Raw genomic sequence first — 420,746 nt, forward strand, 5'->3', positions numbered from 1 at the left:
TTTATCCACATGGCTGCGATAGAGATCCTGATATCGATCCCGATTTGGCAAAGCCTGTTTTTATTGAGCATTTCATTAAATACGCTTGTGCAAACGATGTAGCGGTCGGTGAAATTGCGCCGTTGACAAAAAAGGAGGAGGAGTTGTTATGGCACTTTTTATATAAAAAGTCGATGAGTCAGATCGCCAGTAGCTATGGCATTAGTCGTAAGACTTTGTACATTCATAGATTGCGTATCTGTCGTAAATATGGCTTCAAGCGCTTTTTCCATTTGCTATTTATTTACCAAAGAAGTCGCCATATCTTCGCATCTAAAATTTGCCGTGTAGACAAAAACGCCGATCAGGCTTGAAGTAAACAAGATGAAAAAGTTAACGATGAGAGAGTGTGAAAGCATCAATCCTACTTTGCTGCTTGCCATTAAGATACTTATCTCGGCGCTTGACGAAAAAACAAAAATAAGGCTCAGAGAGCATATTGAAAAAACTGAACAAGAAATAACCTCAAGCATACATGATAGCATCATGACAGAGACTTTTCTTCAGCAAATGAAAGACATTCGTTACATCTTAAATATAGTTCCTTGACGGCGTTCAGAAGCAAGAACGCGTTATTATTTAATGATTAATAGACCAGGTATTAGTATGAAAAAGATCTTAGTATGTTTCGTCGGCTTGGCTTTAACCGCATGTAGTGCTAATTCGCTGAATTATGGCGCTGAACAGGTACGGGTGATGACCAGCGAGCCAGGTAAGGAATGCAGCTACTTAGGGGATATCACGGGCAGCCAGGGGAATTTCTTTACCGGTGGCTGGACTTCCAACAGTAACCTGGAAACGGGTGCCCGTAACGATCTGAAAAACAAAGCTTATAAAATGGGCGGAAATACGGTAGTCCTGTTAACCCAGCGTGCAGGCCAGACAGGAAGTTCATGGCACGGTTCGGGCTCAAGCAAACAAACGAATGTCACGTTAAGCGGGAACGTTTATCGTTGCCCTCGTTAACCTTATTTTGCAGGCAATATATGCCTGTTTAGCGCGCGCGCCGCACTGGCGACGCGGGCGCTATTTGGGCTAACCTTGCTTTTTCTCGCTGTATTCCCGCCAACCGCCGCCTAATGCTTTATACAGGTTAATGATATTTAACTGTTGCATGAGACGTGTGCGCACCAGGCGCTGCTGTGCGCCATAAAGCATACGATGGGTATCAAGCAGCGTAAGGTAGTCATCGACGCCTTCCTGAAAACGGAGTCCGGCCAGTTCATAGGCGATTTGGCTGGCTTCAACTGCGCGTTGTTCTGATTGCACCTGGTCATTCAGCGTACGCTGTCCCGCCAGACCATCCGCCACGTCGCGAAAGGCTTGCTGAATAACGTTTTCATACCTGGCGATTTCAATCTGTTTTTGGACATGCGCCCTATCCAGGTCAGCGCGTAATGCGCCGCCGTGAAAGAGAGGCAAGGTGATTTGCGGTAGAAAACGCCAGCTTCCCGATCCCGGTTCAAAGAGTCCGCTAAGAGACGCGCTGGCCGTTCCCGCCGTGCCTGTCAGGCTGATGGTCGGGAAGAAGGCGGCGCGCGCTGCGCCTATTCGGGCGTTTGTGCCGCGCAGCCTGTACTCGGCGGCGCGAATATCCGGGCGGCGTACCAGCAGATCTGACGGTAATCCGCCTGGCAGAGTGGTCGGGATCGCGCCTTCCGTAAGCGTGACCGCTTCGTTTAGTCGACGCGACAGTTCAGGCGTGAGCGGCTGGCCCAACAGCAATTCCAGCGCGTTACGATCCCGCGCCAACTGTCGCGTATACGCCGCGCGATTGATTTCCGCAGAACGCAGCGCGATCTCCGCCATACGCAGATCGAGCTGTGTGGCGTTGCCTGTCCGGGCAAGCTGGGTTGTCAATGTGTATGAACTTTTTTGCGCGGCCAGCGTATCTTCGGTTAAGCGCAGCAGCTCCCGGTCAGCCCGTAGCGTCAGCCAGGCGCTGGCGACTTCGGAAACCAGGCTCATTCGCGCCGCAATGTACGTCTCATCAAGCGCCATATAGGCGGCTAATGCCTGGTCGCTAAGGTTTCGCACTCGCCCCCAGAGATCCAGTTCCCAGGCCGTCGTCGCCCCAGCCATCTCGTAGCGTCGGTTAATCTCAGGCTCGTCCGTGACGCTGAGATCGGCGGGAGTGCGACCGGCGTCCATGGCGGTGGCGATGCCGAGCGTCGGCAGCATCTCCGCGCGCTGAATACGGTATAACGCCCGGGCGGCTTCAACATTGAGCCCTGCCTTGCGTAAATCCCGATTATTGCGTAACGCGATCGCGATCAGTTCCTGTAGAAGCGGATCGTGGAAGAAATCACGCCAGCCAATGTCAGCGGCATCCGGCGCGCCAGAAACGGTTGACGTTGCGTAGGGATAGACCATCGCAGTCGGCGATGCGGGGCGTTCGTGCTTCGGCGCCATCGTACAGCCAGCAAGCGTGGTGACGAAAGCAAGCGTCGCCAGCGTGGCGGTCTGCCGATAGCCTGTAAAAGTGATCTTCATTATGCCATTCCCATCATTATGCTTGCTGATCATGCGAATCAATGCGGTTCTCACGCTTTAATGCCATCCTGCGAACCACCACGTAAAATACAGGCGTCAATAACAGGCCGAAGAGCGTGACGCCCAACATGCCGGCAAACACGGCGATACCCATCGCATGTCGCATTTCCGCGCCGGCACCCGTCGCGAGTACCAGCGGTACTACGCCTGCGATAAAGGCGAATGAGGTCATCAGGATAGGACGCAGACGCAGGCGGGACGCTTCCAGCACGGCGGTCAGCGGGTCTGCGCCGTCGTGTTCTTTGGCGCGGGCAAACTCGACAATCAAAATGGCGTTCTTGGCCGCCAGGCCGACCAGTACCACGAAACCAATCTGCGTAAAGATATTGTTATCTCCGCCAGATACCCACACGCCGACAATGGCTGAGAGTAATGACATAGGCGCAATAAGCAGGACGGCAAAGGGCAGCGACCAACTGTTGTACTGTGCCGCCAGGATCAGGAAGGCCAACAGCACTGCCAGCGCAAAGATAGCAAGCGCGGAGTTGCCGGCCTGTTTTTCCTGATAAACCAGATCGGTCCATTCGAAGACCATCCCTTCCGGCAACGTTTCACGCACGATCTTTTCAATCGCGTCCGTCGCCTGTCCGGAGGAGAAGCCCGGAGCCGGTCCACCGCTAATATCTACCGAGGGGAAGCCGTTGTAATGGATGATTCTGTCCGGCCCCGACTGGCGCATAATCGTGACGAAAGCGCTAAGCGGGATCATCTCGCCCTTCGCATTGCGGACTTTAAGCAGGCCGATATCCTCTTGCTGCATACGGAATGGCGCATCGGCCTGCGCCATCACCCGCCAGGTACGGCCAAATCGGTTGAAATCGTTGACGTAAAGCGAGCCGAGGTTAATTTGCAACGTTTCAAAGATGTCGGTGAGCGATACCCCCATTGATTTCGCCTTCACCCGGTCGATATCCACCTGTAATTGCGGGGCGTTCGTCTGGAAACTGGCCAGCATATTGGCCAGTTCGGGCGTCTGCATCGCCTTAGACATAATCTCGCTTTGCACCTTTGTCATCGCTTCAAATCCCAGTTCCGCACGATCTTCAATCTGCAATTTAAAGCCGCCCGTCGCGCCAAGCCCTGGAACCGGCGGCGGCGGGAAGATGCCAATAAATCCGTCGGGAATGTGGCTAAATTTGTGCATTAGCTTTCCGGCGATAGCGTTAGCGGAAAGCGAAGGATCTTCACGCTCGTCAAAGGGTTTTAGCATGGCGAACATCAGCGCCGAATTTGGCACATTTACCGGGCCGTTAACCGACAGACCGGGGAAGACGACGACGCTTTCAACGCCGGGTTCCGCCAGCGCGATAGCGGACATCTGTTTCACGACCGCCTCTGTGCGATCCAACGATGCGCCGCTTGGGAGCTGGGCGATGCCGACGAGATAGTATTTATCCTGCGCAGGCACAAACCCGTTCGGCACCTGATGGAAGCCAAGCCAGGTCAGCCCCACAAAGCCAGCATAGAGCACCATCACAATGACGCTGCCGCGCACGGCCCGACGGACGGCGCTAACATAGCGGTTCGACGCGCTGTCGAAGAAACGGTTAAAGCGATGGAAAAAACCGCCAGTGACCGTGCCCATCAACCGCGTTAGCCAGTCAGCCTTCGCAGTATCGTGGTGCGGTCTTAGCAAAATGGCGGCCAGCGCAGGGGAGAGCGTCAGCGAGTTAATGGCCGAAAGGATGGTCGAAATAGCGATGGTCAACGCGAACTGACGATAAAACTCACCCTGCAGGCCCGCCAGGAATGCGGAAGGGATAAAGACCGCCGTCAGCACCGAGGTAATAGAAAGAATGGGACCAGTGACTTCATCCATCGCCTTCTTTGCCGCCTCTCCGGGGCTTTTGCCCTGCGAGATATGCCGTTCCACGTTTTCGACCACAACGATGGCGTCATCGACAACGATACCTATCGACAGGACCAAACCAAACAGCGAAAGCGTATTCAGCGAAAAGCCAAACAGGTGCATCAAGGCAAAGGTGCCGACCAGCGAAACGGGAACCGCCACCAGAGGAATAATGGATGCCCGCCAGGTTTGCAGGAACAGCACCACGACAAGGACGACCAGCACGAGGGCTTCCAGCAACGTAATCGCCACCGATTGTAGCGATGCGCGCACGAAGACCGTAGGATCATAGGCAATCCGGTATTCGATATCCTGCGGGAAGTTTCGCTGCAACTCATCCATTTTGCCGCGAATCGCGTTAGAAACGTCAATCGCATTGGCGCCCGGACTTTGAATAATCTGTAGCGCTGGCGCCGCTTCGCCATTCAGTAAACTGCGCAGCGTATAGGCATCTGCGCCCAGCGTGACGCGGGCGACATCACGCAGACGCGTCACCTCGCCGTCAGCGCCGATTTTTACCACAATCTCGCCGAACTGTTCTTCGCTGGTCAGGCGGCCCAGCGTGTTCACCGTCATCTGAAAAGCGGCGGAGGCCTCCGGCTGTTGCCCGACGGAACCGGCGGCGACCTGTACGTTTTGTTCCCGCAACGCCGTAACGATATCACTGGCGGTAAGACCGCGGTTGGCGATTTTCGCCGGGTCCAGCCAGACGCGCATGGCGTACTCGCCCGCGCCCCAGACGAGAACATCGCCGACGCCGGGTAAACGGGCCAGCTCGTCGCGAACCTGCCGGATGGCGAAGTTAGACAGGTAAAGCGAGTCATAGCGTTTTTGCGGCGAGACAAGATGGACCACCATCAACATATCGGGGGACGTTTTCTCCGTTACAACGCCAATTCGCTGGACTTCTTCGGGCAGGCGAGGCAGCGCGCGGGATACCCGGTTTTGCACCTGAATTTGCGCCATATCAGGATCGGTTCCCTGTTCGAAGGCGATAGAGATAACCATGCGACCATCAATGGCCATCTGGGTATTCATATACAACATGCCGTCAACGCCGTTGATCACCTGTTCCAGCGGCGCGGCTACCGTATCGGCAATCACTTGCGGGTTAGCGCCGGGGTAGCTGGCGCTAACCTGTACCGTGGGCGGCGTAACGGCCGGATATTCACTCAGCGGCAGTTTTAAAAAGGCGATAGCGCCAGCCAGCAGCATTAACAGCGACAGGACGATGGCGAAGATGGGTCGTGCGATGAAAAAGTGGGTGAATTTCATTGGCGCACCGCCTTCGACGCGCTGTCGCCGTCCGCTTTAGTCAATGTCGCGGTCTGTTTGTCGGTCACATTCTGCCGCATCGGCACCAGACGCGGCGCAACGGTCATGCCAGGACGCACCAGCCCCTTGAGGATGATTTTTTCTCCCGGCAGTACTCCCTGTGTAACGACGCGGAGTCCATCGACCATTTGTCCCAGCTCAACCGGACGATACTCCACCTGATTCTCCTTGCCGACGATCAGCACATAGTTTTTGCCCTGATCGGCGCTCACCGCCAGATCGTCAATCAGCACGGTTTCCCGCGGCTCGCCGATGGGCAAACTGATTCGGGCAAACAGGCCGGGAGAAAGCATTCCGTCGGGGTCAGGAATCACGGCGCGCGCCCGGATAGTGCCGGTGCTGCGGTTCATCTGATTGCCCATAAAGTCGAGTACGCCCTGATAAGGCAGCCCGTTATCGGTGGTTAACCCCATGTTGACTACCGGTGGATTTTTGTCGGAGCGGGTATGCCGTAACGCCTTCAGCCAGGTGGCTTCGTCAATATCGAAATACACATACATGGGATTGTGAGACACGATAGTCGTCAGAAGCGTGGCGTTACCCGCTACGCCGCCGCTGACCAGATTGCCCCGGGTCACCAGTATGCGGTCAACGCGTCCGGCAATGGGCGCGGTAATACGGGTCCAGGAGAGTTCAAGGCGCGCTGCGGCGACGGCGGCTTTGGCCGATTGCATCTGCGCCTGTCGCGCATTACGCGTGGCGGTGACATCGTCAGCGTTTTTACGTGATACGGCGCCGCTGGCGACCAGTCGTTGAATGCGATCGAAATCCGCCTGCGCCTGGCGGGCCAGTACTTCAGCCTGACGTAATTGCGCGACGGCGGTGTCGAGGGCGACCTCGAACGGGCGCGGATCGATCTGGAACAGCAGTTGTCCGCGGCTTACCAGACGTCCTTCCGGAACGCTGACGGCGTCAAGGGTTCCTCCCACGCGCGAACGCAGCTCCACGGTCTCCGGCGCGGCCAGAAAACCGGTGAATTCCGCCGTAGGCGCGAGTGTGCGGCTAAGGGCTTTAGCAACCGGTACCGACGGTGGAGGCGGCGCGCTGGCCGGGGGGCCGACGGCGTTGTCTTTATCCCATAGTGCTTCGCCGGCCATGTAAATCACGCCCCCGATGGCGGCGATGACGCCGGCTATCAACATAATTTTGAATGTTCTACGCATGTCGTTTCCCTCTTTACCGCAGCGTGTTGGCCATTCCGCAACGCTGCCGCAGAATTTTTGGCAAAGGCTAGGCGTTACAACGAAGGAAAGGTCAAGCGTTCCTGACGGGTTTTTTCGGGGCGTGGGTCGGCATCGTGGCGTAAATGTCTCGCATCATCCTCTTTTATGAGCCATCTCACATTCTCGCCGAACCGTGCAGCCTGAATACGCTTGACCTTCCCACAATGGCAAGCTTTAGGCTTTCTGATACCGAATAGTCAGGATGGGGAACTCGTCATGAGTCAGTCAGAAAATCGTCACGACACGATAAGCTTGCTTATTGAAGGTATGACCTGCGCGTCGTGCGTCGCTCGCGTTGAAAAAGGTATTAAGGCTGTGCCTGGCGTAACGGACGCTACGGTGAATCTGGCGACGGAGCGCGCCACCGTCCGCGGGACGGCGTCGGCGGAGGCGGTGATCGCGGCGATTGAAAAAACGGGGTATGAGGCGCGACCGGTAGAGACGGCGGGGCAGGGCGAAGACGACTCTGAAGAGAAAAAAGAGGCCGAGCGCGTCAGGCTGAAGCGCGATCTGATTCTCGCCAGCGTGCTGGCGCTCCCCGTTTTTGTGCTTGAAATGGGCTCGCACCTTATTCCTGGTATGCACGAGTGGGTGATAAAAACGATTGGCCTGCAACAAAGCTGGTACTGGCAATTTGCACTGACCCTGTTGGTGCTGACGCTCCCCGGTCGCCGTTTTTACCTTAAAGGGTTCCCGGCGCTGGCGCGTCTGGCGCCGGACATGAACTCGCTGGTCGCCGTGGGAACCTCAGCGGCATTCGGCTACTCGCTGGTGGCGACCTTTACGCCCGACCTGTTGCCTGAAGGGACGGTAAACGTCTATTACGAGGCCGCCGCAGTAATTGTCGCGCTTATTCTGCTGGGGCGCTTTCTGGAGGCAAGGGCGAAGGGGCGGACTTCCGAAGCGATTAAACGTCTGGTGGGGCTACAGGCGCGGGTCGCGCATGTGTTACGCGAGGGCCGCATCGTGGATATCCCTGTCGACGAGGTTGTGCTGGGCGACTGTGTGGAGGTTCGGCCAGGCGAGCGGATACCGGTTGACGGCGAAGTAACCGAAGGCCGCAGCTTCGTTGACGAGTCGATGATTACCGGCGAACCGATACCGGTTGAGAAATCCGCAGGAAGCGCGGTGGTGGGCGGTACCGTAAACCAAAAAGGCGCGCTCACGCTGCGGGCGACCGCCGTCGGCGGACAGACCATGCTGGCGCAAATCATTCGTCTGGTGGAACAGGCGCAGGGTTCAAAACTGCCGATTCAGGCCGTCGTGGATAAAGTGACGCTGTGGTTTGTCCCGATGGTAATGCTTATTGCTGCGCTGACCTTTGTGGTATGGCTGGCGTTTGGGCCGTCGCCAGCGCTGACTTTCGCTCTGATCAATGGCGTTGCGGTGCTGATTATCGCCTGTCCTTGCGCGATGGGCCTGGCGACGCCGACCTCCATTATGGTGGGAACCGGTCGTGGGGCGGAAATGGGCGTGCTGTTCCGTAAGGGGGAGGCGTTACAGCTACTCAAAGACGCTAAGGTGGTGGCCATAGACAAAACCGGGACGCTTACCGAAGGCCGCCCGGTACTGACCGATCTCGACGTGGCCAGCGGCTTTGAGCGCCGTGAGGTGCTGGCGAAAGTCGCGGCGGTAGAATCGCGTTCAGAGCATCCGATTGCCCGTGCGATTGTCGTGTCGGCAGAAGAGGAAGGGATCGCGCTACCAGGCATGAGCGGCTTCGAATCGGTGACCGGGATGGGCGTATACGCTACCGTTGACGGTACGCGTGTTGACGTGGGGGCCGATCGCTATATGCGCGAAATTGGCGTGGATATTAGCGGCTTCGCCACCACCGCCGAACGGTTAGGGCAGGAAGGGAAATCGCCGCTCTATGCGACTATTGACGGTCAACTGGCGGCGATTATCGCCGTGGCCGATCCGATCAAACCCAGTACGCCCGCCGCAATTAACGCTTTACATCAGCTCGGGATTAAGGTCGCCATGATCACTGGCGATAATGCCCGCACGGCACAGGCTATCGCCAGACAGTTAGGAATTGATGACGTGGTTGCCGAGGTATTGCCAGAAGGGAAAGTCGAGGCGATACGGCGCCTGAAAGCGGCGTATGGGCAGGTGGCGTTTGTCGGCGATGGCATCAACGATGCGCCAGCGCTGGCGGAGTCCGACGTGGGGCTGGCGATTGGCACCGGCACCGATGTGGCGGTGGAATCCGCCGACGTCGTACTAATGTCCGGCAACCTGCAAGGCGTGCCGAATGCTATCGCGCTGTCTAAAGCGACCATCCGCAATATCCACCAGAATCTGTTCTGGGCCTTTGCTTACAATACGGCGCTGATTCCTGTCGCGGCAGGCGCGCTATTTCCGGTCTGGGGCATATTATTGTCCCCGGTATTCGCCGCAGGGGCGATGGCGATGTCGAGCGTGTTCGTGCTGGGCAACGCTTTGCGGCTGCGCCGTTTCCGGGCGCCGATGGCAACCCCATCCGACACATCCACGACCTGAGGAGGAGCGTCATGAACATCGGTAAAGCAGCTAAAGCATCGAAAGTCTCGGCCAAAATGATTCGCTACTATGAACAGATTGGTCTGATTCCCGCGGCAAGTCGGACGGATTCCGGCTATCGGGCCTATACCCAGGCTGATGTTAATCAATTGCATTTTATACGCCGCGCGCGCGACCTCGGTTTTTCAGTTGCTGAAATCAGCGACTTACTGAATCTTTGGAATAACCAGTCGCGGCAAAGCGCTGACGTTAAACGCCTGGCGCAGACGCACATTGATGAACTGGACAGACGTATCCAGAACATGCAGCACATGGCGCAAACCCTCAAAGCGCTGATTCACTGCTGCGCCGGCGACGCGCTGCCAGATTGCCCCATTCTGCATACGCTTGGACAACCTGACGATAGCGAGCCGGAGGCGCGTACCGGAGCGGTGTTGCGCCGTCCTCGTCGTCATGGACTGACAAAGCGTCTGTAAGTCCTGAGATTACGCTTGACCTTCCAACACTGGCAAGGCCCAGACTGGCAACAGTTCCCACACAAAAGGAGTTCACCATGCAGTTCCATATTGATGACATGACCTGCGGCGGCTGCGCCAGTACGGTAAAAAAGACGATTCTGACTCTCGATGCTAATGCGACGGTGAGAACTGACCCGGCGACGCGTCTGGTTGACGTTGAAACGTCGCTATCCGCGGAGCAGATTGCCGCCGCCCTGCAAAAGGCCGGTTTCCCGCCGCGCGAAAGGTAATCGTCAATGGCGATCGGTCTGGCGACAGGCCGGTCGCGATACGCTAGCCACGCTTCGCTTTTCTTTGCGTGAGATAATCCCCATAAAAAATGTGACAAATCATGTGCCAGTAAGCTTTGTTAATAATATGTAATGATTTGTCTATTTTTGCTAACATTTTACCTGCTATATACAAAAAGATAACAAATAAGTAGCGCAACGCTACCTTGTTACGTCGCTTTGACGACGGGAGCGCTCCAGCGTTTCGCCGCTTCAAAGCTTGATGTTATTTTTTGATGCAGGACACTACCTATGTACACCCCCCTGAACTGGACGACGACACAACGACATGTGGCGTTTGCCAGCTTTACCAGTTGGATGCTGGATGCGTTTGATTTCTTTATCCTTGTCTTTGTACTTAGCGATCTCGCCGAATGGTTTCACGCTTCCGTATCGGACGTTTCCATTGCGATTATGCTGACCCTGGCGGTACGTCCCATTGGCGCGCTGCTATTTGGCCGAATGGCGGAAAAGTACGGACGTCGACCGATACTGATGCTCAATATTCTGTTCTTCACGGTGTTTGAACTGCTTTCCGCCTGGTCGCCCACCTTCATGGCATTTCTGATTTTTCGGGTCATGTACGGCGTGGCGATGGGCGGGATATGGGGCGTTGCATCATCACTGGCGATGGAAACCATTCCCGATCGTTCGCGTGGCCTGATGTCGGGCATTTTTCAGGCGGGCTATCCCTGCGGCTATCTGTTCGCCTCGGTTATTTTTGGCCTCTTCTACAGTATGGTAGGCTGGCGCGGTATGTTCCTGATTGGCGCCCTGCCTGTTGTCTTACTGCCTTATATCTGGTTTAAAGTGCCGGAATCCCCCGTCTGGCTGGCGGCCAGAGCGCGTAAAGAGAATACCGCGCTGCTTCCTGTTCTGCGCAAACAGTGGAAGTTGTGTCTGTATCTGGTGCTGGTCATGGCGTTCTTTAACTTTTTCAGTCACGGCACGCAGGATCTCTATCCTACCTTCCTGAAGATGCAGCATGGTTTTGATCCGCATCTGATCAGTATCATTGCGATTTTTTATAACATTGCCGCCATGCTCGGCGGTATTTTCTACGGTACGCTATCGGAACGTATTGGGCGTAAAAAAGCGATCATGATCGCCGCCTTTCTTGCGCTTCCGGTACTCCCGCTATGGGCATTTTCCAGCGGATCATTCACGATTGGTCTGGGCGCGTTCCTGATGCAGTTTATGGTGCAGGGCGCCTGGGGTGTCGTGCCGACCTGGCTGAACGAGCTGGTTCCGGCGAATGCGCGCGCCGTGCTGCCAGGGTTTGTTTACCAACTCGGTAATTTACTGGCGTCGGTTAATGCGACGTTACAGGCCCGCATCGCGGAAACGCATGGCGGAAATTACGGGTTGGCAATGGCGATCGTGGCTGGCGCGGTGGCTATTTTAATCTGTGTATTTGTGGCATTTGGTCGCGAGACCCGGGGAGTCGTCATCTCCGGTACAGATAGCGACGCCCTCCCGGAGTCGGCCATCAGTCATCGCACGTAAACACTACGCTCCTGGCGCATACTGTCGCCGGGAGCACGCCTTCCTCCCGTGGTTTTCACGCCCTTTCAACGAACAACAAAGGTTAATGATGGCATCTGCCTTTCGTGACCATTACAATCATCGCTTACTTTTTTCTTTATAAGAAATTGATTGTTGGACCTTAAAATTGTCAACGGAGCGAAGATATCATGTTGAAAGATAACCAAAAACACAACGAGTCTGTTGCCCCGAATAGCGCCTTTCTGTCTGAGTTACAACGTGCATTACCGGAATTTTTTACCGCCGATCGCTATAACGAGCAGGGCGAACTGATCGCGAAAGGCGGATTTGACCTCGCCAAATTTGAGCGCGCGCTGAAAGCACGTAATATTGATGAGCTGACTAGCGGTTATCAGATTGATTTTATTGGCAAAGATTACGCAAAAAAACAGGCGGGTGAAAAATCCGTTACTGTTATCGTTCCTGACGTGGAACACAATACTCTGGCAGAAAATAAAAATAGCCATAATCTTTTTCTGACCGGAGATAATCTGGATGTGTTACGCCATCTGCAAAATAATTACGCCGATACCGTCGATATGATCTATATCGATCCCCCTTATAACACCGGGTCGGACGGGTTTGTCTATCCCGATCATTTTGAATATAGCGATCGGGCGTTGCAGGATATGTTTGGTCTTAATGATACTGAACTGGCACGTTTAAAATCCATTCAGGGTAAATCGACGCACTCCGCGTGGTTATCTTTCATGTATCCGCGTCTTTTCCTGGCCAGGAAGCTCCTGAAAGATACCGGATTTATTTTTATCTCTATCGACGATAATGAGTACGCCAATCTTAAATTAATGATGGATGAGATTTTTGGCGAAGGCGGATTTGTCACCAATGTGATGTGGAAGCGCAAAAAAGAGATTTCTAACGACTCTGATAACGTTTCCATCCAGGGGGAATACATTCTTGTTTATGCCAAAACCGGTCAGGGCGCTTTACGTTTAGAACCGCTTTCTAAAGAGTATATTCAGAAATCCTATAAAGAACCGACCGAACAGTTTCCAGAAGGGAAATGGCGCCCGGTGCCGTTAACGGTGTCAAAAGGGCTGAGCGGCGGCGGCTATACCTATAAAATTACCACGCCGAACGGTACGGTACACGAAAGACTATGGGCTTATCCTGAAGCCAGTTACCAAAAACTGGTGGCCGATAATCTGGTCTATTTTGGCAAAGATAACGGCGGTATTCCCCAGCGAGTCATGTACGCGCACCACAGTAAAGGGCAGCCAACGACCAATTACTGGGATAACGTAGCGTCGAATAAAGAGGGGAAAAAGGAGATTCTGGATCTCTTCGGCGACAACGTTTTTGATACGCCGAAACCGACCGCATTATTGAAGAAAATCATCAAGCTCGCTATCGATAAAGACGGCGTCGTCCTAGACTTTTTTGCCGGTTCCGGCACTACGGCCCATGCAGTGATGGCGCTGAATGAAGAAGATGGGGGGCAGCGCACGTTTATTCTGTGTACTATCGATCAGGCATTAAGCAATAACACTATCGCGAAAAAAGCAGGTTATAACACTATTGATGAAATCAGCCGCGAGCGAATTACACGCGTTGCGGCGAAGATCCGCGCCAACAATCCCGCGACCAATAGCGACCTCGGTTTTAAACATTATCGTTTTGCCACTCCGACACAGCAGACGCTGGACGATCTGGATAGCTTCGATATTGCTACCGGCCATTTTATCAATACCAGCGGTCAACTGGCCGCTTTCACCGAGTCAGGATTTACCGACATGATCAATCCTTTTTCCGCCAGAGGATTGGGCGTGCCGGGCGGCGCAAGCGGCGAAGAGACCTTATTAACGACATGGCTGGCCGCCGATGGTTATAAAATGGATATTGACGTACAGACCGTTGATTTTTCCGGCTATTGCGCCAGGTATGTTGATAATACGCGCCTGTATCTGATTGATGAACGATGGGGAACCGAGCAGACCCGCGATCTTCTCAACCACATTGGTACGCACCAGCTTCCGGTTCAGACCATTGTCATTTACGGCTACTCTTTCGACCTTGAATCCATTCGTGAACTGGAAATCGGCTTAAAACAGCTTGATCAAAAAGTGAACCTGGTGAAGCGTTATTAAGAGGGGATGATGATGAATATTTTACTGGAAGAACTTCCCCATCAGGAACAGGCGTTAGCGGCGATTCTGGCGAGTTTCACCGGTATCGATCACGCGCAGGCCGATCATAATCACTATGCTAATCCGCTGATTAAGGAACGTTACGACGATAAGGCCAATATTGACGTTAAAATGGAGACCGGGACAGGCAAAACCTATGTCTATACCCGATTGATGTATGAACTGCATCAGAACTACGGCCTCTTCAAATTTGTGCTGGTGGTGCCGACGCCAGCCATTAAAGAAGGCGCGCGGAACTTTATCACCAGCGATTACGCCAGACAGCATTTTTCACAGTTCTACGAAAATACGCGGATGGAACTTTGCACCATTAACGCCGGTGATTTTAAAGTAAAGTCGGGGCGTAAAAATTTTCCGGCCCAGCTATTAAGTTTTACTGATGCCAGCCGTCGTGATAGCCATACGATTCAGGTTTTGCTGATCAATGCGCAAATGCTCAATTCCGCCAGTATGACGCGAGACGATTACGATCAAACGCTACTGGGCGGGCTGACGTCGCCTGTTAAAGGGCTGCAAATGACGCGACCGGTGGTCATTATTGATGAACCGCATCGTTTTGCGCGAGATAACAAATTTTATCGAGCGATTCAGGCTATTCAGCCGCAAATGATCGTCCGCTTTGGCGCTACCTTCCCGGATATTGTCGAAGGTAAGGGTAAAAATAAATGTGTACGTAAAGATTACTATCGCTGGCAACCGCAGTTTGATCTCAACGCGGTGGACAGTTTTAACGATGGTTTGGTGAAAGGTATTGATATTTATTACCCAAATCTCCCCGAAGAACAGGCCAACAATCGTTATATCGTTGACAGCGTCACGGCAAAGAAATTAATCCTCCGACGGGGGAGCAAAATTGCCGAGGTTGGCGTGGGCGAAAATCTCGCCGATGTCGATGCAGGATTTGAGGGCAGTATTGAATATGCCGGCAGTAAAATGTTGTCGAACGATCTGGAGCTGGAGGCAGGGATGGCGCTGGTGCCAGGAACCTTTGGCGCGAGCTACCAGGAACTGATTATTCAGGACGCTATCGATAAGCATTTTGACACTGAGCAGGCAAATTTCTTACGCAGCAATGAGCCAGAAAATAATGCCCCGCGTATTAAGACCTTAAGCCTTTTCTTTATTGACAGTATTAAAAGCTATCGTGATGACGAAGGCTGGTTGAAAGTCACTTTTGAGCGTTTGCTGAAAAAGAAACTGACGCAACTGATTGACGATTATCAGCGCAAGACCCTGCCGCGAGAAGTGGAGTATCTGTCGTTTCTGCAGGCCACGCTCGCCAGCCTGCACTCGGATAACCAAAACGTCCACGCTGGTTACTTTGGCGAAGACCGCGGAAGCGGCGATGAGGCGATCCAGGCTGAGGTAGATGATATTCTGAAAAATAAAGAGAAGTTGCTCAGTTTTTCAGACCATCACGGCAACTGGGAAACGCGCCGCTTTCTGTTTTCAAAATGGACGCTTCGCGAAGGCTGGGATAACCCGAATGTTTTTGTCATTGCTAAATTACGTTCTTCCGGTAGCGAGTCGAGCAAAATTCAGGAAGTGGGGCGCGGCCTGCGACTACCGGTAGATGAAAATGGTCATCGCGTTCATCAGGAAGAGTGGCCGTCCCGACTGTCGTTTCTGATTGGTTATGATGAAAAAGCGTTTGCCAGCATGCTGGTTGATGAGATTAATCGCGACAGCAAAGTTCAGCTTAACGAGCAGAAACTGGATGAGGCGATGATCACACTCATCGTCACCGAGCGGCAAAAAGTCGATCCTGCGTTTACGGAGCTTCGTTTGCTGGAAGATCTGGATGATAAAAAACTGATCAACCGGAGTAATGAGTTTAAACCCAGCGTCACGCTTAACGGGGAAACCAAAAGTGGTTTTGCGTGGCTACTGGAGTTCTACCCTGAGCTGACGCAGGCGCGGGTGCGAGCGGATCGCATTCGTGACAATAAGCCCGCCTCCCGACTGCGAGTCAGGTTACGCAAAGAGAATTGGGAACAACTTAGCAGTATCTGGGAGCAGTTTTCCCGCCGTTATATGCTGCAATTCGAGCGTAGCGGCGCGTCTCTGGAACAGATTGCCGCCGAGGTGCTGCGCGATCCGGCGCTGTATATACGCCAGAAGCCAAGCCAGGTTCAACAACGGCTGGTATCGAATGAAGATAATGGCCGTTTTGAAGTGGCGCAGCGGGAAGGCGAATTAGCCGCCAGCGAATTTATGGCGGGCATGAAATATGGCCATTTTCTTAAGCAACTGGCGTTACGCACCAGTCTGCCGGTTAACGTCCTGCACCCGGTGTTAATGGCGATGCTGCGTGATGTTTTGCACGGAGATTCACGTTATTTAAGCGAGATCTCGTTGGACAATATGACCCGCGCATTACAGGCGCGGATTAATGCGCATTTTGCGCAGCGCCACGATTATCTGCCTCTCGATTTTCAGGCTTCAACGTCGGTATTTGATTCCACGGCACGGCAGTTCAGAGAGGAGATTAGCGCTGAAATTGTGGGGAAAAATGTGGATGAGAATGCGATAGACGATCCCCGTTCTCTCTATCAAATACCGCCGTTGCGTTATGACAGCGTCGATCCAGAATTGCCGCTATTAAAATACGATTATCCGCAACAGGTTTCTGTGTTTGGCAAACTGCCTAAGCGGGCCATTCAGATCCCCAAATATACGGGGGGCTCTACTACGCCGGATTTTGTGTACCGTATTGAGCGTCAGGACGCCGACAGCGTTTATTTACTGGTTGAAACTAAAGCAGAAAATATGCGCGTAGGCGATCAGGTTATTCTTGATGCGCAACGTAAATTCTTCGATATGCTGCGTCGGCAAAATATTAATGTCGAGTTTGCGGAAGCGACCAGCGCGCCGGCGGTATTTTCTACGATCAATGGCTTGATTGAGGGGAAGGCAAACTAACGGGTTTGAATGGACCTTAACGGTTATCTTTTTGATAGACCATATAAAATGGCCGCCGCGCAGCGAGCGTTGCGGTCATTCTCCCTGTGCTAATCCCCCGTCCCGTAAACCGCGTTGACTTGAAGGTTATCGTTTTACGTCTATTCTTAACTTTCAGCTAAGCGTATTTTGCTGAAATTGCAAATAGTCTTGAAGACGCTGTTTTTTTGTTTTGCCGTTATTTTTATAACGGCCAGGTAGATATTGCCAAGTGAATGTAACTAAGGGAGACATGTTATGCTAAATAGATACTACCGTTTCGCTGTCGAAAAAGACGACCCCTCCGAAGCGCCAGAGTCGGGCGATAAGCCTGACAGCCAGCCGCAAAAAAAATCGTAATTTATCTGGATATTCCCCGACGTTTTTACGTTTGGGGAAAATAACCGTTTCGTTTCAACCTGGTTGCGAACAGTGAATATTTTACACGAAGTGACTATATATAAACGGGAGGGAACATGGAGTTTGATGCCTTCTTTTTAGCGAGACTCCAGTTTGCCTTTACCGTCTCTTTTCATATTATTTTCCCCGCGATTACGATTGGCTTAGCCAGTTACCTGGTGGTACTGGAAGGTTTATGGCTAAAAACGCGTAATCCTGTCTGGCGCTCGCTCTATCAGTTCTGGCTCAAAATTTTTGCCGTCAACTTCGGGATGGGCGTGGTCTCCGGTCTGGTCATGGCTTACCAGTTCGGAACGAACTGGAGCGGTTTCTCCCAGTTCGCCGGCAGTATCACCGGGCCTTTATTAACCTATGAAGTGCTCACCGCATTCTTCCTGGAAGCGGGATTCTTAGGCGTGATGCTTTTTGGCTGGAACAAAGTCGGGCCGGGCCTGCATTTCTTGTCTACCTGTATGGTGGCGTTGGGTACGTTAATGTCGACGTTCTGGATTCTGGCGTCTAATAGCTGGATGCATACCCCGCAGGGATTTGAAATTCACAACGGTCAGGTGGTCCCGGTGGACTGGTTCGCGGTGATTTTCAACCCGTCGTTCCCGTATCGCCTGTTGCATATGTCCGTTGCGGCGTTTTTAAGTAGCGCGATGTTTGTCGGCGCGTCCGCAGCCTGGCATTTACTGAAAGGTAACGATACGCCGGCTATCCGCCGTATGTTCTCGATGGCGTTATGGATGGCGGTCGTGGTGGCGCCCGTTCAGGCATTGATTGGCGATATGCATGGCCTTAATACTCTGAAGCATCAGCCGGTCAAAATTGCCGCGATTGAGGGGCACTGGGAAAATACGCCCGGCGAGCCAACGCCGCTTACGCTGGTAGGCTGGCCGGATATGGAGGCGGAACGGACCCGCTATGCGCTTGAGATCCCGGCGTTGGGCAGTCTGATCCTGACACATAGCCTGGACAAACAGGTGCCTGCGCTAAAAGATTATCCCAAAGAGGATCGCCCCAACTCTACCGTGGTGTTCTGGTCTTTCCGTCTGATGGTGGGCATGGGCGTACTGATGATCTTCCTGGGGCTGGCCAGCCTGTGGCTGCGCTACCGACGCCGCCTGTATCATTCGCGGCCCTTTATGCACTTTGCGCTGTGGATGGGGCCGTCCGGGCTTATCGCCATCCTTGCCGGATGGGTGACGACTGAAGTAGGACGTCAGCCGTGGGTGGTCTATGGCCTGCTGCGAACGCGTGATGCGGTTTCCGCGCACAGCACCTTGCAGATGAGCATCAGTTTGCTGGCCTTCTTTGTGGTCTATTCCCTGGTCTTTGGGGTTGGCTATATTTATATGATTCGCCTTATCCAGAAAGGGCCGCAGCCGGCGGAGACACCGACCGCTAAAACCGATGGCAGACCCGCGCGTCCTATCTCTGCCGTGGGAGAATCGCTTGAGCAGGAGAAACGCGAATGACCATCGATCTTCCGGTTATCTGGTTTGCTATTATCGTGTTCGCCACGCTGATGTATATCGTAATGGATGGGTTCGATCTGGGCGTCGGTATCCTGTTTCCGTTTATTCGCGATAAACACGATCGCGATGTTATGGTGAACTCGGTCGCGCCGGTATGGGACGGGAACGAAACCTGGCTGGTGCTGGGCGGGGCCGGGCTTTTTGGCGCTTTCCCGTTGGCTTATGCTGTCATCACCGACGCGCTGACTATCCCGCTGGTGGTTATGCTGCTTGGTCTTATCTTTCGCGGCGTCGCTTTTGAATTCCGTTTTAAAGCCACCGAGTCGCATCGCGCGTTCTGGGATAAATCCTTTATCGTCGGGTCAATCCTGGCGACCTTTGCCCAGGGGGTTGTGGTGGGCGCGGTGGTGAGCGGTTTTCAGGTGGAAGGGCGAACCTTTAGCGGTTCGCAGCTTGACTGGCTGACGCCGTTTAACCTGTTCTGCGGCGTCGGTCTGGTTGTCACCTACGCGCTGCTGGGCGCTACCTGGCTGATTATGAAAAGCGAAGATCCGCTGCATAGCCGGATGTGCGCGCTGTCGCGCCCGTTGTTGATCGTCTTGTTGCTGGTGATGGGAGGCGTCAGCGTGTGGACGCCGCTCACCCACGACGACATCGCCGAGCGCTGGTTCACGCTGCCCAATTTATACTACTTCCTGCCGGTGCCTGTGCTGGTGCTGGCTTTTAGCGTCTGGCTATGGCGCAGCGTGAAAAAACCAGAATCCCATGCGCGTCCATTTATTCTCACGCTAGGGCTGATTTTTCTGGGGTTCAGCGGGTTAGGCATCAGTATTTGGCCGAATATTATTCCACCGGATATTTCGCTGTATGCCGCCGCCGCGCCGCCGCAAAGTCAAAGCTTTATGCTGGTTGGGGCGCTGATAATCATCCCGATTATTCTGGCTTATACCTTCTGGAGCTACTACGTCTTCCGTGGAAAAGTGCGACATGGAGAGGGATATCACTGATGGTTAAAGTGAAAAAATGGTCGCGGCGAGTCGTATGGATGGTCGCGATATGGTGCGCCAGCGTGCTTCTGCTGGCGGGCGTCGGAATGTTATTCAGACTGCTCATGACCTCCGCAGGATTCCGCTCCTGACTGATACCCCCCGGACGCGCTTTCATCTCTCGCGAAAGCGCGTTTTTATCGACAGATCGGCGTTTATCGATCACCTTTGCTCGCCTTATCTCCCCCCTCAATAGCGGTTGATAATTATTCTCATCTTTATTGTCGTTCCCGGGCCGCAGTGATATGGTTACACAGTGGCTAACGCTCTGGTATAACGCAGATAAACGGTATTGATAATGTCTCCGATCTCCTGTCACTCTTCCGCCGCCCCGGCGATGAAAAAGATCTTTTCCGTCAGCGACTTCATCGCGTTTGGCGAGCGTTATGGCATTGATTACCGCTTCCCTGCGTTACCGCAGTATACGCAGAGTAGTCCCGTACTTCATGGCGATATCGAAGAGATAGCGCTTCCCGGCGGGATTTGCATTACACGCTCGGATGTTCACGTGTTACAACCTTATGAAACCACCTCTCGCCATAGCAGTCCGCTGTATATGCTGGTGGTGCTGGAAGGTAACGTCGCGCTGGCTGTCAATGAGCAGACCTTTTTGTTGAGCGCGGGGATGGCGTTTTGCTCGCAGCTGAGTGAGCAGCAGACGATACGCGCCCATCACGGCGCAGACAGTAAATTGCGCACCTTGTCGCTGGGAATGTACCCGGACGGCGGATGGCGGGAGCGTTTGCCTGTCTCGCTGGCAGACGAGTGGGAAAATAGCGCTGCCTCGGCGAGGGTCTGGCAGGTGCCGGAGTTTCTGCTTTCGGGGCTACGTTATGCGCAGCAGCCCGGACCTCATGCGGCGTCACGCCAGTTAATGCTGGAAGGCATCATGCTGCAATTACTGGGCTATGCGCTAAATCTATGTCAGCCCGCAACGCAAAAACGCGGGCTTCCCGTCACCGGTGAATATCAGCGGCTGGAGCTCATTCGGCGTTTACTGGAGCAGACGCCGGAAAAAGCTTACACGCTGAACGAACTGGCGCGTCGGGCGGCAATGAGTCCAAGTAGCCTGCGGTGCAAGTTTCGCCATGCCTATGGGTGTACCGTGTTTGATTATCTGCGCGATTGCCGCCTGGCGCGTGCGCGTCGTTATCTGATGGAGGGATACAGCGTGCAGCAGGCCGCCTGGATGTCAGGCTATCAACATGCCACAAACTTTGCGACGGCATTTCGTCGGCGTTATGGTTGCTCGCCCGGCGAGCTGCGTGACGCGTCTCTGACGGCGTCCCGCCACTGTGCGTAACGCGCCCCGCCAGAGCGGTAATATCCGCTGCTAACCCGGTTTTCTGCCGCTTTGGGTGATTTTTTATCATTGCGCATAGGCAATCTGGCGTTACGCATAGTGGTCCGTTATCTCTAAAAGGTAATAATTCTTATTTACAATAAAGATGCCTTTGGAGATGTTCATGTTTGCGACAACGCGTATGGCGCTATTGATAGGCGGAGCTATCGGCGGCGCGACTTTTCCTCTTTCTGCCCAGGAAACCACAAAAAATGATACCGTCATTGTCACCTCGCCCGTTCAGAGTGGCGCGACTAAGCTGGCGACGCCAGATATTGAAACGCCGCAGTCGGTATCCATTATTACCCGCCAGCAGTTTGAAGAGCAGGGCGCAACCAGCGTGCGTCAGGCGGTCAGCTACACCCCAGGCGTATACAGTAATCAGATAGGCGCCTCTAACCGCTTTGATTACATCGTATTGCGTGGTTTTTCGGACGGTAGTCTGGATAACGTCTATCTCGACGGGTTAAAAATGATGGGCGACACCAATTCGCACAGTTCGTTGGTGGTTGACCCCTGGTTTCTGGAAGATATCGAGGTGGTACGCGGCCCGGCGTCCGTTCTGTATGGACGTTCATCGCCAGGCGGCATTGTCGCGCTGACGTCGCGAAAACCGGCGTTTGATGCCGGGGGAGAGGTGAAGCTGTTTGCCGGCAATCACAACCAGCGCGGGGCGGCTTTTGATGTGACCGGCCCACTGGATGACAATGAACGTGTGGCGGCGCGTCTTAGCGGCATGACACGTTACGCCGATTCGCAGTTTACCCCCTTGAAAGAGGAACGTTATGCGCTGATGCCGAGCCTGACCTGGCGAATTACCGATCGGACGCGTCTTGATCTTATGGCCTATCTGCACCTTGATCCGGAAGGCGGTAGCCACTCCGGACTGCCTTATCAAGGCACGGTTGTACCTTATAACGGCGGAAAAATTTCTAACACTTTCTTTGAAGGTGAAGATGACTACGACAAATACGATCGCCGTGAAAATATGGTGGGTTATAACATTGAGCATCTGTTCGATAACGGCTGGTCGGTACGGCAAAAATTGCGCTATTTGCATACCAAAGTGACGTTGAATCAGGTCTATGCCGCAGGTTGGTTGAATGAAACGGCGCTGAATCGCGGCTATTCCGGCTCCGGGGAGAAAATGTCGGCTATTGCGCTGGATAATCAGCTCGACGGCAGCGTGGATACCGGGGCGATTAATCATCGTCTGCTGGTGGGGATCGATTATCAGGATCGCAGTAACCATACTACTGGCTATTATGGCGCGTTTCCGCCGATTGACGCTTTCAACCCTGTTTATGGCGCTCAGCCGGATTACATTACGTTGTATAGCCGTGAAAAACATAAGCTGCGGCAGACCGGATACTATTTACAGGATCAGATGTCATGGGATCGCTGGCGCTTTACGTTGGGCGGTCGTTACGATCGGGTCAGCGTGTCTAACATCGACAAACTTCATGATTCACGCAGCGATCTCGATAAAAACAACGTCAGTACCCGTGCTGCGTTGCTTTATCTGTTCGACAATGGCGTCGCCCCCTATCTCAGTTATTCTACCGCGTTTACGCCGACCAGCTTCGCCGACGAAAACGGCAATGTGCTGGAACCGATGAAAGGCAAGCAGTGGGAGGCGGGGGTAAAATACGAACCGCTGGGGGGGAATAGCCAGTTTAGCGCCGCCGTGTATCGTATTAATCAGACCAATATCGCGACCAAAGAAGAACCTACCGATCCGTACCGCTCGATTGGTGAAATTGAGTCTAAAGGGGTGGAACTGGAGGCCATTAGCCATTTGTCGGATAGCGTCCGTTTGCAGGCGGCGTATACCTATACTGATATACGTTATAAGAAAAGTAGCCCGCAAGAGCAGGGGAAGCGCGCGGTTTATGCTCCACGGAACCAGGCCAGCGCCTGGCTAAGCTACGATGTGAAAAGCGGTCTGTTAGAGGGGCTGACTTTGGGCTCCGGCATCCGGTACGTCAACGGCGTGACCAGCGATCGCCTGAATACCCACACCTTGCCGTCCTATACACTGGTCGACATGGTGGTTGGGTATGATTTATCCAGCATTGGGTTAAATGGCTTGAGCGCCCAGCTCAACGTAAATAATCTGACGGACAAACGCTATGTCGCTGCCTGTAATTCGCTCTCTTATTGTTATTTTGGCGCCGAGCGTAGCATTGTAGGCAGCGTGTCATGGGCGTTTTGATAACGCTTATCGTCCGGTAGCAAAGGCTACCGGGCAAACTAGCGGTGCGTCACGCCTTCATAGAGAAGTCTGAGCGCAAACATCCCGATAATGGCGCCGATAACACGGCTGGCAATGCGCTGTATTCGTCCATAAGCGCGGCGGACTGCGGGGAGCGAAAAGGCCTGGCTGAGAAAAATACGCCAGATAACGGATGACAGCACAATTCCGGCCCAGGCCATTAACCTTGCCCATGTGGGCGTTTCTGCGCTAAGTGTTACGGAAAAAATACTGATAAAAAACAGTACGGTTTGCGGATTGGATAAATCGGTCATTAATCCCCGGCGAAAGAAAATTGTCCACGGAGCGGCAATCGGCGTCTGGAGCGTGCTCATTTGCGGCGTCGCCTGGTGGCGAATACTGTTCCAGGCGAACCATAATAAATAGGCGCCGCCGACAATTTTGATAAGAGAAAATACCGCTTCGCATTGCGTAATGAGCGTCGCCAGACCGAAAAGCCCCAGCCCGGAATAAAAGGCGTCTCCCGTGGCGACGCCCAGGCCGGTGATGACTCCCGCCCGGCGTCCTGATGCGAGGCTGGTTTGCACCACCACAAACAAATTCGCGCCGGGATTAAAAAAGGTTAACACAAACAGACTGACGGTAAGCACAACGGCGTGAAACGGCTCCATAGACAACTCTTCCCATAGCCTCAAGAAATAACGTTCATCTTATTAATAGTCAAACCAGATGATTGCGAGTGAGATCACAAAGCAGGGGCGTTTTAATCCGCGTTGTTACGCCGACAGAGCGGGGGCTGACTGGATTTTTCCAGCAATCTACACTACTTATTTAATCAGTCCGAACGGCTTTTTTGTTCTGATAAAGCGATGATGGCGTAATAATAAAACGAGGGTTTTGCTATGAAAACTGGCTACAAGGTTATGCTTGGCGCATTAGCGTTTGTCGTGACAAACGTTTATGCCGCAGAAATCATGAAAAAAACGGACTTTGATAAAGTCGCCTCCGAATACACGAAAATTGGCACTATTTCCACCACCGGGGAAATGTCGCCGCTGGATGCCAGAGAAGATTTAATCAAAAAGGCGGATGAAAAAGGGGCGGATGTGGTGGTGCTGACGTCCGGGCAGACAGAAAATAAAATTCATGGTACGGCTGATATTTATAAAAAGAAATAAAAGCGTTGCATCATAAAAATACCCGCCTGGGTTTCCGGCGGGTATTTTTATTCCAGGCAACCGTCATCCGTTTTTGCCGGATGACGGCCTGCAGTAAACGTAGCGCCATCAGGCATTCAGGACGCTGTCATTTGTCTTAATTACCCGACTGGTCTTTGGCACCAGCTTTTAAACGACGCCACAGAGTGGTGCGGCTAATCCCCAGATAACGCGCCGCCGCGGTCTTATCGCCATTAAAGCGCGCCAGTACATCCTGTAACGTGTGCGCATCCACGGTTGAAGGCGTCAGTTCTGCTGTGTTCACCATAAGCTCAGGTAATAACTGCCGCATAAATTGCCTGTCCAGCGTTGGCGCGGGATCGACGCTTAAAAAAAGCGCCAGGCGCTCCATCATATTACGCAGTTCGCGAATATTACCGGGCCAGCGCCAGGCCAGCAAAAGCGGCTGACACTGTGTCAATCCATGACGTATCGATTCGGTAAACGGAATTTCCATCGCCGCCAGCGACTGTTTTAAAAAGCTTTCCGCCAGCGGCAAAATATCAGCCTGCCGCTCGCGCAAAGGAGGAAGCGTCAGACGCAGAATACTCAGGCGGTAAAAGAGATCGGGGCGAAAACGTCCTTGCATTATCTCCCGATCCAGATCGCAATGCGTAGCGCTGATCACCCGGACATCCACCGGGATCGGTTGGTGTCCGCCGACGCGAGTGACGGCTTTTTCCTCCAGTACGCGCAAAAGTCGGGTTTGTAAGGGCAAGGGCATTTCGCCGATTTCATCCAGAAACAGCGTGCCGCCGTGTGCGATTTCAAACAGCCCCGCCCGGCCTCCTCGTCGTGAACCGGTAAACGCGCCCTCTTCATAACCAAATAGTTCCGCCTCCAGCAATGACTCGGTAATCGCGCCACAATTGACGGCGACAAAGGGAGGGGATGGCTTATTCTGACGGTGAGGCTGGCGGTGAAAAAACGTCTGGTGAATCGCCTGCGCCGCCAGCTCTTTTCCGGTCCCTGTTTCCCCCTGAATCAGCACTGCCGCACGGGAGCGGGCATAGAGCGTAATCGTCTGGCGGAGCTGCTCCATTTGCGGCGACTGGCCACGTATATCGCCCAGTTCATACCGGGTTTGTAATCCCTTGCCGGATGGGTAATCCACGCGCTGTCGCCGTGTCAGACGGGTCATATCCAGCGCATCATAGAAAGCCTGACGAACGGTCGCCGCGGAATAAATAAAGATGGCGGTCATTCCTGCTTCTTCCGCCAGATCGGTAATCAATCCCGCGCCGACGACGGCCTCAATACCGTTGGCCTTAAGTTCGTTAATTTGCCCGCGCGCGTCCTCTTCGGTGACATAGCTTCGCTGTTCAAGACGGAGGTGAAACGTTTTCTGAAAGGCAAGTAAAGCCGGAATGGTCTCCTGATAGGTCACGATACCGATAGACGAGGTGAGCTTTCCCGCTTTCGCCAGCGCCTGTAATACATCGAATCCGCTGGGCTTGATGAGGATCACCGGTATTGACAGGCGGCTTTTTAAATAGGCCCCATTCGAACCCGCCGCGATAATCGCGTCGCAGCGCTCGGTCGCCAGTTTTTTGCGAATGTAGGTCACCGCCTTTTCAAAGCCGAGTTGAATAGGCGTGATGGTCGCCAGATGATCGAATTCCAGGCTGATATCCCGAAACAGTTCGAACAGACGCGTTACGGAGACCGTCCAGATCACCGGTTTATCGCTATTATCGCGCGGAGCGCTGTGAGCAGTCGTCATCGCAGTAGGCTCATCTTTAAGGGGCGATTTTTTGTTTTAAACGTGTTTCATAAATGTTGCAATGAAACAGGGTGATTCGTTTCATGAAACGTTAGCTGACACGTTTTTCTTTTCCCTTAATCGCGCTTATTCATAACAGGAATGACTGTAATCACCTGTTTTTAAATCTCATTGTATTTAATTTTCTCGCAGCCTCTTTGCCTGGCATAGCCTTTGCTTTGGTGAATACATTCTGAGTAACAATTTACTAACATGAGGACGAGATATGTCTTTACATTCGCCGGGGCAGGCATTTCGCGCCGCGCTCGCTAAAGAGAATCCATTACAAATTGTCGGCGCTATTAATGCCAACCATGCTCTGTTGGCCCAACGGGCCGGGTATCAGGCTATCTATCTTTCTGGCGGCGGCGTAGCGGCGGGCTCGCTCGGACTGCCGGATCTGGGGATTTCGACGCTGGATGATGTGTTAACCGATATCCGGCGCATCACGGATGTTTGCCCGCTGCCGCTGTTGGTGGATGCGGATATTGGCTTTGGCTCCTCCGCCTTTAATGTCGCGCGGACGGTAAAGTCCATAGCCAAAGCGGGCGCCGCCGCGCTGCATATTGAAGACCAGGTTGGCGCTAAGCGCTGTGGACACCGTCCCAACAAAGCGATCGTCTCGAAAGAGGAGATGGTAGACCGAATTCGGGCGGCAGTGGATGCGCGCACCGATCCGAACTTTGTGATCATGGCGCGTACCGATGCGCTGGCGGTGGAAGGGCTGGAGGCGGCTCTCGATCGTGCGCAGGCTTACGTGGACGCGGGGGCTGACATGCTGTTCCCGGAGGCGATCACCGAACTGTCGATGTACCGTCAGTTCGCCGACGTGGCGCAGGTGCCGATCCTCGCCAACATCACTGAGTTTGGCGCGACGCCGCTGTTTACGACCGACGAGTTGCGCAGCGCACACGTGGCGATGGCGCTCTATCCGCTGTCGGCGTTTCGCGCCATGAACCGCGCCGCAGAAAAAGTCTATACCGTGCTGCGCCAGGAAGGGACGCAAAAGAACGTGATCGACATCATGCAGACTCGTAACGAGCTGTACGAAAGCATCAATTACTACCAGTTCGAAGAGAAGCTGGACGCGCTGTACAGGAATAAAAAATCGTAGCCTGTAGGCCTGATAAGGCGAAGCCGCCATCAGGCAATGCCGGATGGCACTACGTTTAACCCGCCTACGGTACGGCCTACACGCCTCAATACCCTACACATTACAATAATGACGAGGACAATATGACAGACACGACGATCCTGCAAAACAACACGCATGTCATTAAGCCTAAAAAATCAGTCGCGCTTTCCGGCGTACCTGCCGGAAATACCGCTCTGTGTACCGTGGGAAAAAGCGGTAACGATCTGCACTATCGCGGTTACGACATTCTCGATCTGGCGGAGCACTGCGAATTTGAAGAAGTCGCGCATTTACTGATCCACGGAAAATTACCGACCCGCGACGAGCTGAACGCGTATAAAAGCAAATTAAAAGCGCTGCGCGGATTACCCGCCAATGTCCGTACCGTTCTGGAAGCGTTACCGGCGGCCTCGCACCCGATGGACGTGATGCGTACCGGCGTTTCCGCGCTGGGCTGCACCCTGCCGGAAAAAGAGGCACATACCGTCTCTGGCGCGCGCGATATTGCCGATAAGCTGTTGGCCTCGCTCAGCTCTATCCTTCTTTACTGGTATCACTACAGCCACAACGGCGAACGTATTCAGCCGGAAACCGACGATGATTCCATCGGCGGCCATTTCCTGCATCTGCTGCATGGTGAAAAGCCAACCCAAAGCTGGGAAAAGGCGATGCATATTTCGCTGGTGCTGTATGCCGAGCATGAGTTCAACGCCTCGACGTTTACCAGCCGGGTGATTGCCGGAACCGGCTCGGATGTCTACTCCGCGATTATCGGCGCGATTGGCGCGCTGCGCGGCCCGAAACACGGCGGGGCGAATGAGGTGTCGCTGGAAATTCAACAGCGTTATGAAACGCCGGACGAGGCAGAGGCGGATATCCGTAAACGCGTGGAAAACAAAGAGGTGGTGATTGGCTTTGGACATCCGGTTTACACCATCGCCGACCCGCGCCATCAGGTGATCAAACGGGTGGCGAAACAGCTTTCAGAAGAAGGCGGCTCGCTGAAGATGTACCACATCGCCGACCGTCTGGAAACGGTGATGTGGGAGACCAAAAAGATGTTCCCGAATCTCGACTGGTTTTCGGCGGTCTCCTACAACATGATGGGCGTCCCTACCGAAATGTTCACCCCGCTGTTTGTCATCGCCCGCGTTACCGGCTGGGCGGCGCACATTATTGAACAGCGTCAGGACAACAAAATTATTCGTCCCTCTGCCAACTATACCGGGCCGGAAGATCGTCCGTTTGTCTCGATAGACGATCGTTGCTAACTCACTCTTATTAAAAATAAAACGCAGGAAACGTACCCTATGTCTACCCAAGAACTGAACATCCGCCCAGACTTTGACCGTGAAATCGTTGATATCGTTGATTACGTTATGAATTACGAGATCACCTCAAAGGTGGCGTACGACACCGCGCATTATTGCCTGCTCGACACGCTCGGTTGTGGTCTGGAAGCGCTGGAATACCCGGCCTGTAAAAAATTGCTTGGGCCAATCGTGCCAGGCACGGTGGTGCCCAACGGCGCACGCGTGCCAGGCACTCAGTTCCAGCTCGATCCGGTACAGGCAGCCTTTAACATTGGCGCGATGATCCGCTGGCTCGATTTTAACGATACCTGGCTTGCCGCCGAGTGGGGCCATCCTTCTGATAACCTCGGCGGTATTCTGGCGATTGCTGACTGGCTGTCACGCAACGCCGTCGCCGCCGGCAAAGCGCCGCTGACCATGAAACAGGTATTGAGCGGGATGATCAAAGCCCATGAAATTCAGGGCTGCATCGCGCTGGAAAACGCCTTCAACCGTGTCGGGCTTGACCATGTGCTGCTGGTGAAAGTGGCCTCGACCGCGGTGGTCGCTGAAATGCTGGGGCTGACGCGCGATGAGATCCTCAACGCGGTATCGCTGGCGTGGGTGGATGGCCAGTCGCTGCGTACCTATCGTCATGCGCCGAATACCGGTACGCGCAAATCCTGGGCGGCGGGCGATGCGACTTCGCGCGCGGTACGTCTGGCGCTGATGGCGAAAACCGGCGAGATGGGCTATCCCTCGGCGCTCACCGCCAAAACCTGGGGCTTCTACGACGTTTCATTCAAAGGTGAAACGTTCCGTTTCCAGCGCCCTTACGGCTCCTACGTGATGGAAAACGTGCTGTTCAAAATTTCTTTCCCGGCAGAATTCCACTCGCAAACCGCCGTCGAAGCGGCGATGACGCTGTACGAGCAGATGCAGGCCGCGGGCAAAACGGCAGCGGATATCGAGAAAGTGACTATCCGCACCCACGAAGCCTGTCTCCGCATTATCGATAAAAAAGGCCCACTCAATAACCCGGCGGACCGCGATCACTGTATCCAGTATATGGTCGCCGTGCCGCTGCTGTTCGGACGGTTAACCGCGGCGGATTATGAAGACGAGGTGGCGCAGGACAAGCGTATTGACGCCCTGCGCGAGAAAATCGTGTGTTATGAGGACCCGGCTTTTACCGCCGACTATCACGACCCGGAAAAACGTGCTATCGGCAATGCGATCACCGTGGAGTTTACTGATGGCTCATGCTTTGGCGAGGTTGCCGTGGAGTATCCGATTGGTCATGCGCGTCGCCGCGCCGACGGTATTCCGAAGCTTATCGAAAAATTTAAAATTAACCTGGCGCGTCAGTTCCCGACTCGCCAGCAGCAACGCATTCTGGATGTCTCCCTGGACAGAGCCCGCCTGGAGCAGATGCCGGTTAACGAATACCTCGATTTATATGTCATCTGAGCCAGCCAGCAGTAAGGCGTAAGTTCAACAGGAGAGCGTGATGTCTTTTAGCGAATTTTATCAGCGTTCCATTAACGAACCGGAGGCGTTCTGGGCCGAGCAGGCCCGACGTATCGACTGGCGACAGCCGTTTACGCAGACGCTGGATCATAGCCGTCCACCGTTTGCCCGCTGGTTTTGCGGCGGCACCACTAACTTATGTCATAACGCCGTCGACCGCTGGCTGGATAAGCAGCCGGAGGCGCTGGCGCTGATTGCCGTCTCATCAGAGACCGATGAAGAGCGCACATTTACCTTCAGCCAGTTGCATGATGAAGTCAACGCTGTGGCCGCCATGCTGCTGTCGCTGGGCGTGCAGCGTGGCGATCGCGTATTGGTCTATATGCCGATGATTGCCGAAGCGCAGATAACCCTGCTGGCCTGTGCGCGCATTGGCGCGATCCATTCGGTGGTCTTTGGCGGTTTTGCCTCGCACAGCGTGGCGGCGCGCATTGACGATGCCAGACCGGCGCTGATTGTGTCGGCGGATGCCGGAGCGCGGGGCGGTAAAATCCTGCCGTATAAAAAGCTGCTTGATGACGCTATTGCGCAGGCGCAGCATCAGCCGAAACACGTTCTGCTGGTGGACAGAGGGCTGGCGAAAATGGCGTGGGTGGATGGGCGCGATCTGGATTTTTCCACGTTGCGCCAGCAGCATCTCGGCGCGAGCGTGCCGGTGGCGTGGCTGGAATCCAATGAAACCTCGTGCATTCTTTACACCTCCGGCACTACCGGCAAACCGAAAGGCGTCCAGCGCGACGTCGGCGGTTATGCGGTGGCGCTGGCAACCTCGATGGACACCATTTTTGGCGGCAAGGTGGGCGGCGTATTCTTTTGCGCATCGGATATCGGCTGGGTCGTCGGCCACTCCTATATCGTTTACGCGCCGCTGCTGGCAGGCATGGCGACGATTGTTTACGAAGGACTGCCGACGTACCCGGACTGCGGGGTCTGGTGGAAAATTGTCGAGAAATACCAGGTTAACCGGATGTTTTCCGCCCCGACCGCGATTCGCGTGCTGAAAAAATTCCCGACGGCGCAAATCCGCAATCACGATCTCTCCTCGCTGGAAGCGCTTTATCTGGCCGGTGAGCCGCTGGACGAGCCGACGGCCAGTTGGGTGACGGAAACGCTGGGCGTACCGGTCATCGACAATTATTGGCAGACGGAGTCAGGCTGGCCGATCATGGCGTTGGCCCGCGCGCTGGACGACAGGCCGTCGCGTCTGGGAAGTCCCGGCGTGCCGATGTACGGTTATAACGTCCAGCTACTCAATGAAGTCACCGGCGAACCTTGCGGCATAAATGAAAAGGGAATGCTGGTGATCGAAGGGCCGCTGCCGCCGGGCTGTATTCAGACTATTTGGGGCGACGATGCGCGTTTTGTGAAGACTTACTGGTCGCTGTTTGCCCGTCAGGTTTATGCCACCTTCGACTGGGGAATCCGCGACGCCGAGGGGTATTACTTTATTCTGGGCCGTACCGATGATGTGATTAATATTGCGGGCCATCGGCTGGGAACGCGAGAAATAGAAGAAAGTATCTCCAGCTACCCGAACGTAGCGGAAGTGGCGGTAGTGGGGATAAAAGACGCTCTGAAAGGGCAGGTTGCGGTGGCGTTTGTCATTCCGAAGCAGAGCGATACGCTGGCGGATCGCGAGGCGGCGCGCGACGAGGAAAACGCGATTATGGCGCTGGTGGACAACCAGATCGGTCACTTTGGTCGTCCGGCGCATGTCTGGTTTGTCTCGCAGCTCCCCAAAACGCGTTCCGGAAAGATGCTTCGCCGCACGATCCAGGCGATCTGCGAAGGCCGCGATCCGGGCGATCTGACAACCATTGACGATCCTGCGTCGTTGCAGCAAATTCGCCAGGCGATCGAGGAATAGCCGTAAGCCGGATAAGCCGCGTCCGGCAACGGGTTAGACTCAGCGACTGAATAGTGGGGTGTAAAGTCGGGAAAGGGCGGCGGCAGCGCGCCGCCCTGTAACAGAATTAACGCAGAATATTTTTCTCAGCCAGATCCAGCGCGAAGTAACTGAAAATCAAATCGGCGCCGGCGCGTTTAATCGAGCCCAGACTTTCCAGCACGACCTTTTCTTCATCGATGGCGCCAGCCATAGCAGCAAATTTAATCATGGCGTATTCACCGCTCACCTGGTAAGCGCCAAGCGGCAACTCTGTGCGTTCGCGGATTTCACGCAGCACGTCCAGATACGCGCCGGCCGGTTTCACCATTAAGCAATCCGCGCCCTGGGCTTCGTCGAGCAGTGATTCACGAATCGCTTCACGACGGTTCATCGGATTCATTTGATACGTCTTGCGGTCGCCTTTTAACGCGGTGCCCGCTGCTTCACGGAAGGGGCCGTAGAAAGAAGAGGCGAACTTGGTGGAGTAGGACATTATTGCCGTATCGGTAAAACCGGCGGCATCCAACGCCTGGCGGATAGCCTGGACTTGTCCATCCATTGCCGCGGAGGGCGCAATAAAATCTGCTCCAGCCGCCGCCGCGATAACGGCCTGCTTGCCGAGGTTGGCCAGCGTCGCATCGTTATCCACGCCGTGTTCGCACAACACGCCGCAGTGGCCGTGCGAGGTGTATTCGCAGAAGCAGGTGTCGGACATAACGATCATCTCCGGCACGGTTTGCTTACAGATGCGGGACATTCTTGCCACCAGGCCGTCTTCTTTCCAGGTATCGCTGCCGGTGTCATCAGTATGGTGAGAAATGCCGAAGGTCATAACGGAACGAATGCCAGCATTTGCGATACGTTCAATCTCTCGCGCCAGCTGCTTTTCCGGGATACGCATTACGCCGGGCATGGCATCAATAGCTTTGTAATCGTCGAGTTCTTCTTCAACAAAGATCGGCAACACCAGGTCGTTCAGGCTAAGTGTTGTCTCTTCAAACATAGCGCGCAGCGCAGCGGATTTGCGCAGGCGGCGAGGGCGATGGATAAGGTCTGTCATGGTCTGCCTGATGTTTGTGGAATCGAAGGCCCAGTATACCTGAATCTGCAGGCAGATGTTTTACGAAAACGGTCCTTAACGTAGCAGGCGCAGCCCCGGCGGCGGCAGAACATGGCGCTTCTTTTATATACCGAAGATTAATACCTCAGGCACTATATCATTTTAAATAAGAATTAGTTTTACGTTGTTTTTAGTTTTATTTCATCGTCATTTAAGTAAATGTGGGTTTCAACATTATTCATGTTTATTTTGTTTTTCTTTAATCCATATTTATCTTATATGTATTTTGTTTTTTTATTTTCTTGTAAGGTCATGAAAAAGAATGCTTTTCAATTATAAAATTTCCTTTTATTACGCCTTTTTAATTCATGTCCGAATCCGGACTGAGGATAAAGAATAATTGAACCTTTTAGCAATGACGCCGCATAATCCTTCTTGCTAAACATCTGTATGTTTTTATGCATTGATAATTGATGGATCAACTATATTACGTCCCTGAGGAGGGATGACAAATGCACTCCTGGAAAAAGAAACTTGTAGTCTCACAATTAGCATTGGCTTGCACTCTGGCAATCACTTCTCAGGCGAATGCTACTACTTATAACACTTTTGGGTATCATGACGACGCAACTACCCAGTACGCTGGGATCAATACTGACACCGATTATGTAACTTACGGTGGTTATGTTTATTACAATCCTGCAACTACCGATTTCGATCAATCCTTTAACAACGATACTGTAAATGGTGTTATTTCTACGTATTATCTGAACAATGACTACACCGCAGATTCTACGAATACACTGAATATCACCAATTCTACCATCCATGGCATGATTACTTCCCAACATATGTGGGATGACACAGCATATGTTGATCATGACTGGGATGATGGCGATACATTTACCCTCAATATCGCTAACTCCACTATCGATGATGATTATGAATATTTCTACTTCACCGATGATTATAATAATGCTGATGGAAAAGTTACTACGGAAGATTGGCGTACTTCCGAATTAGCTTCTTTAGGCACTGCTGTAACGTTGGATGTCGAAAGTAATATTAATATCACCAATAACTCTCGTGTTGCAGGTATTACTCTGAGCCAGGGCGATACTTACGACGCAACATATGCTACTGGTGGTGATAGCGCTTATGTTCATACTTGGGACAACACTATTGTCGTTGACAATTCCACTGTTACATCAGGGGCTGTGACTCCGCTTGAGGGTAGCGGTTGGTTTGGTAACTCTTCAGAGCCAAGCGATTATTCTGGCAACGCTGTTTATGATACAACGACAGGAACCTGGTACCATAATCCGAATGACACTGCTTTATCGTTCTCAGATGATCCTGACTCATACTATTCGATGAAGAACAACGTTACATTCACCAACGGTTCAACGTTGATGGGTGATGTTGTGTTTACGAGTAACTTCAACAATGCTGGCGACGCGAATGCTGATTCCAATGGCGATGGTGTTATCAACGCCAGCGATGGTTTCAGCAAAATCGGTTATGACACCAACAATGATGGTGTAGAGGATACGAATGGCGGTTGGAGTCACGATAACGATAACGTTGATGAACTGAACCTCAAACTGGATAACGGTAGTAAGTGGGTAGGTGACGCATACTTTACCTATGATCGTATCGATCCGACTGAGATGTACAATCTTGAAGATGGTACTAACAGCTTAGAACCTGATTCTGTTTTCGATAAATGGGGCAACGTTGTTGATGACAAGACCTTCCAGAGCGGTATCTTCACTGTAGCGCTGGATAACGGTTCTGAATGGGATACGGTAAACGCTTCAAACGTCGATACCCTAACTGTTAATAATGGTTCTCAGGTTAACGTAGCTGATAGTTCTTCTTTAATCGCAGACACCATCACATTGACCAATGGTTCAACAATGAACCTCAGTTCCTATGGCGAAGTTGATACCGATCACCTGACGGTTGATAGTTACAGTAAAGTTGATCTGACAAACGAAACTGCTTATCTGTATGCTAACACTATTACCGTATCAAACGGCGGTGAATTCAGCATCGGTGCTGGTGAATTTGATGCCGATTCTTTCGGTACGGATACTCTGGAACTGACCAACGCTGGTGTATTTAACATCAACAACAGCGACTATGTGCTGGATGCAGATTTGGTTAACGGCCACACCAACACAGCCGATACATCAAATGCTACCTATGGTTACGGTGTCATCGCTATGACTTCTGACGGTCATTTGACCGTGAATGGTAATGGTGATTATTACAACGGTGATAACACTGCCGATACTACTTACAGTGCTAACGGTGAAGCGGATAATAGCTACACTGACAACGTTGTAGCCGCAACTGGTAACTATAAAGTGCGCATCGACAACGCTACTGGTGCCGGTTCTGTTGCGGATTACAAAGGCAACGAGCTGATTCGTGTCAATGACGTAAACACCGACGCAACCTTCTCTGCAGCAAACAAAGCTGACCTGGGTGCTTACACCTATCAGGCTAAGCAGGAAGGCAACACTGTCGTGCTGGAACAGATGGAACTGACCGACTACGCTAACATGGCGCTGAGCATTCCTTCTGCGAACACCAATATCTGGAACCTGGAACAAGACACCGTTGGTACTCGTCTGACCAACGCTCGTCATGGCCTGGCGGATAACGGCGGCGCATGGGTAAGCTACTTCGGCGGTAACTTCAACGGCGACAACGGCACCATTAACTACGATCAGGATGTTAATGGCATCATGGTCGGTGTTGATACCAAAGTTGATGGTAACAACGCTAAGTGGATCGTTGGTGCGGCAGCAGGCTTCGCGAAAGGCGATCTGAGCGATCGTACCGGTCAGGTGGATCAGGACAGCCAGTCTGCCTACATCTACTCTTCCGCTCGTTTCGCAAACAACATCTTTGTTGACGGTAACTTGAGCTACTCTCACTTCAACAACGATTTGTCTGCTAACATGAGCGACGGTACTTACGTTGACGGCAACACCTCTTCTGACGCCTGGGGCTTCGGCTTGAAACTGGGTTATGATCTGAAGCTGGGTGATGCAGGCTACGTAACGCCTTACGGCAGCGTATCCGGTCTGTTCCAGTCTGGCGACGACTACCAGCTGAGCAACGACATGAAAGTTGACGGTCAGTCTTACGACAGCATGCGTTATGAACTCGGTGTAGATGCAGGTTATACCTTCACTTACAGCGAAGATCAGGCGTTGACCCCGTACTTCAAACTGGCTTACGTTTACGACGACTCCAACAACGATGCTGACGTAAACGGCGACTCTATCGACAACGGCGTAGAAGGTTCTGCGGTACGTGTTGGTCTGGGTACTCAGTTCAGCTTCACGAAGAACTTCAGCGCCTACACCGATGCTAACTACCTCGGCGGCGGTGATGTTGATCAAGACTGGTCTGCAAACGTTGGTGTTAAATATACCTGGTAATCATTTTCTCTCAGGAGAAATAAAGGTAATTTAAACTGAAAAATGCCCGTCAAGGACTTGACGGGCATTATTGCAAGGAATGCATATGTTATCTTTAAGCAAGCCACTACAGGAATTCTACAGACTCGATAAATGCCTTTCTAAGCATGGTACGCGTTTCGAGTTTGTTAATGATAAAGAGATTATCTGTTCACCTGATGAAAGTAATACCCATACCTTTGTTATTTTAGAGGGGGTTGTTTCGTTAGTTCGCGGTGATAAAGTTCTTATTGGTATTGTGCAGGCCCCCTTTATTTTCGGCTTAGCCGATGGTGTGGCGAAAAAAGAGGCACAATATAAATTAATTGCGGAGAGCGGTTGCATCGGTTATCGCCTCTCATCATCACAAACTCTCGCCATCATTGAGCAGAACCAACTGTGGCGTGAAGCCTTCTGTTGGATAGTATGGAAAAGTCAGGTACTGGAACTTCGTGACAAGCAGCTCATTGGTAATAATTCTTACGACCAGATTCGTGCGACGTTAATGACAATGATTGAGTGGGATGAAGAACTTCGCTCACGTATTGGTGTTATGAATTATATTCATCAACGAACGCGCGTATCGCGATCGGTGGTGGCGGAAGTTCTCGCGGCCCTGCGTAAGGGTAATTACATTGAAATGAATAAAGGCAAACTGATCAGTATTAACCGTTTGCCCTCCGAATATTAACAAAAGGTTGCGCCTCGTCTGATATAGCGCGAGGCGCGACGACTCAGGATGCAGGAATAGCAATCGGTTTATTGCCGCTTAGCTCAGTAACCAAATCGTTAATCCCGTCGCTCATATTGGTAAAACGAGTGAGGGGGGAACGGGTTACGACCACAAAAGCGCCAATATTATATTGCGGGATCATCGCCATATAGGTAATAAAACCGCCGCCGCCTCCTGTTTTCTGGATAATGCCAGGACGTCCGTCTTTTGGCGCCATATAGACCCAGCCCAGACCGAGCGCGTCGGCTTTACCCGGTACGTCCATCCCAATGATTTTCTTTAACTGTGTGCGCTGATAAATCAACGTTTGCATACGATCGGCCTGTTGGCTACGGTGATAGAAATCTGACGACAGATACTGTTGCATCCAGCGCATCATATCTCCTGGCGTAGAATAGACCCCACCGCTGCCAATGGCAGCCAGCGTATTATTACAGGGGCTTGCGCCTTTTTCTGCCACCATCAGACGCTTACACTGATCGGGAGAAGGGGTAAACGTGGTGTCTTTCATTCCCAGCGGGCGAGTAATCTTTTCTTCAAACAGTTGCGTATAAGGTTTGCCGGAGGCGGTCGCCAGCGCGTCGGCTAACAGGTCGAACGCCAGATTGGAATAGGCCGCCTGCGAGCCTGGCGCGACTTTTAACGTTGCTGTGGAGAGCCAGTTCCAGCGTTGTTCGCGGGTTGGCCAGACAAATACCGGACGATGCGCCGCGCCGCCGGGCTGTTCTCGCGGAAGCGCGCTGGTGTGGGTCGCTAAGTTGACCAACGTAATCGGCGTGCCTTGATACGTCGGGACATGCGCGCCGGGAGGCGCATATTTGCTGAGAGGATCGTTTAATTTTACCGTTCCCTGATCGAGCAATTTTACCAACATTTCACTGGTCATTAGCTTGGTGAGCGAAGCGATACGAATGACCGAATCAAGCTGTGGACGAACATTATTGCCCGGTCTGGTGTCACCGAAACTACGAAATACGCGTTGATTGCCGTCGATCACCACCAGCGCCATGCCCGTGGCGCCGCTACCATAAAAGATATGCTCGGCATAACGATCAACGATATCAGAGGCAAAAACCGGATCGGCAATCGGCTGAGCCGCCTGGACAGAAGTAAGGGATGCCGCAAACAGCATGGCAGTAAAAAGCAGACTACGTTTCAACGGTGATGTCCATAAGTGAAATAACGGTGGTTATGCGTATTTATACTACCCGGCGGCACATTGCAAAACGTTAAAGAGAAAAAAGTGGGTGAAAAAACGTAACGGCGGGTTTTCGTGATGGAGAATGTTTACTTTTGTGATAGAGCGCTTGTGATAACCTGATAGCGTCAGCCTGCCTGCTTAGGATGAAACTCGTCGAAACAATTCTGTTGAGCAGAAGTGCGAACTAAGCGTCACAACGTAGGTCACAATGCCTGGTTTAGCCCTTTCATTTGCGTGGGCATGGCGTGATATTGCCGTCATCACAGCAGCCGTAATAAAGAGAAGAAGTTAGCAGGAGAGCATGATGTTTAAATCTTTTTTCCCAAAGCCAGGGCCGTTTTTCATGTCGGCGTTTGTTTGGGCGCTGATCGCCGTCATTTTCTGGCAGGCGGGAGGAGGAGATTGGGTGGCGCGACTTGTGGGGGCATCCGATGAAGTGCCTATCAGCGCAGCGCGCTTCTGGTCGCTGGACTATCTGATTTTTTATGCTTATTACCTGATTTGCGTGGGTTTATTTGCAACGTTCTGGTTCATCTATAGCCCGCACCGCTGGCAGTACTGGTCGATACTTGGCACCTCGCTCATTATTTTTGTCACCTGGTTTTTGGTGGAGGTTGGCGTCGCGGTTAACGCCTGGTACGCGCCGTTCTATGATTTGATTCAAACGGCGCTCAGCTCGCCGCACAAGGTCACTCTTGGTCAATTTTATCATGAAGTGGGGGTGTTTCTCGGTATTGCGCTTATCGCCGTGGTGATCGGCGTGCTGAACAACTTCTTTGTCAGCCACTATGTATTTCGCTGGCGTACCGCAATGAATGAGCACTATATGGCGCACTGGCAGTACCTGCGCCATATCGAAGGGGCCGCCCAGCGTGTGCAGGAAGATACCATGCGTTTTGCCTCTACACTGGAGAATATGGGCGTGAGTTTTATCAATGCCATCATGACGCTCATCGCCTTTCTGCCGGTGTTAGTCACCCTGTCAGCGCATGTGCCGAATTTACCCATCGTAGGGCATATCCCTTACGGCCTGGTCATTGCCGCCATAGTCTGGTCATTAATGGGGACGGGCCTGCTGGCGGTCGTCGGGATCAAATTGCCGGGGCTGGAATTTAAAAATCAGCGAGTGGAAGCCGCTTATCGTAAGGAGCTGGTCTACGGTGAAGATGACGCCAGCCGCGCCACGCCGCCCACCGTCCGTGAACTGTTTAGCGCGGTGCGCCATAACTACTTTCGTCTCTACTTTCACTATATGTATTTCAACATCGCGCGCATTCTCTATTTGCAGGTCGATAACGTTTTCGGTTTGTTCCTGCTGTTTCCTTCCATTGTTGCCGGTACGATTACGCTGGGGCTGATGACGCAAATCACCAACGTGTTTGGCCAGGTGCGCGGTTCGTTCCAGTATTTGATTAACTCCTGGACGACTCTGGTGGAGCTGATGTCTATTTATAAACGTTTACGTAGCTTTGAACGCCAGTTGGATGGTCAGCCAGTTCAGGAAGTGACCCACTCTTTTAGCTAATAGAAGGAAACGTTATGTCGGCGGCGTCCCGTCTTTATCCTCTGCCTTTTCTGGCGGTCGCCATATTGGCTGGCTGTAGTAGTCAATCCGGGCAGCCGGTGAGCAAGGGCGAGAAGCCTGTCGACGTGGCAAGCGTAGTACGTCAGAAAATGCCGGCCAGTGTCAAAGACAGAGAGGCCTGGGCGAAAGATATCGCGACAACGTTTAAGAGCCAGGGGCTGGCGCCGACGGTAGAAAATATCTGTTCGGTGCTGGCTGTCGCCCAGCAGGAGTCCGGTTATCAGGCGGATCCTGTCGTGCCGGGGCTAAGTAAAATCGCCTGGCAGGAGATTGATCGCCGCGCTGAACGACTACACATTCCGCTGTTTCTGGTGCACACCGCGCTGAAAATTAACTCCCCCAACGGCAAGAGCTATAGCGAACGCCTGGACACGGTAAAAACCGAAAAACAGCTTAGCGCTATTTTTGACGATTTTATCAATATGGTTCCTATGGGGCAGACGCTATTTGGCTCATATAACCCGGTGCATACGGGCGGCCCGATGCAGGTCAGCATTGCCTTTGCCGAACAGCACGCGAAAGGCTATCCGTGGAAGATGGCGGGTACGGTACGTCAGGAGGTCTTTACGCGCCGTGGCGGATTGTGGTTTGGAACCTACCATTTGCTGAATTACCCGGCGAACTACAGCGCGCCTGTTTTCCGCTTCGCCGACTTCAACGCGGGATGGTACGCCAGCCGTAACGCTGCGTTCCAGAATGCCGTCAGTAAAGCCAGTGGGGTAAAACTGGCGCTGGATGGCGATCTGATTCGTTATAACAGCAAGGAGCCGGGCAAAACAGAGTTAGCGGTGCGCAAACTGGCAGGGCAGTTGGGAATGAGTGAGCGTGAAATTCGCAGCCAACTGGAGAAAGGCGATAGCCTGGCGTTTGAAAAAACGGCGCTCTACAAGAAAGTCTATAAACTGGCCGAGGCCAAAACGGGCAAGACGCTTGCGCGGGAAATGTTGCCCGGTATTCAACTGGAAAGCCCGAAGATCACGCGCAAGCTGACGACCGCCTGGTTTGCTAAACGAGTTGATGAGCGGCGGGCGCGGTGTATGGGGCGATAAATTTCGCGCTGGGATACTTTCTCCAGCGCGCTAAGGTTTATTGGTGACGGTGACGCCAGCGTAAAAACGCGGCGATAACGGCGAAAATGAGGCAGCCCGTGAGGAAGGGCACCAGGCCAAAAATCGTCCCGACGCCCAGCCCAATCTCTACCCGCGGTCGACCTGTATCCTGTACCTGCATCAGATGCTCATAGATGCCCGGCGCATGAACCAGCAGGTTTAAGAGTTGCGCTCCGGCCCAGAAGCAAAACAGTACAAATATGGCGTAAGCAATATTTCCGGGCGTAGAGGAGGTTTCTCGATGCTTCCCGCTGAACAGCGATTTTGAGAGAGTGAAATCAGCCATAAAGACCTCCAGGATGATCGGCTACGATCTGGCGTTATGCCATCGGCTTACTGTGAAGTCTGACAGGTCATTGTGTTTGTCAATATCAGAATCATGGTAATTTCACATACGGAATGTATCCATCGCGTAAATTTTTGTTAGTTGTCACAAAACGATCACTTTTATCAAAATCAATTAACATTTAAGAAATTCCGTATCCCCCACAGACTCGTCCGCCAGAAGTATGCAAAAATACGTTTTTGTTGCTGTTAATACGTCGGAGTCGTTATGCGTTTGCCTGTAAAAATTCGTCGTGACTGGCACTACTATGCCTTCTCTATTGGCCTTATCTTTATTTTGAATGGCGTCGTAGGATTGCTGGGTTTTGAGGCGAAAGGATGGCAAACCTATGGCGTTGGGCTGGTAACGTGGATTATTAGCTTCTGGCTGGCGGGGTTCATCATTCGCCGGCGCGAAGATGATGAGGTAAAAGACGCCCGATAAACGTTGCGCTATCGGGCGTGCGCTATTACATCGTGGTTTTTAAGGCGTTATTCGCCGTATGGCGTTCCAGCGCCAGCTCAATCAGACGGCTGATCAAATCGGTATAGCCCAGTCCGCTCGCCTGCCAGAGTTTTGGATACATACTGATATTGGTAAAACCTGGCAGCGTATTGATCTCGTTAATCACGACCTCATTGTCTGCCGTTAAGAAGACATCGACACGCGCCATACCCGCGCATCCCAGCGTCTGATAAGCCTGGATCGCGATCGCGCGGATCTTGTCATTTACCCCGGAAGGAAGCTGTGCAGGCACGACAACTTGTGCGCCGTTATCATCAATATACTTAGTATCGTAGGCGTAAAATTCGCTATTCAGTACGATTTCGCCGCAGGTACTGGCCTGTGGGTTATCGTTACCTAATACGGCGCATTCGATCTCGCGCCCTTTGATCCCTTGCTCCACCACCACTTTATGATCGAATTCGAAAGCCAGCGCGACCGCCTGCTGATATTGCGCTTCGTTAGCGACTTTACTGACGCCGACCGAAGAGCCCTGATTGGCGGGCTTAACGAACAGCGGCAGTCCCAGACGGGATTCAACCTCGGCAAAACTAAACGCGTGACGATTCGTTCGGGTGAGTGTAATAAACGGGGCGATATTCAGTCCTGCATCGCGTAGCAGTCGTTTGGCGACGTCTTTATCCATGCAGGCTGCGGAGCTCAGCACGTCTGAACCGACAAACGGTAAGTTTGCGACGCGCAGCATCCCCTGCAATGAGCCGTCTTCGCCCAGCGTACCGTGGACGATAGGAAAAATAACATCTACCGTCGGTAGCGGCTGCCCGTTCTGAGCGTTAATCAATTGGTGTTGGTGTTTGCCAGGCACCTGGGCCAGACTGATTGCCGAAGGACGTAGCGCGATATGTGCCGGATCGTCTGCATTCTGCAAATAATTTTCCGCATCGTTAACATGCCATTGTCCTGCCTTATCTATCCCTAACAGCACCACGTCGAAGCGGGTTTTATCGATCGCATCAACGATATTTTTCGCTGATTGCAAAGACACTTCATGTTCCGCCGACTTACCGCCAAATACTATTCCTACCCGCAATTTCGCCATCTTAAAAACCCATTCCATCGAATGCAAAGCGTATACATTACCACGACAAAACGCGGGTTTCGCGGGGTTCTGCCATAATGTTTATGGGATGTGAGAACGGAGGCCGCGTGAGAGGTAAGGGTTTTCTGATTATTGTGCTGTTGGGCGGCATTGGCGGGCTGGGATATCGTTATCTTCCCTCTTATTATAATCCTTTTGCTCCGCTACAACTTGCCGATCCGCCAGGCTGGATCACGACCTTCAAACTACAGCGCCTGACGCCGTCGCAGTGCCGGGAGCTGTTGACGGCGGCCAATCAACAGGGATTAATTTCATCACAACCTGTTGCGGATAGCGCTGGTGAATGTCCCTTGTCCCATGTTGTGCGCGTCAGAGATTTTGGTCAGGTCAAACTGAGCAGCAGTTTTTTAGCCTCCTGCCCGCTGGCGCTGCGCTCCGCGCTGTTTGTCGAACAGCAGGCAAAACCTTTAACAGAAACGTGGATGAAGCGCCGCCTGACCCGCATCGAACATCTGGGCAGCTATGCCTGCCGTAATATTTATCACCGCCCGGATGCGCGTCGCAGTGAACATGCCAGCGCAGAAGCGCTGGATGTCAGCGGGTTTCAGCTATCAGATGGCCGAAAAATCACTGTTCTGCGCGGCTGGGGGCGTCAGGAGACGGGGCCCTGGTTACGCGCTATGTTAAACGCCAGTTGCCATTATTATGGCAATGGGCTCGGGCCTGACTATAACGCTGCTCATGCTAACCATTTTCATCTTGGAATGCGGGGCTACGGCGTGTGTCGTTAAAGCATAAACGTCTGCCTTGCGCGGCTATATAATGTGACATGTTTCACAAAAATGATGAACGGGGAGACAAAATAGCAAAGTGTGACGTATCGCACCTCTGGAACCACCAGGAAAAAGAGAACTTGCTAAGCTAACGCGTATTTTCAGCTACTTACCGTTACGAGTCTTATGGAATCCTGGAAAGTTAATCTAATTTCCGTTTGGTTTGGATGTTTTTTTACCGGGCTGGCAATCAGCCAAATCCTGCCATTCTTACCCCTTTATATTTCCCAGCTTGGCGTCTCTTCCCATGAAGCGTTATCAATGTGGTCCGGGTTAACGTTTAGCATCACGTTTCTTATTTCCGCCATTGTGTCGCCGATGTGGGGTAGTCTCGCCGATCGTAAAGGGCGTAAACTGATGCTATTGCGTGCGTCGCTCGGGATGGCGATAGCTATTCTACTGCAGGCATTTGCGACCCATGTCTGGCAACTTTTCCTGCTGCGCGGAATCATGGGGTTAACGTCAGGCTATATCCCCAATGCCATGGCGCTGGTAGCCTCTCAGGTACCACGCGAACGTAGCGGCTGGGCGCTCAGTACGCTTTCTACCGCGCAGATCAGCGGCGTTATCGGCGGGCCGTTAATGGGCGGCTTTGTCGCGGATCATATCGGGCTGCGGGCGGTATTTCTGATTACCGCCATGCTGTTGGTGGTGAGCTTTCTGGTCACGCTATTTTTAATTAAAGAAGGCGTGCGTCCGGTCATCAGGAAAAGCGAACGCCTGAGCGGTAAAGCCGTTTTTGCGTCGTTACCTTATCCTGCGCTGGTGATCAGTTTGTTTTTTACCACGATGGTCATTCAACTCTGTAATGGTTCCATCAGTCCAATCCTGGCGCTGTTTATCAAATCAATGATGCCGGACAGTAATAACATCGCCTTTCTTAGCGGGTTAATTGCCTCGGTGCCCGGTATCTCCGCGCTTATCTCCGCGCCTCGCCTGGGAAAACTTGGCGACAGAATCGGCACGGAAAGAATTCTGATGGCCACGCTTATCTGCGCAGTGCTGCTTTTCTTCGCGATGTCCTGGGTCACCACGCCGTTCCAGTTGGGGCTGTTGCGTTTCTTGTTGGGCTTTGCCGATGGCGCGATGTTACCCGCCGTACAAACGTTATTGGTGAAATACTCCAGCGACCAAATTACCGGACGTATTTTTGGCTACAACCAGTCATTTATGTATCTGGGCAACGTGGTTGGGCCGTTGATGGGCGCGACGGTATCGGCGATGGCCGGTTTCCGCTGGGTTTTTATCGCTACGGCGGCGATCGTGTTGATCAATATCGGGCAACTGACCCTGGCGTTACGTCGTCGGCGTAACGCGCAAAAAGCGAAAGGCCAATAGCGGTGCATCGTAACGGCGCTTCTGCCGTTACGATATGGTTTAAATTAAAAGATATATTCTTTATCCGTGAAGTTTTTCTATAGATGGCATAACCTTAAATTATGATATAGCGTGATTATTGTTTTTTGATGGTTTATTATCGTCTCGTTTACGGCCTGAGAAACGTTTCGCTGCGGCGACAGTGATAATTATTTGTGTAAAGTTCTTCCTGTATCATAAAAATAGTACTTTCAGCCTCTAGGCAGTGGTTCTTCATAGTGATAACGTCACCCTGGAACTAATAAGGAAATATGGTCATGAAAAATCTCATAGCAGAGTTGTTGCTTAAGCTAGCCCAAAAAGAAGAAGAGTCGAAAGAACTGGTTGCTCAGGTAGAAGCGTTAGAGATTATCGTCACAGCAATGTTACGTAACATGGCGCAAAACGAGCAGGAGATGTTGATACGTCAGGTAGAGGGGGCACTTGAAGGCGTAAAGCCGGATGCCAGCGTTCCTGATCACGATACGGAATTGCTGCGCCAATATGTAAAAAAGTTGCTGAGACACCCCCGGCACTAATCGTATTTTAAAACAATACAGTTGTTATAACGTTACTTTTATGAAATACCATAGCCGCTTCGTTTTTATTTTCTTCTGGGTAATACAGAGCAAAATAAAAACGAAGCGGCTATGGTAATAACAGTGTAACGTTATGCGCTGTTCTTCTGCATCCTGCCAGTGTGACTGTGGATAATCGAATTGCACATTAGCCTACGGTTTGTCAATCAATAAAACATCTATTGCTAACGGTAAGTAATACTTTTACAGCCGGGTGGTATTTTTGCCAGTAACAGCCAGACTTATATAAAGTCCCTGGGATATTTCCCAAAGGGACAACGTGTAATGCGTACACTGACAAAAGGATGGTGCTATGAAAATAACATTACTGGTGACTTTACTTTTTGGCCTGGTCTTTTTAACGACCGTTGGTGCAACCGAAAAACCGTTAACGCCGCAACAGCAGCGCATGACGACCTGTAATCAGCAGGCGACAGCGCAAGCGTTGAAAGGCGATGCGCGTAAAACCTACCTTAGCGACTGCCTGAAAAACAGTCAGTCAGCCCCTGGCGAGAAAAGCCTGACGCCACAACAGCAGAAAATGCGTGAATGCAATGTTCAGGCGACGGAACAATCACTGAAAGGCGATGACCGTAGCAAGTTTATGAGCGCCTGCCTGAAAAAAGCGGCGTAGTGCTATCGGGTGAGTCCTGAAAAACACTCACCCGAAATTTCATACTCCCTCCATGCGCTCTGTTTCTATAATTTGGGAAAATTGTTTCTAAATGTTCCCAAAAATAATGAATGATGAAAATTTTTACCGAAAAGCGGTTGAACAGGCGGTAGCGCCGCCTGACCCTCCTGATGATCGTCAGCGCTCCGGGTTGCGCTTCGCCCGGCGCATCAGGCTACCGCGCGCGGTGGGGTTAGGGGGGATGTTTTTACCGGTGGCCGCCGTGTTAGTGTCGCAACCTGTCTTTGGCGGCTGGTGGCTATTGCTGGTCGGCTGGTCTTTTGTCTGGCCGCATCTGGCGTGGCAGTGGGCGGCGAAAGCCCTTGATCCGCTACGCCAGGAAATTTACAACCTGAAAGTGGATGCGATCCTCTCCGGCATGTGGATCGCGTTGATGGGCGTCAATATGTTGCCTGCCGCCGCGCTGTTTATGATGATGAGCATGAATCTGATGGGCGCTGGCGGGCGGCGGCTATTCACTGTCGGAATGGGCCTTTTGCTGGCGTCATGTCTGGTGACGTTGCAGCTTACCGGGCTACCCGTCGCGATGCGAAGCTCGTCGCTGGAAGTCACGCTCTCTTTGCCCGTCATTATGTTGTATCCGCTTCTGTTCGCCTGGGTAAGTTATCAAACGGCCATTAAATTAGCGGAACATAAGCGACGCTTGCAGGCGATGAGCTCGCGGGATGGCATGACCGGCGTCTATAACCGACGCCACTGGGAAATTTTATTACGTAATGAATTCGATCACAGCCGACGCCACCATCGGGAGGCGACATTGTTGATTATCGACATCGATCATTTTAAGAGCATTAACGACACCTGGGGGCATGATGTTGGGGATGAGGCTATTATTGCCCTGACGCGTCAATTACAGTTAACGCTACGCGGGAGTGATATTATCGGGCGCTTTGGCGGCGACGAATTTGCGGTGATTATGTGCGGAACGCCGGCAGACAGCGCGATTACCGCCATGTCGCGAGTGCATGAACGGCTAAATACCTTACGCTTGCCGGGCGCGCCGCAGGTCATGTTACGTATCAGCGTGGGCGTGGCGCCGTTAACGCCACAAATCGGTCATTATCGGGAATGGTTAAAGTCTGCGGATATGGCGCTTTACAAAGCAAAGAATGCCGGACGTAACCGCACCGAAGTGGCGGCATGACGTCCAGCCGGGCTTCAGGATTTACTGAGCGCCTCTGATTTTTCCATACACTTCGTCATCGCTTCTATTACCGCAGCGCGGAAGCCACGTTCTTCCAGAACGCGTACGGCTTCAATCGTCGTTCCGCCAGGCGAGCACACCATATCTTTCAGTTCGCCGGGATGCTTTCCGGTTTCGAGTACCATTTTCGCCGATCCCATAACGGCCTGCGCGGCGAATTTATAAGACTGAGCGCGAGGCATACCGCCAAGAACGGCTGCGTCCGCCATCGCCTCGATAAACATAAAGACATAGGCCGGCGAAGATCCGCTCACGCCAACCACCGGATGGATCATCGGCTCAGCAATCACCTCCGCCTCGCCAAAGCAGCGGAAAATATTCAGGACATCAGCCGTATCTTCCGGTGTGACCAGCGCGTTGGGCGTGACGGAGGTCATTCCTGCGTTGACCAGCGACGGCGTATTCGGCATAGCGCGAATGATTTTACGGTCGTGTCCCAGCGCGCGCGCAAGCTGATCAAGCGTTACGCCTGCGGCGATAGAGACTACCAGCGAGTCTTTGTTCAGGCTGGAGGAGATTTCACTGAGCACTTTCACCATAATGCCCGGTTTTACCGCGCCGAAAACGATATCCGCGACCTGAGCGACCTCCTGTGCGCTTTGCGCCGCATTAATGCCGTACTGATCATGCAGGGCGGCGACTTTATCGGGGGAGGGGGTGTAGACCCAGATCTGGCCGGGAAGTACCTGACCGCTGGCAATCAGTCCGCCAAGAATAGCCTTGCCCATATTACCGCAGCCAATAAAACCGATTTTCTTCTCCATCTCGTCACTCCCTATGTTTGTGTGTTATGGGGAATGGTTAGCTTAACGCGGATTGAAAACGGGCAGAAGGAGAAACAGCACTTTGATGAAAGACAAAAGCGCGAGACAATAAAAGATTGTATATCGTACGGGAGACATTATGACCATCTGGGTGGATGCGGATGCGTGTCCGAATGTCATTAAAGAAATTTTGTACCGCGCCGCCGAGCGGATGCAGTTGCCGCTTATTCTGGTTGCCAATCAGGCCTTGCGCGTGCCGCCTTCGCGTTTTATCCGCACGCTCCGCGTGGCCGCCGGGTTTGACGTGGCGGATAACGAAATTGTGCGTCAATGCGAAGCGGGCGATCTGGTGATTACCGCGGATATTCCGTTGGCGGCTGAAGTGCTGGAAAAAGGCGCTGCGGCTCTTAATCCCCGGGGAGAACGCTATAGCGACGCCACGATTCGCGAACGTCTGACGATGCGTGACTTTATGGACACGCTACGCGCCAGCGGCGTACAAACGGGGGGACCAAACACTCTCTCGCCGCGCGATCGTCAGCATTTTGCCGCCGAGCTGGATAAGTGGTGGCTGGAAAGCCAGCGTAAAAAATAAATCCTGTAATGAAAAATTTACAGTTTATTCATTTCTGATTCTTGCTATAGTACTAATATTGTGACTTTAGTATCTTTGTGTAAATTATTATTTACATTTATGCGTTGTACTAGTTAGATGATATGATTATAACATTGCTGATATCAAATCCTGCGTATGCGCAGCTCCTGGGGGAACGCCTGCTATGATGCAACCTCTTTATCTTGTTGGCCCGCGGGGCTGTGGGAAAACCACCATCGGTATGGCGCTGGCGCAGGCAACCGGTTTTCGGTTTGCAGATACCGACCGCTGGCTGCAATCGCACGTGCAGATGAGCGTCGCTGATATCGTTGAAAAAGAAGGCTGGGGAGGGTTCCGCGCCCGGGAAACCGCGGCCCTGGAGGCGGTAAGCGCGCCTTCGACTGTCGTGGCGACGGGGGGCGGTATTATTCTCACGGAGTATAACCGACGTTATATGCACCGTGTTGGCGTAGTGATTTATCTGTGCGCGCCGGTATCCACGCTGGTTAACCGGCTTGAGGCTGAACCTGAAGCGGATCTGCGCCCGACCCTCACCGGCAAGCCGTTGAGCGAAGAGGTTCGGGAAGTGCTTGAGCAGCGTGACGCGTTGTATCGCGAAACGGCGCATTACATTATTGACGCGACGAAAGCGCCGGCCCAGGTCGTTTCTGAAATTATTGCGGCGCTGCCGCCGTCGACGCAACGGTTACAGGGAGATGTCTATACTTAACGCTCACCCAGAATAAAGGAAACGCTATGCCAACCAGACCACCTTATCCGCGGGAAGCTTATATCGTCACCATTGAAAAAGGCACGCCGGGCCAGACGGTGACGTGGTATCAGCTACGGGCTGACCATCCGAAACCTGATTCGCTCATCAGCGAGCATCCGACCGCAGAAGAAGCGATGGATGCGAAAAAACGTTACGAAGATCCGGATAAATCATAGACGCATGAACCACTCGGAAGGGATTCTGAGTACCCCTAAATTGTATCTCCATCACATTCTTGAAACATTTATACTGGCAACTAAAACCGTAAATTAAGCGATAACAATACAATATTGGAGTTATTTGGAATCTTTACACAATACGTTGCTCATCTGCTGCTACGCTTTCTGAGATTTGTAGGGCAGGTAGCGCGGTGAGCGTGTGAATATTTGCCCGGGAATTACGACGAAGTAATAAGGTGGAATAAAAATGAGTGCGTCGTTGGCAATCCTCACAATCGGCGTTGTGCCAATGAGCGAAGTGTTACCGCTTCTGACGGAATACATCGACGAACAACACATCACCCATCATAGCCTGCTGGGAAAAATGAGCCGGGAAGACGTTATGGCGGATTACGCTGTAGAGCCTGGCGACGATCCGCTTTTGACGTTGCTGAATGATAACCAGATAGCCCATGTTTCCCGCCAGAAAGTGGAGCGAGATTTACAAAGCGTTGTCGAGGTGCTGGATAACCAGGGTTATGACGTCATTATACTGATGAGCACCGCGGCGATTAAAAGTATGGCAGCCCGTAATTCTATTTTGCTTGAACCGCTGCGTATTATTCCACCGCTTGTCGCCTCTATTGTGGATGGGCATCAGGTGGGCGTGATTGTGCCTGTTGCAGAACTTCTGGCGGCCCAGGAGAAAAAATGGCAGGTATTGCAAATGCCGCCGGTGTATTCGCTGGCGAATCCGGTTCACGGTTCTGAGCAACAGTTAATTGATGCCGGGCAGGCGCTACTGGATCAAGGCGCGGACGTCATTATGCTGGATTGTCTGGGTTTTCATCAGCGTCATCGGGATATTTTACAGCAGGCGCTGGATGTGCCGGTTTTACTCTCTAATGTTTTGATTGCGCGGTTAGCTTCAGAACTGCTTGTCTAATTTTACGTGACAGGCCGAACGTCAGGACTCTATATTGGGTGTTAATTTAATAATGAGACGGGGCCTGATTATGCTACAAAGCAATGAATACTTTTCCGGGAAAGTGAAGTCTATTGGATTTACCAGCAGTAGCACCGGCCGGGCCAGCGTTGGTGTGATGGCGGAAGGGGAGTATACCTTTGGCACCGCCGAACCCGAAGAGATGACGGTTGTGAGCGGCGCGTTGAAGGTACTGTTGCCGGGAACTGTCGAATGGAAAGTGTATACAGCCGGTGAGGTGTTTAACGTGCCTGGCCACAGTGAGTTTCATCTACAGGTTGCTGAGCCCACCTCGTATCTGTGCCGCTATTTGTAACGGTGAGTCCCCTCTCCGGCGGAGAGGGACCCTCTGGTTAGCGCTGCGCTTCGCCGCCTAATCCTTCCACCAGGCTTTGAATCAGCGCCGCCAGCTCTCCGGTCATCAGGATAAAGTCCGCGTCAAAACGTTGGGCAAAATCTTCCCGGTCGATATCTTCGTTCTGATCGCGCAGCTCATCGCAGAATTTCAGACGCTTAATGGAGCCGTCGTCGCACATGACGAATTGAATACGCTGCTGCCAGTCGAGCGCCAGCTTCGTGACCACTTTACCCGCTTCAATATGAACGGCGATCTCGTCGCTGACCAGATCCTGCTTTTTCGCGCGGATCACGCCGCCATCTTCCAGCATCGCTTTCAATTCGGCTTCGTCCAGCAACTGGAAACCCTGAGCGACCGTACCGGAGCGCACCCACTCGGTGAGCGTCAGCTCAATCGGATTTTCCAGCGCCAGCGGGACGACCGGCAGCGAGCCAAGACTTTTACGCAGTAGCGCCAAAGTATCTTCCGCTTTTTTCGCGCTGGCGCAGTCAACCATAATCAGGCCGTTAACGGTATCAATCCACATCATTGTCTGACTGAAGCGGCTAAACGCGCGCGGCAGCAACGAATGCAACACTTCATCCTTCAGGGAATCTTTTTCCGTCTTCTTCAGCTTGCGTCCCTGATCGGCTTCCAGTTTCTGGATTTTCGCCTCCAGTGCCTGTTTGATCACTGGCGATGGCAGGATTTTCTCTTCTTTGCGCGCGCAAATAATAATTTGGCCATTGGCGGTGTGCGTTAACGCATCGCTGTGAGAGCCCATCGGCGGAACCCAGCCCATTTTGGCCATATCCTGGCTACCGCATGGGGTAAACGTCATTGAGGCGAGCTGTTTCTCCATCTCTTCGGCGCGTAATGTGATATCGCGGCTAAGACGGTAAACCATTAAATTTTTGAACCACAGCATGATAATTTCCACGGCCTTGTCGTTAAATCCAGGCGGTATAGTAACGAATTGTCGGCAGGCTTGCATTGTCAATCAGAACGGTGAATTCTACCCTGTTGATATTCCCAAAAAATGAGGAGCGGTATGTGCGTATTGGTATCGATTTAGGCGGCACAAAAACGGAAGTCATTGCGCTTGATGATGCAGGAGAGCAGCGGTTTCGCCATCGTCTGCCTACGCCGCGGGAGGATTATCAGCAAACGATAGAAACCATCGCTACGCTGGTCGACATGGCGGAACAGGCGACCGGCCAGACCGGTAGCGTTGGCATTGGCATTCCCGGTTCTCTCTCGCCTTACACCGGCGTGGTAAAAAACGCTAACTCTACGTGGCTTAACGGCCAGCCGTTCGATAGCGATGTGAGCCGTCGTCTGAAGCGTGAAGTGCGGTTAGCCAACGATGCCAATTGCCTGGCGGTATCAGAGGCGGTAGATGGCGCGGCGGCGGGGGCGCAAACGGTATTTGCAGTGATTATCGGTACCGGGTGCGGCGCGGGCGTAGCGCTAAATGGCCGGGTGCACATCGGCGGCAACGGTACGGCAGGTGAATGGGGCCACAATCCGTTGCCGTGGATGGATGACGATGAGTTGCGTTACTGCGAAGAAATTCCCTGTTATTGCGGTAAACAAGGCTGTATCGAAACCTTTATTTCCGGTACGGGATTTGCCACGGATTACCAGCGTTTGAGCGGTAAAGCGCTAAAAGGCGATGAGATTATTCGTCTGGTCGACGCGCAGGACGCCGTGGCGGAACTGGCGTTAAGCCGTTATGAGCTGCGGCTGGCGAAAGCATTATCCCATGTCGTGAATATTCTGGATCCGGATGTCATTGTGCTGGGCGGCGGTATGAGCAATGTTGAGCGCCTGTACAAGACGGTTCCGTCGCTGATGAAATCGTTTGTTTTTGGCGGCGAGTGCGAGACGCCGGTACGTAAGGCGCGGCATGGCGATTCGAGCGGCGTGCGCGGCGCGGCCTGGCTGTGGCCGCTGGCGTAACGTTTTTAGCCGGATGGCGCGTCATCCGGCAACCGGCGTGACCGATAGCTGCTTGTGTTTTAGACGTCCGTATACCAGCAACGACGACATGGCGGAAAACGAGAGCAGGGCGGCGGGAAGCGCCACATAGTGGTAGGTAAAACCTAGTGTCAGCATTAGCCCGCCGCACCAGGCGCCAATCGCGCTACCGAGATTAAACGCGATTTGCCCTCCCGCCGCGCCCAGCAGTTCGCCGCCTTTGGCGTTTTGCAGCAGCAGGATTTGCAGCGGCGCAGAGAGCGCAAACAGACCAGCGCAGCAGATAAACGCGAAAGTCAGCGATGCCGTTTTGTATCCGCTGAAGAAAAAGAGCGCCATGAGAGAGAGCACGATAACGAGGTCAGTCACTACCGCGATGCGCAGCGGCGTATATCTGCCGGAGAGTTTGCCGCTTAACAGATTGCCTAACACCATCCCCAGCCCGACCAGCATCATAATAAACGTCATGCTCGTCTCCGAAAAACCGGAGATGTACATCATAAATGGCTTGATATAGCTGAACCAGGCAAAAACGCCCGCATTGCCGAACATCGTGGCGGCGAAAATGAGCCACGGCGCAGGACTACGCAAGAAGTGGAACTGCTCGCGCAGGCTGCCTTGGGCTTTGTCACGGATATCCGGCACCCAGAAGAAAATCGCGGTGAGCACGGCGATGTTGAAAACCGCGATCAATAAAAAGGTGTAGCGCCAGCTAAATTCCTGGCTCAGGTAAGTGCCGACCGGAATGCCCACCAGATTCGCCACCGTCATCCCTGAAACCATACCCGCGACGGCGGCGGTGACTTTCCCGGGGCGGATAATCTTTGACAGGACAATGGCGCCGACGCCAAAAAAGGCGCCGTGCGGAAAGCCGGAAACCAGTCTGCCGACGGCGAGCATCAGATATGACGAGGAAAAGGTAAATATGGCATTGCCCATCACGCACAGCATGACCAGAAACAGCAATATATGTTTAAGCGAAAAGCGGCTGGAAAAGAGCGCCATAATGGGAGCGCCCAGCACGACGCCGAAGGCGTAAAACGAGATCATATGCCCGGCGGCGGGAATCGTTATTCCGACATCGCGTGCCAGCTCCGTCAGCACGCCCATAATGCCAAACTCGGCCATCCCCAGGCCGAACGTACCCAGCGCCAAAGAAAAAATAACTTTTTTCATACCACCTGCCGAAAATAAAGGCGCATGTTGCGCGCTGTGCTGTGAATTGTCACAGCCAATCAACATATAGCTTGCAGATAAGCGCGAGGTAATACCATTCCTTATCCGTTTTTGTGTATTCATTATTGTGCTATGTCATGACGGTATGTTGTGCCCAGGATGACACTCGCGTTACTCCACGGCAAACGCTTTGTCCAGTTTGCTATAACCAAGCCCATTGATTTTTTTCACTTTTATCTGCACGGGGATACGTTCTTTCATGGCTTCCACGTGGCTAATCACACCGATGGTCTTCCCGCTGGCATTCAGCGCGTCGAGCGCATCCAGCGCGGCGTCCAGCGTTTCGCTATCAAGCGTGCCGAAGCCTTCGTCGAGGAACAAAGAATCAATGCGCGTTTTATGGCTGACCAAATCTGATAACGCCAGCGCCAGCGCCAGGCTGACCAGGAAACTTTCGCCGCCTGATAACGTTCGCGTATCGCGCACGGCGTCGGCCTGCCAGGTATCGACAACCTCCAGTTCCAGCGCGTCGCTGGCTTTGCGCTGCAATAAATAGCGGCCATGCAGGCGGGTGAGCTGATGATTCGCCAGCCAGACCAGATTATCCAGCGTCAGTCCCTGGGCGAATTTGCGGAACTTATCACCTTCTTTAGATCCGATCAGCGCATTGAGATAGCCCCAGTCTTCCACTTGCTGAGAGGCTTGCTTCATTTCCGCCATCAGCGCGCGTTGGCGCTGCCGATTATCTGCATCCTGTTTAATTTGCTGGCGGATTTCCCCCTGGCGTGTCGTGTTCTCGCGCAGTTGTTGCGCCAACTGCGTCAGCCGCTGCGCGAGCTGCTCCGCCGTACACGTTGGGTCCAGACCGGCGGGCGGCTGTTGCTGATGGTCAGCCAGCGCCTGCGCGGACTGCGCGCTTAACGCCTTCGCTTGTTGTAGCTGACTTTCCAGCGTTTGTTGTTGTTTTTCCAGACGGGTCACGGTCTCTTCATCCAACAACGCCGCCAGGAACGTTGCCTGGCTGTCAAACGGGCTATTTTTTAACGCCGCATCAAAGTGCTCTATCGCCTCGGCGGCGCGCTGCTGTTCCTGCGTCGTCTGTTCCTGCAGGGTTTGCAACTGGCTTTGTAATGACACGCACTCATCATGCGCCTGCCGCCAGTTATCCAGCGGCACGTCGTCGTCGGAATCCGCGGTATCCGTTTGCGGTAGCGTCTCCAGCAACGGGGCAAGCCTGTCGATCTGCGTTTGCAAATCCGCGAACTCTGTCTGACGCTGTTGCCATATTTTCGCTTCGTCGGCGCGCTCATTCAGCCATGCGGCCTCGTCTTCTGGCGCAGGAAGGGAAAGCTTATACTGCGCCAAATCAGCCGTCAGCGACGCCTGACGCTGCGCAATCTGCGCGGTAAAGCGCGCTACCTGTTCAGTATGCGCCGCGATTTGCGTTTGTAGAGCATGACGCTGGCTGAGCTGATCCAACTGTTGCTCATGCTCTTCCGCGGCGGTCAGCCAGCCAGCGAGGTTTTCTTGCGGCTGGAGCTGAACGTTCAGCGTAGCGCACAGCGTTTGCCATTCCTCAGTAAGCGCTTGCTCCTCCTGCAACAACGACTGCGCCTCGCTTTCATCCCGCTGTAATTGTTGCGTTAAGGCATCTAACTGTCCTCGCAGCGCCGCGCCTTCTTCCGCCAGCGTTTTGACCTCTTTTTCCAGCGCGTCGCGGCGGGTTTGATTCGCGCTCAGCTCCAGCGCCTGATAGGCGGCGATGGCGGGGTGTGTCGTCGAGCCGCAAAGCGGGCACGGCTGGCCGGACTGTAAGTGCGCCCGCTGGCTTTCCAGATCTTTGATGCGCGCCTCCTGCTCGCAAATAGTGCGAACGTCCGCAAGCTCCTGCGCTTTAGTCTTATAACTCAGGCGTTTATCCGCCAGACGTTGGGTGTATTGCGTCTGCTCCTGATGATGACGCGCGATAGCTGCCTGTAGCTGCGCCTGACGCTTTTGTTTCGGGATAATTTGCCCCTGAAGCGCGGCGAGACGATGGCGTAGCGGACGCTGTCGGGTATGCAATGCTCTGGCTTCCGCCAGCGCCTGTGGCGTGAGGTCGAGCGTGAGCGGCGGTAGCGCATCACGCTGACGCGTATCGCTCAGCAACTGCTGTTGCCATTGGCTCAGTTGCGCCCGATCGTGGGATTGTTGTGTTAATAATGCTCGCCACCCCGCCAGTTCGCTGCGCCAGACGCGGATGCCGTCGTGTTCCGCCAGCCATGTCTTCAATCGCTGCCCTGTGGCGTTCAGTTGCGTGAATTGTCGATGCGCGCAGGCGCGGATACGCTGGCGCAGGCGATACGCGCTTTGTAAGCGAGCATTCACTTCATCACTGTGCTGGCGAACACGCTCAACGGCACGGGTTTGTTCCTGAATGCGCTCCCAATGCGGGCGCAACTGGCGAGCGGGTTGCGCCAGAGTCAACGCCGCGAGCTGCGGCTGCGCTTTTTCTCGCGCCTCTTGCGCCGCGTACAGCGCCTGCTGTCGGGCGTGTAATTCAGTGTGGAGCTCGTTTTTTCGGGTCAGCCAGTGAAGGTGCTGCTGCTGTCCCTGCTGGTCGGCCAGCAGGCGTTTCTCTTCGTCAGTAAGCGCCTGCAAACTGGCTTCCAGTTGCTGTAACTGTTCGTCCGCCAATAGGGCGACGCCGCTGGCCTGCGCTTGTAACTTTTCCAGTTCGAGACGGGCTGATTTATGTTTTTCAAATACCTGTGCGGAGATCTGCCCGTAAATCTCAGTGCCGGTGAGCTCCTCCAGAAGCTCTGCGCGCTCTTTCGCTTTGGCATTAAGAAAGGCGGCGAACTGCCCCTGCGATAACAACATCGAACGGGTGAAGCGCCCGTAGTCCAGCCCGGTCAACGTGGCGATCATCTCCAGTTTATCCTTTACCTTATCGGCAAAGATCTTTCCGTCTGAACACCGCGCCAGCTCTACGCGTGGGGCCTGGAGATTGCCGTCAGGCTGATTTCGGGCTCGGTTCTGGCTCCAGAACGCGCGCCAGGCTTCGCCTTTTACCTCAAACTCCACTTCGGCCAGACATTCCGCCGTATCGCGTGTCATCAAATCGTTTTGCGACTGCGATACCGTATTCAGGCGCGGCGTTTCGTGGTACAGCGCCAGGCAGATGGCGTCAAGCAAGGTGGTTTTTCCCGCGCCGGTCGGGCCGGTAATGGCGAATAACCCGTTACTGGCAAACGGTTCGGCGGTAAAGTCGACCTTCCATTCTCCTTTCAGCGAGTTCAGGTTTTTCAGACGCAAACTGAGAATTTTCATGCCTCGTGCTCCTCATTCAACGCGTAGAGCGTGCTGAAAAAGAGCTGATTCAGGCGCTCGCGCTGCGGGGTATCTAACGCTTCCAGCGCCAGACGCCGCGCAAAAACCTCTTCCACGCTAAGCTCGCTTAATGTTTCCCGCCGTTCGTTCGCCAGCGAGCGCTCACGCTGTTCGCGGCTACGGCGCACCAGTAATACCTCTACGGGTAGCGACTCCGTTAGCGTCTGTATTCTGCGCTGGATATCGTGCAGATAATCATCGGTGGTGATTTCAATATCCAGCCAGACGGGGGGCGATTGCTCAACGCCGCGCCACTGCTCAAGCTGTTCGGTAATTGACGCCAGGTCGCCTTTTAAAACCGCCAACGGTTGAGTCACGGGGACAGCCAGACTTTCGGTACTTTGCCATTTTCCCTGCTCGAAGGTCACCAGATGCACGCATTTGCTTTTGCCGCACTCATCAAAGCTGAGGGCGATGGGCGAGCCGCAATAGCGGATATGCTCTGTGCCGCCGACACATTGCGCGCGGTGAATGTGTCCTAATGCGATATAATCCGCTGGGGGGAAATGCTGCGCCGGAAAGGCATCCAGCGTACCGATATAAATGTCGCGAACCGCATCGCTTTTGCTGGCGCCGACGGTGGTTAAATGTCCCGTCGCGATAACCGGCAGCTTTCGTTCGCCGCGTAGCAGGCACGCTTCCTGATACTGCTGTTGATAATAATCGGCAATCGCATGAAGAAGTTGCTGCTGTTTCTCGCTGCCGGATAACCCCGCCTGACTGGTAATAATGTCGCGCGGGCGCAAAAAGGGAATGGGGCACAGTACGGCGCCCGGAGAACCGTCGCGACGATGAAGTAGCCGCGGCGCATAGCCCGCGCTGGCGATCACGGTTGTATTGAGAAACGCCAGAATGTCGCGCGACTCGTTTAGCGTGGCGACGGAATCATGATTACCGGCCAGCACCACCAGATGACAGCCCGTTTGCTGTAAATTAACGACGAAACGGTTATAAAGTTCTCGGGCATAGCTTGGCGGCGAACCGGTATCAAAAATATCGCCAGCGACAATAATGGCATCCACCTGATGGGCCTGCGCGGTCTCCAGCAGCCAGTCCAGAAAAGCCTGATGCTCCGCGGCGCGGCTTTTACTGTAGAAATTTTGTCCCAGATGCCAGTCAGAGGTGTGGAGGATGCGCATAATTGTTCCATGCAAAAAAAGCGTGAACGGGATTATACACGTCATCCCCTCCATTTTTGGGCGCAATTTACCGCCGGTACACGGTAATGCACGGTTTCACCGGTGTCATAAATCATCAACATGCTGTCAATGCCGCCTTTTTTTTTCATAAATCTGTCATAAATCTGACGCATAATGGCGCGGCATTGATAACTAACGACTAACAGGGCAAATTATGGCGAGACGTATTCTGGTCGTAGAAGATGAGGCGCCGATCCGTGAAATGGTGTGCTTCGTGCTCGAACAAAATGGCTTTCAGCCCGTAGAAGCCGAAGATTACGACAGTGCGGTGAATAAACTTAATGAACCCTGGCCGGATCTCATCCTTCTTGACTGGATGTTGCCCGGCGGGTCAGGGTTACAGTTTATTAAACATCTCAAACGTGAGGCCATGACCCGGGATATTCCTGTGGTTATGCTGACCTCAAGAGGTGAGGAAGAAGATCGTGTGCGCGGGCTGGAAACCGGCGCTGACGATTACATTACCAAGCCGTTTTCCCCCAAAGAGTTGGTGGCGCGCATTAAAGCCGTTATGCGGCGCATCTCGCCGATGGCGGTCGAAGAGGTGATCGAGATGCAGGGACTGAGCCTTGATCCAGGCTCTCACCGCGTGATGACCGGCGACAGCCCGCTGGATATGGGGCCGACCGAATTTAAATTACTCCATTTCTTTATGACGCACCCGGAACGGGTTTACAGTCGCGAGCAGCTACTCAATCATGTCTGGGGCACCAATGTGTACGTTGAAGACCGGACGGTCGACGTGCATATTCGCCGTTTGCGTAAGGCGCTGGAGCACAGCGGCCACGACCGGATGGTGCAAACGGTACGCGGGACAGGGTATCGTTTTTCGACCCGCTTTTAATGCCTTTTCCGCCAGTAGAACACAGGTTTCTGGCGGAGAAGGCTTTCCATTCTTGAGGGAGTATGACGCGTGCTGGAACGGCTGTCATGGAAAAGGCTGGTGCTGGAGCTGGTGCTCTGTTGCATCCCCGCACTTATCCTTAGCGCTTTTTTTGGTTATCTGCCGTGGTTTTTACTGGCGGCGGTGACGGGACTGCTTATCTGGCATTTCTGGAATTTATTACGCCTCTCCTGGTGGCTTTGGGTCGACAGAAGTATGACGCCGCCGCCGGGACGGGGAAGTTGGGAACCGCTGTTATACGGTTTACACCAGATGCAGTTGCGAAATAAGAAGCGTCGCCGCGAGCTGGGGAACCTGATTAAACGTTTTCGCAGCGGCGCGGAGTCGCTGCCTGATGCCGTGGTACTGACCACAGAAGAGGGCGGCATTTTTTGGTGTAACGGTTTGGCGCAACAGATACTGGGGCTACGCTGGCCGGATGACAACGGGCAGAATATTCTCAATCTACTGCGTTATCCGGAGTTTACCCAGTATTTAAAAACGCGTGATTTCACCCGTCCGCTTCATTTGGTGCTCAATACCGGGCGGCATCTGGAGATCCGCGTCATGCCTTATACCGATAAACAACTCCTGATGGTGGCGCGCGATGTGACGCAAATGCATCAGCTTGAAGGCGCCAGACGTAACTTTTTCGCCAACGTTAGCCATGAGTTGCGTACGCCCTTGACGGTATTGCAAGGCTATCTGGAAATGATGCAGGAACAGGCGCTGGAAGGGGCGACGCGAGAGAAAGCGCTGCATACGATGCGCGAGCAAACGTATCGTATGGAAGGGCTGGTAAAACAACTGCTTACGCTGTCTAAAATTGAGGCGGCCCCGGCGCTGTTATTAAATGAAAAAGTGGATGTACCGATGATGCTGCGGGTCGTGGAGCGTGAAGCGCAGACGCTCAGCCAGCAGAAACATACCTTTACGTTTGAGGTCGACGATAGTCTTAGCGTTCTGGGCAATGAAGAGCAGCTACGTAGCGCGATCTCAAACCTGGTGTATAACGCGGTAAACCATACGCCGGCGGGAACGCATATTACGGTGAGCTGGCGACATGCCGCGCATGGCGCTGAATTTTGCATTCAAGATAACGGTCCGGGGATTGCTGCCGAGCATATTCCTCGTCTGACCGAACGCTTCTACCGCGTCGATAAAGCGCGTTCGCGGCAAACGGGCGGCAGCGGCCTGGGATTGGCGATTGTGAAACATGCGTTGAATCACCATGAAAGCCGCCTTGAAATCGACAGTTCGCCTGGCAAAGGAACGCGATTTAGCTTTGTGCTGCCGGAACGTTTAATTGCCAAAAATAGTGATTAATTGCCTTTCGTAAGTATAACTTTCCATAAGCCAGCGGATGCTGGCTTATTTTCTTTGCAGTTAAGGCGGGCTCGTTGAAACATTCAACGTTTGGTGATTTTTTGTTCGCATGATTAGCCATAACTTTTTCATGAGAATGGTGTTTTATTCTGGCTGTAAATTTCATATCGCTATATTCATCTGGTTTTTAGATCCCACCTTGCTTTAAAACGTTATAAGCGTTTAAATTGCGCTTCAGGTGCTGTCATTACGACTGCATTTGCGCGGTAAATCGAAAAACAATTCTTCGCCGCATCGGTCCGGGAGCTTTTCCCGCTGAAATTGATAAAAAACGCCGCTTTATAATCCTCCGGGAAAGGCAAAAATTTTAATGTTTACAACATCACCATCCACAGGCAGTAAGACTTTATGACCCATCAGTTAAAATCGCGCGATATCATCGCCCTGGGCTTTATGACATTTGCGCTGTTCGTTGGCGCAGGCAATATTATCTTTCCTCCTATGGTCGGTTTGCAGGCGGGTGAACACGTCTGGACAGCCGCTATTGGCTTTCTGATTACCGCCGTAGGGCTACCGGTTCTTACTGTTGTGGCGCTGGCGAAAGTCGGCGGCGGCGTAGACAGCCTCAGTACGCCGATTGGTAAAGTGGCGGGACTCCTGCTGGCGACCGTTTGCTATCTGGCCGTCGGACCGTTATTTGCGACGCCGCGTACCGCGACGGTGTCGTTTGAGGTCGGTATCGCTCCGTTGACCGGCGATTCTGCAATGCCGTTGCTGATTTACAGCGTGGTCTATTTCGCTATCGTTATTCTGGTTTCCCTCTATCCGGGTAAGCTGCTGGATACGGTGGGGAATTTCCTGGCGCCGTTGAAAATTATTGCGCTGGTCATCCTTTCCGTAGCGGCTATCGTTTGGCCTGCCGGTCCAATCAGCAACGCCCTGGACGCTTATCAGAATGCGGCCTTTTCTAACGGATTTGTGAACGGCTATCTGACGATGGATACGCTGGGCGCGATGGTGTTTGGTATCGTTATTGTGAACGCGGCGCGTTCTCGCGGCGTGACCGAAGCGCGCCTGTTGACGCGTTATACGGTCTGGGCCGGCCTGATGGCGGGTGTGGGGCTGACGCTGCTTTACCTTGCCTTGTTCCGCTTAGGTTCTGATAGCGCGACGCTGGTCGATCAGTCAGCGAACGGTGCGGCGATTCTTCATGCCTACGTTCAGCATACCTTTGGCGGCGCGGGAAGCTTCCTGCTGGCGGCGCTGATCTTTATCGCGTGTCTGGTGACGGCGGTGGGGCTGACCTGCGCCTGCGCTGAGTTTTTCGCGCAGTATATTCCGCTGTCTTACCGCACGCTGGTCTTTATTCTCGGCGGCTTCTCTATGGTGGTGTCAAACCTCGGACTGAGCCATCTGATTCAAATCTCCATTCCGGTGCTGACGGCCATCTATCCGCCGTGTATCGCACTGGTTGTATTAAGTTTTACCCGCTCATGGTGGCATAATTCCACCCGCATCATCGCGCCGGCCATGTTTATCAGTCTGCTTTTTGGTATCCTTGACGGCATCAAAGCATCTGCCTTTGGCGATATGCTGCCAGCCTGGAGTCAGCGTTTACCGCTGGCGGAACAGGGACTGGCGTGGTTGATGCCAACGGTGGTGATGGTGATCCTGGCGATTATCTGGGATCGCGCGGCGGGTCGGCAGGTGACCTCCAGCGCTCACTAAAATCGCTGACATATGTGTACACCACGGGGCTTAACGCCCCGTGGTTTTTTATTGTGTTGATAGGTCAGAAATTGATGGAAAGCAATAATAAGCTAAAGCGTGGGCTGAGCACCCGGCACATTCGCTTTATGGCATTAGGTTCGGCAATCGGCACCGGCCTGTTTTACGGCTCGGCGGACGCCATCAAAATGGCGGGGCCGAGCGTGCTGTTGGCCTATATTATTGGCGGGGTCGCGGCATATATCATTATGCGCGCATTGGGGGAAATGTCCGTTCACAACCCTGCCGCCAGCTCATTTTCGCGCTATGCGCAGGAAAACCTCGGCCCGCTTGCGGGCTACATTACCGGCTGGACCTACTGTTTTGAGATCCTGATCGTCGCCATTGCCGACGTGACCGCGTTCGGCATTTACATGGGAGTCTGGTTCCCCGCCGTGCCGCACTGGATTTGGGTACTTAGCGTGGTGCTGATCATTTGCGCCATCAACCTGATGAGCGTCAAGGTGTTCGGCGAGCTGGAGTTTTGGTTCTCCTTCTTCAAAGTCGCCACCATTATTATCATGATTGTCGCGGGTATCGGCATCATTGTGTGGGGAATTGGCAACGGCGGGCAGCCGACCGGCATTCATAACCTGTGGAGCAACGGCGGCTTCTTCAGCAATGGCTGGCTGGGAATGATCATGTCGCTGCAAATGGTGATGTTCGCTTACGGCGGGATTGAGATTATCGGTATCACCGCCGGGGAAGCGAAAGACCCGGAGAAATCCATTCCGCGCGCTATTAACTCAGTACCGATGCGTATCCTGGTATTTTATGTCGGCACGCTGTTCGTCATTATGTCTATCTATCCGTGGAATCAGGTCGGCACAAACGGCAGTCCATTTGTGCTGACGTTCCAGCATATGGGGATTACCTTTGCCGCCAGCATTCTGAACTTTGTGGTATTGACCGCCTCGCTTTCCGCTATCAATTCTGATGTGTTTGGCGTAGGCCGTATGCTGCATGGTATGGCGGAGCAGGGGAGCGCGCCGAAAGTCTTTGCCAAAACGTCACGCCGTGGTATTCCGTGGGTTACTGTGCTGGTGATGACGATTGCGCTGCTGTTTGCGGTTTACCTGAACTACATCATGCCGGAAAACGTCTTCCTGGTGATTGCTTCGCTGGCGACGTTTGCCACGGTATGGGTATGGATTATGATCCTGCTGTCGCAAATCGCCTTCCGTCGTCGTTTACCGCCGGAAGAGGTAAAAGCGCTGAAATTTAAGGTGCCGGGCGGTGTCGTCACGACGATAGCGGGTCTGATTTTCCTGGTCTTCATTATTGCGCTTATCGGCTACCATCCGGATACCCGCATCTCACTGTATGTGGGCTTCGCCTGGATAGTTCTGCTGTTGATTGGCTGGATATTTAAACGCCGTCGCGACCGTCAATTGGCGCAGGCGTAGTCGTTTTTCTCTGCCTTATCCGGTCTGCAGGCAACGGTAGACCGGATAAGCGGAGCCGCTTCTCCTCCTGGAGCCTCCTCCCCTAATAAACCCCTGGATGATGAGTTATCCTTTAAATCTCTGTGGCAAGGTGGCCCCATTTTCAGTAGAGGGGATACGAGATGTTGAATGCCTGGCACTTACCGGTTGCCCCATTTGTGAAGCAACATAACGATAAATTAACCATTACGCTGTGGCTGAGCGGAGAAAATCCGCCGTCTCGCGTGACGTTGCGCTCAGAATTCGATAATGAAGAAATCTCACTGGCGATGCGCAAACAGCGCCGCCAGCCGCAGCCGGGCGTGACGGCGTGGCGAGCGACGCTCAATATCGCGTTAGGGCAACCCCGTCGCCGTTACAGCTTTAAATTGCTTTGGCACGACCGCCAGCTTTGGTTTACGCCGCAGGGATTTAACCGCTTCCCACCGGCGCGTCTGGAACAATTTGCCGTTGATGTTCCGGACAGCGGCCCGCAGTGGGTCGCCGATCAAATTTTTTATCAGATCTTCCCGGATCGTTTTGCCCGCAGCGCGACGCGTGAAGCCGATCAGGACCGGGTGTACTACCATCATGCCGCAGGTCAGGAGATTGTGCTGCGCGACTGGGACGATCCTTTAACCCCCCAGGCGGGCGGTTCCACCTTTTACGGCGGCTGTCTGAATGGCATTTGTGAGAAGCTGCCGTATCTGAAAACACTGGGCGTCACAGCGCTATATCTGAATCCGGTATTTACCGCGCCGAGCGTCCATAAGTACGATACGGAAGATTATCGTCATGTCGATCCGCAATTTGGCGGCGATCGGGCGCTGCTACGCCTGCGGCGTGAAACCCAGGCGCAGGGCATGAGGCTGGTGCTGGATGGCGTGTTTAACCATAGCGGCGACTCGCATACGTGGTTTGACAGGCATAACCGCAGCACTGGCGGCGCGTGTCATCACCCGGACTCGCCGTGGCGCGACTGGTACTCCTTTTCACCACAAGGCGTGGCGCTGGACTGGCTGGGTTATCCGAGCCTGCCGAAACTCGATTATCAATCAGAAACGCTGGTCGATGAGATCTATCGCGGTGAGGACAGTATCGTTCGTCACTGGCTAAAGGCTCCGTGGAATATGGACGGCTGGCGGCTGGATGTCGTACATATGCTGGGCGAGGCGGGCGGGGCGCGCCATAATTTGCAGCACGTCGCCGGCATTACCCGGGCGGCAAAAGAAGCGCAGCCCGAAGCCTATATTGTGGGGGAACATTTCGGCGATGCGCGGCAGTGGCTACAGGCCGATGCGGAAGATGCCGCCATGAATTATCGCGGCTTCACCTTCCCGCTGTGGGGATTTCTCGCCAATACTGATATCGCTTACGAACCACAGCATATCGATGCCCGGACCTGTATCGCGTGGATGGATAACTACCGCGCCGGGCTGTCACATCAGCAACAACTGCGCATGTTTAATCAACTCGACAGCCATGATACTGCACGCTTTAAAACCCTGCTGGGTAAAGACGCGGCGCGCCTGCCGCTGGCGGTGGTCTGGCTGTTTACCTGGCCCGGCGTGCCATGTATTTATTACGGCGATGAAGTCGGCGTGGACGGTGCAAATGACCCCATGTGCCGCAAACCGTTCCCGTGGGATGAACGCAAGCAGGACGGCAACTTGCTGGCGCTGTACCAGCGTATGGCGAAACTGCGTCAGCGCAGTCTGGCGCTGCGTCGTGGCGGATGCCAGGCGCTGTATGCCGAAGGTGACGTAGTGGTATTCGTGCGAGTTTATCAGCAGCAGCGGGCGCTGGTGGCGATTAACCGGGGCGAGGCCTGTGAAGTGGCGCTGGAAGCGTTGCCGTTGCTGAACGTGGCCGGATGGCAATGTAAAACGGGAAGCGGTGACATCCGCGAGGGAAGACTTAGTTTACCCGCGATTTCCGCGACCGTATGGATGAATCGTTGAGGCGAGGTGGTTCGTAACACCGCACGCATAAAAAAGGCTCGCATTCGCGAGCCTTTTATCAATGCACTGACTTACAGGCTGGAAATGTTCTCAGCCAGGTATTTAGCCACGCCGTCCGGAGAGGCGTTCATGCCTTCTTTGCCTTTTTCCCACTGCGCCGGGCAGACATCGCCGTGCTCTTCGTGGAACTGCAGCGCGTCGACCATACGCAGCATTTCGTCGATGTTACGACCCAGCGGCAGATCGTTTACGACCTGGTGGCGAACAATACCGTTAGCGTCAATCAGGAAAGAGCCGCGCAGCGCAACGCCTTCGTCCGGATGTTCGATACCGTAAGCTTTCTGAATTTCACGCTTCACGTCGGCGACCATTGCGTATTTCACCGGGCCAATGCCGCCTTTATCGACAGGGGTGTTACGCCATGCGTTGTGGACGAACTCAGAGTCGAAAGAAACGCCGACCACTTCAACGCCGCGCTTCTGGAATTCTTCATAACGTTTATCGAAGGCGATCAGCTCAGACGGGCAAACAAAAGTGAAGTCCATCGGCCAGAAGAACAGAACGGTCGTTTTACCATTGGTGTGCTGTTTGAAGTTGAATTTATCAACAATCTCACCGCTACCCAGTACCGCCGCAGCGGTGAAATCCGGGGCCTGACGAGTAACCAGTACCATAATAATTCTCCTGCAATATTAAGGGTTTTAGAACGCAACGCGGGCAGTATAGGGAGGGCGAAGCGACAAAACAATGCGGTCTTGACAATCAATGAGACAGCTTTTGCCTATCGATCGGGTCATTATAAATCGTAATGATGACCCCTTTATGACAGCGAACGATCTTTCTGCCAACGGCGGATCTGACGCACGCCCTCGCTATCAGGCCGTCACAGCGCTTTGCGGGCGGCCTGTGCCATCATACGCGGATAAAAATGCCAGAAGCGCTCTTCTAACGCGTCGTAGTGCGCGTCCAGATCGTACCAGGAATCACGCAAGGCATCCAGCCGGGGACGGCGATTCGCCATGCCATTCAGCACGTTTTGAATGAAATCCATATCGCGATACCGCTCTAACCATTTTTCTGACCAAAGATAATCATTCAGGTTGACAAAGCGCGGCGGGGAGTCGGGCAGAATCGTCGCGACCTGCGCATGGGCGTAGCCGACAAACGCCTGAAGTGGAAAATCAGGAGAGATTTGCGTCCAGTGACGCGATAAAAAATGATCCCACATGACGTCCAGCGTAATGGGCGCCACGCGCCGCGTTTCATGGCGGAACCACTCTCGCGCCTCACGAACTTCCGGCAGGTTGTCGGTCATGACGTCAATACGCCGATGCATATAAATACCCTCTACCACGTCAGGAGGATAATGCGTTGCCGGGTTACCGCGGACAAAATCGGCCAGAAGATTACCGGAAAGCGAGCTGTCGGCAAGGTGCGCCAGATGCAGGTGAGCAAGAAAATTCATTATTGATTCTCTGTCCAAAAAGCGGGTAACGGTTGCAGCGGGAACGCCCCGGCACTAGACTACCCGCCTCTTATTTTAGTCTGAGTCAGAGTCATGCGCGTTACCGATTTTTCCTTTGAACTACCCGAATCCCTGATTGCCCACTACCCACAGCCGGAACGCAGTCGCTGCCGTTTGCTGTCATTAGAGGGGCCGACGGGCGCGCTGACGCACGGTACTTTCACCGATCTGCTCGATAAGCTCAACCCTGGCGATTTGCTGGTCTTCAATAATACCCGCGTGATCCCGGCGCGGCTCTTTGGCCGTAAAGCCAGCGGCGGCAAGATAGAAGTGCTGGTCGAACGTATGCTCGATGATAAACGCATCCTGGCGCATATTCGCGCTTCTAAAGCGCCAAAACCGGGCACGGAACTGCTACTGGGCGACGACGAAAGTATTCACGCGACCATGACTGCGCGTCATGGCGCTCTGTTTGAAGTTGAGTTTAATGACCCGCGTCCGGTGCTGGATATTCTCAACGCCATCGGCCATATGCCGTTGCCGCCGTACATCGACCGTCCGGACGAAGACGCCGACCGCGAACTGTACCAGACGGTCTACAGTGAAAAACCGGGCGCCGTCGCCGCGCCGACCGCAGGGCTGCACTTTGATGAGCCGCTGCTGGCGGCGCTTCGTGAGAAAGGTATCGAAATGGCGTTTGTTACGCTACACGTCGGCGCGGGCACTTTCCAGCCGGTGCGTGTCGATACCATTGAAGATCACATCATGCACTCCGAATATGCTGAGGTGCCGCAAGAGGTGGTCGACGCGGTGCTGGCGGCGAAAGCGCGCGGCAACCGGGTTATTGCCGTCGGCACCACCTCGGTACGCTCACTGGAAAGCGCGGCGCAGGCGGCAAAAAGCGATTTGATAGAGCCGTTCTTCGGCGATACGCAAATCTTTATTTATCCAGGTTATCAATACAAAGTGATTGATGCGCTGATCACCAACTTCCATCTGCCGGAATCGACGTTGATTATGCTGGTTTCCGCATTTGCCGGTTATCAACACACCATGAATGCCTATAAGACTGCGGTAGAACAAAAATATCGCTTTTTTAGCTACGGGGACGCGATGTTTATCACGTACAATCCGCAGGCTATTTCTGAGCGTCCGTAAGAAGGCTATCTCACTTGCCATTTTGACGCCGGGCAGTGCTCGCCATCCTCACGTACTGCGTGTACGCTCCGGTGGTTGTGCGCTGGTCGACCCCAAACTGGCTGCGCCGATGACGCCTTCGGGAATTTATTAGCTATGGAATCATTCCGTAGCGAGTCGTTAAACGTCGGACTGTTTTTCTGACGCAGGAGTGATAATGAAATTTGAGTTAGATACCACCGATGGTCGCGCGCGTCGCGGTCGTCTGGTGTTTGATCGTGGCGTAGTGGAAACGCCAGCCTTTATGCCTGTGGGTACTTACGGTACGGTAAAAGGCATGACGCCGGAAGAAGTGGAAGCGACCGGCGCGCAGATTATTCTCGGCAACACTTTCCACCTGTGGCTGCGCCCGGGTCAGGAGATCATGAAGCTGCATGGCGACCTGCACGATTTTATGCAGTGGAAAGGGCCTATTCTCACCGATTCCGGCGGCTTCCAGGTCTTCAGCCTCGGCGATATTCGTAAGATTACCGAGCAAGGCGTGCACTTCCGTAACCCGATCAACGGCGATCCGATTTTCCTCGATCCGGAAAAGTCGATGGAGATCCAGTACGATCTCGGTTCCGATATCGTGATGATCTTTGATGAATGTACCCCGTACCCGGCAGACTGGGACTATGCTAAACGCTCGATGGAGATGTCGTTGCGTTGGGCGAAGCGTAGCCGCGACCGTTTTGATAGCCTTGGCAATAAGAATGCGCTTTTTGGCATCATTCAGGGCAGCGTTTACGAAGATTTACGCGATATCTCGGTGAAAGGTCTGGTAGAGATTGGCTTTGATGGCTACGCTGTCGGCGGTTTGGCTGTCGGTGAGCCGAAAGCAGATATGCACCGCATTCTGGAGCACGTTTGCCCGCAGATCCCGGCTGACAAACCGCGTTACCTGATGGGCGTGGGTAAACCGGAAGATCTGGTGGAAGGGGTGCGTCGCGGTATTGATATGTTTGACTGTGTCATGCCAACGCGAAATGCCCGCAATGGTCATCTGTTTGTGACCGACGGCGTGGTGAAGATTCGTAATGCAAAGCATAAAAGCGACACCAGCCCGCTTGACGCTGAGTGCGATTGCTACACCTGTCGCAATTATTCACGCGCTTACTTGCATCATCTCGACCGTTGCAACGAAATATTAGGTGCGCGTCTCAATACCATTCATAACTTGCGTTACTACCAGCGTTTGATGGCGGGTTTACGCAAGGCTATTGAAGAGGGTAAATTAGAGAGCTTCGTAACCGAGTTTTACCAACGTCAGGGGCGACCCGTTCCACCTTTGAACGTTGATTAATTTTAATAATGAGGGAATTTGAATGAGCTTTTTTATTTCTGATGCGGTAGCGGCAACAGGTGCTCCAGCGCAGGGCAGCCCGATGTCTCTGATTTTAATGCTGGTGGTGTTTGGTCTGATTTTCTATTTCATGATCCTGCGCCCGCAGCAGAAGCGCACCAAAGAGCACAAAAAGCTGATGGACTCCATTGCGAAAGGTGATGAAGTTCTGACGAATGGCGGTCTGGTCGGTCGAGTGACCAAAGTAGCGGAAGCCGGCTACATTGCCATCGCGCTGAATGACACCACGGAAGTGGTTATCAAACGTGACTTCGTAGCTGCCGTTCTGCCGAAAGGCACCATGAAGGCGCTGTAATATTTCGTTTTCCCAAAGGGAACTGCCGTGTTAAACCGTTATCCTTTGTGGAAGTACATCATGCTGGTCGTCGTGATTATCGTCGGCCTGCTTTACGCACTTCCCAACCTGTATGGTGAGGATCCGGCTGTTCAAATCACTGGCGTGCGCGGCGTCGCCGCCAGTGAGCAAACGCTGATCCAGGTCCAGAAAACGTTACAAGAAGAAAAAATTCCCGCTAAGTCTGTGGCACTGGAAGAGGGCGCTATTCTTGCGCGCTTCGACACCACCGATACCCAGCTACGCGCCCGTGAAGCGCTGATGAGCGTGCTGGGGGATAAATATGTCGTGGCGCTTAACCTTGCGCCGGCTACGCCGCGCTGGTTGGCGGCTATTCACGCCGATCCGATGAAGCTCGGTCTTGATCTGCGCGGCGGCGTTCACTTCCTGATGGAAGTGGATATGGATACCGCGTTAGGTAAACTCCAGGAACAAAATATCGATAGCCTGCGCAGCGATCTGCGTGAAAAAGGCATTCCTTATACCACCGTTCGTAAAGAAAATAATTATGGGTTGAGCATCACGTTCCGTGACAGCAAAGCGCGTGATGAGGCGATCGCCTATCTGACGCCGCGTCATCGTGACCTGGTGATTTCCAGCCAGAGCGGCAATCAACTTCGCGCGGTAATGACCGATGCGCGCCTGAGCGAAGCGCGTGAATACGCCGTTCAGCAGAACATTAATATTCTGCGTAACCGTGTTAACCAACTGGGCGTCGCGGAGCCTGTCGTACAACGCCAGGGCGCAGACCGTATTGTGGTTGAGCTGCCGGGTATCCAGGATACCGCTCGCGCGAAAGAAATTCTCGGCGCGACCGCGACGCTGGAATTCCGTCTGGTGAATACCAACGTTGACCAGGCCGCCGCTGCTGCCGGGCGCGTACCGGGCGATTCCGAAGTGAAACAAACCCGCGAAGGTCAGCCGGTGGTATTGTACAAACGCGTGATCCTCACCGGCGACCATATCACCGACTCGACGTCCAGCCAGGATGAATATAACCAACCGCAGGTTAACATCTCGCTGGATAGCGCAGGCGGCAATATCATGTCTAACTTCACTAAGGACAATATCGGCAAACCGATGGCGACCCTGTTTGTGGAGTATAAAGACAGCGGTAAGAAAGACGCTAACGGTCGCGCCGTACTGGTGAAACAGGAAGAGGTGATTAACATTGCCAACATCCAGTCTCGGCTGGGTAACAGCTTCCGTATTACTGGTATCAGCAACCCGAACGAAGCGCGTCAGCTCTCGTTGCTGCTGCGTGCGGGCGCCCTGATTGCGCCGATTCAGATCGTTGAAGAGCGCACCATTGGCCCGACTTTGGGTATGCAGAACATCAAGCAGGGCCTGGAAGCCTGTCTGGCCGGCCTGGTGGTCTCCATCCTGTTCATGATCTTCTTCTATAAGAAGTTTGGTCTGATTGCGACCAGCGCGTTAGTGGCTAACCTGGTGTTGATTGTCGGTATCATGTCGCTGTTGCCGGGGGCAACGCTCAGTATGCCGGGGATTGCGGGTATCGTGTTAACCCTTGCGGTGGCGGTCGACGCCAACGTTCTGATTAACGAACGTATCAAAGAAGAGTTGAGTAATGGCCGCACGGTACAGCAGGCGATAAACGAAGGCTATGCCGGCGCGTTCAGTTCCATCTTCGATGCGAACATCACGACGCTGATTAAAGTCATCATTCTGTATGCTGTCGGTACCGGGGCAATTAAAGGGTTCGCGATTACGACCGGTATCGGTGTGGCGACGTCGATGTTTACCGCGATTATCGGTACGCGTGCTATCGTAAACCTGCTATATGGCGGCAAGCGCGTCACTAAGCTGTCAATCTGAGGAGTGCGATGTGGCACAGGAATACACTGTTGAACAACTAAACCACGGCCGTAAAGTCTATGACTTTATGCGCTGGGACTTCTGGGCATTCGGCATCTCCGGGCTGTTGCTGATCGCGGCCATTGTCATTATGGGCGTACGCGGGTTTAACTGGGGGCTGGATTTCACCGGTGGTACGGTAATTGAAATCACGCTGGAAAAACCGGCTGAAATGGACGTGATGCGCGAAGCGCTGCAAAAAGCGGGCTATGAAGAGCCGCAGTTGCAGAACTTTGGCAGCAGTCACGACATTATGGTGCGTATGCCGCCAACCGAAGGTGAAACCGGCGGTCAGGTACTGGGTAGCAAAGTGGTGACGATCATTAATGAAGCCACCAACCAGAACGCGGCCGTGAAGCGTATTGAATTCGTGGGGCCAAGCGTGGGCGCCGATCTGGCGCAAACCGGCGCTATGGCGCTGCTGGTGGCGTTGATCTCTATCCTCGTTTATGTCGGTTTCCGCTTTGAGTGGCGACTGGCGGCAGGGGTGGTCATCGCGCTGGCGCACGACGTGATCATTACGCTGGGGATACTGTCGCTTTTCCATATCGAGATTGACCTGACCATTGTTGCATCATTGATGTCGGTGATCGGTTACTCGCTGAACGACAGTATCGTGGTCTCTGACCGTATTCGTGAAAACTTCCGCAAAATCCGTCGCGGGACGCCTTACGAAATCTTTAACGTGTCGCTGACCCAGACGCTACACCGTACGTTGATTACCTCCGGTACGACGTTAGTGGTAATTCTGATGCTGTACCTCTTCGGCGGTCCGGTACTGGAAGGCTTCTCGCTGACGATGCTGATCGGTGTCTCTATTGGTACGGCATCTTCTATCTATGTCGCATCGGCGCTGGCGCTGAAACTCGGTATGAAGCGCGAGCATATGCTGCAGCAGAAAGTCGAAAAAGAAGGGGCGGATCAGCCGTCCATCCTGCCGTAAACACGTATTTAAGTGTTATCTGAATCCCGGTCATGCGATCGGGATTTTTTTTATTTATGTACCATGACGATAAACATTACTGACAGTATGCTGTCAGGAGCCCTGTCATACACTCCTCATGAATTTACCCACACTCGCAGGAGGATGTATGAAAAATTTGATTAACTGGTTTGAAATTCCAGTTACTGATATGGCGCGTGCAATCGCCTTTTATGAGCAAGTGATGCAGATATCGTTACGTCGGGAAACCATGGATGGGGCGGACCTGGCCGTATTCCCGTATGTTGAACCCGGACCCGGCGGAGCGCTGATAAAGCAGGATGATGTCGCTCCAGTTGCGCAGGGAGTCGTTATTTATCTGCATACCGCCGATTTGTTAGCCTCGATTGAACGTGTCGTCCTTGCCGGTGGCAAGTGTGTTCTGGAACCCATGGTTCCCGGAGATGACATTGGAACCATCGCGTTGTTTATTGACAGCGAAGGTAACCGAATAGGTTTACATCAACCTGCGTGATATTTGCTAAATGTAGAGAGTCAATATGACCAGACGCGCTGACCGTTTGTTTCAGATCGTGCAAATTTTGCGGGGTAGACGACTGACGACGGCAGCGCTGTTGGCACAGCGGCTTGCGGTTTCTGAACGGACGATTTATCGCGATATTCGCGATCTGTCGTTATCCGGTGTGCCTGTCGAAGGTGAAGCGGGGAGCGGATACCGTTTAATGGCGGGTTTTGATTTGCCGCCCTTGATGCTTACCCATCGTGAATCGGAAGCACTGATGGTGGCTATACGGTTATTGAAAACCTGGGGCGGCGATTCGCTATCGCGCGAGCTTGAATCCGCCCAGGAAAAAGTGTTGGCTATTTTACCGGAAGAGAGCCGTCGTAAAGCGGAGCAGACACGGATTTACGCTCCGGATTTGGGTACATCTCCACATTCGCGCAGCGCGTTTGATCTTATCCATCAGGCCGTTTCGGCGCAGCAGGTGTTGGCGCTACATTATCGTGATGAAGCGGGGCATCTCTCTTCGCGGGATATACAACCGCTGGGATTGTTTTTCTGGGGAGAGCACTGGCTACTGGTTGCCTGGTGTGAGAGACGGGAAGACTATCGGTGTTTTCGCCTCGATCGCTGTTTACAAATTACTCCGCTTAACCGACGATTTCGTGAAACAATCGACCGTTCTTTGCGTGATTTTTTGCGTAAAGTCGAGCACGAAAAAATGCCGTAAGATGTGATAGCGATAACTCCAACGCTTGTAAAACGGGTTGATTGGTCATCAGTTTGCCTGAAATAGCCTTCCTTACCTGGATATATAAGTTGCACAGAATCATTGCTAAAAGCCCGGCTTCGCGGGAAACTGCGCATAACCCTTTGTATTATTCAGGTACCTGTTGATTATGGCTATCATCCCCAAAAACTATGCGCGCCTGGAAAGCGGCTATCGTGAAAAAGCGCTGAAGCTGTTTCCGTGGGTATGCGGACGTTGTTCCCGTGAGTTTGTGTATTCAAATCTGCGTGAGCTGACGGTGCATCATATCGATCATGACCACACCAATAATCCGGAAGACGGCAGCAACTGGGAGCTATTGTGCCTCTACTGCCACGATCACGAGCATTCCAAATATACCGAAGCCGATCAGTACGGTTCGACGGTCATTGCCGGGGAAGATGCGCAAAAAGATGTCGGCGAGGCGACTTATAACCCGTTTGCCGATCTGAAAGCGATGATGAACAAAAAGAAATAAGCAGGCTGCTGACAAAGTTGTTGGTGCTGTTGAATGTTAGGTTACGCTTCGCTCCACCCAACGGAATCCGCAATATAAATGAACTATTGGTTTTCGTAGATCGGATGCAATCCAACATTTTTTCAGCCCCGGAGTTTGTCGCCAGCCCCAAACGTCCTGTAACGCATACATTGTCACTGGAATCCCGATCGCAAGGTTGGGATTTTTTTGTTTTTAAGTCCTGCCGATACTGGCGAGCAGAGTAGAATCAGCGGTAAGCCGGGGCAACCCGGTGAGGCGCAATGTTGCGGGGGCTTGATCCCCGGTGGCCTTGTCGCTGGAAAGAGAAAACCCCCGCACATTGTTCGGTATTCACCGGCAACATTACGGGGGCTAACTTGACCCTAGACAAGTTGAGGATAGCCGCGAACCGTTGCCATTGCAACAAAGGCGGCAATATGACGCTCACAGAGTTGAGCATTACTATCTGGCATGATCTGGCGGCACCAACGCTGGTCGGGATTGCGACAGGTCTGTTTTTAGGCTGGTGGCATCGCCGGAAGTAATGTGAAGTGGGCGCGACTCGCCGCCGCATGGCAGCATGCGCCCGAAACGGGCCAGAGGGCGACCTCTGGCCTTTTTTGCAGGTTTAGAAGTTGTAACCCACGACCAGGTAGCCGCCCCAGCCGGTAGATTTCGCGCTGAAATCGCCGTCGCCCCAGTTCAGTTTTGCGCCATTCTGCCACTGTCCGCCGTTATGGAAGTAACGCGCAACGACCGAGTAGTGCCAGTGATCGTAGTTCAGCGCCAGGATATGGCTGGAAGCGATGGAATTGCTGGTACGGTTCGGATCGTCGCCTAAATCAGATCCCCAGTCAAAGTTGGTAAAGCCGATATAGCTCAGTTTACCGCCCCACAGATCGGTGATGGGGACGAAGTATTTCACTTTGAAACGGTAGCCGTCCCATTCGTTTTCATTGGAAGCACCGTAGTTTTGCCACTGATATTTCGCATACACGTTCAGCGACAGGCCCATCGGCAGGCCGGTGTCGATATCGGTCCCCAGACCCATATACCACGTGCTCTGGCGGCTGGCTTTGTTATCGCCCATATCGTAGATGTAGTTGTTGGCGAAATACCACTCTTTAAACGGGCCGAAGCTCAGGTCTGCGCCGGTCAGCTTATCAATCGAGAAACGCGGTTCGATTTCCATGAACAGCGGAGAACCGTCGGACCAGATACCTTTATCGTTGCCGTTACCCCAATCAAAGGTTTTGGGAATATCGATATAGCCGTAGAAATCAAACCAGTCTTTTTTGGCAAATGCTTCATATTCCAGATAGACGTCGTTGTTCAGCTTCGGCGAGAAGCGGGTATGGTAGCTGCCTACTACGTTTACACTCTGGTGCCACCAGTCGGACAAATACTGCGGCTGATCATTTTCTGCTGCGTTAGCAGTAAAAGATGAGGTGAGCGCCAGCGCTGCGCTGACTGCGAGTAAAGTTTTTTTCATATGTATGCCACTGTTTGAAATCCCTTGCGGGAGTGAAAAGAACGCAATTTGCGTTTCTAAATATTTCGTGTTTCTGCGGAGCCTATTATAAAAATCATTGCTCACAAAAATATGTCTTGTTTCACATATCTATCATTTACGTAATCGATTGCGTTCACGTTTGCGCACTTTAGGCGAGGCGACAGTACTATCTTTCATGAATATTACCAATCCATGTCATAAATGACGGAAATGTCAGTAGGGCAACAAAAGTCGTGCGGGGGATGTTGCGGAACGCACAAAACGCTCCGCCAGAACGTTTATTGATTAACAGGCTGAATATCATGGATGCGAATGAAGCCTAACTGCGCCGGTGTGATCCCCTTCAACGGTAACGAAATATTGACATCACTGGGCGCCAGCAAACTGGCAGGGGCATTTACCAGAAGGCTCTGTGCATTCACCTCCTGATAGTTCTCCGTAGTGCCCTGAATTTGCCCGTACTCTACGGTAGCGCTGAATGCCGGCAGCGGATCGCGGGACTCGCCCTGAATGCGTAACGTTGCGTGAGCGCCGTCTGCGACAGGCGTAATTTCCAGCAATGTCATACGTAGCGTACCGATCTGACTCTCCAGCCGGGCAGGCGTATTGGCGCCAGGCAACAAATAGACGCCGCGGGTTGAATCCGCATTCAGCTTATTTTGTTGGGTAATTTTTACCGTTTCCTGATTCAGTTGGGTCATCTCTTTATTCAGGGTGCTAATGCTTTGATGCATCTGGCGAACTTCGCTCTGCGGCGCGCAGGCGGTCAGGCTCAAGAGACTTCCCACCAGGAGAATTCTTAGGTAACGTCTTGTCATGTCGATCATTTCCTTCGTGGTCCGATAGCGTAATGGTAGTGCGCTATACGCACAAAGGCACCGATCCTTTATCTCAAAAGCGCTCCGCCTTTGTTGTCGCGCCAGTTCAGGGTAAAATAGTGTTTTCTAAATCATCTGGTCAGGACGCCGTATGCATTGCCCATTTTGTTTCGCCGTAGATACCAAAGTCATTGACTCTCGTCTTGTAGGCGAGGGCTCGTCCGTGCGCCGCCGTCGGCAGTGTCTGGTGTGTAATGAACGCTTTACGACCTTTGAAGTGGCTGAACTGGTCATGCCGCGCGTGATAAAAAGCAACGATGTGCGCGAACCCTTTAATGAGGATAAGCTGCGTAGCGGCATGTTGAGAGCGCTGGAAAAAAGACCCGTCAGCGCAGATGATGTTGAAATGGCATTGAACCATATTAAGTCACAATTACGAGCCACTGGGGAGCGTGAAGTTCCCAGCAAGATGATTGGCAACCTGGTCATGGAGCAGCTGAAAAAACTCGATAAAGTCGCGTATATTCGCTTTGCCTCCGTCTATCGCAGTTTCGAAGATATCAAAGACTTTGGCGAAGAAATCGCTCGCCTACAGGACTAAGCCATGCAGGATGAGTTTTACATGGCGCGAGCGCTAAAACTGGCGCAGCGTGGACGTTTCACCACTCACCCGAACCCTAATGTCGGCTGTGTCATTGTTAACAATGGCGATATCGTCGGCGAAGGTTATCACCATCGCGCCGGAGAGCCGCACGCCGAGGTCCATGCGCTGCGGATGGCGGGCGCAAAAGCCAAAGGCGCAACCGCCTATGTCACGCTTGAACCCTGTAGCCATCATGGGCGAACGCCGCCATGTTGTGATGCGCTGATTGCGGCCGGCGTCGCGCGCGTGGTCGCCGCGATGCAGGACCCGAACCCACAGGTCGCCGGGCGTGGGCTGTATCGCCTGCAACAGGCGGGTATTGCGGTCAGCCACGGGTTAATGATGAGTGAAGCGGAGGCGCTCAATAAAGGCTTCCTCAAACGGATGCGTACCGGATTCCCTTATCTTCAGCTTAAACTGGGCGCCTCCGTCGACGGACGGACGGCGATGGCCAGCGGCGAAAGCCAGTGGATCACCTCGCCGCAGGCCCGGCGCGACGTTCAGCGCTTGCGTGCGCAAAGTCACGCTATCTTAACCAGTAGCGCGACGGTATTGGCTGACGATCCGGCCTTGACGGTGCGTTGGGCGGAGTTAGACGCCTCTACGCAGGCGTCTTACCCGCAGGAAAATCTGCGCCAGCCGGTGCGAATTGTTATCGACAGCCAAAACCGGGTAACGCCTGCGCATCGTATTGTGCAGCAGCCTGGCGAAACGTGGATTGCGCGTACCCAGGAAGATAGCCGCGCGTGGCCCGATTCGGTTCGTACTATCAGCGTGCCGGCGCACAACGGACATTTGGATCTGGTTGTGCTGATGATGCAGTTAGGCAGGCAGCAGATTAATAGCATATGGGTTGAAGCCGGACCGGGACTGGCGGGCGCGTTGCTGCAAGCCGGGCTGGTGGATGAACTGATTGTCTATGTCGCGCCTAAATTGTTGGGAACCCAGGCGCGGGGATTATGCGAATTGCCGGGGCTTGAGAAGCTCGCCGACGCGCCGCAATTTACCTTCAGCGAAATACGTCATGTCGGCCCGGATGTTTGCCTGCATATGGTGAGCGCATGAGTTCTCCCGTCGAAAGGGGAGCAGCGCTCAAATTATTATGATAAAATCCGCCCCCCTGCGGGGCCAAATGAACCCTGGAAGAGAGAATATGAACATTATTAAAGCTAACGTTGCAGCCCCTGACGCTCGTGTCGCCATCACTATTGCGCGTTTCAATCAGTTTATCAACGACAGCCTGCTGGATGGCGCGGTTGATGCCCTGACGCGTATTGGTCAGGTAAAAGATGATAATATTACCGTAGTGTGGGTGCCTGGCGCCTATGAACTGCCGCTGGCGACCGAAGCGCTGGCGAAAAGCGGTAAATATGACGCCGTGGTTGCGCTGGGAACCGTGATTCGCGGGGGGACTGCGCACTTTGAATATGTGGCAGGCGGCGCCAGCAATGGCCTGGCAAGCGTTGCCCAGGACAGCGGCGTGCCGGTAGCCTTTGGTGTTCTGACCACCGAGAGTATTGAACAAGCCATCGAACGTGCTGGTACAAAAGCCGGTAATAAAGGCGCAGAAGCTGCGCTGACCGCGCTTGAAATGATTAATGTATTGAAAGCCATTAAGGCCTGATTTTTTGTAAGGGGAATTCCGTGAAACCTGCTGCTCGTCGCCGCGCCCGTGAGTGTGCCGTCCAGGCGCTTTACTCCTGGCAGTTGTCCCAGAACGACATCGCTGATGTTGAATACCAGTTCCTGGCGGAACAGGACGTAAAAGACGTCGACGTTCTCTATTTCCGTGAACTGCTATCCGGGGTGGCGACTAACAGCGCGTACCTGGATGGTTTAATGAAACCGTATCTGTCCCGCCTGCTTGAAGAGCTGGGACAGGTTGAAAAAGCCGTGCTGCGTATTGCGTTGTTTGAGCTGTCAAAACGCAGCGATGTGCCTTATAAAGTGGCCATCAACGAAGCGATTGAACTGGCGAAAACCTTTGGCGCTGAAGACAGCCACAAATTCGTCAACGGCGTACTGGATAAAGCAGCTCCGGTGATTCGTCCCAACAAAAAGTGATTCACAGGCCGGAAAGATAGCGGGCGATGGATGATACCCGCCGTCTCCGGCCTTTTCTTTTTTTCTGCTGAGGCATAACGTATGGCATGTGGCGAGTTTTCCCTGATTGCCCGTTATTTTGACCGTGTAAGAAGCTCTCGTCTTGATGTTGAAACCGGTATTGGCGACGATTGCGCGCTCCTGAATATTCCTGAAAAACAGACCCTGGCGATCAGTACCGATACGCTGGTGGCGGGCATCCATTTCTTACCCGATATCGATCCTGCCGATCTGGCGTATAAAGCGCTGGCGGTGAATTTAAGCGATCTGGCGGCGATGGGCGCCGATCCGGCATGGTTAACGCTGGCGCTCACGCTTCCTGACGTCGATGAGGCGTGGCTTGCCGCGTTCAGCGACAGCCTGTTTGAACAACTGGATTACTACGACATGCAGCTCATTGGCGGCGATACCACGCGCGGCCCGCTGTCGATGACGCTCGGTATTCATGGCCTTGTGCCAGCCGGCCGGGCGCTGAAACGTTCTGGCGCAAAACCGGGCGACTGGATTTATGTTACTGGCACGTTGGGCGATAGCGCTGCCGGGCTGGCGATTCTACGGGGTGATTTTCGCGTGGGAAGCTGGGGGGATGCCGACTATCTGGTCAAACGCCATCTGCGCCCGACGCCGCGTATTTTACAAGGACAGGCGCTACGCGATCTCGCCAGTTCGGCGATCGATCTTTCCGACGGTTTGATCTCCGATCTTGGTCACATTCTTCAAGCCAGCAACTGCGGCGCGCGAATCGATTTGGAGGCGCTGCCTGACTCCGAAGAACTGTGGGGACATGCCAATGATCCCGAACAAAAGCTTCGCTGGATGTTATCCGGCGGCGAAGATTATGAACTGTGCTTTACCGTCCCGGAGCTGAACCGTGGCGCGCTGGATGTCGCGCTTGGTCATCTGGGCGTGCCGTTTACCTGTATCGGGCAAATGACGGCGGATATCGAAGGGATCGCCTTTGTGCGTGACGGAGAACCTGTCACTTTTGACTGGAAAGGATATGACCATTTTGCCACGCCATAAAGATGTTGCGAAAAGCCGCCTGAATTTGCGCAATCCGTGGCACCTGCTCGCTACCGGCTTTGGCAGCGGGTTGAGCCCCGTGGTGCCGGGCACGATGGGCTCGCTGGCGGCGATCCCCTTCTGGTATTTGATGACGTTTCTGCCGTGGCAGCTTTATTCGCTGGTCGTGATGTTTGGGATCTGCATTGGCGTTTATCTTTGCCATCAGACGGCGAAAGATATGGGCGTACACGACCACGGCAGTATTGTCTGGGATGAATTTATCGGTATGTGGATAACGCTAATGGCGTTGCCGACGACGGACTGGCAGTGGGTGGCTGCCGGGTTCGTTATTTTCCGCATTCTGGATATGTGGAAACCCTGGCCGATCCGTTGGTTTGATCGCAACGTGCACGGCGGCATGGGGATTATGATCGATGATATCGTCGCCGGCGTGATATCCGCCGGCATACTGTATTTTATCGGTCATCACTGGCCGCTCGGTATTATTTAAAGGGGTTGCCGGATGGCGGCGTAAACGCCTTATCCGGCCTACCCCCGAACAATATGTCGATTTCACAGGCCCGATAAGCGCCGCGCCATCGGGCAATGGCAGATTATTTAAATCCCACCACCGGATGCTGTTTGTACGGCGTTTCGAGTTCAGCAATCTGCTCCGGTTTGAGCGTTAAATCAACGGCATTCAGCAACTCATCTAACTGCTCTTCACGCGAAGCGCCGATAATCGGCGCGGCGACGCCTCGTTTACTGAGTAGCCAGGCCAGCGCGACCTGCGCTCGCGTTGCGCCAAGCGCCTCGCTGACGCCAGCCAGCCGTTCCGCTATTTGCGCATCATTTTTATCGCTTTCAGCGTATAAATTTTTGCCCACGTCATCCGAGACCAGCCGGGCCGTGGTTTCTCCCCAAGGGCGAGTTAAGCGTCCGCGCGCCAGCGGACTCCACGGAATCACGGCAACGCCTTCCTGCCAGCACAGCGGTAGCATCTCTCGCTCTTCCTCGCGGTAGATCAGGTTATAGTGATCCTGCATGGTGACAAACGGCGCCCAGCCGTGTTGTTTTTGTAGCGCCAGCGCCTGGGCAAATTGTGAGGCGTGCATTGAGGAAGCGCCGATATAGCGGGCTTTACCCGCCTTCACCACGTCGTTTAGCGCTTCCAGAGTTTCTTCTATCGGCGTGGTGTAATCCCAGCGGTGGATTTGCAGGATATCGACATACTCCATTCCCAGACGGGTGAGGCTATCGTCAATAGAGCGCAGGATTTGCGCGCGGGACAATCCTTCCCGCAGATCGCCGACGCGATGGAAGACTTTCGTCGCTACCACCACCTCGTCGCGCCGGGCGAAATCACGCAGCGCGCGGCCGACAATCTCTTCGCTGCTGCCGTCGGAATAGCTGTTGGCTGTATCAAAAAAGTTAATGCCGCCCTCAAGGGCGCGCTTGATGATGGGACGGCTGCTCTCTTCGGGAAGCGTCCAGGCGTGATTGCCGCGACTCGGCTCGCCGAATGTCATACAGCCCAGACAAAGGCGGGACACCCGAAGATCTGTATTTCCTAACGTGTTGTATTGCATGACTCCGCTCCTGTTATACCCGTCACTCTTCAAGCATAGCAGGAGCAAAGAGGGGATTATGCCTGCCAGGCCTTGATTTTGGCTTCAATGCCTGCGGCGTCGAGCCCCAGTTCCGCGCGGGCTTCTTCCTGCGTTCCTTGCGGGATAAAGAAATCCGGAAGACCGATATTCAGCACAGGTACAGGTTTACGATGGGCCATTAGCACTTCGTTTACGCCGCTGCCAGCGCCGCCTATAATGGCGTTTTCTTCCAGCGTCACCAGCGCGTCATGCTGCGCGGCCATCTCCAGAATTAACGTGTCGTCCAGCGGCTTAACAAAGCGCATGTCGACCAGCGTGGCGTTCAGCGCTTCGGCGACTTTCGCCGCCTCAGGCATTAAGGTGCCAAAGTTCAGAATCGCCAGTTTTTCGCCATGACGCTTCACAACGCCTTTACCAATAGGCAGTTTTTCCAGCGGGGTTAGCGCCACGCCCTGTGCATTACCGCGTGGATAACGTACTGCCGTCGGGCCGTCGTTATAGTGATACCCGGTAAATAACATCTGGCGACATTCGTTTTCGTCGCTTGGCGTCATGATCACCATATCCGGGATGCAGCGCAGATAGGAGAGATCGAACGCGCCCTGGTGCGTTTGTCCATCCGCGCCAACGATACCGGCGCGATCGATGGCGAACATGACCGGCAGTTTCTGGATAGCGACGTCATGGATAACCTGATCGTAGGCGCGTTGCAGGAAAGTAGAGTAGATCGCCACGACGGGCTTATAGCCGCCAATCGCCAGGCCTGCGGCGAAGGTGACGGCATGCTGCTCGGCGATGGCGACGTCAAAATAGCGATCCGGGAATTTACGTGAAAATTCCACCATGCCGGAACCTTCGCGCATTGCTGGGGTGATCGCCATCAGCTTGCTGTCTTTGGCGGCGGTTTCACACAGCCAGTCACCGAAGATTTTTGAATAACCTGGCAGACCGCCGCTGCTTTTCGGCAAACATCCGCTGGAAGGATCAAATTTAGGCACCGCATGGAAAGTGATCGGATCTTTTTCCGCGGGCTCATAGCCGCGGCCTTTCTTGGTCATGATATGCAGGAACTGCGGGCCTTTCAGGTCGCGCATGTTCTTCAATGTGCTGATAAGCCCCATGACATCGTGACCATCGACCGGCCCGATGTAGTTAAAGCCCAGCTCTTCGAACAGTGTTCCCGGCACAACCATGCCTTTAATATGTTCTTCGGTACGCTTGAGCAGTTCTTTAATTGGCGGTACGCCGGAGAAGACCTTTTTTCCGCCTTCGCGCAGAGAAGAGTAAAGCTTACCGGAAAGTAGCTGCGCCAGATGGTTGTTGAGCGCGCCGACGTTTTCCGAAATTGACATTTCATTGTCGTTCAGAATGACCAGCATGTCGGGCCGGATATCGCCTGCGTGATTCATTGCTTCAAACGCCATACCGGCGGTGATGGCGCCGTCGCCAATCACACAGACGGTGCGGCGATCTTTGCCTTCTTTCTCCGCCGCCACGGCAATGCCGATACCGGCGCTGATGGAGGTGGAGGAATGCCCAACGCTCAGCACATCGTATTCGCTTTCTCCGCGCCACGGGAACGGGTGCAGACCGCCTTTCTGGCGAATGGTGCCGATTTTGTCGCGACGACCGGTAAGGATTTTATGTGGATAAGCCTGGTGTCCAACATCCCAGATTAGCTGGTCAAACGGGGTGTTGTAGACATAATGCAGCGCCACGGTAAGTTCTACCGTGCCCAGCCCGGAAGCGAAGTGCCCGCTGGAACGGCTTACGCTGTCGAGTAAGTAGCGGCGTAGCTCGTCGCAGAGTTTCGGCAGACTCTCTTTCGGTAACAGTCGTAACTCCTGGGTGGAGTCGACCAATGCCAGGGTAGGGTATTTGGCTATATCAAAACTCATCGCAAGCTCATTGGATATGGGGTTTATTTATCACGCTGGATTATGTAGTTCGCTAGCGCTTCCAGTGCCGAGGTGTCCAGTGATTGCGCGGCCAGCTGATGTAACGACTGACGGGCGTCCTCTATCAGGTCCCGGGCTTTATTCCGGGCTTGCTCAAGACCCAGAAGTGCAGGATAGGTACTTTTGCCAAGCTGCTGGTCTGCGCCCTGACGTTTACCTAACGTTGCAGTATCGCCCACCACATCCAGAATGTCATCCTGAACCTGGAAGGCAAGGCCGATACTCTCTGCATAGCGGTCAAGTATCGGCAGAGTATTCCGTCCTTTATCGCCCGCGCTCAACGCGCCAAGTCTAACGGCGGCGCGAATGAGCGCGCCGGTCTTATGGCGATGAATGCGTTCCAGCGCGTCCAGAGTGATCCGCTGGCCTTCTGCCGCCAGATCCAATGCCTGACCGCCGCACATACCGGCGATACCGCTGGCATTTGCCAGTTCGGCGATCATCGCGATACGATCGCGATCGGCGACTTCCGGCATCGGCGCGTCGCTGATAATGGCAAACGCCAGCGTTTGCAACGCGTCTCCCGCCAGGATTGCGTTGGCTTCGCCAAATTTAATATGGCAAGTCGGCAGGCCGCGACGCAAATCGTCATCGTCCATTGCTGGTAGGTCGTCATGGATCAGCGAATAGGCATGAATGCATTCGACCGCCGCAGCTGGCGCATCCAGCGTTGCCGTACTGACGCCAAACATTTGACCGGTGGCGTAAACCAGAAATGGCCGCAGGCGTTTACCGCCTAATAATGCGCCATACTGCATGGCTTCGACCACGGGAGTGTTCTGAAAGGGCAGTGGCGCGATAAAACGGCTCAGCGCCTGATTCGCTTGCGTTACGCAAGCCTGTAGCTGCTGCGTAAAGTCCATTTACTCATTATCCGCGATAAAAGGCTCAGGTGAAGCCTCTTCATTATCAGACAGCAAAATTTGCACGCGCTGTTCCGCCTGCTGCAGTTTTGCCTGCCCCTGACGCGCCAGTTGTACGCCGCGCTCGAATTCATTCAGCGCGTCTTCCAGCGGCAAATCGCCGCTTTCCAGGCGGGTAACAATATGTTCCAGCTCGCTCAGCGCAGTTTCAAAGCTGGCGGGCGCCTCATTTTTCTTCGGCATGATGACTGTTTGACTCTCTGTAATGGCAGTACAAGTCTATGGTAACGGACTCACACTGATAAGCAAATAACGCGCAATGGTAAGGGGAAATGCGCAAGATGTCCGTGATAGTGATATACTTCCGCGCCTGGATGCAGCCGTAGGTATGGGCTGCTGTACTATTTCTCCACGACAAGCCTTAGATAGCTTGCTAAAGAACCATTGCCGCCATGAAGTTTATCATTAAATTGTTCCCGGAAATCACTATCAAAAGCCAATCTGTGCGTTTGCGCTTTATAAAAATTTTAACCGGGAACATCCGTAACGTTTTAAAGCACTACGATGAGACCCTCGCGGTTGTCCGTCACTGGGATAACATTGAAGTTCGCGCCAAAGATGAAAATCAGCGTCTGGCGATTCGCGACGCGCTGACCCGCATTCCGGGGATCCACCATATTCTTGAAGTCGAAGATGTGCCGTTCACCGATATGCACGACATTTTCGAGAAAGCGTTGGCGCAGTATCGCGAGCAGCTTGAAGGCAAAACCTTCTGCGTGCGCGTAAAACGTCGCGGTAAGCATGAGTTTAGCTCCATTGAGGTGGAGCGCTATGTCGGCGGCGGATTAAATCAGCATATTGAATCGGCGCGCGTGAAGCTCACTAACCCGGATGTGACGGTGCATCTGGAAGTGGAAGATGATCGCCTGCTGTTGATCAAAGGGCGTTATGAAGGTATTGGCGGTTTCCCGATTGGCACCCAGGAAGATGTGCTGTCGCTGATCTCCGGCGGTTTTGACTCCGGCGTCTCCAGCTATATGCTGATGCGTCGCGGCTGTCGCGTACACTACTGCTTCTTTAACCTTGGCGGCGCGGCGCATGAAATCGGCGTTCGCCAGGTGGCGCATTACCTGTGGAACCGCTTTGGCAGCTCCCATCGCGTGCGTTTTGTGGCGATTAACTTCGAACCGGTGGTCGGCGAGATTCTGGAGAAAGTTGACGACGGCCAGATGGGCGTGGTGCTCAAACGTATGATGGTACGCGCGGCGTCGAAAGTGGCGGAACGTTACGGCGTACAGGCGCTGGTGACCGGCGAAGCGCTGGGCCAGGTGTCCAGCCAGACGCTAACCAATTTGCGCTTGATCGATAACGTGTCTGACACGCTGATCTTGCGCCCGCTGATCTCTTACGATAAAGAGCACATTATCAACCTGGCGCGCCAGATTGGTACGGAAGATTTTGCCCGTACGATGCCGGAATACTGTGGCGTGATTTCAAAAAGTCCGACGGTGAAAGCCATTAAAGCGAAAATTGAAGCCGAAGAAGAAAATTTCGACTTCAGTATTCTCGATAAGGTGGTAGAAGAAGCGAGCAACGTCGATATTCGTGAAATCGCCCAGCAGACCCAGCAGGAGGTGGTGGAAGTAGAAACCGTTAGCGGTTTTGGCGCCAACGATGTGATTCTGGATATCCGTTCTGTCGATGAGCAGGATGACAAGCCGCTGAAAGTGGAAGGTGTGGACGTGGTTTCGCTGCCTTTCTACAAGCTGAGTACTAAATTTGGCGACCTCGATCAGAGCAAAACCTGGCTGCTATGGTGCGAACGCGGCGTAATGAGTCGCCTGCAGGCGCTCTATCTGCGCGAGCAGGGGTTTGCCAATGTGAAGGTGTATCGCCCGTAATTCCTTTGCCGGGTGGCGGCTATGTCCTACCCGGCCTACCGTTTTATTTCTGCCCCAACCGTTTTGCAATGCGCTCCAGCTTCATCATCAGCAGCAGCGTAATGGCCACCAGCACAATGGTCAGCGCCGCGCCGTCGGCGATATTTCCACGGTCGGTCAGGCTAAAGATAGCCACCGGCAGCGTCGTCCAGCCCGGCGGATAAATCATCATCGTCGCGCCCAACTCCCCCATGGAGAGCGATAAACTCAGCGCCAGCGCTGACATCATCCACGGCATCAATAACGGTAACGTCACGTGACGCATACGATACCAGGGCGATGCCCCCAGACTCGACGCGACGTTTTCAATATCGGCGGAAATTCGCGCCAGTCCGGTCGACACGTTACTGAAGGTAAAGGCGGAAATCAGCACAAAGTGCGCTGTCAGCACAATCCATAGGGTGCCGTTCATTTGCAATGGCCCCTGGCTGAAAGCAACCAGAATGCCCAGGCCCACGGATACAGACGGAATCGCACTCGGCAGATAGAACACCATACTTAACCATTTCTGCGTTTTCACCCCATATTGACGCAGCGCCAGCGCCGCCCAAACGCCGCAAAGCAGCGCAAACAGGCTGGCGCAAAAGCCAATCGTGAGGCTGGCAAGTAGGGCATCCCATGCCGCACCGTGCAGAGCGTTAACAAAGTGGTTCAGCGTGAAGCCACTCGGCAGAATACCGTTCCACTGCTGGCTAAGGCTGGACATCAGAATCACCGCCAGCGGCAGGAAAAAGAACACGATAAACAGTACGCTAGCCACAACGCCCGCCGCTGCGCGTCCTTTAGGTGACCAAATTAGCATGGCTGGCTCCTTACGCCGGTACGCGATGCCGCCAGGCGATAGAGGGAGAACAGCCCCAGCGACAAGACAATGTTAATCAACGCAATCATGCAGGCGACCGTATAGTCGGACTCCAGAATCGCTTTGCTGTAAACCATCATCGGCAGGGTGTTAACCCCTTTCGCGCCAATAAACAGTACGATGCCAAACTCGTTAGTGGTCAACAGCAGGCACAGGCTGCCACCAGCCATCAGCGCCGGTAGCGCCGCCGGGAAAATCACCTGCCCAATCACCCGTAACGGGTGCGCCCCCAGAATGCTGGCTGCCTCTAGCTGGCTTTTATCAATTTGCCGCAGCGCGGCCATCAGTGGCCGCATCACCAGCGGAGTGAACACCGTGATCTCCGCCAGAATGACCCCCTGCATCGAGTAGAGAAAATCCACCGGCGGTAGCTCAAAGGCAAACAGGCTCATCAGCGTACCGTTGAGCAGACCCGCTGACCCATAAATAAAGGTGAACGCCAGCGTAATCAGGAAGGTCGGCAGCGCAATAAAAGTATCGACGACCCGACCAATCAACTCGCTGCCGGGGAAAGGAATAAACACCAGAATCAGCGACATCACGCTGCCCAGCAGCAGGCAACCGGCGGTGGCGAAAAAGGCGATTTGCAACGTGTTCAGCAACGCGCCGACAAAGCGTTTCGAGTCGACCACCTGGCGGAAGGTCTCGAGCCCGATCTCGCCATTGGCACCGCGTAGCGCCTGTTCAACGATGAGCGACAGAGGCCAGAAAAACAGCGTCGCCAGCACCAGCAACGGGAGCAGCAGCCACAGCAGCGGGTGTAGGTTAAGCGCCGGTTTTTCCAGTGGTAAAATGAGTGACATGGTTATACCTCAATCAGGACCGCATCATCCGGTTCGAACCACAGCGCCAGCTTGTCGCCCACGCGCGGCAGCGGATTGACATGCGTCAACACCATCCGCACCGTTTCGCCAGCAACGTCACACAACAGATGGGTTAAATCGCCCTGCCAGTGCACCGATTGCAGTGTGGCGTTGAAGCGGTTGCTGTAGGCCGAACGCGGCGTCAGGCTGAGGTGCTGAGGACGAATGCACAGCAGTTTGTTGTAACCGTGGTGGCTGCCCCGGCTGAACGCGCGAATCACCGCACCGCCGCAGCTGACGTCCACCAGCCCCGGAACCTCCGTTATCCCCAGCGCGATGGCGGAGAGAATATTGGCGCGACCTAAGAATTCGGCGGCAAAACGATTGGGCGGATGCTGATATAGCGCGCGGGTTTCGCCGTGAGCAATCAGCGAGCCATCCTTCATAATGCCGATTTTATCGGCCAGGGTGAGCGCTTCCGTTTGATCGTGGGTGACGTAGAGAATAGTGAGTTCCGGCAGCTCACGGTGAAGACGGGCGATTTCTTCCACCATATTATGACGAATCTGTGCGTCCAGCGCTGACAGTGGTTCATCCAGCAACAGCACGCGCGGGCGCACGGCAATCGCGCGGGCGATGGCCACGCGTTGCTGCTGGCCGCCGGAAAGTTGATGCGGATAACGGGCGGCGTAATCACTCATGCCAACCGTTTTCAGCGCCTGCGTCACACGCTCATTAATTAGCGCCTTTGGCTGCTTCTGCGCACGCAGGCCAAAAGCGACGTTGTCTTCCACTTTCAGATGCGGGAACAAGGCGTAGTTCTGCACCACCATCGCCAACCCGCGTTTATAGGGTGGCAGATGGGTGACGTCCGTATCGCCAATCAGAATACGACCGCCTGCAGGTTGCACAAAGCCCGCAACCGCACGCAGCACCGTCGTTTTTCCAGATCCTGATGGGCCAATCAGCGCCAGCACTTCGCCAGGTTCAATCGTCAAAGAGAGCGGTTTAAGCACCACGTTGCCGTGATACGCAACGCGCAGCGAGTCGAGGACTATCCCCGATGTCCCCTGCGATGCAGGGGCGTGAACGGCGGTCGTTTTCATCAGCATCAGGCTTACTCGCTTTCGGTCACTTTGTGCCAACGGCTAATATCTCCCGACAGCGAAACGGCTACGTCATCCCAATTTGGCTGCCAGCTCTGCACGCCTTCCAACGCGGCAGTGGCGGCCTTGTAATGTTCGTCGCTCGGCGTCACGTCACTGCGTACCGGCATTCCCCAGGAGAGTTCGCTGACGCGAGTCTGCGCTTCTTTACTCAGCAGGAAGTTAATCAGCTTTTTACCATTTTCACTCTGCGGCGCCCCCTGGACCAGGCCAATGACATAAGGGATGGCCAGCGCGCTGCGCTCGCCTTTGTCGTTGGCCGGCCAGAAGATTTTCACGTTCGGGTTACGTTCCATCTGCGCGAGGTTCATTTGCAGGTCGCCGTTAGCGACGTAGATTTCACCTTTATTAACCAGCGCGGTTAGCTTGCCGGTAGAGGCAGATGGCCCGACGTTATTGGCCTGCAGCTTGCCGAGATACGCAAAACCGGCATCTTTACTGCCGAAGCTGTGGAAAGCCTGCAGCATCACCGCCGTGCCGTCAGCGGCCTGACCTGGCGTGGAATACTGGAGTTTATTTTTGAATTTACCGTCAAGCAGATCCTGCCAGCTCGCCGGGGCAGTTTTCAGCAGCTTGCTGTTGTAGATAAAGCTCAGATAATTCTTTACCAGCGGCGAATAAAGGTTGTTGGCATCGGGGATAGCCGAGGCGGCGTCGGTGTTAAAGTTCGCCAGCAGCTTTTCGGCGGCGGCGCGCTGAATGAATGGCGGCGCGGTTACCAGCACGTCGGCCTGCGGATTCGTACGCTCTTTTGCCAGACGTTCCACTACCACGCCACCACCGCCTTCAACATAGCGTACGGTAATGCCGGTCGCTTTAGTGAATGCGTCAAACTGCACCTGGTACCAGCTGTTATCGCCATCGTGCAGCCCGTCGATGGAGTACACCGTGACCACCGATTCCGCCCATGACGGGGCGCTGGCGAGAGCGAAGACAGACAGCAGAGCAAGTCGGGAAAGTTTCATCGTAATAGCCTCATAGCGTACGTTGCATTTTCTGGCCTATACCAGGTTTGCTTTTTACGCTAAACGGCTTATGTGACAAAACGATGAAAGAGAAATAAATCAGTCCACGCTGGAGGATGCTGCGCTTATCCGGATAGCCGTGAGACGATACGATTGGTAGGCCGGATAAGGCCCGCAGCCAACATCCGGCGCATCCGCTAGTGGGTATCTACCTCAATACGCAGGCTGTCGTGACGCCAGTATTCGATATCCAGATCCAGCACTCGCCCGAGTTGATCGTAGTTCAGACGGCGCAGCAACAGCGCCGGGCGTCCTTCCATAACTCCCAGCGCCTGTGCGGCCTGCGCAGGCATGGCGGTGGGGTAGAACGACAGATGCATGCTGGTATAGACGAGGTTGTAGTGCGACTCGTATACCTCGGTCAGGCTGCCGTTGAGATCGTACTGCAGCAGCTCAGGCACGCGGGCGGGCAAACAATGGTTTTCGCAGTAGCACACGGCGCGGCCATCGGCGTAACGCAGACGGGTCAGCAGATAGATTTGATCAAACGGCTGGAGCTGGAGGGGCTCCATGACCTCGACAGGCACGGTGGTTAACACGCCGCTCAGTAGCGCGGTTTTTGGCTCCCGCCCCTGCTCGCGGCAAAGCTTATGGAAGTTGGTGTTCTGGGTCGGATCCAGCCACAGGCGTTCCGGCGTAACGAACCAACCGCGACGATCGGCGCGCCAGATAAGCCCACTGGACTCCAGCTGCGCCAGACTTTCGCGAATAGTAATGCGCGTGGTGTTGAAGATCGCGCACAGTTCGCGTTCAGACGGCAGTTTATCACCGCTTTTCAACGCACCGCTCTGAATACGCGCCTGAAGCTGCGCCTTGATCAACAGGTACTGCGGGATATCGCCCGGGATAGATTTCATGCTTACTCGCTTCCGTTTTGCCTGCCGCCATTATACAAGCAGAGATGAATTTTTTGTTGCAGCGCGATTTTCTCTTTGACCCGTCGCGGCAAAGATCGTCATGATAAATGCAATCTGGTATAGACCAAAGGTAAATAACATGACTTCGCGTAACTATCTGCTGCTGACTCCTGGCCCGCTCACCACCTCTCGTACCGTGAAAGAAGCGATGTTGTTCGATAGCTGTACCTGGGATGATGATTACAATATCGGCGTGGTAGAACAGATCCGCCAGCAGTTGACCGCACTGGCAACGGCCTCCGAAGGCTACACCTCCGTACTGCTGCAAGGCAGCGGCAGCTATGCTGTGGAAGCCGTACTGGGTAGCGCATTGGGGCCGCAGGATAAGGTGCTGATCGTCAGCAACGGTGCATACGGCGCACGAATGGTCGAGATGGCCGGCCTTATGGGTATCGCCCATCACGCTTACGACTGCGGCGAAGTTGCGCGCCCGGACGTGCAGGCGATCGACGCGATCCTCAACGCCGACCCGACGATCAGCCATATCGCCATGGTGCATAGCGAAACGACCACCGGGATGCTCAACCCCATTGATGAGGTGGGCGCTCTGGCGCATCGCTATGGCAAAACCTACATTGTTGACGCCATGAGCAGCTTCGGCGGCATCCCCATGGATATTGCAGCATTACACATCGACTATCTGATCAGCTCCGCCAATAAATGCATTCAGGGCGTGCCGGGTTTTGCCTTCGTGATTGCCCGCGAGCAAAAACTGGCCGCGTGCAAAGGGCATTCCCGCTCGCTGTCGTTAGATCTCTACGCCCAGTGGCGTTGCATGGAGGATAACCACGGCAAATGGCGTTTTACTTCGCCCACTCATACCGTCCTCGCGTTTGCCCAGGCGCTGAAAGAGCTGGCGAAAGAAGGTGGCGTGGCGGCACGTCATCAACGCTATCAGCAAAATCAGCGCAGCCTGGTGGCCGGAATGCGGGCGCTGGGCTTTAACACGCTGCTGGATGACGAACTTCATTCGCCCATTATCACCGCCTTTTATTCACCGGAAGACCCGCAGTATCGCTTTAGCGAATTTTATCGCCGCCTCAAAGAGCAGGGCTTTGTTATCTATCCTGGCAAAGTGTCGCAAAGCGACTGCTTTCGCATCGGCAACATTGGCGAAGTATATGCCGCCGATATCACTGCCCTGCTGACCGCCATTCGTACCGCCATGTACTGGACGAAATAAGGAACCATGATGAACCGTATTCACGCTGTTATTCTCGACTGGGCGGGCACCACCGTCGATTTTGGCTCCTTCGCGCCGACGCAAATTTTCGTCGAGGCGTTCCGTCAGGCATTTGATGTGGAGATCACCCTCGCCGAAGCACGCGTGCCAATGGGGCTGGGTAAATGGCAACACATTGAAGCGCTGGGAAAATTACCTGCTGTTGACGCGCGCTGGCAGGCAAAGTTTGGCCGCTCCATGAGCGCAGCAGATATTGATGCCATCTATGCCGCCTTCATGCCGTTACAGATTGCTAAAGTTGTCGATTTTTCTTCTCCTATTGCCGGAGTTATCGACACGATCGCGGCGCTACGAGCCGAGGGCATTAAGATAGGCTCCTGCTCCGGTTACCCACGAGCGGTGATGGAGCGCCTGGTTCCCGCCGCCGCTGAGCATGGTTATCGTCCGGATCATTGGGTGGCAACGGACGACCTGGTCGCGGGTGGCCGCCCGGGGCCGTGGATGGCGCTGCAAAACGTGATTGCGCTGGGCATTGATGCGGTCGCGCACTGCGTGAAGGTAGATGATGCCGCGCCGGGCATTAACGAGGGGCTTAACGCGGGGATGTGGACGGTGGGGCTGGCGGTATCGGGTAACGAATTCGGCGCAACATGGGACGCCTATCAGACAATGTCGAAAGAGGACGTTGCGGTCCGCCGCGAGCACGCGGCCAGCAAGCTGTACGCCGCCGGGGCGCATTACGTGGTGGATTCACTGGCGGATTTACCTGGGGTGATTGCGCATATTAATGCGCGTCTGGCGCAGGGCGAACGTCCGTAAAATAACTGCCGGATGGTGCTGCCGCTTATTCGGCCTACAGACTGTACCGTTTTGTAGGCCGGATAAGGTGTTTACGCCTCCATCCGGCAATCATTCTTATTCGTAGTAGTTATAAATCCCCGCCGCCATCACCAGTTGCGAAGCCACTTCATGCGCTTTTTCACGACCAACCAACAGGTCGATGATTTTCAAACCAAAATCGATAGCGGTACCCGGACCCTGGCTGGTTAATAATTTTACCCGCGCATCCCACACCACACGCTTATCCTGCCACTGTTCGGCGGGGATCTTATCTTTCAGCGCCGGAAAACCGGTCATATTGCCGATAGGGAAGATATCGTGCGGCACGAGCACTGTAGCGGCTGCGGCGCAAATGGCTGCGACAATGCGCCCGGAGCGGTGAAACTGTTTTACGGTTTCGACCAGCAACGGGCTGTCGCGAAAGCACTCGGCGCCTTTAATTCCGCCGGGCAACACGATGATGTCATAATCGCCGTCGGCAACTTCAACCAGCGGCGCATCCGCCAGTAGCTTTACACCGCGCGAGCAGACAATAGTCAGGTTGCCATCACTGGCGACGCTGGCGGTAGTGACGTGGATTCCGCCGCGAACCAGCAGATCGATAGTGGTGACCGCTTCGGTCTCTTCACTACCAGGGGCGAGGCATACCAGTGCCTGAGCGCTCATACTCACTCTCCTTTCGCTTTACCATTTCAAACAGGCGGCTATTTTCCGGAACGGCGAGACCGTGCACGCGGGCGCGCTTGAGTAAATAACCGGTGATGTAGTCAATTTCGGTATGGCGCATGGCACGCACGTCCTGCAACATGGATGAGATGTTTTCTGCCGTACTGTCAATCACTTGCTCAACATAATAGCGTAAATCGTCTGCCGATGTGTGGTAGCCTTCACGTTCAATCACGGCGGCGACCTCTTCGCAAATTGCGTTAATTTCATCAGTATGATGGCGCAGCTCGCCGTTCGGGCAGTTCCAAAGCGCGGTGAGCGGGTTGATAACACAGTTGACCGCCAGTTTGCGCCACATCTCTGCGCGGATATTGTTATGCCAGGCGACATCGGGCAGTACCCCCTGCAGGATATCGGCGAGATAACTGTAATCGCCGTCTTGCTCGCGCGCCGGGCCAATATGCGTAGTACCGTTAGCGACATGAATAATGATATTACCGTCGCGGCGCGCAGCATGGGTGATAGTCCCCATCAACATCGGCTGTTGGATATTTTGCAGTTCTTCTATGGTTCCCATTCCATTATGAATGAGCAGGATAGGCGACGTCACCGGTAGGGTTGACGCCAGGGTTCGTACTGCGTCGGAAACCTGCCACGCTTTCAGCGTGACTAACAACAGTTCGCTCTTCGCCAAAAAATCCGGATCGTTTGCCGTCAGTGATTCGTTGAAAAAGGAACCATCGGTATCGATCAGATTTACGCTGCAATAAGGTTGTGGCACCCGTAGCCAGCCCTGTACGTCATGTCCGTGTTTGCACAGTGCCGAAAGCCAAAGTTGTCCTAAGGCTCCGCATCCCAGTACAGTAATTTTCATTGTTCCTCCTCACCTGCAACAGCGCCAGGTGTTATGGCGCTAATTATAGCGTCATCAGCTAAGCTTCTCGTTAAGCCTCGTTGCAGGTATTATGCAACGCAACGAAAATGAAGGGAGAAGAAAAGATGCCATCTTTCGATATTGTTTCTGAAGTTGATCTGCAGGAAGCGCGTAACGGCGTGGATAACGCGGTTCGCGAGGTTGAGTCTCGTTTTGACTTCCGTGGCGTAGAGGCGACTATTGAACTGAACGATGCCAATAAAACCATCAAGGTGCTGAGCGAGTCCGATTTCCAGGTCAATCAGTTGCTCGATATTCTGCGCGCCAAGCTGCTTAAACGCGGTATTGAAGGCGCTTCGCTGGATGTACCGGACGAGTTCGTGCATAGCGGTAAAACCTGGTATGTGGAAGCGAAGCTGAAGCAGGGCATTGAAAGCGCCGTGCAGAAGAAAATCGTCAAGCTGATTAAAGACAGCAAACTGAAGGTGCAGGCGCAAATTCAGGGGGAAGAGATTCGCGTGACGGGCAAATCACGTGACGATCTGCAATCGGTAATGGCGCTGGTTCGCGGCGGCGATTTGGGCCAGCCGTTCCAGTTCAAAAACTTCCGCGATTAAGTTGTTATGCCGGATAGAGCCTCGCCGCCATCCGGCAATGCAGCATTCATCCTTTGCTGATAAGCTGTTCAACTTCAAAGCGATTGGTCACTTTGCTGTCGATTTTGACGTAAGCGGAATGCTCTTCCGCCACGATCAGCGCTTCGCTTACGCCTTTCATTGCCAACAGTCGCTGTTTTAGCCTGTCGTCAGCAACGATATCCGCTGGAATTTCCACGCGCAGGCTGCTGACATAGGGCGGCTCTTTCATGGTACTTGCCACCGCCAGCCATACCATCGCCAGTACGGCCCCGGCAAGGAAAACGGTTTGCCCATCAAACGTGCCGTCTATCCAGCCGCCCAGCGAACCGCCAAGCGCCACGCCAAGAAACTGACTGGTAGAATAGACGCCCATCGCCGTTCCTTTATACCCCGCGGGCGACTCTTTGCTAATAAGCGAAGGCAGTAGCGCCTCCATCAGATTAAAGGCGAGGAAAAAGAGTTGTACGCCAATCACCAGCTCCCAGAAATGCTGGCCCGCTCCCCACAACACGATTTCCGCGACGATAATGAGCCCCACGCAGAACAGGAATACCTGCTTCATCCGCCGTTTGACTTCAGCATAGATGATAAAAGGCACGACGGCGGCAAAGGCGATCACCATGGTTGCCAGATACACCTTCCAGTGTTCGGCGGCAGGGAAACCGGCATCGGCAAGCTGGCCGGGCAGGGCGACAAAGGTGGACATCAATAAAATATGCAGACACATAATGCCGAAATTGAGCTTGAGCAGCCTCGGCTCCGCCAGCACTTTACTGAAGCTGCCTTTGACCATCCCGGATTCGCGATTCAGCACATGGTTGGTACTGTTGGGAACCACCCAGATTGTCAGAAGAATGCCCAGAGTGGCGAGGGCGGCGATCATCCAGAACAACGCGTTCAATCCCAGACTATGGGTAACAATCGGCCCTAATACCATCGCAATCGCGAAAGTGATACCAAAGCTGACGCCGATAAACGCCATCGCTTTGGTGCGGTTTTGTTCTCGGGTGAGATCAGACAGGAGCGCCATGACGGCGGCGGCAATAGCGCCGGACCCTTGTAGCGCTCGCCCCAGAATAATGCCCCAGATTGAGTGAGAGAGCGCGGCAATGATGCTACCCGCGACAAATACCGCCAGTCCGCCGACAATCAGCGGTTTGCGGCCAATGCGGTCGGACAGCAGCCCAAAGGGAATTTGAAAGATAGCCTGCGCCAGCCCGTAAATGCCGATCGCAATGCCGATTAATGCTTCGCTGGCGCCCTGTAGCGCCATACCGTATGTGGTCAGTACTGGTAGAACCATAAACATACCCAGCATACGCAACGAAAAGACGGTCCCTAAACCCCATGTGGCGCGCAGCTCCCCTGGCGTCATTTTATAATCGTTCATTGCCACCTCTGTATAAAAGCTGGGAGTAGTGTAGTGCGGGGAGTGTGCCGGGTAAATAGAGGGTTAATTAGCAAATATTATGTTTTTGAAACAGTTGAGCTAAAAAAGAGATAAATTGTTAACACGATAGGGGCGATCGGGAGAGTCAGCATAGCCTTGTGCTCATTCATATTCCGATCTCCTTGAGCTGTAGTGGCTATCTGAGCCATATCAGTATAGTGTAGCGGTTAGCCACGGCCTTCAGGCGGTGTGCGCTGTTGCTCCATGTTGCAATAGCAGAACTCGTCAAGCCAGACTGTCAGCGAACCGCGCTGCCTGAGTGTGGCTGGCCGGTGGGTGATTTTAAACTTTTGCTTTGCCATAGGAACCCGATTCTGAAACGACTGCGATGATCAGATCCGCCCATCTTCTGAAAATTTGATTTATTCAACAACGCCGAGACTGATAGCAAACTTTCTGCGTGATGGCGCGCGTTTATCAGGCAGAAGGTTCGTCAGCAGTCGCATTTATTATATTATTCAAGGAGTGAATTCGTTATGGAAATTAAATATTTATCATTATGTATTTTGGTGGGTATTTTATTTGTTAGCCAGGTAAATGCATCAGAGAACAACGGTAAAGATGATGTAAAATATGCTGCGCTTACCCAGAAGGATCTTGATGCTTTGCCCGTAGAGAAAAGAGCCTCGGTTCTGGATAAACTGGGGTTTATCCATGAATACGGTATTGGTGTGCCGATGAATCGCGAACGGGCGTTGCAGTATTACAAGCAGGCCTGTGAACTTGGCGGTAACTACGGCTGTTATAATGTGAAGTATGCTTATCAGTATGGCGACGGAGTGGCGAAAGATAGCGCTCAGGCCAATATGTATGCTAAGAAAATGAATCTGGATAATTTATTGATTGAGCAAGAGTATATCGATAAGTTTTCGCAAGAAATTTACACGGCAAAAGCATTGGCCGATACGGATAAATCGCAGCGGCCAGAATTTATTAATGCACTATTTAATCTCCTAAATAATAGGCCAGAGAGCGATGCGCTTTTTTTTAGTCGTATCGGATTTAATCAGGAAAAAACGTTCCGCCTTGCTACGCTATGGGTACAGGACGGCGATCCACAAATGGATTATCAACTGGGGTTACTCACCCTTAATGATTTCTCTGGTCATTATGTGGATGAGCCTTATAAGGCCAGGCCAGCCTCGTTGAAATGGTTTCGCGCCGCTGCGGAAAAAGGCGTCGTTGAGGCCCAATCTCTCTTGGGGGGTATTTATTCGGGGGGAGAGGGCGATGAGTGGGGGATTAAGCCAGACATTCAGGAAGCACAAAAATGGTATGGGCAGGCGGCTGAACAGGGTGACAGCGATGCACAGATTGCGTTAGGTAAAATCTATTATTCTGGCGCAACAGGGCGCACTGATTACGCTAAAGCGCTGGTATTATTTACGCAGGTTGAAAATGATGGTACTAATTCGCGCTCAACGATGCCGTTGAGTTGGATGTATTATAACGGTTTAGGTACTGCACCTGATTGTGATAAAGCCTGGTCGTATTACAAGAAAGCATCTCGATATGTAGGTAAGAAAGTTGAGGAAAAAATATTTTTGAGTAAATGCGCAGCGGATATTCAGAGTCGAAAAAACAACGCGGATGCTTTACCCAAAGTAACCCTAAAAAAAGAGAGTATTTTCTCTCGCGGGATAACGGCTAAACCGAAAGAATGCGCACTAATTTTTCAGATTGGCACAGATAAAATCCGTAACATGGCGAATTTGCATATTACGCTTGAGCTGAAAAATGATGATGGAGTGGCAACTGAGGAAACGTTAATGATTCCGCCATTCGGTTTGAATACTCTGGGGATAGATATGCAAAATCATGATGTTGATCCTCTCGTTACCCCATACGATCTCCCGCTGTATACGCAAGATTTTTGTCACGGGATCGGCGATATCCATTTTACGCTGAAATCCGCTACGGCAACGATTAACGGTAAGAATGTCGATTTACTGAAAGCTGACAGTGTGCGCTTTTTAGATAAAGAATAAGGGAATGAAAAATGATAAAACGGAAATGGAATCTTTTGCTTCTGCTTGGGCTTTCTTTCGCATCGGTATGCCAGGCAGGTGATGATATTGACGCGTTGTATAGCCGTATTGCGCAGAAAGATATTCAGGCGCTAAATGAGCTAAAAGCGTTAGCCAAAGATAATAATGCTCAAGCGCTGGCGGAGTTGGGATTTATTTATGAGTACGGTGTTGCCGTGCCGAAAGATACGATACAGGCTATCAAGTATTATGAGCAGGCTTGTCATGTTGAAGAACCCTATGGCTGCTACAACGCTCGTTATTTTTATCTGCATGGCCTGGGGGTGATGCAGGATGACGTTTTGGCAAAAGAGCTTGCGGGTAAAACCAGTAAAGCAGACATCGATACTGATGCGCAGACGGTGACGCGCCTGATAGCCGACGAAATAGATACGGCAAAGCAAGCCGCGGAAAGCGATATTACTCAGCGTTCCCGGTTTATTGAAACATTACGCCAGTATGCCGGCGGCAGGAGCGCGATGGCCGCGCTCATCACGCGCCTGGGTTATTCAAAGGCGGATATCCTGCACCTTGCGGAGCTGTGGGCGCAGGAGAGAGACCCTGAACTTAACTTTATCGTTGGTAGCCTCTATGACTCTGGTTTTGTTGAGGTCGACGATAAAGAGGCGCGTTCGTTGCAATGGTTCCGCAAGGCTGCTGAATTGGGCCAGGCTGATGCGCAGAATATACTCGGTTACTTCTACTTGAATGGAAAACGAGGGATTAAGCGCGATCTGCAGAAGGGGGTGCAGTGGTATGAGTTGGCGGCTGCGCAGGGTAATGCCGATGCGCTCATAAATCTTGGTGAGATCTATTACTCCGGGACGCAGGTTCCGCTTGATTACGCTCGGGCGTTTGAATTCTTTGATCGGGCGGCGAAGATGGGCAAGTCTCGCGCTTTAAACTATCTTGCCTGGATGTATACCAACGGTCAGTTTGTCGACACGGATTGCCGGAAGGCAGCGGAGTTGTTTGCTCAGGGGCGAACAAGTTTTGCAGACGATCCCCATTTTCAGGTGACCTGCGAAAAAGACCGACAGGCCCGCGCTGAGGCTGTGGCAATGCGTGAAAAGAATTTGCCGAAGTTAACCTTCAATCGTGATCGTGTTTTCGGTGCGAGCCAGGGCAGCGGCTATGCATGCGAGCTGGAGTTTGTCGTCAAAACGGACAGAATCAGCAGTATAGAGAATTTACGCGTCTCACTGGCGCTGAAAAATAAGGCCGGGGCGATGTCACAGCAGGTTATCGCATTTGAGCCTTTTGGGCTAAATACGCAGAACCGCAATTTACAAGGGTATAAGTCTGATACGCTCCGTGAATCGACATTACAACCTGTCTATCAGCCGGAATTTTGCGATGTTGATAGCTATAGCGTGACTGCTGTGACGGGAATGGTTAACGGTAAAGAGATGGATATGCTTAAGGCAGGCGTTTTTCTGTAACTGCGAGCGAAAATAATGGCGTATCAAGCGATACGCCATCAAAAGTCTTACCAGACGTAAGTCAGCAGATTCTGCGAATTCGGCACCATAAAATCAACGGACATCATGATACTCAGCGCGGTAATCGCAATGATAGAGAAGCCGAACAGCTTGCGCGCCCAGACCTTATCATCTTCCACTTTGTAACCGCGTAGCGCCATGCCGAGCCACCAAACGCTGACCGCCGCGGCGACCACCAGGTATTTGTAACCGGCATAACCGCCCAACGTGAGCATTAGCGTTGCAACGGCAAACGCAATGATGTACAGCGTGATGTGGTTTTTAGCGACTGAGATTCCTTTTACCACCGGCAGAACCGGGATATTGGCCGCCTGATAGTCCTTAAAGCGGAAAATGGCGATGGCGTAAGAGTGCGGCATCTGCCAGAGGCTGAAAATAGCCAACAGAATCGCCGCGCCGCTGTCAAAGTCGCCCGTTACGGCGCAGTAGCCAATCACCGGCGGCGCTGCGCCGGAGAGAGAACCAATCAGCGTGCCGTAAACGGAGTGACGCTTCATGTACAAGCTGTACACGCCAACGTAGACCACGAAGCCCATCACCCCCAGCCAGCAGGCCAGAGGATTGGCGCCAAACCACAACAGCATAAAGCCAGCAATACCCAGCAGGGTGGCGTATACCAGCGAGACGCCAGGAGAAATCAGGCCTTTGACCAGCACCCGATTCTTGGTCCTTTCCATCTTCCTGTCGATATCCCTGTCGATGTAGTTGTTAAATACACAACCCGACGCCACAACCAGTGACACCCCGACCAGCGTATAAATGAACAGGGGATAGTCAATGCTGCCCTTTGAGGCCAGCAGAAATCCCCCGATCACCGAGATCAGGTTGCCAAAGATGATGCCTGGTTTCGTTACTTGCAGGTATTGCTTAAACATCATACTCGCCGCTCTTAGTGCATCATCATGTTGTAGTTGAGGTTCCACATAATCCAGATGGAGCCCACAACCAGGATGGCGATGATCAGCACGGTAAAGATGAAGGCCGTCATGTTCCAGCCTTCATCAGATTTGGTGTTCATGTGCAGGAAACACACCAGATGCACCAAAATCTGCACCACTGCCATTGCCAGGATAGATCCCAGAATAACGGCCGGAGAGGCAGCGCCGGTCATCACCATCCAGAATGGAATAACCGTCAGGATGACCGACAGGATAAAGCCGGTCATGTACGTTTTTACGCTGCCGTGGGATGCGCCGCCGCTCTCGGTAGAATGACTCATTACATCGCCCCCATCAGATAAACAACAGTGAATACGCAAATCCAAATCACATCCAGGAAGTGCCAGAACAGGCTCAGGCACATGATGCGGGTACGGTTAGTGCTGGTCAGACCGCGACGGGCAACTTGCACCATCAGCACCGCCATCCAGATCAAACCGGAAGTGACGTGCAGACCGTGCGTGCCGACCAGCGCGAAGAACGCAGACAGGAAGCCGCTGCGATCCGGGCCCATACCGTTAACAATCAGGTGATGGAATTCATAGAGTTCCATCCCGATAAATCCGGCACCGAACAAGAAGGTCAACGCCAGCCAGGAGATAACCTGGCTCTTGTTGTTCTTGTGCATGGCGATCGCCGCCATGCCGTAGGTAATGGAGCTAAATAACAGCAGGAAGGTTTCAACCAGAACGAACGGCAGTTCGAAAATGTCCTTACCTGTCGGGCCGCCAGCGGTGCCGTTCACCAGAACGGCATAGGTAGCAAACAGAATAGAGAACAGAATGCAGTCGCTCATCAGGTAGACCCAAAATCCGAAGATTTTGTTCTGGCCTGCGTCATGGTGCCCGTGTTCGTGCGCGTGGGCAGTCGCGTGCGTTAAAGTATCAGTTGCCATTTTTCAGCCCTGCCTTAGTAATCTCATCGAAATGCTGGTTTTCCAGTTTTTCGACTTCCGGGACCGGCACGTAGTAATCCACATCTTCATCAAAGCTTTTTACAATCCAGCTGATGATCATGCCTGCGAAACCCACTATCGCCAGCCACCAGATATGCCAGATCATGGCGAAGCCAAATACCGTCGCGAAGGCGGCGATAACAATACCGGCACCGCTATTTTTCGGCATATGAATCTCTTCATACTGTCCAGGCTGTTGGTACGCTTCGCCTTTTTCTTTCATTTCCCAGAAGGCGTCACGTTCGTGAACGTGCGGCACAACGGCAAAGTTATAGAACGGCGGCGGAGACGAGGTTGACCACTCCAGCGTACGGCCACCCCATGGGTCGCCGGTCAGATCGCGGTTCTGATCGCGGTCGCGAATAGAAACGAAGATCTGAATCAGTTGGCACAGGATACCCAGCGCAATCAGCGCGGCACCGGCGGCGGCAACCATCAGCATCGTATGGAACTGCGGATCAATTTGCTGGCTGAGGCGACGGGTCATGCCCATGAAGCCCAGTACGTACAGCGGCATAAAGGCTACAAAGAAACCGATAATCCAGAACCAGAAGGCGCGTTTACCCCAGGTTTCGTTCAGCTTGAAGCCAAACGCCTTCGGCCACCAGTAGGTCATACCCGCGAAGCAGCCAAACACCACGCCGCCGATGATCACGTTATGGAAGTGCGCAATCAGGAACAGACTGTTGTGCAGGACGAAGTCCGCGCCCGGTACCGCCAGCAGCACGCCGGTCATACCGCCGACCGAGAAGGTCACGATAAAGCCGATGGTCCACATCATTGCGGAATGGAAGACGATACGGCCCTGATACATGGTGAACAACCAGTTGAAGATCTTCACCCCGGTCGGGATGGCGATAATCATGGTGGTGATACCGAAGAAGGCGTTAACGTTCGCGCCCGCGCCCATCGTGAAGAAGTGGTGCAGCCAAACGATAAACGACAGTACGGTAATACAGACGGTCGCCCAAACCAGCGAGGTATAGCCGAACAGACGTTTACGCGAGAAGGTCGCTGCGATTTCGGAGAATACCCCGAAGACCGGCAGAATCAGAATGTACACTTCCGGATGGCCCCAGGCCCAAATCAGGTTGATGTACATCATCATGTTGCCGCCCATATCGTTGGTAAAGAAATGGGTGCCCAGATAGCGATCCAGGGTCAGCAACGCGACGGTAACCGTCAGAATCGGGAAAGAGGCGATGATCAGTACGTTGGCGCACAAAGAGGCCCAGGTAAAGACCGGCATCTTGAACATTGTCATACCCGGCGCACGCATCTTCAGGATCGTCACGAAGAAGTTGATACCGGTTAACGTCGTACCAATACCCGAGAGTTGCAACGCCCATATCCAGTAATCGACCCCGACGCTGGGACTGTACTCTATTCCCGATAGCGGCGGATAAGCCAGCCACCCTGTCTGCGCGAATTCACCCACGCCCAGCGAGAGGTTAACCAGGATAACGCCGACAACGGTGAACCAGAAGCTCAGGTTGTTCAGGAAAGGGAACGCAACGTCGCGCGCGCCGATCTGCAGCGGAACCACCAGGTTCATCAGACCGATAACGAAGGGCATCGCCACGAAGAAGATCATGATTACGCCGTGAGCGGTAAAGATCTGATCGTAGTGGTGCGGCGGTAGAAAACCCGCTTCGCCGGCGGAGGCAAGCGCCTGCTGGCTACGCATCATGATGGCATCGGCGAAACCACGTAACAGCATCACAATCGCGACGATGATATACATGATGCCGAGGCGTTTATGGTCAACCGACGTTAACCACTCTTTCCATAGGTAGGTCCACTTACCGAAGTAAGTAATCGCTGCCAGTATCGCCAGTCCCCCGACGATAATTGCAGCGATCGTTACCATGACGATAGGTTCATGGAACGGTACTGCATCCAGTGATAATTTTCCGAACATCTTATCTTCCTCAACCCTTGGAGTTGGCGGATTCCGCGTGGCTCATGTCCATACCTTCCATTCCTTCATGCGAGCTGTGCTCACCTTCAGGTTGGGTCATGTCCATGCTCTTACCGTGGTCCATGAATTTGTTAATAACGTCCTTGAACAAATCTGGTTTCACGCTGGAGAAATATTCCACCTTGTTGTACTCGCTTGGCATAGCCACTTTCTCGAACGCCGCCATATCATTCATGGTGTTCGGAGACTGCTTCGCTTTTGCGACCCATTGGTCGAATTCTGCGCGGTCTTTGGTGGCGATAGCTTTAAACTTCATACCAGAGAAGCCCGGGCCGCTATAGCTGGCGGAGATGCCATCGTAGGTTCCGGGTTCGTTGGCGATCAGATGCAAACGTGTTTGCATACCGGCCATGGCATAAATCTGGCTACCCAGACGCGGGATAAAGAAGGAGTTCATCACGGAGTTGGAGGTCACTTTGAAATAAACCGGCGTGTTCGCCGGGAAGGCGATCTCGTTGACGGTGGCGATACCCTGCTCCGGATAGATGAAGAACCATTTCCAGTCCATGGAAACCACTTCGATGGTGATCGGTTTTTCGTCATGCGCCAGCGGCTTGCTTGGTTCAAGCGCGTGCGTGGTTTTCCAGGTCAGTACGGCAAGGAAAATGATGATTAAGATAGGCACCGTCCAGACCACGGCTTCCACTTTATTGGAGTGTGACCAGTTCGGGCTATACTTCGCATCCTTATTACTCGCACGATACTTCCAGGCGAAACCAACAGCCATCAAGATGGCGGGAATAACGACGATCAACATCAGGCCAAATGCCGTCAGTATCAGCGAACGTTGCTCCAGTCCAATCTGTCCTTTGGGATCCAGCAGCGCAGAATTACAGCCACTGAGTAATGCAGTGCCTGCAATTAATGACAACCATCCCAAACTTTTATTGTATTTCCTGAGTCTCATTTAACGACCTCAATTCCACGGGACCTGGTGGCGTTTAAAGTGTAGGGGCATTTTACGGTAAGGTTACATTACTGTAAACATGATTGGTTCTGTGTTACCAAGTTCTGCCGCGCATGTCACATATGTTGCCAAGTATGTCGAAATAACTTTAAGACACTGTTGAAACTTTGCGTTATAACGGATGAGGTCTGTAAGTGGGATGTTGAGGGGTAATTGGTATAACCAATGTAAAAATAAAACAATTACTTAACAATTTATTATCAATAAAAGGACAATCAACGGCAGAAATTTAAATTTAATCGGCTGAATCGTGTAAAGAAAATAGGTGGCGTAGAAATTACCAATAATTTCCAAAATTCTGTTGCGCACAAAAAGACAAATATATTTTTTATCAATTGATGGTTATTTAGCCGTTATAATTCCGGGTCGTTATTACAACGGCAAATAATGTTTTACAGCAGGCGTGTTTTTCGTAGCGCCAGGTAGTCCAGCAACCCGCCAAAGACAATGCCGCACACGGCAACCGCTACCGCAGTCTCAAGCAATCCGGACAGGAATGAGAAGTTAGTGTAATCCAACGCGTTCATGGTCAGCAGGAGTACCCATACCGCCAGCAAAGCGACGCCCGCGAGCAGGATTGAAAGCGCGAAATTGTAGGCGCCACGGTATTGCGTGCGGGGAATGAAACGCTCGCTCTGCCAGCTATATTCCAGCGTTTGCCGACAGACCAGCAACAGTAACAGCCCGGGAACGGCGGCAACAACCGAGAAGAGGTAGAATGTCGGCCAGCCGTGCGCTTCAACGAACCAGCCCGCTACAGGACCAACATAAACGCGGCCTACTGCGGAGAGGGCCGACAGTAGGGCAAACTGTGTTGCGGAAAACGACTTATTACATAGCGTCATTAATAAGGCGACAAAGGCGGCAGTACCCATCCCGCCGCACAGATTTTCGAAAAAGACCGCCGCGCCCATGCTGAACATGTTTTTATCGGTAATGGAGAGCAACCAGTAACCGGCGTTGGACGCGCCTTGCAAAATGCCGAAAATCAGCAGCGCACGAAACAGCGAAAGACGCTGCATTAATATGCCGCCGTATAACGCGCCGACGATCGTCGCCAACAGGCCCAGCGTTTTATTGACCACGCCGACTTCGCCGGCGTCAAAGCCGACGCCGCGAATCAAAAAGGTGGTGGTCAGGCTCATGGCGAAGGCGTCACCCAGTTTATAAAGCACAATGAGCAGTAAAATCAGCCAGGCGTTGTTACGGCCAAAGAAATCGCGTAGCGGCGCGACGACGGCCTGTTCCAGCGATTTCGGGGACGGGATAGTATCGGTCGGTTCCGGCGCCAGTAAGGTGGCGATAATGCAGGGGATCAGCAATGCCGCCATCAGCCAGTACATGCCCTGCCAGCCGAGCCAGCGATCGGCCAGCCATAGCGCCAGTCCGCCGGAAACCAGCATCCCCAACCGGTAGCCAAGCACGCTGATTGCCGCGCCAGCGCCGCGTTCTTCTGCGGGTAAAACATCGGTTTTCCAGGCGTCGAACACGATATCCTGCGAGGCGGAGCAAAAAGCAATCACCACCGCCAGCGCCGCCATCCAGCGTAGCTGCGTGCCGGGTTCAAGAAAGCCCATCGCCGCAATCGCCGCCAGTAACAACAGTTGGGTGGCGAGTAACCAACCGCGACGACGACCTAAAAAAGGCGGCGTGTAGCGGTCCATCAGCGGGGACCAGAGAAACTTAAACACATAGGCCTGACCAACCAGCGAGAAGAAGCCAATCGTTTTAAGATCGATATTCTCGACGGTCATCCACGCCTGTAGCGTACCGGAGGTGAGCGCCAGCGGGAGGCCGGAGGCAAAACCCAATATCAGCAGAATGGCTGAACGCGGTTGCTGGAAAATACGTAAATATTGACTTGACATAGGCATCTACAGACCCGGCTTCTGCCGGGTCTTGTTGTTGCTATTAACGGGCGTTTTGCTTGATAAAATCGTGAATACTGGTGTCCTGAGACATATCAGCAATGGTATCGGTCAGAACGCTGTTTACCGCGTCGGCAATATTCTGGTTAGAGGCCTGGAACGCCCCTTCAATAGAGTAGTTGGCGCGATAGTTTTTGGTCATCTTGCTGCCATTTGCCGCGGTCGCAATAATCGCGATATCCGCTTTGGTCGCGATGTTGTAGCGCACGCTGCCCTGGGAAACATCAGCATACAGTTGGTTAACAATAATCTGCAGATTAACCGCGCCGTTAGGCCCGATCATATAGCCCCGTGCCGTCATCTGTTTTTCCAGGACTTCTTGTAACAGGAAGCGTAAATCGCGGGAGGCTGTTAACGTTACCAGCTGGTTGTTACGCGTGACTTTCGCTAACGCCTGATCCTGGCGCTGGTCCGCGCCGGTAATGCTAACGGTGACGCCCATCAGGCTCGGGTCCTGCTGTGGCAAGGTGATCTTCGGCGCGACGTCAATGGTCGTCGGCGGTGTGGCGCATCCTGCCAGCATAAACAGAGCGACTAACGGAAAGAGAAGTTTTTTTAACATATTCAGGCTCTCAATGACGCTTAAAACGTGATAGGTAAAAATTCCCGCCATCATAACACCGCTAACGGCGAGGGGAAGTGGTCAACGCAGGTAAATTCGTCGTAATGTCCGATTTGGTATTGATAACGGCGCGAGCGGGGATTTTGAGCGCTAAAAGAATGATTAAGGCAGTAAACTTCATACGTTTGGCTGAAATAATCAGACGAAAGCTAAATTTTTGTTGTCATGCTGTAATGGAAACGGTAAAAGCGGCTAGTATTTAAAGGGATGGGTGACATCACAGCGTTGTCGGAGGAGATTTTCATGATGATACGTGAGCAAATAGAAGAAAAATTAAGGACAGCGTTCGACCCCGTGTTTCTCGAAGTTGTGGATGAAAGCTATCGTCACAATGTTCCTGCAGGATCGGAAAGCCATTTTAAGGTCGTGCTGGTGAGCGATCGCTTTACAGGCGAACGTTTTCTTAATCGTCATCGGATGATTTACGGTACGTTAACGGCGGAACTCTCCACAACCGTACATGCGCTGGCACTGCATACTTATACCCTCAAAGAGTGGGAAGGGTTGCAGGATACTATCTTCGCGTCGCCTCCTTGTCGCGGCGCGGGAAGCATCGCGTAGCAAAACGGATTTGCAACTACCTCCGCTTTTCCAGTATGTTGCTACAGAATTATGTGAAAACGGCCTGCGGGCCGTTTTGTTTTGTCTGAATTTTGAGCGTGTCGTACAGTATTCAGACAAAAATTAGCCGAGAATTGTGAAAACCGCCGCAGCATCGCACAATCACCGTTCTCGACTCACAAAAGTGATGCCGCTATAATGCGCCGTCTTATATATGAACGTCTTCGGGATGATTCTGACGACAGGGAATGTGATTGATTATGAGAACATCCCGGTTCCGCGAAGCAAATAGCACGTGCTTGCGGAGTAGAGTTGACCGAGCACTGTGATTTTTTGAGGTAACAAGATGCAAGTTTCAGTTGAAACCACTCAGGGCCTTGGCCGCCGTGTAACGATTACAATCGCTGCTGACAGCATCGAGACCGCTGTAAAAAGCGAGCTGGTCAACGTAGCGAAAAAAGTACGTATTGACGGCTTCCGTAAAGGCAAAGTACCGATGAATATCGTCGCTCAGCGTTATGGCGCTTCTGTTCGCCAGGACGTGCTGGGCGATCTGATGAGCCGCAACTTCGTTGACGCGATCATCAAAGAAAAAATTAACCCGGCAGGCGCGCCGAACTATGTTCCGGGCGAATACAAAGTGGGTGAAGATTTCACTTACTCCGTCGAGTTTGAAGTCTATCCGGAAGTTGAGCTGACTGGCCTCGAGTCTATCGAAGTTGAAAAGCCGGTTGTTGAAGTCACCGACGCTGACGTTGATGTGATGCTGGACACCCTGCGTAAGCAGCAGGCGACCTGGAAAGAAAAAGACGGCGCTGCTGATGCGGAAGACCGCGTGACCATCGACTTCACCGGCTCTGTAGACGGCGAAGAGTTCGAAGGCGGCAAAGCGACCGATTTCGTTCTGGCGATGGGCCAGGGTCGTATGATTCCGGGCTTTGAAGACGGCGTTAAAGGCCACAAAGCTGGCGAAGAGTTCACTATCGATGTGACTTTCCCGGAAGAGTACCACGCTGAAAACCTGAAAGGTAAAGCGGCTAAGTTCGTTATCAACCTGAAGAAAGTTGAAGAACGCGAACTGCCGGAACTGACCGAAGAATTCATCAAACGTTTCGGCGTTGAAGATGGTTCCGTAGCCGGTCTGCGCGCTGAAGTACGTAAAAACATGGAACGCGAGCTGAAAGGCGCGGTGCGTAACCGCGTTAAGTCTCAGGCGATCGAAGGTCTGGTAAAAGCTAACGACATCGACGTACCGTCTGCGCTGATCGACAGCGAAATCGACGTTCTGCGTCGTCAGGCTGCGCAGCGTTTTGGTGGTAACGAGAAACAGGCTCTGGAGCTGCCGCGCGAACTGTTCGAAGAACAGGCTAAGCGTCGTGTAGTTGTCGGTCTGCTGCTCGGCGAAGTCATTCGTACCAACGAGCTGAAAGCGGACGAAGAACGCGTTAAAGGCCTGATCGAAGAGATGGCGTCTGCTTACGAAGATCCGAAAGAAGTGATTGAGTTCTACAGCAAAAATAAAGAGCTGATGGACAATATGCGTAACGTCGCTCTGGAAGAACAGGCTGTTGAAGCGGTTCTGGCAAAAGCGAAAGTGTCTGAAAAAGCCACTTCCTTCAATGAGCTGATGAACCAGCAGGCGTAATTTTTCGCGTTAAAAGCACGAAATTTGCACAAAAACCCGTCACCTTTCAGTGACGGGTTTTTTTTGTCACGCATTTTGCATGGTAAGGGTGCGAAAACCGCGTTTCAGTGTTAGCGTTAGAGCAAAAGATTGTTATGCTTGAATTATGGCGATGCCGTACCCATTACAGAGGGACTGGCTGATAATCCGTCCATCAGGTTACAATCAGTACAGCAGATTTTTTCAATTTTTATCCAGGAGACGGAAATGTCATACAGCGGAGAACGAGATAATTTGGCCCCTCATATGGCGCTGGTGCCGATGGTCATTGAACAGACCTCACGCGGTGAGCGCTCTTTTGATATCTATTCTCGTCTACTTAAGGAACGCGTCATATTTCTGACCGGCCAGGTCGAAGACCATATGGCTAACCTGATCGTGGCGCAGATGCTGTTCCTGGAAGCGGAAAACCCGGAAAAAGATATCTATCTGTACATTAATTCTCCTGGCGGCGTAATTACTGCGGGGATGTCCATCTATGACACCATGCAGTTTATTAAGCCAGACGTCAGCACCATTTGTATGGGACAGGCGGCCTCTATGGGGGCGTTTCTGCTGACTGCCGGGGCGAAAGGCAAACGTTTCTGCTTGCCGAACTCTCGCGTCATGATCCACCAGCCGCTGGGCGGCTACCAGGGCCAGGCGACGGATATTGAAATTCACGCCCGCGAAATTTTGAAAGTAAAAGGGCGCATGAATGAACTTATGGCGCATCATACGGGTCAATCTCTTGAGCAGATTGAACGTGATACTGAGCGCGATCGCTTCCTCTCCGCGCCTGAAGCGGTAGAGTACGGTTTGGTTGACTCAATTTTGACCCATCGTAATTGATGCCCTGGACGCAAGTGTGCCGCTATACACTTCATCCTTCACGCTACCTCGGTGTTGGTTGCCAGCGCGCCTCCCAGTGACTTACTTATGTAAGCGCCTGCGGAGTCGCCGAGTTGCCGCCTTGATGTAGCTCGAATGATTTTGTGTATATACTAATGAAGGGCGGCACAACGCTGATTAGCGGCTTGCGCCTGAGAATGGCATTTGCGTCGTCGTGTGCGGCACAAAGAACAAAGAAGAGGTTTTGACTCATGACAGATAAACGCAAAGATGGCTCGGGCAAATTGTTGTACTGCTCTTTTTGCGGCAAAAGCCAGCATGAAGTGCGCAAGCTGATTGCCGGTCCATCCGTGTATATCTGCGACGAATGCGTCGATTTATGTAACGACATTATTCGCGAAGAAATTAAAGAAGTTGCTCCGCACCGTGAACGTAGTGCGCTGCCGACGCCGCATGAAATTCGTACTCACCTGGACGATTACGTTATCGGCCAGGAGCAGGCGAAAAAAGTGCTGGCGGTGGCGGTCTATAACCACTACAAGCGTCTGCGTAACGGCGATACCAGCAATGGCGTCGAGTTAGGCAAAAGCAACATTCTGCTGATTGGACCGACCGGTTCCGGTAAAACGCTGCTGGCGGAAACGCTGGCGCGCTTGCTGGATGTGCCGTTCACTATGGCGGATGCGACCACGCTGACCGAAGCGGGTTACGTGGGGGAAGACGTCGAGAATATCATTCAGAAACTGTTGCAGAAATGCGACTACGACGTGCAAAAAGCGCAGCGTGGGATTGTCTACATTGATGAAATCGATAAGATTTCGCGTAAATCAGACAATCCGTCCATTACCCGCGATGTTTCCGGCGAAGGCGTACAGCAGGCGTTGCTGAAACTGATCGAAGGCACCGTCGCCGCGGTTCCACCGCAGGGCGGTCGCAAACATCCGCAGCAGGAGTTCTTACAGGTAGATACCTCTAAGATTCTGTTTATCTGCGGCGGCGCGTTTGCCGGTCTGGATAAAGTGATCGCTAACCGTGTTGAAACCGGCTCCGGCATTGGTTTTGGCGCGACGGTGAAAGCGAAGTCCGACAAAGCCAGCGAAGGCGAGCTGTTGTCGCAGGTTGAACCGGAAGATTTGATCAAATTTGGTCTGATTCCTGAGTTTATCGGTCGTCTGCCAGTGGTGGCGACGTTGAACGAACTCAGCGAAGAAGCGCTGATTCAAATCCTGAAAGAGCCGAAAAATGCGCTGACCAAGCAGTATCAGGCGCTGTTTAACCTGGAAGGCGTCGATCTGGAATTCCGTGACGAAGCGCTGGACGCTATCGCCAGGAAAGCAATGGCGCGTAAAACCGGTGCCCGTGGCCTGCGTTCTATCGTCGAAGCGGCGCTGCTGGATACCATGTACGATTTGCCATCCATGGAAGACGTCGAAAAAGTGGTGATCGACGAGTCCGTTATTGCCGGTCAGAGTAAGCCGTTGCTGATTTACGGCAAACCGGAAGCGCAGGCTTCTGGCGAATAATTAAACATTCATACAATCAGTTAGCCAAAAAAGGGGGGATTTTATCTCCCCTTTCGTTTTTCCTGTAAACACGCCGTTGAATGTGTGGGAAACATCCCCATATACTGACGTACATGTTATAGGTGGTATGGAGCACAGCTATACTATCTGATTACCTGGCGGACACTAAACTAAGAGAGAGCTCTATGAATCCTGAGCGTTCTGAACGCATTGAAATCCCCGTATTGCCCTTGCGCGATGTGGTGGTTTATCCGCACATGGTCATACCCTTATTTGTAGGGCGGGAAAAATCTATCCGTTGTCTGGAAGCGGCTATGGACCATGATAAAAAAATCATGCTGGTCGCCCAGAAGGAAGCATCAACGGATGAGCCGGGTGTAAACGATCTTTTCACCGTCGGGACCGTGGCCTCTATTTTGCAGATGCTGAAACTGCCTGACGGCACCGTAAAAGTGCTGGTCGAGGGGTTACAGCGCGCGCGTATTTCCGCGCTGTCTGACAACGGCGAACATTTCTCCGCGAAGGCGGAGTACCTTGATTCGCCAGCCATTGATGAGCGTGAACAAGAAGTGCTGGTGCGTACCGCTATCAGCCAGTTCGAAGGCTACATCAAGCTGAACAAAAAAATTCCGCCGGAAGTGCTGACGTCACTCAATAGCATTGACGACCCTGCACGTCTGGCTGACACCATCGCCGCGCATATGCCGCTGAAACTGGCGGATAAACAGTCCGTACTGGAGATGTCCGACGTTAACGAACGTCTGGAATATCTGATGGCGATGATGGAATCTGAAATCGATCTGCTGCAGGTTGAGAAACGCATTCGCAACCGCGTGAAAAAGCAGATGGAGAAATCCCAGCGCGAGTACTATCTGAACGAGCAAATGAAAGCGATTCAGAAAGAGCTTGGCGAGATGGACGACGCGCCGGACGAAAACGAAGCGCTGAAGCGTAAGATCGACGCGGCGAAAATGCCGAAAGAGGCGAAAGAGAAAGCGGAAGCGGAACTGCAGAAGCTGAAAATGATGTCTCCGATGTCGGCGGAAGCGACCGTGGTGCGCGGCTACATCGACTGGATGGTGCAGGTGCCGTGGAATGCGCGTAGCAAGGTCAAAAAAGACCTGCGTCAGGCGCAGGAAATCCTCGATACTGACCATTATGGTCTGGAGCGCGTGAAAGACCGCATCCTTGAGTATCTCGCAGTACAAAGCCGTGTAAATAAAATCAAGGGGCCGATCCTGTGTCTGGTGGGGCCGCCGGGGGTAGGTAAAACCTCGTTGGGCCAGTCCATCGCTAAAGCAACAGGGCGTAAATACATCCGTATGGCGCTGGGCGGCGTGCGTGATGAAGCGGAAATCCGCGGTCATCGCCGGACTTACATTGGCTCTATGCCGGGTAAACTGATCCAAAAAATGGCCAAAGTGGGGGTTAAAAACCCACTGTTCCTGCTCGATGAGATCGACAAAATGTCTTCTGACATGCGCGGCGATCCGGCTTCCGCACTGCTGGAAGTGCTGGATCCAGAGCAGAACGTGGCGTTCAGCGATCATTACCTGGAAGTGGATTACGATCTCAGCGATGTGATGTTTGTCGCCACTTCCAACTCCATGAACATTCCGGCGCCGCTGCTGGATCGTATGGAAGTGATCCGTCTGTCCGGTTATACCGAAGACGAGAAGCTGAATATTGCTAAACGTCACCTGCTGCCGAAGCAGATCGAGCGTAACGCGCTGAAGAAAGGCGAACTGACGGTCGACGATAGCGCGATTATCGGTATTATCCGTTATTACACGCGTGAAGCGGGCGTTCGTAGTCTGGAGCGTGAAATCTCCAAACTGTGCCGCAAAGCGGTTAAACAACTGTTGCTCGATAAGTCGTTAAAACATATCGAAATTAACGGCGATAATCTGCACGACTACCTCGGTGTGCAGCGCTTTGATTATGGCCGCGCGGATAGCGAAAACCGCGTAGGTCAGGTGACGGGCCTGGCGTGGACGGAAGTGGGCGGCGATCTGTTGACCATCGAAACCGCCTGCGTACCGGGCAAAGGCAAGTTGACCTACACCGGCTCGCTCGGTGAAGTGATGCAGGAATCTATTCAGGCGGCGCTGACCGTGGTGCGCGCGCGCGCGGAAAAACTGGGTATTAATCCGGACTTTTACGAAAAACGCGATATCCACGTTCACGTGCCGGAAGGCGCAACGCCGAAAGACGGTCCAAGTGCCGGTATCGCGATGTGTACCGCGCTGGTTTCCTGCCTGACCGGTAATCCGGTGCGCGCAGATGTGGCAATGACCGGTGAGATAACGCTGCGTGGTCAGGTGTTGCCGATCGGCGGCCTGAAAGAAAAACTGTTGGCGGCGCATCGCGGCGGGATTAAAACGGTCTTAATTCCATTCGAAAATAAACGTGACCTGGAGGAAATTCCGGACAACGTCATTGCCGATCTGGATATTCATCCGGTTAAGCGTATTGAGGAAGTTCTGACGCTTGCTCTGCAAAACGAACCGTCTGGAATGCAGGTTGTAACCGCAAAATAGTGACCTCGCGCAAATAGCGCTAATAAAAACAGGGCTGGCAGGCTATTTCGGACTTGCCAGCCTTTTTTTGTATAGCTAATTTAGATGGTTGATTGGGTCTGCCACCATTAACGGGTGTTGTAAGGGCGTGGCAGGCCTGATATAACTGCTGCGCGGTCGTACTTCGAAGGATTCAGGTGCGATATAAATTATAAAGAGGAAGAGAAGAGTGAATAAATCTCAACTGATCGAAAAAATTGCTGCAGGGGCTGATATCTCTAAGGCTGCGGCTGGACGTGCGTTAGATGCGATTATTGCTTCTGTTACCGAATCTCTGAAAGAAGGGGATGACGTTGCACTGGTAGGCTTTGGTACTTTTGCTGTTAAAGAGCGTGCTGCCCGTACTGGTCGCAACCCGCAAACAGGTAAAGAGATCACCATCGCCGCTGCCAAAGTGCCGAGTTTCCGTGCAGGTAAAGCGCTGAAAGACGCGGTAAACTAAGCGTGATCCCCTCGGGGGATGTGACAAAGTACAAGGGCGCATCAACTGATGTGCCTTTTTTATTGGCGATTCGGGACTTTCTGTGCGTTGCGGGCTGACAATTGCCCTCGTTTCTTGTCACAATAGGCTTTTGTGCGCCGCGTTCAGAAAATGCGATGCGCGTGAAGTCTCTATACGCAAATCATTCAGGTTGCGTCGACGCGGCGACTGAGCGAATCACTCGGTAGCCAGCGGAGAAGCCGCCTGAAAGATAAAGTGTAAAGTCACCTACAGCGGAGTGTGGTTACACCATGATGGACAGCTTACGCACGGCTGCAAACAGTCTCGTGCTCAAGATTATTTTCGTTATCATTATCGTGTCGTTCATTTTGACCGGCGTTAGTGGTTACCTGATTGGCGGAAGCAATAACTACGCCGCAAAAGTGAATGGCCAGGAAATCAGCCGGGCACAGTTTGAGAATGCGTTTAATAACGAACGTAACCGTATGCAGCAGCAGTTGGGCGACAGGTATTCTGAACTGGCGGCCAACGAAGGTTATATGAAAAGCCTGCGCCAGCAGGTGCTGAATCGTCTGATAGATGAAGCGCTGTTGGATCAATATTCCCGCGAACTGAAACTGGGCATCAGCGATGAGCAGGTAAAGCAGGCGATTTTCGCCACTCCCGCTTTTCAGGTGGACGGTAAGTTTGACAACAACCGCTATAACGCGATTGTGAATCAGATGGGAATGACCGCCGATCAGTACGCTCAGGCGCTGCGTAACCAGCTTACCACTCAGCAACTGATCAACGGCGTGGCCGGTACTGATTTTATGCTGAAAGGGGAAACCGACGAACTGGCGGCATTAGTCTCTCAACAGCGCGTGGTGCGTGAAGCCGTTATTGATGTCAACGCGCTGGCGGCGAAGCAGCAGGTAACCGATCAGGAAGTGTCCAGCTACTACGATCAGAATAAAGTCCGCTTTATGACGCCGGAACAGTTCCGCGTAAGCTATATCAAGCTGGATGCCGCGACGATACAGGCGCCGGTCAGCGATGCGGATATTCAGGCCTATTATGACCAGCATGTAGATCAGTTTACTCAGCCGGAGCGTATTCGTTACAGCATTATTCAGACCAAAACGGAAGATGATGCGAAAGCGGTACTGGATGCGCTGAACAAGGGCGAAGATTTCGCCACGCTGGCGAAAGAGAAATCTACCGATATCATCTCTGCGCGTAATGGCGGCGATATGGGCTGGCTGGAAGAGTCTGCCACGGTGCCGGAACTGAAAAACGCCGGATTAAAAGAAAAAGGCCAGATATCTGGCGTGATTAAGTCGTCTGTCGGTTTTCTGGTGGCGCGTCTGGATGATATTCAGCCTGCCAAAGTGAAACCGTTAAGCGAGGTTCGCGACGACATTGCCGCGAAAGTGAAACAAGAAAAAGCGCTGGATGCTTACTATGCGTTGCAGCAGAAGGTGAGCGATGCGGCAAGCAACGACAATGAGTCGTTAGCAGGCGCTGAACAGGTCGCTGGCGTAAAAGCGGTTGAAACCGGCTGGTTTAGCCGTGACACCTTACCGGAAGAGCTGAACTTCAAACCGGTAGCCGATGCTATCTTTAATGGCGGTCTGGTGGGCGAAAACGGTACGCCGGGGCCGAATTCAGACATTATCACCGTGGATGGCGACCGGGCTTTTGTCGTGCGCGTGAGCGAACATAAACCTGAAGCCGTGAAGCCGTTGGCAGAAGTGAAAGAACAGGTCACTGCCCTGGTGAAGCATAACAAAGCGGAACAACAGGCGAAGCTGGATGCGGAAAAACTGCTGGTCGAGCTGAAAGCGGGCAAAGGCGCGGAAGCGATGAAAGCGGCGGGTCTGAGTTTTGGCGAGCCTAAAACGTTAAGTCGTACCAGTCAGGATCCGGTGAGTCAGGCGGCCTTTGCGTTAAGCCTTCCGACGAAAGATAAGCCAGTTTATGGCGTGGCGAACGATATGCAGGGTAACGTCGTTCTGCTGGCGTTTGACGAGGTGAAAGCGGGCGCCATGCCGGAAGCGCAGAAAAAAGCGATGGTGCAGGGCATCACGCAGAACAATGCGCAAATTGTCTTTGAAGCGCTGATGAGTAATCTGCGTAAAGAGGCGAAAATCAAAATCGGCGACGCTCTGGAACAGCAGTAATCGTCGAGGCGCTTCGCAAAAAATTGCAAAACGTTGTATCCCACAAAGGCCGCTTTCGCGGCCTTTTCCATTTCTGAGAATTGCCGTTTGTTCGTTTTTCTCCGCCCCGCTATCGTGGCTGCACTGTTAACAAACAAGGAGAAAACAGTATGAAACACGGAATTAAAGCACTGCTTATTACGCTTTCTTTAACCTGCGCGGGCATGGCCCATAGCGCGCTGGCGGCGACGCCTGTCGCAAAAAATGCAGCGGTGGAAACAAAAGCGGATACGCCTTCTTCATCCTCCGCCAAAGCGGCATTACCTGCTAAAGCCAGCGATGATGAAGGTACCAGGGTGAGCATTAATACCGCGTCTGCGGAGGATCTGGCGCGGGTGATGAACGGCGTTGGGCTGAAAAAAGCGCAGGCTATTGTGAGCTATCGGGAGGAGTATGGTCCTTTTAAAACGGTGGATGATTTAAAGCAGGTGCCGGGAATGGGAAGCGCGCTGGTGGAGCGTAATCTGGCAGTTTTAACATTGTAATCACTTGCACAGTGGCAAAAATTTGCCAGACTGTAGAGGTCATACCAGTTATGACCTCTGTACTTGTCGTTTACTTATAACAACAACGTAAGGTTATTGCGCTATGCAAACACAAATCAAAGTTCGTGGATATCATCTTGATGTTTATCAACATGTTAATAATGCCCGCTATCTGGAATTTCTGGAAGAGGCCCGTTGGGATGGGCTGGAAAACAGCGACAGCTTTCAGTGGATGACGGCCCGCAATATTGCCTTTGTGGTGGTAAACATCAATATAAATTACCGTCGCCCGGCGGTATTGAGCGATCTACTGACCGTGACCAGCCAGGTACAACAGCTTAACGGTAAAAGCGGCGTATTAAGCCAGACGATTACGCTGGAGCCAGAAGGGCAGGTGGTGGCCGATGCGCTCATCACGTTTGTTTGTATTGATTTAAAAACGCAAAAAGCGCTGCCGCTGGAAGGCGAATTGCGTGAAAAGCTGGAACAGATGGTGCAATAACGCCTCGCTGTCTGATGGCGTTGAACTTGTCCGGCCTGGCGATATTGACCATGGTGCATATCGCCAGGCACGGATAAGGTGCGTGCGCCGCCATCCGGCAAAACAATCACCTTAACCCGGTTTTTTGCTTCATTGCCGCCATCACCGCCGCTTTATTCGACAGATAATGATTCAGGCCGTTAGCGCGCAGATTACAGGCCGCGCAATGACCACAGCCATCGCCTTTAATGCCGTTATAGCAGGTCAGCGTCTCTTCGCGAACCAAATCCAGTTGGCCCCAATAATCGGCCAGCGCCCAGGTTTCAGCTTTATCAATCCACATTAAGGGCGTTTCGAAACGGATATCTTTCGCCATGCCCAGATTCACCGCGTGATTCAGCGCTTTGACGAACTCATCGCGACAGTCTGGATAGCCGGAAAAATCGGTCTCGCAAACGCCAGTGATCACCGCTTCGGCTTTAACCTGATAAGCGTAAATCGCCGCCAGCGTCAGAAAGAGAATATTGCGTCCCGGTACGAAAGTATTGGGGATACCGTCAGCGTTCGGTTCATAGTCCGGCACCGGAATGCTATCCCGCGTCAGGCTGCTGACCGCCAGTTCGTTCAGTAAAGTGACATCCAGCACTTTATGCGCGCGTGCGCCAAGTTTTAACGCCAGTGCGCGCGCGACATCAATCTCTGCGCGGTGACGCTGACCATAATCAAACGTGACACAATGCACTTCATCATACTGATGCCGCGCTTGCGCCAGGCAAGTGGTGGAGTCCTGACCTCCACTAAATACAACAACGGCGCGTTTCATAGTTATCCTGATCAATGACGAAAGCCAATATGGTAACGCGTACGGATAATCCCGACCAGCTTCTTCACGGCGAAGGCGGCGGAAGCCAGGCTTCGCTAAATTCAAACCAGCCGCGAGGGGTGAGTCGAACGCCGTTAACGCCCGGTGGGGCGCTGATGCGATAGTGATAATTAAACAGCGGCGTAAGTGTGGCGTCATCCATCAGGTTGGCAAAAACTTGTTGTAGCGCGGCGCGGCGATCTTTTTCATTGGGCTGAATTTGCAGAGCGTCAAGCGTAGCCTGCAGATGGGAAAACGCAGGCGCGTCCAGGACATGTGACCAGATCTGATCGCAACGTAGCCACTGCTCCAGCGTATATTCCGGCGCTTCGCCGATCAGCCTGTCGCCCATCATCAGATCCGCTTGCGCCAACGCAGGGCAGTTATCCCAGTTTTTGGCATTATGAAAAATCAACGTTAACTCACAGCCGAGCGTCGCCAGGTAATGTCGAAGCTGTTCCGCCATCGTATGCAGCTCTACGGGAAGGTGATACGCCAGGGTAAGTTTTTTCGGCAATGGCGTTTCATCAACGTCCTGCCATTGCGGGATTGTCCAGCCGGGTAGCAGCCCCTGACTTGGCATAATCAAGTTCTCATCTACCGGTAAGGTTTTCAGCAGCGAAGTATGATGGATAATATGTATCAGACGCCGCGCCTGCTGTACGTTGAGCCGTGAGCCCTTTTTGAGGGTTAAATAACAAAAGCCAAGACTGATACCACTACTTACCTGACTCAGCGTCGCCAGCTCTTCCGGTTTGCCGATGGCAATCTGCACCGGATGGCGGCAACTGGTGCCCAGATCCTGGGCAAACAGTTGCGGGGTGATCCAGAATTCAATCGCTTTCAGCAGCGGATGGCTGAGGTGATAATGGTCATGACTTTCCAGACGCACCAGTTCCGGCGTGAACAACGCCAGGCGAAAAGGACCGGTGCCGATAAGCGGCAGGTCAGGATGCGCCAGACCGCTACAATAGCTCGCCAGACGATGCGCCAGCCAGTAATCAGGTCGGTGAAGGAGAAAGGTCAGGCACTGAGGATGCGTTACTTCGATCCGTGCGACGCTAATAAACAATTTGCTTAGCGCCGGTAGGGTAAGCAGCCTTTCCAGGCGTTCGTGTAGCTGCGCGGTGTCCACCGTATCGCCATTATGCCAGTGCAGCGTGGAGCGAATATAAAAATCCCAGCGTAAACCGTCGGCGGAAACCTCCCAGTGATGCGCCAAATCCCCGCAAGGATATTGACTGTCGCGGTCGAAGCGCGTTAACCCGGAAAAAACTTGCCCTGCGAGATGCTGTTCCGCGCGTCCTGGCAGAAAACCCGGCTGCAGCGGATCAAGCGGACGATAGTAGGGAATACGCAATGTCGGCGTATCGTTTTGCCATTGGCCGCCCATAAAAGGCTGGAGCATCGCCCGTAACTCGCCCGGCGCCAGTTGCGCCAGTTCCAGTACGTTGAGCTGCTGCCCTTTTTCCAGCGCCTGTTCCATCATGGCGGTGCGGAGCGATTCCGGCGTGACCAGAAACTGGAGCCGTCCACGTTTCCCGCGTCCGGACTGCGCCTCCCATCTTAGCCAACCCGCCTGCTGGGCCTGACGCAGCAGCGTTCGCAGATGGCGCTCGCTACAAAAACAGCGTTCGGCCAGTTCGCTAACGGTGACATGTTGCGTTTCCCCGGCGGAAGGCTGCCAGAGGCGTTGATATTGATTAAGCCGATTCAGTAGCCTCATAGAAACCCGGAACACTTCCTTTTATCTGTTCACTATTACTTCCGTATATCTCAGGTAATACTGAACAACAAGTTAACCGCGTCACAGTGTGGAGAAAGAGATGGCCCGTCTGGCAGCATTTGATATGGATGGCACGTTATTAATGCCCGATCACCATTTGGGTAGAGAAACGATCGCCACGCTGGCGCGTCTGCGCGAACGCGATATCACCCTGACATTCGCTACGGGTCGTCACGTGCTGGAGATGCGGCATATTCTGGGGACGCTTTCACTGGATGCTTATCTTATTACCGGTAACGGGACGCGAATTCACTCACTGGAAGGCGACGTGCTGCATCGTCAGGATCTCGATCCTCAGGTTGCCGATACGGTGATGCACCATGCCTGGGATACCCGAGCCAGTATGCATGTGTTTAATGACAACGGCTGGTTTACAGGCCAGGAGATCCCCGCGCTACTCCAGGCGCACGTCTACAGCGGCTTTCGTTATCAGGTTATCGATATAAAAAGCATTCCGGCCCATCAGGTGACGAAGATCTGTTTTTGCGGCGATCATGACGATCTGATCCGTTTGCGCATTCAGCTCAATGAGGCGCTGGAAGAACGCGCGCACCTCTGTTTCTCTGCCGTCGACTGCCTGGAAGTGCTACCGCTGGGGTGCAATAAAGGATCGGCGCTGGCGGTATTGAGCAACCATTTAGGGCTTTCACTGGCAGATTGCATGGCGTTTGGCGACGCGATGAACGATCGGGAAATGCTGGGCAGCGTCGGGCGGGGGCTCATTATGGGCAATGCCATGCCGCAGCTTATCGCCGCGCTGCCACACCTTTCGGTTATCGGACATTGTGGTAATCAAGCGGTATCACACTTTTTGACGCATTGGCTGGACAATCCGCATCTACCTTATTCCCCCGAATGAGAGATCTCTTCCAGCAAGCCAGACATTCAGTCTGGCTTTTTTTTGTTTCTAGTCGCCGGTAAGTAATTTTTCGATGGCCGCTGACCACGGCGTCAAATCGCCGATATGGTCGCTAACCCAGGCCGGATGGTAATAGGTATCCAGATAGCGATCGCCGCTATCGCACAATAACGTCACGATAGCGCCGGTTTCTCCAGCCTCGCGCATCCGGGCCGCAAGCTGCAGCGCTCCCCACATATTCGTGCCGGTAGAGGCGCCGACTTTACGGCCTAGCTGCGTTTCCAGCCAGTGTGCGGTGGCAACGCTGGCGGCGTCCGGCACGCGCAGCATCTCATCCACGACATCCGGAATAAAAGAAGGCTCTACTCGCGGACGACCAATTCCTTCAATTTTACTGCCTACCGGGCTGCGTAATGAAGCGTCGCGATCCTGCCAGTAAGGTAAAAAGACGGAATTTTCCGGATCCACCACCATGAGCTGAGTATCATAGCCCTGGCAGCGAATATAGCGCCCAATCGTCGCAGAGGTTCCGCCCGTTCCGGCGCTCATGACGATAAATCGCGGTACTGGATGGGGTTCGTTGCGCATCTGGCGGAAAATACTGTCGGCAATATTATTGTTGCCCCGCCAGTCGGTAGCTCGTTCTGCGTAGGTAAACTGGTCCATATAGTGACCGTTCAGTTCATGCGCCAGCCGCTCGGAGGCGGCATAAATTTCGCAGGCGCTCTCCACAAAATGACAGTGGCCGCCGTAAAATTGAATCTGTTCGATTTTACGTTTTGCGGTACAGGCGGGCATGACGGCGATGAACGGCAGTCCCAGTAAACGCGCGAACCAGGCTTCGGAAATCGCCGTTGAGCCTGATGACGCTTCAATAATCGGAGTGCCTTCTTTAATCCAGCCATTGCACAGCCCATAAAGGAACAGCGAGCGCGCCAGGCGATGCTTGAGGCTACCGGTGGGATGCGTGCTTTCATCTTTCAGGTAAAGCTGGATACCTGGAAATGCCGACAGGGGCAAACGAATAAGATGCGTATCCGCCGAGCGCTGGTGGTCAGCGTTAATTTCATTAATGGCATTTTTAACCCAATTGCTACTCATCATTAATATCCATTTATCATTTTGTGCCAAGAGTAGCGAAAAGTACGGAAAAAATTGTTGCTATTTGACCTTTAAATTACAATGTAAGGAGAAAAATATTCTCTATGGAGTGGGTATGTTAGATAAAATTGACCGTAAGCTGCTTTGCTTATTGCAGCAGGATTGTACCCTCTCTTTGCAGGCGCTGGCGGATGCCGTTAATCTGACGACAACGCCTTGCTGGAAGCGGCTTAAACGCCTGGAAGATGACGGTATCCTGCTTGGCAGGGTCGCGCTGCTGGACCCGGAAAAACTGGGTCTGGGATTAACCGCTTTTGTGTTGATAAAAACGCAGCACCACAGCAGTGAATGGTACTGTCGGTTCGTGACCGTCGTCTCTGAGATGCCGGAAGTGCTTGGCTTCTGGCGGATGGCGGGGGAATACGACTATCTGATGCGAGTTCAGGTGGCCGACATGAAGCGGTATGACGACTTCTATAAACGTCTGGTCAATAGCGTCCCAGGACTGTCAGACGTCACCTCCAGTTTTGCGATGGAACAGATTAAGTACACCACCTCTCTGCCCATTGAATAATTCTCCCGGTATTGCCGGAAATCATATCAGGAAATAACGCGTGCGATTATTTGCTCAATTAAGCTGGTACTTTCGCCGGGAATGGCGTCGCTATCTTGGCGCGGTGGCCCTGCTTATGCTTATTGCGATGCTTCAGCTGATCCCGCCCAAAGTGGTGGGGATTGTCGTGGATGGCGTAACCGCACAGCAGTTTACTCCAGGCCGAATAGCGATGTGGATTGGCACCATTGCCCTGATCGCCGTAGTGGTCTATTTGTTGCGCTATGTCTGGCGCGTGCTGCTATTTGGCGCTTCTTATCAATTAGCCGTCGAACTGCGTGAAGATTATTATCGCCAGCTGAGTCGTCAGCATCCTGAATTTTATCAGCGCCATCGGACGGGCGATCTTATCGCGCGTGCGACGAATGATGTGGATCGCGTCGTATTTGCGGCGGGCGAGGGCGTTCTGACGCTGGTTGACTCGCTGGTAATGGGCTGTGCGGTACTGATTGTCATGTCGACGCAAATTAGCTGGCAGCTAACGCTATTAGCGCTGTTGCCGATGCCGATTATGGCGCTGATGATCAAACGTTACGGCGATCGGCTGCATGACTATTTCAAACTGGCGCAGGCCGCCTTCTCCAGCCTGAACGACCGCACGCAGGAGAGTCTGACCAGCATCCGCATGATCAAAGCGTTTGGTCTGGAGGACCGCCAGTCTTCGCTGTTTGCGGCGGATGCCGAAGATACCGGCAAGAAAAATATGCGCGTGGCGCGTATTGACGCGCGTTTTGATCCAACCATTTACATCGCCATTGGCATGGCGAACCTGCTCGCGATTAGCGGCGGAAGCTGGATGGTGGTTAACGGCAGCCTGACGCTGGGCGAACTCACCAGCTTTATGATGTATCTGGGGTTGATGATTTGGCCGATGCTGGCGCTGGCCTGGATGTTTAATATCGTGGAGCGGGGTAGCGCCGCATACAGCCGCATCCGCGCCATGCTGGCGGAAGCGCCGGTAGTTAAGGATGGCGAAGAGCCGGTCCCGGCGGGGCGCGGCGAACTGACGGCGGCCATTCGTGAGTTTTGCTATCCGCAAACGACGCATCCGGCGCTGGAGAATGTGAACTTTCGTCTTAAACCGGGTCAGATGCTGGGGATATGCGGTCCGACCGGCGCGGGGAAAAGCACAATCTTGTCGCTTATCCAGCGCCATTTTGATGTGACGCAGGGAGAGATCCGATTCCATGACATGCCGTTGACGCATCTGCAACTGGATAGCTGGCGTAGCCGACTGGCGGTCGTCAGCCAGACGCCGTTTTTGTTCTCGGACTCTATTGCCAATAATATTGCGCTCGGACGCCCGGAGGCGACTCAGGAGGAGATTGAACAGGTGGCGCGTTTAGCCAGCGTACATGAGGATATTCTCCGCTTGCCTCAGGGCTACGACACGCAGGTAGGTGAACGTGGCGTCATGTTATCGGGAGGGCAAAAACAGCGTATCTCGATTGCCAGAGCGCTGCTGTTGAATGCGGAAATTCTGCTTCTTGATGATGCGCTCTCAGCAGTAGATGGTCGCACGGAGCATCAGATTTTGCATAATTTGCGCCAGTGGGGCGAAGGGCGTACGGTCATCATCAGCGCGCATCGTTTATCCGCGCTGACCGACGCCAATGAAATTATCGTTATGCAACATGGTCATGTTGTTCAGCGCGGCGATCACGATCAACTGGCGCAGCAGATTGGCTGGTATCGCGATATGTATCGCTATCAGCAACTGGAGGCCGCTCTGGATGACGCGCCAGAACGCGGCGAGGAGGCGGCGAATGCGTAGTTTTGGACAGCTATGGCCGACGCTGAAACGGTTGCTGGCGTATGGCTCGCCATGGCGAAAACCGCTCTCTGTCGCGGTGATGATGCTGTGGATTGCGGCAGCGGCGGAGGTTAGCGGTCCGCTGCTGATCAGCTATTTCATTGATAACATGGTGGCCCGCCACCATTTACCGTTGGGCAAGGTCGCGGGGCTGGCGGCCGCCTATGTGGGGCTACAGTTTCTGGCGGCGGGTCTCCATTACGCCCAGTCTTTATTATTTAACCGGGCGGCCGTTGGCGTGGTTCAGTCCTTGCGCACGGACGTCATGGATGCCGCCTTGCGTCAGCCGCTAAGCGCCTTCGACACGCAGCCTGTCGGACAATTAATTTCACGTGTGACCAACGATACGGAAGTCATCCGCGATCTGTACGTCACGGTCGTCGCAACGGTATTACGTAGCGCGGCGTTGATCGGCGCCATGCTGGTCGCTATGTTCAGCCTTGACTGGCGGATGGCGCTGGTGGCGATTTTGATTTTTCCGGCGGTATTGACCGTGATGATCATTTATCAGCGCTACAGCACGCCGATTGTACGCCGCGTGCGGGCATACCTGGCGGATATTAACGACGGCTTTAACGAAATCATCAACGGGATGAGCGTAATCCAGCAGTTTCGCCAGCAGGCGCGCTTCGGCGAACGCATGGGCGAGGCCAGCCGCTCGCACTACATGGCGCGGATGCAGACGCTGCGCTTGGACGGCTTTTTATTGCGTCCGCTGCTTAGCCTCTTTTCCGCGCTCATTTTATGCGGTTTGTTGATGCTTTTCAGCTTTACGTCTGCCGGCACGATTGAGGTCGGAGTGCTGTATGCGTTCATTAGCTATTTGTCACGTCTGAACGAGCCGCTCATTGAACTGACCACCCAGCAATCCATGCTACAGCAGGCGGTTGTGGCGGGAGAACGTGTTTTTGAACTGATGGATCGCCCGCGCCAGCGCTATGGCAGCGACGACAGGCCGTTACAAAGCGGGGCGATTGATATTGATCATCTGTCGTTTGCTTACCGCGACGATAATCTTGTTTTACAGGACATTACGCTCTCAGTACCGTCCCGTAGCTTTGTGGCGCTGGTGGGGCACACCGGCAGCGGGAAGAGCACGCTCGCCAGCTTATTAATGGGGTATTACCCCCTGACACAAGGCGAAATTCGGCTGGATGGGCGAGAGATCTCCTCTCTTAATCATCGCGTTTTACGCCAGGGCGTGGCGATGGTTCAACAGGACCCGGTAGTGATTGCGGATACCTTTCTGGCTAATGTGACGCTGGGGCGCGATGTCTCCGAGGCGCAGGTGTGGCAGGCGCTGGAAACGGTACAACTGGCAGATCTGGCGCGCGGCCTGAGCGACGGGCTGCATACGCATCTCGGCGAGCAGGGAAATACGCTGTCCGTCGGGCAAAAACAGCTATTGGCGCTGGCGCGCGTGCTGGTTGACGCCCCGCAAATATTAATTCTTGATGAGGCGACGGCCAGCATCGATTCCGGCACTGAACAGGCGATACAGCAGGCGCTGGCGGCGATTCGCGAGCGCACCACGTTGGTGGTTATTGCCCATCGGCTATCGACAATCGTGGAGGCAGATACCATTCTGGTTCTCCATCGCGGCCAGGCGGTGGAGCGCGGGACGCATCAACAATTGCTGGCGTCGCAAGGGCGCTACTGGCAAATGTATCAATTACAGTTAGTTGGCGAGGAGTTAGCCGCCAGCGTACACGAAGAACCCGGCCCTGCGGCATAAGGTTTTGCGCCACAGGGCAAAGCCTCGCCCATTATGCACCGTTGTGGTGCGTTTTTCTTTCCCTGCTTCGATTTTGGGGCGCGTCAATATAAAGACGCGCCGCTAACCGCGCTTTTCCTCGCTCGCCAGCTTCTGGCACATCCTTTGCAATATCCATCCTGAAGAGTCCATGCGCGGCGGCAGCCGTTACCTAATTCTGACTGGAGGGTTCTATGAAGCTGGTTACCGTGATTATCAAACCGTTCAAGCTGGAGGACGTGCGGGAGGCGCTTTCTTCCATTGGCATTCAGGGACTGACCGTCACCGAAGTGAAAGGGTTTGGCCGTCAGAAAGGACACGCCGAACTGTATCGCGGCGCGGAGTACAGCGTGAATTTCCTGCCGAAGGTCAAAATTGATGTGGCTATCGCCGACGACCAACTGGAAGAGGTGATCGATATCATCAGTAAAGCGGCTTACACCGGAAAAATTGGCGACGGCAAAATTTTCGTCGCGGAGCTCATGCGCGTTATTCGGATTCGTACCGGCGAAGCTGACGAAGCAGCGCTGTAAGACCCGCCACACAGCAACAGGAAATGAAAAAATGAAGATAGCGATGATAAAAACCACACTGGCTTCACTGGCGCTGCTGCCTGGGCTAACGATAGCCGCGCCGGCGGTTGCCGATAAAGCGGATAGTGCTTTTATGATGATTTGCACCGCGCTGGTGCTGTTCATGACGATACCGGGTATCGCGCTGTTTTACGGCGGATTAATTCGCGCCAAGAACGTGCTGTCAATGTTAACGCAAGTGACCGTCACCTTTGCGCTGGTCTGTATTTTATGGGTGGTGTACGGCTATTCGCTGGCTTTTGGCGAAGGGAATCATTTCTTCGGTAATGCCGATGGGGCGATGTTGAAGAATATCGCGTTGACGGCGGTAACGGGTACGATTTATCAGTATATTCATGTCGCGTTTCAGGGATCTTTCGCCTGTATTACCGTCGGGCTGATTGTCGGCGCGCTGGCGGAGCGTATTCGTTTTTCGGCGGTACTGATTTTTGTCGTGGTGTGGTTCACGCTCTCTTATATTCCGATTGCGCACATGGTGTGGGGCGGCGGCCTGCTGGCTGCTCACGGCGCGCTGGATTTTGCCGGTGGTACGGTGGTGCATATTAACGCCGCTATCGCCGGGCTGGTAGGGGCTTATTTAATTGGCAAACGCGTCGGCTTTGGGAAAGAAGCATTTAAACCCCATAACCTGCCGATGGTCTTTACCGGTACTGCGATTCTGTATATCGGCTGGTTTGGATTTAACGCGGGTTCTGCTGGTAGCGCAAACGAGATAGCAGCGCTGGCCTTTGTGAACACCGTGGTGGCGACCGCCGCCGCGATTCTGGGGTGGATTATCGGCGAGTGGACGCTACGCGGTAAGCCTTCCCTGCTGGGAGCCTGTTCCGGCGCGATTGCCGGTCTGGTCGGCGTGACGCCAGCCTGTGGCTATGTTGGCGTTGGCGGCGCGCTGGTTATCGGCGTTATTGCGGGTCTGGCGGGATTGTGGGGAGTCACCATGCTTAAACGTCTGCTACGGGTAGATGATCCGTGCGACGTATTTGGCGTTCACGGCGTTTGCGGAATAGTCGGCTGTATCCTGACCGGCGTTTTTGCCGCCAGTTCGCTGGGCGGCGTTGGCTTTGTCGACGGCGTTACGATGGGACATCAGGTGATGGTACAGCTGGAAAGTATTGCTATTACGGTCGTCTGGTCCGGCGTTGTCGCGTTTGTTGGTTACAAACTGGCGGATATCCTTGTTGGACTGCGTGTACCGGAAGAGCAGGAGCGCGAGGGGCTGGATGTGAACAGTCACGGCGAGAATGCGTATAACGCGTGATTGCGCAACATGCCTGATGGCGCTGCGCTTATCCAGTTTACCGTAGGCCGGATAAGCGCAGCGTCATCAGGCCATTAACGCCGCATAGCGGCATGTTTTTTAATTGTGATTACGCATTACCCCTTCCTGCACGGTTGAAGCGACCAGCGCGCCATCCTGAGTATAAAACTCGCCGCGAACAAAGCCCCGGGCGCTGGAGGCGGAAGTGCTCTCCACGCTATAAAGTAGCCATTCATTAAAATTGAACGGGCGATGGAACCACATAGAGTGATCGATAGTGGCGATCTGAATGCCCTTTTCCAGAAAACCGATGCCGTGAGGCTGAAGCGCGACGGGAAGGAAATTCAGATCCGAGGCGTATCCCAGTAAATATTGATGGACGCGAATGTCATCCGGAACGGTGCCGTTGGCGCGAATCCATACCTGACGCACAGGCGCGGCGACGTGACCTTTCAACGGATTGTGAAATTCGACGGGACGAATTTCCAGCGGGCGATCGCAGAGAAACTTTTCTTTCAGAATCGGCGGCAGTAAATGCGCCAGCGATTGCGCGATTTCCGTTTCTGACGGTAGTCCTTCCGGCCCGACTGCTGTCGGCATGGTTTTTTGATGTTCAAAACCCGGTTCCGGCGCCTGGAATGAGGCGGTCATGTAAAAGATGGGTTTCCCGTTCTGAATAGCGGCAACGCGGCGGGCGCTGAAGCTATTCCCATCGCGCAGCACTTCTACGTCATAGATAATGGGTTTTTGGCTATCGCCTGGCCGCAGAAAATAACTGTGGAATGAATGTACCAGTCGCGCTTCCGGCACCGTTTCTTTGGCGGCATAGAGCGCCTGGCCCACCACCTGACCGCCAAATACCTGGCGCAGCCCTAAGTCTTCACTTTGGCCCCGAAAGAGTCCTTCTTCAATTTTTTCCAGATTCAATAATGTCAGCAAATTATTCAGTGTCTGACTCATACATACTCTCCAGGTGACAACGATGCCGAAGCGAGGTAGGGCAGAGTATAACGCAATTTTGCAAGTGGTCCGATGGGTACAAAAGTCTGAATAACAGACCAATTCCAGGCAAAAATGAGTGACATGTGCCACACTTAATCACGTTATGTTTCTGTTAACCACTCTTCCGGCGGGGGGAAAGGCCTGCTGGTGCATTGATGATAAGGAGAATTGAATGAAACTCGTGCACATCGTAAGTGGTTTAGCGGTTGCGATATCTCTGGCGGCCTGCGCTGATAAAAGCGCTGATATCCAGACGCCTGCGCCAAACCCTAACATGTCGATTACAGCTAACCAGTCTACTATTCAGCAACCCAATGTTTCCGGTACCGTCTGGATCCGCCAGAAGGTCGCTCTGCCGCCAGATGCGGTGCTGACCGTGACGCTTTCAGATGCTTCGCTGGCTGATGCGCCGTCTAAGGTGCTGTCGCAAAAAGCGGTACGTACCGAAGGTAAACAGGCGCCTTTCAGTTTTGTGTTGCCGTTTAACCCATCAGATATTCAACCTAACGCGCGTATTCTCCTGAGCGCGGCCATCACCGTTGACAATAAGCTGGTATTTATTACCGATAGCGTGAAACCGGTGATTAACAATGGCGGCACTAAAGCGGATCTGACGCTGGTACCGGTACAGCAAACGGCGGTGCCTGTGCAGGCCAGCGGCGGTGCGACGACGACGGTTCCATCGACCTCACCGACCCAGGTCAATCCGTCTTCTGCCGTTCCTGCGCCTACCCAGTATTAATCCTGCGCCAACCCTCTCCGTTACGGAGAGGGTTAATACACCCAGCGATAGCGTTGTAAATCGATTTGTCCGCTTCCCGACACCACCACGCCTTCCGCCAGTAATGCCTGACGTTGCCGCTGTAGATCCGGCCCGGTAAGTGATATTGCGCCGTGGCGGTTCACCACCCGATGCCATGGTAAAGTGCTGCCTTCCGGCAGACGTTTTAAAACTCCGCCGACCTGACGCGCCGCCCGAGGCGAACCGGCAAGCCGGGCGACATCACCGTAGGTCGTGACAAATCCTTCCGGGATCGAGGCGACGATTTGCCAGACGCGTTGAGGAAATGTGTCCTGAATATCCATAATAGAATCCTGCGTTAATGCTTCAGGATAATCTGGAATAAGGGGGGAGGAAAGCCCGGATGCGCAAGAAACCAGCATCCGATGCCTGATGGGTTGCAATTGCACGATATAGCAGTGATAATGCGCCTGCGCGTTGGTTCACAACGCTCTCAATGGGGGCTCTGTTGGTTCTCCCGCAACGCTACTCTGTTTACCAGGTCAGGTCCGGAAGGAAGCAGCCAAGGCAGATGACGCGTGTGCCGGGATGTAGCTGGCAGGGCCCCCACCCATTTGTGCCTCTCCATACTGTTCTTTTCTGCTGTGCGACGTTATAGCCGCTGTTCCGCCCAAAGAATAAATGCCGTAGCGGGTAGGGGTTTACTGTATAACCAGCCCTGACCATAATGTACGCCATGCTGGCGTAGCCACTGTTCTTGCCTGATCGTTTCGATGCCTTCTGCGACCATCTTAAGTTTGAGCGTTTTCGCCATTTCAATAATATGCGGCGTGACGTTTTTATATTCCAGCGCATCGACAAAAGATTTATCAATTTTAAGGACATCTACATCCAGATTTTGTAAGTAGCTGAGGCTGGAATAGCCGGTGCCAAAGTCATCAATATAAATTGAATGTCCCACGTTACGGTATCTGGCGACAATTGGCGCGCTGGTTTTCGGATCGGCGAACTCGCGTTCTGTTAATTCAAGCGCGATTTGCGACGGAGAAATTTGGCTACGGTTCAGCAGCGTGCTTAACAGCGTCGGCAACGTTTCCGACGCCAGATCGGATGCCTCAAGATTGATTGAAATATGTTGTTCGGGATGGGACTTTAACCAACTCCCCATGTCTTCAAAAACGGTTTCGATGATTAGCCGGGTTAGCGGCTCCGTGAGCCCGGTTTGTTCAGCCAGTGCGATAAAAATTTCCGGCGAAAGGAAGGTGCCGTCCGCCTGTTGCCAGCGAGCTAAAGCTTCGGCACCGACAATTTTTCCGCTGCTCAGGGAGACAATAGGCTGATAGTGTACGTTAATTTCGCGATTGTCTATCGCATCCTGGAGACGGTGGCGGGGCGACTGTAGCCGACGCAAAATACGCAGAATAAAGGCCGCGGCCAGCAGACCCGTTACGATGCCCGCCGGTAGCCAGATAAACGCCTGTCGATACCAGCTCCTTTCCAGCGGAGCGGTCGGTGCCCAGCTTACGATAGTTATGCCCATTTCCGGAAAGGGGTGGATAGCATACTGAATGCCTCGGTTTTCCAGCCGCAGGGGCGTCTCATGGTGAATGAGCGGAAGAATAGCGGGGTCAAGGTTACCGCTGCTGGCAACCACAGTATTGCGTTCCCGGCCAATAATAGCGACGTCAATCGGCCATGCGCCAAACGGAATCACATCGATAAAGGACGCCGGGTCGATCATCACGATATAGCTGTCGCTCCCGAGTGCCGCCATATAGCGTTTTATACCCAGATCGTTTTGCGCCGTAAACCAGGCGCGATAACCGTCGCGAGTGATTTTCATGGGTGGAGGGAAAGCGGGAATATGGCTCTCTTTTTCAAGTGAGGAGCAAACGGGAATCGAATTTTTAAGATACAGAACTTCCTGGACATACCGAAAGCTATAAGACACGCGGCGCATGGCGAGTAAATGGGCGCTGCTGCAGGGCTCGCCTTTAAAGGAGGCAATATGCGTTAACGCGGCTTTTGCCTGGTCACTGACCCTTTCTGTACGTAGCGCCACCCGGGACGAGAAGATATCCAGCTCTTCGTTAAACCTTTTTTCAACTTGACGGTGCGCCAGCCACAGGCTCAATCCTATCGGGAAAAGGACAGACAGGATAAGCACTCCCGTTACCAGGCTGACCAGATGTCGTGTTGTCACAGTGATGTCCTTATAAACACAGCGTAGAGAAAGTATATCCGATCGTAAATCGCGCCCTTGAATGATAAAGCTATTTTATCGATTTTACAGATACAGGGGCCAGACTAACGCGTTACGCCACGTTGCTTTTGCCGCCAGGAAGAGATCGTGAATGTTTACCGGTTGAAAAAGGAGCGTTGATAGCGTATTTTATTGTTATGTTATAACATAATTGGGAGGGCGCAATGAAACCTGATATTCATCCTGTATACCGCACCGTCGTATTTCACGACACCAGCGCAAATGAATATGTGAAAGTGGGATCAACTATCAAAACTGAACGTGAAATCGAACTGGACGGCGTGACATATCCGTATGTCACTATTGATGTGTCATCAAAATCGCATCCTTTTTATACCGGTAGACAGAAAACGTTTGATAGCGAAAGTAGCGCCGCACGCTTCCAGAAACGTTTTGGTCATTTTATCGGCGCTAAAAGGGGTAAATGAAATGCAGGTGTTAAACTCACTTCGCAATGCAAAACAACGGCATCCGGATTGCCAGATAGTCAAACGCAAAGGACGCTTATACGTGATTTGTAAAACAAATCCGCGTTTTAAGGCGGTTCAGGGGCGTAAAAAAAGACGTTAAAAAACCAACGGTTCAGGGAAAGCAGTGCGTACCAGGGAGGGTGCGCACTTTTTTATTACCGGCTGGCTTCTGCGCGGGCCAGCGTAAAAATATCGTAGAAGGAAAGTTCGCCCTTACGGGCAACCATTTTTTGCAGCTGGACTTTATGTTCATTATCCACCTGTGGAGACTGAAGAATCGTCTCAATGAGCGTGGGGGGAACAAAGCGGGTGTTGTACCATTCGCCGTTGTAACAGACCCGGAGGTCCAGCACATCAATGTCGTTATAGTGATAACGCGGGGCGATGTCGAAAAAGAAGAAGCCATTAAATGCGATAAATAACACCACTAACAGCCACACTGACCCCACCAGCGTTTCTGATTGCAGCATGACCGCCAGCGTCGCAAACCAGGCTGCATACATCGCGATAAATAACCCAGGATGCTTGCGGATAAAACTGATACTAAAACGCGGCCTGTTATCGCGTTTTTCACGGACGTTTAAGTCATCAATAGTTTCGCTAAGCAGGCGCTGTATCTCTGTCATCTTTTGCCTTCATGATTTCTGCGACATAGGGGGTAATACCGGCCCATTTTAAAGGGAGGTGTAACGTGAAAAAAGTAACAGATTAACCACGAATTAGCATAACAGTTATCATTTTAACTACAATTTTTTAATGATTCGCGCCGGGTTTCCACCTACCACGACGTCTGGCGGTACGTTTTTTGTCACCACAGCGCCTGAAGCGACGACGACGTTATCGCCGATGGTTACGCCAGGATTAACGACGGCTCGTCCGCCTATCCAGACGTTATTTCCGATAGTGACGGGTTTACCTAATTCTCTGCCGCTGTTGCGTTCGACGGCGTCCAGCGGGTGCGTGGCGGTATAGATATGTACCCCTGGCGCGAGCATACAATTATCGCCAATATGAATTGGGCAAACATCAAGCATGACGCAGTCGAAGTTAGCGTAAAAGGAGTGACCAAGAAAAATATTATAGCCGTAGTCGCAACGAAAGGAAGGTTCAATATAGGCGTCTTCGCATCGACCCAACAGGTCGCGTAAAATCGCCTGACGCTTATTTATTTCATCAGGCGTAGTATAATTGTATTGATGGATGAGTTGACGCGCCCGCAGTCGATCCTGGCATAAAGTTTCATCGGTCGGGCAATACAGTGCCCCAGCGATCATTTTTTGTTTTTCGTCACTCATCGCGCGCTCCCCTTGGTGGATATTATCGCAATAGAAGCAATAATAAAGTATTAGAGGGAACGTTCCCTGCTATTGGTATGTGATCTATATCACTGTTCTATAATAGCCCGTTGTGTTATTAGCCTGAACGAGGAGGCAGATAACACCTGCGTGTTCTCTAAAAAGTAATGTAGCGTGATTAACGAATGAATTTCCATACTGAAGAGGGGATCTTGTCGTAGAGTTTGTTCATCGTCAATTCTGCAAGACGGTGATCCGCAGCTGAGTAAAATACAGCCAGCTCATTGTCGGACAATTCATATTTATTTTTCTCAATGACGCGCTCCAGAGTGTCAATTGTCTGACAGCGCCGTAAACGCATCAAATAATCAGTTTTAGTTAATGGTTTATCAGACATAAATTCTACCTATGATTGTAATAATTTTTAACAAGACAAACTAACAGGATTAGCCCTGGTGGCGTTGACGAAACAACGGAACAGGCGGTTGCCCGATTTACGCCATTTTTGCAAATCCTGCGTATTAATACCATAGCTGCTGAACAACATAAAGGTGTCGTCCAGGTATTCATCTATCTGCGCAATCAATTTATTGTCTTCATTGTACTTAATTTTATAATTAAGCGCGAAAGTTGCAATATGCTCTATCAGCTCATTGAGCTGCAGGTTGACTGCTGAGGTCGGGTCATTAACCCAGCCATGGTTGCTTTCTTCAAGGTTTGCAAGACAGTCATGATACAGGGTTTCGCAAAGAAATTTAAGCTGTGCTATATCATGTCTTTTGGGTGAGTATTCGTCCATAATGCATCCCCTTTTTAGTGGCTTAAACTAACCGAACACCTTCGGGATGGATACAACTAACTAACCTGGTACTTCCCACGTCACCTTATGATTTAACTATAATCTACTCTAAAAAACTTTTCATCGTCATATTACGAAAAATTACAATTGCGTGAAAGCCGCGTGTTGCCATACTTTTTCGAATTTTAACAGTGATCGTCGGTCGCCTAAAAAGGAACCAGTTTTATTGTTTGTGTAATCATTGGGTTAACGTTTTTTAGCTTTTCAGGCTAAAACAATAGACTCTGACAGGAGAAAATAGCCAGGAATATTCTTAATATTTCTTAATTAATGGCTGAATTAAGAAATGGCCAACTTTCCTAAGAAAAGCCTTTAACGCAGTAAGGATTATACCTTTTATTAATATGGCAAAAAATAATCAATCTAACAATAAGCGTATTTTATGATTTTTGCGTAAAAAAGGCCGCTTGCGCGGCCTTATCAACAGTGAGCAAATCAGCGATGTTCTGTCGAATGACTATGCTCAATATCTTCGCTTTTACGGCTAAAGCGGCGGCGTACCACCACGAAGAAGACCGGTACGAAGAAAATAGCCAGTACGGTTGCCGTTACCATCCCGCCCAGTACGCCAGTACCTACCGCATTCTGCGCGCCGGAACCCGCGCCGGAACTGATAACCAGCGGCATAACCCCCAGCATGAACGCTAACGAGGTCATCAGAATCGGGCGCAAACGCATCCGGACGGCCTCCAGCGTCGCTTCTACCAGACCTTTCCCTTCTTTATCCATTAAGTCTTTGGCGAATTCGACGATAAGTATCGCGTTCTTCGCCGACAACCCAATGGTTGTGAGCAGGCCCACCTGGAAGTAAACGTCGTTAGTCAGTCCGCGGAAGGTCGCAGCCAGCAGCGCGCCGATAACCCCAAGCGGAACAACCAGCATTACGGAGAACGGGATAGACCAGCTCTCATACAATGCCGCCAGACACAGGAAGACGACGATCAGCGAGATAGCATACAGGGCAGGGGCCTGGTTGCCGGACAACCGTTCCTGGTAGGACATCCCGGTCCAGTCATACCCAATGCCTGACGGCAGCTTGCTGGCCAGTTCCTCCATCATCGCCATCGCTTCACCAGTACTCTTGCCTGGCGCCGCCTGACCCAGAATTTCCATCGAAGGCAGACCGTTATAGCGTTCCAGACGTGGCGAACCATATTCCCAGCGGGAAGAGGAGAATGCGGAGAACGGCACCATCTGACCATCGCTACCACGAACGTACCAGTCGTTAATATCATCCGGCAACATGCGGTATTTCGCTTCGGACATCACGTAAACTTTCTTCACACGACCGCGATCGATAAAGTCGTTTACATAGCTGCCGCCCCATGCTGCGCCCAGCGTGGTATTAATGTCGCTAATAGACACGCCCAGCGCCTGAGCTTTTTCCTGGTCGATATCGATTTTAAACTGTGGCGTATCTTCCAGACCGTTAGGTCGAACGCCGACCAGCAGATCAGGATATTTCGCCACCTCGCCGAACAACTGATTACGTGCCTGGGTGAGTTTTTCATGACCAAGTCCCGCCTGGTCAATCAACTCGAAGTCAAACCCGGTTGCGGTGCCCAGTTCAACAATCGCCGGCAGGTTAAAGGCGAAGACCATCGCATCTTTAATTTGTGAAAACGCTGCGGTTGCCCGCTGGGTAATCGCTTCAACCTTGTTTTTTTCGCCTGGACGATCGGCCCAGTCTTTCAACGACACGAATGCAATACCGGTATTCTGACCGCGCCCTGCAAAACCGAAGCCGTTGACGGCGAATACCGATTCAACGTTGGCTTTCTCTTTGTTCAGATAGTAATCCGTGACCTCATCCAGCACTTTTTGCGTGCGCTCTTGCGTCGCGCCGGCGGGGAGCTGGACCATTGTCAGGAATACGCCCTGGTCTTCATCCGGCAAGAAAGAGCTTGGCAGACGAACGAACAGATAAGCCATACCGACGACGATAATGAGATAGAGCAGCAGATAACGCCCGGTGCTGCGCAGAATATTCCCTACGCTATCGGTGTAGTGATGCGTGCTCTTATCAAACAGGCGGTTAAACCAGCCGAAAAAGCCTTTTTTCCCTTCGCCATGATCGCCTTTGGCGACGGGTTTGAGCATCGTCGCGCACAGCGCGGGCGTCAGGATCAGCGCGACCAGCACCGACAGCGCCATCGCCGATACGATGGTGATAGAGAACTGACGATAAATTGCCCCGGTTGAGCCGCCAAAGAAGGCCATCGGAATAAATACCGCCGACAGTACCATCGCGATACCCACCAATGCGCCCTGAATCTGGCCCATGGATTTGCGCGTCGCTTCCTTCGGCGGAAGGCCTTCTTCCGTCATAACACGTTCGACGTTCTCGACCACCACGATGGCGTCATCCACCAGCAAGCCGATGGCGAGCACCATCCCGAACATCGTCAGCGTGTTTATCGAGAAACCGAATGCCGCAAGCACGGCAAAGGTTCCCAACAACACCACCGGAACCGCAATAGTCGGAATCAACGTCGCGCGGAAGTTCTGCAGGAACAGGTACATCACCAGGAACACGAGGATAATCGCTTCGACCAGCGTTTTTACCACTTCATGAATAGAGATCTTCACGAACGGCGTGGTGTCATACGGGTAGACGATTTTCATCCCTGGCGGGAAGAACGGTTCCATTTTTTTCAGTTCGGCGCGAATAGCGGTAGCGGTATCCAGCGCGTTGGCGCCGGTAGCCAGTTTGATGCCAAGACCTGACGCTGGCTGACCGTTAAATTTCGCGATGACGTCGTAGTTTTCGCCGCCAAGCTCAATTTTCGCTACATCCCGCAGACGAACCTGAGAGCCATCCTGATTCACCTTCAGCAGGATTTTGCCAAACTCATCCGTTGAGGTCAGACGCGTTTGGGCAATAATCGATGCGTTAAGCTGCTGGCCTTTTACCGGCGGCGTACCACCGAGCTGACCTGCCGCGACCTGGGCGTTCTGCGCTTTGATCGCGTTAATCACGTCGACCGGCGTCAGTTGGTATTTGGTTAGCTCTGTCGGATTCATCCAGATACGCATCGCATACTGCGAACCAAACAGCTGAACGTCGCCCACCCCAGAAGTACGGCTGATCGGATCTTTCATATTGGCGGCAACGTAATCCGAAATATCCTCCTGGGTCATGGTGCCGTCGGTGTTAATGACGCCCACTACCATCAGGAAGCTACTTGAGGACTTCTCAACGCTCACGCCCTGTTGCTGTACTTCCTGGGGAAGTAACGGCATTGCCAGTTGCAACTTGTTCTGAACCTGAACCTGCGCGATGTCCGCATCGGTGCCGGATTCAAAGGTCAGCGTGATCTGCACGGTCCCCGTGGAGTCACTGTTGGAGGACATATACATCAGGTTATCGATACCGTTCATATTCTGTTCGATAACCTGCGTGACGGTATCCTGTACCGTTTTCGCATCAGCGCCAGGGTAGGTTGCGGAGATCGTCACTGCTGGTGGCGCAATCGTCGGATATTGCGCTACCGGCAATTTGAGGATCGCGAGCCCCCCTGCCAACATGATGATGATGGCGATCACCCACGCAAATATAGGGCGATCGATAAAGAAATTAGGCATGTCTTAACGGCTCCTGTTTAAGTTAAGACCTGGGCTGAGCAGGTTGATCACCGCTTGCGGCTTGCTGTTTGTTATCCGCGGTAATTTCCTGCACTTTAACCTGTGCGCCAGGACGTACTTTTTGCAGCCCGCTGACGACTACGCGGTCGCCCGCTTTCAACCCGTCAGTCACCAGCCACTTATCGCCGATCGCCTGGCTTGCGACGATTTGGCGGGTTTCCACTTTGTTATCAGCGCCAACCACCAGCACCGTGGCATCGCCGCGTGGAGTTCGGGTAACGCCCTGTTGTGGAACCAGTAATGCCGTCGGTTTTGTCCCTTCCTGCAGACGTGCGCGAACGAACATTCCTGGCAATAAGGTGTGATCCGGGTTAGGGAAGATGGCGCGCAAAGTAATAGATCCGGTGGTTTGGTCAACGGTAACGTCGGAGAATTCAAGCGTACCGGATTGCGGGAATTTGATACCGTCGCTGGTCACCAGGTCGACCTTCGCTTTGCCGTTTTCCTGTTTCAGCGAACCATTTGCCAGCTCCTGCTTCAGGCGCAGGAAATCATTGCTGGACTGGGTCACATCGACATAAATAGGGTCCAGCTGCTGCACTGTCGCCAGCGCCGACGCCTGACCGTTCTGTACCAGCGCGCCTTCCGTTACGGACGACTTACCAATACGACCGCTAATCGGCGAGGTGACTTTGGTATACGCCAGGTTGATACGTGCGGTTTCAACGGCGGCTTTTGCTGCGACAACGGCGGCAGTCGCTTGTTGCGCGTCAGCCAGCGCCTGATCGTATTCCTGCTTACTGATGTACTGCGTACCCAGCAGCTTTTGATAACGCTTCACCGTCAGTTCAGCGATATTCGCGGCGGCCTGCGCTTTTGCCAGATCGCCCTTAGCGCTGTCGTAAGTCGCCTGGTAGGTCGCAGGATCAATCTGATAGAGAGAGACTCCCGCTTCGATATCACTTCCCTCAACGAAATTACGCTTCAGGATAATGCCGCTTACCTGCGGGCGAACTTCGGCGATACGGTAAGCAACGGTACGACCCGGAAGTTCAGTTGTGATTTGCAGTGGTTCCGTTTTTAGTGTGACAACCCCAACTTCTGGCATCTGCTGGCCGCCTTGCTGGTCCTGTTTGTCGTCACATCCTGTTAGCGCTAAGCTGCCTGAGAGCATCAGAACGACCGCCAGAGGCGTTAACCCTCTGTTTTTGTTCATATGTAAACCTCGAGTGTCCGATTTCAAATTGGTCAATGGTCAAAGGTCCTTAAACCCATTGCTGCGTTTATATTATCGTCGTGCTATGGTACATACATCCATAAATGTATGTAAATCTAACGCCTGTAAATTCACCGACATATGGCACGAAAAACCAAACAACAAGCGCTGGAGACACGACAACACATCCTGGATGTGGCCCTGCGTTTGTTCTCGCAGCAAGGCGTATCGGCAACCTCGCTGGCGGAGATTGCGAACGCTGCTGGCGTGACGCGCGGCGCAATCTATTGGCATTTCAAAAATAAGTCGGATTTATTCAGTGAGATCTGGGAGCTATCAGAATCCAATATTGGTGAGCTTGAGATTGAGTATCAGGCAAAATTCCCCGACGATCCACTATCTGTATTAAGAGAAATTTTAGTTCATATTCTTGAAGCTACTGTAACAGAAGAACGACGCCGCTTATTGATGGAGATTATATTCCATAAATGTGAGTTTGTCGGAGAAATGGTTGTGGTTCAACAGGCGCAACGTAGCCTTTGTCTGGAAAGTTACGATCGGATTGAACAAACGTTAAAACATTGTATTAATGCTAAAATGCTGCCTGAAAATCTGCTGACCCGTCGTGCGGCGATACTGATGCGCAGCTTTATTTCAGGGCTCATGGAAAACTGGTTATTTGCTCCGCAATCGTTTGATTTAAAAAAAGAAGCTCGCGCCTACGTCACGATCCTGCTGGAGATGTATCAATTGTGTCCGACGCTGCGCGCGTCGACGGTCAACGGCTCCCCCTGATAATATTCCAGGAAAACTCCTGGACATTTTCTGTGTCGCTATTCTGTTTGTTACAGGCGTGATATTCTTGCGACTCAATTATTTCCGGTCTGCTTGCCGGTTCAGACACTTCATTCTCATGACTATGTTGCAGCTTTATAAACGTTCACAGCATTTTGTTTTTATTACAATTAGCGTCCTTATTATCCTGCTGTCCTGTCAGTCTCTGGCATTTGCCCGGGGGCAAACGAATGGCGACCTGCCGTCAAAAGCGGATGTGCAAAACCAGCTGGATACGCTGAATAAGCAAAAAGATCTCTCCGCCCAGGATAAGCTCGTCCAGCAAGACCTTATTGATACGTTAGCTACGCTGGAGAAAATCGAGCGGGTGAAAGAGGAGACCGTACAGCTACGGCAGAAGGTGGCGCAGGCGCCTGAAAAAATGCGTCAGGCGACGGCTGCGTTGAATGCGCTGAGCGACGTCGATAATGATGATGAAATGCGAAAAACGCTGAGTGCGCTTTCGCTACGTCAGCTTGAGCTGCGCGTGGCGCAGGTACTGGATGATTTGCAAAATTCGCAAAACGATCTTGCCGCTTATAACAGCCAGCTTGTTTCGCTACAGACCCAGCCGGAGCGCGTGCAAAACGCCATGTATACCGCCTCACAGCAAATACAGCAAATCCGTAACCGTCTGGACGGCAATAACGTCGGCGAAGCCGCGCTTCGCCCCAGCCAACAGGTGTTATTACAGGCACAACAGGCGCTGCTTAATGCGCAGATCGACCAGCAACGTAAGAGTCTTGAAGGGAATACCGTTTTGCAGGACACCCTGCAAAAACAGCGGGATTACGTGACGGCCAACAGTAATCGCCTTGAACATCAGCTTCAACTTTTACAGGAGGCGGTCAACAGTAAACGACTTACGCTAACGGAAAAAACGGCCCAGGAGGCCATTTCGCCGGACGAAACGGCGCGTATCCAGGCGAACCCGCTGGTAAAACAGGAACTGGATATTAACCATCAACTCAGCCAGCGTCTGATTGTCGCGACCGAAAACGGCAATATGTTGATGCAGCAAAACATTAAAGTAAAAAACTGGCTCGATCGCGCGCTGCAGTCGGAAAGAAATATCAAAGAACAGATTGCCGTCTTAAAAGGCAGCCTGTTGCTGTCGCGTATTCTTTATCAACAGCAGCAAACTCTGCCCTCCGCCGACGAACTCGAAGATATGACCAACCGCATTGCGGATTTGCGTCTGGAGCAGTTTGAAATCAACCAGCAGCGTGATGCCTTATTCCAAAGCGATGCCTTTGTCGACAAGCTGGAGGAGGGGCATACCAGCGAGGTGAATGATGAAGTTCATGATGCGTTGCTTCAGGTGGTGGAGATGCGCCGTGAGCTATTGGATCAGCTAAATAAACAGTTGGGTAACCAGCTGATGATGGCGATTAACCTGCAAGTTAACCAGCAGCAGTTGATGAGCGTATCGAAAAATCTGAAAGCCATTCTGACGCAGCAGATTTTTTGGGTGAACAGTAACCGCCCTATGGACTGGGACTGGCTTAAAGCGTTCCCCCAAACGTTAAAAGAGCAATTCAGCGCCATGAAAATCACGGTGAACTGGCAAAAAGCCTGGCCCGCGGTATTTATTGCTTTTTTGGCCGGGTTGCCGCTCTTGCTCATCGCCGGTTTAATCCGCTGGCGTCTGAAATGGTTAAAAGCGTATCAACAGAAGCTGGCCGCCGCCGTGGGATCGTTGCGTAACGATAGTCAACTCAATACGCCAAAAGCTATTCTGATCGATCTGATCCGCGCGCTGCCGGTGTGCCTGATTATCCTCGCGCTTGGACTGATCCTGCTGACCATGCAGCTAAATATCAGCGATCTGCTCTGGGCCTTTAGTAAAAAGCTCGCGATGTTCTGGCTGGTCTTTGGGCTGTGCTGGAAGGTGCTGGAAAAAGAGGGCGTGGCGATACGCCATTTTGGTATGCCAGCGCAGTTGACCAGCCACTGGCGTCGCCAGATTGTACGCATTAGCCTCGCATTGCTGCCGCTGCACTTTTGGTCTGTGGTGGCGGAGTTGTCGCCGCTGAATCTGATGGATGACGTGCTGGGGCAGGCGGTTATTTTCCTCAATCTGCTGGTCATAACATTGCTGGTGTGGCCACTGTGCCGGGAAAGCTGGCGCGATAAAGAATCTCACGGCATTCGACTGGTGACCGTGACGATTCTTTCCATCATTCCGGTGGCGTTAATGGTATTAACGGCGACCGGCTATTTCTATACCACCCTGCGCCTGGCGGGACGCTGGATTGAAACCGTCTATCTGGTCATTATCTGGAACCTGCTTTATCAAACGGTGCTGCGCGGGTTAAGCGTAGCGGCGCGCCGGATTGCCTGGCGACGCGCGCTGGCTCGTCGTCAGAACCTGGTAAAAGAGGGAGCGGAAGGCGCGGAGCCACAGGAAGAACCCACCATCGCGCTGGAGCAGATTAACCAGCAAACATTACGTATCACGATGCTGCTAATGCTTGCCCTGTTCGGCGTTATGTTCTGGGCGATTTGGTCCGATTTGATCACCGTATTCAGCTATCTTGATAGCATCACTCTGTGGCACTACAACGGCTCCGAAGCTGGCGCTGCGGTGGTGAAAAGCGTGACGATGGGCAGCTTGCTATTCGCCATTATTGCCGCGATGGTGGCCTGGGCGCTTATCCGCAACTTACCCGGCCTGTTGGAAGTGCTGGTGCTTTCACGTCTGAATATGCGCCAGGGGGCTTCGTATGCGATCACCACGATCCTTAACTACGTCATTATCGCTGTTGGCGCGATGACAGTATTCGGATCGCTCGGCGTCTCGTGGGATAAACTCCAGTGGCTGGCGGCGGCGTTGTCGGTGGGTCTCGGTTTTGGGCTACAGGAGATCTTCGGTAACTTTGTCTCGGGTTTAATCATCCTCTTCGAACGTCCGGTACGCATTGGCGATACGGTAACGATCGGCACCTACTCCGGCACGGTCAGTAAGATTCGTATTCGCGCCACCACTATTACCGATTTTGATCGTAAAGAAGTGATCATTCCGAACAAAGCATTCGTAACGGAGCGGCTGATTAACTGGTCCCTCTCCGATACCACGACCCGTCTGGTTATCCGGCTTGGTGTGGCTTATGGCTCGGATCTGGAGAAAGTGAAAAGAGTCCTGCTACAGGCGGCGATGGAGCATCCGAAGGTGATGCACGATCCGGAACCTGCCGTATTCTTCACCACCTTTGGCGCCAGCACTCTGGATCATGAACTGCGTCTGTATGTGCGTGAATTGCGCGATCGTAGCCATACGGTGGATGAACTGAACCGCGCGATCGATCGACTGTGCCGTGAAAATGATATCAATATCGCCTTTAACCAGCTTGAGGTGCATCTGCATAACGCGAAGGGCGACGAAGTCACTGAAGTGAAGCGCGATCTCAACGGCGGCGATCTGGCGCCTACGGCAAGCTAAAAGGCGGTGGGCCGCGCGCTTTATGAGTGCGCGCGGCGCCGCTAATGCGACAGCGTAGAAAGCTCTTCCGGCGTAATGCCGGTGACGCTGGCAATGAGCCCGGGTTCCAGCCCGTTGGCAAGCATTTTGCGGGCAATAGCGCGCGCTTCGGCCTCACGGCCTTGTGCTAACCCTTGCTCAAGGCCTTTTTGCAACCCTTCCGTTCGGCCTTTTTCTTCCAGCCATTCCGCTATTGTCATCAGTTGTTCCTTATACTGCGGCGCGCCCTGCGCCAGTTGACGAATCAGCGCCCCGGGTTCTGCGGCGTTTCCTGCTTTCAACATATAGTTGATCAGCACACTGAGCTGTGTGTCCGTCAAATGATCCTGCGTTAAAAGCGTGATAAGGGGGTCGAGCAGTTCGCTTAAATCGCGTTGACGAATGTGTTTTTGCAGGAGCTCTAACATCGCTATCCGCCGATGCTGCAAAAGCTGATTATCCGGCATTATCGTCAGGTCGACCAGCGCAAATTCGCAGCTGTATAAGGCCTTCGCCATATCCGGTTTCACAAACATATTATGCCAGTTAAGGCTATAGGGCCACGGGCTTTCCGGACCGTGATAAAAGAGGATTGGCACCACCAGCGGCAAGGTATCATGGCCGGCATCCAGATGACGCTGCATGGCGGCAATGGCGTACCGCATCAGGCGAAAAGCCATCAGCCGGTCTGATTTGCTCTGATGTTCAATGAGCGCGTAAACATACCCGGGGCCGTGTTGGGTATGCAGAGAGTAGAGAATATCTGAATAGCGGCTGCGTAAATTGTCTTCAACAAAACTCCCTGACTCCAGCTTCAGTGAATCCAGATCGCAGATTGCAAGAAAGGCTTCTGGCAAGTGGATAGCCAGAAAGTCGCGGGCGACCTCTTTTTGCATCAGCATTTGTCGAAATACCGCATCGTGCGGCGTGGTGGGTAGACGTTCCATGACCTGTCCCTTGTTGCCTGACGGTAGCGACCACTTTGTCAGCGACAACGAGGACAAACCAGGGGGCAATTACTCTGTTTGCGAGTCGTCTTCCGTACTTTTTAACTTGTTTTCATAATCACGCATAACTATTTCCAGCGCGCGTAGCACCGTTCGTGCCGGTAAGCGATTCTCTTCAAGCAGCACAATTAAATCCACGGCCAGTTTGACTTCATCAGGGGCATTTTCAAGCGACATACTTTCTCCAGGATTAACGGGTTAAACGCGCCAGTACGTTTTCTATTTTCTCCAGCGCATGTCGGCAGCGCGCCAGCCGTCCTTCATAGATCTCGACTTCCTTTTGCAGCGTTTGTTGTTCGACAAGGCCAGTCGCCTGCGCCAGACGAATTTTGCGCTCCTGTGTCATCGCCAGTAGTCGACGTTCAAACTCCTGATGCTGTATTCGTCTGCGCTGCCAACGGCCAAGCCCTGGCGCGGCGGTGTCCCACTGGCGCAGCGACCAGGCGGCGGTTTCACGCGATATCGCCTCCAGTTGCGAAGCCAGATGTTCCGCCAGCCAGGCGACTTGCGGCAGCTGCTCATGTTTTACCGCCTGACGCAACGCGGCGAGATTGGCGTCAGCCTCTTCCAGATATCCCTGCAACAGAGTACTGCGGGTACGGAAAAGGTGTCGGTCAAAGCGCGCGCTTAACGTCGCATGTTGCGCCAGCGGCGCGCAGCGTTGGCGTAGCGTCGCCAGCCTCTCTTCCAGCGTCTGTAACAGCATAGCGGTTTTCAATTCAACACCCCGATGAAAATAAGACAGGCTGTGCTACAGTAGCCTTCTGTTTGATAACGATTCGCATTATGCAACGTACTATTTTAATCATCATTGGCTGGCTGGCGGTAGTATTAGGGACACTGGGCGTGGTTTTGCCCCTGTTGCCGACTACGCCGTTCATTTTACTGGCGGCCTGGTGTTTCGCCCGCTCGTCGCCGCGTTTCCATGCCTGGTTGTTATACCGCTCATGGTTTGGCGGTTATCTGCGCCACTGGCAGCGCTATCGGGCCATGCCGCCGGGAGCGAAACCGCGAGCGATCGCGTTGATATTGCTGACCTTTGGTATATCGCTGTGGCTGGTGAATATGATGTGGGTGCGGGTGCTGCTGTTGGTTATTTTGGCCTGTCTGCTGATTTTTATGTGGCGGATACCGGTGATTGATGAAAAGCAACAAAAGCGCTGAAGCACACGAATCGCTGTTGCAATTGTCGTTCACAGCCAGTAAATTCGACCGTTTTCGAGCACAGGCGCAGGCGGTCAAAGAGTAACCGAGCGTTACCCCTGACCGAAAAATATTGCGCCGTGAGTAACACCGTACTTAGCAGGCATATATCCATGACCGCGACTGCACAGCAGCTTGAGTTTCTCAAAAACAGCATCAAAAGCATTCAGGATTACCCGAAACCGGGCATTCTTTTCCGTGATGTCACCAGCTTACTGGAAGACCCGAAAGCCTACGCGCTCAGTATTGAACTGTTGGTTGAGCGTTATAAAAATGCGGGTATCACCAAAGTGGTCGGCACCGAAGCGCGTGGCTTCCTGTTTGGCGCGCCGGTTGCGCTTGGGCTGGGCGTTGGTTTTGTTCCGGTACGTAAACCGCGCAAATTACCGCGTGAAACTATTGCCGAGACCTATGAATTAGAGTACGGCACCGATCAGCTGGAAATTCATGTCGACGCGATTAAACCTGGCGACAACGTGCTGGTCGTGGACGATCTGCTGGCGACTGGCGGCACCATTGAGGCGACCGTGAAGCTGATCCGTCGTCTGGGCGGGAAAGTCACCGATGCGGCGTTCATCATCAATTTGTTCGATCTGGGCGGCGAGCAGCGTCTGGAAAAGCAGGGAATTACCTGTTATAGCCTGGTGCCGTTTCCAGGGCATTGATTCAGGCTATCCGCACTGCTATTTTAGCCAGAGAGACAACCTCGCTGTATCGGCGAGGTTGTGTTAGCATTACCCTTCTATGAATCCACCTTCCAGCGTTTCAGAGCCTGCCAATGAGTTATCAGGTCTTAGCCAGAAAATGGCGCCCACAAACCTTTGCTGACGTCGTCGGCCAGGAACATGTGCTGACCGCACTGGCGAACGGCTTGTCGTTAGGGCGCATTCATCACGCATATCTTTTTTCCGGCACGCGCGGCGTCGGCAAAACCTCTATCGCCCGACTGCTGGCGAAGGGGCTGAACTGCGAAACCGGTATTACCGCGACGCCGTGCGGCGTTTGCGATAACTGTCGGGAAATTGAGCAGGGGCGTTTTGTCGATCTCATTGAGATTGACGCCGCATCGCGTACCAAAGTCGAAGACACCCGCGACCTGCTGGATAACGTCCAGTACGCGCCTGCGCGCGGTCGCTTTAAAGTCTATCTGATCGATGAAGTCCACATGCTGTCGCGCCACAGCTTTAATGCGCTACTTAAAACGCTTGAAGAGCCGCCAGCGCATGTGAAATTTTTACTGGCGACCACCGATCCGCAGAAGCTGCCGGTGACCATTTTGTCGCGCTGCCTACAGTTTCATCTCAAAGCGCTGGATGTTGAACAGATTCGCCATCAGCTTGAGCATATTCTCAATGAGGAACATATCGCTCACGAACCCCGCGCGTTGCAGTTGTTATCACGCGCGGCTGACGGTAGCCTGCGCGATGCATTAAGTCTGACTGACCAGGCGATCGCCAGCGGCGACGGGCAGGTTTCGACGCAGGCGGTAAGCGCCATGCTCGGTACACTGGACGACGACCAGGCTTTGTCATTAGTCGAGGCAGTGGTTGACGCTAACGGCGAACGCGTCATGTCGCTTATCAACGAGGCGGCGGCGCGCGGTATTGAATGGGAAGCGCTGCTGGTCGAAATGCTTAGCCTGCTGCACCGTATTGCGATGGTGCAACTTTCGCCTGCCGCGTTAGGCAGCGATATGGCGGCTATCGAGCAACGGATGCGCGAACTTGCCCGGACGGTGCCTCCCGGCGATCTTCAGCTCTATTATCAGACGTTGTTGATTGGTCGCAAAGAATTGCCCTGGGCGCCGGACCGGCGGATGGGCGTTGAAATGACGTTACTGCGTGCGCTGGCGTTTCACCCGCGTATGCCCTTGCCGGAGCCTGAAACGCCGCGGCAGTCTTTTGCGCCCGTGGCCCCAACGGCGGTAATGACGCCGCCGCAGGTGCAGCAGCCGTCGGCGCCCGCGCCGCAGACATCGCCAGCGCCGCTGCCGGCGTCTACCAGTCAGGTGCTGGCGGCGCGCAATCAGTTACAGCGCGCGCAGGGAGTAACCAAAACAAAAAAGAGTGAACCGGCAGCCGCATCCCGCGCGCGGCCGGTGAATAACTCTGCGCTGGAGCGGCTGGCCTCGGTTTCGGAGCGCGTACAGGCGCGCCCGGCGCCGTCTGCGCTGGAAACGGCGCCAGTAAAGAAAGAGGCTTATCGCTGGAAGGCCACCACGCCGGTAGTGCAAACCAAAGAAGTGGTGGCTACGCCAAAAGCGCTTAAGAAAGCTCTGGAGCATGAAAAAACGCCGGAGCTGGCGGCTAAACTGGCGGCGGAAGCGATTGAGCGCGATCCGTGGGCGGCGCAGGTAAGCCAGCTTTCTTTGCCTAAGCTGGTGGAGCAGGTGGCGCTCAATGCCTGGAAGGAGCAGAACGGCAACGCGGTTTGTCTGCATCTGCGCTCGACGCAGCGGCACCTCAATTCCAGCGGCGCGCAGCAAAAGCTGGCGCAAGCGCTCAGCGATCTGACGGGAACGACGGTTGAACTGACCATCGTTGAAGATGATAATCCCGCGGTGCGTACGCCGCTGGAATGGCGTCAGGCCATTTATGAAGAGAAACTCGCGCAAGCGCGTGAGTCAATTATTGCGGATAATAACATTCAGACGCTGCGTCGATTCTTCGACGCCGAGCTGGATGAAGAGAGTATCCGCCCCATTTGATCGTAAGCCTGGCTTGCGATTGTGAACCATCAAGAGAGAGAGCTTATGTTTGGAAAAGGCGGTCTGGGCAATCTGATGAAACAGGCCCAGCAGATGCAGGAAAAAATGCAGAAAATGCAGGAAGAGATTGCGCAGCTGGAAGTGACCGGCGAATCCGGCGCGGGTCTGGTGAAGGTTACCATCAACGGCGCGCATAACTGCCGCCGCGTGGAAATTGACCCAAGCCTGCTGGAAGATGACAAAGAGATGCTGGAAGATCTGGTCGCTGCGGCCTTCAACGATGCGGCGCGCCGCATTGAAGAGACGCAAAAAGAGAAGATGGCTTCCGTCTCTTCCGGTATGCAACTGCCGCCAGGCTTTAAGATGCCATTCTGATGCAAACCAGTCCGCTGTTAACTCAGCTTATGGAAGCGTTGCGCTGCCTTCCGGGCGTCGGCCCTAAGTCGGCGCAGCGGATGGCGTTTACCCTGTTGCAGCGCGATCGCAGCGGCGGAATGCGCCTGGCGCAGGCGCTGACCCGGGCGATGTCGGAAATCGGCCACTGCGCCGACTGCCGCACCTTTACCGAGCAGGATGTTTGTAATATCTGTTCGAACCCGCGGCGTCAGGAAAACGGCCAGATTTGCGTGGTGGAGAGTCCTGCGGATATCTACGCCATTGAGCAGACCGGGCAATTTTCCGGGCGGTATTTCGTGCTGATGGGCCACCTGTCGCCGCTGGACGGCATCGGGCCGGATGATATCGGTCTCGATCGTCTGGAACAGCGGCTGGCGTCAGAAAAAATCAGTGAGCTGATCCTCGCGACCAACCCGACGGTTGAAGGGGAGGCTACCGCGAACTATATTGCCGAGCTGTGCGCGGAGGCCGGCGTCGAAGCCAGTCGTATCGCCCACGGCGTGCCGGTTGGCGGCGAACTGGAGATGGTCGACGGTACGACGCTGTCCCACTCGCTGGCGGGACGCCATAAGATTATTTTCTGAACAAACGGAGGCGGCATTCGCGGCCTCCGCTTGAAATCACACCCGCTTGTCCCCATCTCACCCTCAACGTATTTTTACCATTAAAAATGGCATTGTTGAGGTCTATCCACATGAAAGGACAAGAAACGCGTGGTTTTCAGTCAGAAGTTAAACAGCTTCTGCACCTGATGATCCATTCTCTTTATTCCAATAAAGAAATCTTCCTGCGTGAACTCATCTCTAACGCCTCAGATGCGGCGGACAAGCTGCGTTTCCGCGCTCTGTCAAACCCGGATCTGTATGAAGGAGATGGCGAGCTGCGTGTGCGCGTCTCTTTCGATAAAGATAAGCGTACGTTGACCATTGCCGATAACGGCGTGGGGATGAATCGTGATGAGGTGATTGACCACTTAGGCACCATTGCCAAGTCCGGCACCAAATCTTTCCTCGAATCAATGGGGTCCGATCAGGCGAAAGATAGCCAGCTCATTGGTCAGTTTGGCGTAGGCTTCTACTCCGCGTTTATTGTGGCCGATAAAGTGACCGTACGTACACGTGCGGCAGGCGACAAGCCGGAAAATGGCGTGTTCTGGGAATCGGCAGGCGAAGGCGAATACACCGTTGCCGATATCACCAAAAATGACCGTGGTACGGAAATCACCTTACACCTGCGTGAAGGCGAAGATGAATTCCTCGATGACTGGCGCGTACGCTCGATTATCAGTAAATATTCCGATCACATCGCATTGCCGGTAGAGATTGAAAAACGGGAAGAAAAAGACGGCGAAACCGTGATTTCCTGGGAGAAAATCAACAAGGCCCAGGCGTTGTGGACCCGTAACAAGTCGGAAATTAAAGACGACGAGTACAACGAGTTTTACAAGCACATCGCGCATGATTTCACCGATCCGCTGACCTGGAGCCACAACCGCGTGGAAGGTAAGCAGGAGTACACCAGCCTGCTGTATATCCCGTCGCAGGCGCCGTGGGATCTGTGGAACCGCGATCACAAACATGGTCTGAAGCTGTACGTACAGCGCGTGTTCATTATGGACGATGCCGAGCAGTTCATGCCTAACTATCTGCGTTTCGTGCGCGGCCTGATTGATTCTAATGACCTGCCGTTGAACGTCTCCCGTGAAATCCTGCAGGACAGCACGGTAACGCGTAATCTGCGTAGCGCTCTGACCAAACGCGTTCTGCAAATGTTGGAAAAACTGGCGAAAGACGACGCGGAAAAATACCAAACCTTCTGGAAACAGTTCGGTCTGGTGTTGAAAGAAGGCCCGGCGGAAGATCACGCCAACCAGGAAGCGATCGCTAAATTGTTGCGCTTTGCCTCCACCCATACAGACTCTTCCGCCCAGACCGTGTCGCTGGAAGATTACGTCTCCCGGATGAAAGAAGGGCAGGAAAAAATCTACTACATCACCGCAGACAGCTATGCGGCGGCGAAAAACAGCCCGCACCTGGAGCTGCTGCGTAAGAAAGGCATCGAAGTGCTGCTGCTCTCCGATCGCATCGACGAGTGGATGATGAACTACCTGACCGAGTTTGACGGTAAAGCATTCCAGTCGGTCGCTAAAGCCGATGAGTCCATCGAAAAACTGGCGGATGAAGTCGACGAAAACGCGAAAGAAGCGGAAAAGGCGCTTGAGCCGTTCGTGGAGCGTGTCAAAACCCTGCTGGGCGATCGCGTGAAAGAGGTGCGTCTGACGCACCGTTTAACCGACACGCCGGCGATTGTCACCACCGATGCGGATGAAATGAGCACCCAGATGGCGAAACTGTTCGCCGCGGCCGGTCAGTCCGTGCCGGAAGTGAAATACATCTTTGAGCTCAACCCGGATCATGTGCTGGTCAAACGCACTGCCGATACCGAGGATGAAGCGCAGTTTAAAGAGTGGGTCGAGCTGCTGCTGGATCAGGCGCTGTTCGCTGAACGCGGTACGCTGGAAGATCCGAACCAGTTTATCCGCCGTATGAACCAGTTGCTGGTGTCCTGATAACGCTCATCTGATTGCCGGATGGCGACGCGAAGCATCTTATCCGGCCTACGGGCGAGTACTGTTTGTAGGCCGGATAAGCGCCAGCGCCATCCGGCATTTTTTATAATACCTTCTCTTTTCTGGATTTCTCTTCGTTAACCGTTTCAGCATCAGGCGGCTTCCTTGAGCGAAATGCGTGATGGTGGTATCGTTTAGCGCTTTTTAAAAAATATCGACAACCTTTGAGGGGATTTTCGTAATGCGTATTATTCTGCTTGGCGCTCCGGGCGCGGGTAAAGGAACTCAGGCTCAGTTCATCATGGAGAAATATGGTATTCCGCAAATCTCCACTGGCGATATGCTGCGCGCCGCAGTGAAATCAGGCTCCGAGTTGGGCAAACAGGCGAAAGATATCATGGACGCCGGTAAACTGGTGACCGATGAACTGGTGATTGCGCTGGTTAAAGAGCGTATCGCCCAGGAAGACTGCCGTAACGGTTTTCTGCTGGACGGTTTCCCGCGCACGATCCCGCAGGCTGACGCAATGAAAGAAGCGGGTATTGTGGTGGATTACGTGCTGGAATTCGACGTACCGGACGAACTGATCGTTGACCGTATTGTGGGTCGTCGCGTACACGCCGCCTCTGGCCGCGTTTACCACGTTAAGTTTAATCCGCCGAAAGTGGAAGGCAAAGATGACGTCACCGGCGAAGATCTGACGACCCGTAAAGACGATCAGGAAGAGACCGTTCGCAAACGTCTGGTGGAATATCATCAGATGACCGCGCCGCTGATTGGCTACTACCAGAAAGAAGCGGAAGCGGGCAACACCAAATACGCTAAAGTTGACGGTACGCAGGCCGTTGCCGACGTGCGCGCAGCGCTGGAAAAAATCCTCGGTTAATTTTTTTCGCGTAGTGAACCGCTTATCAGGCCTGCCATTATCCCGCAAGCCTGATAAGCGTAGCGCCATCAGGCAATCGGTGCCGGATGGCGGCCTGAACGCCTTATCCGGCCTGCTGGTATCGTTAGCGCCATTCGGCAAATTCTCGTCTTACCTCTCGCAGCAATTAGTTCTTCTTTATCGCTTTTCCGCTACAATTATCAACAATTTGAATAGATAAGAGGCGGCAATGCGTCAGACGAAAACCGGTATCCTGCTGGCTAACCTTGGCACGCCAGATGCCCCAACTCCTGAAGCGGTAAAGCGTTACCTGAAACAATTTTTAAGCGACAGACGCGTGGTGGATACTCCTCGTCTGCTGTGGTGGCCGCTGCTGCGTGGCGTTATTTTACCGCTGCGTTCGCCGCGCGTCGCGAAACTCTATCAATCTATCTGGATGGATGGCGGTTCGCCGCTCATGGTATATAGCCGCGAACAGCAACAGGCGCTGGCCGCGCGGTTGCCAGACACGCCCGTCGCGCTGGGGATGAGCTACGGCTCGCCCTCGCTGGAAAGCGCTGTCGATGAACTGTTAGCAAGCGACGTCGACCATATCGTCGTGCTGCCGTTGTACCCGCAATACTCTTGCTCAACGGTGGGCGCAGTCTGGGATGAACTGGGGCGGATACTGGCGCGTAAACGTCGTATTCCCGGTATCTCATTTATTCGCGATTACGCGGATGACGGCGCTTATATCGATGCGCTGGCGAAAAGCGCGCGTGAGTCGTTCGCCAGGCACGGCGAGCCCGATGTGCTTCTGCTCTCCTATCACGGCATTCCACAACGTTATGCGGATGAAGGCGATGACTATCCGCAGCGCTGCCGCGATACCACGCGCGAACTGGTTTCCGCATTGGGACTGCCGCCGGAAAAGGTAATGATGACGTTCCAGTCGCGCTTTGGCCGTGAACCGTGGCTGACGCCGTACACCGATGAAACGCTAAAAATGTTGGGTGAAAAGGGGACTGGCCATATTCAGGTTATGTGTCCGGGATTTGCCGCGGATTGTCTGGAGACGCTGGAAGAGATAGCGGAACAGAACCGCGAGATTTTCCTTGAAGCGGGCGGTAAAAAATATGCGTACATTCCGGCGCTGAACGCGACGCCGGAACATATTGATATGATGCTGAAACTCACGGCGCCGTACCGTTAACGCGGCGTCTTCATCCTCGCCATAAAGAATCGCGCGCCGTCCTGCAAGGCATCGTCGGCGATTGTCATCATTCGCGAATAGTGCAGAAAGGCGTGCAGCGTGCCGGGATACATTTTGTATTCGCAGGGCTGCTGGTGCGCCTGTAATGTCTGGTGCAGCAAGCGGCTGTCATCAATGAGCGGATCAAACTCCGCGCTGGCAATAAAGCAGGGCGGCACATCGCGCGTGAGATCGTTATTAAACAGACAATACCAGGGCGATTCCCGATCTTCATCGTTACGCAGATAGGCCTTTTCGTACATGTCCAGATCTTCACGCGTCAGGCCGTCCCACGCGCCGCCGAACAGACGGCGGCTTACCGAGTCCTGCAACCCATACAGCCCATACCACAACAGAATCGCGATAACGTTACCGCAGCGAATGTGCTTATCACGTAGCCAGAGCGCGCTGGCAAGCGCCAGCATGGCGCCTGCGGAATCCCCGGCGAAACCGATTTTCTCCACGTTGAGCGAGTATTCATCGGCATGTTGAGAGAAGTAGCTGCATACCGCGACGGTTTCTTCAATGGCCTGCGGATAACGCGCTTGCGGCGACAGCGAATAATCAATACCGATCACGGTGCAGCCGGTATAACGCGCCAGCAGACGCATTATCCGGTCATGCGTATCCAGATTACCGAGGATAAATCCGCCGCCGTGCAGATAGTATAAGGTGGCCTGACTGGTCGGCTGCGGCGAGTAGAGCCGGGTTGTTACATCGCCATAAGGCGTAGGGACGGCGCAGGTGCGGGTGGTCATGGACGGCGCGTCGGCATTCCAGAAACGGCGCTCAAGAAGATAATACTGACGCTGGGTCTCAATATCGCCATCGGCAGGCCAGGGGGGAAGGCCTGGTTGCTGGAAGTTTACGACGGCTGTCATTTCGTCAGATAGTCGGGTGAGTACGGGAATTTTATTTTCCGGCTTCATAAAACGCTCCTTGTGAAAGTGAACCATTGTAAAAAACGCGGCTGGAGAAACTGCGATCTCGTCGTCCGATATTGAAACGCCATCGTCCGTCGCGCGCAGCAGGGGGAATGTGCTACCATGCAGCGCTCCGTTATTCATCCGTAAGCACAATCATGAAATTTCCCGGTAAACGTAAATCCAAACACTATTTTCCCGTCAATGCGCGTGACCCGTTGTTGCAACAAATTCAGCCAGAACAGGAAACCAACGCCTCCTGGGTCGTCGGTATCGACCAGACGTTGGTGGATATTGAGGCGAAAGTGGATGACGATTTTATTACACGCTATGGATTAAGCGCCGGGCATTCTCTGGTGATAGAAGACGAGGTGGCGGAGAAGCTGTATCAGGAACTGACGCGGGAAAATCTGATCACCCATCAGTTTGCTGGCGGCACCATAGGCAATACGATGCACAATTACTCGGTACTGGCGGATGACCGTTCGGTGTTACTGGGCGTGATGTGCAGCAACATTGAGATTGGCAGCTACGCTTATCGCTACCTGTGTAATACTTCCAGCCGTACCGACCTGAATTATCTGCAAGCGGTAGATGGCCCGATTGGCCGCTGTTTCACGCTGATTGGCGAATCCGGCGAGCGTACCTTCGCTATCAGCCCCGGCCATATGAATCAGCTACGGGCGGAAAGTATTCCGGAAGCGGTGATCGCTGGCGCTTCCGCGCTGGTGTTGACCTCATATCTGGTGCGCTGTAAGCCTGGCGAACCGATGCCTGACGCGACGATGAAAGCGATCGAATACGCGAAAAAGCATAACGTGCCGGTTGTCATGACGCTGGGCACCAAATTTGTGATCGCCGATAATCCGCAGTGGTGGCAGGCGTTTCTCAAAGAGAATGTCTCGATTCTGGCAATGAATGAAGAAGAAGCGGAAGCGCTGACCGGCGAAAACGACCCGCTGCTGGCGGCGGATAAGGCGCTGGACTGGGTCGACCTGGTGTTATGCACCGCCGGGCCGATAGGGTTATATATGGCGGGCTTCACCGAAGAGGAAGCAAAACGTAAAACCCAGCATCCGCTGCTGCCAGGGGCTATTGCTGAATTTAACCAGTATGAATTTAGCCGGGCAATGCGCCATAAAGATTGTATTAATCCGCTGCGCGTTTATTCGCATATTGCGCCGTATATGGGCGGGCCGGAAAAAATCATGAACACCAACGGCGCGGGCGATGGCGCGCTGGCGGCGCTGCTGCACGATATTACGGCGAACAGTTACCATCGTAGCAACGTACCGAACTCCAGTAAGCACAAATTCACCTGGCTGACCTATTCGTCGCTGGCGCAGGTGTGTAAATATGCTAACCGTGTCAGTTATCAGGTACTGAACCAGCATTCTCCGCGTCTGACACGCGGGCTGCCGGAGCGTGAGGACAGCCTGGAAGAGTCGTACTGGGATCGCTAATCTGTCTTGCCCGATGGCGCTGCGCGCATCGGGCCGTCCGGCAAACCCTTAACTGGCGACGACCTCACCCGCGGGCGGCGTTTCAAGCAGTTCCAACATCGCCCGGGCAATTTCTCGCTCGCCCATCACTACCTGATTGGCTCCCCGCTCGGTAATATATTTCACTTCATCATCATAGTGCGCGCGGGCGATTATCTCGATATCAGGACTTTTTTCCCGCGCTGAGGCGACAATCTCGCCGGCTTCGTAACCGTTGGGGATGGTCAACAACAGCCAGCGGGCGCAGTCCAGATGCGCCAGATTCATGATTTCTTCGTTAGCGGCGTTGCCCAGCACGGCGCGAATCCCGCGTTCGCGCAGCTCATCCACGCGGGTACGGGACGTTTCGATAACCACCAGCGGAATCCCCGCCGCCAGTAATTTTTCTCCCAGCAGACTGCCTACGCGGCCAAAACCCACCAGCAGGGCATGATTACAGATATCCACCGGAATTTGCTTCTCTTCTTCGATAGCCTCTTCCAGAGTTTGCTCTTCCAGCGTTTCGGTTTTCGCCAGATACTTCTCCAGCAGGGTAAACAGTACGGGATTAAGCATAATCGACAAAATAGCGCCTGCCAGCACCAGGTTCTGTCCCGCTTGCGGCAGCAGATTGAGCGCCATGCCGAGTCCGGCGAGAATAAAGGCGAACTCGCCGATTTGCGCCAGGCTGGCGGCAATGGTCAGCGCGGTTCGCGGCGAGTGGCCGAACATACGCACCAGGAAAAACGCAGCGATCGATTTACCAAAGACGATAATGGCAAGCGTCGCCAACACCGCCAGCGGCTGTTGGATCAAGACTAACGGATCGAACAACATGCCGACGGAAACAAAAAACAGGACGGCAAAGGCGTCGCGCAGCGGCAACGTATCGTGCGCCGCCCGGTGACTCAGTTCCGACTCATTAAGCACCATTCCAGCGAAGAACGCGCCCAGCGCAAAAGAGACGTCAAACAGTTCTACCGCGCCAAACGCAATGCCTAACGCCAGCGCCAGTACGGAAAGGGTAAATAATTCGCGCGAGCCGGTGGCGGCGCTGCGGGCCATAATCCACGGCACCAGGCGGCGTCCGACCAGCATCATGATGGCGATAAACGCCACCACTTTACCAATGGTTATCCCCATATCGACCGTCAGCGAGGCTATGCCGACATCGCCTTTTTCCACCATGCCGGCAACGGCGGGCAGCAAGACCAGCGTCAGCACCATCACCAGATCTTCGACAATCAGCCAGCCGATGGCGATTTGTCCGCGCTGGCTATCAAGGAGTTGTCGCTCCTCAAGCGCGCGCAGCAGGACGACGGTACTGGCGGTAGACAGACAAAGCCCAAAAACGATGCCGGTCATTAATGACCATCCCAGCACGGCGGAAAGCGCCATACCCAGCAGCGTCGCCACCGCTATCTGAGCGACAGCGCCGGGAATGGCGATAGACTTTACCGCCATCAAATCCTTCAGCGAAAAATGCAGCCCGACGCCGAACATCAATAGAATCACGCCGAGCTCCGCCAGCTCCGGCGCCAGTTTGGTATCCGCAACAAAACCCGGGGTAAAAGGTCCCGCCAGAACGCCCGCTAACAGATATCCCACCAGTGGAGAAATACGCAATTTGTTGGCAATCATGCCGAGAATAAAAGCGAGCACAAGGCCGCCGACAATGGTGGTGATAAGCGGGGTAGCGTGATGCATTCCGTCTCCTTTGGTTGCTGGACTCCAAAACTCCGGGTAATAGTTTATGACAATTTCAATCAGGATGTTTATAAAAAATGGTTGTGTTTTATAAAAAGATACAATCTGACGGTAAAAAGAGCACGGAACGGAAAAGTGATAAGTATGGCATGGGCAAAGCATGATGGCATCGGGATGTACAGGCGGTTAAAGCGTACCTTTAACCGCCATAAAATCACGCTTTATGTCGATTATCAGGTAAGAATATGGTCAGTATCCCCAGAAGCGGCAGGAAAGCACAGATTTTATAAACTAAATAGATACTGGTATGGTCGGCAATCAGCCCCAGCACCGCTGCGCCCAGGCCTCCCATCCCGAAGGCAAACCCGAAAAACAGGCCGGAAACCATACCGATGCGTCCTGGCAGCAGCTCCTGGGCATACACCAGAATGGCGGAAAACGCCGACGCGAGAATAAAGCCGATAATCACCGTTAAAATCCCCGTCCAGTACAGCGTGGCGTAGGGTAAAACAAGGGTAAACGGCGCGACGCCGAGAATAGAGCCCCAAATCACATATTTTCTGCCGATTTTATCGCCCACCGGCCCGCCGATTACCGTCCCGGCAGCCACCGCAAACAGGAAGGCAAACAGATGGAGCTGCGCGTTTTGTATTGATAATCCGAATTTTTGCATCAGATAAAAGGTGTAGTAGCTACTGATGCTCGCCATATAGAAATATTTCGAGAAAATGAGTAGCAATAACACGCTGACCGCCAGCACGACTTTATTGCGCGGCAGCGGGTTAGCGATTATCGCTTTTGGCTTGCCTTTCGCTATCCGGTGCTGGGCGGCATACCAGCGGCTGATCTGCGCCAGCACCACGATCGCCAGCAGCGCGGCCAGCACAAACCAGGCGACATTCCCTTTGCCATAGGGCGCGATAATCACGGCAGCCAGCAGCGGACCCAATGAACTGCCGAAGTTACCGCCGACCTGGAAGATAGACTGCGCCAGACCATGACGTCCGCCGGAGGCCATGCGCGCCACGCGGGATGATTCCGGGTGAAAAACGGACGAGCCGGTACCCACCAGCGCCGCAGCGAGCAATACGCCGCCAAAACTTCCCGCCATTGCCAGCAGTACCAGCCCGCTCAGGGTAAAACACATGCCGACAGGCAGCGACCACGGCATGGGATATTTATCCGTCCAGTAGCCGACGACCGGTTGCAGTAGCGATGAGGCGAGCTGGAACGTCAGGGTGATCAAACCTATCTGGACGAAGGTCAGCGAGAACTCCGCCTGCAACAGGGGATAAATGGCTAAGATTAGCGATTGGATCATATCGTTCAGCAGATGGGAAAGACTGATCGCGCCCAAAATACCAAACGAAGTACGTGCTTTAGCGGCCGCTGCGGGCGCGCCGGCTAACGGCTGGGTTGGTTCACTCATGGCCATAGAAAGTCACTTAAATTTTATGCGATGTTGGAGATAGTAGGATGTGTAATTATTACTTGCCTAACATACCTGTGAAATGTGTTTGAAGGAAGTCTCAATTCTGAAAACATATTTGTCTATTATTGCAAGGAAAGGTAATTTCTGCGGTTGATATTGAGTCAGGGAGAGAAAGATGAAATTTTTGAAACGGGGTGTGGCGCTGGCGTTACTGGCGGTGTTCGCGCTGACGACTCAGCCTGCACAGGCTTACGAAAAAGATAAAACCTATAAAATTACTATCCTGCATACCAACGATCACCACGGTCACTTCTGGCGCAGCGAATATGGCGAATATGGTCTGGCAGCGCAAAAAACGCTGGTGGACAGTATCCGTAAAGAGGTGGCGCAAGAGGGGGGAAGCGTCCTGTTGTTATCCGGCGGCGACATTAATACCGGAGTGCCGGAATCCGATCTCCAGGATGCGGAGCCCGATTTCCGCGGGATGAATCTGATTGGCTACGACGCTATGGCCGTCGGTAATCATGAATTTGATAACCCGCTCACCGTATTGCGCCAGCAGGAAAAGTGGGCGAAGTTTCCCTTTCTTTCCGCCAATATTTATCAAAAAAGTACCGGCGAGCGTCTGTTTAAGCCGTGGGCTATTTTTACACGCCAGGATATAAAAATCGCAGTAATCGGCTTAACCACCGATGACACGGCGAAAATAGGCAACCCGGAATATTTCACCGATATTGAGTTTCGTAAACCTGCTGAAGAAGCAAAGGTGGTGATTCAGGAACTTAATATGAATGAAAAACCGGACGTGATTATCGCGACCACGCATATGGGACATTATGACAACGGCGATCACGGTTCGAACGCGCCGGGCGACGTTGAGATGGCGCGTAGCCTGCCTGCCGGTTCGTTGGCGATGATTGTGGGCGGTCACTCACAAGACCCGGTATGCATGGCGTCGGAAAATAAAAAACAGGTGAATTACGTACCGGGAACGCCCTGCGCGCCGGATAAGCAAAATGGTATCTGGATCGTGCAGGCGCATGAGTGGGGTAAATATGTGGGCCGCGCGGATTTCGAATTCCGTAACGGCGAGATGAAAATGGTTAACTACCAGCTTATTCCGGTAAATCTCAAGAAAAAAGTGACCTGGGATAACGGGAAAAGCGAGCGTGTACTTTACACGCCGGAAATCGCCGAAAATCCGCAAATGCTCTCGTTATTAACGCCGTTCCAGAATAAAGGTAAAGCGCAACTGGAGGTGAAAATTGGTAGCGTGAATGGCCTTCTTGAAGGCGATCGCAGTAAGGTCAGATTTGTCCAGACCAATATGGGACGGGTGATTCTGGCTGCGCAGATCGCGCGCACCGGCGCCGATTTTGGCGTGATGAGCGGCGGCGGTATTCGCGACTCGATTGAGGCGGGAGATATTACCTATAAAAGCGTGCTCAAGGTACAGCCGTTCGGCAACATTGTGGTGTATGCCGATATGAGCGGCAAAGAGGTGGTTGATTATCTCACCGCCGTAGCGCAGATGAAACCGGACTCCGGCGCCTATCCACAGTTCGCCAATGTGAGCTTTGTCGCCAAAGAGGGCAAGCTCACCGATCTGAAAATCAAAGGCGAGCCTGTTGATCCGGCCAAAACCTACCGCATGGCGACGCTGAGTTTCAACGCCACGGGCGGCGATGGTTATCCGCGCATTGATAACAAACCGGGCTACGTGAATACCGGGTTTATTGACGCGGAAGTGCTGAAAGAGTTTATTCAGCAAAATTCACCGCTGGATGCGGCGGCGTTTACGCCAAAGGGTGAGGTGAGCTGGCTGTAGCGGTACGGATAGCCATTTCTGCCTGATGGCGCGCAGCCTTAAGGCCTACGGATTATATATGCTGTAGGCCGGATAAGGCGTTTGCGCCGCTATCCGGCAATGTATTTTACGCAGGCTTAATCCCGACGCGCGATATCAGCGAATTTAGCACCCAGTATGGCGGCCAAATCGTCAGCCGCCAGCTCAATATCCAGCCCGCGTTTACCACCGGAAACATAAATAGTGGCAAACGTGCGGGCAGGCGCGTCAATCAGCGTGGGCAGCCGTTTCTTCTGTCCCAGCGGACTGATCCCGCCGACCAGATATCCCGTGGTGCGTTGCGCCACCATCGGGTCGGCCATATCGACCTTTTTCGCGCCCAGAGCTTTGGCGACTTTTTTCAAATCCAGCTGCCCGGCTACAGGCGTTACGGCGACGGCCAGTTGCTTCATATCGCCATTCACGGCAACCAAAAGCGTTTTATACACCTGATCGGCGTTTAGCCCGAGCTTACGCACCACTTCATCGCCAAAGTTAGTTTCATTCGGATCGTGATCGTAGGTGTGAATGTTAAACGGAATCTTGTTTTTTTCGAGTAACTTAACTGCGGGTGTCATAACGTTCCTTCTTACTACAGACGTGATTTGCCATCAGCATACGCCCGAAAGCGGACTAAAAAATAGTATAATCTTGTGCATTAGGTCTTGGCAGTTGCGGCAACTTTGAGCGACAATCTGAAGATCCGAAGCGAAAGCGTCGGGATAATAATAACGATGAAATTCCTCTTTGACGGGCCAATAGCGATATTGGCCATTTTTTTATTTCAATATTTGCGGTAGGTTGCCTTCGCCGTACAGATGTAGCGCCCCTACGGCTACCACGTAGCGTCCCGGCGGCAGTGCCAGCAGCGCGTCGCGCCAGGCTTCATTGCGTTTTACCATCAGTACATCATACAGCGGTTGGCTAAACGTTCTGGGGAGCGAAGCGCCGACGCTGGTCGGCGGCTGTTCAAGCCACCAGCCGATCATCACCTGCAAAAGCCGTGCGTTGGTGTGCCAGTGCGTCAGCGTGTCGTCGAGCAGCGCCATCCCGCCATCGGGCAGATCGCAGAGTAGTTCGAGCTGGTGTTTCGCCCCTTCCAGCTCTTGCACCGGCAGCGACATTTCGCGGGCAGCCTGTAATAGCTGATAATCAATGCCATAGTCCGGGCGCAATCCCAGCCGTTGCGCCTGCGTGGCCTGTAGCACCATAGCTATCTGCCATAAAGGTTGATTATCAAAATGGATCAGCGGCATACCCAACTCACTGACCCGTTTTTCCAGTGCGCTTAGCTGCCCGGCGCTGAGACGTTCGACCAACGGCGGGCATTTGGGGAGATTGCTGAATGGCGTTTCGTTACCAGAAATATCCGCTTCAACGACCAGCGCGTCGGCCTGGCGTAGCTTTTTCACCAGCTTTGCTGGAAGAGGAGCCATATCGCGCGTCCCCATATGAATACTGCCAACCAGATGCAGATGACGACCGCCGGGCAGGGAGAGATCGATAGCAGGCCAACTATTTGGGGTACCACGCAGCGCGCGCCATAAACGTTTAAGTTGATTTAATAACTCCATACGCGCTCCCTTTGAAAAAGCTCATGCTAGCGCGTTGGAGAAAAGGGCGCAATGCGCCCTGACGGGACGTCAACGATCGGTCGGGTTATTCGCTGCCGTCGAGATAGGCCGTTCTGGCGATGGTCATTTCAAGCTGGCATTTATAAATACTGATGCGCTTTTCAGCGGGTATGGCCTCGGATTTGGCATCGCTAAGTTTGCCGCACTGCTGCTCTTTTTGGGTCACCCAGACTCGCTGCTCTTGTTTTAATGCCGTTCGGGCAGAGGCGGGTAGCGATTTCCAGACCTGATTAAGCTCGCGATCTCTACTTTCAAATTTCTTTGCTGCGATTTCAATCAGTGAGTTATTTTTTTTCTTTATAATGCTATCACCAGATACCGTCATTCTTGCCATTACATAAATAGATCGCGCCAATTTATCGGTTTTTTGCACAGAGGTGACAACAATATCTTTGTTGTTGTCTGCTAGCTGAATATTGTAGTTAACCTGTTTCCAGGTCACCGTATTGTTTATTACCTGTCCATCCCCTTGTGAAATATAGAATAGAGTATTTGGTAAGTCTTTCATTAATTTAAATAATGGCTGAGGAATACCCATGGCGACGGTAGCCGAGCAAGTTCGTAGGTTGGCATTTTCTGCTTGAGGGTTCTGCGTGATTACATCACTGAATTGAACAGGAATAGCCCGGAGTTGTTGCTCGTATTGAGTCTGGGGGATATCGAAGAAAAGCGTGGAGGGCTCTTTAATATAGTCTTGCTGTAAACGACCTAATGCTTCATTGTAAATCCATTCTTTTGCCGCCGTGACTGCATTATCGTTGCCACATTTTAACTCTGGAGTGGAATCAAATAACCCTGCATAACTGACGGCGGGAGAAAGCAGGAAAAGAAGCGTAACTGCTTTTCTAAACATAAATAACACATCCTTATGATTCAAAAAAACATTATAAAATGTTGATTTTTATTTTTCTATAGGATGTGCGGTTAAATTTTTATATATTGATACGGTAAATTACTGATGGCTTAATAATATATCAGGCAGCTGATGCTGCCTGATATAGCGTTTTTACGCTTTCGGTTTAAAGCGCAATAGCCGGTTGGCATTGCTTACGACGGTAATGGAAGACAGCGCCATTGCCGCGCCCGCCACTACCGGGTTTAACAAGGTACCGGTAAACGGCCACAGAATACCGGCGGCCACCGGGATACCAATGCTGTTGTAGATAAATGCGCCAAGCAGGTTTTGTTTCATATTGCGCAACGTCGCGCGCGAAATGGCCAGCGCATCCGCCACGCCCATCAGACTATGGCGCATCAGCGTAATCGCCGCGGTTTCAATCGCCACATCGCTGCCGCCGCCCATCGCGATACCGACGTCCGCCTGCGCCAGCGCGGGCGCATCGTTGATACCATCGCCGACCATCGCAACCTGACGACCCTGGCTTTGCAGACGTTTAATCGCATCGGCTTTGCCATCCGGCAGAACGCCCGCAATCACTTCATCAATGCCCGCTTCTTTGGCAATCGCGTTAGCCGTCGTTGGGTTATCCCCGGTGAGCATTACCAGACGGTATCCGGCGTTGTGCAGGCGTTCAAGCGCGGCAATACTATCGCTGCGCAATGGATCGCGTACCGCCAGTAACGCCGCCGCTTTACCGTCAATCGCCAGCAGGACCGGAGTCGAGCCTTGCGAGGCCTGCGCGGTGATTTCCGCCGTCATATCATCCGTGGCGACGTGCTGTTCGTTCAGCAACGCCTGGTTCCCCAGAAGCAGTTGATGACCTTCCGCTTCACCGCTGACGCCCAGTCCGCGCAGCGTTCTGAAACCGTTCACCTGCGGCAGTTTATCGTCGCCGGCTTTTTCCAGAATCGCATGGGCCAGCGGGTGGCTGGAGCCTTGTTCGAGCGCGGCTGCCAGACGTAATGCCTGAGCTTCCTCAACGCCGTTAAAGGTTTTTACCGCCACCACTTGCGGCTTGCCTTCCGTCAGCGTCCCGGTTTTATCAAAAACGAGGGTATCCAACGTACTGGCGCGTTGCAGGGCATCGGCGTCGCGTACCAGCACGCCGAATTCGGCAGCGCGGCCTACGCCGGAAATAATCGACATTGGCGTCGCCAGGCCTAATGCGCAAGGGCAGGCGATAATCAGTACGGTGGTGGCGATGACCAGCGTATAAACAATTTGCGGCGCCGGTCCGAAGAAATACCAGATAGCGGCGCTGAACAGCGCAATGGCCACGACGACGGGAACGAATACCGCGGAGATTTTATCGGCCAGTTGGCCAATTTCCGGTTTACTGCTTTGCGCCTGGCGTACCATGCGAATAATGCGTGACAGCGTGGTATGACTGCCCACCGCGCTGGCGCGGAACAGGACGCTGCCGTCCTGGACGACGGTGCCGGCATGAACGCTGTCGCCTTCGCCTTTTTGCTGCGGAATGGGTTCGCCGGTCAGCATGGCTTCATCAAGCCACGCTTCGCCCTGGGTAATTTCGCCATCCACTGGCACGCGATCGCCGGTAGTGAGCCGCAGCAGCATCCCAGGCTGAACGTCCGCCAGCGGGACGCTTTTTTCGCCGTCTTCTGTCACGACGCGTGCGGTGGGCGGGGTGAGATCGAGTAATTTTTCCAGCGCTTTTGAGGAACGCTGACGGGCGCGCGCTTCCAGCATGTGTCCGAGATTAATCAAACCGATAATCATCGCGCTGGCTTCGTAATAGAGGTGCCGCGCTTCCATCGGGAACCACTGCGGCCACAGGTTGACGCTCATGGAGTAGAGCCAGGCGACCCCGGTGCCGAGCGCCACCAGCGTATCCATCGTCGCCGTGCCGTTCAGCAGGCTTTTCCACGCGTTACGGTAAAAGTGACCGCCCGCAAAGACCATCACCGCAAGCGTGATCAGGCCAATAGCCAGCCACAGGCTGCGGTTGTCGCCGGTCACCATCATGTTATCGCCGATCATCCCCCAGACCATGACCGGTATACCGACCGCCAGGGCAACGATGGCCTGCCAGCGAAAACGTTTCATGGTGGCGATGGCGGTTTCCTGCTGGCGCTCGCGGCGTTTGATGTCATCTTCAATCGCCTCTGCGCCGTAGCCGGCTTTTTCCACCGCCTGCACTAAATCAGCGGCGGACGCGCTGCCCATCACCAGCGCAGTGCGTTCCGCCAGGTTTACCCGTGCCTGCGTGACGCCCGGTACGCTTTGTAGCGCATGTTGTACGCGGGTGACACAACTGGCGCAGCTCATGCCGCTTAACAGCAACTGTTGGCTTTCTTCATCGGCCGTCGCTACCGGAAGCTCATGAGGAACCGCTGCCAGTGCTTCCGACGGGATTGATGACTCCGTCAGCGGTTTAGCCTTTGGGTGGCTTAACGTCGCGCCATACCCGGCTTGTTTGATGGTTTCAATTAACGCGTCCGCACTGGCGGTACCGGTAACGTGCGCTTCGGTTACGGTGACGTCCGCCAGCTCAACATCCGGACGTTGTTCAAGACTTTCTTTCACGCGTTTAACGCAATGACCGCAGGACAAACCGTCCAGGGTCAGGTCGATAGTTTGAGACATAGTAAAAACTCCTTTATGATTGGTCATCAATTCATTGACCTTAGTAATCGTAGTGACTCACTGTGATAAAGGTTAAACCTTCCAGCAAGGTTAAGGTCAAGGGGGAAATATGAATATTAGCGATGTGGCGAAAAAAACCGGTTTAACCAGCAAAGCCATTCGGTTTTATGAAGAGAAAGGGCTGGTGACGCCGCCATTACGTAGCGAAAATGGTTATCGCACCTACACGCAGAAGCATTTAAACGAGCTGACGTTGCTGCGACAGGCGAGGCAGGTGGGGTTTAATCTGGAAGAGTGTGGCGAACTGGTCAATCTGTTTAACGATCCGCGACGCCATAGCGCAGATGTGAAAAAGCGGACGCTGGAAAAGGTCGCGGAGATCGAGCGCCATATCAGCGAGCTGCAATCAATGCGCGATCAACTGCTGGCGCTGGCGGAGAGTTGTCCCGGCGATGACAGCGCCGACTGCCCGATTATTGATAATCTTTCCGGCTGCTGTCATCACAAGGCGCAAAAGCCACGTTGATTAAACGGCGCGAATGCGTAGGGTGATGCCTTCCACGGCGATCACTTCGACATGCGTACCTGCGCGCAGGTCTTCGTCAGCGCATACCGGCCACGAGCTGTCGCCGACACGCATATGACCCCGTCCGTTAACTAACGCGGCATCAAGCATAAACCGGCGGCCTACCAGTTGTTGTCCGCGTTGGTTAAGGCGGCTGTCGGTCGGCTTCTGCTCCCGCACGCGACGCGCCAGCCAGCGCCACCAAAGCCAGGCCGCCAGCAACGTTAAGGCCGCAAACAGCACGCCCTGCCATTCCCAGCCGAGCGGTAAGAGCCAGACGGTTAAGCCGGTAATCACTGCCGCCACGCCGCTCCACAGCAAATAGCCGTTACCGCCGAGCATTTCCGCAGCCAACAACAGGCCGCCGAGGCTAAGCCAGAAGATATGCGGATGCACCAGAATCATCGCTATCATGCTTTTTTCCGTTCGCTGGCGCTGTCCTTAACCAGCTCGCTGATCCCGGCAATAGCGCCCATCAGACTGCTGGCATCCAGCGGCATCATGACCACTTTGCTGTTATTCGCCGAGCCGATTTGCTGTAACGCTTCGGTGTATTTCTGCGCCACGAAGTAGTTTATCGCCTGAATATCCCCGGCGGCGATGGCTTCAGATACCATCTGCGTAGCGCGGGCTTCCGCTTCGGCGGAACGTTCGCGCGCTTCCGCCTGCAGGAAAGCGGACTGACGTTCGCCTTCGGCTTTCAGAATCTGCGACTGTTTTTCCCCCTCGGCTTTCAGGATTTCCGCCTGACGTACCCCTTCGGCCTCAAGGATATAGGCGCGTTTGGTACGTTCCGCTTTCATCTGGGCGTTCATCGAGGAGATCAATTCCGCGGGCGGGCGGACATCGCGAATTTCGATACGGGTAACTTTAATTCCCCACGGGTTGGTGGCTTCATCGACAATATGCAGCAGCCGCGTGTTGATGCTGTCGCGCTGGGAGAGCATTTCATCCAGCTCCATCGAACCGAGCACCGTACGGATATTGGTCATGGTCAGGTTAATGATCGCCAGTTCCAGGTTACTGACTTCATAGGCGGCGCGCGGCGCATCGATAACCTGAATAAAACAGACCGCATCGATAGTGACGTTGGCGTTATCTTTTGAGATCACCTCCTGCGACGGAATATCCAGCACTTGCTCCATCATATTGATCTTGCGACCAATTCTGTCCATAAACGGTACAACAAGGCTTAATCCCGGCTGCAGGGTTTTGGTGTAACGTCCAAAGCGCTCCACCGTCCACTGGTACCCCTGCGGAACGATTTTGACGCCCGCGCCGACGATCACCAGCGCGACGAAAATGAGAATAGGGATAAGAATGAGCATAGCTAAACCTCCTGTTGCGTTGTCCATAAACCGATTTTGCTGACGAATTAAGCGAATTATACCTGATTCACTAAAGCATGTTCCCCCCTTATTAATTACAGGGATACACTATCGCTATAAAAATATGAACAATGGATGCGCAATAAATGACAGAACGTAGCATTTTGCTTGAGTTAAAGCAGGTCGGTTACCGGACTGCGACGACAAAAATAGTGAATAACATCAGTTTTACGCTGCAACGCGGCGAATTTAAGTTAATTACCGGTCCTTCTGGCTGCGGAAAAAGTACGTTGTTGAAAATGGTGGCCTCGTTAATAAGCCCTGATATCGGCGTGATTCTTTTTGAGGGGCAGGATATTACTACTCTGAGTCCGGAAGCCTATCGCCAGCAGGTTTCTTATTGCGCTCAGACGCCAGCGCTATTTGGCGATACGGTTTACGATAACCTGATTTTTCCCTGGCAAATTCGCCATCAGCGCCCGCAGCCGACAGCCTTCGCAGACGATCTGGCGCGTTTTGAACTGCCGGAGACGATTCTGCAAAAACCGATTACCGCGCTTTCCGGCGGAGAAAAACAGCGTATTGCTCTAATTCGTAATCTACAGTTTCTGCCGAAAATACTGTTACTCGACGAAATAACCAGCGCGCTGGATGAACATAACAAACGGAATGTGAATGATATTATTCATCGCTATGTTCGCGATAAGCAGGTCGCTGTCTTGTGGGTAACGCATGATAAAGATGAAATTCAACACGCGGATAAGGTGATAACGTTAACGCCATCTGCCGGAGAGATGCAGGAGGCGCGTTATGAACGAGCATAATATTACCAATACCTCGCTGGCGTTATCGATGCTGCTGGTGGTGGTCGCGATGCTCATCAGTCACAAGGAAAAGCTGGCGCTGGAAAAAGATATTCTGTGGAGCGTATGCCGGGCGGTGATACAGCTCATTATTGTCGGCTATGTACTGAAATACATCTTTGGCGTTAATCATGCCGCCCTGACGCTACTGATGGTGCTGTTCATCTGTTTTAACGCCGCATGGAACGCGCAAAAGCGCAGTAAATATATCGATAGGGCATTTCTCTCCTCGTTTATCGCCATCACCGTCGGCGCCGGACTAACGCTGACGGTACTGGTGCTTACCGGTTCGATTGAATTTGCGCCGATGCAGGTGATTCCCATCGCTGGCATGGTCGCCGGTAATGCGATGGTAGCGGTAGGGCTGTGCTACAACCAACTGGGGCTACGTTTTCATAGCGAGCAGCAGCAAATCCAGGAAAAGTTAAGTTTGGGCGCAACGCCGAAAATGGCCTCCGCCGGGCTTATCCGCGATAGTATCCGCGCATCGCTTATCCCGACGATCGACTCGGCAAAGACCGTTGGGCTGGTGAGCCTGCCGGGGATGATGTCCGGGCTGATTTTTGCCGGGATCGATCCGGTAAAAGCGATTAAATATCAAATTATGGTAACGTTTATGCTGTTGTCGACAGCCAGCCTGTCTACCATCATTGCCTGCTATTTAACCTACCGGAAGTTCTATAATTCGCGTCATCAGTTGGTAGTAATGCCGCTCAAGAAATCATGATAGTTGCCGAATGATGGCGCAAGCGCCTTATCCGGCCTGAGGACGACAGGTAGGCCAGATAAGCGCGCCATCAGGCAAGAGAGGATTAATACAGTAGCGCGTACAACTGGCGGCGGTATTTCGACGCCAGCGCGTCGCCGGTGCCGAGCGCGGCAAGGATCTCCTGGAAGGTTTTGCGCGTCTGTCCCTCGGCGGCGGTAAGATCTTTTCTCAGATGGCTGAACAGCAATTCCAGCGCTTCTTCATTACGTCCGACCTGGTGCAACTGCAACGCCAGTTGCGTTGCCAAAGCCGCATCCTGCGGATTCTCCGCGACTTGCTGCTGAAGTTGCTGAATTTCCGGCGTATCCGCCGCCTGTTTAAGCAGTTCGATCTGCGCAACCAGCCCCTGATAACGGGTATCCTGATCCTGTAGCGGGATAGTTTTTAACACCGCTTCGGCCTCTTCAGAGCGGTTCAGCGCAATTTGCGCTTCCGCCAGTAACAGGCCAATCTCACTGTTCTGCGAAGAGAGCTGCCAGGCGTCTTTGAGCAACGGCAGCGCGTCAATGTAGTTGCCCTCCTGCATTAACTGCATCGCTTGTTGCGCTTTTAGCTCTTCTTCACGCGGCAGTACTTTATCCAGCAGAGCGCGGATCGCCTCTTCCGGCTGCGGCCCCTGGAAACCATCGACCGGTTGGCCATTCTGGAACAGATAGACTGTCGGGATGGCGCGCAGACCAAACTGAGCGGCGATCATCTGTTCGGCGTCGCAGTCCAGCTTTGCCAGAATAAACTGACCGTGGTACTGGGCAGCCAGACTTTCCAGCACTGGCGTTAATTGCAGACAGTGTTGGCTGCGTTCAGACCAGAAATAGAACAGTACCGGCGTGGTCATGGACTGCTCTAAGGTCTGCTGCAGGTTGGATTCATTAATATTGACAATGTTCTGTACGGACATGGCGTCGCTCTCTTTTGTCTGTGTCACGTTTACATGGGGGCTGACTGGCGCGCTTCAACTCAGTTTTGTAAAATTTTATCCAGCATCCGGCCCGGCAATAGGCGTTTCAGCGCCATCACCGCCCAGGTGACCAGCGTAACGGGATAGCGCAGCCTGGGTTTATCGCTTGCAAAAGCATGACGCACTTTCGCTACTACCGCGTCAGGATCGCGGGTGAAACGTGCGGCGATGCCGGGATTTTCTACCGGTTTATCACGCTGCGTCTGGTTAACGTTATCCGTAAAACGGGTACGAATCGGCCCCGGTTCTATCAGGCTCACTTTAATGCCTGTGTGCCGTAGCTCCATACGTAGCGCGTCAGACCAGGCTTCGAGCGCATATTTGCTGGCGGCGTAAGCGCCGCGCCCTGGGGTGGAAATCAGCCCCATCACCGATGAGGTCATCACAATGCGTCCTTCGCCATGCGGCAACATGGCGGGAAGTAAGCGCATGGTAAGCTGATGCGCGCCGAAGAAATTACTGGAAAACTGTTGCTCCATCTGCTCACGGCTGATGGTGGAAAGGGGGCCATACACGCCGTAGCCGGCATTGTTAAAGATCCCATACAGACGATTATCGGTCAGGGCGATCACTTCATCGGCGGCACGATCCACGCTTTCAGGGGAGTCGAGATCGATCAACACGCCGGTAAATCCCATACTGTTCATCCGGGCGACATCATCAGGTTTGCGGCAGCCCGCCAGGATTTGAAAGCCCTGGCGTTTAAGCTCAAGCGCGCTGTCCAGACCGATTCCGCTGGAACATCCTGTTATTAAGACCGATTTTTGCATAACTTTACCTGTCAGGATCTCCGTTGATTTAAGAGTCGTGGTTAACTATATCCGTCATACTTCAAGTTGCCTGTGCGTTCGTTTACTCCAGTCACATAGGTATCTATGCTCCTGGAAATTCTCTTACGTGCCGCCTTCATGCAACTCGAATTATTCAGGAGAGAAAAGGGGTCAACTGCTTCGCCATCCAGTCGGCAATAAACGGCTGGGCGTCGCGGTTGGGATGAATGCCGTCATCCTGCATCCACTGCGGTTTCAGATATACCTCTTCCATAAAAAACGGTAACAGAGGAATATCGAACTCTTTGGCGAGCTTAGGATAAATGGCGCTAAAGGATTCATTATAACGGCGACCGTAGTTTGCGGGCAGATGAATTTGCATCAGTAACGGTTGGGCATCGGCGGCTTTCACCGTCTGAATGATTTTACGTAGCGTCTGTTCGGTTTGCGCAGGCGCAAAACCGCGTAGGCCATCGTTGCCGCCAAGTTCCACCACTACCCAGCGCGGGTGATGCTGTTGCAACAGCGCCGGCAAACGCGCCAGTCCCTGCTGCGAGGTATCACCGCTTATACTGGCATTAACGACCGACGTTTTGTTTTGCCATTTATCATTAAGGAGCGACGGCCATGCCGCGCTGGCGGCCATACGGTAACCGGCGCTGAGGCTATCGCCCAGAATTAATAAGGTGTCTGCGGCGGCGGCACGGAAAGTTAACAGGATCAAAAACAGGAAGGGCAAATGCCAGCGGAAAACAGTGTTGAAGTTCATCGTCTCAGGAAGTCCGTCGGTCAGGGTGAGCATGAGCTTTCCATCCTTACCGGAGTTGAACTGGTTGTCAAACGCGGTGAAACCATTGCGCTGATTGGCGAATCAGGATCGGGAAAATCTACGCTGCTGGCGATTCTCGCCGGACTGGATGACGGCAGTAGCGGAGAGGTCAGTCTGGTCGGGAAACCGCTTCACCAGATGGACGAAGAGGCGCGGGCGCAGCTTCGCGCTCAGCATGTCGGTTTTGTTTTTCAATCCTTCATGCTTATTCCTACGCTTAACGCGCTGGAAAACGTTGAGCTACCGGCCCTGCTACGCGGTGAAAACAGCGGTCAGAGTAAGGCGGGGGCGAAAGCGCTGCTCGAACAACTGGGACTGGGAAAACGGCTTGACCACCTTCCGGCACAGCTTTCCGGCGGCGAACAGCAGCGCGTAGCGCTGGCGCGCGCGTTTAACGGGCGTCCTGATGTGCTGTTTGCCGATGAGCCGACGGGCAACCTTGACCGTCAGACCGGAGATAAAATCGCCGACCTGCTATTTTCGCTTAACCGCGAACACGGCACCACGCTGATTCTGGTGACGCACGACCCGGCGCTGGCGGCGCGCTGCGACCGGCGGCTGCGGTTGGTCAACGGTCAGTTACAGGAGGAGGCATGATAGCTCGCTGGTTCTGGCGCGAATGGCGCTCGCCGTCGCTGATTATTGTCTGGCTGGCGTTGAGTCTGGCGGTGGCCTGCGTACTGGCGCTCGGCAGTATCAGCGACCGGATGGAAAAAGGGTTAAGTCAGCAAAGCCGCGAGTTTATGGCAGGCGATCGGACGCTGCAAAGTTCGCGGGAGGTACCGAAAGCCTGGCTTGAAGAGGCGCGTAAACGCGGCCTTAACGTGGGCGAGCAGTTAACCTTTGCGACCATGACGTTTGCCGGCGATACGCCGCAACTGGCCAGCGTGAAGGCGGTAGATAGCGTTTATCCGATGTACGGCGAATTGCAAACCCGTCCAGGCGGAGTGAAACCGCAGCCGGGTAGCGTACTGCTGGCGCCGCGTCTGATGGCGCTGCTTAATTTGAAAACGGGCGATACCATTGATGTCGGCGACGTGACCTTGCGTATTGCCGGTGAAGTGGTGCAGGAGCCGGATTCCGGGTTTAACCCTTTTCAGATGGCGCCGCGTCTGATGATGAATATGGCCGATGTGGCAAAAACCGGTGCGATACAGCCGGGGAGCCGCGTGATGTGGCGGTATAAATTCGGCGGAACGCCGCAACAGCTTGCTGGCTATGAAAGCTGGCTGTTACCGCAGCTTAAACCGGAACATCGCTGGTACGGACTGGAGCAGGATGACGGGGCATTGGGGAAATCGCTCGAACGTTCGCAGCAGTTTTTGCTGCTTTCGGCGTTATTAACGCTACTGCTGGCGGTAGCTGCCGTCGCGGTGGCGATGAGCCATTACTGCCGTAGCCGCTACGATCTGGTGGCGATTTTAAAAACGTTGGGCGCGGGCCGGGCCCAGTTGCGTAAACTTATCATCGGACAGTGGTTGATGGTGCTGGGGCTTTCCGCCGTCACGGGAGGCGCGATTGGATTACTGTTTGAAAACATATTGCTGGTGCTGCTAAAACCGGTACTGCCCGCCGATTTGCCGCCCGCCAGCCTGTGGCCCTGGCTGTGGGCGCTGGGCGCGATGACGGTCATCTCTCTGCTGGTCGGTTTACGGCCTTATCGATTGTTGCTGGCGACCCAGCCGCTACGGGTGCTGCGCCGCGATGTTGTTGCTCGCGTCTGGCCGTTAAAAATTTATTTGCCTGTTGCCTGCGCCGTCGTGGTGGCGCTGCTCGCCGGATTGATGGGCGGAAGCATGCTGTTGTGGGCGGTTCTGGCGGGCGCCGTGATACTGGCGCTGCTGTGCGGTCTGGTGGGCTGGATGCTGCTTAACGTGCTGCGCGGCATGACGTTGACGTCGCTACCGCTGCGTCTGGCCGTCAGCCGACTTCTGCGTCAGCCGTGGTCAACGTTGAGTCAGCTTTCGGCGTTTTCGCTTTCGTTTATGCTGCTGGCGCTCTTGCTGGTGCTGCGCGGCGACCTCCTTGATCGCTGGCAACAGCAGCTCCCGCCGGAAAGTCCGAACTATTTCCTTATCAATATTGCTTCAGAACAGGTCGCGCCGCTGAAAGCCTTTTTGGCGGAACATCAGGTGATTCCGCAGACGTTTTATCCGATTGTGCGGGCGCGGTTAACGAAGATAAACGGTAATCCGACGGAAGGCCAGCAGGATGAGTCGCTCAACCGTGAACTGAATTTGACCTGGCAGGATACGCGCCCGGCGCATAATCCGCTGGTCGCCGGTCACTGGCCACCAAAATCGGGCGAAGTCTCTATGGAAGAGGGGCTGGCGAAGCGGCTGAACGTCAAACTCGGCGATAGCGTAACCTTTATGGGCGATACCCAGGCATTTAGCGCTAAAGTCACCAGCCTGCGTCAAGTGGACTGGGAAAGCCTGCGGCCCAACTTTTTCTTCATTTTTCCTTCCGGGGCGCTGGACGGGCAACCACAAAGCTGGTTGACCAGTTTTCGCTGGGAGAATGGCAACGGCATGTTAACGCAGCTTAACCGCGAGTTTCCTACCGTCAGCCTGTTAGATATCGGGGCGATCCTGAAACAGGTGGGACAGGTGCTGGAGCAGGTCAGTCGGGCGCTGGAGGTGATGGTTGTGCTAGTCACCCTCTGCGGCATGTTGCTATTACTGGCTCAGGTACAGGTCGGGATGCGTCAGCGCCATCAGGAGCTGGTGGTGTGGCGCACGTTAGGAGCCGGAAAGAAACTGTTGCGTACCACACTCTGGTGCGAATTCGCCATGCTGGGGTTAGTTGCCGGGCTGGTCGCCGCGATTGGCGCGGAAACGGCGCTGGCGATCTTACAAATCAACGTTTTTGATTTCCCCTGGGAGCCGGACTGGCGTTTATGGGGCGCACTGCCGTTTTGCGGCGCGCTGCTGCTTTCCGTATGCGGCGGCTGGCTTGGCGTTCGTTTGCTGAAAGGCAAAGCGCTATTCCGACAGTTTAGCGGATGATTCATGATGTGAATAATTTCGCGCCGGTTTTTAAAACGGCGCGTACTTTTTTAGTCGCACAAATTGATAACTCCTTGATTTTTAGTAGCACAAATCATTAAAAAATACACAACACGTAAGGTTTTATAACAGTTATTATTTGCCTGCTAAATGATTTGGATTGGCTATCTATCAAGGAAAATATAATGACAATTAAAATAACAGCGTTGGCGGCATCGATCGGCGCGGCAGTGGCTTTCATGCCTTTCGCCACTCAGGCGGAAATCACCGTTTTAAAACAAGATCCCCAGGCGGGTAATCCACTCAGCCGACTCAATTTCACCGTTGGCGGGAGTATTCGTCCGCAGTTCCAGAATATGACCGGCAATGACGGCGCGAACGGTTATAAACGTAATGGTTTTGATGGCGGGACGCGTTTCCGCTTCGCCGCGGATTATTATCTGTTTGATGATATCAGTTGGATTAGCTATTACGAGCTGGGCGTCAATATCCCTGCGGTATTTGACTGGGATAACCATTATGCGAAGGGCGCGACTGATACCACTCGCCGTATGCTGTATACCGGCTTCAAGAGCGCGACGTGGGGAACGCTGACCTTCGGTCAACAGAACAGCATTTATTACGATGTGGTGGGCGTAAAAACCGATATCTGGGATTACGACATGATAGGTCAGGCGCCGGGCAACGGGATTAACGGCGACTACGATGGTTCTTATCGCACGCGTAAGTCATTGAAGTACAAGAAAAGCATTGGCAATGTCGATCTCTACGCATCTTATCTGTTCAGCGACGATTATAATGCCAATAACGGCCTGAATTACAAGCGTAAAGGCGGCGGTTCTTTAGGCGCGGATTACCATCTCACCGACGATCTGACCTGGGGGACGGCATGGAACTATACCCGTGCGGAGATGCGCGGCAACGGCAATAAAACTTACGATCAAAATATTGTCGGTACCGCATTAAGCTGGACGCCGGAAAACTGGACTATCGCCGCAGGCGGCGGTTGGTATCAGAACTTTATGACGACCAAAAAAGTGTCTGTGAATGATTACTTTGCCGGCGATGCGTGGGGTCTGGAATATTTTGTCGGTTACGCTTTCCCGATTGGTCAGTATGCCGTGAAAGCTATTCAACCGTACTTTATGGGCGACCGCATTGAATATGTGAATGGCCGCGACTATCTGCGCACCGATAACGGCGTGGGGATCACCTTCCAACTGGATTATGGTTTCCGCGTTGATTATGAACATGTTTTCACCTCCAGCACTGACAATCTGGGCGATATGAACCTGGTGCGTCTGCGTTACGATTTCTAAAGCGTTTTCCTCTGCCGGATGTTGGCGTTAAGACCTCTTATCCGGCATTTTCCTTTACGCCATTCCCGCCTGACACACGCCTGAGCGCCTGCCTCGTACATTTAACGACACACCAGGAAACATCATGAAATAATTTCAAGGACAGCAGGCTGTGATCTGTGTCATGTTAAGAAATAGCCTTTCGTTTGGGCCAAAACAGACGATGCCGCATGAACGGCATCCGGCACAGCATCACACTATTTAAAATGGAGAAATTATGGGATTGCGTCAGAGTTTACGCATTGCGGCCAGCACGCTATTACTGGCCTGCGGATTACAGTTTGCCCATGCCGATGGTTCCCCGCAAACGATCGTATTTGGCGTCGCGCCAGGGCCGTATGGCGACATGGTGAAGCAGGCGATTGCGCCGACATTAAAAGAAAAAGGGTATAAGGTTGTGGTGCGCGAGTTTAGCGACTATGTCCAGCCCAATATGGCGTTAGCTAACGGCAGCATTGACGCCAACCTCTTTCAACATACCCTCTATTTTGACAAATTCACCGCTGACAAAGGGCTGAAGCTCAGCAAACTTATTGTGGTACCGACCGCTGGGATGGGCTTCTATTCACGTAAAATCAACAGTCTGGATGCGCTTAAAAAAGGGGACATTATTACTCTCTCCAACGATCCGACCAACCTGGCGCGCGGCCTTCGCTTCCTGCAATCGTTGGGGCTCATCACGATTAAGGACAATATCGATCCGACCAAAGCCTCTGAACGAGATATCGCCAGCAATCCAAAAGGACTGGTTTTCAAACCGCTGGAAGCCGCACAGCTACCGCGCACGCTGGATGGCGTGACCGGCGCGCTGGTTAACGGGAACTTTGCGGTGGCGGCAGGACTGGATCTCTCCAGCGCGATTAAGCAGGAACACCTGGATGAGAATCTGAAAAATATCATTGCGGTACGCAGTGAAGATGCCGATAAGCCGTTTGCCAAAGATATTGTCGAGGCGGTGAAATCGCCGGCTTATCGCGCGGTCATCGACGATCCAAAGAATATTTATAGCGCCTTCCAGAAACCGGAATGGATGACCGCGACACCCTGATCGCAGCGGTAGCCATCCCCAATTTCTGAGGTGAATATGATTGAAATAGAAAAAGTCTGCGTCGATTTTACCGCCGGTCGCGGTACCCCCACGCGCGCGGTGGATGATGTGAGCCTGCATATCGCCGCAGGCGAGATTTTTGGCATTGTCGGTACCAGCGGCGCAGGAAAAAGCACTCTGCTGCGTACCCTGAACGCCTTAACGCGTCCCAGCCAGGGGCGCGTCAACGTCAACGGCGTGGAAATTTCGGCGCTGGACGGAAAAGCGTTACGTCAGGCGCGGCAGCGTATTGGTATGATTTTCCAGCATTTTAACTTAATGCATACCCGGACAGTGGCGCAAAACGTGGCGTTTAGCCTGAAAGCGGCTGGCTGGGAACGCAGCAAAATCGCGCCACGGGTGGCGGAAATTTTAACGCTGGTGGGCCTTGCCGATAAAGCGAACCGTTTTCCGGTACAGCTCAGCGGCGGGCAAAAACAGCGGGTGGGGATAGCCCGCGCCATCGCTAACCATCCGGATGTTTTGCTGTGTGACGAACCGACTTCCGCTTTGGATCTGGAAACTTCCGCCACGATTCTGGCTCTGCTCAGACAGATCAACGCACAGCTCGGGATTACTATTGTACTGATCACCCATGAAATGAACGTGATCAAATCTATTTGCGATCGCGTGGCGGTGATGTCGGGCGGTAAGGTTGTGGAATCGGGCGAGGTGTTTGATGTGTTTGCCCACCCGCAACACGCTTTCACACAGCAACTGGTGTCTCATACCCTTAATTTGACCCTGCCGGAACGTTTACGGGAACACCTGCCCGGGCAGTTGCTGAAAATTTTGTTTATCGGCGATTCGGCGGAGCAGCCGGTACTGTCAGAGGTGGCGATCAAGTTTGGCGTCGCGGTCAATATCCTGCATGGCAAGATTGAATATATCGGCGAACGCGCGTTGGGCATTCTGGTGGTGCAATTAACCGCGCCGCATAATCCAACGGCGGTGGCCGCCGCCGTGGAGCATATCCGTCAACGTACCGCACAGGTGGAGGTGATCCGTGGATGATTTATTGCCGGATTTAACGCTGGCGTTCAATGAAACTTTCCAGATGTTGAGTATTTCAACGGTGCTGGCGATTCTTGGCGGTCTACCGCTCGGTTTTCTGATTTTTGTCACCGATCGTCATCTGTTCTGGCAGAACCGTTTTATTTATCTCGTCGCCTCGGTTCTGGTGAATATTATCCGCTCGGTGCCATTTGTTATTTTACTGGTGCTGTTACTGCCGCTAACGCAGCTTTTGCTGGGCAATACGATTGGCCCGATTGCAGCCTCCGTCCCGCTGTCGGTGGCCGCAATCGCGTTTTATGCACGCCTGGTAGATAGCGCGCTCCGTGAAGTCGATAAAGGGATTATTGAGGCGGCGCTGGCATTCGGCGCTAGTCCGATGCGTATTATCTGTACCGTACTGTTGCCGGAAGCCAGCGCAGGGCTGCTGCGCGGCCTGACGATTACATTGGTAAGCTTAATCGGCTACTCGGCGATGGCCGGGATTGTCGGCGGCGGCGGGGTAGGCGACCTGGCGATTCGCTATGGCTACTACCGTTACGAAACCGAAGTGATGGTTGTTACCGTAGTGGCGCTGATTGTGCTGGTTCAGGTCGTTCAGATGCTGGGCGACTGGCTGGCAAAACGTGCCGACAAGCGCGACAGACACTAAGCCGGCGTCAGCCGGCAATAAAAATAAGCTATTGTGCTTTTAGCCAGTTGGCAACGTCTTGCCATGGGCCGCGAAAAACGATATTCGCGGCTTTTTTCTCCAGTTGATAGCGATACATTGGGTCGTAATATTCGTTAAGTAGCGGAACCAGCCATGCCATATGGCCGTCGGTGCTGCCGCTGGATAATTGCTCTGCCAGCGCCCTATCCAGCGTGTCCGTCAGTTCGGCAAAGCGTTGCAACCCCAGACGGCGGCGAATAGCGAACAGTCCATGATGAAGATATTCACTATACGCCTGCCAACCGGCTTCATCGCCGTAGACGTGGGTGAAGTCGTGATGCATACGGATGAAATACTCTTCACGCAGTCGTTCCAGACGAAGCGCAAACGGATCTTCCACTACCGCAATGGGGGCCTGCGCCATTCTTTCGCGTAAACACTCAGGCAGATGGTTGGCGCCGATCGTTCGCCCTTCATCTTCCAGTACCCACCTTTTTAGCGTCTGACGCGCGTTAATTTTCAGCAATTCAACGGCAAGCTTGTTTTCAAAACTGGCCTGACTGAGCTGGGGTTTCAGCGTGCGGCCAAAAGAGGAGCCGCGATGACGCGCGAGACCTTCCAGATCCACGCCGTTGGGCTGTTGTCGCACCAGCTGCGTTTTGCCGCTGCCCGTACAGCCGCCAATTAAAAGTATCGGTTTTTGCGCCAGTTGCCAGGTCGCCTGAATTGCTGTCTGGCGCAGCGCTTTATAGCCGCCTTCAATAAGCGGGCAGTCAATCCCTGTTTCTTGCAGCCAACGTTGTACGATATGTGACCGCTGACCGCCGCGCGCGCAGCACAGATACCCGTTGGGGAAACGTTGATACGCGGCTTTCCAGGCCTCAAGCCGCTGCTGGCGAATGTCGCCGCAAACCAACCGATGCCCTAACGCTAACGCCGCATCCGCGCCCTGACGTTTGTAGCAGGTGCCGACGGCGGCCCGCTCGTCATCCATCATCAATGGCAGGTTGATAGCGCCCGGCATGGCGCCCTGTTCAAACTCAATCGGCGCGCGTACATCAATTAAAGGCGTATCGGCAAGGAGGAGCGCGCGATAGTCCTGTGCTTTTTGTCTGTCTTGCATAACGTAAAACGTAACCTTAAATCATCCCTTGCGTTATTTTACGCGCCAATTCGCAAAGTGGCTTGATTTTTAACAGCGTACCGTGTTGAAAATGGATAAAAAACCGGCTATTTCGGGTTGTCGTTGGGTAAATAATTTCACAATGTCTTCTACCGCTTTGCCTCCGCCAAATTTATGCCAGGCGAGGCTTAACGGTGAGGGCGGACGCATCGTAGGGATGGTACAGCTTACCAGTTCGTTTTTGTCGATCAGCGTTTGACAAAGCGGCTGCGGGACAAAACCGATACCGACGCCTGCCAGATGAGCGGCGATTTTGGTTTCCATATCAGGCACGATAATTTCCTTCTGCCCCGGAAGGCGCCAGGCTACCCGCTTGGTCAGCGTACGCGCGCTGTCTTCGATATTAATTGCCGGGAAACGGCGCAACTGCGCTTCTGTTAGAGGCCCGCTGACGTGAGCTAAAGGATGATCCGCGGACATTACAAAACGCCATTGTACGGAACCTAAAGGGTCGAGCATAAAGGTATTAGCCAACGGCTCGGTGCCAGTTACGCCAATCGCCAGCGAAAAACCTTCATACAGGAGCGAATCCCAGACGCCCATATAAATTTGCCGGGAAAAGTGAAACTGAGTGAAGGGGTAACGCGCATTAAGCCACGATAAGAGACTGGCGACCGCTTGCGGGCTATAGAGCAGGTTATTCACCACAATATTGACCTGACGCTCTACGCCGTCGTTAACCTGGCGTAGCTCGTCAGGCATGCTGTCCAGCCACGCAAGCCAGTCTTTTGCCTGAGAGAGAAGGTGAGAGCCCGCCGCCGTCAACGAGACGCTTCGCGTTGTGCGAAAGAACAGCCCTACGCCGGTATTTTCCTCCAGCAGTTTGATGCGGTAGCTAATGGTTGCCGTGGTTTTACACAGGCGCTCCGCCGCTTTGGAGAAACTCCCCGTTTCGGCAACGCTGATAAAGGTACGCAGTGTTTCCGGGTCAAACATCGTCAGACGCCTCCTTACGATCCTGATAAAACCAGAATTGTTTTCCTATGATTTTTAAGTAGTTTTACATAATAGCCATGTTTGATTTGTGGTCTAAATCTACTTTTGGAAAAATATTCCAACTTTTATGTTGATGTTAAATCCCGAAGGTTTTAGATTGCATGGTATTGAAACCGGACAGAGTCCAAACCGCGGTTAAACGGAATCGAGCTACAAGGGAAAAATAATGAAACTTGAGGTATTACCGTTAGATCAGAAGACGTTCAGCGCCTATGGCGATGTTATTGAGACGCAGGAACGTGACTTTTTTCATATAAACAACGGGTTAGTTGAGCGATATCACGACCTGGCGAAGGTTGAAGTTCTGGAGCAGGATCGCACGCTGATCAGTATTAACAGGGCGCAACCGGCCGCGATGCCTATTGTGGTACATGAACTGGAACGTCATCCTTTAGGTACGCAGGCGTTTGTGCCGATGAACGGCGAGGCTTTTGTCGTTATTGTCGCGCTCGGCGATGATAAACCCGATCTCTCCACGCTGCGGGCGTTTATTAGCAATGGACGGCAGGGCGTCAATTATCACCGTAATGTATGGCATCACCCGCTGTTTGCGTGGCAGACGGTTACCGATTTTCTGACGGTGGATCGCGGTGGCAGCGATAACTGTGATGTTGAAAGTATCCCGACACATGAACTCTGTTTTGCGTGACGCTATTGGCCTTCTTGCATAAGATGAACATATTGTTCATTGTTTATGCTCATATTTTGGGCCGGAGTTAACGTAAATATGACGGAAGTAAGACGACGCGGCAGGCCAGGACAGGCAGAGCCGACTGCGCAGAAAGGCGCTCAGGCGCTGGAGAGGGGCATAGCGATATTGCAATATCTCGAAAGAAGCGGCGGCAGTTCATCAGTTAGCGATATTTCCGGCAGCCTGGATTTACCGCTTTCTACGACGTTTCGCCTGTTAAAGGTACTGCAAGCGGCTGATTTTGTGTACCAGGATAGCCAGCTTGGCTGGTGGCATATTGGTTTAGGCGTATTTAATGTGGGCTCTGCGTATATTCATAATCGCGATGTCCTCTCGGTGGCCGGACCCTTTATGCACCGACTTATGCTGCTTTCTGGCGAGACGGTCAACGTAGCGATTCGCAACGGTAATGAAGCGGTGTTAATCGGTCAAAAGGAGTGCAAATCGATGGTCAGAATGTGCGCGCCCTTAGGGAGTCGTCTGCCGTTACATGCTTCCGGCGCCGGAAAAGCGCTGCTTTACCCGCTCACCGAAGAAGAGCTGGTGGGGATCGTCGTCAATACCGGTTTGCGGCGGTTTACGCCGACCACTCTGGTGGATTTACCTATCCTGCTTAAAAATCTGGAGCAGGCGCGTGAACAGGGCTACACCGTTGACCAGGAAGAACATGTTGTCGGGCTGAATTGTATCGCCTCCGCTATCTATGACGATGCGGGCAGCGTGGTCGCCGCTATCTCGATATCGGGACCGGCTTCCCGGCTGACGGAAGATCGCTTTATCAGCCAGGGGGAACTGGTACGGGATACCGCGAAAGACATCAGTACGGCGCTTGGGCTAAAACCCCCTGTAGCCTGAGCCGCATCCCGCTCGCTGGAGCGGGACTTTTTTAAAATTTTTAAAAGTTGGAAACTTTTTCCAATAAAAAGAGGTAGCAATAAAATGGCAAAAATGAGAGCCGTGGATGCGGCAATGTATGTGCTGGAAAAAGAAGGTATCACCACAGCATTCGGCGTTCCTGGGGCTGCAATCAACCCCTTCTATTCTGCAATGCGTAAGCATGGAGGCATTCGCCATATACTGGCGCGTCATGTGGAAGGCGCTTCGCATATGGCTGAGGGCTACACACGTGCGGCGGCAGGTAATATTGGGGTCTGCCTGGGCACTTCCGGCCCGGCGGGAACCGACATGATCACCGCGCTCTATTCCGCTTCTGCCGACTCTATCCCGATTTTATGCATTACCGGTCAGGCGCCACGAGCGCGTCTGCACAAGGAAGATTTCCAGGCAGTCGATATTGAAGCGATTGCAAAACCAGTCAGCAAGATGGCAGTGACGGTTCGTGAGGCGGCGCTGGTGCCGCGCGTATTACAACAGGCTTTTCATCTGATGCGCTCAGGCCGCCCAGGTCCTGTGCTGGTTGATTTACCGTTTGATGTTCAGGTTGCGGAGATCGAATTCGATCCGGATATGTATGAGCCGCTGCCAGTATATAAGCCAGCCGCCAGCCGCGTACAGATTGAAAAGGCGCTGGAGATGCTGATTCAGTCCGAGCGTCCGGTAATTGTCGCGGGCGGCGGGGTTATTAACGCCGACGCCGCGCCACTACTGCAGCAGTTTGCCGAACTGACCAGCGTACCGGTGATCCCTACTCTGATGGGCTGGGGCTGTATCCCGGACGATCACCCCTTAATGGCGGGGATGGTCGGCCTGCAAACGGCGCATCGCTACGGCAACGCCACTCTGCTGGCATCTGATATGGTTTTTGGCATCGGTAACCGTTTCGCCAACCGTCATACGGGGTCCGTTGAGAAATATACTCAGGGGCGAAAAATCATCCATATCGATATTGAACCGACGCAAATTGGCCGCGTGTTGTGCCCGGATCTGGGCATCGTTTCTGACGCCAAAGCAGCGCTAACGTTGCTGATCGATGTCGCGCAGGAGATGCAAAAAGCGGGGCGTTTGCCATGCCGGAAGACCTGGGTGGACGAATGCCAGCAGCGTAAACGGACTTTGCTGCGTAAAACCCACTTTGACAACGTGCCAGTGAAGCCGCAGCGCGTCTATGAAGAGATGAACAAAGCCTTTGGTCGCGATGTGTGCTATGTCACCACCATTGGATTGTCGCAAATCGCGGCAGCGCAGATGCTGCATGTGTTTAAAGACAGACACTGGATCAACTGCGGCCAGGCGGGGCCTCTTGGCTGGACAATCCCGGCGGCATTAGGGGTTTGTGCTGCCGATCCGCAACGCAATGTGGTGGCGATTTCCGGCGATTTCGACTTCCAGTTCCTGATTGAAGAGTTAGCCGTCGGCGCGCAGTTTAACATTCCGTATATCCATGTGCTGGTTAACAACGCTTATCTTGGTCTGATTCGCCAGTCGCAACGCGCATTTGACATGGACTACTGCGTGCAGCTCGCCTTTGAAAATATCAACTCCAGCGAAGTGAATGGCTATGGCGTTGACCATGTAAAAGTGGCGGAAGGGTTAGGCTGTAAAGCAATTCGTGTCTTTAAACCGGAAGATATTGCGCCTGCATTTGAACAAGCCAAAGCGCTAATGGCGCAATATCGCGTTCCGGTGGTGGTGGAAGTCATTCTGGAACGCGTAACCAATATTTCCATGGGCAGCGAACTGGATAACGTAACCGAGTTTGAAGAGGTTGCGGATAGTGCGAAAGATGCGCCAACAGAAACCTGTTTTATGAAATATGAGTAAGGGAGGTAATCGATGTTACGTTTCTCTGCCAATCTTTCTATGCTGTTTACGGAATATGATTTCCTGGAACGCTTTGATAAAGCGGCGTTGTCGGGATTTCGCGGCGTGGAATTCATGTTTCCCTACGATAACGACATCGAAGTGTTAAAACGTAAGCTCAGGGATAATAATCTGGAACATACGTTACATAATTTACCGGCTGGCGACTGGGCGGCTGGCGAACGTGGAATTGCCTGTATTCCTGGGCGCGAAGAAGAGTTTCGCGATGGCGTAGCGGCCGCAATCCGCTATGCACGTGTGTTAGGTAATAAGAAAATAAATTGTCTGGTGGGTAAAACGCCGTCAGGATTCTCCGCAACGGAGATCCACGACACGTTGGTCGAAAACCTGCGCTATGCGGCAAATATGCTGGCGAAAGAAGACATTTTATTACTTATCGAACCTATTAATCACTTTGATATGCCGGGATTCCATCTCACCGGCACTCAACAGGCGTTAGCATTAATTAAGGATATCGGCAGCGATAATATCAAAATTCAGTATGATATTTATCACATGCAACGCATGGAAGGGGAATTAACGCAAACCATGACGGCATGGGCCGATAAAATAGGCCATTTACAGATTGCTGATAACCCGCGTCGCGGCGAGCCGGGGACCGGGGAAATTAATTATGACTTTATTTTTAATGTCATTAAACAGTCTGGTTATGATGGCTGGGTTGGCTGTGAATATAAACCACTGACTACCACGGAAGCGGGATTATCGTGGATTAATCAGTACCGTTAAAACGCAGAATAATTCGGGCAGCGCTTTTTTTTCCACTGTGTTGGAAGGGGATTGTGTTGCCTGAATCTGGAAACACCGAAAGCAATAAAAGAGGTTGTATATGAAACTGGGATTTATTGGCCTGGGAATTATGGGCTCGCCAATGGCTATCAATTTGGCACGCGCCGGTCATCAATTACACGTTACGACTATTGGTCCGGTCGCGGACGAACTGCTCTCGCTGGGGGCGGTAAATGTTGAGACTGCACGTCAGGTAACTGAATTTGCAGACATTATCTTCATAATGGTGCCGGATACGCCGCAGGTTGAAGAGGTGTTATTTGGCGAACACGGTTGCGCTAAAACATCGCTTCAGGGAAAAACCATCGTCGATATGAGTTCTATTTCTCCTATCGAAACCAAACGTTTTGCCCAGCGCGTTAATGAAATGGGCGCTGATTACCTGGATGCCCCGGTTTCCGGGGGAGAAATCGGGGCGCGTGAAGGCACTCTGTCGATTATGGTTGGCGGCGAGCAGAAAGTCTTTGACCGCGTTAAACCGCTCTTTGACATCCTGGGAAAAAATATCACCCTGGTGGGCGGCAATGGGGATGGGCAAACCTGTAAGGTGGCTAACCAAATTATTGTTGCGCTGAATATTGAAGCGGTTTCTGAAGCCTTAGTGTTTGCTTCAAAAGCAGGTGCCGATCCGGTACGCGTGCGCCAGGCGTTAATGGGCGGGTTCGCCTCTTCACGCATTCTGGAAGTTCACGGCGAGCGGATGATCAACCGGACGTTCGAGCCTGGTTTCAAAATCGCGCTTCATCAGAAAGACCTTAATCTTGCATTGCAAAGCGCAAAAGCGCTGGCGCTGAATTTACCGAATACGGCGACCTGCCAGGAATTATTCAATACCTGTGCGGCAAATGGCGGGAGCCAGCTTGATCATTCGGCAATGGTACAGGCGCTGGAATTAATGGCCAATCATAAATTGTCCTAATTATGTGTATCGCTGCGGCTGCAGCGATACCTGTTCACAAGGAACACTCTGTAAAGGTGAAGAACATGAGTGAAACTAAAAAATCCGGAATTGATTACTGGAAACAAATTGTTGTCGTAATGAGTCTGGGCTGGGTAGCGATTTGGATCTATCGCACCGTGCTTACGCCAATTTATCCAGAAATTCAGGCATCTTTAGACAATGTAAGTAATGCTGAAATAGGCGCCATTGCAAGTTTTTACTTTTTTGCTTACTGCAGTATGCAAATCCCTTGCGGAATATTGGTCGATAAATTCGGTCAAAAAATCATGCTGATGGCCGGATTTACGCTTTTTATTATTGGTACACTCTGTATCGCGAAAGCCAATGGCCTGACCATGATCTATATAGGGTCGCTAATGGCAGGTGGCGGATGCGCTTCTTTCTTTAGCTCGGCTTATTCACTCTCTTCGGCAAACGTGCCGCAGGCCCGTCGGGCATTAGCCAACGCGATTATCAACAGCGGGTCGGCTATAGGGATGGGGATTGGCTTAATCGGTTCCAGCGTATTAGTAAAAAACATGAGCATGGCCTGGCAGAATGTACTGTATATCGTGGCCGCGATATTAGTAATCATGCTGTGCGTCTTTACGCTGATCATTCGCGGTAAAGCCAAAAGCGACTCTGCGCAAGCGGAAAAGCAAACCCAAACCGTTACGGAAGATGAGAAACGCGCGCCTTTATTCTCTGGTTTATTGTGTAGCGTTTACTTCCTCTATTTCTGTACCTGCTACGGTTACTATTTGATAGTGACCTGGCTGCCCTCTTATCTACAGACTGAAAGAGGATTTGATGGCGGAGCTATCGGGCTGGCATCAGCGCTGGTGGCGGTGGTTGGCGTACCGGGGGCGTTATTTTTTAGCCATCTGTCAGATAAATTCCGTAACAGTAAAGTTAAGGTTATTCTCGGTCTGGAAATTGTGGCGGCAGCAATGTTGGCGTTTACGGTTTTGTCCCCGAATACCACGATGCTGATGGTCAGCCTGACGCTATACGGCTTGCTGGGGAAAATGGCGGTAGACCCGATCCTGATCTCCTTTGTATCTGAACAGGCTTCGGCAAAAAGTCTGGGAAGAGCTTTCAGCCTTTTTAATTTCTTTGGCATGAGCTCGGCGGTTGTCGCCCCAACGTTGACCGGATTTATTTCGGATGTAACGGGGTCGAAAGAGATCAGTTTTGTGATTTCAGCATGTTTAGTGGTCACCGGAACGCTGATCTTTGCTGTCGTCACTTTATATAAAAAGAAAGCAACGCAACGTATTGCTTCAGCTTAAAAATAATTATATCTACTAATTCTTTATTTTATATTTATTTGTTCCTCATAGCTAAACCCATAACAACGTTATCCGATGCGTGAACAGAGGGATTTATGGAACATCAAAGAGAGCTATACCAGCAGCGCGGTTATAGCGAAGACTTATTACCTAAAACAGAAACCCAACGAAACTGGAAGGCATTTAACTATTTCACCTTATGGATGGGATCTGTACATAACGTGCCAAATTACGTTATGGTCGGCGGTTTTTTTATACTGGGGCTATCAACATTTAATATCATGTTGGCCATTATTATCAGCGCATTATTTATTGCGGCGGCGATGGTAATGAATGGCGCGGCAGGCAGCAAATATGGCGTTCCTTTTGCTATGATATTGCGAGGTTCTTACGGCGTCAGCGGCGCGCTATTCCCTGGATTATTGCGAGGGGGAATCGCGGCAATTATGTGGTTCGGCTTACAATGTTACGCGGGATCGCTGGCATTTCTTATTTTGATTGGGAAGATCTGGCCAGGATTTCTGACATTAGGCGGAGATTTCAAGCTGCTGGGTCTTTCACTGCCAGGACTAATTACTTTTCTAATTTTTTGGATTATTAACGTTGGCATCGGTTTTGGCGGTGGTAAAGTATTAAATAAATTTACCGCTATCCTCAATCCATGTATTTACATTGTCTTTGGCGGCATGGCTATTTGGGCAATATCGCTGGTTGGCATTGGCCCGATTCTGGACTATCTGCCTTCAGGCGTGCAAAAAGCAGAGCACAGCGGCTTTCTGTTCCTGGTGGTGATTAACGCCGTAGTCGCCGTCTGGGCTGCGCCAGCGGTGAGCGCGTCCGATTTCACGCAAAACGCGCATTCATTTCGCGCTCAGGCATTGGGACAAACATTGGGGCTTATCGTAGCGTATATATTATTCGCCGTAGCCAGCGTGTGCATTATTGCCGGAGCCAGTATTCATTATGGTATGGATACCTGGAACGTGCTGGATATTGTGCAGCGCTGGGACAGCCTGTTTGCTTCATTCTTTGCGGTGCTGGTGATTCTGATGACGACAATTTCAACCAACGCCACCGGTAATATTATACCTGCGGGGTATCAAATTGCGGCGCTTGCCCCGACAAAGCTTAACTATAAAAATGGCGTAATGATTGCCAGTATTATCAGTCTACTGATTTGCCCATGGAAATTAATGGAGAATCAGGACAGTATTTATCTGTTTCTCGATATTATCGGCGGTATGCTTGGCCCGGTAATCGGCGTAATGTTAGCTCATTATTTTGTGGTAATGCGTGGAAAAATTAATCTTGATGAGCTGTACACCGCCAGCGGTGATTACAAATATTATGATAATGGATTTAACCTGACTGCATTTTCAGTCACCCTGGTCGCAGTTATTCTGTCATTAGGCGGCAAGTTTATACCATTTTTGGAGCCTTTATCCCGCGTGTCCTGGTTTGTAGGCGTAATAGTTGCGTTCGTTGCTTATGCGCTATTGAAGAAACGCACGGGTTTTGAAAATACAGGAGAGAAAAAACTCGCAGGTTAAATATTGAAAAAGCATTAAGCGTATTTAATGAAGTGTGCGCTATTTAAAAACTATCTGTATCCATACAAGGAGTTTGTTATGTCTTTTGATTTAATTATTAAGAACGGTACTGTCATCTTAGAAAACGAAGCGAGAGTTATCGATATCGCCGTCCAGGGCGGAAAAATCGCCGCGATTGGCGAGAACCTGGGGGAAGCGAAAAATGTGCTGGATGCGACGGGATTGATCGTTTCGCCGGGCATGGTTGACGCGCATACCCACATTTCTGAACCGGGCCGTACCCACTGGGAAGGCTATGAAACCGGTACGCGCGCGGCGGCGAAAGGCGGTATTACTACGATGATTGAGATGCCGCTCAATCAGCTGCCGGCGACGGTCGATCGTGAGACGATTGAACTCAAGTTTGACGCGGCAAAAGGTAAATTGACCATCGACGCCGCGCAGTTGGGCGGTTTGGTCTCTTATAACCTGGATCGGCTGCATGAGCTGGACGAAGTGGGCGTTGTCGGCTTCAAGTGCTTTGTTGCCACCTGCGGCGATCGTGGCATCGATAATGATTTTCGCGACGTTAATGACTGGCAGTTTTACAAAGGCGCGCAGAAACTGGGGGAGATGGACCAGACGGTATTGGTACATTGCGAAAATGCTCTGATTTGCGATGAGCTAGGTGAAGAAGCTAAACGCGAAGGACGCGTAACGGCGCATGATTATGTCGCCTCACGTCCGGTATTTACTGAAGTGGAAGCCATTCGTCGCGTGCTGTATCTGGCGAAAGCGGCAGGTTGCCGTCTGCACGTTTGCCATATCAGCAGCCCGGAGGGGGTAGAGGAAGTAACGCGCGCGCGTCAGGAAGGTCAGGATGTCACCTGTGAATCGTGCCCGCACTATTTTGTCCTCGATACCGATCAGTTCGAAGAGATTGGCACCCTGGCAAAATGTTCTCCGCCAATTCGCGACCAGGAAAACCAGAAAGGGATGTGGGAAAAACTGTTTAACGGCGAAATCGACTGCCTGGTATCCGACCACTCTCCATGCCCTCCGGAAATGAAAGCAGGCAATATCATGCAAGCATGGGGCGGAATTGCCGGACTGCAAAACTGCATGGACGTCATGTTTGATGAAGCGGTGCAAAAACGCGGTATGTCGTTGCCGATGTTTGGCAAATTAATGGCGACCAACGCCGCCGATATTTTTGGTCTGAAACATAAAGGACGTATTGCCCCCGGCAAAGATGCTGACCTGGTCTTTATTCAGCCTGACAGCAGCTATGTTCTGAAAAATGAAGATCTGGAATATCGCCATAAAGTCAGTCCGTATGTTGGCCGTACTATTGGCGCGCGTATTACCAAAACGATTTTGCGCGGCGATGTTATTTATGACATCGAGCATGGCTTCCCTGTGCCGCCAAAAGGTCAGTTTATCCTTAAACATCAGCAGTAATCCGGTGTGATTTAATGCCCGTCGTCACGACGGGCATTCTCTATTTTAAGGTGTGGATATGTTCCCTGTTATTAACCGCGAAAGTGTATTGTCCGGCTTTCAGTGGTTTTTCTTTATTTTCTGTAACACGGTTGTGGTTCCCCCTACCTTGCTGTCCGCTTTTCATCTTCCCGCTGATAACCTGTTAATGCTCACACAATACGCTTTTTTGACCACCGCGTTGGCCTGCCTGGTTCAGGCATTTTGCGGCCATCGCCGCGCCATTATGGAAGGGCCGACAGGGTTGTGGTGGGGCGCTATTCTTACGATTACGCTTGGCGAGGCGTCTCGCGGCACGCCGTTGAACGATATCGCCTCCAGCCTGTCGGTCGGGATCGCGATCTCCGCGATGGTGACGATATTTATCGGCATTAGCGGCTTAGGACACCGTCTGGCTCGCCTGTTTACGCCGGCGGTAATGGTTTTTTTCATGCTGCTTTTGGGCGCGCAGCTGACCTCAATATTTTTTAAAGGCATGCTGGGGCTGCCTTTTGGCATTGCCGATACCAGCGCCAGAATCAAATTGGCCCCCTTTGGGCTGGCGGTCGCGGTGATGTGTTTTATCCTCGCGATGATTATTTTCCTGCAGCAGCGTATCTCCCGTTACGCGTTACTGGTAGGGACCGTGGTCGGGTGGGGGCTATGGCGGTTATGCTTTCCTTCATCACACTTACCGCCGGGTGAATTAAGCTGGCGATGGTTTCCGCTGGGCAGCCACGGCACGCTGATGCCGGGTATTATTGTGACGGCGGTGATGACGGGGTTAGTCAACATCAGCAACACTTACGGCGCCATCCGCGGTACCGATATCTTTTATCCGCATCAAGGGTCGGGCAGTTCTCGTTATCGCCGAAGCTTTATGATTTCCGGACTGATGACGTTAGTGACGGTGCCTTTCGCGGTCGTGCCTTTTTCGCCTTTTGTATCTTCCATTGGTTTATTAACGCAAACCGGCGACAGTTCTCGCAAATCCTTTATCTGCGGTAGCGCGCTGTGTCTGCTGGTTGCCATTATAACGCCGTTAACCCGCTTATTTTGCGCTATTCCACTGGCGATCAGCAGCGCCGTTATGCTGGTCTCTTATTTACCTTTACTTTATTCCGGTTTGGTTTTTAGCCAGCAAATTACGTTTACCGCGCGGAATATTTATCGCCTGGCATTACCGCTTTTTGTCGGCATTTTTTTGATGGGGCTTCCTCCGGTCTATTTACAGGATCTTCCACTGATGATTCGTCCTTTGCTTAGCAACGGATTACTGGTGGGAATCTTACTGGCAGTGCTTATGGAAAATCTTATTCCGTGGGAACGCATTAAATAACGTGAGAAAACAAGGAGACATGATGAAGATTGTAATTGCGCCAGATTCATTTAAAGAGAGCTTAAGCGCTGATAAATGCTGTCAGGCTATTAAAGCGGGATTTTCAACCGTATTTCCTGATGCGCGCTATGTTTGTTTACCGATCGCCGATGGTGGAGAAGGAACCGTGGACGCAATGGTGGCTGCGACCGGCGGGAAACGGGTTTCTGTGGACGTTAGCGGGCCGATGGGGGAAAAAGTAAACGGATTTTATGGCCTGACCGGCGACGGCAAAACGGCGATTATTGAAATGGCGGCGGCGAGCGGATTGATGCTGGTGGCGCCCGAGGCGCGTAATCCGCTGCTGGCATCCAGTTTCGGCACCGGCGAATTGATTCGTCACGCCCTGGACGCGGGGATTCGCCATATTATTCTGGGTATCGGCGGCAGCGCCACGGTGGATGGCGGAATGGGAGTAGCGCAGGCGCTCGGTGTGCGTTTTCTGGACGCGCAGGGAACGCCGCTTGGCGCCGGAGGGGGCAATTTATCGCGCCTGGCGAGCATTGACCTGCAGGGGTGCGATCCGCGAATTTCAGAGTGTCGTATTGAGGTCGCCTGTGATGTTGATAACCCGTTGGTGGGGCCACGCGGCGCGGCGGCGGTATTCGGTCCGCAGAAAGGGGCGACGCCTGAAATGGTCGAGACGCTGGAAAATGGATTACGTAATTATGCCCGTGTCTTACATGCCCTGACCGGACGCGACATGTCTCAAATACCGGGCGGTGGAGCGGCCGGAGGAATGGGGATTGCTGCTATCGTCTTCCTGGAAGCGGAAATGAAGCCCGGTATTGAGATTGTTATGCAGGCGGTGAAGTTGGAGGAGGCGGTAAAAGAGGCCTCGCTGGTGATTACCGGAGAAGGGCGAATCGACTCGCAAACGGCGGGAGGAAAAGCGCCGATAGGCGTTGCGTCAGTGGCGAAACGGCATCACGTCCCGGTTATCGGCATTGCCGGCGTACTGGGCGACGGCGTGGAAGTGGTCCATCGCCACGGTATTGATGCCGTATTCAGTATTTTGCCGCGGCTGGCGCCTTTGCCGGAAGTTCTGGCGAACGGTGAACAAAATCTCTACCACAGCGCCTGTAATATTGCCCGCGTCATCAAACTTGGCCAGGACATCGGGACTCGTTAAGCATAAAAAAAGCCACGGTTCTCACCGTGGCAAAATCCAACATAGCTAAATTAAAAATAATCAGGAGGGCTGTCCGCCGTTAAATCATAACGTCGCGGTTACAGTCTTTGGAGTAGATGTAGCTGAATGCTTCGCCACGACCTACACCGTATCCGGCCTGCAGGGAATAAGCGCCCATGAAGATGTAGTCGCCTTTTTTCACCGGCACCCAGTTGTTGTCGAGGTTATAAACTCCCTGGCCGGAAAGGATATAAGCGCCATGTTCCTGGACGTGGGTTTCAATATAGCCGTGGCTGGCGCCCGGTTCGAAAGACAGAATATGCATATTCATATCGAAGCCCAGCTCTTTAGGCAGGAAATCCAGCAGAATAACATCTTCCATGCCTTCATAATGAATACGCTCCAGCTGGCTGGCATTGCCGGAAACCAACCACGGTGCATGCCCCTCGACAGGAGTATAGCGGCGTTTATATAAAAATAGCTGGCTGTCTTCCGTTTGAGCGTTGCTAAAGGTCATCATCTCGCCCGGTGGACAATAGAGGTATCCGCCCTGAGTTAAAGAGAATGTTTTTCCTTCTGCTTTAGCTTCAATATTTCCCGTAATGACATAGAGAAAAGTTTCAATCCCCTCGCCGCCAAAGCCCTGCTGGTTGCCGCCATTCTGATGTAAGGTAACCAGATAATCGACGAAAGAAGCACCCAGCTTCGGCGTCGAAAGGATGGTGACGTCACAGTTTTCAAAGCCGGGAATAATATTTTTCACCAGACCGTCCGGCGTTAAGAGCGCATAGTTACCGTGTTTCACAATGGCGCGGTTCGCCAGTAAATCATCGCGGTAACCCGTGACGTTATTCAGATATCCCATTGATGGCTCCTTATTTTTGCCAGGCAAGTTGATGCAGCATTAATGCCAGAGTTTTGACCCCTTCAGCAAGATCATTAATGTTGGTACGTTCCGCCGGGTTATGGCTGATACCATTAATGCTGGGGACGAAAATCATACAGGTAGGGACGCGCGGCGCGAAAATTTGCGCGTCATGACCTGCGCCGCTATGCATTATGCGATAGTTCAGTTGTTCGGTTTCACACAGCCTGGTGAGGGCCGCGACCAGTTCGGCGTTCATCGGCACCGGCGCTTCGTCCATCCACAAATCGATATCGATGCTGATATCCATTTCATCGCAGATGGCGCGCATATCGTTTTCCAACTGTTCGGTAAATTCGCGAAGTACCGCGGCGTCCGTATGCCGGCAATCGATTGTAAATGTGGTTTTTCCAGGGACAACATTGACCGTATTCGGCTGCGGCTCAACTTTGCCGAACGTTAATACCAGGGGATCGCCATGCTGTTTGGCTTTTTCAATGGACTGACTGCAAATACGACTGAAGGCATGCACCGTATCGCGACGATAGCCCATTGGCGTTGTGCCTGCATGGTTGGACTCGCCGTTGAGCGTCACCGTGTAGCGACGTTGCCCGACGATGGCGTTGACGACGCCAATCGACTGTCCGTTGCTCTCCAGAACGCAGCCTTGCTCAATATGCAATTCAACAAAGGCGCGGATATCGGTTCGCGCGGCGAGCGGCGCGGCGGGAAGGGTAAATCCGCACGCCTGCATAGCGTCGACAAAGCCTGTGCCTTTGGCGTCCTGGATATGGCGTACCTCTTCAGGATTCGCCAGGCCAAAAATGTTCTTGCTGCCCCAAAAAACGTAAGGGAAACGGCTGCCTTCTTCCTCAGCCATTGATACTACCTCGACGGTGCGCAGCGGCGCGCCGTAGGTCGCTTTTAGCCAGTCGATCGCCAGCCAGGCGGCAAGCGCGCCGAATTGCCCGTCCAGATTGCCGCCGTTGACGACCGTATCAATATGCGAACCGCTTAAAATCACCTGCTCCGGAAATTGTGTGCCGCAAAGGCGGCCATATAAATTTCCGACGTCATCAAAGCGTGTTTCCAGACCGCTTTCTGCCATTCGCTTTTTAAACTGCTGCTGTGTTTCCAGCCACTCAGGCGAATAAAGTAAACGCGTCATTCCACCCGTAGGATCGGCTCCAATGGAAGAGAGCCAGGGCAATGTTTCTTCTATCGCGTGGCGAAAATGCTTTATCATAGAAAATTCCTGTTTCAATAATTATTGGGCAAAGGGATTTTTTGTTTCGTATGACTTGAGATAGAGGGCATCGGAAATCAGATATTGATAAATATCATCAACAATATCGATACCATTCATATCGGCATTTTTCTGTTTAATATCCTGATCCTGTCCAGGATAATAAACCTGTTTAAAACCGGGGGCGGGCTTCACGGAATTGAGTTCCTGCATGGTCTGACTAATATGTTTGCGGAATAATTCACAGGAAGAAAAGAACGCCGGATTAATGACCAGATGAAGTTGTCCTAAATTGCGTCCGGCGTGTAAATCTTCATACATCGAACTGACCTGGCGGCCAAACGGCAGCCCCAGCAGAATGCCGGACAGAATATCGATCATCATCATCAGGCCGTAACCTTTCGGGCCTGCGGCGGGTAATAACGCATTGACGGCAAAAGGATCATGTGTCGGCGCGCCGTTTTTATCAACGGCCCAACTCTCCGGAATGGACTCATTGCGGGACCGTGCATCGAGGACTTTTCCCCAGGCCTGCACGGTGGTGGCCATATCGAAGGTAATGATGTCGTCGCCTTCGCCCGGCGCGGCAAAGGCCAGCGGATTAGTGCCATAGTAAATATCCGCCCCGCCAAACGGCACGACCATAGGATCGGACTGACAGATAGACAGACCGATCAGGCCTTCGCGAGCAGCCTGGCGGACGAAATAAGAGATGGCGCCGCTATGGCCCATTCTGCTAATGCCGACAACCGCGACGCCATTTTTTTTGGCTATTTCAATAGCATGCTCCATTCCCATTTTGGCTGCGACCTGTCCGGCAGCATTATCGGCATGCAGTATCGCCGTACAGGGACCGGTATTCTCAATGCGGAACGTCGGCTCTCGGTTGGTGCCGCCTTTTGAAATTCGTTCGGCATAATATTCAACGCGTACGGCGCCATGTGAGTGAATACCTCTGGCATCTGCATAAACCAGTACGTCGGCGACGATGGCGGCGTGCTCACGTTTTAGTCCGGCTTTATAAAGCTTATTTTCGATAAGCTGATGGAGTGTTTCCCGACTGATTTTCATCTGTCTTCCTTTTTAACGACGGTGTGAAGCATGACTGCGATTAACATACCGGGAAAATAAAATGATTATGTGATCCAGACAGGCAAAAAAATATAATTAGAATTTATTTGATAATCAGGCAGGTTTTATCTTTTTGCTTAAATAAAAAGCTTTTTTAGAAAATCATAACTAATCCTTCAGCCGTTGTTTGAATTCTTTTGTTAATAAATTTGATGTGACGTTAATCACTCTATTTACCCTCCCGGATATATACCGTGAAGCGCACATTAACACTGCTCGTGCAATTGCAATGGGTGCAATTATTAAGGAGTTGTTATGATCCACGCCTTTATTAAAAAAGGGTGTTTTCAGGACTCTGTCAGCTTAATGATTATTTCTCGAAAGCTGAGTGAGTCCGAAAATGTTGATGATGTATCGGTAATGATGGGAACGCCTGCGAATAAGTCGCTGCTGGAAACTACCGGTTTCTGGCATGACGATTTTCATGGCGCAACGCCCAATGACATTTGTGTGGCGATTCGTACCGAAGCGGTAGATGACGGCATTACGCAAGTGATTGTGCGACAGCTCGAAGAAGCATTGCAGCAGTTGGCGCAGGGAAGCAGCGGCAGCCAGTCGTTAATCCAGGTCAGACGCTGGGAAAGCGCCTGTCAGAAACTGCCAGAGGCGAATCTGGCGCTGGTATCGGTGGCCGGCGAATATGCGGCGGAACTGGCGGAGCAGGCGCTGGATCGTTCGTTGAACGTGATGATCTTCTCCGATAATGTCACGCTGGACGATGAAATCAGACTAAAACGCCGGGCGCGTGATAAAGGACTGCTGGTCATGGGGCCGGATTGCGGCACCGCTATGATCGCCAATACGCCGCTGGCTTTCGCTAACGTCATGCCAGAGGGCAACATCGGGGTGATTGGCGCTTCCGGCACCGGTATTCAGGAGCTCTGTTCACAGATTGCGCTGGCGGGGGAAGGGATTACCCATGCTATCGGGCTTGGCGGACGCGATTTGAGCGCCGAGGTCGGTGGGATCAGCGCGCTAACGGCACTGGACATACTCAGCGCGGATGAAAAGAGCCAGGTGCTGGCCTTTGTCTCCAAACCGCCTGCCGATGCGGTTCGTCAGCATATTATCGCGGCGATGAAAGCCACCGGGAAACCCGTTGTAGCGCTGTTCTTAGGGTTTTCCTCCCCCGTTGCGCGTGAGGAAAACGTCTGGTTTGCCTCGACGCTGGATGAAGCCGCCCGACTGGCATGTTTATTGTCTCGCGTGACGTCGCAGCGTAAAGAAATGGTTTCAACAGGCGGCGTGATTCGTGGTCTCTATACCGGCGGAACGCTGGCGGCGGAAGCGGCGGGGCTGCTGGCTGGCTATCTGGGCGTCGCGGCGGATACGGAACATCACCATGGCATGATGCTTGACGCTGACGGCCACCAGATTATCGATCTGGGCGATGACTTTTATACCGTTGGGCGACCACATCCGATGATTGACCCGGCGTTACGTAATCAGCTTATCGCCGGGCTTGGCGCACAGCCGCAGGTACGCGTGTTATTAGTGGACGTCGTTATTGGTTTTGGCGCGACCGCCGATCCCGCCGCATCGCTGATTCAGGCCTGGCAGAAGGCATGCGCCGCACGCGCCAGCGACCAGCCGCTGTTCGCCATCGCAACCGTCACCGGAACTGAACGCGATCCTCAGTGCCGCTCGCAACAAATCGCCGCGCTCGAAGATGCCGGCATCACGGTAGTGGATTCTCTTCCCGAAGCCACTCTGTTGGCCGCGGAACTGATTCGACCAACCCTCTCTTCAACTCATCCATCAGCTCCCCGGTTACTGGAAGCGGTAGCGGTGATTAATGCCGGGTTACGTAGCTTCGCGCTGGATTTACAGGCTGCCGGTATGCCCGTGGTGCACTACCAGTGGGCGCCTGTCGCTGGCGGTAATAAAAAACTGGCTCGTCTGTTAGAACGTTTGCAATAAGGGGTTCCCATGTTTACATCAGTGGCGCAAGCCAACGCTGCAGTCATCGAACAAATTCGTCGCGCACGTCCGCACTGGCTGGATGTGAAGCCAGCTTCTTCATTAATTAGCGTGCTCAATCAGGGGAAAACGCTTCTTCATGCCGGGCCGCCGATGCGCTGGCAAGAGATGACCGGCCCGATGAAAGGCGCCTGTATCGGCGCATGCCTGTTTGAAGGATGGGCCAAAGATGAAATGAGCGCGCTCGCGCTGTTAGAGCAGGGAAAGGTCAACTTTATTCCCTGCCATCACGTTAACGCCGTGGGGCCGATGGGCGGTATTACCTCAGCCAGTATGCCGATGCTGGTCGTGGAAAATATCACCGACGGCAATCGTGCGTACTGCAATCTCAACGAAGGGATCGGCAAAGTGATGCGTTTCGGCGCCTATGGCGAGGATGTTCAGCAACGTTTGCGCTGGATGCGTGATGTGCTGATGCCGGTATTAAGCGCGGCGCTGGGACGTCTGGAGCGGGGCCTCGACCTGACCGCAATGATGGCGCAGGGCATTACGATGGGAGATGAATTCCACCAGCGCAATATCGCCTCTTCCGCATTGCTGATGCGCACGTTGGCGCCGCATATCGCCCGTCTGGAACACGATAAGCAGCAGATAGCGGAAGTGATGGATTTTCTGAGCGTCACCGATCAATTCTTCCTTAATCTGGCGATGGCCTACTGTAAAGCCGCCATGGACGCGGGCGCGCAGATTCGCGCCGGCAGTATTGTGACGGCGATGACCCGCAATGGCGATATGTTTGGCATTCGGGTTAGCGGTCTGGGCGACCGTTGGTTCACCGCGCCTGTTAATACGCCACAGGGGCTATTTTTTACCGGTTTTTCGCAGGATCAGGCCAACCCGGACATGGGCGACAGCGCCATTACTGAAACATTTGGTATTGGCGGCGCTGCGATGATTGCCGCGCCTGGCGTAACGCGTTTTGTCGGTGCCGGGGGAATGGAAGCGGCGAAATCTGTTTCTGAAGAGATGGCTGAAATTTATCTCGAACGCAACATGCAGCTACAAATCCCCGGCTGGGATTTTCAGGGGGCCTGTCTGGGACTGGATATCCGCCGCGTGGTCGAGACCGGAATTACGCCGCTGATTAACACGGGTATCGCGCATAAAGAGGCGGGGATTGGACAGATTGGCGCGGGAACCGTCCGTGCGCCGCTGGCCTGTTTCGAGCAGGCGCTGGAAGCGCTGGCGGAAAGCATGGGCGTAAGTTAAGAGAGCGTCTCATGAAACGTATCCATCCTCTTATGGCAAGCCGACAATCGGCGGATTATCGGCAACCCTGGCAGATGTCAGGGGTATGGCGTCGCTCTATTAATTTTGTGGCGAAAAGCGGTGAGTTATTAACGCTTCACCGTCGGGGGAGCGGCTTCAGTCCGGGAGGGTGGATACTGCGCGGCGGCGATTTTGACGCATTGCGCGATGTGCTCACCGATGGCGAAAAACCGCAGTCAACCGCTGCCGGTATTCAGATTGGCGAGTTTCTTTTATGCGAGCCGGAGAGGCGCTGTTCGCTGCGGGTTCCACGCTATCTTGCGTCGCCGCGTCTTAACGCGACGTACATGCAGCGTAGTGAGGAGACGGGACTGTTTGGGCCGTTAACCGTCGCCGCAGCTCAGCCTCTATGTCCGGAACTTCGCCAGTTTTGTCACTGCTTTCAGTCGGCGCTTGCAGGTGCTGCGACTGACTGGCGGCTATGGCTGGGTAAAGGGCCGGGCTTAACGCCCAGTCATGACGACACGCTGACGGGAATGTTGCTGGCGGCCTGGTATTTTGGCGCCATAGATGAACGCGCCGGGCGTAATTTTTTTGCCCAATCCGGCAGCCTTGATCGGGCGACGACGCTCGTGAGCGTCAGCTATTTATGCTATGCGGCTATGGGTTATTTCGCGTCGCCTTTACTCCACTTTATTCATGCGCTGCGACGAGATGTTCGCACAGAAACGGCGATTGACGGACTGCTGGCGCTGGGGCACACCTCTGGCGCGGATACGCTGCTGGGGTTCTGGCTTGGACAACAAATAGTAAAAGGATAGGGAATGAAAACGTTGGTAGTTGCTCTTGGCGGCAACGCATTATTGCAGCGCGGAGAAGCGCTAACGGCAGAGAATCAATATCGTAATATTGCCGACGCGGTGCCTGCGCTGGCGCGACTTGCCCGCTCGTATCGGCTGGCGATAGTACATGGCAACGGCCCCCAGGTCGGCCTGTTGGCTTTACAGAACCTTGCCTGGAAAGCCGTTGAGCCTTATCCGCTGGATGTGCTGGTGGCGGAAAGTCAGGGCATGATCGGCTATATGCTGGCGCAGCGTCTGGCGCTTGAACCCGATATGCCGCCGGTGACTACAGTATTAACGCGAATAAAGGTATCGGCGGACGATCCTGCTTTTCTTGAACCGGAAAAGTTTATCGGTCCCGTTTATTCGCCAGAAGAGCAAATGGCGCTGGAAGCGACTTATGGTTGGCGTATGAAACGTGATGGAAAATATCTGCGCCGTGTCGTCGCTTCCCCGGCGCCGCGTCAGATTATCGAAAGCGCCGCTATTGAGTTATTGCTAAAAGAGGGCCATGTGGTGATTTGCAGCGGCGGTGGCGGGGTACCTGTTGCCGGCGAGGGCGAAGGGGTCGAGGCGGTGATAGATAAAGACCTGGCGGCGGCATTGCTGGCGGAGCAGATAGCGGCCGATGGTCTGATCATTTTGACGGATGCGGATGCGGTGTATGAACATTGGGGAACGCCGCAGCAGCGCGCTATTCGTCAGGCTTCGCCCGATGAGCTGGCGCCGTTTGCCAAAGCCGATGGCGCGATGGGGCCGAAGGTGACCGCGGTAAGCGGGTATGTGAAGCGGTGCGGAAAGCCGGCATGGATTGGCGCGCTGTCGCGTATTGACGATACCCTGGCGGGCAGGGCGGGAACCTGCATCTGTCTGTGATCGCGACGGGCGGCGACAGAGAATGCGCCGCCCACACTGTTTATTTAAGCTTACTTTGCGCCCAGATAATGCCGCTGGCGTATTCGCCTGGCAGGAGCGGAGAGAGCGCTTCCAGGGTGGCGCTAAGACGTGACGTATCGCTGTCGGTCAGATTCAGATGGCCGACTTTTCGCCCCGGACGTACCGCTTTATCATACCAGTGCAGATGTACCAGCGGCAGCTTCAGCCAGTCGTAATTCAGCTCGCTGCCGATCAGGTTGATCATCACCGACGGGGCGTTAATCACCGGCGCGGGCAACGGCAGGCCGGTAATCGCGCGCAAATGCAATTCAAACTGACTGATGCTAGCGCCATTTTGCGTCCAGTGTCCGCTGTTATGCACGCGCGGCGCCAGTTCATTGATTAACAGGCCTTCCGGCGTGATAAAACATTCCATCGCCATTACGCCGACGTAGTTCAGCGCCTGCATAATTGCTGACAGCATCGATTCCGCCTGCTCCTGCTGTTCGGCGTTCGCCTGTGGGAACGCGACGCTGGTCCGCAAGATGCCGTCCTGATGCAAATTGTGCGTTAGCGGGTAAAACACGGTACTGCCGTCATGAGCGCGCGCGCCGACTAACGACACTTCGCCGGAAAAATGGATACCGCGCTCAACAATACATTCGCCATAGCAGTCATCCGGCAGTTGCCCGGTTTCGTCCGCGCGTAGACGCCACTGCCCGCGACCGTCGTAGCCGCCAACGCGACGCTTAATAATCGCCAGTTCTCCCAGACGGTCAAAGATGCCGGACCACTCGTCGGCGCTGGTCAGCAGCTGCCACGGCGCGGTCGCGAGTCCCAGTTTATCGAAAAGCTGTTTTTGTGTCAGACGGTCGGCGATGATCGGAAATACATCACGATTGACGAAGGCCGGGTGGCGCGCCAGCTCGCGGGTAAGCGCGGTTTCGGGCCAGCGCTCAATCTCTGCGGTAATGACGCTCTGCTGTACCGGCACGGCGGTAGGCTCTGCATCCAGACCAACCGGCCAGACGGCGATACCCAGCGGTTCGCCCGCCTGGCGCAGCATTCGGCCCAGTTGTCCGTTGCCGAGAACGCAAACTTGCTTCATAGCGTCCCCCGCGGATCGGGATTTTCCAGAACTTCATCGGTTTGCGCTTTGCGCCAGTCGGCAATGCGCTGATGCAGTTCCGCGTCGTGTTGCGCCAGAATCTGCGCGGCGAGCAGGGCGGCGTTAGCGGCACCGGCTTTACCGATCGCCAGCGTACCCACCGGAATGCCGCGCGGCATCTGCACGATGGAGTAGAGGCTATCCACGCCGCTTAGCGCAGCGCTTTGTACCGGCACGCCGAGTACCGGGACCAGCGTTTTTGCCGCAATCATTCCCGGCAGGTGTGCCGCGCCGCCCGCGCCGGCAATAATCACTTGATATCCGTTCTCTTCCGCCGTTTCGGCGAAGCTGAACAGCTTATCGGGGGTGCGATGGGCGGAAACCACTTCTACATGGTGCGGGACATCCAGAATTTCAAAAATTTCGGCGGCGAATTGCATGGTAGCCCAGTCGCTTTTGGACCCCATCACGATGGCGACACGCGCCGGATTATTGCGGGAAGACATGCGTCTTAAAACTCCTGTGGTGCGGGACACGCTGCTTTTGAGGTGTCAAAGAATAGCATGATAATCAGGCAAGGAAAACGGTTGCGTGTACGCCGTAACGGACGATTCGACGAACATTTACAGGGGGAAGGCGATTAACTCAACGTTGTCCGGCGTGACTTTTACCATTGAACCTTCATGATGCCATGCGCCTAACACCACGCGGAACGCGGGCTGGTCGTTGACGGAAAGTTCATGTACCGCCGGGCGGTGGGTGTGACCGTGAACCAGCCACTGTACGCGGTGTTTTTCCATTTCGGCGACGACGGTCTGCGCATTGACGTCCATAATATCCAGCGATTTGCTGCTGTTGGCGGCTTTACTGCCGGCGCGCATTCTGGCGGCGATACGGCGGCGGATAAACAGCGGCAGGGTAAGGAACAGTCGTTGCACCCACGGATTATGGACTTTGGCGCGAAACGCCTGATATCCGGCATCATCGGTACAGAGCGTATCGCCGTGCATAATCAACACATTGCGGCCATACAGATCGAGCACTTTTTCCTGCGGCAGTAGAATCATGCCGCTTTCGCGGGCAAAGCGTTTGCCAATCAGGAAGTCGCGATTACCATGAATAAAGAAGCAGGGAACGCCAACATTCACCACCGCTTTGATGGCGGCGGCTATCTCACGATGTAGCGGGTTGGGGTCGTCGTCGCCAATCCAGGCCTCGAAGAGATCGCCAAGAATATACAGCGCGTCGGCCTGACGGGCTTCTACGGCTAAAAAACGCAGAAAACCGGCGACGATCGCCGGTTCTTCCGTTTGCAGATGCAAGTCTGCAATAAACAGTGTCGCCACGATTACTCGCTGACGGTCACGTTTTCAATGATGACGTCTTCTTTTGGTACGTCCTGGTGCATACCGCTACGGCCAGTGGCGACGCCTTTGATTTTATCTACCACGTCCATACCTTCTACTACTTCCGCAAAGACGCAGTAGCCCCAGCCCTGCAAACTTTCGCCGGAGAAGTTCAGGAAGTCGTTGTCTGCCACGTTGATGAAGAATTGCGCGGTAGCCGAGTGTGGCGCCTGAGTACGCGCCATCGCCAGCGTACCACGGGTATTTTTCAGACCATTGTTGGCTTCGTTTTTGATCGCCTCTTTGGTGGCTTTCTGTTTCATGCCCGGCTCAAAGCCGCCGCCCTGAATCATAAAACCGTTAATCACACGGTGGAAAATGGTGTTGTTGTAAAAACCTTCGCGGCAGTAGTCCAGGAAGTTTTTAACTGTTTCAGGCGCTTTATCATCAAAGGTTTTGATTACGATATCGCCGTGATTAGTGTGGAAAGTAACCATTTTTGCATCCTGTTCCAAGAGAGTGGTGCTTTAGCCCGCAATGGGGCACATATAGGGGCTTGTTATAGCATAACCGTAAGCTGCGATCACCTTGCAAAGTGTGCTGCTTCGATTACGAATAATATGTATCATACGGAGATTATTACCCACACACGTCTATACGGAATCTTCGATGTTAAAAATTTTTAATACACTGACGCGCCAAAAAGAGGAATTCAAACCCATTCATGCCGGGGAAGTCGGCATGTACGTGTGTGGTATCACCGTTTACGATCTCTGCCACATTGGCCACGGACGCACGTTTGTCGCTTTTGACGTTGTCGCGCGCTATTTGCGTTTTCTCGGTTATAAGCTGAAGTATGTGCGTAACATTACCGATATCGACGATAAAATTATTAAACGCGCCAATGAAAATGGCGAAAGTTTTGTCGCGCTGGTCGACAGAATGATTGCGGAAATGCATCAGGACTTCGACGCGCTGAATATTCTGCGTCCGGACAGCGAGCCGCGTGCGACGCACCATATTCAGGAAATTATCGAGCTCACCCGCACCTTAATCGAGAAAGGGCACGCCTATGTGGCGGATAACGGCGATGTGATGTTCGATGTACCGACCGATCCGACTTATGGGCAGCTTTCCCGTCAGGATCTTGAGCAGCTTCAGGCGGGCGCGCGCGTAGATGTCGTTGACGTGAAGCGTAACCCGATGGACTTCGTGCTGTGGAAAATGTCGAAAGAGGGCGAGCCGAGCTGGCCGTCGCCGTGGGGCGAAGGGCGTCCGGGCTGGCACATTGAATGTTCGGCGATGAACTGCAAGCAGTTGGGCAACCATTTTGATATTCACGGCGGCGGTTCCGATCTGATGTTCCCGCACCATGAAAACGAGATTGCCCAGTCTACCTGCGCGCATGACGGCGAATACGTCAACTACTGGATGCACTCCGGTATGGTGATGGTGGATCGCGAGAAGATGTCCAAATCGCTGGGCAACTTCTTTACCGTGCGCGACGTGCTGAAATACTACGATGCGGAAACCGTGCGCTACTTCCTGATGTCCGGGCATTACCGTAGCCAACTGAACTACAGCGAAGAGAACCTCAAGCAGGCGCGCGCCTCGCTGGAGCGGTTATACACCGCATTGCGTGGAACGGATAAATCAGCGGCCCCGGCGGGCGGCGAGGCGTTTGAAGCGCGTTTCGTGGAGGCGATGAATGACGATTTCAACACGCCGGAAGCCTACTCCGTCCTGTTTGATATGGCGCGTGAAGTCAACCGTCTGAAGGGCGAGGATATGACCGCCGCGAATGCGATGGCGTCTCATCTGCGGAAGATTTCCGGCGTGCTGGGACTGCTGGAGCAGGAGCCGGATGTTTTCCTGCAAAGCGGCGCGCAGGCGGATGACGGTGAAGTTGCGGAAATTGAAGCCTTGATTCAACAGCGTCTGGATGCCCGTAAAGCGAAAGACTGGGCGGCGGCGGACGCGGCGCGCGATCGTCTCGCTGAAATGGGTATTATTCTGGAAGATGGCCCGCAGGGCACCACCTGGCGGCGTAAGTAAGCGCTTTTACAGGCCGCTCTATTTGCATAGAACGGCCTGTTTTTTATTTTTTCGCACCGGGCGAAAGATAAACACACACCGACTCCCCCAGATTCTGATGTTCACACCCGGGTATTGCCCGGCTGTAATGGGCAATAAAGCGGATGACGCTGTCGCCGCTGTTTAGCCCCACATTTCCTTTTCGCAGCAATTCTGCTGGCTGATCGTCGGTGAAAACGTTAGGGGTGAACAGTTTTGCGCCTAATCGTTCAAAAGTGCCAGCACTAACGATAGAGGGTTGATAACCCTGAAGCTGCAACCAGCGGCGGGCATCATTACGTGACCAAACCTGCGCATCGTTTGCTCGCGCAAACACTTCGAGAAGCCAGCCATTCGAATTCTGATAAGGTCCGGAAAAAGGCCACGCAATCAGGTTATAGCGGGGACTGTGGAAGAGATTGAGTTTGGTAGCGCTATGTAAGAGCGTTTGTAATGCCGTCGCGATATCTGAACGCGGGCGCAAAACGGCAATGCTCTGATTCACCAGGTCATCAGCCAGAAACTCATACAGACCTTGTATATAGAGCGCTGATTCAGCGGTTCCGCAAGTATTCAGATTATGGTAAACCCGCCAGTCTCCGTTTGGCTGGCGCATGGCATAGCCAGCATGTGACCAGGTTAAATGTCGGCTCGACATATCTTGCCCCTGGCGAACCAGAATGACGACCGGATCGGGTTGACTGTTAAGCTGCTGTTTGAGTTGTAACGCCTGATCCATTGTCGCTGCGATGCTCTCCGGCGTGTTTGCTTTTTGGTGACAGTTAGCACTGTCTGCATAAGCGTTGAGCGAGATTGCGCTGAGCCACAGGGCAAACGCGAACCGCTTCATTTGGCCGGTACCGTCTGGTTGCTGGAAAGTCCTGCATCGTCCTGATTTACCATATGGGCAAGGACTTTGCCCTCTTTTTTCAAATAAGCGCCGGTGCCTTCCTGCGTTTTTTCCAGAGTGACTTTATCACCTGCTTTGAGGTTGCCTTCTTTGACGACATGTAGCGGAACTTGCATTTTAATGTCTTTGTTATCGGGGGACTTAGTGGTTAACAGCGCGGTTTTTTGCTTTTTATTTTCGACAACAGATCCAATGCTCAGGTTGAGCGGCAGCAGTACGGGGGAGAGTATAATTCCGCTAACCAGTGCGGAACTGCCCACGCTGACAACCGCAGACGATGCCGCATACCAGCCAGTGGCAGACATTTCTTCGCTATAGCTGGCGTGGGAAAATGAGAAACAGATGACCGCGGCGGCGAATGTCATTTTATTCATATTGATTCCTTTTAATATGCGTTTTAAGTACCCATAGAAATAACACTAAAATACTTCCCGGCAACCACACCCACAGCAATTCTGAGAGAATGACCTGATGTCCATACGGCGTGATGTAGCTTGAAAGCGCGAACGGCGCGACTTTAATCACCTGCCAGGGCGCAAAAAAACGTTCATCTGACCACGGCCACAGCCATCCGACGCCTTTACCACCCGTGGTTATCGAATCCAGCAGGCTGTGCGACAACAATGAAACGGTTAAAAACAGCCAGCAGCGCACCTGCCCAGCTCGAAACCATCGTCGTCCCGCGAGTACGCACAACAGGGGGAGGACGAATGCGAAAAGTAAAGAGTGGGTAAATCCGCGATGGCCGAACACGTTGCCGTAGGCGACGCCAAATTTAAAGGCCAGCACGTCGGCATCGGGGAGCATCGCCAGCACTACACCGGCAAACAGCAGGCGAGGAGGGATAACTTTCAGGCCTAAGCCTGCGCCAAAACACAGGGGAACGGCGGCGTGGGTGATAACGGTAGGCATAGCGATGGTTCACAGGGAAATAGCCATGCTAGCAGTTGGAACGCAGAGGATTAAGTGGATGATTATCTGAAAAGACAGCGTAATCAGGCCGGATAAGACGCTTTGCGTCGCTATCCGGCACTCTGTATCAGGCCACGACGTTCACACTTTGGCCTTCGAAGCTAACGGTTTGCCCGGCGACAATTTTGCAGCGTTTACGCGTTTCAACCGCGCCATCAACCTTCACCAACCCGTCGGCAATGGCGATTTTCGCCTGCGCGCCGCTTTCGCTCCAGCCTTCCAGCTTGAGCAGATCGCACAGCTCGACGTGCGGGTGCTTGCCTAAAGAGAATGTCGCCATATTATTTTCCTTGTGGATCGTGATATTCAATGCACGCCTGCAGCGTGTTTTCGATAAGCGTGGCGACCGTCATCGGGCCGACGCCGCCCGGTACTGGCGTGATGTATGACGCGCGCGCCGCGGCTTCGTCAAACACGACGTCGCCAACGACCTTGCCATTTTCCAGACGGTTAATACCGACATCAATCACAATTGCGCCTTCTTTAATCCATTCGCCGGGAATAAAGCCCGGTTTACCTACGGCGACAATGAGCAAATCAGCATGCTCGACATGGTGACGCAGATCTTTGGTAAAGCGGTGCGTAACGGTAGTCGTACAGCCAGCCAGCAGCAGCTCCATGCTCATCGGGCGTCCAACGATATTGGACGCGCCAATGACCACCGCATTCAGGCCGTAGGTATCAATATTGTAACGCTCAAGCAGGGTCACAATACCGCGGGGCGTACAGGGACGCAGGCGCGGCGCACGCTGGCACAGACGACCGACATTATAAGGATGAAAACCGTCTACGTCTTTATCTGGCGCGATACGCTCCAGCACTTTAACGTTGTCGATGCCTGCCGGTAAAGGCAACTGCACCAGAATACCGTCAATCGTGTTATCTGCATTCAGAGTATCGATAAGCGCCAGCAGTTCGGCTTCGCTGGTGGTTTCTGGCAGGTCATAGGAGCGGGAGACGAACCCCACTTCGTCGCACGCTTTACGTTTGCTTGCGACATAAATCTGTGAGGCCGGATTGCTGCCGACCAACACCACAGCCAGGCCGGGAGCGCGAAGACCTGCTGCGACGCGTGCCTGAACTTTTTGAGCAACCTCAGATCGCACCTGCTGCGCAATCGTTTTACCGTCAATAATCTTTGCTGCCATCAGAGAGAAGATTCCATCTGTTACTTCAAGTCAAAGGGGATAACGCTATTTTGTCAGAAGCGGGCCTCGCTGTCAGTTAACGTTTGTGTTTCCGATGCAAACGCGACGTCTCCCCCGTCTGTTGACGATACTGAGACGTGACCCGTAAGCGCGCCATGATTAACCAAAAAGAAACAATTCATCACCCTGGCTATGGTTACCGTAATCCCTCGTCGTTAATAGCACCGGGCGGCATAATGCGACATTTTATACAAAATAAGATTAGACCCTTCTTATATCCCAATAAGAATTAGCTTAGGTCATTAAAAGAGTTTGCGGCTATTTTTTATTTAGCGAAATGTTTAATTTATTACCGTGACGAAATGTCATGTTCGCAAAGATTAATTACTGCGTCTGATACTCAGGGGAGAAACAGAAAACTAATTAATCTGCGATATCTATCTTTACAGGATGCAGAGATAACTTTTCTGACATGCTATGTCGATAATAATTCAAACGGAGCCGACAGGATGCCGAAACCGGGTGTGTGTAATTCAAGGGAAATCCATGAAACATAAATTAATGACCTCTACTATTGCGAGTCTGATGTTTGTCGCTGGCGCAGCGGTTGCGGCTGATCCTACTCCGGTGAGCGTGAGTGGCGGTACTATTCATTTCGAAGGTAAACTGGTTAATGCAGCCTGTGCCGTTAGCACTAAATCCGCCGATCAAACGGTGACGCTGGGTCAATACCGTACCGCCAGCTTTACGGCGATTGATGATACGACCGCGCAGGTGCCTTTCTCCATCGTCCTGAATGACTGCGATCCGAAAGTGGCGGCTACCGCTGCCGTGGCTTTCTCTGGTCAGGCAGATAACACCAACCCTAATTTGCTGGCTGTCTCCTCTGCGGACAATAGCACTACCGCAACCGGCGTCGGGATTGAGATTCTTGATAACACCTCTTCACCGTTGAAGCCGGACGGCGCGACCTTCTCGGCGAAGCAGGCGCTGGTTGAAGGCACCAATACGCTGCGTTTTACCGCACGCTATAAGGCAACCGCCGCCGCCACGACGCCAGGCCAGGCTAATGCCGACGCCACCTTTATCATGAAATACGAATAATCCCGTCCGGGAACGCCAGGGAAGGGAGGCGCCTCAACGGAAGAGGCTATCGGGGATAAAAGAGAACATAGCAGATGATAAGGAAAGGCGCGGCGCTAGTGGGGCTTGTTTTGATGTCGCCCGTTATTGCGCAGCCGGTAATGGTGGAGAGCGGGCGTATTCACCTGCGCGGACAACTGGTCAATGGCGGCTGCGCTGTCGCCACAGAAAGCCAGGATTTGCGCGTACTGATGGGACAGTACCGCACGAATGCGTTTACCGGTCCTGGCAGCTTCGCTCCCGTCAGCGTTCCATTTTCGTTACGGTTAATCTCCTGTAGCGCGGAGGTCTGGCGTCATGTCGGCATTGCGTTTGCCGGCGTTACGCCTGCGGAAGATCCCCATGTTTTTCTGGCCAGCGGCGAGGGTATCGGTAATGCCGGAATCGGCCTGGCATTATTTGATGACCAGCAGCGGCAAATCATACCTAACACGTTACCGCTTCATTACACGCCCATTTTAACGTCAGAAATGACTTTGCATTTTACTGCCCGCTATCGGGCAATTTCAGAAAATATGACGCCGGGACGAATTCATTCAGAAGTGTGGTTTACGCTGGTTTACCCATGAATTTTCTTGCCGACGTGACTCAATGCAAAAGGTATTTTTTACCATGCTGAATAGTATAAAATTAGGCTTTATTGTTCTTCTCACGTTATTTGCTTCGCTGAACGTACAGGCGGCGGGGGGGATTGCATTAGGCGCCACGCGCGTTATTTATCCCTCGGCGGCGAAACAGACTTCTCTGGCAATCAGTAATAGCGATACTCAAGAACGTTACCTCGTCAATTCATGGATCGAAAATAGCGCCGGGCAGAAAGAAAAAACGTTTATCGTTACGCCGCCTTTATTCGTCAGCGAACCCAAAAGCGAAAACACGCTGCGTATTATCTACGCCGGGCAACCGCTACCCGGGGATCGGGAGTCGTTATTCTGGATGAACGTGAAAGCCATCCCGTCGGTCGATAAAAGTCATATTGAAGGAAAAAACGTTCTGCAACTGGCGATTCTGTCGCGCATCAAACTGTTCGTGCGTCCGGCGAATTTGCCGCAGACGCCGGAAGACGCGCCGACCTTGCTGAAATTTTCCCGTGTCGGCAACCATCTAAAGATAACCAACCCATCTGCTTATTACCTCACGCTGGTCAATATCAGCGTGGGCGCGAAAAAGATTGATAACGTGATGATCGCGCCAAAAAGCGACATGCAAATTCCCTTACCGACTGGCGTGCAGGGCAGCGTGACATTTCAGACCGTCAATGATTACGGCGCATTGACGTCGGCGACAACGGCCAGTCTCGGTTAAGCAGAGAGCGTGAAGCCACACGAGAACACGATGAAGAAGACAACCTGGTTTGCAGGGCGATTTCCCGGCTATGTATCACCGTTAAGCGGCGTGGCGCTGTCGGTGCTGGCGGCGCTGTGTCCGCTGACGAGCCGCGGCGAAAGTTATTTCAACCCTGCGTTTTTGTCGGCGGATACCGCGTCCGTGGCGGATTTATCTCGCTTTGAAAAAGGTAATCATCAGCCGCCCGGTATTTACCGGGTGGATATCTGGCGTAACGACGAATTCGTAGCGACGCAGGATATTCGTTTTGAGGCGGGCGCCGTGGGCGCCGGCGATAAATCCGGCGGCCTGATGCCTTGTTTTACACCGGAGTGGATTAAACGGCTGGGCGTGAATACCGCGGCGTTCCCTGTCTCAGATAAAGGCGTCGATACCACGTGTATTCACCTTCCTGAGAAAATCCCGGGCGCGGAGGTCGCGTTTGATTTCGCGTCGATGCGCTTAAACATTAGCTTGCCGCAGGCGTCATTGCTCAACAGCGCGCGTGGCTATATCCCGCCGGAAGAGTGGGATGAAGGGATACCTGCCGCACTCATTAATTACAGTTTTACCGGTAGCCGCGGAACAGACAGCGATAGCTATTTTTTGAGTCTGTCGAGCGGCTTGAACTATGGCCCCTGGCGGCTGCGTAATAACGGAGCCTGGAACTATTCGAAAGGGGACGGCTATCATTCGCAACGCTGGAACAACATTGGCACCTGGGTACAGCGCGCCATCATTCCGCTAAAAAGCGAACTGGTCATGGGGGACAGCAATACCGGGAACGATGTTTTCGATAGTGTCGGCTTTCGCGGAGCGCGGCTGTACTCTTCTGACAATATGTATCCCGATAGCCTGCAGGGCTACGCCCCCACGGTCAGAGGGATCGCCCGGACGGCGGCAAAGCTGACGATACGACAGAACGGGTATGTTATCTACCAAAGCTATGTGTCGCCGGGCGCGTTTGCGATTACCGATCTTAATCCTACCTCTTCCAGCGGCGACCTTGAGGTGACGGTAGATGAAAAAGACGGTAGCCAACAACGTTACACGGTGCCTTACTCTACCGTTCCGCTATTGCAGCGTGAGGGCAGGGTGAAGTATGACCTGGTGGCCGGGGATTTTCGCAGCGGCAATAGTCAGCAGTCTTCGCCATTCTTTTTCCAGGGAACGGTGATTGCCGGCCTGCCTGCGGGGCTGACGGCTTACGGCGGTACGCAACTTGCCGATCGTTACCGTGCCGTGGTGGTCGGGGCGGGGCGAAATTTGGGCGACTGGGGAGCCGTGTCGGTCGATGTCACACATGCGCGTAGCCAACTGGCAGATGACAGCACCCATCAGGGGCAATCGTTGCGTTTTCTGTACGCCAAATCGCTGAATAATTACGGGACTAATTTTCAATTGCTGGGTTACCGCTATTCCACACGCGGATTTTACACCCTGGATGATGTGGCATACCGCAGTATGGAAGGATACGACTACGAATACGATAGCGACGGACGCCGCCATAAAGTGCCGGTGGCGCAGAGCTACCACAATCTCCGCTACAGCAAAAAAGGCCGCTTTCAGGTCAATATTTCGCAAAACCTGGGGGATTACGGGTCACTGTATCTTTCCGGCAGTCAACAAAATTACTGGAATACGCCGGATACCAATACCTGGTATCAACTGGGATACGCCAGTGGATGGCAAGGCATAAGTTATTCGCTGTCATGGTCGTGGAACGAGTCGGTGGGGATCTCAGGCGCCGATCGCATTCTGGCATTCAATATGTCCGTTCCGTTTAGCGTTCTGACCGGACGGCGCTATGCGCGCGACACTATTCTTGATCGTACTTATGCCACGTTTAACGCCAACCGCAACCGCGACGGCGACAATAGCTGGCAGACCGGCGTGGGCGGCACGCTTCTGGAAGGACGTAATCTGAGCTACAGCGTGACGCAAGGGCGTAGCAGTAGCAATGGTTATAGCGGCAGCGCCAGCGCTAGCTGGCAGGCGACGTATGGCACGCTGGGCGTGGGATATAACTACGATCGCGATCAGCATGACTATAACTGGCAACTTTCCGGCGGCGTGGTCGGTCATGCGGATGGTATTACGTTTAGCCAACCGTTGGGCGATACCAATGTCTTGATTAAAGCGCCGGGAGCGAAAGGCGTGCGCATCGAAAACCAGACCGGCGTGAAAACGGACTGGCGGGGCTATGCGGTAATGCCCTATGCCACGGTATATCGCTATAACCGCGTCGCGTTAGATACCAACACGATGGACAACCATACCGATGTCGAAAATAACGTCAGCAGCGTAGTGCCGACAGAGGGCGCGCTGGTGCGGGCTGCTTTTGATACGCGGATAGGCGTAAGGGCAATCATTACCGCGAGGCTTGGCGGACGTCCGTTACCGTTTGGCGCGATAGTACGAGAAACCGCCAGCGGCATTACCAGTATGGTCGGCGATGACGGGCAAATTTATCTGAGCGGCTTGCCGCTAAAAGGTGAACTGTTCATCCAGTGGGGAGAGGGGAAAAACGCGCGTTGTATCGCCCCTTACGCTCTGGCGGAGGATAGCCTGAAGCAGGCGATTACGATAGCCAGTGCGACCTGTATCCGTCCGGCGTCATAAAAGGAAAAATAGAGATGAAAATATACTCAGCGCTATTGCTGGCGGGGACCGCGCTCTTTTTCACCCATCCCGCGCTGGCGACGGTTTGCCGTAATTCAAACGGGACGGCGACCGATATCTTTTACGACCTGTCAGATGTTTTCACCAGCGGCAATAATCAGCCGGGACAGGTGGTTACGCTGCCGGAAAAATCAGATTGGGTCGGCGTAAACGCGACGTGCCCGGCGGGGACAACGGTAAATTATACCTACCGAAGCTATGTATCAGAATTACCGGTACGAAGCACCGAAGGAAATTTTAAATACCTCAAACTGAATGACTACCTTCTGGGCGCGATGAGCATCACCGATAGTGTCGCTGGCGTATTTTATCCGCCCCGTAACTATATTCGCATGGGCGTCGACTATAACGTGTCGCAGCAAAAGCCGTTTGGCGTGCAGGACTCAAAGCTGGTTTTTAAATTAAAAGTGATACGGCCTTTTATTAATATGGTGACGATCCCTCGCCAGACAATGTTTACTGTCTATGTGACGACCTCTACCGGCGACGCGTTGAGCACGCCGGTGTATACCATTAGCTACAGCGGCAAAGTGGAAGTACCGCAAAACTGTGAAGTGAATGCCGGACAGGTCGTGGAGTTTGATTTCGGCGATATCGGCGCGTCGTTATTTAGTCAGGCGGGGGCGGGTAATCGTCCGCAAGGCGTCACGCCGCAAACGAAAACTATCGCTATTAAATGTACCAACGTCGCGGCGCAGGCCTATTTATCGATGCGGCTTGAAGCCGAAAAGGCCTCAGGGCAGGCGATGGTGTCCGATAATCCGGATTTAGGTTTTGTAGTTGCTAATAGCAACGGTACGCCGCTCACACCCAATAATTTGTCGAGTAAAATTCCGTTTCATCTTGATGATAACGCCGCCGCTCGCGTAGGTATTCGCGCCTGGCCGATCAGCGTGACGGGGAATAAACCGGTGGAAGGGCCGTTTACTGCGCGCGGCTATCTACGAGTCGATTATGATTAAGGAGGCATAATGATCCTTCGGCGCGTTTTCATCACTATTGGTTGTGTTTTGTTAAGCCCGCTAAGTCAGGCCAACTCATCTCTGGGCGAAGTGAATATTGAACTGCGCGGTAACGTGGTGGATTTTACCTGCGCCGTGGTGGCGGGCGACAGTAACAAGTCGGTTAACCTCGGCACCTGGCCGACAAAACAGCTTCACGCCGCCGGTGACGCCACGCAACCGGTAGCCTTTAGCCTAAAACTTGAAGGTTGCCCGCCGGGTTCGGCGTCTATAACGTTTTCCGGGACGCCAGCGCCCGGCACGGCATTACTGGCGCTTGCTGATACGGAAATGGCGCAAAAACTGGCGATTGAAATTCGCGATGGCGATCAACGTCGATTGCCGCTTGAACAGGCCAGCAAGGCCGTCGATATTGACAACAACGGCAATGCTACCCTGAAATTCTATGCGAACTATATCGCCTTAGCCGATGGCGTGCAGCCCGGACTTGCTAACGCGGATGCGACCTTCCTGATCAATTACAATTAGTGTCCGTTATTGTGGCTCCCGAACGATAATTCGCCGGGAGTACATTTACAATAATTCGTGTGATTTGGCGTAATCGATAAGCTCAACGATAGAGTGAAGGCCAAGTTTAGAAAATATATTGGCCTTATGCGCGCTGATAGTCTTGTTACTCAATAAAAGTTGCTCGGCAATTTCTTTGTTAGACATTCCATTGGCCAGATAGCGCAGCACGGTAACTTCGCGGTTAGATAGTGGCATATCATGGTGCCCACCTTTGGGGGTACGGGTATTACTGATGAAATTAAGCGTCTCAGATGGGAAAAAAGAATAGCCGGATAAAATCATTTTTACCGCATTATAAATATCATTGAGGTCTTTGCGTTTACTTACAAATCCGTTTGCGCCCGCTCTTATTGCTCTTCCGGCATAAAAAGCCTCTGATTTCGACGATAAAAAAAGTATCCGGGTATGTTCCTGGATAGATTTGATTCGTTTAAGTAAGGTAAAGCCGTCGGTGCCCGGTAATTCAATATCCAGAATGACAAGGTCAACAGGATAAGTGCGCAGATACTCTATCGCTGTTCGGCTATCATCCGTTTTCAGGACAACCTGAATATTGCTATTTTTACCGAGTAAAACTTCGATCGACATTCTTACAATAGGGTGTTCGTCCATAATGATAACAGATGCAGGTTTCATTGTTGTATGCCTCAGACTGTTATGCGTCCTTCGTTTTAGAATAAGCGTCAGACACCTTAAAGATTGTGAAATAGCCAGGTCTACGCACCACACAGTGGAGCAATAATAAAGAATGAGACCTCCCTGTTGACTGGCTATTTGGCGTAAGAGTAATAAATATGTGGAATATCCATTTCGCACCAACAAAAAAGAAATTTCTGATTAAGTAAAAACAATATGGATTATACCTGGTCTGATTTCTCGGAAAAGTCTTGCGAAATGCGAATTATGGATAGCGGGTAGGATGTTCTGTGGCGTTATAGAAAATTTGTTCGTGGTGGAGCTATTTTCTTTAGAGTTGACATTGAGTAGTTTAAACTGTTGTTTTTAAGTATAAAAATAATATGAAAGACTAATTGTTTAGTATTTGTTATGTAATAACAGAAAGATGTTGACGCTGGAGACCTCAAAAAACGAGGAGGAACAGGGGACGGTGTAAGAAAAAAATTTTTATCGCTTACCAGGACGAGTTGTAAATATTAATTTTATGTGAAATATTTACATTTAATGGAAGTGAAAATAAGTAATTTCTTAAAAAATCTTATTCACCAAAACGTTAGTTCGTTAAAAAATGTCGTGGAAAGTAACGTTTAACTGCTGGATCAGCCGAAGAAAGCTTTGCCTGTGGGGAAGGTTAAGGAGGGTGATAAGTTGTTTAAGCCGGTAAACTACACGATGATAAGGTACGCTTTGCTGACGTGCTATTTCTTTTAAAGAGGCACCTTGCGCTAAAGTTTCAATCATCAACCAGTCAGTACGGCTAAAGCTTTCCGATAAGCGAGGTTCGGCGGCTGATAACAAGGCTTCGCGTACAGAGGCCAGATTTTGTCGTCGCGACAGGACAAAAAAACGCCCAGCCATACGGATAAACTGTGTTATAGCGGGGGTTTTATCTGATACCAGCAGGTAAATCTGGATATCGCTTTGTTGCCAACTGAGCGCGCGTAGCTGGTTAAGCGCCTCAATACAGGAGACAGGTAGCGCCTCCATATCTACAATCAGTTGTCTGAGCGACCCCTTTTCAATCCACAAAGAAATGTCATCTAATGAGCGGAATGCAGCGGTACGTTTTCCGGAAAATAAGTAGTGACTCAATGAATAGCCGAGGTAGTTATCAGTTGTAATTATTGCCTGGGAAATGATATCAACCGGCAAGGCATAATTAAGCTGTTGGTCCAGTAACTCAAGGCGATCAAATATCTGCGGCGTTGGAGAGTGATAACGGCAGGCGCAGTCTTTGGCATTTCTTAAACGGCGGTGTCTTTCCCTGCGTGGTACGCTGCGCATCCTGCTTTTTCCATTGCTCTAATATATATCTGGTAATATGGCTGGCCATAAATAACCTTGTCCCATCGTTGCACCAGCGTAAAAAGCAATGCTTCGTTGCTCTGATGTTTCAATGCCTTCCATCAGCATTAACTGCTGAAAAAAAACTTCGCTATCATGTTCTGACGGAAGTTGCGTCAGGACCTCATAGCCGATTAATTGCGCAGTTGAGAGATGAACGATTGGCTCAGATTTTAACAATCCGCTGTTGAGATATAAATGACGTGTTGGCGAAGACGCCAGGTGTGGGGGATTTATCCTTTCCTTTAATAAAGTACCCTGTGCCACCAAACACTCCTCCAGGCATTTATGATGCAGCCATATATTTTCGACCCCTGAATCTATCAGGATATTATGGGCATCATTGTGGCAGCGTTAAAAAAATGCCTGTAGGTATCGTTACTTAATTATTGGTGAGATATTTCGTAAGCCTTGTAAAAAGTTAAGTGAGTTTACTTACTGAGTAAGAAATGAAGGTTAACTCTAATATACTTTAAAAACTGCTGCTCCGTTTTAACATGTAATTTGCGCATAATGCTCCGGCGGAGTGACTTTGTCTGCTCTTCAGAAAGTGAAAGTAAAGCAGCCGTTTCGCTTAAATGATAACCGCTGGCGATCAGTTTTAACAGGTGACGTTCTGTTACTGAAAAATGACGAGTCGTGCAGTAGTGGCAAATGCCAGAAGGGACGCTATGTCGAAGCGCTCGTTTATGTAAGATCAATATCATTTTCCGGGTAATTTCTTCAACATCATCTTCCCGATAAATATGCGGCAGCATATACAGACATGGTCTGAACATGAGCTTTTCTTTATCGCATTTATTACAAATAATCACCCGTAGCTGATGTTGGGTATGCATAGGTATCTGGTAACAGCCTGCGCTGAACCAATCATCATCCAGGGCCAGGAAAGCGATATCGGCATTATCTATCTCTTCTGGCGGCAGAAAGTCAATTTTCTGTTGCCATTGATTCGCCAGACGCGTCATGATGATTTTCAACCCATGCTCAAAGTGACTGTTTTGTTCCTTAATAGCGATACTCAGCATAAAAAATATCCTACACGGCAGGTGAATCATGGTGAAATATTAAAGAAACTGATTGATTATCTAAATACTGGCGGCCTTAATTCCCACTTTATGCGTGCTGAGATGTGTCCAGGCGATTTCCTGGAACCTGGCATTGCGCCAGAAAAGACGATATTCGTACACTTAGTCAGCAACCAGAACAAAAGCCATTGACTCAGGAGTGCCTGACCGTATAATTCTCGCGTTTCGTCTACACGAAGTCTTCACTTCACAAGGCGCCCTTAGCTCAGTTGGATAGAGCAACGGCCTTCTAAGCCGTGGGTCGCAGGTTCGAATCCTGCAGGGCGCGCCATTATATATCAACTGGTTACGCCTCTTTAATTCCCTCCTTATTTTCCATATGGGACATATTTGGGACATCATCACTGAAAATCGAGTCAATTTGCTTCGCGTGTTCCGTTAAATGATTAGGCGCAAGGTGAGCATATCGGCGCACCATCTCGATGCTCTCCCATCCTCCCATTTCCTGTAGAACAGAAAGCGGCACTCCGGACTGAATTAGCCAACTGGCCCACGTGTGCCTCAGATCGTGGAAACGGAAATCCTCAATTCCAGCCCGGCGGCAAGCTGCATTCCATGCTCGCTGGTCATCGACGCGCATCTTTCTGATAGTCGGCGTCTTTGAGCCATCGGGCCGGATGCCTTCTTTCGTATGTACGAACACCCATTTATGATGCTTACCAATCTGGTCACGCAATACCTTACAGGCAGTGTCATTTAGCGCTACGCCAATAGCGCGGTTTGACTTGCTGTCTTCAGGGTTCACCCAGGCAACACGACGTTGCATGTCAATCTGTTGCCATTCCAGATTGATGATGTTCGACCTTCTGAGGCCGGTTGCCAGCGCAAACTTAACGACCGACCTCAGCGGCTCCGGACATTCATCAATCAGCCTTTTCGCCTCTTCATGCTCAAGCCACCGAACGCGCTTATTTCTCACTGACGGTATCTTGATAACTGGCGCTTTCTCCAGCCATTTCCAGTCACGTTCTGCCGCCCGGAGAATGGCCTTCATCAGTGCGAGGTGCTTTGCCTTTGTCGATGTAGTGACCGGTTTAGCTGAATAAACTGGCGCTGGCTCTCCATTCTTTTGCGCCGCGGCAGCTTTTATTTTCCATATCTCAAGCTGCTTGCGGTTGCTCATCTTGTTTACTGCTAAGTAAATCTTTTGCTCGGTTACATCCTTTAACCGTACTCCCTCAAAATGCGCCAGCCAGAAAGCCATACGGCTGCGGTCATCTTTCAGTGATTTCTTCTCTGCCTTTTCCTCCAGCCAGCGCATGCAGGCATCATCAAACGTTACACCAGGAAAATCGCCAAGCCTGTCTACTCGCCACAATTCAGCCTTGCGCTTGTCATGTAGCTCAGTAGCGAGCCACTTGTCGGAAGTCCCAAGGCTTTCCTTAATTCGCTTCCCGCCCGGTGTCGAGTAGGACGCGTACCATATTTCACCTCTGCGGAAGATGGACATTTTCTTTCCTCTTTTATGTCATCACCCGCGCTCACCTGGACAGTATGCAGCGGAGACTGAAGCGCCGCAATGCAGGCTTGTCGTGTGGTGAGGTAAGGGGATTTCGGTTTGGTGGGGTCTTTGCGTGTTGCCTGAAGGCGGCCTGTGCGAATCCAGTTTGTGGCGGTAGGTCTGGATATTTTGAGAAATGCACAGGCCTCATCGAGTGTGAGACTGTGTGATTCCATAGTTACTCCGCATCGATGGCGAGAATTTGAGCCTGTCCGTAATTCTGTGTAACTGCCAATGTATTAAAGGTGATCGCTCACGCGATCACCGAACTCGATAATAAAGCGGCTCATCGCCAGCCGCCAGTTCTGGATCGGCATACTCCATTTTTTTGACGCATCCTTGATTGCCAGATAAATAACCTTCCGCACCGAGTCGTCCGTTGGGAACACTTTGCGTTTCTTAATCGCGGCACGGATCACGCTGTTCAGCGATTCTATGGCATTCGTGGTATAGATGGCCTTGTGGATATCCGCTGGGTAGCCGAAGAACGGGTTCAGGTTTTCCCGGTGTGCACGCCAGCTTTTGCTGACTTGGGGATACTTATTATCCCACGCGTCTGCGAACGCATCCAGCGCCATCAGCGCCGCCTCTTCGGTCGGAGCCTGATAAACTGCTTTTAGCCCACTGGTGACGGCTTTGTAGCCCTTCCAGGACACGTATTTCAGGCTGTTACGCACCATGTGGATGATGCACAGCTGGATGTGAGTCTGCGGGTAAACGCTGTTTATCGCATCCGGGAAGCCCTTCAGACCGTCCACGTAGGCAATCAGGATATGCTGATTGCCCCGGTTTTTCAGTTCCGTCAGCACGCTTAGCCAGAACTTGGCACCTTCATTTTCGGCCAGCCACATGCCCAGCAACTCTTTCTAGCCTTCGGTATTGATCCCCAGCGCGAGGAAAACGGCTTTGTTTATCACACTGCCATTCTGACGGACTTTGACGACAATGCAGTCCATATAAACGATGGGATACAGCGCATCCAACTGCCGGTTTTGCCATTCAGCGACCTGCTCTTTTACGGCGTCGGTGACTTTAGATATCAGCGTGGGCGAGACATCCGCATCGTACATTTCTTTGAACGTGGCGACAATTTCACGTGTGGTCATACCTTTGGCGTACAGAGACAAAATCTGGCTGTCCATCTGCGTAATACGCGTTTGGTGCTTATTAATCAACTGTGGTTCAAAGGTGTTTTCACGGTCACGCGGCGTGTTCAGATCAATCTCGCCGTCATCGCACAACACCGTTTTTGACGAGTAGCCATTGCGGGTGTTTAAGCCTGTTTTGGGCGCATTTTTCTCATGCCCGGGGTGGGCAGTCAGTTCCGCATTGAGCACCGTTTCGACGGTAAGCTTCGTCAACATGCGGGAAAAAGCATTGAGATCGGCTTCGGTTTTAAGGCCCTTAGCCAGTTCAACTGCCAGTGCTTTGAGTTTCTTGTCGTCCATAATTTGCCTGTCTCCGTTGTTGGAGTGAACATATCAAAAACAGGCAGATACACAATTTAAATTACAGCCTCTTCGGCTATGCCGGAGGATATTTATTGATGTTAGCCACATGACCTATAATTAAAATCTACCATATACAAATCATCCTTCTTTAATACACTATAAACACTCCCTTTATCAATAATATCCCAGTTACACTTATCTTCAATATATCGTTGAGAATCAGGAACGAACGTCATGTCTATATACCTGCCTAGATCTGCGATACCCCATGATGATCCCTGAGTCATATAATTTGGTGCTAATATTTTCATGAATGGTATAGAGTTAAACGCCATCCTTGTTTTAATAGAGAGTGGGCGAGACCCTGAAATGATGACTTTATAAGTTGATTCGTTGGAATCTTTCGTTATTATGTTTGAGACACTTTGAGCGATAAAGTCAGAATAATCATCGTTATTTTTAAGAGTTGACCCATAAATTGAACACAAGAAAAATGAATACGAAACAACTAAAATTGCTGAGGCGAACTTTATTCTGTCAAGAAATAAAGAAATTTTTATCTTGTCTATAACAATAAATAAAGATATTATTAAAAATGGAAAGCATATAAATGTCCTTGAAGTTATCCAAGCTGTTGTAATTACAAGATTTGGCATCATGGTCAATAAAGCGACTCCCAGCAAATAAATGACTGATAGTAACAACCTGCCGAACTCGCGCCCTCTTAAAATAAATTTAACATATGACAGTAAAACCAATGTAACACATGGCCAGATCACATACTTAAAGCCACTAACATATAAGGAATTATAGTAACTCTCATAACTTCTTAAGCGTGATAGAATTATGTCAAATCCATCTGCATCGAAAGTTATAAAGCCACTTCTTTGCATATTTACTGCAAGAAAGCTTATTAATAATGAATAAACAATATACGACACAAAAAAACATAATAAAGAGTTTAGGCAAAGCCTAAAGTCAAATGCCTTTTCGTTATTCAAGCATTGCTTTATCAATAAACATAACGCAACAGAAAAATATGCCATTGTTGACGTCTGATATAAGCAAAATGAAATAAGCAAGCAAAAAAAAGATGTGGCAAAAAAAAGTTTATAATGAGAACGAAAAATAAAAGGTACTACCGCGCACAATACGGATACAGCCATTAATATAGAGTCATATCTATATGATAAGTTCTCAAGCATGAATGGCGATGTAAGAATAAAAAGCGATGAAATGGACTTGAGATATTTGTTTTCGAATAACATATCTGAAACAATTATCCCGGAGATGACAAGTATCACAGATGAAAGTAATGTTGAATAAGGAAATATTGATATTATTCCATTTCCGAAAGACAGCGCTTCCGTTAGAACATTAGATAAAATCCTCCCATCACCATCCCATCCATATCCAAGCGATAACCTACCCATATCATCTACATAATATACATTAGCCAAAACTATTGGAAATACATATAGTAATCCAATAATAAAAAGAAACAAATATTTTTTATTTTTCATTTTTTATCCTTTAACAAGAACCGTGGTCTTTTCTTCGTTTCCACATATATACGCCCAATATATTCGCCAAGCACACCAATTCCTATAAGCTGAACCCCTCCAAGAAAAAGTATTGATACCAATAGTGAAGGGTATCCCCGCACGGCGTTACCGAACGCCAGAGTGTCAAATATCATCCAGGCACCATACAGAAATGCAACACCTGCGACAGCTAACCCGATATACGTCCAGATGCGGAGAGGGAAGGTGGAGAAGCTGGTAATCCCTTCGAGCGCCAGATTCCATAATTTCCAGCCGTTGAATTTCGAATCACCGGCCACGCGTTCGGCACGGGCATATTTAACAACATCCGTTTTTCCGCCAACCCAACTGAGCACCCCCTTCATGAACAAGTTGCGTTCGGGCATTAATTTAATATTTTCGACAACCTCACGGCTCATTAACCGGAAATCACCGACGTTCTCTTCAATTTTCGGATTGCTGATTTTATTGTGCAGCTTATAAAACCATTCAGCTGTCTTACGCTTCATGCGCCCGTCAGTTGAGCGGTCTGAGCGCTTAGCCAGCACCATATCTGCGCCAGCCTGCCACTTCTCAATGAGATGGGGGATAACTTCTATCGGATCCTGTAAATCGACATCAATAGGAATGACCGCATCCCCGGTTGCATGGTCGAGACCCGCGAAAAGAGCTGGTTCTTTACCGAAGTTTCGCGTAAACGAAAGCGGAATAACGAGCGGATCAGATGCAGCTATTTTGTTAATTATTGATTCAGTCGCATCTTTGCTTCCGTCGTTGATGAAAACAATCTCAACTTCATACGGTTTTAGCTCTTCAAACTCGCGAACCGTTTTATAGAAAATAGGTATCGCATCTTCTTCATTGAAGACCGGAACGACTAACGAGATTTTCATTTCGCATCCCTAAAGACAATGAACTTTGAATAAATGAATCCGCATATCAGGCTGATAGCTGAAAAGGTGACAAGAGTAAGGAGTGGCGGCAGGGAACATTTGTCAGCCGTCCAGCCAACAACAGCGCTCAGTGTTCCCATAAATCCCACGTACATCATGTAGCGAAGTGTGGTAGTGCTGGCGTTAAAGGTGAAGCGCGCATTGGCATAGAAGCTGAACGATACGGCGATAACAAAACCGGAAAAGTTCGCCAGCGCCTGATGCGTATGCATCCCATACATACAAAAAGCAAATACGCCCCAATGAATAAGCGTGTTAAGAACACCGATCGATGTGTACTTAGCGAATAACTTCAACATTATGAAAATCAGCGGATTCGGAAAGGTCTGGAGTGTAGCACTACAAATTGCTTTGATCGATATAAACGATCAATAATGTGATATTTGATAGTTTAAACTTATTGTTATATTATTAATTGATCGTTGTTACCGATCAATTGGGGCTGCTGATTGCTAAGTGGGTTGGGACAAAAACGGGACACACAAAGCTTTGCATCGGCTTGCAAGGCTTTGCATGTTTTTCGAAGATGGGGCGAGTGTGAGTGCCGTAGTAATGGGATAACTTGTTGTTAGCTCAAGTAGTTCCAGAAACATCTAAGCCGTGGGTCGCAGGTTCGAATCCTGCAGGGCGCGCCATTTAACCTCTCAAAATTATGTTAATCCGTAAGCTTCTGCGGCGGCGACGTTGCGCCATCCGCAGTACGTGACGCTAATATGCAAATAACTAATTGCGTTTAATCTGTTTATGGTGCTCCTCAGCCTGGATCTCGTGGGAGAAAGAATGGGCATTATTCATCGATTGATGGATGACCATTGCTTGTTCATAGTCGTTCATTTCAGAAAAGGGTGTCGCATGTTCCACAGCGGTCGGGGCGCTGGCTTTCTGTGTCTGAGCCATTTGCTGATGCGCGAAGGCGTCACCGTTATTCATCATCTCATGCGCCGTGGCGGATAATTGGCGGGATTCCATTTTCTCTGCGACTTTTACGCCAGCTGAAATAAAAAAACGACAGCTAAAAGGGATGTAAACTTATTCAACTTATTTCTCCGGTGTGGGTTAATAAGAGAAATAATAAAACAGTCGTTGAGTCTGGCGCGTGACGGGATAATGACGATGATGTCAGATTATTTTGCTGGTTAGCGATAGCGCCTTTCACTATCGCTACAGTTCAACGGAGGTGTTTGGGTAATGTCAGAATAAAACGGGTAGCGCGCGTATCGGAGGTGACAGAAACTTTTTCCTGATGCGCAATGACGATGGATTTTACAATTGCCAGGCCTATACCGCGGTCTTCCCCTTTACGCTGGCGGGAGGGATCAACGCGATAAAAACGATCGAAAAGGCGCGGCAATGTTCCGGCGCGATTGGCGTACCGGGGTTTTCAACAATAATATGTATCTGGTCGTCCGCTTCTTTTATCCGAAGAGTAATGGTTTTACCCAGCGGCGTATAGCGCATCGCATTAGAGAGTAAATTACTGATGGCTCTGCGCAGCATGATGGGATCGCCGGTGATCCAGCAGGCGCGGCCTTCAAAGCGTAAGCTCCTAACACCTTTTCGGCAGAAAAACTCGATGAGGCGCTTTACCACGGGGTGGTGCTCCGGGGGCGGTCAAAAGCCATGACTGTATCGGTGATTATCGCCGGTCTGCTGCCTGTTTTATGGGGGACCGGCGCGGGTTCTGAGGTGATGAGCCGTATTGCCGCGCCGATGATTGGCGGCATGATTACCGCGCCGTTGCTGTCGCTGTTCATCATTCCGGCAGCCTACAAGCTGATGTGGCTGCGCAGGCATCGTCGCCTTGCGGCATAATGTGTGTCGCCCGCCTGCGGCGTCAAACTGCAGGCGGGTTCAGCCTACGTTTATCGTCCGAGCGCGTTGACCCGTTTGCGGTACTCGCCTGGTGTACAACCGAATTCACGGACAAACGCTTTGTGAAAAGAAGATTCGCTCGCATAACCTACCGACTCGGCAATTACCATCACCGGCAGCGCTTCACGCGACAGGGTCTGGGCGGCGATTTGCAGGCGCAGCGTTGTTAACACGGCTAAGGGCGTCGTAGCGGACACGTCGCGAAATAGCTGGGCGAAGCTCGCCCGCGACATGTGTACCCGTTGCGCCAGCGTTTCGACCGTCCAGGGATGCTCCGGTGTTTCCAGCATGTGAAGGATCACGCGGCCCAGCCGGGGATGCAGCAATAAATTGAGCACGCTTTTCGCCGTGCCAGCCTGCGATAGCCAGTCGCGAACGGCGAGGGTAAACAGCGTGGCGCACTGCTGACTGTATAAGACCTCAGCGCCAGGTAAATGGCGTTCTGACTCCTGCTGTAACAGCAAAATGGCGGCGTTAAGCCAGATACTGGCGGGGCTATGCGGCGGCGGGGCAAGACATAACACTTCCGGCAACGCGGTAAGGAAATAACGTGACGTCGTGTGCAGACGTAGACTACCGCACACGATATGTGTCGGTGCTTCGCCAGACTGGCGCAAACGGTGGGCGGAGTTTTGCGGCAGAATCACCACCTTTCCCGGCGTAAGCGTCATGGCGTCGCCGGTAGGCATTTCCAGTTGCGCTTCGCCCTGCGTAACGGTATGCCAGCGAATCACCGATAGCTCGCCAGCGGCGTGCGGCAACTGCCAGTCGCCGCCTAACGGGCAATTCTTGTCGATTGAGCCCTGAGGGGCGTTAAGCGTCAATAGCCGACTAAGCGCATCCATATAGACTCCAGAACAGATTCTTTTTCAAAAATAGGGATAACCATTTCTGTCTCTGAACACTATATTTCTGACTTAATGTCATTTCCACCCTTGTTTTTGCTAACCGCTAATTTAGACGATAAGACAAAAAATGACGCGTTGCGGATACCCCTGTCTTTTTTGACGTTACTTATACTTGTCCTGACAAACAGATGGTGATTTGGCGGAGAAAGAAGATGACACAGTATCAGGCGCTCATTATTGGTTTTGGCAAGGCAGGAAAAACGTTGGCGGCAACTCTGGCGAAGACGGGATGGCGCGTGGCGATTATCGAACAGTCCGCCAGTATGTTCGGCGGAACCTGCATCAACATTGGCTGTATTCCAACGAAAACGCTGGTGCATGACGCGGAACGTGAGGGCGATTTTTCTGTCGCCATGCAACGCAAAGCGGCGGTCGTAAATTTTTTACGCGACAAAAATTTTCATAATCTTGCCGACCTGGACAATGTCGATGTGATTGAGGGAAGGGCGGAGTTTATTGATAACCATACCTTACGGGTATTTCAGGCGGACGGCGAGCGGGTGTTACGGGGAGAAAAGATCTTCATTAATACTGGCGCAGAGTCGGTGATCCCGGCTATTACGGGCTTAACAACGACGGCAGGGGTGTTCGATAGCACCGGACTACTCAGCCTGAGCCAGCGTCCGGCGCGCCTGGGGATTTTAGGCGGTGGTTATATTGGCCTTGAATTTGCCTCAATGTTCGCCAACTTCGGTACGAAGGTCACTATCTTTGAAGCAGCGCCGCAATTCCTGCCTCGTGAAGATCGGGATATCGCGCAGGCAATTACCCGCATTTTACAGGAAAAGGGCGTCGAGCTGATTTTAAACGCCAACGTACAGGCCGTATCCTCAAAGGAGGGCGCGGTACAAGTAGAAACGCCGGAAGGCGCGCATCTTGTGGATGCCCTGCTGGTGGCGTCGGGGCGAAAACCGGCGACGGCTGGCTTACAGTTGCAGAACGCCGGCGTGGCGGTGAACGAACGCGGCGGGATCATCGTGGATGATTACCTGCGTACCTCGGCGGACAATATCTGGGCGATGGGCGACGTTACCGGTGGGTTGCAGTTTACCTATATTTCACTGGATGATTTTCGTATTGTACGCGACGGGTTATTGGGAGATGGCAAACGCAGCACCCGCGATCGCCAGAACGTTCCATACTCCGTCTTTATGACGCCGCCGCTCTCTCGTGTCGGGCTGACGGAAGAGCAAGCGCGGGCAAGCGGCGCAACGGTGCAGGTGGTGACATTACCGGTGGCGGCGATCCCTCGCGCCCGTGTTATGAACGATACCCGTGGCGTACTAAAAGCGGTAGTGGACGTGAATACGCAGCGTATTGTAGGGGTGTCATTGTTATGCGTTGATTCTCATGAAATGATTAATATCGTTAAAACCGTTATGGATGCAGATTTACCTTATACGGTGTTACGCGACCAGATATTTACCCATCCTACAATGAGTGAGTCTTTAAACGATCTCTTCTCTCTCATTAAGTAAAACATAAATAACGTAGCCCTGTTAATCAGGGCTTTTTTTTGCCTGTCAGGCTATAAAAATACGCCAGGACAAATATGCTGGCGTCTGAAAGAAAAGGCTTTAGTCAGGCGTAACGTATTATAACACCATTGAAATAACCCACGACTGGAAATCTCGATGTTAAAAGTTACCACGCTTATTGCTTCATTATTGGCTGCGCCGCTGGCGTTTTCCGCCTCCGCCCAGCCGCTAACTGACGTTGAATATATCAGCGTTTCTGCGGTGTCAGCAACGCCGTCAATGCTTGAAGACGCTATTGCCAGACTGGCGCAAAGTAAACAGGCGTCGTCGTGGAAAATTACGTCCATGCGTATTGATAATACGGGTTACGCCACTGCGATATTATATAAATAAGGAGAGTCTGAGATGGATAAATATCTTCGTCTGTTAAGTCAGGGGGATCGGCTGGGATTAACATTAATTCGCCTGAGTATCGCCATCGTTTTTATCTGGATTGGACTACTAAAATTTGTGCCCTATGAGGCAGACAGTATTACCCCGTTTGTAGCGAACAGTCCGTTTATGTCTTTTTTCTATGAACATCCTGAAGAATATCGTCAGCATCTGACTCATGAGGGCGAACTAAAACCGGAGGAACGCGCCTGGCAAACCGCCAATAATACGTATGCGTTTTCGGATGGTCTGGGCGTGGTGGAATTGATTATCGCGGCGCTGGTACTGGCTAACCCTGTCAGCCGCTGGTTAGGGCTGGCAGGCGGCGTGCTGGCATTCCTGACGCCATTTGTCACGCTGTCGTTTTTAATCACCACGCCGGAGGCCTGGGTTATGCCGCTGGGCGATGCGCATTATGGTTTTCCGTATTTATCGGGCGCTGGGCGGCTGGTATTAAAAGATACGTTAATGCTGGCAGGTGCGGTGATGATCATGGCGGACTCCGCCCGTTCGTTACTTTTACAGCGCCAGTAGCGACCCTCTTACCCTCTTTATGCCACGATTCGTCGGGTGGCGCTTGCGCCATCCGACAATGCGTTGATGAATGATGGACTGGACTACCCTGACAGAAGTTCCTGTTCCACCTGTTGAACCTGCGCCTCCAGCGTATTGCGAATTTCGGTTAGCGCTCGTTCCTGCTCGGAGAAATAGGCTTCCTTATCCGCAACGGAAGAGGCGAGCCGCCAGGCATTTTCCGTTTCCAGTTGCGTTATCTCTTTCAACAGCGCGTCGATTTGCGTGCGGAGCTGGCGTATTTTATGGCGCAGATGTTCCAGGTTATTTAGCCTGTCGCTTGCCATCATCGGTTCCAGACCGCTTTGCAGCTGCGTCAATAACGCGCGAATTGCCGCCAGATCGGCATTCTGCCGCGCCTGATTAAGCTGTACCATCATCTGGTGCGCTTTTTCTTTCAATTCATCGGCGACCACATCCGGGTGACACAGGCGGCTGGCCTGACGCCACAAACGTTTTAATTCACTGCGTTCGTCTGCCGACAAACGTTGATCGCGAGCGTAGCGGAATTGCGCTTCCTGCTGCTGCTCCCGGTACTGGTGATAGTCCTGTTCCGCATTTTCCTGCGCCTGGCGGAATGCGCTGTCGTCCTGATGGGAAAAATCCGCTTCCAGCTCGCGAATTTCCGCCAGCAACGCGGTGATTAATTCCGTCTGCTGCTGGATTCGCTGACGGATGCCCACCGCTTCGCGCGAGGCGGCATTCAATCCTGTCCACTGCTGTTTTAGCGTTGCCAGTTGATCCACGGCCTGGGAAATAAATTGCAGGCAGGATTGATAATCCTTTTCCCGGCGTTTTATTTCGGCTTCTTGCTTACGCTGCATACTCACCGCGAGCTGTTTACGCAACTCCAGAATACGGCTCATCAACGGCCCGAGGCGCAGATGATAGAGGTCGTTGAAATCGTCGAGGATTTGTACCCGCGCATTTCGTTTGTCAATCAGATCGCGAAGTTGGGCTTCAAGCGCTTTCAGCTCCAGTTTACTGGCGGCAATAGAGGGATCTTGCCACGTCGAGAGCGCCCGTTGAGCCTGTAGCCAGGCGGCGATCTCTTGCATGGCGTCACTGAATCGACGAGCTTCAATCGCATGGGCAATCGCGCTGATTACGGCATCCTGCGGCTCATTTTTCAGGTAGATGAGCTGCTGACGGATAATCTCTTCGTCCTCAAGTTCAATGGCGCTTTTGATGATCTCTAAACGTTTGATGATCTTATTCATGACGTTGATGCCTGGCGTGGCTCAAAAACGGATAACAGATACCAGGTCTGATTCACCTTTTTGAAAATACTGAAAAAATACTAAATGTATTCTGTAGGGTGTCGTACTTTTCGTCCAGAGTTATTCACATATTTTATACTCGTCGTCTGTCACCCGTAACGTTCTATATCGGCGCGCACTCTTTTCTTTTTACTGCCCGCGACATCTTTTTTTACACGATAACGTTAACGTCCGGAGTTGAGCCTTGACAAACGATTGCGCCTTGCGGCAGCGAGAGCGAAATGTTAAAAGGTGCCCCTCAATAAAAACGATACAGGGGTAGGACGTGAAAAACGCGTCAACTGCATCCGGCGCCAGCGTGTCGGATGCCGCGTCGAAGAATGAACCGACGCTTCAACGGGGGTTGCAAAACCGCCATATTCAGCTAATCGCGCTGGGCGGCGCCATTGGCACCGGACTGTTTCTGGGCATCGGCCCGGCGATTCAAATGGCGGGGCCGGCTGTTTTGTTGGGCTATGGCGTTGCCGGGATTATCGCTTTTCTCATTATGCGCCAGTTGGGCGAAATGGTCGTGGAAGAGCCAGTTTCCGGCTCGTTTGCCCACTTCGCCTGGAAATATTGGGGGCCGTTTGCGGGTTTTTTGTCGGGCTGGAACTATTGGGTCATGTTTGTGCTGGTCGGGATGGCGGAGCTGACCGCGGCGGGCATCTATATGCAGTACTGGCTGCCTGATGTACCAACATGGGTATGGGCGGCGGCGTTTTTTATTATCATTAATGCCGTAAATCTGGTGAACGTTCGTCTGTATGGCGAAACGGAATTCTGGTTCGCGCTGATTAAAGTGCTGGCGATTATTGGCATGATAGGTTTTGGTCTGTGGCTGCTGTTCTCCGGCCACGGCGGCGAACATGCCAGCATTGATAACCTCTGGCGTTATAACGGTTTCTTCGCTACCGGTTGGCATGGTTTGCTTCTGTCGCTGGCGGTGATTATGTTTTCTTTTGGCGGACTGGAGCTGATCGGCATTACTGCGGCGGAAGCGCGCGATCCGCAAAAAAGCATCCCGAAAGCGGTGAATCAGGTGGTATACCGTATTTTGCTGTTCTACATCGGTTCGCTGGTGGTGTTGCTGGCGCTCTATCCGTGGGTAGAGGTGAAATCCAATAGCAGCCCTTTTGTGATGATCTTCCATAACCTGGACAGTAATGTGGTGGCTTCGGCGCTGAATTTCGTTATTCTGGTCGCGTCGCTTTCGGTGTATAACAGCGGCGTTTATTCGAATAGCCGAATGCTGTTCGGCCTGTCCGTACAAGGCAATGCGCCGAAATTTTTAACCCGCGTCAGCCATCGCGGCGTGCCGGTGAACTCGCTGATACTTTCCGGAGCGATTACCTCGCTGGTGGTGCTGATCAACTATCTGTTGCCGCAAAAAGCGTTTAGCCTGTTGATGGCGCTGGTTGTCGCGACGCTATTGCTAAACTGGATAATGATTTGTCTCGCGCATTTACGTTTTCGCGCGGCGATGCGTCGTAAAGGGCGCGAGACGCAATTTAAGGCGCTGTTCTATCCCGCCGGAAACTATTTGTGCATTGCGTTTCTGGCGCTGATTCTGGTGTTAATGTGTACGATGGACGATATGCGATTGTCGGCGATTTTGCTGCCGGTATGGATTGTATTCCTGTTTATCGCGTTTACCGTTTTGCGCCGTAAGGCTCATTAACTTTTTTGCCCGATCCCATGCTCATGCGATCGGGCAATCCATTAATGCCGCAATGTCCCTGACAGCGCGCGAATATCGCTGCCGGTCGGAGTCTGATGAATACGCAAGCCAAACTCTTCCACCACGGCAAAAATATGGTCGAAAATATCGGCCTGGATGCTCTCATATTCCAGCCACACGACGGTATTGGTAAAGGCGTAGATCTCTATCGGCAAACCATGATCGTCAGGCGCCAGTTGGCGTACCATCAGCGTCATATCTTTACGGATGCGCGGATGGTGGCGTAAATATTCGTTCAGATAGGCGCGAAATGTCCCGATATTGGTCATTCGGCGGTGATTTAAGGCTGATTCCGGCGCATCCAGTTGTTTATTCCATTCATCGATTTCCTGATGACGGCTGGTAAGGTACGGCTTTAACAGTTGCGCGGTTAACAGCCGCTGTTTTTCATCATCATCCAGAAAATGGATACTGGTCGCGTCAATATTAATGCTGCGTTTAATCCGGCGTCCGCCGGACGCAGACATGCCGCTCCAGTTTTTGAACGAGTCGGAAACCAGCGACCAGGTGGGAATGGTGGTGATGGTATTATCCCAGTTGCGTACTTTTACCGTGGTTAAGCCAATATCAATGACCGCGCCATCTGCGCCATATTTCGGCATCTCCAGCCAGTCGCCCAGTTTGAGCATATCGTTGGCGGAAAGCTGTATACCGGCAACCAGGCCAAGAATCGGGTCTTTAAAGACCAGCATTAATACCGCGGCCATCGCGCCCAGCCCGCTGATTAAAATTGCTGGTGACTGGCCAATCAGCAGTGAGATCATCAGAATGCCGACGATAATTGCGCCGATGAGCTTAATGCCCTGAAATATTCCTTTTAGCGGCAACTGAGAGGCGGCGGGCCATTTTTGCGATAGATTGAAAATCACGTCCAGCAGAGAAAATAACGACAGCAGGGCGTAGGTCATAATCCATAACTGCGCGCAGGTCGTCAGGATATCCGCAGCCTCACTGCCTTTTTGTAGCCAGAGCGCGGCCTGAATATTGACAATGATGCCTTGCAGCGTAAAAGCCAGACGATGGAATAATTTATTCTGGGTAATAATTTGCAGCCACAGGCGGGAACTGGCGTTGGCACGTTTTTCGAAAGCGCGCAGTACTATCCAGTGCAAAATAATATGCACGACAACTGCTGTCAGAAAAATAATACCAAATATCACCACCAGCGACGTGGTGTGATTCATTTCAATTCCCGCTAAATCTTCTACCTGGGATATCAATTCCTGCATAATCTCTCCTTTATAAACAGCAGCCTATGATGACTGCTGAATGGCATTTATGCAAATCAGGACGCCTGCGCTTCAGGCATAATCAGCAACAGACGGGTAAAAGCGCCTCTGGGGTTATCCATACGCTATATTTTATCCAGCGCCCTATAAACGTCGTTATTTTACGCGGTTCCCTCTTTTTGAACAGGCGCCAGTACGTCAACAATGAATGAAAACTTTTTAACCAGAATGTTTAAAACGATTGCAATATCTCTGTCGGATAATGATTAGCACCGTCGTACCTATCAACAATAACATTAAGGAACATCGGATGACCCAAAAGCGTACCCTGCTAAAATACGGCATACTCTCGCTGGCGCTGGCCGCGCCATTATCTGCCTGTGCGTTTGACTCTCTTACGGTGATTGGCGATAGCCTTAGCGATACCGGGAATAATGGACGCTGGACCTGGGATAGTGGTCAAAATAAGCTCTACGACGAACAGTTGGCCGAACGATATGGGCTGGAATTAAGCCCTTCCAGCAATGGCGGCTCTAATTATGCCGCCGGCGGCGCGACGGCGACCCCGGAATTAAACCCGCAGGATAATACCGCGGATCAGGTACGGCAGTGGCTTGCCAAAACGGGGGGAAAAGCCGACCACAACGGTTTGTATATTCACTGGGTCGGCGGAAACGATCTGGCGGCGGCCATCGCGCGACCTGCCATGGCACAGCAAATAGCCGGTAATAGCGCCACTAGCGCGGCGGCGCAGGTAGGGCTGTTACTGGATGCCGGCGCCGGGCTGGTCGTGGCGCCAAACGTACCGGATATTAGTGCGACGCCAATGCTTCTGGAGGCGGTAATCACCGCCGGGCTGGGCGCAGCGGCGCCCCCGGCGCTAAAAGCGGCGTTAGAGGCGCTGGCGGAGGGCGCTACGCCCGATTTCGCCAGTCGGCAACAGGCGATCCGCAAGGCGTTGCTGGCGGCGGCTGCAACGGTAAGCAGCAATCCGTTTATTCAGCAACTGCTCGTTGAGCAACTGCTGGCGGGCTATGAAAAGGCGGCAGGGCAGGCGTCAGCTCTGACCGATTATTATAATCAGATGGAAGAGAAGGGGCTGGAGCAACACGGCGGCAATATAGCCCGTGCCGATATCAACGGCCTCTTTAAGGAAATTCTTGCCAACCCGCAGGCGTTTGGTCTGACAAATACCGTAGGCATGGCCTGCCCGCCGGGCGTATCCGCTTCGGCGTGCTCCTCGGCAATGCCTGGATTTAATGCGTCGCAGGACTATCTGTTTGCCGATCATTTACATCCCGGTCCGCAGGTCCATACCATTATTGCGCAATATATCCAGTCGATCATTGCCGCGCCGGTACAGGCGACATACCTGAACCAAAGCGTTCAGTCGATGGCGCAAGGCAGTCGTACTACGCTTGACAGCCGTTATCAGCAGCTTCGCCAGGGGGAAAATCCTGTTGGTTCGCTGGGCATGTTCGGCGGATACAGCGGGGGATATCAACGTTATGATAATAATGAGGCCGACGGGAACGGTAATCATAATAATCTGACGGTTGGCGTCGATTATCAGCTTAACGAGCAGGTACTGCTGGGAGGGCTGATAGCCGGTTCTCTGGATAAGCAACATCCTGACGATAATTATCGTTATGACGCCCGCGGTTTTCAGGCCGCCGTATTCAGCCATTTACGCGCCGGTCAGGCGTGGCTGGATAGCGATTTACACTATCTGTCCGCTAAATTCAGTAACATTCAGCGCAGTATAACGCTCGGTGCGCTAAGACGGGTGGAAGAGGGCGAAACCAACGGTCGGCTGTGGGGCGCGAGGTTAACCAGTGGTTATGATTTTGTCATGATGCCGTGGTTAACGACCGGACCGATGCTGCAATATGCATGGGATTACAGCCACGTTAATGGTTATAGCGAGAAGCTCAATACCAGTACATCAATGCGTTTTGGCGACCAAAACGCCCATTCGCAGGTGGGTAGCGCGGGTTGGCGTCTGGATCTCCGCCACAGCATCATTCACTCCTGGGCGCAGATTAATTATCGCCGTCAGTTTGGCGATGATACGTATGTGGCGAATGGCGGCCTTAAATCGACCGCGCTGACGTTTAGCCGCGACGGAAAAGCGCAGGATAAAAACTGGGTTGATATCGCGATTGGCGCAGATTTTCCGCTGTCGGCAACGGTGTCCGCTTTCGCCGGGCTGGCGCAAACGGCAGGGTTAAACGATGGCAATCAAACCCGTTATAACGTTGGGTTTAGCGCCCGATTTTGATGACACGCCAGGGAGGGCCAACCCCGTGGTGACAATATCGCCATCGTAGGCGCAAACCGGTGTCACGCCGTTTTCTCCTTCATCCAGATAGGGGTATCCAGATATGGCAAACGGCGTGCCAGTTTTAAATATTATTTATTTTCAATAGGTTGAGAGAGGAAGTTAACACTAGCGATGTAAAACCTGGCACTTCGCGCTATTGATCATTGGGGAACCTGGCAGAAAGGTGAAAAAAGCCGGACGGGCGTCCGGCTTAGGCAGGGGATTAGACTTCCGTCAGTGTGGTTTCAAGCGGCAGACGTGATTTCGGCAGCCCGGCGTTGAAATCCTCGACGCTATGATGGCCGACCGGCACCACGACCAGACTGGTATAGCCTTTTTCTTTCAGACCAAATTCAGCGTCGAGCACCTCGGCGTCGAAACCTTCAATGGGGACAGCGTCGAGACCCATCGCGGCAACGCCCAGCAGAAAGTTGCCGACGTTCAGATAAACCTGTTTCGCCATCCACTGGTGGTCATCTTTCAGCGAGACGCGGTGCATATCGGCGAAAAAGCGGCGACCTTTATCATTTGCCGCTTTAGCTTCCGGCGTAGCGAAACGGCCATCGGCTTCTTCCTGATCGACGACGCGCTCAAGCCATGCGTCATCCATCGCGGTTTTCGCGCAGAAGACCACCACATGGGAGGCGTCTAACATTTTACGTTCGTTAAACACATAATTGGCGGCGGCGGATTTTGCTACGCGCGCTTTGCCCTCTTCTGTACTGGCGACAATAAAGTGCCACGGCTGGGAATTGGTGCTGGAGGGGCTGTACTGTAGTAGTGTTTTTATTTTATCCGCTTCTTCGGCGGTCAGTTTTTTGCTGGGATCGAACGCCTTAGTGGAGTAGCGCTGTAAGGCGACAGAAACGATATCCATAAATGCTCCTGGTTGGTTTAGTACCCTTTTGTATCAGCAGGGTACCGGGTTATCGGTAAAAAGATAAGGGAGGAAAATGCGGAAACGGTTATTGCATCAGCGCGGTCGCAGGCGCAGTTGCTCTCTTTTAGGCAGCCCGTCTACAACCAGATTCCATGAGTCATTTATCAAATCGTTGAGTAGCGAGACGGTGATATCCTCGCCCGCATAGACTGAAATCCAGTGTTTCTTATTCATGTGATAGCCAGGCGCAATGCTGGGGTAAATTTGTTGATTTACCAGGGATTTTTGGGGATCCGACTTCAGGTTCACCACTGGGCGACAGTGATGTTCAGTGAACAGCATGAATATTTTGCCGCCGACTTTAAACACATCGTACTGTGGGCCGAAAGGCCAGCAGTGTTCGGTAAAAGGCAGTTCCAGCGCAAAGCGTTTTGCACAGGCGTGCAGTGTTTGACCGTCCATTATTGCTCCTCGCGAGTCAGCGCGCGCCACATGGCTTCGAATCCCAGCGCAATATATTCGCCAGCGCGAGCGGGATCGCGCGCGGCGAAATCCATTGTTGTTTCAGCCAGCGCCAGAAAAAGGCCGTCGCCGAAGGCGCGGTACTCATCCGACATAAACACCATCAAAACGGAACGATGACATAAATCGCGCAATTCGGGGAACATATCGTCGGCCCGTTGTTCCGTCTCTTTGGTGAGCTTTTCGCTGACGGCCAGTTGACGGATCGCCCGATGGCGCGCGGGATGGTTCAGACCCCAACTGATGTAACTGTTCCAGATAAAACGAGTCATCATTTTGGCATCGGTAATGGATCGATCCAGCTCCATTATCATTGACTGGCAGAGATCCTGCTTTAAATGCAAATACAACGTGTTAATCAGCTCATCTTTGGTCGCGAAATAGCGAAACAATGTTCCTTCTGCAACACCTGCGTTACGCGCAATCACCGCCGTTGAGGCGGCGATACCGGATTGCGCTATCGCCTGGGTTGCCGCTTCCAGTAATGCTTGTTTTTTGTCTTCACTCTTCGGACGAGCCACTACACGTTACCCTTATGTCTGTAAAAACATGATTGAATCATGCCCGTTGTCGCGTCGCAACGGTGAATGTCAACCTTTGAAAAGTACCTTGACGGCGTATCTTTGCTTTCTATAATGAGTGCTTACTCACTCATAATCAAGGGCTGCCGCATGAAGTGGTAGAAAAGCATATTGCAGGCCATGCGATAAGACGTCTCACAATTTGTGTGGTTATTACTATGCTTATTGCTGTTGCCGTAAATGTGCGGTGCGGGAGCCGCCGACGAGTTTGATAGAGGGGAGAGCACGATGACCATTTCCGCTCAGGTTATCGACACGATTGTCGAGTGGATTGATGATAATTTGAATCAGCCGTTACGTATTGATGATATTGCCCGTCATGCGGGATATTCCAAGTGGCACCTGCAGCGCCTTTTTATGCAGTACAAAGGGGAGAGTCTGGGGCGCTACGTGCGTGAACGGAAGCTAAAACTGGCGGCGCGCGACCTGCGCGACACCGACCAGAAGGTGTATGATATTTGTCTCAAGTATGGTTTTGATTCGCAGCAAACCTTTACGCGCATTTTTACCCGCACGTTCAACCTGCCGCCAGGCGCTTATCGTAAAGAAAAGCATGGCCGTACGCATTGAAATGTTTAATCGGCCAGCGAAAACCAGCGCCGCCAGATAAAGCGAATAACATAATATTCCAGCGCGCCGAGCAACAGAAACCATAAACAAAACAACAAAGTATAAAGCTGGTTGAGATCCATAAGATGAAAGATCCCGACCAGTTTTTGCGCCAGCGCAAGGCCGAGCGAAGGGGCGGGCAGCAGCAGGCTGGAGAGCAACGCCATCAGCAAAATACCGGCAGCGGTCATCAATGATTCAAGCGGGTGTTTCATGGCTTTGTTAAACGTAAGTTAAAACGCCATTGTCCGGGATATCGCCTGGTAAGGCAAATATGCTGTCTATTGTCCCGCCCAGATTTCACAATGTTTTTGTACCAGGCCTATCAGCGATCCGCCGTCGGCAATAAACTCCCGCATATATTGCGCTTCGTTACCGCCTTTTTTCACCTGCAGACGTAGCGCGTCAATGGCGCTGTCTGCGCCCAGCTTGCGCGCAGAGGGGGTAACGTTGTCCAGCAGACGCAGCGTATCATCTGCCAGGCGACGGCGGTCGCCGGTATAGACATCGGTTAGCACGCCCTCCAGACCATAGCGGCAAGCCTGAAAACGGTTGAATTTATATAACAGATAGTCTTGTTCCTGCGGTTTAAAGGGACGCTCGGTCAGCAGCCAGTGCGCGGTCGCCTGAATCAACCCTGCCATATTGATGGCATGATCAAGGGTGAGCGGCGTATCCATCACCCGAACTTCTACCGTGCCAAAGGCCGGGCTGGGGCGGATATCCCAGTGCAAATCTTTGATGCTGTCGATCATCGTGGTGTAAGACAGACGGCGAAATAGTCCGGCAAACTCTTGCCAGTTACTGACCCACGGCATGGGACCGTTATCGGGAAAAGCGGAAAAAATATTCAGGCGCGCGCAGGCAAAACGGGTGTCAGATCCTTGCATATAGGGAGACGCGGCGGAGAGCGCAATAAAGTGTGGCACAAAATGCGACAGCCCGTGTAAAAGATAAATCGCATCGTCGCCGTTCGCGCAGCCGACGTGGACATGCTGGCCGAAAACCGTCGCCTGTTGAATTAAGTAGCCGAAATTTTCCAGCGTGCGTTGATAGCGCTCATTATCACAGACCTCCTGACGCTGCCATTTTTGAAAAGGGTGCGTACCGCCGCCGCAAATGCCGAGATGGTGTTCCGACGCCGCCTGTAAAATAACGTGCTGCATGGCAGAAAGTTGGGCCGCCACCTGGTCAATATCGCGGCAGACGCCCGTGGCCATCTCCAGCATACTTTCGGTGATATCGTGCTTAATTTCTCCCGCAGTAAGTTGGGGCTTAACGGCGTCGATCAGTGTAGAAGAGTCCTGACTTAAATCGTAGCCAGGTGGATTGATCACCTGCATCTCCAGCTCAATACCAAGCGTATAAGGTTCAGAAACGTGAAAATCATTCAGCGCCATAGCGATCTCATTTATCGGGGTATTGCGCTAAGTATAGAAGCGGGAGCGCTCCTGTCGTGGGGAAAGCGCGTTATTGCAGAAACAAGAGTAATAACGCTATTGCCACGTTGAAACCATTCTGTACGGACGGTACGTTCAGCCATCGTGGCGGCAAAGGCTGGCAGCAGATGTAACGAGATGTGCGTGGCGGTAAGCGAGGTAACTTTTGCGCTATCGAATCCCGGGAGCGTGACGCGGTCTGAAAAGGCTTTATAAACGCTCTCCTTGGCGGAGAAAGCCAGCGTCAGGGCAAGCGGAAAAGGGAGCGAGCTCGCCTGGAGAATTTGGCGCTCATCGCTATCAATAATGGACGGCGCCAGCTCTGTCGCCGTGTGCTGACTCATGATTTTTTCTATATCAATGCCGATACGCTGTCGGGATATGACGGCCAGCGCCGTTGTCGCACAGTGGCTGATGCTGCCAAATAGGCCGTCCGGCCATAGCGGCTGTCGCTTGTCGCCCATACCGGGCACTGTCCTGACGCCCATCTCGCGTAGCGCATGAACGGCGGCGATGCGGCCTGCCAGATGTTCAGCTTTACGCTTGCGTCCGGCAGACCGGAGCCGATCGTGATGAGGTAGCCATAGCAGGTCGTGTTCGTGAAAGCTGCTCGCATCAAAGTCGACGATATGCAGCCTGTGTCCGGCAAAGGGAAGGGGAAAATGAGATGTCCGCATCGTTTTTTGCTAATTCCCTCCCCGAATGAGGGAGGGAAGGTTGCCATCAGAAATGGGTATTAATGCTCATATACCACGTACGTCCCGGTTCGTTATAGGTGTACGCGCCAGCGCCCGCCATATAAGCGCCAGTTTGAGTATCCCTGACGGTTTGCGCGTTACCTTCACGCCACAGACGTTTGTCAAAGAGGTTATCCACGCCACCGGTCAGGCTGACATTTTTGGTCACGTCCCAGGTCGCGCTCAGGCCAACAATACTGTATGGGCTGACCGCTTGCTTATCTGTTCCGGTAACGGGGTTACCCTGATAATCATATTTCTTCGGCTCTTGTTTGCCGTACCAGGTGAAGGTCGATTGCAGAGAAACGTCCTGACGTACCTGCCAGCTCAGGGTTGAGTTAAGCGTGTACTGTGGAATAATCGACAGGCGTTCGCCGGTCTCTTTGTTTTTGCTCTGCAGCATATACGTAACGTTATTCGTCCAGTTGACGGTGTCGCTAACCGGTACGTTTAACGTGCCTTCCAGACCTTCAACGACCGCTTTCGGCACGTTCTCCCACTGATAGACATCCGTTTTGCCGTTGTTGATACGCTGCAACGGCACCGTACCCGCTTCGATCTTATTGCGGTAATCATTGCGGAACCAGGTGACGCCGGCCAGCCAGCCATCGCGTTTAAACTCCAGACCGATCTCTTTATTGATACTGGTTTCGGCTTTCAGATCATCGTTACCCATCATATAGCAGCCGATGCCGGTACCCGCGCCAGTCGCGTAGCAACCCTGACCTTTGCTATACAAAATATAGTTTGGGTTAGTCTGGTACAGACTCGGGGATTTATAAGCGCGGGCGATCCCCATTTTCAGGGTAAAGTCATCCCCCAGACCTTGTGACAGGTTCAGCGACGGGCTCCAGTTATCCCCCACAATACTGTGATGATCGAAACGTAGCCCCGGCGTCAGCATGGTGCTGTCGGTCAGTTCCATGTTGTTTTCAGCAAACAGAGAGAAAATTTCCGCTTTTGAATAGGGGCTACGATTGGTACTGCTGTAACCCGGGATATTTCCCCCCATAAAGGTTTGCGAGTTGGAGAGCTCGTCTTTCATACGCTGTTGGGCCCATTCGGTACCCAGCGTCAGGTTTTGATTGACCAGCAGATCGAAAGGAAGGCTCACTTCGCTGTGTAGGGTGACGTCATTCAAATCGGCATCGGCATATTTTTGCGATGCTTTGGGATCGAAAATTCCTTCGGTGCCGCCTGCCAGGCCTTCCGGCATCCGGGAGTTACGGGTATGTTCGTATTGCACCCAGTTACTGGTGGTTACGCCATTATCCCAGCCGCCGTTCCAGGTCAGAGAGTAGTTCTGCCGATAGAGGCGGTTCGTCTCTTTTCCGTAATTATCTTTCACCAGCTGGTTCGTATTGGTGTTCTGAGTATCGCCGGCATAGAGGTTGCCCTGGCGACTGTAACCGGCCTCCAGTTCCAGAGACTGAAGCGGAGCAAAATCCCAACGAACCACGCCGTTGATATCTTTGTTAATGACCCCCTCGCGTCCTGCCGGTAGCGTGTCGGCGTAACTCCCGGTACGTTCAGACTGATGCCCCTGGTTAATATTACGCGCATCAGCCTGCGTTTTGTCGAGGTTGCCATACAGACGGAAGCTGAAATCCCCGCCCAGCGGGCCGTTCAGGCTAAAGTTAGTGCGTTTGGTCGCGCCTTCGTCTTTATGTTCCGGCGCGTTGAAATAGGTATTCCAGGAGCCGTGCCACTCGCTACCGCCTTTTTTGGTAATGATATTGACCACGCCACCCGCCGCGCCGTTACCGTAACGTGCGGCGGCAGGACCACGCAGCACTTCAATGCGTTCGATCATCTCCGGCGGCACCCACGCGGTATCGCCGCGGGTATCGCGTTCGCCGCGCCAGCCCAGGCGCACCGAGTTACGGCTGGTGACGGGTTTACCGTCTATCAGGATGAGGGTGTTTTCCGGCCCCATGCCGCGAATATCGATTTGGCGGTTATTCCCGCGCTGACCGCTGGTGGAGTTGCCGGTCAGGTTCACGCCCGGCATGGTGCGGATGATTTCTGACACGTCGCGCGCGGGCGGATTTTTGCGGATCTCATCGGCGGTGATGGTGGATACGCCTGGCGCCTGTAGGTTTTGCTGGGCAGCGGTCACCACGATGGTGTCTTCATTGGTGAGCGCAGCGCTATCGGTTTTGTCTTCCGCCATCACGGGCAGAGCGGCCCCGTAAATCCCTAAATTGACCAGTAAGGTCAGGGAATGAATCTTCTTGTTCATTGTATATCCTGCTTTTCTTTAGCCACATAAGCCAAAGCGCCCGTCAAAGGCATTGGCCGGGTGATGAAATTGTGTTCGCGCGTCCCATAGCGCGACAATACGCTATTGCAAATGCAAATAGTTATCAATAATATTATCAATATATTTCACCTTTTATATACAAAATTCATAATAAACACAGGGTTATAATGAAAGAGGCGCTGGCAACGGGAAGTGAGGCCTGGTGGAGGACGAAAACCGGGCCGGAATGGATACGGGAAAAAGACGGAAATTATCGGGTCACTTTTTGGTGGCGCGACCCGCAGGGAAACGAAACACACTCCCCGATACGGCGTGTCTGGGTCTACATCACTGGCGTAACCGATCATCATCAAAACGCGCAGCCTCAGACGATGGAGCGTATTGCCGGAACGGATGTCTGGCGCTGGAGCACGGCGCTTAGCGCTAACTGGCGCGGCAGCTACTGTTTTATTCCTACCGAACGCGATGACGTTTTTGCCGCTTTTGCGCCGGGCGAAACGCCCGATCGGAACGCACTACGTGAAGGCTGGCGACAGCTATTACCGCAGGCGATTGCCGACCCGCTTAATTCGCAAAGCTGGCGGGGAGGACGTGGTCATGCGGTTTCAGCGCTGGAAATGCCGGATGCGCCCCTTCAGCCGGGATGGGATCGTCCTGAAACGCCGTACTCGCCGCCTTTGATGATGCAGTGGCATAGCGAACGTCTGGGTAACTCCCGCCGCGTATGGATATTGACGACCGGAGACGAGGCGCCGGAGGAAAGACCGTTGGCTATTCTGCTGGACGGTCAATTCTGGGCGGAAAATATGCCCGTCTGGCCCGCGCTTGCCTCGCTGACTCATCAACGCCTGCTTCCCGGTGCCGTCTATCTGCTGATTGACGCGATTGATACTCAACACCGCAGCCAGGAGTTGCCCTGTAATGCCGACTTCTGGCTGGCGGTGCAGCAGGAACTGTTGCCGCAAGTCAGAGCCGTGACGCCTTTTAGCGATGATGCCGGGCGAACGGTGGTCGCCGGACAGAGTTTTGGCGGCCTGTCGGCGCTGTATGCCGGCCTGAACTGGCCGACGCGTTTTGGCTGTGTACTAAGCCAGTCAGGATCGTTCTGGTGGCCCCATCGCATCACCCCGCCGGAGGGGGAAGTCATTACCCGGCTGAAAACCGGCGCATTATGCGCGCGCGGACTGCGTATCGTACTGGAAGCCGGCGTGCGTGAGCCGATCGTGTTTCAGGCGAATCAGGCGCTTTATGCCCAACTGAATACTTCGCAGCAGTCCATTTTCTGGCGTCAGGTTGACGGCGGACACGATGCGCTTTGCTGGCGCGGCGGGCTAACGCAAGGGCTGATGCTGCTTTGGCAGCCGCTTATCGACACGCTTTAACCGGGCACATGTCCATGACAGGAGTTGAGTATGGAATTCAGTAATCCCTTCGATAATCCGCAGGGACAGTTTTACATCCTGCAAAATGCGCAGCGTCAATTCAGCCTTTGGCCAGCGGCGTGCGCGCTTCCCGCAGGCTGGGACGTGGTATGCGAACCGCAATCGCAGGACGCGTGCCAGCAGTGGCTTAATACGCGCTGGACAACACTGAATCCGGCGCATTATGCCGATAAGCAGGAGGCGAAATGACGCAGCGTTTACCGTTAGTCGCCGCTCAGCCGGGGATCTGGATGGCGGAAAAACTCTCTGATTTACCCTCCGCCTGGAGCGTGGCGCACTACGTGGAACTGAACGGCGAGCTGGATGCCCCCTTGCTGGCAAAAGCGGTAGCGGTAGGGATGCAACAGGCGGATACGCTACGGATGCGTTTTACCGAAGAGAACGGCGAGGTCTGGCAATGGATAGATCCTGAGCACACCTTCGGCGAGCCCCCGATTGCCGATTTACGCGACCAGCCCGATCCGCATCACGCGGCGCTGGCGTTAATGCAGGCGGATTTACGGCAAAACCTGCGCGCAGATAGCGGTAAGCCGCTGGCGTTTCACCAGTTAATCCGCATTGATGATACCCGCTGGTATTGGTATCAGCGCTATCACCATTTGCTGGTGGATGGCTTTAGTTTCCCGGCGATAACCCGCCAGATTGCGGCGATTTATCGCGCCTGGCAGAGCGACGCCCCTACGCCGGAGTCGCCTTTTACCCCCTTTGCGGATGTGGTCGAGGAATATCAGCGCTATCACCAGAGCGAGGCCTGGCAGCGTGACGGCGCCTTCTGGGCGCAGCAGCGCCGCGAGCTGCCGCCGCCGGCGTCAATTTCTGCCGCGCCGTTGCCGGGGCGGTCGGCGAGCGCGGATGTTCTGCGTATGAAATTGAGCGCGCCGGCGGGGGCGTTTCGCCAACTGGCGGCGCACATGCCTGAGATACCGCGAGCGGATCTTGCCCTGGCGCTGGTGACGTTGTGGCTGGGACGATTATGCGGGCGAATGGATTATGCCGCCGGATTTATCTTTATGCGGCGGATGGGCTCAGCGGCGTTAACGGCGACCGGGCCTGTCCTTAACGTGTTGCCGCTGGCGGTTAACCTTTATGCGACGGAAGATCTGCCAACGCTGGCGAAGCGTCTTGCGGCGCAGTTAAAGAAGATGCGCCGCCACCAGCGTTACGACGCCGAACAGATTGTACGCGATAGCGGGCGAGCCGCAGGGGAGACGCCGCTATTTGGCCCGGTGCTTAACATAAAAATGTTTGATTATTATCTGGATCTTCCTGGCATACAGGCGCAAACCCATACCCTGGCGACGGGGCCGGTTAACGATCTTGAACTGGCGCTTTTTCCGGATGAAAACGGCGGTCTGGATATTGAATTGCTGGCGAATGCACAGCGTTACGATGACGCCACGCTCTCCCGCCATGCCTTACGATTGATGGCGCTTATCACGCAGTTTGCGGATAACCCGGCGCTGCGCTGCGGCGATGCGCAAATGCTGCTGGCGGAAGAACAAACGCAATTAGCACACCTTAATAATACGGCGGTAACGATTCCCGCCGCCACGCTTAGCGATTTGGTGGCGCAGCAGGCGCAAAAAACGCCAGAGGCTTCCGCGTTGGCAGATGCGCATTATCACTTTACCTACCGTGAAATGCGCGAACAGGTTGTGGCGCTGGCATACGCGCTGCGGGAACTCGGCGTTCAGCCTGGCGATAGCGTGGCGGTGGCGTTGCCACGGTCGGTTTTTCTGACCTTAGCGCTGCATGGCATTGTCGAGGCGGGCGCCGCCTGGCTGCCGCTGGATACCGGTTATCCTGACGATCGGCTGCGAATGATGCTGGAAGATGCGCAGCCGAAACTGTTAATTACGACTCAGGCGCAGCTGGCGCGCTTTCACGATATTCCGGGGATGGAATATTTGTGTTATAGCCAACCGCTACCGGTCAGTGACGCCACTCCGCTGGGGCTGTCGTTACCGCATCATACCGCTTACATCATTTTCACCTCTGGCTCGACGGGCAGGCCGAAAGGGGTGATGGTGGGACAAACGGCGATAGTCAACCGGCTGCTGTGGATGCAGGATCACTATCCGTTGACGGCGGATGATGTAGTAGCGCAAAAAACGCCGTGCAGTTTTGACGTCTCAGTATGGGAGTTTTTCTGGCCGTTTATCGCCGGGGCGAAACTGGTGATGGCTGAACCGGAAGCGCACCGCGACCCGCTCGCGATGCAACGGTTCTTTGCGCAATACGGCGTCACGACCACTCATTTTGTGCCGTCGATGCTGGCGGCCTTTATTGCCTCGCTCACGCCAGCGTCGGCTGGGAAAAGCTGCGCTTCCTTAAAGCGCGTTTTCTGTAGCGGCGAGGCCCTGCCGACGGCGCTGTGCCGCGAATGGGAGACGTTAACCAACGCGCCGCTACACAATCTGTACGGGCCAACGGAGGCCGCGGTGGATGTGAGCTGGTATCCGGCCTGTGGCGATGAGCTGGCGGCTGTTGACGGCAACAGTATCCCGATTGGTTATCCCGTCTGGAATACCGGTTTACGTATTCTCGATGCGCATATGCAGCCGGTGCCGCCGGGCGTGGCTGGCGATCTCTATCTTACCGGTATCCAACTGGCGCAGGGCTATCTGGGGCGTCCGGATCTTACCGCCAGCCGTTTTATCGCCGATCCTTTTGCGCCAGGCGAACGGATGTACCGTACCGGAGATGTGGCGCGCTGGCTGGATTCCGGCGCGGTGGAGTACCTGGGGCGCAGCGACGATCAGCTCAAAATTCGGGGGCAACGTATTGAACTGGGCGAGATTGACCGCGTCATGCAAACGCTGCCGGATGTTGAACAGGCGGTAGCACATGCCTGCGTCTTTAATCAGGCGGCGGCGACGGGCGGGGATGCCCGGCAACTGGTCGGCTATCTGGTGTCGCACTCCGGTTTGCCGCTGGATTTACCGGCGCTGCAGGAAAAATTACGCCAAAAACTTCCCGCGCATATGGTGCCAGTTGTGCTGTTGCAACTTGCCAGCTTGCCGCTTAGCGCTAATGGCAAGCTGGATCGTAAAGCCCTGCCGCTGCCGGACCTGACGCCGCGCGTGAAAGGGCGTGCGCCGCAGTCCGCAACGGAGATTGCTGTCGCCGCGGCGTTTTCCCGCCTGCTGGGCTGTGAGATTAACGACGTTGAAAGTGATTTCTTTGCGCTGGGCGGACACTCGCTGCTGGCGATGAAACTGGCCGCGCAGCTAAGTCAGACGTTTAACCGCCAGGTGACGCCGGGGCAGGTGATGGTGGCGTCTGACGTGGCGCAGTTAAGTAAGCTGCTCGATACTGACGATGACGAACGCTCGCGCAATCTGGGGTTCGGGCCGCTGTTGCCGCTGCGTGAAAGCGATGGTCCAACGTTATTTTGTTTCCATCCGGCGTCGGGGTTCGCCTGGCAATTTAGCGTATTATCACGCTATCTCAGCCCGTCGTGGTCGATTATGGGGATTCAGTCGCCGCGCCCCGCTGGCCCTATGCAAACCGCAACCACCCTTGATGAGGTATGTGAACATCATCTGGCGACATTGCTCGCCCGGCAGCCGCATGGCCCTTATTATTTATTAGGCTATTCGCTGGGCGGGACGCTGGCGCAAGGGATCGCCGCCCGATTGCGCGCGCGCGGCGAAACGGTGGCGTTTTTGGGGTTACTGGACACCTGGCCGCCGGAAACGCAAAACTGGCGGGAAAAAGAGGCGAATGGCCTCAATCCGGACGTATTGGCGGAAATTGAACGTGAACGCGCTGCGTTTGTCGCCGCGCAGCAGGGAAATGCCTCCGAAGCCTTATTTACCGCCATTGAAGGCAATTATGCGGATGCCGTCCGTTTGCTGACGACGGCGCATAGCGCACCGTTTGATGGACATGCTACGCTCTTTGTGGCGGATAAAACGGTGCCGGAAGGCGTATCGCCTGAACAGAGCTGGTCGCCGTGGATAGCGTCTTTGGCTATTTATCGCCAGCCGTGCGCGCATGTAGATATAATTTCTCCCTCCGCTTTTGAAACTATCGGGCCCATCATCAGCGAACTTATTAATAAATAACGGGCGTTGTTTCTGCCTTTAACAAATTAAATCCTGAAACCCATAATAATTACTAATTATTATGGGTTTTTTATTGCAACTATTAATTCTTTTAACATAAGTGATACATGCTACAGGCAAGTTTAATTCCGAATATTTAGCTTTTCGGGCACTGGCGCGTAAAGATTGTTTCGGATAATTCTGACTTGCTGTTAGAATCTCTGACAGGAATGTGTTCTTTCATTGGATAAAGTTTTCAGGTCATACGGCATGCCATCTCTTAATGTAAAACAAGAAAAAAATCAGTCATTTGCAGGTTACTCACTGCCGCCCGCCAACAGTCATGAAATCGATTTGTTTAGCCTTATAGAGGTGTTATGGCAGGCGAAACGTCGTATTCTTGCTACCGTTTTCGCCTTTGCGTGCGTGGGGTTGCTTCTGTCCTTTCTGCTGCCGCAAAAATGGACCAGCCAGGCGATTGTCACACCGGCGGAGTCGGTACAGTGGCAGGGGCTGGAGAGAACGTTGACCGCGCTGCGCGTGTTGGATATGGAGGTAAGCGTTGATCGGGCCAGCGTATTTAATCTGTTTATTAAAAAGTTTAGCTCGCCCTCGCTGCTGGAAGAATATCTTCGTTCTTCTCCGTATGTCATGGATCAATTAAAAGGCGCGCAAATAGACGAGCAGGATCTTCACCGGGCGATTGTCCTGCTGAGCGAAAAAATGAAAGCGGTGGACAGCAATGCCGGCAAGAAAAATGAAACGTCGTTATTCACGTCGTGGACATTGAGTTTTACCGCGCCGACGCGGGAAGAAGCGCAAAAAGTGTTGGCTGGCTATATTCAGTACATCTCCGATATCGTCGTGAAAGAGACGCTGGAAAATATTCGTAACCAGCTGGAAATCAAAACCCGCTATGAGCAGGAAAAGCTGGCGATGGATCGGGTGCGTCTCAAAAATCAGCTTGATGCCAATATTCAACGTCTCCATTATTCGCTGGAAATCGCCAACGCCGCCGGTATTAAGAGACCGGTTTACAGCAATGGTCAGGCGGTAAAAGATGATCCGGATTTTTCTATTTCTCTCGGCGCGGATGGTATTTCCCGCAAACTGGAAATTGAAAAAGGGGTAACGGACGTGGCCGAGATCGACGGTGATTTGCGTAACCGTCAATACCATGTTGAACAACTGGCGGCAATGAATGTGAGTGACGTGAAGTTTACCCCGTTTAAATATCAACTGTCGCCGTCTCTGCCAGTGAAAAAAGATGGCCCGGGTAAAGCCATCATTATTATCCTGGCGGCGTTGATTGGCGGTATGATGGCCTGCGGCGGCGTATTACTGCGTCACGCGATGGTCTCGCGTAAAATGGAAAACGCGTTGGCGATAGATGAACGGTTAGTCTGATTTACCCGAAAAGCCGGATAGCGATTATCCGGCTTTGTCATCTGTGTGAACGACTATCGCCGTCCCAGCGGTACCACCAGCGGCGTACCGGCAACCGGATCGTCGATAATCATACAGCGCAGCCCATAGATTTTTTCGATAAGCTCAGCGGTAACAATCTCTTTCGGCGCGCCCTGTGCGACAATGTTACCTTCGCGTAATGCAATCAAATGCGTGGCGTATCGGCAGGCCTGATTCAGGTCATGCAGGACGGCGGCGAGCGTATAGCCTTTTTCGCGGTTGAGATCGCTTAACAACTCCAGCAAATCAATTTGATGGCTAATATCCAGCCACGTTGTCGGCTCATCCAGCAGCATGATGGACGTTTCCTGCGCCAGCACCATGGCTATCCACGCCCGCTGACGTTGGCCGCCGGACAGAGTATCTACGCTTTGCGTCGCCAGTGAGGTGATACCTGTTGCACGCATGGCACTGGCGACGGCGTCGGCATCTTCCTTGCGCCAGCGGGTAAATAACGGCTGATGCGGATAACGCCCTCTGGCGACCAGTTCTTGTACGGTGATATCGCCCGGCGTAGTGGCGTTTTGCGCCAGCAATCCGATGCGCCGCGCCACCTCTTTACTGGCGTAACGCTGTATTTGTTCGCCATCCAGCCAGACATGGCCGTCAACAGGCGTCATCAGACGGCTTAGCGTGCGTAGCAACGTTGACTTGCCGCAGCCGTTAGGGCCGATGATGGCGGTAAAATGGCCGTCCGGAATCGAAACATTAAGGTTTTTTGCGACGGTATAGCTGCCATAACCCAGCGTTAACTGGTCGCCGCGCAAACGGGCTACGGATTCGGTCATTTTTTGCGGGACTCCTGAATTAACAAGACGATAAGGTAAATACCGCCGAGGCTGACGGTGACCACGCCCACTGGAAGCTGATAAGGCATAAACAGTTGCTGCGCGCACGCATCGGCGGCCAGTAGTAACAACGCGCCGCACAGCGCCGACTGGGTTAATCCCCAGCGCGCTGTGCCGCTAAGACGGCGGGCGATGTGCGGCGCGACAAGGGCAATAAACGAGATGGGGCCAGCCAGTGCCGTTGCCGCAGCGGTGAGCGACACCGCCACCAGCATCAGCATCAGGCGTGACCGCTCCACGCTAACACCCAGCGCGCAGGCGCTGTCATCGCCCATCTCCAGCAGCCGCATACGACGCACCAGTAGCGCGGCGCCTGTCAGCATCACAATAATCAGCGGCGCCGAAGGCCAGGTTTTTGCCCATGTCAGACCGTTGAGCGACCCGGCGTTCCATAAGCCGGCGGTGAGCGCCGTTTCCAGCGACGCCTGCAACAGAAGCCAGGTATTAAAGGCGACTAACATCGCGCGGATGCCGATACCGATGATAATCAGCCGGAAAGTTTCAATCCCGTTACGCCAGGCGAGCAGCCAGACAATCAATGACGTGACGATACCGCCCGCCATTGCCGCCAGCGCGATCGCGGTAAGATGCTGGCCAAACAGGATCATTGCGACCAGTACGCCGCTCCAGGCGCCGGTATTAAAGCCCATCACATCAGGGCTGCCTAGCGGGTTACGCATCAACGACTGAAAAATCGCGCCACTGACGCCAAGCGCAGCGCCAATCAGCAGCGCCATTAATACGCGCGGTAGTCGCCATTCGGTTACGACAAGGGTGATGTTACGCGGCGCGTCGCCCAGCAGCGCGGCAATAATCTGCCCGGTCTCAAGAGGCACGACGCCGCTTTGCAGACTCCATAAGCCAATGGCGAAGCAGCCAGCCGCCAGAAGCAGGCAACTTACGATAAGCCGACGAGAAAGAAACATCACAGGCCGCCTCCGTTCGATTTACGGCGTACCAGAAAGATAAGTACCGGCGCGCCGATAAACGCACTGACAACCGATACGCGGAGTTCGCCCGGCACCAACAGACGACCAATAATATCGGCAAAAAGCAGCAGAGCAGGGGTTGCCAGTAGCGTCACTGGCAGCGACCAGCGGTGGTCTGCGCCCACCAGCCAACGCGCCATATGCGGCATCATCAGACCAATAAAGGCGATAGGGCCGACCAGCGCCGTTGCGCTGCCGCACAAGACGGTAATCGCCAGTAAACCGATAAGTTGGGTGCGCGCCACTTTACTCCCCAGCGCCGTCGCGGTATCGCTGCCGAGGCTCAGGCTGTTCAGCGCACGGCTCAGAAATAGCGCCACGATCCCAGCGATAACCACGGGCGCGAGCGCGACTTTCAACGTTTGCAGGCTGCGAATGTCCAGCGATCCTGCCTGCCAGAAGCGAAGCTGGTCATAGACCTCTGGATTTAACAGCGCGATGCCGCTGGTCAATCCTTCCAGTACCGCGCCAAGCGCCACGCCCGCCAGTGTCAGGCGGACCGGGCTTAACTGGCCGCCGCCCTGACTACCGGTGAAGGCGACAATCAGCGATGCGATAAGCGCGCCGCTAAATGCCATGAAAAGCTGTTCCAGCGGCGTGGAGAAACCAAACAGCGCCGCGCCCAGTACAATGGCGAAGCTGGCGCCGTTGTTAACGCCCAGAATCCCCGGGTCGGCGAGCGGGTTACGAGTGAGTGTTTGCATGAGCGCCCCGGCGAGGCCCAACGCGCCGCCTGCCAGTAATCCGGCCAGCGTACGCGGCAAACGCGCATCCAGGACGATGGTGCAATCGGCGCTTTGGCACACGCCGGTGAACGCCTCCAGCACGACGGCGGCGGGCAGCGGTTTCGCGCCAATGACCAGGCTTAAAACCGCGGCGAGACTCAGTAATAACAACAATCCGGGCACGGCAAACGCGCGCGTCACGGAAAACGAGCATGACATAGTAACTTCCCTGATAATGATAGTAATTATCGTTATCTATCTTATTTGGTTATGTTAGCATGTGCAGCCATTGAATGGATATTTAAAAAAACTCGCATTAAGGCGTTGTAATGAATCGACAATCCTGGCTGCTCAATCTCAGCCTGTTGAAGACGCACCCTGCATTTCGCGCAGTATTTCTGGCCCGTTTTATCTCTATTGTCTCGCTGGGGCTGCTTGGCGTGGCGGTTCCGGTACAGATCCAAATGATGACGCACTCCACCTGGCAGGTAGGGCTGTCGGTAACGTTAACCGGCGGCGCCATGTTTATTGGCTTAATGGTGGGCGGTGTGCTGGCCGATCGCTACGAACGTAAAAAGGTGATTCTGCTGGCGCGCGGTACTTGCGCTATTGGCTTTATTGGCCTGTGCGTGAACGCGCTGTTGCCGGAACCATCATTGCTGGCGATATATCTCCTTGGCCTGTGGGACGGCTTTTTCGCGTCTCTGGGCGTGACCGCGTTACTGGCGGCGACGCCAGCGCTGGTCGGAAGAGAAAATCTGATGCAGGCTGGCGCGATTACCATGCTGACGGTACGTCTGGGATCGGTTATTTCCCCGATGTTGGGGGGCATATTGCTTGCCAGCGGCGGTGTAGCCTGGAACTATGGGCTGGCGGCCGCCGGGACGTTTATTACGCTATTGCCGCTACTGACGCTGCCGCGACTGCCTGTTCCTCCGCAGCCGCGGGAAAATCCTTTTATCGCGTTACTGGCGGCATTTCGTTTTTTGCTCGCCAGTCCGCTTATCGGCGGTATTGCGCTGCTTGGCGGTCTGGTGACGATGGCAAGCGCGGTACGCGTCCTCTATCCGGCGCTGGCGATGAGCTGGCAGATGTCGGCGGCGCAAATCGGTTTACTGTATGCGGCAATTCCGCTGGGGGCGGCCATTGGCGCGCTGACCAGCGGACAACTGGCGCATAGCGTTCGTCCGGGGCTCATTATGCTGGTTTCGACAGTCGGTTCTTTTCTGGCGGTGGGGCTGTTCGCCATCATGCCGGTCTGGATCGCAGGTGTTATCTGTCTGGCGCTGTTTGGCTGGCTTAGCGCCATCAGTTCGTTATTACAATACACCCTGCTGCAAACCCAGACGCCGGAAAATATGCTGGGGCGAATGAACGGCCTGTGGACCGCGCAAAACGTCACGGGAGACGCTATCGGCGCGGCGCTGTTAGGCGGTCTTGGCGCAATGATGACGCCGGTCGCTTCCGCGAGCGTGAGTGGATTCGGGCTGGTGATTATTGGTTTGCTGCTGCTGTTAGTGCTGGGCGAGCTACGTCGTTTTCGCCAGACGCCGCCGGTTAGCGATGCTGGCTGATGAAGGGACGTTTATCCGACTGACAAAATCGGTCTGGTCAGTCGGATAAGACTCCGATAAGGCTAAAACAGGGCGGCCAGCCGGTTAAGCAACAATGTTGCGCTGTAATAATCCAGACGGAACGTCTCCGTGCCCAGGGCATAGACGCGCTTATTTTGCACCGCTGGCAGGTGCGCCAGCAGCGGATTGGCGTAAAGGGCCGCGACATCTTTGTTGTCGCCGGCAAACAGGAAAAGAGATTCGCCGTTTAACCCGGCGGCCAGATTTTCACCGCCAAGCTGAATGATATCGTGGCGCTTACCCTGGCTTTTGCTGGTTTGCAGCCCTCGGGGCAATGTCGCCAGCGTAAAGCCTAACTGCGTCAATAGCTTGCCTTGTGCTGATTCTGGCGTCCACAGATTGGCGCTATGCGCGGCAGGGGTATACACCAGCGCGCTAACCGGCTGCGGCGGCAGGGCGATTCGCTGTTTAACCGTCGTCAGTTGCGCCTCAAATTCCGCTATTCGCGCGGCGGCCTGTTTCTCCTGACCGGTGATCTCGCCAAGCTGCGTGAGCAAACTCTGCCAGCTTTTATCGTCATAATTGATGACGAGCGTCGGCGCGATAGCGGAGAGCTGATCGTAAAGCGCCAGCGCGGAGTCGCCGCCGGTGGCGCTAATCAAAATGAGATCCGGCATTTGCGCGGCGACCGTTTCGGCATTCGGTTCGCCGATGTACAGCCGGGCGACATGGCGAGCCTTTGCTACGTCGCTCCACTGGCGCATAAACCCTTGATCGTCGGCAAAGCGGTTATTCGGCGTAGTAGCTCCGCTGGCGACGACGGGGGCATCAATCGCCAGCAGCGAGCCTGTCAACGTCACGCTGGTAGAGACGATACGCGCGGGTTTGTGGTCCAGAGTATGAACGCCGCGGCTGTCCTGAATTTGCCGGGGCCAACCGGCGTCCTGGGCTAAGGATATTCCTGAAATTGATAAACCAACCACTAAAAGCAGCCAACGATAAAAGGCGGGGAGTCTCACAATAGCGTCCTGTTATTAATAAAGTTAATGCTTCTCATTTTCATATCAGCGGCAGCGAGATGCAAGCCTTAGTGCCATTTAACTCATGACCAGAGTTGACAGAGCGACGTTTTACTCTTAGGTTAGCGCACTAAAAATAGAAATAATAATCATTATTATACACAAAATCATTCAAGAGGCATCGCAACGGCAAGGGAAGAAATCCCCGCGAGCATAGATCACTGTGTGACCGGGGTTTCTGAGCGCAGCCAACAAAGAGGCAGCTTGAAAGATGAAGTGTATATAAGCCTTTATCATTGGAGGATGATATGGATATGTCACTGGCCGAGGACGCTCAGGAGACAATGGCAACGCTTGCTCCCGATCGCTTTTTCTTCATGTCGCCGTATCGCAGTTTTACCACTGCCGGGTGCTTCGCCCGTTATACCGAGCCTGCGGTTGCCGGCGATTCGCCGGATAGCCCTTTCCAGCAGAAATTGCGCCAGCAGTTTGCCGAGGCCAAATCGCAGGGCATCGCCAACCCTATCCTGGTGGGGGCGATCCCCTTTGATACCCGCCAGCCGTCGTCGCTATTTATCCCGATGGCGTGGCAGTCCTTTTCCCGCCAGCAAAAGCAGCGCACGGCGCGTTATTTTACTGACCATCAGCCGCTGACGGTGACGGCGCGAAAGGCGATTCCGGAGCAGGATGCTTTTGAAGCGATGGTCGCACGCGCGGCTATGCTGACCGCCACGCCAGACGTCGATAAAGTGGTGCTTTCCCGGCTAATAGATATCACCACTGATGTGGCGGTGGATAGCGGAGCATTGCTGGAGCGGCTGGTTGCGCAGAATCCAGTTAGTTACAACTTCCATGTGCCACTGGCTGATGGCGGCGTTCTGCTGGGCGCCAGCCCCGAATTGCTGCTACGCAAGGAGGGCGAGCGGTTTAGTTCGCTGCCGTTAGCAGGCTCGGCACGCCGACAGCCGGATGACGTTCTGGATCGCGAGGCGGGAAACCGACTGCTGGCTTCACAAAAAGATCGCCATGAACATGAGCTGGTGACGCAGGCGATGAAGCAGATCCTGCGCGATCGCAGCACGGAACTGCAATTACCTTCCTCTCCGCAGTTGATCACCACGCCGACGCTATGGCATCTCGGTACGCCGTTTGAGGGCAAGGCCAACGCCGGAGAAAACGCGCTGACGCTGGCCTGTCTGCTGCATCCGACCCCTGCGTTAAGCGGTTTCCCCCATCAGGTCGCGAAAAAGCTGATTGCTGAACTGGAACCGTTCGATCGTGAACTGTTTGGCGGCATTGTCGGCTGGTGCGACGCCGAAGGAAACGGCGAGTGGGTAGTAACGATTCGTTGCGCGAAATTGCACGGTAATCAGGTGCGCCTGTTCGCCGGCGCCGGGATTGTCCCTGCCTCTTCGCCAGTCGGCGAGTGGCGGGAAACCGGCGTCAAGCTCTCTACGATGTTGAACGTTTTTGGACTGCATTAAGGAACGATGATGCGTATACCTTTCACCCGTTGGCCGGATGAATTTGCCCGCCGTTATCGTGAAAAAGGCTACTGGCAAGACGTGCCGTTGACCGATATTCTGACCCGCCACGCTGACAGCGACAAGACGGCGGTCATTGAAGGCGAGCGCGCATTCAGCTATCGCCAGCTCAACCAGGCCGCAGATAATCTGGCCTGCTATTTACGCCGTCAGGGCATCAAACCTGGCGAAACCGCTCTGGTGCAACTGGGGAATGTACCGGAACTGTATATCACCTTTTTCGCCCTGTTGAAGCTTGGCGTAGCGCCCGTTCTGGCGCTGTTTAGCCATCAACGTACCGAACTTAACGCCTATGCGATGCAGATCGCGCCGACGCTGGTGATTGCCGATCGCCAACATATGCTGTTCGCCGGGGAGGACTTTCTCAACACGTTTGTGGCTGAACACCGCTCTGTGCGGGTGGTGTTATTGCGTAACGACGACGGCGATCACAGCCTGGACGCGGCGATGCGGCAGGCGGCGGAAGATTTCACCGCCACGCCATCACCTGCTGATGAAGTGGCCTACTTTCAGCTTTCCGGCGGTACTACCGGCACGCCAAAGCTTATTCCCCGTACCCATAACGACTATTACTACAGCGTGCGTCGCAGCAATGAGATTTGCGGTTTCAACGAGGAGACGCGTTTTCTGTGCGCGATTCCCGCCGCGCATAACTACGCCATGAGTTCGCCGGGCGCGCTGGGCGTTTTTCTCGCCAAAGGAACGGTAGTGCTGGCGACCGATCCCAGCGCCACGCTCTGTTTCCCGCTGATCGAAAAACACCAGATTAATGCCACGGCGCTGGTGCCGCCCGCGGTCAGTCTATGGCTACAGGCTATCCAGGAGTGGGGCGGCAATGCGCCGCTGGCGTCATTAAGGTTATTGCAGGTCGGCGGCGCGCGGCTTTCTGCGACGCTGGCCGCCCGTATTCCGGCTGAAATTGGTTGTCAGTTGCAGCAGGTCTTCGGCATGGCGGAAGGGTTAGTGAACTATACCCGGCTGGACGATAGTCCGGAACGGATTATCAATACCCAGGGAAGACCCATGTGTCCGGACGACGAAGTGTGGGTGGCGGATGCCGACGGGAATCCACTGCCGCCGGGCGAGATTGGTCGTCTGATGACGCGCGGCCCCTATACTTTTCGCGGCTATTTCAACAGTCCGCAACACAATGCCAGCGCCTTTGACGCCAACGGTTTTTACTGTTCCGGCGATCTGATCTCCATTGATCAAGACGGCTACATCACCGTTCACGGGCGTGAAAAAGATCAGATCAATCGGGGCGGCGAGAAGATAGCCGCCGAAGAGATAGAAAACCTGTTACTGCGCCACCCGGCGGTGATCCATGCGGCGCTGGTCAGCATGGAAGATGAACTGCTGGGGGAAAAAAGTTGCGCATATCTGGTGGTAAAAGAGCCGCTGCGAGCGGTACAGGTACGCCGTTTCCTGCGAGAGCAGGGCGTGGCGGAATTTAAATTACCGGATCGCGTGGAGTGCGTTGCGTCACTGCCACTGACGCCGGTTGGTAAAGTCGATAAAAAACAACTACGCCAGCGGTTGGCGTCACGTTCACCGCTCTGAAGGAGAAAGAGAGATGGCCATTCCGAAACTACAGTCTTACGCGCTGCCCACCGCACTGGATATCCCGACCAACAAAGTGAACTGGGCATTTGAGCCGGAGCGCGCTGCGCTGCTCATCCACGATATGCAGGATTACTTTGTCAGCTTTTGGGGCCGCAACTGCCCAATGATGGACCAGGTGATTGCCAATATCGCCGCTCTGCGCCAGTACTGTAAGGAACATCATATCCCGGTCTATTACACCGCTCAGCCGAAAGAGCAAAGCGATGAAGATCGCGCGTTACTCAATGATATGTGGGGGCCGGGACTGACGCGCTCTCCGGAACAGCAGAAGGTGGTAGAAGCCTTAACGCCGGATGAGGCGGATACGGTGCTGGTGAAGTGGCGCTATAGCGCGTTTCACCGCTCGCCGCTGGAACAGATGTTAAAAGATACCGGACGTAATCAGCTCATCATTACCGGCGTGTATGCGCATATTGGCTGTATGACCACCGCTACCGATGCGTTTATGCGCGACATTAAGCCGTTTATGGTGGCGGATGCGCTGGCGGATTTCAGCCGGGAAGAGCATCTGATGGCGCTGAACTATGTGGCGGGGCGTTCCGGTCGCGTCGTCATGACCGAGTCGCTGCTGCCGACGCCGGTTCCTGCCAGTAAAGCGGCGCTGCGGGCGTTGATTCTGCCGTTGCTGGATGAGACCGACGAGCCGCTGGATGATGAAAACCTGATTGATTATGGCCTGGATTCAGTACGCATGATGGGGCTGGCAGCGCGCTGGCGTAAAGTACACGGCGATATCGACTTCGTGATGCTGGCGAAAAACCCGACCATTGACGCCTGGTGGGCGCTGCTTTCTCGCGGGGTAGAGTAATGCCCTGTATTGATTTTTCAGACAAAACGGTATGGGTGACCGGGGCGGGGAAAGGGATCGGTTACGCGACGGCACTGGCGTTTGTTGACGCCGGGGCGCGGGTGATCGGCTTCGATCGCGAATTTACGCAAGAGAGTTATCCCTTTGCTACCGAAGTTATGGATGTGGCGGATGCCGGGCAGGTTGCGCAGGTGTGCCAGCGTGTGTTGCAAAAAACGCCGCGGCTGGATGTGCTGGTCAACGCCGCCGGTATTTTACGTATGGGAGCGACCGATGCGCTTAGCGTCGACGACTGGCAGCAGACGTTTGCGGTCAATGTGGGCGGGGCATTTAACCTGTTTTCGCAGACGATGGCGCAGTTTCGCCGTCAGCAGGGAGGGGCGATTGTCACCGTAGCCTCAGATGCGGCGCATACGCCGCGCATCGGTATGAGCGCCTACGGCGCCTCTAAAGCGGCGCTGAAAAGCCTGGCGCTAACCGTAGGGCTGGAGCTGGCGGGCTGCGGGGTGCGCTGTAATGTGGTGTCGCCTGGTTCGACTGACACCGATATGCAGCGCACGTTATGGGTGAGTGAAGATGCCGAACAGCAGCGTATTCGCGGTTTCGGCGAACAGTTTAAGCTCGGCATACCGCTCGGTAAAATCGCCCGTCCGCAGGAGATAGCCAATACCATTTTGTTTCTTGCCTCCGATCTGGCCAGCCACATTACCTTGCAGGATATCGTGGTGGACGGCGGTTCAACATTGGGAGCCTGACGATGATCTGGAAACGGCATTTAACGCTGGATGAATTGAACGCTACCAGTCAGAACACGCTGGTGGCGCATCTGGGTATTGTTTACACCCGTCTGGGCGATGACGTGCTGGAGGCGGAAATGCCCGTCGATGCCCGCACTCATCAACCGTTTGGTCTGCTACACGGCGGCGCATCGGCAGCGCTGGCGGAGACGTTAGGATCAATGGCGGGTTATCTGATGACCCGCGACGGGCAGTGCGTGGTCGGGACCGAGTTAAACGCCACCCACCACCGCGCCGTCTCGCAGGGGAAAGTACGCGGCGTTTGCCTGCCGCTGCATTTGGGGCGGCAGAATCAAAGCTGGGAAATTACGCTCTTTGACGAGCAGGGGAGGCGCTGCTGTACCTGTCGCCTGGGAACGGCGGTAATGGGATAGTTCTGGCAAAGTAAAATGCAATTGCAGCATTAACGAAGAAAGGAAGTGATCTGGTTAACACTGTAATGTAAAAAATGGGTAACGATACGGTTTTATCATGTTGTTGTGTTGTTAATTACGGTAAAGGTGTTATAGAAACAAAATGTAACATCTCTCTGGAACACCCAAACGGACAACAACTATGAATAAATCAGGGAAATACCTCGTCTGGACAGCGCTCTCAGTATTGGGTGCGTTTGCCCTGGGCTATATTGCGTTAAATCGTGGGGAACAGATCAACGCGCTATGGATCGTGGTGGCGTCGGTCTGTGTCTATCTTATTGCGTATCGTTTTTATGGGCTCTATATCGCCAAAAAAGTGCTGGCGGTTGACCCAACGCGTATGACGCCCGCGGTACGTCATAATGATGGTCTGGATTATGTCCCGACCGATAAGAAAGTGCTTTTTGGTCACCATTTTGCGGCCATTGCTGGCGCAGGTCCGCTGGTCGGGCCGGTACTGGCGGCGCAGATGGGCTATCTGCCGGGGATGATCTGGCTGCTGGCGGGCGTCGTGCTGGCGGGAGCGGTGCAGGACTTTATGGTGCTGTTCGTCTCGACCCGGCGCGATGGGCGTTCGCTTGGCGAGCTGGTTAAAGAGGAGATGGGCGCGACGGCAGGGGTGATCGCGCTGGTGGCCTGCTTTATGATCATGGTGATCATTCTGGCCGTCCTGGCGATGATCGTGGTGAAAGCGCTGACCCATAGCCCGTGGGGAACGTACACTGTCGCGTTCACCATTCCACTGGCGATTTTTATGGGCATCTACCTGCGTTATCTGCGTCCGGGGCGCATCGGCGAGGTGTCGGTCATTGGGCTGGTATTTCTTATTTTCGCTATTATTTCCGGCGGATGGGTGGCGGCAAGCCCAACCTGGGCGCCGTACTTTGATTTTACTGGCGTGCAGCTTACCTGGATGCTGGTGGGTTATGGTTTTGTCGCGGCGGTACTGCCGGTCTGGCTGCTGCTCGCGCCGCGTGATTACCTCTCTACCTTCCTGAAAATTGGTACGATTGTCGGTCTGGCGGTCGGGATTCTGATCATGCGTCCGACGCTGACTATGCCGGCGCTGACCAAATTTGTTGATGGTACCGGACCGGTCTGGACGGGCGACCTGTTCCCGTTCCTGTTTATTACCATCGCCTGCGGCGCGGTCTCCGGTTTCCATGCGCTCATCTCCTCCGGCACGACGCCGAAGATGTTGGCCAACGAAGGCCAGGCCTGCTTTATCGGCTACGGCGGGATGTTAATGGAATCTTTCGTCGCCATTATGGCGCTGGTCTCGGCCTGTATTATCGATCCGGGCGTTTACTTTGCGATGAATAGCCCGATGGCGGTACTGGCGCCAGCGGGGACAGCGGATGTCGTGGCTTCTGCCGCGCAGGTGGTCAGTAGTTGGGGTTTCGCTATCACGCCGGATACGTTACACCAGATTGCCAATGAAGTCGGCGAACAATCTATTATCTCCCGCGCAGGCGGTGCGCCAACGCTGGCGGTAGGGATGGCCTACATTTTACATGGCGCGTTGGGCGGCATGATGGATGTGGCGTTCTGGTATCACTTTGCCATTCTGTTTGAAGCGCTGTTTATTCTGACGGCGGTGGATGCGGGTACCCGTGCGGCGCGCTTTATGTTGCAGGATTTGTTGGGCGTAGTGTCGCCAGGGCTGAAACGTACCGATTCGCTGCCAGCGAACCTGCTTGCTACGGCATTGTGCGTGCTGGCGTGGGGGTATTTCCTCCATCAGGGCGTGGTCGATCCGTTGGGCGGTATTAACACCCTGTGGCCGCTGTTTGGCATCGCTAACCAGATGCTGGCGGGGATGGCGCTGATGCTTTGCGCTGTGGTACTGTTCAAAATGAAGCGTCAGCGTTATGCGTGGGTCGCGCTGGTGCCGACGGCCTGGCTGCTGATTTGTACGCTGACGGCGGGCTGGCAGAAAGCGTTTAGTCCGGATGCGAAAATCGGCTTCCTGGCCATTGCCAATAAGTTCCAGGCGATGATCGACAGCGGCAATATTCCGCCGCAGTACACCGAATCGCAGCTCGCGCAGTTGGTATTCAATAACCGTCTGGATGCCGGGCTAACCATCTTCTTTATGGTGGTGGTCGTGGTGCTGGCGGTCTTCTCTATTAAGACGGCGCTGGTCGCTCTGAAAATTGATAAACCGACGGCGAATGAAACGCCGTATGAGCCGATGCCGGAAAATGTGGATGAGATCGTGACGCAGGCGAAAGGCGCGCACTAATCTTTTTACATCAATAGCCCTCTCCAGAATAAGGAGAGGGCATTTGAATGACAGGTGACAACGATGTTCGATACGCTTTCGAAAGCCGGAAAATATCTGGGACAGGCCGCAAAAATGATGATTGGCGTGCCAGACTACGACAACTATGTTGAGCATATGCGCATAACGCATCCGGATCAGGCGCCGATGACCTATGAAGAATTTTTCCGCGAGCGGCAGGATGCGCGCTATGGTGGAAAAGGCGGCGCGCGTTGCTGCTGAGGGTTGCCAGGCCTGATAAACGCAACTTCACCAGGCTATATTCTGAAAAATTCAACTTTTTCAAACGCCGCACGCAGGGTGTCTGGCGTTAACGTCACCGGTAAATAGTGGATGGATTCGACCGGGCGCAGGGTATGCGCGATTACCCTATCGATCTCGGCGGTGTTATGAATATCCACGTCCAGTTCGCTAAGCTTGGCCGGCAGATGAAATCGCCGGTACGCTGCAATCAATTGCGCCAGCACGTCATCTTGTCCCAGTAGCGCGCTTTGCACCAGAATGCCATAAGCCACTTTCGTTCCGTGCAGGAATTTTTCCGTTTGCGGCAGGACGGTCAGACCGTTGTGTACCGCATGGGCGGCGGCGACACGGGTATAGCGTTCCCCTAGGCCGCCGACCATACCGCCGCCAGCGATAATCGCATCAACCACGTCGCAAAATGCCTGGGTCAGCCGACGCTGCTGTTTATCCGCTAATGCTTGTTCGCTGCTGGTCAGCAGGAGATCGCGAATAGCGCACGCGCTGTTAATGCCCAGTCTTACGGTCAATGGCAACGTTTCAGGCTGCGGCGCAAGCACAACGGCTTCATACCATTTCGCCAGCGTATCGCCAATGCCAGCTAACAGATAGTCATCGGGCGCCTGCAGAATAATGCGCGGTTCGACCAGCACCAGAAAATTGGCATCATCAAAAATTTCGAACTGTAACGCCTGTCCCGCGTCGTTATACCAGACGGAAAGCGGTGTCCAGGCGGCGCAGGTTGCCGCGATGGTCGGGATAGCGACAAACGGCAGCGCCAGACGGCGGGCGAGCGCTTTGGCGGTATCGAGCAGCGCGCCGCCGCCGACGCCTATCACCACCTGACGATCGTCGTTGCAGGCGTGCGCCAGTTGGGCAACATGGCGTTCGCTACAATGGCCGGTAAACTGCAGATGTTTTGCGCCAGCACGTTCAAACGCTTCCGGCAGGTAAGGCCGGGCGGCGGCAATCGCGCGTTCGCCGTACACCCAAACGGCGTGGGAAAGCTGTTCCGGCGTGAAAAAGTCTGTCAGTCTTCCGAGACTTCCGGCATGGGAATAATAATTCGCCGGGCCGGTAACGACGCGGATTTCAGTGTGGTTCATGTTGTGTTGTCCTTAGGGTCTTCTCACCGCTGTTATTATATTTAGACATCTAAACGTCTTGATTGCCAAATACTAACACCCTGTGATAGTGTGTCAATAACCACATCACTGGCGGGTATGAAGATAATGAGAAATAACCCACTGATTCCAAAAAGCAAATTGCCCAATCTTGGCACCACGATTTTTACGCAAATGAGCGCGCTGGCGCAGAAACATCAGGCAATAAATTTATCGCAAGGCTTCCCTGATTTTGATGGTCCTTCTTATTTGCACGAGCGGTTGGCTTATCATGTCGCGCAGGGCGCGAATCAATATGCGCCGATGACGGGCGCGCAGGCGCTGAGGGAGGCCATAGCCGATAAAACGGCGGAAATATATGGTTATCGACCCGATGACGTAAGTGATATCACCGTCACAGCGGGCGCGACAGAAGCGTTGTACGCGGCGATTACCGCGCTCGTGCGGGCAGGGGATGAAGTTATCTGTTTCGATCCCAGTTACGACAGCTATGCCCCAGCCGTGGCGCTTTCCGGCGGCGTGTTAAAACGCATAGCGCTTACGCCGCCGCATTTTCGCGTCGACTGGCAGGCGTTTTCGGCGTTGCTTAGCGAGCGCACGCGGCTGGTGATCCTCAATACGCCGCATAATCCCACCGCTACCGTCTGGCGTCAGGAGGATATCGAGGCGCTGTGGCAGGCTATCGGCGAGCGGGAAATTTATGTGTTAAGCGATGAAGTGTACGAACATATTTGTTTTGCCGTCGAAGGTCATGCCAGCGTATTGGCGCACCCTCAGTTACGAGAGCGGGCGGTTGCCGTTTCATCGTTTGGTAAAACCTTTCATATGACGGGATGGAAGATTGGTTACTGCGTTGCGCCTGCGGCCATTAGCGCCGAAATCCGCAAAGTTCATCAGTACCTGACGTTTTGCGTCAATACGCCGGCGCAACTGGCGCTGGCGGATATGCTGCGCGCCGCGCCGGAACACTATCGCGCGTTACCCGATTTTTACCGGAAAAAACGCGATGTGCTGGTTAACGCGCTGGCGCAAAGCCGATTAAAAGTGCTGCCCTGTGAAGGTACCTATTTTCTGTTAATCGATTACAGCGCAGTGTCGACGCTAAATGACGTTGAGTTTTGTCAGTGGCTAACCGAAGAAGTCGGTGTCGCCGCTATTCCGCTCTCTGTCTTTTGCGCCGCCCCTTTCCCGCATCAGCTTATACGTTTATGTTTCGCTAAACAGGAATCAACGCTGCTGGCCGCCGCAGAGCGCCTGTGTAAACTGTAGTTATTTAACCGTCCACGCTCTGGAGAATCGACGGTCTGCAAAAAGCTCCTGCAGGCCGTTGATCTGTTTCAGGCGCAGGACTTCATCGGCGTCCATACCTAACTCCTGGCCGATTTTGCTCTCGTCCCAGCCTAGCAGAGAAAGTTCGCGCACGATTTCTGACATGGCGTGGATCTGGTGACGCCCGCGCGCGCGGTTATGCCGAATGGTTGCCGCCATGCGTTCGTGACGTTCTCTGTCCAGACACGTTATCGGCAGGTAGCCTTTCAGACGCCTTTTCAGGGCCGCTTTTCCTTTGCCCAGCTCATGACGGTGAAAACCGTCCACAATCTCGTACTCCTCCGCATCGGCCTTTACCACCACGATCGGCTGAGTAAACCCATCTTGTTCAATCGATTTAAGCAGCAGTTTTTTCTCCGGCGGCGCAACGTTATTCGGGTTGTAGTCATTAGGCGAAATATGATCGTTTTTCACCCACAGGACACAATCGACAGGCTCATCGCGAAAAGGACTAACGCTATGTATCGCCATTCTAAATTCATTAATGGCGGCGATCCTCTCCTCTTCAGGCAGTTCAGAGAGAAAGTGAGTTATTTCGGTTGTGAGTCGGTGTTGCATAAGATCCCCCATTCCTGGCGTTTAGCTTTCATACGTTCGTTATAACGCTGGTAATTCTTAGGTTTTGTCGGACTGAATGACAGCGCCCGGCACCAGTAATCATTGTTCAGTAATACTTTGCAGATCCGTCGCCATGACGGAATATCGCGCGATCCGATATCGCCATGCTGCGTCTGTGGAATGGTGTTCATGCCTTTTTTCTTATACCACTGCAAATAAACGGCGATTTTATTACGGTAATGTTCGGCAGTGACTTCAGGCATACTGTGTAGCAGGAGCAGCGCGTACTCTTCCCAGTTAAGGTGATCGGGTTTTAAAATTTTCCGGTGGCCATAAAAATGGCTGTCTTGTCCGGCGTATATTCCTCCGCTGAGTGCGCCGCTGACTCTGGCGCACATGGCCGCCCAGCGCTCAGGTTCGATAACATGATACAGCCATAACCCCTGTCGTTGTTCCGGACCGAACGGTTCGCAAATACGCATGTAACGGGGCGGTACGCCAGCCTGATACATCAAATTATACAAAGGGTTACAGGGTTTACCTGTTTTGGCGAACCAGGTCCAGATATCTGCGGTTTTCCAGTCATAGATGGGATAGATATACCAGGTGTGCCCCTTAGGGGCTAACGTGGTCCAGGGCTTATCGTCGGCAAAGCGCAGCTTATGCGAGTTAGCGATAGCGGCAAATCGGTTATAGGATTCGTCGGAACGAATACCGACCAGCATAGCGGCAGGACGTTTTTCTGAAAACCAGTCGGCAAAATCGCGAACGAACTGTTCAAAGGTCATGCCTTGTTGATAAAAGGAAAAAAAGGCCGGATCGGTAATCGCATCTTCTGGCGGTTGTCGTACCCAGTCGGCACCCGGTTGCCAACACTGCCACTCCGGCTGGTATTGTGAAAGGGAATTTTGTGTGGTTAAGGGTAATGCGACCCAATAAAAACGCTCAATAACGTCCGCGTAATATTCACGTAATGATTCAATATAGGCGATGGTACAGGAGAATTGCGCTTCCCAGTCAATGAAGAGAACGTGGATCTTTTTATTCATTTTGCGCGCCAACGTTGCCGTCAGGTGCAGCATAAGTCCTGAATCTTTACCACCAGAAAATGAGACGCAGACCCGGGGTAAGGTTTCCAGGGTCCACATTATACGCTCTTGAGCCGCTTCCAGAACATTTTGCTCAAGCGGAACTTTATAAACCGACATCTCTGGATAGTCTCCGATGTGTTAACTACAGTATATTCGAAATAATTAACATAAAGGATAAGCGGATTAGATGAACTTGCAATGCTTTATTATATTTACCAAATAAATACATTATGTAGACATATACACTGAATTTATATTACCTCCCTCTTGGGCCTTCTTATTAATACTTTTTTGTGATGTGCTCAATGAGCTCAGCAAATCCGCTATTATTCAGCGAAGCTCTATTATACATAAGATAGAGGGGGTTAGCAGGAACAGAAAAAGGTGTGGAAATTTGTCTAAGCTTAACCGTGGGTTGATAATAATCCACAATAATCTTAGGTAAAAAACCAATAAGATCTGTCACGCTAATCGCATTGGCAATAGTGATAAGCGACTTACTTTTAAAGCCTATAGTTCTTTCTGCTAATACATGATTAAGGAAAGTCTGATGCTCTTTTACTGCGGCATCATCGGCGGCGATGAGATGAGTAAAAGTTTCTTTCAGCAGTTCTTCAACGCTTACGCTCTCTCGCAATCGGGGATGGTTTTCACTGCAAACCAGAACGCATTCCACCCTATAAAAGTGTGTACAAACAATGGAGCGATTACTGATCGGCGACATCGAGAGGACAATATCTGCTTTACGGTAGGCGAGAAGATCTTCAGGAGATTCTTCCGTTCCCAAAATGTCGTGATGTTCAATTTCAATCTGTGGGTCTTTACGCAGATATTTCATCAGTTCCAGTAATTGTTTCGTTATCAACAATTGTGGGCTGTAGATAATAAACTTTTTCTTCAGGCTGGACTGATTCATTATATTAATAGTTTGTTCCAGGCTGTTAAGGTTATTTTCTAAATGATAATGTAAATTAATGCCTGTTACGGTAGGCGTAATTCCTTTACCTGAACGAATAAATAGAGGGTCGTTGAATTGCGTGCGCAGGCGTTGCAATGACTGGCTTACGGCAGAAGGTGTAATATAGAGTGTTTCTGCTGCTTTGCTAATGCTTAAATGTTGATAGATACATTCAAATATAACCAACAAGTTAAGATCAAATTTTTTAAGGTCGTAAAGGTTAGCCATAGTATCTTCCCGGCATCATCATGGTATCTTCCATGATTATGACTTAATCTCAATAATTTACCAGAGTTATGTTTATTAAACTTAATGTAGAGTTTATTTAAACTAAAATACCACAGTTATGAATATTTTAGCGAGTAAATAATCACAGTAGAGGCGGACATAACTGACACTTATATAATCACGCCGTTAGTCTAAAAAGGCTGTGCCGGATGACATGTTGGTCTGGCGTCGCGTTAATGCCGGGAGGAGGTTGGCCCGACAAACGCAGCGCTATCGGGCGGGGTACGGTTAAGTTTCTGCCTTGCTAATTTCTGCGTTAAGGCTGCCCCATCATGGCGTCCAGTTGCGCTTTTTCCGGTAAACCAACAACCTGTTGCAAAACCTTATCTTTATTCATGTAATAAATTGCTGGCGTCGCGTTAGCGCCAAGATCGTCCATTAACTGCTGATTCTGATTAATGACTTTCATCTGCGCCGGGGGGATGGACGCCGGAACCTCCAGCTTCATCTTTCCTGCGGAGGCTTCATAGTCATACCAGGTTTTCGCCGGGTCTTTCGCGGCTAAAATCGCTGCGGCTGTGGCCGGGCTTTCCGGTTTAATCACCCCGACCAGTAACGTACGTAATTGTACCTTGCCGGATTCGACCCACGGGCGAGCTTGTTGCCAAAACTGCTTACAATAGGGGCAGAAAGGGTCGGCGAAGACATACAGCACCACCGGCGCGTCTTTTTTACCGTCGAGTATCCATGACGCTTTTTCCATTTTCTGCCACATTTCACGTCCGGCCGGTGCATAGATCTCTTTTTCTATCAGGGCGTTGCTAAGATTTTCACCTTTTTCATTATACATATAGCCGGAAATCGCGTGTTTGCCGTCCGGCGTCAGGTAAATCGTGACGCCCATATCCTGATACTTTCCGAGATAGCCCTTCATGCCCTCCGGCGCCTCGAAGGATTTCAGGATAGTTATGCCCTGTTTTTCAATGGCTTTAACCGGCGCAGGCAGTTCTTCCGCGTGGGCGAGAATGGGCAGCATAGCAAGCAGCAATGTACGTTTAATCATATTTTTTCCTTTTAAGATCAAAGCGAAAAGAGTATTAATGATGATGCCTATCACAGACATAGGTAAGAGCTGGCGTGCCGGGATTGCCCTTTCTATGCTGGGGTGATGTAATCCTTTTCGCTGTTACAGCCTTTGTTAAGGTAATGTAGAGCGCAACACTTAGCCAGCATATACGCTATGGATTTCGAGTTGCAGACAATACGTCTGTAATTTGCAAGACGAGTCGTACTGGCTCTGAAGTTACCTACGGGTAGTTCAGGTAATGGGGCCGCCTGTCAGGCGGCCTTTTTACTTTAGATGGCTGACAGGGCGCAGTGTTCACAATGTCGCCCGAATCGGGTTGTTAGTTAACGCTTATTGATTTGATAATGGAAACGCATTAGCCGAATCAGCAAAATTTCGTTAACTTACTCCTCAACGAAAACACGGAGGAAGTATAGATGTCCTTAATTAACACCAAAATCAAACCTTTCAAAAACCAGGCGTTCAAAAACGGTGAATTCATTGAAGTCACCGAGAAAGATACCGAAGGCCGCTGGAGCGTCTTCTTCTTCTACCCGGCCGATTTTACCTTTGTTTGCCCGACTGAACTGGGTGACGTTGCCGACCATTACGAAGAACTGCAGAAGCTGGGCGTAGACGTTTATTCCGTCTCAACCGATACTCACTTCACGCACAAAGCATGGCACAGCAGCTCTGAAACTATCGCAAAAATCAAATATGCGATGATCGGCGACCCGACTGGCGCCCTGACCCGTAACTTCGACAACATGCGTGAAGATGAAGGTCTGGCAGACCGTGCGACCTTTGTTGTTGACCCGCAGGGTATCATCCAGGCGATCGAAGTTACCGCTGAAGGTATCGGCCGTGACGCGTCTGACCTGCTGCGTAAAATTAAAGCAGCACAGTACGTTGCCGCTCACCCAGGCGAAGTATGCCCGGCGAAATGGAAAGAAGGTGAAGCGACTCTGGCTCCATCTTTAGACCTGGTCGGTAAAATCTAAATTTCCGTCGTCTTTCACGCCATAGCTGCGTTGGCGTCGCCTGCTCACCCCGATCACTTACTTCAGTAAGCTCCCGGGGATTCTCAGGCTAGCCGCCTTACTCTGACGTGAAATACTTTGGAAATTGTTTCAGTCATGGGCGCACCCGCGCCCATTTCATTTCAGCACCATGACGCAAGTTGCATTAATGCAGTCCCGCGAAGTCGGCTTGCATGATGATGTTTTCAGAGAGGGAAGAAGAATGCTCGACACAAATATGAAAACCCAGCTCAGGGCTTACCTTGAGAAACTGACCAAACCTGTTGAGCTGATTGCCACGCTGGATGACAGCGCTAAATCGGCGGAAATCAAGGAACTGCTGGCTGAAATCGCCGAGCTGTCCGACAAAGTCACGTTTAAAGAAGACAATACTCTGCCGGTGCGCAAGCCGTCTTTCCTGATTACGAATCCAGGTTCTCAGCAAGGGCCGCGCTTTGCCGGTTCTCCGCTGGGCCACGAATTTACCTCGCTGGTTTTGGCGCTGCTGTGGACCGGCGGTCATCCGTCAAAAGAAGCGCAGTCGCTGCTGGAGCAGATTCGCGATATTGACGGCGATTTTGAATTCGAAACTTATTATTCACTCTCCTGCCATAACTGCCCGGACGTAGTGCAGGCGCTGAACCTGATGGCGGTGCTGAACCCGCGTATTAAACATACGGCAATTGATGGCGGCACCTTCCAGAACGAAATCACCGAACGTAACGTGATGGGTGTTCCGGCGGTATTTGTTAACGGTAAAGAGTTCGGCCAGGGACGTATGACTCTGACCGAGATTGTCGCTAAAGTGGATACTGGCGCAGAAAAACGCGCGGCGGAAGCGCTGAACAAACGCGATGCGTATGACGTACTGATTGTCGGCTCCGGCCCGGCGGGCGCGGCGGCGGCGGTCTACTCGGCGCGCAAAGGCATCCGTACCGGTCTGATGGGCGAGCGCTTCGGCGGTCAGGTGCTGGATACCGTGGATATCGAAAACTATATCTCGGTGCCGAAAACCGAAGGCCAAAAACTGGCGGGCGCGCTGAAAGCGCATGTCAGCGATTACGACGTTGACGTTATCGACAGCCAGAGCGCAAGTAAACTGGTTCCGGCCGCAACAGAAGGCGGCTTGCATCAGATTGAAACGGCGTCCGGCGCAGTATTGAAAGCGCGCAGTATCATCATCGCCACCGGCGCGAAATGGCGCAATATGAATGTGCCGGGCGAGGATCAGTATCGCACCAAAGGCGTCACCTATTGTCCGCACTGCGACGGTCCGTTATTTAAAGGGAAGCGTGTGGCGGTCATCGGCGGCGGCAACTCTGGCGTTGAAGCGGCTATCGATCTGGCAGGTATTGTAGAACACGTTACGTTGCTGGAGTTCGCGCCGGAGATGAAGGCGGATCAGGTGCTACAGGACAAAGTGCGTAGCCTGAAAAATGTCGATATCATTTTGAATGCGCAAACGACAGAAGTGAAGGGCGACGGTTCGAAAGTGGTGGGGCTGGAGTATCGTGACCGTGTCAGCGGCGATATTCATAGCGTCGCGCTGGCAGGGATTTTTGTGCAGATTGGTCTGTTGCCGAATACCCACTGGCTGGAAGGCGCGCTTGAGCGTAACCGCATGGGCGAGATCATTATTGACGCCAAATGTGAAACCAGCGTTAAGGGCGTCTTCGCCGCAGGCGATTGCACCACCGTTCCTTACAAACAGATTATCATCGCCACAGGCGAAGGGGCGAAAGCCTCGTTGAGCGCCTTTGATTATCTGATTCGTACCAAAATCGCATAAAAAGAAGTAAGCACACCTGCAAGGTCAGTTAACTGGCCATCGTAAACGGCCCGATAGTGTAAGCTATTCGGGCCTGCGGTGTTTATGCCCGGGGAACGCCGCTGGGTAAAACACATTCTTCATTATCAATACTCTGAAACCGTCTGTTAATAACAGACGGTTTCTTATTTCAACGGTCTTCTGTTTTTAAACTTTGAAACAATAAAAAAGCCTTCTACGGATTTAACTGGAATTTTTCTGTTTTTTTATCAAAGAAAGATTAAGCGCTTCCGCTAACATGCCCATTCTTTTTTCTTGATTTATATTGCATTTGTATGTGAGGTTATTTATTCATGGATTCAATCTATGAATCACTGACGGAATTAGAAAAAACAGGGCTTACATTGCGTGATTTTTTTAATTCTCATGATAGTCGTTCACTGAAATCTGCCTACGTGAGATTAAATCCCACTGCTGCGGTAAACCTTACCGATCGGGCGTGGCTGGAGGCGGAGTATGACTTTAATGCGCTATTCGTCGGTCCTGGCAAGCTGCTGGCTGCGCCTTTCGCTTCAGTGTATCTGGAAGAGGATGCGCTGGTGATGGGAAAGGCGACGCTGGAGATACGGGAGTTTATGGCAGCGTTGGGATTATCGGTTAATCAGGAGAGCAATATTCCTGACGATCATATTTCCTGCGTGCTGGAATTGACCACACTATTACTGGCTAATACCCGGCAAACGTCACAATACCGATCTACTCTCACTCAATATATCAATAACTATTTAACAAAGTGGGTGCCATTATATATCGAAAAAATAAAAACTCATGCACAAACGACCACGTTATATACGGTGGCGGACATCTTATTTTATTGGCTTGATGAATTAAAACGAGAGTATCAATATGAGTAATGAGACGGGACATCTGAACAGACGTTCTTTTTTAAAGGGGATAGTGGCACTGGGCGCCGTTGCGGCTTTACCCGGAGGATTACTGACCTCCCGATGCGCGCTTGCGCAGCCGCCTGTTCCCTTTAACCCTAAAACGTACAAAATTTATCGTAACGCGTGTCCGCGTAACTGCTATGACACCTGTAGCCTCAAGACGTGGGTAAAGGACGGGGTCATTACTTTCGTGGAAGGTGCGCCGGAATCAACATTTACTCACGGTACCCCTTGCGTCAAAGGGTTAAGCTATCCGCGCCGGGTTTATAGCCCCGATCGTATTAAATATCCCATGGCGCAGGACGTTCGCGGTAGCGGCAACTGGCGTCGCATCTCATGGGAAGAGGCGATGCAGCGCATTGCCGCCAAGATGCTGGAGATTAAGAAAAAAGACGGTTCTATGCTCGGTCTGGCGCTGACCAAATATTCCGGTAAGTTTGGTGTGCTGAACTATGCCGTTGAAGGGATGATGTCCTCGCTTGGCTATACCACCCGTTTTGCCGGTACGCCGTGCTGGCCTGCCGGTATCGACGCGCAAAACTACGACATGGGCGACATGTGGTGTAACGACCCGGAAGATATGGTGAAAGCGAAATACATCATTATCTGGGGCGCCAACCCGGCCTGGTGCTCAATGCACAGCATGAAGTACATCTATCAGGCGCGCGAGAAAGGGGCGAAGGTCGTGGTTATCGACCCGCTGCTGTCGCAGACTGCCGCCAAAGCCGATCTCTACCTGCGCGTGCGGCCTGGCTCAGACGGCGCGCTGGCGCTGGGAATGGCGCGTCATCTGGTGGATAAAGGCCTGGTGGATCAGGATTTTGTCAACAACGATGCTCATGGCTATCCGGAATTTGAAGCCTATCTGCGCAATAACGTCACCGTGGAATGGGCGGCAGAAATCTGCGGCCTGTCTGCGGATGTCATTCGCCAGCTGGCGGAAGAGTTTACGGCGGTTAAGCCGGCCACGGTCTGGATTGGTTACGGGATGCAGCGTCATGTCAACGGCGGCGCCAACGTTCGCGCTATCGATGCCTTTGTCGCTATGTCCGGCAACATCGGTGTCGAAGGCGGCGGCGCGCGTTATGGCCATCTGCATACCTGGGGCTTTAACTATAACGCCATGCTGCAGAAGCCGCCGGAGGGCGCTATTGGCATACCGGGAGCGGCGGGCACCACCAGTGAATTCGGGGCTGCCGCTGGCAGCGACGCCGTGCAGTACTCCGATCGCTCCCTGAATATTAACCAGACGGCGCAGGGGATTCTGGAGGCCAACGATCCGCCGGTTCGTATGCTGTGGGTCGCCTGTAAAAACCCGTTTGCCCAGGATTTCGATCGCAGCAAGATGAAGAAAGCGTTTGAAAAACTGGAAATGGTGGTCTGCGCCGATCAGTTCTTCAACGAAACGGTGCAACACGCTGATATCGTGCTGCCCGTTACCACCGCGTTTGAAGAGTGGAACGTGGATGCTTCTTACTGGCACTACTGGCTTTCCATTAATCAGCCGGCGATTAAGCCGATGTATGAAGCAAAATGCGATCTCGAAATCGCGACCATGCTGTCGCGCACCATTAATAAGATGGCGCCGGGTTCCTGTACCTTCCCGCAAGAGTTCGATCACAAGCGCTGGCTGGATCAGGAGTTCAACGACGGTATGGCGAAAATGTTCGGCATCTCGTCCTGGGACGATCTGCTGGACGGGCCAAAAAAAGCGATCCTGCCAAGCTCTGCCGCCTGGTACGATCGCAAGTTCAAAACGCCGTCAGGCAAGTATGAATTTAAATCTGAACTGGCGGAGAAAAACGGCCACACCGCGCTGCCGGAATACAAACCGGAAGCCGAGAGCAAACTGCCTTTCCATCTGTTTACGCCGCACGTGCAGTTTGGCCTGCACTCGCAGTTTATCAACCTGGACTGGATGCAGGTGTTCTACCCGGAACCGTTCGTTTATATCCATCCTTCTTCCGCACAGAAAAAAGGCATCAGCGAGAACGATCTGGTCAAAGTTTTCAATGGCACCGGTGAAGTTGAGCTGCGGGCAAAAGTCACCACCAACGTGCCGGAAGATTTTCTGGTGATGTATGAAGCGTGGTTCCCGAAACGGCAGTACAACGTGCAAAACGTCGTGGCCGATACGCCTGCTGATATGGGGCTGATGAAAACTGGCGCGCCGGGCGCCGCTATCCACAGTCAGTTTGCTGACGTTGTATTGATCGGTAAAGGGGAATCCGTAGCATGAGACGTGCGTTTTTAGTGAATAGCGATAAGTGCATCGGCTGCCGCGGCTGTGCTATGGCGTGTAAAAGCTTTAACCAACTGGAGCCGGATCGCTTCTGGCGCTACGTTTATCCGTTGGATAAAGACATCTATCCACATGAAGAGCGGGCGTTTTACTCGCTGGCCTGTAACCACTGCGAACATCCGGCCTGCGTCGCCGCCTGTCCGGTCGAAGCCTATACCAAACGTGAAGATGGGGTGGTGGTGCATAACCCTGAGCGCTGCATTGGCTGCAAAAACTGTATTCGTAACTGTCCTTATGGCGCGCCGCGTTTTAATGAAGAGACGCGTAAAGCGGAAAAATGCAGTATGTGCTACGAGCGTCTTGATATCGGTATGAATCCGGCGTGCGTAAACGCCTGTCCGGTGGGCGCCTTGTCGATTATCGATTTGGATGCCGATCCTGTGCCCGATAATGCGGTGCAGTATCCGCCAGGGTTCCCGCATATGCCACAGCTCAATCCAGGAACGCGCTTTATTCTGGCGCGCCAGCCTAAGCAGCCGGAGGACAAGTAATGGAAAAATATGAACTGCCGCTGGTGTTTTTTACGGTATTAAGCCAGATGTCTGTCGGGATGGCTTTGGTACTGACATGGCGTACGCTGCGTGGTGAAGTGGAAGGCCAGCGTTTCTATTGGTTGGCCACCGGGCTGGTGCTGGCATTGGCGTCTATTGCCGCGATTCTGCATCTGGCGCATCCCGATCGCGCTTATAATGCGCTGATTAACCTGCGACATGCCTGGTTAAGTCGGGAAATCCTTGGCGCCACGTTGTTTGGCGCAGCGGTCGGCGTAACGTTCCTGGCAAAGGGACATAAAGCGATGGCTCTTATCGCCTCCGTGTTCGGCGTGTTACTGGTGGCGGTGCAGGGGATGACCTACGCCGCGCCAGCGATGGTAGCTATCGCTAATGGATTTACCATGCTGTTATTTTTTATTACGGTATGGGTCATGGGGTGCGCGGCGATTCCGCTGTTAAGACTCAGGCCTGCCGTTCCTGCGTTACGCCAGGGAATTGTGGTGTGTATCGCGGTACTTATCGCGGCGCCGCTGGTGTGGTTAAGCGGGGGAACGGTCATGCAGATGACGGCGCGTTCATGGCTGGCTTCCCCGTTTTATCTGGCAAGCCTGGTTTGCCTTGCGCTCGCTTTTGTCGCCAGCCGTCACGGTGATTCGCGCCCGAAACTCCTGTTCGTCTTGTTATTCGTTGGCGTATTTCTGAGCCGGCTGGTCTTTTTTGGCGACACGGTGAGTACTATTGTGAATATCGGGCATTTGTATTAACGATGATGCAGTAAAAAGCCCTGCCAGGCGTGACCTGGCAGGGCGTGTCAGTTTTTAGCCACCAGGGTTAACGCACAACCAATACTGGCAGCGTCGCATGGCGCACCACGCTTGAGGCGTTAGACCCCAACAGGTGTGTCGTGATGGACGGATTACGCGAACCGATTACCACGACATCCGCATCCAGTTCTTCGCCCATCTCATTGACGACATCGCGCACGCTACCAAAGCGAACATGCGTTTTAATTCGTGAAGGATCGATACTGAAGTGTCCCACCATCGTTTGCAGACGCGTTTCCGCCTCATGCTGTAAATGTTCTTCAAAGCGACGCACGTCGGCGGCAAAGCGGTGCAGACTCATGCTCGCGGACCCAGGCAGTACATGCAACAGATGAATGACGCCATCCTGTTGCGCCAGAAACTCAGCGTGGCGAATGGCTTTATCGCTAAGTTCCATTTCAAAAACATCAACCGGCATAATGATTGTCTTATACATACCCGTTACTCCCTGTTAATCAATACTGAATTTATTCAAGCATATAATAATGTTTCTTTCTGCTATTTGTCTGGCAATTTTAAATATTACGGCAACCTGATGTTAAAAAAGTCGTGTATTTTCCAGGAAAAATCCTAAAGCCGCCTGTTTTGCCGGCAGTCTCTCCGGGATAGCTACCCTTTTATAGTCGAACGTGACATTCACCGTTACCCCGGAGGCTGCATGAAAGCATTGACGTATCACGGTCCACATCACGTAAAGGTTGAAAACGTACCCGATCCCGGCATTGAGCAGCCTGACGATATCATTTTGCGTGTTACCGCCACCGCGATTTGCGGATCTGATTTGCATCTCTATCGCGGCAAGATCCCACAGGTGAAACATGGCGATATTTTCGGCCATGAGTTTATGGGCGAGGTGGTGGAAACCGGACATGATGTGAAGAATATTCGAAAAGGGGATCGGGTCGTTATCCCGTTTGTCATTGCCTGTGGTGACTGTTTTTTCTGTCGGCTACAGCAATATTCAGCGTGTGAAAACACTAACGACGGACACGGCGCGGCGATGAATAAAAAACAGATCCCGCCACCGGCGGCGCTGTTTGGGTATAGCCATCTGTATGGCGGCGTTCCCGGCGGACAGGCCGAATATGTTCGCGTGCCAAAAGGTAATGTCGGTCCATTTAAGGTGCCGCCGCTGTTATCTGACGATAAGGCGCTGTTTCTTTCTGATATTTTGCCTACCGCCTGGCAGGCGGCAAAAAATGCCCAGATTCAGCAAGGTTCCAGCGTGGCGGTTTTTGGCGCAGGGCCGGTAGGATTACTGACTATCGCTTGTGCGCGACTGCTGGGCGCGGAGCAGATCTTCGTCGTTGATCACCACGCCTGGCGCCTGCGTTTCGCCGAAGAACGTTACGGCGCGATACCGATCAACTTCGATGATGAGAACGATCCGGCGGAAAAAATCATCGAGCAGACGGCAGGCCACCGCGGCGTGGACGCGGTAATTGATGCCGTAGGCTTTGAAGCGAAAGGCAGCATGACGGAGACGGTGCTGACGAACCTTAAACTGGAAGGCAGCAGCGGCAAAGCGCTGCGACAATGTATCGCGGCGGTCAGACGCGGCGGCGTGGTCAGCGTGCCCGGCGTGTATGCCGGTTTTATTCACGGCTTTTTATTCGGCGACGCCTTTGATAAGGGGCTAACTTTTAAAATGGGTCAAACCCATGTTCACGCGTGGCTGGGGGAACTATTACCGCTTATTGAAAAAGGGTTGCTGAAGCCGGAGGAGATTGTCACGCACTATATGCCGTTTGAAGAGGCGGCGCGCGGCTACGAAATTTTCGAAAAACGCGAAGAAGAGTGCCGGAAGGTTATCCTGGTGCCGGGAGCGACGTCGGCACAAGCGGCGCAGAAACAGGCGACGGGAGTCATCAACCCGATGCCAGGCGGCGTTGTCTGAAGCAGGCAGAAATGAAAGGGCTAACGGAAAGAGGATGCGCAGGCATCCTCTGTGTAAACGCATTAACGCTTATGCAGATGGTTTAACGCAGGAAGTCGCCCGCGGCTTCAGGCTGATATTCGAGTTCCAGCACTTCGAGATGGGTGGAGGCGCCGCCCGGCAGTTCCCAGTGAATGGTGTCGCCGACGCGCAGTCCCAGCAACGCCGCGCCGACGGGCGCCATTACCGAAAGCTGGGTACTGCTGTCCGTCATATTGGCGGGATACACCAGCGTCCGCACGCGTGTTTCACCATCGCTCAAATTGCGGAATTTAACGCGGCTGTTCATGGTGACGACATCGTTCGGCATCTCTTGTGGCGAACACATTTGCGCGCGATCCAGTTCGGCGTTGAGCGCGTCGGCAATCGGCAGATCCGCATACGCAGGCTGTTCCAGAAGACGATCAATACGTTCGGCGTCAAGGTCGTTAATGATAATAGTGGGTCTGGACATTTCTTACTCCATGTCATCGATACTGCGAGTAGTGCAGGTAAATGGTCCCAAAAGAAAACCCTCACCGTCTGGCGGCGAGGGTTTAACTCTCATGATGATACTGAGACTTACCCCGTCTTTGAAGTGATTTAGTTCACATTCGGGTAAATCCTCAAACGTCATAGCCCTGAGTGAATTTTAGTCTACATTCGGGCGTGTTCTCAAATGTGGCTACGGTTTTAAACCTCTGCTTCGTCAATAACCGGCTTTATCGATAATAAACTGTTTCCCGCAGTTGCCGGGATGCGGCTGCGGCAGGAATGAGGCAGAGGAGAGCGGCGCGTTAATCATCGACGCCTTTAATGAAAACTGAATCTCTGTTAAATAGGCGGGATTGCCATGGCAGTTTACTTTAACGGCTTTGACATTATCCTGGCCCCACATTTGTGCGACGACGCTATCAAACTCAGCGCGGCTAACGGTTTTGCCGTAATTATCCGCCAGAAACTGCCCCAGCGCGCTGTCTTTTATCGCCTTATCCAGCCGTATCATGGTGCCGAAATAGGCATTGGGATCAAACCCGAAACAGGCGCCATGTTTGGCATATTCGTAGCGCTCCAGACAGGAATTCCCCCCCGCGCCGGGCATCACTTCCTTAAGCGCTGCCGCGATGTCAGGCGAAAGTCCGGGGGCGGGGGCAGAGCATTTCCGGCTGGCCTTGACTTCAGGCAGATTCGGGATTGGCCGCGTCGCACAACCAAAGCGCTGCCAGCGTCGCTGGTCAACACCGCGTGCGGCGATAGATTTGGGTAATCCAGGCCACAGGCCGTGAACGGTCAGAAAGTCTGCTTTGTTGGCTGGCTCTTTTTGCAGACGGCACTCATCGGGTTCCCGATGGCGGCGTTCATGCTGGCTTTGACAAAAACCGGTTTGCCAGGAAAGCGCCAGCACATAGTCAGTGAAATCACCGTACTGTTGCGCCTGAAGTTCGTCGGCGTTGGCGGCAAAAATTGGGGTTAAGAGGACAGCCAGCAGCGGACTGTAATGCCATATTGTGTTCATGATGAATTCGATAATTTATACACATTATGAATGTTACCCATTTAATCATAAAAAATGCCGCTCAGGTGAACCTGAACGGCATCATTTTTAACCTACGTTGGCGTAATGTTTAATTCCACATTGCCAGAATCGGCCAGCCCACCAGCAACAGCATCGCGATATAGATAACGCCAAAGATTGCGCCAAGCCGCCAGTAGTCTCTGGATTTCACGTAACCGCAGCCGTAGATAATCACACCAGGGCCGGTGGCATACGGCGTCAGACAGCCCATGATACCGATAGACAGCACCAGCAGAATACACAGTTGTTCCATCGGAACGCCCGGAATGCCTTTACCCACCGCCAGAATGACCGGCAGCATGGTCGCGGTGTGAGCGGAAAGGCTGGCGAACAGGTAGTGCGCGAAATAGAACACCAGTACCAGTACAATGACGGTTGCATCCGGCGAGAAACCTTCCAGATGTGTACTCATGGTATTGGCGAACCAGTCAATAAAGCCGGAGCGGGTTAAGCCATTAGCCATGACCACCAGCGTAGCGAGGTTCACCAGGGTGTTCCAGGCGCTGTTGTAGCGCGTAATGTCTTTCCACGGCACAACATGCAGCGCCAGCATCAGCGAGACGGCCAGCAGACCCACGGCAGTGGCGTTGATGATTTTTCCACCAAAAACCCACAATCCTAAGCTAAGCAGCACCAGGCCAATCAGCGTCCACTCTTTGCGGGACAGACGCCCCATGTTTTTTAACTCTCCGCCAGCCCAGGCCGCGACTTCCGCACTGTGGGTCACTTCAGGTTTATAAAGCACATAGGAGAGCCACGGCGCAACGATCAGTAAAATAATCCCTACCGGCAGAAAGCTGAGAAACCACTGCAGCCAGCTAATCTGGACGCCGGCGATCTTACTGACGAACTCCAGACCTAACACGTTTGGCGCCGCGCCAGTGACAAACATCGAAGAGCTCAGGCTGGTACTGATCACCATCATCCACATCAAATAACCGCCGATGCGGCGTGCGGAAGGATCGTTTGGAAACGATTTAAACAGCGGCGGCAGGTTCTTGATGACCGGGAAGACAGTCCCGCCGGTACGAGCCGTATTGGAGGGAGTAAACGGCGCCAGCAAAATATCGATAATGACAATCGCATAGCCGAGCGTCAGCGTACGTTTACCCATGAATTTTACCAAAAACAGCGCAATGCGGCGCCCCAGCCCGGTCACTTCGTAGCCCAGCGCGAAAATAAACGCGCCGAAAACCAGCCAGACCGTGGTGCTGGAGAAACCGGCAAGCCCCCATTTCAGCGCCTGTTTACTGGCTTTAAACGCCGGATCGGCCAGTTCTGAAGCGTCAAATAGCAGGTAATTGCTGCCGATAACGCAAATGGTTACGGCGATAAAACTGATCGCTGTCGCCGGGATCGGCTCCAGGATCATACCGACAATCATCGCGACGAAAACCGCAAAATAGTGCCAGGCCTGCGGCGGCATACCATCTGGAACAGGAATTAGCAACATGACGCCCATCACCACTAATGGGGCCAACAACTTCCATATATTATCTTTGGATAAAGACATAAATGACTCTCCGGAAAGGATATTTTCTATAATTGTGTTAATGATTAACTTGCGAAATTTGCGCTAAAAACCAGGTCACGATCAGCAGATCGGCGCTACCGCCTGGGCTGAGATTGCGTTCAATGCATTGCTGATCGAACCGGTGGAGATAAACGAGATCGTCAGGCGTCCGTATGCCGCCCTGATGTAATAAGACCGCAGCCTGCTGCTGTAACCAGCGCAGACCGTCCGCCCCGCCTCGCGACGCGACGTTGGTATCGCCGTTAAGCGACATCAGCAGCAGTAAGGTATCAAGCAGCGCCAGTTCCGGATCGCGCCCCTGCGCCAGCAATGCGCGGTAGTGCGGCAACGCGTGGCGGATGACCAGCGGATAGCCCGCTTCCGCTTCGCCGCGCGCGCCGGTTAATCCCAGTTGCTGATACAGCCGCTGACCTGCGGTGAGCTGTAGGTTGTTCTGGCGCAGTTCGCGCGTGGTCAGGCCGCGGCAAAAATCGGCGGCGGTAGCGCAGAGTGTTTCTGCAGCGATCGGCTGGCGTAGCTGATACAGGCGGCCAATGGCGGCACACAGTAACCCCAGCGAGAAAATGCTGCCTTTATGGGTATTGACGCCCGCCGTTGCGCGAAACATCGCTGCTTCACAGGCCATCCCCAATGGACGCAGGCCCGCCAGAACTGACTCTGGCGGCAGGCGCGTGCAGCTGGCGCCATATTCCATAAAGCGCGGCAGCCAGTGTCGAATCGCCTCCGCGCTGCGGTGAAAATCCACCAGCGCCATATCTTTGTGTGCGCCGCAGTTTAGTCGGTCTACCAGACCGGGTTTTGGCGATAAATTTACCTCGGTCAGCATGGCGCGCCAGGCCAAATCGGCCCAGGCGTCATACAGCGACTGAGGCTGAATGGAGGCGTTAGTCGGGTTGGCGGGAATCGGCATCATGCAGCAGCGCCTCCATATGAGTCAGTAAATCAGTCAGCGCGTGGGTTTTACCCCGCGCGCATTCAGCCGCGCTTTGCCCGCACAGCAGACAGCGGCGGGCGGGAAGCGCGAAATGGCGGCGGGAGAGTATTTCGCCTTCCGCCGTCAGGACATCGATATCCCACAGGCGCCCCAGTGGATAACGCTGTTCAAGCGCGATGGTCGCCTGTTTGAGCGCCTGAGCGGGCGCGTCAATCGCCAGCAGCCCTTCCGGCCCGCTGGCGGAAGCCAGTGCAGCCTGCTCCCGGATGGTCCAGCCATACTCTTCTGCCAGCGTGTGCAGGGCAGTCACGCCGTGATTAAAGATCCGGCGGGTTAACGCGCTGTCTTTTATCGGGCCTGGCGCCACCACGGTAAAGGAGACCAGTGGAGTGGCGTGGCGCGTTAGCCAGGCGCGCTGTCTTGCTTGTCTCTCATCCCGGCTGGCGAGCAGCTCAGGAATAGAAACGTCGTGACAGGTGGCGAGTTCAGGAAACAGGCGCATGGCTTATTCCTTCACCTGATGCACCACATCGATCACTGAACCGTCGCGATAACGCACGACAGCAATCACGCGGTCGGTGAATTCGATAGGGCGGGGCTGACCGGTAAGCAGTTGCGCGCGTTCGCGCAGCCACTCAATCGATACCACTTTCATTCCCGCTGCTTTCAGGCGTTCAGCCAACTCCGGACGCGCCGGATTGACGGCGATACCGTGATCGGTGACCAGAATGTCAACGCTGGAGCCTGGTGTGACGCAGGTGGTGACGTTATCAACCAGCGTTGGGATGCGACCGCGCACCAGCGGCGCGACGATGATGGACAGCGCCGCCGCGACGGCGGTATCGCAGTGGCCGCCGGACGCGCCGCGTAGAACGCCGTCGGAGCCGGTCAGCACGTTAACATTGAAGTGGGTGTCGACTTCCAGCGCGCTCAGCACCACCACGTCCAGACGGTCGACGGAAGCGCCTTTAGAGCCCCAGTTGGCGTACTGGTTAGCGCTGATTTCGATATGGTTCGGGTTGCGGGCCAAAGATTGCGCAGCGTTACGATCGAAGCTCTGCACGTCAAGCAGTTTGCGGATTAAGCCCTTTTCATGCAGGTCGACCATGGTGGCGGTGATACCGCCCAGCGCGAAATTAGCCACAATGTTGCGGCTACGCATTTTGTCTTCCAGGAAGCGGGTGACCGCCAGCGATGCGCCGCCGGTGCCGGTTTGCAGGGAGAAACCTTCGTTGAAGTAGCCGGAGTGAGCAATGACTTCCGCCGCGCTGCGGGCGATCAGCAGTTCACGCGGATTAGTGGTCATGCGGGTCGCGCCAGCGCCGATTTTGTTTGCATCACCGACTTCTTCGATTTGCACGATCAGATCAACCTGATCCTGAGCGATGCTTGCCGGGTTATGCGGATACGGCAGCAGTTGCTCCGTCAGCATCACGACCTGCTTCGCGCTGTCGGCATCCACCATCGCGTAGCCCAGTGAACCGCAACAGGCTTTGCCGGTATAACCGTTAGCATTACCGAATTCATCGCAGGAGGGCACGCCAAGAAACGCAACATCAATATTGAGTTCGCCGCTTTGTACCAGATGCACACGACCGCCGTGGGAGTGAATCTGAACCGGCTCAGCCAGCAGGCCGCGAGAAATTTCTTCCGCCAGCGGGCCGCGCAGGCCTGACGTGTAGATGCGGCTGACCACCCCGTTACGAATGTGTTCAACCAGCGGCGCGTGGCAGTCGCTCAGCGAGCTGGAGGCCAGGGTCAGATTTTTGAAGCCCATCTTCGCGATGGTTTCCATCACCAGGTTAATCGTCAGATCGCCGCCGCGAAACGCGTGGTGAAAAGAGAGCGTCATGCCGTCGCGTAAACCGGAACGGCGGATGGCCTCTTCCAGGCTGGCGCACAGTTTGTGGTCGCGCGGTTTTTGCGCTTGTAGATCCAATTTTGCCGCACTTTGGTAAGCGCTCAGTTCGCTTTCAGCGTGACGGCTCCAGGCGGCTACGCGATCCTGGCGTTGAGATTCATTTTTCTGCGTCATTTTTTTGCCTTATTCTTCGCGAATACCGGAAAGTTCTGCACGGGAGAGCACCAGACGGGCGCGTTCAATCACCGGGCTGTCGACCATCTTGCCGTTAAGGGAAACGACGCCGAGACCTTCGCGGGCGGCGGCTTCTGCGGCTTCAACGACCAGACGTGCATGGGCGACCTCTTTACGCGTCGGCGCATAAAGGTTGTGCAGCAGTTCTATTTGGCGGGGGTTGATCAGTGACTTACCGTCAAAGCCCAACTGTTTAATGTGGGCGGCTTCTTGCAGGAAACCGACTTCGTTGTTGGCGTCGGAATAGACGGTATCGAAGGCCTGAATGCCGGCGGAACGCGCGGCCTGCAAAATGGCGCAGCGGGCGAACAGCAGTTCGGTGCCTTCCGGAGAGCGTTCGGTGCGCAGGTTGCGAACATAGTCTTCCGCGCCCAGCGCAATCCCGATCAACCGTTCAGAGGCGTGGGCGATTTCTACCGCGCGGGTAATACCCAGCGGCGATTCCACGGCGGCTAACAGGCCGGTACTGCCCGGTTCGCGACCGCAGGCGTTTTCAATGCGCAGAATTTCGTTTTCGATATCAATGACGTCCTGCGCGGTGTCGGTTTTCGGTAAACGCACCACGTCCGCGCCGCCGCGCACGACCGCTTCCAGATCGTTGACGCCCCATTCGGAGTCCAGCGCATTCACGCGGACAATGGTTTCGACGTCACGGTAAAGCGGGTGTTGCAGCGCGTGATATACCAGACGGCGCGCCGCGTCTTTTTCGCGTAATGCAACGGAGTCTTCCAGGTCGAACATCAGCGCGTCGGCCGGGTAGATAAACGAATTGCTCACCATCGCCGCGTTGGCGCCCGGTACGAATAACATACTGCGGCGGGTGCGGGTTTTACGTTGTTGCAGAGAGGCGGAAATCATTGGCGATCCTCCCAGGGCAGAGCGGCAATACCGCTGGCGCGCGCCAGTAGCGTTTCCAGTCGGGCGCGCAAAATGCAGTCCAGAGCGCCTTTATCATCGACGTTCAGTTGTACGCCGCGCACGTCGTAGCGAGAAAGCACCTCCAGGATAGTGGCGCGAATGGCCTCGCCAAACTGTTTTTCAACGCTACTGTTGATTTGCAGGTCAATATCCTGCGTATCGAGCGGCGCAATGCGTATCATCACATCGCCGGACTCAAGCGTGCCTGCGACGGCTAGCTGGTTTATTTTCATTTTTCACCTGTTGCTAATACGGGGGACTTTTGACGGGCTGCCGCGCTGCCCGGATGGCGTTCGACCATGCCCTGCAAATAGCTCAGGGTGGCGTCGGGAACCAGCGGCGCGATAGCCGTGAGATCGTGTTTAACCAGCAGCTTGCGTACCCAGGAGGCGGATATCGGCGTCTCCTGGAAGCAAAGCCGCTCTATTTCCACCAGCGTAATGGGTGGGGCGGGAAGCGTTGGCGTCTCCAGCCAGAAACGCATATCAAGGTTGTACTGGGCGGTAACGGTGCAAAACGGCTCCGTACCGACAAAGCGGTGTGTGATGCCAAGCGCGGGCGCCAGATACTGGCGGAAAATCTTCAGGTCGATTTCGGTATAACAGTGATTAATGACGCTCTGCTCTTTAATGAAATAGCAGGGGAACGTCGCACGAGAAATAATGTATTCGGAGCCGCGGTGAACGGTTAAGCGCGGGATATCGGTGGTCCCTTTAAGGACCAGATCGAGTCGGTCTTCATAGGGAAAGCGTGATGTATCTTCTTTGACCAGGAACAGATGCAGCCAGTCGCACTGTGCCGCCGCCTGTTGGATCAGATAGCGGTGGCCGTTCGTGAAAGGATTGGCGTTCATCACAATACAGCCAATTTTCTTTCCCTCATGACGCAATGTCGCCAGCGATTCCGCATACCGTTTCAAGCGGGTCGCGCTATTTTCCATTAAGACCATCACGCCAGGGACGCTGGCTATCGTCGAAAAGCTGCACTGTTTAAACAGCGCTTCGTATTCCGTTTTGGTATAAATAAAAAGATGGGTGCAGTGCCGTTCCCAGGCGAGATTAATCAATTCCGTCGCCAGCGTTAACGCTAAGCCTTCACCGCGTACTGATTCGCTAATGGCCACGCATTTAATGATATTTCCGGCAATACCGCCGCAGGCAATAAGACGGTCATCACGGCTGACGGTAATAAACACTTCTACAGTGGTATCGACGCTTAAATCATTCTCTTTGAGAAAGTGAGCGATCTCCGCCATTTTTTTATTTTCAGAGCGTTTTACCCGAGTGAATACATTATTGCCAAACATAGTAAGAAATATCCTGGTGATATGCTTGTTGCCACTTTTCTGTATATGTTGCGCTGTGTTGCAACTTGATAACTTTTTCTTTTCAGTCAGAGTGGGAGTATTTTTATGACGAGTTATTTATTTTTTCTCACTGACGTATACATCGTAAGGAGTATTTTGGTGGTAAATTTTGATTTATTTCACAAAGCGTTAGATGGTTTTTAAGTGTTTTATGGTTTTAAGTTTTTTAATTAATTTAATCACCATTCCGGCGGTGGGTTTTAGTTGTTTAATTGATTTAATGTGGGGAATCTGTAACGATTGGTTTTTATATGCTTCATGATGCTGAAAACATTTTTATTACATTTGCGATAAATCTGAAGAAAAATGCCCATAAGGAACCTTAATGTCCTATCAGAAAAATAAAAAGCTGTTTCCTTTTTTTCGGCAACTCGCGTTTCCGTTACGTATTTTTCTGCTCATTCTGGTGGTTTCTGTTTTCATCGTGGCAGCGTTAGCACAATATTTGTCTGCCAGTTTCGAAGATTATCTGGCGTCCCATGTTCGTGATATGGCGATGAATCAGGCAAAAATTATTGCTTCTAACGACAGCATTATCGCTGCCGTAAAAAACCGGGACTATAAACGCCTGGCGATAATTGCGAATAAACTGCAGCGCGGGACGGATTTTGACTATGTGGTGATAGGCGATCGCCACTCGATCCGGCTTTACCATCCGAATCCGGAAAAAATCGGCTATCCCATGCAGTTTACGAAACCCGGCGCGCTGGAAAGAGGAGAAAGTTATTTCATTACCGGTAAGGGCTCAATAGGGATGGCGATGCGCGCCAAAACGCCTATTTTTGACAACGAAGGCAACGTGATCGGCGTTGTTTCAATTGGCTATCTGGTCAGTAAAATCGACTCCTGGCGGCTGGACTTCTTATTACCGATGGCGGGGGTTTTTGTCCTGTTGCTGGTGGTATTAATGCTGCTTTCCTGGTTTTTCGCCGCGCATATCCGCCGACAAATGCTGGGCATGGAGCCGAAACAGATTGCGCGCGTGGTACGCCAGCAGGAGGCGTTATTTAGCTCGGTTTATGAAGGGCTGATCGCCGTTGATCCGGAGGGACATATCACTGCGATTAACCGCAATGCGAGAAAAATGTTGGGGCTGCCGTCGCCGGGGCGTCAGTGGCTGGGCAAGCTGATAGCGGAAGTCGTCAATCCGGCAGACTTTTTTACCTGCCAGATCGCAGAAAGACGCCAGGACGTGATGGCCAACTTCAATGGCCTGAGCGTCATCGCCAATCGTGAGGCTATCCGTTCCGGCGAGGAGCTGCTGGGCGCTATTATTAGTTTTCGCAGCAAAGATGAAATCGCGACGTTGAACGCGCAGCTAACCCAGATTAAACAGTATGTTGAGAGCCTGCGCACGCTACGCCATGAGCACCTGAACTGGATGTCGACTCTGAACGGCCTGCTGCAAATGAAAGAGTATGATCGGGTCAGAGAGATGGTGCAGGGTGAGTCGCAGGCGCAGCAGCAACTTATTGATAGTTTACGCGGCGCCTTCGCCGATCGTCAGGTGGCCGGTTTGCTGTTTGGCAAAGTTCAGCGCGCGCGTGAACTGGGGCTCAAGATGGTGATTGTTCCCGGCAGCCAGCTACATCAACTGCCGGAGGGGCTGGATAGCACGGAGTTCGCCGCCATCGTCGGGAATCTGCTGGATAACGCGTTTGAGGCGAGTTTACGTACACAGGAAGGCGACAAGACCATCGAACTTTTCCTGAGCGACGAGGGCGACGAGGTGGTGATAGAGGTCGCCGACCAGGGCTGCGGCGTTCCTGAAGCGCTGCGGGAAAAAATTTTTGAACAGGGCGTAAGTACCCGAACCGACGAACCCGGTGAGCATGGTATCGGGTTATATCTGATTGCAAGTTATGTGGGGCGCTGTGGCGGGGTCATTACGCTGGAAGACAATGATCCTTGTGGCACCTTATTTTCTTTATTCCTTCCGAAAGTGAAAAAAAACGATGACAGAACCATTAACCCTATTGATCGTTGAGGATGAAACGCTGCTGGCGGAGATGCACGCAGAATATATCCGCCATATTCCTGGCTTTAACCAGATATGGCTGGCGGGCAATCTGGCGCAGGCGAGAATGATGATTGACCGGTTCAAACCTGGATTAATTCTGTTAGATAATTATCTGCCGGATGGGAAGGGGATTACGCTGCTGCATGAATTAATGCAGTCGCGCTATCCCGGCGGCGTCGTGTTTACGACCGCCGCCAGTGACATGGAGACGGTAGCGGAAGCGGTACGTAGCGGCGCGTTTGATTATCTGGTCAAACCTATTGCTTATGAGCGTTTGGGGCAGACGCTGACCCGCTATCAACAGCGCAGACGTATGCTGGCGAGCGCGGATAGCGCAAGCCAGAAGCAGATAGATGAAATGTTCAACGCCTATGCGCGCGGCGAACCGAAAGGGGATTTGCCGACCGGTATTGATGCCTTAACCCTTAATGCGGTGATGAAGCTGTTTGCCGATCCAACCGTACGCCATACGGCTGAAACGGTCGCGCAGGCCTTAACGATAAGCCGCACCACATCCCGACGCTACCTGGAATATTGCGCGAGTCGGCACCTGATTGTCGCAGAGATTATTCATGGCAAAGTGGGCAGGCCGCAGCGTATTTACCACGGCGGCTAAGCCTGGTTTAAGATGCCGGGGCGATGTTTTCCCTCGCCCCGGCTTACCGGCTATCAGCCGCCGGTAACGGCGGAAGAGGCGCCTGGCACCATAATTTCCGTGGCGATAATGACGATCAACAGACCAACGATGACCGGAACGGACGTGCGTTTCACCACTTCAAACGGTGATATTTTAGCCATCCCGGCGACAGCGACCACGACGCCGGAGACCGGCGAAATCGTGCGCCCCAGGTTTGAGGCTTGCAGCATTGGGATAGATAAATAGGCTGGGTTGATGCCGGAGGAGTGCGCCAGTTTAGGGATCATCTCAACAAAGGCGTAAAAAGGCGCATTGCCTGAACCGGTGGTCATCGCGGCCAGCATGGTTAAAATCACTAAGACCAGCATCAGAATAATGCTGGCGGAGCCAAAAGAAGTGGCAATCGAGATCAGACTTTGGATAAAGCCAATGGTGCTCAGCCCCTGGGCGAAAACGCCCGCCGCGACCAACAGCATCACAACGCCGGCAAACGCATCCGCCATGCCGCGATAAGCCACTTCCAGGCCGGAAAACACATTTTGCGTGTTGAAGCCGCGCACGAATTCCAGCACGGCGGCCAGCAGCATACAGATCACCAGAATGGTAATAATGTGCAACTGCGGCCCCCATTTACCGTCAAAAATCAGTACGCCGATAATGGGCGTGAACGGCAAAAGGGCATAAAACGCCGGGGCCGTGGTGGTAATCTCCGCCACGTCCAGCATCTCATGTGAAATGTTCTCTTTTTTATCCAGATAGCGTTGCCAGAAAAAGTGCGCAATCGCCATACCGATAATTGCGGCGATGGAAATCGGCAGCGTGGTTTTGAACGCGAAATCGATTAACGGCATCTCCGCCGCTTTTGCGGCTAAAACCACATCGCCAGACGTTGGCGAGAGGATGATGGCGGCTGGCGAGGCGCAAATAGCCGCCGCTGCGCCGCGGCTAATGCCGACGTTGACCATCACCGGGAAGAGAGTAGCCATGAGTAGTACGCCAAGCCCCGTCGCGGAAGAGACGGCCAGCGACATCAGGCAGGCGACAAAATAGGCGGCAATCATCAACAGGTAGGGCGAGTTTATGTACTGTAAAGGTTTCGACGCCAGCTTCACGACCATATCATTCGCGCCGATATGCGTCATATAGGCGGCAAAGCCGCATAGCATCATGATCATCATGCCAAGATCGCCGCCGCGACTCATAAGCAAAATTTTGATGTATTCAACAATATCTGTTGCGGTATAGCCGGTACTGGTTTCGCTGGCAGGTAATACCTTATGCCCCATCAGCGCGCTGATAATAAGCAGAACCAGACCGCCGACAAATAAAACGCCAGTGGCGGAATATCCCTTAATGATGTAGCGCGCTACACCTACAATAACGACGACTCCGATAAGGAGCTCTATAACTGTTAGCATTGTTTCCCCTGTCTTATCGACACCCAGAGTAAAAATAAGAGCCACAAAAGTGGTATAAAAATGTACCGAATAAAGGATGGCGCCTTACTGATTAAAATCACGGCGCGGTTATTTTTTCATGTCATCGCTAAAGATGAAATATGCTTATACGAATTTTCTGTAGCGCTATAAGTATTAATTTATTGTTATTTTATTGTTTTATTTGTTGTGCTTTGTTTTGTGTTTTTTGTGAAAGCTTATTAAGGAGCGCGACGGTTCTAAGTGCTAAATCAAACGCCGTTAACCCGATACTCTCTCAGATTATTCTCTGTTTATAGTTTGTTAAGATTTTATTCAGGTTAATGTTGTTATTATCACAGTCGAATTTTTGAACGGTATGGCTGTTGTGATGATTATCAGAAAGTATTTTCTTATTATTGCTCTCCTTGTTATGCCATGGCTGGCTATTCCTTCAGTCTCTGCGGCGGATAAAGGGTGGTTTAACACGTTTACCGATAACGTCGCAGAAACGTGGCGACAGCCTGAGCATTATGATTTGTATGTCCCCGCCATTACCTGGCATGCGCGCTTTGCCTACGATAAAGAGAAAACGGATCGCTATAACGAGCGGCCGTGGGGCGTTGGTTTTGGTCAGTCGCGCTGGGACGATAAAGGCAACTGGCATGGCCTCTATATGATGGCCTTTAAAGATTCATTTAACAAATGGGAACCCATAGGCGGTTATGGCTGGGAAAAAACCTGGCGACCGCTGGAAGACGATAATTTTCGTCTGGGACTGGGCTTTACCGCAGGCGTTACCGCGCGCGACAACTGGAATTATATTCCCATCCCTGTGCTGTTGCCTTTAGCGTCGATAGGCTATGGGCCCGCTACCTTTCAGATGACCTACATTCCGGGTTCGTATAACAACGGAAACGTCTATTTCGCCTGGATGCGTTTCCAGTTTTGACGGGGAAGGGTATTCTTCAGTTGTGAATTAAAAAGCCTTAAAAAACAATAAGTAGATAAAGTTAGCTAAAAATTAACGCGATATTTATCACTTTTTCGCAAAGTTCGACTGGACAAAATGCATCACAATTGTTGTACTGGTATCCGACACAGCATTTGTGTCTATTTTTCATGTAAAGGTAATTTTGATGTCTAAGATTAAAGGTAACGTTAAGTGGTTTAATGAATCCAAAGGATTCGGTTTCATTACTCCGGAAGATGGCAGCAAAGACGTGTTCGTACACTTCTCTGCAATCCAGACCAATGGTTTTAAAACTCTGGCTGAAGGTCAGCGCGTAGAGTTCGAAATCACTAACGGTGCCAAAGGCCCTTCCGCTGCAAACGTAACTGCTCTGTAAGCATACGTCCGACAGCAAGATTTCAAAACCCGCCCTTTCGGCGGGTTTTTTTTGCGCTTAACGCGCCGCTGCGGCGGAAAATAGCCAGAATGCCAGCGCCGTCATGGCAAACGAACCCAACAGGTTAATCAGCACATTCAGCAGCGCCCAGCCAAAGCGCCCCTCTTGCAACAAGAATACCACTTCAGCAGAAAAAGTAGAAAAGGTCGTCAGGCCGCCGCAAAAGCCGGTCGTGATGAGCACTTTCCACATCGGATCGATATGTGTCATGCGGTTAAACCAGGCGAACCCCATGCCGATAATAAACGCGCCAAGCAAATTTGCTGTTAGCGTACCGATGGGAATCGCCTGATGAAGCGGATTAAAACGCATACTTAGCATCCACCGGGCTACGCTCCCCGTTCCACCGCCGATAAAAACTGCTAAAAGAAGCTGTAACACTGCCGAATCCTTTATTTAATTGCTATACAAGAGGAGTGTAACGCCGAACACGCATAATTGGCGAGTCCTGACAGAGGTGTGGGAGGGGATATGTTCGTTGCAGCCGGGCAGTTTGTGGTGAGTTCTGTATGGGAAAAGAATGCGCAAGTTTGCGTTTCGTTAATGGCTCAGGCGGCGTGCCGCGGCGTATCGCTTCTGGTGCTGCCTGAGGGGATATTAGCGCGAGATGACATCGACCTTGACCTGCCGATTCGCGCCGCGCAGCCGCTGGATGGCGCGTTTATGACGCGGCTTCTGGAAGAAAGCGCTCATAATAATATGACGACGATATTCACTATCCTTGTCCCGTCAACGCCTGGACGGGCGGTTAATATGCTGGTGGCGCTACGGGCGGGTCACATTGTCGCGCGTTACGCGAAGCTGCATCTCTATGATGCGTTTTCGATGCAAGAATCCCAAAGTATTGATGCCGGAACCGTTATCGCGCCTGTGCTGGACGTGGAGGGGGTTAAGGTGGGGCTTATGACCTGTTATGACCTGCGCTTTCCGGATATGGCGCTAGCGCTGGCTTTACAGGGGGCTGACGTATTGGCGCTGCCGACGGGCTGGGTTCGCGGCCCGTTGAAAGAGCAGCAGTGGTCGACGCTGCTGGCGGCGAGAGCGCTGGATACCACCTGCTATATGATTGCGGCCGGGGAGTGTGGTAATCGTAATATTGGTCAAAGTCGTATTATCGATCCGTTGGGGGTAACGATAGCCGCGGCAGCCGATCGTCCGGCGCTGATCGTCGCGGAAATATTCAGAGAACGAATAGACCAGGTGCGGGAGCAACTTCCTCTTTTGCAGCAACGACGATTTGCGCCACCGCAATTATTATGATGTTTTTTTACGCAAAGCTTGATTCACCTTGTTACAGATTGCTATTGTGTGCGCGCGTCGAAAGACCGTTAATATTCTCAGGTTAATCCGGCGCGTTACGCAGCCTGTTTTTAGTGAAGAAGGTATCTATGGGTGAGATTAGTATTACCAAACTGCTGGTGGTTGCCGCACTGGTTGTTCTGCTGTTTGGTACCAAGAAGTTACGTACGCTGGGCGGAGACCTGGGCACGGCGATTAAAGGATTCAAGAAAGCAATGAACGATGAAGACGCGGGCGTTAAGAAAGACGTCGACGGTAGCGTTCAGGCTGAAAAACTCTCGCACAAAGAGTAATAGCGCGATGCGCTTGCTCCGCAGAGTAAAAAAACCGGCGAGTTGCCGGTTTTTTTTGCCTGAAATGTAAGCGTCTATTACACGATCATTTCACTTCCATGCCTTTGGCCTGGAGATCAGCATGGTACGAAGAACGTACAAAGGGGCCACAGGCGGCATGGGTAAAGCCCATCGCCAGGGCTTCCGCTTTCATCTCGTCAAACTCTTCCGGGCTGACATAACGCTGTACCGGCAGGTGATGGCGGCTTGGCTGTAGATACTGACCAAGCGTCAGCATGGTAACGCCGTGACGGCGTAAGTCGCGCATAACCTCAATGATTTCCGCATTGGTTTCGCCTAAGCCCACCATCAGACCCGATTTTGTCGGAATTTCCGGGTGCGCTTCTTTGAAGCGTTCCAGTAATTTCAGCGACCAGTTGTAATCGGCGCCCGGACGAACCTGGCGGTAAATACGCGGCACGTTTTCCAGGTTGTGGTTAAACACATCCGGCGGCGTCGCGTTAAGGATATCCAGCGCGCGATCCATACGTCCACGGAAGTCTGGCACCAGGGCCTCTATTTTTATCTCCGGGCTTTTGGCGCGGATGGCGGTGATGCAGTCAGCAAAGTGCTGGGCGCCGCCGTCACGCAGATCGTCACGGTCGACAGAGGTGATGACCACATAGCGTAGCGCCATGTCGGCGATCGTTTGCGCCAGTTTCTGCGGCTCTTCCGCATCCGGCGCAACGGGGCGGCCATGGGCGACATCACAGAACGGGCAGCGGCGAGTGCAAATGGCGCCAAGGATCATAAACGTAGCGGTACCGTGGTTGAAACATTCAGCCAGGTTTGGGCAAGACGCTTCCTCGCAGACAGAATGCAGGCCATTTTTGCGCATTGCGGCTTTGATGCCCTGGATACGGGTAGAATCCGCCGGAAGTTTTATTTTCATCCATTCCGGTTTACGTAGTAGAGCGTCGCGCTCTGTGACCACATTTTTAACCGGGATAAGAGCCATCTTATCGGCATCGCGGTATTTTACACCGCGTTCCATCACAATGGGTTTACTCATAGCGTGCGTGTTCCAGTTGCGAATAACGAAGGAAAGCGTTTCAATTCAAGGGAAAGTTGTATTTATCAACTATTTTTGAATTTGTGACACGCAGTATATCATTGATAAGGGCCATAAAGCAGCCTGACAGCCCGGCAAAATGTAAAATAGTTGTTGTTTTGTGCTGTTTGCCCATATCTTCCGTGACCTGAATGCAACATTTTTGTCAGAACGCCTCACGAATGATATCAATGACGTTCTCCAGCACCGGATCGCGCAGACTTAGTTTATTGTAATGCAGCGAGAACTCGACCTGTTCACTATTCACCGGCGCGTAGGGAAGGCGTTCAAGCGGCCAGCAACGGCTAAATAAGTCGTAGAAGCGGGTGGGCATCAGTCCCAGCAGATCGCTGCTGGCGATCAGCGAGGCAATGGTAAAAATATTGTAGCTGCTAAAACTGATTTGCTGATCGGGAAATGTCTCCTGCAGTCGCTGGCGCAGGAGGGAAAGATGTTGTCCCTCCAGCATCAGAAAGGTGTGATCCGCGCTGTTCAGTCTCTCTTCAGTAATGGCGTTCGCCAGACACGGGTGATGCTGGCGGCAGACAATCTCAAGCGTATCGCTAAACAGGACGTGATGCTGGATGCTCCGGTTGTTATAGCTATGGGTATTGATAATGAGATCGGTCTGAAACTGACTAAGCTGGCTTTCGGCATCGTCTACCGGAATGTTGCGCAGCAAAAGCTGAGGATAACGCGGCCTGATGGCCTGGTAAATAATCGGCATCACTAGCGCGCCGACCGAAGGCGTCGTGCCAATTGTAATGGTACGTTGCTTATCATAGCTGCCCGTAAGATCCAGGGCGCCAAGAATAGATTCCAGCCCCTGGCTGATGTATTCGTGCAGATGCGTAGCATACGTCGTGGGCGTTACGCCCTGGCCTTTGCGAATAAACAGCGGATCGGGAAATATAGTCCGTAATTTTTGAATGGACTGGCTGATGGCTGACGGCGTCAGGTTAAGAATTTTCGCTGCATTGACGATCCCTTTATGGACATATACGGCCTCGAAAATCGTCAACAGATTGAGGTCAATATTTCTCAGTGTTCTGAAAATTTGCGGTTTGTCTTGTAGGTGTTGATCGGCCGGTTGTCTTTCTGCCTGATTATTATCACTCACGCTCTGGCTCCGAATTCATTCGTATTATGAATAATAGATGAAATAGTATATTTTGCATTTATGAGTTGGTTTTAAAATTACTCTTATGAATGTATTTTTAGTCATTTCAATAAGATAAGTAACAGCAAGGCCGGGATTTTGTTCACGGAAAATTCCTCATCATGAGGACTGAAGAGGCCATGCCGCCTGGCGGCTACAGCAGGGATATAACGAAAATATAGAAAGCGGGGGGAGAAGTAAAGCATTCAAATCATATATGATTAATGACCCATAAATTTCTTGGGCCATTATATTTTACGCATTAAGCAGCAATATATTCATACGGTGGATTATTTAGCAGAGCTAAAATATTCGCCAGCAAGCGGGGCGCAATATTATCCGTGGTAGCGTCTTCCTTCCACTGCGTTATTTTGGCCATTTCCATGCCGGCATAACCACACGGGTTGATGCGTAGGAAAGGAGAAAGATCCATGTTAACGTTTAGCGCTAAACCGTGGAATGAGCAGCCGCGACGGATACGTAAACCCAGCGAGCAGATTTTCTTTTCACCCACGTAGACGCCCGGCGCATCGGCGCGCGGATGCGCCTCAATACCAATTTCAGCCAGCGTATTCACCACGGTCTGTTCAAGTAGGGTGACTAAATCACGCACGCCCAGTTTACGTCGTTTCAGGTTAAGTAAAACGTACATTACCTGTTGGCCCGGACCATGATAGGTCACCTGTCCTCCACGATCGCTCTGCACAACGGGAATATCGCCAGGCATCAATATATGTTCCGCTTTACCGGCCTGGCCCTGGGTAAACACCGGGTAATGCTCAACCAACCAGATTTCATCATGGCTGTTTTCATCGCGCATATCGGTAAAGTTATGCATGGCCTGAGAGATAGCTTCATAGGGCTGAAGGCCGAGCTGGCGGACAAGGATTTTATCCTGATACAAAACGGCATCTCCGTAGAGAATGAAAAAAGAGAGGAAAGTATATCACAGCGGGGGAGGCGGGGAGTTACCCGGATAAGACCGGGTAACCGTCTGGATGTATTACAATACCATTCGCACGATATCAATATTGCCCAGTTCTTCGTACAGCGTTTCAACCTGTTCAATATGGGTGGCATTAATGGTGATAGAGACCGAGTGGTAGTTGCCTTTGCTGCTCGGTTTTACCGTCGGAGAGTAATCACCAGGCGCATGGCGCTGTACCACTTCAACCACCTGATCAACCAGCTCAGGTAACGCCTGCCCCATTACTTTGTAAGTAAATGGCGTAGGGAATTCAAGCAGTTCGTTAAGTTTGGTTTTCATGTCAGCTCCGGCATTACGTAAAAAAATAACAACTCCCGCCACAGGGCGGGAGTTTTACTGATGCATAGTATATGGGGACGAAAATCACACTTTCAAGCGTTCAATTTTTATCCAAACCAGTGATGGAACATTAATTTAATGTAATCAATGATTTTACCGAAGAAGTTCCCTTCCGGGATCTCTTGCAGTACGACCAGCGGACGCTGCTCGATGGTTTTACCGTCCAGCTGGAAGTTGATGGTGCCGACCACCTGGTTTTTCTGCAGCGGCGCGTGCAGTTCTGCGGTATTCAGTACATAGCTCGCTTTCAAATCTTTCATGCGACCGCGAGGGATCGTCAGGTAAACGTCTTTATCGACGCCCAGCGAGGCGCGATCGGTATTACCAAACCAGGCGGGTTCAGAAGCGAACTCTTTACCAGCCTTCAGCGGATTAACGGTTTCAAAGAAACGGAAGCCCCACGTCAGCAGTTTTTTGCTTTCTGTTTCACGGCCTTTATAGGTCCGTCCGCCCATCACGGCGGAAATCAATCGCATCTGGCCTTCGGTTGCGGAAGCGACCAGATTATAGCCCGCTTTGCTGGTATGGCCGGTTTTGATGCCGTCCACATTCAGGCTGTTATCCCACAGCAGACCGTTACGGTTTAACTGGCGAATGCCGTTAAAGGTGAACTCTTTTTCTTTATAAACGGCATATTCGTTAGGCACATCGCGAATTAACGCCTGACCAATCAGCGCCATATCGCGAGCTGAACTGTATTGTCCGTCGGCGTCCAGGCCGTGTACGGTCTGGAAGTGGGTATTTTTCAGCCCTAACGCGTTCACATAGCTGTTCATCAGCCCGACGAAAGCATCCTGGCTACCGGCGGCGAAATCAGCCATCGCCACACAGGCGTCATTGCCGGATTGCAGATTGATGCCGCGTATCAACTGAGAGACCGGTACCTGCATTCCCGGCTTAAGGAACATCAGCGAGGAGCCTTTAAATACCGGATTGCCGGTGGCCCAGGCGTCATTACCGACGGTAACCAGGTCGGTTTCTTTAAATTTACCCGCTTTCATTGCCTGTCCGATGACGTAACTGGTCATCATCTTCGTCAGACTCGCCGGGTCGCGACGTTCGTCGGCGTTTTGTTCCGCCAGAACTTTGCCGGAGTTGTAGTCGATCAGGATGTAGGATTCCGCATCGATCTGCGGAACGCCCGGGATCATAGTTTTGATATTCAGGTCATCGGCATGTGCGGTTGAGATAAACGCGGCACAAAGCGCCGTGGTGAGCGCCATGCGCTGCATAAAACGAGCGGAAAAAGTGGTCTTCATGGTCTGAACTACGACGTCCGTGATGAAATTAAAAAAAGAGCCCTACTATAGCAAAAGCATAACTGGCAGGCATCTGACTTTCCGCGTGACTTTGTTAATGTCATTTACAGAAATTGACAGTACAGATACCTGCGATCGGTTACTGCGCGCTGGCGATAAAGGACTGTAATTGTGCTTCTGTTTGCAAACGTTGCTGTAACGCGCTGGCTTCGGCTTTACTGGCAAAAGGCCCCAGTTGAATACGCCAGACCGCGCCGTTTTGTATTACGCGCCCTGGTACGCTGAACTGCTGGCTTAAACGCTGTTGGTACTGCTGCGCGCGCGTTTGATCGCTGACGGCGCCGACCTGGACGACGAAACGACCGCTCGCCGCGGCGGCAGGCGCGCTCACCGGGGCAGATACCGGGGCTGCGGCGGCAGGCGCGCTCACCGGCGTCGCAGTCGCTGGAGCCGTCACCGGCGCGGAAACCGGCGCTGGCTGTGGCGCCGGCGTCGGTTCATTACCCTCCAGCACGCCAGGCGCCAGCGTAGTCGGCGCGCCGAGGAAGCCGCTGCTGCTCACCGGCGCGCCGGTGGTATCGTCACTTTTCAACGTGGAATTACTGACCGGAAGAACGTCGCCTTGCGGTTGCGCAGGTGCTGAAGAGGCGCTTCCCATTCCGCCGCTTAAATCAGGGCGCGGGGGCAGAGCGTAGGTCTGTTTCGCCACCGTTGTACAAGCCATCCCCGGGCCGGAGAGCGAACCATCCGGCGCCACGATAATGGGGTCAATCCGTACTTTAGTATTATTCGAGGTATTCAGACGATCCGCCGCCGCGCGGGACAGGGAGATGACCCGATCGGTGCCATAGGGGCCGCGATCGTTAATACGCACGACGATCATGCGACCGTTGGCCAGATTGGTGATTCGCGCATAGCTGGGGATAGGCAGTGTCGGATGGGCGGCGGTAAGCTGCATCGGATCGAACATCTCCCCGGAGGCGGTTAAATTACTGCCGGGTTCCGCATCATAAATAGCGGCCAGGCCAGCCTGGCTAAAGCGGGACGGATCCTGAACGATTTTATAACTTTTACCGTCACGCTGATAATCCTGGTTTGCGGTCGGATTCAGAGGTTCATAACGCGGTTCCGCTCCGCTGATTTCCACAGTCGGACCATTACATACCGCAGGTTGCGGCGCGACGGTGGTTTGCTGCTGACCGCCGTCATTAGTACATGCCGCGAGTAGTACTATCCCTGCCGCGACGCAGATTACAGGCAACTGCTTACGCATTGCGCACCCCTTATACGCTTTTCGACAACATTTTTCTGTGGGTGTGGATCGACATCACAATCCCGAACCCGGCCATCAGCACAATCAGTGCGGAGCCCCCGTAGCTGACCAGGGGTAAAGGTACTCCAACCACAGGCAGAATACCGCTCACCATACCAATATTTACGAAGACATAAACGAATAATATTAACATTAATCCGCCAGCCATCACGCGACCAAATGTAGTTTGCGCTCTGGCGGCAATCCACAAGCCGCGCATTATTAGCAAAATATAGAGCGCGAGCAGAATCAGGATGCCCACCAGACCGAGCTCTTCCGCCAGTACCGCGAAAATAAAGTCGGTATGGCGTTCGGGTAAAAACTCCAGCTGCGACTGGGTGCCGTGGAGCCAGCCTTTACCGCGCAGGCCGCCTGAGCCAATGGCGATTTTAGACTGAATAATATGATAGCCCGCGCCCAGCGGATCGGTCTCCGGATCAAGGAGCATCATGACGCGCTGGCGTTGGTAATCGTGCATCAGGAAAAACCACAAAATAGGAATAAATGCAGCGATCAATACAATGGCGACCCCAATTAAGCGCCAGCTCAGACCAGACAAAAATAGGACAAAGAGACCGGAAAGGGCGACCAGAATAGACGTCCCCAGGTCCGGCTGGGCGGCGACCAGCAGGGTAGGCATAAAGATTAATACCAGGGCGATGGCGGTATTTTTCAGCGAGGGCGGGCAGACGTCGCGGTTAATAAAGCGGGCGACCATCAGCGGCACGGCGATTTTGGCTATTTCCGAAGGCTGAAAGCGAACGATTCCCAGATCGAGCCAGCGCTGCGCGCCCTTGGATATTGCGCCGAAGGCATCAACGGCGACCAGCAAAATGATACAAATGATATAGAGATAGGGCGCCCAGCCTTCATACACGCGCGGCGGGATCTGCGCCATCACCACCATAACCACCAGCCCCATCGCAATCTGACCGATTTTACGCTCCATCATGCCGATGTCCTGGCCGCTGGCGCTCCAGATGACCAACGCGCTATAAACCAGTAACGCCAGCAGAATGAGTAGCATCGTGGGATCGATATGAATTTTATCCCAGAAGGTTTTTTTGTTCGGATTATCCGTCATGATTATTGGTCCTCCGCCGCTGCAACCACCGGGTTTTCCGCAGGCAAATGGGTGTTGTTGTCGCCCAGCATGATGTGATCAAGGATTTGGCGCATGATTGTGCCTACTGCCGGGCCTGCACCGCCGTTTTCAAGGATGATCGCGACGGCGACCTGGGGATTGTTATACGGCGCAAAGGCGGTCATTAATTTATGGTCGCGCAGGCGCTCGGCGATTTTATGCGCATTGTACGTTTCGTTGGCCTTCAGGCCAAAGACCTGCGCGGTGCCCGACTTCGCCGCGATTTTATAGGGCGCGCTGGCAAAATATTTATGCGCCGTGCCGTTAGGGCGGTTGGCGACGCCATACATGCCATCTTTCGCAATTTCCCAGTAGCCGGAGTGAATATCGCCCACCGGCGGCTCATGCGGCTGTACCCACGGCACCTGTTTACCGTTTTCCGCGGTGCTCATTAACAGGTGCGGGACTTTAACTACACCGTCGTTAATAAGGATCATCAGCGCCTTACTCATCTGAATCGGCGTCGCCGTCCAGTAACCCTGGCCGATGCCCACCGGAATCGTATCGCCCTGATACCACGGTTTTTTAAAGCGTTTCTGTTTCCACTCGCGGGTCGGCATATTACCAGATCGCTCTTCTGCGAGATCAATTCCGGTATAGTGACCATAGCCGAACTTACCCATCCATTCTGACAGGCGATCGATTCCCATGTCATAGGCCACCTGATAGAAGAAGGTATCCGCCGACTCTTCAAGGGATTTGGTGATATTCAGATGCCCGTGGCCCCATTTTTTCCAGTCGCGATAACGTTTCTCAGACCCCGGCAACTGCCACCAGCCAGGGTCGAAAAGACTGGTGTTACGGGTGATGACGCCAGCGCTTAACGCCGATACGGCGACGTAAGGCTTAACGGTAGAAGCGGGTGGGTAGACACCCTGAGTCGCGCGGTTCACTAATGGCGTGTTCGGGTCGTTAAGCAGCCCGGAGTAATCTTTGCTGGAGATGCCGTCCACGAAAAGGTTAGGGTCGTAACTTGGCATGGAGACCAGCGATAGCACGCCGCCGGTACGCGGATCGGTGACAATCACCGCCGCGCGACTGCCTGCCAGCAGCGTTTCAATATACTGCTGGAGCTTGAGATCCAGCGTCAGGTAGATATCGTGTCCGGCCTGCGGCGGCACCTCTTTAAGCTGGCGAATAACGCGGCCGCGGTTGTTGACTTCAACCTCTTCATAACCGGTTTGCCCATGCAGAATATCTTCATAGTAGCGCTCAATGCCCAGCTTGCCGATGTCATGAGTGGCGGCGTAGTTCGCCAGTTTGTTTTCTCTGTCGAGACGCTCGACGTCTTTATCATTGATTTTCGATACGTAGCCGATAACGTGGGTCAGCGCCGATCCGTATGGATAATAGCGGCGTTTATAGCCTTTGACTTCGACGCCCGGAAAACGGTACTGGTTGACAGCAAAGCGCGCGACCTGAACTTCCGTCAGGTTTGTTTTCACCGGAATAGAAGTAAAGCGATGGGATCGGGCGCGCTCTTTTTTAAAGGCGGCGATATCGTCGTCGTTTAAATCGACCACACTGCGTAGCGCATCCAGCGTTTGCTGAACGTTATCCACCTTTTCCGGCATCATTTCAATCTGATAGATAGTGCGGTTCAGCGCAAGGGGAATACCGTTACGGTCGTAGATTATCCCGCGGCTTGGCGCAATTGGCACCAGCTTGATACGGTTTTCGTTCGAGCGGGTCTGGTAATCGGTAAAACGGAGAATTTGCAGATTATACAAATTGGCGATCAGTACGCCGGTCAGCAGCAAAATACCCAAAAAGGCGACCAGCGCCCGACGCACAAACAGTGCGGACTCAGCCGTATAGTCACGAAAAGAATTTTGTCGTTTCATCCGCTGCTTAATCTTCTCAAGACTTCACGATCACTCACGGTGATAAGGGTGGTTGGTTGTGATGCTCCACGCCCGGTACAAACTCTCCGCAACCAGAACCCGAACCAGCGGGTGAGGGAGCGTTAACGCCGAGAGCGACCAGCTCTGTTCCGCTGCCGCTTTGCAGGCGGGAGATAATCCTTCCGGGCCGCCAATCAGCAAACTGACGTCGCGCCCGTCCTGTTTCCAGCGCTCCAGCTCATTGGCTAACTGCGGCGTATCCCACGGCTTGCCTGGAATATCCAGGGTAACAATGCGATTCTTACCGGCGGCGGCCAGCATCTGCTCGCCCTCTTTGTCGAGAATACGTTTGATATCCGCGTTCTTGCCGCGTTTGCCCGCAGGGATTTCGATCAGCTCAAAGGGCATATCTTTCGGAAAACGACGCAGATATTCCGTAAATCCCGTTTGAACCCAGTCGGGCATCTTCGTGCCGACAGCGACAAGTTGCAGCTTCACGCATTAACTCCAGAGTTTTTCCAGTTCATACAGGCGGCGACTTTCTTCCTGCATGACATGCACAATCACATCGCCCAGATCGACGACAATCCAGTCAGCCGCATTTTCGCCTTCGACGCCCAATGGCAGCATACCGGCCGCGCGCGACGACTGCACCACGTGGTCGGCAATAGACATAACGTGACGGCTGGAGGTGCCGGTACAAATAATCATACAGTCGGTGATACTGGATTTACCCTGAACATCTAAGGCGATGATGTCCTGACCTTTCAGGTCATCAATTTTGTCGATAACAAAATCCTGGAGTGCTTTACCCTGCAAGTTTTCCCCCTGGGTGAATAATTGCGTTATAACGATAGAAAAAAGGCCAACAGGCTGGACCGGTAAGGCGTTGCGAGTTAACGCTAACCTTCCGGCGGGACGCCGTGTAGTATACCTGAATCAGCGGCGATACCGGGACTTATGTCGCCGGATCGGCGTTTAAAACCAGATTATCATCCCATCCCACGTCACAGAAAGCATCGCCATTTTTGTAAAACAATTTCTGCAAAGCTCTGCAAGGTGAAAAAAGCCTGGCTGCGGAGAATAACAGCCTGTCGGGGGCTGTCAATGGGCGAAACCGCTGCGGCGAGAAAAAACGGAAAATTCATCACTCAGGCCGCCAGACGGCACGACTATTTAATACTTTCAGGGTGGCGAACCCTTCGCATATGTCGATTGCGCTCCAGCATCCCTGTTCTACCCGGAAATGCCATAGCGAGGCGGCGGGCATTGCGAGCAGACGGGCAATCAACAGGCTGAGTACGCCCTGATGGCTGACGATCAGCAGGTTCTGGCAATCGCTAAACGCGTCGAGTCGCGAGATAAAGCGCTCTACGCGCCGGGTAAAAGCCTGAAAACCCTCGCCATTGGTCGGAACCGCATTCTGCCAGTCCGTACACCAGGCGGCATAGCTTTCGGCATCTTCATGGGTGAGGTCGCGGTGATGGCGCATTTCCCAGTCGCCAAAGTACATCTCATTAAGCTCAGGTAAGATGTGTTGCGGCACATCCCGGCCCTCCAGTACGAGCCGGGCGGTATGGCGCGCGCGCTCCAGCTCGCTGCATAACACCCGGTCAAATGGCGCGTGGCGCAATAAAGTATGTAGCGTTTTCGCCTGGCCAATCCCTTTTTCCGTTAACGGCGTGGGAGCATGTCCGCTATACAACCCGGCGACATTGGCCTCGGTTTCGCCATGACGCACCAGCCACAATCGCATGGTATTCCTCATGAGGTTAAATGCGCAAAACATGATAATGCCCCTGATTGCGCAACGTTTTTTTCACTAAAATAGCGTTTTTTGGCCGGAGGCATAATGGCGTTATTCAACAGCGCGCATGGCGGTAATATTCGGGAAGCCGCGACGGTGTTGGGCATCTCGCCTGACCAGTTACTGGATTTTAGCGCAAACATTAATCCGCTGGGTATGCCTGTCAGCGTGAAACGCGCGCTTATCGACAATCTGGACTGCATTGAGCGCTACCCGGACGCCGATTATTTTCATTTGCACCAGGCGCTGGCGCGTCATCATCAGGTGCCGGCATCGTGGATACTGGCGGGAAATGGCGAGACGGAGTCAATCTTTACCGTGGCGAGCGGTCTTAAACCGCGTCGTGCAATGATTGTCACGCCAGGTTTCGCGGAGTATGGCCGGGCGCTGGCGCAAAGTGGCTGTGAAATTCGTCGCTGGTCTCTACGCGAAGCGGATGGCTGGCAGCTTACCGATGCCATTCTTGAGGCGTTGACGCCCGATCTGGACTGCCTGTTTCTGTGTACGCCCAATAATCCTACCGGCCTGCTGCCGGAGCGGCAGTTATTACAGGCCATTGCCGTACGCTGCAAATCGCTGAACATTAACCTGATCCTGGATGAAGCGTTTATCGATTTTATTCCGCATGAGACGGGCTTTATTCCTGCTCTTAAAGATAATCCGCATATCTGGGTGCTGCGTTCGCTGACCAAATTTTATGCCATTCCCGGCCTGCGGTTGGGATATCTCGTCAATAGCGATGACGCGGCGGTGGCGCGGATGCGTCGCCAACAAATGCCGTGGTCGGTTAACGCGCTGGCGGCGCTTGCCGGTGAGGTAGCGTTACAGGATAGCGCCTGGCAACAGGCGACCTGGCATTGGTTACGGGAGGAGGGTGCCCGGTTTTATCAGGCGCTTTGTCAGCTCCCCCTGCTGACGGTCTATCCCGGGCGGGCAAACTATCTGTTGTTACGCTGTGAGCGAGAGGATATTGACCTGCAGCGACGGTTGCTGACGCAGCGGATTTTAATTCGTAGCTGCGCTAACTACCCGGGGCTGGACAGCCGCTATTATCGTGTGGCGATACGCAGCGCTGCGCAAAACGAGCGTCTGCTGGCGGCGCTGCGCAATGTGCTTACTGGTATAACCCCTGCTGATTGATGTAGTTCAGCACGTTTTCCGGCAACAGATCGTCGCAGGACTCGCCTTTTTCCAGCCGTTCGCGGATGAGGGTTGCGGAGATATTAAGCCAGGGCGTTTCCGCCAGGTAAATTTTACCGGCTGGCAACTGGTGCAGATCGTCTGGCGTATGGGTCAGATGCTGTTCCAGCCACTGCTGGTGTTGCGCCTGCGTCATTTCAAGGGGATAGCCCGGACGACGACAAACGATCAGGTGAGTGTTATCAAGGATGGTGTCGTAATCATGCCAGGTGGGGAAGTTAAGCAGCGAGTCCTGGCCGATAATAAACGCCAGCGGCGCTTCGGGACCCTGTTCTTCGCGCCATGCTTTCAGCGTTTGCGCAGTGTAAGAGGGCGCGTTTCGCTGTAGCTCGCGTTCATCCAGCGTAAAAAGCGGCTTATCGGCGATAGCCAGCTCCAGCATATATTTACGCTGCGCGCTGGAGGCTTCCGGCTGGGGGCGATGCGGCGGCACATTGTTAGGCATAATAATCACCCGCGATAAGCCGATCAGATTCGCCAGCGTTTCAACAGGTTTAAGATGTCCATAATGCACCGGATCAAAGGTGCCGCCGAATAAAGCCTGTAACGATTTCATATCACCCATCAATAAATACGTCTGCCAGCGCCTTATGGCAGAGCAGGAGCGACAGCCCTTCAAGATCTGCCCATACCGACTGACCATAATCCTGTTTGAGTGTAATTTCTGTACGCGTCAATAACTGCACGGCCTGGCGAAGCTGCGCAGGATGGAGACGCTGCAACGCGTCGCCGATCATGGGGCGACGGTTTTGCCAGACCCGGTGTTTATCAAACAGCGCGCGTAACGGCGTATGCGCGGACTGACGTTTGAGATTTACCAGTAGCAGCAGCTCTCGCTGGAGGGTCCGCAGCAGAATAACCGGTTCGCTGCCTTCAAGGCGTAGCTGTTGCAGAATATGCAGCGCGCGTTTGCTTTTCCCCATCAGTAACGCATCCACCCAGTGGAAAGGGGTAAAGTGGGCGGCGTCATTGACGGCCTGCTCCACGCGAGGAAGCGTTAACTTACCGTCAGGCCAAAGCAGCGACAGCCGTTCCAGCGCCTGCGCCAGCGCCAACAGATTGCCCTCATAGCAATAGCACAGCAGTTGGTTCGCGGCGTCATCCAGTTGCAAATTCTGTGCTTTCGCTCTGGCGGCCACCCAGCGGGGAAGCTGCGCCTGCTCCGGCGTCTGACAACTGACCTGAACGCTACGGTCTGCCAGCGTGGTATACCAGGCGGCGTTTTCCTGCGCTTTGGTGAATTTGTTTCCGCGTACTATTAATAACAGGTCGTCATGCAGCAGCTCGCTCAGCGTGGCGAGTTGCTCATTCATTGCCGCGTTAGGCCCGTTTTCCGGCAGTTGCAGCACCAGCGTTTGACGGCTGGCGAACAGACTCATCGCCTGGCAGAGTGAGAAAAGCGATCCCCAGTCGGTACTGGGATCGAGAGTAAAAGCGTGGTGCTCTTCGAAGCCTTGCGACGCAGCCGCCAGACGAATAGCGTCCTGACTTTCCTGCAGCAGCAGCGGATCGTTGCCCAATAGCAGATATGCCGCACGCAGCCCTTCGTTGAGCTGCGCGCGGAGTTGTTCAGGATACAACCTGATCATTAGTTACTCAGCGTAGTGGAGACGCGTGCTGGCGTAGAGGCGGGCGCCGCCGTCTCATTGTCGGCGGTAGCCTCCTCTTTCGTCGCCTGAATATCCGCCGCGCGGACGCTGGTCAGCTTACGAATCAGCTGTTCAGCGGCTTTGTCATACATCTCCTGAACGATCATGGCCTGCTCGTTATCCTTCGCCAACGCCATCTGCGGGTTATCGAAGAACGAACGGTACACTTTCGTGCTGATAGGATAGATGTCATGGCCCGGAATCAATACCGAGGCATTGACGGTCATCACCATCTGATATTCCGCCGTCTGGCCGTCCTGGAACACTGACGCCGTATCCTGCGAAATAGTCACCGTTCCAAGCCGCAGAGACGGAACGTCTTTGCGCGTTGTGTCTTTATCAAGCAGGTTTACGTTATTCAGCCGTAACTGATTACGTACCGCACGACTTAGCGGACCGTTCGGATCGCCGGAATCGAGGATCATCGTTTTCATTGAAGCCGGAACCTGCGTAGTGCTACGCAGATGCCAGCCGCATCCGGCGGTGACCAGCACCGCCAGAGATAACAACAGTGTTACCAGATATCGCACGCTTCCTCCCGCGCTTAGCCAACAACCAGATTGAGGAGTTTACCCGGAACGTAAATCACTTTACGCACGGTAACGCCATCAAGATATTTTGCCACCAGATGTTCCTGGCCTGCACGTTCACGCACCTGTTCTTCGGTGGCATCCACCGCAACGGTGATCTTACCGCGAACTTTACCGTTAACCTGCACGACAACCAGCGTGGTGTTTTCCACCATTGCCTGCTCGTCGGCAACCGGCCACGGCGCGTTGTCGATATCGCCTTCGCCACCCAGTTCCTGCCACAAGGTAAAGCAGACGTGCGGGGTGAACGGGTTAAGCATACGCACGACGGCCTGCAGCGCTTCCTGAAGCAGTGCGCGGTCTTGTTCGCCTTCCTGCGGGGCTTTCGCCAGTTTGTTCATCAACTCCATGATCGCCGCAATGGCGGTGTTGAACGTCTGACGGCGGCCGATATCATCGGTCACTTTGGCAATGGTTTTATGCACATCGCGACGCAGCGCTTTTTGATCTTCGCTCAGCGCATCGACGTTCAGCGCCGCGACAGGACCTTTAGCGGTGTGTTCGTAAACCAGCTTCCAGACGCGTTTAATAAAGCGGTTTGCGCCTTCTACGCCGGACTCCTGCCATTCCAGAGTCATATCCGCCGGAGAAGCGAACATCATAAACAGGCGTACCGTGTCCGCGCCATAACGTTCAACCATTACCTGCGGGTCGATACCGTTATTTTTCGACTTGGACATTTTACTCATGCCAGTGTAGACCAGCTCATGACCCGCTGCGTCTTTTGCTTTGACGATGCGGCCTTTTTCATCGCGCTCGACGATAGCGTCAACTGGCGAAACCCAGTTACGTTCGCCGTTCTCGCCGACATAATAGAACGCATCCGCCAGCACCATGCCCTGACACAGCAACTGCTTAGCCGGCTCGTCAGAGGTGACCATGCCCGCATCGCGCATCAGCTTATGGAAGAAGCGGAAGTAGAGCAGGTGCATGATGGCATGTTCAATACCGCCGATGTAGATGTCGACTGGCAGCCAGTAGTTTGCCGCTTTCGAATCCAGCATTCCTTCCTGATACTGCGGGCAGGTATAACGCGCGTAGTACCATGACGATTCCATAAAGGTGTCGAAGGTGTCGGTTTCACGCAGCGCCGGCATACCGTTAACGGTGGTTTTCGCCCACTCAGGATCGGCCTTGATCGGGCTGGTGATGCCGTCCATGACGACGTCTTCCGGCAAAATAACCGGCAGTTGATCTTCCGGCGTCGGCAGCACTGTGCCGTCTTCCAGGGTGACCATCGGGATCGGCGCGCCCCAGTAACGCTGACGGGAAACGCCCCAGTCACGCAGACGGTAGTTCACTTTACGTTCGCCGACGCCTTTTTCCGCCAGTTTATCGGCAATGGCGTTAAACGCCGCTTCAAAGGCCAGACCGTCGAACTCGCCGGAGTTAAACAGCACGCCTTTTTCGGTCAGCGCCTGTTCGGAAAGATCCGGCTCGGAACCGTCAGCGGCCAGAATCACCGGCTTGATGGTCAAACCGTATTTGGAGGCAAATTCGTAGTCGCGCTGATCGTGACCCGGAACGGCCATCACCGCGCCAGTGCCGTACTCCATCAGGACAAAGTTTGCCGCCCAGACCGGGATCTCTTCGCCAGTTAACGGATGAATCGCTTTAAAGCCGGTGTCGACGCCTTTTTTCTCCATGGTCGCCATTTCGGCTTCGGCCACTTTGGTGTTACGGCATTCGTCGATGAACGCCGCCAGCTCGGCGTTATTCGCCGCCGCTTTTTGCGCCAGCGGATGACCGGCGGCCACTGCCAGGTAGGTGGCGCCCATAAAGGTATCCGGGCGGGTGGTATAGACGGTCAGGGTGTTATCGTAACCCTTCACATCGAAGGTGATTTCCACGCCTTCAGAGCGGCCAATCCAGTTGCGCTGCATCGTTTTTACGGTATCAGGCCAGTGGTCCAGCTTATCCAGATCGCGCAACAGCTCGTCTGCGTAAGCGGTGATTTTGATAAACCACTGTGGGATCTCTTTACGCTCAACTTTGGTGTCGCAGCGCCAGCAGCAGCCGTCGATCACCTGTTCGTTGGCGAGAACGGTCTGATCGTTCGGGCACCAGTTAACGGCAGAAGTCTTCTTGTACACCAGGCCTTTTTTATACAGCTCGGTGAAGAACTTCTGTTCCCAACGGTAGTATTCCGGGGTGCAGGTCGCGATTTCACGGCTCCAGTCATAGCCAAAACCCAGCGTTTTGAGCTGGTTTTTCATGTACGCGATGTTGTCGTACGTCCACGGCGCTGGCGCGGTGTTGTTCTTCACCGCCGCGCCTTCCGCCGGCAGGCCGAAGGCGTCCCAGCCGATTGGCTGCAGCACGTTTTTGCCCAGCATACGCTGGTAGCGGGCAACCACGTCGCCGATGGTGTAGTTACGTACGTGGCCCATGTGTAGTCGGCCAGAAGGATAGGGAAGCATCGACAGGCAGTAATACTTCTCTTTGCTCTCGTCTTCGGTCACTTCAAATGTGCGCTTCTCATCCCAGTGAAGCTGTACTTTGGATTCTATCTCTTCCGGGCGGTATTGCTCTTGCATGGCAGCCAGTAGTCCTGTTTTCGATACAGCTACAAATGTAGCTTTAGAGGTGGTGTTTAGATCCGCATAGCATAGCCCAAACACGCACGTCAAAACAGGGGGTAGAACATTTGTCGCGCCAGGCGTCCATGAGCAGGTGACGCAAAATGCGACACGACTGAGGCAAATTACCGCAGTTCCTGTCACCGCCAGATCGGCCCATAAAAATAAAGTCATATAAAACATACAATTAAAAAATGGCACGCCTTTTGATTAGGGAAGACAGGACTAAAGCAAAGGAGTTAATCGTGAAAAAAAATGCAGTGGTGATTCACCCTCAGGATTGCGTCGCGACGGCTATTACGGCGCTCAAGGCCGGCGAAACCGCCACAATGTTCATTGGCGAACGCGAGATAAGCGTTGTGTTACATCAGGATGTGCCATTTGGCCACAAATTCGCCATCTGCGATGTGCCTTTTCATGGCGAAGTTTATAAATATGGCGAATCCATTGGCCGCGCCACTCAGGAAATAAAAAGTGGCGACTATGTGCACGTCCACAATGTGGAAAGCGAACGCGGACGTGGTGACTGGAAATAATATAAAACAAGGGAAAATGATTATGAGCAATGAGACTTTTTTGGGTTTCCGCCGCCCTGACGGCCGTTTTGGCATCCGTAATTATGTACTGATTTTACCTACCAGCGTTTGTGCGAATAAAGTTGCCCAGGATATTGCCCGGCAGGTAAAAGGCGCGACATGGGTGAATAACGATTTTGGCTGCTGCCAGGTAGCAGGCGATGCGCGTCTGACGGAAAAAACATTGATTAATGTGGCGAATAATCCCAACGTCGGCGCTATTGTGGTTGTGGGCTTAGGCTGTGAAGGCGCGGAGCCGCTGCGCATCGCAGAAGAGATTACCGCATTTGGCAAACCGACTTCCTGCATTACCATTCAGGAAGAGGGCGGCACGCTTAAATGTCAGGCCAGGGGGATTTCGCTGGCCCGCGACTATGCGCAACAACTCTCCATGCAAAAACCGCAGCAAGCACCGGTTAGCGAGCTGCTGCTGGCGATGGAGTGCGGCGGGTCAGATACTACATCGGGGCTGGCGTCTAACCCTTCCTGCGGGGTCGCCTCGGATAAGCTGATACGCTGTGGCGGAAGCTCAATTCTTTCTGAAACGACGGAATTTATTGGCGCCGAGCATGTGATGGCGAAACGCGCGGTGACGCCGGAGGTTGGTCAACAGCTCATTGATTTAGTGGTCGGCTGCGAGGCGCGAGCAAAAGCGCTGGGCGAGGATATTCGCGGGGGACAGCCGACGCCGGGCAATATTAAAGGCGGGTTGACTACCATTGAAGAAAAATCGTTAGGCTGTATGCATAAAGCGGGTCATGCGCCGTTACAGGGCGTACTGGAATATGCCGATAGCCCAACGCATCCTGGCCTGTGGATTATGGATACCCCGGGGCAGGATATTGAATCTATTTCCGGCATGGTGGCGGGTGGAGCGCAGATCGTTATTTTTACTACCGGTCGCGGAACGCCTGCCGGTAACCCAATAGCGCCGGTAATAAAAATTACGGGTAATAAAGCAACGTGGGAAATGATGCAGGACAATATTGATATTGATGTGTCCGCCATTATGTCTGGCGAGGCTTCTATTACGCAAATGGGCGAGGAAATTTATCAGGAAATTTTACGCGTCGCGAATGGGAAAACGACTAAATCAGAAGATTTAGGTCATAACGAATTCTCTATTTATAAGATCGCGCCGACGTTCTGATACCAAATCGGGCAGCACAAGCTGTCCGGTTATCTCCTGGGAATAAGCTATGAAAATTAAAAAAACACTGGAACGTTTTCCTGGTGGTATGATGGTTGTACCGCTGATCATCGGCGCATTGTTTAAAACCTTTGCGCCGGAGGCGCTGGAAATAGGCGGTTTTGTCACCTCTATTTCGCATGGCGCAATGGCGATTTTAGGCATGTTTTTAGTCTGTATGGGCGCGGATATCCAGTTTAAAGCCGCGCCGAAAGCGTTGAAAAAAGGCGCTGCGATCACCTTTGCGAAATTTGCCAGCGGCGTGATTATTGGCATTCTGGTCGGAAAATTTTGCGGCCCGGATGGGTTATTAGGTCTGTCGGCTTTAGCGATTATTTCGGCGATGACCAACTCGAACAGTGGGTTATATGCCGCGTTGGTGGGGGAGTACGGCGATGAAACCGACGGCGGCGCGATTGCGGTAATATCGTTGAACGATGGTCCCTTTTTCACCATGCTGGCGTTAGGGTCGGCAGGCATGGTGTCGATACCCTTTATGAATCTGGTGGCGGTTATTATTCCCATTATCATTGGCATGATTTTGGGCAATCTGGATGAGGACATGCGCAAGTTTCTTAAACAGGGCAGCGTGGTAACGATTCCCTTTTTTGCCTTTGGGTTAGGATACGGTATTGATTTCGCAAGACTTATCACGGCAGGTTCTTCAGGCATTTTACTGGGACTCATGACGGTGGCGATTGGCGGATTTTTTAATATTTTCGCCGATCGTGTGACGGGAGGCAGCGGCGTGGCAGGCGCGGCGGTATCCACCACCTCTGGCAACGCCGTCGCGACGCCAGCGGCAATCGCGCTGCTCGATCCGCATTTTACTGACCTGGCGTCGACGGCGGCGGCGCAGGTGGCGGCCTCGACGATTATTACCGCTCTGTGCGCCCCCTTCCTGACCGTATGGATAAAAAAACGCTACGATCGTAAACTGAACCCAGCCGCCGCAGGCGGTTAGCGTTTCGGCGGAAAATAAATCACGACGGGCGGTCTCGCCCGTTTATAAACCAACAGGATGGTGAGTGATGAATAAGACGAAAGATATAGCCGCATCTCCTCTCTGTTTTGTCTCTCCTTATCCGCAACTGGCAAAGGCTGCCGAGGCGCTGGTCGCGCAGTTGGATTACGCCGTCACTATTCATCAAACGACGCTTAATCGTATCCTGGATGAGCTACCTTTATTAGAGTCCCGTGGGCACCAGGTACTGATTAGTCGTGGCGGCTGTGCGGAAATATTAAAAAAGCACAGTAAATTACCGGTAGTCGAAATTAAAATGTCCGGCTACGACATTCTTGATGCGCTTATCCCTTTTAAAGGACAAAAAGGCACTGTCGGTATTGTCGGCTTTTCCAGTGTGATCAAAGGATGCGCGCGCGTAGCGGAACAGTTAAATATTAACTATAAAATTTTTACCTTACAGGGAAATGATAAAGAAACGATTTCTTGCCTGAAGCGGCAATTAGCGTCCACGCCATTAGATTGCATTGTTGGCGATACCGTTTGTCAGGATTATTTTTCACCGCTGGGCTCGCAATTCCGTTTACTTGATTCCAGCCCCGCCTCAATAACCGAAGCTCTGGAAGAAGCCCGCTCATTATATCTGGCTTTTCGCAGCCAATTACTCGAGCGTCATCATCTGCAGCTGATTCTCGATCAGTTTGATAAAGCAGTTATCACGCTTGATGATACCGGCGCGTTACTGCATTATAATAAATATGCGAGCCAACTTTTTAAAATTAACGCCTCCGGTGAAATTTATGACGCATCTTTCCTGAAACAGGTATTGCACCAGGAGCGGCATACATTACGCGAGGGAAAAACCGTCAGCGCGAAAGTCGTCGATACGCCGCAAGGCGCGATGGTGGTTAATCTGTATCCGGTATTTGCGGCCAGACAGTTAAGCCGGGTAGTGTTGACGATGCAAACCGTCTCCAGTTTACAGGGGGTGGAACATCATGTTCGCCGCCAGGAACTGTCTCGCCGTGGCTTGAGCGCCCGCTATCATTTCGACGATCTGCTTACCGAAAACCCGGAAATGCTGCGTCGTCTGGCGATCATTAAAAATTATGCCGGTACGGACGCGACTATCTTAATTAATGGCGAAAGCGGGACGGGAAAAGAGGTGCTGGCGCAAAGTATTCATAATGCCAGCCAACGCGTCAACGGCCCGTTTGTCGCCATTAACTGCGGCGCGATGGCCCCTCAGATTCTGGAGAGCGAACTCTTTGGCTATGTCGCTGGCGCATTTACCGGCGCGTCGCCGAAAGGCAAAATAGGCCTGTTTGAATTAGCGCACCACGGTACCATTTTTCTGGATGAGATTAGCGAACTGGATAAACCGCTACAGACGCGCTTATTACGGGTATTGCAGGAGCGGCAGATTATGCGGCTGGGCTCAGACCAGATGATACCTGTTGATATTCGCGTGATTGCGGCGACCAATCAGACGTTAACGAAGCTCATTGCGGACGGGACATTTCGCGAAGATCTTTATTATCGGCTTAACGTATTAAAAGTAACCACTATCCCGCTACGCAAACGTCCGGAGGATATCAAAGCCATCGGCCTGTCGCTGCTTACTAGTTTCAGCCAGCATTATAAACGCCCGGCACTAACGTTAACCCCGGCGCTGTGGCAAGAGCTTCAGCGCTTCGCCTGGCCCGGAAACGTCAGGCAGTTAAGCAATATTATCGAACGGCTGGTGCTCTCTATTGATCACTCCCCGGCAACGCTGGATGAGGGCCGCCTCTTGCTGGACGATCTGGAAGAGGGGAGCCGACGCGAGCCAAGTACCTGCCACGACTGCCAGATGCTGGCTGGCGATTATAAAACGATTCGCCTGCGTATTCTGAGAAAATTATTAGAGGCGGAAAGGGATAATAAATCGTTAGTGGCGAAACGGTTAAATGTCGATCGTACCTCGCTGACGCGCTGGATACGCGAGTCGGCCTGACAAGAATTTACAGACTCTGTGGGCAGCCTTGCAAAGCGTAACGCAAATAACGTCTATTATTATAGGCAGTTAACGATCCAAGAGGTGAAGTGATGAACAAGGTTGCTCAATATTACCGTGAACTGGTGGCCTCATTAAGCGAGCGTTTACGCAATGGCGAGCGCGACATTGATGCGCTGGTGGAGCAGGCGCGCCAGCGCGTGATGCAAACAGGGGAGTTAACGCGAACCGAGGTGGACGAACTGACGCGCGCTGTCAGACGCGATCTGGAAGAGTTCGCCATGAGCTACGAAGAGAGCCAGGAAGATAGCGTCTTCTTGCGGGTGATTAAAGAGAGTCTCTGGCAGGAACTGGCGGACATTACCGACAAAACCCAGCTGGAATGGCGTGAAGTCTTCCAGGATTTGAATCACCACGGCGTGTATCACAGTGGCGAAGTGGTGGGGTTGGGGAATCTGGTGTGCGAGAAATGCCACTATCATCTGGCGGTTTACACGCCGGATGTGCTGCCGCTCTGCCCGAAGTGTGGGCACGATCAGTTCCAGCGCAGGCCGTTTGAGCCGTAAGATTCATTATCGTGAGCGGACGGTTGCCGTCCGCCATGTTAAGCGTGCAGTTGGGCTTCCAGTTTGCGGATCTCTTCGTCGACGTTCCATTTGCCCGTGGGCTGTGCTTTTTTGAACCAGTAAAGCGCTTGTTGTAGGTCTTGTGCGGTACCGTATCCATCTCTGTACATGCATCCGAGGTTGTACCAGCCCGATGAATTGTTACATTCTGCTGATTTGTGGAACCATTCCAGTGCTAGCGAATAATTTTGCTCGACGCCATGACCGCATTTGTACATCCAGCCGATACTGTTATAGGCATCATCGTCACCCTGGTCTGCCGCTTTTCGAAACCAGTATATTGCCTGCTGGTAATCTTGTTTGATACCTTTTCCGATGTAATAACAATAGCCCATCTGATATTGCGAGTAGCTGCTCTCTTGTAGCGCGCTCTTCTTGTACCAAAGGGCGGCAAGGGATAAATTTTTTCGACATCCTTTCCCATTGCCATACATATACGCCAGTCTTTCCTGGCTGGCGCAATGGCCTTGTAATGCTGCCTGTTTAAACCAGTAGAGTGCCTGTGTATCATTTTGCTCTACGCCAGTTCCTGAATGATACATTCTCCCGAGATTATATTGCGCAAGGTTGTGGCTCTGTTCTGCTCCTTTGCGATACCAGGCAACGGCCTGGGCATAATCTGGCGCCATCCCGGTTTCTCCTTCCTGAACCCAGCCTAATGTGTTGAAAGCGTGGCGGTGTCCTTGCTGTGCGGCTTTTTCTGACCAGAATAAAGCCAGTGTATTATCTTTCATGTCGGTAGGCGTGTCTTTGTATCTTAAGCCGAGCCAATATTGCGCCTCGCAGTGTCCTTGCTCGGCCGCCTGCTGTAGCCAATAAAAAGAGAGCTTATCCTCTTCGCTGCCATCTATACGTTCGTCATTATATAAACGGCCTAATATATATTGAGCTTCACTATTTCCTGACTGCGCCAGTTCGGTTAATTGTGCTAAAGATACGTTGTCGCAGGGATGACTGGTTATGGAATGATTCATTTTTTAATTTATCCCGCCATTGTTTTTTAGATTAATAATATATTGCGATTTGGCTTTGTTGTACTCTATTTTAGTTTTCAATTGCGTTTTTATTTGTAGCGTGAATATATTTTGGCGATTTATTATGGATAAAGAATCACAATATTTACTCTTTGCACTTTCCTCGCCGATGGAAGTATTGAACGAGGACTGTTTACCGTCACATTCGTCACCGAAAATGTATTTAGGGATAAAACGTTTCGATCTTGAATCGTCGTGGGGTATTGAAAATCGTGATGAGCTGCTTCAGACCATTTCCCGCATGACGGATGACGGTCATGCCACACAACTGGAATGGCTATATCGCCGCTGGTTTAGGTATGCGCCGCAGGAGTGGCAGGAGTATACCGACGCGCTGGACGAGGGAGATCGCATTTATGCCCGATTCGTCGCTGATACCGCCGTGTGTTGCGGCGAAGGTGGTATTCGTAGCTGGGATTATGTGCGGATGGGGTTTCTCTGCCGCATGGGCGTGCTCAATGAATGGCTAACAGAAGATGAGGGCCTGTGGCTGCAGTCGCGGATACAGCTTCGTGCGCTCAGCTATTATTCCGGCTGGTTGCAATATTTCAGCGCTTATTACACCGGGCGTTTGTACTGGCAGTTACGGAATGGCGATAACCTACCGTTGCTACGCGAGACATTCGCCCGTAAGGAGTTTGATGACGCGGGGCGACGTATGATGAATAAGCTGATCGCCGGGAAGGACAGTTTTTACGCCACGCTGCCGTGGCGCTACCTGCCCCATTACCCTGAATGCCCGGACACGCTTCAGGAGGTGAGCGATCTATGAAAACCTGTTGGCAAGTCCTTGGCATTGAGGCCACCACGGATACCGACGCCATTCGTCAGGCTTATCTGGCGCTGCTGCCGTCATTTCATCCGGAAACCGATCCGCAGGGTTTTAAGCTATTGCGAGAAGCCTATGAGAATGCATTGCAGGGGACAACATCGCCCGCCATAACGATGGTTGAAGAGGATCCCGATACCCCGTGGGTGAATTATCTCAGGGAGATATTCGGTGATTTGCTGGCGGATGGCGAACGGCGCTTTCAGCCGCAGGCATGGCAGGAGTTTATCCAACAGATCAATAAATTATCGATTTCACAGGTCGAAAAATCGCGCTGGTGGCTGTGCGCTATCGCGATGAAGACCTTTCCTATTTCGTACTCGTGTCTGAAACTGCTGTCAGATCGCCTGGCCTGGGAACAGGGGAGTGATAATCGAGATGTCGATGCCGAGGAGGTGGAGGATCTTTTGTTTGAAATCCGCCGTGGCGACCTGTTTGATTATTCGCTATTGCTGCATTTGCCAGTGACGGTACAAAACCAGACCATTGCTTTTTATGATGCCCTGGACAACACCTTTTTCGAGCATCCTCTCTATTTCGCCCAACTTATGGCCCAGCACGGCCCGTGGATTGTCCCGGACGATCTGCGCTTTCACCGACGCTTGTTACGCTGGTTCAGCACCTTGCACTGGGGTATTGCGGAGCTGCTGCCTGTCGCCCTGGCATGGCAGGAAGCCGAACCCGATAACGCAACGCCGGGTTATTACTACTTAGCCCAGCGCGTATTTTGCGGTGAAGGCGATAGCCTGCTGCCAGAACTTTACGCGCAGTGGTGGGCGCATCCTTCTACCCAGCTTGACGATCTGTTGCTGCGCTGGTGTCGCCAGCATCGGCCGGACTTTTTCCCGCTGCTGGTGATGGCGGTTGAGGGGCGTGAGCAGGTGGATATTAACGCTGAACAACTGCTCTATATTCCCGGCTCAAGCGCTCGTTCCTGCTTGCTGTGGGCCGAGGCGCTGCACAGCGGCGCATTATCGCCGCTAAGCGAAAGTTTTATTGCGCGGCGTTTGAATTATGGCGCGCCAGCGATGAGTGAGGCGCATAGCCAGCATCCATACTGGCTGTTGTATCAGGTGGCGGATAGCCTGGCGTGCGCCGAGGAGCCGTCAGCGGCATTGTTACAGAGTCTGGTAACGAAGCTTGATGCGCCGGATATCTGCCCGTTGGAAGCGCTGGTTATTCGCGGGTTGCTGGGGCGGGCTGCGGCTGTCGCCACACCGTGTGAAGCTGTAGTCGCAGATGAAGAACCGGCGACGACAGTGACTTCGCCGAGTTCGGAGGAATCTGGCGGCGGCTTTGGCCTCTGGCAGGTGATTAAAATCATTTTATTTATTGGCGTTGTCGGCCATGTATTACGCCAGTTTATGCATTAGGGATATCGAATATGGACAAGGAAGAACAATATTTACTTTTTGCGCTCTCCACGCCGATGGAGGTGCTAAACAGTCGTGCCATTGGCGCGAAACCTTCGCACTTCTCCCCGGCAATGTATACCGGGAAAACACACTTTGATCTCTCCGATTCATGGGGGATTGATAACCGTGAAGATCTTATTCAAACCATCTATCGGATGACGGACGATGGTCATGCGGCAGATTTGGCTCCCTTTTATATCCGCTGGTTTACGCTATCTCCTCGCCAATGGCGCGAATTTACCGCGCAGTTTGGCGAGCAGGGTCAGATTTATGCGCGATTTGTTGCCGAAACCGCACTATGCTGCGGACGCGGCGGCATTAAAGCCTGGGACTATGTGCGTATGGGGTTTTTATGCCGGATGGGGGTGTTGAATCAATGGCTGACGGAAGAGGAAAGCCTGTGGCTGCAATCGCGTATCTATGCGCGGGCGCACTATTTTTACGACGGCTGGACGCAATATTTTGCCGCCTATTCGTTGGGTCGGCTGTACTGGCAGGCCGAAGGGGACGCCATGCAGGCATATTTTGCCCACCTAAAGTACGACGCTTCAGGCGCACGGATGTTTAATGAACTGACCTCTACGACAGAGAGTTATTATGCGCAGCTACCGTGGCGACCACTCAACGAACAACCGACATGCCCGGAAACGCTTAAAGGAGTGAGCGATTTATGAATATCTGTTGGGAAATCCTGGGCATTGAACCCACCACCGATCTGGAATGTATCCGTCAGGCTTATCTTGCCCTGTTGCCCTCATTTCACCCTGAGAGCGATCCGCAGGGTTTTAAGCGATTGCGCCAGGCCTATGAAGAAGCGCAGCACTGGGCCGCCTCGCCTGCGGAAGATGTAAAAACGGAAGAGGTGGGCGACGAACATGAAATACTGGTGGCGTTCAGGGAATTGCTGGCATCAGAGCGCGATCGCTTTCAGCCCTCGGCATGGCAGAAATTTATTCAGCAATTGAACCAGTGTTCAATGGATGAGATAGATAAGCTGCGCTGGCAGTTGTGCGACATCGCCATGAAAACGGAAACGATCTCGCTGTCTTGCCTGGCATTGTTGGTGCAGCGTCTGAACTGGCAGCCGCAGGAAGCAGACGATGATGCTGAGGGAGAAGAGCTGGAAGCATTTCTGGAGACCGTAAAGCGGGGCGATGCGTTTGATCTGCTAAGTCTGGCCAAATTGCCTCTTGTTGTTCAAGACCAAACTGACGCCTACTTTTTTAAGCTTGAGCATATCTGGCGCTTTTATCCCGAACATTTTGCCGACGCTCTACAGGTTCAGGGAGCCTGGATAATTCCCGATGATAAACAGCTGCATCGTAAACTATTACACTGGTTTAGCGCCGAGCAGTGGGGCATGGCGGAACTGGTCGATATTGCTCGTCGCTGGCAGGCCGCGGAGCCGGATAACGAAGATGCGCACTATTACCTGTGCAAACAGCGTTTGCTCTGCGGTGAAGGGGAAAGCCTGTTGGCCGATCTTTGCGATTTCTGGCAGCGTTATCCCTCCACGCAGGCGGACGACCTGTTGCTGGGCTGGTGCCGCCAGCATCGGCCTGATTTCTTCCCGCTGGCGGTGATGGCGGTCGAAGCGCGCTGTATGGCGGATGCCGAATATGTGCCCGGTGAAAGCGCGCGCACGCGTTTACTGTGGGCCGACATTTTGCACAGCGGTAGGTTATCACCGCTGGGGCGTTCATTTGTTGACTCCCTGTTTTATAAGCGAAAAGCGATGGCGTGGGCAAATTCACGGCTGAGTACCCAGGGGGAACCCGAAACGCCGCTGTTGGATCTGTACCGGACGGCGGAGCAGGTGGTGCTGGAAGCGTTTCCCAAAGAAAAGCCCTTTTTTCGCCTGCTGATCCGGCTGGAGGAGGGGCAAGCCTGTCCGCTGGAGGCGCTGATAACCCAGGCATTGTCATCAAAAATCGCCATGAAGCCAGGCGATATTCGCGACAAAAAGGAGCTGGCGGAAGAGCTCAGACTGGCGGCTGAGAAAAAATTGTCTTCTGAAGCGAAAACCGAAGCACCCCGTCAGGCGGAATCTGGCGGGGTGATGAAAATCATGAAAATTGTCGGTTTGATCGCGTTGATTGTCTGCGCGTTAAATCGATTCTTCCATTTTTTCTGAACAGGGGCAGTGAAAGCGCCGTTACGGCGCTTTCGGCTCGTCAATACCCAGATATTCGCAGGCACGACGGCGCACGTCATCGACGCGCTGCATATCATTAGACAGCAGCGCCGCGTCGAAATCGGTAATAATCTCCCCCAGCATTTCGCGCTCATCGCCTAACGCGCGTGACCACTGCTCCTCTAACTGTGCTTTAAACGTCCGGTTAATCAGCATATCGCGGGGATAAATTTTCAGCGCCTGCAAGCGCTCGCGGCTGGCGTCGATTTGCTGCGTCGTCAGTGAGGTGGCATTGTGACTGATGATTCTGGATTCACTCTTGCCGTCTTCCAGCAGCACGTCAACTTCCAGCAGACCATTAATATCGTAGCTAAAACGAATATCAATGGCCTGAATGTGCCCGTTCGGCTTCAGCATGACGTCAAAAGAATCGATCAGGATATTATTTTTCACCTTGTGGCTTTCGCCCTGGTATACCCTGACGCAAATAGAGTCTTGCTCAGGGTGCATGGTGGAGTACGTTTCCACTTTTGACACCGGAACGGTGGTATTGCGTTCAATGATGGGCGAGAAAATACCCGGCACGCCCTGTCGGTTGACTTCCACGCCCAGCGAGTAGGGGCAGATATCCGTGAGGATCACCTCTTCAACGTCTTCATGGCGCAGGCGACAGGCGGCCTGAGTCGCGGCGCCAAGCGCCACGATGGTGCTGGGATCGTAACTTTGATAGGGCAATTTACCGAATAAGCGCACCGCGATGCGTTGCACCAGCGGCATCTGTGACGCGCCGCCGACCAGCACCAGGCTGTCAATTTGCTCCGGTTTGAGTCGGGAATCGCGCAGCGCCTGCTCAATGGGTGTGCGCAGCCGGTTGAGCAACGGTAGCCACAGGGCTTCCAGCTCATCGTCATAAAACGTGCTTTCCAGCGCGCGCTCCTGATAAAGCCAGCTCATGCGCAGCGGGGAGCCGCTGGCGCATTTTGCGGCTTCAACACAGGCATACAGCGCAGCCAGATCGCTATCCGTCAGCGCTGATTTATCGAGATTCCAGCGTTTTAGCACTTCATCAAGCAACAAATGCGTGAAATCTTCGCCGCCGAGGTAGTTATCGCCAGCGGAGGCGCGAACTTCAATCACCGGCGTAGCGTATTCCAGAACGGTCACATCAAAGGTTCCGCCCCCCAGATCGAAAACCAGCGAACGGCTATTTTGCTGCGTATGCAGGCCATAAGCCATTGCCGCCGCCGTGGGTTCATTGATCAAGCGCACGGCGTTTAACCCCGCAAGCTCAGCGGCAAGGCGTGTATGCTTCCGCTGCTCATCGCTGAAATAAGCTGGAACCGAGATCACGACATCCTTGATTGGCTGCTGAAGGTAGTCTTCCGCATCTTCTTTCAGCGAGCGTAAAACCAGCGAAGATAATTCCGGCGCATTAAACGACTCTTCACCCAAATGCCAGTGAGTATTACTGCCCATTGCGCGTTTAAATAAGGCAGCGGTTTTATCTGGATGAGATGTTTTACGGGCTGCGGCAGGTTTTCCCACCAGAATTTGTTTATTTTCATCCATACTAATTATGGATGGTGTTAAATATTCACCAAATTTATTAGGTATTAATTGTGCGGCTCCGTCTTGCCAGACGGCGATTAAACTATTAGTGGTGCCGAGATCGATACCAATCGCTAACGTTGCATTATCCATTGCGTTTAATTTATCGGGAAAGAGAGTTTATAGAATAAAGAACACCACCCTCTGGCGTGGTGATCTTTATCAATGTCACGCCTGGCGAAAGTATTCATCCATAATGTTCGTCAACTCCGGGCGCTCGCCGTCATCATTGATGGCGAAATCGAGGAAAAAAGCATCGGCCTGTGGCGTGCGTTTCTGGGCCAGTAAACGAAACGCCAGCGGGTAGTGGCAGGCATAACCGGGTGCGCGAGTCAGAAAACGGACAAAATCAATCAACAAGGGAGAATGGGTATAAAACAGCGCGCGTAACAGTACGGCGGGAAATCCCTCTTCGGTGATCCCTTGCGCCATGATTTTGTTGAGGCCGGCCTCGCTCAGATCGCCTGCGGCAATAATATCTGCGCAGGCCGCAAGATCGGGATAATGCGTTGCGCAGTTAGCCAATGCGTTCGGCCAGTTGACGCGGGTATAACGTCCGTCATGGCGAGTAAAGTAATCCTCCCAAAGGGATGGCGGTAGTTTTTCGTACTGTATTTTCAGGGGGATGCGGCGCTGAAACTGGGCTGCTTCCAGGCGCGCGCCGTCATAAAATCGCAGGTATTGCTGTCGCGTCTCGTAGCATGTCATCGCCACCGGCTGGCTGATGACCCAGGTCTTCACGGGCCGGCCTTCCAGCGCGGCGGCGGTGGCTTTATGGTGACCATCAAGCAGGACGCAAAGCCAGCTGTCATTCATATACCAGGCCAGCGCGTGGCTCTCTGGCTTATCGCGGTAATACCCGGCGCGTTGTGGGTTAAATCGCGATGGGGGCTGGCCTGGCAGTAAAAAACAGGGTTCGCCGGACTGGTAGTGATAGTCCACGTCAGCAATCCACTGCCCTGTGGTCGCGGGATTCGGTTGTTTTTCGTTACCCACCGCCCAGAAAAAATGCCCGTTGCCATCCGTCGGATAAAGTTCGCGTTCTTCCAGCCGGTAATAGCCATCGGCAAAGAGTGAAAACAGCGGCGTCAGGGCGGTAAATGCTTCGTTCAACCCGACTCCTGGCTGATTCCACTCGGCAAGTGAGGATAAAAACTGCGCGGCGCCTTCATCATCATTGCTAAAACCGGCATAAACAAATTCTGCGCAGGTTGGGCACCAGGCTTCAGTGTAAAAACGAATCAGCGGCGAGCCATGCCAGGAGAGTGTATGAATACCGGCGTAAGAGTCGGGATCGTGGATAACGCAGGGACGAAGCAATGCTTTTCCGTTACGTACTGAAAACGTTATATGGGCTACATCGTGCTGTAGCAGGCTAATTTCAGGTCTATTGTTACGCCAAAACATCGCTGTTCATCCCTGGATTCTACTTTGCGCTTTATGCGTAGTATTGCAGCCGTTCCGCCAGCAAATCGACAAATCCCTGGCGGTCTACATCGACCATCACCGTCGCATTCGGCTTATTCCCCGTCAGGAAATAATAATCCACCACCGTCATCCCCTGGGTGTATTTCCCCTGGGTTTCCACGCCAACCCAACGCTCAACGGTGGTGAAAATCTCGGGTTTCAGCAGCCAGGCGATAGTGCACGGGTCGTGCAACGGCGCGCCGACAAATCCCCATTTTTCGTCTTTGTGGTACTCCATAAAGAAGTCCAGCAGTTCGGCGACGATGGTGGAAATCGGGTTGCCAATGGCGCGGAAGCGTTCGATATCGGCGGCGTGAATCTGTGCCTTATGGGTGACGTCCAGCCCGGCCATCACCACCGGAATGCCTGACTGGAAGACAATTTCTGCCGCTTCCGGGTCGACGTAAATATTAAATTCCGCAGCGGGCGTCCAGTTACCCAATCCCATTGCGCCGCCCATGATCACAATGCGGGCGATTTTCGTATGCAGTTCCGGATGGCTATTCAGCAGCAGCGCCACGTTGGTCTGTGGGCCAGTGGAGACGATGGTGACTGGCTGTGAGCTCTCACGCAGCGTTTTTGCCATCAGCTCAACGGCAGTGCCGCTTTGCGGGGCGAATGACGGCTCGGGCAGCGCCGGGCCGTCGAGGCCGCTTTCGCCGTGAACGTTATCGGCGATAATCAGTTCGCGCATGAGAGGTTTCACCGCGCCGCCCGCCACCGGAATATCCGGGCGTTTGAGCAGTGTCAGCATCCGCAGCACGTTGCGCAGGGTCTTCTCCGGCGTCTGGTTACCGGCGGAAGAGGTGATCGCTTTCACTTCCAGTTCAGGGGAGGCGAGGGCGAGAACGAGGGCGATCGCGTCATCATGACCCGGATCGCAATCAATAATAATGGGCAGTGCCATTGTGGCTCCTTGTAAGCGGTACTTTGTGACAAGGTTAACGCCCGGCTGGATACGTTTCGAGAAGCGAAGCGGTAAAGCGTGAGATAGCGCGCACTCTGACATGCGCGCCGGGAAGATTAGTGCAGGATTTTCGCAAGGAAGTCTTTTGCGCGATCGGAACTGGGGTTAGCGAAGAACTCCTCTTTTGGCGAATCTTCGACGATTTTACCTTCATCCATAAAGATCACCCGGTTAGCCACTTTACGGGCAAAGCCCATTTCGTGCGTCACCACCATCATGGTCATCCCTTCGTTCGCCAGTTCGACCATCACGTCCAGTACCTCGTTGATCATTTCCGGATCGAGCGCGGAAGTCGGTTCATCGAATAACATGGCAATGGGGTCCATACATAGCGCGCGGGCGATCGCCACGCGTTGCTGCTGACCGCCGGAAAGCTGCGCCGGGAACTTGTTGGCATGTGCAGACAGGCCAACGCGCTCCAGCAGCTTCAGGCCTTTATCGCGGGCGGCGGCCTTATCGCGTTTCAGCACTTTCACCTGCGCCAGCGTCAGGTTTTCGATGATCGACAGGTGGGGAAACAGCTCGAAGTGCTGGAATACCATGCCCACGCGGGAACGCAGTTTCGCCAGATCGGTTTTTTTGTCGTTCACAATAATGCCGTTAACGGTAATTTCGCCTTTTTGCACCGGTTCCAGACCATTGACGGTCTTAATCAGCGTGGATTTACCGGAACCCGATGGCCCGCAGACTACCACCACCTCACCTTTTTTCACTTCTGTTGAACAATCGGTCAGCACCTGAAAGTGACCATACCATTTTGAAACATTTTTCAGGGTAATCATTAAACTGTCCTTTTCTTCAAATAGCTGACCAGCAACGACGCGCTCAGGCTGATAACAAAATAAACGGCGCCGGCGAACAGAATCATTTCGACCTGAGTACCGTCACGCTCGCCGATAGTCGACGCGGTGCGGAAGAAGTCCGCCAGGCTGAGTACATAAACTAAAGAGGTGTCCTGAAATAGCACGATACCCTGCGTAAGCAACAGCGGCACCATCGCCCGAAACGCCTGCGGCAGAATAATGAGCTTCATCGATTGCCAGTGGGTCATCCCCAACGCCAGCGCGGCGCTGGACTGCCCGCGGGAAATACTTTGAATACCGGCGCGAATAATCTCGGAATAGTAGGCCGCTTCAAACATAGAGAATGCCACCATCGCGGAGATCAGGCGGATATCGGTTTTCGGCGATAGTCCCAGCACGTTTTGCAGAAAGCCGGGTACAATCAGATAAAACCACAGCAGCACCATCACCAACGGGATGGAACGGAAAACGTTAACATACGCTTTAGCAAACCAGGCGATAGGGGTAAAGCTTGAGAGGCGCATGACGGCCAGAATGGTTCCCCAGACTATCCCCACGACAACGGCGGTGACGGTGATCTTCAGCGTGATGACCAACCCGGCCAGCAGGTAAGGCAGTGAGGGGATAATCGAACTCCAGTCAAATTCGTACATTATTTGCTCCCCACGTTGCCCGGCAGGCGGACTTTGCGTTCAACCAGGCTCATGACCAGCATGATAACGGCGTTAATCAGCACATAGGCCAGCGTAATGGCCGTGAAGGATTCCCAGGCGTGCGCCGAGTAATCCAACAGTTTGCCTGCCTGCGCCGCCATATCCACCAGGCCGATGGTTGAGGCAATAGCCGAGTTTTTCACCAGGTTCATCATCTCTGACGTCATTGGCGGCACGATAACGCGATAGGCATTCGGCAGCAGGACATAGCGATAAGCCTGCGGCAGCGTTAGCCCCATCGCCAGCGCCGCGTTCTTCTGCCCGCGAGGCAGAGACTGAATCGCGGCGCGCACCTGTTCGCAAACGCGGGCGGCGGTAAACAGTCCCAGACAGATCATTGAGGAGAGGAAAAACTGAATATTGGGATCGAGTTCCGCCTTAAACCACATGCCAAGATCTTCCGGCAACAGTTCAGGCACCACCAGGTACCAGGTGAAGAATTGCACGATCAGCGGCACGTTACGGAACAGTTCTACGTACAATGTGCCCAGTCCGGAGAGGAAACGGTTGGGAACGGTACGTAAAATGCCGAAAATAGATCCTACCAGGAAAGCGATAATCCAGGCGGTAATCGAAAGGGCTACGGTGACCTGAAAACCACTCCATAGCCAGCCGAGATAGGTGGTATTGCCGAAGGGGGCTTCCTGTAAAAAAATACCCCAGTTCCAGTCTATTGACATACATCTACTCCGAAAAAAAAGGGTAGCAGCGCTACCCTCGAAGATTGTTGCCCGGCGATTTGCGGCTTCAGGCCCGATGGGGAACGACCATCAGGCTTATAGTCTGTCCGTGCTGAGCGACAATCGAGAGGACAGGAGTCCCGTCCCATTTAGTTTTAGTTAGTTAAGCGCTTTATCATTCGGTGCTTTGAACAGGGCTTTCATCTCGTCAGACAACTCGAAATTCATGTTCAGGTTTTTCGGTGGGATCGGATTTTTAAACCACTTATCAAACCACTTTTCCGCTTCGCCGGAGGTTTGCGCCTGGGCGATGGTATCGTCCATCAGCTTTTTAAACTCAGGGTCGTTTTTACGCAGCATACAGCCGTAAGCCTCCTGGGACTGCGGTTTACCGACAATCTCCCAGTTATCCGGTTTCTTGGCTTTGGCGCGCTCGCCGGCCAGCAGCGCGTCATCCATCATAAAGGCGACGGCGCGACCGCTTTCCAGGGTGCGGAACGAGTCACCGTGGTCTTTCGCGCTAATAATACGCATCCCCATCTTTTGCTCTTCGTTAAGCTTATGCAGCAGAATTTCAGAGGTCGTCCCGGAGGTGACGACGACCGCTTTGCCTTTCAGATCCGGGAAATCTTTAATATCGCCGCCTTTTTTAGTCAGCAGTCGCGTCCCGACGACGAAAATCGTATCGGAGAAGGCGGCCTGTTTCTGGCGCTCAAGGTTGTTAGTCGTTGAACCACATTCAAAATCGAAGGTTCCGTTTTGCAACAGCGGAATACGGTTTTGCGAGGTGATCGGGATCAGCTTCACCTGCAGATCGGGCTTGTTAAGTTTCTTTTTTACCGCTTCCACAATGGCGTTGGAGTAGTCCTGGGAATAGCCGACCACTTTCTGCTGGTTGTCGTAATAAGAAAAGGGCACAGAAGATTCGCGATGCCCGACGACGATCACGCCATTTTTAGCGATCTTGTCCAGGGTGCTACCAGCGGCAGGCGCGCCATCTTCTGCGTGCGCAAGGCCCGCAGACAGTCCCATGACCAGCATTGCTGTGGTTAGCTTACGTAATTGCATATCCAACTCCTTTATCATCTGCGCCGTCGACGCATTGATAGCTATTGTGATGTTGTTATTGCCTGCAACTTGCGCGTGCAGTGTTATGTGTGTTTGTTAACATTTAGTGTGGCTTGTTGTAAATATTTTGCTGCGATATTGTTTATTTTTGCGAAGTGCGCCGCACCGTTCAGAGGCAAAAATCCTACATTGCACCGTTCAGGTGCTACCGATGATCGATTTTGGTGCGACCAGGTTGCACAAGCAGCCAGAACAGGTTTGCCATGTTTAACAAAGCAATAGACGTGCCAGAATGGGGGATAAAGGAGAATTTTCAGGCCGGATAAATGAAGCGCTATCCGGCCTGGGGAGAGATTATTTCCGTCGTTGTCTCAGGCTCATCACTACCGCGCCAAAAGCAAACAGCGCGGTCAGTACCCATAGCGGCCAGTTGCCGGTACGAGCATAGGGAGTTAACCCCGTGGTTGGCGTGACATTGGTGGTCAGTACCTGGCGTGTGAACTGCGGGATCATCGCCTGAATTTCGCCCTGCGGGCCAATCACCGCCGTAATACCGTTATTAGTACTGCGCAGCAACGGACGCGCCAGTTCCAGCGAACGCATCCGCGCCATCTGGAAATGTTGCCACGGGCCAATGGACTTACCAAACCAGGCGTCGTTAGAAATCGTCAGCAGATAGTCGGTGTCCGGGCGGAAGTTATCCCGCACCTGTTCGCCAAGAATAATTTCATAACAGATTGCCGCCGTCAGCTTATAGTCGTGCGCATGTAACTGCGGCTGGATATAAGGGCCGCGGCTAAAGGAGGACATGGGCAGATCGAAGAACGGCGCCAGTGGACGCAGGATAGACTCCAGCGGAACGAACTCGCCAAAGGGCACAAGGTGATTTTTATTGTAGCGATTGGGCGAGTCATAACTGTATGGATTATCCTTGCCTAACGTAATAATCGTATTGTAGGTGTCGTATCGATTCTGTTTATTGAGACGCGCATCGACAATACCGGTGATCAGCGTGCTATTTTTTTCGCGTAACATCTCGTCCAGCGAACGAAGGAAAGGCTGCTGATTGATTTCGAGATCCGGAATCGCCGACTCAGGCCAGATAATAATCTGTGATTTGCCTAACTCTGGGCGGGTTTCGTTGAGATAAATTTTTAGCGTATTCAGTAGCTGGTTTTCGTCCCACTTCAGCGACTGCGGAATATCGCCCTGCACCAGCGATACCTGGGTCGCTTTGGTCGGTTCCAGCGTAAACCACTGGATATAACGTAGCGGAAAGGGCAAAGCAAACAGAATCACGGCGACAGCCAGCGGACGCCAGTTCCGCGTCGCCAGTGCCAGCGCTAACAGGCCGCTGACCATCATCAGCAGGAAGTTGATCGCTTCGACGCCCATTACTGGCGCCAGGCCTTTTAGCGGGCCGTCGACCTGACTATAGCCAAATTGCAGCCAGGGGAAGCCGGTCAGCACCCAGCCGCGTAAAAATTCGGTGATTTGCCATATTGCAGGTGCGGCGATAGCGACGCGCAGCCAGTTGGTTTTTGGCCACAGGCGCGACAAAATCCCGGCAAACAGTCCGGTATACAGCGAGAGATAAGCTGCAAGCAGCACCACCAGAAAAACGTTAACCGGACCCGGCATGCCGCCAAACTGCGCGATACTGACATAAACCCAGTTAATCCCGCTACCGAAAAGTCCGAGTCCCCAGCAATAGCCGATAGCGGCAGACTGGAGCGGGCGGCGATTAAACATTAAGGCCTGCAGCCCGATAAGCGACACTATCGCTGCGGGCCAGACGTCATACGGAGAGAAAGCCAGTGTTCCGCAGGCGCCGAATAATAACGCCAGCAGCAGGCGAATACGCTGGCGTTCAATTAACGAGGCAAATGCCATTTTTAGTCCACTATTGCTGTTATTCGTCCAGTTTTGGCTGGGGCGAGTCATCCGGGATCCTGACATGCACCTGAATAATACGACGACTATCGGCCATCGCCACTTTGAACTGGTAACCATCAATGTCAATGGTTTCGCCGCGGGCCGGTAAATGGCCGAACGCCTGCATCACCAGTCCGCCGATGGTATCAACTTCTTCATCGCTGAAGTGGGTGCCGAAAGCGTCATTGAAGTCTTCAATCGACGCCAGCGCGCGAATCGTCCAGGTATGGCGGCTAAGCTGACGGAAGTCGATATCGTCTTCTTCGTCATACTCATCTTCAATTTCACCGACAATCAGTTCGAGGATGTCTTCGATAGTCACAAGGCCGGAAACGCCGCCAAACTCATCGATAACGATCGCCATATGGTAGCGCTGGGAGCGGAATTCCTTGAGCATACGGTCAACCCGTTTGCTTTCCGGTACGACAACCGCGGGGCGTAACACTTTGTCCATGCTGAAGGCTTCGGCATCGCTGCGCATAAACGGCAGCAAATCTTTGGCCATCAGAATCCCTTCAATGTGATCTTTATCTTCGCTGATCACCGGAAAACGCGAGTGGGCGGACTCGATGATAACATCGAGACATTCGTCCAGCGTCTGGTTGCGTTTCAGGGTAATCATCTGGGAGCGCGGGATCATAATATCGCGAACGCGCTGGTCGGCGATGTCCATTACGCCTTCGAGCATATCGCGCGTATCTTCATCGATAAGCTCGTTCTGCCCGGAATCACGGATCAGCGCCAGCAACTCATCACGGTTTTTAGGTTCCCCGTGGAAAAGCTGGCTGAGTAGCAGGGAAAAAAATCCCTTTTTACTGTTTACTGTGTCACTACTGTGTGAATTGTCGTCGCTCATGGCGTCGTATGGGTTCTCATGTTAGTTAATACAAAGCTCGTCATGCGTATACTCAGCTGTGACGGCATGTTTTGCCTGATGGCGCTACGCTTATCAGGGCTACAAAAGGCATGAATGTAGGCCGGATAAGGCGCAAGCGCCGCCATCCGGCAAGCTACTATTCTGCAATCTTCTCGGCAATGTACGGATCCTCATAGCCCATAGCAAGCATAATCTCCGTTTCGAGAGACTCCATCTCTTCCGCTTCGTCATCGTCGATATGATCGTAACCCAGCAAATGCAGGCTACCGTGCACGACCATGTGCGCCCAGTGCGCCTCCAGCGGCTTGCTCTGTTCTTGCGCTTCCTGCTCTACGACCTGACGGCAAATAATCAGATCGCCCAGTAGCGGCATTTCAATGCCGGGGGGCGCTTCAAACGGGAAGGAGAGAACATTAGTGGGTTTATCTTTCCCGCGGTACGTCAAATTAAGGTCGTGGCTTTCGGCCTCATCCACCAGACGGATTGTGACTTCCGCCTCTTCCTGAAACTGCGGAATAACGCCGTCCAGCCAGCGTTGAAACTGAGCTTCATCCGGCAGGCCCGCGTGGTTTTCACAGGCCAACTGTAAATCGAGGATCACCTGGCTCATTTCTGTTCCTGCTCCTGGGCTTCACGCTTACGCTCTGCCGCCAACGCCGCTTTGCGTTTTTGTTCGGCCTCTTCCCAGGCTTCATAGGCGTTAACAATGCGGGCAACGACCGGATGGCGCACCACGTCTTCGCTGTGGAAGAAGTTAAAGCTGATTTCATCGACTTCCGCCAGCACTTCAATGGCATGACGCAAGCCGGATTTGGTGTTGCGTGGCAGGTCAATCTGCGTCACGTCGCCGGTGATCACCGCTTTCGAGTTAAAGCCGATACGCGTCAGGAACATCTTCATCTGTTCGATAGTGGTGTTCTGGCTTTCATCCAGAATGATAAAGGCGTCGTTTAATGTGCGTCCGCGCATATAGGCCAGCGGCGCGACTTCAATCACATTGCGCTCAATCAGCTTCTCGACTTTTTCAAAGCCGAGCATTTCGAACAGCGCGTCATACAGCGGACGCAGGTACGGGTCCACCTTCTGACTTAAATCGCCTGGCAGAAAGCCGAGTTTTTCGCCCGCTTCCACCGCCGGACGGGTCAGTAGAATACGGCGAATCTCCTGGCGCTCCAGGGCGTCTACCGCAGCGGCGACCGCAAGATAAGTTTTACCGGTACCCGCCGGGCCGACGCCAAAGGTAATATCATGATCGAGAATATTGGCGATGTACTGCGCCTGGTTCGGGGTACGCGGTTTAATCACGCCGCGCTTGGTTTTGATATTGATCGCTTTGCCATAGTCAGGCACGCTTTCCGCGCTCTGTTCCAGCACCCGCGCTTCTTTGATCGCCAGATGAATTTGTTCCGGTTCGATATCCTGAGTCTGGCCGCGCATCGGTGCGGTATCGACATACAGACTTCGCAAAATATCTGTCGCCGCGGTCACGCAAATCGGACGACCGGTCAGTTTAAAGTGATTGTCACGGCGGTTGATTTCAATACCGAGACGACGTTCGAGCTGTTTAATATTGTCATCAAACGGCCCGCAAAGGCTCAACAGACGGGCGTTGTCTGCGGGCTCAAGGGTAATTTCGCGAGTGTCTATATTCAAACTGTTCCTCTTGTATCTGTATCGCCGGACGCTGAACATTTACCGGCATCTAAGGAAATTATTCACGCCATAGGGAAAAGGCGCAAGCATTGCAATGAAGATGGGGATGAAGAGGGAAAATTGCAAGGCCCGTCGGGCGACAGGCCATGACCAGGAAGCCCGACAGGCGTAGCGCCATCGGGCATTATTGCCTTTCCTGCAGGATTAAGGCTGGTAGAATCCTACGCCCAGCTCATTTTCTTTACGGGTACGGGCAATGACGGACTCCGGCGTTTCGGCGACGCGCAGCCCCATTTCATCTTCGGTACGCACCACTTTTCCGCGCAGGGAGTTCGGATAGACGTCAGTAATTTCCACATCGACAAACTTACCAATCATCTCCGGCGTGCCTTCAAAGTTCACCACCCGATTGTTTTCGGTACGGCCAGACAGTTCCATAATGTTTTTACGTGACGTACCTTCCACCAGAATGCGCTGTGTCGTGCCGAGCATACGGCGGCTCCATGCCATCGCCTGCTGATTGATACGCTCTTGCAGAATATACAGACGCTGCTTTTTCTCTTCTTCCGGTACGTCATCAACCATATCGGCAGCCGGCGTTCCCGGACGCGCAGAGAAGATAAAGCTGTAGCTCATATCAAAGTTGACGTCAGCGATAAGCTTCATGGTTTTTTCGAAATCATCGGTAGTTTCGCCAGGGAAACCGACGATAAAGTCAGAGCTTATCTGAATGTCCGGCCGCGCCGCGCGCAGTTTACGGATGATTGCTTTATATTCCAGCGCAGTGTGGGTGCGCCCCATCAGATTCAACACGCGATCGGAACCGCTCTGTACCGGCAGATGCAGGAAACTGACCAGCTCCGGCGTATCGCGGTACACCTCGATAATATCGTCGGTGAACTCAATCGGATGGCTGGTGGTAAAGCGAATACGGTCAATGCCGTCGATGGCGGCAACCAGACGCAGCAGATCGGCAAAGGTGCCGGTGGTGCCGTCGTAGTTTTCTCCGCGCCAGGCGTTAACGTTCTGGCCCAGCAGGTTGACCTCACGCACGCCCTGCGCCGCTAACTGGGCGATTTCGAACAGGATATCGTCTGAGGGACGGCTGACTTCTTCACCGCGGGTATACGGTACCACGCAGTAAGTACAATATTTATTGCAGCCTTCCATGATAGAAACGAAAGCGGTCGGGCCTTCGGCGCGCGGTTCCGGCAAACGGTCGAACTTCTCGATTTCCGGGAAGCTGATATCGACCACCGGGCTGCGGTCGCCACGCACGGAGTTAATCATCTCCGGCAGGCGGTGTAAGGTTTGCGGGCCAAAAATAATGTCGACGTAATGGGCGCGTTGACGAATGTGCTCGCCTTCCTGGGAAGCCACGCAGCCGCCGACGCCGATAATCAGATCGGGATTTTTCTCTTTTAACAGTCTCCAGCGACCTAATTGATGGAAGACTTTTTCCTGAGCCTTCTCGCGGATTGAGCAGGTATTCAACAGCAGCACATCCGCCTCTTCCGCCACGTCGGTCAGTTGATAGCCGTGGGTGGCGTCCAGCAGATCGGCCATCTTCGATGAATCGTACTCGTTCATCTGACAGCCCCAGGTTTTAATATGGAGTTTTTTAGTCATCGACTTGCTCTTGCGAAATAGTGGCTGAAAAGCAGGGCGCATAGTGTAATGCTTTGGCGCGGTTGTGACCAGTATGACTGACGTCAGCCCTAATGGGTAAAAAATCCTGTAAACTTGTCTAAAACGTAACAGGATGAATGACCATGACAAATCAACCAACGGAAATTGCCATTGTCGGCGGGGGAATGGTCGGCGGCGCGCTGGCGCTGGGTCTGGCGCAGCAAGGGTTTACGGTGATGGTAATAGAACATGCCGCGCCTGCGCCGTTTGTGGCTGACAGCCAGCCTGACGTGCGGATTTCGGCCATTAGCGCGGCATCCGTGGCGCTGCTCAAGGGGCTGGGCGTGTGGGAGGCGGTGCAGGGGATGCGTAGCCATCCTTATCGGCGACTGGAGACCTGGGAGTGGGAAAACGCCCATGTGGTGTTCGACGCCGCTGAACTCAAGCTGCCGCTGTTAGGCTATATGGTAGAGAACAACGTCCTGCAACAGGCGCTGTGGCAGGCGCTGGAAGCGCACCCCGGCGTGACGCTGCGCGTTCCGGCTTCACTGGCGGCATTGCACCGCCGCCACGATGGTTATGCGCTGGAACTGGCCGACGGCGAATGGGTAACGCCGAAGTTAGTGATTGGCGCCGACGGCGCGAATTCGCAGGTTCGGCAAATGGCGGGAATTGGCATTCATGCCTGGCAATATGCGCAGTCGTGTATGCTTATCACCGTCAAGTGTGAAAATGCGCCAGGCGACAGCACCTGGCAGCAGTTTACGCCAACGGGGCCGCGCGCCTTTTTGCCGCTGTTCGACGATTGGGCGTCGCTGGTGTGGTATGACGCTCCGGCACGTATTCGCCAGCTACAGAGTTTATCGATGACGCAATTGCAGGTGGAAATTAACCAGCACTTTCCGGCGCGTCTGGGGGCGGTGATGCCTGTCGCGGCGGGCGCGTTTCCGCTAACCCGTCGTCACGCGTTGCAGTATGTACAACCGGGGCTGGCGCTGGTAGGCGACGCGGCGCATACCATTCATCCGCTGGCCGGGCAGGGCGTCAACCTGGGGTATCGGGATGTTGATGCGTTGATTGATGTGCTGGCGAGTGCCCGTAGCTATGGCGAGTCCTGGGCCAGCCATTCGGTGTTGAAACGCTATCAGACGCGGCGCATGGCAGATAATTTTATGATGCAAAGTGGAATGGATCTGTTTTATGCCGGGTTCAGCAATGAACTGCCGCCGCTGCGTATTTTACGCAATATGGGGCTGATGGCGGCGCAGCGCGCAGGCGTGCTAAAACGTCAGGCGCTGAAGTATGCGTTGGGGTTGTAACCCGCTGAATGCCTTACCCGGTTTGTAAAAACGCTCAATTGCAGGTCGGGTAAGCGTATTGACATCTTACTTTACTGCAAATAAAGCACATAAACCTAATTTCCCTTTGAAATCAATTTCATACCAAGGTGATGCCATTTCAATTATGCATACGTTGTATTGGCAACGTACTACTTTATGTAGCATCAGTAATGTGGAACTCATTGATTTTACAAGAATCGCCAGAGTGATTAATGCGGCGAGAATCCGATACCACGTCAGTGTTGCATGTTGGACATCAAACCACAGAATATAAAAAGTGATGATGTGAAGAATGACTTTGCTGGACAGGGCGCGAATATAGAATCCGCGCAGCGCCGTTTTCGAGGAAAACGCGACATTAATCAGCGCGCTTTGTTTTTCTTGCACAGGGATCCCTGGCAGATACACTATCCATTCCGCACTATTCTGGCGCAACATGACGGCCTTTTTCTGGTGCAGTATATGTAGCCTCATTGACACTGCCACGGGGTAAACCAGACCCAAAATAATCAACCAGGCGGCGCTGGCCGTGATATCAATGAAGGTGAAAGCGCAGAGCAAGACGACCATAAAAAATGTTAATGGCCGCAAAAAGAGATACCAACAAAACTGGTAATTCATTGTGAGGTTACCGAACGCTCCCTGTAAGGCTTTATCATAGCGTTTTACTGATAGCAGGGCATTAAGGGGGAAACCTCTTTCGGAATTTATAAACGCAGAAAAGCAAAAAGCTCGCCGAAGCGAGCTTTTTAAAGGTGGCTGGGGTACGAGGATTCGAACCTCGGAATGCCGGAATCAGAATCCGGTGCCTTACCGCTTGGCGATACCCCAATTGTCGTACTTCTTGCGCTCATTAGCAGAGCGTCTTTAAAACTGGCTGGGGTACGAGGATTCGAACCTCGGAATGCCGGAATCAGAATCCGGTGCCTTACCGCTTGGCGATACCCCAACAAATTATTTTCGAACCGGTCGAATACCTCGACGCGTTCTGAATATGGTGGCTACGACGGGATTCGAACCTGTGACCCCATCATTATGAGTGATGTGCTCTAACCAACTGAGCTACGTAGCCAGATGATTTCTTCGATGGCTGGGGTACCTGGATTCGAACCAGGGAATGCCGGTATCAAAAACCGGTGCCTTACCGCTTGGCGATACCCCAATACCGTCGCGGTGAACCGCAAACTCGAAGAAATATGGCTGGGGTACCTGGATTCGAACCAGGGAATGCCGGTATCAAAAACCGGTGCCTTACCGCTTGGCGATACCCCATCCGTACAACGCTTATCGGTGAATGGTGCGGGAGGCGAGACTTGAACTCGCACACCTTGCGGCGCCAGAACCTAAATCTGGTGCGTCTACCAATTTCGCCACTCCCGCAAAAAAAGATGGTGGCTACGACGGGATTCGAACCTGTGACCCCATCATTATGAGTGATGTGCTCTAACCAACTGAGCTACGTAGCCATCTTTTTTTCGCGTTACCTTATCGGCGTTGCGGGGCGCATTATGCGTATTGAGCCTTGAAGCGTCAACCTCTTTTTCATCGAAAAACGTCGGAAAGTGTCTGTTTGGTTAGGTTGCGAACAGCGTGGCGCAATATTCGGCAATTATTGGTTATTAATCGTTTTTCCGAAAGTGGCTTGCTATAAAAAAAGAGCCCCTAAGGGCTCTTTCGTCATCGTTAATTTACTGGTACGCCGACTGATGCACGCCGACCGCGCGGCCTGACGGGTCATCCATCGTTTTGAATGCTTCATCCCACTCAATGGCTTTGGCGGAAGAACAGGCCACGGACGGGCCGCCGGGTACGCATTCCGCCGCGCTCGGCACCGGGAACAATTCTTCAAAAATTTCCCGGTACAAGTACGCCTCTTTAGACGACGGCGTGTTGTATGGAAAGCGGAAGCGGGCGGTTTCCAGTTGTTGATCGGAAATCTGTTTCGCCGCCACCTCTTTCAGCGTATCAATCCAGCTGTAGCCTACGCCGTCAGAGAACTGCTCTTTCTGACGCCACGCGACGCTTGCTGGCAGATAAGACTCGAAGCACTCGCGCAGCACGTGTTTTTCCATCTTGCCGTTACCGCACATTTTATCCTGTGGGTTGATACGCATCGCCACGTCGAGGAATTTTTTATCCAGGAACGGTACGCGCGCTTCCACGCCCCAGGCGGACATCGCTTTGTTGGCGCGGGCGCAGTCATACATATGCAGCGCCTGTAGCTTACGGACCGTCTCTTCATGTAACTCTTTGGCGTTCGGCGCTTTATGGAAGTACAGGTAGCCGCCAAACACCTCATCGGAACCTTCGCCGGAGAGCACCATTTTGATGCCCATCGCTTTGATCTTACGCGACATCAGATACATCGGCGTTGAGGCGCGGATAGTGGTCACGTCATAGGTTTCAATGTGGTAGATAACATCACGAATGGCATCAAGGCCTTCCTGCACGGTGAAGTGAATTTCATGGTGCACGGTGCCGAGGTGGTTAGCCACTTCCTGGGCCGCCTTCAGGTCAGGCGAACCTTCCAGACCGACCGCAAAAGAGTGCAACTGTGGCCACCAGGCTTCGGAGCGCTCCTGATCTTCGACGCGACGGGCGGCGAATTTTTTGGTGATTGCCGAAATAACCGACGAGTCCAGACCGCCGGAGAGCAGCACGCCATAAGGGACGTCGGACATCAGGTGGCTTTTCACGGATTCTTCCAGCGCCTGGCGCAGCCCATTTTTGTCGGTAACGTTGTCTTTTACCGCATCGTAATCGAACCAGTCGCGCTGATAGTACTGACGAATTTCGCCGTCTTTGCTCCACAGGTAGCTGCCCGCCGGGAACTCTTTAATGGTGCGGCAGACCGGGGTCAGCGCTTTCATTTCTGACGCTACGTAGAAGTTGCCGAATTCGTCATAGCCCATATAGAGCGGAATAATACCGATATGGTCACGACCAATCAGATAAGCGTCTTTTTCGCTGTCATACAGGGCGAAGGCGAACATCCCCTGTAAATCGTCAAGGAAATCCGGCCCTTTTTCCTGATATAGCGCGAGGATAACTTCGCAGTCGGAGCCTGTCTGGAACGCGTAACGATCGCCATACTCTGCGCGTAACGTTTGATGGTTATAAATTTCACCGTTCACCGCCAGCACGTGGGTTTTCCTGGCGTTATACAGGGGCTGGGCGCCGGCGTTAACATCAACAATCGACAAGCGTTCATGTGCGAGAATCGCGTTATCGCAAGCGTAGATGCCGGACCAGTCCGGGCCGCGATGGCGCATCAGGCGTGACAGTTCAAGGGCTTTTTTACGCAGTTCCGCTGCATCTGTTTTGATATCGAATACGCCGAAAATAGAACACATAGCCTTCTCCGTTAATCTGTTGCATCGTACTTTTTGTGTTTGCTTGACTAAAAAATGCCGCAAAGGCGTGGAAGGCGCAAGGGGATTACGGTCTGAAAAATGAAAAATGCAATCGTCATTGTTGATTAGTGAAAAATGATTACATATTGCGCGGATTTATTGATGGATCTTCAGTTTTATCGTGGATTAATTGAATTATGTTTTTCCTGATGGCGTTTCGCTTATCAGACCTACAATGTTGTTCGAACCGTAGGCCTGAAAGCTATGCGTCATCAGGCAGGGGACAGGTTTAGATAACGTCGATCTCAGCGACGGAAGGGTAAATCCAGCTTGGGCGGAATGGCATACTGTCAATATCATTGATTGTTGATACGCCAGAAAGCACCAGAATGGTCTCCAGACCGGCCTGGAACCCCGCCAGAATGTCGGTGCGCAGGTTGTCGCCGACGATAACGGTCTCTTCCGAGTGCGCCTGCATTTTGTTTAATGCCGCGCGGATGATCCACGGGCTGGGTTTGCCGACATAAAACGGCTTCCGGCCGGAAATTTTTTCAATGCCTGCGCACAGCGCGCCGCAGGCCGGATAAAAGCCGCGACCGTGGGTATCCGGGTTGGTGGCGATAAAGCGCGCGCCATTGGCGACGAAAAATGCCGCTTTATGCATCATGTCCCAGTTGTAGGAGCGGGTTTCTCCAACGATGACAAAATCAGGGTTCACATCGGTAATGGTAAAACCCGCTTTATAGAGCTCGTGAATGAGCGCGCCTTCGCCCACGACATACGCTTTCTTACCTTCCTGACGGCGCAGAAAATCGGCTGTCGCCATTGCTGACGTATAAAACACGCTGTCCGGCACGTTAACGCCAGCGGTAGCAAAACGGTTCGCCAGATCCTGGCCGGTTTGCGACGGGTAATTGGTCAGCAGCACCAGCGGCAGACCTTTTTCCAGAATCCCCGTCAGAAATTCCGCCGCACCGGGTACGGCTACGTTGTCGTGCATCAGCACGCCGTCGATATCGCAGATTACATTCTTGATGGTCATGAACTACCCAGGGAATTTGTGAATAATCCGATACTATAAGAGCGCATCAACTTTCCAGCAAACGTTGCAGCAATGTTCCGTTGAGCATGGCGCGTTTAACTAAGGCAAATGCGCCGATAGCAGAACGGTGATCCAGCGTGGAGCGTACCACCGGCAAATTTTTGCGAAATGCCTTTAACGCCTGCGTATTGATACAGCTTTCGATAGCGGGCAACAGGACTTTATCGGCTTCAATGATCTCGCCGGCAATGACGATTTTTTGCGGATTAAACAGGTTGATAGCAATGGCGATCGTTTTGCCCAAATGGCGACCAACATGCTCAATGACTTCCGAAGCCAGGCTGTCGCCCCGGTTTGCCGCCTTACAGATGGTTTTAATCGTGCAGTCGTCAAGCGGAACACGGCTTTGATACCCTTGTTTAAGCAAATTCAGCACCCGTTGTTCAATCGCCGCATTGGCGGCAATGGTTTCCAGACAGCCGAAATTACCGCAGTGGCAGCGCTCGCCCAACGGCTCCACCTGAATATGCCCAATTTCGCCGACGTTGCCGTTACGGCCAATGAAGATGCGTCCGTTGGAGATAATCCCGGCGCCTGTACCACGATGAACGCGCACCAGAATCGAGTCCTCGCAATCCTGACTGGCGCCGAAGTAGTGTTCCGCCAGCGCCAGGCTACGGATATCGTGTCCCACGAAACAGGTAACGTGAAACCGTTTTTCCAGCGCTTCGACCAGTCCCCAGTTTTCAACCTGAATGTGCGGCATGTAACGAATCACGCCGCTTTCCGGATCGACAAGCCCTGGCAGGATCACCGAGATAGCGATCAATTCACGAATTTTACGCTGACAGCTATCAATAAAGACGGCGATGGTGTTGAGCAGCGCATGTTCCAGCGTCTCCTGGGTGCGCTCCGGTAGTGGATAATGCTCCTCAGCGACCACTTTACTGCTCAGATCGTAGAGCGTTAAAGTGGTGTCATGACGGCCCAGGCGAACGCCAATGGCATGGAAGTTACGGGTTTCCGTGACGATAGAGATAGCGCGGCGGCCTCCGGTAGAGGCCTGCTGATCGACTTCTTTGATCAGCCCGCGTTCAATGAGTTGACGCGTAATTTTCGTTACGCTGGCGGGAGCAAGCTGGCTTTGCTCGGCAATTTGTATGCGCGAGATAGGACCATGCTGGTCAATCAGGCGGTAAACGGCCGCGCTGTTAAGCTGTTTTACGAGATCAACGTTACCTATCTGAGCTTGTCCGCCTGGTGTCATATTCTCACTTACTCAAGTCAACGACCTCGTCACCATTAACGATGGTCTTGATAATTTTAAAATCGTGGGTGAACGCGGTCAGGTTGGCGACTTTACCCGGCGCAATGCTACCGAGATGTTTATCAACGCCGATAGCGCGAGCCGGATAGAGCGTTGCCATGCGCAGCACTTCATCCAGCGCGATGCCGCAATGCGCGACCAGGTTGCGTACGCCTTCAATCATGGTTAAGGACGAACCGCTCAACGTACCGTTTTCATCCACACACAGTCCATTGCGGTAGTATATTGTTTTACCTGCGAAAATGAACTGCTCAATATTGGCCCCCGCCGGTGCGGTGGCGTCTGTCACCAGACAAAGTTTGTCGCCTTTAAGGCGTTTGGCATTGCGAATGTTGGCGTAGTCGACATGCAGACCATCGGCGATAACGCCGCAATAAATATCCGCTTCGTCCAGAACAGCGCCAGCAAGGCCCGGCTCACGCCCTGTAATGTACGGCATCGCGTTAAACAGGTGAGTCGCAAAGGTAATCCCGGCGCGGAAGCCCGCTTTTGCCTCTTTTAACGTCGCGTTGGAGTGGCCTGCGGAAACCACAATGCCCGCATTCGCCAGTTTAGCGATTACGTCAGCAGGCACCATTTCCGGCGCGAGTGTAACTTTGGTGATGACGTCGGCATTATCGCATAAGAAATCGACCAGCGCAGCGTCTGGTTTACGCACGAAATCAGGATTATGGGTGCCTTTTTTTACCAGATTAAGCCAGGGGCCTTCCAGGTGGAGACCCAGCGCCTGGTGCGGATGTTTTTCCAGGTATTCGCGCATGACGCGAATGCCCTGTTTCATCAATTCGTCGCTGGTAGTGATAAGCGTTGGCAGAAAGTTAGTACAGCCCGATTTTTCATTGGCTTTCTGCATAATTTCCAGCGTTTCAACGCTGACGGCTTCTGCGGTATCGTTAAACTGCACGCCGCCGCAGCCGTTTAGCTGCACATCAATAAAACCGGGGGAGAGAATGGCCCCATTCAATGAGCGTTGTTCTATTCCCGGCGGCAGTTCAGCCATCGGACAAACGCGGTCAATCAGGCCATTAGCGACAACAAGCGCATGGTCATCAAGAATTTCGTGACCGGTAAAGATCCGGCCCTGGGTTAAAGCATACATTCCGACCCCCGATATCAAAAATTTACCGCCCCGCATTGACTGGCGGGGCGGAGACAACATTACAGACCTTTAATATTCTCTGCTTCTAATTCATTGAAATATTTCAATGTTTTAACTTTAAGTTCCATTGTGGAAGGCTCATCGCATACCACAACCGCTTTCGGATGGAGTTGCAGGCAGCTAATGGTCCACATGTGGTTGACGTTGCCTTCAACCGCCGCCTGCAGCGCCTGGGCTTTCTGATGGCCCAGCACCAGAATCATCACTTCTTCCGCATCCAGCAGCGTGCCTACGCCTACCGTCAGCGCGTATTTCGGCACCTGGTTTACGTCGCCGTCAAAGAAGCGGGAGTTCGCTACGCGAGTATCATGGGTTAACGTTTTGATACGGGTACGGGAAGCCAGGGAAGACGCCGGTTCGTTAAAGGCGATGTGACCGTCGTTGCCGACGCCGCCCATAAACAGATGGATTTTACCGTAAGAACGAATTTTTTCTTCATATTGACGGCATTCTGCATCGATATCCGGTGCGTTACCGTTGAGAAGATTGATGTTTTCTGCTGGAATATCAACGTGATCGAAAAAGTTACGATGCATAAAGCTGTGGTAGCTTTCCGGGTGCTCTTTCGGCAGGCCAACATATTCGTCCATATTAAAGGTGACCACATGCTTAAAGCTGACCTCGCCCGCTTTGTGCATCTCAACCAGCGCTTTGTACGCCGTTAGCGGCGTGCCGCCGGTAGGCAGTCCAAGGACAAACGGACGATCGGCGGTCGGTTTGAACGCATTAATACGGTTAACGATATGGCGAGCGGCCCATTTGCCAACCTGTTCTGCGGTACTCAGGGGGATCAGTCTCATTCTTCACCTCAATAATCAATGTCAAAATTTGGCGGATCGTATTAAGCGTAACCTGGATATCCAGGGTTCGTGTTCAATCCGTCCTGATTTTTTGAATCATAAAATAAGTTTTCCGTGTTAGCCAGTGGATGGTGGGGGTGATTACGATATTTAGTGATTATAATCACAAAAAACACCCGTTTAATTTGCGAGGCGAATTAATTTTCCACACACTCTGCAGAAGATGATCTCACCGTTCGATTACAGAACATCACGTTTTTAACGTTTGCAGCACAATAAAAAACGGCTTCAAAGAAGCCATATCGGCGTCTCGTAGGGGGAATAAGATGAATATTTTAGGTTTTTTCCAGCGGCTGGGTAGGGCGTTGCAGCTCCCTATCGCCGTGTTGCCGGTGGCAGCGTTGTTGCTGCGATTCGGCCAACCAGATTTGCTGAATATGCCGTTTATCGCGCAAGCGGGCGGGTCTATTTTCGATAACCTGGCGCTGGTTTTCGCTATCGGCGTGGCCTCCAGTTGGTCTAAAGATAGCGCGGGCGCGGCAGCGCTGGCGGGAGCCGTGGGTTACTTCGTCATGACCAAAGCGATGGTGACGATTAACCCGGAAATCAACATGGGCGTGCTGGCGGGGATTATTACCGGTCTGGTCGGCGGCGCGGTTTATAATCGCTGGTCTGGTATCAAACTGCCTGATTTTCTCAGTTTCTTCGGTGGAAAACGTTTTGTACCGATCGCAACGGGCTTTTTCTGTCTGGTGCTGGCCGCTATTTTCGGTTACGTCTGGCCGCCGGTACAGCATGGCATCCATGCGGGCGGTGAATGGATCGTTTCCGCAGGCGCGCTGGGTTCCGGTATCTTTGGCTTCATCAACCGTCTGCTGATCCCCACCGGTCTGCATCAGGTACTGAACACCATCGCCTGGTTCCAGATTGGCGAATTCACCAATGCCGCAGGCACTGTATTCCACGGCGACATCAACCGCTTCTATGCTGGCGACGGCACGGCGGGGATGTTTATGTCCGGCTTCTTCCCGATCATGATGTTTGGTCTGCCGGGCGCCGCTCTGGCGATGTATTTCGCCGCGCCGAAAGAACGTCGTCCGATGGTGGGCGGTATGCTGCTGTCTGTCGCGATCACCGCGTTTCTGACCGGCGTAACCGAGCCGCTGGAATTCCTGTTTATGTTCCTGGCGCCGCTGCTGTACCTCCTGCACGCCATTTTGACCGGTATCAGCCTGTTCGTCGCGACGCTGCTGGGTATCCATGCGGGCTTCTCTTTCTCGGCAGGCGCGATCGACTATGTTCTGATGTATAACCTGCCTGCGGCCAGCAATAATGTCTGGATGTTGCTGGTGATGGGCGTTGTATTCTTTATCATCTACTTCCTGCTGTTCAGCGCGGTTATTCGTATGTTTAACCTGAAAACGCCGGGCCGCGAAGATAAAGTTGATGAGATGGTAACGGAAGAAGCCAACAGCAACACCGAAGAAGGGTTAACGCAACTGGCGACCAGCTATATTGCTGCGGTTGGCGGTACGGACAACCTGAAAGCGATCGATGCGTGTATTACCCGTCTGCGCCTGACCGTGAACGACTCTGCTCGCGTCAACGATGCGGCCTGCAAACGCCTCGGCGCTTCCGGCGTGGTGAAACTGAACAAACAGACCATTCAGGTTATTGTCGGCGCGAAAGCGGAATCGATTGGCGATGAAATGAAGAAAGTGGTGGCGCGGGGGCCGGTCGCGGCAGCGTCTGCTGATGCGGCTCACGTTGCGACACCTGCTCCGGCGGCCAAACCCCAGGCGGTGCCGAATGCGGTGACTATCGCTGAACTGGTCTCTCCGATTACCGGTGAGGTAGTGGCGCTGGATCAGGTACCGGATGAAGCTTTCGCCAGCAAAGCGGTCGGCGACGGCGTGGCGGTGAAACCCACCGATAAAACCGTGGTTTCTCCGGCGGCGGGTACTATCGTGAAAATCTTCAACACTAACCACGCGTTCTGTCTGGAAACCGAAAAAGGCGCGGAGATCGTTGTCCATATGGGTATCGATACCGTCGCGCTGAACGGTCAGGGCTTCAAGCGTCTGGTAGAAGAGGGTGCGGAAGTCACGGCGGGTCAGCCGGTTCTGGAGCTGGATCTGGACTTCCTGAATGCCAATGCGCGTTCCATGATAAGCCCGGTTGTTTGCAGCAACAGCGATGACTTCAGCGCTCTGGTCATCAAAGCGGATGGTCACGTGGTAGCGGGTCAAACGCCGCTGTACGAGATCAAGAGCAAATAATCGCTTCCTGGCCGGATAAGGCGTAAGACGCCATCCGGCGATATCACAGAAAACATAAGCGGCAGAGGGAAACCTTCGCCGCTTTTTTTTACCGCAATTAGCCCCAATATTTTCTGCAAAGCCACTTTTTAAGTAACTAAAGGTTGTCAGTCTGTCCGGCTTATAAGATCATATGCCGTTATACGTTGTTTACGCTTTGAGGAATCCACGATGAGTGAGGCTGAAGCCCGCCCGACTAACTTTATTCGTCAGATTATTGATGAAGATCTGGCGAGTGGTAAACATACCACTGTCCATACCCGTTTTCCGCCGGAGCCGAATGGCTATCTGCACATCGGCCACGCGAAATCTATCTGCCTGAACTTTGGCATCGCGCAAGATTATCAGGGCCAGTGCAACCTGCGTTTCGATGACACCAACCCGGTAAAAGAAGATATCGAGTACGTTGATTCGATCAAAAACGACGTCGAGTGGTTAGGCTTTCACTGGTCTGGCGATATTCGCTACTCCTCCGATTACTTTGACCAACTGCACGCCTATGCGGTCGAGCTAATCAATAAAGGCCTGGCCTATGTTGATGAGCTGACGCCGGAGCAGATCCGCGAATACCGCGGTACGCTGACCGCGCCGGGTAAAAACAGCCCGTTCCGCGATCGCAGCGTCGAAGAAAACCTCGCGCTATTTGAAAAAATGCGTACCGGCGGTTTTGAAGAGGGTAAAGCCTGTCTGCGCGCCAAAATCGACATGGCGTCGCCGTTTATCGTGATGCGCGATCCGGTGCTGTATCGCATTAAATTCGCCGAGCATCATCAGACCGGCAACAAGTGGTGCATCTACCCGATGTACGACTTTACTCACTGCATCAGCGATGCGCTGGAAGGTATTACTCATTCTCTGTGTACGCTGGAGTTCCAGGACAACCGTCGTCTGTACGACTGGGTACTGGACAACATCACCATTCCGGTTCACCCGCGCCAGTACGAATTCTCGCGGCTGAATCTGGAATACACCGTGATGTCCAAGCGTAAGCTGAATCTGCTGGTGACCGACAAACACGTCGAAGGTTGGGATGATCCGCGTATGCCGACTATTTCCGGTCTGCGCCGTCGCGGCTATACCGCAGCTTCTATTCGTGAGTTCTGCAAACGCATCGGCGTCACCAAGCAGGACAACACCATTGAGATGGCGTCGCTGGAATCCTGCATTCGCGAAGATCTGAACGAAAACGCGCCGCGCGCAATGGCGGTAATCGATCCGGTAAAACTGGTTATCGAAAACTACCCACAGGGTGAGAGCGAAATGGTTACCATGCCTAACCATCCGAATAAACCGGAGATGGGCAGCCGTGAAGTGCCGTTTAGCGGTGAGATCTGGATCGATCGCGCGGATTTCCGCGAAGAAGCGAACAAACAGTACAAGCGTCTGGTGATGGGCAAAGAAGTGCGTCTGCGTAATGCCTACGTCATTAAAGCGGAGCGCGTAGAGAAGGATGCCGAAGGGAATATCACCACCATCTTCTGTACCTATGATGCCGATACGCTGAGTAAAGATCCGGCTGACGGGCGTAAAGTGAAAGGCGTAATCCACTGGGTTAGCGCAGCACATGCGCTGCCGATTGAAATTCGTCTCTACGACCGTCTGTTCAGCGTGCCGAATCCGGGCGCCGCGGAGGACTTCCTGTCTGTTATCAACCCCGAATCATTAGTGATTAAGCAGGGGTATGGCGAGCCGTCGCTGAAAGCGGCGGTAGCAGGGAAAGCTTTCCAGTTTGAACGTGAAGGCTACTTCTGCCTCGACAGCCGCTATGCAACGGCCGATAAGCTGGTCTTTAACCGCACCGTGGGCCTGCGTGATACCTGGGCGAAAGCGGGCGAATAAGCACTGCGCCAACAGGCGAATGCTGTAAAAATACCTTGTCAACGCCGCGTTCTGCGGCGTTTTTTCTCTGCATTTCTAAGAGCCTATCCCATTAGGGCTATTTTACTTGCCATTTTGGACCTGGGCAGTGCTCGCCAAAACGCGTTAGCGTTTTGAACGCCGCTAGCGTTTTGAACGCCGCTAGCGGCGGCCCGAAGGGCGAGCGTAGCGAGTCAAACCTCACGTACTACGTGTACGCTCCGGTTTTTGCGCGCTGTCCGTGTCCAAACTGGCTGCGCCAATAACGCCTGGTGGGATAGGCTCTAAGTCGATTCTCTTTTTTGCGAGGCGAATTAATTATTTTCTAAAAATTATTGATCTGATAAATGATTATTAATCTAAATGTTATAAGCGTCAGGTCAACAGGAGACAATTATTTTCATACCTATGGAAAACAAGTCAATTTTCTTTCTGGCGGTCTGCTTCCCCCACCAGCAGTCGAATGTAACAGAAAGCAATTAAATATGTGCGGTTGCTCATATTATTACATACTGGTTACAGAAAGAGATTGATAATTCGCATCGCGAAAAATAGTCTATTTAACGTAGTAAATGAGATTTCTCAGCGCTACTTTTTATTTTTATTTTTTCGCTGTTCGCTTTTGTCGGCAGCAATTTATACGTCAAAGAGGATTAACTTATGCGTACGTTTAGTGGCAAACGTAGTACGCTGGCTCTGGCTATCGCCGGTATCACAGCAATGTCGGGGTGGATCGTTGTTCCGCAGGCGCAAGCCTCCGGCTTTTTCGACGACTCCACGTTAACGGGCGGCATCTATTATTGGCAGCGTGAACGCGATCGCAAAGATGTGACCGACGGCGACAAATATAAAACTAACCTTTCTCATGCGACCTGGAACGCTAACCTGGATTTTCAGTCTGGTTACGCTGCGGATATGTTCGGTCTGGATATCGCGGCGTTTACCGCGATTGAAATGGCAGAAAACGGCGACAGCGGTCATCCAAACGAAATTGCCTTCTCGAAAAAGAATAAAGGCTACGACGAAGACTATTCCGGCGATAAGAGCGGTATCAGTCTTTATAAAGCCGCCGCGAAATTTAAATATGGCCCGGTCTGGGCGCGCGCCGGTTATATTCAGCCTACCGGTCAGACGCTGTTAGCACCGCACTGGAGTTTTATGCCGGGTACCTATCAGGGTGCGGAAGCCGGCGCCAGTTTTGACTATGGCGATGCGGGCGCGTTAAGTTTTTCCTACATGTGGACTAACGAATATAAAGCGCCGTGGCATACCGAAATGGATAAGTTTTATCAGGCGGATAAAAAAACCAATGTGGACTACCTCCACTCCATCGGCGCGAAGTACGACTTCAAAAATGATCTGGTGCTGGAAGCGGCGTTTGGTCAGTCCGAAGGCTATGTCGATCAATATTTCGCAAAGGCCAGCTATAAATTTGATTTAGGCGGCAATCCGTTCACCACCAGTTACCAGTTCTACGGCGCGCGCGACAAAGTAGACGATCGCAGCGTGAATGATATTTACGACGGTACGGCCTGGCTGCAGGCGTTGACCTTCGGCTACAAAGTCGCGGAAGTGGTTGACCTGCGTCTGGAAGGCACCTGGGTGAAAGCGGACGGTCAGCAGGGCTATTTTCTGCAACGTATGACGCCAACCTACGCCTCTTCAAACGGTCGTCTGGATATCTGGTGGGATAACCGCTCCGACTTTAACGCTAACGGTGAAAAGGCGGTTTTCTTCGGCGCGATGTATGACCTGAAAAACTGGAATCTGCCGGGCTGGGCTGTGGGCGCGTCTTACGTTTACGCTTGGGATGCTAAACCGGCAACCTGGCAAAGTAACCCGGATGCTTACTACGACAAAAACCGCACTATCGAAGAGTCCTCATACAGTCTGGATGCGGTTTATACCCTGCAGGAGGGGCGTGCCAAAGGCACCATGTTCAAACTGCACTTCACCGAATATGACAACCACTCCAATATTCCAAGCTGGGGCGGTGGTTACGGCAACATCTTCCAGGATGAACGTGACGTGAAATTTATCGTTATTGCGCCATTCACTATTTTCTGATGTCAGATGCGGCAGGCTGCCGGTCTGCCGCGCTGTTGAGGAACGACCTATGAAAAAAATTTTACTCATCGCCAGCATGACCGCCGGTTTGACGGCCTGCGCGTCATCACCCGCGCCGGAAGAAGATAGTCGGCTGAAAGAGGCGTACAGCGCCTGTATCAATACCGCACAGGGCTCGCCTGAGAAGATAGAGGCCTGCCAAAGCGTGCTGAATGTCCTTAAAAAAGAGCGCAAACATCAGCAATTTGCTAACGAAGAAAGCGTGCGGGTGCTGGACTATCAGCAGTGCATTCAGGCGACGCGCACGGGTAACGATCAGGCGGTCAAGGCTGACTGCGATAAGGTCTGGCAGGAAATTCGCAGTCATAATAACGTGCAATAAAACCCTTCCTTGCCACCCACGGGCGAATGTTTTCCGCCCGTGGTTTTTTCAGGCTTTATTTTCTGCTGCGATATAGCCGCGACTCAGACGTACAAACAGCATCGCCGTCGCGGCAAGTCCACATAACGCTGCGCACATCAGCCACCAGCCGGGCGAGCTTTTATCGCCGGTTAACTTTACCAGCGCGGTAGAGATGGCCGGCGTCAGGCCGCCAAAAATTGCCGTCGCCAGGCTAAAGGCCAGCGAGAAACCAACGGTACGCACATAGACTGGCATCACTTCGGTTAACGCCGCGACCATTGCGCCGTTATACATGCCAAAAAAGAAAGAGAACCACAGCAGTACCAGCGTCATGCGGGTAAAGTCGGGCGCGGCGGTCAGCCACTGCATGACGGGCCAGGTGGTGATCAGCGCCAGCAACGTAATGCCCATTAACACGGCGCGACGGCCAATCCGGTCGGAAATCGCGCCGCCAATGGGTAACCAGATAAAATTGGACACCCCCACCAACATGGTGACGATCAAACTGTCCCGCGCGCTGAGATTAAGCACGGTTCTGCCATAGGTCGGCGTATAAACGGTGATAAAATAAAACGTTGTGGTGGTCATCGCCACCAGCAGCGTTCCGGCTGTAATAATGCGCCAGTTTTTGGCGATAGTTGCAAAAATTTCCCTGGTGTCGGGGCGATGCTTGCGTTGTAAAAACGCTTCTGTTTCTTGTAATGAACGACGTAAAACAAAAATCAGCGGAATGATCATACAGCCGATAAAGAACGGAATTCGCCAGCCCCACTCCGATATCGCGTCGTGTCCCAGCGTGATATTCAGGCTATAACCAATCAACGCGGCGACAACGATCGCGACCTGCTGACTGGCGGATTGCCAGCTGGTATAAAACCCTTTATTGCCTGGCGTTGCGATTTCGGACAGATAGACCGAGACGCCGCCTAACTCAACGCCCGCAGAAAATCCTTGTAATAACCGGCCCAACAGCACCAACGCAGGCGCTGCCAGGCCGATCGTTTGGTAGCCGGGGACGAGGGCGATGAGCAACGTACCGCAGCCCATAATCGCCAGCGTCACCATCAGCCCTTTACGACGTCCGATTCTGTCAATATAGGCGCCAAGCACAATCGCGCCGACGGGGCGCATTAAAAAACCGGAGCCAAAGACGGCAAAGGTCAACATTAATGAGGCAAATTCGCTTTCCGCCGGAAAAAACGTTCTGGCGATATAGGTGGCGTAAAATCCGAACAAGAAAAAATCAAACTGTTCAAGAAAATTGCCGCTTGTCACGCGCAGTATTGCGCCGAACGTGCCGGCGCGCGATGTTGCAGGTGTGTGTTGTGCCATAGGGTTTGCTCTCCACTGTCTTTATTGTTTTATGGGTAAGATGTTTGCGGGTCAGTTGCCTGTATCCCCCGCATGTTTTCCGCGTCGCTTCTCAACTGCCCATTTGAGTAAGGCCGCGCAGCGGAAAAATCCGTGGGCGAATTTTCCGTAGGGAAGGGTGAGAAAGAGCGCCATCACCACGCCTAAATGGAGCGCCAGCAGTATGCCCATTCCGCTGGTGTCTCTGCCTGCCAGCAGCGCCAGCCCGGTAAGACTGGTTAAGAACAGCAGCAGAATAAAGCCGCGATCCATGGGTTTCTGGCGCGCATCGCCATGTAACGGCGACCGCCGCAGATTGAGCCACAGTAGCCCGGCCGGGCCGATAAGCAGGCCGATACCGCCCAGCGTGCCGAGCATGACCGGCAGGCTAAAGAACGGGTAGGGCGCTTCCCAACCGGCGACGTAGTGATAGCCCGTCGCCACGACCGTGGCGGCAAAACAGAGCATAAAACCGTAGAAGGTAAAGTGATGAAAGCGACGGCGCAGCAGCGTGAACGCATCGTCCGCTTCGTTACAGCCTTTGCCGTGACCGCCGTCGAGATATTTCAGCGTTAACGCATTGTGCGACGCTTCGGCAATCTCCGACGAACGCGGTACGCCCGGCGAGATCTCACGCCAGAAGCGAATTACGCCCGCCATAAGCAAACCGATTGCCAGCACAAAAACTGAGCCAAACATCCATGCCAGCAGGCTATGCGGAAAAATTTGATAGAAGTCACCGGCCAGCGGCGGATGAATCAGCGACCCTTTCAGCGCCATCGCCAGTAATAAAAAGAGCGTCAGACCGACTATCAGCGCCAGCGCGACGGTGATCCCCGCCCGACGGTATAACGCGCCAAAAGCCGCGGGCTGGGCATACTGTTGATACGTCTCCAGGCGGGCTTGCGCCATCGCTTTCGGCACGTTAATGGCAAATTCATGGGGCGGCGCGTACTGGCACGCGTGCAGGCAGGCGCCGCAGTTATGACATAAATTCGCCAGATAATGAATATCGGCTTTACCGAATTCGAGCCGCTGGGTCATCGCCGGAAATACCGCGCAAAAACCTTCGCAGTAGCGACACGCGTTACACACTTGCATAACGCGTTCGACCTCGGCTTCCGGTTCGGTAAGCACGGTGGCCTCAATGATTAATTTTTCAAGCTGTTTCATGCTGCGCCTCCTTGTGCGCCGCGCGGGCGGCTTCTATTCCCGCAATGCGGCCAAAGGTTGTGCCGATAGACATGCCTACGCCTGCGGTATACCCCTTGCCCAGAACATTTCCTGCCATCATCTCGCCGGCAACAAACAGGTTGCGGCTTGGATGACCGGCAAAATGCACCGCGGCACGTTCATTGACTTTCAGACCCAGGTAGGTAAACGTGATGCCGGGTCGCAGCGCATAACCGTAGTAGGGCGGTGCATCAAGCGGGCGCGCCCAGTGGGTTTTCGCCGGCGTCAGGTTTTTAGTAGCGCAGTCATCAAGCAAGGTATGATCAAAATGACCGGGTTGGCAGGCCTGGTTATACTGCGTGACGGTATGGGTAAATTTTTCCGCGTCCAGCCCCAACTGGCAGGCCAGTTCAGCCAGCGTATTGGCCTGCGCGCCAGGAAAAACCGGCGGCATAAAGTGGCCGATGGCTTTGCTGTCAATAATCGAATAGCCAATCTGTCCTGGCTGTTGAGCCACCAGCCGCCCCCAAATGGCGTAACGCTTCGGCCAGAAATCTTCGCCTTCATCATAAAAACGTTCGGCGTCGCGATTCACGACAATACCCAGCGATACGCAATCCACGCGAGTACAAATACCGCCGTCGTATAGCGGCGCCCTGGCATCAATCGCTACGCAGTGCGACTGGGACGGATCGCCAATGATATCCGCGCCGGCATCCATCATAAATTTGAGTAATACGCCCTGGTTAAAACGCGTGCCGCGAATCAGAAAATTATCCGCGGGCCATTCGCCGCGGGCGTTTTCTCCCCAGGCCTCCCGCAGCCATTCACGGTTTGATTCGAAACCGCCAGCCGCTAATACGCAGGCTTTGGCGGTAATACGTTCGCTACCCGCCAGCGCTGCCACGAATTCGCCGTCATGAAGTTCAAGCGCGTGAACCGGCGTGTTATAGCGAATCTGTACGCCCAGCCGTTCGGCGCTACGGTAATAGGCATTGACGAGCGCTTTCCCGCCGCCCATAAAAAACGCATTGGTGCGCGCAACGTGGAGCGCACCAGATAATGGCGGTTGAAAGTTAACGCCATGTTTGCGCATCCAGTCGCGGCATTGCGAAGAGGTGCGAATGACCAGCCGCGCCAGCGCCTCGTTGGTGTTGCCGTCGGTGACTCGCCACAGATCCTGCCAGAATTCCTCTTCAGGATAGCTTTCTACCAGCACATCCTGCGGCGCATCATGCATACAGCGCAGGTTTCGTGTGTGCTGAGAATTTCCGCCGCGCCATTCCCGCGGGGCAGCCTCCAGCAGCAGAACCGATGCGCCCGCTTCCCGTGCGGTCAGGGCGGCGCATAATGCGGCATTGCCTCCGCCTATCACCAGTACATCAACCATCTTATACTCCCGTACCATTTAACTATTTGTTAAATTTGTAATTGAAATGTATACGGATAAATAAGCGGCGCGCTATCAGGTAGCGCTAAACAGGGGTTTAGTAAGCGTAAAGGGTTGCGCCTGGCCATTCACCGGCGTCGACTAACTGACGCATAATTTTGGTAAGGACTACTCTGGCGGCAAGGCCGGCGGGCGTCAGTTCATCATCCGACAGGCTGACTAAAAAATTGGGGCGGCTGAGTACCGGATTATGGACGCCGATCACGCGTAGCGCGTCGTTATCCAGATGAGAAATCGCCGCGCCGGGCTGCAACGTGGCGCCAAGACCGTCGCGCACGGCGCGCATCAACAACGCCAGGCCGTCAATTTCCGCCACGATTTCAACGTTAAGCGCATGTTCCTGGCAGACAGCGTCCAGCCTGCCGCGCAGCCCATGTCCCTGGCTTGGCATAATGAGCGGAATGCCTGCCAGTTGTTCAGGTGTGATCGGGTTATCAGGAAGCGCCGCCAGCAGGGCATGGGAGCCAATCAGAAAAAGCTGTTCTTCAAGGATCGGTCTGGCGCTCCAGCGCAGGATTTTATCTTTTTGAAAGACAACGGCTAAATCAATCTGGCGGGTATTGATCATTCTTTCCAGATTACCGGACAAGCTTTCCACCACATGCAGTCGGACATCGGCATAGTTTTCCTGCATGGCATGGATAAACGGTATACCCAGTATGGAGGCGGTACTGGGAGCCATTCCTACGCTCACATGACCGGAAAGGCGCGCTTCTCTGGCGGCGAGAATTGCGTCGTCGGCATGACGCAGGGCGAGTTGCGCCTGTGAATAAAAGGCCAGCCCGGCGTTGGTTGGCGTTACGCCGCGCGAAGTGCGCTGCAGCAGACGGATGGCAAGCTCGTTTTCCAGACGGGACATCTGTTGACTTAATGCTGAAACGCCAATATCAAGATCCTGTGCGGCGCTGCCCATACTGCCGGTTTCAATAATACGCACGAAATAGCGTAACTGGCGAAGCTCCATTCCTGCTCTCCTGAGATGCGATAGCGTTTTTTACATTAAATCAACATCAAGCGGCAGGAAAGGGGAGGATATAAAAAAGCCAACCGGGCGGTTGGCTCTTCGAAAGATTTACACTTATTTAGTCGCGTCATCGTGCGCGTGCTCGTCTTCACGGCAGTCGCCTTCAGCGCAGTGGCCGTAAAGATAGAGGCTGTGATTAGTTAAACGAATACCGTGTTTCGCCGCAATTTCACGCTGGCGCGCTTCAATAGAGTCATCACTAAATTCAATCACTTTTCCGCAGTCAAGGCAGATAAGATGGTCGTGATGATGCTGTTGCGTCAGTTCAAAAACGGATTTACCGCCTTCAAAATTATGGCGGGTCACGATACCGGCATCGTCAAACTGGTTCAGCACACGGTATACGGTTGCCAGACCGATTTCTTCACCCATGTCGATCAGGCGTTTGTATAAATCTTCCGCACTGACGTGATGGTTATCTGGTTCCTGAAGAACTTCCAGAATTTTTAAACGAGGAAGCGTTACTTTCAGGCCAGCCTTCTTTAATGCGGTATTGTTGTCAGTCATGCGGAATCTGTCCTGTTGCTAAACGATTCACTTCATTAGAGAAGTGACAGAAATTGCACTCAAGATAATGCGTATCATTATAGGACTGCCATGCCGAAATGAAAACCGCAAGTCTCTCGCAGATATTAATAAAACTGTGGTTTTGCCTGCAAATTCTGGCGCCACCTGATTACACCCGGACATTGTACAGGGATGGGTGCGAAAGTTACAAATTTGTAGCAATTATTTTGATTGGTCTTGTCTATTGATGCGGCGCAGATATAACGCTGCGCCGCATAAGATTAGGCGTTGAGGATGTCGTCGAGGTGCAATTCAGCCGAAACTTGCTTAACCCATTTTTCAACACGCTCGGCGGTCAGTTCAGGCTGACGGTCTTCGTCAATCGCCAGGCCGACAAAATGATCGTCGTCAGCCAGACCTTTAGAGGCTTCAAAATGATAACCTGCGGTTGGCCAGTGACCCACAATTGTGGCGCCGCGCGGCTCAATAATGTCGCGAATCGTGCCCAGCGCATCACAGAAGTATTCCGCGTAGTCTTCCTGATCGCCACAGCCAAACAGCGCCACCAGCTTACCGTTAAAGTCAATCTCTTCGAGAGTCGGGAAGAAGTCATCCCAGTCACATTGCGCTTCGCCATAGTACCAGGTTGGGATGCCCAGCAGCAGAATGTCGTACCCTTCCAGGTCTTCTTTACTGCTTTTTGCAATGTCATGCACATCGGCAACGTCTTTACCAAGCTGTTTTTGAATCATTTTTGCGATATTTTCGGTATTACCGGTGTCGCTGCCGAAAAAGATGCCAGTGATTGCCATGAGTAAAATAACCTCTTGAAACTTATTGAAATGGTGGTGGCGAATTGCCCACGGATAAGGGCAATCATAGCAGAACAGGCAGATATGCGGAAACAGCAATCACGCGGGACTGCACGCTCTGCTACACGAAATATGAAACAAAACTTATTTTCAGACTAAACCCTGGCCGCGCAGCGCCATAAGCTGCTTCATTAATATTTCTTCAATGAGCTCGCTGCGGCTAATGTTGCGCGCTTCGGCCAGCTCATTCAGCGCGTCAACCGCTTGTGCGTTGAGTTTTAATTCGACACGCTTGAGGCCACGAACTTTGTCGCGTTTTAACTGGTTGCGCTTGTTGATGCGTAACTGTTCATCGCGCGAAAGCGGATTCGTTTTAGGTCGTCCCGGGCGACGCTCGTGCGCGAACAGATCTAATGTCGTACGGTCCGTTTGTTCTTTGGCCATGATTTTGGTGACTTCGGGGGAAACAATCAGCCAGGCTTATGCCCGGATGGATAGCGCGCCATCATACATCAGCGAGGAAGCGACGCCAACGCCCGCGCGCGTAATCGCGCACAGGCGATGAGTTTTTAATCAGTTAGCGTTTATCGTGCAGATAACGGCGGATGGCGCGCAGAACCGCCTCTGGTTTTTCGGCATGTACCCAGTGGCCCGCGCCGGCGATCACATGCGCGCGCGCCAAAGGGAATTGCGCCAGCAGCGCGTCGCGGTACGCTTCGGTCACGTACGGCGAGTTACCGCCTGGAATAAACAGCGCCGGATGTTCCCAGGGCGGAATGGTTTCCCAGCCGACGATATGCGGATACTGCTCCCATAATACCGGAACATTAAAACGCCATTCGCCTTCAGCCCAGGATTTTAACAGAAACTGGATCACGCCTTCTTCGTTGAGGTGCTGGCGCATAATCCCTGCCGCCTGTTGGCGGGATGTCGCGTCGGATTCGCTGACGGCGTTAATGGCCGCGAAAATACGATCGTGGCGGCGAACGTGATAATCCACGGGTGCGATATCAATCGCGACCAGACGATCGATGCGATCGGGCGCCAGCGCCGTCAGCGCCATTACCGCTTTTCCGCCCATGGAATGACCAATAAACGTCGCTTTTTCAATCTGCTGCGCGTCAAGCGTATCCAGAAGATCCTGGGCCATTGCCGGATAATCCATGACCGGATCGCGCGGCGATAAACCATGATTGCGCATATCGACCTGAATAATGTCGTGATCGGTCACCAGATCGCGCGCCAGTACGCCGAGGTTGTCCAGGCTGCCAAACAGGCCATGAACGAGAACGATGGGGGAATTATTGTGCAGGTTTTGTGCAGATTGCGCTCGGATGTTTAATTTCATGGCAAAGTTCTTTTTTTCGCTCTGTCGGGTTAGGGTATTATGTTGACCATTCTGCCACTGGGCTGCAACCTCTAAGGTTTACTCCGAGTTTTTTTGTCAGCCGGGCTTAACGCTATCCGCTGTTGGGATTTGTTCCTATAATCCCAATGACTTGTATTCAGCAAAGACATCGCACTGGATTAAGATGAAAACGATTGAAGTTGATGATGAACTCTATAGCTATATTGCCAGCCACACCAAGCATATCGGCGAGAGCGCATCCGACATTTTACGGCGTATGTTGAAGTTTTCCGCCACGACACAGCCAACGGCTTCAGCGGTGAAGGGGACGCCTGCGGCGCAACCCGTTGCCGAAGCGAAACCGGTCAACCCGGTAAAAGACAAAGTTCGCGCGATGCGTGAGCTGCTGTTGTCTGACGAATATGCCGAGCAGAAAAAAGCGGTCAACCGCTTTATGCTGATTCTGACTACACTCTATTCACTGGATCACCACGCGTTTGCGGAGGCGACGGAGTCGTTGCATGGCCGCACGCGCGTCTATTTTGCGGCGGATGAACAAACGCTGCTGAAAAATGGGAATCAAACTAAACCTAAGCACGTTCCCGGCACGCCGTACTGGGTGATCACCAACACCAACACCGGCCGTAAATGCAGCATGATCGAACACATCATGCAGTCAATGCAATTCCCGGCGGAATTGATTGAAAAGGTTTGCGGAACAATTTAATCCTTGCATTAGAAGGACCAGGCAATGGCAATCCACAACCGCGCAGGACAACCCGCGCAACAGAGTGATTTGATTAACGTCGCCCAACTGACGGCGCAGTATTATGTACTGAAACCGGAGGCAGGGAATGCAGAACATGCCGTGAAATTTGGCACTTCCGGCCATCGCGGCAGCGCAGGTCGTCACAGTTTCAACGAACCGCATATTCTGGCGATCGCCCAGGCGATTGCTGAAGAGCGGGCGAAAAATGGCATTACCGGCCCCTGCTATGTGGGGAAAGACACCCATGCGCTCTCGGAACCGGCCTTCATTTCCGTGCTGGAAGTGCTGGCGGCAAACGGCGTAGACGTTATCGTGCAGGAAAATAATGGCTTCACGCCAACGCCTGCCGTGTCAAATGCTATCCTGGTCCATAACAAAAAAGGCGGCCCGCTGGCTGATGGTATTGTCATTACGCCGTCGCACAACCCGCCGGAAGATGGCGGTATTAAATATAATCCGCCCAATGGCGGCCCGGCGGATACCAACGTCACTAAAGTGGTAGAAGATCGCGCCAATGCGCTGCTGGCGGGCGGCCTGCAAGGCGTTAAGCGCATCTCTCTGGATGCGGCAATGGCCTCGGGCCACGTTAAAGCGGTAGATCTGGTGCAGCCATTTGTCGAAGGGCTGGCGGATATCGTTGATATGGCGGCGATTCAGAAAGCCGGTCTGACGCTGGGCGTTGATCCGCTGGGCGGCTCCGGTATTGAATACTGGAAACGTATCGCTGAGCATTACAAACTTAACCTGACGTTAGTTAACGATCAGGTTGATCAAACCTTCCGCTTTATGCACCTTGATAAAGATGGCGCGATCCGTATGGATTGCTCCTCCGAATGTGCGATGGCGGGTTTGCTGGCGCTGCGTGACAAGTTTGACCTGGCCTTCGCCAACGACCCGGACTACGACCGTCATGGCATCGTGACGCCTGCAGGGCTGATGAACCCGAACCATTATCTGGCGGTCGCCATTAACTATCTGTTCCAGCATCGTCCGCTGTGGGGTAAAGACGTGGCTGTCGGTAAAACGCTGGTCTCTTCCGCGATGATTGACCGCGTGGTGAATGATTTGGGACGCAAGCTGGTGGAAGTGCCGGTAGGCTTCAAATGGTTTGTTGACGGTTTGTTCGACGGCAGCTTTGGTTTCGGCGGGGAAGAGAGCGCGGGCGCTTCGTTCCTGCGTTTCGACGGTACGCCGTGGTCTACCGATAAAGACGGTATCATCATGTGCTTGCTGGCGGCGGAAATCACCGCCGTTACCGGGAAAAACCCGCAAGAGCATTACAATGAACTGGCAGCGCGTTTTGGCGCGCCGAGCTATAACCGTCTGCAGGCGAGCGCGACCTCCGCGCAGAAAGCGGCATTGTCTAAACTGTCTCCGGAAATGGTCAGCGCCAGCACGCTGGCAGGCGACCCGATCACCGCGCGTCTTACCGCAGCGCCGGGTAATGGCGCATCGATTGGCGGCCTGAAGGTAATGACCGATAACGGCTGGTTCGCCGCGCGTCCATCCGGTACGGAAGACGCTTACAAGATCTATTGCGAAAGCTTCCTGGGGGAAGAACATCGCAAGCAGATTGAGAAAGAAGCCGTTGAAATCGTTAGCGAAGTATTGAAAAACGCCTGATGGGCGATATGGAAGAAAAAGGAGCCTTACGGCTCCTTTTTTGTATTAACGGCGCTGCGCTTATCAGGCCTGTAAATCGCCTCCAGGCCGGATAAGGCGCTTGTGATATCTGACTTATTCGCTCTGAGTCGCCAGATGCCGGCGGCAGGTAAGGGCGTCGCATTCGATACGCACCACGCAAACCGCTTTCATCATATCTTCCCGATAACTGAAGGTTTTTCCCGGATCGGTCTGGCGCATAATGACGTCCAGGCCGTAGCGCATCTCCTCGCGTGTTTGCAATATCGATGCCAGCCCGGTGGCGAAAACGCTGGTGTAGGCGTAGCTATAATCACAGGGGTCATCGGCACGTAGTAATGCATGGTCGCCGTCCATTTCAATGCATACTGCCGGGTTCTTACGTAACAGACGCATCTTTTTCCCGGTGCGTGCGCCGTGAAAATAAAATATCCAGCGTCCGTTCTGATACTCGTAGCCAAAATTTACGGGGACAACATACGGACAGAGATTGTCGTTAAACCCTATCCGACACACTTCGTGTTTACTGAGAATAGCCAGTATTTCTGCTATATCAGTGACTTCCCGTTCTGGATTACTCATTTCTATTATCTTATTCAAAGAGTGAAAATGCCCGGACTACCGTTACCGCAGCCCGGGCGCGCCATCAGCCGTGTTTATTTTTCAATTCAAAACGCGGTGAGACCAGGCCGTATAACGTCCAGCCGAGGAAGGTCACAATTGAGCCGTACAGCATGGCTTCTTCACCGGAGGAATATAGCGCGTAGAAGCTATACATGGCGCCAACGAAGGCCACGAAGTTAGCGACTTTCGCTTTTGATGACGGCACATTCGCCATTTTCTGAATGATAACCAGCGCGGCCATCGACAGAATATACGGAATAATGTTCGTCACCACCGCCAGGTTAACCAGGACGTTAAACTGACTATTCAGCGACGGGCTAATGGTCATCAGCGACAGGCCAGTCTGAATAATCACAATAATCAACATCCCCTGAACCGGCGCGTCGACTTTCGTTACACGAGAGAAGACTTTCGGGAAATAGCCTTCGTCAGCGGAGGATTTAAAGACCTGGGCGATAGTGAACTGCCAGCCCAGCAGCGAGCCGCAGCAGGACATTACCATCAGCGCCATGATCACTTTACCTACCGCAGGCGTGAACATCTGTGCAAACGCCAGACCAAACGGCGCCGTGGAGTTCGCCAGATCCATGTTCGGCACAATCCCGGCAATCACGTTAGTCGAAACGATATAGATGACCGCCGCGCCCAGCGTACCGCCCAGTACCGCGATGGGGACGTTCTTTTCCGGATTCTCGACCACGTCTGCGTTGGCGCAGGCGGATTCCAGTCCAAGAAATGCCCACAACGTCATGGCGATGGAAGAACCGACCGCGCTAAAGAACGGAACATGGTGCGGGTTCCATGACGCTACGTACATGCTGGGGCTAAACCAGAACCAGCCAATGATGCACAGGCCGACAACCGGAATGATGACGCCCCAAACGGTAACGCTACTGATCTGTCCGGTAATACGCGCGCCGCCAAAATTTGCGATGGTACAAACCCACAATACGGCGATAGTCGCCAGACCGATCTGGAGCGGCGTCAGCGCGGCGCCGAACAGCTCGGTGCCATAGCCGACAGCGGAGATGGCGATAGCCACGTTGGCGATCAGCAGCGAGACGCCGTAGGTATAGTTCGCCATAAAGTTGCCGGATTTACCGAAGGCATATTCGGCGTAACCGCCCATACCGCCGGATTTACGGCTAAACATACCGCATTTCGCAAACGCCCAGGCCAGCGCCATCGAGCCGACGGCGGTGACCAGCCAGGAGATAATGGATATCGTGCCGACTTCAGACAGTTTGGTCGGTAGCATGATGATCCCGGAGCCCATCATGTTGACCATAGTCAGAATTGTGAGCTGCACGACACCCATTTTATTGGATTTAGGTTTACTCATAATTTTTCCTCCTTCAGCAGGGAGCGCTGCGCGTCACGAGGTTTAATGACGTAGCACCAGACCTGCTTACGGCCGTCGTGTTCTTCGATATAAACGCCCTGCAGTTCAGGCGCAAAGCCCGGCAGCAGGTTGATCCCTTCTTCCAGGGCGCTGAAGTAACGCAGGACAGAACCGCCCCAGATTTCACCCGGAACTACACACAGCACTCCCGGCGGGTAAGGCAGAGCGCCTTCAGCCGCGATACGACCTTCCGCTTCCGGCAGGCGAACCAGTTCGACCTCGCCGCGCAGATAGGCATAGTTGGCCTCTTGCGGATTCATACTGACTTTCGGGAAATGCGATTTACGGAACATCTCTTTTTGCAGCTGTTTCACGTTGTGCCGCGCATAGAGATCGTGCATCTCCTGGCAAAGCTGACGCAGGGTGTAGCCGGCATAACGCGCTTCATGCTGTTTGTAGATGGACGGTAATACTTCCGCTAACGGCGCATCAGCTTCCAGCAGTTTTTCGAAACGAGCCAGCAGGGCGACAAGCTGTTGTAACTTCGCCATGTCTTCTGCCGGCGTCAGCAGGAACAGAATGGAGTTGAGGTCGCATTTTTCCGGCACAACGCCGTTCTCGCGCAGGAAGTTGGCGAGGATCGTGGCAGGAACGCCAAAGTCTTCATACTCGCCGCTCGCTGCATTAATGCCCGGTGTGGTGAGCAGCAGTTTGCAAGGGTCGACAAAGTACTGATGTTCGGCATAGCCTTCAAACGCATGCCAGTGTTCTCCCGGAACGAAGTGGAAGAAGCGCAGATCGCTGGCGATCTCTGACGTCGGGTATGACTGCCACGGCTTACCATCAATCAGTTCCGGTACGAACGGACGGATGTGATGACAGTTTTCGAGGATCAATTTACGGGCATCGATGCCGTTAACCACGCAATCCATCCACATATTGCGACCGCTGACGCCTTCGTGCATTTTGGCGTTAACGTCCAGCGCGGCGAACAGCGGATAGAACGGGCTGGTGGAGGCGTGCATCATAAAGGCGTTGTTCATGCGCTTATGCGGAACGTAGCGCGATTGCCCTTTGATATGGCTATCTTTTTTATGGATCTGCGAGGTCTGGGAGAAACCGGCTTGTTGTTTATGAACGGACTGCGTCACCAGAATACCCGGATCGTTTTCGTTCAGTTCCAGCAGCAGCGGCGAACAATCGGCCATCATCGGAATAAATTGTTCATAGCCGACCCAGGCGGAGTCAAACAGGATGTAGTCGCACAGGTGACCAATTTTATCGACGACCTGACGGGCGTTATAAATGGTACCGTCGTAGGTGCCTAACTGGATGACGGCCAGACGGAATGGACGTGCTTCGCGGGCACGCTGCGGCGCGACTTCGCTAATCAGCTCGCGCAGGTAATCTTCTTCGAAGCAGTGAGCGTCGATCCCGCCGATAAAACCATACGGGTTACGCGCGGTTTCCAGATAAACTGGCGTTGCGCCCGCCTGCAATAATGCGCCGTGGTGGTTAGATTTGTGGTTGTTACGGTCAAACAGTACCAGATCGCCCGGCGTTAACAGCGCGTTGAGTACGACTTTGTTAGAGGAGGAGGTCCCGTTCAGCACAAAGTAGGTCTTATCGGCGTTAAAGACTTTCGCCGCATGTTGCTGCGCAATGCAAGGCGCGCCTTCGTGAATCAGCAGATCGCCCATCGCCACGTCCGCGTTGCATAGGTCGGAGCGGAAGAGCGTTTCGCCAAAGTATTCCACGAACTGATTACCGGCAGGATGACGGCGGAAGAATTCGCCGCCCTGATGCCCCGGGCAGTCAAATGCGCTGTTGCCCTGGTTGACATAATCCACCAGCGCGCGGAAAAACGGCGGACGTAACTGCGTTTCGTAGTGGCTTGCCGCGGTTTCCAACTGGCGACCATAGAAGGCAGTACGGGATTCATTATATTCGAATACACCAGAGATACGCGGCAAATACTCAGGCGGTACGCGCCCTTCGTCATGAGTCGCGACAAACACGGGAATACCGTAACCCGTTGCGTCGATTTCATCGAGTTTTCCGTGTTCAATGTCGTCGATGGATAACACGATGGCAGCCACGTCGATGAAACGACTCTCATCAACATTTACAATATTACGGTGTGTAGAAAAACAATCCGGGCAATGACGGCTAACGGCAATTTTTAATTCTGACATTTTTCATCTCTTTATTTCAGGTAATAGCAGGCCCTCAATTTCTCGCATGAGAAACTGATTCTTCCGGAAAAAATCAAAGCTATCCCGCTGATAAAAAAATCAGTAAATTAGCTTTATTTTAGATGTAATAAATCCCAACCCGTCCGGTTGCAGGAAATTCAGGATTTAAGGAGTTGAGTACTACGATATACAGGCTGAAACCGCGATAACTAAAATTGCGCTGAGTCGGAATTTCTTCTGTCAAACCACATGGTTAGCTGGCTGGGCGTAAAGGAATTACCGTACTGTCGCTTTTAACAATTCGAGTTATTTAGGCAATAGACCTGAATGACATAAGGGTCGGAAAGACCTGTATGCTGAAGTACCCGTAGCAGAAAAACTACCGGGCATTAAAGAAATGAAAGTCGAAACTATTACGGTGGGCAAACATCATAATATGCGTTGTCCGCCTTATATGGGGCATAAAACGATTATTATTTTCCATTTTGAGGTCCTTTCATTGATTTATTGAAAGCATGGATATTTTATCCAGGAAGCGCCAGCAATCTGTGAACCAGATCAACAAAAAACGATCATTTGAAAAATAATTAGTCGGCGATTATGCATATCGTGCTGTGAAATAACGGATTGTTTCTTAAATGTTAATAATATGTTTTTTTATATTCTCCATAAAATATAATATCGCCGCGAAAATAATTATTCGCGACGCCGAAAATAAATGACATAAAAATTAGAAGTTATTTAAAAATAATGAATAGCTATTCACGGCATAAAGCGATAGCCAATTCCGGTTTCGGTAATAAAATGGCGTGGGCGGGTGGGATCTTGTTCCAGTTTCTGGCGTAAATGTCCCATATAGATGCGCAAATAGTGGCTATGCTCCACGGCGTTAGGGCCCCAGACCTGGTTTAATAACTGCCGTTGGGTTAATACTTTGCCGGTATTATTGAGTAATACCGCCAGCAGGCGGAACTCAATCGGCGTCAGATGGATTTCTTCGTCGCCACGGTGGATCAACCGTGCGGCGAGATCGACCGTCACGCCGGAAAAACGGACGATCGGATCGGCGCTAGGGCTGGCGGCGTGCCGTCGCAGCGCGACACGCAAACGCGCCTGCAACTCGCCAATGCCGAATGGCTTGCTCAGGTAATCATCAGCTCCGGCGTCAAGCGCGGCAATCTTATCGCTTTCTTCGCTGCGGGCGGAAAGGACAATCACCGGTATTGCGCTCCACTGACGCAGGTCGCGAATGAAATCGATTCCGTCGCCGTCCGGCAGGCCGAGATCGAGAATAATCAGATCGGGCTTTCGCGTGGCGGCTTCCAGTAAACCACGTTGTAATGTTTCAGCTTCATACACGCGCAGGCCGTCGCCTTCCAGCGCGGTGCGCAGAAAGCGGCGGATGGCCTGTTCATCTTCAACAATCAGAACGTTTGTCACATATCCTCATGAAAATCGTCAAGTTCAGGTGGTTTTCCTTGCGGCAGCGTCACACGGAAACAGGCGCCGCCCTGCGGTCGATTATAGGCGGTAAGCGTGCCGCCGTGTACCTCTACGATAGCATGGCAAATCGCCAGCCCCAGCCCCACGCCGGGGACGGCGGACTCTTTGTTGCCGCGGGCGAACTTATCGAAAATCTTCTGTTCTTGCCCCGCAGGAATACCCGGCCCGTTATCCCAGACATCCAGTTGTAAACGATCGTCCTTAACCGCAGCATCAATGCCGATACTGGCCTGCGGCCCGGCGTACTTAACGGCGTTTTCCAGCAAGTTGATCAGGACGCGCTCAAATAAAGGGCCATCGACATGGATAAGCGTTAACTGTTGCGGCAGCGACAATGTAATCGGATGCAATAAACCCGGCTCTAACATCTGTAACGCGCTACCGACGACCTCTTCCAGCGTCAGCCACTCTTTTTTAAGATTAAACCCGCCGGACTGAATACGCGCCATATCCAGCAAATTATTCACCAGCCGGGTGGTGTTGAGAATATGCTGGCGGATTTCACTGGCCTGACGCGCGTGGGGCGATCCTGCGCTGGCTAAATCCAGCGTCAAAATTTCCGCCTGGCCGAACAATACCGTCAGCGGCGTGCGTAAATCATGCGACAGCGCCGCCAGCAGAGCGTTGCGAATACTTTCTCGCTCGCTGGCGAGACGCGCCTGTTCTTCGCTGGCGGTCAGCGTCAGTCGTTCCAGCGCGTTGGCGACAAGCAGAGTAAATGTTTCCAGCAGGCGTTGCTGCTCCGGCACCATTAACTGACGCAAATTACCCGGTTCGACGATAGCCAGACCGTATGTTTTATCGGCGCTTTTCAGCGGCAGGATTTGATAAGGCACGCCAGGGAGGGTATCGGTGCCTGCGCCGGCAGGCTGGCCTTTATCAAAACTCCAGCGCGCAATTGCGTCGTCCCACGGCGTCATGCCTTGCTGGTGGGTGAGAGGCAGCAACTTACCGTTAGCATCAGGTAATAAAATTTGGCTGCGCGCCTGGAACGTCGAGGCGATAAACCGCTCGCTGGTCGCGGCGATATCATGTTCGCTACGCCCGACGGCCAGCGCTTTAGACATTTCATATAAATGGCGGGTACGCTGTTCCCGATAACGGGCGACGCGCGCCTGATAGCGCACCCCGGCAGTAAGATTGCCAATCACCAGACCAACCGTCAGCATCACGGCAAAGGTCAGCAAATACTGCACGTCCGAAACGGCGAGCGTACCGCGTGGCGCGATAAAAAAGAGATCGAAACTCGCCACGTTAATCACCGTCGCCACCACCGACGGCCAGCGTCCGTAGAGCAGCGCAATCACCACTACGCCCAGCAAATAGAGCATCACCAGATTGGCGGCGTCGAAGGTGACAAGCCACTGCATAGCGATAAGCGTGGTGATGGCGCAAAGCGCCACGGCGACCAGACAGCCCTGAATCTGCCCACGCCATTTCTCTTTAAAAGGTCGGTTATCAGGCGTTTGCGCCAACGCGCGCGCTGGCGGCTCTTCCAGCGCGACGATCACCTGATCGAGATCCGGCGCACGCCTGGCAAGACGGTCGGCGAAAGCGTCACGTCGCCACCAACGTCGCGACGCCGGGCGGCCCATGACGATTTTCCCCAGATTATGTTCGCGGGCATAGCGCACGACCGCTTTCTCTTCGGCGGGATCGGACAGGGTGGCGGTTTCCGCGCCAAGCTCCTGCGCCAGGCGCAGCGCGCTTAAAATGGCCCGCCGTTGTTTTTCCGGTAAGCGGTGTAACGTTGGCGTTTCGACATAGACGGCATGCCAGACGCTGCCGAGCCGGGAGGCCAGACGCGCCGCGGTACGCACCAGTTTTTCGCTGCCGGTGTTATGCCCGATACACAGTAAAATCGCATCGCGGGTATGCCATACTTTTTCTTCGCCCGGATGCGCGCGCCAGGCGCGCATCTGATCGTCCACGCGATCGGCTGTCCGGCGTAGCGCCAGCTCGCGGAGGGCGATCAGATTGCCCTTGCGGAAAAAATGTTCAATAGCGCGTTCCGCCTGGCCGGCGATATACACTTTACCTTCGTTGAGCCGTTGGCGCAGATCGTCGGGCGGCAGATCGACCAGTACGACTTCATCGGCGGCATCAAAAAAGGGATCGGGGACGGTTTCGCGTACCTGAATCCCCGTGACGCCGCTCACCACATCGTTCAGACTTTCCAGATGTTGTACATTCACGGTGGTGAAAACGTCGATTCCCGCTTCCAGCAGCTCTTCAATATCCTGCCAGCGCTTAGGATGGCGTGAGCCAGGCGCGTTACTGTGCGCCAGCTCATCCATTAAAATCAGCGCCGGACGCCGGGCGAGGGCGGCATCCAGGTCAAATTCGCGAATTTGCCGCCCCCGGTGCGAGTGACGTTTTGGCGGCAGAATGGTCAGCCCGTCAAGTAGCGCGGCGGTCTCTTTACGGCCATGCGTCTCTACCACGCCGATCACCACATCCAGTCCCTGCGCTCGCAGCCGCTGCGCTTGCGCCAGCATCGCCCAAGTTTTTCCGACGCCTGCGCAGGCGCCGAAGAAAATTTTCAACTTCCCCCGGTGGGGCGGGGGCGTTTGTTCCAACAAGCGATCCGGATCAGGACGCAAGGGTTCGTCGTTCATTTCGCTCTGTGTCCCTGTAGCGCATCCAGCGCCAGATTAAGCTCAACAATATTCACCACCGGTTGCCCAAGAAAGCGCGCCAGCGGCCTGTGCGTATATTCTGCAACCAGTTGCGCGACCTGTTCAACGGGAAGCTGGCGAGCCGCCGCCACGCGGGGGATTTGCCATGCCGCGGCGCCGGGTGTCAGATTATTATCCAGCCCGCTTGCCGACGCCGTCGCCAGCTCAACCGGAACCGCGGAACTCGCCTGGGGGTTAGCGGCGCGTAGCGCGGCGACACGGGCCTGTATTTGCGCATCCAGTTCGGGATTGCTGGCGGCCAGGTTGCTTCCGCCCGACGCCAGTGGATTATAAGGCGTATCGGCGGTGGCGGAGGGCCGGCCATGAAAATAACCCGCGGCGGTAAACGATTGTCCGATAAGCGCTGAGCCGCGTATCACATTGTCTTTATGAATCAGCGAGCCATTAGCCTGCCAGGGAAACCACCACTGCCCCAGCGCCGTGGTCAGAAGCGGATACACGCCGCCGGTCAATAACAGCAGAAATAACATTGTCGAAAAAGCAGGACGTAAACCGATCATCATACACCTCATGCCAGACCCAGCAGGGTCAGCAGCACATCAATCACTTTGATGCCAATAAACGGCACCACCAGACCACCCAGACCATAGATCCATAAATTACGGCGCAGCATGGCCGATGCGGAAAGCGGCTTATAACTCACGCCTTTTAATGCCAGCGGGATCAGAAAAATGATAATCAGGGCGTTAAAGATCACCGCGCTCAGAATGGCGGAGTTCGGCGAATGCAGCCCCATCACGTTGAGCGCGTTTAGCTGCGGATAGGTAGCGGCAAACGCGGCGGGAATAATGGCGAAATATTTCGCTACATCATTCGCGATACTGAAGGTGGTGAGCGAGCCGCGCGTCATCAGCATCTGCTTACCGATATGCACCACTTCAATCAACTTGGTCGGGTTAGAGTCCAGATCCACCATATTACCGGCTTCTTTCGCCGCCTGGGTGCCGGAGTTCATCGCCACCGCGACGTCAGCCTGCGCCAGCGCCGGGGCATCGTTAGTGCCGTCGCCGGTCATGGCGACCAGCCGTCCTTCCGCCTGATATTGACGGATCAGCACCAGCTTGGCTTCCGGCGTGGCTTCGGCAAGAAAATCGTCCACACCGGCTTCGGCGGCAATCGCTGCCGCCGTCAGGCGGTTATCGCCAGTGATCATCACCGTTTTAATGCCCATCTTTCGTAGCTGGGCGAAACGTTCTTTAATGCCGCCTTTAACGATATCCTTGAGGGCGATAACACCCAGTACGCGCGCGCCTTCCACGACCACCAGCGGCGTCGCGCCCAGACGCGCCACGTTCTCGACGTTTTGCTCGACATCGGCGGGAAAATGGCCGCCATTGCTCTCGACATGACGCCGAATCGCGTCCACCGAGCCTTTACGGATCATCCGGTTATCGATATTAATCCCGCTCATGCGGCTTTGCGCGGTAAACGGAACAAAGGTGGCATGAAGCGACTGCACATCGCGTTCACGCAGGTTAAAGCGCTGTTTGGCGAGGATCACAATGCTGCGGCCTTCCGGCGTTTCGTCGGCCAGCGAAGCGAGTTGCGCGGCGTCAGCCAGCGTGCGTTCGTCCACCCCTCGGGCGGGTATAAAATCGGACGCCTGGCGGTTGCCGAGCGTGATAGTGCCGGTTTTATCCAACAGTAACACGTCGACATCGCCCGCGGCTTCTACGGCGCGGCCGCTGGTGGCGATGACGTTCGCGCCCAACATTCGGCTCATTCCGGCTACGCCAATGGCGGAGAGTAGCCCGCCGATGGTGGTGGGGATCAGGCACACCAGCAACGCCACCAACACGGTGACGCTGACCGCGTTACCGCCCCAGGCGGAGAAGGGCCACAGGGTGGCGGTCGCCAGTAAAAAGACAATGGTCAGGGCGATGAGCAAAATCGTCAGGGCAATCTCGTTAGGCGTTTTCCGCCGCTGCGCGCCTTCCACCATCGCGATCATCCGGTCAAGAAAGGTTTCGCCAGGATTGACGCTACAGGCAATCACCAGCCAGTCGGAAAGAATTCGCGTGCCGCCGGTGACAGAGGCGAAATCGCCGCCGGACTCACGGATCACGGGCGCGGATTCGCCGGTAATCGCACTTTCATCCACCGAGGCGCCGCCTTCGATGACCTCGCCGTCGCAGGGAATAATATCGCCCGCTTTGACCAGGACAATGTCGCCTTTCCGCAGTTCAGCGGCGGGCACGTTATCGGCCTGCGCATCATGGCGCGGGGCGCGCAGACGGCGAGCGAACGCGGTCTTTTTCACCCCTTTCAGACTGTTTGCCTGGGCTTTGCTGCGGCCTTCCGCCAGCGCTTCGGCAAAATTGGCGAACAGTACGGTGAACCATAACCACAGACTGATAATCCCTGTAAACAAGGCGCTTCCCGCTATTTGTCCTGTTACCATAGCGAGCGTTAACAGAGTGGTTAGCACGCTGCCGGCCCAGACCACAAACATCACCGGGTTACGCCACTGGGCGCGTGGGCTTAATTTTTTTACGGCATCCGTTAGCGCCTGTACGAGTAAAACAGGTTCAAACAGCGCCAGTTGCTTGCGACTCATATCAATGTACTCCGCATCGCTCAAGGTAAAGAGAAATGTTCCGCTACCGGGCCAAGCGCCAGGGCAGGAATAAACGTCAGCGCGCCGACCAGCAGTACCGTGCCGATGAGCAGTCCAATAAATAGCGCGCCGTGGGTCGCCAGCGTTCCCTGACTGGCCGGCTGTACTTTTTTACTGACCAGCGATCCGGCGATGGCCATGACAGGAATAATCACGCCGAAACGTCCGACGAACATGCAGAACGCCAGCAAACAGTTCCAGAAAGGCGAGTTAGCGCTCAGACCCGCAAAGGCGCTACCGTTGTTGTTGGCGGCAGAGGAGACGGCATATAGCACTTCGCTAAAACCGTGCGGGCCAGGGTTCAGCATTGCGCTGCGTCCGGCATCCGTCATCATCGCCAGCGCCGAACCCAACAAGACCAGCATCGGCGTGACCAGAATCGCCAGCGCGGTCATTTTCATTTCGCGCACGTCGATTTTTTTCCCCAGATACTCCGGCGTGCGACCGATCATCAGCCCCGCGATAAACACCGCCAGCAGGACAAACAGCAACATGCCGTACAGCCCTGAACCGACGCCACCAAAGACCACTTCGCCAATTTGCATCAGCCACATCGGCACCATACCGCCCAGGGCGGTAAACGAGTCGTGCATGGCATTTACCGCCCCGCAGGACGCCGCGGTCGTGACGACGGCAAACAGGCTGCTGGCCAGCACGCCAAAGCGTGTTTCTTTACCCTCCATGTTGACGCTACTGTCCGCGCCCGCCGCCAACAGATGTGGATTTCCCTGAACTTCCGCCCACATCACTACCGCTACGCAGACCACAAAAATGAATGACATTGCCCACAGTAGCGCGCGTCCCTGACGGCGATCGCTCGCCGCTTCGCCAAAGGCGAAACAGAGCGCGGCTGGAATCAAAAATATCGCCAGCATCTGCGCCAGATTAGTGAGCGCGGTAGGGTTTTCGAACGGATGCGAAGAGTTGGCGTTAAAGAAACCGCCGCCGTTGGTGCCCAGCATTTTGATCGCCTCCTGCGAAGCAACCGGCCCCATCGGCAAGAGTTGTTTAGCGCCTTCAAGGGTGGTGATGGGCTGATAAGCCGACAGGTTTTGCGGTACGCCTTGTTGGATAAAAAACAGCGCGATAATTAACGCGACAGGAAATAATATCCATAGCGTAATGCGTACCAGATCCTGCCAGGCATTACCCAGCGTGTGCACATTCTGGCGCGTAAAGGCGCGGATAAGCGCAAAAACCACCGCAATCCCGGTCGCCGCCGACAGGAAATTTTGCACCGTCAGCCCGGCCATCTGGCTAAAGTAGCTCAGCGTGCTTTCGCCGCTGTAGGCTTGCCAGTTGGTATTGGTGACAAAGCTGACGGCGGTATTCAGCGCCAGATCCCAGGACAGCCCCGGTAGCCGCTGCGGATTTAAGGGCAGCCACTCCTGCCAGAATAGCAGGCAAAACAGGATGCCCAGTCCCAGCAGATTGAGCGTCAGTAGCGCCAGTAAATACTGACGCCAGTTCATTTCGTGGTCGGTAATGCCAAGAGTCCGCCAGAGGATACGCTCAACGCCAGCCACGCCCGGCAACGGAACGGCGGCGATGAGCCTTGCCAGGCCCGAACCCAATGGTTTCGCCAGTACCAATAAAATCAGTAAAAAACTGGCGATCAGTAAAAATCCTTGCGCGGCCATCAGAACGCCTCCGCATTAATCAGGGCATAGACCAGATAACCTAAAAGTAAGAAAACCAGCACGATGCCGGTTGTCACGCCTGCACTCACAGAGCACCTCCAGTGGCATTGTTTTACTCCTGAGAAAGGTAATTTTTTGGCTGCAAAGATTTCGCAAAAATTGGCGGGCGGAGTGTAAAAAAAGTATAAAAATGGCAAAGACCATTATTTAACTAATGATTAGTATTAATTTAACCTTTTTGTAACTAATTTACGCTTTGAATGTAAATCTGCTGGAAAAGCGTGAAAATAAGTGGTCGGATGAGTAGTAAAATTACACCGAAAGCGGTACTATTTTAATCAGGTAACGAGGTTCAATTTTTCGGTGCTATTCACCGATTCAATCTATACCGGGGCGGGTAGCGTCGGTATAAAGGGGGGAAACGTATGGAACACTATAAAGACTATCCGGCGCATGTCATTTTTGCCCGTCGTGCTTTCGCGGTGATCGCAGGCGTGCTGGCGCTGCCAGTGATGCTCTTCTGGAAAGACCGCGCGCGTTTTTATAGTTATCTGCACCGTGTCTGGTCGAAAACCAGTGATAAACCGGTATGGATGGCGCAGGCTGAAAAAGCCACCTGCGACTTTTATTAATCGCGACCAGCCTGAAAAACCGTCAGCCGCCACGCTGGCGGTTTTTTTATGCGCCAGGGTCTACACTGTTTAACGCTATTCGCCGTGACGTTTCATCTTTCAGGAGTTGTATGCCCACCCATTTAGTCTGGTTCAGGCGCGATCTGCGTTTACAGGATAACCTTGCGCTGGCCGCCGCCTGCCGCGATGCATCCGCGCGGGTGCTGGCGCTTTATATTTCCACCCCCGCGCAGTGGCAGGCCCATGATATGGCGCCGCGGCAGGCGGCATTCATCAGCGCGCAGCTCAATGCGCTACAGACGGCCCTTGTAGAGAAAGGGATTCCGCTGCTGTTTCATGAAGTGGCGGATTTTAACGCCAGTATTGAGACGGTTAAAAACGTTTGTCGGCAGCATGACATCAGCCATCTGTTTTATAACTATCAGTATGAGTTTAACGAGCGTCAGCGTGATGCGGCGGTGGAAAAAACGCTGCCCTCTGTCATCTGCGAAGGCTTTGACGATAGCGTGATTCTGGCGCCCGGCGCGGTGATGACCGGCAATCATGAAATGTATAAAGTTTTTACACCGTTTAAAAACGCCTGGTTGAAACGGCTAAAAGAGGATATCCCGCCATGCGTTCCGGCCCCGAAGATCCGGGTGAGCGGCGCGCTTTCTACACCCTTAACGCCAGTCTCGCTTAACTACCCGCAACAGGCGTTTGACGCCGCGCTTTTCCCGGTGGAAGAAAACGCGGTCATCGCGCAGCTACGTCAGTTTTGCGCGCAGGGCGCAGACGAGTATGAGTCACGGCGGGATTTCCCTGCGGTCGACGGCACCAGTCGGCTTTCCGCCAGCCTGGCGACGGGTGGCCTGTCGCCGCGACAGTGCCTGCACCGATTACTGGCGGAGCAGCCGCAGGCGCTGGACGGCGGGCCGGGAAGCGTCTGGTTGAATGAACTCATCTGGCGGGAATTTTACCGCCATTTAATGACCTGGTATCCGGCATTATGCAAACACCAGCCGTTTATCCGCTGGACAAAACGCGTCGCGTGGCAGGAGAACCCGCACTATTTTCAGGCATGGCAGAAAGGCGAAACCGGTTATCCCATTGTCGATGCGGCGATGCGCCAGCTTAACGCGACGGGCTGGATGCATAACCGTTTACGCATGATTACCGCTAGCTTTCTGGTAAAAGATCTGCTGATTGACTGGCGGTTGGGGGAGCGCTATTTCATGTCGCAGCTTATTGACGGCGATCTTGCCGCCAACAATGGCGGCTGGCAGTGGGCCGCCTCAACCGGTACTGATGCCGCGCCTTATTTTCGTATTTTTAATCCCACGACTCAGGGAGAGAGGTTCGATCGCGACGGCGAATTTATCCGCCAGTGGCTACCGGCATTACGCGATATCCCTGGAAAAGCGATTCACGAGCCGTGGCGGTGGGCGGAAAAAGCGGGAGTCATGCTTGATTATCCTCGGCCTATTGTGGAGCACAAACAGGCGAGAATCGCGACGCTTTCCGCCTATGAGGCGGCGAGAAAAGGGGCGTGATACAGGCCCGGTAGCGCAAACTACCGGGCATTCTGCTATCAGGATTCGACGGCCAGCGCGCGGCTTTTGAATTTGAAGGACTGATACAGCCAAATCAGCAGGACAATCCCTACGCAGGCTAACGCGCCCCAGGTGATCTGTTCAAAAACATCCACATAGGCGTTGATGGCGTAATTAACCGCGCCGCTGGCGTCGAAGGCGCTTTGCGAGGTCTGGTCAGCGATGACGCCTGCCAGATAGTTAGCTATCGCGCCGGACAGCAGCATATAAATTCCGGTTAATACGCCGGTGACGCCGGGGATGTCAATGCGCGTAATTTGCGACATGGCGACCGGGTCGATAAACAGCTCGGCAAAGCCCATCACCGCCAGTCCCAGCACCATTAGCGGCATTGAAGAGTGTCCGTAAGCGGCGGACCAGCGTGCGCTCAGGGTCAGAATACAGAATCCGGCGCTCATCAGACCGAGACCCAGCGCGAATTTGCCCCAGATACGCACGGTGCGATTACCGCTTACGCTCTCTTTAACCAGCCAGGCCAGGACGACCCCACACAGCATCACGGCAAAGGCGTTCACCGACTGGAACATGGCGGTAGGAACGGAATAGCCCAGAATATCGCGGTTCACAAAGCGGTCGATATACAGGCTGATAGAGCTACCGCCCTGCTGGGCAAACGCCCAGAACAGCATACTGAACAGGGTCAGGGTGACAATCAACCCCAGTTCTTTGCGTTGTTTGGCCGTTTGCGCCTGACGATAAATTTTTGCCAGCACGACCAGGCCGATCGCGGTCGCCACGATTAAGGCATAGACTGACCATTCTTTCCAGAACAGAACGGTAATCAGCAACGGCGCCGCTACCAGCAAAATTAACAGCCAGCCCCAGTTCGGCAGCAGGTAGTTTCTGGCGCACAACACGGCTTTATTCACGCCGGTAGTGTGGGTGAAATGACGATTTCCACACAGGAAGATCACTAACCCCGCAAGCATACCAATGGCAGCGAGTGCAAAGCCCATCGCCCAACTGTACTCCTCTTGCACATAGCCGCAGGCGATAGGCGCCACGATCGAACCAATATTACCCGCTGCGTAAAGCAGCGAGAACCCGCCGTCGCGGCGCGGATCTTCCGGCTGGTACAGTTCGCCCAGCAGGCAGCTAATATTCGATTTAAACAGGCCGTAGCCGCAGACAATGATCGCCAGCGACAGATAAAGGAATGTCGGCGCGATCTCACTGGCGCCCAGCACTAAATGACCTATAGCCATTAAAAATGCGCCCAGCATGACTGCCATTCGGTTGCCAAGCACCTTATCCGCCAGATAGCCGCCAAGAATCGGCGTTACGTAGACCAGCGAACAATAAGCGCTGAATAACTCATAGGCGTGGTTATCGTCGTATTTTAGCTGATTGGTGAGATAAAGTATCAGTAGGGCGCGCATACCATAAAAGCTGAAGTACTCCCAAATTTGCAGGGCGACAACGTAGTAAATAGCGCGGGGTTGAGATGCTTGTTTATTCATCGTATTTCCGGGATAGAGACGCTGCGGCAAGAACGCGGCATTCTCAGAGAATGCCTTTCTTTGTGGGCTTATTAAGCCTGCCGTATCGCCGTGTTTCCTTAAAGTTACCAACATGATACAGAACTGATTTTTTCTGCAATATGCGTTCTGATTGCATAAATATACATGAAACCGATCGTGTTTTGCTAAGTAATTTGCGCCAAACCCGGGGGTGATTGTTTCTTGATGTGTCAAACAAATGTTTATCGACGAACGGCTAACGGGAGGCTATGTTAACGGAGACTGAACCCGTAACGGGAAAGTAGAACGTGGGGTAAAGGGAGCGATGATGAAAAACACCGAGCTGGAACAACTGATTAACGACAAGCTGAACAGTGCGGCAATAAGCGATTATGCGCCGAATGGTTTACAGGTCGAAGGAAAAGAGACGGTACAGAAAATCGTTACCGGCGTGACCGCAAGTCAGGCGCTGCTCGATGAGGCGGTGCGTTTGCAGGCCGATGCGGTCATTGTTCATCATGGTTACTTCTGGAAAGGCGAGTCTCCGGTTATTCGTGGCATGAAACGCCGTCGCTTAAAAACGTTACTGGCAAATGATATTAACCTTTACGGTTGGCATCTGCCGCTGGATGCGCATCCTGAGCTGGGCAACAATGCGCAGTTGGCGGCGCTATTGGGCATTACCGTGAAAGGAGAAATTGAGCCGCTGGTGCCGTGGGGAGAGCTCTCAATGCCGGTGCCAGGGCTGGAACTGGCCTCATGGATTGAAGCGCGTCTGGGGCGTAAACCGCTATGGTGCGGCGATACCGGGCCAGAGAATGTGCAGCGTGTCGCCTGGTGTACCGGCGGCGGGCAAAGTTTTATTGATAGCGCCGCCCGCTTCGGCGTGGATGCTTTTATTACCGGCGAGGTTTCCGAACAGACCATTCATTCCGCGCGCGAACAGGGGCTGCATTTTTATGCCGCCGGGCACCATGCCACTGAACGCGGCGGTATTCGCGCCCTGAGCGAATGGTTGAACGAAAACACGGCGTTGGATGTGACGTTTATTGATATCCCTAACCCGGCATAACTGAGAGGTAATAAAGTGCAGCGAGCGCGTTGTTATCTGTTAGGCGAAACAGCGGTCGTCCTGGAACTTGAACCGCCGATTACGCTGGCGAGCCAGAAACGCATCTGGCGTCTGACGCAGCGTCTGGTCGATATGCCGAACGTGGTGGAAGCCATTCCCGGGATGAACAATATCACCGTGATCTTGCGGGAACCGCAAACCCTGGCGCTGGATGCGATTGAGCGTCTGCAGCGCTGGTGGGAAGAGAGCGAGGCGCTGGAGCCGGACTCGCGTTCGGTTGAGATCCCGGTGATCTATGGCGGCGCAGGCGGGCCGGATCTGGCGGCGGTGGCACGGCACAGCGGTTTGAGTGAAAAGCAGGTCGTGGAGCTACATGCCTCCGTTGAGTATGTCGTCTGGTTTTTAGGCTTTCAGCCTGGCTTTCCCTATCTTGGGAATTTACCAGAACCGCTCCATATGCCCAGACGTGCGGAGCCGCGCCTGCAGGTTCCGGCCGGTTCTGTCGGCATCGGCGGCGCGCAGACGGGTATTTATCCATTATCCACGCCGGGCGGCTGGCAGCTGATCGGCCTCACGCCGTTGAAGTTATTCGATCCGATGCGGGAGCCCCCGGTTCTGCTACGCCCTGGCGATAGCGTACGCTTTGTGCCGCAAAAGGAGGGAATATGCTGAATATTATTCGCGCGGGGATTTACACCTCCGTGCAGGATAGCGGGCGTCACGGCTTTCGTCAGTCGGGGCTGAGTCACTGCGGTGCGCTGGATAAACCCGCCTTTCAGACCGCTAATCTCCTAGTCGGGAACGATGCGAATGCCCCGGCGCTGGAAATCACTCTCGGTCAACTGGTTGTCGAATTTGAAAATGAGACCTGGTTCGCTCTTACCGGCGCGGGCTGCGAAGCGCAGTTGGATGATCAACCGGTCTGGACCGGCTGGCGATTGCCGGTAAAAGCGGGTCAGCGCCTCACGTTGCATCGACCGCTTCACGGGATGCGTAGCTATCTGGCGGTAGCGGGCGGTATTGCTGTGCCGGAGGTGATGGGATCGTGTAGTACCGATCTGAAGTCCGGCATCGGTGGGCTGGAAGGACGGCTGCTAAAAGATGGCGATCGGCTGGCGACGGGTAAACCATCGCGACAGTTTAGCGGGCCGCAGGGCGTGAAGCAGTTACTGTGGGGGAATCGCATTCGTGCGCTGCCGGGGCCGGAATACCGTGAGTTCGATCGCGCATCGCAAGAAGCGTTCTGGCGTTCGCCGTGGCAGCTCAGTCCGCAAAGTAATCGCATGGGCTATCGTTTGCAGGGGCAATCGTTAACGCGGACAACGGATCGCGAACTGCTGTCGCACGGTTTGCTGCCCGGTGTCGTACAGGTGCCTTACAACGGTCAACCTATTGTGCTAATGAATGATGCCCAGACAACTGGCGGCTATCCGCGCATTGCCTGCATCATCGAGGCAGATATGTACCATCTGGCGCAGATCCCGCTAGGGCAACCGATCCATTTTGTGCAATGTTCGCTGGAAGAGGCGCTCAACGCGCGCCGCGAGCGTCAGCGCTATCTGGAACAGCTTACCTGGCGACTTCAGCATGAACATTGATTTAAATGCGGATTTGGGCGAAGGTTGCGCCAGCGACAACGAATTATTAACGCTGGTCTCCTCCGCCAATATCGCCTGTGGTTTTCACGCCGGTGATGCGCAAACCATGCTGACCTGCGTGCGCGAGGCGCTGAAAAACGGCGTGGCGATCGGCGCGCATCCCAGCTTTCCGGATCGGGATAATTTTGGGCGGACGGCGATGGTTTTGCCGCCGGAAACGGTATACGCCCAGACGCTGTACCAAATCGGCGCGCTGGGGGCGATTGTCCAGGCGCAAGGCGGCGTGATGCGCCATGTCAAACCGCACGGTATGCTCTATAACCAGGCGGCGAAAGATCCTCATCTGGCACAGGCGATTGCGAAAGCGGTACACGACTATGATCCGTCACTGATACTGGTTGGACTGGCGGGAAGTGAGCTGATCCGGGCCGGTGAGCGCCATCGCCTGGTGACGCGGCAGGAGGTGTTTGCCGATCGCGGCTATCAGGCCGACGGTAGCCTGGTGCCGCGCATGCAACCTGGCGCGCTGATTCACGACGAAGAGCAGGCGCTGGCGCAAACGCTGGATATGGTACAAGCCGGGAGAGTGAAAAGCGTTACTGGCGTGTGGACGACTGTCACGGCGCAAACGGTGTGCATTCATGGCGACGGCGAGTATGCGCTTGCATTCGCTCGCAGGTTACGCGCCGCGTTCAATGCGCGTAATATACACGTTATTGCCTGAGAGCCCGACGATTGAAGCTATTATATTACGGCTGTGGATGTTCATTATGGCGTTCGATGTGCATTCCAGATAGTCAGAGGCGGTGTAGTCCATTAATCAACTGTTAACAAAGGATATTATCATGCCTGAAGGCCCGGAAATTCGTCGTGCGGCGGATAATCTGGAGGCGGCAATCAAAGGCAAACCCTTAACCGATGTCTGGTTTGCCTTTGCACAGTTAAAACCGTATGAATCGCAGCTTACCGGTCAACTTGTTACCCGGATAGAGACGCGGGGAAAAGCGTTATTGACCCACTTTTCAAATGGCCTGACGCTCTACAGCCACAACCAACTCTATGGCGTATGGCGGGTGATCGACACTGGTGAAATACCGCAGACTACGCGTATATTGCGCGTCAGGCTACAAACGGCGGATAAAACTATACTGCTTTATAGCGCGTCTGATATCGAAATGCTGACAGCAGAGCAGCTCACGACGCACCCCTTTTTACAGCGAGTCGGTCCGGATGTGCTGGACGCGCGTCTCACTTCGGAAGAGGTTAAAGCTCGATTGCTGTCGCCGCGTTTTCGCAACCGACAATTTTCCGGACTGTTGCTGGATCAGGCCTTTCTGGCGGGATTGGGGAATTATCTGCGCGTTGAAATCCTCTGGCAGGTAGGGTTAACCGGACAGCATAAAGCGAAAGATCTCAACGAGGCGCAACTGAATGCGCTTTCTCACGCGCTGTTGGATATTCCGCGCCTGTCCTACACGACTCGCGGTCAGGCGGATGAAAACAAGCATCATGGCGCACTGTTTCGCTTTAAGGTTTTCCACCGTGACGGCGAAGCGTGCGAGCGGTGTGGCGGCATTATTGAAAAGACAACACTGTCCTCACGCCCGTTTTACTGGTGCCCGCATTGCCAGAAATAGCCGGAACCGCCATCGGCGAGCGGCTATTGTCTGATGGCGCGACGCTTATCAGCCCTACAAAGGTTGTCTGGGCGCATAGGTTGATATAAAACGGGCCACTGCTGGCCCAGTTAACAGAATGCTGAACAGCCGTAGGGTTTGCATTGCCATGATGAGCGCCATATCGGCACTGCTTCCTGCCGCGATCGCGGCAACCGTATCCAGACCACCGGGACTGGTGGCGAGATAAGCCGTCATAAAATCAATCTGCATGTAGTAAGCCATTCCCCACGCCATCGCGGCGCAAATCGCCATCAGCGCGAAAATTGACAATAAGATTTGCGGCAATGGCCGCAGCGCCATAAAAAACACCTGTCTGTCAAAACCCAGCCCAATACGCCAGCCTATCGCCATATACGCCACGGCCAGCAGCCATTCGGGTAATTCAATCTCAATGATGCCTTGCGAATGGAGAAGCGCGCCTGCCAACATGGGGAGCAGCATCGTGCCGGAAGGGATACGCAACAGGCGACCGGCAATGCCCGCCACGATCGCTAATAGCAGCGTCGTCAATAAATTACCGCTAAGCGGCGGAAACCAGATCACCTGTTGGCTGACCGCTGCCGCGCTGTCGCCGAGTATCAGGCGTGTCACCAGCACCGCCGCGCCAGCCACAAACAGTACCCGCAGATACTGCATAAACGCCACCAGGCGGATATCCGCCCCGTAATCTTGCGCCATCGCTACCATTGCCGCCGCGCCGCCCGGCGAAGACCCCCATGCGCCGGTGTTGCCGGGCAGCGAGCTGTAACGTACCAGCAGCCAGCCGACTACCGCGCTGGAAAGCAGTGTCACCAGCAACACTAAAAGCACGACCGGCCAGTAGAGGGCGAGGGTGGTCAATATCGAACCGGTTAGATTTTGGGCGATCATACAGCCGAGAATTGCCTGCGCGGCGAGAAAAATACCGCGCGGAAGTTGTAGCGTGCTACCTCGCAAACTCAACACGATACCCGCAATCATTGGACCGAGCAGCATCGCCGCCGGAAGGTGCAGATAGAGAAAAATAAGGGAAATGAGCAGCGATAACAGGAACAACAAAAACCACTGCAGAATCGGCATTCCATGCTCCCTGAATGATATTTAGCGAAACCTTAATTAATCATAGAGAGTAACGGGATAAGAATAAAATAATGAGGATAAGAAAAAGGGAAAATGTACCGGATGGCGAGGGTTGCGTCGCCATCCGGTTGTCAATTAACGCTTCAGCGCCGATTTAAAATCGCGTTTATCGTAGCCGGTATACAGCTGACGAGGACGGGCGATTTTCATGCCGTCAGTGTGCATTTCATTCCAGTGTGCAATCCAGCCAACGGTACGCGCCATGGCGAAGATCACGGTGAACATGGAGGACGGAATGCCCATCGCTTTCAGAATGATGCCGGAGTAGAAGTCTACGTTCGGGTACAGTTTCTTCTCGATGAAGTACGGGTCGTTGAGCGCAATGTGCTCAAGCTCCATCGCCACTTCCAGCAGATCATCTTTGGTGCCCAGCTCTTTCAGCACTTCATGGCAGGTTTCACGCATCACGGTGGCGCGCGGATCGTAGTTTTTGTAAACACGGTGACCGAAGCCCATCAGGCGGAAAGAATCATTCTTGTCTTTCGCACGACGAACAAATTCCGGAATGTGTTTAACAGAGCTGATTTCTTCCAGCATTTTCAGCGCGGCTTCGTTTGCGCCGCCGTGCGCGGGTCCCCACAGGGAGGCGATCCCGGCGGCAATGCAGGCGAACGGGTTGGCGCCGCTTGAACCTGCGGTACGTACCGTTGACGTAGAGGCGTTCTGCTCATGGTCAGCGTGCAGGATCAGAATACGGTCCATCGCGCGCTCCAGTACCGGATTCACTTCATAGGTTTCACACGGCGTGGAGAACATCATGTTCAGGAAGTTACCGGCGTAGGAAAGGTCGTTGCGCGGATAAACAAACGGCTGACCGATGGAATATTTGTAACACATCGCCGCCATGGTCGGCATTTTGGACAGCAGGCGGAACGCCGCGATTTCACGGTGGCGCGGATTGTTCACATCCAGCGAGTCGTGGTAGAACGCCGCCAGCGCGCCAGTGATCCCGCACATTACCGCCATCGGATGTGAGTCGCGACGGAAAGCATGGAACAGGCGAGTAATTTGCTCATGGATCATCGTATGGCGGGTGACTGTCGTTCTGAACTCGTCATACTCTTCCTGCGTCGGTTTTTCGCCGTACAGCAGGATGTAACAGACTTCCAGATAGTTGGAATCGGTAGCAAGCTGGTCAATCGGGAAACCGCGATGCAACAAAATGCCTTCGTCGCCGTCGATGAAGGTGATTTTAGATTCGCAGGATGCGGTAGAGGTGAAACCAGGGTCAAAAGTAAAAACTCCTTTTGAACCGAGACTACGAATATCAATAACATCTTGACCGAGTGTACCTTTTAGCACATCCAGTTCAATAGCAGTGTCACCAGTAAGGGTGATTTTTGCCTTTGTATCAGCCATTTACGGTCTCCTTAGCGCCTTATTGCTTAAGACTGCCGGAACTCAGACTTGCCTTCTCCACGTCATCTTCCTCGTCGTTAGTGCAGGGAAGATTCTGTGTATGCATCAATCAACCGTTACCAGTTTGTTATTTGGCTCGCCGCTCTGTGAAAGAGGGGATGACCTGGGTACAGAGCAATGGGCGCTTGCAGGTAACGGCTTGATTAATTTCGAATTAGCAGCAAATCAGGAACGTAGCAATCCGAGTAATGTAACCTGTCTATCACTAATAACTGTCCTGAAAGAATGGGTCAATATCATTGTACTGTTGCATAACTTATTAACAGGTGAAAGAGTGACCCCATAACTTTTACGCATTATATGCTTTTTCTGGTGTCGTTTGTAACAATTTTGTTTAATGTTTGTCAAATCAGATGATTGAAAATTAAAAAAATGTTGTTATCGTGACCTGTGTCACTGTTCAGGATAAAACCCGACAAACTATATGTAGGTTAATTGTAATGATTTTGTGAACGTCCTATACTGCCGCCAGGTCTCCGGAATACCCTGCAATCCCGAGCCACCCAGCGTTGTAACGTGTCGTTTTAGCTACTGGAAGCAGTGTTTTACATGACGCGCAGTTATAGAAAGGACGCTGTCTGACCCGCACGCAGACCGGAGGAAGGAAATCCCGTCGTCTTTCTGGCTACAGGTAGATTCACCTCTGTAACCGAAGTCTTAAGGGAATAATAAGAACAGCATGTGGGCGTTATTCATGATAAGAAATGTGAAAAAACAAAGACCTGTCAATCTGGATCTACAAACGATTCGGTTCCCCATCACAGCGATAGCGTCCATTCTCCATCGCGTATCCGGTGTGATTACTTTCATCGCAGTCGGCATACTACTGTGGCTACTGGGCACCAGCCTCTCTTCTCCGGAAGGATTCCAGCAGGCCGCCGACATTATGGACGGCTTCATCGTTAAATTTATCATGTGGGGCATCCTTACCGCGCTGGCGTATCACGTCATCGTGGGAATTCGTCACATGTTAATGGATTTTGGCTATCTGGAAGAAACATTCGAAGCGGGTCAACGCTCTGCCAAAATCTCTTTTGTTATCACTGTCGTGCTTTCACTTCTCGCAGGAGTCCTCGTATGGTAAGCAACGCCTCCGCATTAGGACGCAATGGCGTACATGACTTCATCCTGGTCCGTGCTACCGCTATCGTTCTGACGTTATACATCATCTACATGGTGGGTTTTTTCGCCACGAGCGGCGAACTGACCTTTGAAGCCTGGACCGGTTTCTTCTCATCGGCCTTCACCAAAGTCTTCACCCTGCTGGCGCTTTTTTCCATCTTGATTCATGCCTGGATCGGCATGTGGCAGGTGTTAACCGACTACGTTAAACCACTGGCAGTGCGTCTGATACTGCAACTCGTTATTGTTGTTGCGCTGGTGGTTTACGTCATCTATGGATTTGTTGTGGTGTGGGGTGTGTAATGAAACTGCCAGTCAGAGAATTTGATGCTGTTGTGATTGGTGCCGGTGGCGCAGGTATGCGCGCGGCGCTGCAAATTTCCCAGAGCGGCCAAACCTGTGCGCTGCTCTCGAAAGTCTTCCCGACCCGTTCCCATACCGTTTCCGCGCAGGGCGGTATCACCGTGGCGCTCGGCAATACCCATGAAGATAACTGGGAATGGCACATGTACGACACCGTTAAGGGGTCGGACTACATTGGTGACCAGGATGCCATCGAATATATGTGTAAGACCGGACCGGAAGCGATTCTGGAACTGGAGCACATGGGGCTACCGTTCTCCCGTCTTGATGATGGACGTATCTATCAGCGCCCGTTCGGCGGCCAGTCGAAAAACTTTGGCGGCGAGCAGGCGGCACGTACCGCGGCAGCGGCTGACCGTACCGGTCACGCCTTGCTACATACGCTGTATCAACAGAATTTGAAAAACCACACCACGATTTTCTCCGAATGGTATGCGCTGGATCTGGTGAAAAACCAGGATGGCGCGGTGGTAGGGTGTACCGCACTGTGCATCGAAACCGGTGAAGTGGTGTACTTCAAAGCCCGCGCGACGGTGCTGGCGACCGGCGGCGCAGGCCGTATCTACCAGTCCACCACCAACGCTCACATCAACACCGGTGACGGTGTCGGTATGGCGCTGCGTGCCGGTGTCCCGGTGCAGGATATGGAAATGTGGCAGTTCCACCCGACCGGTATCGCCGGGGCGGGCGTGCTGGTGACAGAAGGCTGCCGCGGCGAAGGCGGTTACCTGCTGAACAAACACGGCGAGCGCTTTATGGAGCGTTATGCGCCGAACGCCAAAGACCTGGCGGGTCGTGACGTGGTGGCGCGTTCCATCATGATCGAAATCCGTGAAGGCCGCGGCTGCGACGGTCCGTGGGGGCCGCACGCTAAACTGAAACTGGATCACTTGGGTAAAGAGGTGCTGGAATCTCGCCTGCCGGGTATCCTGGAGCTGTCCCGCACTTTCGCTCACGTCGATCCGGTGAAAGAGCCGATTCCGGTTATCCCGACCTGCCACTACATGATGGGCGGTATTCCGACTAAAGTGACCGGTCAGGCGCTGACCGTGAACGAGCAGGGCGAAGATGTGGTGATTCCGGGGCTGTTTGCGGTAGGCGAAATCGCCTGTGTATCGGTTCACGGCGCCAACCGTCTGGGCGGTAACTCACTGCTGGATCTGGTGGTCTTTGGCCGCGCGGCGGGGCTGCATTTACAGGAATCCATCGCCGAGCAGGGCGTGCTGCGCGACGCCAGCGAGTCTGACGTTGAAGGTTCTCTGGAGCGCCTGAATCGCTGGAACAATAACCGCAATGGCGAAGATCCAGTGGCTATCCGCAAAGCGTTGCAGGAGTGTATGCAGCATAACTTCTCCGTATTCCGTGAAGGCGACGCGATGGCGAAAGGGCTTGAGCAGTTGAAAGTGATCCGCGAGCGTCTGAAAAACGCCCGTCTGGATGACACGTCCAGCGAGTTTAATACCCAGCGTGTTGAGTGTCTGGAGCTGGATAACCTGATGGAAACCGCCTACGCCACTGCTGTATCAGCCAACTTCCGGACGGAAAGCCGCGGCGCGCATAGCCGCTTCGATTTCCCGGAGCGTGATGATGCCAACTGGTTGTGTCATACCCTGTATCAGCCGCAAACGGAATCCATGACGCGCCGAAGCGTCAATATGGAACCGAAACTGCGTCCGGCGTTCCCGCCGAAGATTCGTACTTATTAATTGCGGAGACAGGATGATGAAACTCGAATTTTCGATTTATCGTTATAACCCGGATGTCGATAACGCTCCGCGTATGCAGGATTACACCCTGGAAGGCGAAGAAGGGCGCGACATGATGCTGCTGGATGCGTTAATCCAGCTTAAAGAAAAAGATCCCAGCCTTTCTTTCCGCCGTTCCTGCCGCGAAGGCGTGTGTGGTTCTGATGGTTTGAATATGAACGGTAAGAATGGTCTGGCCTGTATTACCCCTATTTCGGCGCTGAACCAGCCGGGTAAGAAGATTGTGATTCGCCCGCTGCCCGGTTTGCCGGTGATCCGCGATTTGGTGGTAGACATGGGGCAATTCTACGCACAATATGAGAAGATTAAGCCTTACTTATTGAATAATGGGCAAAATCCACCGGCTCGTGAGCATCTGCAGATGCCGGAGCAGCGTGAAAAACTCGATGGGCTGTATGAATGTATTCTTTGCGCCTGTTGCTCAACATCCTGCCCGTCATTCTGGTGGAACCCGGATAAGTTTATCGGTCCGGCGGGGCTGCTCGCGGCGTATCGATTCCTGATCGATAGTCGTGATACCGAGACTGACAGTCGTCTGGAAGGGATGAGTGATGCATTCAGCGTATTCCGCTGTCACAGCATTATGAACTGCGTCAGTGTATGTCCTAAGGGACTGAACCCGACGCGCGCTATCGGCCATATTAAGTCGATGCTGTTGCAGCGTAGCGCATAAGTAGTTGTAGTAGTTGCCGGATGGCGACGTACCGTCTTATCCGGCCTACAGGCGCAATCCCGTAGGCCTGATAAGCGCAGCGCCATCAGGCAATAGAAGTGCAGGAAACCTCTAAAAACTGCCATATGATTAGTAATAATCGAGATGTTCAGAGCGAGACAAGGCGCGGTCTGAACGAATCTTCGGGAGCATAGTTAACTATGTGACCGGAGTGAGCGAAGGCCGCAACGCAGTCGTAGCCTGAACAGCGAAGATTATTAGACAGTTTTTAAAGGTTCCTTAGCGGACGCAGATGACACGACAGTCCGCAACAAGTGAACCCCGGCACGCATACGGCGTATGCGTGGTTAGTATCCACGGCGAAATACTCGTCATAGTTCACGTTGCATGTGCGTTGGCTGCACTTGCTCACCCCGGTCACTTACTGGATGTAAGCTCCCTGGGATTCGCAAGCTTGCCGCCTTCCTGAAACGTGACCTATTTAGAGTATTAAATAAGCAGAAAAGATGCTTAAGGGATCACGATGCAGAACAGCGCTTTGAAAGCCTGGTTGGACTCTTCTTACCTCTCTGGTTCGAATCAGAGCTGGATAGAACAGCTCTATGAAGACTTCTTAACCGATCCTGACTCGGTAGACGCTAACTGGCGTTTGACGTTCCAGCAGTTACCTGGTACCGGAGTCAAACCGGATCAACTCCATTCAAAAACACGTGAATATTTCCGGCGGCAGGCGTTGGCTGGCTCACGTCACTCTTCTACGATTTCCGACCCTGACACCAATGTGAAGCAGGTTAAAGTCCTGCAGCTTATCAACGCTTATCGTTTCCGTGGCCATCAGCATGCAAACCTCGATCCGCTGGGACTGTGGAAACAAGAACGCGTGGCGGATCTGGACCCTTCTTTCCATGATTTGACCGAGGCCGATTTCCAGGAAACCTTCAATGTCGGCTCCTTTGCCAGCGGCAAAGAGACGATGAAGCTGGGCGAGCTGCTCGACGCGCTCAAACAGACCTACTGCGGCCCGATTGGCGCTGAGTATATGCACATCACCAGCACCGAAGAGAAACGCTGGATCCAACAGCGCATCGAATCCGGTCGTGCGGCCTTTAGCGCTGACGAGAAAAAACGCTTCCTGAACGAGCTGACCGCTGCTGAAGGGCTGGAACGTTATCTGGGCGCCAAATTCCCGGGTGCGAAACGTTTCTCGCTCGAGGGGGGAGATGCGCTGATACCCATGCTGAAAGAGATGGTTCGCCATGCGGGTAACAGCGGCACTCGCGAAGTGGTGCTGGGGATGGCGCACCGCGGTCGCCTGAACGTGCTGATCAACGTACTGGGTAAAAAACCGCAGGATCTGTTCGACGAGTTTGCCGGTAAGCATAAAGAACATCTGGGTACCGGCGACGTGAAGTATCACATGGGCTTCTCGTCAGATATCGAAACCGAAGGCGGTCTGGTTCACCTGGCGCTGGCGTTTAACCCATCGCATCTGGAAATTGTGAGCCCGGTGGTGATGGGCTCCGTGCGCGCCCGTCTGGACAGACTGGACGAACCGAGCAGCAACAAAGTGTTGCCGATCACTATTCACGGCGACGCCGCGGTGACCGGCCAGGGCGTGGTTCAGGAAACCCTGAACATGTCGAAAGCGCGCGGTTACGAAGTGGGCGGTACGGTACGTATCGTTATCAACAACCAGGTGGGTTTCACCACCTCTAACCCACTGGATGCGCGTTCAACGCCTTACTGCACCGATATCGGTAAAATGGTCCAGGCGCCGATTTTCCACGTCAATGCGGACGATCCGGAAGCCGTCGCTTTTGTGACCCGTCTGGCGCTGGACTTCCGTAATACCTTTAAACGCGATGTGTTCATCGATCTGGTGTGCTACCGCCGTCACGGCCACAACGAAGCCGACGAGCCAAGCGCAACCCAGCCGCTGATGTACCAGAAAATTAAAAAGCATCCGACGCCGCGTAAAATCTACGCCGACAAGCTGGAAGCGGACAAAGTCGCGACGCTGGAAGATGCCACCGAAATGGTTAACCTCTATCGCGATGCGCTGGATGCAGGCGAATGCGTGGTGAAAGAGTGGCGTCCGATGAATATGCACTCGTTCACCTGGTCGCCGTATCTAAACCACGAATGGGATGAAGCATACCCGAACAAGGTAGAAATGAAGCGTCTGCAGGAGCTGGCAAAACGTATCAGCACCGTGCCGGAAGCCATTGAAATGCAGTCTCGCGTGGCGAAAATTTATGGCGACCGTCAGGCAATGGCGGCAGGCGAGAAATTGTTTGACTGGGGCGGTGCGGAAAATCTGGCTTACGCCACGCTGGTCGATGAAGGCATTCCGGTGCGCCTGTCCGGGGAAGACTCCGGTCGCGGCACCTTCTTCCATCGTCATGCGGTGATCCACAACCAGACGAACGGCTCAACGTATACGCCGTTGCAGCATATTCACAGCGGTCAGGGACAGTTTAAAGTCTGGGACTCCGTGCTGTCTGAAGAAGCGGTACTGGCTTTTGAATACGGTTATGCCACGGCGGAACCACGTACCCTGACTATCTGGGAAGCGCAGTTTGGCGATTTTGCCAACGGCGCGCAGGTAGTGATTGACCAGTTCATCTCCTCCGGCGAGCAGAAATGGGGCCGGATGTGCGGTCTGGTGATGCTGTTGCCGCACGGCTATGAAGGGCAGGGGCCGGAGCACTCTTCCGCGCGTCTGGAACGTTATCTGCAACTTTGCGCCGAGCAGAATATGCAGGTTTGCGTGCCGTCCACCCCGGCGCAGGTCTACCATATGCTGCGCCGTCAGGCGCTGCGCGGGATGCGTCGTCCGCTGGTGGTGATGTCGCCGAAATCGTTGCTGCGTCACCCGCTGGCGGTTTCCACGCTTGATGAACTGGCGAACGGTTCCTTCCAGCCGGCCATTGGCGAAATTGACGAGCTGGACCCTAAAGCCGTAAAACGCGTGGTAATGTGTTCTGGTAAGGTTTATTACGACCTGCTGGAACAACGGCGTAAAAACTCACAGAAAGATGTCGCTATCGTGCGCATCGAACAGCTCTATCCGTTCCCGCATAAAGCGGTGCAGGAAGCGCTGCAACCATACGCTCACGTCCATGATTTTGTCTGGTGCCAGGAAGAGCCGCTCAACCAGGGCGCATGGTACTGCAGTCAGCATCATTTCCGTGAAGTGATTCCGTTTGGGGCCGCTCTGCGTTACGCAGGTCGCCCGGCCTCCGCCTCTCCGGCGGTAGGGTATATGTCCGTTCACCAGAAACAGCAACAAGATCTGGTTAATGACGCGCTGAACGTCGATTAAATAAAGGATAAATAATGAGTAGCGTAGATATTCTTGTTCCCGACCTGCCTGAGTCCGTAGCGGACGCGACCGTCGCCACCTGGCATAAAAAACCGGGTGATGCGGTTGTTCGTGACGAAGTGCTGGTAGAAATCGAAACTGACAAAGTGGTACTGGAAGTACCGGCATCAGCGGACGGCATTCTGGATGCGGTTCTGGAAGAGGAGGGGACCACTGTCACCTCTCGCCAGATCCTGGGTCGCCTGCGTGAAGGCAACAGCGCGGGTAAAGAGACCAGCGCCAAATCTGAAGAGAAAGCGTCTACGCCGGCACAGCGCCAGCAGGCGTCGCTGGAAGAACAAAACAACGATGCGCTCAGCCCGGCGATCCGTCGCCTGCTGGCTGAACACAATCTGGAAGCCAGCGCCATTAAAGGCACTGGTGTGGGTGGGCGTCTGACCCGTGAAGATGTGGAAAAACATCTGGCGAAAGGCGAGTCTAAAGCACCCGCTGTTGAACCTGCAGCACAACCCGCTCTGGGCGCGCGCGGCGAAAAACGCGTGCCAATGACCCGCCTGCGTAAGCGCGTGGCCGAGCGTCTGCTGGAAGCGAAAAATTCCACCGCCATGCTGACGACCTTCAATGAAGTCAACATGAAGCCGATTATGGATTTGCGTAAGCAGTATGGCGAAGTGTTTGAAAAACGTCATGGTATCCGCCTGGGCTTTATGTCCTTCTACGTGAAAGCGGTAGTGGAAGCGCTGAAGCGTTATCCGGAAGTGAACGCCTCTATCGACGGCGATGACGTGGTGTATCACAACTACTTTGATGTGAGCATGGCGGTGTCTACGCCGCGTGGCCTGGTCACGCCGGTCCTGCGTGACGTGGATACGCTGGGCATGGCTGACATCGAGAAAAAAATTAAAGAACTGGCTGTCAAAGGCCGCGACGGCAAGCTGACCGTAGAAGACCTGACCGGTGGTAACTTTACCATTACCAACGGCGGCGTATTCGGTTCGCTGATGTCTACCCCGATCATCAACCCGCCGCAGAGCGCGATTCTGGGAATGCATGCTATTAAAGACAGGCCGATGGCGGTGGATGGCAAGGTAGAAATCCTGCCGATGATGTACCTGGCGCTCTCTTACGATCATCGCCTGATCGATGGTCGTGAATCCGTGGGCTTCCTGGTCACCATCAAAGAGTTGCTGGAAGATCCGACCCGTCTGCTGTTGGACGTGTAGTCAGCAAGAGCATCACCTGCTACCTGTAGGCCGGATAAGGCGTTCACGCCGCCATCCGGCGATGGTGTAATGCCTGATGGCGCGCAGCTTTCAGGCCTACAGGTCTAAAGATAACGATTACCTGAAGGATGGACAGAACACATGAACTTACATGAATATCAGGCAAAACAACTTTTTGCCCGCTATGGCTTACCGGCGCCGGTGGGTTATGCCTGTACTACTCCGCGTGAAGCCGAAGAAGCCGCGTCTAAAATCGGTGCCGGCCCGTGGGTAGTGAAATGTCAGGTTCACGCTGGCGGCCGCGGCAAAGCGGGCGGTGTGAAGGTAGTAAAAAGCAAAGAAGAGATTCGCGCCTTCGCGGAAAACTGGCTGGGCAAACGTCTGGTGACCTATCAAACAGACGCTAATGGCCAACCGGTAAACCAGATTCTGGTTGAAGCGGCGACCGACATCGGCAAAGAACTGTACCTCGGCGCGGTAGTTGACCGTAGTTCTCGTCGCGTGGTCTTTATGGCGTCTACCGAAGGCGGCGTAGAGATCGAAAAAGTCGCGGAGGAAACCCCGCATCTGATCCATAAAGTCGCGCTCGATCCGCTGACCGGCCCGATGCCGTATCAGGGACGGGAACTGGCGTTCAAATTGGGTCTGGAAGGTAAACTGGTGCAGCAGTTCACCAAAATCTTTATGGGCCTGGCAACCATTTTCCTTGAGCGCGACCTGGCGCTAATCGAAATTAATCCGCTGGTGATCACTAAGCAGGGCGATCTGATTTGCCTCGACGGCAAGCTGGGCGCTGACGGCAACGCGCTGTTCCGCCAGCCGGATCTGCGTGAAATGCGTGACCAGTCTCAGGAAGACCCGCGTGAAGCGCAGGCAGCGCAGTGGGAACTGAACTACGTCGCGCTGGACGGCAACATCGGTTGCATGGTGAACGGCGCGGGTCTGGCGATGGGCACCATGGACATCGTTAAGCTGCATGGCGGCGAACCGGCTAACTTCCTTGACGTGGGCGGCGGCGCAACCAAAGAGCGCGTCACCGAAGCGTTTAAAATTATCCTCTCGGATGACAACGTGAAAGCGGTTCTGGTTAACATCTTCGGCGGTATCGTCCGTTGTGACCTGATTGCCGACGGTATCATCGGCGCGGTGGAAGAAGTGGGCGTGAACGTTCCGGTGGTGGTGCGTCTGGAAGGCAACAACGCCGAACTCGGCGCGAAGAAACTGGCTGACAGTGGCCTGAATATTATTGCAGCGAAAAGTCTGACGGATGCAGCTCAGCAGGTTGTTGCCGCAGTGGAGGGGAAATAATGTCCGTTTTAATTAATAAAGATACCAAGGTTATCTGCCAGGGCTTCACCGGTAGCCAGGGGACTTTCCACTCCGAACAGGCGATTGCTTACGGTACGCAGATGGTGGGCGGCGTAACGCCGGGCAAAGGCGGCACCACGCATCTGGGTCTGCCGGTGTTCAACACCGTGCGCGAAGCGGTAGAAGCTACCGGTGCGACCGCATCCGTTATCTACGTCCCGGCGCCGTTCTGCAAAGACTCCATTCTGGAAGCGATCGACGCAGGCATCAAACTGATTATCACCATCACCGAAGGTATTCCGACGCTGGATATGCTGACCGTGAAAGTGAAGCTGGACGAAGCGGGCGTACGCATGATCGGCCCGAACTGCCCAGGTGTGATCACCCCGGGCGAATGCAAAATCGGCATCATGCCGGGTCACATTCATAAGCCGGGTAAAGTGGGTATCGTTTCCCGTTCCGGCACGCTGACCTACGAAGCGGTTAAGCAGACCACCGACTACGGTTTCGGCCAGTCCACCTGCGTGGGTATCGGCGGCGACCCGATTCCGGGCTCTAACTTTATCGATATCCTGAAACTGTTCCAGGAAGATCCGCAGACTGAAGCGATCGTGATGATCGGTGAGATCGGCGGTAGTGCAGAAGAAGAAGCGGCGGCTTATATTAAAGACCACGTGACCAAGCCGGTTGTTGGCTATATCGCGGGTGTTACCGCGCCGAAAGGCAAGCGTATGGGCCACGCTGGCGCCATCATTGCCGGTGGTAAAGGCACTGCGGATGAAAAATTCGCCGCGCTGGAAGCCGCGGGCGTGAAAACCGTTCGCAGCCTGGCCGATATCGGCGAAGCGCTGAAAGCAATTATAAAATAAAACTCGCTGTTCCTGCGGGAACAGATAAATGTCCGTTTTCGACATGGTTGGCCACCTTTACGGTGGCCTTTTTTATGGCTTTATTGTTTGTGGCAAAGTACGGGTGAAGCATCCGGGATATAAAATTATTGGCTTTGTAAATATTGAGCTATAGGAAAATGATGCCTCAGTAAAAAAACATGGTGGAGTCTAAAAATAATTGATAATAACCGTCTGGCAGCGGCAGTAAATTTACTCAGTTTGCTGGTTAACTCTTTTGCAGCAAATACAGATGCTGTCTTAGTGAAATACCTGCCGACCTCACTGGAGACGGATTATGCGCTTTCCGCCATGAAAAAAACGCATCGCAGCATTACACTATGTTGACGCTAACCTCTATAGTAAATTGACGCTTGACTCTGTGGCCGCGCATGTTTGCCTGAGCGCGAACTACATGTCTCCTCAGATGTATCGCGCTTACACAGACTGCTTGTTTAATGGCAGAATAAAACAGCTATTTTAATCATAAGAGTACCGACATTATTTCCCTGAAGTATTAAAGATATCGTTTAATAAATTATATGAACTTTTGCTGGTTAAAAGAGGTTAACTTTAAAAATTATTAAGAACTTATTGACACTATTCGTTCGTGATTAATCATGTTTAAAGGGTATTTATGGCTGCGAATAAACAGAATTATCACTATGAGTGACGTAGAAATTGAGGGTAAATCTGTGAAGGTGATAACAGAATCTTCGCTATAATAATTATAGAGAGGTAAAAACGGTGTTATTGAAATAAAGAGAAAGTAGCGAATAAAATGTTTGTTTCTGGCTATCTGGAAAGCTTATTAGCGATAATTAAGGCGATAACCTGGCAAGATGATCCTGGCCGTTAGTCGTCGGGAAAGGGAAGTTGGGGCAGGGTAATCCCGGTGGGATGATGGCGCGTGTGCAATGAGATAGTTTCTTTGCGGTGTTAATTATAAGTAAAATAAAAATAGACTAAATGTATAAAATAATAAGTGTTGATAACCTACAGAAAAAATCTGTGAGCTATTTAGCAATAATTGAACATCAATGTGGAATGTTTTTTACGGGATGCGGGGCAGTAAAAAACGCACAAAATGTTTAGCCTTACCGAATAAGCCTCTTTTTACAGGGAGTTTGAAATTACCCTTTGCAAAAACAAAAAGTTAACAAAAAATTCACCATGCATTCAATGAATAAACATTATTAACATTAACTTCAAAAATTGATTTTAATCAATATTTAAATGTTGGAAAAGAGCATCAAAACTGGTTAAATTGTCCGTGATCAAATTCCCTGAAAAGCGATAGATTAGCCATAAATTGATCGCTGTCGAAAAAAGCAAATCTGACCCACTAAAAACCTGTTTATTGTAAGGGTTTTACGGCGTAATATATTTGCGGGATCAATTTGGGTTTTTTATTAACATGTTTGTAACTTTTCATCATTACTGTTTCCTTCCCGAGGGGATAGTACGATGAGAGGCCGCAAATAAATTTGTATTGGGGCATGCGTGTGACCCTTTCTAACGGGGTTCACTCTCGGAGTCTTCATGCGATGAGCAAGGAGTCATGATGTTAGATATAGTCGAACTGTCGCGCTTACAGTTTGCCTTGACCGCGATGTACCACTTCCTGTTTGTGCCGCTAACGCTCGGTATGGCGTTCCTGCTGGCCATTATGGAAACGGTATACGTCCTTTCCGGCAAACAGATTTATAAAGATATGACCAAGTTCTGGGGCAAGTTGTTTGGTATCAACTTTGCTCTGGGTGTGGCTACCGGTTTGACCATGGAGTTCCAGTTCGGGACAAACTGGTCGTACTACTCCCACTATGTTGGGGACATCTTCGGTGCGCCGCTGGCCATCGAAGGTTTGATGGCCTTCTTCCTCGAATCCACCTTTGTAGGTCTGTTCTTCTTCGGCTGGGATCGTCTGAGTAAAGTTCAGCATATGTGCGTCACCTGGCTGGTGGCTCTGGGGTCCAACCTCTCCGCGTTGTGGATTCTGGTAGCGAACGGCTGGATGCAAAACCCAATCGCTGCGGATTTCAATTTCGAAACCATGCGTATGGAAATGGTGAGCTTCTCTGAACTGGTGCTGAACCCGGTAGCACAGGTGAAATTTGTTCACACTGTGGCGTCCGGCTATGTCACCGGCGCGATGTTCATCCTCGGTATCAGCGCTTACTACATGCTGAAAGGTCGTGACTTCGCCTTTGCTAAACGCTCCTTTGCTATTGCCGCCAGCTTCGGTATGGCTGCCGTACTGTCCGTTATCGTACTCGGTGACGAATCCGGTTACGAAATGGGCGACGTGCAGAAAACCAAGCTCGCTGCGATTGAAGCTGAATGGGAAACGCAACCTGCTCCGGCCTCCTTTACCCTGTTCGGCATTCCTGACCAGGACAAACAGGAAAACCATCTGGCGATTCAGATCCCTTATGCGCTCGGCATTATCGCTACGCGTTCCGTGGACACGCCGGTTATTGGTCTGAAAGATCTCATGGTTCAGCATGAAGAGCGTATCCGTAACGGGATGAAAGCCTATGAACTGCTGGAGCAGCTGCGCGCCGGTTCTACCGACCAGGCCGTTCGCGACCAGTTTAACAGCATGAAGAAAGATCTCGGTTACGGCCTGCTGCTGAAACGCTATACGCCTAATGTGACTGACGCGACCGAAGCGCAGATCCAGCAAGCGACGAAAGATTCCATTCCTCGCGTTGCGCCGCTGTACTTCGCTTTCCGTATCATGGTGGCGTGCGGCTTCCTGCTGCTGGCGATCATCGCACTTTCCTTCTGGAGCGTGATTCGTAACCGCATCGGTGAGAAAAAATGGCTGTTGCGCGCGGCGCTGTACGGTATTCCACTGCCGTGGATTGCGGTTGAAGCAGGTTGGTTCGTCGCCGAATATGGTCGTCAGCCGTGGGCGATCGGCGAAGTGTTGCCGACAGCCGTGGCGAACTCATCGCTGACCGTGGGCGATCTGCTGTTCTCCATGTTCCTGATTTGCGGCCTGTATACCCTGTTCCTGGTGGCAGAATTGTTCCTGATGTTCAAATTTGCACGCCTTGGCCCAAGCAGCCTGAAAACCGGTCGCTATCACTTTGAGCAGTCCACCGTGACTTCTCAGCCGGCACGCTAAGACAGGAGTCGTCAAATGATCGATTATGAAGTACTACGTTTTATCTGGTGGCTGCTGGTTGGCATTTTGCTAATTGGTTTCGCCGTCACCGATGGGTTCGACATGGGGGTGGGGATGCTCACCCGTTTCCTCGGTCGTAACGACACCGAACGTCGAATTATGATTAACTCTATCGCCCCACACTGGGACGGTAACCAGGTGTGGTTGATCACCGCGGGCGGTGCGTTGTTTGCTGCCTGGCCGATGGTTTACGCCGCGGCGTTCTCCGGTTTCTATGTAGCGATGATCCTGGTGCTGGCGTCTTTGTTCTTCCGTCCGGTCGGTTTTGATTACCGTTCCAAGATTGAAGACCCGCGCTGGCGCAACATGTGGGACTGGGGCGTGTTCATCGGTAGCTTTGTGCCGCCGCTGGTGATTGGCGTGGCCTTTGGCAACCTGTTGCAGGGCGTACCGTTCCACGTGGATGAGTATCTGCGTCTGTACTACACCGGTAACTTCTTCCAGTTGCTGAACCCGTTTGGTCTGCTGGCGGGTATCGTAAGCGTAGGGATGATCATCACGCAGGGGGCTACTTACCTGCAAATGCGCACCGTTGGCGAACTGCACCTGCGCGCGCGCGCCACCTCGCAGATTGCGGCGCTGGTGACATTAGTGTGCTTTGCGCTGGCGGGCGTTTGGGTAATGTATGGTATTGATGGTTATGTCGTGACATCCGCGATTGACCATCATGCCGCCTCTAACCCGCTGACTAAAGAAGTGGCGCGTGAAGCTGGCGCCTGGCTGGTGAACTTTAATAATGCTCCGATCCTGTGGTTGGTTCCGGCTCTGGGCGTGGTTCTGCCGCTGCTGACTATCCTGACTTCCCGTATGGAGAAAGGCGCGTGGGCATTCCTGTTCTCTTCGCTGACCCTGGCCTGCATTATTCTGACGGCGGGTATCGCTATGTTCCCATTTGTGATGCCGTCCAGCACGATGATGAATGCCAGCCTGACCATGTGGGATGCGACATCCAGCCAGATGACGCTGAACCTGATGACCTGGGTTGCGGCGGTGTTCGTACCGATCATTCTGATCTACACCAGCTGGTGTTACTGGAAAATGTTCGGTCGTATCACTAAAGAACATATTGAAAGCAACACCCACTCTCTGTACTAAGTAAGGAGCTTAAAATGTGGTATTTCGCATGGATTCTGGGAACGCTTCTTGCCTGTGCATTCGGGATCATTACCGCCCTGGCGCTTGAGCACGTTGAAGCGGGTAAAACCGGTCAAGAAGAAAGCTAATGACCCATATTATCGCAAAACTGTATGCGGTAATGGACAAGCGCCCCTTAAGGGCGCTTTCCTTCGTGATGGCGATAGTGCTGGCAGGATGTATGTTCTGGGACCCGTCACGGTTTGCCGCCAGGACCAGCACGCTTGAAATCTGGCACGGATTATTGCTGATGTGGGCGGTTTGCGCAGGCATAATCCACGGCGTGGGTTTTCGCCCTGAATCCGTACACTGGCAAGGGATTTTTTGTCCGCTCCTTGCGGATATCGTCCTTATCGTCGGCCTGATTTTCTTCTTCTTGTGAATAAGAAACCTCCTTAAAAATATAGGGGCTTGCATAAGCCCATATATTTTTACTCTCCCTTAACTTCCCCCCATTCCCAAGCCTCATTCCCACGCGTATAGTAGCAACGTTTAAAAGCTCTACTTTTGTTGCATTACCGGGATGTAAAGTGAATACAAGGCGATATACAACGGCATTCTTGAGGCATTACGGCGGCAAGCGGATGACGCCAACAAAGAGGCTGCAGGGATGAATAAGTATATGTTTCGATGGCCAATTCGAGTTTATTACGAAGACACGGACGCCGGCGGTGTGGTTTATCACGCCAGCTATGTCGCTTTTTATGAAAGAGCGCGCACGGAGATGCTGCGTCACCATCACTTCAGCCAACAGGTGCTGCTGGCGGAGCGGGTCGCCTTTGTGGTGCGCAAGATGACGCTGGAATACTATGCGCCTGCGCGGCTCGACGATATGCTTGAAGTTCAAACAGAAATTACGTCAATGCGTGGCACCGCTTTGGTTTTCACGCAACGCATTGTCAACGCAGAGAACACGCTGCTAAATGAAGCAGAGGTTCTGATTGTTTGCGTTGATCCACTCAAAATGAAGCCTCGTGCGCTTCCTAAGTCTATTGTCGCGGAGTTTAAGCAGTGACTGACATGAATATCCTTGATTTGTTCCTGAAGGCAAGCCTTCTGGTTAAACTTATCATGTTGATTTTGATTGGTTTTTCAATAGCATCCTGGGCCATCATTATCCAGCGAACGCGTATCCTGAACGCCGCTGCGCGTGAGGCGGAAGCGTTTGAAGATAAATTCTGGTCCGGAATCGAACTATCGCGTCTGTACCAGGAAAGCCAGGGGAGACGCGATAGCCTGTCGGGCTCGGAACAAATTTTTTATAGCGGGTTCAAAGAGTTTGTCCGGCTCCATCGCGCCAACAGCCATGCGCCGGAGGCAGTGGTAGAGGGGGCGTCGCGTGCGATGCGCATCTCCATGAACCGAGAGCTGGAAACGCTGGAAACGCATATCCCGTTTCTTGGCACGGTAGGCTCTATCAGTCCTTATATCGGTCTGTTTGGCACCGTATGGGGGATTATGCATGCGTTTATCGCCCTGGGCGCGGTAAAACAGGCGACTCTGCAAATGGTTGCGCCGGGTATTGCCGAAGCATTGATTGCCACGGCGATTGGTCTGTTTGCCGCTATCCCTGCGGTTATGGCTTACAACCGACTGAATCAGCGCGTGAACAAGCTGGAACTGAATTACGACAACTTTATGGAAGAGTTCACCGCGATTCTGCACCGCCAGGCGTTTACCGTAAGCGAAAGCAACAAGGGGTAAGCCATGGCCAGAACGCGTGGACGAGGTCGTCGCGAACTTAAGTCCGAAATCAATATTGTACCGCTGCTCGACGTACTGTTGGTGCTGCTGCTGATCTTTATGGCAACCGCGCCGATCATTACCCAGAGCGTGGAAGTCGACTTACCGGAGGCGAATCAGTCGCAGGCGGTCAGTAGTAACGACGATCCACCGGTCATTATTGAGGTTTCCGGAGTAGGGCAATACAGCGTAGTGGTTGATAAAGATCGAATGGATCAACTGCCGTCTGAACAGGTGATCGCAGAAGTAAAGCGTCATCTGCAGGCTAATCCGAAAACAGTCTTTTTAATCGGCGGCGCGAAAGAGGTGCCGTACGATGAAATAATTAAAGCGCTGAACTTGTTACACAGCGCGGGCGTAAAATCGGTTGGCTTAATGACGCAGCCAATCTGAAGTCTGCGTCCCGTTGGCTTGAAAGACGGCGAGTAACAGGCGAACAGTTTTTTGGGAACCGAGAGTGTCAAAGGCAACCGAACAAAACGACAAGCTCAAACGGGCGATAATTATTTCAGCCGTGCTGCATATCATCTTATTTGCAGTGCTGATCTGGAGTTCGTTTGATGAGCATATAGAGGCTTCTGCCGGCGGCGGCGGTGGTTCCGCTATCGACGCGGTGATGGTCGATCCTGGCGCCGTTGTGCAGCAGTACAACCGTCAGCAGGATCAACAGGCCAGCGCCAGACGCGCGGAAGAAGAGCGTAAAAAGCTGCAACAGCAGCAAGCAGAGGAGCTGCAGCAGAAGCAGGTTGCTGAACAGGAGCGGTTGAAACAACTTGAGAAAGAACGTTTAGCGGCTCAGGAGCAGCAAAAGCAGGCTGAAGAAGCGGCAAAACTGGCGCAACAGCAGCAGCAACAGGCCGAAGAAGCGGCGAAAGCGGCGGCGGACGCGAAGAAAAAAGCGGAGGCCGAAGCGGCGAAAGCGGCGGCGGACGCGAAGAAGAAAGCGGAAGCCGAAGCGGCGAAAGCGGCGGCGGACGCGAAGAAGAAAGCGGAAGCCGAAGCGGCGAAAGCAGCGGCGGACGCGAAGAAGAAAGCGGAAGCCGAAGCGGCGAAAGCAGCGGCGGAGGCGAAGAAGAAAGCGGAAGCCGAAGCGGCGAAAGCTGCGGCGGAGGCGAAGAAGAAAGCGGATGCCGAGGCGGCGAAAGCGGCGGCGAAGAAGAAAGCGGATGCCGAGGCGTCGAAAGCAGCGGCGGACGCTAAGAAGAAAGCGGCTGCCGAAAAAGCGGCCGCCGCAGAAGGCGTCGACGATCTGCTTGGCGATCTCAGCTCGGGTAAGAATGCGCCGAAAACCGGCGGCGGCGCGAAAGGGAATGGTCAGCCATCGAAAGATAGCGGTACATCGGGCGCTAACGGTGGGACGACAGGCGCTGATATCAGCGCCTACGCGAAACAGATTCAGGTCGCCATTCAGAGCCGTCTGTATGATGCGAGCCTGTATCAGGGCAAACAATGTGTCTTGCATATTAGCCTGGCGCCGGATGGCTCATTAAAAAGCATTACGTCTGAGGGCGGCGATCCGGCGCTTTGTCAGGCGGCGTTAATGGCGGCAAAAACCGCGAAAATTCCTAAACCGCCAAGCCAGGCTGTTTATGAGAAAATAAAGGATGCCAAACTAGACTTTAAACTGTAGATACTTTTCTTTATGGAAGTTGGAGCGGTTGAGTTGTTACTGGTCCTGGTGGTTTTGTGTATTTGAGTTTGTTAACATTCTGCTAAATTATCGTGGGTCGCAGGCCCAGGTATGGGAGATATGATGAAGCAGGCATTACGAGTAGCATTTGGTTTTCTGATGCTGTGGGCGGCGGTGCTGCACGCAGAAGTCCGTATCGAGATCACCCAGGGGGTGGACTCGGCGCGACCGATTGGCGTTGTGCCTTTTAAATGGGCCGGGCCGGGCGCTGCGCCTGAAGATATCGGCGGCATCGTGGCGGCAGATTTACGCAACAGCGGTAAATTTAATCCGTTAGACCGGTCCCGACTGCCGCAGCAGCCAGCCACCGCTCAGGAAGTTCAGCCTACCGCATGGTCTGCGCTGGGTATTGATGCTGTCGTTGTTGGACAGGTCACGCCGAATCCGGACGGTTCCTACAATGTTGCTTATCAGCTGGTTGACACTGGCGGCGCGCCGGGGACTGTACTGGCGCAAAACTCTTATAAAGTGAACAAGCAGTGGCTGCGTTATGCAGGCCACACCGCCAGTGACGAAGTCTTTGAAAAACTGACGGGCATTAAGGGCGCGTTCCGTACTCGTATCGCCTATGTGGTACAGACTAACGGCGGTCAGTTCCCGTATGAACTGCGTGTGTCGGATTACGATGGCTACAATCAGTTCGTAGTGCACCGTTCTCCGCAGCCGCTGATGTCTCCGGCGTGGTCTCCGGACGGCTCAAAACTGGCTTACGTGACATTTGAAAGCGGTCGCTCCGCGCTGGTTATCCAGACGCTGGCAAACGGCGCAGTGCGTCAGGTTGCGTCCTTCCCGCGTCACAACGGCGCGCCGGCCTTCTCGCCGGATGGGACGAAACTGGCGTTCGCGTTATCGAAAACCGGAAGTCTGAACCTGTACGTTATGGATCTCGCCTCCGGCCAGATTCGTCAGATAACGGACGGGCGTAGCAACAATACGGAGCCGACCTGGTTCCCGGACAGCCAGACTCTGGCCTTTACTTCTGACCAGGCTGGACGTCCGCAAGTGTATAAAATGAACATTAACGGCGGTGCGGCGCAGCGTATTACCTGGGAAGGTTCGCAAAACCAGGATGCGGATGTCAGCAGCGACGGTAAATTTATGGTAATGGTAAGCTCAAATAACGGGCAGCAGCACATTGCCAAACAAGATCTGGTGACGGGTGGCGTACAGGTTCTGTCGTCAACGTTCCTGGATGAAACGCCAAGTCTGGCACCTAACGGCACGATGGTAATCTACAGCTCTTCTCAGGGGATGGGATCTGTGCTGAATTTGGTTTCTACAGATGGGCGTTTCAAAGCGCGTCTTCCGGCAACTGATGGTCAGGTGAAATCGCCTGCCTGGTCGCCGTATCTGTGATAATAATTAATTGATTACTAAAGGAATTAAAGAAATGCAACTGAACAAAGTGCTGAAGGGCCTGATGATTGCCCTGCCTGTTATGGCAATCGCGGCATGTTCTTCCAACAAGAACGCCAGCAATGACGGTAGCGAAGGCGGTATGCTGAACGGCGCCGGCACGGGTATGGATTCGAACGGTAGCGGCAATATGTCGTCTGAAGAGCAAGCGCGTCTGCAGATGCAGCAGCTGCAGCAGAACAACATCGTTTACTTCGATCTCGACAAGTACGATATCCGTTCTGACTTCGCGGCAATGCTGGATGCGCACGCTAACTTCCTGCGTAGCAACCCGTCTTACAAAGTCACCGTAGAAGGTCACGCGGACGAACGTGGTACGCCTGAGTACAACATCTCCCTGGGCGAACGTCGTGCTAACGCCGTTAAAATGTACCTGCAGGGTAAAGGCGTTTCCGCTGACCAGATCTCCATCGTTTCTTACGGTAAAGAAAAACCTGCCGTACTGGGCCACGACGAAGCGGCTTACGCTAAGAACCGTCGCGCTGTACTGGTTTACTAAGAGAATTGCATGAGCAGTAACTTCAGACATCACCTGTTGAGTCTGTCGTTACTGGTTGGCATAGCGGCCCCCTGGGCCGCTTTTGCTCAGGCGCCAATCAGTAGTGTCGGCTCAGGCTCGGTCGAAGACCGCGTCACTCAACTTGAGCGTATCTCTAACGCTCACAGCCAGCTTTTAACCCAACTTCAGCAGCAGCTCTCCGATAATCAGTCCGATATCGATTCTTTGCGCGGCCAAATCCAGGAAAATCAGTATCAACTGAATCAGGTGATGGAACGCCAGAAGCAAATTATGCTGCAGCTGGGGAGCTTAAATAATGGCGGCGCAGCGCAGCCAGCAGCTGGTGACCAGAGTGGGGCGGCAACCGCTGCGACCTCCGCTCCGGATGCCGGTACGGCAACCTCAGGGGCGCCGGTACAAAGTGGCGATGCGAATACCGATTACAATGCGGCAATTGCGCTGGTGCAGGATAAGTCTCGCCAGGATGATGCGATTGTGGCGTTTCAGAACTTCATCAAGAAATACCCTGATTCTACTTATCAGCCGAACGCCAATTACTGGCTGGGCCAGTTGAATTACAACAAGGGTAAAAAAGATGATGCCGCCTATTATTTCGCCTCGGTAGTAAAAAACTATCCTAAGTCGCCGAAGGCTGCGGACGCGATGTACAAAGTTGGCGTTATCATGCAGGACAAAGGTGATACGGCAAAAGCGAAAGCGGTTTATCAGCAGGTGATTAGCAAATATCCTGGCACTGATGGCGCGAAACAGGCGCAAAAGCGTCTTAACGCGATGTAATGCGTACCATGCGACCAGAAAACGCCTTTTTTCTGGTCGCGTCGTGCGATTCCTAAGCAGTTGAGCCCCCTGCGTCGAAATTTTTGTTGCGCTCAAATCTGAAATCAGTAATATATGCCGCCGTTGCCACGGGATATTAAACAACTCGAAAGCAACGCAAAAGTGGGTCGTTAGCTCAGTTGGTAGAGCAGTTGACTTTTAATCAATTGGTCGCAGGTTCGAATCCTGCACGACCCACCAATCGTTCGGTGGAAACGAGAATAAAACGTGAAGGATAACGTTGCGTCAGCAACGGCCTGTAGGGCGAGGCGAAGCCGAGTCATCCTGCACACCACTAACTTCGGTTAGTCAGTAATATCCAGCGTAGTATCGGGTGATTAGCTCAGCTGGGAGAGCACCTCCCTTACAAGGAGGGGGTCGGCGGTTCGATCCCGTCATCACCCACCACTCGGGTCGTTAGCTCAGTTGGTAGAGCAGTTGACTTTTAATCAATTGGTCGCAGGTTCGAATCCTGCACGACCCACCAATCGTTCGGTGGAAACGAGAATAAAACGTGAAGGATAACGTTGCGTCAGCAACGGCCTGTAGGGCGAGGCGAAGCCGAGTCATCCTGCACACCACTAACTTCGGTTAGTCAGTAATATCCAGCGTAGTATCGGGTGATTAGCTCAGCTGGGAGAGCACCTCCCTTACAAGGAGGGGGTCGGCGGTTCGATCCCGTCATCACCCACCACTCGGGTCGTTAGCTCAGTTGGTAGAGCAGTTGACTTTTAATCAATTGGTCGCAGGTTCGAATCCTGCACGACCCACCAATTTAACATCAAACTCAGATGTTGAACGTGAAGGATAACGTTGCGTCAGCAACCTGTAGGGCGAGGCGAAGCCGAGTCATCCTGCACGACCCACCATCTTTAGATGGTCCGAGTAAAATCTTTCAGGCAGCACCCGTATGGGTCGTTAGCTCAGTTGGTAGAGCAGTTGACTTTTAATCAATTGGTCGCAGGTTCGAATCCTGCACGACCCACCAATTTAACATCAAACTCAGATGTTGAACGTGAAGGATAACGTTGCGTCAGCAACCTGTAGGGCGAGGCGAAGCCGAGTCATCCTGCACGACCCACCATCTTTAGATGGTCCGAGTAAAATCTTTCAGGCAGCACCCGTATGGGTCGTTAGCTCAGTTGGTAGAGCAGTTGACTTTTAATCAATTGGTCGCAGGTTCGAATCCTGCACGACCCACCAATTTAACATCAAACTCAGATGTTGAACGTGAAGGATAACGTTGCGTCAGCAACGGCCCGTAGGGCGAGGCGAAGCCGAGTCATCCTGCACGACCCACCAATGTAAAAAAGCGCCCTAAAGGCGCTTTTTTGCTATCTGCGATATGGAAGATTCGAACCTGTCGCAGGTTCGGGTCTTGCCTGATGCGCTGCGCTTATCAGGCCTACAGACGGCACCGCTCACGCAGGCCAGATAAGACGTTACGCCGCCATCAGATATGGGGCTACGTAATTATTGTGACTTTCCTTATTGAACCAGCTATCTTGTTTAGCATATAAAACAAATTAACCGATTGTGGCGTTTATTACGCTTTCATTCGGTTGTTTCGTTAAGTCAGTAAAACGAGAAGCCACGATGAGCGTAATGTTTGACCCACAAGCCGCAATCTACCCGTTCCCGCCGAAACCAACGCCGTTGAACGACGATGAAAAGCAATTTTATCGTGAGAAAATCAAGCGGTTGCTCAAAGAGCGCAATGCCGTCATGGTGGCGCACTACTACACCGATCCGGAAATTCAACAGTTAGCAGAAGAAACCGGCGGCTGTATTTCCGACTCACTGGAAATGGCCCGTTTCGGCGCGAAGCACGCCGCATCCACGCTGCTGGTAGCGGGCGTACGGTTTATGGGGGAAACCGCCAAAATCCTCAGCCCGGAAAAAAACATTCTTATGCCTACGCTGGCGGCGGAATGTTCGCTGGATTTAGGCTGCCCAATAGACGAATTTAGCGCTTTTTGTGATGCGCACCCTGACAGAACCGTAGTGGTCTATGCTAACACCTCGGCTGCTGTTAAAGCGCGTGCGGACTGGGTTGTGACCTCCAGTATCGCCGTAGAACTGATTGAGCATCTGGATAGTTTGGGGGAAAAAATTATCTGGGCGCCGGACAGACACCTGGGGAATTACGTGCAAAAACAGACCGGGGCCGATGTACTGTGTTGGCAAGGGGCGTGTATCGTGCATGACGAGTTTAAAACCCAGGCGTTGACCCGTTTAAAAAAAATCTATCCCGATGCCGCTCTTCTGGTTCACCCTGAATCGCCGCAGTCCATTGTCGAGATGGCCGATGCGGTGGGCTCCACCAGTCAGCTTATTAAGGCGGCAAAAACGCTGCCGCACAGACAGCTTATCGTGGCGACCGATCGCGGCATCTTCTACAAAATGCAGCAGGCGGTGCCTGAAAAAGAACTGCTTGAAGCGCCCACGGCTGGCGAGGGGGCGACCTGCCGTAGCTGCGCGCACTGTCCGTGGATGGCGATGAATGGCCTGAAAGCCATTGCTGAAGGGCTGGAGCAGGGAGGCGCGGCGCATGAAATACAGGTTGATGCGGCGCTACGCGAGGGCGCATTACTGCCGCTCAACCGGATGCTGGATTTTGCGGCTACACTTCGGGCGTAAAGACGGAAATCTTTGGGGGAGAGAATGGATTTTTTTAGTACGCACAACATACTGATTCATATTCCGATTGGCGCTGGCGGGTACGATCTCTCGTGGATCGAAGCGGTAGGAACCATCGCCGGCCTGCTCTGTATTTGGCTTGCCAGTCTGGAGAAGATCAGCAACTACTTTTTTGGACTGGTTAACGTCACCCTGTTTGCGATTATTTTCTTTCAGATCCAGCTTTATGCCAGCCTGTTGCTGCAACTCTTTTTCTTTGCCGCCAATATTTATGGCTGGTATGCGTGGTCGCGGCAAACAAAGGATAATGAAGCCGAGCTCAAAATCCGCTGGCTGCCGTTGCCAAAAGCAATGGCATGGCTGGCGATATGTGTGATAGCTATCGGTTTGATGACGCGATATATCGATCCCGTATTCGCCGTCCTGACGCGCGTGGCCGTCGCCATTATGCAGATGCTGGGGTTACAGGTGACAATGCCTGTACTGCAACCGGACGCTTTCCCGTTCTGGGACTCTTGCATGATGGTGCTGTCTATCGCGGCGATGATTCTGATGACACGCAAATATGTCGAAAACTGGCTCCTGTGGGTGGTAATCAACGTGATCAGTGTGGTGATTTTTGCTTTGCAGGGCGTCTATGCGATGTCGCTGGAATATCTGATCCTGACATTTATCGCCGTGAACGGTAGCCGCCTGTGGATAAACAGCGCGCGGGAGCGAGGATCGCGCGCGCTTTCCCGTTAATGGTGATGAACATGCCCGGATGGCGTCTGATTCAGATGACAGTCCGGGCCGTGACACACTTGATACTCCATCTGAATCGTAGCGTGCGCAATATGGTATTCGTGCATCAGGAAATCCTGGATACGTTCCAGCAGCGCATCATGGTCGTGTGGCGGAATGACCTGAGCGTGCAACGTCATGACCGGTTTTTCGCCGACCATCCAGACATGCACATGGTGTACGTTACGGACTTCGGGGATTTCCCGGCTTAAATGGCGCTGTAAGGCATTAATATCCAGCGAAACCGGCGCGCCTTCCAGCAATTCGTTGACGCTATCTTTTAACAAACGCCAGGCGCTGCGTAACACCAGTACCGAAACCAGAATAGAGAGAATCGGGTCCGCTGGCGTCCAGCCCGTCCAGATAATGATCAGCGCGGCGACTATTGCGCCGACGGAACCCAGCAAATCGCCCATCACATGTAGCGCGGCAGCGCGCACGTTCAGGTTTTTTTCATCGCTTCCCCGATGGAGAATCCAGAACGCAAACAGGTTCGCCAGCAGACCCGCAACCGCAATCACCATCATCAGATTGCCCGCCACCGGACGTGGCGTGTAAAAGCGCTCTATCGCTTCCCAGACAATGAGAAGGGTAATGACCACCAACGCAATGGCATTCACAAAAGCCGCCAGTGTGGTGAGTCTTAGCCAGCCAAAAGTGTGGCGAACAGTCGGGGGACGACGGGAAAATTGAACCGCCAGCAGCGCAAAGAGAAGGGCCGCCGCGTCGGTGAGCATATGTCCCGCATCCGCCAACAACGCCAGAGAGCCGGAGAGTATCCCGCCCACCACCTCAAGGAGCATAAATCCGGCAGTGACGATAAAGGCGAAAAGCAGGCGACGAGCATTATTATCTTTCGGCAGGTGTGAATCGGCATGAGAGTGTGAGTGCGCCATAACGTCATTCCTTTGTTATTCTCATCAATACTGTAGACATCATACTGATTTTTCGCTGACAAAATAAAAAGGAGAGCGAAAGCTCTCCCGTTATCAGACTTTTTTCTGCATTACTGTGTGGTACCGTCGGTTTTGGTATTCACGTCATTATTGACGCCATTACCGGTTTCCACTTTTTTATTAATATCCGGGCAGCGACCGTCTTTACACATGGTATTTTTATGCTCTTCATCCTTGGTCATTCCGTCATGATTCATGGTTGAACCGTCTGGATGCTGCATCGTGCTGTTAGTATTGCCGTTGGTATTGATGTCGTTGTTATTCACATCATTCGGCGCTACATTCTGGCGGGCGTCCGGGGCAACCTGACCGGCATTTGCCGCCGAGTTCGCCTGGCCATTACTGGATTGCGCGTTAGATTCAGCAGCTAACGCTGCGCCGCTGGCAAGGCCGAGGGTAGCGGTGAGTAAAAGCGTAGTCAGTTTTGTCATTTTCATAAGATGCTCCTGTTATGGTGGATATGTCGGATAACCTCTTCCAACAGTGCACGTGTCAGTCAAATCCTCAAATAAGGGATAAAAAACGTTCGCCGCCGCGGGTTAACGCAGCAGAGAATCTTGCAATAATTCATAAACAGAGTGGTTACAGTTAAAAAGTGTAGGTTAGATCCCATTTTTCGCTACATTTGTGCGTTTTTTTCCTGAATTCCAGGATTATTCCGTTCAAAGTGTAAAAGCCCGTTTACACTATTTAATTGAAGAGATAGATTGGAGGGATTGCATTCATTGGGATAAGTACGGCAACACTGGAATAAACATGAATTATCAGAACGACGATTTACGCATTAAAGAAATCAACGAGTTATTACCTCCGGTCGCGCTGCTGGAAAAGTTTCCCGCTACGGAAAATGCAGCGAATACCGTTGCTCACGCGCGCAAAGCCATCCATAAAATTCTCAAAGGCAATGACGATCGTCTGCTGGTGGTGATCGGTCCTTGTTCAATTCATGATCCGGCAGCGGCGAAAGAGTATGCCGCCCGTTTGCTGGCGCTACGTGATGAGCTTCAAGGCGAGCTTGAAATTGTCATGCGCGTCTATTTTGAGAAACCGCGTACCACCGTCGGCTGGAAAGGGCTGATTAACGATCCGCATATGGATAACAGCTTCCAGATTAACGACGGTCTGCGTATTGCGCGCAAACTGCTGCTGGATATTAACGACAGCGGCCTGCCTGCCGCCGGCGAATTCCTCGATATGATCACGCCGCAATATCTGGCCGATCTGATGAGCTGGGGCGCCATTGGCGCGCGGACTACTGAATCCCAGGTTCATCGCGAACTGGCGTCTGGCCTCTCTTGTCCGGTCGGTTTTAAAAATGGTACTGATGGCACGATTAAAGTCGCCATTGACGCCATCAACGCCGCCGGCGCGCCGCATTGCTTCCTCTCCGTCACTAAATGGGGTCATTCGGCGATTGTGAATACCAGCGGCAACGGCGACTGCCATATCATTCTGCGCGGCGGTAAAGCGCCAAACTATAGCGCGCAGCATGTTGCTGAGGTGAAAGAAGGCCTCATCAAAGCGGGACTGACGCCGCAGGTCATGATCGATTTCAGCCATGCCAACTCCTGTAAGCAATTTCAAAAGCAGATGGAGGTTTGCGCCGATGTCTGTCAGCAGATAGCGGGCGGTGAAAAAGCGATTATTGGCGTGATGGTAGAGAGTCATCTGGTAGAAGGAAACCAGAGTCTGGAAAGCGGTCAGCCGCTGACCTACGGTAAAAGCATTACTGACGCCTGTATTGGCTGGGAAGATACCGATGCGCTGCTTCGTCAGTTGTCGGCAGCGGTAAAAGCCCGTCGCGGCTAAGTTTATTTTCTATCCTGTGGTGAAGCGCAGGATAGAAAACATATCGGTCCGGTAACAGTCTACCGGACCGATATTACCAATATTAATGTATTATTATTTGGCGTACTTAGGTACTTCCTGCTTCTGGAGAGTATTTCCTTCCGAATCAATTCCTACAATGACTCTATAGCGGTCAAAATATAACTTCTTAATGGATTCTGTTCCTAATTCTTCGTAGGCAACAATTTCTACTGATTTAACATGTTTTGTATTAATTGCAGACGCTCCTCCAATCCCGAGTAGCGAAACCCCACCGTATTTTTTACAAAGCTCAGCGACATAATCAGCACGATCGCCTTTGCCAAGAAACGCAGTTGCCCCTTGTTGAAACATCATTTCTACAAATGGGTCCATACGCGCGGCCGTTGTAGGACCGTTGGAGCCAATAGGTAAACCAGGTCTGGCAGGGCAGGGGCCAGCATAGTAAATCGTTTGGTTTTGAAAATCGACTGGTGATTTTTCTCCGTTACTAAGCGCTACTTCGATTTTTTTATGCGCGGCGTCACGGCAGGTGTAAGCAAATCCAGTGAGAAATAATATATCGCCGACCTTAAGAGTTTTCGCTTTCTCTTTAGTCAATGGTAATGTTAATTCCATCATAGCTTCTCCAGGTATTAAATGATTTCACTAGCGTGGCGGCTTGCATTACATTGGAAATTGATTGCGACTGGCAGTGCAGTGATATGGCAAGGATAGTAATCGACATGCACGCCTAACGCCGTAATACGCCCGCCCATACCTAAAGGGCCGATCCCTGTATTATTCACGGCCTCTAATAATTCAGCTTCGAGCTGGGCATAAAGTGGTTTAGCATTGAACTCACCAAGAGGGCGTAATAATGCTTTCTTCGCCATCCACGAACAGTGATCCATTGTACCGCCAACGCCGATACCAATAATATAAGGAGGGCATGGATTGCCTCCTACACGACGGACAGTTTCCAGAACAAAATCTTTTATACCATCAATACCATCGCCGGGAAGCAATGTTTTAAAAGTTCCCATATTTTCGCTACCGCCGCCCTTTGGCATAACGGTAATTGTCACTCGGTCACCATCAACAATTTCAGTATGTAAAATTGCAGGAGTATTATCATTAGTATTAATACGTTCTAATGGATCTGCAACCATGGATTTTCTTAAGTATCCATTTTCATAGCCCTGGCGAACACCCTGGTTCACCTGATCTTTAAGCGGCTTACCTTCCCAGCATACATGTTGTCCAATTTCCATTATAACGATACAAGTGCCGGTATCATGGCAGCATGCAAGTTGTTCTTTTTTTGCATACTCTCCATTATCAATTAATATCTTAATGGTTTCCTTGCCGATCTTTGACTCTTCTTTATCATATGCTTTACGAAAAGAACACATGAGATTATCATCCAGTTCATAACAAGCTTTTTTTACAAGTTTTTCGATAACCGGAATGATAATTTCTGTATTTAATATACGACTCATACTCCCTCCAGTGCTATGTTGCATTGTTTTATCCATTGATCACATTTTCATGATATTCGTATTCATTGTAGGAAGGAAATATGTTATTTTTATTAAATGATAAATTTTATTTATAGTAGTGGAAAATAGATGGAAATTAGACAATTAGAATATTTTGTAAGCGCTTCTTTGTTAGGTAACTTAACCAGAGTTGCTGAGCGGCATTTTGTTTCTCAACCTAATATCACCATTGCTATTAAGAAGTTAGAGACTGAATTAGGGGTGACATTATTTGATAGAAAGAAAAATAAACTTGTCCTTACTGAGGAGGGCATGTTTTTCTTACAAAAAATTGAACCTATCCTTATTGCGTTAAAAAATAGCGTAGCGGAAATGAAAGATTATCGTAATGAAAATGGTGGCATAGTAACTTTGGGGATCCCACCGATGATAAGTTTGTTTCTTTTTTCACCGCTCTTCAAGCATTTCCGGGAGATTTATCCAGAGATGGAACTCTCTCTTGTTGAAGAGGGGACTTTTGGTTTACATGATAAACTTTCTGCTGGAGAGCTGGATCTTGCTATTGTTATTATTAATGACTGTCCAAAAGAATTAGTTACGGTACCATTAATGACTCAGCAGCACGTGGTATGTATGTCAGATAAACATCCTCTGGCAAAAAAGGATAGTATCGATTGGGAAGATCTACAATATGAGCCATTGATACTAATGAAAAAAGATTCCTGGCATAGAAAAACGATTATTGAAGAATGTACAAAGCGAGGAATTCATACACATATTTTTCTATCATCAAACAGGGTTCAAACCAACATAGATCTGGTTGCTAAAAATGAAGGAATTTCTTTCATTTTGGACGCTGTCGATCTTAAAGCCGAAAAAGTAATAACCAAGGCCATGACTGAGCCGACTTATGTTACGATTGGTTTGGCCTGGAAGAAAGATAAATATTTATCATATGCAACCAGAGCGTTAATTAAATTCATTGAGGATTATATTAAAGAACATTTTACAATTAAATAATTACATTTGTTCTTCAACAAAAATTTCCCATAGCTCTTCGGCATCTGGAGGCATTCTCTTGGCTGGTCTATAAAGTCTTATTTCTATGGGTACCCATAAATTGCTTTCTTTTTCCGCTGCAGTAACAATAGTTTTAGCCTCTATATCTTGCCTGGCAAGGCTTTGAGGTATCCAGGCAACACCATCGCCAGATCTGACCATTGCCAATAGTGTTGCTGCCAGATCGGCCACAAAGGCAACATTTATATTATGGGTAATTCTGTTAATAGACGCTGTATTTGCTATTATTCTTCCCAGACCTGATTGTGATGAAAAAGAAAGGTAAGGGAATTGAATCTTATTATTTATATTCCACAACGGTTTTAACGTTTCTGAGTCTGGTTTACTGAATGGAATTAATGTATCAAACCCAAGACGAATGCTCATAAAGTTATTTTTATTTAAATTTAGATGCATATGTGGGTGATGGTGACACAGCAAAAATTGTGAATCTCCCTGCCGCATCATTTTTTCGCACGCATTCAATGAGTCAGATAAAAGACGAAATGAACCAAATTTTGCAATTTTATCACTCTGTTTTAACAAATGCGGTACAAAAGAGAAAGACAAAGCATGCGTTGCTGAAAAAACAAGACTAGGTTGTTTATTACCTGCGGCCTCAAGGGTATCACTTTTCAATGTGTACAAGGAGTGGATCAGTTCGGGAAGCTGGTCTGTAAATACTTCTCCGGCCTTGGTAAGGGTGACTCCCCGTTTACTTCTTTCAAAAAGGGGCGTACCCACCCATTCTTCGAGAGATTGTATCCGACGACTAAATGCGGGTTGAGTCACATATCTTGAGGCAGACGCTTTTGAGAAATTCAACGTTTCTTTTAGAGCCAGACAGTCTTCGAGCCATGTTAGTTCGAGGTGATGCCGATATTGCATAAGCTGCAACCTTATTAGCATTGGATGAGTTTCATTTATATAAGTAGCATTATACACAGACAGATTTTAAGAGGAAATTATTTGATTAAACAGAAACAAAAGCAGTAAGAATATGTTATGCCTTTGTCGGGTAAGTGTTGTTATTTATGTGAGTGTATTCTTTCTCAATAGAAATTAATTAGATGTAATTTTAGTATAACATGTGATTTATGCTTGTTGCAGTTGTATTCATGACTGTAATGAGTTGTTTTTGTACCCTAATAATATAAGGACGTATACATGTCACCAGCGATTATTACTTTGTTGGTTTTAGTGGTTGCAATAATTATCTTTGTTAGCGATCGTCTTCCTATGGGATTAGTTGCATTTATGGTCCCAATGGCACTTTATTTTACCGGTGTTATCGATGCTAAGGATATTTTTGCTTCAATCGTAAATGCGAATGTTATTCTTATCGTCGCCATGTGTGTACTCGGTGCGGCATTTTTTAAAACAGGTTTGGCATGGCAATCAAGTAAAATTTTACTAAAATATGCTAAAACAGAAAGACGCCTTAGTGTATTGATTTTTCTTATTGGTGGAGTTATGTCTGCCTTTGTTTCTAATAGCGGAACAGTTGCTGTGCTAATTCCTATTGTTTTAGGTATTGCCGCCAGTAGTCAGATTAAGCCTATTAAACTTCTTATGCCTCTGGTTTTTGGGGCAACAATCGGTGCTGATATTTCTATTATCGGTTCGCCAGGAAATCTGATTGCTAAAAATACTATTGAAACTTTTAGTAAGGGAAGTCTGTCGGTGCCATTTTTCGAATACGCTAAAATTGGTATTCCTTTGCTGATTGCATGCTCTATATTTCTCTATTTCTTTGGTTCAAAACTCATCGCAGATCGTGATGGAAATACACAATCTGATTCTCAAATGGATTATAGCCAAATTCCGGCCTGGCATAGAAATTTAACTTTAGCCGTTTTTATCCTGGCTATCGCTGGAATGGTGGCAACTGATTATATTAAGTTTCTGCCTCCAATGCATATTATTGCGTGTTGTGCGGCTATTGTTCTTGTATTTGCTGGCGTTTTGACACAAAAGGAAACTTTTAATTCTTTTGAAACGCTAACTGTTTTCATGCTTGCGTTTATGATGCCTTTAGGAGCCGCGCTTAATTCTACTGGTGCTGGAGAAATGATTGCCAATGCCGTTATTTCAGTAACCGGAGATTCTGGCGTTATGATTATTATGGCATCATTGTGGATACTTACATGGGCTTTGACTCAAGTTATGAGTAACACTGCAGCATGTACGTTGTTATGCCCGGTAGGGTGGACTATCGCACAGTCTATTGGCGCAGACCCTCGTGCAGTTGTTATTGCTGTTTTTATTGCGAGTAGTGTTGCTGTTTGTACCCCAATGGCTATTCCTGCAAACTCAATGATTATTGGCCCGGGGAATGTTAAATTTAAAGATTTCTTAAAACCCGGACTGGCGATTAGTTTGGTTTGTTTTATCGTTAGTATGATTTTACTACCGATATTTTATCCCTTCTATTAATGCCTGATATTACTTTTCTATTTTAGATTATTAAATTTGAGACTTTATTATGAATAGTTCGGTGCTATTAGGTGAAGGCTTCACTCTGATGTTCCTCGGCATGGGGTTCGTGCTGGCGTTTCTGTTCCTGCTGATTTTCGCCATCCGCGGCATGTCCGCCGCCGTCAACCGTTTCTTCCCTGAACCGGCTCCGGTGCCAAAACTGGCACCTGCCGCCGCCGCGCCCGCGGACGACTTTGCCCGCCTCAAGCCGGTGATTGCCGCCGCTATCCACCACCATCGCCGCCTTAACCCTTAATTTACGGAGGAATCCATGACTATTGCCATTACCGACGTCGTCCTGCGTGACGCCCACCAGTCCCTTTTCGCCACCCGCCTGCGCCTTGATGACATGCTGCCGATTGCCGCTCAGCTCGACGACGTGGGCTACGGGTCGCTGGAGTGCTGGGGCGGCGCCACCTTTGACGCCTGCATCCGCTTCCTCGGCGAAGACCCGTGGCTGCGCCTGCGCGAACTCAAAAAGGCCATGCCGAAGACCCCCCTGCAGATGTTGCTGCGCGGCCAGAACCTGCTCGGTTATCGCCACTACGCCGATGATGTGGTGGAACGCTTCGTCGAACGCGCCGTCAAAAACGGCATGGACGTGTTCCGCGTCTTCGATGCCATGAACGACCCGCGCAATATGAAAGCCGCCCTGCAGGCGGTGCGCAGCCACGGCGCCCACGCCCAGGGCACGCTGAGCTATACCACCAGCCCGGCGCACACGCTGCAGACCTGGCTGGATTTAACCGAACAGCTGCTGGAAACCGGCGTTGACTCGATTGCCATCAAGGATATGTCCGGCATTCTCACGCCGATGGCCGCTTTTGAGCTGGTCAGCGAAATCAAAAAACGTTTTGAGGTGCGCCTGCACCTGCACTGTCACGCCACTACCGGGATGGCGGAGATGGCCCTGCTGAAGGCTATCGAGGCTGGCGTCGACGGCGTGGACACGGCGATTTCCTCCATGAGCGCCACCTACGGCCACCCGGCCACCGAAGCGCTGGTGGCGACGTTGGCAGGTACTGAGCACGACACCGGGCTGGATATCCTGAAGCTGGAGAGCATCGCGGCCTACTTCCGCGAGGTGCGCAAAAAGTACCACGCCTT

General features: G+C 52.9%; 383 protein-coding genes, 15 tRNA genes, 1 other RNA gene, 9 pseudogenes and 1 other annotated feature (1 of these 409 cut by a window edge). Of the genes and pseudogenes, 216 read left to right on the forward strand and 192 right to left on the reverse strand.

Annotation, left to right across the window (positions count from 1 at the left end):
* The 3 genes in view from NBA72_RS05865 to NBA72_RS05875 are tightly spaced (at most 57 nt apart) and all read left to right on the forward strand, a layout consistent with a single transcriptional unit that may run on beyond the window.
* Positions 1 to 353, forward strand: partial view of a helix-turn-helix transcriptional regulator gene (locus NBA72_RS05865; RefSeq protein ID WP_000610819.1) — the 3' portion only. Its footprint begins 289 nt before the window's first position; the window shows 353 of its 642 coding nt (coding positions 290–642); its start codon lies beyond the left edge, outside the window; the stop codon is at positions 351 to 353.
* Positions 354 to 363: 10 nt separating this feature from the next.
* Positions 364 to 588, forward strand: a complete 225-nt coding sequence (locus NBA72_RS05870; RefSeq protein WP_000737125.1) for a membrane protein — start codon at positions 364 to 366, stop codon at positions 586 to 588.
* Between the two features lie 57 nt (positions 589 to 645).
* A complete protein-coding gene (locus NBA72_RS05875) occupies positions 646 to 1,005 on the forward strand; it encodes a DUF4156 domain-containing protein (RefSeq protein ID WP_000722978.1) in 360 nt (119 codons plus the stop codon).
* Positions 1,006 to 1,074: 69 nt separating this feature from the next.
* On the opposite strand, the gene mdsC is transcribed toward NBA72_RS05875, so the two are convergent.
* Genes mdsC through mdsA form a run of 3 tightly spaced genes read right to left on the reverse strand, consistent with a single transcriptional unit; the run spans position 1,075 to position 6,939 of the window.
* A complete protein-coding gene (gene mdsC / locus NBA72_RS05880; protein ID WP_042948253.1) occupies positions 1,075 to 2,532 on the reverse strand; it encodes a multidrug efflux transporter outer membrane subunit MdsC in 1,458 nt (485 codons plus the stop codon).
* Positions 2,533 to 2,548: 16 nt separating this feature from the next.
* Positions 2,549 to 5,716: a multidrug efflux RND transporter permease subunit MdsB gene (gene mdsB / locus NBA72_RS05885; RefSeq protein WP_042948187.1), complete on the reverse strand. Its 3,168-nt coding sequence runs from the start codon at positions 5,714 to 5,716 to the stop codon at positions 2,549 to 2,551.
* Entirely contained in the window at positions 5,713 to 6,939 is a 1,227-nt protein-coding gene (gene mdsA, locus NBA72_RS05890) for a multidrug efflux RND transporter periplasmic adaptor subunit MdsA (RefSeq protein WP_023182355.1), read from the reverse strand. The genes mdsB and mdsA overlap by 4 nt, the downstream gene beginning before the upstream one ends.
* 276 nt (positions 6,940 to 7,215) lie before the next feature.
* Between mdsA and golT the strand changes: the two genes are divergently transcribed.
* The 13 genes and pseudogenes from golT to foxA all read left to right on the forward strand — a co-directional run bounded on the left by golT (position 7,216) and on the right by foxA (position 23,427).
* Entirely contained in the window at positions 7,216 to 9,504 is a 2,289-nt protein-coding gene (gene golT, locus NBA72_RS05895) for a gold/copper-translocating P-type ATPase GolT (protein WP_042948186.1), read from the forward strand.
* An 11-nt stretch (positions 9,505 to 9,515) separates the two neighbouring features.
* Positions 9,516 to 9,980, forward strand: coding sequence for an Au(I) sensor transcriptional regulator GolS (gene golS / locus NBA72_RS05900; protein WP_001020584.1), 465 nt, complete (start codon positions 9,516 to 9,518; stop codon positions 9,978 to 9,980).
* Between the two features lie 77 nt (positions 9,981 to 10,057).
* Complete coding sequence (golB, locus tag NBA72_RS05905) at positions 10,058 to 10,252, forward strand: gold resistance metallochaperone GolB (protein WP_001159470.1); 195 nt, start codon at positions 10,058 to 10,060, stop codon at positions 10,250 to 10,252.
* Between the two features lie 291 nt (positions 10,253 to 10,543).
* Positions 10,544 to 11,797 (forward strand): MFS transporter, encoded by a 1,254-nt coding sequence (locus tag NBA72_RS05910; protein WP_000288503.1) that lies wholly within the window; start codon positions 10,544 to 10,546, stop codon positions 11,795 to 11,797.
* Between the two features lie 188 nt (positions 11,798 to 11,985).
* Positions 11,986 to 13,944, forward strand: coding sequence for a site-specific DNA-methyltransferase (locus tag NBA72_RS05915; RefSeq protein ID WP_042948184.1), 1,959 nt, complete (start codon positions 11,986 to 11,988; stop codon positions 13,942 to 13,944).
* A gap of 9 nt (positions 13,945 to 13,953) precedes the next feature.
* Positions 13,954 to 16,926 carry a type III restriction-modification system endonuclease gene (locus tag NBA72_RS05920; RefSeq protein ID WP_077917530.1) on the forward strand — a complete coding sequence of 991 codons (2,973 nt, stop codon included), beginning with the start codon at positions 13,954 to 13,956 and terminating at the stop codon, positions 16,924 to 16,926.
* Between the two features lie 276 nt (positions 16,927 to 17,202).
* Positions 17,203 to 17,304 (forward strand): small effector SsaA, encoded by a 102-nt coding sequence (ssaA, locus tag NBA72_RS05925; RefSeq protein WP_000934834.1) that lies wholly within the window; start codon positions 17,203 to 17,205, stop codon positions 17,302 to 17,304.
* Between the two features lie 116 nt (positions 17,305 to 17,420).
* Positions 17,421 to 18,824, forward strand: coding sequence for a cytochrome ubiquinol oxidase subunit I (locus NBA72_RS05930; protein ID WP_042948182.1), 1,404 nt, complete (start codon positions 17,421 to 17,423; stop codon positions 18,822 to 18,824).
* Positions 18,821 to 19,831 carry a cytochrome d ubiquinol oxidase subunit II gene (cydB, locus tag NBA72_RS05935; protein ID WP_000151047.1) on the forward strand — a complete coding sequence of 337 codons (1,011 nt, stop codon included), beginning with the start codon at positions 18,821 to 18,823 and terminating at the stop codon, positions 19,829 to 19,831. Before NBA72_RS05930 ends, cydB (NBA72_RS05935) begins: the two co-directional genes overlap by 4 nt.
* The gene (locus tag NBA72_RS05940; RefSeq protein WP_305954967.1) at positions 19,777 to 19,962 is read left to right on the forward strand and encodes a DUF2474 domain-containing protein; all 186 of its coding nucleotides are present in this window, start codon (positions 19,777 to 19,779) and stop codon (positions 19,960 to 19,962) included. Before cydB (NBA72_RS05935) ends, NBA72_RS05940 begins: the two co-directional genes overlap by 55 nt.
* A pseudogene (locus NBA72_RS05945) lies at positions 19,881 to 20,073 on the forward strand (hypothetical protein). Before NBA72_RS05940 ends, NBA72_RS05945 begins: the two are co-directional and overlap by 82 nt.
* 95 nt (positions 20,074 to 20,168) lie before the next feature.
* On the forward strand, positions 20,169 to 21,173 hold the full coding sequence (foxR, locus tag NBA72_RS05950; RefSeq protein WP_000074601.1) for a ferrioxamine uptake transcriptional regulator FoxR: 1,005 nt from the start codon (positions 20,169 to 20,171) through the stop codon (positions 21,171 to 21,173).
* A gap of 145 nt (positions 21,174 to 21,318) precedes the next feature.
* A complete protein-coding gene (foxA, locus tag NBA72_RS05955; RefSeq protein WP_137963472.1) occupies positions 21,319 to 23,427 on the forward strand; it encodes a ferrioxamine B receptor FoxA in 2,109 nt (702 codons plus the stop codon).
* Positions 23,428 to 23,465: 38 nt separating this feature from the next.
* Here foxA and NBA72_RS05960 read toward each other — a convergent pair whose 3' ends face one another.
* Positions 23,466 to 24,098 (reverse strand): LysE family transporter, encoded by a 633-nt coding sequence (locus NBA72_RS05960; RefSeq protein ID WP_000433131.1) that lies wholly within the window; start codon positions 24,096 to 24,098, stop codon positions 23,466 to 23,468.
* A gap of 231 nt (positions 24,099 to 24,329) precedes the next feature.
* On the opposite strand from NBA72_RS05960, the gene yahO reads away from it, so the two are divergent.
* Positions 24,330 to 24,605: a DUF1471 family periplasmic protein YahO gene (gene yahO / locus NBA72_RS05965; RefSeq protein WP_000848026.1), complete on the forward strand. Its 276-nt coding sequence runs from the start codon at positions 24,330 to 24,332 to the stop codon at positions 24,603 to 24,605.
* A 136-nt stretch (positions 24,606 to 24,741) separates the two neighbouring features.
* Here the strand turns inward: yahO and prpR are convergent, their stop codons facing one another.
* Positions 24,742 to 26,367, reverse strand: coding sequence for a propionate catabolism operon regulatory protein PrpR (gene prpR / locus NBA72_RS05970; RefSeq protein WP_042948178.1), 1,626 nt, complete (start codon positions 26,365 to 26,367; stop codon positions 24,742 to 24,744).
* A gap of 265 nt (positions 26,368 to 26,632) precedes the next feature.
* Between prpR and prpB the strand changes: the two genes are divergently transcribed.
* The 4 genes from prpB (at position 26,633) to prpE (ending at position 32,230) form a co-directional block, all read left to right on the forward strand.
* Entirely contained in the window at positions 26,633 to 27,520 is an 888-nt protein-coding gene (prpB, locus tag NBA72_RS05975) for a methylisocitrate lyase (protein ID WP_000052221.1), read from the forward strand.
* A 122-nt stretch (positions 27,521 to 27,642) separates the two neighbouring features.
* Entirely contained in the window at positions 27,643 to 28,812 is a 1,170-nt protein-coding gene (prpC, locus tag NBA72_RS05980; RefSeq protein ID WP_000132746.1) for a bifunctional 2-methylcitrate synthase/citrate synthase, read from the forward strand.
* A 39-nt stretch (positions 28,813 to 28,851) separates the two neighbouring features.
* A complete protein-coding gene (locus NBA72_RS05985) occupies positions 28,852 to 30,303 on the forward strand; it encodes a bifunctional 2-methylcitrate dehydratase/aconitate hydratase (RefSeq protein WP_042948177.1) in 1,452 nt (483 codons plus the stop codon).
* A 40-nt stretch (positions 30,304 to 30,343) separates the two neighbouring features.
* On the forward strand, positions 30,344 to 32,230 hold the full coding sequence (gene prpE, locus NBA72_RS05990) for a propionate--CoA ligase (RefSeq protein ID WP_042948176.1): 1,887 nt from the start codon (positions 30,344 to 30,346) through the stop codon (positions 32,228 to 32,230).
* A gap of 106 nt (positions 32,231 to 32,336) precedes the next feature.
* On the opposite strand, the gene hemB is transcribed toward prpE, so the two are convergent.
* On the reverse strand, positions 32,337 to 33,311 hold the full coding sequence (gene hemB / locus NBA72_RS05995; protein ID WP_000130724.1) for a porphobilinogen synthase: 975 nt from the start codon (positions 33,309 to 33,311) through the stop codon (positions 32,337 to 32,339).
* A gap of 512 nt (positions 33,312 to 33,823) precedes the next feature.
* Between hemB and NBA72_RS06000 the strand changes: the two genes are divergently transcribed.
* Together NBA72_RS06000 and iprA are read left to right on the forward strand one after the other, a co-directional pair.
* Complete coding sequence (locus NBA72_RS06000; protein WP_042948175.1) at positions 33,824 to 36,769, forward strand: autotransporter outer membrane beta-barrel domain-containing protein; 2,946 nt, start codon at positions 33,824 to 33,826, stop codon at positions 36,767 to 36,769.
* Positions 36,770 to 36,854: 85 nt separating this feature from the next.
* Positions 36,855 to 37,478, forward strand: a complete 624-nt coding sequence (iprA, locus tag NBA72_RS06005; protein WP_000950242.1) for a hydrogen peroxide resistance inhibitor IprA — start codon at positions 36,855 to 36,857, stop codon at positions 37,476 to 37,478.
* Between the two features lie 43 nt (positions 37,479 to 37,521).
* Here the strand turns inward: iprA and ampH are convergent, their stop codons facing one another.
* Complete coding sequence (ampH, locus tag NBA72_RS06010; protein WP_000830777.1) at positions 37,522 to 38,679, reverse strand: D-alanyl-D-alanine-carboxypeptidase/endopeptidase AmpH; 1,158 nt, start codon at positions 38,677 to 38,679, stop codon at positions 37,522 to 37,524.
* A 346-nt stretch (positions 38,680 to 39,025) separates the two neighbouring features.
* Between ampH and sbmA the strand changes: the two genes are divergently transcribed.
* Both sbmA and yaiW read left to right on the forward strand, forming a co-directional pair.
* The gene (sbmA, locus tag NBA72_RS06015; protein ID WP_000477024.1) at positions 39,026 to 40,246 is read left to right on the forward strand and encodes a peptide antibiotic transporter SbmA; all 1,221 of its coding nucleotides are present in this window, start codon (positions 39,026 to 39,028) and stop codon (positions 40,244 to 40,246) included.
* A gap of 14 nt (positions 40,247 to 40,260) precedes the next feature.
* Positions 40,261 to 41,355, forward strand: a complete 1,095-nt coding sequence (gene yaiW / locus NBA72_RS06020) for a surface-exposed outer membrane lipoprotein YaiW (RefSeq protein ID WP_001271418.1) — start codon at positions 40,261 to 40,263, stop codon at positions 41,353 to 41,355.
* A 37-nt stretch (positions 41,356 to 41,392) separates the two neighbouring features.
* On the opposite strand, the gene NBA72_RS06025 is transcribed toward yaiW, so the two are convergent.
* The gene (locus tag NBA72_RS06025; RefSeq protein WP_000763139.1) at positions 41,393 to 41,701 is read right to left on the reverse strand and encodes a YaiY family protein; all 309 of its coding nucleotides are present in this window, start codon (positions 41,699 to 41,701) and stop codon (positions 41,393 to 41,395) included.
* A 267-nt stretch (positions 41,702 to 41,968) separates the two neighbouring features.
* On the opposite strand from NBA72_RS06025, the gene NBA72_RS06030 reads away from it, so the two are divergent.
* Positions 41,969 to 42,184, forward strand: coding sequence for a DUF2754 family protein (locus NBA72_RS06030; RefSeq protein ID WP_001239240.1), 216 nt, complete (start codon positions 41,969 to 41,971; stop codon positions 42,182 to 42,184).
* A gap of 25 nt (positions 42,185 to 42,209) precedes the next feature.
* On the opposite strand, the gene ddlA is transcribed toward NBA72_RS06030, so the two are convergent.
* A complete protein-coding gene (gene ddlA, locus NBA72_RS06035) occupies positions 42,210 to 43,304 on the reverse strand; it encodes a D-alanine--D-alanine ligase (RefSeq protein ID WP_001096593.1) in 1,095 nt (364 codons plus the stop codon).
* Positions 43,305 to 43,381: 77 nt separating this feature from the next.
* On the opposite strand from ddlA, the gene NBA72_RS06040 reads away from it, so the two are divergent.
* From NBA72_RS06040 to adrA, 5 genes are all read left to right on the forward strand, one after another.
* Complete coding sequence (locus tag NBA72_RS06040) at positions 43,382 to 44,095, forward strand: extensin-like domain-containing protein (protein WP_000480794.1); 714 nt, start codon at positions 43,382 to 43,384, stop codon at positions 44,093 to 44,095.
* A gap of 168 nt (positions 44,096 to 44,263) precedes the next feature.
* Positions 44,264 to 45,475 carry a multidrug efflux MFS transporter gene (locus NBA72_RS06045; protein ID WP_000446772.1) on the forward strand — a complete coding sequence of 404 codons (1,212 nt, stop codon included), beginning with the start codon at positions 44,264 to 44,266 and terminating at the stop codon, positions 45,473 to 45,475.
* 296 nt (positions 45,476 to 45,771) lie between these two features.
* Positions 45,772 to 46,032 (forward strand): anti-adapter protein IraP, encoded by a 261-nt coding sequence (gene iraP / locus NBA72_RS06050; protein WP_001518423.1) that lies wholly within the window; start codon positions 45,772 to 45,774, stop codon positions 46,030 to 46,032.
* A gap of 352 nt (positions 46,033 to 46,384) precedes the next feature.
* Positions 46,385 to 46,705, forward strand: a complete 321-nt coding sequence (gene psiF / locus NBA72_RS06055) for a phosphate starvation-inducible protein PsiF (protein ID WP_017441686.1) — start codon at positions 46,385 to 46,387, stop codon at positions 46,703 to 46,705.
* Between the two features lie 91 nt (positions 46,706 to 46,796).
* Positions 46,797 to 47,909, forward strand: coding sequence for a diguanylate cyclase AdrA (gene adrA, locus NBA72_RS06060; protein ID WP_000484084.1), 1,113 nt, complete (start codon positions 46,797 to 46,799; stop codon positions 47,907 to 47,909).
* Between the two features lie 14 nt (positions 47,910 to 47,923).
* Here the strand turns inward: adrA and proC are convergent, their stop codons facing one another.
* Positions 47,924 to 48,733 (reverse strand): pyrroline-5-carboxylate reductase, encoded by an 810-nt coding sequence (gene proC, locus NBA72_RS06065; protein WP_042948168.1) that lies wholly within the window; start codon positions 48,731 to 48,733, stop codon positions 47,924 to 47,926.
* Between the two features lie 139 nt (positions 48,734 to 48,872).
* Between proC and NBA72_RS06070 the strand changes: the two genes are divergently transcribed.
* The 5 genes from NBA72_RS06070 (at position 48,873) to ppnP (ending at position 51,559) form a co-directional block, all read left to right on the forward strand.
* Complete coding sequence (locus tag NBA72_RS06070; protein WP_000158137.1) at positions 48,873 to 49,328, forward strand: YaiI/YqxD family protein; 456 nt, start codon at positions 48,873 to 48,875, stop codon at positions 49,326 to 49,328.
* Positions 49,329 to 49,512: 184 nt separating this feature from the next.
* Entirely contained in the window at positions 49,513 to 50,058 is a 546-nt protein-coding gene (gene aroL / locus NBA72_RS06075; RefSeq protein ID WP_000983569.1) for a shikimate kinase AroL, read from the forward strand.
* Between the two features lie 26 nt (positions 50,059 to 50,084).
* Positions 50,085 to 50,276 carry a protein YaiA gene (gene yaiA / locus NBA72_RS06080; RefSeq protein WP_001143161.1) on the forward strand — a complete coding sequence of 64 codons (192 nt, stop codon included), beginning with the start codon at positions 50,085 to 50,087 and terminating at the stop codon, positions 50,274 to 50,276.
* A gap of 250 nt (positions 50,277 to 50,526) precedes the next feature.
* Positions 50,527 to 51,204: an AroM family protein gene (locus tag NBA72_RS06085; protein ID WP_001276437.1), complete on the forward strand. Its 678-nt coding sequence runs from the start codon at positions 50,527 to 50,529 to the stop codon at positions 51,202 to 51,204.
* A gap of 70 nt (positions 51,205 to 51,274) precedes the next feature.
* Positions 51,275 to 51,559: a pyrimidine/purine nucleoside phosphorylase gene (gene ppnP / locus NBA72_RS06090; protein WP_000941953.1), complete on the forward strand. Its 285-nt coding sequence runs from the start codon at positions 51,275 to 51,277 to the stop codon at positions 51,557 to 51,559.
* A gap of 37 nt (positions 51,560 to 51,596) precedes the next feature.
* Here ppnP and rdgC read toward each other — a convergent pair whose 3' ends face one another.
* On the reverse strand, positions 51,597 to 52,508 hold the full coding sequence (rdgC, locus tag NBA72_RS06095; protein ID WP_000964305.1) for a recombination-associated protein RdgC: 912 nt from the start codon (positions 52,506 to 52,508) through the stop codon (positions 51,597 to 51,599).
* 125 nt (positions 52,509 to 52,633) lie between these two features.
* Here rdgC and mak point away from each other — a divergent pair, with 125 nt between their 5' ends.
* Positions 52,634 to 53,542 (forward strand): fructokinase, encoded by a 909-nt coding sequence (mak, locus tag NBA72_RS06100; RefSeq protein ID WP_042948165.1) that lies wholly within the window; start codon positions 52,634 to 52,636, stop codon positions 53,540 to 53,542.
* 21 nt (positions 53,543 to 53,563) lie between these two features.
* Here mak and araJ read toward each other — a convergent pair whose 3' ends face one another.
* From araJ to sbcD, 3 genes are all read right to left on the reverse strand, one after another.
* A complete protein-coding gene (araJ, locus tag NBA72_RS06105; RefSeq protein ID WP_042948251.1) occupies positions 53,564 to 54,736 on the reverse strand; it encodes an MFS transporter AraJ in 1,173 nt (390 codons plus the stop codon).
* A 171-nt stretch (positions 54,737 to 54,907) separates the two neighbouring features.
* Entirely contained in the window at positions 54,908 to 58,048 is a 3,141-nt protein-coding gene (sbcC, locus tag NBA72_RS06110; RefSeq protein WP_042948164.1) for an exonuclease subunit SbcC, read from the reverse strand.
* Positions 58,045 to 59,247, reverse strand: coding sequence for an exonuclease subunit SbcD (sbcD, locus tag NBA72_RS06115; RefSeq protein ID WP_042948162.1), 1,203 nt, complete (start codon positions 59,245 to 59,247; stop codon positions 58,045 to 58,047). Before sbcD ends, sbcC begins: the two co-directional genes overlap by 4 nt.
* A 214-nt stretch (positions 59,248 to 59,461) precedes the next feature.
* Here sbcD and phoB point away from each other — a divergent pair, with 214 nt between their 5' ends.
* From phoB to malZ, 5 genes are all read left to right on the forward strand, one after another.
* Positions 59,462 to 60,151: a phosphate response regulator transcription factor PhoB gene (phoB, locus tag NBA72_RS06120; protein WP_439004995.1), complete on the forward strand. Its 690-nt coding sequence runs from the start codon at positions 59,462 to 59,464 to the stop codon at positions 60,149 to 60,151.
* A gap of 69 nt (positions 60,152 to 60,220) precedes the next feature.
* Positions 60,221 to 61,516 carry a phosphate regulon sensor histidine kinase PhoR gene (gene phoR / locus NBA72_RS06125; protein ID WP_042948160.1) on the forward strand — a complete coding sequence of 432 codons (1,296 nt, stop codon included), beginning with the start codon at positions 60,221 to 60,223 and terminating at the stop codon, positions 61,514 to 61,516.
* A 408-nt stretch (positions 61,517 to 61,924) separates the two neighbouring features.
* Positions 61,925 to 63,244, forward strand: coding sequence for a branched-chain amino acid transporter carrier protein BrnQ (gene brnQ, locus NBA72_RS06130; RefSeq protein ID WP_000149625.1), 1,320 nt, complete (start codon positions 61,925 to 61,927; stop codon positions 63,242 to 63,244).
* 74 nt (positions 63,245 to 63,318) lie between these two features.
* Positions 63,319 to 64,689: a proline-specific permease ProY gene (gene proY / locus NBA72_RS06135; protein WP_001555879.1), complete on the forward strand. Its 1,371-nt coding sequence runs from the start codon at positions 63,319 to 63,321 to the stop codon at positions 64,687 to 64,689.
* A 161-nt stretch (positions 64,690 to 64,850) separates the two neighbouring features.
* On the forward strand, positions 64,851 to 66,668 hold the full coding sequence (gene malZ / locus NBA72_RS06140) for a maltodextrin glucosidase (RefSeq protein WP_042948157.1): 1,818 nt from the start codon (positions 64,851 to 64,853) through the stop codon (positions 66,666 to 66,668).
* Between the two features lie 71 nt (positions 66,669 to 66,739).
* On the opposite strand, the gene NBA72_RS06145 is transcribed toward malZ, so the two are convergent.
* Both NBA72_RS06145 and acpH read right to left on the reverse strand, forming a co-directional pair.
* On the reverse strand, positions 66,740 to 67,342 hold the full coding sequence (locus NBA72_RS06145; RefSeq protein WP_000244731.1) for a peroxiredoxin: 603 nt from the start codon (positions 67,340 to 67,342) through the stop codon (positions 66,740 to 66,742).
* 209 nt (positions 67,343 to 67,551) lie between these two features.
* Complete coding sequence (gene acpH / locus NBA72_RS06150) at positions 67,552 to 68,133, reverse strand: ACP phosphodiesterase (protein WP_001009858.1); 582 nt, start codon at positions 68,131 to 68,133, stop codon at positions 67,552 to 67,554.
* 93 nt (positions 68,134 to 68,226) lie between these two features.
* Between acpH and queA the strand changes: the two genes are divergently transcribed.
* The 9 genes from queA to NBA72_RS06195 all read left to right on the forward strand — a co-directional run bounded on the left by queA (position 68,227) and on the right by NBA72_RS06195 (position 76,121).
* Positions 68,227 to 69,291, forward strand: a complete 1,065-nt coding sequence (queA, locus tag NBA72_RS06155; protein WP_001266525.1) for a tRNA preQ1(34) S-adenosylmethionine ribosyltransferase-isomerase QueA — start codon at positions 68,227 to 68,229, stop codon at positions 69,289 to 69,291.
* A gap of 196 nt (positions 69,292 to 69,487) precedes the next feature.
* The gene (gene tgt / locus NBA72_RS06160; protein ID WP_000667305.1) at positions 69,488 to 70,615 is read left to right on the forward strand and encodes a tRNA guanosine(34) transglycosylase Tgt; all 1,128 of its coding nucleotides are present in this window, start codon (positions 69,488 to 69,490) and stop codon (positions 70,613 to 70,615) included.
* A gap of 22 nt (positions 70,616 to 70,637) precedes the next feature.
* Positions 70,638 to 70,970 (forward strand): preprotein translocase subunit YajC, encoded by a 333-nt coding sequence (yajC, locus tag NBA72_RS06165; protein ID WP_000007628.1) that lies wholly within the window; start codon positions 70,638 to 70,640, stop codon positions 70,968 to 70,970.
* Between the two features lie 27 nt (positions 70,971 to 70,997).
* Positions 70,998 to 72,845, forward strand: a complete 1,848-nt coding sequence (gene secD / locus NBA72_RS06170; RefSeq protein WP_000934811.1) for a protein translocase subunit SecD — start codon at positions 70,998 to 71,000, stop codon at positions 72,843 to 72,845.
* 10 nt (positions 72,846 to 72,855) lie between these two features.
* Positions 72,856 to 73,827 (forward strand): protein translocase subunit SecF, encoded by a 972-nt coding sequence (gene secF / locus NBA72_RS06175; protein ID WP_000046629.1) that lies wholly within the window; start codon positions 72,856 to 72,858, stop codon positions 73,825 to 73,827.
* Positions 73,828 to 73,975: 148 nt separating this feature from the next.
* Complete coding sequence (locus tag NBA72_RS06180) at positions 73,976 to 74,341, forward strand: VOC family protein (protein WP_000793037.1); 366 nt, start codon at positions 73,976 to 73,978, stop codon at positions 74,339 to 74,341.
* Positions 74,342 to 74,366: 25 nt separating this feature from the next.
* On the forward strand, positions 74,367 to 75,059 hold the full coding sequence (locus NBA72_RS06185; protein WP_000198318.1) for a helix-turn-helix transcriptional regulator: 693 nt from the start codon (positions 74,367 to 74,369) through the stop codon (positions 75,057 to 75,059).
* A 169-nt stretch (positions 75,060 to 75,228) separates the two neighbouring features.
* On the forward strand, positions 75,229 to 75,576 hold the full coding sequence (yajD, locus tag NBA72_RS06190) for an HNH nuclease YajD (protein WP_000974818.1): 348 nt from the start codon (positions 75,229 to 75,231) through the stop codon (positions 75,574 to 75,576).
* Positions 75,577 to 76,013: 437 nt separating this feature from the next.
* Positions 76,014 to 76,121, forward strand: coding sequence for a type I toxin-antitoxin system toxin Ldr family protein (locus tag NBA72_RS06195; protein WP_000176312.1), 108 nt, complete (start codon positions 76,014 to 76,016; stop codon positions 76,119 to 76,121).
* An 83-nt stretch (positions 76,122 to 76,204) separates the two neighbouring features.
* Here the strand turns inward: NBA72_RS06195 and NBA72_RS06200 are convergent, their stop codons facing one another.
* Together NBA72_RS06200 and NBA72_RS06205 are read right to left on the reverse strand one after the other, a co-directional pair.
* The gene (locus NBA72_RS06200; RefSeq protein ID WP_000752021.1) at positions 76,205 to 77,068 is read right to left on the reverse strand and encodes a nucleoside-specific channel-forming protein Tsx; all 864 of its coding nucleotides are present in this window, start codon (positions 77,066 to 77,068) and stop codon (positions 76,205 to 76,207) included.
* Between the two features lie 299 nt (positions 77,069 to 77,367).
* On the reverse strand, positions 77,368 to 77,907 hold the full coding sequence (locus NBA72_RS06205; RefSeq protein ID WP_000198479.1) for a DUF3251 domain-containing protein: 540 nt from the start codon (positions 77,905 to 77,907) through the stop codon (positions 77,368 to 77,370).
* Between the two features lie 151 nt (positions 77,908 to 78,058).
* On the opposite strand from NBA72_RS06205, the gene nrdR reads away from it, so the two are divergent.
* From nrdR to pgpA, 6 genes are all read left to right on the forward strand, one after another.
* Positions 78,059 to 78,508 carry a transcriptional regulator NrdR gene (nrdR, locus tag NBA72_RS06210; RefSeq protein ID WP_000543533.1) on the forward strand — a complete coding sequence of 150 codons (450 nt, stop codon included), beginning with the start codon at positions 78,059 to 78,061 and terminating at the stop codon, positions 78,506 to 78,508.
* A gap of 3 nt (positions 78,509 to 78,511) precedes the next feature.
* Positions 78,512 to 79,615 (forward strand): bifunctional diaminohydroxyphosphoribosylaminopyrimidine deaminase/5-amino-6-(5-phosphoribosylamino)uracil reductase RibD, encoded by a 1,104-nt coding sequence (gene ribD, locus NBA72_RS06215; RefSeq protein ID WP_001150218.1) that lies wholly within the window; start codon positions 78,512 to 78,514, stop codon positions 79,613 to 79,615.
* Between the two features lie 88 nt (positions 79,616 to 79,703).
* Entirely contained in the window at positions 79,704 to 80,174 is a 471-nt protein-coding gene (gene ribH, locus NBA72_RS06220; protein ID WP_001021372.1) for a 6,7-dimethyl-8-ribityllumazine synthase, read from the forward strand.
* 20 nt (positions 80,175 to 80,194) lie between these two features.
* On the forward strand, positions 80,195 to 80,614 hold the full coding sequence (nusB, locus tag NBA72_RS06225; protein ID WP_000801129.1) for a transcription antitermination factor NusB: 420 nt from the start codon (positions 80,195 to 80,197) through the stop codon (positions 80,612 to 80,614).
* Between the two features lie 81 nt (positions 80,615 to 80,695).
* Positions 80,696 to 81,676: a thiamine-phosphate kinase gene (gene thiL / locus NBA72_RS06230; RefSeq protein ID WP_000752133.1), complete on the forward strand. Its 981-nt coding sequence runs from the start codon at positions 80,696 to 80,698 to the stop codon at positions 81,674 to 81,676.
* Positions 81,654 to 82,169, forward strand: coding sequence for a phosphatidylglycerophosphatase A (pgpA, locus tag NBA72_RS06235; RefSeq protein WP_000154063.1), 516 nt, complete (start codon positions 81,654 to 81,656; stop codon positions 82,167 to 82,169). Before thiL ends, pgpA begins: the two co-directional genes overlap by 23 nt.
* Before the next feature lie 7 nt (positions 82,170 to 82,176).
* Here the strand turns inward: pgpA and NBA72_RS06240 are convergent.
* The 5 genes and pseudogenes from NBA72_RS06240 to xseB form a co-directional block, all read right to left on the reverse strand.
* Positions 82,177 to 82,265: pseudogene (locus tag NBA72_RS06240) on the reverse strand (hypothetical protein); the annotation flags it as partial.
* 7 nt (positions 82,266 to 82,272) lie between these two features.
* On the reverse strand, positions 82,273 to 83,247 hold the full coding sequence (locus NBA72_RS06245) for an aldo/keto reductase (protein ID WP_042948152.1): 975 nt from the start codon (positions 83,245 to 83,247) through the stop codon (positions 82,273 to 82,275).
* A 56-nt stretch (positions 83,248 to 83,303) separates the two neighbouring features.
* Positions 83,304 to 85,166, reverse strand: coding sequence for a 1-deoxy-D-xylulose-5-phosphate synthase (gene dxs / locus NBA72_RS06250; protein WP_042948150.1), 1,863 nt, complete (start codon positions 85,164 to 85,166; stop codon positions 83,304 to 83,306).
* Between the two features lie 23 nt (positions 85,167 to 85,189).
* Positions 85,190 to 86,089, reverse strand: a complete 900-nt coding sequence (gene ispA, locus NBA72_RS06255) for a (2E,6E)-farnesyl diphosphate synthase (RefSeq protein WP_000348074.1) — start codon at positions 86,087 to 86,089, stop codon at positions 85,190 to 85,192.
* Positions 86,090 to 86,332 (reverse strand): exodeoxyribonuclease VII small subunit, encoded by a 243-nt coding sequence (xseB, locus tag NBA72_RS06260; RefSeq protein ID WP_001124944.1) that lies wholly within the window; start codon positions 86,330 to 86,332, stop codon positions 86,090 to 86,092.
* Between the two features lie 209 nt (positions 86,333 to 86,541).
* Here xseB and thiI point away from each other — a divergent pair, with 209 nt between their 5' ends.
* Positions 86,542 to 87,990 (forward strand): tRNA uracil 4-sulfurtransferase ThiI, encoded by a 1,449-nt coding sequence (gene thiI, locus NBA72_RS06265; protein WP_000668655.1) that lies wholly within the window; start codon positions 86,542 to 86,544, stop codon positions 87,988 to 87,990.
* A gap of 43 nt (positions 87,991 to 88,033) precedes the next feature.
* Here the strand turns inward: thiI and phnV are convergent, their stop codons facing one another.
* The 5 genes from phnV to phnR form a co-directional block, all read right to left on the reverse strand.
* Positions 88,034 to 88,831, reverse strand: a complete 798-nt coding sequence (gene phnV / locus NBA72_RS06270) for a 2-aminoethylphosphonate ABC transport system, membrane component PhnV (protein ID WP_042948146.1) — start codon at positions 88,829 to 88,831, stop codon at positions 88,034 to 88,036.
* Positions 88,825 to 89,694: a 2-aminoethylphosphonate ABC transporter permease subunit gene (phnU, locus tag NBA72_RS06275; RefSeq protein WP_042948145.1), complete on the reverse strand. Its 870-nt coding sequence runs from the start codon at positions 89,692 to 89,694 to the stop codon at positions 88,825 to 88,827. The genes phnV and phnU overlap by 7 nt, the downstream gene beginning before the upstream one ends.
* A 2-nt stretch (positions 89,695 to 89,696) precedes the next feature.
* Entirely contained in the window at positions 89,697 to 90,806 is a 1,110-nt protein-coding gene (gene phnT / locus NBA72_RS06280; protein WP_020437364.1) for a 2-aminoethylphosphonate ABC transport system ATP-binding subunit PhnT, read from the reverse strand.
* Positions 90,807 to 90,811: 5 nt separating this feature from the next.
* The gene (gene phnS / locus NBA72_RS06285) at positions 90,812 to 91,825 is read right to left on the reverse strand and encodes a 2-aminoethylphosphonate ABC transporter substrate-binding protein (protein WP_042948143.1); all 1,014 of its coding nucleotides are present in this window, start codon (positions 91,823 to 91,825) and stop codon (positions 90,812 to 90,814) included.
* A gap of 197 nt (positions 91,826 to 92,022) precedes the next feature.
* On the reverse strand, positions 92,023 to 92,742 hold the full coding sequence (gene phnR, locus NBA72_RS06290; RefSeq protein ID WP_000836269.1) for a phosphonate utilization transcriptional regulator PhnR: 720 nt from the start codon (positions 92,740 to 92,742) through the stop codon (positions 92,023 to 92,025).
* 139 nt (positions 92,743 to 92,881) lie between these two features.
* Here phnR and phnW point away from each other — a divergent pair, with 139 nt between their 5' ends.
* The 3 genes and pseudogenes from phnW to NBA72_RS06305 all read left to right on the forward strand — a co-directional run.
* Positions 92,882 to 93,985 (forward strand): 2-aminoethylphosphonate--pyruvate transaminase, encoded by a 1,104-nt coding sequence (phnW, locus tag NBA72_RS06295; RefSeq protein ID WP_000203955.1) that lies wholly within the window; start codon positions 92,882 to 92,884, stop codon positions 93,983 to 93,985.
* Positions 93,986 to 93,994: 9 nt separating this feature from the next.
* Positions 93,995 to 94,804 carry a phosphonoacetaldehyde hydrolase gene (gene phnX, locus NBA72_RS06300; protein ID WP_042948140.1) on the forward strand — a complete coding sequence of 270 codons (810 nt, stop codon included), beginning with the start codon at positions 93,995 to 93,997 and terminating at the stop codon, positions 94,802 to 94,804.
* A 5-nt stretch (positions 94,805 to 94,809) separates the two neighbouring features.
* A pseudogene (locus NBA72_RS06305) lies at positions 94,810 to 94,892 on the forward strand (hypothetical protein); the annotation flags it as partial.
* A gap of 8 nt (positions 94,893 to 94,900) precedes the next feature.
* Here the strand turns inward: NBA72_RS06305 and yajL are convergent.
* Together yajL and panE are read right to left on the reverse strand one after the other, a co-directional pair.
* Positions 94,901 to 95,491: a protein deglycase YajL gene (gene yajL / locus NBA72_RS06310; protein ID WP_001275809.1), complete on the reverse strand. Its 591-nt coding sequence runs from the start codon at positions 95,489 to 95,491 to the stop codon at positions 94,901 to 94,903.
* Positions 95,454 to 96,365, reverse strand: coding sequence for a 2-dehydropantoate 2-reductase (gene panE / locus NBA72_RS06315; protein WP_000705816.1), 912 nt, complete (start codon positions 96,363 to 96,365; stop codon positions 95,454 to 95,456). The genes yajL and panE overlap by 38 nt, the downstream gene beginning before the upstream one ends.
* Before the next feature lie 125 nt (positions 96,366 to 96,490).
* Between panE and NBA72_RS06320 the strand changes: the two genes are divergently transcribed.
* A complete protein-coding gene (locus NBA72_RS06320; RefSeq protein ID WP_001138913.1) occupies positions 96,491 to 96,982 on the forward strand; it encodes a YajQ family cyclic di-GMP-binding protein in 492 nt (163 codons plus the stop codon).
* Positions 96,983 to 97,028: 46 nt separating this feature from the next.
* On the opposite strand, the gene NBA72_RS06325 is transcribed toward NBA72_RS06320, so the two are convergent.
* Positions 97,029 to 98,393, reverse strand: coding sequence for an MFS transporter (locus NBA72_RS06325; RefSeq protein WP_023224680.1), 1,365 nt, complete (start codon positions 98,391 to 98,393; stop codon positions 97,029 to 97,031).
* A 230-nt stretch (positions 98,394 to 98,623) separates the two neighbouring features.
* Positions 98,624 to 98,755 (reverse strand): annotated as a pseudogene (locus NBA72_RS06330) (IS5/IS1182 family transposase); the annotation flags it as partial.
* A 174-nt stretch (positions 98,756 to 98,929) separates the two neighbouring features.
* Between NBA72_RS06330 and NBA72_RS06335 the strand changes: the two are divergent.
* Together NBA72_RS06335 and NBA72_RS06340 are read left to right on the forward strand one after the other, a co-directional pair.
* Positions 98,930 to 100,441: an SEL1-like repeat protein gene (locus tag NBA72_RS06335; protein WP_042948139.1), complete on the forward strand. Its 1,512-nt coding sequence runs from the start codon at positions 98,930 to 98,932 to the stop codon at positions 100,439 to 100,441.
* 11 nt (positions 100,442 to 100,452) lie between these two features.
* Positions 100,453 to 101,922, forward strand: a complete 1,470-nt coding sequence (locus tag NBA72_RS06340; RefSeq protein WP_042948138.1) for an SEL1-like repeat protein — start codon at positions 100,453 to 100,455, stop codon at positions 101,920 to 101,922.
* Positions 101,923 to 101,969: 47 nt separating this feature from the next.
* Here the strand turns inward: NBA72_RS06340 and cyoE are convergent, their stop codons facing one another.
* The 7 genes from cyoE to NBA72_RS06375 all read right to left on the reverse strand — a co-directional run bounded on the left by cyoE (position 101,970) and on the right by NBA72_RS06375 (position 109,313).
* Positions 101,970 to 102,860, reverse strand: a complete 891-nt coding sequence (gene cyoE, locus NBA72_RS06345) for a heme o synthase (protein WP_000971352.1) — start codon at positions 102,858 to 102,860, stop codon at positions 101,970 to 101,972.
* Positions 102,861 to 102,871: 11 nt separating this feature from the next.
* On the reverse strand, positions 102,872 to 103,201 hold the full coding sequence (locus tag NBA72_RS06350; protein ID WP_000019878.1) for a cytochrome o ubiquinol oxidase subunit IV: 330 nt from the start codon (positions 103,199 to 103,201) through the stop codon (positions 102,872 to 102,874).
* Positions 103,201 to 103,815, reverse strand: coding sequence for a cytochrome o ubiquinol oxidase subunit III (locus NBA72_RS06355; protein ID WP_000179833.1), 615 nt, complete (start codon positions 103,813 to 103,815; stop codon positions 103,201 to 103,203). The genes NBA72_RS06350 and NBA72_RS06355 overlap by 1 nt, the downstream gene beginning before the upstream one ends.
* Entirely contained in the window at positions 103,805 to 105,796 is a 1,992-nt protein-coding gene (gene cyoB, locus NBA72_RS06360; RefSeq protein WP_000467158.1) for a cytochrome o ubiquinol oxidase subunit I, read from the reverse strand. The genes NBA72_RS06355 and cyoB overlap by 11 nt, the downstream gene beginning before the upstream one ends.
* Before the next feature lie 10 nt (positions 105,797 to 105,806).
* Positions 105,807 to 106,763 (reverse strand): cytochrome o ubiquinol oxidase subunit II, encoded by a 957-nt coding sequence (cyoA, locus tag NBA72_RS06365; protein ID WP_001239448.1) that lies wholly within the window; start codon positions 106,761 to 106,763, stop codon positions 105,807 to 105,809.
* Between the two features lie 452 nt (positions 106,764 to 107,215).
* Entirely contained in the window at positions 107,216 to 108,691 is a 1,476-nt protein-coding gene (ampG, locus tag NBA72_RS06370; RefSeq protein ID WP_000098479.1) for a muropeptide MFS transporter AmpG, read from the reverse strand.
* A gap of 43 nt (positions 108,692 to 108,734) precedes the next feature.
* Complete coding sequence (locus tag NBA72_RS06375) at positions 108,735 to 109,313, reverse strand: lipoprotein (RefSeq protein ID WP_001537832.1); 579 nt, start codon at positions 109,311 to 109,313, stop codon at positions 108,735 to 108,737.
* A 303-nt stretch (positions 109,314 to 109,616) separates the two neighbouring features.
* Here NBA72_RS06375 and bolA point away from each other — a divergent pair, with 303 nt between their 5' ends.
* From bolA to fadM, 9 genes are all read left to right on the forward strand, one after another.
* Positions 109,617 to 109,934, forward strand: coding sequence for a transcriptional regulator BolA (gene bolA / locus NBA72_RS06380; protein WP_000973433.1), 318 nt, complete (start codon positions 109,617 to 109,619; stop codon positions 109,932 to 109,934).
* A gap of 346 nt (positions 109,935 to 110,280) precedes the next feature.
* Positions 110,281 to 111,579, forward strand: a complete 1,299-nt coding sequence (gene tig, locus NBA72_RS06385) for a trigger factor (protein ID WP_001198406.1) — start codon at positions 110,281 to 110,283, stop codon at positions 111,577 to 111,579.
* 246 nt (positions 111,580 to 111,825) lie between these two features.
* Entirely contained in the window at positions 111,826 to 112,449 is a 624-nt protein-coding gene (gene clpP / locus NBA72_RS06390) for an ATP-dependent Clp endopeptidase proteolytic subunit ClpP (protein ID WP_000122257.1), read from the forward strand.
* Between the two features lie 251 nt (positions 112,450 to 112,700).
* The gene (gene clpX / locus NBA72_RS06395; RefSeq protein WP_000130314.1) at positions 112,701 to 113,972 is read left to right on the forward strand and encodes an ATP-dependent protease ATP-binding subunit ClpX; all 1,272 of its coding nucleotides are present in this window, start codon (positions 112,701 to 112,703) and stop codon (positions 113,970 to 113,972) included.
* A gap of 185 nt (positions 113,973 to 114,157) precedes the next feature.
* On the forward strand, positions 114,158 to 116,512 hold the full coding sequence (lon, locus tag NBA72_RS06400) for an endopeptidase La (protein ID WP_001067723.1): 2,355 nt from the start codon (positions 114,158 to 114,160) through the stop codon (positions 116,510 to 116,512).
* A gap of 190 nt (positions 116,513 to 116,702) precedes the next feature.
* Entirely contained in the window at positions 116,703 to 116,993 is a 291-nt protein-coding gene (gene hupB / locus NBA72_RS06405; RefSeq protein ID WP_254888479.1) for a nucleoid-associated protein HU-beta, read from the forward strand.
* A 290-nt stretch (positions 116,994 to 117,283) separates the two neighbouring features.
* On the forward strand, positions 117,284 to 119,155 hold the full coding sequence (gene ppiD, locus NBA72_RS06410) for a peptidylprolyl isomerase (protein ID WP_042948134.1): 1,872 nt from the start codon (positions 117,284 to 117,286) through the stop codon (positions 119,153 to 119,155).
* Between the two features lie 149 nt (positions 119,156 to 119,304).
* Positions 119,305 to 119,679 carry a helix-hairpin-helix domain-containing protein gene (locus NBA72_RS06415; protein WP_000680322.1) on the forward strand — a complete coding sequence of 125 codons (375 nt, stop codon included), beginning with the start codon at positions 119,305 to 119,307 and terminating at the stop codon, positions 119,677 to 119,679.
* Between the two features lie 103 nt (positions 119,680 to 119,782).
* Positions 119,783 to 120,181, forward strand: coding sequence for a long-chain acyl-CoA thioesterase FadM (gene fadM, locus NBA72_RS06420; RefSeq protein ID WP_001194543.1), 399 nt, complete (start codon positions 119,783 to 119,785; stop codon positions 120,179 to 120,181).
* A gap of 106 nt (positions 120,182 to 120,287) precedes the next feature.
* On the opposite strand, the gene queC is transcribed toward fadM, so the two are convergent.
* The gene (gene queC, locus NBA72_RS06425; protein ID WP_000817201.1) at positions 120,288 to 120,983 is read right to left on the reverse strand and encodes a 7-cyano-7-deazaguanine synthase QueC; all 696 of its coding nucleotides are present in this window, start codon (positions 120,981 to 120,983) and stop codon (positions 120,288 to 120,290) included.
* 64 nt (positions 120,984 to 121,047) lie between these two features.
* Entirely contained in the window at positions 121,048 to 122,748 is a 1,701-nt protein-coding gene (locus NBA72_RS06430) for an SgrR family transcriptional regulator (protein WP_042948131.1), read from the reverse strand.
* A 100-nt stretch (positions 122,749 to 122,848) separates the two neighbouring features.
* On the opposite strand from NBA72_RS06430, the gene cof reads away from it, so the two are divergent.
* Positions 122,849 to 123,667, forward strand: a complete 819-nt coding sequence (cof, locus tag NBA72_RS06435) for an HMP-PP phosphatase (RefSeq protein WP_000113030.1) — start codon at positions 122,849 to 122,851, stop codon at positions 123,665 to 123,667.
* A gap of 48 nt (positions 123,668 to 123,715) precedes the next feature.
* On the opposite strand, the gene cdsH is transcribed toward cof, so the two are convergent.
* Positions 123,716 to 124,771, reverse strand: coding sequence for a cysteine desulfhydrase (gene cdsH / locus NBA72_RS06440; protein ID WP_077917529.1), 1,056 nt, complete (start codon positions 124,769 to 124,771; stop codon positions 123,716 to 123,718).
* Between the two features lie 112 nt (positions 124,772 to 124,883).
* Here cdsH and decR point away from each other — a divergent pair, with 112 nt between their 5' ends.
* From decR to amtB, 5 genes are all read left to right on the forward strand, one after another.
* Positions 124,884 to 125,342 (forward strand): DNA-binding transcriptional regulator DecR, encoded by a 459-nt coding sequence (gene decR / locus NBA72_RS06445; protein ID WP_000884593.1) that lies wholly within the window; start codon positions 124,884 to 124,886, stop codon positions 125,340 to 125,342.
* Between the two features lie 40 nt (positions 125,343 to 125,382).
* Positions 125,383 to 127,155 (forward strand): SmdA family multidrug ABC transporter permease/ATP-binding protein, encoded by a 1,773-nt coding sequence (locus NBA72_RS06450; RefSeq protein ID WP_001235571.1) that lies wholly within the window; start codon positions 125,383 to 125,385, stop codon positions 127,153 to 127,155.
* Entirely contained in the window at positions 127,148 to 128,929 is a 1,782-nt protein-coding gene (locus tag NBA72_RS06455; RefSeq protein ID WP_042948127.1) for a SmdB family multidrug efflux ABC transporter permease/ATP-binding protein, read from the forward strand. Before NBA72_RS06450 ends, NBA72_RS06455 begins: the two co-directional genes overlap by 8 nt.
* 212 nt (positions 128,930 to 129,141) lie before the next feature.
* Positions 129,142 to 129,480, forward strand: a complete 339-nt coding sequence (glnK, locus tag NBA72_RS06460) for a P-II family nitrogen regulator (protein WP_000780341.1) — start codon at positions 129,142 to 129,144, stop codon at positions 129,478 to 129,480.
* Positions 129,481 to 129,511: 31 nt separating this feature from the next.
* A complete protein-coding gene (gene amtB, locus NBA72_RS06465; protein WP_000684912.1) occupies positions 129,512 to 130,798 on the forward strand; it encodes an ammonium transporter AmtB in 1,287 nt (428 codons plus the stop codon).
* A gap of 99 nt (positions 130,799 to 130,897) precedes the next feature.
* Here amtB and tesB read toward each other — a convergent pair whose 3' ends face one another.
* A complete protein-coding gene (gene tesB / locus NBA72_RS06470; RefSeq protein ID WP_000084176.1) occupies positions 130,898 to 131,758 on the reverse strand; it encodes an acyl-CoA thioesterase II in 861 nt (286 codons plus the stop codon).
* 214 nt (positions 131,759 to 131,972) lie between these two features.
* Between tesB and NBA72_RS06475 the strand changes: the two genes are divergently transcribed.
* Positions 131,973 to 132,542, forward strand: a complete 570-nt coding sequence (locus NBA72_RS06475; RefSeq protein WP_000779802.1) for a YbaY family lipoprotein — start codon at positions 131,973 to 131,975, stop codon at positions 132,540 to 132,542.
* A gap of 32 nt (positions 132,543 to 132,574) precedes the next feature.
* Here NBA72_RS06475 and NBA72_RS06480 read toward each other — a convergent pair whose 3' ends face one another.
* Positions 132,575 to 132,964: an MGMT family protein gene (locus tag NBA72_RS06480; protein ID WP_000961285.1), complete on the reverse strand. Its 390-nt coding sequence runs from the start codon at positions 132,962 to 132,964 to the stop codon at positions 132,575 to 132,577.
* Between the two features lie 84 nt (positions 132,965 to 133,048).
* Between NBA72_RS06480 and ffs the strand changes: the two genes are divergently transcribed.
* Positions 133,049 to 133,145, forward strand: an RNA gene (gene ffs / locus NBA72_RS06485) — signal recognition particle sRNA small type.
* 49 nt (positions 133,146 to 133,194) lie between these two features.
* Here ffs and NBA72_RS06490 read toward each other — a convergent pair.
* Positions 133,195 to 134,745 (reverse strand): EAL domain-containing protein, encoded by a 1,551-nt coding sequence (locus NBA72_RS06490; protein WP_042948126.1) that lies wholly within the window; start codon positions 134,743 to 134,745, stop codon positions 133,195 to 133,197.
* Positions 134,746 to 134,969: 224 nt separating this feature from the next.
* Here NBA72_RS06490 and NBA72_RS06495 point away from each other — a divergent pair, with 224 nt between their 5' ends.
* Complete coding sequence (locus NBA72_RS06495; RefSeq protein WP_000801416.1) at positions 134,970 to 135,233, forward strand: type B 50S ribosomal protein L31; 264 nt, start codon at positions 134,970 to 134,972, stop codon at positions 135,231 to 135,233.
* Between the two features lies 1 nt (position 135,234).
* Positions 135,235 to 135,375, forward strand: a complete 141-nt coding sequence (gene ykgO / locus NBA72_RS06500) for a type B 50S ribosomal protein L36 (protein ID WP_001197749.1) — start codon at positions 135,235 to 135,237, stop codon at positions 135,373 to 135,375.
* Between the two features lie 55 nt (positions 135,376 to 135,430).
* Here the strand turns inward: ykgO and NBA72_RS06505 are convergent, their stop codons facing one another.
* From NBA72_RS06505 to acrA, 6 genes are all read right to left on the reverse strand, one after another.
* A complete protein-coding gene (locus NBA72_RS06505) occupies positions 135,431 to 135,901 on the reverse strand; it encodes a YlaC family protein (protein WP_000136183.1) in 471 nt (156 codons plus the stop codon).
* 117 nt (positions 135,902 to 136,018) lie between these two features.
* The gene (maa, locus tag NBA72_RS06510; protein ID WP_001278793.1) at positions 136,019 to 136,570 is read right to left on the reverse strand and encodes a maltose O-acetyltransferase; all 552 of its coding nucleotides are present in this window, start codon (positions 136,568 to 136,570) and stop codon (positions 136,019 to 136,021) included.
* 178 nt (positions 136,571 to 136,748) lie between these two features.
* Positions 136,749 to 136,967, reverse strand: a complete 219-nt coding sequence (locus tag NBA72_RS06515) for an HHA domain-containing protein (RefSeq protein ID WP_001280991.1) — start codon at positions 136,965 to 136,967, stop codon at positions 136,749 to 136,751.
* 27 nt (positions 136,968 to 136,994) lie between these two features.
* Positions 136,995 to 137,369 carry an Hha toxicity modulator TomB gene (gene tomB, locus NBA72_RS06520; RefSeq protein WP_000344807.1) on the reverse strand — a complete coding sequence of 125 codons (375 nt, stop codon included), beginning with the start codon at positions 137,367 to 137,369 and terminating at the stop codon, positions 136,995 to 136,997.
* A gap of 495 nt (positions 137,370 to 137,864) precedes the next feature.
* Positions 137,865 to 141,014: an efflux RND transporter permease AcrB gene (acrB, locus tag NBA72_RS06525; protein ID WP_001132508.1), complete on the reverse strand. Its 3,150-nt coding sequence runs from the start codon at positions 141,012 to 141,014 to the stop codon at positions 137,865 to 137,867.
* A gap of 22 nt (positions 141,015 to 141,036) precedes the next feature.
* Positions 141,037 to 142,230 (reverse strand): multidrug efflux RND transporter periplasmic adaptor subunit AcrA, encoded by a 1,194-nt coding sequence (gene acrA, locus NBA72_RS06530; protein WP_001039202.1) that lies wholly within the window; start codon positions 142,228 to 142,230, stop codon positions 141,037 to 141,039.
* A 141-nt stretch (positions 142,231 to 142,371) separates the two neighbouring features.
* Here acrA and acrR point away from each other — a divergent pair, with 141 nt between their 5' ends.
* Together acrR and mscK are read left to right on the forward strand one after the other, a co-directional pair.
* Positions 142,372 to 143,025, forward strand: a complete 654-nt coding sequence (gene acrR, locus NBA72_RS06535; protein ID WP_000101755.1) for a multidrug efflux transporter transcriptional repressor AcrR — start codon at positions 142,372 to 142,374, stop codon at positions 143,023 to 143,025.
* A gap of 118 nt (positions 143,026 to 143,143) precedes the next feature.
* Positions 143,144 to 146,506, forward strand: a complete 3,363-nt coding sequence (mscK, locus tag NBA72_RS06540) for a mechanosensitive channel MscK (RefSeq protein WP_000178249.1) — start codon at positions 143,144 to 143,146, stop codon at positions 146,504 to 146,506.
* A gap of 41 nt (positions 146,507 to 146,547) precedes the next feature.
* On the opposite strand, the gene NBA72_RS06545 is transcribed toward mscK, so the two are convergent.
* The 3 genes from NBA72_RS06545 to priC form a co-directional block, all read right to left on the reverse strand.
* Positions 146,548 to 147,471, reverse strand: coding sequence for an Rpn family recombination-promoting nuclease/putative transposase (locus NBA72_RS06545; protein WP_023216295.1), 924 nt, complete (start codon positions 147,469 to 147,471; stop codon positions 146,548 to 146,550).
* A gap of 69 nt (positions 147,472 to 147,540) precedes the next feature.
* The gene (rsmS, locus tag NBA72_RS06550; RefSeq protein WP_000051161.1) at positions 147,541 to 147,708 is read right to left on the reverse strand and encodes a pleiotropic regulatory protein RsmS; all 168 of its coding nucleotides are present in this window, start codon (positions 147,706 to 147,708) and stop codon (positions 147,541 to 147,543) included.
* A 13-nt stretch (positions 147,709 to 147,721) separates the two neighbouring features.
* Positions 147,722 to 148,249, reverse strand: a complete 528-nt coding sequence (gene priC / locus NBA72_RS06555; protein WP_001519637.1) for a primosomal replication protein N'' — start codon at positions 148,247 to 148,249, stop codon at positions 147,722 to 147,724.
* Positions 148,250 to 148,317: 68 nt separating this feature from the next.
* Between priC and NBA72_RS06560 the strand changes: the two genes are divergently transcribed.
* The 8 genes from NBA72_RS06560 (at position 148,318) to hemH (ending at position 156,484) form a co-directional block, all read left to right on the forward strand.
* A complete protein-coding gene (locus NBA72_RS06560) occupies positions 148,318 to 148,695 on the forward strand; it encodes a DUF454 family protein (protein ID WP_001189860.1) in 378 nt (125 codons plus the stop codon).
* 152 nt (positions 148,696 to 148,847) lie between these two features.
* Positions 148,848 to 149,399, forward strand: coding sequence for an adenine phosphoribosyltransferase (gene apt, locus NBA72_RS06565; RefSeq protein WP_000127350.1), 552 nt, complete (start codon positions 148,848 to 148,850; stop codon positions 149,397 to 149,399).
* 113 nt (positions 149,400 to 149,512) lie between these two features.
* Positions 149,513 to 151,441, forward strand: a complete 1,929-nt coding sequence (gene dnaX / locus NBA72_RS06570; RefSeq protein ID WP_000121967.1) for a DNA polymerase III subunit gamma/tau — start codon at positions 149,513 to 149,515, stop codon at positions 151,439 to 151,441.
* Positions 150,774 to 150,838: a sequence feature (DnaX frameshifting element), on the forward strand. (Overlaps the previous gene by 65 nt.)
* Positions 151,442 to 151,486: 45 nt before the next feature.
* Positions 151,487 to 151,816 (forward strand): YbaB/EbfC family nucleoid-associated protein, encoded by a 330-nt coding sequence (locus NBA72_RS06575; protein WP_000467098.1) that lies wholly within the window; start codon positions 151,487 to 151,489, stop codon positions 151,814 to 151,816.
* The gene (gene recR / locus NBA72_RS06580) at positions 151,816 to 152,421 is read left to right on the forward strand and encodes a recombination mediator RecR (protein ID WP_001195023.1); all 606 of its coding nucleotides are present in this window, start codon (positions 151,816 to 151,818) and stop codon (positions 152,419 to 152,421) included. Before NBA72_RS06575 ends, recR begins: the two co-directional genes overlap by 1 nt.
* Before the next feature lie 110 nt (positions 152,422 to 152,531).
* Complete coding sequence (gene htpG, locus NBA72_RS06585; protein ID WP_001523272.1) at positions 152,532 to 154,406, forward strand: molecular chaperone HtpG; 1,875 nt, start codon at positions 152,532 to 152,534, stop codon at positions 154,404 to 154,406.
* A 241-nt stretch (positions 154,407 to 154,647) separates the two neighbouring features.
* Positions 154,648 to 155,292: an adenylate kinase gene (adk, locus tag NBA72_RS06590; protein WP_001220237.1), complete on the forward strand. Its 645-nt coding sequence runs from the start codon at positions 154,648 to 154,650 to the stop codon at positions 155,290 to 155,292.
* A gap of 229 nt (positions 155,293 to 155,521) precedes the next feature.
* Positions 155,522 to 156,484 (forward strand): ferrochelatase, encoded by a 963-nt coding sequence (hemH, locus tag NBA72_RS06595; RefSeq protein WP_001250078.1) that lies wholly within the window; start codon positions 155,522 to 155,524, stop codon positions 156,482 to 156,484.
* Here the strand turns inward: hemH and aes are convergent.
* Positions 156,481 to 157,452, reverse strand: a complete 972-nt coding sequence (aes, locus tag NBA72_RS06600; RefSeq protein WP_000801786.1) for an acetyl esterase — start codon at positions 157,450 to 157,452, stop codon at positions 156,481 to 156,483. The two genes, hemH and aes, sit on opposite strands and share 4 nt — an antisense overlap.
* A gap of 152 nt (positions 157,453 to 157,604) precedes the next feature.
* Between aes and gsk the strand changes: the two genes are divergently transcribed.
* Complete coding sequence (gene gsk / locus NBA72_RS06605; RefSeq protein ID WP_000671592.1) at positions 157,605 to 158,909, forward strand: inosine/guanosine kinase; 1,305 nt, start codon at positions 157,605 to 157,607, stop codon at positions 158,907 to 158,909.
* A gap of 48 nt (positions 158,910 to 158,957) precedes the next feature.
* Here the strand turns inward: gsk and ybaL are convergent, their stop codons facing one another.
* Positions 158,958 to 160,634, reverse strand: a complete 1,677-nt coding sequence (gene ybaL / locus NBA72_RS06610; RefSeq protein WP_000546209.1) for a YbaL family putative K(+) efflux transporter — start codon at positions 160,632 to 160,634, stop codon at positions 158,958 to 158,960.
* 214 nt (positions 160,635 to 160,848) lie between these two features.
* Entirely contained in the window at positions 160,849 to 162,069 is a 1,221-nt protein-coding gene (locus NBA72_RS06615) for an MFS transporter (RefSeq protein ID WP_001251593.1), read from the reverse strand.
* A gap of 172 nt (positions 162,070 to 162,241) precedes the next feature.
* Here NBA72_RS06615 and ushA point away from each other — a divergent pair, with 172 nt between their 5' ends.
* A complete protein-coding gene (ushA, locus tag NBA72_RS06620) occupies positions 162,242 to 163,894 on the forward strand; it encodes a bifunctional UDP-sugar hydrolase/5'-nucleotidase UshA (RefSeq protein ID WP_042948118.1) in 1,653 nt (550 codons plus the stop codon).
* 116 nt (positions 163,895 to 164,010) lie between these two features.
* Here ushA and ybaK read toward each other — a convergent pair whose 3' ends face one another.
* From ybaK to copA, 4 genes are all read right to left on the reverse strand, one after another.
* Positions 164,011 to 164,490 carry a Cys-tRNA(Pro)/Cys-tRNA(Cys) deacylase YbaK gene (gene ybaK, locus NBA72_RS06625; RefSeq protein ID WP_000186618.1) on the reverse strand — a complete coding sequence of 160 codons (480 nt, stop codon included), beginning with the start codon at positions 164,488 to 164,490 and terminating at the stop codon, positions 164,011 to 164,013.
* A 201-nt stretch (positions 164,491 to 164,691) separates the two neighbouring features.
* Positions 164,692 to 165,486 carry a TraB/GumN family protein gene (locus NBA72_RS06630; RefSeq protein ID WP_000421861.1) on the reverse strand — a complete coding sequence of 265 codons (795 nt, stop codon included), beginning with the start codon at positions 165,484 to 165,486 and terminating at the stop codon, positions 164,692 to 164,694.
* An 85-nt stretch (positions 165,487 to 165,571) separates the two neighbouring features.
* Positions 165,572 to 166,399 carry a lysozyme inhibitor LprI family protein gene (locus NBA72_RS06635; protein ID WP_042948116.1) on the reverse strand — a complete coding sequence of 276 codons (828 nt, stop codon included), beginning with the start codon at positions 166,397 to 166,399 and terminating at the stop codon, positions 165,572 to 165,574.
* A gap of 153 nt (positions 166,400 to 166,552) precedes the next feature.
* On the reverse strand, positions 166,553 to 169,054 hold the full coding sequence (gene copA / locus NBA72_RS06640) for a copper-exporting P-type ATPase CopA (protein WP_000083913.1): 2,502 nt from the start codon (positions 169,052 to 169,054) through the stop codon (positions 166,553 to 166,555).
* Positions 169,055 to 169,163: 109 nt separating this feature from the next.
* On the opposite strand from copA, the gene cueR reads away from it, so the two are divergent.
* On the forward strand, positions 169,164 to 169,580 hold the full coding sequence (gene cueR, locus NBA72_RS06645; RefSeq protein WP_001026760.1) for a Cu(I)-responsive transcriptional regulator: 417 nt from the start codon (positions 169,164 to 169,166) through the stop codon (positions 169,578 to 169,580).
* On the opposite strand, the gene NBA72_RS06650 is transcribed toward cueR, so the two are convergent.
* Both NBA72_RS06650 and NBA72_RS06655 read right to left on the reverse strand, forming a co-directional pair.
* Entirely contained in the window at positions 169,581 to 170,033 is a 453-nt protein-coding gene (locus tag NBA72_RS06650; protein ID WP_000561177.1) for an NfeD family protein, read from the reverse strand.
* Positions 170,030 to 170,947, reverse strand: coding sequence for an SPFH domain-containing protein (locus NBA72_RS06655; protein ID WP_000906146.1), 918 nt, complete (start codon positions 170,945 to 170,947; stop codon positions 170,030 to 170,032). Before NBA72_RS06655 ends, NBA72_RS06650 begins: the two co-directional genes overlap by 4 nt.
* Before the next feature lie 146 nt (positions 170,948 to 171,093).
* Here NBA72_RS06655 and fetA point away from each other — a divergent pair, with 146 nt between their 5' ends.
* Complete coding sequence (gene fetA / locus NBA72_RS06660; protein ID WP_042948113.1) at positions 171,094 to 171,771, forward strand: iron efflux ABC transporter ATP-binding subunit FetA; 678 nt, start codon at positions 171,094 to 171,096, stop codon at positions 171,769 to 171,771.
* A complete protein-coding gene (gene fetB, locus NBA72_RS06665) occupies positions 171,758 to 172,537 on the forward strand; it encodes an iron efflux ABC transporter permease subunit FetB (RefSeq protein ID WP_042948112.1) in 780 nt (259 codons plus the stop codon). The genes fetA and fetB overlap by 14 nt, the downstream gene beginning before the upstream one ends.
* Positions 172,538 to 172,622: 85 nt before the next feature.
* Here fetB and cnoX read toward each other — a convergent pair whose 3' ends face one another.
* From cnoX to tesA, 3 genes are all read right to left on the reverse strand, one after another.
* Entirely contained in the window at positions 172,623 to 173,477 is an 855-nt protein-coding gene (cnoX, locus tag NBA72_RS06670) for a chaperedoxin (RefSeq protein WP_000116061.1), read from the reverse strand.
* A gap of 59 nt (positions 173,478 to 173,536) precedes the next feature.
* On the reverse strand, positions 173,537 to 174,307 hold the full coding sequence (locus tag NBA72_RS06675) for an SDR family oxidoreductase (protein ID WP_042948108.1): 771 nt from the start codon (positions 174,305 to 174,307) through the stop codon (positions 173,537 to 173,539).
* Between the two features lie 154 nt (positions 174,308 to 174,461).
* Positions 174,462 to 175,076 carry a multifunctional acyl-CoA thioesterase I/protease I/lysophospholipase L1 gene (gene tesA / locus NBA72_RS06680; RefSeq protein ID WP_001010574.1) on the reverse strand — a complete coding sequence of 205 codons (615 nt, stop codon included), beginning with the start codon at positions 175,074 to 175,076 and terminating at the stop codon, positions 174,462 to 174,464.
* On the opposite strand from tesA, the gene ybbA reads away from it, so the two are divergent.
* The 6 genes from ybbA (at position 175,047) to NBA72_RS06710 (ending at position 182,255) form a co-directional block, all read left to right on the forward strand.
* On the forward strand, positions 175,047 to 175,733 hold the full coding sequence (gene ybbA / locus NBA72_RS06685) for a putative ABC transporter ATP-binding protein YbbA (RefSeq protein WP_001110598.1): 687 nt from the start codon (positions 175,047 to 175,049) through the stop codon (positions 175,731 to 175,733). The genes tesA and ybbA overlap by 30 nt on opposite strands.
* Positions 175,730 to 178,144 carry a putative ABC transporter permease subunit YbbP gene (gene ybbP, locus NBA72_RS06690; RefSeq protein ID WP_042948104.1) on the forward strand — a complete coding sequence of 805 codons (2,415 nt, stop codon included), beginning with the start codon at positions 175,730 to 175,732 and terminating at the stop codon, positions 178,142 to 178,144. Before ybbA ends, ybbP begins: the two co-directional genes overlap by 4 nt.
* A gap of 185 nt (positions 178,145 to 178,329) precedes the next feature.
* The gene (locus NBA72_RS06695) at positions 178,330 to 179,463 is read left to right on the forward strand and encodes a porin (RefSeq protein ID WP_000152869.1); all 1,134 of its coding nucleotides are present in this window, start codon (positions 178,330 to 178,332) and stop codon (positions 179,461 to 179,463) included.
* A 256-nt stretch (positions 179,464 to 179,719) separates the two neighbouring features.
* Entirely contained in the window at positions 179,720 to 180,550 is an 831-nt protein-coding gene (locus NBA72_RS06700; protein ID WP_000524311.1) for a MetQ/NlpA family ABC transporter substrate-binding protein, read from the forward strand.
* Positions 180,551 to 180,586: 36 nt separating this feature from the next.
* A complete protein-coding gene (gene sfbB, locus NBA72_RS06705; RefSeq protein ID WP_000569660.1) occupies positions 180,587 to 181,603 on the forward strand; it encodes a virulence-associated ABC transporter ATP-binding protein SfbB in 1,017 nt (338 codons plus the stop codon).
* Positions 181,596 to 182,255: a methionine ABC transporter permease gene (locus NBA72_RS06710; RefSeq protein WP_000342247.1), complete on the forward strand. Its 660-nt coding sequence runs from the start codon at positions 181,596 to 181,598 to the stop codon at positions 182,253 to 182,255. The genes sfbB and NBA72_RS06710 overlap by 8 nt, the downstream gene beginning before the upstream one ends.
* 28 nt (positions 182,256 to 182,283) lie before the next feature.
* On the opposite strand, the gene mnmH is transcribed toward NBA72_RS06710, so the two are convergent.
* A complete protein-coding gene (gene mnmH, locus NBA72_RS06715; RefSeq protein ID WP_042948097.1) occupies positions 182,284 to 183,378 on the reverse strand; it encodes a tRNA 2-selenouridine(34) synthase MnmH in 1,095 nt (364 codons plus the stop codon).
* A gap of 69 nt (positions 183,379 to 183,447) precedes the next feature.
* Positions 183,448 to 184,374, reverse strand: coding sequence for an HTH-type transcriptional activator AllS (gene allS, locus NBA72_RS06720; RefSeq protein WP_000460169.1), 927 nt, complete (start codon positions 184,372 to 184,374; stop codon positions 183,448 to 183,450).
* 226 nt (positions 184,375 to 184,600) lie between these two features.
* On the opposite strand from allS, the gene allA reads away from it, so the two are divergent.
* The 10 genes from allA (at position 184,601) to glxK (ending at position 196,445) form a co-directional block, all read left to right on the forward strand.
* Complete coding sequence (allA, locus tag NBA72_RS06725; RefSeq protein ID WP_000764659.1) at positions 184,601 to 185,083, forward strand: ureidoglycolate lyase; 483 nt, start codon at positions 184,601 to 184,603, stop codon at positions 185,081 to 185,083.
* Between the two features lie 78 nt (positions 185,084 to 185,161).
* On the forward strand, positions 185,162 to 185,980 hold the full coding sequence (gene allR, locus NBA72_RS06730) for an HTH-type transcriptional repressor AllR (RefSeq protein ID WP_000141265.1): 819 nt from the start codon (positions 185,162 to 185,164) through the stop codon (positions 185,978 to 185,980).
* A gap of 84 nt (positions 185,981 to 186,064) precedes the next feature.
* The gene (gcl, locus tag NBA72_RS06735) at positions 186,065 to 187,846 is read left to right on the forward strand and encodes a glyoxylate carboligase (RefSeq protein ID WP_001096868.1); all 1,782 of its coding nucleotides are present in this window, start codon (positions 186,065 to 186,067) and stop codon (positions 187,844 to 187,846) included.
* A gap of 12 nt (positions 187,847 to 187,858) precedes the next feature.
* Complete coding sequence (gip, locus tag NBA72_RS06740; protein ID WP_000943594.1) at positions 187,859 to 188,635, forward strand: hydroxypyruvate isomerase Gip; 777 nt, start codon at positions 187,859 to 187,861, stop codon at positions 188,633 to 188,635.
* A gap of 100 nt (positions 188,636 to 188,735) precedes the next feature.
* Positions 188,736 to 189,614 carry a 2-hydroxy-3-oxopropionate reductase gene (gene glxR, locus NBA72_RS06745; protein WP_000765815.1) on the forward strand — a complete coding sequence of 293 codons (879 nt, stop codon included), beginning with the start codon at positions 188,736 to 188,738 and terminating at the stop codon, positions 189,612 to 189,614.
* A gap of 65 nt (positions 189,615 to 189,679) precedes the next feature.
* Positions 189,680 to 190,927: an MFS transporter gene (locus NBA72_RS06750; protein ID WP_000005070.1), complete on the forward strand. Its 1,248-nt coding sequence runs from the start codon at positions 189,680 to 189,682 to the stop codon at positions 190,925 to 190,927.
* 95 nt (positions 190,928 to 191,022) lie between these two features.
* Complete coding sequence (locus tag NBA72_RS06755) at positions 191,023 to 192,477, forward strand: allantoin transporter (RefSeq protein ID WP_439004994.1); 1,455 nt, start codon at positions 191,023 to 191,025, stop codon at positions 192,475 to 192,477.
* 78 nt (positions 192,478 to 192,555) lie between these two features.
* Entirely contained in the window at positions 192,556 to 193,917 is a 1,362-nt protein-coding gene (gene allB / locus NBA72_RS06760) for an allantoinase AllB (protein ID WP_000006865.1), read from the forward strand.
* A gap of 58 nt (positions 193,918 to 193,975) precedes the next feature.
* Complete coding sequence (locus tag NBA72_RS06765) at positions 193,976 to 195,274, forward strand: uracil/xanthine transporter (RefSeq protein WP_000484506.1); 1,299 nt, start codon at positions 193,976 to 193,978, stop codon at positions 195,272 to 195,274.
* Positions 195,275 to 195,296: 22 nt separating this feature from the next.
* Positions 195,297 to 196,445, forward strand: a complete 1,149-nt coding sequence (gene glxK / locus NBA72_RS06770) for a glycerate 3-kinase (RefSeq protein ID WP_000706331.1) — start codon at positions 195,297 to 195,299, stop codon at positions 196,443 to 196,445.
* Positions 196,446 to 196,524: 79 nt separating this feature from the next.
* Here glxK and allE read toward each other — a convergent pair whose 3' ends face one another.
* The 3 genes from allE to allD are packed head-to-tail and all read right to left on the reverse strand — an operon-like array spanning position 196,525 to position 199,627.
* Positions 196,525 to 197,310 (reverse strand): (S)-ureidoglycine aminohydrolase, encoded by a 786-nt coding sequence (gene allE / locus NBA72_RS06775; protein WP_000540985.1) that lies wholly within the window; start codon positions 197,308 to 197,310, stop codon positions 196,525 to 196,527.
* Between the two features lie 10 nt (positions 197,311 to 197,320).
* Positions 197,321 to 198,556 carry an allantoate deiminase gene (allC, locus tag NBA72_RS06780; RefSeq protein WP_000589759.1) on the reverse strand — a complete coding sequence of 412 codons (1,236 nt, stop codon included), beginning with the start codon at positions 198,554 to 198,556 and terminating at the stop codon, positions 197,321 to 197,323.
* A gap of 21 nt (positions 198,557 to 198,577) precedes the next feature.
* Complete coding sequence (allD, locus tag NBA72_RS06785; RefSeq protein ID WP_000703936.1) at positions 198,578 to 199,627, reverse strand: ureidoglycolate dehydrogenase AllD; 1,050 nt, start codon at positions 199,625 to 199,627, stop codon at positions 198,578 to 198,580.
* 315 nt (positions 199,628 to 199,942) lie between these two features.
* On the opposite strand from allD, the gene NBA72_RS06790 reads away from it, so the two are divergent.
* Genes NBA72_RS06790 through NBA72_RS06805 form a run of 4 tightly spaced genes read left to right on the forward strand, consistent with a single transcriptional unit; the run spans position 199,943 to position 204,594 of the window.
* Entirely contained in the window at positions 199,943 to 201,607 is a 1,665-nt protein-coding gene (locus NBA72_RS06790) for an acyl-CoA synthetase FdrA (RefSeq protein WP_000580922.1), read from the forward strand.
* A gap of 9 nt (positions 201,608 to 201,616) precedes the next feature.
* Positions 201,617 to 202,876: a DUF1116 domain-containing protein gene (locus NBA72_RS06795; RefSeq protein ID WP_000495330.1), complete on the forward strand. Its 1,260-nt coding sequence runs from the start codon at positions 201,617 to 201,619 to the stop codon at positions 202,874 to 202,876.
* A gap of 11 nt (positions 202,877 to 202,887) precedes the next feature.
* A complete protein-coding gene (locus NBA72_RS06800) occupies positions 202,888 to 203,697 on the forward strand; it encodes a DUF2877 domain-containing protein (protein ID WP_042948094.1) in 810 nt (269 codons plus the stop codon).
* Positions 203,698 to 203,700: 3 nt separating this feature from the next.
* On the forward strand, positions 203,701 to 204,594 hold the full coding sequence (locus NBA72_RS06805) for a carbamate kinase (protein ID WP_000855345.1): 894 nt from the start codon (positions 203,701 to 203,703) through the stop codon (positions 204,592 to 204,594).
* 40 nt (positions 204,595 to 204,634) lie between these two features.
* Here the strand turns inward: NBA72_RS06805 and purK are convergent, their stop codons facing one another.
* From purK to ppiB, 4 genes are all read right to left on the reverse strand, one after another.
* Positions 204,635 to 205,702, reverse strand: coding sequence for a 5-(carboxyamino)imidazole ribonucleotide synthase (purK, locus tag NBA72_RS06810; RefSeq protein ID WP_000815601.1), 1,068 nt, complete (start codon positions 205,700 to 205,702; stop codon positions 204,635 to 204,637).
* A complete protein-coding gene (purE, locus tag NBA72_RS06815) occupies positions 205,699 to 206,208 on the reverse strand; it encodes a 5-(carboxyamino)imidazole ribonucleotide mutase (protein ID WP_000098736.1) in 510 nt (169 codons plus the stop codon). The genes purK and purE overlap by 4 nt, the downstream gene beginning before the upstream one ends.
* A 117-nt stretch (positions 206,209 to 206,325) precedes the next feature.
* The gene (gene lpxH / locus NBA72_RS06820; protein ID WP_000212279.1) at positions 206,326 to 207,048 is read right to left on the reverse strand and encodes a UDP-2,3-diacylglucosamine diphosphatase; all 723 of its coding nucleotides are present in this window, start codon (positions 207,046 to 207,048) and stop codon (positions 206,326 to 206,328) included.
* Positions 207,049 to 207,050: 2 nt separating this feature from the next.
* A complete protein-coding gene (gene ppiB / locus NBA72_RS06825) occupies positions 207,051 to 207,545 on the reverse strand; it encodes a peptidylprolyl isomerase B (protein ID WP_000255991.1) in 495 nt (164 codons plus the stop codon).
* 172 nt (positions 207,546 to 207,717) lie between these two features.
* Between ppiB and cysS the strand changes: the two genes are divergently transcribed.
* On the forward strand, positions 207,718 to 209,103 hold the full coding sequence (cysS, locus tag NBA72_RS06830) for a cysteine--tRNA ligase (RefSeq protein WP_000912376.1): 1,386 nt from the start codon (positions 207,718 to 207,720) through the stop codon (positions 209,101 to 209,103).
* 43 nt (positions 209,104 to 209,146) lie between these two features.
* On the opposite strand, the gene NBA72_RS06835 is transcribed toward cysS, so the two are convergent.
* The 5 genes from NBA72_RS06835 to folD form a co-directional block, all read right to left on the reverse strand.
* Positions 209,147 to 209,971: a DUF2145 domain-containing protein gene (locus NBA72_RS06835; RefSeq protein ID WP_000819117.1), complete on the reverse strand. Its 825-nt coding sequence runs from the start codon at positions 209,969 to 209,971 to the stop codon at positions 209,147 to 209,149.
* Positions 209,968 to 210,405 (reverse strand): STM0539 family protein, encoded by a 438-nt coding sequence (locus NBA72_RS06840; RefSeq protein WP_001038573.1) that lies wholly within the window; start codon positions 210,403 to 210,405, stop codon positions 209,968 to 209,970. The genes NBA72_RS06835 and NBA72_RS06840 overlap by 4 nt, the downstream gene beginning before the upstream one ends.
* Positions 210,398 to 210,943, reverse strand: a complete 546-nt coding sequence (locus NBA72_RS06845; RefSeq protein ID WP_001143507.1) for a metal-dependent hydrolase — start codon at positions 210,941 to 210,943, stop codon at positions 210,398 to 210,400. The genes NBA72_RS06840 and NBA72_RS06845 overlap by 8 nt, the downstream gene beginning before the upstream one ends.
* 127 nt (positions 210,944 to 211,070) lie before the next feature.
* Positions 211,071 to 211,283: a ribosome-associated protein YbcJ gene (ybcJ, locus tag NBA72_RS06850; protein WP_000190278.1), complete on the reverse strand. Its 213-nt coding sequence runs from the start codon at positions 211,281 to 211,283 to the stop codon at positions 211,071 to 211,073.
* 1 nt (position 211,284) lies between these two features.
* Positions 211,285 to 212,151 carry a bifunctional methylenetetrahydrofolate dehydrogenase/methenyltetrahydrofolate cyclohydrolase FolD gene (folD, locus tag NBA72_RS06855; RefSeq protein ID WP_000729165.1) on the reverse strand — a complete coding sequence of 289 codons (867 nt, stop codon included), beginning with the start codon at positions 212,149 to 212,151 and terminating at the stop codon, positions 211,285 to 211,287.
* Positions 212,152 to 212,697: 546 nt separating this feature from the next.
* On the opposite strand from folD, the gene fimA reads away from it, so the two are divergent.
* From fimA to sfmF, 6 genes are all read left to right on the forward strand, one after another.
* Positions 212,698 to 213,255 carry a type 1 fimbrial protein subunit FimA gene (gene fimA / locus NBA72_RS06860; protein WP_000681025.1) on the forward strand — a complete coding sequence of 186 codons (558 nt, stop codon included), beginning with the start codon at positions 212,698 to 212,700 and terminating at the stop codon, positions 213,253 to 213,255.
* Positions 213,256 to 213,329: 74 nt separating this feature from the next.
* Positions 213,330 to 213,863, forward strand: coding sequence for a type 1 fimbrial protein subunit FimI (gene fimI, locus NBA72_RS06865; RefSeq protein ID WP_000619614.1), 534 nt, complete (start codon positions 213,330 to 213,332; stop codon positions 213,861 to 213,863).
* Positions 213,864 to 213,906: 43 nt separating this feature from the next.
* The gene (fimC, locus tag NBA72_RS06870; RefSeq protein WP_042948250.1) at positions 213,907 to 214,599 is read left to right on the forward strand and encodes a type 1 fimbria chaperone FimC; all 693 of its coding nucleotides are present in this window, start codon (positions 213,907 to 213,909) and stop codon (positions 214,597 to 214,599) included.
* 30 nt (positions 214,600 to 214,629) lie between these two features.
* Complete coding sequence (locus tag NBA72_RS06875) at positions 214,630 to 217,242, forward strand: fimbrial biogenesis usher protein (RefSeq protein ID WP_042948092.1); 2,613 nt, start codon at positions 214,630 to 214,632, stop codon at positions 217,240 to 217,242.
* A 14-nt stretch (positions 217,243 to 217,256) separates the two neighbouring features.
* A complete protein-coding gene (gene fimH, locus NBA72_RS06880; RefSeq protein WP_042948089.1) occupies positions 217,257 to 218,264 on the forward strand; it encodes a type 1 fimbria D-mannose specific adhesin FimH in 1,008 nt (335 codons plus the stop codon).
* Positions 218,265 to 218,273: 9 nt separating this feature from the next.
* Positions 218,274 to 218,792, forward strand: coding sequence for a fimbria assembly protein (gene sfmF / locus NBA72_RS06885; RefSeq protein WP_000603411.1), 519 nt, complete (start codon positions 218,274 to 218,276; stop codon positions 218,790 to 218,792).
* Between the two features lie 45 nt (positions 218,793 to 218,837).
* On the opposite strand, the gene fimZ is transcribed toward sfmF, so the two are convergent.
* The 4 genes from fimZ to fimW all read right to left on the reverse strand — a co-directional run bounded on the left by fimZ (position 218,838) and on the right by fimW (position 221,884).
* Positions 218,838 to 219,470, reverse strand: a complete 633-nt coding sequence (gene fimZ / locus NBA72_RS06890; RefSeq protein ID WP_000801273.1) for a fimbria biosynthesis transcriptional regulator FimZ — start codon at positions 219,468 to 219,470, stop codon at positions 218,838 to 218,840.
* 603 nt (positions 219,471 to 220,073) lie between these two features.
* A complete protein-coding gene (gene fimY / locus NBA72_RS06895; RefSeq protein WP_042948087.1) occupies positions 220,074 to 220,796 on the reverse strand; it encodes a fimbria biosynthesis regulator FimY in 723 nt (240 codons plus the stop codon).
* An 18-nt stretch (positions 220,797 to 220,814) separates the two neighbouring features.
* Positions 220,815 to 221,126 (reverse strand): hypothetical protein, encoded by a 312-nt coding sequence (locus tag NBA72_RS06900; RefSeq protein WP_000226491.1) that lies wholly within the window; start codon positions 221,124 to 221,126, stop codon positions 220,815 to 220,817.
* Positions 221,127 to 221,287: 161 nt separating this feature from the next.
* Positions 221,288 to 221,884 (reverse strand): fimbria biosynthesis transcriptional regulator FimW, encoded by a 597-nt coding sequence (gene fimW / locus NBA72_RS06905; RefSeq protein ID WP_000948629.1) that lies wholly within the window; start codon positions 221,882 to 221,884, stop codon positions 221,288 to 221,290.
* 254 nt (positions 221,885 to 222,138) lie between these two features.
* Between fimW and NBA72_RS06910 the strand changes: the two genes are divergently transcribed.
* Positions 222,139 to 222,215: transfer RNA gene (locus NBA72_RS06910), tRNA-Arg, on the forward strand.
* Positions 222,216 to 222,230: 15 nt separating this feature from the next.
* Here NBA72_RS06910 and NBA72_RS06915 read toward each other — a convergent pair.
* From NBA72_RS06915 to NBA72_RS06950, 8 genes and pseudogenes are all read right to left on the reverse strand, one after another.
* Positions 222,231 to 223,394 (reverse strand): site-specific integrase, encoded by a 1,164-nt coding sequence (locus NBA72_RS06915; protein ID WP_042948085.1) that lies wholly within the window; start codon positions 223,392 to 223,394, stop codon positions 222,231 to 222,233.
* Positions 223,395 to 223,525: 131 nt separating this feature from the next.
* Positions 223,526 to 223,621: pseudogene (locus NBA72_RS06920) on the reverse strand (helix-turn-helix domain-containing protein); the annotation flags it as partial.
* Between the two features lie 63 nt (positions 223,622 to 223,684).
* Positions 223,685 to 224,893, reverse strand: a pseudogene (locus NBA72_RS06925) (IS256 family transposase).
* A gap of 101 nt (positions 224,894 to 224,994) precedes the next feature.
* Complete coding sequence (locus NBA72_RS06930) at positions 224,995 to 226,419, reverse strand: glucosyltransferase domain-containing protein (RefSeq protein WP_023195040.1); 1,425 nt, start codon at positions 226,417 to 226,419, stop codon at positions 224,995 to 224,997.
* Positions 226,416 to 227,333 (reverse strand): glycosyltransferase family 2 protein, encoded by a 918-nt coding sequence (locus NBA72_RS06935; RefSeq protein WP_023195039.1) that lies wholly within the window; start codon positions 227,331 to 227,333, stop codon positions 226,416 to 226,418. Before NBA72_RS06935 ends, NBA72_RS06930 begins: the two co-directional genes overlap by 4 nt.
* The gene (locus tag NBA72_RS06940; RefSeq protein ID WP_042948083.1) at positions 227,330 to 227,692 is read right to left on the reverse strand and encodes a GtrA family protein; all 363 of its coding nucleotides are present in this window, start codon (positions 227,690 to 227,692) and stop codon (positions 227,330 to 227,332) included. The genes NBA72_RS06935 and NBA72_RS06940 overlap by 4 nt, the downstream gene beginning before the upstream one ends.
* Positions 227,693 to 228,116: 424 nt before the next feature.
* A complete protein-coding gene (locus NBA72_RS06945; protein ID WP_109161284.1) occupies positions 228,117 to 228,326 on the reverse strand; it encodes a copper-binding protein in 210 nt (69 codons plus the stop codon).
* Between the two features lie 235 nt (positions 228,327 to 228,561).
* Positions 228,562 to 228,935 (reverse strand): annotated as a pseudogene (locus NBA72_RS06950) (ATP-binding protein); the annotation flags it as partial.
* A gap of 3 nt (positions 228,936 to 228,938) precedes the next feature.
* On the opposite strand from NBA72_RS06950, the pseudogene NBA72_RS06955 reads away from it, so the two are divergent.
* Positions 228,939 to 229,205: pseudogene (locus NBA72_RS06955) on the forward strand (efflux RND transporter permease subunit); the annotation flags it as partial.
* A 50-nt stretch (positions 229,206 to 229,255) separates the two neighbouring features.
* Here NBA72_RS06955 and rclR read toward each other — a convergent pair.
* Positions 229,256 to 230,110, reverse strand: a complete 855-nt coding sequence (gene rclR / locus NBA72_RS06960; RefSeq protein WP_042948080.1) for a reactive chlorine-specific transcriptional regulator RclR — start codon at positions 230,108 to 230,110, stop codon at positions 229,256 to 229,258.
* A 215-nt stretch (positions 230,111 to 230,325) separates the two neighbouring features.
* On the opposite strand from rclR, the gene rclA reads away from it, so the two are divergent.
* The 3 genes from rclA (at position 230,326) to rclC (ending at position 232,617) form a co-directional block, all read left to right on the forward strand.
* The gene (gene rclA / locus NBA72_RS06965) at positions 230,326 to 231,651 is read left to right on the forward strand and encodes a reactive chlorine resistance oxidoreductase RclA (protein WP_042948079.1); all 1,326 of its coding nucleotides are present in this window, start codon (positions 230,326 to 230,328) and stop codon (positions 231,649 to 231,651) included.
* Positions 231,652 to 231,807: 156 nt separating this feature from the next.
* The gene (gene rclB / locus NBA72_RS06970; RefSeq protein WP_000922170.1) at positions 231,808 to 232,044 is read left to right on the forward strand and encodes a reactive chlorine resistance periplasmic protein RclB; all 237 of its coding nucleotides are present in this window, start codon (positions 231,808 to 231,810) and stop codon (positions 232,042 to 232,044) included.
* A gap of 12 nt (positions 232,045 to 232,056) precedes the next feature.
* Complete coding sequence (gene rclC / locus NBA72_RS06975; RefSeq protein WP_000362177.1) at positions 232,057 to 232,617, forward strand: reactive chlorine resistance membrane protein RclC; 561 nt, start codon at positions 232,057 to 232,059, stop codon at positions 232,615 to 232,617.
* A gap of 83 nt (positions 232,618 to 232,700) precedes the next feature.
* Here the strand turns inward: rclC and NBA72_RS06980 are convergent, their stop codons facing one another.
* The gene (locus NBA72_RS06980) at positions 232,701 to 233,876 is read right to left on the reverse strand and encodes a DnaJ family molecular chaperone (RefSeq protein ID WP_001033450.1); all 1,176 of its coding nucleotides are present in this window, start codon (positions 233,874 to 233,876) and stop codon (positions 232,701 to 232,703) included.
* Positions 233,877 to 234,201: 325 nt separating this feature from the next.
* Between NBA72_RS06980 and pheP the strand changes: the two genes are divergently transcribed.
* Positions 234,202 to 235,596, forward strand: a complete 1,395-nt coding sequence (gene pheP / locus NBA72_RS06985) for a phenylalanine transporter (RefSeq protein WP_000786288.1) — start codon at positions 234,202 to 234,204, stop codon at positions 235,594 to 235,596.
* A 41-nt stretch (positions 235,597 to 235,637) separates the two neighbouring features.
* Here the strand turns inward: pheP and NBA72_RS06990 are convergent, their stop codons facing one another.
* Positions 235,638 to 236,885, reverse strand: coding sequence for a mechanosensitive ion channel family protein (locus NBA72_RS06990; protein WP_001156965.1), 1,248 nt, complete (start codon positions 236,883 to 236,885; stop codon positions 235,638 to 235,640).
* Between the two features lie 310 nt (positions 236,886 to 237,195).
* Between NBA72_RS06990 and NBA72_RS06995 the strand changes: the two genes are divergently transcribed.
* On the forward strand, positions 237,196 to 239,166 hold the full coding sequence (locus tag NBA72_RS06995) for an autotransporter domain-containing esterase (RefSeq protein WP_042948074.1): 1,971 nt from the start codon (positions 237,196 to 237,198) through the stop codon (positions 239,164 to 239,166).
* Positions 239,167 to 239,431: 265 nt separating this feature from the next.
* On the opposite strand, the gene nfsB is transcribed toward NBA72_RS06995, so the two are convergent.
* The 3 genes from nfsB to NBA72_RS07010 form a co-directional block, all read right to left on the reverse strand.
* Entirely contained in the window at positions 239,432 to 240,085 is a 654-nt protein-coding gene (gene nfsB / locus NBA72_RS07000) for an oxygen-insensitive NAD(P)H nitroreductase (RefSeq protein WP_000355878.1), read from the reverse strand.
* 96 nt (positions 240,086 to 240,181) lie between these two features.
* Entirely contained in the window at positions 240,182 to 240,550 is a 369-nt protein-coding gene (locus tag NBA72_RS07005; protein ID WP_000348989.1) for an MmcQ/YjbR family DNA-binding protein, read from the reverse strand.
* On the reverse strand, positions 240,550 to 241,131 hold the full coding sequence (locus tag NBA72_RS07010; RefSeq protein ID WP_000113609.1) for a TetR/AcrR family transcriptional regulator: 582 nt from the start codon (positions 241,129 to 241,131) through the stop codon (positions 240,550 to 240,552). The genes NBA72_RS07005 and NBA72_RS07010 overlap by 1 nt, the downstream gene beginning before the upstream one ends.
* Positions 241,132 to 241,419: 288 nt before the next feature.
* Between NBA72_RS07010 and NBA72_RS07015 the strand changes: the two genes are divergently transcribed.
* Complete coding sequence (locus tag NBA72_RS07015) at positions 241,420 to 241,761, forward strand: RamA family antibiotic efflux transcriptional regulator (RefSeq protein ID WP_000155633.1); 342 nt, start codon at positions 241,420 to 241,422, stop codon at positions 241,759 to 241,761.
* Positions 241,762 to 241,766: 5 nt separating this feature from the next.
* On the opposite strand, the gene NBA72_RS07020 is transcribed toward NBA72_RS07015, so the two are convergent.
* The 4 genes from NBA72_RS07020 to NBA72_RS07035 all read right to left on the reverse strand — a co-directional run bounded on the left by NBA72_RS07020 (position 241,767) and on the right by NBA72_RS07035 (position 246,218).
* The gene (locus tag NBA72_RS07020) at positions 241,767 to 242,015 is read right to left on the reverse strand and encodes a DUF1158 family protein (RefSeq protein ID WP_000682497.1); all 249 of its coding nucleotides are present in this window, start codon (positions 242,013 to 242,015) and stop codon (positions 241,767 to 241,769) included.
* A 66-nt stretch (positions 242,016 to 242,081) separates the two neighbouring features.
* The gene (locus tag NBA72_RS07025; RefSeq protein WP_001196914.1) at positions 242,082 to 243,200 is read right to left on the reverse strand and encodes a YbdK family carboxylate-amine ligase; all 1,119 of its coding nucleotides are present in this window, start codon (positions 243,198 to 243,200) and stop codon (positions 242,082 to 242,084) included.
* A gap of 11 nt (positions 243,201 to 243,211) precedes the next feature.
* Positions 243,212 to 243,916, reverse strand: coding sequence for an enterobactin synthase subunit EntD (gene entD / locus NBA72_RS07030; RefSeq protein ID WP_042948068.1), 705 nt, complete (start codon positions 243,914 to 243,916; stop codon positions 243,212 to 243,214).
* A gap of 46 nt (positions 243,917 to 243,962) precedes the next feature.
* Positions 243,963 to 246,218, reverse strand: a complete 2,256-nt coding sequence (locus NBA72_RS07035) for a TonB-dependent siderophore receptor (protein ID WP_439004993.1) — start codon at positions 246,216 to 246,218, stop codon at positions 243,963 to 243,965.
* Between the two features lie 188 nt (positions 246,219 to 246,406).
* Here NBA72_RS07035 and fes point away from each other — a divergent pair, with 188 nt between their 5' ends.
* From fes to wzz(fepE), 4 genes are all read left to right on the forward strand, one after another.
* Positions 246,407 to 247,621, forward strand: coding sequence for an enterochelin esterase (fes, locus tag NBA72_RS07040; RefSeq protein ID WP_042948064.1), 1,215 nt, complete (start codon positions 246,407 to 246,409; stop codon positions 247,619 to 247,621).
* Between the two features lie 30 nt (positions 247,622 to 247,651).
* Positions 247,652 to 247,870, forward strand: coding sequence for an MbtH family protein (locus tag NBA72_RS07045; protein WP_000396006.1), 219 nt, complete (start codon positions 247,652 to 247,654; stop codon positions 247,868 to 247,870).
* Complete coding sequence (gene entF, locus NBA72_RS07050) at positions 247,867 to 251,751, forward strand: enterobactin non-ribosomal peptide synthetase EntF (protein WP_042948063.1); 3,885 nt, start codon at positions 247,867 to 247,869, stop codon at positions 251,749 to 251,751. Before NBA72_RS07045 ends, entF begins: the two co-directional genes overlap by 4 nt.
* A 249-nt stretch (positions 251,752 to 252,000) precedes the next feature.
* A complete protein-coding gene (gene wzz(fepE), locus NBA72_RS07055) occupies positions 252,001 to 253,137 on the forward strand; it encodes an LPS O-antigen length regulator Wzz(fepE) (RefSeq protein WP_042948062.1) in 1,137 nt (378 codons plus the stop codon).
* A 53-nt stretch (positions 253,138 to 253,190) separates the two neighbouring features.
* On the opposite strand, the gene fepC is transcribed toward wzz(fepE), so the two are convergent.
* Genes fepC through fepD form a run of 3 tightly spaced genes read right to left on the reverse strand, consistent with a single transcriptional unit; the run spans position 253,191 to position 255,978 of the window.
* Entirely contained in the window at positions 253,191 to 253,985 is a 795-nt protein-coding gene (fepC, locus tag NBA72_RS07060) for an iron-enterobactin ABC transporter ATP-binding protein (protein ID WP_000140622.1), read from the reverse strand.
* Positions 253,982 to 254,971, reverse strand: coding sequence for an iron-enterobactin ABC transporter permease (gene fepG / locus NBA72_RS07065; RefSeq protein WP_077917528.1), 990 nt, complete (start codon positions 254,969 to 254,971; stop codon positions 253,982 to 253,984). Before fepG ends, fepC begins: the two co-directional genes overlap by 4 nt.
* Positions 254,971 to 255,978, reverse strand: coding sequence for a Fe(3+)-siderophore ABC transporter permease (fepD, locus tag NBA72_RS07070; RefSeq protein ID WP_001277879.1), 1,008 nt, complete (start codon positions 255,976 to 255,978; stop codon positions 254,971 to 254,973). Before fepD ends, fepG begins: the two co-directional genes overlap by 1 nt.
* Positions 255,979 to 256,088: 110 nt before the next feature.
* Here fepD and entS point away from each other — a divergent pair, with 110 nt between their 5' ends.
* Positions 256,089 to 257,333 carry an enterobactin transporter EntS gene (gene entS / locus NBA72_RS07075; protein ID WP_010835276.1) on the forward strand — a complete coding sequence of 415 codons (1,245 nt, stop codon included), beginning with the start codon at positions 256,089 to 256,091 and terminating at the stop codon, positions 257,331 to 257,333.
* Positions 257,334 to 257,395: 62 nt separating this feature from the next.
* Here the strand turns inward: entS and fepB are convergent, their stop codons facing one another.
* Positions 257,396 to 258,352 carry a Fe2+-enterobactin ABC transporter substrate-binding protein gene (fepB, locus tag NBA72_RS07080; RefSeq protein ID WP_001238992.1) on the reverse strand — a complete coding sequence of 319 codons (957 nt, stop codon included), beginning with the start codon at positions 258,350 to 258,352 and terminating at the stop codon, positions 257,396 to 257,398.
* 308 nt (positions 258,353 to 258,660) lie between these two features.
* Between fepB and entC the strand changes: the two genes are divergently transcribed.
* The 7 genes from entC (at position 258,661) to NBA72_RS07115 (ending at position 266,046) form a co-directional block, all read left to right on the forward strand.
* On the forward strand, positions 258,661 to 259,836 hold the full coding sequence (entC, locus tag NBA72_RS07085) for an isochorismate synthase EntC (RefSeq protein ID WP_042948058.1): 1,176 nt from the start codon (positions 258,661 to 258,663) through the stop codon (positions 259,834 to 259,836).
* A gap of 9 nt (positions 259,837 to 259,845) precedes the next feature.
* A complete protein-coding gene (gene entE, locus NBA72_RS07090; RefSeq protein ID WP_042948056.1) occupies positions 259,846 to 261,456 on the forward strand; it encodes a (2,3-dihydroxybenzoyl)adenylate synthase EntE in 1,611 nt (536 codons plus the stop codon).
* A gap of 13 nt (positions 261,457 to 261,469) precedes the next feature.
* The gene (locus NBA72_RS07095; protein ID WP_001007166.1) at positions 261,470 to 262,327 is read left to right on the forward strand and encodes an isochorismatase; all 858 of its coding nucleotides are present in this window, start codon (positions 261,470 to 261,472) and stop codon (positions 262,325 to 262,327) included.
* Complete coding sequence (gene entA / locus NBA72_RS07100) at positions 262,327 to 263,082, forward strand: 2,3-dihydro-2,3-dihydroxybenzoate dehydrogenase EntA (RefSeq protein ID WP_001112176.1); 756 nt, start codon at positions 262,327 to 262,329, stop codon at positions 263,080 to 263,082. Before NBA72_RS07095 ends, entA begins: the two co-directional genes overlap by 1 nt.
* Positions 263,083 to 263,084: 2 nt before the next feature.
* Positions 263,085 to 263,498 (forward strand): proofreading thioesterase EntH, encoded by a 414-nt coding sequence (entH, locus tag NBA72_RS07105; RefSeq protein WP_000637966.1) that lies wholly within the window; start codon positions 263,085 to 263,087, stop codon positions 263,496 to 263,498.
* 181 nt (positions 263,499 to 263,679) lie between these two features.
* Positions 263,680 to 265,785 (forward strand): pyruvate/proton symporter CstA, encoded by a 2,106-nt coding sequence (gene cstA / locus NBA72_RS07110; RefSeq protein ID WP_042948053.1) that lies wholly within the window; start codon positions 263,680 to 263,682, stop codon positions 265,783 to 265,785.
* Between the two features lie 63 nt (positions 265,786 to 265,848).
* A complete protein-coding gene (locus tag NBA72_RS07115; RefSeq protein WP_042948051.1) occupies positions 265,849 to 266,046 on the forward strand; it encodes a YbdD/YjiX family protein in 198 nt (65 codons plus the stop codon).
* A gap of 35 nt (positions 266,047 to 266,081) precedes the next feature.
* Here the strand turns inward: NBA72_RS07115 and NBA72_RS07120 are convergent, their stop codons facing one another.
* The gene (locus NBA72_RS07120; protein ID WP_042948050.1) at positions 266,082 to 267,170 is read right to left on the reverse strand and encodes an oxidoreductase; all 1,089 of its coding nucleotides are present in this window, start codon (positions 267,168 to 267,170) and stop codon (positions 266,082 to 266,084) included.
* A 126-nt stretch (positions 267,171 to 267,296) separates the two neighbouring features.
* Here NBA72_RS07120 and NBA72_RS07125 point away from each other — a divergent pair, with 126 nt between their 5' ends.
* On the forward strand, positions 267,297 to 268,457 hold the full coding sequence (locus NBA72_RS07125; RefSeq protein WP_001245605.1) for a pyridoxal phosphate-dependent aminotransferase: 1,161 nt from the start codon (positions 267,297 to 267,299) through the stop codon (positions 268,455 to 268,457).
* Here the strand turns inward: NBA72_RS07125 and NBA72_RS07130 are convergent, their stop codons facing one another.
* The 4 genes from NBA72_RS07130 to dsbG all read right to left on the reverse strand — a co-directional run bounded on the left by NBA72_RS07130 (position 268,458) and on the right by dsbG (position 272,415).
* Positions 268,458 to 269,075, reverse strand: coding sequence for an IbrB-like domain-containing protein (locus NBA72_RS07130; RefSeq protein WP_001164755.1), 618 nt, complete (start codon positions 269,073 to 269,075; stop codon positions 268,458 to 268,460).
* Positions 269,048 to 270,283: a phosphoadenosine phosphosulfate reductase gene (locus tag NBA72_RS07135; RefSeq protein ID WP_023182267.1), complete on the reverse strand. Its 1,236-nt coding sequence runs from the start codon at positions 270,281 to 270,283 to the stop codon at positions 269,048 to 269,050. Before NBA72_RS07135 ends, NBA72_RS07130 begins: the two co-directional genes overlap by 28 nt.
* A 163-nt stretch (positions 270,284 to 270,446) precedes the next feature.
* Positions 270,447 to 271,352, reverse strand: coding sequence for a DNA-binding transcriptional repressor CitR (citR, locus tag NBA72_RS07140; RefSeq protein ID WP_000002487.1), 906 nt, complete (start codon positions 271,350 to 271,352; stop codon positions 270,447 to 270,449).
* 316 nt (positions 271,353 to 271,668) lie between these two features.
* Positions 271,669 to 272,415, reverse strand: coding sequence for a thiol:disulfide interchange protein DsbG (gene dsbG, locus NBA72_RS07145; protein WP_042948046.1), 747 nt, complete (start codon positions 272,413 to 272,415; stop codon positions 271,669 to 271,671).
* 440 nt (positions 272,416 to 272,855) lie between these two features.
* Here dsbG and ahpC point away from each other — a divergent pair, with 440 nt between their 5' ends.
* From ahpC to NBA72_RS07175, 6 genes are all read left to right on the forward strand, one after another.
* Positions 272,856 to 273,419, forward strand: coding sequence for an alkyl hydroperoxide reductase subunit C (ahpC, locus tag NBA72_RS07150; protein WP_000052802.1), 564 nt, complete (start codon positions 272,856 to 272,858; stop codon positions 273,417 to 273,419).
* 241 nt (positions 273,420 to 273,660) lie between these two features.
* Positions 273,661 to 275,226, forward strand: coding sequence for an alkyl hydroperoxide reductase subunit F (gene ahpF / locus NBA72_RS07155; protein WP_000887644.1), 1,566 nt, complete (start codon positions 273,661 to 273,663; stop codon positions 275,224 to 275,226).
* Between the two features lie 332 nt (positions 275,227 to 275,558).
* Entirely contained in the window at positions 275,559 to 276,119 is a 561-nt protein-coding gene (locus NBA72_RS07160; RefSeq protein WP_000377444.1) for a TorD/DmsD family molecular chaperone, read from the forward strand.
* Positions 276,112 to 278,391 (forward strand): molybdopterin-dependent oxidoreductase, encoded by a 2,280-nt coding sequence (locus NBA72_RS07165; RefSeq protein WP_000064317.1) that lies wholly within the window; start codon positions 276,112 to 276,114, stop codon positions 278,389 to 278,391. Before NBA72_RS07160 ends, NBA72_RS07165 begins: the two co-directional genes overlap by 8 nt.
* Positions 278,388 to 278,945: a 4Fe-4S dicluster domain-containing protein gene (locus NBA72_RS07170; RefSeq protein WP_001250381.1), complete on the forward strand. Its 558-nt coding sequence runs from the start codon at positions 278,388 to 278,390 to the stop codon at positions 278,943 to 278,945. Before NBA72_RS07165 ends, NBA72_RS07170 begins: the two co-directional genes overlap by 4 nt.
* Positions 278,945 to 279,712, forward strand: coding sequence for a dimethyl sulfoxide reductase anchor subunit family protein (locus NBA72_RS07175; protein ID WP_000417104.1), 768 nt, complete (start codon positions 278,945 to 278,947; stop codon positions 279,710 to 279,712). Before NBA72_RS07170 ends, NBA72_RS07175 begins: the two co-directional genes overlap by 1 nt.
* 67 nt (positions 279,713 to 279,779) lie before the next feature.
* On the opposite strand, the gene uspG is transcribed toward NBA72_RS07175, so the two are convergent.
* Positions 279,780 to 280,208, reverse strand: a complete 429-nt coding sequence (gene uspG, locus NBA72_RS07180; RefSeq protein WP_000278499.1) for a universal stress protein UspG — start codon at positions 280,206 to 280,208, stop codon at positions 279,780 to 279,782.
* 222 nt (positions 280,209 to 280,430) lie between these two features.
* On the opposite strand from uspG, the gene NBA72_RS07185 reads away from it, so the two are divergent.
* The gene (locus tag NBA72_RS07185) at positions 280,431 to 281,669 is read left to right on the forward strand and encodes a zinc-dependent alcohol dehydrogenase (protein ID WP_000646118.1); all 1,239 of its coding nucleotides are present in this window, start codon (positions 280,431 to 280,433) and stop codon (positions 281,667 to 281,669) included.
* An 82-nt stretch (positions 281,670 to 281,751) separates the two neighbouring features.
* Here the strand turns inward: NBA72_RS07185 and rnk are convergent, their stop codons facing one another.
* From rnk to citC, 9 genes are all read right to left on the reverse strand, one after another.
* A complete protein-coding gene (rnk, locus tag NBA72_RS07190) occupies positions 281,752 to 282,162 on the reverse strand; it encodes a nucleoside diphosphate kinase regulator (RefSeq protein ID WP_000089748.1) in 411 nt (136 codons plus the stop codon).
* Positions 282,163 to 282,396: 234 nt separating this feature from the next.
* Positions 282,397 to 283,203 (reverse strand): ribonuclease I, encoded by an 807-nt coding sequence (gene rna / locus NBA72_RS07195; RefSeq protein ID WP_001092585.1) that lies wholly within the window; start codon positions 283,201 to 283,203, stop codon positions 282,397 to 282,399.
* 109 nt (positions 283,204 to 283,312) lie between these two features.
* Complete coding sequence (gene citT / locus NBA72_RS07200; protein ID WP_000059029.1) at positions 283,313 to 284,776, reverse strand: citrate/succinate antiporter CitT; 1,464 nt, start codon at positions 284,774 to 284,776, stop codon at positions 283,313 to 283,315.
* A 37-nt stretch (positions 284,777 to 284,813) separates the two neighbouring features.
* Entirely contained in the window at positions 284,814 to 285,710 is an 897-nt protein-coding gene (gene citG, locus NBA72_RS07205; protein ID WP_042948043.1) for a triphosphoribosyl-dephospho-CoA synthase CitG, read from the reverse strand.
* Entirely contained in the window at positions 285,682 to 286,233 is a 552-nt protein-coding gene (gene citX / locus NBA72_RS07210) for a citrate lyase holo-[acyl-carrier protein] synthase (protein ID WP_001236064.1), read from the reverse strand. The genes citG and citX overlap by 29 nt, the downstream gene beginning before the upstream one ends.
* Positions 286,234 to 286,236: 3 nt before the next feature.
* On the reverse strand, positions 286,237 to 287,766 hold the full coding sequence (citF, locus tag NBA72_RS07215; RefSeq protein ID WP_000192323.1) for a citrate lyase subunit alpha: 1,530 nt from the start codon (positions 287,764 to 287,766) through the stop codon (positions 286,237 to 286,239).
* 9 nt (positions 287,767 to 287,775) lie between these two features.
* Positions 287,776 to 288,684 carry a citrate (pro-3S)-lyase subunit beta gene (gene citE / locus NBA72_RS07220; protein ID WP_042948042.1) on the reverse strand — a complete coding sequence of 303 codons (909 nt, stop codon included), beginning with the start codon at positions 288,682 to 288,684 and terminating at the stop codon, positions 287,776 to 287,778.
* A complete protein-coding gene (gene citD / locus NBA72_RS07225; RefSeq protein WP_000700679.1) occupies positions 288,681 to 288,977 on the reverse strand; it encodes a citrate lyase acyl carrier protein in 297 nt (98 codons plus the stop codon). Before citD ends, citE begins: the two co-directional genes overlap by 4 nt.
* Positions 288,974 to 290,050: a [citrate (pro-3S)-lyase] ligase gene (citC, locus tag NBA72_RS07230; protein WP_079981033.1), complete on the reverse strand. Its 1,077-nt coding sequence runs from the start codon at positions 290,048 to 290,050 to the stop codon at positions 288,974 to 288,976. Before citC ends, citD begins: the two co-directional genes overlap by 4 nt.
* A gap of 385 nt (positions 290,051 to 290,435) precedes the next feature.
* Here citC and dpiB point away from each other — a divergent pair, with 385 nt between their 5' ends.
* Positions 290,436 to 292,097: a sensor histidine kinase DpiB gene (gene dpiB, locus NBA72_RS07235; RefSeq protein WP_023205726.1), complete on the forward strand. Its 1,662-nt coding sequence runs from the start codon at positions 290,436 to 290,438 to the stop codon at positions 292,095 to 292,097.
* Positions 292,066 to 292,746, forward strand: coding sequence for a two-component response regulator DpiA (gene dpiA / locus NBA72_RS07240; RefSeq protein WP_000138786.1), 681 nt, complete (start codon positions 292,066 to 292,068; stop codon positions 292,744 to 292,746). Before dpiB ends, dpiA begins: the two co-directional genes overlap by 32 nt.
* 53 nt (positions 292,747 to 292,799) lie before the next feature.
* Here the strand turns inward: dpiA and dcuC are convergent, their stop codons facing one another.
* Complete coding sequence (dcuC, locus tag NBA72_RS07245; protein WP_000958619.1) at positions 292,800 to 294,185, reverse strand: anaerobic C4-dicarboxylate transporter DcuC; 1,386 nt, start codon at positions 294,183 to 294,185, stop codon at positions 292,800 to 292,802.
* A 376-nt stretch (positions 294,186 to 294,561) separates the two neighbouring features.
* On the opposite strand from dcuC, the gene pagP reads away from it, so the two are divergent.
* On the forward strand, positions 294,562 to 295,134 hold the full coding sequence (gene pagP / locus NBA72_RS07250; RefSeq protein ID WP_001623090.1) for a lipid IV(A) palmitoyltransferase PagP: 573 nt from the start codon (positions 294,562 to 294,564) through the stop codon (positions 295,132 to 295,134).
* Positions 295,135 to 295,321: 187 nt separating this feature from the next.
* Positions 295,322 to 295,531, forward strand: coding sequence for a transcription antiterminator/RNA stability regulator CspE (gene cspE, locus NBA72_RS07255; protein WP_000034826.1), 210 nt, complete (start codon positions 295,322 to 295,324; stop codon positions 295,529 to 295,531).
* Between the two features lie 57 nt (positions 295,532 to 295,588).
* On the opposite strand, the gene crcB is transcribed toward cspE, so the two are convergent.
* Positions 295,589 to 295,972 carry a fluoride efflux transporter CrcB gene (gene crcB / locus NBA72_RS07260; protein WP_000939753.1) on the reverse strand — a complete coding sequence of 128 codons (384 nt, stop codon included), beginning with the start codon at positions 295,970 to 295,972 and terminating at the stop codon, positions 295,589 to 295,591.
* Positions 295,973 to 296,062: 90 nt separating this feature from the next.
* Between crcB and NBA72_RS07265 the strand changes: the two genes are divergently transcribed.
* A complete protein-coding gene (locus NBA72_RS07265; RefSeq protein ID WP_023206857.1) occupies positions 296,063 to 296,851 on the forward strand; it encodes a deaminated glutathione amidase in 789 nt (262 codons plus the stop codon).
* Between the two features lie 128 nt (positions 296,852 to 296,979).
* Positions 296,980 to 297,183 carry a twin-arginine translocase subunit TatE gene (tatE, locus tag NBA72_RS07270; protein ID WP_000503938.1) on the forward strand — a complete coding sequence of 68 codons (204 nt, stop codon included), beginning with the start codon at positions 296,980 to 296,982 and terminating at the stop codon, positions 297,181 to 297,183.
* Positions 297,184 to 297,268: 85 nt separating this feature from the next.
* Here the strand turns inward: tatE and lipA are convergent, their stop codons facing one another.
* The 11 genes from lipA to NBA72_RS07325 all read right to left on the reverse strand — a co-directional run bounded on the left by lipA (position 297,269) and on the right by NBA72_RS07325 (position 308,074).
* Positions 297,269 to 298,234, reverse strand: a complete 966-nt coding sequence (gene lipA, locus NBA72_RS07275; protein WP_042948034.1) for a lipoyl synthase — start codon at positions 298,232 to 298,234, stop codon at positions 297,269 to 297,271.
* 205 nt (positions 298,235 to 298,439) lie between these two features.
* Complete coding sequence (locus NBA72_RS07280) at positions 298,440 to 299,393, reverse strand: YbeF family transcriptional regulator (RefSeq protein WP_001282817.1); 954 nt, start codon at positions 299,391 to 299,393, stop codon at positions 298,440 to 298,442.
* Between the two features lie 301 nt (positions 299,394 to 299,694).
* A complete protein-coding gene (gene lipB, locus NBA72_RS07285) occupies positions 299,695 to 300,336 on the reverse strand; it encodes a lipoyl(octanoyl) transferase LipB (RefSeq protein ID WP_000284009.1) in 642 nt (213 codons plus the stop codon).
* 99 nt (positions 300,337 to 300,435) lie between these two features.
* Positions 300,436 to 300,699 carry a DUF493 family protein YbeD gene (gene ybeD / locus NBA72_RS07290; RefSeq protein ID WP_000850547.1) on the reverse strand — a complete coding sequence of 88 codons (264 nt, stop codon included), beginning with the start codon at positions 300,697 to 300,699 and terminating at the stop codon, positions 300,436 to 300,438.
* Between the two features lie 107 nt (positions 300,700 to 300,806).
* The gene (dacA, locus tag NBA72_RS07295) at positions 300,807 to 302,018 is read right to left on the reverse strand and encodes a D-alanyl-D-alanine carboxypeptidase DacA (protein WP_000858711.1); all 1,212 of its coding nucleotides are present in this window, start codon (positions 302,016 to 302,018) and stop codon (positions 300,807 to 300,809) included.
* Positions 302,019 to 302,157: 139 nt separating this feature from the next.
* Positions 302,158 to 303,291 carry an endolytic peptidoglycan transglycosylase RlpA gene (gene rlpA, locus NBA72_RS07300; protein ID WP_001728669.1) on the reverse strand — a complete coding sequence of 378 codons (1,134 nt, stop codon included), beginning with the start codon at positions 303,289 to 303,291 and terminating at the stop codon, positions 302,158 to 302,160.
* 10 nt (positions 303,292 to 303,301) lie between these two features.
* Positions 303,302 to 304,414 carry a peptidoglycan glycosyltransferase MrdB gene (gene mrdB, locus NBA72_RS07305; RefSeq protein WP_000131713.1) on the reverse strand — a complete coding sequence of 371 codons (1,113 nt, stop codon included), beginning with the start codon at positions 304,412 to 304,414 and terminating at the stop codon, positions 303,302 to 303,304.
* 2 nt (positions 304,415 to 304,416) lie between these two features.
* On the reverse strand, positions 304,417 to 306,318 hold the full coding sequence (gene mrdA, locus NBA72_RS07310) for a peptidoglycan DD-transpeptidase MrdA (protein ID WP_000828700.1): 1,902 nt from the start codon (positions 306,316 to 306,318) through the stop codon (positions 304,417 to 304,419).
* A gap of 30 nt (positions 306,319 to 306,348) precedes the next feature.
* Positions 306,349 to 306,816, reverse strand: a complete 468-nt coding sequence (gene rlmH, locus NBA72_RS07315; RefSeq protein ID WP_000776107.1) for a 23S rRNA (pseudouridine(1915)-N(3))-methyltransferase RlmH — start codon at positions 306,814 to 306,816, stop codon at positions 306,349 to 306,351.
* A 3-nt stretch (positions 306,817 to 306,819) separates the two neighbouring features.
* Positions 306,820 to 307,137: a ribosome silencing factor gene (gene rsfS, locus NBA72_RS07320; RefSeq protein ID WP_001161670.1), complete on the reverse strand. Its 318-nt coding sequence runs from the start codon at positions 307,135 to 307,137 to the stop codon at positions 306,820 to 306,822.
* 328 nt (positions 307,138 to 307,465) lie between these two features.
* Positions 307,466 to 308,074, reverse strand: coding sequence for an adenosylcobalamin/alpha-ribazole phosphatase (locus NBA72_RS07325; RefSeq protein WP_001241922.1), 609 nt, complete (start codon positions 308,072 to 308,074; stop codon positions 307,466 to 307,468).
* Between the two features lie 96 nt (positions 308,075 to 308,170).
* Here NBA72_RS07325 and cobD point away from each other — a divergent pair, with 96 nt between their 5' ends.
* Positions 308,171 to 309,265 (forward strand): threonine-phosphate decarboxylase CobD, encoded by a 1,095-nt coding sequence (cobD, locus tag NBA72_RS07330; protein ID WP_042948031.1) that lies wholly within the window; start codon positions 308,171 to 308,173, stop codon positions 309,263 to 309,265.
* On the opposite strand, the gene nadD is transcribed toward cobD, so the two are convergent.
* Genes nadD through leuS form a run of 4 tightly spaced genes read right to left on the reverse strand, consistent with a single transcriptional unit; the run spans position 309,240 to position 314,101 of the window.
* Positions 309,240 to 309,881 carry a nicotinate-nucleotide adenylyltransferase gene (gene nadD, locus NBA72_RS07335; RefSeq protein ID WP_023137128.1) on the reverse strand — a complete coding sequence of 214 codons (642 nt, stop codon included), beginning with the start codon at positions 309,879 to 309,881 and terminating at the stop codon, positions 309,240 to 309,242. The genes cobD and nadD overlap by 26 nt on opposite strands.
* A 1-nt stretch (position 309,882) precedes the next feature.
* Positions 309,883 to 310,914 (reverse strand): DNA polymerase III subunit delta, encoded by a 1,032-nt coding sequence (holA, locus tag NBA72_RS07340; RefSeq protein ID WP_042948029.1) that lies wholly within the window; start codon positions 310,912 to 310,914, stop codon positions 309,883 to 309,885.
* Complete coding sequence (gene lptE / locus NBA72_RS07345; RefSeq protein WP_001269950.1) at positions 310,914 to 311,504, reverse strand: LPS assembly lipoprotein LptE; 591 nt, start codon at positions 311,502 to 311,504, stop codon at positions 310,914 to 310,916. The genes holA and lptE overlap by 1 nt, the downstream gene beginning before the upstream one ends.
* A 14-nt stretch (positions 311,505 to 311,518) precedes the next feature.
* Positions 311,519 to 314,101, reverse strand: coding sequence for a leucine--tRNA ligase (gene leuS, locus NBA72_RS07350; RefSeq protein ID WP_001157912.1), 2,583 nt, complete (start codon positions 314,099 to 314,101; stop codon positions 311,519 to 311,521).
* A gap of 236 nt (positions 314,102 to 314,337) precedes the next feature.
* Here leuS and NBA72_RS07355 point away from each other — a divergent pair, with 236 nt between their 5' ends.
* From NBA72_RS07355 to NBA72_RS07375, 5 genes are all read left to right on the forward strand, one after another.
* Positions 314,338 to 314,679 (forward strand): UxaA family hydrolase, encoded by a 342-nt coding sequence (locus NBA72_RS07355; protein WP_001574029.1) that lies wholly within the window; start codon positions 314,338 to 314,340, stop codon positions 314,677 to 314,679.
* A 16-nt stretch (positions 314,680 to 314,695) separates the two neighbouring features.
* Positions 314,696 to 315,868 carry a UxaA family hydrolase gene (locus NBA72_RS07360; RefSeq protein ID WP_001670689.1) on the forward strand — a complete coding sequence of 391 codons (1,173 nt, stop codon included), beginning with the start codon at positions 314,696 to 314,698 and terminating at the stop codon, positions 315,866 to 315,868.
* A 49-nt stretch (positions 315,869 to 315,917) separates the two neighbouring features.
* Positions 315,918 to 316,871: a 2-keto-3-deoxygluconate permease gene (locus tag NBA72_RS07365; protein ID WP_000694480.1), complete on the forward strand. Its 954-nt coding sequence runs from the start codon at positions 315,918 to 315,920 to the stop codon at positions 316,869 to 316,871.
* Between the two features lie 67 nt (positions 316,872 to 316,938).
* Positions 316,939 to 318,867 (forward strand): sigma-54 interaction domain-containing protein, encoded by a 1,929-nt coding sequence (locus tag NBA72_RS07370; protein ID WP_042948025.1) that lies wholly within the window; start codon positions 316,939 to 316,941, stop codon positions 318,865 to 318,867.
* A 92-nt stretch (positions 318,868 to 318,959) separates the two neighbouring features.
* Positions 318,960 to 319,433, forward strand: a complete 474-nt coding sequence (locus tag NBA72_RS07375; protein WP_001044885.1) for a zinc ribbon-containing protein — start codon at positions 318,960 to 318,962, stop codon at positions 319,431 to 319,433.
* Positions 319,434 to 319,471: 38 nt separating this feature from the next.
* Here the strand turns inward: NBA72_RS07375 and NBA72_RS07380 are convergent, their stop codons facing one another.
* Positions 319,472 to 320,467 (reverse strand): tetratricopeptide repeat protein, encoded by a 996-nt coding sequence (locus NBA72_RS07380; RefSeq protein ID WP_001016627.1) that lies wholly within the window; start codon positions 320,465 to 320,467, stop codon positions 319,472 to 319,474.
* A 124-nt stretch (positions 320,468 to 320,591) separates the two neighbouring features.
* Between NBA72_RS07380 and NBA72_RS07385 the strand changes: the two genes are divergently transcribed.
* From NBA72_RS07385 to NBA72_RS07400, 4 genes are read left to right on the forward strand one after another with little or no spacing between them, the layout of a single operon-like run.
* On the forward strand, positions 320,592 to 321,299 hold the full coding sequence (locus NBA72_RS07385; RefSeq protein WP_042948023.1) for a DUF1266 domain-containing protein: 708 nt from the start codon (positions 320,592 to 320,594) through the stop codon (positions 321,297 to 321,299).
* A complete protein-coding gene (locus NBA72_RS07390) occupies positions 321,296 to 322,729 on the forward strand; it encodes a J domain-containing protein (RefSeq protein WP_042948021.1) in 1,434 nt (477 codons plus the stop codon). The genes NBA72_RS07385 and NBA72_RS07390 overlap by 4 nt, the downstream gene beginning before the upstream one ends.
* An 11-nt stretch (positions 322,730 to 322,740) precedes the next feature.
* The gene (locus NBA72_RS07395) at positions 322,741 to 323,445 is read left to right on the forward strand and encodes a DUF1266 domain-containing protein (protein ID WP_023206848.1); all 705 of its coding nucleotides are present in this window, start codon (positions 322,741 to 322,743) and stop codon (positions 323,443 to 323,445) included.
* Entirely contained in the window at positions 323,442 to 324,905 is a 1,464-nt protein-coding gene (locus NBA72_RS07400; protein ID WP_042948020.1) for a J domain-containing protein, read from the forward strand. The genes NBA72_RS07395 and NBA72_RS07400 overlap by 4 nt, the downstream gene beginning before the upstream one ends.
* Before the next feature lie 21 nt (positions 324,906 to 324,926).
* Here NBA72_RS07400 and hscC read toward each other — a convergent pair whose 3' ends face one another.
* The 12 genes from hscC to miaB form a co-directional block, all read right to left on the reverse strand.
* Positions 324,927 to 326,606, reverse strand: coding sequence for a molecular chaperone HscC (gene hscC / locus NBA72_RS07405; protein WP_042948019.1), 1,680 nt, complete (start codon positions 326,604 to 326,606; stop codon positions 324,927 to 324,929).
* A 75-nt stretch (positions 326,607 to 326,681) separates the two neighbouring features.
* On the reverse strand, positions 326,682 to 327,920 hold the full coding sequence (locus tag NBA72_RS07410) for a hypothetical protein (protein ID WP_023223959.1): 1,239 nt from the start codon (positions 327,918 to 327,920) through the stop codon (positions 326,682 to 326,684).
* A 31-nt stretch (positions 327,921 to 327,951) separates the two neighbouring features.
* Positions 327,952 to 328,887, reverse strand: a complete 936-nt coding sequence (rihA, locus tag NBA72_RS07415; RefSeq protein WP_001207430.1) for a pyrimidine-specific ribonucleoside hydrolase RihA — start codon at positions 328,885 to 328,887, stop codon at positions 327,952 to 327,954.
* 116 nt (positions 328,888 to 329,003) lie between these two features.
* Positions 329,004 to 329,729 carry a glutamate/aspartate ABC transporter ATP-binding protein GltL gene (gltL, locus tag NBA72_RS07420; protein ID WP_000631369.1) on the reverse strand — a complete coding sequence of 242 codons (726 nt, stop codon included), beginning with the start codon at positions 329,727 to 329,729 and terminating at the stop codon, positions 329,004 to 329,006.
* Positions 329,729 to 330,403 carry a glutamate/aspartate ABC transporter permease GltK gene (gene gltK, locus NBA72_RS07425; protein WP_000272802.1) on the reverse strand — a complete coding sequence of 225 codons (675 nt, stop codon included), beginning with the start codon at positions 330,401 to 330,403 and terminating at the stop codon, positions 329,729 to 329,731. Before gltK ends, gltL begins: the two co-directional genes overlap by 1 nt.
* A complete protein-coding gene (gene gltJ / locus NBA72_RS07430) occupies positions 330,403 to 331,143 on the reverse strand; it encodes a glutamate/aspartate ABC transporter permease GltJ (protein WP_000020930.1) in 741 nt (246 codons plus the stop codon). Before gltJ ends, gltK begins: the two co-directional genes overlap by 1 nt.
* Before the next feature lie 159 nt (positions 331,144 to 331,302).
* A complete protein-coding gene (locus NBA72_RS07435) occupies positions 331,303 to 332,211 on the reverse strand; it encodes an amino acid ABC transporter substrate-binding protein (RefSeq protein ID WP_001518176.1) in 909 nt (302 codons plus the stop codon).
* A gap of 354 nt (positions 332,212 to 332,565) precedes the next feature.
* On the reverse strand, positions 332,566 to 334,104 hold the full coding sequence (gene lnt, locus NBA72_RS07440) for an apolipoprotein N-acyltransferase (protein ID WP_042948247.1): 1,539 nt from the start codon (positions 334,102 to 334,104) through the stop codon (positions 332,566 to 332,568).
* Between the two features lie 19 nt (positions 334,105 to 334,123).
* Positions 334,124 to 335,002: a CNNM family magnesium/cobalt transport protein CorC gene (gene corC, locus NBA72_RS07445; protein WP_001278612.1), complete on the reverse strand. Its 879-nt coding sequence runs from the start codon at positions 335,000 to 335,002 to the stop codon at positions 334,124 to 334,126.
* A gap of 157 nt (positions 335,003 to 335,159) precedes the next feature.
* Positions 335,160 to 335,633, reverse strand: coding sequence for an rRNA maturation RNase YbeY (gene ybeY / locus NBA72_RS07450; protein WP_000084477.1), 474 nt, complete (start codon positions 335,631 to 335,633; stop codon positions 335,160 to 335,162).
* Positions 335,630 to 336,676 (reverse strand): PhoH family protein, encoded by a 1,047-nt coding sequence (locus tag NBA72_RS07455; RefSeq protein ID WP_001018045.1) that lies wholly within the window; start codon positions 336,674 to 336,676, stop codon positions 335,630 to 335,632. The genes ybeY and NBA72_RS07455 overlap by 4 nt, the downstream gene beginning before the upstream one ends.
* Positions 336,677 to 336,880: 204 nt before the next feature.
* Positions 336,881 to 338,305 carry a tRNA (N6-isopentenyl adenosine(37)-C2)-methylthiotransferase MiaB gene (gene miaB, locus NBA72_RS07460; RefSeq protein WP_001519200.1) on the reverse strand — a complete coding sequence of 475 codons (1,425 nt, stop codon included), beginning with the start codon at positions 338,303 to 338,305 and terminating at the stop codon, positions 336,881 to 336,883.
* A gap of 143 nt (positions 338,306 to 338,448) precedes the next feature.
* Between miaB and ubiF the strand changes: the two genes are divergently transcribed.
* Positions 338,449 to 339,624 carry a 3-demethoxyubiquinol 3-hydroxylase gene (gene ubiF / locus NBA72_RS07465; protein ID WP_000184627.1) on the forward strand — a complete coding sequence of 392 codons (1,176 nt, stop codon included), beginning with the start codon at positions 338,449 to 338,451 and terminating at the stop codon, positions 339,622 to 339,624.
* A gap of 66 nt (positions 339,625 to 339,690) precedes the next feature.
* Here the strand turns inward: ubiF and NBA72_RS07470 are convergent, their stop codons facing one another.
* The 13 genes from NBA72_RS07470 to nagB form a co-directional block, all read right to left on the reverse strand.
* Positions 339,691 to 340,266: a hypothetical protein gene (locus tag NBA72_RS07470; RefSeq protein ID WP_042948017.1), complete on the reverse strand. Its 576-nt coding sequence runs from the start codon at positions 340,264 to 340,266 to the stop codon at positions 339,691 to 339,693.
* A gap of 135 nt (positions 340,267 to 340,401) precedes the next feature.
* Positions 340,402 to 340,476, reverse strand: a tRNA-Gln gene (locus NBA72_RS07475).
* Positions 340,477 to 340,519: 43 nt separating this feature from the next.
* Positions 340,520 to 340,594 (reverse strand) — tRNA-Gln (locus tag NBA72_RS07480).
* A 46-nt stretch (positions 340,595 to 340,640) separates the two neighbouring features.
* A tRNA-Met gene (locus NBA72_RS07485) sits at positions 340,641 to 340,717 on the reverse strand.
* Between the two features lie 15 nt (positions 340,718 to 340,732).
* Positions 340,733 to 340,807: transfer RNA gene (locus tag NBA72_RS07490), tRNA-Gln, on the reverse strand.
* Between the two features lie 35 nt (positions 340,808 to 340,842).
* Positions 340,843 to 340,917 (reverse strand) — tRNA-Gln (locus NBA72_RS07495).
* 23 nt (positions 340,918 to 340,940) lie between these two features.
* A tRNA-Leu gene (locus NBA72_RS07500) sits at positions 340,941 to 341,025 on the reverse strand.
* Positions 341,026 to 341,034: 9 nt separating this feature from the next.
* Positions 341,035 to 341,111 (reverse strand) — tRNA-Met (locus NBA72_RS07505).
* A gap of 222 nt (positions 341,112 to 341,333) precedes the next feature.
* A complete protein-coding gene (gene asnB, locus NBA72_RS07510; RefSeq protein WP_042948016.1) occupies positions 341,334 to 342,998 on the reverse strand; it encodes an asparagine synthase B in 1,665 nt (554 codons plus the stop codon).
* A 289-nt stretch (positions 342,999 to 343,287) separates the two neighbouring features.
* Positions 343,288 to 344,040, reverse strand: a complete 753-nt coding sequence (gene nagD / locus NBA72_RS07515) for a ribonucleotide monophosphatase NagD (protein ID WP_000153143.1) — start codon at positions 344,038 to 344,040, stop codon at positions 343,288 to 343,290.
* A 46-nt stretch (positions 344,041 to 344,086) separates the two neighbouring features.
* Positions 344,087 to 345,307 carry a DNA-binding transcriptional regulator NagC gene (gene nagC / locus NBA72_RS07520; RefSeq protein WP_000187578.1) on the reverse strand — a complete coding sequence of 407 codons (1,221 nt, stop codon included), beginning with the start codon at positions 345,305 to 345,307 and terminating at the stop codon, positions 344,087 to 344,089.
* 4 nt (positions 345,308 to 345,311) lie between these two features.
* On the reverse strand, positions 345,312 to 346,466 hold the full coding sequence (gene nagA / locus NBA72_RS07525; RefSeq protein WP_000271186.1) for an N-acetylglucosamine-6-phosphate deacetylase: 1,155 nt from the start codon (positions 346,464 to 346,466) through the stop codon (positions 345,312 to 345,314).
* Positions 346,467 to 346,525: 59 nt separating this feature from the next.
* On the reverse strand, positions 346,526 to 347,326 hold the full coding sequence (nagB, locus tag NBA72_RS07530; RefSeq protein WP_001237059.1) for a glucosamine-6-phosphate deaminase: 801 nt from the start codon (positions 347,324 to 347,326) through the stop codon (positions 346,526 to 346,528).
* 326 nt (positions 347,327 to 347,652) lie between these two features.
* Between nagB and nagE the strand changes: the two genes are divergently transcribed.
* From nagE to chiQ, 4 genes are all read left to right on the forward strand, one after another.
* Positions 347,653 to 349,605 (forward strand): PTS N-acetyl glucosamine transporter subunit IIABC, encoded by a 1,953-nt coding sequence (nagE, locus tag NBA72_RS07535; protein ID WP_001023069.1) that lies wholly within the window; start codon positions 347,653 to 347,655, stop codon positions 349,603 to 349,605.
* Positions 349,606 to 349,815: 210 nt separating this feature from the next.
* Positions 349,816 to 351,483, forward strand: coding sequence for a glutamine--tRNA ligase (glnS, locus tag NBA72_RS07540; RefSeq protein ID WP_001287181.1), 1,668 nt, complete (start codon positions 349,816 to 349,818; stop codon positions 351,481 to 351,483).
* 678 nt (positions 351,484 to 352,161) lie between these two features.
* Positions 352,162 to 353,568, forward strand: coding sequence for a chitoporin ChiP (chiP, locus tag NBA72_RS07545; RefSeq protein WP_001258803.1), 1,407 nt, complete (start codon positions 352,162 to 352,164; stop codon positions 353,566 to 353,568).
* Between the two features lie 49 nt (positions 353,569 to 353,617).
* Complete coding sequence (gene chiQ / locus NBA72_RS07550; protein WP_000722260.1) at positions 353,618 to 353,950, forward strand: ChiQ/YbfN family lipoprotein; 333 nt, start codon at positions 353,618 to 353,620, stop codon at positions 353,948 to 353,950.
* Between the two features lie 48 nt (positions 353,951 to 353,998).
* Here chiQ and tcuC read toward each other — a convergent pair whose 3' ends face one another.
* The 9 genes and pseudogenes from tcuC to ybfF all read right to left on the reverse strand — a co-directional run bounded on the left by tcuC (position 353,999) and on the right by ybfF (position 361,635).
* Complete coding sequence (tcuC, locus tag NBA72_RS07555; RefSeq protein ID WP_000057014.1) at positions 353,999 to 355,303, reverse strand: tricarballylate/proton symporter TcuC; 1,305 nt, start codon at positions 355,301 to 355,303, stop codon at positions 353,999 to 354,001.
* A gap of 51 nt (positions 355,304 to 355,354) precedes the next feature.
* The gene (gene tcuB, locus NBA72_RS07560; RefSeq protein ID WP_042948011.1) at positions 355,355 to 356,494 is read right to left on the reverse strand and encodes a tricarballylate utilization protein TcuB; all 1,140 of its coding nucleotides are present in this window, start codon (positions 356,492 to 356,494) and stop codon (positions 355,355 to 355,357) included.
* Positions 356,481 to 357,884 carry an FAD-dependent tricarballylate dehydrogenase TcuA gene (gene tcuA, locus NBA72_RS07565; protein WP_000228705.1) on the reverse strand — a complete coding sequence of 468 codons (1,404 nt, stop codon included), beginning with the start codon at positions 357,882 to 357,884 and terminating at the stop codon, positions 356,481 to 356,483. The genes tcuB and tcuA overlap by 14 nt, the downstream gene beginning before the upstream one ends.
* A gap of 97 nt (positions 357,885 to 357,981) precedes the next feature.
* Entirely contained in the window at positions 357,982 to 358,908 is a 927-nt protein-coding gene (gene tcuR / locus NBA72_RS07570) for a tricarballylate utilization LysR family transcriptional regulator TcuR (RefSeq protein ID WP_042948010.1), read from the reverse strand.
* 114 nt (positions 358,909 to 359,022) lie between these two features.
* A complete protein-coding gene (gene fur, locus NBA72_RS07575; RefSeq protein ID WP_000131699.1) occupies positions 359,023 to 359,475 on the reverse strand; it encodes a ferric iron uptake transcriptional regulator in 453 nt (150 codons plus the stop codon).
* Positions 359,468 to 359,553: pseudogene (locus NBA72_RS07580) on the reverse strand (fur leader peptide). Before NBA72_RS07580 ends, fur begins: the two are co-directional and overlap by 8 nt.
* A gap of 203 nt (positions 359,554 to 359,756) precedes the next feature.
* Entirely contained in the window at positions 359,757 to 360,287 is a 531-nt protein-coding gene (fldA, locus tag NBA72_RS07585) for a flavodoxin FldA (protein ID WP_001018621.1), read from the reverse strand.
* A gap of 150 nt (positions 360,288 to 360,437) precedes the next feature.
* Positions 360,438 to 360,731: a LexA regulated protein gene (ybfE, locus tag NBA72_RS07590; RefSeq protein ID WP_001040939.1), complete on the reverse strand. Its 294-nt coding sequence runs from the start codon at positions 360,729 to 360,731 to the stop codon at positions 360,438 to 360,440.
* Positions 360,732 to 360,864: 133 nt separating this feature from the next.
* Positions 360,865 to 361,635 (reverse strand): esterase, encoded by a 771-nt coding sequence (ybfF, locus tag NBA72_RS07595; protein ID WP_000773245.1) that lies wholly within the window; start codon positions 361,633 to 361,635, stop codon positions 360,865 to 360,867.
* 184 nt (positions 361,636 to 361,819) lie between these two features.
* Between ybfF and seqA the strand changes: the two genes are divergently transcribed.
* Positions 361,820 to 362,362, forward strand: coding sequence for a replication initiation negative regulator SeqA (seqA, locus tag NBA72_RS07600; protein WP_000848395.1), 543 nt, complete (start codon positions 361,820 to 361,822; stop codon positions 362,360 to 362,362).
* A gap of 24 nt (positions 362,363 to 362,386) precedes the next feature.
* Positions 362,387 to 364,027: a phosphoglucomutase (alpha-D-glucose-1,6-bisphosphate-dependent) gene (gene pgm / locus NBA72_RS07605; RefSeq protein ID WP_000974387.1), complete on the forward strand. Its 1,641-nt coding sequence runs from the start codon at positions 362,387 to 362,389 to the stop codon at positions 364,025 to 364,027.
* 114 nt (positions 364,028 to 364,141) lie between these two features.
* Here pgm and NBA72_RS07610 read toward each other — a convergent pair whose 3' ends face one another.
* The 10 genes from NBA72_RS07610 to kdpF all read right to left on the reverse strand — a co-directional run bounded on the left by NBA72_RS07610 (position 364,142) and on the right by kdpF (position 376,754).
* Positions 364,142 to 364,627, reverse strand: a complete 486-nt coding sequence (locus NBA72_RS07610) for a pyridoxamine 5'-phosphate oxidase family protein (RefSeq protein WP_000070056.1) — start codon at positions 364,625 to 364,627, stop codon at positions 364,142 to 364,144.
* Positions 364,628 to 364,691: 64 nt separating this feature from the next.
* Positions 364,692 to 366,011, reverse strand: a complete 1,320-nt coding sequence (gene potE / locus NBA72_RS07615; RefSeq protein ID WP_000042658.1) for a putrescine-ornithine antiporter — start codon at positions 366,009 to 366,011, stop codon at positions 364,692 to 364,694.
* Positions 366,008 to 368,206 carry an ornithine decarboxylase SpeF gene (speF, locus tag NBA72_RS07620; protein ID WP_001292402.1) on the reverse strand — a complete coding sequence of 733 codons (2,199 nt, stop codon included), beginning with the start codon at positions 368,204 to 368,206 and terminating at the stop codon, positions 366,008 to 366,010. The genes potE and speF overlap by 4 nt, the downstream gene beginning before the upstream one ends.
* A 379-nt stretch (positions 368,207 to 368,585) precedes the next feature.
* Positions 368,586 to 368,690: a leader peptide SpeFL gene (gene speFL, locus NBA72_RS07625; protein ID WP_015632840.1), complete on the reverse strand. Its 105-nt coding sequence runs from the start codon at positions 368,688 to 368,690 to the stop codon at positions 368,586 to 368,588.
* 278 nt (positions 368,691 to 368,968) lie between these two features.
* Positions 368,969 to 369,646, reverse strand: a complete 678-nt coding sequence (kdpE, locus tag NBA72_RS07630; RefSeq protein WP_001623149.1) for a two-component system response regulator KdpE — start codon at positions 369,644 to 369,646, stop codon at positions 368,969 to 368,971.
* Positions 369,643 to 372,327 carry a two-component system sensor histidine kinase KdpD gene (gene kdpD, locus NBA72_RS07635; protein WP_000997487.1) on the reverse strand — a complete coding sequence of 895 codons (2,685 nt, stop codon included), beginning with the start codon at positions 372,325 to 372,327 and terminating at the stop codon, positions 369,643 to 369,645. Before kdpD ends, kdpE begins: the two co-directional genes overlap by 4 nt.
* The gene (gene kdpC / locus NBA72_RS07640; RefSeq protein WP_000579804.1) at positions 372,324 to 372,908 is read right to left on the reverse strand and encodes a potassium-transporting ATPase subunit KdpC; all 585 of its coding nucleotides are present in this window, start codon (positions 372,906 to 372,908) and stop codon (positions 372,324 to 372,326) included. Before kdpC ends, kdpD begins: the two co-directional genes overlap by 4 nt.
* 8 nt (positions 372,909 to 372,916) lie before the next feature.
* On the reverse strand, positions 372,917 to 374,965 hold the full coding sequence (gene kdpB, locus NBA72_RS07645) for a potassium-transporting ATPase subunit KdpB (protein ID WP_042948009.1): 2,049 nt from the start codon (positions 374,963 to 374,965) through the stop codon (positions 372,917 to 372,919).
* A gap of 20 nt (positions 374,966 to 374,985) precedes the next feature.
* Positions 374,986 to 376,665, reverse strand: coding sequence for a potassium-transporting ATPase subunit KdpA (gene kdpA, locus NBA72_RS07650; RefSeq protein WP_042948007.1), 1,680 nt, complete (start codon positions 376,663 to 376,665; stop codon positions 374,986 to 374,988).
* A complete protein-coding gene (gene kdpF / locus NBA72_RS07655; protein ID WP_042948005.1) occupies positions 376,665 to 376,754 on the reverse strand; it encodes a K(+)-transporting ATPase subunit F in 90 nt (29 codons plus the stop codon). Before kdpF ends, kdpA begins: the two co-directional genes overlap by 1 nt.
* 336 nt (positions 376,755 to 377,090) lie before the next feature.
* On the opposite strand from kdpF, the gene NBA72_RS07660 reads away from it, so the two are divergent.
* Together NBA72_RS07660 and phrB are read left to right on the forward strand one after the other, a co-directional pair.
* Complete coding sequence (locus NBA72_RS07660) at positions 377,091 to 377,297, forward strand: YbfA family protein (protein WP_000401433.1); 207 nt, start codon at positions 377,091 to 377,093, stop codon at positions 377,295 to 377,297.
* A 110-nt stretch (positions 377,298 to 377,407) separates the two neighbouring features.
* The gene (phrB, locus tag NBA72_RS07665) at positions 377,408 to 378,829 is read left to right on the forward strand and encodes a deoxyribodipyrimidine photo-lyase (RefSeq protein WP_042948003.1); all 1,422 of its coding nucleotides are present in this window, start codon (positions 377,408 to 377,410) and stop codon (positions 378,827 to 378,829) included.
* A gap of 38 nt (positions 378,830 to 378,867) precedes the next feature.
* Here the strand turns inward: phrB and NBA72_RS07670 are convergent, their stop codons facing one another.
* On the reverse strand, positions 378,868 to 380,349 hold the full coding sequence (locus tag NBA72_RS07670; RefSeq protein WP_017441680.1) for an MFS transporter: 1,482 nt from the start codon (positions 380,347 to 380,349) through the stop codon (positions 378,868 to 378,870).
* 328 nt (positions 380,350 to 380,677) lie between these two features.
* Here NBA72_RS07670 and ybgI point away from each other — a divergent pair, with 328 nt between their 5' ends.
* The 5 genes from ybgI (at position 380,678) to nei (ending at position 384,656) form a co-directional block, all read left to right on the forward strand.
* A complete protein-coding gene (ybgI, locus tag NBA72_RS07675) occupies positions 380,678 to 381,421 on the forward strand; it encodes a radiation resistance protein YbgI (protein WP_000798844.1) in 744 nt (247 codons plus the stop codon).
* A gap of 15 nt (positions 381,422 to 381,436) precedes the next feature.
* Positions 381,437 to 382,093 carry a 5-oxoprolinase subunit PxpB gene (gene pxpB / locus NBA72_RS07680; protein ID WP_001188371.1) on the forward strand — a complete coding sequence of 219 codons (657 nt, stop codon included), beginning with the start codon at positions 381,437 to 381,439 and terminating at the stop codon, positions 382,091 to 382,093.
* Positions 382,087 to 383,019: a 5-oxoprolinase subunit PxpC gene (pxpC, locus tag NBA72_RS07685; RefSeq protein WP_000932044.1), complete on the forward strand. Its 933-nt coding sequence runs from the start codon at positions 382,087 to 382,089 to the stop codon at positions 383,017 to 383,019. The genes pxpB and pxpC overlap by 7 nt, the downstream gene beginning before the upstream one ends.
* Entirely contained in the window at positions 383,009 to 383,743 is a 735-nt protein-coding gene (gene pxpA, locus NBA72_RS07690) for a 5-oxoprolinase subunit PxpA (RefSeq protein ID WP_023218325.1), read from the forward strand. The genes pxpC and pxpA overlap by 11 nt, the downstream gene beginning before the upstream one ends.
* A 121-nt stretch (positions 383,744 to 383,864) precedes the next feature.
* A complete protein-coding gene (gene nei, locus NBA72_RS07695; protein WP_042947999.1) occupies positions 383,865 to 384,656 on the forward strand; it encodes an endonuclease VIII in 792 nt (263 codons plus the stop codon).
* 54 nt (positions 384,657 to 384,710) lie between these two features.
* On the opposite strand, the gene NBA72_RS07700 is transcribed toward nei, so the two are convergent.
* The 3 genes from NBA72_RS07700 to NBA72_RS07710 form a co-directional block, all read right to left on the reverse strand.
* Positions 384,711 to 385,757, reverse strand: a complete 1,047-nt coding sequence (locus NBA72_RS07700) for an AbrB family transcriptional regulator (RefSeq protein ID WP_042947997.1) — start codon at positions 385,755 to 385,757, stop codon at positions 384,711 to 384,713.
* Positions 385,758 to 385,892: 135 nt separating this feature from the next.
* Positions 385,893 to 387,176 (reverse strand): citrate synthase, encoded by a 1,284-nt coding sequence (locus tag NBA72_RS07705; protein ID WP_000785811.1) that lies wholly within the window; start codon positions 387,174 to 387,176, stop codon positions 385,893 to 385,895.
* A 225-nt stretch (positions 387,177 to 387,401) separates the two neighbouring features.
* Complete coding sequence (locus NBA72_RS07710; protein WP_418142699.1) at positions 387,402 to 387,533, reverse strand: hypothetical protein; 132 nt, start codon at positions 387,531 to 387,533, stop codon at positions 387,402 to 387,404.
* A gap of 382 nt (positions 387,534 to 387,915) precedes the next feature.
* Here NBA72_RS07710 and sdhC point away from each other — a divergent pair, with 382 nt between their 5' ends.
* The 28 genes from sdhC (at position 387,916) to pnuC (ending at position 411,799) form a co-directional block, all read left to right on the forward strand.
* Positions 387,916 to 388,320 carry a succinate dehydrogenase cytochrome b556 subunit gene (gene sdhC / locus NBA72_RS07715; RefSeq protein WP_000263340.1) on the forward strand — a complete coding sequence of 135 codons (405 nt, stop codon included), beginning with the start codon at positions 387,916 to 387,918 and terminating at the stop codon, positions 388,318 to 388,320.
* Positions 388,314 to 388,661, forward strand: a complete 348-nt coding sequence (sdhD, locus tag NBA72_RS07720; protein ID WP_000254356.1) for a succinate dehydrogenase membrane anchor subunit — start codon at positions 388,314 to 388,316, stop codon at positions 388,659 to 388,661. Before sdhC ends, sdhD begins: the two co-directional genes overlap by 7 nt.
* Positions 388,661 to 390,427 (forward strand): succinate dehydrogenase flavoprotein subunit, encoded by a 1,767-nt coding sequence (sdhA, locus tag NBA72_RS07725; RefSeq protein WP_000775561.1) that lies wholly within the window; start codon positions 388,661 to 388,663, stop codon positions 390,425 to 390,427. Before sdhD ends, sdhA begins: the two co-directional genes overlap by 1 nt.
* 16 nt (positions 390,428 to 390,443) lie before the next feature.
* Entirely contained in the window at positions 390,444 to 391,160 is a 717-nt protein-coding gene (gene sdhB / locus NBA72_RS07730) for a succinate dehydrogenase iron-sulfur subunit SdhB (protein ID WP_001727709.1), read from the forward strand.
* Between the two features lie 523 nt (positions 391,161 to 391,683).
* Positions 391,684 to 394,485, forward strand: a complete 2,802-nt coding sequence (gene sucA / locus NBA72_RS07735) for a 2-oxoglutarate dehydrogenase E1 component (protein ID WP_001181502.1) — start codon at positions 391,684 to 391,686, stop codon at positions 394,483 to 394,485.
* Positions 394,486 to 394,499: 14 nt separating this feature from the next.
* Positions 394,500 to 395,708, forward strand: coding sequence for a 2-oxoglutarate dehydrogenase complex dihydrolipoyllysine-residue succinyltransferase (gene odhB / locus NBA72_RS07740; RefSeq protein ID WP_000099858.1), 1,209 nt, complete (start codon positions 394,500 to 394,502; stop codon positions 395,706 to 395,708).
* A gap of 141 nt (positions 395,709 to 395,849) precedes the next feature.
* Positions 395,850 to 397,016, forward strand: a complete 1,167-nt coding sequence (gene sucC, locus NBA72_RS07745; protein ID WP_001048590.1) for an ADP-forming succinate--CoA ligase subunit beta — start codon at positions 395,850 to 395,852, stop codon at positions 397,014 to 397,016.
* On the forward strand, positions 397,016 to 397,885 hold the full coding sequence (gene sucD, locus NBA72_RS07750) for a succinate--CoA ligase subunit alpha (RefSeq protein ID WP_000114631.1): 870 nt from the start codon (positions 397,016 to 397,018) through the stop codon (positions 397,883 to 397,885). The genes sucC and sucD overlap by 1 nt, the downstream gene beginning before the upstream one ends.
* A gap of 1,582 nt (positions 397,886 to 399,467) precedes the next feature.
* Positions 399,468 to 401,036, forward strand: a complete 1,569-nt coding sequence (cydA, locus tag NBA72_RS07755; RefSeq protein ID WP_000884369.1) for a cytochrome ubiquinol oxidase subunit I — start codon at positions 399,468 to 399,470, stop codon at positions 401,034 to 401,036.
* 15 nt (positions 401,037 to 401,051) lie between these two features.
* Complete coding sequence (gene cydB / locus NBA72_RS07760; RefSeq protein WP_000568258.1) at positions 401,052 to 402,191, forward strand: cytochrome d ubiquinol oxidase subunit II; 1,140 nt, start codon at positions 401,052 to 401,054, stop codon at positions 402,189 to 402,191.
* Between the two features lie 14 nt (positions 402,192 to 402,205).
* Positions 402,206 to 402,319, forward strand: a complete 114-nt coding sequence (cydX, locus tag NBA72_RS07765; protein ID WP_000270278.1) for a cytochrome bd-I oxidase subunit CydX — start codon at positions 402,206 to 402,208, stop codon at positions 402,317 to 402,319.
* Positions 402,319 to 402,612 (forward strand): cyd operon protein YbgE, encoded by a 294-nt coding sequence (ybgE, locus tag NBA72_RS07770; RefSeq protein ID WP_000148790.1) that lies wholly within the window; start codon positions 402,319 to 402,321, stop codon positions 402,610 to 402,612. Before cydX ends, ybgE begins: the two co-directional genes overlap by 1 nt.
* 228 nt (positions 402,613 to 402,840) lie before the next feature.
* Complete coding sequence (gene ybgC, locus NBA72_RS07775) at positions 402,841 to 403,245, forward strand: tol-pal system-associated acyl-CoA thioesterase (RefSeq protein WP_001046240.1); 405 nt, start codon at positions 402,841 to 402,843, stop codon at positions 403,243 to 403,245.
* Entirely contained in the window at positions 403,242 to 403,934 is a 693-nt protein-coding gene (gene tolQ, locus NBA72_RS07780; protein ID WP_000131318.1) for a Tol-Pal system protein TolQ, read from the forward strand. The genes ybgC and tolQ overlap by 4 nt, the downstream gene beginning before the upstream one ends.
* 3 nt (positions 403,935 to 403,937) lie before the next feature.
* Positions 403,938 to 404,366: a colicin uptake protein TolR gene (tolR, locus tag NBA72_RS07785; RefSeq protein ID WP_000124676.1), complete on the forward strand. Its 429-nt coding sequence runs from the start codon at positions 403,938 to 403,940 to the stop codon at positions 404,364 to 404,366.
* 64 nt (positions 404,367 to 404,430) lie between these two features.
* Positions 404,431 to 405,603, forward strand: a complete 1,173-nt coding sequence (gene tolA / locus NBA72_RS07790; protein ID WP_042947989.1) for a cell envelope integrity protein TolA — start codon at positions 404,431 to 404,433, stop codon at positions 405,601 to 405,603.
* A 123-nt stretch (positions 405,604 to 405,726) separates the two neighbouring features.
* Positions 405,727 to 407,019: a Tol-Pal system beta propeller repeat protein TolB gene (tolB, locus tag NBA72_RS07795; RefSeq protein WP_001562341.1), complete on the forward strand. Its 1,293-nt coding sequence runs from the start codon at positions 405,727 to 405,729 to the stop codon at positions 407,017 to 407,019.
* A 34-nt stretch (positions 407,020 to 407,053) separates the two neighbouring features.
* On the forward strand, positions 407,054 to 407,578 hold the full coding sequence (gene pal, locus NBA72_RS07800; protein ID WP_001176623.1) for a peptidoglycan-associated lipoprotein Pal: 525 nt from the start codon (positions 407,054 to 407,056) through the stop codon (positions 407,576 to 407,578).
* Between the two features lie 9 nt (positions 407,579 to 407,587).
* Positions 407,588 to 408,376 carry a cell division protein CpoB gene (cpoB, locus tag NBA72_RS07805; RefSeq protein ID WP_042947988.1) on the forward strand — a complete coding sequence of 263 codons (789 nt, stop codon included), beginning with the start codon at positions 407,588 to 407,590 and terminating at the stop codon, positions 408,374 to 408,376.
* 164 nt (positions 408,377 to 408,540) lie between these two features.
* Positions 408,541 to 408,616, forward strand: a tRNA-Lys gene (locus tag NBA72_RS07810).
* A gap of 131 nt (positions 408,617 to 408,747) precedes the next feature.
* Positions 408,748 to 408,823, forward strand: a tRNA-Val gene (locus NBA72_RS07815).
* Positions 408,824 to 408,826: 3 nt separating this feature from the next.
* Positions 408,827 to 408,902 (forward strand) — tRNA-Lys (locus tag NBA72_RS07820).
* 131 nt (positions 408,903 to 409,033) lie between these two features.
* Positions 409,034 to 409,109, forward strand: a tRNA-Val gene (locus tag NBA72_RS07825).
* A 3-nt stretch (positions 409,110 to 409,112) separates the two neighbouring features.
* Positions 409,113 to 409,188, forward strand: a tRNA-Lys gene (locus tag NBA72_RS07830).
* A 139-nt stretch (positions 409,189 to 409,327) separates the two neighbouring features.
* Positions 409,328 to 409,403, forward strand: a tRNA-Lys gene (locus NBA72_RS07835).
* Positions 409,404 to 409,542: 139 nt separating this feature from the next.
* Positions 409,543 to 409,618, forward strand: a tRNA-Lys gene (locus NBA72_RS07840).
* A 393-nt stretch (positions 409,619 to 410,011) separates the two neighbouring features.
* On the forward strand, positions 410,012 to 411,055 hold the full coding sequence (gene nadA / locus NBA72_RS07845) for a quinolinate synthase NadA (RefSeq protein ID WP_000115334.1): 1,044 nt from the start codon (positions 410,012 to 410,014) through the stop codon (positions 411,053 to 411,055).
* Positions 411,056 to 411,079: 24 nt separating this feature from the next.
* Positions 411,080 to 411,799: a nicotinamide riboside transporter PnuC gene (gene pnuC / locus NBA72_RS07850; protein WP_001728872.1), complete on the forward strand. Its 720-nt coding sequence runs from the start codon at positions 411,080 to 411,082 to the stop codon at positions 411,797 to 411,799.
* Here pnuC and zitB read toward each other — a convergent pair.
* Positions 411,796 to 412,734, reverse strand: coding sequence for a CDF family zinc transporter ZitB (gene zitB / locus NBA72_RS07855; RefSeq protein WP_000951250.1), 939 nt, complete (start codon positions 412,732 to 412,734; stop codon positions 411,796 to 411,798). The genes pnuC and zitB overlap by 4 nt on opposite strands.
* 110 nt (positions 412,735 to 412,844) lie before the next feature.
* Positions 412,845 to 413,231, reverse strand: a complete 387-nt coding sequence (locus tag NBA72_RS07860) for a YbgS-like family protein (RefSeq protein ID WP_000784380.1) — start codon at positions 413,229 to 413,231, stop codon at positions 412,845 to 412,847.
* Between the two features lie 319 nt (positions 413,232 to 413,550).
* Between NBA72_RS07860 and aroG the strand changes: the two genes are divergently transcribed.
* The gene (aroG, locus tag NBA72_RS07865; RefSeq protein ID WP_001109233.1) at positions 413,551 to 414,603 is read left to right on the forward strand and encodes a 3-deoxy-7-phosphoheptulonate synthase AroG; all 1,053 of its coding nucleotides are present in this window, start codon (positions 413,551 to 413,553) and stop codon (positions 414,601 to 414,603) included.
* Positions 414,604 to 414,696: 93 nt separating this feature from the next.
* On the opposite strand, the gene NBA72_RS07870 is transcribed toward aroG, so the two are convergent.
* A complete protein-coding gene (locus NBA72_RS07870) occupies positions 414,697 to 415,242 on the reverse strand; it encodes a FumA C-terminus/TtdB family hydratase beta subunit (RefSeq protein WP_000970374.1) in 546 nt (181 codons plus the stop codon).
* 14 nt (positions 415,243 to 415,256) lie between these two features.
* Positions 415,257 to 416,102 (reverse strand): fumarate hydratase, encoded by an 846-nt coding sequence (locus tag NBA72_RS07875; RefSeq protein ID WP_000086831.1) that lies wholly within the window; start codon positions 416,100 to 416,102, stop codon positions 415,257 to 415,259.
* Between the two features lie 129 nt (positions 416,103 to 416,231).
* Here NBA72_RS07875 and NBA72_RS07880 point away from each other — a divergent pair, with 129 nt between their 5' ends.
* Positions 416,232 to 417,122, forward strand: coding sequence for a LysR family transcriptional regulator (locus NBA72_RS07880; protein ID WP_000405927.1), 891 nt, complete (start codon positions 416,232 to 416,234; stop codon positions 417,120 to 417,122).
* Here the strand turns inward: NBA72_RS07880 and NBA72_RS07885 are convergent, their stop codons facing one another.
* Positions 417,123 to 418,106 (reverse strand): LysR family transcriptional regulator, encoded by a 984-nt coding sequence (locus NBA72_RS07885; RefSeq protein WP_077908674.1) that lies wholly within the window; start codon positions 418,104 to 418,106, stop codon positions 417,123 to 417,125.
* 222 nt (positions 418,107 to 418,328) lie between these two features.
* Between NBA72_RS07885 and NBA72_RS07890 the strand changes: the two genes are divergently transcribed.
* The 3 genes from NBA72_RS07890 to NBA72_RS07900 all read left to right on the forward strand — a co-directional run.
* Complete coding sequence (locus tag NBA72_RS07890; RefSeq protein WP_042947984.1) at positions 418,329 to 419,597, forward strand: SLC13 family permease; 1,269 nt, start codon at positions 418,329 to 418,331, stop codon at positions 419,595 to 419,597.
* Between the two features lie 49 nt (positions 419,598 to 419,646).
* A complete protein-coding gene (locus NBA72_RS07895; RefSeq protein ID WP_001529440.1) occupies positions 419,647 to 419,895 on the forward strand; it encodes an oxaloacetate decarboxylase subunit gamma in 249 nt (82 codons plus the stop codon).
* A gap of 15 nt (positions 419,896 to 419,910) precedes the next feature.
* Positions 419,911 to 420,746, forward strand: an 836-nt coding sequence (locus NBA72_RS07900) for a pyruvate carboxylase subunit B (RefSeq protein WP_439005035.1), incomplete at its 3' end; no start/stop codon positions are given.

Origin of the sequence: Salmonella sp. NW1250 (assembly GCF_051812965.1) — a bacterium.
GTDB lineage: Bacteria > Pseudomonadota > Gammaproteobacteria > Enterobacterales > Enterobacteriaceae > Salmonella > Salmonella enterica.

Excerpts from the sequence above, each read along its gene's own strand:
- NBA72_RS05870 (WP_000737125.1), top strand. The coding sequence starts at position 364 with ATGAAAAAGTTAACGATGAGAGAGTGTGAAAGCATCAATCCTACTTTG.
- NBA72_RS05875 (WP_000722978.1), top strand. The coding sequence starts at position 646 with ATGAAAAAGATCTTAGTATGTTTCGTCGGCTTGGCTTTAACCGCATGT.
- mdsC (WP_042948253.1), bottom strand. The coding sequence starts at position 2,532 with ATGAAGATCACTTTTACAGGCTATCGGCAGACCGCCACGCTGGCGACG.
- mdsB (WP_042948187.1), bottom strand. The coding sequence starts at position 5,716 with ATGAAATTCACCCACTTTTTCATCGCACGACCCATCTTCGCCATCGTC.
- mdsA (WP_023182355.1), bottom strand. The coding sequence starts at position 6,939 with ATGCGTAGAACATTCAAAATTATGTTGATAGCCGGCGTCATCGCCGCC.
- golT (WP_042948186.1), top strand. The coding sequence starts at position 7,216 with ATGAGTCAGTCAGAAAATCGTCACGACACGATAAGCTTGCTTATTGAA.
- golS (WP_001020584.1), top strand. The coding sequence starts at position 9,516 with ATGAACATCGGTAAAGCAGCTAAAGCATCGAAAGTCTCGGCCAAAATG.
- golB (WP_001159470.1), top strand. The coding sequence starts at position 10,058 with ATGCAGTTCCATATTGATGACATGACCTGCGGCGGCTGCGCCAGTACG.
- NBA72_RS05910 (WP_000288503.1), top strand. The coding sequence starts at position 10,544 with ATGTACACCCCCCTGAACTGGACGACGACACAACGACATGTGGCGTTT.
- NBA72_RS05915 (WP_042948184.1), top strand. The coding sequence starts at position 11,986 with ATGTTGAAAGATAACCAAAAACACAACGAGTCTGTTGCCCCGAATAGC.
- NBA72_RS05920 (WP_077917530.1), top strand. The coding sequence starts at position 13,954 with ATGATGAATATTTTACTGGAAGAACTTCCCCATCAGGAACAGGCGTTA.
- ssaA (WP_000934834.1), top strand. The coding sequence starts at position 17,203 with ATGCTAAATAGATACTACCGTTTCGCTGTCGAAAAAGACGACCCCTCC.
- NBA72_RS05930 (WP_042948182.1), top strand. The coding sequence starts at position 17,421 with ATGGAGTTTGATGCCTTCTTTTTAGCGAGACTCCAGTTTGCCTTTACC.
- cydB (WP_000151047.1), top strand. The coding sequence starts at position 18,821 with ATGACCATCGATCTTCCGGTTATCTGGTTTGCTATTATCGTGTTCGCC.
- foxR (WP_000074601.1), top strand. The coding sequence starts at position 20,169 with ATGTCTCCGATCTCCTGTCACTCTTCCGCCGCCCCGGCGATGAAAAAG.
- foxA (WP_137963472.1), top strand. The coding sequence starts at position 21,319 with ATGCCTTTGGAGATGTTCATGTTTGCGACAACGCGTATGGCGCTATTG.
- NBA72_RS05960 (WP_000433131.1), bottom strand. The coding sequence starts at position 24,098 with ATGGAGCCGTTTCACGCCGTTGTGCTTACCGTCAGTCTGTTTGTGTTA.
- yahO (WP_000848026.1), top strand. The coding sequence starts at position 24,330 with ATGAAAACTGGCTACAAGGTTATGCTTGGCGCATTAGCGTTTGTCGTG.
- prpR (WP_042948178.1), bottom strand. The coding sequence starts at position 26,367 with ATGACGACTGCTCACAGCGCTCCGCGCGATAATAGCGATAAACCGGTG.
- prpB (WP_000052221.1), top strand. The coding sequence starts at position 26,633 with ATGTCTTTACATTCGCCGGGGCAGGCATTTCGCGCCGCGCTCGCTAAA.
- prpC (WP_000132746.1), top strand. The coding sequence starts at position 27,643 with ATGACAGACACGACGATCCTGCAAAACAACACGCATGTCATTAAGCCT.
- NBA72_RS05985 (WP_042948177.1), top strand. The coding sequence starts at position 28,852 with ATGTCTACCCAAGAACTGAACATCCGCCCAGACTTTGACCGTGAAATC.
- prpE (WP_042948176.1), top strand. The coding sequence starts at position 30,344 with ATGTCTTTTAGCGAATTTTATCAGCGTTCCATTAACGAACCGGAGGCG.
- hemB (WP_000130724.1), bottom strand. The coding sequence starts at position 33,311 with ATGACAGACCTTATCCATCGCCCTCGCCGCCTGCGCAAATCCGCTGCG.
- NBA72_RS06000 (WP_042948175.1), top strand. The coding sequence starts at position 33,824 with ATGCACTCCTGGAAAAAGAAACTTGTAGTCTCACAATTAGCATTGGCT.
- iprA (WP_000950242.1), top strand. The coding sequence starts at position 36,855 with ATGTTATCTTTAAGCAAGCCACTACAGGAATTCTACAGACTCGATAAA.
- sbmA (WP_000477024.1), top strand. The coding sequence starts at position 39,026 with ATGTTTAAATCTTTTTTCCCAAAGCCAGGGCCGTTTTTCATGTCGGCG.
- yaiW (WP_001271418.1), top strand. The coding sequence starts at position 40,261 with ATGTCGGCGGCGTCCCGTCTTTATCCTCTGCCTTTTCTGGCGGTCGCC.
- NBA72_RS06025 (WP_000763139.1), bottom strand. The coding sequence starts at position 41,701 with ATGGCTGATTTCACTCTCTCAAAATCGCTGTTCAGCGGGAAGCATCGA.
- NBA72_RS06030 (WP_001239240.1), top strand. The coding sequence starts at position 41,969 with ATGCGTTTGCCTGTAAAAATTCGTCGTGACTGGCACTACTATGCCTTC.
- ddlA (WP_001096593.1), bottom strand. The coding sequence starts at position 43,304 with ATGGCGAAATTGCGGGTAGGAATAGTATTTGGCGGTAAGTCGGCGGAA.
- NBA72_RS06040 (WP_000480794.1), top strand. The coding sequence starts at position 43,382 with ATGTTTATGGGATGTGAGAACGGAGGCCGCGTGAGAGGTAAGGGTTTT.
- NBA72_RS06045 (WP_000446772.1), top strand. The coding sequence starts at position 44,264 with ATGGAATCCTGGAAAGTTAATCTAATTTCCGTTTGGTTTGGATGTTTT.
- iraP (WP_001518423.1), top strand. The coding sequence starts at position 45,772 with ATGAAAAATCTCATAGCAGAGTTGTTGCTTAAGCTAGCCCAAAAAGAA.
- psiF (WP_017441686.1), top strand. The coding sequence starts at position 46,385 with ATGAAAATAACATTACTGGTGACTTTACTTTTTGGCCTGGTCTTTTTA.
- adrA (WP_000484084.1), top strand. The coding sequence starts at position 46,797 with ATGTTCCCAAAAATAATGAATGATGAAAATTTTTACCGAAAAGCGGTT.
- proC (WP_042948168.1), bottom strand. The coding sequence starts at position 48,733 with ATGGAGAAGAAAATCGGTTTTATTGGCTGCGGTAATATGGGCAAGGCT.
- NBA72_RS06070 (WP_000158137.1), top strand. The coding sequence starts at position 48,873 with ATGACCATCTGGGTGGATGCGGATGCGTGTCCGAATGTCATTAAAGAA.
- aroL (WP_000983569.1), top strand. The coding sequence starts at position 49,513 with ATGATGCAACCTCTTTATCTTGTTGGCCCGCGGGGCTGTGGGAAAACC.
- yaiA (WP_001143161.1), top strand. The coding sequence starts at position 50,085 with ATGCCAACCAGACCACCTTATCCGCGGGAAGCTTATATCGTCACCATT.
- NBA72_RS06085 (WP_001276437.1), top strand. The coding sequence starts at position 50,527 with ATGAGTGCGTCGTTGGCAATCCTCACAATCGGCGTTGTGCCAATGAGC.
- ppnP (WP_000941953.1), top strand. The coding sequence starts at position 51,275 with ATGCTACAAAGCAATGAATACTTTTCCGGGAAAGTGAAGTCTATTGGA.
- rdgC (WP_000964305.1), bottom strand. The coding sequence starts at position 52,508 with ATGCTGTGGTTCAAAAATTTAATGGTTTACCGTCTTAGCCGCGATATC.
- araJ (WP_042948251.1), bottom strand. The coding sequence starts at position 54,736 with ATGAAAAAAGTTATTTTTTCTTTGGCGCTGGGTACGTTCGGCCTGGGG.
- sbcC (WP_042948164.1), bottom strand. The coding sequence starts at position 58,048 with ATGAAAATTCTCAGTTTGCGTCTGAAAAACCTGAACTCGCTGAAAGGA.
- sbcD (WP_042948162.1), bottom strand. The coding sequence starts at position 59,247 with ATGCGCATCCTCCACACCTCTGACTGGCATCTGGGACAAAATTTCTAC.
- phoB (WP_439004995.1), top strand. The coding sequence starts at position 59,462 with ATGGCGAGACGTATTCTGGTCGTAGAAGATGAGGCGCCGATCCGTGAA.
- brnQ (WP_000149625.1), top strand. The coding sequence starts at position 61,925 with ATGACCCATCAGTTAAAATCGCGCGATATCATCGCCCTGGGCTTTATG.
- proY (WP_001555879.1), top strand. The coding sequence starts at position 63,319 with ATGGAAAGCAATAATAAGCTAAAGCGTGGGCTGAGCACCCGGCACATT.
- malZ (WP_042948157.1), top strand. The coding sequence starts at position 64,851 with ATGTTGAATGCCTGGCACTTACCGGTTGCCCCATTTGTGAAGCAACAT.
- NBA72_RS06145 (WP_000244731.1), bottom strand. The coding sequence starts at position 67,342 with ATGGTACTGGTTACTCGTCAGGCCCCGGATTTCACCGCTGCGGCGGTA.
- acpH (WP_001009858.1), bottom strand. The coding sequence starts at position 68,133 with ATGAATTTTCTTGCTCACCTGCATCTGGCGCACCTTGCCGACAGCTCG.
- queA (WP_001266525.1), top strand. The coding sequence starts at position 68,227 with ATGCGCGTTACCGATTTTTCCTTTGAACTACCCGAATCCCTGATTGCC.
- tgt (WP_000667305.1), top strand. The coding sequence starts at position 69,488 with ATGAAATTTGAGTTAGATACCACCGATGGTCGCGCGCGTCGCGGTCGT.
- yajC (WP_000007628.1), top strand. The coding sequence starts at position 70,638 with ATGAGCTTTTTTATTTCTGATGCGGTAGCGGCAACAGGTGCTCCAGCG.
- NBA72_RS06180 (WP_000793037.1), top strand. The coding sequence starts at position 73,976 with ATGAAAAATTTGATTAACTGGTTTGAAATTCCAGTTACTGATATGGCG.
- NBA72_RS06185 (WP_000198318.1), top strand. The coding sequence starts at position 74,367 with ATGACCAGACGCGCTGACCGTTTGTTTCAGATCGTGCAAATTTTGCGG.
- yajD (WP_000974818.1), top strand. The coding sequence starts at position 75,229 with ATGGCTATCATCCCCAAAAACTATGCGCGCCTGGAAAGCGGCTATCGT.
- NBA72_RS06195 (WP_000176312.1), top strand. The coding sequence starts at position 76,014 with ATGACGCTCACAGAGTTGAGCATTACTATCTGGCATGATCTGGCGGCA.
- NBA72_RS06200 (WP_000752021.1), bottom strand. The coding sequence starts at position 77,068 with ATGAAAAAAACTTTACTCGCAGTCAGCGCAGCGCTGGCGCTCACCTCA.
- NBA72_RS06205 (WP_000198479.1), bottom strand. The coding sequence starts at position 77,907 with ATGACAAGACGTTACCTAAGAATTCTCCTGGTGGGAAGTCTCTTGAGC.
- nrdR (WP_000543533.1), top strand. The coding sequence starts at position 78,059 with ATGCATTGCCCATTTTGTTTCGCCGTAGATACCAAAGTCATTGACTCT.
- ribD (WP_001150218.1), top strand. The coding sequence starts at position 78,512 with ATGCAGGATGAGTTTTACATGGCGCGAGCGCTAAAACTGGCGCAGCGT.
- ribH (WP_001021372.1), top strand. The coding sequence starts at position 79,704 with ATGAACATTATTAAAGCTAACGTTGCAGCCCCTGACGCTCGTGTCGCC.
- thiL (WP_000752133.1), top strand. The coding sequence starts at position 80,696 with ATGGCATGTGGCGAGTTTTCCCTGATTGCCCGTTATTTTGACCGTGTA.
- pgpA (WP_000154063.1), top strand. The coding sequence starts at position 81,654 with ATGACCATTTTGCCACGCCATAAAGATGTTGCGAAAAGCCGCCTGAAT.
- NBA72_RS06245 (WP_042948152.1), bottom strand. The coding sequence starts at position 83,247 with ATGCAATACAACACGTTAGGAAATACAGATCTTCGGGTGTCCCGCCTT.
- dxs (WP_042948150.1), bottom strand. The coding sequence starts at position 85,166 with ATGAGTTTTGATATAGCCAAATACCCTACCCTGGCATTGGTCGACTCC.
- ispA (WP_000348074.1), bottom strand. The coding sequence starts at position 86,089 with ATGGACTTTACGCAGCAGCTACAGGCTTGCGTAACGCAAGCGAATCAG.
- xseB (WP_001124944.1), bottom strand. The coding sequence starts at position 86,332 with ATGCCGAAGAAAAATGAGGCGCCCGCCAGCTTTGAAACTGCGCTGAGC.
- thiI (WP_000668655.1), top strand. The coding sequence starts at position 86,542 with ATGAAGTTTATCATTAAATTGTTCCCGGAAATCACTATCAAAAGCCAA.
- phnV (WP_042948146.1), bottom strand. The coding sequence starts at position 88,831 with ATGCTAATTTGGTCACCTAAAGGACGCGCAGCGGCGGGCGTTGTGGCT.
- phnU (WP_042948145.1), bottom strand. The coding sequence starts at position 89,694 with ATGTCACTCATTTTACCACTGGAAAAACCGGCGCTTAACCTACACCCG.
- phnT (WP_020437364.1), bottom strand. The coding sequence starts at position 90,806 with ATGCTGATGAAAACGACCGCCGTTCACGCCCCTGCATCGCAGGGGACA.
- phnS (WP_042948143.1), bottom strand. The coding sequence starts at position 91,825 with ATGAAACTTTCCCGACTTGCTCTGCTGTCTGTCTTCGCTCTCGCCAGC.
- phnR (WP_000836269.1), bottom strand. The coding sequence starts at position 92,742 with ATGAAATCTATCCCGGGCGATATCCCGCAGTACCTGTTGATCAAGGCG.
- phnW (WP_000203955.1), top strand. The coding sequence starts at position 92,882 with ATGACTTCGCGTAACTATCTGCTGCTGACTCCTGGCCCGCTCACCACC.
- phnX (WP_042948140.1), top strand. The coding sequence starts at position 93,995 with ATGAACCGTATTCACGCTGTTATTCTCGACTGGGCGGGCACCACCGTC.
- yajL (WP_001275809.1), bottom strand. The coding sequence starts at position 95,491 with ATGAGCGCTCAGGCACTGGTATGCCTCGCCCCTGGTAGTGAAGAGACC.
- panE (WP_000705816.1), bottom strand. The coding sequence starts at position 96,365 with ATGAAAATTACTGTACTGGGATGCGGAGCCTTAGGACAACTTTGGCTT.
- NBA72_RS06320 (WP_001138913.1), top strand. The coding sequence starts at position 96,491 with ATGCCATCTTTCGATATTGTTTCTGAAGTTGATCTGCAGGAAGCGCGT.
- NBA72_RS06325 (WP_023224680.1), bottom strand. The coding sequence starts at position 98,393 with ATGAACGATTATAAAATGACGCCAGGGGAGCTGCGCGCCACATGGGGT.
- NBA72_RS06335 (WP_042948139.1), top strand. The coding sequence starts at position 98,930 with ATGGAAATTAAATATTTATCATTATGTATTTTGGTGGGTATTTTATTT.
- NBA72_RS06340 (WP_042948138.1), top strand. The coding sequence starts at position 100,453 with ATGATAAAACGGAAATGGAATCTTTTGCTTCTGCTTGGGCTTTCTTTC.
- cyoE (WP_000971352.1), bottom strand. The coding sequence starts at position 102,860 with ATGATGTTTAAGCAATACCTGCAAGTAACGAAACCAGGCATCATCTTT.
- NBA72_RS06350 (WP_000019878.1), bottom strand. The coding sequence starts at position 103,201 with ATGAGTCATTCTACCGAGAGCGGCGGCGCATCCCACGGCAGCGTAAAA.
- NBA72_RS06355 (WP_000179833.1), bottom strand. The coding sequence starts at position 103,815 with ATGGCAACTGATACTTTAACGCACGCGACTGCCCACGCGCACGAACAC.
- cyoB (WP_000467158.1), bottom strand. The coding sequence starts at position 105,796 with ATGTTCGGAAAATTATCACTGGATGCAGTACCGTTCCATGAACCTATC.
- cyoA (WP_001239448.1), bottom strand. The coding sequence starts at position 106,763 with ATGAGACTCAGGAAATACAATAAAAGTTTGGGATGGTTGTCATTAATT.
- ampG (WP_000098479.1), bottom strand. The coding sequence starts at position 108,691 with ATGTCAAGTCAATATTTACGTATTTTCCAGCAACCGCGTTCAGCCATT.
- NBA72_RS06375 (WP_001537832.1), bottom strand. The coding sequence starts at position 109,313 with ATGTTAAAAAAACTTCTCTTTCCGTTAGTCGCTCTGTTTATGCTGGCA.
- bolA (WP_000973433.1), top strand. The coding sequence starts at position 109,617 with ATGATGATACGTGAGCAAATAGAAGAAAAATTAAGGACAGCGTTCGAC.
- tig (WP_001198406.1), top strand. The coding sequence starts at position 110,281 with ATGCAAGTTTCAGTTGAAACCACTCAGGGCCTTGGCCGCCGTGTAACG.
- clpP (WP_000122257.1), top strand. The coding sequence starts at position 111,826 with ATGTCATACAGCGGAGAACGAGATAATTTGGCCCCTCATATGGCGCTG.
- clpX (WP_000130314.1), top strand. The coding sequence starts at position 112,701 with ATGACAGATAAACGCAAAGATGGCTCGGGCAAATTGTTGTACTGCTCT.
- lon (WP_001067723.1), top strand. The coding sequence starts at position 114,158 with ATGAATCCTGAGCGTTCTGAACGCATTGAAATCCCCGTATTGCCCTTG.
- ppiD (WP_042948134.1), top strand. The coding sequence starts at position 117,284 with ATGATGGACAGCTTACGCACGGCTGCAAACAGTCTCGTGCTCAAGATT.
- NBA72_RS06415 (WP_000680322.1), top strand. The coding sequence starts at position 119,305 with ATGAAACACGGAATTAAAGCACTGCTTATTACGCTTTCTTTAACCTGC.
- fadM (WP_001194543.1), top strand. The coding sequence starts at position 119,783 with ATGCAAACACAAATCAAAGTTCGTGGATATCATCTTGATGTTTATCAA.
- queC (WP_000817201.1), bottom strand. The coding sequence starts at position 120,983 with ATGAAACGCGCCGTTGTTGTATTTAGTGGAGGTCAGGACTCCACCACT.
- NBA72_RS06430 (WP_042948131.1), bottom strand. The coding sequence starts at position 122,748 with ATGAGGCTACTGAATCGGCTTAATCAATATCAACGCCTCTGGCAGCCT.
- cof (WP_000113030.1), top strand. The coding sequence starts at position 122,849 with ATGGCCCGTCTGGCAGCATTTGATATGGATGGCACGTTATTAATGCCC.
- cdsH (WP_077917529.1), bottom strand. The coding sequence starts at position 124,771 with ATGATGAGTAGCAATTGGGTTAAAAATGCCATTAATGAAATTAACGCT.
- decR (WP_000884593.1), top strand. The coding sequence starts at position 124,884 with ATGTTAGATAAAATTGACCGTAAGCTGCTTTGCTTATTGCAGCAGGAT.
- NBA72_RS06455 (WP_042948127.1), top strand. The coding sequence starts at position 127,148 with ATGCGTAGTTTTGGACAGCTATGGCCGACGCTGAAACGGTTGCTGGCG.
- glnK (WP_000780341.1), top strand. The coding sequence starts at position 129,142 with ATGAAGCTGGTTACCGTGATTATCAAACCGTTCAAGCTGGAGGACGTG.
- amtB (WP_000684912.1), top strand. The coding sequence starts at position 129,512 with ATGAAGATAGCGATGATAAAAACCACACTGGCTTCACTGGCGCTGCTG.
- tesB (WP_000084176.1), bottom strand. The coding sequence starts at position 131,758 with ATGAGTCAGACACTGAATAATTTGCTGACATTATTGAATCTGGAAAAA.
- NBA72_RS06475 (WP_000779802.1), top strand. The coding sequence starts at position 131,973 with ATGAAACTCGTGCACATCGTAAGTGGTTTAGCGGTTGCGATATCTCTG.
- NBA72_RS06480 (WP_000961285.1), bottom strand. The coding sequence starts at position 132,964 with ATGCTGGTTTCTTGCGCATCCGGGCTTTCCTCCCCCCTTATTCCAGAT.
- NBA72_RS06495 (WP_000801416.1), top strand. The coding sequence starts at position 134,970 with ATGAAACCTGATATTCATCCTGTATACCGCACCGTCGTATTTCACGAC.
- ykgO (WP_001197749.1), top strand. The coding sequence starts at position 135,235 with ATGCAGGTGTTAAACTCACTTCGCAATGCAAAACAACGGCATCCGGAT.
- NBA72_RS06505 (WP_000136183.1), bottom strand. The coding sequence starts at position 135,901 with ATGACAGAGATACAGCGCCTGCTTAGCGAAACTATTGATGACTTAAAC.
- maa (WP_001278793.1), bottom strand. The coding sequence starts at position 136,570 with ATGAGTGACGAAAAACAAAAAATGATCGCTGGGGCACTGTATTGCCCG.
- NBA72_RS06515 (WP_001280991.1), bottom strand. The coding sequence starts at position 136,967 with ATGTCTGATAAACCATTAACTAAAACTGATTATTTGATGCGTTTACGG.
- tomB (WP_000344807.1), bottom strand. The coding sequence starts at position 137,369 with ATGGACGAATACTCACCCAAAAGACATGATATAGCACAGCTTAAATTT.
- acrB (WP_001132508.1), bottom strand. The coding sequence starts at position 141,014 with ATGCCTAATTTCTTTATCGATCGCCCTATATTTGCGTGGGTGATCGCC.
- acrA (WP_001039202.1), bottom strand. The coding sequence starts at position 142,230 with ATGAACAAAAACAGAGGGTTAACGCCTCTGGCGGTCGTTCTGATGCTC.
- acrR (WP_000101755.1), top strand. The coding sequence starts at position 142,372 with ATGGCACGAAAAACCAAACAACAAGCGCTGGAGACACGACAACACATC.
- mscK (WP_000178249.1), top strand. The coding sequence starts at position 143,144 with ATGACTATGTTGCAGCTTTATAAACGTTCACAGCATTTTGTTTTTATT.
- NBA72_RS06545 (WP_023216295.1), bottom strand. The coding sequence starts at position 147,471 with ATGGAACGTCTACCCACCACGCCGCACGATGCGGTATTTCGACAAATG.
- rsmS (WP_000051161.1), bottom strand. The coding sequence starts at position 147,708 with ATGTCGCTTGAAAATGCCCCTGATGAAGTCAAACTGGCCGTGGATTTA.
- NBA72_RS06560 (WP_001189860.1), top strand. The coding sequence starts at position 148,318 with ATGCAACGTACTATTTTAATCATCATTGGCTGGCTGGCGGTAGTATTA.
- apt (WP_000127350.1), top strand. The coding sequence starts at position 148,848 with ATGACCGCGACTGCACAGCAGCTTGAGTTTCTCAAAAACAGCATCAAA.
- dnaX (WP_000121967.1), top strand. The coding sequence starts at position 149,513 with ATGAGTTATCAGGTCTTAGCCAGAAAATGGCGCCCACAAACCTTTGCT.
- NBA72_RS06575 (WP_000467098.1), top strand. The coding sequence starts at position 151,487 with ATGTTTGGAAAAGGCGGTCTGGGCAATCTGATGAAACAGGCCCAGCAG.
- recR (WP_001195023.1), top strand. The coding sequence starts at position 151,816 with ATGCAAACCAGTCCGCTGTTAACTCAGCTTATGGAAGCGTTGCGCTGC.
- htpG (WP_001523272.1), top strand. The coding sequence starts at position 152,532 with ATGAAAGGACAAGAAACGCGTGGTTTTCAGTCAGAAGTTAAACAGCTT.
- adk (WP_001220237.1), top strand. The coding sequence starts at position 154,648 with ATGCGTATTATTCTGCTTGGCGCTCCGGGCGCGGGTAAAGGAACTCAG.
- hemH (WP_001250078.1), top strand. The coding sequence starts at position 155,522 with ATGCGTCAGACGAAAACCGGTATCCTGCTGGCTAACCTTGGCACGCCA.
- aes (WP_000801786.1), bottom strand. The coding sequence starts at position 157,452 with ATGAAGCCGGAAAATAAAATTCCCGTACTCACCCGACTATCTGACGAA.
- gsk (WP_000671592.1), top strand. The coding sequence starts at position 157,605 with ATGAAATTTCCCGGTAAACGTAAATCCAAACACTATTTTCCCGTCAAT.
- ybaL (WP_000546209.1), bottom strand. The coding sequence starts at position 160,634 with ATGCATCACGCTACCCCGCTTATCACCACCATTGTCGGCGGCCTTGTG.
- NBA72_RS06615 (WP_001251593.1), bottom strand. The coding sequence starts at position 162,069 with ATGGCCATGAGTGAACCAACCCAGCCGTTAGCCGGCGCGCCCGCAGCG.
- ushA (WP_042948118.1), top strand. The coding sequence starts at position 162,242 with ATGAAATTTTTGAAACGGGGTGTGGCGCTGGCGTTACTGGCGGTGTTC.
- ybaK (WP_000186618.1), bottom strand. The coding sequence starts at position 164,490 with ATGACACCCGCAGTTAAGTTACTCGAAAAAAACAAGATTCCGTTTAAC.
- NBA72_RS06630 (WP_000421861.1), bottom strand. The coding sequence starts at position 165,486 with ATGGAGTTATTAAATCAACTTAAACGTTTATGGCGCGCGCTGCGTGGT.
- NBA72_RS06635 (WP_042948116.1), bottom strand. The coding sequence starts at position 166,399 with ATGTTTAGAAAAGCAGTTACGCTTCTTTTCCTGCTTTCTCCCGCCGTC.
- copA (WP_000083913.1), bottom strand. The coding sequence starts at position 169,054 with ATGTCTCAAACTATCGACCTGACCCTGGACGGTTTGTCCTGCGGTCAT.
- cueR (WP_001026760.1), top strand. The coding sequence starts at position 169,164 with ATGAATATTAGCGATGTGGCGAAAAAAACCGGTTTAACCAGCAAAGCC.
- NBA72_RS06650 (WP_000561177.1), bottom strand. The coding sequence starts at position 170,033 with ATGATAGCGATGATTCTGGTGCATCCGCATATCTTCTGGCTTAGCCTC.
- NBA72_RS06655 (WP_000906146.1), bottom strand. The coding sequence starts at position 170,947 with ATGCTCATTCTTATCCCTATTCTCATTTTCGTCGCGCTGGTGATCGTC.
- fetA (WP_042948113.1), top strand. The coding sequence starts at position 171,094 with ATGACAGAACGTAGCATTTTGCTTGAGTTAAAGCAGGTCGGTTACCGG.
- fetB (WP_042948112.1), top strand. The coding sequence starts at position 171,758 with ATGAACGAGCATAATATTACCAATACCTCGCTGGCGTTATCGATGCTG.
- cnoX (WP_000116061.1), bottom strand. The coding sequence starts at position 173,477 with ATGTCCGTACAGAACATTGTCAATATTAATGAATCCAACCTGCAGCAG.
- NBA72_RS06675 (WP_042948108.1), bottom strand. The coding sequence starts at position 174,307 with ATGCAAAAATCGGTCTTAATAACAGGATGTTCCAGCGGAATCGGTCTG.
- ybbA (WP_001110598.1), top strand. The coding sequence starts at position 175,047 with ATGCCAGCGGAAAACAGTGTTGAAGTTCATCGTCTCAGGAAGTCCGTC.
- tesA (WP_001010574.1), bottom strand. The coding sequence starts at position 175,076 with ATGAACTTCAACACTGTTTTCCGCTGGCATTTGCCCTTCCTGTTTTTG.
- ybbP (WP_042948104.1), top strand. The coding sequence starts at position 175,730 with ATGATAGCTCGCTGGTTCTGGCGCGAATGGCGCTCGCCGTCGCTGATT.
- NBA72_RS06695 (WP_000152869.1), top strand. The coding sequence starts at position 178,330 with ATGACAATTAAAATAACAGCGTTGGCGGCATCGATCGGCGCGGCAGTG.
- NBA72_RS06700 (WP_000524311.1), top strand. The coding sequence starts at position 179,720 with ATGGGATTGCGTCAGAGTTTACGCATTGCGGCCAGCACGCTATTACTG.
- sfbB (WP_000569660.1), top strand. The coding sequence starts at position 180,587 with ATGATTGAAATAGAAAAAGTCTGCGTCGATTTTACCGCCGGTCGCGGT.
- mnmH (WP_042948097.1), bottom strand. The coding sequence starts at position 183,378 with ATGCAAGACAGACAAAAAGCACAGGACTATCGCGCGCTCCTCCTTGCC.
- allS (WP_000460169.1), bottom strand. The coding sequence starts at position 184,374 with ATGTTTGACCCGGAAACACTGCGTACCTTTATCAGCGTTGCCGAAACG.
- allA (WP_000764659.1), top strand. The coding sequence starts at position 184,601 with ATGAAACTTGAGGTATTACCGTTAGATCAGAAGACGTTCAGCGCCTAT.
- allR (WP_000141265.1), top strand. The coding sequence starts at position 185,162 with ATGACGGAAGTAAGACGACGCGGCAGGCCAGGACAGGCAGAGCCGACT.
- gcl (WP_001096868.1), top strand. The coding sequence starts at position 186,065 with ATGGCAAAAATGAGAGCCGTGGATGCGGCAATGTATGTGCTGGAAAAA.
- gip (WP_000943594.1), top strand. The coding sequence starts at position 187,859 with ATGTTACGTTTCTCTGCCAATCTTTCTATGCTGTTTACGGAATATGAT.
- glxR (WP_000765815.1), top strand. The coding sequence starts at position 188,736 with ATGAAACTGGGATTTATTGGCCTGGGAATTATGGGCTCGCCAATGGCT.
- NBA72_RS06750 (WP_000005070.1), top strand. The coding sequence starts at position 189,680 with ATGAGTGAAACTAAAAAATCCGGAATTGATTACTGGAAACAAATTGTT.
- NBA72_RS06755 (WP_439004994.1), top strand. The coding sequence starts at position 191,023 with ATGGAACATCAAAGAGAGCTATACCAGCAGCGCGGTTATAGCGAAGAC.
- allB (WP_000006865.1), top strand. The coding sequence starts at position 192,556 with ATGTCTTTTGATTTAATTATTAAGAACGGTACTGTCATCTTAGAAAAC.
- NBA72_RS06765 (WP_000484506.1), top strand. The coding sequence starts at position 193,976 with ATGTTCCCTGTTATTAACCGCGAAAGTGTATTGTCCGGCTTTCAGTGG.
- glxK (WP_000706331.1), top strand. The coding sequence starts at position 195,297 with ATGAAGATTGTAATTGCGCCAGATTCATTTAAAGAGAGCTTAAGCGCT.
- allE (WP_000540985.1), bottom strand. The coding sequence starts at position 197,310 with ATGGGATATCTGAATAACGTCACGGGTTACCGCGATGATTTACTGGCG.
- allC (WP_000589759.1), bottom strand. The coding sequence starts at position 198,556 with ATGATAAAGCATTTTCGCCACGCGATAGAAGAAACATTGCCCTGGCTC.
- allD (WP_000703936.1), bottom strand. The coding sequence starts at position 199,627 with ATGAAAATCAGTCGGGAAACACTCCATCAGCTTATCGAAAATAAGCTT.
- NBA72_RS06790 (WP_000580922.1), top strand. The coding sequence starts at position 199,943 with ATGATCCACGCCTTTATTAAAAAAGGGTGTTTTCAGGACTCTGTCAGC.
- NBA72_RS06795 (WP_000495330.1), top strand. The coding sequence starts at position 201,617 with ATGTTTACATCAGTGGCGCAAGCCAACGCTGCAGTCATCGAACAAATT.
- NBA72_RS06800 (WP_042948094.1), top strand. The coding sequence starts at position 202,888 with ATGAAACGTATCCATCCTCTTATGGCAAGCCGACAATCGGCGGATTAT.
- NBA72_RS06805 (WP_000855345.1), top strand. The coding sequence starts at position 203,701 with ATGAAAACGTTGGTAGTTGCTCTTGGCGGCAACGCATTATTGCAGCGC.
- purK (WP_000815601.1), bottom strand. The coding sequence starts at position 205,702 with ATGAAGCAAGTTTGCGTTCTCGGCAACGGACAACTGGGCCGAATGCTG.
- purE (WP_000098736.1), bottom strand. The coding sequence starts at position 206,208 with ATGTCTTCCCGCAATAATCCGGCGCGTGTCGCCATCGTGATGGGGTCC.
- ppiB (WP_000255991.1), bottom strand. The coding sequence starts at position 207,545 with ATGGTTACTTTCCACACTAATCACGGCGATATCGTAATCAAAACCTTT.
- cysS (WP_000912376.1), top strand. The coding sequence starts at position 207,718 with ATGTTAAAAATTTTTAATACACTGACGCGCCAAAAAGAGGAATTCAAA.
- NBA72_RS06835 (WP_000819117.1), bottom strand. The coding sequence starts at position 209,971 with ATGAAGCGGTTCGCGTTTGCCCTGTGGCTCAGCGCAATCTCGCTCAAC.
- NBA72_RS06840 (WP_001038573.1), bottom strand. The coding sequence starts at position 210,405 with ATGAATAAAATGACATTCGCCGCCGCGGTCATCTGTTTCTCATTTTCC.
- NBA72_RS06845 (WP_001143507.1), bottom strand. The coding sequence starts at position 210,943 with ATGCCTACCGTTATCACCCACGCCGCCGTTCCCCTGTGTTTTGGCGCA.
- ybcJ (WP_000190278.1), bottom strand. The coding sequence starts at position 211,283 with ATGGCGACATTCTCTTTAGGCAAGCACCCGCACGTCGAGCTGTGCGAT.
- folD (WP_000729165.1), bottom strand. The coding sequence starts at position 212,151 with ATGGCAGCAAAGATTATTGACGGTAAAACGATTGCGCAGCAGGTGCGA.
- fimA (WP_000681025.1), top strand. The coding sequence starts at position 212,698 with ATGAAACATAAATTAATGACCTCTACTATTGCGAGTCTGATGTTTGTC.
- fimI (WP_000619614.1), top strand. The coding sequence starts at position 213,330 with ATGATAAGGAAAGGCGCGGCGCTAGTGGGGCTTGTTTTGATGTCGCCC.
- fimC (WP_042948250.1), top strand. The coding sequence starts at position 213,907 with ATGCTGAATAGTATAAAATTAGGCTTTATTGTTCTTCTCACGTTATTT.
- NBA72_RS06875 (WP_042948092.1), top strand. The coding sequence starts at position 214,630 with ATGAAGAAGACAACCTGGTTTGCAGGGCGATTTCCCGGCTATGTATCA.
- fimH (WP_042948089.1), top strand. The coding sequence starts at position 217,257 with ATGAAAATATACTCAGCGCTATTGCTGGCGGGGACCGCGCTCTTTTTC.
- sfmF (WP_000603411.1), top strand. The coding sequence starts at position 218,274 with ATGATCCTTCGGCGCGTTTTCATCACTATTGGTTGTGTTTTGTTAAGC.
- fimZ (WP_000801273.1), bottom strand. The coding sequence starts at position 219,470 with ATGAAACCTGCATCTGTTATCATTATGGACGAACACCCTATTGTAAGA.
- fimY (WP_042948087.1), bottom strand. The coding sequence starts at position 220,796 with ATGCGCAGCGTACCACGCAGGGAAAGACACCGCCGTTTAAGAAATGCC.
- fimW (WP_000948629.1), bottom strand. The coding sequence starts at position 221,884 with ATGCTGAGTATCGCTATTAAGGAACAAAACAGTCACTTTGAGCATGGG.
- NBA72_RS06915 (WP_042948085.1), bottom strand. The coding sequence starts at position 223,394 with ATGTCCATCTTCCGCAGAGGTGAAATATGGTACGCGTCCTACTCGACA.
- NBA72_RS06930 (WP_023195040.1), bottom strand. The coding sequence starts at position 226,419 with ATGAAAAATAAAAAATATTTGTTTCTTTTTATTATTGGATTACTATAT.
- NBA72_RS06935 (WP_023195039.1), bottom strand. The coding sequence starts at position 227,333 with ATGAAAATCTCGTTAGTCGTTCCGGTCTTCAATGAAGAAGATGCGATA.
- NBA72_RS06940 (WP_042948083.1), bottom strand. The coding sequence starts at position 227,692 with ATGTTGAAGTTATTCGCTAAGTACACATCGATCGGTGTTCTTAACACG.
- NBA72_RS06945 (WP_109161284.1), bottom strand. The coding sequence starts at position 228,326 with ATGATGAATAACGGTGACGCCTTCGCGCATCAGCAAATGGCTCAGACA.
- rclR (WP_042948080.1), bottom strand. The coding sequence starts at position 230,110 with ATGGATGCGCTTAGTCGGCTATTGACGCTTAACGCCCCTCAGGGCTCA.
- rclA (WP_042948079.1), top strand. The coding sequence starts at position 230,326 with ATGACACAGTATCAGGCGCTCATTATTGGTTTTGGCAAGGCAGGAAAA.
- rclB (WP_000922170.1), top strand. The coding sequence starts at position 231,808 with ATGTTAAAAGTTACCACGCTTATTGCTTCATTATTGGCTGCGCCGCTG.
- rclC (WP_000362177.1), top strand. The coding sequence starts at position 232,057 with ATGGATAAATATCTTCGTCTGTTAAGTCAGGGGGATCGGCTGGGATTA.
- NBA72_RS06980 (WP_001033450.1), bottom strand. The coding sequence starts at position 233,876 with ATGAATAAGATCATCAAACGTTTAGAGATCATCAAAAGCGCCATTGAA.
- NBA72_RS06990 (WP_001156965.1), bottom strand. The coding sequence starts at position 236,885 with ATGCAGGAATTGATATCCCAGGTAGAAGATTTAGCGGGAATTGAAATG.
- NBA72_RS06995 (WP_042948074.1), top strand. The coding sequence starts at position 237,196 with ATGACCCAAAAGCGTACCCTGCTAAAATACGGCATACTCTCGCTGGCG.
- nfsB (WP_000355878.1), bottom strand. The coding sequence starts at position 240,085 with ATGGATATCGTTTCTGTCGCCTTACAGCGCTACTCCACTAAGGCGTTC.
- NBA72_RS07005 (WP_000348989.1), bottom strand. The coding sequence starts at position 240,550 with ATGGACGGTCAAACACTGCACGCCTGTGCAAAACGCTTTGCGCTGGAA.
- NBA72_RS07015 (WP_000155633.1), top strand. The coding sequence starts at position 241,420 with ATGACCATTTCCGCTCAGGTTATCGACACGATTGTCGAGTGGATTGAT.
- NBA72_RS07020 (WP_000682497.1), bottom strand. The coding sequence starts at position 242,015 with ATGAAACACCCGCTTGAATCATTGATGACCGCTGCCGGTATTTTGCTG.
- NBA72_RS07025 (WP_001196914.1), bottom strand. The coding sequence starts at position 243,200 with ATGGCGCTGAATGATTTTCACGTTTCTGAACCTTATACGCTTGGTATT.
- entD (WP_042948068.1), bottom strand. The coding sequence starts at position 243,916 with ATGCGGACATCTCATTTTCCCCTTCCCTTTGCCGGACACAGGCTGCAT.
- NBA72_RS07035 (WP_439004993.1), bottom strand. The coding sequence starts at position 246,218 with ATGAACAAGAAGATTCATTCCCTGACCTTACTGGTCAATTTAGGGATT.
- fes (WP_042948064.1), top strand. The coding sequence starts at position 246,407 with ATGAAAGAGGCGCTGGCAACGGGAAGTGAGGCCTGGTGGAGGACGAAA.
- NBA72_RS07045 (WP_000396006.1), top strand. The coding sequence starts at position 247,652 with ATGGAATTCAGTAATCCCTTCGATAATCCGCAGGGACAGTTTTACATC.
- entF (WP_042948063.1), top strand. The coding sequence starts at position 247,867 with ATGACGCAGCGTTTACCGTTAGTCGCCGCTCAGCCGGGGATCTGGATG.
- fepC (WP_000140622.1), bottom strand. The coding sequence starts at position 253,985 with ATGACCGAATCCGTAGCCCGTTTGCGCGGCGACCAGTTAACGCTGGGT.
- fepG (WP_077917528.1), bottom strand. The coding sequence starts at position 254,971 with ATGTTTCTTTCTCGTCGGCTTATCGTAAGTTGCCTGCTTCTGGCGGCT.
- fepD (WP_001277879.1), bottom strand. The coding sequence starts at position 255,978 with ATGTCATGCTCGTTTTCCGTGACGCGCGCGTTTGCCGTGCCCGGATTG.
- entS (WP_010835276.1), top strand. The coding sequence starts at position 256,089 with ATGAATCGACAATCCTGGCTGCTCAATCTCAGCCTGTTGAAGACGCAC.
- entC (WP_042948058.1), top strand. The coding sequence starts at position 258,661 with ATGGATATGTCACTGGCCGAGGACGCTCAGGAGACAATGGCAACGCTT.
- entE (WP_042948056.1), top strand. The coding sequence starts at position 259,846 with ATGCGTATACCTTTCACCCGTTGGCCGGATGAATTTGCCCGCCGTTAT.
- NBA72_RS07095 (WP_001007166.1), top strand. The coding sequence starts at position 261,470 with ATGGCCATTCCGAAACTACAGTCTTACGCGCTGCCCACCGCACTGGAT.
- entA (WP_001112176.1), top strand. The coding sequence starts at position 262,327 with ATGCCCTGTATTGATTTTTCAGACAAAACGGTATGGGTGACCGGGGCG.
- entH (WP_000637966.1), top strand. The coding sequence starts at position 263,085 with ATGATCTGGAAACGGCATTTAACGCTGGATGAATTGAACGCTACCAGT.
- cstA (WP_042948053.1), top strand. The coding sequence starts at position 263,680 with ATGAATAAATCAGGGAAATACCTCGTCTGGACAGCGCTCTCAGTATTG.
- NBA72_RS07115 (WP_042948051.1), top strand. The coding sequence starts at position 265,849 with ATGTTCGATACGCTTTCGAAAGCCGGAAAATATCTGGGACAGGCCGCA.
- NBA72_RS07120 (WP_042948050.1), bottom strand. The coding sequence starts at position 267,170 with ATGAACCACACTGAAATCCGCGTCGTTACCGGCCCGGCGAATTATTAT.
- NBA72_RS07125 (WP_001245605.1), top strand. The coding sequence starts at position 267,297 with ATGAGAAATAACCCACTGATTCCAAAAAGCAAATTGCCCAATCTTGGC.
- NBA72_RS07130 (WP_001164755.1), bottom strand. The coding sequence starts at position 269,075 with ATGCAACACCGACTCACAACCGAAATAACTCACTTTCTCTCTGAACTG.
- NBA72_RS07135 (WP_023182267.1), bottom strand. The coding sequence starts at position 270,283 with ATGTCGGTTTATAAAGTTCCGCTTGAGCAAAATGTTCTGGAAGCGGCT.
- citR (WP_000002487.1), bottom strand. The coding sequence starts at position 271,352 with ATGGCTAACCTTTACGACCTTAAAAAATTTGATCTTAACTTGTTGGTT.
- dsbG (WP_042948046.1), bottom strand. The coding sequence starts at position 272,415 with ATGATTAAACGTACATTGCTGCTTGCTATGCTGCCCATTCTCGCCCAC.
- ahpC (WP_000052802.1), top strand. The coding sequence starts at position 272,856 with ATGTCCTTAATTAACACCAAAATCAAACCTTTCAAAAACCAGGCGTTC.
- ahpF (WP_000887644.1), top strand. The coding sequence starts at position 273,661 with ATGCTCGACACAAATATGAAAACCCAGCTCAGGGCTTACCTTGAGAAA.
- NBA72_RS07160 (WP_000377444.1), top strand. The coding sequence starts at position 275,559 with ATGGATTCAATCTATGAATCACTGACGGAATTAGAAAAAACAGGGCTT.
- NBA72_RS07165 (WP_000064317.1), top strand. The coding sequence starts at position 276,112 with ATGAGTAATGAGACGGGACATCTGAACAGACGTTCTTTTTTAAAGGGG.
- NBA72_RS07170 (WP_001250381.1), top strand. The coding sequence starts at position 278,388 with ATGAGACGTGCGTTTTTAGTGAATAGCGATAAGTGCATCGGCTGCCGC.
- NBA72_RS07175 (WP_000417104.1), top strand. The coding sequence starts at position 278,945 with ATGGAAAAATATGAACTGCCGCTGGTGTTTTTTACGGTATTAAGCCAG.
- uspG (WP_000278499.1), bottom strand. The coding sequence starts at position 280,208 with ATGTATAAGACAATCATTATGCCGGTTGATGTTTTTGAAATGGAACTT.
- NBA72_RS07185 (WP_000646118.1), top strand. The coding sequence starts at position 280,431 with ATGAAAGCATTGACGTATCACGGTCCACATCACGTAAAGGTTGAAAAC.
- rnk (WP_000089748.1), bottom strand. The coding sequence starts at position 282,162 with ATGTCCAGACCCACTATTATCATTAACGACCTTGACGCCGAACGTATT.
- rna (WP_001092585.1), bottom strand. The coding sequence starts at position 283,203 with ATGAACACAATATGGCATTACAGTCCGCTGCTGGCTGTCCTCTTAACC.
- citT (WP_000059029.1), bottom strand. The coding sequence starts at position 284,776 with ATGTCTTTATCCAAAGATAATATATGGAAGTTGTTGGCCCCATTAGTG.
- citG (WP_042948043.1), bottom strand. The coding sequence starts at position 285,710 with ATGATGCCGATTCCCGCCAACCCGACTAACGCCTCCATTCAGCCTCAG.
- citX (WP_001236064.1), bottom strand. The coding sequence starts at position 286,233 with ATGCGCCTGTTTCCTGAACTCGCCACCTGTCACGACGTTTCTATTCCT.
- citF (WP_000192323.1), bottom strand. The coding sequence starts at position 287,766 with ATGACGCAGAAAAATGAATCTCAACGCCAGGATCGCGTAGCCGCCTGG.
- citE (WP_042948042.1), bottom strand. The coding sequence starts at position 288,684 with ATGATTTCCGCCTCTCTGCAACAACGTAAAACCCGCACCCGCCGCAGT.
- citD (WP_000700679.1), bottom strand. The coding sequence starts at position 288,977 with ATGAAAATAAACCAGCTAGCCGTCGCAGGCACGCTTGAGTCCGGCGAT.
- citC (WP_079981033.1), bottom strand. The coding sequence starts at position 290,050 with ATGTTTGGCAATAATGTATTCACTCGGGTAAAACGCTCTGAAAATAAA.
- dpiB (WP_023205726.1), top strand. The coding sequence starts at position 290,436 with ATGTCCTATCAGAAAAATAAAAAGCTGTTTCCTTTTTTTCGGCAACTC.
- dpiA (WP_000138786.1), top strand. The coding sequence starts at position 292,066 with ATGACAGAACCATTAACCCTATTGATCGTTGAGGATGAAACGCTGCTG.
- dcuC (WP_000958619.1), bottom strand. The coding sequence starts at position 294,185 with ATGCTAACAGTTATAGAGCTCCTTATCGGAGTCGTCGTTATTGTAGGT.
- pagP (WP_001623090.1), top strand. The coding sequence starts at position 294,562 with ATGGCTGTTGTGATGATTATCAGAAAGTATTTTCTTATTATTGCTCTC.
- cspE (WP_000034826.1), top strand. The coding sequence starts at position 295,322 with ATGTCTAAGATTAAAGGTAACGTTAAGTGGTTTAATGAATCCAAAGGA.
- NBA72_RS07265 (WP_023206857.1), top strand. The coding sequence starts at position 296,063 with ATGTTCGTTGCAGCCGGGCAGTTTGTGGTGAGTTCTGTATGGGAAAAG.
- tatE (WP_000503938.1), top strand. The coding sequence starts at position 296,980 with ATGGGTGAGATTAGTATTACCAAACTGCTGGTGGTTGCCGCACTGGTT.
- lipA (WP_042948034.1), bottom strand. The coding sequence starts at position 298,234 with ATGAGTAAACCCATTGTGATGGAACGCGGTGTAAAATACCGCGATGCC.
- ybeD (WP_000850547.1), bottom strand. The coding sequence starts at position 300,699 with ATGAAAACCAAACTTAACGAACTGCTTGAATTCCCTACGCCATTTACT.
- dacA (WP_000858711.1), bottom strand. The coding sequence starts at position 302,018 with ATGAAGACCACTTTTTCCGCTCGTTTTATGCAGCGCATGGCGCTCACC.
- rlpA (WP_001728669.1), bottom strand. The coding sequence starts at position 303,291 with ATGCGTAAGCAGTTGCCTGTAATCTGCGTCGCGGCAGGGATAGTACTA.
- mrdB (WP_000131713.1), bottom strand. The coding sequence starts at position 304,414 with ATGACGGATAATCCGAACAAAAAAACCTTCTGGGATAAAATTCATATC.
- mrdA (WP_000828700.1), bottom strand. The coding sequence starts at position 306,318 with ATGAAACGACAAAATTCTTTTCGTGACTATACGGCTGAGTCCGCACTG.
- NBA72_RS07325 (WP_001241922.1), bottom strand. The coding sequence starts at position 308,074 with ATGCGATTGTGGCTGGTGCGTCATGGCGAAACCGAGGCCAATGTCGCC.
- cobD (WP_042948031.1), top strand. The coding sequence starts at position 308,171 with ATGGCGTTATTCAACAGCGCGCATGGCGGTAATATTCGGGAAGCCGCG.
- nadD (WP_023137128.1), bottom strand. The coding sequence starts at position 309,881 with ATGAAATCGTTACAGGCTTTATTCGGCGGCACCTTTGATCCGGTGCAT.
- holA (WP_042948029.1), bottom strand. The coding sequence starts at position 310,914 with ATGATCAGGTTGTATCCTGAACAACTCCGCGCGCAGCTCAACGAAGGG.
- leuS (WP_001157912.1), bottom strand. The coding sequence starts at position 314,101 with ATGCAAGAGCAATACCGCCCGGAAGAGATAGAATCCAAAGTACAGCTT.
- NBA72_RS07355 (WP_001574029.1), top strand. The coding sequence starts at position 314,338 with ATGGCACGCCTTTTGATTAGGGAAGACAGGACTAAAGCAAAGGAGTTA.
- NBA72_RS07360 (WP_001670689.1), top strand. The coding sequence starts at position 314,696 with ATGATTATGAGCAATGAGACTTTTTTGGGTTTCCGCCGCCCTGACGGC.
- NBA72_RS07365 (WP_000694480.1), top strand. The coding sequence starts at position 315,918 with ATGAAAATTAAAAAAACACTGGAACGTTTTCCTGGTGGTATGATGGTT.
- NBA72_RS07370 (WP_042948025.1), top strand. The coding sequence starts at position 316,939 with ATGAATAAGACGAAAGATATAGCCGCATCTCCTCTCTGTTTTGTCTCT.
- NBA72_RS07375 (WP_001044885.1), top strand. The coding sequence starts at position 318,960 with ATGAACAAGGTTGCTCAATATTACCGTGAACTGGTGGCCTCATTAAGC.
- NBA72_RS07380 (WP_001016627.1), bottom strand. The coding sequence starts at position 320,467 with ATGAATCATTCCATAACCAGTCATCCCTGCGACAACGTATCTTTAGCA.
- NBA72_RS07385 (WP_042948023.1), top strand. The coding sequence starts at position 320,592 with ATGGATAAAGAATCACAATATTTACTCTTTGCACTTTCCTCGCCGATG.
- NBA72_RS07390 (WP_042948021.1), top strand. The coding sequence starts at position 321,296 with ATGAAAACCTGTTGGCAAGTCCTTGGCATTGAGGCCACCACGGATACC.
- NBA72_RS07395 (WP_023206848.1), top strand. The coding sequence starts at position 322,741 with ATGGACAAGGAAGAACAATATTTACTTTTTGCGCTCTCCACGCCGATG.
- NBA72_RS07400 (WP_042948020.1), top strand. The coding sequence starts at position 323,442 with ATGAATATCTGTTGGGAAATCCTGGGCATTGAACCCACCACCGATCTG.
- hscC (WP_042948019.1), bottom strand. The coding sequence starts at position 326,606 with ATGGATAATGCAACGTTAGCGATTGGTATCGATCTCGGCACCACTAAT.
- NBA72_RS07410 (WP_023223959.1), bottom strand. The coding sequence starts at position 327,920 with ATGTTTTGGCGTAACAATAGACCTGAAATTAGCCTGCTACAGCACGAT.
- rihA (WP_001207430.1), bottom strand. The coding sequence starts at position 328,887 with ATGGCACTGCCCATTATTATTGATTGCGATCCGGGTCATGATGACGCG.
- gltL (WP_000631369.1), bottom strand. The coding sequence starts at position 329,729 with ATGATTACCCTGAAAAATGTTTCAAAATGGTATGGTCACTTTCAGGTG.
- gltK (WP_000272802.1), bottom strand. The coding sequence starts at position 330,403 with ATGTACGAATTTGACTGGAGTTCGATTATCCCCTCACTGCCTTACCTG.
- gltJ (WP_000020930.1), bottom strand. The coding sequence starts at position 331,143 with ATGTCAATAGACTGGAACTGGGGTATTTTTTTACAGGAAGCCCCCTTC.
- NBA72_RS07435 (WP_001518176.1), bottom strand. The coding sequence starts at position 332,211 with ATGCAATTACGTAAGCTAACCACAGCAATGCTGGTCATGGGACTGTCT.
- lnt (WP_042948247.1), bottom strand. The coding sequence starts at position 334,104 with ATGGCATTTGCCTCGTTAATTGAACGCCAGCGTATTCGCCTGCTGCTG.
- corC (WP_001278612.1), bottom strand. The coding sequence starts at position 335,002 with ATGAGCGACGACAATTCACACAGTAGTGACACAGTAAACAGTAAAAAG.
- ybeY (WP_000084477.1), bottom strand. The coding sequence starts at position 335,633 with ATGAGCCAGGTGATCCTCGATTTACAGTTGGCCTGTGAAAACCACGCG.
- miaB (WP_001519200.1), bottom strand. The coding sequence starts at position 338,305 with ATGACTAAAAAACTCCATATTAAAACCTGGGGCTGTCAGATGAACGAG.
- ubiF (WP_000184627.1), top strand. The coding sequence starts at position 338,449 with ATGACAAATCAACCAACGGAAATTGCCATTGTCGGCGGGGGAATGGTC.
- NBA72_RS07470 (WP_042948017.1), bottom strand. The coding sequence starts at position 340,266 with ATGAATTACCAGTTTTGTTGGTATCTCTTTTTGCGGCCATTAACATTT.
- asnB (WP_042948016.1), bottom strand. The coding sequence starts at position 342,998 with ATGTGTTCTATTTTCGGCGTATTCGATATCAAAACAGATGCAGCGGAA.
- nagD (WP_000153143.1), bottom strand. The coding sequence starts at position 344,040 with ATGACCATCAAGAATGTAATCTGCGATATCGACGGCGTGCTGATGCAC.
- nagC (WP_000187578.1), bottom strand. The coding sequence starts at position 345,307 with ATGACACCAGGCGGACAAGCTCAGATAGGTAACGTTGATCTCGTAAAA.
- nagA (WP_000271186.1), bottom strand. The coding sequence starts at position 346,466 with ATGTATGCTTTAACCCAGGGCCGGATCTTTACCGGTCACGAAATTCTT.
- nagB (WP_001237059.1), bottom strand. The coding sequence starts at position 347,326 with ATGAGACTGATCCCCCTGAGTACCGCAGAACAGGTTGGCAAATGGGCC.
- nagE (WP_001023069.1), top strand. The coding sequence starts at position 347,653 with ATGAATATTTTAGGTTTTTTCCAGCGGCTGGGTAGGGCGTTGCAGCTC.
- glnS (WP_001287181.1), top strand. The coding sequence starts at position 349,816 with ATGAGTGAGGCTGAAGCCCGCCCGACTAACTTTATTCGTCAGATTATT.
- chiP (WP_001258803.1), top strand. The coding sequence starts at position 352,162 with ATGCGTACGTTTAGTGGCAAACGTAGTACGCTGGCTCTGGCTATCGCC.
- chiQ (WP_000722260.1), top strand. The coding sequence starts at position 353,618 with ATGAAAAAAATTTTACTCATCGCCAGCATGACCGCCGGTTTGACGGCC.
- tcuC (WP_000057014.1), bottom strand. The coding sequence starts at position 355,303 with ATGGCACAACACACACCTGCAACATCGCGCGCCGGCACGTTCGGCGCA.
- tcuB (WP_042948011.1), bottom strand. The coding sequence starts at position 356,494 with ATGAAACAGCTTGAAAAATTAATCATTGAGGCCACCGTGCTTACCGAA.
- tcuA (WP_000228705.1), bottom strand. The coding sequence starts at position 357,884 with ATGGTTGATGTACTGGTGATAGGCGGAGGCAATGCCGCATTATGCGCC.
- tcuR (WP_042948010.1), bottom strand. The coding sequence starts at position 358,908 with ATGGAGCTTCGCCAGTTACGCTATTTCGTGCGTATTATTGAAACCGGC.
- fur (WP_000131699.1), bottom strand. The coding sequence starts at position 359,475 with ATGACTGACAACAATACCGCATTAAAGAAGGCTGGCCTGAAAGTAACG.
- fldA (WP_001018621.1), bottom strand. The coding sequence starts at position 360,287 with ATGGCAATCACTGGCATCTTTTTCGGCAGCGACACCGGTAATACCGAA.
- ybfE (WP_001040939.1), bottom strand. The coding sequence starts at position 360,731 with ATGGCCAAAGAACAAACGGACCGTACGACATTAGATCTGTTCGCGCAC.
- ybfF (WP_000773245.1), bottom strand. The coding sequence starts at position 361,635 with ATGAAATTAAACATCCGAGCGCAATCTGCACAAAACCTGCACAATAAT.
- seqA (WP_000848395.1), top strand. The coding sequence starts at position 361,820 with ATGAAAACGATTGAAGTTGATGATGAACTCTATAGCTATATTGCCAGC.
- pgm (WP_000974387.1), top strand. The coding sequence starts at position 362,387 with ATGGCAATCCACAACCGCGCAGGACAACCCGCGCAACAGAGTGATTTG.
- NBA72_RS07610 (WP_000070056.1), bottom strand. The coding sequence starts at position 364,627 with ATGAGTAATCCAGAACGGGAAGTCACTGATATAGCAGAAATACTGGCT.
- potE (WP_000042658.1), bottom strand. The coding sequence starts at position 366,011 with ATGAGTAAACCTAAATCCAATAAAATGGGTGTCGTGCAGCTCACAATT.
- speF (WP_001292402.1), bottom strand. The coding sequence starts at position 368,206 with ATGTCAGAATTAAAAATTGCCGTTAGCCGTCATTGCCCGGATTGTTTT.
- speFL (WP_015632840.1), bottom strand. The coding sequence starts at position 368,690 with ATGGAAAATAATAATCGTTTTATGCCCCATATAAGGCGGACAACGCAT.
- kdpD (WP_000997487.1), bottom strand. The coding sequence starts at position 372,327 with ATGAACGACGAACCCTTGCGTCCTGATCCGGATCGCTTGTTGGAACAA.
- kdpC (WP_000579804.1), bottom strand. The coding sequence starts at position 372,908 with ATGATCGGTTTACGTCCTGCTTTTTCGACAATGTTATTTCTGCTGTTA.
- kdpB (WP_042948009.1), bottom strand. The coding sequence starts at position 374,965 with ATGAGTCGCAAGCAACTGGCGCTGTTTGAACCTGTTTTACTCGTACAG.
- kdpA (WP_042948007.1), bottom strand. The coding sequence starts at position 376,665 with ATGGCCGCGCAAGGATTTTTACTGATCGCCAGTTTTTTACTGATTTTA.
- NBA72_RS07660 (WP_000401433.1), top strand. The coding sequence starts at position 377,091 with ATGGAACACTATAAAGACTATCCGGCGCATGTCATTTTTGCCCGTCGT.
- phrB (WP_042948003.1), top strand. The coding sequence starts at position 377,408 with ATGCCCACCCATTTAGTCTGGTTCAGGCGCGATCTGCGTTTACAGGAT.
- NBA72_RS07670 (WP_017441680.1), bottom strand. The coding sequence starts at position 380,349 with ATGAATAAACAAGCATCTCAACCCCGCGCTATTTACTACGTTGTCGCC.
- ybgI (WP_000798844.1), top strand. The coding sequence starts at position 380,678 with ATGAAAAACACCGAGCTGGAACAACTGATTAACGACAAGCTGAACAGT.
- pxpC (WP_000932044.1), top strand. The coding sequence starts at position 382,087 with ATGCTGAATATTATTCGCGCGGGGATTTACACCTCCGTGCAGGATAGC.
- pxpA (WP_023218325.1), top strand. The coding sequence starts at position 383,009 with ATGAACATTGATTTAAATGCGGATTTGGGCGAAGGTTGCGCCAGCGAC.
- nei (WP_042947999.1), top strand. The coding sequence starts at position 383,865 with ATGCCTGAAGGCCCGGAAATTCGTCGTGCGGCGGATAATCTGGAGGCG.
- NBA72_RS07700 (WP_042947997.1), bottom strand. The coding sequence starts at position 385,757 with ATGCCGATTCTGCAGTGGTTTTTGTTGTTCCTGTTATCGCTGCTCATT.
- NBA72_RS07705 (WP_000785811.1), bottom strand. The coding sequence starts at position 387,176 with ATGGCTGATACAAAGGCAAAAATCACCCTTACTGGTGACACTGCTATT.
- NBA72_RS07710 (WP_418142699.1), bottom strand. The coding sequence starts at position 387,533 with ATGCGTAAAAGTTATGGGGTCACTCTTTCACCTGTTAATAAGTTATGC.
- sdhC (WP_000263340.1), top strand. The coding sequence starts at position 387,916 with ATGTGGGCGTTATTCATGATAAGAAATGTGAAAAAACAAAGACCTGTC.
- sdhD (WP_000254356.1), top strand. The coding sequence starts at position 388,314 with ATGGTAAGCAACGCCTCCGCATTAGGACGCAATGGCGTACATGACTTC.
- sdhA (WP_000775561.1), top strand. The coding sequence starts at position 388,661 with ATGAAACTGCCAGTCAGAGAATTTGATGCTGTTGTGATTGGTGCCGGT.
- sdhB (WP_001727709.1), top strand. The coding sequence starts at position 390,444 with ATGAAACTCGAATTTTCGATTTATCGTTATAACCCGGATGTCGATAAC.
- sucA (WP_001181502.1), top strand. The coding sequence starts at position 391,684 with ATGCAGAACAGCGCTTTGAAAGCCTGGTTGGACTCTTCTTACCTCTCT.
- odhB (WP_000099858.1), top strand. The coding sequence starts at position 394,500 with ATGAGTAGCGTAGATATTCTTGTTCCCGACCTGCCTGAGTCCGTAGCG.
- sucC (WP_001048590.1), top strand. The coding sequence starts at position 395,850 with ATGAACTTACATGAATATCAGGCAAAACAACTTTTTGCCCGCTATGGC.
- sucD (WP_000114631.1), top strand. The coding sequence starts at position 397,016 with ATGTCCGTTTTAATTAATAAAGATACCAAGGTTATCTGCCAGGGCTTC.
- cydA (WP_000884369.1), top strand. The coding sequence starts at position 399,468 with ATGTTAGATATAGTCGAACTGTCGCGCTTACAGTTTGCCTTGACCGCG.
- cydB (WP_000568258.1), top strand. The coding sequence starts at position 401,052 with ATGATCGATTATGAAGTACTACGTTTTATCTGGTGGCTGCTGGTTGGC.
- cydX (WP_000270278.1), top strand. The coding sequence starts at position 402,206 with ATGTGGTATTTCGCATGGATTCTGGGAACGCTTCTTGCCTGTGCATTC.
- ybgE (WP_000148790.1), top strand. The coding sequence starts at position 402,319 with ATGACCCATATTATCGCAAAACTGTATGCGGTAATGGACAAGCGCCCC.
- ybgC (WP_001046240.1), top strand. The coding sequence starts at position 402,841 with ATGAATAAGTATATGTTTCGATGGCCAATTCGAGTTTATTACGAAGAC.
- tolR (WP_000124676.1), top strand. The coding sequence starts at position 403,938 with ATGGCCAGAACGCGTGGACGAGGTCGTCGCGAACTTAAGTCCGAAATC.
- tolB (WP_001562341.1), top strand. The coding sequence starts at position 405,727 with ATGAAGCAGGCATTACGAGTAGCATTTGGTTTTCTGATGCTGTGGGCG.
- pal (WP_001176623.1), top strand. The coding sequence starts at position 407,054 with ATGCAACTGAACAAAGTGCTGAAGGGCCTGATGATTGCCCTGCCTGTT.
- cpoB (WP_042947988.1), top strand. The coding sequence starts at position 407,588 with ATGAGCAGTAACTTCAGACATCACCTGTTGAGTCTGTCGTTACTGGTT.
- nadA (WP_000115334.1), top strand. The coding sequence starts at position 410,012 with ATGAGCGTAATGTTTGACCCACAAGCCGCAATCTACCCGTTCCCGCCG.
- pnuC (WP_001728872.1), top strand. The coding sequence starts at position 411,080 with ATGGATTTTTTTAGTACGCACAACATACTGATTCATATTCCGATTGGC.
- zitB (WP_000951250.1), bottom strand. The coding sequence starts at position 412,734 with ATGGCGCACTCACACTCTCATGCCGATTCACACCTGCCGAAAGATAAT.
- NBA72_RS07860 (WP_000784380.1), bottom strand. The coding sequence starts at position 413,231 with ATGAAAATGACAAAACTGACTACGCTTTTACTCACCGCTACCCTCGGC.
- aroG (WP_001109233.1), top strand. The coding sequence starts at position 413,551 with ATGAATTATCAGAACGACGATTTACGCATTAAAGAAATCAACGAGTTA.
- NBA72_RS07870 (WP_000970374.1), bottom strand. The coding sequence starts at position 415,242 with ATGATGGAATTAACATTACCATTGACTAAAGAGAAAGCGAAAACTCTT.
- NBA72_RS07875 (WP_000086831.1), bottom strand. The coding sequence starts at position 416,102 with ATGAGTCGTATATTAAATACAGAAATTATCATTCCGGTTATCGAAAAA.
- NBA72_RS07880 (WP_000405927.1), top strand. The coding sequence starts at position 416,232 with ATGGAAATTAGACAATTAGAATATTTTGTAAGCGCTTCTTTGTTAGGT.
- NBA72_RS07890 (WP_042947984.1), top strand. The coding sequence starts at position 418,329 with ATGTCACCAGCGATTATTACTTTGTTGGTTTTAGTGGTTGCAATAATT.
- NBA72_RS07895 (WP_001529440.1), top strand. The coding sequence starts at position 419,647 with ATGAATAGTTCGGTGCTATTAGGTGAAGGCTTCACTCTGATGTTCCTC.